At 70.0% G+C, this 365,624-nt stretch carries 315 protein-coding genes, 1 tRNA gene and 2 pseudogenes (1 of these 318 running past the window's edge); 159 read left to right on the top strand and 159 right to left on the bottom strand.

Going from position 1 to position 365,624, the window contains the following annotated elements:
• The 6 genes from ybeY to era all read left to right on the top strand — a co-directional run.
• Positions 1 to 225: the 3' portion of an rRNA maturation RNase YbeY gene (gene ybeY, locus AB0J16_RS07200; RefSeq protein ID WP_358535552.1), read on the top strand. Its footprint begins 252 nt before the window's first position; the window shows 225 of its 477 coding nt (coding positions 253–477); its start codon lies beyond the left edge, outside the window; the stop codon is at positions 223 to 225.
• Positions 222 to 1,523 carry a hemolysin family protein gene (locus tag AB0J16_RS07205; RefSeq protein ID WP_358535554.1) on the top strand — a complete coding sequence of 434 codons (1,302 nt, stop codon included), beginning with the start codon at positions 222 to 224 and terminating at the stop codon, positions 1,521 to 1,523. Before ybeY ends, AB0J16_RS07205 begins: the two co-directional genes overlap by 4 nt.
• A gap of 327 nt (positions 1,524 to 1,850) precedes the next feature.
• Positions 1,851 to 2,522 (top strand): hypothetical protein, encoded by a 672-nt coding sequence (locus AB0J16_RS07210; protein WP_358535556.1) that lies wholly within the window; start codon positions 1,851 to 1,853, stop codon positions 2,520 to 2,522.
• Positions 2,523 to 2,556: 34 nt separating this feature from the next.
• On the top strand, positions 2,557 to 2,877 hold the full coding sequence (locus AB0J16_RS07215) for a cytidine deaminase (protein WP_358535558.1): 321 nt from the start codon (positions 2,557 to 2,559) through the stop codon (positions 2,875 to 2,877).
• A 1-nt stretch (position 2,878) separates the two neighbouring features.
• Positions 2,879 to 3,355: an NUDIX domain-containing protein gene (locus AB0J16_RS07220; protein WP_358535560.1), complete on the top strand. Its 477-nt coding sequence runs from the start codon at positions 2,879 to 2,881 to the stop codon at positions 3,353 to 3,355.
• 9 nt (positions 3,356 to 3,364) lie between these two features.
• On the top strand, positions 3,365 to 4,282 hold the full coding sequence (era, locus tag AB0J16_RS07225) for a GTPase Era (protein ID WP_358535562.1): 918 nt from the start codon (positions 3,365 to 3,367) through the stop codon (positions 4,280 to 4,282).
• A gap of 51 nt (positions 4,283 to 4,333) precedes the next feature.
• Here era and AB0J16_RS07230 read toward each other — a convergent pair whose 3' ends face one another.
• Genes AB0J16_RS07230 through AB0J16_RS07245 form a run of 4 tightly spaced genes read right to left on the bottom strand, consistent with a single transcriptional unit; the run spans position 4,334 to position 7,484 of the window.
• Positions 4,334 to 4,804 carry a hypothetical protein gene (locus AB0J16_RS07230; protein WP_358535564.1) on the bottom strand — a complete coding sequence of 157 codons (471 nt, stop codon included), beginning with the start codon at positions 4,802 to 4,804 and terminating at the stop codon, positions 4,334 to 4,336.
• 9 nt (positions 4,805 to 4,813) lie between these two features.
• Entirely contained in the window at positions 4,814 to 5,857 is a 1,044-nt protein-coding gene (locus AB0J16_RS07235) for an urease accessory protein UreD (protein WP_358535566.1), read from the bottom strand.
• A 13-nt stretch (positions 5,858 to 5,870) separates the two neighbouring features.
• Positions 5,871 to 6,542: an urease accessory protein UreG gene (gene ureG / locus AB0J16_RS07240; RefSeq protein ID WP_358535568.1), complete on the bottom strand. Its 672-nt coding sequence runs from the start codon at positions 6,540 to 6,542 to the stop codon at positions 5,871 to 5,873.
• Positions 6,543 to 6,554: 12 nt separating this feature from the next.
• The gene (locus AB0J16_RS07245; RefSeq protein ID WP_358535570.1) at positions 6,555 to 7,484 is read right to left on the bottom strand and encodes an urease accessory UreF family protein; all 930 of its coding nucleotides are present in this window, start codon (positions 7,482 to 7,484) and stop codon (positions 6,555 to 6,557) included.
• Positions 7,485 to 7,621: 137 nt separating this feature from the next.
• Between AB0J16_RS07245 and AB0J16_RS07250 the strand changes: the two genes are divergently transcribed.
• The gene (locus AB0J16_RS07250) at positions 7,622 to 8,851 is read left to right on the top strand and encodes a transposase (protein ID WP_358535572.1); all 1,230 of its coding nucleotides are present in this window, start codon (positions 7,622 to 7,624) and stop codon (positions 8,849 to 8,851) included.
• On the opposite strand, the gene AB0J16_RS07255 is transcribed toward AB0J16_RS07250, so the two are convergent.
• The 4 genes from AB0J16_RS07255 to AB0J16_RS07270 all read right to left on the bottom strand — a co-directional run bounded on the left by AB0J16_RS07255 (position 8,852) and on the right by AB0J16_RS07270 (position 13,855).
• Complete coding sequence (locus AB0J16_RS07255; protein ID WP_358535574.1) at positions 8,852 to 10,558, bottom strand: urease subunit alpha; 1,707 nt, start codon at positions 10,556 to 10,558, stop codon at positions 8,852 to 8,854.
• Positions 10,551 to 10,862, bottom strand: coding sequence for an urease subunit beta (locus tag AB0J16_RS07260; RefSeq protein WP_358535576.1), 312 nt, complete (start codon positions 10,860 to 10,862; stop codon positions 10,551 to 10,553). Before AB0J16_RS07260 ends, AB0J16_RS07255 begins: the two co-directional genes overlap by 8 nt.
• The gene (locus tag AB0J16_RS07265) at positions 10,859 to 11,161 is read right to left on the bottom strand and encodes an urease subunit gamma (RefSeq protein ID WP_358535578.1); all 303 of its coding nucleotides are present in this window, start codon (positions 11,159 to 11,161) and stop codon (positions 10,859 to 10,861) included. The genes AB0J16_RS07260 and AB0J16_RS07265 overlap by 4 nt, the downstream gene beginning before the upstream one ends.
• Before the next feature lie 93 nt (positions 11,162 to 11,254).
• Positions 11,255 to 13,855 (bottom strand): BTAD domain-containing putative transcriptional regulator, encoded by a 2,601-nt coding sequence (locus AB0J16_RS07270; RefSeq protein ID WP_358535580.1) that lies wholly within the window; start codon positions 13,853 to 13,855, stop codon positions 11,255 to 11,257.
• A 45-nt stretch (positions 13,856 to 13,900) separates the two neighbouring features.
• Between AB0J16_RS07270 and AB0J16_RS07275 the strand changes: the two genes are divergently transcribed.
• On the top strand, positions 13,901 to 17,329 hold the full coding sequence (locus tag AB0J16_RS07275) for a protein kinase (RefSeq protein WP_358536143.1): 3,429 nt from the start codon (positions 13,901 to 13,903) through the stop codon (positions 17,327 to 17,329).
• 582 nt (positions 17,330 to 17,911) lie between these two features.
• Here AB0J16_RS07275 and AB0J16_RS07280 read toward each other — a convergent pair.
• Positions 17,912 to 18,643: a Mut7-C RNAse domain-containing protein gene (locus tag AB0J16_RS07280; protein WP_358535582.1), complete on the bottom strand. Its 732-nt coding sequence runs from the start codon at positions 18,641 to 18,643 to the stop codon at positions 17,912 to 17,914.
• 32 nt (positions 18,644 to 18,675) lie between these two features.
• Here AB0J16_RS07280 and AB0J16_RS07285 point away from each other — a divergent pair, with 32 nt between their 5' ends.
• Complete coding sequence (locus tag AB0J16_RS07285) at positions 18,676 to 19,575, top strand: TAXI family TRAP transporter solute-binding subunit (protein WP_358535584.1); 900 nt, start codon at positions 18,676 to 18,678, stop codon at positions 19,573 to 19,575.
• 36 nt (positions 19,576 to 19,611) lie between these two features.
• On the opposite strand, the gene AB0J16_RS07290 is transcribed toward AB0J16_RS07285, so the two are convergent.
• The 4 genes from AB0J16_RS07290 to AB0J16_RS07305 all read right to left on the bottom strand — a co-directional run bounded on the left by AB0J16_RS07290 (position 19,612) and on the right by AB0J16_RS07305 (position 23,337).
• Complete coding sequence (locus tag AB0J16_RS07290; protein ID WP_358535586.1) at positions 19,612 to 20,949, bottom strand: HAMP domain-containing sensor histidine kinase; 1,338 nt, start codon at positions 20,947 to 20,949, stop codon at positions 19,612 to 19,614.
• Positions 20,946 to 21,611 (bottom strand): response regulator transcription factor, encoded by a 666-nt coding sequence (locus tag AB0J16_RS07295; protein ID WP_357947318.1) that lies wholly within the window; start codon positions 21,609 to 21,611, stop codon positions 20,946 to 20,948. Before AB0J16_RS07295 ends, AB0J16_RS07290 begins: the two co-directional genes overlap by 4 nt.
• A 9-nt stretch (positions 21,612 to 21,620) precedes the next feature.
• On the bottom strand, positions 21,621 to 22,943 hold the full coding sequence (locus AB0J16_RS07300; RefSeq protein WP_358535588.1) for an MFS transporter: 1,323 nt from the start codon (positions 22,941 to 22,943) through the stop codon (positions 21,621 to 21,623).
• A gap of 148 nt (positions 22,944 to 23,091) precedes the next feature.
• Complete coding sequence (locus AB0J16_RS07305; protein ID WP_358535590.1) at positions 23,092 to 23,337, bottom strand: DUF2630 family protein; 246 nt, start codon at positions 23,335 to 23,337, stop codon at positions 23,092 to 23,094.
• Between the two features lie 38 nt (positions 23,338 to 23,375).
• Between AB0J16_RS07305 and ddaH (AB0J16_RS07310) the strand changes: the two genes are divergently transcribed.
• Entirely contained in the window at positions 23,376 to 24,119 is a 744-nt protein-coding gene (gene ddaH / locus AB0J16_RS07310) for a dimethylargininase (RefSeq protein WP_358535592.1), read from the top strand.
• Positions 24,120 to 24,281: 162 nt separating this feature from the next.
• The gene (gene leuA, locus AB0J16_RS07315; protein ID WP_358535594.1) at positions 24,282 to 25,988 is read left to right on the top strand and encodes a 2-isopropylmalate synthase; all 1,707 of its coding nucleotides are present in this window, start codon (positions 24,282 to 24,284) and stop codon (positions 25,986 to 25,988) included.
• A 47-nt stretch (positions 25,989 to 26,035) separates the two neighbouring features.
• Here leuA and AB0J16_RS07320 read toward each other — a convergent pair whose 3' ends face one another.
• From AB0J16_RS07320 to AB0J16_RS07330, 3 genes are read right to left on the bottom strand one after another with little or no spacing between them, the layout of a single operon-like run.
• On the bottom strand, positions 26,036 to 26,470 hold the full coding sequence (locus AB0J16_RS07320) for a YbaB/EbfC family nucleoid-associated protein (RefSeq protein ID WP_358535596.1): 435 nt from the start codon (positions 26,468 to 26,470) through the stop codon (positions 26,036 to 26,038).
• 17 nt (positions 26,471 to 26,487) lie between these two features.
• Positions 26,488 to 26,790 carry a hypothetical protein gene (locus tag AB0J16_RS07325; protein ID WP_358535598.1) on the bottom strand — a complete coding sequence of 101 codons (303 nt, stop codon included), beginning with the start codon at positions 26,788 to 26,790 and terminating at the stop codon, positions 26,488 to 26,490.
• A 16-nt stretch (positions 26,791 to 26,806) separates the two neighbouring features.
• Positions 26,807 to 28,210 carry a hypothetical protein gene (locus AB0J16_RS07330; protein ID WP_358535600.1) on the bottom strand — a complete coding sequence of 468 codons (1,404 nt, stop codon included), beginning with the start codon at positions 28,208 to 28,210 and terminating at the stop codon, positions 26,807 to 26,809.
• 389 nt (positions 28,211 to 28,599) lie between these two features.
• On the opposite strand from AB0J16_RS07330, the gene AB0J16_RS07335 reads away from it, so the two are divergent.
• The 9 genes from AB0J16_RS07335 (at position 28,600) to AB0J16_RS07375 (ending at position 45,570) form a co-directional block, all read left to right on the top strand.
• Positions 28,600 to 29,313, top strand: a complete 714-nt coding sequence (locus AB0J16_RS07335; RefSeq protein WP_358535602.1) for an alpha/beta fold hydrolase — start codon at positions 28,600 to 28,602, stop codon at positions 29,311 to 29,313.
• 2 nt (positions 29,314 to 29,315) lie between these two features.
• Positions 29,316 to 30,140, top strand: a complete 825-nt coding sequence (locus tag AB0J16_RS07340; RefSeq protein WP_358536145.1) for a mycofactocin-coupled SDR family oxidoreductase — start codon at positions 29,316 to 29,318, stop codon at positions 30,138 to 30,140.
• Positions 30,141 to 30,181: 41 nt separating this feature from the next.
• Entirely contained in the window at positions 30,182 to 33,061 is a 2,880-nt protein-coding gene (locus AB0J16_RS07345) for an amino acid adenylation domain-containing protein (RefSeq protein WP_358535604.1), read from the top strand.
• On the top strand, positions 33,054 to 36,200 hold the full coding sequence (locus tag AB0J16_RS07350; RefSeq protein ID WP_358535606.1) for an amino acid adenylation domain-containing protein: 3,147 nt from the start codon (positions 33,054 to 33,056) through the stop codon (positions 36,198 to 36,200). The genes AB0J16_RS07345 and AB0J16_RS07350 overlap by 8 nt, the downstream gene beginning before the upstream one ends.
• A gap of 12 nt (positions 36,201 to 36,212) precedes the next feature.
• Positions 36,213 to 41,546 carry an amino acid adenylation domain-containing protein gene (locus AB0J16_RS07355; protein WP_358535608.1) on the top strand — a complete coding sequence of 1,778 codons (5,334 nt, stop codon included), beginning with the start codon at positions 36,213 to 36,215 and terminating at the stop codon, positions 41,544 to 41,546.
• A 1-nt stretch (position 41,547) separates the two neighbouring features.
• On the top strand, positions 41,548 to 42,297 hold the full coding sequence (locus AB0J16_RS07360; protein ID WP_358535610.1) for an AzlC family ABC transporter permease: 750 nt from the start codon (positions 41,548 to 41,550) through the stop codon (positions 42,295 to 42,297).
• Positions 42,294 to 42,614, top strand: coding sequence for an AzlD domain-containing protein (locus AB0J16_RS07365; protein ID WP_358174246.1), 321 nt, complete (start codon positions 42,294 to 42,296; stop codon positions 42,612 to 42,614). The genes AB0J16_RS07360 and AB0J16_RS07365 overlap by 4 nt, the downstream gene beginning before the upstream one ends.
• Positions 42,615 to 42,905: 291 nt before the next feature.
• Positions 42,906 to 44,399 (top strand): AbgT family transporter, encoded by a 1,494-nt coding sequence (locus AB0J16_RS07370; protein ID WP_225290779.1) that lies wholly within the window; start codon positions 42,906 to 42,908, stop codon positions 44,397 to 44,399.
• A gap of 31 nt (positions 44,400 to 44,430) precedes the next feature.
• Positions 44,431 to 45,570: a M20 family metallopeptidase gene (locus AB0J16_RS07375; RefSeq protein ID WP_358535612.1), complete on the top strand. Its 1,140-nt coding sequence runs from the start codon at positions 44,431 to 44,433 to the stop codon at positions 45,568 to 45,570.
• Between the two features lie 302 nt (positions 45,571 to 45,872).
• On the opposite strand, the gene AB0J16_RS07380 is transcribed toward AB0J16_RS07375, so the two are convergent.
• From AB0J16_RS07380 to AB0J16_RS07405, 6 genes are all read right to left on the bottom strand, one after another.
• Positions 45,873 to 46,271: a hypothetical protein gene (locus AB0J16_RS07380; protein ID WP_358535614.1), complete on the bottom strand. Its 399-nt coding sequence runs from the start codon at positions 46,269 to 46,271 to the stop codon at positions 45,873 to 45,875.
• Positions 46,272 to 46,516: 245 nt separating this feature from the next.
• On the bottom strand, positions 46,517 to 46,933 hold the full coding sequence (locus tag AB0J16_RS07385; RefSeq protein WP_358535616.1) for a hypothetical protein: 417 nt from the start codon (positions 46,931 to 46,933) through the stop codon (positions 46,517 to 46,519).
• 167 nt (positions 46,934 to 47,100) lie between these two features.
• On the bottom strand, positions 47,101 to 49,302 hold the full coding sequence (locus AB0J16_RS07390) for a hypothetical protein (protein ID WP_358535618.1): 2,202 nt from the start codon (positions 49,300 to 49,302) through the stop codon (positions 47,101 to 47,103).
• Positions 49,299 to 49,541 carry a hypothetical protein gene (locus tag AB0J16_RS07395; protein ID WP_358535620.1) on the bottom strand — a complete coding sequence of 81 codons (243 nt, stop codon included), beginning with the start codon at positions 49,539 to 49,541 and terminating at the stop codon, positions 49,299 to 49,301. The genes AB0J16_RS07390 and AB0J16_RS07395 overlap by 4 nt, the downstream gene beginning before the upstream one ends.
• A 751-nt stretch (positions 49,542 to 50,292) precedes the next feature.
• Positions 50,293 to 50,508: a DUF397 domain-containing protein gene (locus tag AB0J16_RS07400; protein WP_358535622.1), complete on the bottom strand. Its 216-nt coding sequence runs from the start codon at positions 50,506 to 50,508 to the stop codon at positions 50,293 to 50,295.
• Positions 50,496 to 51,323, bottom strand: coding sequence for a helix-turn-helix transcriptional regulator (locus AB0J16_RS07405; RefSeq protein WP_358535624.1), 828 nt, complete (start codon positions 51,321 to 51,323; stop codon positions 50,496 to 50,498). Before AB0J16_RS07405 ends, AB0J16_RS07400 begins: the two co-directional genes overlap by 13 nt.
• A 147-nt stretch (positions 51,324 to 51,470) precedes the next feature.
• Between AB0J16_RS07405 and AB0J16_RS07410 the strand changes: the two genes are divergently transcribed.
• On the top strand, positions 51,471 to 51,947 hold the full coding sequence (locus tag AB0J16_RS07410) for an ATP-binding protein (RefSeq protein ID WP_358535626.1): 477 nt from the start codon (positions 51,471 to 51,473) through the stop codon (positions 51,945 to 51,947).
• A 306-nt stretch (positions 51,948 to 52,253) separates the two neighbouring features.
• On the opposite strand, the gene AB0J16_RS07415 is transcribed toward AB0J16_RS07410, so the two are convergent.
• Together AB0J16_RS07415 and AB0J16_RS07420 are read right to left on the bottom strand one after the other, a co-directional pair.
• Positions 52,254 to 53,114 (bottom strand): aminoglycoside phosphotransferase family protein, encoded by an 861-nt coding sequence (locus AB0J16_RS07415; RefSeq protein WP_358535628.1) that lies wholly within the window; start codon positions 53,112 to 53,114, stop codon positions 52,254 to 52,256.
• A 128-nt stretch (positions 53,115 to 53,242) separates the two neighbouring features.
• On the bottom strand, positions 53,243 to 53,674 hold the full coding sequence (locus tag AB0J16_RS07420) for a VOC family protein (RefSeq protein ID WP_358535630.1): 432 nt from the start codon (positions 53,672 to 53,674) through the stop codon (positions 53,243 to 53,245).
• Positions 53,675 to 53,780: 106 nt separating this feature from the next.
• Between AB0J16_RS07420 and AB0J16_RS07425 the strand changes: the two genes are divergently transcribed.
• The 4 genes from AB0J16_RS07425 (at position 53,781) to AB0J16_RS07440 (ending at position 59,334) form a co-directional block, all read left to right on the top strand.
• On the top strand, positions 53,781 to 54,491 hold the full coding sequence (locus tag AB0J16_RS07425; RefSeq protein WP_358535632.1) for a GntR family transcriptional regulator: 711 nt from the start codon (positions 53,781 to 53,783) through the stop codon (positions 54,489 to 54,491).
• A 107-nt stretch (positions 54,492 to 54,598) separates the two neighbouring features.
• Complete coding sequence (locus AB0J16_RS07430; RefSeq protein ID WP_358535634.1) at positions 54,599 to 55,993, top strand: MFS transporter; 1,395 nt, start codon at positions 54,599 to 54,601, stop codon at positions 55,991 to 55,993.
• A 142-nt stretch (positions 55,994 to 56,135) separates the two neighbouring features.
• On the top strand, positions 56,136 to 58,733 hold the full coding sequence (locus AB0J16_RS07435; RefSeq protein WP_358535636.1) for a PEP/pyruvate-binding domain-containing protein: 2,598 nt from the start codon (positions 56,136 to 56,138) through the stop codon (positions 58,731 to 58,733).
• A 1-nt stretch (position 58,734) separates the two neighbouring features.
• Positions 58,735 to 59,334 (top strand): TetR/AcrR family transcriptional regulator, encoded by a 600-nt coding sequence (locus AB0J16_RS07440; RefSeq protein WP_225290790.1) that lies wholly within the window; start codon positions 58,735 to 58,737, stop codon positions 59,332 to 59,334.
• Between the two features lie 82 nt (positions 59,335 to 59,416).
• Here the strand turns inward: AB0J16_RS07440 and AB0J16_RS07445 are convergent, their stop codons facing one another.
• A complete protein-coding gene (locus tag AB0J16_RS07445) occupies positions 59,417 to 60,118 on the bottom strand; it encodes a TetR/AcrR family transcriptional regulator (RefSeq protein WP_358535639.1) in 702 nt (233 codons plus the stop codon).
• A 113-nt stretch (positions 60,119 to 60,231) separates the two neighbouring features.
• On the opposite strand from AB0J16_RS07445, the gene AB0J16_RS07450 reads away from it, so the two are divergent.
• From AB0J16_RS07450 to AB0J16_RS07460, 3 genes are read left to right on the top strand one after another with little or no spacing between them, the layout of a single operon-like run.
• Positions 60,232 to 60,585 (top strand): YrdB family protein, encoded by a 354-nt coding sequence (locus AB0J16_RS07450; protein ID WP_358535641.1) that lies wholly within the window; start codon positions 60,232 to 60,234, stop codon positions 60,583 to 60,585.
• A 2-nt stretch (positions 60,586 to 60,587) separates the two neighbouring features.
• On the top strand, positions 60,588 to 61,499 hold the full coding sequence (locus tag AB0J16_RS07455; protein ID WP_358535643.1) for an NAD-dependent epimerase/dehydratase family protein: 912 nt from the start codon (positions 60,588 to 60,590) through the stop codon (positions 61,497 to 61,499).
• Positions 61,496 to 62,383 (top strand): Gfo/Idh/MocA family oxidoreductase, encoded by an 888-nt coding sequence (locus tag AB0J16_RS07460; RefSeq protein ID WP_358535645.1) that lies wholly within the window; start codon positions 61,496 to 61,498, stop codon positions 62,381 to 62,383. The genes AB0J16_RS07455 and AB0J16_RS07460 overlap by 4 nt, the downstream gene beginning before the upstream one ends.
• Positions 62,384 to 62,430: 47 nt before the next feature.
• On the opposite strand, the gene AB0J16_RS07465 is transcribed toward AB0J16_RS07460, so the two are convergent.
• From AB0J16_RS07465 to AB0J16_RS07490, 6 genes are all read right to left on the bottom strand, one after another.
• Positions 62,431 to 63,255 carry a hypothetical protein gene (locus tag AB0J16_RS07465; protein ID WP_358535647.1) on the bottom strand — a complete coding sequence of 275 codons (825 nt, stop codon included), beginning with the start codon at positions 63,253 to 63,255 and terminating at the stop codon, positions 62,431 to 62,433.
• A 52-nt stretch (positions 63,256 to 63,307) separates the two neighbouring features.
• The gene (locus AB0J16_RS07470) at positions 63,308 to 64,024 is read right to left on the bottom strand and encodes a hypothetical protein (protein WP_358535649.1); all 717 of its coding nucleotides are present in this window, start codon (positions 64,022 to 64,024) and stop codon (positions 63,308 to 63,310) included.
• Positions 64,024 to 64,920: a carbohydrate ABC transporter permease gene (locus tag AB0J16_RS07475; protein ID WP_358535651.1), complete on the bottom strand. Its 897-nt coding sequence runs from the start codon at positions 64,918 to 64,920 to the stop codon at positions 64,024 to 64,026. Before AB0J16_RS07475 ends, AB0J16_RS07470 begins: the two co-directional genes overlap by 1 nt.
• The gene (locus AB0J16_RS07480) at positions 64,917 to 65,837 is read right to left on the bottom strand and encodes a sugar ABC transporter permease (RefSeq protein WP_358535653.1); all 921 of its coding nucleotides are present in this window, start codon (positions 65,835 to 65,837) and stop codon (positions 64,917 to 64,919) included. Before AB0J16_RS07480 ends, AB0J16_RS07475 begins: the two co-directional genes overlap by 4 nt.
• A 65-nt stretch (positions 65,838 to 65,902) precedes the next feature.
• Positions 65,903 to 67,162 (bottom strand): sugar ABC transporter substrate-binding protein, encoded by a 1,260-nt coding sequence (locus AB0J16_RS07485; RefSeq protein ID WP_358535655.1) that lies wholly within the window; start codon positions 67,160 to 67,162, stop codon positions 65,903 to 65,905.
• 85 nt (positions 67,163 to 67,247) lie between these two features.
• Positions 67,248 to 68,255 (bottom strand): hydroxyacid dehydrogenase, encoded by a 1,008-nt coding sequence (locus tag AB0J16_RS07490; RefSeq protein WP_358535657.1) that lies wholly within the window; start codon positions 68,253 to 68,255, stop codon positions 67,248 to 67,250.
• 208 nt (positions 68,256 to 68,463) lie between these two features.
• Here AB0J16_RS07490 and AB0J16_RS07495 point away from each other — a divergent pair, with 208 nt between their 5' ends.
• Entirely contained in the window at positions 68,464 to 70,419 is a 1,956-nt protein-coding gene (locus AB0J16_RS07495; protein ID WP_358535659.1) for a DUF2264 domain-containing protein, read from the top strand.
• A gap of 59 nt (positions 70,420 to 70,478) precedes the next feature.
• On the opposite strand, the gene AB0J16_RS07500 is transcribed toward AB0J16_RS07495, so the two are convergent.
• From AB0J16_RS07500 to AB0J16_RS07510, 3 genes are all read right to left on the bottom strand, one after another.
• Entirely contained in the window at positions 70,479 to 71,639 is a 1,161-nt protein-coding gene (locus AB0J16_RS07500) for a substrate-binding domain-containing protein (protein WP_358535661.1), read from the bottom strand.
• Complete coding sequence (locus AB0J16_RS07505) at positions 71,636 to 73,576, bottom strand: heparinase II/III family protein (protein ID WP_358535663.1); 1,941 nt, start codon at positions 73,574 to 73,576, stop codon at positions 71,636 to 71,638. The genes AB0J16_RS07500 and AB0J16_RS07505 overlap by 4 nt, the downstream gene beginning before the upstream one ends.
• Before the next feature lie 106 nt (positions 73,577 to 73,682).
• Complete coding sequence (locus AB0J16_RS07510) at positions 73,683 to 74,324, bottom strand: TetR/AcrR family transcriptional regulator (RefSeq protein WP_358535665.1); 642 nt, start codon at positions 74,322 to 74,324, stop codon at positions 73,683 to 73,685.
• A gap of 62 nt (positions 74,325 to 74,386) precedes the next feature.
• On the opposite strand from AB0J16_RS07510, the gene AB0J16_RS07515 reads away from it, so the two are divergent.
• Entirely contained in the window at positions 74,387 to 75,382 is a 996-nt protein-coding gene (locus AB0J16_RS07515) for an MBL fold metallo-hydrolase (protein ID WP_358535667.1), read from the top strand.
• A 189-nt stretch (positions 75,383 to 75,571) separates the two neighbouring features.
• Here AB0J16_RS07515 and AB0J16_RS07520 read toward each other — a convergent pair whose 3' ends face one another.
• A complete protein-coding gene (locus AB0J16_RS07520; RefSeq protein ID WP_358535669.1) occupies positions 75,572 to 75,814 on the bottom strand; it encodes a hypothetical protein in 243 nt (80 codons plus the stop codon).
• A gap of 105 nt (positions 75,815 to 75,919) precedes the next feature.
• Positions 75,920 to 77,197: a Glu/Leu/Phe/Val dehydrogenase gene (locus AB0J16_RS07525; RefSeq protein ID WP_358535671.1), complete on the bottom strand. Its 1,278-nt coding sequence runs from the start codon at positions 77,195 to 77,197 to the stop codon at positions 75,920 to 75,922.
• A gap of 244 nt (positions 77,198 to 77,441) precedes the next feature.
• Here AB0J16_RS07525 and AB0J16_RS07530 point away from each other — a divergent pair, with 244 nt between their 5' ends.
• From AB0J16_RS07530 to AB0J16_RS07545, 4 genes are read left to right on the top strand one after another with little or no spacing between them, the layout of a single operon-like run.
• Entirely contained in the window at positions 77,442 to 78,989 is a 1,548-nt protein-coding gene (locus AB0J16_RS07530; RefSeq protein ID WP_358535674.1) for an alkaline phosphatase D family protein, read from the top strand.
• 21 nt (positions 78,990 to 79,010) lie between these two features.
• Positions 79,011 to 79,739 (top strand): class I SAM-dependent methyltransferase, encoded by a 729-nt coding sequence (locus tag AB0J16_RS07535; RefSeq protein WP_358535676.1) that lies wholly within the window; start codon positions 79,011 to 79,013, stop codon positions 79,737 to 79,739.
• Positions 79,740 to 79,792: 53 nt separating this feature from the next.
• Positions 79,793 to 80,404 carry an RNA polymerase sigma factor gene (locus AB0J16_RS07540; RefSeq protein WP_357947452.1) on the top strand — a complete coding sequence of 204 codons (612 nt, stop codon included), beginning with the start codon at positions 79,793 to 79,795 and terminating at the stop codon, positions 80,402 to 80,404.
• The gene (locus AB0J16_RS07545) at positions 80,397 to 81,689 is read left to right on the top strand and encodes a CU044_5270 family protein (RefSeq protein WP_358535678.1); all 1,293 of its coding nucleotides are present in this window, start codon (positions 80,397 to 80,399) and stop codon (positions 81,687 to 81,689) included. The genes AB0J16_RS07540 and AB0J16_RS07545 overlap by 8 nt, the downstream gene beginning before the upstream one ends.
• A 61-nt stretch (positions 81,690 to 81,750) precedes the next feature.
• Here AB0J16_RS07545 and rocD read toward each other — a convergent pair whose 3' ends face one another.
• From rocD to AB0J16_RS07560, 3 genes and pseudogenes are all read right to left on the bottom strand, one after another.
• The gene (gene rocD, locus AB0J16_RS07550) at positions 81,751 to 82,965 is read right to left on the bottom strand and encodes an ornithine--oxo-acid transaminase (protein WP_358535680.1); all 1,215 of its coding nucleotides are present in this window, start codon (positions 82,963 to 82,965) and stop codon (positions 81,751 to 81,753) included.
• 1 nt (position 82,966) lies between these two features.
• The gene (ddaH, locus tag AB0J16_RS07555; RefSeq protein ID WP_357948135.1) at positions 82,967 to 83,839 is read right to left on the bottom strand and encodes a dimethylargininase; all 873 of its coding nucleotides are present in this window, start codon (positions 83,837 to 83,839) and stop codon (positions 82,967 to 82,969) included.
• Between the two features lie 153 nt (positions 83,840 to 83,992).
• Positions 83,993 to 84,427, bottom strand: a pseudogene (locus tag AB0J16_RS07560) (Lrp/AsnC family transcriptional regulator); the annotation flags it as partial.
• 91 nt (positions 84,428 to 84,518) lie between these two features.
• Between AB0J16_RS07560 and AB0J16_RS07565 the strand changes: the two are divergent.
• Entirely contained in the window at positions 84,519 to 86,855 is a 2,337-nt protein-coding gene (locus AB0J16_RS07565) for a GH1 family beta-glucosidase (protein WP_358535682.1), read from the top strand.
• Between the two features lie 58 nt (positions 86,856 to 86,913).
• Here AB0J16_RS07565 and AB0J16_RS07570 read toward each other — a convergent pair whose 3' ends face one another.
• The gene (locus AB0J16_RS07570) at positions 86,914 to 87,858 is read right to left on the bottom strand and encodes a 2-oxoglutarate and iron-dependent oxygenase domain-containing protein (RefSeq protein WP_358535684.1); all 945 of its coding nucleotides are present in this window, start codon (positions 87,856 to 87,858) and stop codon (positions 86,914 to 86,916) included.
• A gap of 62 nt (positions 87,859 to 87,920) precedes the next feature.
• Here AB0J16_RS07570 and AB0J16_RS07575 point away from each other — a divergent pair, with 62 nt between their 5' ends.
• Positions 87,921 to 89,117, top strand: coding sequence for a hypothetical protein (locus tag AB0J16_RS07575; protein ID WP_358535686.1), 1,197 nt, complete (start codon positions 87,921 to 87,923; stop codon positions 89,115 to 89,117).
• Positions 89,118 to 89,158: 41 nt separating this feature from the next.
• Here AB0J16_RS07575 and AB0J16_RS07580 read toward each other — a convergent pair whose 3' ends face one another.
• The 4 genes from AB0J16_RS07580 to AB0J16_RS07595 all read right to left on the bottom strand — a co-directional run bounded on the left by AB0J16_RS07580 (position 89,159) and on the right by AB0J16_RS07595 (position 93,288).
• Positions 89,159 to 89,533: a VOC family protein gene (locus tag AB0J16_RS07580; protein WP_358535688.1), complete on the bottom strand. Its 375-nt coding sequence runs from the start codon at positions 89,531 to 89,533 to the stop codon at positions 89,159 to 89,161.
• Positions 89,534 to 89,593: 60 nt separating this feature from the next.
• Positions 89,594 to 90,979 carry a glycoside hydrolase family 16 protein gene (locus tag AB0J16_RS07585; RefSeq protein WP_358535690.1) on the bottom strand — a complete coding sequence of 462 codons (1,386 nt, stop codon included), beginning with the start codon at positions 90,977 to 90,979 and terminating at the stop codon, positions 89,594 to 89,596.
• Between the two features lie 165 nt (positions 90,980 to 91,144).
• Entirely contained in the window at positions 91,145 to 91,879 is a 735-nt protein-coding gene (locus tag AB0J16_RS07590; RefSeq protein ID WP_358535692.1) for a hypothetical protein, read from the bottom strand.
• Positions 91,880 to 92,073: 194 nt separating this feature from the next.
• On the bottom strand, positions 92,074 to 93,288 hold the full coding sequence (locus AB0J16_RS07595; protein ID WP_358535694.1) for a hypothetical protein: 1,215 nt from the start codon (positions 93,286 to 93,288) through the stop codon (positions 92,074 to 92,076).
• A 516-nt stretch (positions 93,289 to 93,804) separates the two neighbouring features.
• Here AB0J16_RS07595 and AB0J16_RS07600 point away from each other — a divergent pair.
• Entirely contained in the window at positions 93,805 to 94,509 is a 705-nt protein-coding gene (locus tag AB0J16_RS07600) for a DUF4097 family beta strand repeat-containing protein (protein ID WP_358535696.1), read from the top strand.
• 83 nt (positions 94,510 to 94,592) lie between these two features.
• Here AB0J16_RS07600 and AB0J16_RS07605 read toward each other — a convergent pair whose 3' ends face one another.
• The 3 genes from AB0J16_RS07605 to AB0J16_RS07615 are packed head-to-tail and all read right to left on the bottom strand — an operon-like array spanning position 94,593 to position 96,069.
• Positions 94,593 to 95,069: a hypothetical protein gene (locus AB0J16_RS07605; protein ID WP_358535698.1), complete on the bottom strand. Its 477-nt coding sequence runs from the start codon at positions 95,067 to 95,069 to the stop codon at positions 94,593 to 94,595.
• 8 nt (positions 95,070 to 95,077) lie between these two features.
• Positions 95,078 to 95,935, bottom strand: a complete 858-nt coding sequence (locus AB0J16_RS07610) for a hypothetical protein (RefSeq protein ID WP_358535700.1) — start codon at positions 95,933 to 95,935, stop codon at positions 95,078 to 95,080.
• Entirely contained in the window at positions 95,932 to 96,069 is a 138-nt protein-coding gene (locus tag AB0J16_RS07615) for a hypothetical protein (protein WP_358535702.1), read from the bottom strand. Before AB0J16_RS07615 ends, AB0J16_RS07610 begins: the two co-directional genes overlap by 4 nt.
• Before the next feature lie 757 nt (positions 96,070 to 96,826).
• Here AB0J16_RS07615 and AB0J16_RS07620 point away from each other — a divergent pair.
• The 3 genes from AB0J16_RS07620 (at position 96,827) to AB0J16_RS07630 (ending at position 99,745) form a co-directional block, all read left to right on the top strand.
• Positions 96,827 to 97,957, top strand: a complete 1,131-nt coding sequence (locus AB0J16_RS07620) for an acetyl-CoA C-acyltransferase (RefSeq protein WP_358535704.1) — start codon at positions 96,827 to 96,829, stop codon at positions 97,955 to 97,957.
• Positions 97,958 to 98,007: 50 nt separating this feature from the next.
• A complete protein-coding gene (locus AB0J16_RS07625) occupies positions 98,008 to 98,772 on the top strand; it encodes an SDR family NAD(P)-dependent oxidoreductase (protein ID WP_225297582.1) in 765 nt (254 codons plus the stop codon).
• Between the two features lie 85 nt (positions 98,773 to 98,857).
• Positions 98,858 to 99,745, top strand: coding sequence for a LysR family transcriptional regulator (locus AB0J16_RS07630; RefSeq protein WP_358535707.1), 888 nt, complete (start codon positions 98,858 to 98,860; stop codon positions 99,743 to 99,745).
• Here the strand turns inward: AB0J16_RS07630 and AB0J16_RS07635 are convergent.
• Positions 99,724 to 101,307 (bottom strand): long-chain-fatty-acid--CoA ligase, encoded by a 1,584-nt coding sequence (locus AB0J16_RS07635; RefSeq protein ID WP_358535709.1) that lies wholly within the window; start codon positions 101,305 to 101,307, stop codon positions 99,724 to 99,726. The two genes, AB0J16_RS07630 and AB0J16_RS07635, sit on opposite strands and share 22 nt — an antisense overlap.
• Before the next feature lie 110 nt (positions 101,308 to 101,417).
• Positions 101,418 to 102,287: a LysR substrate-binding domain-containing protein gene (locus tag AB0J16_RS07640; RefSeq protein ID WP_358535711.1), complete on the bottom strand. Its 870-nt coding sequence runs from the start codon at positions 102,285 to 102,287 to the stop codon at positions 101,418 to 101,420.
• Positions 102,288 to 102,433: 146 nt separating this feature from the next.
• On the opposite strand from AB0J16_RS07640, the gene AB0J16_RS07645 reads away from it, so the two are divergent.
• The 8 genes from AB0J16_RS07645 (at position 102,434) to AB0J16_RS07680 (ending at position 110,072) form a co-directional block, all read left to right on the top strand.
• Positions 102,434 to 103,207: a crotonase/enoyl-CoA hydratase family protein gene (locus tag AB0J16_RS07645; RefSeq protein WP_358535713.1), complete on the top strand. Its 774-nt coding sequence runs from the start codon at positions 102,434 to 102,436 to the stop codon at positions 103,205 to 103,207.
• Positions 103,208 to 103,215: 8 nt separating this feature from the next.
• Positions 103,216 to 104,358: a CaiB/BaiF CoA-transferase family protein gene (locus tag AB0J16_RS07650; RefSeq protein ID WP_358535715.1), complete on the top strand. Its 1,143-nt coding sequence runs from the start codon at positions 103,216 to 103,218 to the stop codon at positions 104,356 to 104,358.
• 82 nt (positions 104,359 to 104,440) lie between these two features.
• Complete coding sequence (locus AB0J16_RS07655) at positions 104,441 to 105,583, top strand: acyl-CoA dehydrogenase family protein (RefSeq protein WP_358535717.1); 1,143 nt, start codon at positions 104,441 to 104,443, stop codon at positions 105,581 to 105,583.
• On the top strand, positions 105,580 to 106,734 hold the full coding sequence (locus tag AB0J16_RS07660; RefSeq protein WP_358535719.1) for an acyl-CoA dehydrogenase family protein: 1,155 nt from the start codon (positions 105,580 to 105,582) through the stop codon (positions 106,732 to 106,734). Before AB0J16_RS07655 ends, AB0J16_RS07660 begins: the two co-directional genes overlap by 4 nt.
• Before the next feature lie 42 nt (positions 106,735 to 106,776).
• A complete protein-coding gene (fabG, locus tag AB0J16_RS07665; RefSeq protein ID WP_358535721.1) occupies positions 106,777 to 107,517 on the top strand; it encodes a 3-oxoacyl-ACP reductase FabG in 741 nt (246 codons plus the stop codon).
• Positions 107,514 to 108,386: a MaoC family dehydratase N-terminal domain-containing protein gene (locus tag AB0J16_RS07670; protein WP_358535723.1), complete on the top strand. Its 873-nt coding sequence runs from the start codon at positions 107,514 to 107,516 to the stop codon at positions 108,384 to 108,386. Before fabG ends, AB0J16_RS07670 begins: the two co-directional genes overlap by 4 nt.
• Positions 108,379 to 109,590, top strand: a complete 1,212-nt coding sequence (locus AB0J16_RS07675; RefSeq protein ID WP_358535725.1) for an acetyl-CoA C-acetyltransferase — start codon at positions 108,379 to 108,381, stop codon at positions 109,588 to 109,590. The genes AB0J16_RS07670 and AB0J16_RS07675 overlap by 8 nt, the downstream gene beginning before the upstream one ends.
• Positions 109,587 to 110,072 (top strand): MaoC family dehydratase, encoded by a 486-nt coding sequence (locus AB0J16_RS07680; RefSeq protein ID WP_358535727.1) that lies wholly within the window; start codon positions 109,587 to 109,589, stop codon positions 110,070 to 110,072. The genes AB0J16_RS07675 and AB0J16_RS07680 overlap by 4 nt, the downstream gene beginning before the upstream one ends.
• On the opposite strand, the gene AB0J16_RS07685 is transcribed toward AB0J16_RS07680, so the two are convergent.
• The 9 genes from AB0J16_RS07685 to AB0J16_RS07725 form a co-directional block, all read right to left on the bottom strand.
• Entirely contained in the window at positions 110,047 to 111,552 is a 1,506-nt protein-coding gene (locus tag AB0J16_RS07685) for a long-chain-fatty-acid--CoA ligase (protein ID WP_358535728.1), read from the bottom strand. The two genes, AB0J16_RS07680 and AB0J16_RS07685, sit on opposite strands and share 26 nt — an antisense overlap.
• A 20-nt stretch (positions 111,553 to 111,572) precedes the next feature.
• Positions 111,573 to 112,334 carry a crotonase/enoyl-CoA hydratase family protein gene (locus tag AB0J16_RS07690; protein ID WP_358535730.1) on the bottom strand — a complete coding sequence of 254 codons (762 nt, stop codon included), beginning with the start codon at positions 112,332 to 112,334 and terminating at the stop codon, positions 111,573 to 111,575.
• Positions 112,335 to 112,383: 49 nt separating this feature from the next.
• The gene (locus AB0J16_RS07695) at positions 112,384 to 113,532 is read right to left on the bottom strand and encodes an acyl-CoA dehydrogenase family protein (RefSeq protein ID WP_358535732.1); all 1,149 of its coding nucleotides are present in this window, start codon (positions 113,530 to 113,532) and stop codon (positions 112,384 to 112,386) included.
• A gap of 78 nt (positions 113,533 to 113,610) precedes the next feature.
• The gene (locus AB0J16_RS07700; RefSeq protein ID WP_358535734.1) at positions 113,611 to 114,249 is read right to left on the bottom strand and encodes a TetR/AcrR family transcriptional regulator; all 639 of its coding nucleotides are present in this window, start codon (positions 114,247 to 114,249) and stop codon (positions 113,611 to 113,613) included.
• A gap of 75 nt (positions 114,250 to 114,324) precedes the next feature.
• Positions 114,325 to 115,566, bottom strand: coding sequence for an ABC transporter substrate-binding protein (locus AB0J16_RS07705; protein ID WP_358535736.1), 1,242 nt, complete (start codon positions 115,564 to 115,566; stop codon positions 114,325 to 114,327).
• Positions 115,563 to 116,678 carry a branched-chain amino acid ABC transporter permease gene (locus tag AB0J16_RS07710; RefSeq protein ID WP_358535738.1) on the bottom strand — a complete coding sequence of 372 codons (1,116 nt, stop codon included), beginning with the start codon at positions 116,676 to 116,678 and terminating at the stop codon, positions 115,563 to 115,565. Before AB0J16_RS07710 ends, AB0J16_RS07705 begins: the two co-directional genes overlap by 4 nt.
• Positions 116,671 to 117,561 (bottom strand): branched-chain amino acid ABC transporter permease, encoded by an 891-nt coding sequence (locus AB0J16_RS07715; RefSeq protein ID WP_358535740.1) that lies wholly within the window; start codon positions 117,559 to 117,561, stop codon positions 116,671 to 116,673. The genes AB0J16_RS07710 and AB0J16_RS07715 overlap by 8 nt, the downstream gene beginning before the upstream one ends.
• Positions 117,558 to 118,361, bottom strand: coding sequence for an ABC transporter ATP-binding protein (locus tag AB0J16_RS07720; RefSeq protein ID WP_358535742.1), 804 nt, complete (start codon positions 118,359 to 118,361; stop codon positions 117,558 to 117,560). Before AB0J16_RS07720 ends, AB0J16_RS07715 begins: the two co-directional genes overlap by 4 nt.
• Entirely contained in the window at positions 118,358 to 119,140 is a 783-nt protein-coding gene (locus AB0J16_RS07725) for an ABC transporter ATP-binding protein (RefSeq protein WP_358535744.1), read from the bottom strand. Before AB0J16_RS07725 ends, AB0J16_RS07720 begins: the two co-directional genes overlap by 4 nt.
• Positions 119,141 to 119,336: 196 nt before the next feature.
• Here AB0J16_RS07725 and AB0J16_RS07730 point away from each other — a divergent pair, with 196 nt between their 5' ends.
• Positions 119,337 to 120,377 carry an LLM class F420-dependent oxidoreductase gene (locus AB0J16_RS07730; RefSeq protein WP_358535746.1) on the top strand — a complete coding sequence of 347 codons (1,041 nt, stop codon included), beginning with the start codon at positions 119,337 to 119,339 and terminating at the stop codon, positions 120,375 to 120,377.
• 88 nt (positions 120,378 to 120,465) lie between these two features.
• Here the strand turns inward: AB0J16_RS07730 and AB0J16_RS07735 are convergent, their stop codons facing one another.
• Entirely contained in the window at positions 120,466 to 121,185 is a 720-nt protein-coding gene (locus AB0J16_RS07735) for a DUF5941 domain-containing protein (RefSeq protein WP_358535748.1), read from the bottom strand.
• Entirely contained in the window at positions 121,182 to 122,690 is a 1,509-nt protein-coding gene (locus AB0J16_RS07740) for a CDP-alcohol phosphatidyltransferase family protein (RefSeq protein WP_358535750.1), read from the bottom strand. Before AB0J16_RS07740 ends, AB0J16_RS07735 begins: the two co-directional genes overlap by 4 nt.
• Positions 122,691 to 122,914: 224 nt before the next feature.
• Here AB0J16_RS07740 and recO point away from each other — a divergent pair, with 224 nt between their 5' ends.
• On the top strand, positions 122,915 to 123,664 hold the full coding sequence (gene recO, locus AB0J16_RS07745; protein ID WP_358535752.1) for a DNA repair protein RecO: 750 nt from the start codon (positions 122,915 to 122,917) through the stop codon (positions 123,662 to 123,664).
• Positions 123,661 to 124,446: an isoprenyl transferase gene (locus AB0J16_RS07750; RefSeq protein ID WP_358174189.1), complete on the top strand. Its 786-nt coding sequence runs from the start codon at positions 123,661 to 123,663 to the stop codon at positions 124,444 to 124,446. The genes recO and AB0J16_RS07750 overlap by 4 nt, the downstream gene beginning before the upstream one ends.
• 38 nt (positions 124,447 to 124,484) lie before the next feature.
• Here the strand turns inward: AB0J16_RS07750 and AB0J16_RS07755 are convergent, their stop codons facing one another.
• On the bottom strand, positions 124,485 to 125,441 hold the full coding sequence (locus AB0J16_RS07755) for an SDR family NAD(P)-dependent oxidoreductase (protein WP_358535754.1): 957 nt from the start codon (positions 125,439 to 125,441) through the stop codon (positions 124,485 to 124,487).
• A gap of 53 nt (positions 125,442 to 125,494) precedes the next feature.
• On the opposite strand from AB0J16_RS07755, the gene AB0J16_RS07760 reads away from it, so the two are divergent.
• Positions 125,495 to 125,920 (top strand): MerR family transcriptional regulator, encoded by a 426-nt coding sequence (locus tag AB0J16_RS07760; RefSeq protein WP_357947537.1) that lies wholly within the window; start codon positions 125,495 to 125,497, stop codon positions 125,918 to 125,920.
• 194 nt (positions 125,921 to 126,114) lie between these two features.
• Positions 126,115 to 129,615 carry a S8 family serine peptidase gene (locus tag AB0J16_RS07765; protein WP_358535756.1) on the top strand — a complete coding sequence of 1,167 codons (3,501 nt, stop codon included), beginning with the start codon at positions 126,115 to 126,117 and terminating at the stop codon, positions 129,613 to 129,615.
• A gap of 90 nt (positions 129,616 to 129,705) precedes the next feature.
• On the opposite strand, the gene AB0J16_RS07770 is transcribed toward AB0J16_RS07765, so the two are convergent.
• The 6 genes from AB0J16_RS07770 to AB0J16_RS07795 all read right to left on the bottom strand — a co-directional run bounded on the left by AB0J16_RS07770 (position 129,706) and on the right by AB0J16_RS07795 (position 138,434).
• Positions 129,706 to 130,917: a sensor histidine kinase gene (locus tag AB0J16_RS07770; RefSeq protein WP_358535758.1), complete on the bottom strand. Its 1,212-nt coding sequence runs from the start codon at positions 130,915 to 130,917 to the stop codon at positions 129,706 to 129,708.
• Positions 130,917 to 132,635 carry an ABC transporter ATP-binding protein gene (locus AB0J16_RS07775; RefSeq protein WP_358535761.1) on the bottom strand — a complete coding sequence of 573 codons (1,719 nt, stop codon included), beginning with the start codon at positions 132,633 to 132,635 and terminating at the stop codon, positions 130,917 to 130,919. Before AB0J16_RS07775 ends, AB0J16_RS07770 begins: the two co-directional genes overlap by 1 nt.
• Positions 132,636 to 132,866: 231 nt before the next feature.
• Positions 132,867 to 135,527 carry a class IV lanthionine synthetase LanL gene (lanL, locus tag AB0J16_RS07780; RefSeq protein ID WP_358535763.1) on the bottom strand — a complete coding sequence of 887 codons (2,661 nt, stop codon included), beginning with the start codon at positions 135,525 to 135,527 and terminating at the stop codon, positions 132,867 to 132,869.
• A 137-nt stretch (positions 135,528 to 135,664) separates the two neighbouring features.
• The gene (locus tag AB0J16_RS07785; protein WP_358535765.1) at positions 135,665 to 136,504 is read right to left on the bottom strand and encodes an alpha/beta hydrolase; all 840 of its coding nucleotides are present in this window, start codon (positions 136,502 to 136,504) and stop codon (positions 135,665 to 135,667) included.
• A gap of 79 nt (positions 136,505 to 136,583) precedes the next feature.
• Positions 136,584 to 137,459, bottom strand: coding sequence for a halocarboxylic acid dehydrogenase DehI family protein (locus AB0J16_RS07790; RefSeq protein WP_358535767.1), 876 nt, complete (start codon positions 137,457 to 137,459; stop codon positions 136,584 to 136,586).
• Between the two features lie 123 nt (positions 137,460 to 137,582).
• On the bottom strand, positions 137,583 to 138,434 hold the full coding sequence (locus tag AB0J16_RS07795) for a class I SAM-dependent methyltransferase (protein WP_358535769.1): 852 nt from the start codon (positions 138,432 to 138,434) through the stop codon (positions 137,583 to 137,585).
• A gap of 47 nt (positions 138,435 to 138,481) precedes the next feature.
• Here AB0J16_RS07795 and AB0J16_RS07800 point away from each other — a divergent pair, with 47 nt between their 5' ends.
• On the top strand, positions 138,482 to 139,057 hold the full coding sequence (locus AB0J16_RS07800) for an XRE family transcriptional regulator (protein WP_357947562.1): 576 nt from the start codon (positions 138,482 to 138,484) through the stop codon (positions 139,055 to 139,057).
• 8 nt (positions 139,058 to 139,065) lie between these two features.
• On the opposite strand, the gene AB0J16_RS07805 is transcribed toward AB0J16_RS07800, so the two are convergent.
• Positions 139,066 to 139,800 carry a GntR family transcriptional regulator gene (locus AB0J16_RS07805; protein WP_358535771.1) on the bottom strand — a complete coding sequence of 245 codons (735 nt, stop codon included), beginning with the start codon at positions 139,798 to 139,800 and terminating at the stop codon, positions 139,066 to 139,068.
• A 139-nt stretch (positions 139,801 to 139,939) separates the two neighbouring features.
• Here AB0J16_RS07805 and AB0J16_RS07810 point away from each other — a divergent pair, with 139 nt between their 5' ends.
• From AB0J16_RS07810 to AB0J16_RS07840, 7 genes are all read left to right on the top strand, one after another.
• On the top strand, positions 139,940 to 140,734 hold the full coding sequence (locus AB0J16_RS07810) for an AraC family transcriptional regulator (protein WP_358535773.1): 795 nt from the start codon (positions 139,940 to 139,942) through the stop codon (positions 140,732 to 140,734).
• A 107-nt stretch (positions 140,735 to 140,841) separates the two neighbouring features.
• Positions 140,842 to 141,867 (top strand): aldo/keto reductase, encoded by a 1,026-nt coding sequence (locus AB0J16_RS07815; protein WP_358535775.1) that lies wholly within the window; start codon positions 140,842 to 140,844, stop codon positions 141,865 to 141,867.
• 57 nt (positions 141,868 to 141,924) lie between these two features.
• Positions 141,925 to 143,190, top strand: coding sequence for an alpha/beta fold hydrolase (locus AB0J16_RS07820; protein WP_358535777.1), 1,266 nt, complete (start codon positions 141,925 to 141,927; stop codon positions 143,188 to 143,190).
• Between the two features lie 156 nt (positions 143,191 to 143,346).
• Positions 143,347 to 143,727, top strand: a complete 381-nt coding sequence (locus AB0J16_RS07825) for a hypothetical protein (RefSeq protein ID WP_358535779.1) — start codon at positions 143,347 to 143,349, stop codon at positions 143,725 to 143,727.
• Positions 143,724 to 144,743, top strand: a complete 1,020-nt coding sequence (locus AB0J16_RS07830) for a hypothetical protein (RefSeq protein WP_358535781.1) — start codon at positions 143,724 to 143,726, stop codon at positions 144,741 to 144,743. The genes AB0J16_RS07825 and AB0J16_RS07830 overlap by 4 nt, the downstream gene beginning before the upstream one ends.
• Before the next feature lie 103 nt (positions 144,744 to 144,846).
• Positions 144,847 to 145,440, top strand: coding sequence for a matrixin family metalloprotease (locus tag AB0J16_RS07835; protein WP_358535783.1), 594 nt, complete (start codon positions 144,847 to 144,849; stop codon positions 145,438 to 145,440).
• A gap of 10 nt (positions 145,441 to 145,450) precedes the next feature.
• The gene (locus AB0J16_RS07840) at positions 145,451 to 146,233 is read left to right on the top strand and encodes a hypothetical protein (protein ID WP_358535785.1); all 783 of its coding nucleotides are present in this window, start codon (positions 145,451 to 145,453) and stop codon (positions 146,231 to 146,233) included.
• A gap of 61 nt (positions 146,234 to 146,294) precedes the next feature.
• On the opposite strand, the gene AB0J16_RS07845 is transcribed toward AB0J16_RS07840, so the two are convergent.
• The 5 genes from AB0J16_RS07845 to AB0J16_RS07865 all read right to left on the bottom strand — a co-directional run bounded on the left by AB0J16_RS07845 (position 146,295) and on the right by AB0J16_RS07865 (position 153,040).
• Positions 146,295 to 147,467 carry an FAD-dependent monooxygenase gene (locus tag AB0J16_RS07845; protein ID WP_358535787.1) on the bottom strand — a complete coding sequence of 391 codons (1,173 nt, stop codon included), beginning with the start codon at positions 147,465 to 147,467 and terminating at the stop codon, positions 146,295 to 146,297.
• Between the two features lie 132 nt (positions 147,468 to 147,599).
• Positions 147,600 to 150,758 (bottom strand): BTAD domain-containing putative transcriptional regulator, encoded by a 3,159-nt coding sequence (locus AB0J16_RS07850; protein ID WP_358535789.1) that lies wholly within the window; start codon positions 150,756 to 150,758, stop codon positions 147,600 to 147,602.
• A 140-nt stretch (positions 150,759 to 150,898) separates the two neighbouring features.
• Positions 150,899 to 151,816, bottom strand: a complete 918-nt coding sequence (locus AB0J16_RS07855) for an NADP-dependent oxidoreductase (protein ID WP_358535791.1) — start codon at positions 151,814 to 151,816, stop codon at positions 150,899 to 150,901.
• A 215-nt stretch (positions 151,817 to 152,031) separates the two neighbouring features.
• Positions 152,032 to 152,286, bottom strand: coding sequence for an MFS transporter (locus AB0J16_RS07860; RefSeq protein ID WP_358536148.1), 255 nt, complete (start codon positions 152,284 to 152,286; stop codon positions 152,032 to 152,034).
• 325 nt (positions 152,287 to 152,611) lie between these two features.
• The gene (locus AB0J16_RS07865; RefSeq protein WP_358535793.1) at positions 152,612 to 153,040 is read right to left on the bottom strand and encodes a MarR family transcriptional regulator; all 429 of its coding nucleotides are present in this window, start codon (positions 153,038 to 153,040) and stop codon (positions 152,612 to 152,614) included.
• Positions 153,041 to 153,095: 55 nt separating this feature from the next.
• Here AB0J16_RS07865 and AB0J16_RS07870 point away from each other — a divergent pair, with 55 nt between their 5' ends.
• A complete protein-coding gene (locus tag AB0J16_RS07870; protein WP_358535795.1) occupies positions 153,096 to 153,428 on the top strand; it encodes an antibiotic biosynthesis monooxygenase family protein in 333 nt (110 codons plus the stop codon).
• Between the two features lie 129 nt (positions 153,429 to 153,557).
• Here the strand turns inward: AB0J16_RS07870 and AB0J16_RS07875 are convergent, their stop codons facing one another.
• From AB0J16_RS07875 to AB0J16_RS07885, 3 genes are all read right to left on the bottom strand, one after another.
• Positions 153,558 to 154,520: a GNAT family N-acetyltransferase gene (locus tag AB0J16_RS07875; protein WP_358536150.1), complete on the bottom strand. Its 963-nt coding sequence runs from the start codon at positions 154,518 to 154,520 to the stop codon at positions 153,558 to 153,560.
• 102 nt (positions 154,521 to 154,622) lie between these two features.
• Positions 154,623 to 155,204 (bottom strand): dihydrofolate reductase family protein, encoded by a 582-nt coding sequence (locus AB0J16_RS07880; RefSeq protein ID WP_358535797.1) that lies wholly within the window; start codon positions 155,202 to 155,204, stop codon positions 154,623 to 154,625.
• Positions 155,205 to 155,555: 351 nt separating this feature from the next.
• Entirely contained in the window at positions 155,556 to 156,104 is a 549-nt protein-coding gene (locus tag AB0J16_RS07885) for a CGNR zinc finger domain-containing protein (protein WP_358535799.1), read from the bottom strand.
• Between the two features lie 92 nt (positions 156,105 to 156,196).
• Here AB0J16_RS07885 and AB0J16_RS07890 point away from each other — a divergent pair, with 92 nt between their 5' ends.
• Positions 156,197 to 157,093, top strand: a complete 897-nt coding sequence (locus tag AB0J16_RS07890; protein ID WP_358535801.1) for a DMT family transporter — start codon at positions 156,197 to 156,199, stop codon at positions 157,091 to 157,093.
• Here the strand turns inward: AB0J16_RS07890 and AB0J16_RS07895 are convergent.
• The 5 genes from AB0J16_RS07895 to AB0J16_RS07915 form a co-directional block, all read right to left on the bottom strand.
• On the bottom strand, positions 157,033 to 157,422 hold the full coding sequence (locus AB0J16_RS07895) for a transcriptional repressor (protein ID WP_357948142.1): 390 nt from the start codon (positions 157,420 to 157,422) through the stop codon (positions 157,033 to 157,035). The genes AB0J16_RS07890 and AB0J16_RS07895 overlap by 61 nt on opposite strands.
• Positions 157,422 to 158,297 carry a metal ABC transporter permease gene (locus tag AB0J16_RS07900; protein ID WP_358535803.1) on the bottom strand — a complete coding sequence of 292 codons (876 nt, stop codon included), beginning with the start codon at positions 158,295 to 158,297 and terminating at the stop codon, positions 157,422 to 157,424. The genes AB0J16_RS07895 and AB0J16_RS07900 overlap by 1 nt, the downstream gene beginning before the upstream one ends.
• The gene (locus AB0J16_RS07905) at positions 158,294 to 159,049 is read right to left on the bottom strand and encodes a metal ABC transporter ATP-binding protein (RefSeq protein WP_358536152.1); all 756 of its coding nucleotides are present in this window, start codon (positions 159,047 to 159,049) and stop codon (positions 158,294 to 158,296) included. The genes AB0J16_RS07900 and AB0J16_RS07905 overlap by 4 nt, the downstream gene beginning before the upstream one ends.
• Positions 159,050 to 159,165: 116 nt before the next feature.
• Positions 159,166 to 160,056 carry a metal ABC transporter substrate-binding protein gene (locus tag AB0J16_RS07910; RefSeq protein ID WP_358536154.1) on the bottom strand — a complete coding sequence of 297 codons (891 nt, stop codon included), beginning with the start codon at positions 160,054 to 160,056 and terminating at the stop codon, positions 159,166 to 159,168.
• Positions 160,057 to 160,104: 48 nt separating this feature from the next.
• A complete protein-coding gene (locus AB0J16_RS07915) occupies positions 160,105 to 160,467 on the bottom strand; it encodes a DUF6703 family protein (RefSeq protein ID WP_357947632.1) in 363 nt (120 codons plus the stop codon).
• A 190-nt stretch (positions 160,468 to 160,657) separates the two neighbouring features.
• Here AB0J16_RS07915 and AB0J16_RS07920 point away from each other — a divergent pair, with 190 nt between their 5' ends.
• Positions 160,658 to 160,945, top strand: coding sequence for an antibiotic biosynthesis monooxygenase family protein (locus AB0J16_RS07920; RefSeq protein WP_357947635.1), 288 nt, complete (start codon positions 160,658 to 160,660; stop codon positions 160,943 to 160,945).
• Positions 160,946 to 161,039: 94 nt separating this feature from the next.
• Complete coding sequence (locus AB0J16_RS07925; RefSeq protein WP_358535805.1) at positions 161,040 to 162,425, top strand: glycine--tRNA ligase; 1,386 nt, start codon at positions 161,040 to 161,042, stop codon at positions 162,423 to 162,425.
• 232 nt (positions 162,426 to 162,657) lie between these two features.
• On the opposite strand, the gene AB0J16_RS07930 is transcribed toward AB0J16_RS07925, so the two are convergent.
• Positions 162,658 to 163,983 carry a cytochrome b N-terminal domain-containing protein gene (locus AB0J16_RS07930; protein ID WP_358535807.1) on the bottom strand — a complete coding sequence of 442 codons (1,326 nt, stop codon included), beginning with the start codon at positions 163,981 to 163,983 and terminating at the stop codon, positions 162,658 to 162,660.
• Between the two features lie 230 nt (positions 163,984 to 164,213).
• On the opposite strand from AB0J16_RS07930, the gene ppdK reads away from it, so the two are divergent.
• Positions 164,214 to 166,847: a pyruvate, phosphate dikinase gene (ppdK, locus tag AB0J16_RS07935; RefSeq protein WP_358535809.1), complete on the top strand. Its 2,634-nt coding sequence runs from the start codon at positions 164,214 to 164,216 to the stop codon at positions 166,845 to 166,847.
• Positions 166,848 to 167,110: 263 nt separating this feature from the next.
• Here ppdK and AB0J16_RS07940 read toward each other — a convergent pair whose 3' ends face one another.
• Positions 167,111 to 168,610 carry a M48 family metallopeptidase gene (locus AB0J16_RS07940; protein WP_358535811.1) on the bottom strand — a complete coding sequence of 500 codons (1,500 nt, stop codon included), beginning with the start codon at positions 168,608 to 168,610 and terminating at the stop codon, positions 167,111 to 167,113.
• A gap of 82 nt (positions 168,611 to 168,692) precedes the next feature.
• On the opposite strand from AB0J16_RS07940, the gene AB0J16_RS07945 reads away from it, so the two are divergent.
• Together AB0J16_RS07945 and AB0J16_RS07950 are read left to right on the top strand one after the other, a co-directional pair.
• Positions 168,693 to 169,913: a deoxyguanosinetriphosphate triphosphohydrolase gene (locus AB0J16_RS07945; RefSeq protein ID WP_358535813.1), complete on the top strand. Its 1,221-nt coding sequence runs from the start codon at positions 168,693 to 168,695 to the stop codon at positions 169,911 to 169,913.
• Positions 169,914 to 169,938: 25 nt separating this feature from the next.
• Complete coding sequence (locus tag AB0J16_RS07950) at positions 169,939 to 171,102, top strand: FAD-dependent oxidoreductase (protein WP_358535815.1); 1,164 nt, start codon at positions 169,939 to 169,941, stop codon at positions 171,100 to 171,102.
• Here AB0J16_RS07950 and AB0J16_RS07955 read toward each other — a convergent pair.
• A complete protein-coding gene (locus tag AB0J16_RS07955; protein WP_358535817.1) occupies positions 171,083 to 171,919 on the bottom strand; it encodes a peptidoglycan DD-metalloendopeptidase family protein in 837 nt (278 codons plus the stop codon). The genes AB0J16_RS07950 and AB0J16_RS07955 overlap by 20 nt on opposite strands.
• Positions 171,920 to 172,141: 222 nt before the next feature.
• On the opposite strand from AB0J16_RS07955, the gene dnaG reads away from it, so the two are divergent.
• Positions 172,142 to 173,983 (top strand): DNA primase, encoded by a 1,842-nt coding sequence (dnaG, locus tag AB0J16_RS07960; protein WP_357947658.1) that lies wholly within the window; start codon positions 172,142 to 172,144, stop codon positions 173,981 to 173,983.
• 470 nt (positions 173,984 to 174,453) lie between these two features.
• Positions 174,454 to 175,557 (top strand): RNA polymerase sigma factor RpoD, encoded by a 1,104-nt coding sequence (gene rpoD / locus AB0J16_RS07965; RefSeq protein ID WP_214638280.1) that lies wholly within the window; start codon positions 174,454 to 174,456, stop codon positions 175,555 to 175,557.
• A gap of 77 nt (positions 175,558 to 175,634) precedes the next feature.
• Here rpoD and AB0J16_RS07970 read toward each other — a convergent pair whose 3' ends face one another.
• From AB0J16_RS07970 to AB0J16_RS08000, 7 genes are all read right to left on the bottom strand, one after another.
• A complete protein-coding gene (locus tag AB0J16_RS07970; protein ID WP_358535819.1) occupies positions 175,635 to 176,444 on the bottom strand; it encodes a transporter substrate-binding domain-containing protein in 810 nt (269 codons plus the stop codon).
• Positions 176,441 to 177,823, bottom strand: a complete 1,383-nt coding sequence (locus tag AB0J16_RS07975; protein ID WP_358535821.1) for a hypothetical protein — start codon at positions 177,821 to 177,823, stop codon at positions 176,441 to 176,443. The genes AB0J16_RS07970 and AB0J16_RS07975 overlap by 4 nt, the downstream gene beginning before the upstream one ends.
• 82 nt (positions 177,824 to 177,905) lie before the next feature.
• Positions 177,906 to 178,550, bottom strand: a complete 645-nt coding sequence (locus AB0J16_RS07980) for an FHA domain-containing protein (RefSeq protein ID WP_358535823.1) — start codon at positions 178,548 to 178,550, stop codon at positions 177,906 to 177,908.
• Positions 178,550 to 179,842 carry a VWA domain-containing protein gene (locus AB0J16_RS07985; RefSeq protein ID WP_358535826.1) on the bottom strand — a complete coding sequence of 431 codons (1,293 nt, stop codon included), beginning with the start codon at positions 179,840 to 179,842 and terminating at the stop codon, positions 178,550 to 178,552. Before AB0J16_RS07985 ends, AB0J16_RS07980 begins: the two co-directional genes overlap by 1 nt.
• A complete protein-coding gene (locus AB0J16_RS07990) occupies positions 179,835 to 180,896 on the bottom strand; it encodes a protein phosphatase 2C domain-containing protein (RefSeq protein WP_358535828.1) in 1,062 nt (353 codons plus the stop codon). The genes AB0J16_RS07985 and AB0J16_RS07990 overlap by 8 nt, the downstream gene beginning before the upstream one ends.
• Complete coding sequence (locus tag AB0J16_RS07995; protein WP_358535830.1) at positions 180,896 to 183,040, bottom strand: tetratricopeptide repeat protein; 2,145 nt, start codon at positions 183,038 to 183,040, stop codon at positions 180,896 to 180,898. The genes AB0J16_RS07990 and AB0J16_RS07995 overlap by 1 nt, the downstream gene beginning before the upstream one ends.
• A complete protein-coding gene (locus tag AB0J16_RS08000; RefSeq protein WP_358535832.1) occupies positions 183,037 to 184,206 on the bottom strand; it encodes a hypothetical protein in 1,170 nt (389 codons plus the stop codon). The genes AB0J16_RS07995 and AB0J16_RS08000 overlap by 4 nt, the downstream gene beginning before the upstream one ends.
• A gap of 175 nt (positions 184,207 to 184,381) precedes the next feature.
• Between AB0J16_RS08000 and AB0J16_RS08005 the strand changes: the two genes are divergently transcribed.
• Genes AB0J16_RS08005 through AB0J16_RS08015 form a run of 3 tightly spaced genes read left to right on the top strand, consistent with a single transcriptional unit; the run spans position 184,382 to position 186,329 of the window.
• Positions 184,382 to 184,537: a hypothetical protein gene (locus AB0J16_RS08005; protein WP_357947682.1), complete on the top strand. Its 156-nt coding sequence runs from the start codon at positions 184,382 to 184,384 to the stop codon at positions 184,535 to 184,537.
• Between the two features lie 47 nt (positions 184,538 to 184,584).
• The gene (locus tag AB0J16_RS08010) at positions 184,585 to 185,859 is read left to right on the top strand and encodes a hypothetical protein (RefSeq protein WP_358535834.1); all 1,275 of its coding nucleotides are present in this window, start codon (positions 184,585 to 184,587) and stop codon (positions 185,857 to 185,859) included.
• Complete coding sequence (locus AB0J16_RS08015; RefSeq protein ID WP_358535836.1) at positions 185,856 to 186,329, top strand: hypothetical protein; 474 nt, start codon at positions 185,856 to 185,858, stop codon at positions 186,327 to 186,329. The genes AB0J16_RS08010 and AB0J16_RS08015 overlap by 4 nt, the downstream gene beginning before the upstream one ends.
• A 212-nt stretch (positions 186,330 to 186,541) precedes the next feature.
• On the opposite strand, the gene AB0J16_RS08020 is transcribed toward AB0J16_RS08015, so the two are convergent.
• The gene (locus tag AB0J16_RS08020) at positions 186,542 to 186,865 is read right to left on the bottom strand and encodes a YtxH domain-containing protein (protein ID WP_357947691.1); all 324 of its coding nucleotides are present in this window, start codon (positions 186,863 to 186,865) and stop codon (positions 186,542 to 186,544) included.
• Positions 186,866 to 186,991: 126 nt separating this feature from the next.
• Between AB0J16_RS08020 and AB0J16_RS08025 the strand changes: the two genes are divergently transcribed.
• A tRNA-Asn gene (locus AB0J16_RS08025) sits at positions 186,992 to 187,063 on the top strand.
• 53 nt (positions 187,064 to 187,116) lie between these two features.
• Here the strand turns inward: AB0J16_RS08025 and AB0J16_RS08030 are convergent.
• Positions 187,117 to 187,302: a hypothetical protein gene (locus AB0J16_RS08030; RefSeq protein WP_358535838.1), complete on the bottom strand. Its 186-nt coding sequence runs from the start codon at positions 187,300 to 187,302 to the stop codon at positions 187,117 to 187,119.
• Between the two features lie 84 nt (positions 187,303 to 187,386).
• Here AB0J16_RS08030 and AB0J16_RS08035 point away from each other — a divergent pair, with 84 nt between their 5' ends.
• The 4 genes from AB0J16_RS08035 to AB0J16_RS08050 all read left to right on the top strand — a co-directional run bounded on the left by AB0J16_RS08035 (position 187,387) and on the right by AB0J16_RS08050 (position 191,413).
• The gene (locus tag AB0J16_RS08035) at positions 187,387 to 188,646 is read left to right on the top strand and encodes a sensor histidine kinase (protein WP_358535840.1); all 1,260 of its coding nucleotides are present in this window, start codon (positions 187,387 to 187,389) and stop codon (positions 188,644 to 188,646) included.
• Entirely contained in the window at positions 188,631 to 189,257 is a 627-nt protein-coding gene (locus tag AB0J16_RS08040) for a response regulator transcription factor (RefSeq protein ID WP_358535842.1), read from the top strand. The genes AB0J16_RS08035 and AB0J16_RS08040 overlap by 16 nt, the downstream gene beginning before the upstream one ends.
• Before the next feature lie 193 nt (positions 189,258 to 189,450).
• Positions 189,451 to 190,590, top strand: a complete 1,140-nt coding sequence (locus AB0J16_RS08045; protein WP_358535844.1) for a nitric oxide synthase oxygenase — start codon at positions 189,451 to 189,453, stop codon at positions 190,588 to 190,590.
• 49 nt (positions 190,591 to 190,639) lie between these two features.
• Entirely contained in the window at positions 190,640 to 191,413 is a 774-nt protein-coding gene (locus AB0J16_RS08050) for an enoyl-CoA hydratase-related protein (RefSeq protein WP_358535846.1), read from the top strand.
• 301 nt (positions 191,414 to 191,714) lie between these two features.
• Here the strand turns inward: AB0J16_RS08050 and galK are convergent, their stop codons facing one another.
• Positions 191,715 to 192,827: a galactokinase gene (galK, locus tag AB0J16_RS08055; protein WP_358535848.1), complete on the bottom strand. Its 1,113-nt coding sequence runs from the start codon at positions 192,825 to 192,827 to the stop codon at positions 191,715 to 191,717.
• A gap of 43 nt (positions 192,828 to 192,870) precedes the next feature.
• Here galK and AB0J16_RS08060 point away from each other — a divergent pair, with 43 nt between their 5' ends.
• Complete coding sequence (locus AB0J16_RS08060; RefSeq protein WP_358535850.1) at positions 192,871 to 193,788, top strand: 1-aminocyclopropane-1-carboxylate deaminase/D-cysteine desulfhydrase; 918 nt, start codon at positions 192,871 to 192,873, stop codon at positions 193,786 to 193,788.
• Here AB0J16_RS08060 and AB0J16_RS08065 read toward each other — a convergent pair.
• The 3 genes from AB0J16_RS08065 to AB0J16_RS08075 form a co-directional block, all read right to left on the bottom strand.
• Complete coding sequence (locus AB0J16_RS08065; protein ID WP_358535852.1) at positions 193,713 to 194,387, bottom strand: DUF6766 family protein; 675 nt, start codon at positions 194,385 to 194,387, stop codon at positions 193,713 to 193,715. The genes AB0J16_RS08060 and AB0J16_RS08065 overlap by 76 nt on opposite strands.
• A 79-nt stretch (positions 194,388 to 194,466) precedes the next feature.
• Positions 194,467 to 194,844, bottom strand: a complete 378-nt coding sequence (locus AB0J16_RS08070; RefSeq protein WP_358535854.1) for a hypothetical protein — start codon at positions 194,842 to 194,844, stop codon at positions 194,467 to 194,469.
• 37 nt (positions 194,845 to 194,881) lie between these two features.
• Positions 194,882 to 195,427 carry a hypothetical protein gene (locus tag AB0J16_RS08075; RefSeq protein ID WP_358535856.1) on the bottom strand — a complete coding sequence of 182 codons (546 nt, stop codon included), beginning with the start codon at positions 195,425 to 195,427 and terminating at the stop codon, positions 194,882 to 194,884.
• Positions 195,428 to 195,550: 123 nt separating this feature from the next.
• Between AB0J16_RS08075 and AB0J16_RS08080 the strand changes: the two genes are divergently transcribed.
• The 3 genes from AB0J16_RS08080 (at position 195,551) to AB0J16_RS08090 (ending at position 204,112) form a co-directional block, all read left to right on the top strand.
• Positions 195,551 to 200,833, top strand: coding sequence for a tetratricopeptide repeat protein (locus AB0J16_RS08080; RefSeq protein ID WP_358535858.1), 5,283 nt, complete (start codon positions 195,551 to 195,553; stop codon positions 200,831 to 200,833).
• A 61-nt stretch (positions 200,834 to 200,894) separates the two neighbouring features.
• Entirely contained in the window at positions 200,895 to 201,623 is a 729-nt protein-coding gene (locus tag AB0J16_RS08085; protein ID WP_358535860.1) for a helix-turn-helix domain-containing protein, read from the top strand.
• A complete protein-coding gene (locus AB0J16_RS08090) occupies positions 201,620 to 204,112 on the top strand; it encodes a PEP/pyruvate-binding domain-containing protein (protein WP_358535862.1) in 2,493 nt (830 codons plus the stop codon). Before AB0J16_RS08085 ends, AB0J16_RS08090 begins: the two co-directional genes overlap by 4 nt.
• A gap of 16 nt (positions 204,113 to 204,128) precedes the next feature.
• On the opposite strand, the gene AB0J16_RS08095 is transcribed toward AB0J16_RS08090, so the two are convergent.
• The 4 genes from AB0J16_RS08095 to AB0J16_RS08110 are packed head-to-tail and all read right to left on the bottom strand — an operon-like array spanning position 204,129 to position 207,612.
• Positions 204,129 to 205,094, bottom strand: a complete 966-nt coding sequence (locus AB0J16_RS08095; RefSeq protein WP_358535864.1) for a glycine betaine ABC transporter substrate-binding protein — start codon at positions 205,092 to 205,094, stop codon at positions 204,129 to 204,131.
• Between the two features lie 55 nt (positions 205,095 to 205,149).
• On the bottom strand, positions 205,150 to 205,917 hold the full coding sequence (locus tag AB0J16_RS08100; protein ID WP_358535866.1) for an ABC transporter permease: 768 nt from the start codon (positions 205,915 to 205,917) through the stop codon (positions 205,150 to 205,152).
• The gene (locus AB0J16_RS08105) at positions 205,914 to 206,972 is read right to left on the bottom strand and encodes an ABC transporter ATP-binding protein (RefSeq protein WP_358535868.1); all 1,059 of its coding nucleotides are present in this window, start codon (positions 206,970 to 206,972) and stop codon (positions 205,914 to 205,916) included. Before AB0J16_RS08105 ends, AB0J16_RS08100 begins: the two co-directional genes overlap by 4 nt.
• Positions 206,959 to 207,612, bottom strand: coding sequence for an ABC transporter permease (locus AB0J16_RS08110; protein WP_357947744.1), 654 nt, complete (start codon positions 207,610 to 207,612; stop codon positions 206,959 to 206,961). Before AB0J16_RS08110 ends, AB0J16_RS08105 begins: the two co-directional genes overlap by 14 nt.
• A 152-nt stretch (positions 207,613 to 207,764) precedes the next feature.
• Here AB0J16_RS08110 and AB0J16_RS08115 point away from each other — a divergent pair, with 152 nt between their 5' ends.
• Positions 207,765 to 208,997 carry a helix-turn-helix domain-containing protein gene (locus tag AB0J16_RS08115; RefSeq protein WP_358535870.1) on the top strand — a complete coding sequence of 411 codons (1,233 nt, stop codon included), beginning with the start codon at positions 207,765 to 207,767 and terminating at the stop codon, positions 208,995 to 208,997.
• Here AB0J16_RS08115 and AB0J16_RS08120 read toward each other — a convergent pair.
• Complete coding sequence (locus tag AB0J16_RS08120) at positions 208,986 to 209,840, bottom strand: SGNH/GDSL hydrolase family protein (RefSeq protein WP_358535872.1); 855 nt, start codon at positions 209,838 to 209,840, stop codon at positions 208,986 to 208,988. The genes AB0J16_RS08115 and AB0J16_RS08120 overlap by 12 nt on opposite strands.
• Before the next feature lie 126 nt (positions 209,841 to 209,966).
• Positions 209,967 to 211,274, bottom strand: a complete 1,308-nt coding sequence (locus tag AB0J16_RS08125) for an MFS transporter (protein WP_358535874.1) — start codon at positions 211,272 to 211,274, stop codon at positions 209,967 to 209,969.
• Positions 211,275 to 211,357: 83 nt separating this feature from the next.
• Between AB0J16_RS08125 and AB0J16_RS08130 the strand changes: the two genes are divergently transcribed.
• The 14 genes from AB0J16_RS08130 (at position 211,358) to AB0J16_RS08195 (ending at position 227,696) form a co-directional block, all read left to right on the top strand.
• A complete protein-coding gene (locus tag AB0J16_RS08130; protein WP_358535876.1) occupies positions 211,358 to 211,837 on the top strand; it encodes an Rrf2 family transcriptional regulator in 480 nt (159 codons plus the stop codon).
• 316 nt (positions 211,838 to 212,153) lie between these two features.
• Positions 212,154 to 212,351 (top strand): hypothetical protein, encoded by a 198-nt coding sequence (locus AB0J16_RS08135; protein ID WP_358535878.1) that lies wholly within the window; start codon positions 212,154 to 212,156, stop codon positions 212,349 to 212,351.
• Positions 212,348 to 213,067, top strand: coding sequence for a cupin domain-containing protein (locus AB0J16_RS08140; RefSeq protein ID WP_358535880.1), 720 nt, complete (start codon positions 212,348 to 212,350; stop codon positions 213,065 to 213,067). The genes AB0J16_RS08135 and AB0J16_RS08140 overlap by 4 nt, the downstream gene beginning before the upstream one ends.
• Before the next feature lie 57 nt (positions 213,068 to 213,124).
• Positions 213,125 to 215,146, top strand: a complete 2,022-nt coding sequence (locus AB0J16_RS08145; RefSeq protein WP_358535882.1) for a DUF2264 domain-containing protein — start codon at positions 213,125 to 213,127, stop codon at positions 215,144 to 215,146.
• 86 nt (positions 215,147 to 215,232) lie between these two features.
• Positions 215,233 to 216,234 (top strand): hydroxyacid dehydrogenase, encoded by a 1,002-nt coding sequence (locus AB0J16_RS08150; RefSeq protein WP_358535884.1) that lies wholly within the window; start codon positions 215,233 to 215,235, stop codon positions 216,232 to 216,234.
• A 212-nt stretch (positions 216,235 to 216,446) separates the two neighbouring features.
• On the top strand, positions 216,447 to 219,686 hold the full coding sequence (locus AB0J16_RS08155; RefSeq protein ID WP_358535886.1) for a hypothetical protein: 3,240 nt from the start codon (positions 216,447 to 216,449) through the stop codon (positions 219,684 to 219,686).
• Between the two features lie 143 nt (positions 219,687 to 219,829).
• Entirely contained in the window at positions 219,830 to 220,717 is an 888-nt protein-coding gene (locus AB0J16_RS08160) for a hypothetical protein (protein ID WP_358535888.1), read from the top strand.
• 367 nt (positions 220,718 to 221,084) lie between these two features.
• Complete coding sequence (locus tag AB0J16_RS08165) at positions 221,085 to 221,846, top strand: endo alpha-1,4 polygalactosaminidase (protein ID WP_358535890.1); 762 nt, start codon at positions 221,085 to 221,087, stop codon at positions 221,844 to 221,846.
• A 34-nt stretch (positions 221,847 to 221,880) separates the two neighbouring features.
• Entirely contained in the window at positions 221,881 to 223,206 is a 1,326-nt protein-coding gene (locus tag AB0J16_RS08170; RefSeq protein ID WP_358535892.1) for an ABC transporter substrate-binding protein, read from the top strand.
• A gap of 10 nt (positions 223,207 to 223,216) precedes the next feature.
• On the top strand, positions 223,217 to 224,167 hold the full coding sequence (locus tag AB0J16_RS08175; protein ID WP_358535894.1) for a sugar ABC transporter permease: 951 nt from the start codon (positions 223,217 to 223,219) through the stop codon (positions 224,165 to 224,167).
• The gene (locus AB0J16_RS08180) at positions 224,164 to 225,045 is read left to right on the top strand and encodes a carbohydrate ABC transporter permease (RefSeq protein WP_358535896.1); all 882 of its coding nucleotides are present in this window, start codon (positions 224,164 to 224,166) and stop codon (positions 225,043 to 225,045) included. The genes AB0J16_RS08175 and AB0J16_RS08180 overlap by 4 nt, the downstream gene beginning before the upstream one ends.
• A 26-nt stretch (positions 225,046 to 225,071) precedes the next feature.
• Positions 225,072 to 226,022: a carbohydrate kinase family protein gene (locus AB0J16_RS08185; RefSeq protein WP_358535898.1), complete on the top strand. Its 951-nt coding sequence runs from the start codon at positions 225,072 to 225,074 to the stop codon at positions 226,020 to 226,022.
• Entirely contained in the window at positions 226,019 to 227,326 is a 1,308-nt protein-coding gene (locus AB0J16_RS08190) for an alpha-glucosidase/alpha-galactosidase (protein WP_358535900.1), read from the top strand. Before AB0J16_RS08185 ends, AB0J16_RS08190 begins: the two co-directional genes overlap by 4 nt.
• Positions 227,327 to 227,462: 136 nt before the next feature.
• A complete protein-coding gene (locus tag AB0J16_RS08195; RefSeq protein WP_358535902.1) occupies positions 227,463 to 227,696 on the top strand; it encodes a DUF6289 family protein in 234 nt (77 codons plus the stop codon).
• 24 nt (positions 227,697 to 227,720) lie between these two features.
• On the opposite strand, the gene AB0J16_RS08200 is transcribed toward AB0J16_RS08195, so the two are convergent.
• Entirely contained in the window at positions 227,721 to 228,242 is a 522-nt protein-coding gene (locus AB0J16_RS08200; RefSeq protein ID WP_358535904.1) for an XdhC family protein, read from the bottom strand.
• A 166-nt stretch (positions 228,243 to 228,408) separates the two neighbouring features.
• Here AB0J16_RS08200 and AB0J16_RS08205 point away from each other — a divergent pair, with 166 nt between their 5' ends.
• Positions 228,409 to 229,164, top strand: coding sequence for a poly-gamma-glutamate hydrolase family protein (locus AB0J16_RS08205; RefSeq protein WP_358535906.1), 756 nt, complete (start codon positions 228,409 to 228,411; stop codon positions 229,162 to 229,164).
• An 81-nt stretch (positions 229,165 to 229,245) separates the two neighbouring features.
• Here the strand turns inward: AB0J16_RS08205 and AB0J16_RS08210 are convergent, their stop codons facing one another.
• Both AB0J16_RS08210 and AB0J16_RS08215 read right to left on the bottom strand, forming a co-directional pair.
• Positions 229,246 to 229,728, bottom strand: a complete 483-nt coding sequence (locus tag AB0J16_RS08210; RefSeq protein ID WP_358535908.1) for a metallophosphoesterase family protein — start codon at positions 229,726 to 229,728, stop codon at positions 229,246 to 229,248.
• Positions 229,725 to 230,198, bottom strand: coding sequence for a GNAT family N-acetyltransferase (locus AB0J16_RS08215; protein WP_358535910.1), 474 nt, complete (start codon positions 230,196 to 230,198; stop codon positions 229,725 to 229,727). Before AB0J16_RS08215 ends, AB0J16_RS08210 begins: the two co-directional genes overlap by 4 nt.
• 82 nt (positions 230,199 to 230,280) lie before the next feature.
• Between AB0J16_RS08215 and AB0J16_RS08220 the strand changes: the two genes are divergently transcribed.
• Both AB0J16_RS08220 and AB0J16_RS08225 read left to right on the top strand, forming a co-directional pair.
• Entirely contained in the window at positions 230,281 to 232,824 is a 2,544-nt protein-coding gene (locus AB0J16_RS08220; RefSeq protein ID WP_358535912.1) for a caspase family protein, read from the top strand.
• Positions 232,825 to 232,885: 61 nt separating this feature from the next.
• Complete coding sequence (locus tag AB0J16_RS08225) at positions 232,886 to 233,350, top strand: PPOX class F420-dependent oxidoreductase (RefSeq protein ID WP_358535914.1); 465 nt, start codon at positions 232,886 to 232,888, stop codon at positions 233,348 to 233,350.
• Between the two features lie 80 nt (positions 233,351 to 233,430).
• Here the strand turns inward: AB0J16_RS08225 and AB0J16_RS08230 are convergent, their stop codons facing one another.
• Positions 233,431 to 235,485, bottom strand: a complete 2,055-nt coding sequence (locus tag AB0J16_RS08230; protein ID WP_358535916.1) for a beta-galactosidase — start codon at positions 235,483 to 235,485, stop codon at positions 233,431 to 233,433.
• A 240-nt stretch (positions 235,486 to 235,725) separates the two neighbouring features.
• On the opposite strand from AB0J16_RS08230, the gene AB0J16_RS08235 reads away from it, so the two are divergent.
• The 4 genes from AB0J16_RS08235 to AB0J16_RS08250 are packed head-to-tail and all read left to right on the top strand — an operon-like array spanning position 235,726 to position 239,554.
• Positions 235,726 to 237,018: a sugar ABC transporter substrate-binding protein gene (locus tag AB0J16_RS08235; protein WP_358535918.1), complete on the top strand. Its 1,293-nt coding sequence runs from the start codon at positions 235,726 to 235,728 to the stop codon at positions 237,016 to 237,018.
• Positions 237,015 to 237,860, top strand: a complete 846-nt coding sequence (locus AB0J16_RS08240; protein ID WP_358535920.1) for a sugar ABC transporter permease — start codon at positions 237,015 to 237,017, stop codon at positions 237,858 to 237,860. The genes AB0J16_RS08235 and AB0J16_RS08240 overlap by 4 nt, the downstream gene beginning before the upstream one ends.
• 2 nt (positions 237,861 to 237,862) lie before the next feature.
• A complete protein-coding gene (locus tag AB0J16_RS08245) occupies positions 237,863 to 238,651 on the top strand; it encodes a carbohydrate ABC transporter permease (RefSeq protein ID WP_358535922.1) in 789 nt (262 codons plus the stop codon).
• Positions 238,652 to 238,663: 12 nt separating this feature from the next.
• The gene (locus tag AB0J16_RS08250) at positions 238,664 to 239,554 is read left to right on the top strand and encodes a nucleoside hydrolase (RefSeq protein ID WP_358535924.1); all 891 of its coding nucleotides are present in this window, start codon (positions 238,664 to 238,666) and stop codon (positions 239,552 to 239,554) included.
• 14 nt (positions 239,555 to 239,568) lie between these two features.
• On the opposite strand, the gene AB0J16_RS08255 is transcribed toward AB0J16_RS08250, so the two are convergent.
• The 10 genes from AB0J16_RS08255 to AB0J16_RS08300 form a co-directional block, all read right to left on the bottom strand.
• Complete coding sequence (locus AB0J16_RS08255) at positions 239,569 to 240,576, bottom strand: LacI family DNA-binding transcriptional regulator (RefSeq protein WP_358535926.1); 1,008 nt, start codon at positions 240,574 to 240,576, stop codon at positions 239,569 to 239,571.
• A gap of 102 nt (positions 240,577 to 240,678) precedes the next feature.
• Entirely contained in the window at positions 240,679 to 241,533 is an 855-nt protein-coding gene (locus AB0J16_RS08260; protein WP_358535928.1) for a geranyl diphosphate 2-C-methyltransferase, read from the bottom strand.
• Positions 241,534 to 241,583: 50 nt separating this feature from the next.
• Entirely contained in the window at positions 241,584 to 242,858 is a 1,275-nt protein-coding gene (locus AB0J16_RS08265) for a family 2 encapsulin nanocompartment cargo protein terpene cyclase (RefSeq protein WP_358535930.1), read from the bottom strand.
• A 21-nt stretch (positions 242,859 to 242,879) separates the two neighbouring features.
• Complete coding sequence (locus AB0J16_RS08270; RefSeq protein ID WP_358535932.1) at positions 242,880 to 244,274, bottom strand: family 2B encapsulin nanocompartment shell protein; 1,395 nt, start codon at positions 244,272 to 244,274, stop codon at positions 242,880 to 242,882.
• A gap of 368 nt (positions 244,275 to 244,642) precedes the next feature.
• On the bottom strand, positions 244,643 to 245,689 hold the full coding sequence (locus tag AB0J16_RS08275; protein WP_358535934.1) for an aldose 1-epimerase family protein: 1,047 nt from the start codon (positions 245,687 to 245,689) through the stop codon (positions 244,643 to 244,645).
• Positions 245,686 to 246,390, bottom strand: a complete 705-nt coding sequence (locus tag AB0J16_RS08280) for an SDR family oxidoreductase (RefSeq protein ID WP_358535936.1) — start codon at positions 246,388 to 246,390, stop codon at positions 245,686 to 245,688. Before AB0J16_RS08280 ends, AB0J16_RS08275 begins: the two co-directional genes overlap by 4 nt.
• Positions 246,387 to 247,430, bottom strand: coding sequence for a hypothetical protein (locus AB0J16_RS08285; RefSeq protein WP_358535938.1), 1,044 nt, complete (start codon positions 247,428 to 247,430; stop codon positions 246,387 to 246,389). Before AB0J16_RS08285 ends, AB0J16_RS08280 begins: the two co-directional genes overlap by 4 nt.
• Positions 247,418 to 248,596: a CoA transferase gene (locus tag AB0J16_RS08290; RefSeq protein ID WP_358429775.1), complete on the bottom strand. Its 1,179-nt coding sequence runs from the start codon at positions 248,594 to 248,596 to the stop codon at positions 247,418 to 247,420. The genes AB0J16_RS08285 and AB0J16_RS08290 overlap by 13 nt, the downstream gene beginning before the upstream one ends.
• Entirely contained in the window at positions 248,596 to 249,360 is a 765-nt protein-coding gene (locus AB0J16_RS08295; RefSeq protein WP_358535940.1) for an enoyl-CoA hydratase/isomerase family protein, read from the bottom strand. The genes AB0J16_RS08290 and AB0J16_RS08295 overlap by 1 nt, the downstream gene beginning before the upstream one ends.
• Before the next feature lie 8 nt (positions 249,361 to 249,368).
• Positions 249,369 to 250,070, bottom strand: coding sequence for a FadR/GntR family transcriptional regulator (locus AB0J16_RS08300; RefSeq protein ID WP_358173986.1), 702 nt, complete (start codon positions 250,068 to 250,070; stop codon positions 249,369 to 249,371).
• A gap of 106 nt (positions 250,071 to 250,176) precedes the next feature.
• On the opposite strand from AB0J16_RS08300, the gene AB0J16_RS08305 reads away from it, so the two are divergent.
• Positions 250,177 to 251,043 (top strand): fumarylacetoacetate hydrolase family protein, encoded by an 867-nt coding sequence (locus AB0J16_RS08305; protein ID WP_358535942.1) that lies wholly within the window; start codon positions 250,177 to 250,179, stop codon positions 251,041 to 251,043.
• A 95-nt stretch (positions 251,044 to 251,138) separates the two neighbouring features.
• Here the strand turns inward: AB0J16_RS08305 and AB0J16_RS08310 are convergent, their stop codons facing one another.
• Together AB0J16_RS08310 and AB0J16_RS08315 are read right to left on the bottom strand one after the other, a co-directional pair.
• Positions 251,139 to 251,453 (bottom strand): DUF6289 family protein, encoded by a 315-nt coding sequence (locus tag AB0J16_RS08310; protein WP_358429781.1) that lies wholly within the window; start codon positions 251,451 to 251,453, stop codon positions 251,139 to 251,141.
• Between the two features lie 170 nt (positions 251,454 to 251,623).
• Positions 251,624 to 253,204 carry an MDR family MFS transporter gene (locus AB0J16_RS08315; protein ID WP_358535944.1) on the bottom strand — a complete coding sequence of 527 codons (1,581 nt, stop codon included), beginning with the start codon at positions 253,202 to 253,204 and terminating at the stop codon, positions 251,624 to 251,626.
• Between the two features lie 113 nt (positions 253,205 to 253,317).
• On the opposite strand from AB0J16_RS08315, the gene AB0J16_RS08320 reads away from it, so the two are divergent.
• Entirely contained in the window at positions 253,318 to 253,956 is a 639-nt protein-coding gene (locus AB0J16_RS08320) for a helix-turn-helix domain-containing protein (RefSeq protein WP_358535946.1), read from the top strand.
• On the opposite strand, the gene AB0J16_RS08325 is transcribed toward AB0J16_RS08320, so the two are convergent.
• The 3 genes from AB0J16_RS08325 to AB0J16_RS08335 form a co-directional block, all read right to left on the bottom strand.
• Entirely contained in the window at positions 253,928 to 257,239 is a 3,312-nt protein-coding gene (locus AB0J16_RS08325; protein ID WP_358535948.1) for a glucodextranase DOMON-like domain-containing protein, read from the bottom strand. The two genes, AB0J16_RS08320 and AB0J16_RS08325, sit on opposite strands and share 29 nt — an antisense overlap.
• Positions 257,240 to 257,296: 57 nt before the next feature.
• The gene (locus AB0J16_RS08330) at positions 257,297 to 258,454 is read right to left on the bottom strand and encodes a DUF418 domain-containing protein (RefSeq protein ID WP_358535950.1); all 1,158 of its coding nucleotides are present in this window, start codon (positions 258,452 to 258,454) and stop codon (positions 257,297 to 257,299) included.
• A 438-nt stretch (positions 258,455 to 258,892) separates the two neighbouring features.
• A complete protein-coding gene (locus AB0J16_RS08335; RefSeq protein ID WP_358535952.1) occupies positions 258,893 to 259,840 on the bottom strand; it encodes a DUF4832 domain-containing protein in 948 nt (315 codons plus the stop codon).
• 75 nt (positions 259,841 to 259,915) lie between these two features.
• Here AB0J16_RS08335 and AB0J16_RS08340 point away from each other — a divergent pair.
• A pseudogene (locus AB0J16_RS08340) lies at positions 259,916 to 261,239 on the top strand (transposase); the annotation flags it as partial.
• Positions 261,240 to 261,357: 118 nt separating this feature from the next.
• Here AB0J16_RS08340 and AB0J16_RS08345 read toward each other — a convergent pair.
• Positions 261,358 to 261,996 carry a response regulator transcription factor gene (locus tag AB0J16_RS08345; RefSeq protein WP_358535954.1) on the bottom strand — a complete coding sequence of 213 codons (639 nt, stop codon included), beginning with the start codon at positions 261,994 to 261,996 and terminating at the stop codon, positions 261,358 to 261,360.
• Between the two features lie 296 nt (positions 261,997 to 262,292).
• Positions 262,293 to 263,420, bottom strand: a complete 1,128-nt coding sequence (locus AB0J16_RS08350; protein WP_358535956.1) for a sensor histidine kinase — start codon at positions 263,418 to 263,420, stop codon at positions 262,293 to 262,295.
• Between the two features lie 165 nt (positions 263,421 to 263,585).
• On the opposite strand from AB0J16_RS08350, the gene AB0J16_RS08355 reads away from it, so the two are divergent.
• From AB0J16_RS08355 to AB0J16_RS08375, 5 genes are all read left to right on the top strand, one after another.
• Positions 263,586 to 265,052 (top strand): alpha/beta hydrolase, encoded by a 1,467-nt coding sequence (locus AB0J16_RS08355; RefSeq protein WP_358535958.1) that lies wholly within the window; start codon positions 263,586 to 263,588, stop codon positions 265,050 to 265,052.
• Positions 265,049 to 266,008 (top strand): ATP-binding cassette domain-containing protein, encoded by a 960-nt coding sequence (locus AB0J16_RS08360; RefSeq protein WP_358535960.1) that lies wholly within the window; start codon positions 265,049 to 265,051, stop codon positions 266,006 to 266,008. The genes AB0J16_RS08355 and AB0J16_RS08360 overlap by 4 nt, the downstream gene beginning before the upstream one ends.
• Positions 266,005 to 266,757: an ABC transporter permease subunit gene (locus AB0J16_RS08365; protein WP_358535962.1), complete on the top strand. Its 753-nt coding sequence runs from the start codon at positions 266,005 to 266,007 to the stop codon at positions 266,755 to 266,757. The genes AB0J16_RS08360 and AB0J16_RS08365 overlap by 4 nt, the downstream gene beginning before the upstream one ends.
• Before the next feature lie 94 nt (positions 266,758 to 266,851).
• Positions 266,852 to 267,811 (top strand): dienelactone hydrolase family protein, encoded by a 960-nt coding sequence (locus tag AB0J16_RS08370; RefSeq protein WP_358535964.1) that lies wholly within the window; start codon positions 266,852 to 266,854, stop codon positions 267,809 to 267,811.
• A gap of 86 nt (positions 267,812 to 267,897) precedes the next feature.
• Complete coding sequence (locus AB0J16_RS08375) at positions 267,898 to 268,305, top strand: nuclear transport factor 2 family protein (protein ID WP_358535966.1); 408 nt, start codon at positions 267,898 to 267,900, stop codon at positions 268,303 to 268,305.
• A 118-nt stretch (positions 268,306 to 268,423) separates the two neighbouring features.
• Here AB0J16_RS08375 and AB0J16_RS08380 read toward each other — a convergent pair whose 3' ends face one another.
• Complete coding sequence (locus AB0J16_RS08380; RefSeq protein ID WP_358535968.1) at positions 268,424 to 269,326, bottom strand: TauD/TfdA family dioxygenase; 903 nt, start codon at positions 269,324 to 269,326, stop codon at positions 268,424 to 268,426.
• Between the two features lie 245 nt (positions 269,327 to 269,571).
• On the opposite strand from AB0J16_RS08380, the gene AB0J16_RS08385 reads away from it, so the two are divergent.
• Complete coding sequence (locus AB0J16_RS08385) at positions 269,572 to 271,062, top strand: serine/threonine-protein kinase (protein WP_358535970.1); 1,491 nt, start codon at positions 269,572 to 269,574, stop codon at positions 271,060 to 271,062.
• 48 nt (positions 271,063 to 271,110) lie between these two features.
• The gene (locus AB0J16_RS08390) at positions 271,111 to 273,150 is read left to right on the top strand and encodes a hypothetical protein (RefSeq protein ID WP_358535972.1); all 2,040 of its coding nucleotides are present in this window, start codon (positions 271,111 to 271,113) and stop codon (positions 273,148 to 273,150) included.
• A gap of 4 nt (positions 273,151 to 273,154) precedes the next feature.
• Here the strand turns inward: AB0J16_RS08390 and AB0J16_RS08395 are convergent, their stop codons facing one another.
• Together AB0J16_RS08395 and AB0J16_RS08400 are read right to left on the bottom strand one after the other, a co-directional pair.
• A complete protein-coding gene (locus AB0J16_RS08395; RefSeq protein ID WP_358535974.1) occupies positions 273,155 to 273,382 on the bottom strand; it encodes a hypothetical protein in 228 nt (75 codons plus the stop codon).
• Between the two features lie 312 nt (positions 273,383 to 273,694).
• Positions 273,695 to 274,588 carry an ATP-grasp domain-containing protein gene (locus AB0J16_RS08400; RefSeq protein ID WP_358535976.1) on the bottom strand — a complete coding sequence of 298 codons (894 nt, stop codon included), beginning with the start codon at positions 274,586 to 274,588 and terminating at the stop codon, positions 273,695 to 273,697.
• A 206-nt stretch (positions 274,589 to 274,794) separates the two neighbouring features.
• Here AB0J16_RS08400 and AB0J16_RS08405 point away from each other — a divergent pair, with 206 nt between their 5' ends.
• The 8 genes from AB0J16_RS08405 (at position 274,795) to AB0J16_RS08440 (ending at position 284,951) form a co-directional block, all read left to right on the top strand.
• Positions 274,795 to 276,441: an AMP-binding protein gene (locus tag AB0J16_RS08405; RefSeq protein WP_358535978.1), complete on the top strand. Its 1,647-nt coding sequence runs from the start codon at positions 274,795 to 274,797 to the stop codon at positions 276,439 to 276,441.
• Entirely contained in the window at positions 276,438 to 277,871 is a 1,434-nt protein-coding gene (locus tag AB0J16_RS08410) for an MFS transporter (RefSeq protein WP_358535980.1), read from the top strand. The genes AB0J16_RS08405 and AB0J16_RS08410 overlap by 4 nt, the downstream gene beginning before the upstream one ends.
• Positions 277,868 to 278,968, top strand: coding sequence for an FAD-binding oxidoreductase (locus AB0J16_RS08415; RefSeq protein WP_358535982.1), 1,101 nt, complete (start codon positions 277,868 to 277,870; stop codon positions 278,966 to 278,968). The genes AB0J16_RS08410 and AB0J16_RS08415 overlap by 4 nt, the downstream gene beginning before the upstream one ends.
• Before the next feature lie 70 nt (positions 278,969 to 279,038).
• A complete protein-coding gene (locus AB0J16_RS08420; RefSeq protein WP_358535984.1) occupies positions 279,039 to 281,960 on the top strand; it encodes an amino acid adenylation domain-containing protein in 2,922 nt (973 codons plus the stop codon).
• 1 nt (position 281,961) lies between these two features.
• Positions 281,962 to 282,945 carry an aldo/keto reductase gene (locus tag AB0J16_RS08425; RefSeq protein WP_358535986.1) on the top strand — a complete coding sequence of 328 codons (984 nt, stop codon included), beginning with the start codon at positions 281,962 to 281,964 and terminating at the stop codon, positions 282,943 to 282,945.
• Positions 282,942 to 283,664 carry a hypothetical protein gene (locus AB0J16_RS08430; protein ID WP_358535988.1) on the top strand — a complete coding sequence of 241 codons (723 nt, stop codon included), beginning with the start codon at positions 282,942 to 282,944 and terminating at the stop codon, positions 283,662 to 283,664. Before AB0J16_RS08425 ends, AB0J16_RS08430 begins: the two co-directional genes overlap by 4 nt.
• Positions 283,665 to 283,674: 10 nt before the next feature.
• Positions 283,675 to 284,523 carry a family 3 encapsulin nanocompartment shell protein gene (locus AB0J16_RS08435; RefSeq protein ID WP_358535990.1) on the top strand — a complete coding sequence of 283 codons (849 nt, stop codon included), beginning with the start codon at positions 283,675 to 283,677 and terminating at the stop codon, positions 284,521 to 284,523.
• 143 nt (positions 284,524 to 284,666) lie between these two features.
• A complete protein-coding gene (locus AB0J16_RS08440; protein ID WP_358535992.1) occupies positions 284,667 to 284,951 on the top strand; it encodes a hypothetical protein in 285 nt (94 codons plus the stop codon).
• Between the two features lie 4 nt (positions 284,952 to 284,955).
• Here the strand turns inward: AB0J16_RS08440 and AB0J16_RS08445 are convergent, their stop codons facing one another.
• From AB0J16_RS08445 to AB0J16_RS08455, 3 genes are all read right to left on the bottom strand, one after another.
• Complete coding sequence (locus AB0J16_RS08445) at positions 284,956 to 286,293, bottom strand: hypothetical protein (protein ID WP_358535994.1); 1,338 nt, start codon at positions 286,291 to 286,293, stop codon at positions 284,956 to 284,958.
• A gap of 161 nt (positions 286,294 to 286,454) precedes the next feature.
• The gene (locus AB0J16_RS08450) at positions 286,455 to 286,796 is read right to left on the bottom strand and encodes a hypothetical protein (protein WP_358535996.1); all 342 of its coding nucleotides are present in this window, start codon (positions 286,794 to 286,796) and stop codon (positions 286,455 to 286,457) included.
• A 77-nt stretch (positions 286,797 to 286,873) separates the two neighbouring features.
• Entirely contained in the window at positions 286,874 to 287,245 is a 372-nt protein-coding gene (locus AB0J16_RS08455) for a hypothetical protein (RefSeq protein WP_358535998.1), read from the bottom strand.
• 139 nt (positions 287,246 to 287,384) lie between these two features.
• Here AB0J16_RS08455 and AB0J16_RS08460 point away from each other — a divergent pair, with 139 nt between their 5' ends.
• Genes AB0J16_RS08460 through AB0J16_RS08470 form a run of 3 tightly spaced genes read left to right on the top strand, consistent with a single transcriptional unit; the run spans position 287,385 to position 289,520 of the window.
• Complete coding sequence (locus AB0J16_RS08460) at positions 287,385 to 287,912, top strand: SigE family RNA polymerase sigma factor (protein WP_358536000.1); 528 nt, start codon at positions 287,385 to 287,387, stop codon at positions 287,910 to 287,912.
• A complete protein-coding gene (locus AB0J16_RS08465) occupies positions 287,905 to 289,083 on the top strand; it encodes a hypothetical protein (protein ID WP_358536002.1) in 1,179 nt (392 codons plus the stop codon). The genes AB0J16_RS08460 and AB0J16_RS08465 overlap by 8 nt, the downstream gene beginning before the upstream one ends.
• 29 nt (positions 289,084 to 289,112) lie before the next feature.
• Positions 289,113 to 289,520, top strand: coding sequence for a hypothetical protein (locus AB0J16_RS08470; protein ID WP_358536004.1), 408 nt, complete (start codon positions 289,113 to 289,115; stop codon positions 289,518 to 289,520).
• Here the strand turns inward: AB0J16_RS08470 and AB0J16_RS08475 are convergent.
• The 3 genes from AB0J16_RS08475 to kstD form a co-directional block, all read right to left on the bottom strand.
• On the bottom strand, positions 289,501 to 290,790 hold the full coding sequence (locus tag AB0J16_RS08475; protein ID WP_358536006.1) for an MFS transporter: 1,290 nt from the start codon (positions 290,788 to 290,790) through the stop codon (positions 289,501 to 289,503). The genes AB0J16_RS08470 and AB0J16_RS08475 overlap by 20 nt on opposite strands.
• Positions 290,791 to 290,934: 144 nt before the next feature.
• Positions 290,935 to 294,003 carry an NACHT domain-containing protein gene (locus tag AB0J16_RS08480; RefSeq protein WP_358536008.1) on the bottom strand — a complete coding sequence of 1,023 codons (3,069 nt, stop codon included), beginning with the start codon at positions 294,001 to 294,003 and terminating at the stop codon, positions 290,935 to 290,937.
• 102 nt (positions 294,004 to 294,105) lie between these two features.
• Positions 294,106 to 295,881, bottom strand: coding sequence for a 3-oxosteroid 1-dehydrogenase (gene kstD, locus AB0J16_RS08485; protein ID WP_358536010.1), 1,776 nt, complete (start codon positions 295,879 to 295,881; stop codon positions 294,106 to 294,108).
• Between the two features lie 327 nt (positions 295,882 to 296,208).
• Between kstD and AB0J16_RS08490 the strand changes: the two genes are divergently transcribed.
• Positions 296,209 to 297,402 (top strand): Ig-like domain-containing protein, encoded by a 1,194-nt coding sequence (locus AB0J16_RS08490; RefSeq protein ID WP_358536012.1) that lies wholly within the window; start codon positions 296,209 to 296,211, stop codon positions 297,400 to 297,402.
• Positions 297,403 to 297,421: 19 nt separating this feature from the next.
• On the opposite strand, the gene AB0J16_RS08495 is transcribed toward AB0J16_RS08490, so the two are convergent.
• The 3 genes from AB0J16_RS08495 to AB0J16_RS08505 are packed head-to-tail and all read right to left on the bottom strand — an operon-like array spanning position 297,422 to position 299,999.
• Entirely contained in the window at positions 297,422 to 298,567 is a 1,146-nt protein-coding gene (locus tag AB0J16_RS08495; protein WP_358536014.1) for a thiolase family protein, read from the bottom strand.
• A complete protein-coding gene (locus tag AB0J16_RS08500; protein WP_358536016.1) occupies positions 298,564 to 299,193 on the bottom strand; it encodes a CoA transferase subunit B in 630 nt (209 codons plus the stop codon). Before AB0J16_RS08500 ends, AB0J16_RS08495 begins: the two co-directional genes overlap by 4 nt.
• Positions 299,190 to 299,999: a CoA transferase subunit A gene (locus AB0J16_RS08505; RefSeq protein ID WP_358536018.1), complete on the bottom strand. Its 810-nt coding sequence runs from the start codon at positions 299,997 to 299,999 to the stop codon at positions 299,190 to 299,192. Before AB0J16_RS08505 ends, AB0J16_RS08500 begins: the two co-directional genes overlap by 4 nt.
• Positions 300,000 to 300,286: 287 nt before the next feature.
• Between AB0J16_RS08505 and AB0J16_RS08510 the strand changes: the two genes are divergently transcribed.
• On the top strand, positions 300,287 to 301,840 hold the full coding sequence (locus tag AB0J16_RS08510; protein WP_358536020.1) for an IclR family transcriptional regulator C-terminal domain-containing protein: 1,554 nt from the start codon (positions 300,287 to 300,289) through the stop codon (positions 301,838 to 301,840).
• A gap of 66 nt (positions 301,841 to 301,906) precedes the next feature.
• On the opposite strand, the gene AB0J16_RS08515 is transcribed toward AB0J16_RS08510, so the two are convergent.
• Positions 301,907 to 303,319, bottom strand: coding sequence for a glycoside hydrolase family 6 protein (locus AB0J16_RS08515; RefSeq protein WP_358536022.1), 1,413 nt, complete (start codon positions 303,317 to 303,319; stop codon positions 301,907 to 301,909).
• A 501-nt stretch (positions 303,320 to 303,820) separates the two neighbouring features.
• Between AB0J16_RS08515 and AB0J16_RS08520 the strand changes: the two genes are divergently transcribed.
• On the top strand, positions 303,821 to 305,149 hold the full coding sequence (locus tag AB0J16_RS08520) for a GH1 family beta-glucosidase (RefSeq protein WP_358536024.1): 1,329 nt from the start codon (positions 303,821 to 303,823) through the stop codon (positions 305,147 to 305,149).
• Between the two features lie 18 nt (positions 305,150 to 305,167).
• Here the strand turns inward: AB0J16_RS08520 and AB0J16_RS08525 are convergent, their stop codons facing one another.
• The gene (locus tag AB0J16_RS08525; protein ID WP_358536026.1) at positions 305,168 to 305,842 is read right to left on the bottom strand and encodes an MOSC domain-containing protein; all 675 of its coding nucleotides are present in this window, start codon (positions 305,840 to 305,842) and stop codon (positions 305,168 to 305,170) included.
• Positions 305,843 to 306,137: 295 nt separating this feature from the next.
• On the opposite strand from AB0J16_RS08525, the gene AB0J16_RS08530 reads away from it, so the two are divergent.
• Together AB0J16_RS08530 and AB0J16_RS08535 are read left to right on the top strand one after the other, a co-directional pair.
• Positions 306,138 to 307,097: an arabinan endo-1,5-alpha-L-arabinosidase gene (locus AB0J16_RS08530; RefSeq protein ID WP_358536028.1), complete on the top strand. Its 960-nt coding sequence runs from the start codon at positions 306,138 to 306,140 to the stop codon at positions 307,095 to 307,097.
• Between the two features lie 87 nt (positions 307,098 to 307,184).
• Positions 307,185 to 308,960, top strand: a complete 1,776-nt coding sequence (locus tag AB0J16_RS08535) for a rhamnogalacturonan lyase (RefSeq protein WP_358536156.1) — start codon at positions 307,185 to 307,187, stop codon at positions 308,958 to 308,960.
• 12 nt (positions 308,961 to 308,972) lie between these two features.
• Here the strand turns inward: AB0J16_RS08535 and AB0J16_RS08540 are convergent, their stop codons facing one another.
• Positions 308,973 to 309,968 carry an MASE1 domain-containing protein gene (locus AB0J16_RS08540; protein ID WP_358536030.1) on the bottom strand — a complete coding sequence of 332 codons (996 nt, stop codon included), beginning with the start codon at positions 309,966 to 309,968 and terminating at the stop codon, positions 308,973 to 308,975.
• A gap of 216 nt (positions 309,969 to 310,184) precedes the next feature.
• Between AB0J16_RS08540 and AB0J16_RS08545 the strand changes: the two genes are divergently transcribed.
• Genes AB0J16_RS08545 through AB0J16_RS08555 form a run of 3 tightly spaced genes read left to right on the top strand, consistent with a single transcriptional unit; the run spans position 310,185 to position 312,556 of the window.
• Positions 310,185 to 311,390 (top strand): histidine kinase, encoded by a 1,206-nt coding sequence (locus AB0J16_RS08545; protein ID WP_358536032.1) that lies wholly within the window; start codon positions 310,185 to 310,187, stop codon positions 311,388 to 311,390.
• Entirely contained in the window at positions 311,387 to 312,049 is a 663-nt protein-coding gene (locus AB0J16_RS08550; protein ID WP_358536034.1) for a response regulator transcription factor, read from the top strand. The genes AB0J16_RS08545 and AB0J16_RS08550 overlap by 4 nt, the downstream gene beginning before the upstream one ends.
• 51 nt (positions 312,050 to 312,100) lie before the next feature.
• On the top strand, positions 312,101 to 312,556 hold the full coding sequence (locus AB0J16_RS08555) for a GNAT family N-acetyltransferase (protein WP_358536036.1): 456 nt from the start codon (positions 312,101 to 312,103) through the stop codon (positions 312,554 to 312,556).
• 53 nt (positions 312,557 to 312,609) lie between these two features.
• Here AB0J16_RS08555 and AB0J16_RS08560 read toward each other — a convergent pair whose 3' ends face one another.
• The 7 genes from AB0J16_RS08560 to AB0J16_RS08590 all read right to left on the bottom strand — a co-directional run bounded on the left by AB0J16_RS08560 (position 312,610) and on the right by AB0J16_RS08590 (position 322,040).
• A complete protein-coding gene (locus AB0J16_RS08560) occupies positions 312,610 to 314,187 on the bottom strand; it encodes a S1 family peptidase (RefSeq protein WP_358536038.1) in 1,578 nt (525 codons plus the stop codon).
• Between the two features lie 255 nt (positions 314,188 to 314,442).
• Positions 314,443 to 316,209 (bottom strand): right-handed parallel beta-helix repeat-containing protein, encoded by a 1,767-nt coding sequence (locus AB0J16_RS08565; RefSeq protein WP_358536040.1) that lies wholly within the window; start codon positions 316,207 to 316,209, stop codon positions 314,443 to 314,445.
• A 41-nt stretch (positions 316,210 to 316,250) separates the two neighbouring features.
• Positions 316,251 to 317,018, bottom strand: coding sequence for a hypothetical protein (locus AB0J16_RS08570; protein ID WP_357947995.1), 768 nt, complete (start codon positions 317,016 to 317,018; stop codon positions 316,251 to 316,253).
• Positions 317,019 to 317,133: 115 nt separating this feature from the next.
• The gene (locus AB0J16_RS08575) at positions 317,134 to 319,038 is read right to left on the bottom strand and encodes a hypothetical protein (protein WP_358536042.1); all 1,905 of its coding nucleotides are present in this window, start codon (positions 319,036 to 319,038) and stop codon (positions 317,134 to 317,136) included.
• A 1-nt stretch (position 319,039) separates the two neighbouring features.
• Entirely contained in the window at positions 319,040 to 319,846 is an 807-nt protein-coding gene (locus AB0J16_RS08580; protein ID WP_357948001.1) for a carbohydrate ABC transporter permease, read from the bottom strand.
• On the bottom strand, positions 319,843 to 320,772 hold the full coding sequence (locus AB0J16_RS08585; protein WP_358536044.1) for a sugar ABC transporter permease: 930 nt from the start codon (positions 320,770 to 320,772) through the stop codon (positions 319,843 to 319,845). Before AB0J16_RS08585 ends, AB0J16_RS08580 begins: the two co-directional genes overlap by 4 nt.
• Positions 320,769 to 322,040 (bottom strand): extracellular solute-binding protein, encoded by a 1,272-nt coding sequence (locus tag AB0J16_RS08590; protein WP_358536045.1) that lies wholly within the window; start codon positions 322,038 to 322,040, stop codon positions 320,769 to 320,771. Before AB0J16_RS08590 ends, AB0J16_RS08585 begins: the two co-directional genes overlap by 4 nt.
• Before the next feature lie 142 nt (positions 322,041 to 322,182).
• Here AB0J16_RS08590 and AB0J16_RS08595 point away from each other — a divergent pair, with 142 nt between their 5' ends.
• A complete protein-coding gene (locus AB0J16_RS08595; RefSeq protein ID WP_358536047.1) occupies positions 322,183 to 323,292 on the top strand; it encodes an FCD domain-containing protein in 1,110 nt (369 codons plus the stop codon).
• Here the strand turns inward: AB0J16_RS08595 and AB0J16_RS08600 are convergent.
• Entirely contained in the window at positions 323,268 to 325,688 is a 2,421-nt protein-coding gene (locus tag AB0J16_RS08600) for a glycoside hydrolase family 95 protein (protein WP_358536049.1), read from the bottom strand. The genes AB0J16_RS08595 and AB0J16_RS08600 overlap by 25 nt on opposite strands.
• A 221-nt stretch (positions 325,689 to 325,909) precedes the next feature.
• Here AB0J16_RS08600 and AB0J16_RS08605 point away from each other — a divergent pair, with 221 nt between their 5' ends.
• The 4 genes from AB0J16_RS08605 (at position 325,910) to pip (ending at position 331,630) form a co-directional block, all read left to right on the top strand.
• The gene (locus AB0J16_RS08605) at positions 325,910 to 326,602 is read left to right on the top strand and encodes a FadR/GntR family transcriptional regulator (protein WP_358536051.1); all 693 of its coding nucleotides are present in this window, start codon (positions 325,910 to 325,912) and stop codon (positions 326,600 to 326,602) included.
• Complete coding sequence (locus AB0J16_RS08610; RefSeq protein ID WP_358536053.1) at positions 326,599 to 327,489, top strand: amidohydrolase family protein; 891 nt, start codon at positions 326,599 to 326,601, stop codon at positions 327,487 to 327,489. Before AB0J16_RS08605 ends, AB0J16_RS08610 begins: the two co-directional genes overlap by 4 nt.
• 223 nt (positions 327,490 to 327,712) lie before the next feature.
• The gene (locus tag AB0J16_RS08615; RefSeq protein WP_358536055.1) at positions 327,713 to 330,625 is read left to right on the top strand and encodes a M36 family metallopeptidase; all 2,913 of its coding nucleotides are present in this window, start codon (positions 327,713 to 327,715) and stop codon (positions 330,623 to 330,625) included.
• A 57-nt stretch (positions 330,626 to 330,682) separates the two neighbouring features.
• Positions 330,683 to 331,630 (top strand): prolyl aminopeptidase, encoded by a 948-nt coding sequence (gene pip, locus AB0J16_RS08620; RefSeq protein WP_358536057.1) that lies wholly within the window; start codon positions 330,683 to 330,685, stop codon positions 331,628 to 331,630.
• Between the two features lie 126 nt (positions 331,631 to 331,756).
• Here the strand turns inward: pip and AB0J16_RS08625 are convergent, their stop codons facing one another.
• Positions 331,757 to 333,121 (bottom strand): aminotransferase class I/II-fold pyridoxal phosphate-dependent enzyme, encoded by a 1,365-nt coding sequence (locus AB0J16_RS08625; RefSeq protein ID WP_358536059.1) that lies wholly within the window; start codon positions 333,119 to 333,121, stop codon positions 331,757 to 331,759.
• A 142-nt stretch (positions 333,122 to 333,263) separates the two neighbouring features.
• On the opposite strand from AB0J16_RS08625, the gene AB0J16_RS08630 reads away from it, so the two are divergent.
• Genes AB0J16_RS08630 through AB0J16_RS08650 form a run of 5 tightly spaced genes read left to right on the top strand, consistent with a single transcriptional unit; the run spans position 333,264 to position 337,642 of the window.
• Positions 333,264 to 334,157 carry a hypothetical protein gene (locus AB0J16_RS08630; RefSeq protein WP_358536061.1) on the top strand — a complete coding sequence of 298 codons (894 nt, stop codon included), beginning with the start codon at positions 333,264 to 333,266 and terminating at the stop codon, positions 334,155 to 334,157.
• Positions 334,154 to 335,008, top strand: coding sequence for a nitrilase-related carbon-nitrogen hydrolase (locus AB0J16_RS08635; protein WP_358536063.1), 855 nt, complete (start codon positions 334,154 to 334,156; stop codon positions 335,006 to 335,008). The genes AB0J16_RS08630 and AB0J16_RS08635 overlap by 4 nt, the downstream gene beginning before the upstream one ends.
• Complete coding sequence (locus tag AB0J16_RS08640; protein ID WP_358536065.1) at positions 335,008 to 335,937, top strand: ABC transporter substrate-binding protein; 930 nt, start codon at positions 335,008 to 335,010, stop codon at positions 335,935 to 335,937. The genes AB0J16_RS08635 and AB0J16_RS08640 overlap by 1 nt, the downstream gene beginning before the upstream one ends.
• Positions 335,934 to 336,881, top strand: a complete 948-nt coding sequence (locus tag AB0J16_RS08645; protein ID WP_358536067.1) for an amino acid ABC transporter permease — start codon at positions 335,934 to 335,936, stop codon at positions 336,879 to 336,881. The genes AB0J16_RS08640 and AB0J16_RS08645 overlap by 4 nt, the downstream gene beginning before the upstream one ends.
• Positions 336,878 to 337,642 (top strand): amino acid ABC transporter ATP-binding protein, encoded by a 765-nt coding sequence (locus tag AB0J16_RS08650; protein WP_358173851.1) that lies wholly within the window; start codon positions 336,878 to 336,880, stop codon positions 337,640 to 337,642. The genes AB0J16_RS08645 and AB0J16_RS08650 overlap by 4 nt, the downstream gene beginning before the upstream one ends.
• 39 nt (positions 337,643 to 337,681) lie before the next feature.
• Here the strand turns inward: AB0J16_RS08650 and AB0J16_RS08655 are convergent, their stop codons facing one another.
• Positions 337,682 to 338,704, bottom strand: coding sequence for a substrate-binding domain-containing protein (locus AB0J16_RS08655; RefSeq protein ID WP_358536069.1), 1,023 nt, complete (start codon positions 338,702 to 338,704; stop codon positions 337,682 to 337,684).
• 160 nt (positions 338,705 to 338,864) lie between these two features.
• Here AB0J16_RS08655 and AB0J16_RS08660 point away from each other — a divergent pair, with 160 nt between their 5' ends.
• The 6 genes from AB0J16_RS08660 (at position 338,865) to AB0J16_RS08685 (ending at position 344,789) form a co-directional block, all read left to right on the top strand.
• A complete protein-coding gene (locus AB0J16_RS08660) occupies positions 338,865 to 339,875 on the top strand; it encodes an asparaginase (protein ID WP_358536071.1) in 1,011 nt (336 codons plus the stop codon).
• 2 nt (positions 339,876 to 339,877) lie between these two features.
• A complete protein-coding gene (locus AB0J16_RS08665) occupies positions 339,878 to 340,753 on the top strand; it encodes a polysaccharide deacetylase (RefSeq protein ID WP_358173837.1) in 876 nt (291 codons plus the stop codon).
• An 81-nt stretch (positions 340,754 to 340,834) separates the two neighbouring features.
• Complete coding sequence (locus AB0J16_RS08670) at positions 340,835 to 342,160, top strand: MFS transporter (protein WP_358536073.1); 1,326 nt, start codon at positions 340,835 to 340,837, stop codon at positions 342,158 to 342,160.
• The gene (locus AB0J16_RS08675) at positions 342,157 to 342,933 is read left to right on the top strand and encodes an SDR family NAD(P)-dependent oxidoreductase (protein ID WP_358536075.1); all 777 of its coding nucleotides are present in this window, start codon (positions 342,157 to 342,159) and stop codon (positions 342,931 to 342,933) included. Before AB0J16_RS08670 ends, AB0J16_RS08675 begins: the two co-directional genes overlap by 4 nt.
• A gap of 11 nt (positions 342,934 to 342,944) precedes the next feature.
• The gene (locus AB0J16_RS08680) at positions 342,945 to 343,799 is read left to right on the top strand and encodes an SDR family NAD(P)-dependent oxidoreductase (protein WP_358536077.1); all 855 of its coding nucleotides are present in this window, start codon (positions 342,945 to 342,947) and stop codon (positions 343,797 to 343,799) included.
• Between the two features lie 96 nt (positions 343,800 to 343,895).
• On the top strand, positions 343,896 to 344,789 hold the full coding sequence (locus AB0J16_RS08685; RefSeq protein ID WP_358536079.1) for a hypothetical protein: 894 nt from the start codon (positions 343,896 to 343,898) through the stop codon (positions 344,787 to 344,789).
• Here the strand turns inward: AB0J16_RS08685 and AB0J16_RS08690 are convergent.
• Complete coding sequence (locus AB0J16_RS08690) at positions 344,767 to 345,978, bottom strand: ROK family transcriptional regulator (protein ID WP_358536081.1); 1,212 nt, start codon at positions 345,976 to 345,978, stop codon at positions 344,767 to 344,769. The two genes, AB0J16_RS08685 and AB0J16_RS08690, sit on opposite strands and share 23 nt — an antisense overlap.
• A gap of 105 nt (positions 345,979 to 346,083) precedes the next feature.
• On the opposite strand from AB0J16_RS08690, the gene AB0J16_RS08695 reads away from it, so the two are divergent.
• The 3 genes from AB0J16_RS08695 to AB0J16_RS08705 are packed head-to-tail and all read left to right on the top strand — an operon-like array spanning position 346,084 to position 349,201.
• Positions 346,084 to 347,454, top strand: coding sequence for an extracellular solute-binding protein (locus AB0J16_RS08695; protein WP_358536083.1), 1,371 nt, complete (start codon positions 346,084 to 346,086; stop codon positions 347,452 to 347,454).
• Positions 347,451 to 348,380, top strand: a complete 930-nt coding sequence (locus AB0J16_RS08700; RefSeq protein ID WP_358536085.1) for a sugar ABC transporter permease — start codon at positions 347,451 to 347,453, stop codon at positions 348,378 to 348,380. The genes AB0J16_RS08695 and AB0J16_RS08700 overlap by 4 nt, the downstream gene beginning before the upstream one ends.
• Complete coding sequence (locus AB0J16_RS08705) at positions 348,380 to 349,201, top strand: carbohydrate ABC transporter permease (RefSeq protein ID WP_358429945.1); 822 nt, start codon at positions 348,380 to 348,382, stop codon at positions 349,199 to 349,201. Before AB0J16_RS08700 ends, AB0J16_RS08705 begins: the two co-directional genes overlap by 1 nt.
• 30 nt (positions 349,202 to 349,231) lie before the next feature.
• On the opposite strand, the gene AB0J16_RS08710 is transcribed toward AB0J16_RS08705, so the two are convergent.
• From AB0J16_RS08710 to AB0J16_RS08720, 3 genes are all read right to left on the bottom strand, one after another.
• Positions 349,232 to 349,732, bottom strand: a complete 501-nt coding sequence (locus AB0J16_RS08710) for an NUDIX domain-containing protein (RefSeq protein ID WP_358536087.1) — start codon at positions 349,730 to 349,732, stop codon at positions 349,232 to 349,234.
• Between the two features lie 100 nt (positions 349,733 to 349,832).
• Positions 349,833 to 351,413, bottom strand: a complete 1,581-nt coding sequence (locus AB0J16_RS08715; protein WP_358536089.1) for a protein kinase — start codon at positions 351,411 to 351,413, stop codon at positions 349,833 to 349,835.
• A 534-nt stretch (positions 351,414 to 351,947) separates the two neighbouring features.
• On the bottom strand, positions 351,948 to 352,655 hold the full coding sequence (locus AB0J16_RS08720) for a DUF4386 domain-containing protein (protein ID WP_358536091.1): 708 nt from the start codon (positions 352,653 to 352,655) through the stop codon (positions 351,948 to 351,950).
• A 113-nt stretch (positions 352,656 to 352,768) separates the two neighbouring features.
• Between AB0J16_RS08720 and AB0J16_RS08725 the strand changes: the two genes are divergently transcribed.
• Positions 352,769 to 352,912, top strand: a complete 144-nt coding sequence (locus AB0J16_RS08725) for a hypothetical protein (RefSeq protein WP_358536093.1) — start codon at positions 352,769 to 352,771, stop codon at positions 352,910 to 352,912.
• A gap of 84 nt (positions 352,913 to 352,996) precedes the next feature.
• Here the strand turns inward: AB0J16_RS08725 and AB0J16_RS08730 are convergent, their stop codons facing one another.
• The 3 genes from AB0J16_RS08730 to AB0J16_RS08740 form a co-directional block, all read right to left on the bottom strand.
• On the bottom strand, positions 352,997 to 353,869 hold the full coding sequence (locus AB0J16_RS08730; RefSeq protein ID WP_358536095.1) for an aminoglycoside phosphotransferase family protein: 873 nt from the start codon (positions 353,867 to 353,869) through the stop codon (positions 352,997 to 352,999).
• Positions 353,870 to 353,981: 112 nt separating this feature from the next.
• Positions 353,982 to 354,290, bottom strand: coding sequence for a hypothetical protein (locus AB0J16_RS08735; protein ID WP_358536097.1), 309 nt, complete (start codon positions 354,288 to 354,290; stop codon positions 353,982 to 353,984).
• Complete coding sequence (locus AB0J16_RS08740; protein ID WP_358536099.1) at positions 354,287 to 354,760, bottom strand: ATP-binding protein; 474 nt, start codon at positions 354,758 to 354,760, stop codon at positions 354,287 to 354,289. The genes AB0J16_RS08735 and AB0J16_RS08740 overlap by 4 nt, the downstream gene beginning before the upstream one ends.
• A gap of 419 nt (positions 354,761 to 355,179) precedes the next feature.
• Here AB0J16_RS08740 and AB0J16_RS08745 point away from each other — a divergent pair, with 419 nt between their 5' ends.
• Positions 355,180 to 356,130: a helix-turn-helix transcriptional regulator gene (locus tag AB0J16_RS08745; protein WP_358536101.1), complete on the top strand. Its 951-nt coding sequence runs from the start codon at positions 355,180 to 355,182 to the stop codon at positions 356,128 to 356,130.
• Positions 356,114 to 356,323, top strand: a complete 210-nt coding sequence (locus tag AB0J16_RS08750) for a DUF397 domain-containing protein (protein ID WP_358536103.1) — start codon at positions 356,114 to 356,116, stop codon at positions 356,321 to 356,323. The genes AB0J16_RS08745 and AB0J16_RS08750 overlap by 17 nt, the downstream gene beginning before the upstream one ends.
• A 266-nt stretch (positions 356,324 to 356,589) precedes the next feature.
• On the opposite strand, the gene AB0J16_RS08755 is transcribed toward AB0J16_RS08750, so the two are convergent.
• Both AB0J16_RS08755 and AB0J16_RS08760 read right to left on the bottom strand, forming a co-directional pair.
• Complete coding sequence (locus tag AB0J16_RS08755) at positions 356,590 to 356,979, bottom strand: DoxX family protein (RefSeq protein ID WP_358536105.1); 390 nt, start codon at positions 356,977 to 356,979, stop codon at positions 356,590 to 356,592.
• Positions 356,980 to 357,535: 556 nt separating this feature from the next.
• Positions 357,536 to 358,093, bottom strand: coding sequence for a DinB family protein (locus AB0J16_RS08760; protein WP_358536107.1), 558 nt, complete (start codon positions 358,091 to 358,093; stop codon positions 357,536 to 357,538).
• A 112-nt stretch (positions 358,094 to 358,205) separates the two neighbouring features.
• On the opposite strand from AB0J16_RS08760, the gene AB0J16_RS08765 reads away from it, so the two are divergent.
• From AB0J16_RS08765 to AB0J16_RS08780, 4 genes are all read left to right on the top strand, one after another.
• Positions 358,206 to 358,592: a VOC family protein gene (locus tag AB0J16_RS08765; RefSeq protein ID WP_358536109.1), complete on the top strand. Its 387-nt coding sequence runs from the start codon at positions 358,206 to 358,208 to the stop codon at positions 358,590 to 358,592.
• Positions 358,593 to 358,741: 149 nt separating this feature from the next.
• Positions 358,742 to 359,419 (top strand): GNAT family protein, encoded by a 678-nt coding sequence (locus AB0J16_RS08770; protein ID WP_358536111.1) that lies wholly within the window; start codon positions 358,742 to 358,744, stop codon positions 359,417 to 359,419.
• An 860-nt stretch (positions 359,420 to 360,279) separates the two neighbouring features.
• Entirely contained in the window at positions 360,280 to 362,220 is a 1,941-nt protein-coding gene (locus AB0J16_RS08775; protein ID WP_358536113.1) for a DNRLRE domain-containing protein, read from the top strand.
• Positions 362,217 to 365,153, top strand: a complete 2,937-nt coding sequence (locus AB0J16_RS08780) for a LamG domain-containing protein (RefSeq protein WP_358536115.1) — start codon at positions 362,217 to 362,219, stop codon at positions 365,151 to 365,153. The genes AB0J16_RS08775 and AB0J16_RS08780 overlap by 4 nt, the downstream gene beginning before the upstream one ends.
• Here AB0J16_RS08780 and AB0J16_RS08785 read toward each other — a convergent pair.
• Complete coding sequence (locus tag AB0J16_RS08785; RefSeq protein WP_358536158.1) at positions 365,063 to 365,479, bottom strand: SMI1/KNR4 family protein; 417 nt, start codon at positions 365,477 to 365,479, stop codon at positions 365,063 to 365,065. The genes AB0J16_RS08780 and AB0J16_RS08785 overlap by 91 nt on opposite strands.
• Positions 365,480 to 365,624: the final 145 nt, after the last annotated feature.

Here is a 365,624-nt window from a genome sequence, read left to right on the forward strand (position 1 = left end):
GCCGACCCGGCGCTGCTCGGCGACGTGGTGCTCTGCCCGCCGGTGGCCGCCCGGCAGGCGGAGGAGGCCGGTCACAGCGCGCAGGAGGAGCTGGAGTTGCTGTGCACGCATGGCATCCTCCACCTGCTCGGCTACGACCACGCCGAGCCTGAGGAGCACAAGGAGATGTTCGGCCTGCAGGCCCGGCTCCTCGAGTCGTGGCGGGAGGTGCGCAGCCCGCGGTGAACGCCTGGTTGCCTCTGGCCATCGCCCTCGTGGTGATCGGTGGCCTGATCGCCAGTGCGGAAACGGCACTGACGCGCATCTCCAGGGTGCGTGCGGAGGAGTTCGTGCGCGAGGGGCGGCGTGGCGCCGAGCGGCTGCGGGCCATCGTCAACGACCCGCCGCGCTATCTCAACCTGCTGCTCCTGCTCCGGCTGAGCTGCGAGCTGATCGCCACGGTGATCGCGACGCTGCTGTTCATCGACCTGATGCACGACCAGGGCTGGGCGTACGTGTGCGCGGCCGCCGTCATGATCGTGGTCAGCTACGTGATCGTCGGCGTCTCGCCCCGCACCCTCGGCCGCCAGCACGCCGAGCCGATCGCGCTGGCCAGCGCCCCCATCGTCTACGGCCTGACCCGGATCTTCGGCCCGCTGCCCAAGCTGCTCATCCTGCTCGGCAACGCGCTGACCCCCGGCAAGGGGTTCCGCGACGGCCCGTTCACCTCCGAGGCGGAGCTGCGCGACCTGGTCGACCTGGCCGAGGAACGGCGGATGATCGAGCCCGACGAGCGGGAGATGATCCACTCGGTCTTCGAGCTGGGTGACACGCTCGTACGCGAGGTCATGGTGCCGCGCACCGACATGGTCTTCATCGAGCGGGGCAAGACGCTCAGCCAGGCGCTGTCGCTGGCGCTGCGCAGCGGCTTCTCCCGCATCCCCGTCGTGGGTGAGAACGAGGACGACGTCATCGGCATCGCCTACCTCAAGGACGTCACCCGCAGGGTGCACGAGTCGGACTCGGGGGAGGACGGCGGTGAGGAGAAGGTCGAGTCGATCATGCGCCCGGCCACCTACGTCCCCGAGAGCAAGCCGATCGACCAGCTCCTGCGCGAGATGCAGGCCAGGCAGATCCACCTGGCCATCGTCATCGACGAATACGGCGGGACGGCCGGCCTGGTCACGATCGAGGACGTGCTCGAGGAGATCGTGGGCGAGATCGCCGACGAATACGACCGGGAGGCGCCCCGCGTCGAGACCATGCCCGACGGCGGGCTCCGGGTGACGGCCCGGATGCCGGTCGACGAGCTAGCCGAGCTGTTCCACACCGAGATCGAGGTCGACGACGTCGAGACCGTCGGCGGGCTGCTCGCCCACGCGCTGGGCCGGGTGCCGATCGCGGGCTCTCAGGCGGAGATGGCCGGGCTCCAGTTGACGGCCGAGAGCCTCGCCGGGCGCCGTAACCGGATCAGCACCGTGGTCGTCCGCAGGGTGGCTCCGCATGAGGGTGATGTCGTACCCGCCGCCGCCGAGCACGACTGACAGCGCGCTGACCCTTTTGCGATGGATATGGCAAGTGTTCTACAAGTCTGTTGCAAGCGGCGTACGACAGCCTTAATCCCGACACCCCAGTGCGGTGGGTGTCACTGGGGGAGCATCCGAACGCCGGGTGGGGTTCGCGGCGGGAGGATGCCCCTGGGGGGACGACAACGTCTCGGTCTGCTAGCCGATCGTGACGTTGCTCGGCGTAAAGGGGGTTCACGTCCGGTAAGCCGGACGAGAACCCCCTTTTAGCGTTTGGGGCTTTGTTGGTGACTCTGGTGGATTGCCGTATTCGTCGCCCGGGGACGTTGCGAACCGGGGGGAATCATGGAACGCGGGATCACCGAACGAGGGATCACCGAACGAGGGATCACCAAACGCGGGATTATCGTCCTGGCCGTCATGGGCGGGCTGCTCGCCGGATGCGGCGGCGGGCCGGCCGAGAGTTACGTCGACGTCCAGGCCATGGCCCGGCTGCGCGAGGCGCTGAACAAGGATCCGCAGCTGCCTGACGGCTTCTCCGCCCGGTCGGAGGAGCCGTGGCGGGTGCCGTTCGCGGCGGCGGACCACAACTGCCGGGCCGCGCTGGATCCGGCCGCGGGGCGGGCGCCGGCGCTGGCGCTGACGGCGCAGGCGGCGGCCAGCTTCGAGGGGGACGAGCTGGGCGAGGTGGCCGGGGTGGGCCTGGCGCGCTACGCGGGCTCGGAGGCGGAGGGGCGCATCGAGGAGCTGACCGAGGCGCTGGAGGCGTGCCGGGCGGTGCGGGCGGGTGGTGGCACCCGGTTGCGGCTGACGATGCTGCCGGTCGAGGACGTGGGCGACGAGGTGGTGGGCGCGGAGCTGCGCGGGCGGCTGAACGGCTACCCGTACGCGCTGGATGTGATGCTCGCCCGCTCGGGTGACACGCTGGTGTCCGTCGTGCACACGGGCATCGCCAAGGTGGACCCGGAGCGTACCCGGCAGGTGCTCAGCGCCGCTGTGGGGATGGTCAGTGCTTAACCTGTGGGGATGGTCAGCGCCTAACCTAGAGTTCGTGACTCTCGATCCAGAAGACAGCAAGATCATTACGCTCGCGCGGGCGGCCAGGGCGCGCAACGGCTCGGCCGAAGGCGCCGCCGTACGCGATGAGACCGGGCGCACCTACTCCGCCACGAACGTCGCGCTCTCCTCCCTCACGCTCTCCGCGGTGCAGGTGGCGGTCGCCACGGCCATCTCCAGCGGCGCGCAGACGCTGGAGGCGGCGGCGCTGGTCACGGCGGGCGACGGGCCGAGCGCCGAGGACGAGGCGGTGGCCGCCGAGCTGGGCGTCAAGGCGCTGCTGGTGGCCGGGCCCGACGGCACGCTGAGGAGCTGACGTGGCGATTTCGCCGCATTTGGCCGCGGTGCGGGCCAAGGTCGGTTCCGATCTGCTGATGCTTCCGTCGGTCTGCGGCTTCGTGTTCGACTCGGCGGGCCGGGCGCTCATGGCGTGTCACGGCGACGTGGGCCTGTGGGCCGCGCCCGGCGGCGGCGTCGACCCCGACGAACGCCCCGAGGACGCCCTGGTCAGAGAGCTTCAGGAAGAACTCCGCATAGACGTCGCGCCGCGCGGCCTGATCGGTGTGTACGGCGGGCCCGAATTCCGCACCGTCTACCCCAACGGGCACCAGTGCGCGTACGTCATCGCCGTGTACGCCTGCGTCATCGAGTCGGGCACGCCCACCCCCGACGGCGACGAGATCACCGACGCCCGGTGGGCGACCGAGCCGGAGATCGCCGGCCTGACCACGACCACCTGGATGCCGTTGGTGCTGCCCGACGCGTTTGCCTGGTGGCGTCAACAGGGCGTTTGATAGGCCACAATGCACTATGTGACTTCGCCAGACAGCCATCGCGCCGGATTCGCCTGCTTCGTTGGGAGGCCGAACGTCGGCAAGTCCACGCTGATGAACGCCTTGGTCGGCACGAAAGTGGCGATCACCTCATCCAAGCCGCAGACGACCCGGCGCGTCATCCGGGGCATCGTGCACCGGCCCGAGGCCCAGATCGTCATCGTCGACACCCCCGGCCTGCACCGCCCCCGCACCCTGCTCGGCGAGCGGCTCGACAGCCTCGTGCTGTCCACGCTGACCGAGGTCGACGTGATCGGCTTCTGCGTACCCGCCAACGAGCCCATCGGCAAGGGCGACCGCTTCATCGCCGACAAGCTCTCGGCCGTGAAGAAGACGCCGGTCGTCGCCGTACTCACCAAGTGCGACCTGGCCTCCAAGGAGCAGATCGCGCAGCAGCTCCTGGCGCTGTCGCAGGTGGCGGAGTTCGCGGCGATCGTCCCGGTGTCGGCGCAGTCGGGTGAGCAGCTCGACGTGCTGGCCGAGGTACTGATCGAGCACCTGCCGGAGTCGCCGCCGCTCTACCCGGGCGGGCAGCTCACCGACGAGCCCGAGCAGGTGCTGGTGGGGGAGCTGATCAGGGAGGCGGCGCTGGAAGGGGTACGCGACGAGCTGCCGCACTCGATCGCCGTGGTGGTCGACGAGATGATGCCGCGCGAAGGGCGGGATGATCTGCTCGACATCTACGCGCACATGTTCGTCGAACGGCCCTCGCAGAAGGCGATCGTGATCGGCCACAAGGGCGAACGCCTGCGCGACGTCGGGACGCGGGCACGCGCCCAGATCGAGGGGCTGCTGGGCACTCGGGTCTATCTCGACCTGCGGATCAGCGTGGCCAAGGACTGGCAGCGCGACCCCAAGCAGCTGCGCCGCCTGGGCTTCTACGACTGACAGACCCTGTCACGACGGACGCCACGGGCGTTTCACGATCCACGGGCCTTTTCACGCCTGACGGCCGCGGACCAGTGACAGGACGGCGAGGGCGACCGCGGCGAGGGCGCAGGCCAGTGCGGCGAACCAGCCGTAACGGATGCCCGGCTCGATCGACAGGAACCCGAGATCGACGGAGACCCCATTGCCGACACCGGGCGGATCGACCACGAACATCACCAGCACGATCGTCGCCACCGCCCCCGGGATGACGGCCAGCGCGGCCACCCTGGGCCGGCCGAACACGCCCGCGACCCCGAGCGCCAGCGTGGCGATCCCCGCGATGAGCGCGTACACGCCAAGGCTGTCGTCGATGCCCCGGATGTCGTTGGACACGCCGCCGATGGCACCGAGCCTGGCCTCGATCCCCGTCCACGGCAGGAACGCGCAGAACACCAGCAGCGCCCCGGCCACCGCGATGACGAACGCGTAGCCACGCCGCGCCATGGGCTTCGCGGGGCTCGGTGAGAGAGAGTCGGCCACCCGATCACCTTAGGTCGGGCGCGCGGCTCCTGCCAGGCTACTGAGGGCCACACCCTCACCCCACTCCAGACGCCGGCGCAACGCGACGGCGTCGGCGGCCAGCGCGGACACCAGCACACCCGGTCCGGCCAGCGGCAACACGGCCACCCCTTCCGCGACCACGGCCCCTGAGGCGGCTTCCGACGGGGTGATCAGGGGCGGGGTGTCCTGTGGCGGGGTGATCTGGGGCACGGTGCCCACGGGCGGGGTGCCCACGGGCGGGGCGATCAAGGGTGGGGCGATCAGGGTGGTGCCGACGCAGCGGGCGTCGCCGTAGACGGCGGGGGAGGCGTCGGTGGCCGGGTCGCCGACCGTGTACTCCTGCCTGAGCAAGGGACGGCCGTCGTACGTCGCGTCGAAGCGGGCGTGGCAGCGGCCCGGCGCCTCGCCGTACCGGCCGAAGACGATCTCCTCGCGCCAGAACACCCGCGCGCCCGCCGCCAGCGTAAGCCGTACCACGAGGCGGTGGGCGCATCCGGCGGCGAGCACCGTCGGCTGCGGCGCGAAGCGGAGTGTGGCGCCCGCCCCGACGTGCGCGGAGATCACCATGACGGACTCGCCGTCGCCGGGCAGCACCAGCGTGCCGGCCACCGACCCGACCTCGAGGCTGGTGCCGGAAGCGATGTCGAGGTCGAGTTCGAGCCGATCGCCGCCGAGCGGGCCGGCCGCCGTGGAGACCAGGTGCACGGTCCGCGGCCCCGTCTGCCGCAACGTCAGGGGCGGTGCCGAGCTCAGCCCGCTGATGACCGTCCGGCCACCGGCCAGGGATGTCGCGACGGCCGCCCGAGCCCGCATCGCCCGCCGCCCAACGCCCGCCGGAGCCTGCGTCGCCCGCTGCCTGACACCGGTCTGGACCTGCATCGCCCGCCCGGCCTCTGCCTGGGCCCGCTGCCTGACGCCTCCCGGAGCCTGCGTCGCTTGCCGCCCGGTGGCCGCGAGGGTGTTCGCCGACGTGCCCTCCTGGGCGTCTGACGAGGTCTCTGACGCTGTCTCGGGCAAGCCGGTGTCAGTCATAGGGCGACGGCCTTCATGCCGCTGAGACGGGCTCGTGGGGCCAGGAAAGGGCCTGTTCGGAGACCCAGGCCGCCACGGACGACGCCGAGGGGTCCTGCCGGATCGAGGTGAACAGGACGGGTTTGTCGCCGCGTACCGCCGCTGCGTCGCGGGCCATCACGTCCAGGTCGGCGTCCACCAGCGGTGCCAGGTCCGTTTTGTTGATCACCAGCAGGTCGGCGGAGGTCACTCCCGGCCCGCCCTTGCGGGGGACCTTGTCGCCACCCGACACGTCCAGGACGAAGATCTGCCGGTCGGCCAAGCCACGGCTGAACGTCGCCGTCAGGTTGTCCCCGCCACTCTCCACGATCACCAGGTCCAGCGGGCCGAACCGGTCCTCCAGGGTCTCCACGGCGTCGAGGTTCGCGGCGATGTCGTCGCGGATGGCCGTGTGGGGGCAGCAGCCGGTCTCGACGGCGAGGATGCGTTCCTGGTCGAGTACCCCGGCCCGGCGCAGGAAGTCGGCGTCCTCGGTCGTGTAGATGTCGTTGGTCACCACACCCAGCCGCAGGGAGCCGCCGAGCGCGCGGCACAGGGCGGCGACCAGGGCCGTCTTGCCGCTGCCCACCGGCCCGCCCACGCCGAGGCGGAGCGCTCTGCCGTGGTGGGCGGGCGCGTGGTGATGGTCGTCGTGATTGGCGCCCATGGCGTGTCCTTCCTAGGAGACGAACAATCTGACCTTGGCCCCCGCATGCCGCTCGGCCAGCAGGTCCAGCGCGGGGGCGGACCGGGCGGGCAGCTCGGCCCAGAGCCGGCCGTACCCGGTGGCGTCAGAAGCGGTGGTGGTGAGGTCGGACGGGGTGATGTCAGAGGCAGCGGTGGCGAGGTCCGGGGGCAGGTCGGACGGCGTGGCGTCGGAAGCCGTGGCGGCGAGGTCCGGGGCCAGGTCGGCGAGCAGGCCGTGGACCGCGACCGGGTCCAGGCCGAGCAGACGGACCGCCGCCGTGGCCGGGCCGGTGATCGCGTGGTAGGCCGCCGCCAGAGCGGCGTCCTCGGGCGACCCTCCCGCCGCGTGCGCCGCCGCGCCGAGCGCAATGGGGTGATGGGGATTCGGTACGGCCAGCGCCAGGTGGCCGAGCGCGACGGCGTGACGGCGATTCGGTACGCCCGCCGCCAGGTCGTCTAGCGCGACGGAATGACCAGGATTCGGTCCGGCCACCGGGTCGTCGGGCGTGGGCGACGGCCACAGGCGGCGGGCCACCCGCAGGAGCAGCCTGCCCTGGGTCCTGGAGGCGGTCCGCTGGGCTGGGGAGGCGGTTCGGGCGTCGGCCTCCGCGTCCAGGAGGCTCCACAACGCGCCGAACGCCTCTGGCCGGGCCCGCGCGGAACCCTCCGTCCCTGAACTCTCCTGCGACCGTGCCCGCGCGCAAGCCTCCGTACGCGAGCTCTCCTTGCCCAAGGCGCAGGCGGAGGCGGCGAGGGCGGCGGCGACGTGCCCGGAGGTGCGCAGGCGGCCCCTCAGGAAGGCGGCCAGGGACGCCAGGTCGTGGACCGCGCCCGTGGCGATCACCTGTTCGGTGCCGCCCGAGTGGGCGTGGCCCCCGGCCGGGAGCCGGGAGTCGGTGAGGAGCAGGAGCGCGGGGTTCATCTGAATGGTGGCGCGGAGACCCGGTCCTTCAGGACCGGGAGAAAGCGCCACCCCTCCTTTCGAAAACAGTATGGAAAGACTCGGTCACGTTCGGCAATGTGTGCGGTGGGTGAGGACGCTGTGACAGGAGGTGTGCGATGGCGATCCGCCGCTCCGCCACCAAACGCCACGGCCTGCCCACGACCGTGCAGCTCCGGCTCACACCCACCCCGGCCCAGGTCGACGCCCTGGCGGTAGCGGTGCAGGTGTGCAACCAGGCGGCGACCGTCGTCTCCCGCCTGGCCTGGCAGCACCGCGTCTTTACCGTGGTGGAGCTGCATCGGCTGGCCTACTACGAGGTGCGCGGGCAGGTGGCCGGGTTGGGCGCGCAGGCGGCCGTGCGGGCGATCGCCCGGGTCGCGGGCGCGTATGCCAACCGGCGCGCCAGCAAGAAACGCGCGCACATCTTCCGCCCGCAGGGCGCCGTCCCGTACGACGCCCGGCTGATGAGCTTCAATCGTGATGCCCGAACGGTGTCGCTGTGGACTCCCACCGGCCGCGTCACCATCCCCTACACCGGCCGACCAGAAGACCTCAAAGCCATCGACACGCTGCCGAGAGGGGAGGCGGACCTGATCTGCCGACGCGGCGTCTGGCTGCTCCAGGTCGCCCTCACTCTGCCCCAACCGGTGGTGCGTGAGCCGGTCGACGGCTTTGTCGGGGTGGATCAAGGGGTGGCGAACCTTGCGGTCACCTCCGATGGTGCGGTGTTGCCCGGACCCGCGCTGTCGGAGCCGGTCGGCGGTAACGGCCACGTCCGCACCCTGCGGGAGCGGCGGCACCGGCAACGCCGACGCCTGCAGAAGAAGGGCACGCCTGCGGCGCGGCGGGTGCTGCGCCGCCTGTCCGGTCGTGAGCACCGGATGATGACCGACCTCAACCACCAGATCAGCAAGTTTGTGGTGCGTGAAGCCGAACGCACCGGCCTTGGTGTCGCCCTGGAGGATCTGCAGGGCATCCGCGGACGGGTAAGGGCTCATCGGTTCCAGCGGCGTACCCTGCACAGCTGGGCGTTCGCCCAGCAGATCGCCTTCACCCGCTACAAGGCCGCCCGAGCCGGAGTCGCCTTCGTCCTGGTCGACCCCGCCTACACCTCGCAGGCATGCCCGGACTGCGGGGACGTCAGCCGGGCGAATCGGCCGGCACGGGGCCGGTTCGTCTGCAAAAGGTGTGGCCTCGCTGGGCACGCCGACCACATCGCAGCCCGCAACATCGCCACACGCGGCATCGCGGGCTGGGCTGCCATCAACCAGCCACACGCTACCGGCCTCCCTTCACCCAGACGGGACCGCGAGAGCAAACCACCAGCTTCACCCGGTGGTAGTTGATCAGAACAGGAAGTAGCGCTGGGTCATCGGGAGTGTCTCGGCGGGCGCGGGTTCGATCAGGTCGCCGTCCACGCGTACCTCGAACGTGTCCGGGGCCACGTCGATCCGGGGCAGCGCGTCGTTGAGCGGCATGGCGTCCTTGCCCCGCCCTCGTACGTCCGCCACGGCGACCAGGCGGCGACGGACCGCGAGGCGGTCGGCGAGGCCCGCGTCGAGGGCGAGGGGTGAGACGAAGTGCAGCGAGGTGGCGGCGGCCGTGGCCGGGGCGGCGCCGAACATCGGGCGGGGCAGCACCGGCTGCGGCGTGGGGATGGAGGCGTTCGCGTCGCCCATCTGGGCCCAGGCCACCACGCCGCCCTTGAGCACCAGCGTGGGCTTGACGCCGAAGAACGCCGGGTCCCAGAGGACGAGGTCGGCGAGCTTGCCGCGTTCGACGGAGCCGAGTTCCGCGTCGAGGCCGTGGGCGATGGCCGGGCAGATCGTATATTTCGCGATGTAGCGGCGGGCGCGGAGGTTGTCGGCGGGACCGCCCAGAGCGCCGCGGCGGCGCTTCATGACGTGCGCCGTCTGCCAGGTACGGATGATCGTCTCGCCGACGCGGCCCATCGCCTGCGAGTCGGAGCCGATCATCGAGATCGCCCCCAGGTCGTGCAGGACGTCCTCGGCGGCCATCGTGGTGGGCCGGATCCGGGACTCGGCGAAGGCCAGGTCCTCCGGGATCGACGGGTTCAGGTGGTGGCAGACCATCAGCATGTCGAGGTGTTCGTCGAGCGTGTTGATGGTGTGGGGCCTGGTGGGGTTCGTGGAGGAGGGCAGGACGTTGGCGAACGACGCCATCCTGATGATGTCGGGCGCGTGCCCGCCCCCCGCCCCTTCTGTGTGATAGGCGTGAATCGTCCGGTCGCCGATGGCGGCCAGCGTCGACTCGACGAACCCGGCCTCGTTGAGCGTGTCGGTGTGGATCGTCACCTGTACGCCGTGCGCGTCGGCCACCTTCAGGCAGGCGTCGATCGCGGCCGGCGTGGAGCCCCAGTCCTCGTGCAGCTTGAACCCCGAGGCGCCCGCTTCGAGCTGTTCGACCAGGCCCTCGGCGCTCACCGTGTTGCCCTTGCCGAGCAGCGCGAAGTTGAGCGGGTAGGAGTCGAGCGACTCCAGCATCCTGGAGAGGTACCAGGTGCCGGTCACCGTGGTGGCCTTGGTGCCCTCGACCGGCCCGGTGCCGCCGCCGACGATGGTGGTGACGCCCGCGCCGATCGCCTCCTCGAGGATCTGCGGGCAGATGAGGTGCACGTGGGAGTCGACGGCGCCCGCGGTGAGGATCTTGCCGTTGCCGCTGAGGATCTCGGTGGAGGGGCCGATGACGATGTCGACCCCGTCCATGGTGTCCGGATTGCCGGCCTTGCCGATGGCGGAGATCCGGCCGTCGGTGACGCCGACGTCGGCCTTGACCACGCCCCAGTGGTCGAGGATCACCGCGCCCGTGATGACCAGGTCGGGCGCGCCCTCGGCCCGGGTCGTCCTGGCCTGGCCCATCGACTCGCGGATCACCTTGCCGCCGCCGAACACCGCCTCGTCCCCGGCCCCCGCCGGCCCCACGGACAGGTCCTCGGTGACCTCGACGAACAGGTCGGTGTCGGCCAGCCTGATGCGGTCGCCCGTGGTGGGGCCGTACAGGGCGGCGTATCGAGCACGGGAGATGTCAGCCATCGAGGGGGCCCGCCCATTCCGGTCGCAGGCCGGGCACCACGCGGCGCCCGGCGATCGGCACCAGGGTCACGTCGCGCTCGACGCCCGGCTCGAACCTGATCGCGGTGCCCGCGGGCACGTCGAGCCGCATCCCCCAGGCGGCGTCGCGGTCGAAGGCCAGCCCGGGGTTGGCGGCGGCGAAGTGGTAGTGCGACCCGACCTGGACCGGCCGGTCGGCGGTGTTGACGACCCGGACCGTCACCCTCGCCCGCCCCGGATTGAGCGGGATGTCGTCGGCGGGATGCAGATATTCGCCCGGAATCACGGGATCGGCCTGTGCACGGTGACCAGCTTGGTGCCGTCGGGGAAGGTCGCCTCGATCTGGACGGAGTCCAGCATCTCGGGCACCCCCTCCATGACGTCGTCCCGCCCGAGCACCGAGCGCCCGGCGTCCATCAGATCGGCCACGGTCCGCCCATCCCTTGCCCCCTCCATCAGGAACGACGCGATGATCGCGGTAGCCTCTGGGTGGTTGAGGCGCAGGCCCCTGGCCTGACGCTGCCGGGCCACCCCGGCGGCGACGTGGATGAGCAGGCGCTCTTGCTCGTGTGGGGTAAGCCGCATGGCCCGGACCTTAAGAACCGGCCGTTTCCGCGATGTTGCCGGGGGATGTCGAGTCGGTTTCCGCTCGGGCCACCCGTCTCAGCCCACCATGCTTCACCCCACCATGGGCAGCGCTTGGGAGCGGCCCAGATCGTCCTCCAGCGCCTCAAAGACCGCCAGCGCCGACCCCGCCAGCTCCCTGGCCCGCTCCGCCGCGCCCTCCGCCTGGTTCACCCGGGCCAGGGCGAGCAGGGCGTACGCGTCGAGCAGCTGGTCGCCGAGCCGTACGGCGATCCCTCTGGCCGTCTCGGCGGCCGTCCTGGCGTCGGGGACCGCGTGCTGCGCCAGCCGTACCGAGGACAGATCCAGGAGCGTGTCGGCCTGCCGGTAGCGGTCGCCGAGCGCGGCGAGGTGGACGGCGGCGGTCTGGAGGCGGTCAGCGGCCTCGTCGAGGCGGCCCGCGCGGTGCAGGACCACGCCCAGCACGCGCAGCGCTTCGGCGGCGTCGCGATCGTTCTCCGCCGCCTTCAGGCAGCCGAGCAGGGCGCGCTCGGCCTCGGGCAGCCGGTCGCGTTCGAGGTGGACGCGGCCGAGGCGCCGCCTGGTGTGGTTGACGTCGCGGGTGCGTCCCTCGCGCAGGAACATGCCGAGCGCCAGCCTGAGCCGGTCGTGCGCCAGGTCCCACTCCCGTTCGGCCAGGTGCAGGTCGCCCAGGTCGCGCAGGATCAGCGCCTCGCCCATGGTGTCGCCCGCGCGCCGCGCGGACTCCAGCGCCGCCGCCGTGACGTGGCGCCAGTCGTCGAGGAAGCGGTGGCGTTCGAGGTAGGGCCCGAGCAGGTGGGCGAGCCGTCGGCAGCCGTCGTCGAGGCCGGCCTGATGGAGGTCGGAGACCAGGCTGACCAGGAAGGCCCGCTCGGCGGCGAGCCACTCGACCGACTCCCTGATGTCCCTGGTCGCCACGAGGGTGCCCGGATCGCCGGAGACCAGCGAGAAGCGCGAGGACCGGACCCTGGCCAGGACCATGTCCATCAGCCGTACGAGCGCGTCCGGCGCGCCCTGGCCCGCTTGCTCGCGGGCGAACAGGCGGGTCAGGTCGTGCAGCCGGTAACGCACCTGCCCGGCCACGTCGACCACGTGCGTCTCCAGCAGCCCGGCGTCGACCAGCGCCTCGGCCTGCCCGCCGAACAGCTCCGCCACCCAGTCCGCGAAGTCCGGCGCCGACAGCGCGCCGAGCCCGCGCAGTGTGGCCTTGGCGGGGCCGGGCAGGCCGTCGTAGCCGATGGCGAGCACGCTGCGCACGGCCTGGTCGCCGGAGCGCAACCCGTCGAGCCGCTCATGCTCGTCCTGCAGCAGGCCGACCAGGTAGTCGACGGTCCATCCCGGCCGGGCGGCCAGCCGGGATCCGGCGATGCGCAGCGCGATCGGCAGCCCGCCGCAGAACCTGGCCAGCCTGCCCAGCGCCTCGTCGGCCACCCGGCCGGAGGTGCGGACGAGCAGGTCGAGCGAGTCGTCCTCGCCGAGCACGCCTACGGACACGCGGGTCGCGCCGGACAGGCCGCCGAGCGAGGAACGGCTGGTGATGACCGTGGGGCAGGACGTCAGCAGCGGCCGCACCTGGCTCTCGGCCGACGCGTTGTCGAGCAGCACCAGCAGCCGGCGGTTGGCCGCGTACGTACGGAAAAGTCGCTCTCGCCCGTCGAGCGAGGCGGGGACGGCCTGGGCCGGGCAGCCCAGCCAGCGCAGGAAGTCCTCGAGCACCGCCGCGGGCGCCGTCGTCTCGCGCAGGTCGGCGTACAGGATCCCGTCGGGGAAGCGTTCGCGCTCCCGCCAGGCGACGTGCACGGCCAGCGCCGACTTGCCCGCGCCCGCCTGCCCGTGCACCACGACCTGCCCGCCCGCTATCGGCTCGACCGCCACAAGCTCGACCGCCACAAGATCGAGGAGGTCGGCGCGGCCGGTGAACCCGGTCACGTCGTGCGGCAGCAGCACCGGCGGCCCCGCCGAGACGTGCAGCGACACGTCGTCGTGCAGCATGCGGTGATAGAGCAGCTGCAGGTCGGAGTCGGGCTCGATCGCGTGGCCGTCGTCGAGCGCCTCACGTAACGCCGCGTACGCGTCAAGGGCCTCCGCCCGCCGCCCGCTCCGGTAGAGCGCCAGCATGTACTGGCCGCGGAAGCGCTGCCAGAGCGGATGCTGCCCGGCCAGCCGCCGCAGCTCCGACAGCAGTTCGCGGTGACGGCCGGCGTCGAGGTCGAGCTGCACCCGGCGTTCCAGGGCGAACAGCCGCAGCTCCTCCAGCTCCTCGCGCAGCCGCCGCGTCTCCACCCAGCGCTCCCCGTCGGGGTCGAGGTCCTCGAGCGCCGGTCCGCGCCACAGAGCCAGCGCCTCCTGGTACGAGCCCCGCTCCACCAGCGATCGGAAGCGGTCGACGTCGAGCTGTTCCGCACCGATGGCCAGCGTGTACGTGCCGGACACCGTGGTGATCACGTCCTTGCCGATGAGCTGGCGCAACTGCCCGACATAGCCCCGGACCAGGGAGTCGGACCGGTCGCCGCCCTCGCGCGGCCACAGCAGCCCGCGCAGCCGTCCGACGGTGAGCGGGCGGCGCGCGTTGAGCACGAACATCGCCAGCAGGTCGCGGTGCTTGGGCGCGCTCGGTGTGCGGTCGCTGTCGCCGTCGAGCACTTCCAGCGGACCCATGATGCGAAATTCCACGCGGCCTTCCTCAGCAGAACGACATCGACCACAATTACACACTTGATGATCCCGCTGACTCCCTCCGACCCGCACCGGCTGGGCCGCTACTGGCTCGCCGGGCGGCTGGGCGCCGGTGGCCAGGGCGTCGTCTATGAGGCGTACGGCGAGGAGGGGGAGCGCGTCGCCGTCAAGGTGCCCAGGTTCGATGATCCCGACTCGCGGGCCAGGCTGGCCAGGGAGGCGGCGGCGGCCGCGCGGGTGGCCTCGTTCTGCACGGCCAGAATCATCGAGGTGGCCGAGCCGTACATCGTCAGCGAGTTCGTGCCCGGCCCCAACCTGCGGCAGGTGATCGCCGAGCACGGCCCCTACGAGGGTGACACGCTGCGGCGCCTGGCGATCGGCGTGGCGACCGCGCTGACGGCCATCCACCAGGCCGGCGTCGTGCACCGTGACCTCAAGCCCGACAACATCATCCTCGGGCCCGACGGTCCCCGGGTGATCGACTTCGGTGTGGCGCGCGAGGCCGGTCCGACGACCACCGGCCCGGTCATGGGCACGCCCAACTACATGGCGCCGGAGGTCCTGGCCGGGCGGGGCGCGACGGCCGCGGCGGACCTGTGGGCGTGGGGGCTGGTGGTGCTGTTCGCGGCCCGGGGCGAGGACGCGATCGAGGTACGCGAGCCGGTCGCGGTCATCGGCGAGGTCATGGACTTCCGCCCCGACATGGCCGACCTGGCCGACCCGCTCGGACGGCTCGTGGCGAGCGCGCTCACGAAGGACCCGGCCGTGCGGCCCTCGGCGCGCGCGGCCCTGCTGGAGCTGATCGGCGCCGACGGCGGCGACCCGCTTTCTCGTGGCGGGGCGCTGGCCGGCCCGCTCAGGAGCCCGGCCGAGCCCGACCTGGGCGCGATCGCCGAGGAGCTGTACGACGAGCTGTCCGAGGTCGAGCGGGCGGCCGTCCCCGAGGTGCTGCTGCGCATGCTCGACGGAGACGGCTCACTCAGGCCGGTGACCCGCGACGAACTGCCCGAGACCGAGGCCGTGTCCGCCCTGCTCACCTTCTTCGAGGCGGCGGGCCTCGTGAGGAGCACCGGCACCACGTACGAGCTGGCCAAGCCCGCCCTGATCCAGGCATGGCCCCGGCTGCGGACCTGGGTGGCCGACAACCGCGAGGGGCTGCCGGTGCACCGGCGCCTGGTCGAGGCGGCCGGCCTCTGGGACGGCCACGGCCGGAAACCCGGCGACCTGCTGCACGGCTCCAGCCTCGACCGCACGCTCCAGTGGGCCGCCGCCGAACGCAAGGACCTCACACTGGCCAGGAGGGAACGGGAGTTCCTCGACGCCGCGGCCAAGCAGATCAGAAGCCAGTCCAGGAGGCGCGGCCTGCTGGCGACGGCGCTGGCCGTACTGCTGGTCGCCGCGCTGGGCGGGCTGGGGCTGGCCGAGTACCGGCGCGGGGTGACCGAGCGGCAGCGCGACGAAGCCCTCGCCAGGTCGCTGGTGCTGCGCGCGGCCGACCTGCGTGACACCTGGCCGAAGGTGAGCATGGTGATGAGCGCCGCCGCCTGGCGGCTGGCCCCGCTGCCCGAGTCGAGAGGCGCGCTGTACGACTCGCTGTCGCAGACGACGCTGGACTCGTTCACCGACCCCTCGGCGAGCGCCGAGACCAGGTACGCCCTGAGCCCCGATGGCCGCACGCTCCTCGCCGCGGCGGGCGGGCAGGTGCGGTTCTTGGACGTTCCCGGGCATCACAGTACGAAGGAGCTCTCCGGCATCGGTCCGGTGTCGAAGCTCGCGCTCAGCTACGACGGCCGGACGTTGGCCGTCCAGGACGAGCGGCACGTCCGCCTCTGGGACGTGTCCAGCGGCGCCCCACGGGGCAAGCCCTTCGCGGCGGGCGCGTTGGCGACCCACGCCGACTCGCTCCACTTCTCTCCGGATGGACGGCGCCTCTTCGTCCCCCAAGGCATCGAAGGCCGCTACGGTGCGTGGTGGGACCTGGAGACCCGGCGGTCGCTCGGGATGGACGCCGTGAGCCGCGACGGCGCCCTGGGCGTCCGCTACTCCACCGGTGGCAGCCGGGCCGAGCTCTGGGACCTGCGCACGCGGCGACGGCTCCGTGCGCCCTGGCTGCCGGAGAAGAAACTGGTCAAAGAGGCCGAATTCGCTCCCGACGGCCCGGAACTCGCCGTCACGGTTTTTCACCCCGAGGTCCACGGCGTCAGTCTGCTGCTCAGGAGTGTGCCGTCCGGCAAACCGCTGCCGGGCGACGGCGCCGGATCGGTGGCGGACGACATCTCGTTCGACGGCCGGTTCATCGCGATGTGGGCCGACGCCAGGCTGGTCGTGCTGCGGCGCTCCGATGGATGGATGATGGCCGACCGGTCTCTCCACGCGGCGATCTCCCAGCTCCGGTTCGACGGCACCGCCCTGCGCGTCAAAACGGGCGGCGGCACGGTCTACACGACTGAGATCGCCGGGGTGATGGTGGCCGCTGTGGCTCACCGGACCTCCGACGGCTTCGCGCGCCTCGCGCCGGGCGGCGGCGGGCTCGCCGTCTATTCTGGCGGCCGGGTCCGGCTCTGGACCGGCGGCAGGGAGATCGCGCGTCCTGTTGAGGTGGGTGACCCCACGGGCCAGGGAGCGGTACTCGCCTTCTCCTCCGACGGGTCCCTCCTGGCCGTTGGGGGAGCGGAGAGCGAGAAGGCGCGGGTCACCGTGCTCGACACGCACACGGGAGCCGTGCGTACGGCGTTCAACCTCGCGGGCAAGAACGCGCGGGGAGTGGAAGGGATGGCGTTCAGCCCGGACGGCGGCACGCTGGCCGTCGCTCCCGCGCTTATGGGCGCGGAGGGCCGGGCCGAGCTGTGGGACCTGCGCACCGGGTCCGTGACCGAGGCCACCACGCCGGGCTCGGAACAGATGGTCTTCAGGCCCGACGGGAAGGTGCTGATCACCACAACCGACTCCTATCTCACGATGGTCGATCCGGTCGGCGGTCATCCCGCCGGACCGGGCAGGGTGCCCGGCGGGGCCACCGCCTTCAGCCCCGACGGCAGGTACGCGGTCGTCAGCGCGGCCGATCGGATGACGATGTGGGACTCGGCCTTCGCGAAGGTCATCGCCACCTTCCCCGCGATCCAGGGTGCCGGCGGCTCGACCCCCGTCTGGTCACCCGATGGGCGCACGATCGCCACCTATGGTTCGGACGCGCGGATCCGGCTCTGGGACGTCGCCGAACGCCGATACCTGGGAACCGTGTACGACGGGTTGAGCGACCTTGGGGACGCCGGGGACGCGTCGATCGCCTTCAGCCGGGACGGGCGGACGCTCTTCGTCGCCACCGCGGAGGGCGTGGTCAGGCAGGTCGCCCTCGACGGCGACCGAGCGCGGGCCGAGGTGTGCCGCAGGGCGGGCGGGACGCTGAGCGCGGCCGACTGGCAGCGATACCTGCCTGAGATCGAGCCATTCGACCCCTGCGTCACCCCGTAGCCGCTCACTGCCGCGCCGACCGGACGATGCCCCCTGCGGCCGCGGCTCACACGAGAGCGATGGACCGCAGCGTGTCTGATCAGTACCAGCCGGAGCTTTGGTAGTGGCTCCATGCCGCGCAAGGCGTGCTGTAGTGCGTCTTGATATAGCCAAGTCCCCATTTAATCTGGGTTCGGGCGTTCGTCTTCCAGTTTGGGCCGGCGGAGGCCATCAGCCTCCCGGGATTCGCTCGAGGTATTCCGTATGGCCCTGATGGCGTTCCTGCCGTGGTGCTCCAGTGGCTGACGCGATTCCACAGTGAGACCAGACAGTTGAATTGCGATGAAGGGTTCCAGCCATAGCTGGGCATCATGCTCTTTGCTATCCGCTGGCTCTCAGATGCTGGAACGGGAGTGGCTGCGTACGAAGGCGCAGGCGGTACGAGCAGGGCGGCCAACGCTGAGAGCGAAATTCCGATGGCTGTGAGTCGATTTCGCATTACTTCTGCCCTTCTCATGCACATGGAAAGTGGGTGAGAGTGGATTGGACGGGGGAATGCGGCGGTGGACGGTGGCGGGCTCGGGTCGCATGGTGAGCCCTGCCTCACCCCGTAGCCGCCCACTGCCGGGCCGTCGCCACGATCTCCTCCAGGTGGCCGCTGTGGGCGCCGTGCCAGTACACGTGGCCGCACTCCTGGCACCGCCCGTACGCGTCGAAGGCGTGCCGGGTGCCCGCCTCCAGGACCGGCAGCACCTCGCGCTTCTCCACCGGGACCAGCTCGCCGTTGCAGGCCGTGCACCTCGTCCACGGGCGCAGCGGCGGGGTGAAGCGTTCGAGGAGGTCGCGGAGTTGGTCGTGGGGACGGGAGCCGCGCACGTACGCGCCGAGCCACAGCGCGCGGCGGCGCAGCAGGCCGCGGTCCTGGGTGAGCAACACCCGGCGCTCCTCGTTGGCCTGCACGACCAGCGCCGGGTCGTCCATGTCGTTGTGGTAGGCCGTGTCGAGGCCGAGCAGGCGCAGCCGTCGCGCGAGCGTGCCCAGGTGCACGTCCAGCAGGAAGCGGGGCTCGCGGGGCAGCGGCTGGGGTCTGGGTATCGGCCGTACCTCGATGAGGTCGCCGGCCGCGGGCTGGTAGGAGGGGCCGACGCCGCGGCCGTCGACGGTCATCGGCCCGACCTCCGTCAACGGGATGCCGGCCGACTCCACGTGGTGGCCCAGGGTGGAGCTGCCGCCGATGGCGATCCGGTGGCGCTCGCGGCGCCGGCTCACGGGCAGGAACATCATCAGGTCTGCGGAGATTCGAAGGTGCGCGTCCCGTTCGGTCACATTGTCCATTCTGCTTGATTCGATAACGTGAGCCTGTGCCGATGTCCCGCCGTGTCTTTCTCGCGCTCGCCGCGCTGAACGCTGCGGGCTGCTCGGTCACCGCCTCGGAGCAACGCTCGCTGCGGCTGGCGACCGGGTTGGCCGGTGGGCCGTACGGGGTGCTCGGCGACCGGTTCGCGGCCGAGTTGCGGCGCGACGGGTTCACCGTCGAGGTGATCGAGACCGCGGCCAGCGTGCAGAATCTCACCATGCTCACCGACGGCCGGGCGGATCTCGGGTTCTCGCTCGCCGACAGCGCCGACGACGCCGTACGCGTGCGCCACCAGCCCGTCGCTGCGCTGGCCAGGATGTACATGAACTACGTCCATCTGGTGGTACGCGCCAACTCGGACATCTTCGCCCCCAAGGACCTGGCCTGGCGGCAGGTCTCCATCGGGGCCGAGGGATCGGGCACCGCCGTGACCGCCGAACGGGTGCTCGACGCCGCCGGGGTACGTAATCACATCACCGCCAGGCTTGGCCTCGACGGGTCGATCAAGGCGCTCGTCGACGGCGTGATCGACGCGTTCTTCTGGTCGGGCGGCGTGCCCACCCCCGCGCTCGCCTCACTCGGCGGCATCAGGATCGTCCCGTTGGAGCCGTTCGTGCCGATGCTGCGCCGCATCTATGGCCCGGTCTATGAGCACGCCACCATCCCCGCGGGCGTGTACGGCAGCGCGAAACCGGTCCCGACCGTCGGCACGCCCAGCTACCTGGTCTGCCGCCAGGCCCTGTCCGACGACGTCGCCTACACCGTCACCGCGACGCTCTTCAGCGCCCGCGACCGCCTCCAGGCCCCCTCCGCGCCGGGCGGCCGCCTCGACAAGCGCTACGCCATCGGCACCGGCATCGTCCCCCTGCACCCCGGCGCCGCCCGCTACTACAGGTCTGTGTACGGGTAAACAAGCGCTACAGCTCCGTGTACGGCCAAACGAGCGCTACAGCTCCGTGTACGGCTCAGCCAGCCGCAACTCCACGACCAGCCCATGGGGTACGGCGGGCAGCAGGCTCAACGTCGCCCCGCACGACTTGGCCAGCTCCGTGGCGATGGCCAGCCCCAGCCCGCTACCCGGCACGTTCGCGTGCGCGCCCGACCGCCAGAACCGGCCCAGCGCGTCACCCCGCTCCTCCTCGGCCAGCCCCGGCCCGTCGTCGGCGACCCGCAGGACGCCGTCGGAGAGCGTGACCGTCACCGTGCCGCCCGCGGGCACGAACTTCTGGGCGTTGTCGAGCGCGATGTCCGCCACCCTGGCCGCCGCCTCCGGCACCAGCGACATCTCCGGCACGTCCACCCGCAGAGTGAGATCCTTGGCCGGGTAGACCTCCCGCCACACCGCCAGCCGGGGCCGCAGCTCGATCTCCTTGGCCTCGCCGCCCGCGCCCGCCTCGACCCTGGCCAGCGCCAGCAGGTCCTCCACCAGCAGGGCCAGCCGGTCGAGCTCGGCCATGGCCTCCTCGAACTCGGTGGTGCCGTCCGCGCGCAGGTGCGGCTCCAGGTTCTCCAGCCGCAGCCCGAGCACGGTCAGCGGGGTGCGCAGCTCGTGCGAGGCGTCGGCCACGAACGCCCGCTGCCGCTCCATCGCCCCCGACACCGCGTCGGCCATCGCGTTGAACCGCTCCTCCAGCCGCTGCAGCTCCGAGGGCCCGCCGCCGGGATTGGCCCGGGCGTCGAGGTGGCCTTCCGCGATGGCCCGGGTGGTGCGGTCGAGCTCGGTCACCGGGCGCAGGATCCAGCGGGCCAGCTGTCTGGCCGCCAGCACCGAGTAGCCCAGCGCGATCAGCGCGCCCAGCGCCAGCGCGCCCCAGACGAGCGAGACGTCCAGCCGCGACTGGTCGGTGCGGGCCTGGAGCAGCACCACGCCGGACAGCTGCGCGTCCCGGCCGGCCGGCTCGGCCAGCAGGACCTTCGCCGGGCCGAAGGGGCTGATCGTGGGCAGGTCCTCGGTCGTGCGGCCGCTCAGGGCCAGCCGGGTCTCCGCCTGGTCGTCGCCGTCGAAGCGGCCGGCCGTGACCACGATCATGCCGTCCCTGTCGCGGACGCGGATGGCCGCGCCGTACAGGTCGGCGTAACGGACGACCTCGGCCGTCAGCGCCGTACGATCGTCGTCGCGCGCGGCCTGGTCGGCCAGTTCCGCGAAACGGGTGGCGTCGGCCCGCCGGTCGAGCAGCAGGCGGTTCGTACGGTGCGAGGCGTAGGCGAAGCCGAGCGGCACCGCCAGCGCCGCGATGAGGAACACGATCAGCGTGGTGAACGTGACCACCAGGCGGGAGTTCACGCCGTGGAACCCAGGCGGTAGCCGGTGCCGCGCAGCGTCTCGACCAGGTGCGGGCGGCCGGTCTTCGACCGCAGCCCGGCCACGTGCACGTCGAGCGAGCGGGAGGCCGACAGCAGCGGGTCGCCCCAGACCTCGTCCAGGATCTCCTCGCGGCTGCGCACCACGCCAGGCTCACGGGCCAGCAGCGCCAGCACGTCGAACTCGCGCCTGGTCAGCGTCACCTGCTCACCCGACACGGTGACCTGCCTGGCCTCCAGGTCGATGCGCACATCGCCGACGCTGACCACGTGGTCCCGCGTCGGCATCGGGCGGGTGCCCCTGCGCATCACGGCCTCCATACGGGCCATTAACTCGACCGTACGGAACGGCTTGACCAGGTAGTCGTCGGCCCCGGACCGCAGGCCGCGGAGCACCTCGCGCTCCTCCGTGCGGGCGGTCACCACGATGACCGGCACGGCCGACACCCGGCGCAGGCGGCGCAGCACCTCAAGGCCATCCATGTCGGGCAGGCCCAGGTCCAGCAGGACGAAGTCGACGCCCCCCGCCAGGCGGAGGGCGTCGACTGCCAGCCCCGCGCGCGCGACCTGGTGGCCATGGCGCGCGAGGGCCGTGGTGAGCGCGGAGGCGAGTCGATCGTCGTCTTCGACCAGGAGAACTCGCATCAGGCCAGATTAGGCCCGGACGGAGACCGACTCCGCCGCTCCCTCTCGCTCCGAGCGGGAGAGCGCCACGTCGCGCGTCTCGCGCATGGTCAGGTAGACCACCAGCGACACGGCGGCGCAGCCCGAGACGTACCAGTAGAAGCCGGACTCGACGCCCGCCGACTTGAACCACAGCGCGACGTACTCCGCCGTGCCGCCGAACAGGGCGTTCGCGATGGCGTACGGCAGGGCCACGCCGAGCGCCCGGATGTGCGTCGGGAACAGTTCCGCCTTGACCACCGCGTTGATCGAGGTGTAGCCGGTGATGATGATCAGGCCGACGAGCGACAGGATGAACGCGCCGACGAAGCCGGAGACGCTGGACAGCGCGGTCATGAGCGGTACGGTGCCGAGCATCGACCCGATGCCGAACGTGATCAGCAGCGGCCGCCGGCCGATCCGGTCGGACAGCCCGCCGGCGAGCGGCTGGATCAACATGAAGATGAACAGCGCCGAGAAGCTGACCAGCGACGCGGTCTCCTTCGGCAGGTTCGCGGTGTTGACCAGGTACTTGGTGAGGTAGGTCGTGTAGGTGTAGTACGCGACCGTGCCGCCCATGGTCAGGGCGATGACGAGCAGGGCTTCCTTCTTGTGGGCCATCAGCGCCTTGATGGTGCCGCGCTCGCTCTTCTCACCCTCCTTGCCCTGCTCCTCCTCGTCGTACGCCTCGGTCTCCAGGAGGTTGCGCCGCAGGTAGAACACGACCGCCGCGCCGAGGGCGCCGATGATGAACGGGATGCGCCAGCCGTAGGAGTTGAGCGCCTCCTTGGTCATCGTGTTCTGCAGGATGATCTGCAGGCCCAGGCCGACGAGCTGACCGGCGGTCATCGACACGTACTGGAAGCTAGAGGCGAAGCCGCGCTTGCCCGCGGGGGTGGCCTCCGTCAGGTACGTGGCGCTGGCCGCGTACTCACCGCCCACGGAGATACCCTGCAGGAGGCGGGCGATCAGCAGGACCACGGCGCCGAAGTAGCCGACCGACTCGTACGTCGGGGCGATGGCGATCAGCAGCGCGCTCAGCGACATCAGCGTGACCGTCATGGTCAGCGCCGCCTTGCGGCCCTTCGTGTCGGCGTAGCGGCCGAGCAGCCAGCCGCCGATCGGGCGCATGAAGAAGCCCACGGCGAAGATGCCCGCGGTGTTGAGCAATTGTGCGGTGGAGTTGCCATTGGGGAAGAAGGAGGCGGCGAAATAGACGGCGAAACTGCTGTAGACAAACCAGTCGTACCACTCGACCAGATTGCCGACGGAACCGCCGATCACTGCCTTCCACGGCACGCGGGGTTGGCTCACTGGATTACCTCCTGTGCGGGGCCTGGGGGGAGTAGGTGCAGGCCAGAGCCTCTCCGCAGAAGGTTCTTCCGACAAGGGGAGACGGGCCAGATCTAACGTCCGCTTAACATCAAGGAAACGGAGAGGTGAGATCAGGCCCGTTTTCCCGTCATTGCCGGTAGTTCTCCACCTCGCCGGCCGGCCGGGCCTTGGCGCCGTCCGGGTTCTCGCCCGCGTCCCTTCTCGCCCTGCGCTGCCTGAGCAGGTCCCAGCACTGGTCGAGGGCCGTCTCCAGCTCCCTGACCCGCGTGTGCTCCTCGTCCGAGCTGACCTCGCCCGCCGACAGCCTGCTCCGCAGCTCGTGCTCTTCGGTGACCAGATCACTGATCTTGGTGAGAATCTCGTTGTCACGCATGTCCAAGACTGTAGTTACTACGTGATAGAACACGGCCTATGCCTGGTATTGCGCTGGTAAGAAAGCCCGGCCCACGGATCTCCGAGGGCATCGTCACGCATGTGGAGCGCGAACCGGTCGACCACGAACGGGCCCTTGACCAGCACGAACGCTACGTCGCCGCGCTGGAGGGGGCCGGGTGGCAGGTACGCCACGTGGAGGCGGCCGACGACCTGCCCGACGGGCCCTTCGTCGAGGACATGGTGGTGGTCTGCGACCGGCTGGCCGTACTGACCAGACCGGGGGCGATCGAGCGACGGCCCGAGGTGGACACCGTGGCGGCCCTCGTACGGGCGCTCGGGGTCAAATCCGTCAGAATCGCGCGGCCCGGCACGCTCGACGGCGGCGACGTCCTTCAGGTCGGCAGGACCGTGTACGTCGGCAGGTCGGCCAGGACGAACGACGAGGGGATCACCCAGCTCACCGCGTTGCTGCCGGAGCGGCAGGTGGTGCCCGTGGATCTGACCGGCGTCCTGCACCTGAAGTCGGCCGTCACGGCGCTGCCGGACGGCACGCTCATCGGCGACCCCGATCGCGCGGACCTGCCGGGGCTGCTCGTGCCCGCCGAGGAGTCGGGGGCGCACGTGGTGCTGCTGGGCGGCGACCGCGTGCTGATGGCCGCCTCCGCGCCGCGGACCTGCAAGATGCTTCAGGAACGCGGGCTGGAGGTGACGCTGGTGGACATCTCGGAGTTCGAGAAGTTGGAAGGCTGCGTCACCTGCCTGTCGGTTCTCATCATGTGAGATCAAGGACGGTTTACCGCGAGACGTCTGGTAGCGTGCAAGGCATGCTGCGTGGCCTCCTTCTTAGCTGCCGCGGCGGGGGCCACTGAGGCCGGCTCCCTCGCCGCGGAGCGAGCCATGCGCGTCGGCCGCTTTTCTTTCGACCGACGAGGAGCTCCCGACATGACCGCTCAGCAGCCCAGCCCGATGCCTTTCCAGCGTTATCAGCCGTTCGAACCGATCCGGCTGACCGATCGCACCTGGCCCGATCGGGTCATCACCGAAGCGCCGCGATGGTGCGCCGTGGACCTGCGCGACGGTAACCAGGCACTGATCGACCCGATGGACGCTCATCGCAAGCTGCAGATGTTCGAGCTGCTGGTGAAGATGGGCTACAAGGAGATCGAGGTCGGCTTCCCCGCGGCCAGCCAGACCGACTTCGACTTCATCCGGCAGATCATCGAAGAGGACCGGATCCCCGGCGACGTGGTGATCCAGGTGCTGACCCAGGCCAGGCCCGAGCTGATCGAGCGCACCTTCGAGTCGATCGAGGGCGCCAAGCAGGCCATCGTGCACCTGTACAACTCCACCTCCACGCTGCAGCGCCGGGTGGTCTTCGGGCAGGACCGCGACGGCATCACCGCCATCGCCGTCGAGGGCGCCAAGCTGGTCAAGAAGCTCGCCGACGCGACAGACGTGGACGTACGTTTCCAATACTCGCCCGAGTCCTTCACCGGCACCGAGCTGGACTACGCCGTCGAGGTCTGCGACGCGGTCAACGACGTGTGGCAGCCGACGCCCGAGCGCAAGGTCATCGTCAACCTGCCGGCCACGGTCGAGATGGCCACGCCCAACATCTACGCCGACCAGATCGAGTGGATGCACCGCCACCTGAAGTACCGCGACTCGATCGTCCTGTCGCTGCACCCGCACAACGACCGCGGCAGCGCCGTGGCCGCCGCCGAGCTGGGCTACATGGCCGGGGCCGACCGCATCGAGGGCTGCCTGTTCGGCAACGGCGAGCGCACCGGTAACGTCTGCCTGGTCACCCTGGGCATGAACCTGTTCTCCCAGGGCATCGACCCGCAGATCGACTTCGGCGACATCGACGAGATCCGCCGCGTCGTCGAATACTGCAACCAGCTGCCCGTGCACCCGCGCCACCCGTGGGGCGGCGAGCTGGTCTACACCGCCTTCTCCGGCTCCCACCAGGACGCCATCAAGAAGGGCTTCGACCACCTGGAGGCCGACGCGGCCGCGGCCGGGGTGCCGGTCGACCAGTTCACCTGGGCCGTCCCCTACCTGCCGATCGACCCCAAGGACATCGGCCGCACCTATGAGGCGGTCATCCGGGTCAACAGCCAGTCGGGCAAGGGCGGCGTCTCCTACATCATGAAGGCCGACCACCAGCTGGACCTGCCGCGACGGCTGCAGATCGAGTTCTCCAAGGTCGTCCAGGCGCGCACCGACGCCGAGGGCGGCGAGATCGGCTCGGCCGAGATGTACTCCATCTTCCGCGACGAATACCTGCCCAACCCGGCCAACCGCTGGGGCCGCCTCAGCCTGATGGCCCACCGCCACGAGTCGGCCGGGGACGACAAGGACCGCATCGGCGCCGACGTACGGCTCGACGGCGAGATCCGCGAGATCGAAGGCGTGGGCAACGGCCCGATCTCGGCCTTCATCGACGCGATCGCCAAGGTGGGCATCCGGGTGCGGGTGCTCGACTATGTGGAGCACGCGATGAGCGCGGGCAGCGACGCGAAGGCCGCCTCATACCTGGAGTGCGACGTCGACGGCCGGGTGCTGTGGGGAGTGGGGGTCGACGCCAACACCACGACGGCCTCGCTCAAGGCGATCATCTCGGCGGTCAACCGCGCGTCGCGCTGACCGTTCTCAGTCGACCGCGCCCCCTTCGCATGGTGCGGCGCGGTCGACTACTGGTCCATTTCCCGAAGGATCTGGTCGATTCGGCTCTCTCGATTGTTCATGGCGCGGTTGAAGGAGTGCATGACCTCCTCGAACTGTTCCATGGCCGCGTCAGGGGACGGTGGCGTCCGGCCGACGGCGCCGCGTAGCAGTTCCTCGTGGTTCCGCTCGCAGTCGTCCTGTGCGCGCCGCACCGCGAGGGTGATCTCCTCGCCGAGGTCCTGGCTGCTCAGTTTCATGGCGCGTGGGTCGAGGCGCACCTCGGTGATGCGGCCGCCGGAGTCGGTGCGGGCCCTGATCTTGCCGTCGGCGCTCTCACCGGCGCCGTAGACGTCCCTGAAGCCGCCACCGGCTTTCTTCAGGCGGCTGTGTGCCTGTTCGGCTTGTTCTGAGATTCGGTGGAGTTCGTCCTGGTAGATATTTTTGGCGTCGTCGGAACTCATGTTCTCCCTTTGGGGACCTATCCGGTCGGGTTGGTCCGGTCGTAGTTTTTTCCGGTCTGGTTCAGAGTCAGGCCCGCGTTGTTCAGGTTCCACATCAGGGAGTCCACCCAGTCGATGGTGTTGGTGTAGAACTTCAGATAGTCGTCGGCCAGTTCCTGGGATCCCTCGGGGAGCAGGCCGAAGCAGGTGGACGTCGGCCTGGCCGACTCGGCGAAAGCGTTTCGGGGAGTGGACAGCAGGCTCGTCGATTCGTTGGTGGCCTTTCCTCCTTTCTTCAGGTCGTCCGTGGAATATCCGACTTCCTGGCTTTTTCCGGTCATCGCGCGCTCCAGTCGGTTATTTCAGATCCGGGAGTTTCAGTTTCGTACCTGGTTTCAGGGCATTGGGGTCCGAACCGATGACGTCGCGGTTGGCGTTGTAGATTTCGGGCCAGTATTTTTCGCTGCCGTAGACCCGCTTCGCGATGTCGGCCAGCGTGTCCTGCCCTGCGACCTGGTGTGACGATGGCTGGGGGGCGGGGGTGGCGGGGGGCGCTGGCCGGCGGTCCATCAATGGGGGAGCATCAGGCTCCGGGTACTTCTTATGGTCGATGTGCGCCGGCGGCTCCGTCTGTTTGAAGGGCACGCCGATGGGTGGGGGAAGGTTGCGCAGGGCGGTGCCGGGAATGATCGCGCCGGTGGAGTTGAAGAGCTGGACCTGGAAGTCGCCGGTGATGCCGATCTTTTTGAGGGCGGCACCGTTCAGGGCGCCCCAGCCGCCGTTCAGCACCGCCACCTTCCCGATGTCCTTGACCATTTGCCCCAGCGTCTTGCCTTCGAGCCTGTCGTTGATGATCGTGTAGCCCGTTCCGGTCATGGCTCCTGCCGCGAAGAGGGCCTTGGCGCCGTACGCCTTCTTTGCCTTGTCCCAGCCGACGCGGCCCCAGGGGAAGGCCGACGATATCGCCGCGGAATTCACCATCTGCGCGTATTGGAGGCCGAAGGGCGCGAAGAACGACTGGCCCTTGAGCTCCCGGCCCAGGCCCACGAACATGAACTGGCCGGCGCCCAGCTGGAGGCCGAACATCTTGGCGTAGCTCTTGAAGGACGTCAGGGCCGTCTTGCCGAAACTCATGCCCTGCGTGCCGTTCAGCACCCAGTTCTGCGACTTGAAGACCGTCAGGCCCCTCCTGAGCGCCTTGCTCCTCTTCATCAGCTCGGCCAGCTTGCGCAGGGGTACGGCGACCTTTTTGAGAAACCAGATCAGCCGCGCCAGGATGGTGGCCGCGAGGCCGGCGCCCTGGGCGGCGATCTTGGCTCTGGCGACCCACGCGGCCCACCTGCCCATCACGCCCGTGAACATGGACAGGGCCACACTGATCGCCAGCGCCTGGAGGATGGATTTCAGCAGCTCCCGGAACGCCCGTTTGGTCTCGTGGGTCGCCTCCTTGGCCATGAGGAGCACTTCCGACACGTGGCCGAGGCTCTTGACCAGCGCCTTCCGTTCGGCCGGGTCGAAGTAGGTGTCGACCATCTCCTGGTAGTGCGTGGCCGCGTCGCCGGTCCACTGCTTGCGGCCCTTCTGCACGGCCGGGTCGATGTTCTTGTCGCCCACGGTATCCAGACTGGCGGCCAACTCCTTGCACGCCTCGGACATCTGCGCCAGCTGGCGTTCGTCGTTGTCGTTGCCCGCGGCCCTCATGGCGTTCATGATCGTCGTGATGAGCTGCGACAGCGCGTCGCCCTCAGCGGCTAGGTCCATGTACTCCCCTTCATGCGTCGCGCTGTTCTTGATCCGCAGACGCAGGAAGCGCTCGAGGTCCCCCTCCCATGCGGCTCCCGGTAGGGCAGGCGGCATCGGGTCATATGGTCATGATCGCTGCGGTGCCCCGCATTGTGGCATGCGGGCGGATGTTCGGCCAGAGATCCGGAGATCAAGGACGTCCAGCGTCGAGTATGGCCCCGCGCATCACATCCGAACCTTAAGTGTTTGTTAGATCGCAGATGTGGATCTTGACGCTGTCGATCAAGGATGCATACGTTCGGTGACGTTTCGCGACTGTTCGCAGCGCCGTGACCATCGACGCCGTGACGGGCGATGCGATCCACCCCCCACAGCCGAGACACCGTCTACAGACGGGAGAACGGATCATGGAACCCACCTACCTCATCTGCCTGCCCTTCGCCGGGGCCGGCGCCTCCTTCTTCAAGGGATGGCAGCGCTACCTGGCCGAGGGCCTGAGTATCCTGCCGGTGCAACTGCCCGGCCGTGAGGAGCGCTTCGTCGAACCTCCGCACACCGATGCCGCCCGCGCCGCGGACGAGGCGTGCTCGCAGGTGCTGCAGCGAATCGGTCCCGGTTCCCGGGTGGCCGTCTTCGGCCACAGCCTCGGGGCGGTGCTGGCGTACGAGCTGGCGCACCGGCTCAGCGGCGTGACCGGCTTGCGGCTCGCCCGCCTGTACGTCAGCGGTTCCCCCGGGCCGTGGAGCGGGCGGGAGAGCCGCGCCACCGGCCTGGATGACGAGGCGTTCCTGGCCCGGATCCGTTCCTTCGCCGGATACTCGCACCCGGCCCTGGAGGACCCGGAGATGCGGGCGCTGCTGTTGCCCATGCTGCGCGCCGACGTCGAACTGCACGAGAGCTACCGTCCCCAGTCCGACAAGCCGCTGTCCACACCGATCACCGCCGTTCACGGCCTCGACGACGAGCTGGTGGACATGGCGATGATCGCCGAGTGGGAGCGGGCCACCAGCGCCGGGTTCAACACCGTCGAGCTCGACGGAGGGCACATGTACCTGGCCGATGATCCCGCTCCCCTGCTACGGCTGATCGGCGCCGACCTGGCGACGCCGGAAGAGCGGTGACGATGCGCCTGTCCGGGAAGACGGCCGTCATCACCGGCGCGGCCCGCGGGCTGGGCCGGGCCAGCGCCCGGATGTTCGCGCGGGAGGGCGCCGACCTGGTGCTGCTCGACGTCGCGCGTGACCTGCCAGGGGTGCCGTACGCGCTCGGCTCGGCCAGTCAGCTCGAATACACGGCCGAACTCTGCCGGGAGTTCGGCGTCTCCGTCATGACCAGGCAGGCCGACGTACGGGAGACGCACGAAGTCGAGGCCGCGGTGTCCATGGCGATCGGGCGCTTCGGCCGCATCGACGTCCTCGTCAACAACGCGGGCATCGCCGCTCCTTCCGGCAAGATGGCGCACGAGATCGACGAGCACGAGTGGCAGTTGATGATCGACGTCGATCTCTCCGGTGCGTGGCGCGCCATCCGCGCGGTCGGCAAACTGATGGTCGAGCAGCGCTCCGGCAGCATCGTCAACATCGCCTCGACCGCCGGGCTGGTGGGATATCGGCACTTCGCCGGATACGTGGCCGCCAAGCACGGTCTCATCGGCCTGACCAAGGCCGTCGCGCTCGACTACGCCCCGCGCAAGGTCCGGGTCAACGCCCTGTGCCCTGGCTCCGTCCGCGATGACCCCCAGGTCGAGGGCCGGATGCTGGCGGAGATCGCGCGTTCGCTCGACGTGCCGGTGGGCGAGCACGAGGAGGCCTTCGTGCAGGCCCAGCCCATGAACACCCTCATCGAGCCGGACGACGTCGCCTCGGCCGCCTTATGGCTGGCCTCCGACGAATCCCGGCAGGTCACCGGCAGCGTACTCACCGTCGACGGCGGCTTCACCGCACGCTGACGCCCGCACCTTCACCACGACCACGCTCTGGAGATCACCGCGTGCCCCGAACCGATCTCATCCCCCCGGACCGCTCACCCTCCGCACACTGCCATGCCCGGCGCGTCAGACTGCCCGATGGCGTTGGTGCCACCTGGCTGGCCGGGCTCTTCGAACGCGCGGTCCGCACCTGGTGGGGGGACACGCCTGACCGGCTGCCCCGGCTCTGGGACGAGCGGGTTCCGGCCGCCTGCGACTCCGCGGTGGCGGGCCGCCGCGTCGAGGCCGAACTGCACCGTCCTTTGGACGCGGAGGGCGCCTTGCTGCGCGCGGTGCTGCTGCGGTACGCGGACGGGCCCGCCGACCTCGTGCTCGTCGCCCATCGCGCCAATCTCGACGCGCTGTCACTGCGCACGGTGGCCGATGTGCTCACCGGTCGGGCTCGGTATGAGGAGGCCACGTACGAGAAGGCAGGTCACGCCGCCGCGGACGCCGAGACGCTCAAAAGATGGCGGGAAGCGGATTTTTCCGGACGTATTGCGTGGGCCAGTGGCGACGACACGGCGGGTGACCGTACCGGCCTGGTCACCGTGGCGATAAGCGAGGCCGGACCGGACGTGCCGGCCACGATGGCGGCGGCGGTCGGGCTGGTGCTCGGGCGGTACGAGAACCAGGAGAGTCCGGTCGTCGGCGTGCTCGGCCCCGTGCCCGAGCGGCCGGAAGGAGCGCTGGGCGCGTTCGACGCCGGGCTCCTGCTGGCACTGGACCTTTCGGGCGCGCGCACCGCAGGGGAGCTGGTGGCCGAGATCGCCCAAGCCCTGGCCTCGTACGGCGGGCGGTGCGACGGGCGGCAGTACGCCGAACTCCTCGCGGAGACCGGCGGCCGGGTCGTGGCCGGTCTGCTCACCGACGGGCCGGCGGAGAGCGGGTCCGGTACGTACGTTCCCTGCCAGACAGCCCCGTTCCCGCTCACGATCGTGCCCGGTCGCACCCCGGACGGCGGCCTTCAGCTGGTGCTACGCCATCGGCTGGAAGACGTGGACGCCGACTCGGCCAGGCGCTTCGCCCGCCACGTCGTCCGCGCCTACGAGCAGCTGGTCAACGCGCCCGCCGGTCTGGTCCCCGCCGACGTCGAGCTGATGGACGAGGCGGAGACACGGCAGGTGGTCGCCCTCGGCCGTCCGGCACGGCGGCTGGACTGGCGGCCGGAGCGGATCGACGACGTGTTCGCCGCCCGCGTGGCGGAGCGTCCCGACGCGGTGGCGCTCACCTGCGAGGGCCGCTCCCTGACCTACGCGGAACTGGACGCGCGCGCCGCCCGCTTCACCGCCGCCCTCCTCGACCGGGGCGTGCGTCCGGGGGAGCGCGTCGGTGTCTGCCTCGGACGCACACCCGATCTCGTGGTCGCCATGCTGGCCGTGCTCAAGGCGGACGCGGTGTACGTGCCCATGGATCCGGCCTACCCGGCCGACCGGCTGGCGTTCACGGCTCAGGACGCGGCCTTGCGCATCGTCATCGCGGACCAGGACTTTCCCGGCGGCGGGTCGGCGAGCGTGGTCAGGCCCGAGGAGCTGGAGACCCACGACGGCGAGGCGGGCCGTGCCCGTCCAGAGCGGCGGGGGCCGGGCGAGGCCGCGTACGTCATCTACACCTCGGGCTCGACCGGGCGCCCGAAAGGCGTCGTGGTGCCGCATCGCAACGTCGTCGCCCTGCTGTCGGCCACCCGTGACGATTTCGGGCTCGGTCCCGGTGACACCTGGACGCTCTTCCACTCCAGCGCGTTCGACTTCTCCGTCTGGGAGATCTGGGGAGCGCTGCTCACCGGTGCCCGGCTGGTCGTGGTGCCGTACTGGGTCTCTCGCTCGCCCGAGGAGTTCCGCGAGCTGCTGGCGCGCGAGCGTGTCACCGTGCTGAACCAGACGCCGTCGGCGTTCGCCCAGCTCATGGAGGCCGACCGGCGGCAGGACGAGCGGCTGGCGGTCCGGCTGGTGATCTTCGGCGGTGAGCCGCTGGACGCCCGGCCCTTGCGGGCCTGGTTCGACCGGTATCCGGAGGATCGGTGCCGGCTGGTCAACATGTACGGCATCACGGAGACGACGGTGCACGTGACGGCCCAGAACGTGACCCGCCGTGAGGCGATGACCGGGTCGCGGTCCGTGGGGCACGCCCTGCCCGGCTGGCACCTGTACGTCCTCGACGAGCGCGGCCGTCCCGTGCCGTGCGGTGTCCCCGGCGAGATCCACGTCGGGGGAGACGGGGTCGCCTTGGAGTACCTGGGCCGTCCCGAGCTGACCGCGCGGCGCTTCCTGCCCGATCCGTTCACCATGGGCCGCGTCTACCGCAGCGGCGACCGGGGCAGGCTGCTGCCCGATGGCCGGCTGGAGCACCTCGGCCGTCTCGATACCCAGGTCAAGCTGCGCGGATTCCGCGTCGAGCTGGACGAGATCCGCCACGTCCTGCTGGACGACCCCGCCGTTACGGCGGCCGCCGTGGTGCTGAACGGCGAGCGGGACGCCGCGGGAGCGCGCATCGACGCGTACGTGGTGCCGGCCGGCGGCGATCCGGCGGCGATCCGGCAACGGGCCGCCAAGGTGCTGCCGGAGCACATGCTGCCCGCCACCATCACGCCTCTCGACACGCTGCCCCTCACCGCCAACGGCAAGCTCGACGTTCGAGGGCTTCCCGCGCCGGTCGTCGCGCCCGCCGCGCCGATCCGGGCTCTGTCAGGTGAGCTGGCGGGCGCGCTCGCCGCGGTGTGGGAGTCGGTGCTCGGCGTTCCTGTCGGTCCCGACGACAACTTCTTCGAGCTCGGCGGCAACTCCCTGTACGCCATGCGGGTGGCGGCGGCCATGCGCGACCGCGGCCTGCCCGCCTTTCCGATGCGCGAGCTGTACCTGCACCCGACGGTGAACAGCCTCGCGGGGGTGATCTCCCATGAGTGACCGGCTGCTGGACGGCTGCGACGACACGGCCACGGACTATCCCCGAGACAGCCGCGTCGAGCGGCTCTTCGCCGAGCAGGCCGAGGCGGCGCCCGGCCACCCGGCCGTGGTGCACGGAGATACCACGCTCACCTACGCCGAGCTGCACCACCGCAGCACGCTGCTGGCCCAGAAGCTACGCCGCGATGGGCTGCGTCCCGCCGAACCGGTGGCGCTGCTGCTGCCGCGTACTCCCGACCTGATCGTCGCGGCGCTCGCCGTGCTTAAGGCCGGCGGGTTCTACGTGCCGATGGACCCCGCCCATCCTTCGGATCGGATCTCCCAGCTGATCGAGGACAGCGGCGCCGGCTTCCTGCTGACCACGCGAGAGCTGACCACGCTGCTGACCACGCGAGAGCCGGCCCGCGGGCAGGCCATCGCGGTGGACGCCCAGGACTGGTCGGCCGAACCCGAGGTGGACGTCCCCGCGCCGGGCGGCGCGTCGGACGTCGCGTACCTGATGTACACCTCGGGGACCACCGGACGGCCCAAGGGTGTCCTGGTCCCGCATCGCGGCATCGTCCGTCTGGTGCGGGGCGTCGGCTATGTACGGCTCGACGCCACGGCCAGGATCGCGCAGATCGGGGCGACCGGTTTCGACGCTTCCGTCTGGGAGACCTGGGCCGCCCTGCTCTGCGGTGGGACCGTGCACATCCTCGACCGGGAGACGTTCCTCGACGGCGCGGAGCTGAGGCGGGCGCTGGCGGACGGGGGGATCACCACGGCGCTCTTCACCTCCGCGCTGTTCGGCCAGCTCGCGGGCGAGGACCCGACCGTGTTCGGGCCGCTGCGGGACCTGCTGGTCGGAGGTGACGTGCTCTCGGCCAAGCACGCCAGGTCCGTGCTGCGGGCCAATCCGGGACTGCGGCTCGTCAACGCGTACGGGCCGACCGAGAACGCGGTCATCTCCACCTGCCACGAGGTTCGCGAGCCGATCGGCGAACGCGTGCCCATCGGCCGCCCAGTGCCCAATACCAGCGCGTACGTGCTCGACCAGGACAGACAACCGCTTCCAGCGGGCGTCGCCGGCGAGCTGTACGTCGGCGGTGATGGGCTGGCGCTCGGCTACCACGGGCGCCCCGACCTGACCGCGTGCGCCTTCGTCCCCCACCCTTTCCGGCCAGGAGAGCTCCTCTACCGGACCGGCGACCGGGCGCGCAGGCTGCCGGACGGGTCGATCGACTTCCTCGGCAGGACGGATCACCAGGTCAAGGTGCGCGGTCTGCGCGTCGAGCCGGGCGAGATCGAGGCCGCGTTACTGGCCCGCCCCGGAGTGCGCGAGGCGGTGGTGGTGGAGCGGCGCGCTCCGGATTCGTCCGACGGCCACTTGCGCGCGTACGTCTCGGGCGAGCGGTCCCTGGAACCGGAGCGACTGCGGACGGAGATCGAGCGCGTGCTGCCCGCTCACATGGTGCCCGCCCGGATCGTGGTGCTGCCCGCGCTGCCGCTGAACGTCAACGGGAAGGTGGACCGAGCCGCGCTGCCCGAGCCGATCCCCGCGGGCGGCGGGACGGCTGGGGACGAGCTTGAGCGAGAGCTCGTCGAGCTGTGGGAGGACGTCCTCGGCGTGCGCGGGATCGGCGTCGACGAGCCGCTCGACCGGCTGGGCGGCAGCTCCCTCACCGCGACCCGGCTGGCCGCCAGGGTGCGGAAGAGGTTCGGGGTGGCTTGCCCGGTCTCGGCCGTGCTGGCGGTCCGTACGGTGTCAGCGCTGGCCGACCTGGTCCGTGCCGCGGACCGTGCCGACGTGGTGGGGCCGCGTCCGTACCAGGCCACCGAGCGGACCCCGCTGTCACCCCAGCAGAAGGGCGTCTATGTCGAGCAGATCAAGGACCCGTGCGGCACCCAGTACAACCTGCCGATCGTCGTCGACCTCCCTGGCCGGATGGACGCCGGACGGGTGCGCGCCGCTCTGGCGACTCTCGTCGAGCGGCACGAGGTCCTGCGCACCGACGTGGCCGTGGGCGACGACGGGCAGCCGTACCAGCGCGTTCACGAGGTGCTTCGTACGACGCTGGATGAGGTCGGCCTGTTTCGCGGGGCGAATCTCGACGGCTGGACCGAGAGGTGGATCCGCGCCTTCGACGTCCATCAGGCCCCCCTGTGGCGTGCGGCCCTGGCGCGGCACGACCATGGGACCCGGCTGGTGCTGGACATTCACCACCTCCTCACCGACGGCCGCTCGCTCGCCCTCCTGATGGCCGAGTGGGCGGCGCTGCTCAGGGGCGAGCCGCTCCCCGAGGTGGAGCTGCGTTACCGGGACTTCGCGCAGTGGGCGAACGGGCCGGAGCGGCGCGCGCTGTCCGAGACCCAGCGTGGCTTCTGGGCCGAGACGTTCGCGCGGCCGATCAAACCTCTCGACCTGCCCATCGACCTGCCCCGGCCCGCGGTCCGCCGGACGGAGGGGGACCACCTGCCGTTCGCGTTCGGCGCGGAGCGCAGCCACGCGGTCAGGGAGCTGGCCCGCGCCGAGGGGGTGACGGCGTTCCAGGTGCTCCTGGCCGTGTACACCGTCTTCCTCGGGCAGGTGAGCGGGGGCGACGACGTGACGGTCGGGACGCCCTTTTCCGGACGGCACCTGCCGGGGGTGGATCGGGTTCAGGGGATGTTCGTCAACACCCTGTGCCTGCGCGCGTACCCGGCCCCCGAGCTGCCGTTCCGCGCGTATCTGCGAGCCGTGGCCCGGCACGCGTTGGCGGCCGGCGACCACCAGGATCACGCGTTCGACGCCCTGGTGGCGATGCGGGGCGAGCATGACTTCAGCCGCCACCCGCTCTTCGACGCGTTCTTCGCGATGCAGGACACGGGGCTGCACCAGGTGGACTTCCTCGGCGCTCGGCCCCGGTGGCGGCCGGAGGCCACCCGGCGCACGATCTTCGACCTGGACCTGCAGATCGAGGACTCACCCGACGGGTACGAGGCCCGGCTGGCGTACGCCACGAACCTCTTCCTGCGCCCCACCGTGGAGACGTTCCGGGATGAGTTCCTGTCCTTGCTCGACACGGCACTCGCCGAACCGGACACGCCGCTCGGCGAGCTAGGCCGGACGCCTTCGGCCCGGCCCGGCCCGCCCGCGCTCGCGTTCGACTTCGACTTCTGAACTGGAGGGGCCATGCAGTCCATCGAGACCCTGGGCAGGCTCAAGGTCGCGGCCGCGAAGCGTCGCCGCGAGGGGGCGTTCTGGCGCGCCCAGCTCGCGGCGCTGCCCGAGCGCACCAGCTTCCCGTCCGACGTCCAGTCCGACACTCCGCCCGGCTTCCCGTCCGACACGCACGGTGGCTCGGCAGGGGAGGCGGCGCGCGCGGTGACCGCGCTCGACCTCGGCCCCGAACTGACCGCCAGACTCGGCAAGCTGGCCCGAGGCCAGGACATCGCCCTGCGTTCCGTGCTGATCGCCGTGATAGGCGCGTTGCTCCAGCGTTACGGCGGCGGCGAGGAGTCCGTGCTGGCCACCGCTCCCGTCCCCGTGCCCGGCAGTCCAGCGCCGCTGGCCTCCTCGCTGGTGCTGCGGCTGCCGGTCACCCGGGACACCACGCTGCGCGGGCTGCTGGGCGAGGTCGGGGACCGGCTGCGGGCCGCGATCGAACACCAGGACTACCCTCTTGAGCTGCTCGCCGCCGAGTTCGGGACCGCGGCGGCGGAGGGGGACGACCCTTTCGCCGACGTGCTCGTGGACGCGGTACGCGACGAGGCGGATCCCGCCGGGCGGCCCGGCTTCCCGCTCGCCTTCGCCTTCGTACGCGGGCAGGCCGGGCTGTCTCTGGAACTGCGGCACCGGACCGGCACGCACGGCCCCGGCGCCGCCCGGCGGCTTCTCACGCACTGCGTGATGCTGCTCGACCAGGCCACCGCCTCGCCCGACACGGCGATGGCCGCCTTCGACCTGCGGTCCGACGACGATCTGGCGCTGATCGACGAGGCGAACGACACGGACGCCGCCTTCGAGGACACGGTGCGGCTCGACGAGCTGTTCAGCCGCCAGGTCACCGCGACCCCTGACGCCGTGGCCGTGGTGGGCGACGGCTTCCTGCTCACGTACGCCGAGCTGAACGCGCGCGCCAATCGCCTGGCGCACACGCTGCGCGCCCGCGGAGTGGGCCGCGACGACCTCGTGGCCGTGCTGGCGGATCGCTCGCCGGAGATGCTCGTCGCCGTCTACGCCGTGCTGAAGGCGGGGGGCGCGTACCTGCCGATCGACCCGGGCAACCCGCGCGACCGCATCGCGTACATCCTCCATGACAGCGCCGCCCGCCTCGTCCTCACCCAGCCCCGCCACCAGGAGCTGGTCGGCGACGGCGTCGCCGTCCTGGACCTCATGGACGAGGGGGCCTACGCGCAGGAGGTGAGCACGCCGCCGGTCGAGGGCGGCGCCCGCGACCTCGCGTATGTCATCTACACCTCGGGTTCGACCGGTGCTCCCAAGGGCGTGCGGATCGAGCACCGGTCGGTGGTCAACCGCATCGGCTGGATGCAGAAGGCGTACCCGATCGGCTCCACGGACGTCATCATGCAGAAGACGCCCACGTCGTTCGACGTCTCGGTGTGGGAGCTGTTCTGGTGGACGTTCGCGGGGGCGTCGGTGTGCCTGCCCGAGCCCGGCGCGGAGCGGGAACCGGAGGCGCTGACCGCGGCGGTCGAGCGGCACGGCGTCACCACGATGCACTTCGTGCCGTCCATGCTCGGGGCCTTCCTCGACTTCGTCGCGGGAACGGGTGAGCAGTGGCGGCTGGGCACCTTGCGGCAGGTGTTCGCCAGCGGCGAGGCGCTGGCGGCCCACCACGTGCGACGCTTCCACGAAGTGGTCACGGGTTGCCGGCTGATCAACCTGTACGGGCCCACCGAGGCGGCCGTCGACGTCACCCACTACGCCTGCCACGGCCGCGAGAACATGGTGCCGATCGGGCGGCCGGTCGACAACACGCGCGTCCACGTGCTCGACGCGGACCTGCGACCCCAGCCCGTCGGCGTCCCGGGGGAGCTGTGCGTCGCCGGGGTCCAGCTGGCCCGCGGATACCTGTGTCGCCCCGAACTGACGGCCGAACGCTTCGTCGCCGCGCCCCAAGCGGGCGAGGAGCGCGTCTACCGTACGGGGGACCTGGCCCGCAGGCTGGCCGACGGCGGCATCGAGTACCTGGGCCGCATCGACCACCAGGTCAAGCTGCGGGGATACCGCATCGAACCGGGTGAGATCGAGGAGCGGCTGCGGCAGCACGCCGCCGTGAGGGACGCCGTCGTCATCCCCCGGGGACAGGATCATCTGTGCGGTTACGTCGTGGCAGCCGAGCCCCTGCCCGAGGATGAGCTCAAGGAGCACCTGAGGCGCACGCTACCGGAGTACATGGTCCCCGCCCGCCTCGTCACGCTCGCCGCGTTCCCGCTCAGTCCGAGTGGCAAGCTGGACCGCCGCGCGCTTCCCGACCCCGGCGAACCTGCCCGCGCGGTGGACCACGTCGCCCCGCGCACGCCGCAGGAGGCGGACCTGGCCCGCGTCTGGGCCGAGGTGCTCGGCGTCGCATCGGTCGGTGTGCACGACAACTTCTTCGCGCTCGGCGGCAACTCGATCCACTTCGTCACCGTGCTGGCCAGGGCACGCGCGTGCGGCCTCGACTTCACCTTCCAGCAGCTCTTCGAGAATCCGACCATCGCGAGTCTGGTCGCTCTCGCGCGGGACGCGGATCAGGCGACGCGCCCGCTCGGGCCGTTCGAGCTGCTGACGCCCGAGGACCGGGCGAAGATCCCGGCCGGGGTGGTCGACGCCTATCCGATGACGCAGCTCCAGGCGGGACTGGTCTTTCAGAGCGAACTGTCACACAACACAGTCGAATATCACGACATCATCAGCTACACGATCCAGAGCTCGTTCGACGCCGGCTGCTTCGAGCGGGCCGTCCGGCACATCGTCGCCGCGAACCCGATCTTCCGTACCAGCTACCACCTCACCGGCTACAGCGAGTACCTGCAAGTCGTCCACGAGGACGCGCCGGCACCGCTGTACATCGCCGACCTGCGCGGAATGAACGAGGACGAACAGGACGCCTGGTACCACGTATGGGCGGAGCGGGAGAAGGCTCATCGCTTCGTCTGGACCGAGCCCGGTCTCGTCCGGTTGCACGTGCACGTGCTCGGCGACGACCTGTTCCGCTACACGCTCAGCCAGCACAACTCCGCGCTGGACGGCTGGAGCATCACCCTGGTGCACACCACGCTGTTCGACGCCTACTACCGGCTGCTCGACGGACGGCCGCTGCCGGAGGTGGAGCCGGACGGGTACGCGCGCGACTACGTCTCGCTGGAGCGCCGCTCCCTCGCCGACGAGGGCCACCGTTCCTACTGGGCGGGCGTGCTCGAAGGCAGCACCTTCACCGAGGTACCCCGCACGAGGGAATCGGCGTCGCCGGACGTCTTCCCCGTCGTGTTCCACGAGGTGGAGTTCCCGCGCGGCCTGTCCGACCGGATCGTGGCGCTGGCCGGGGCGCTGTCCGTGCCGGTCAAGAACGTCGCGATGGCCGCGCACGTCAAGGTCCTCTCCCTGATCACCGGCGAGCGCGACGTCATGACCGGGTACGAGCACAGCGGCCGGCCCGAGGCGGAGGGCGCCACCCGCTCGATCGGCCTGTTCCTCAACACGGTGCCCTTCCGGGTGCGCACGGGCGAGGGCTCCTGGGAGAGCCTCGTGCGCGACGTCTACCGGGCCGAGGTCGAACTGCTTCCCGCGCGGCGATACCCGATGGCGCGGATGAAGCACGACCTGGGGACACAACAGGCGCTGTTCGAGACGGCCTTCAACTTCACGCACTTCTATCTGCTCAGGGAGTTGGAGGCGCTCGACGGCTTCTCCCTGCTCGACGTGCGGGCCAACTCGGAGACGGAGTTCGTGCTGCGTGCCGAATTCTCCCGGCACTTCATCACCGACGAGGTACGGCTCAGCCTGCACTACCACGCCCACCTCTTCGAGCCCTGGCAGGTGGCGCGGATGGGGGCGTACTACATCGCCGCGTTCGAGCAGATGACAGCCGATCCGGCCGCCCTCCATCACCTCGCCGATCTGCTGCCCGGCGAGGAGAGCGCGGCGCTGATCACGATGGAACAGAGCGAGAGTGTCCTGCCGAAGCTGGCAGACCATTATCGGGCGCGGGTCGTCGACGAACACGGCCTGCGGGTGCCCTTCGCCACGCCGGGGCGGATCGTGCTGATCGCCAACGGGACCACGATCCCCACCACAGGTGTGTACGGACGCCGCATGCCCGGCGGCCTTGAGTTGTTCCAGGCACCCCGAAGCCTGACGTTTCACCGTTTCGAAGAGCGGAGTGCCGCAGGGGAGACGGGCCGTCACCCCAGCCGTCACCCCAGCCGTCACCCCGGCCCTCGCCCCAGCCGTCGTCCCACCGGAGCGGTGGGACCGCGCATCGCGGAGGTGTGGTCCAGGGTGCTCGACGTGCCGCTGGAGCAGATCACCCTCGACGGCAACTTCTTCGAGCTCGGCGGCAGCTCGCTGTCGGCCATGCGGGTGGTCATGGAGCTGGAGGGGCTCGTGTCGCTCACCGACCTGATGCGCAACTCCACCCTGGGACCGCTGTGTGAGGTGGCCGAGGCTCGTCTTCGCTCGCTGTCGGCCGACCCCGACCTCGGTCTGCTTCGCTCGCTGTCGGCCGACCCCGACCGAGCCCGGTCCGTCCTCGTGTGCTTTCCCTACGCGGCCGGCAACGCCGTCAACTTCGAGCCGCTGGCCACCGCCCTCGACAAGGCGGGCGCCGACGTGGCCGTCTATGGCGTGGAGCTGCCGGGCCACGACCCCGGCCATCCGGACGAGCCCTTCCTGCCCATCGAGGAGGCGGCGCGGCGGGTGGTGGAAGAGATCCGCGGTCTCGCCGACCGGCCCGTGGTCCTCTGGGGCCACTGCGTCGGCTCGGCTCTGGCCATCGAGACCGCACGCCTGATGGAAGCGGCCGGAATCGCGCCGCTCCACGTCTTCGTGGCCGGAAAGCTGCTGCACGACGCCCGGACCACTCGCGAGTCCATGGAGCGGGTGGACGCGATGACGGATGAGGACATCGTGCGCTGGCTCGTCGAGGCGACCGGGTACTCCGGGCTCGACGTGCTCTCACCCGAGCAGGCGGCCTTCGTCACCAGGACGTTCCGGCACGACTCCGGCTCGGCCAACGGCTATCTGCTGGCGGCGGCCGAGCGAGGGCCCGTGGCCAGGCTGCGCGCGCCGCTCACGGTCGTCCATGCCTCGGACGATCCGCTGACCCCTGACCACCGGCGGAGGTACGAGGACTGGTCGCTGTTCGCCGATCGGCCGCGGCTCGTGGAGCTCGGGCCCTTCGGCCACTACTTCTGCCGGACGGCCCCGGACGCGGTGGCCACACTGCTGCACGGGTTGGCACCACGTACGAAAGACCAGCCGGTTTCATTTACGGAAGATCAACGGAGCGAAGCGCACTGACATGACCACCACGAACACCCCCCAGGCGGTCACACCGTTGACCCCCGGCCAGCAGTACCTCGCCGGAGCGAGGAGCATGGTGCCGTTCCTCGCCTCGGCCATTCCCATGGGCATCGCCGGAGGCGTACTCGGACTGTCGAGCGGGCTCTCCGGCTGGGCGACCCTGGGCCTGGCGATGGCCGTGAACTCCGGCACCGCCCAGTTCGTCGGCTTCGCCCTCATCGCCGGCGGCACGGGCTGGGCCGCGATCATCCTCACCACGCTCATCCTGGGGCTCCGGATGCTCCTCTACTCCACCATCCTGATCCCGTACATCAAGGAAGTGCCCCAGCGGTGGCGGGTGCTGCTCGGGTTCGGGCTGATCGACGAGGTCTTCTTCGTGGCGATCGAACGGCTGAGGAAGGGCGAGCTCACCCACAACAAGCACATGTTCTTCCTCGGGGCGTCCTCACTGCTGTACGTCACCTGGATGCTGTGCACGGCGATCGGCATGTCCCTCGGCTCGGCCGTCCCGGACGTGCGGGGGCTCGGACTGGACTTCCCGGTGACCGCCATGTTCATCGCCATGCTCGCGATCGGGCTGGCGAACTGGCGCGTGGCCGCGGCCATCTGCGCCGCGGGGGTGACCGTGATGCTGGCGCGGGGCCTGCCGTACAACCTCGGCGTCGTGCTGGCCGCGGTGGTGGGAGCGGTGGTGGGGGCCGCGTGCGAGTACGCGGCGAAGACGAGGACGAAGGAGATCGCCCGATGAGCATGGCGCTGCTGATCCTCGGCATGGGGTTGTGCAGTTTCCTGCCGCGCTACCTGCCGCTGGCCCTCTTCGCCGACAGGGAGATGCCACCGCTGGCGGAGACGCTGCTCAGGTACACGCCGCCGGCCGTGCTGGCCGCACTGGTGTTCCCGGCCGTTCTCGCGCCCTCGGGGAACGGCGTCGAGCTGACCCTGACGAACCCTTATCTGATAGGCGGAGCGGTCACCTTCGCCGTGGGTCTGGTGTCGAAAAGGTTCCTGCTCGTGACAGCAGTCGGAATTGTCGCTTTCTATCTCAGCCGCTGGCTTGTCGGCTGAATGTTATAGGCGTCTTAAGTTTGTCGAAATTCATTTGACACCCGACATCGTTCGGGCGCTTTCGCATGCCTTTTTACCTGCTCTCAACTGGTGAGACATCCTTGACAATCAGCTATTGCGAGATGATCCTGCCGCCGTTAAAGTATGGCCCGCAGGTGCGGACTCGCAATAAAGAGACGGGGCATCTTTCGCGTTCGGTCTGTGCCTCAGGCGAAACGACCAAGAAAGGATGACCGGGTCTCCATGACGACCGTCTCCGCTGAGAAAGAATCACGTGCCTTAAACGTGACCATGCGCGTGCTGAACAGCGTCGAACGCGCCGGTAATAAGCTGCCTCATCCGTTCTGGCTCTTCATCATCCTGAGCGTCGTGCTCATGGCGCTGAGCTGGATCCTGTCGGCGGCCGGAGTGTCGGCGGTCAACCCCGCCGACAAGACGACCGTCGCGGTGAAGAACCTGTTGTCGAGCGAGGGCGTCACGCTGATGCTCGGCGACGCCATCAAGAGCTTCACCACCTTCCCCCCACTGGGCACGATCCTGGTGGTCATGCTCGGCGTCGCGGTGGCCGACAGAGCTGGGTTGCTCTCGGCGGTCCTGCGCCGGGGCGTCTCCCGCGTGCCGGCCCGGTGGGTCACCTTCGCACTCGCCTTCACCGGCATGGTCTCCCACGTGGCCGCCGACTCGGCGTACATCGTGCTGATCCCGCTGGGCGGCCTGGCCTTCTACGCGGTCGGCCGCAGTCCGATCGTCGGCGTCGTGGTCGCGTTCGTCTCGGTCGCGGCCGGCTTCGACGCCAGCCCGGTGGTCACCCCGCTCGACGTCATCCTGGGTGGCATCACCACCGACGCCGCGCACACCATCGACCCGAGCTACACCGTCACCCCGCTGGCCAACTACTTCTTCTCCATCGGCTCGTCGGTCGTGCTGTCCATCGTCATCACCGTGGTGACGGAGACGATCCTCACCAAGCGGGCGGCGAGCATGCCGATCGACGAGGACGCCGAAGTGGGCGACCTCGGCGCGCTGGAACTGTCCGACAAGGAGCGGCGCGGGCTGCGCTGGTCCGGCGTCGCGCTGCTGGTGATCGCCGCGCTGATCGCGCTGTCCATCATCCCGGCCGACTCCCCGCTCCGCGGCGAGGGCGGCAGCCTGGTCACCGGCCCGCTGCTGAACGCGATCTCCGTCATGCTCGGCGTCGCCTTCTGCCTCGTCGGCATCGTGTACGGCCGCGTCGCCGGCACCATCAAGAGCGGCAACGACGTGCCCACGTTCATGGCCGAGGGCATGCGCGAGATGGCGCCGGTCCTCGTGCTGTTCTTCGCCATCTCCCAGTTCCTGGCCTACTTCAAGTGGACCGGCATCGGCACGATCGTCGCCATCAACGGCGCGGACCTGCTGAAATCCGCCGGGATCAACGGCCCGATGATCTTTGTCGGCATCCTGATCATCGTCACCTTCATCAACCTGCTGATCACCAGCGGCTCCGCCCAGTGGGCGCTGGTCGGCCCGGTCTTCGTGCCGATGCTGATGCTGCTGAAGATCTCGCCGGAGGCCACCCAGGCGGTCTACCGCATCGCCGACTCCTGCACCAACGCCCTCAGCCCGATGAGCCCCTACTTCGTGCTGGTCCTCGGCTTCATCCAGCGCTACCGCAAATCAGCCGGCATCGGCACGCTGATCGCCCTCACCATGCCGCTGTGCCTGATCATGCTCGTGGTCTGGACACTGTTCTTCCTGGCCTGGTGGGCACTCGGCATCCCGCTGGGCCCCGGCGTCCCCTCCTAACTCTCCTCACTCTTAGCGAAAGGATCCTTTAGTGACACCGGCTCCCGTGTGGACCCGCCAGGCGCTCCCCTCCATGCTCGACGATCTGCGTATGCTCGTCGAGCTGGAAAGCCCGAGCAGCGACAAACAGCTCCTGGACGGGGCACTCGACGCGATCTTCCGCTGGGCGGTGGACCGCGCCGGGGAGCCGGACGAGTTCACCCGTCACGACGGCGGCCAGTACGGCGACGTGCTGGAACTGACCTACCAGGGCACCGCCCCCGGCTTCGTCCTGCTGGTCGGCCACTACGACACCGTGTGGCCGGTCGGCACCCTCGCCGACTGGCCGTGGCAGATCACCGACGGCGTCATCAGCGCACCCGGCGTCTTCGACATGAAGACGGGCCTCGTCCAGGCGGTCTGGGCGGTACGCGGGCTGCGCGAGCTGGGCCTGCCGCATCCCACGGTCCGCCTGCTGTTCAACGGCGACGAGGAGATCGGCAGCCCGGCCTCCCGCGCCCGCATCGAGGCTGCCAGCGCCGGGGCGCTGGCCAGCCTGGTCTTCGAGGGTGCCATAGACGGCGCGGTCAAAACCTCCCGCAAGGGCGTCGGCATCTTCCAGGTGTCCGTCACCGGGATCGAGGCCCATGCCGGCCTCGATCCCACCGCCGGTGCCAGCGCCATCCACGCCATGGCCGACCTGATCACCCAGATCGCCGCCCTGGGCGCCCCCTCGCTCGGCACGACGGTCAACGTCGGCCTGGTCAGCGGCGGCACCGGCACCAACGTCACCGCAGGTCAGGCGACCTGCGGCATCGACGTACGCGTGTCCGACCCGGCCGAGATGGCCCGGGTGGACGCCGCACTCACCTCGCTGCGCGCCCCCGACCCTCGGGTCTCCGTGGCGCTCTCCGGCGAATGGAACCGGCCGCCCATGACACCCAACCCCGCCTCCCAGGACCTGTACGCCAGGACGTACAAGGTGGCGATCGAGCACGGCTGGGACCTCCGCGAGGCGGGCGTCGGCGGGGCCAGCGACGCCAACTTCATCTCAGCCCTGGGGCGGCCCGTCCTCGACGGACTCGGTCCAGTCGGAGCGGGATCCCACTCGCGGGGGGAGCATGCCATCATCGAATACATCCCCGAACGCACCGCCCTGACCATTGGGCTCATCGCGGGCTTCGCCAGCTAGTCGGCCCGTCACGCGACCTTGGCCGGGTAGCTGGGGCGGCTTGCGCTGTGGGACGTCGGCTTGGACGTCTTCACCCCGACGGCTTCGCTCGTGGCTTCCGCGCTCAACCGCGCTGCGCGCTGACGCGCAGGTCCTGGGGTCGGCGACTCGGCCTCGCCCAGTTGTGGCGCTGGTCCGATCCACGGGTGAATGGCCGAGCCAGTCGTCAACTGTCATGTACAAGTCAGTGATCAGGGTGTTGAGGTCTATCTGATCCTCAACACCCTTTGTCATTTCCCGAACGGCTCAGGGCCTATTCGTCGCTAGGCGCCGTCCTTGTCCAGCAGCCGATCGAGTGTGCGTCCCACGTCGGTCATTCTGCGGTGCAGCGAGTCGAGTCTGCCCACCATCTGCTCCTGAGCGGATGTGAGCTGCTCGAGGGTGTGCCGGCGAAGGCCGGCGATCTCGTCTCCGAGAGCTGCGAAGTCCTGGGACGTCTCCGCCTTGATGCTGGCGATTTCAACTCTTATCCGGGCAACGGCGACCGCCGTTGAGGCGATGGCGGTGTGTATGCCTTCCAGGCATGGGCAGCCGTTCGTCGGGAGGCTCGCATGTTGACGCCGCGCGCGAGGGCCGCGATAGGCCCCATTACGGGAACGCGCTGTCGCTTCGACGGCTGCCGCGCGAAGTTTCGCGCCGCGAGTCTCCGCCTCTTCGTTCATGTACCCCTACCTTTTCGGTAGCTGGAAGGATCCCGGCCTTGGCAGCCGGGATCACTGTGTGTGAGCACATCGTCGCAAGAAGTTGTTGTCGATGACGCACGGTCATCGGAATCCGGGTGTGGTTTTATTCATCACGGTGTGGCAGAGATGCGTCTCAGTCCGATTTTGGGCTCAAGCGAATGTGGCGTGAGTGGGACATTCTGGGACGCTGCGGGCTGGCTGGATTTTGGCGGCGGTGTCGCTTGCTAGGCGCCGGGGGTGCAGTTGTACAGGTGGCCGTAGCGTTTTTGGGCGATGCGCATGAGCTCGGTCATGTCCTTGATTGCGTCCCTGCCCTTGGCGACCTGGGGCAGGAAGATGTCGATCAATCGTGCTTTGCTACCGCAGCGGAATTTCGCGCTCACTTGGTACGGTTGATCGGTGAGTGGTGGGTTGGGCAGGTATGCGGCCATGCCGTCACCGAGGTCGGTAGGGAGCACTACTCCGCTGTTGCTGGTGTAGACCTTGCGCCTGTCATCCATAAGGAAATCAAGATGCTCGCGAGGCATCCCGCGGCCCTCCTGCATCCACCACACCTCTAGAGACCGGGCGGCCGTATCAGGAGCCCGGCAGTCGCCGTTCCTCTCATTGCCGTCGGTTTTCTCGATGAGAGGTCCGGTCATGCCACTGACAAGGCGAAACGCGTGCTCTGGGATGAGCGTGCAGACGTATGGTGCGGAATCTGCGACAGGCTGAGGAACTGGGGCCGGTGTGGAGACGATGGCGTTTTCCGGGGTGCAGGCTGCGGTCAGCGTGAGAACAAGCAGAGCGACGGGCAGATGAGAATGCCTCATTTGCCACCACCGGGCCGAATATCAAGGCCGAGAAGGTCGTCCACTTCAGTGGTTGTGCGGAAGGTGTTTCTGAAACCATTGAGCAGGTCGCTACTTCCTCCGGCTCTGCGGGTCCACTCGAGGAATTTACTGTATTCCTGCGGGCTCATCTTGACGAAGGGCTTGAGCTTCGGGGGAGTTCCGTCGGCGAATGTCTGCTTTTCCAGATCCAGTCTCTCGAGCATGCCTTTGTTCAGCACGGCCGTGGCGAGCATCTGTTCCGCTAGCCTCTCCACCGCCAGTCGGTTATCTGTCACCGTCCGGTATGCCTCGTCCAGCCCCTGCCCGTGTTCGGCCATCTGCTGGGCCACCCGGTTGGCGATCTCGTCATACGCGGCTCCGGCGAGCTTGTCGTAGCTCGTGCTGACCAGCTTGCCGAAGGCTCCGGTGGCCAGTTCGCCCACCTGCTTGGCTCCCGGCACCGGGAGCAGTCCTATCGCGTCGCCCACCATGGCCTTCAACGACTCATCCGCCTTCTTGTCGTCCAGCCCTTGGGCGATCAGCACTTGGCGGCGGACCTCCACGATGTGGGTGAAGGGACGTGCTTCCTCCACAGTCCGGTCCGTCAGGAACTGCACGGCGTCGGTTCTGTCGACCCGCCCATTCTCATTGAGGTCAAACCGTTTGACGTCGGCCTTTGTGAAACCGAGCCGCTCGGCATTGGAAGCGTTGAGACCGACCGGAGGCACACTGTCCAGTGCCGCTCGCATATGTTCGGTCTGTGCTCTCACCAGCGCCTCGAACCCGGAGTCGTGGGAGGTGGCCAGCACTAGCGCATAGTCCATGTCGGAGGCCACGACATTGCCGAAGATCGCATGGTTCAGGGTGAGCTTGGAGAGCTGGTCGACGTTGGCCGAGATGGCGCGGGCCAGGGGGTAGCTCAGGGGAGCGAAACGATCGAACGTCTCTCTGTTCTTTATCTCCAGATTGCCGTTCTCTCCCTTGCCGAAGGCAGGGCGGACCTCATCGGCAACGATCTTCACCATATCGGCGGCCAACCTCTGAGAAGTCGCATCCTGGCCGGTCGTCGCAGTCACCAACATGTCGTTGAACGGCCCGTAGTCCCCCAGATAGCGGGAAGCCCCCCACCGGCTCGTCAGCAGATAGTCCAGCACAGACTCCTGCCACCCGGCCGGCGTGTGGTCCAGCAGGGCATGGGACGCCTCCCGGCTGGATTTCGCCGCCTGGAAAAGATCGTCCACCAACGATGAGCTAGCCTTCGTGCCCGGATTGCCCACATGCGTTCCCGGTCTCAGCATGCTGCCAAGACCCAGTGCACCGGCCAGATCGACTATCGGGACCTGGGCTCCCGCGAACATCCGGCCGAGCAGGTCCTTACTCGCTGCCCATTCGTCTTTACGCTGCTCGAATTCGTAGACGATCACGTCACGCCCGACGACCTCCATGAACTCCTTCGAGTACGGCGGCTTCCCGTCGTGGGCACGCCAGATGAGCGCCTGAGCCTGGTAACCCGTGTACTTCGTGTCGCCGGCCTTCTGCTGGGCCCGGCCCTCCCTCACCAAGTCCTTGAGGAATTCGGCGCCCATGTACGCGGGATTCTTCGGATCGGTTCCCCTGGCCAGAGCCGCGCTCAGCATGCGCAGAGCCTCCTTACCCTGGCTGGAGAGTTGGGCCAGGCGATCGGAGTCCCCGTGAGTCCCGGCGTCGCGCAGTCGCGCGGCGAGCGAGCCCGGCAGCCGCGTCACGCCCTGGGCGCCCAGCGTGCCCAGGAACGCCTTGACGAACTCGGCGTCCCCGGTCCGCGCCGCGTATTTCTTCAGCTCCGCCAGCGCCTTGGCGTCCCCGTCCGCAGCGTTCAGCGCAGCGCGACCGGCCAGGGTGCCGTCCAGTAGGCCCTTGGCGGCCTCCAGGCCGTCGGGCATCTCGAGGAAGCTCCCGGCCGCCGTGCTCATGCCGAAGGTGACCTTCTGCCGCTGCAACTCGTGGACCAGTTTCTGCCGCCGCCGCAGGTCCTCAGCCTGCGTGGTAACACGTCCGGCCAACTGCCGCAGCCGAGCCGCCGGAGAAGTGTCGAGCCCGGCGCCCTGCAATTCGCTGTGCAGGGCCTGCGCCAGCTCTTCCAGTCGCCTGGCGGCCTCGGTGTGCTTGCCCGCCATCGTGTCGAATTCGGCCGGCTTGACCCCGGTGAACTCCGTCATGGCGCGTCCTGAATCGAGGCCAGCTTCTGGTTTGCGCTGTGTACGGCCTGCGTGAGCATGTCCTGCAACTCCCTCCGGTCCGCGTGGACCTGGGAGTCGAACCGGGCGCCCGTGGGACCCACCCACGCGTCGTTCTCCATCAGGCGGCAAGAGGGATCGAGCGCCCACCAGTGCTCGTCCGAAAGCCGCTGGATCCGCTCCGCCACGGCCCGCATCGCCTCGCGGTCGAGGTTGGCCAAGATGATCCCCTTGTACGGCTCGCTGCACCAGAACAGATCAGGAGGCGGCGTCCCTCACGTGGTCACACGGTAATCAACATCGCATCAACAAAACAAGTTTAAGCGCAGTGAAAGGTATGGCGCGTTGGAATTTTGTTATGCAATGAGCTGCTTTGCCCGAACTCGATCTTGTCAGGTGGGAACTGGCTGTGACCTGCGGGTCTTTCCGCCGGCGAGGTGAATCATTGAGGATTCGCTGAAACGGTCGAGATGAGGCCAGCGCGAGATGGTTGACGAGTGCACCGTCACGGACGGGAAGATCATGGCCACCGGGGCAGGCCGGGGCGGGGAACGCAGCTACGCGCCGATTACGCGCTCAAACTCCCGTCGGGGACTGCCTATCGTGGTGGTGGAGTTAAGAGAGACGCCCACCAGCGACGACGAGGGCATTGAGCAGGCCAAGCGATATGCCAGCAAGCTCCAGGCACCTTTCGCCAACGCGACGAACGGGCTCAGGCTCATGAGATCGGCCTCGACGCGGGGCTCAGCACAGAGACCGACGGCCACTCTTTGGCGGACGAATTGTGGGCGATGCCACCAGTCAAAGGGAGCTCGGCGCGTGGCTCACCATCGCGGAATGCTTGCGAGTATCGCTGCTAACCGCTGCGCCCAGCAGGATGCTCTAAAATCCCCGCGGCGGAGTCTGGCCGCTTTACGGATCAAGGGAAGACTCTCCGCATGAGCGGAGAGTCTTCCCTTTCTGCGAACATATTTACAAGTCGAACTCGCCGTCCTTCACGCCGCTGATGAAGGCGCTCCATTCGCCAGGAGTGAAGATGAGGGCCGGACCGCTGGGGTTTTTGCTGTCGCGGACACCTCGGCGTCCTCCGGACAGTTCAGCAACCTCAACGCAGTTGCCGCCGTCGGGCCCCGATCGGGTGGACTTGCGCCAGGTAGCTGTGTCGAGTTCGCGGGTCAGCTTGTCCATCGCTGCAGCGTCTCCTTGATCAGGTCTAGGGATTCGCGTTGGGACAGCGCTTCTGAGCGAATCCCCTCATATCTATATGTTAGGACGCGGACGTCCTCTGGTCGCTCGGTTACTCGACTCATGACGCCAGCGGATTCGACATACGCTGTGTCGAAGACGCCATGTGCCTGCGCGATGGCGAACCCGCCGGCAAGACCGGTCGTGGCGTAGGCCTTGAGGGGAAGAACCTGGATGGTAATCCGGGGAGCTTCGCCATCTTCGAGAAGACGAGTGAGCTGCGCCGACATCACGGCGGGACTGCCGATCGGGCGGTGCAGAACTGCCTCGTCGATCACAATCCACAACAATGGCGGTTTGGGACGCCTAAGGATGCTTTGGCGTTCCATTCGAGCGATCACATGTTCCTCGACCTGTTCGGACGTCACGCCGACATCACCGCTCAGGACCGCCCTGGCGTAGTCCTCGGTCTGCAGCAGGCCGGGCACGACCAGCGGTTCCCAGGTCCGGATCGCCTCCGCCGTGGCCTCCACCTCGAGCCAGGGCCGAAACCAAGGAGGAGCCTGTGCATGACTGACCATCGGCCAAAGCCGCATCAGCGCCCCTTCCGCCTCCAGCGCCTCGTCGCAGTGGCGGGCGAACTCCTCCGTTGGTGACCGTCTGGCTGTCTCGATCATGCTGATTGTGCCGACGGAGTAGGACACCGCTTTCGACAGACGGATCTGGGACCAGCCTCTGGCCTTGCGGTGTCGCCGCAACTCGAAGCCGAATAGTGCGGTCGGTGAGTCAGTAGGGCATAGCTCGCTTTCCTTGGGCATCTGACCTCCAGGGGGATGGCCACCGTTTCAACACGACCTTCAGCGAAACGGTTGATGGCTTATCGAAGTCAATTGACTACTCAATGTAGCCGAGCCTTGGGATGGTTGGAAGGCCGATCGAGGCCGACTTCTCCGGGTGGTGAAGCAATGAAAGCAGCGAGTGCGGAGCCGAGGGTCATCGGCTCGATTCAGCTCGTGGGCATTCGCGAGTCCGTCTCGCACGCCCGCTCCGAAGTGCGCAGATGGCTCGGAGACGATCATCCTGCTGTCGACGACGCGGTGCTGGTGGCGTCCGAGCTCGTGACGAACGCGCTCCGCCACTCCGACGCCAAACCGTACGACTTTATCGGCCTCACCGTCACCGCGACGGACGAGGTGGTCTATGTGGAGGTGCGTGACCCCGGTTCCGCCTTCTCCGGCCCGCGCATCCGGCAGGAGCCGGAGGCGGAGGACGGTCGTGGGCTGCTGATCGTCCGTGAGATTTCCCAGGACTGGGGAACCCGAGAGCACGGTCGTGGGCTTGGTCGTACCGTCTGGTGCGCCATCCGGGCCGTCCCATCTTCCCCAAACCCCTCAGCCCCCGAACCGGTCTCCGGATCGGTCAGTGGGTGTGGCCCTGGCTGAACGCGCAGCCAGCCCAGATCAGGCGGCTCCTCCTTCTCGAGGAGGGGGAGTGGGGGAGCCGCCGCAGAACGTCCGGCAGGGATCTTCCCCCCGTGGCTCCAGGCCGGGCAGGCCCCCGATGAGTGCACCCGCTTCGGCCCTCATCGGGGGTCATCCGCAGACTGCAAGGAGGGCCTGTGGGCGGTCACAGTAAGTGGCAGCCGGTCCGGCGTCGCCGCCTCACCGGCGAGGCGAACGACCTGACCATCAGCTTCCTTTGCACCGGGCTGCGTGATCTGGATCTGACGACATCGAACGCGCCTGCCTCTAGGTGAGAAGCACCTGGCCGAGGACATGCTCGCCGATGGCCGCCATGCTGGGGTTATCGGCTGAGTGGGCGGCCAGGGCAGTGCCCATGGCAAGGGCCCAGCCCCTTGCGCGCTCCCAGGTCATCTCGTCGGCGTCGACGCGTGATCGGAAGACCTCGCGCGCGTTCTCGTCGAACACCAGCCACGCGGCGGCCAGGTCGGTGGCGGGGTCGCCGCTGGTGAGATCGCCGAAGTCCAGGACAGCCGCCAGCCCTTCCCCGTTGAGCAGGAGGTTCGCTGGATGCGGGTCGCCGTGGAGCCAGAGCGCGGGGCCCTGCCACGGCGGCAGGGCGGCCAGCTTCTCCCAGAGGGGAAGAAGCTCGGCTGATCGGGGAATGGACCGCAGGCGCTGCCGTACCGCTTCGTCGCGGGCGGTGAGCGGGACGCCGCGGACGGGGTTGCGCGGCGCGTCAGGTGGTGCGGGCCGGTGGAGGCCGGTCATGAAGTCAGCCAGTGGGACAGCGATGCCAGAGCGGTCGCACGGTGGCACGTCGGCGACCGTGCGGCCGTCGAACCAGGGTGCGATCGTCCACGGCCAGGGGTAGCCCTCGCCAGGCACGCCGGCCCTGACAGGTAGGGGTATCGCGACTTCGACGTGCTCGGCCAAGACGGGCAGCCAGCGTTGCTCGTTGACGATGAGATCGACGGCGACCTGGCGGCGCGGCAGGCGTACGCACAGATCCGTCCCGAGACGGTAGATGACGTTGTCCCAGCCGTTGGCGACGAGGCTCAGCGGGCCCGCCAGATCCGGGTGCTGCGTGCGGATCAGGCGGTCGACGATGTCGTCGTTGATGTCGGCTTCCGCCGCCGGGGTGGTCACGCCGCAACGATAGTGCTGGTGCCAGTCCCAAGAGCGGCCCTCTGCTCGTCTGTGTGGTGAGTCTCGATCGGTACGTGCGATGCCTCAAGGTGGTGAGTGGGAGGCAGGCGGGCGGGCAGTACGTACGGTCAGGCAGCGAAGACCTGGGCGTCGTCAGCGAACGCCTTGAACTCCAGGGCGTTGCCGGCCGGGTCGAGCAAGAACATCGTCCACTGCTCGCCGGCCTGCCCGGCGAATCGCACATAGGGCTCGATCACGAACGGGACGCCTGCCGTACGGAGCCGGTCGGCCAGCGTGTGGAAGTCCTCGATCGTGAGGATCAGGCCGAAGTGCGGCACCGGGACGTCATGGCCGTCGACCGGATTGTGGATCTGCTGAGTCTGGGCCGGCGCCAGGTGGGTGACGAACTGATGGCCGTACATGTTCCAGTCGATCCAGGTTTCGGCACTGCGGCCCTGCCGCAGGCCGAGTACCTCGCCGTAGAAGCGGCGGGCGGCCGTCAGGTCGTCGACCGGCATGGCCAGGTGGAAGCGCGGGATCGGGGAGTTCAACACGCTCATGATGGGTGGGGCCTCTCTGCTGAAGGAGGAAATGTCCTAATGTTGACATTACGCCAGTGTGCGGGAGTTTGTTAACATTGAGACAATCAGCGGAGGGCAAAGGGTCATGGGTGAACAGGGCACAATGGCTCCCGCCCGCCGTCGAGGGCTGGCCGACGAGGTCGCCGATCGCGTTCGGGAGGCCATCTTCGGCGGCGTGTACGCCCTTGGGGCCCAGTTGCGCGAGGTCGAACTGTCCCAGGCGCTGGACGTGAGCCGTGGCCCGGTACGCGAGGCGCTGCTCCTGCTGGAGCGCGAGGGACTGGTCCGCAGCCAGTGGCATCGCGGCGCCACGGTGATCACCCTGTCCCCGCAGGACATCGCCGAACTGGACAGCCTGCGCGGCGCGCTTGAGCACCTGGCCGTGCAGCGGGTGGTCGGCCACGCTTCCGAAGAGGACCTTGCCAAGATCGACAAGGTGGTCGACGGCATGGGGCGCGCAGCGGACGCGCACGCGATGGTCCACTGCGACCTCGCGTTCCACGACGCGGTCTACGACGCCGCCCACCACCGGCGCCTGAGTGAAGCCTGGCAGGCGATCCGCTCACAGATCCACCTGTTCCTGCTGACCCGGATCGGCCGCAGCTCCGACGGCTACCTCGAGCACATCGCGGACGAACACCGTCTGCTCGCGGACGCCCTGCGTGCCGGCGACGCCGACGCCGCTTTGGAGCTGTTCGCCGTCCACCGTCACCATGCGGCCCAAGTGCTCACCGCTCACGACCTCCCGCCGGGGCAGGAGGATCAGAGCGTCGTGGGGTCCACGGCGAAGCGGTAGCGCACATCGCTCTTCAGTACGCGCTGGCGGTTGTTAGTGAACGTTGCGTTTCTATGGGATGAATCGTATGCTCCTTAGAGAACGTTTCGTTCTCTAAGGAGCGTGTCATGGGTCTCGTGCTGCCGGGTCTGCTGCTGGCGATGCTGCTGGGTGCGCTCGACCAGACGATCATGGCGCCCGCCCTGCCCGCCGTGGCGGGGAGTCTCGGCGGGCTGGATCAGATGCCGGCGGTGATCAGCGCCTACCTGGTCGCCGCGACCGTTGTGATGCCCCTGTACGGCAAGCTCGGCGACCGGTACGGGCGTAAGCCGATGATGCAGGCGGCGATCGTCATCTTCGTCACCGGTGCCGTGCTGTGCTCGGTGGCCGCCTCGATGCCGCAGTTCATCGCATTCCGTGCGGTGCAGGGCATCGGTGGTGGCGGGCTGATGATCGGAGCGCAGGCGATCATCGGGGAGGTCGTCAGCCCGCGTGAGCGCGGTCGCTATCTGGGTCTGATCGGTGCCGCGTACGTGGTCGCAGCGGTCGGTGGACCGCTGCTGGGCGGGTTCTTCATCGACCGGCTCAGCTGGCGGTGGATCTTCGCGATCTATCCGCCGCTCGGGCTGCTCGCCCTGGTCGTGCTGACGGCGACCTTGCGGCTCCCCAAGCCCGAGTTCACGGTCGAGAATCGCGCGCCGATCGACTTCGCCGGTGCGGTCACGTTGGCGGTCGCCGTGGTCGGTGTGGTCATGCTGGGACAGACCAGGAACCTGGCCTTCCTCGCCCTGGCCGTCGCGGGCGGGGCGGCGTGGCTGGTGAGCGCCCGGTACGCCGCCGATCCGATCCTGCCGCTGCGTCTGTTCCGCGACCGCGCCTTCGCCGTGCCCGTGGCGATCAGCCTGCTCATCGGATTCACCCTGTTCGGGACCATCGCGTACATGCCCGCCTACCTGCAGATCGCCCTGCGCTCCACCGCCACCCAGGCGGGCCTGCTGGTGACCGCGCTCATGGGAGGCGTGCTGACCACCACCATCGTCTCCGGCAGGCTCATCACCAGGACGGGGCGCTACAAGCCGTACCCGGTGGCGGGCACGGCGCTGACGGCGGCCGGGCTGGCGCTGCTCGGGATCGTGGGCGACCGCGGGGGAGCGGTGGCGATCGCCGCCGTGATGCTGCTGATGGGGCTGGGCGTCGGGCTGGTCATGCAGGTCATGGTGCTGGCCGCGCAGAACGCCGTCGACTACGCCGATCTCGGCACCGCGACCTCGGCGGTGACGTTCATGCGGCAGATCGGCGCCTCGGCCGGGGTCGCGTTGGTGGGGGCGCTGATCACCTGGAGGTCCGGCATCACCGCCACGGAGGCGGCCGACCTGCCCGGCAGCGTGCGGGACGCCTTCGCCACGGCCGTGCCGCCGGTGTTCGCGGCCATGGCGCCGCTGCTCGTCGTGGCGTTCGTCCTCGCGTTCGCGCTGCCGGCTCGACCGCTCCGCACCACCGCCTACGCCGAGGAGAACCAGTGACAGTCGAGGAGAGCCGGTGAACAGCCGAGGCGGACCGAGCGACGGTCGAGGAGAGCCGGTGAACAGCCGAAGAGAACCAAGTGAAAGGCGATCAGGAGCAAGTGAAAGCCGACGAGGACCGAGTGAAAGCCAAGGAGGGCCAGTGAAATTCGTAGCACCCCTGAACGCCTTCGGCCGCGGCGACCTGGCCCTGGCCGGAGGCAAAGGCGCCAACCTGGGCGAGCTCGTCAAGAACGGTTTTCCCGTCCCGGGCGGCTTCGTCGTGACCACCGCCGCCTACGACCTGGTCGCCGACGGGCACGACACCCGTACGTACTTCGAGAACGTGGACATTCCCCCGCACCTGCGCGAGGCGATCACCGGCGCCTATGCCGAGCTCGGCGGCGGGCCCGTGGCGGTTCGGTCCAGTGCCACCGCCGAGGATCTGCCGGGGGCGGCGTTCGCCGGGCAGCAGGACACCTACCTCAACATCGTGGGCGCGGAGGCGGTGGTCGACGCGGTCCGCCGGTGCTGGGGCTCGCTCTGGACCGAGCGGGCCGTCGCCTACCGCGAGAAGCGGGGTGTCGACGCGGCCGAGGTTCGCATCGCGGTGGTCGTGCAGCGCATGGTCCAGTCGGAGGCGGCCGGCGTGCTGTTCACCGCGAACCCGGTCACCGGCGACCGTACGCAGATCGTCGTGGACGCGAGCAGCGGGCTCGGCGAGGCCGTCGTCTCGGGACTCGTCACGCCCGACCACTACGTGCTCGACGCCTCGGGGCGGGTCACCTCCTTCACGCCGGGCCGTCGCGAGGTGGTCATCCGCGGTACGGCCGGCGGCGGCGTCGTACACGAGACCGGAGACCCCGCCACCGGCGAGGCGCTGCCCCGCGCGGCGCTCGCTGAGCTGGCCCGGCTGGCGAGCGAGGTCGCGGCTCGGTTCGGCCGCCCGCAGGACATCGAGTGGGCGTACGCGGGCGGCCGGGTGAGCCTGGTCCAGGCCCGCCCCATGACCGCGCTCCCGCCGCCGCCCGTGGGGTCGCTCAACCCTGCCCAGCGCAAGGTCGGCAGCGTTCTGCTTGAATATCTGCCCGTACGCCCCTATCCGATTGATATGACGACCTGGCTGCCGTACGGTCCGGCGGGCATGATGGCCAAGGTCGCGGCGGCCTTCGGCATCAAGGGGGTGTTCGAGGATTTTCTGCAGGAGGAGGACGGTGTCGTCTACCGGTTGGTGCCCCGCTCTCCGCGTGTGACAGCCGGTCTCCTGGCTATCCCGTTCCGGCTCGTCCGGCGGGCCAGGCGCTACGATCCCGCCCGGTGGACGGAGGATCCGCGCTTCCAGACCTTCCTCGCCGCGAACCGTGAGCTGGCGGCCCGTGATCTGGCCTCGATGCCCTGGCCGGAACTGATTCGGGTGCCCAGACAGGCACTGGACCTGGTCCGGCCGGTGACGGACCTGCGCACCGACTACCTGCCTGGCACCGGGCTCGCCCTGTTGCGGCTGCTGGTGGCGGTCAAGCTGTTGCGGCGCGGCGCGCTGTTCGGCGAGCTGATGACCGGCGCGCGTACCCGCACCTCCGACGCCAATCAGGCGCTGGAGGAGCTGGCCCAGGAGGCTCGGGCGACCGGAGCGCTCGACGCGGATCCGATGCCCTCCGGCTTCGCCGCGAAACTGCGCGACTTCCTCGCCGAATACGGGCACCGGGAGACGGTGACTCCGATTCTGGCCACCCCGCCCACCTGGGGTGAGGCCCCGGAAATCGTCCTCGGAACGATCAGGGTGCTCGCGGCCAAGCCGCCCGCTCTCGCGACCGCCGCGACCGCCGCGTCCGCCGCGGACGGGGCGGCGGCGGAAGCGGGAGCGAGCGGGGCTGCTACAGGAGTGGGAGTGGGCGGAGCGGCTGCGGGGGCGGGCAAGGCGACTCTGGGAGCGGGCGGGGCGTTCGAGCGGCTGCTCCGTCACCCCCTGCTGCGGGCCGGGCGCTGGAGGGTCCGGGTCGTGCGCTGGGTCGAGGCGGCTCGCGCGGGTCACGCCTTCCGCGAGGACAGCCACTTCTACTTCACGCTCCCGCTGCCCATTCTGCGCCGGGCGCTGTTGGAGATCGGAGCGCGGCTGCGGGACGCGGCCGTGCTCCAGCGGCCCGAGGACGTCTTCCACCTGCGGCTGGAGGAGCTGGAGTCGATCAAGGGCCTGGCCGGCTCCGACGAGTGCCCCGATGGCCTGCGGGCGGTCGTGCGGCAGCGGGCGGCCAAGCGGGAGGAGCTCTCGGGCGTGCGGCTCATCGACCCGCGGGCGATCTTCCCCGTCCGTGACGCGGGCGACGCGATCGTGACCGGGACACCCGCGGGCGGCGGCAGCGCCACCGGGCCGGTCAAGGTCATCCGGGATCCGGCCGAGTTCGGCAGCCTGACGAGCGGGGACGTGCTCGTCTGCCCCTACACCAACCCGTCGTGGACCCCGCTGTTCCAGCGTGCGGCGGCCGTCGTCGTCGACACCGGAAGCGCCGCCTCGCACGCCGCGATCGTCGCCAGGGAGTACGGCATCCCGGCCGTCATGGGTACGGCCGGAGGCACGTCCACGCTGGTCGATGGGCAGGTGGTGACCGTCGACGGGGACGCGGGCACCGTCGTCATCGCCCACTCAAGCGGGAATGCGGACCCTGCGGGCTCAGACGGGGATGCGGCCACGGCAGTCTCTGGCGGGGATGCGGCCGTCCCGGGCTCAGGTGACGGCGCGGGCACGGTCACCGCGGCCTCATAGGATGCCTGTCATGGTCACCGACCACCGCAAGCTGCCGCGGCGTCGCGGCGAGGCGCTCAACGTCGCCATCTATCAGGCGACCCTCGCCGAACTCGCCGAGGTCGGCTACGCCCGGCTGACCATGGAGCGCGTCGCCGAGCGGGCCAAGGCCAGTAAGGCCTCGCTCTACCGGCGCTGGCCCACCCGCATCGAGCTGGTCATGGACGCCGTCTATCACGTGCTGCCCGACGCGCTGTCCGTCCCCGACACGGGCAGCCTGCGCGGCGACATACTGGCGGCGTTGCGGCGGACGGCCGAGGCGCTGGCCGGTCCCGCGGGTGAGGCGATGCGCGGGCTGCTCAGTGAGGCGCTGGGCGATGAGTCGCGGGCCGCCACGTTCCGGGAGAACTCGCAGGGCACCGGCAGGCGGCTGATGCGGGAGATCGTCCGCCGGGCGGTCGAGCGCGGTGAGGTCGCCCCCGAGGACGTGACCCCGCGCCGGCTCGACGCCGGTCAGGCGCTGCTCCGGCAGCACTTCCTCTTCCAGGGCCTGCCCATCCCGGACGAGCTCCTCGTGCAGATCGCCGACGAGGTCATGGTCCCGCTCTTCACCCGAGCCTGAGCCCAGCAGGCAGGCGAGCAGGCGGGCAGGCGGGCAGGCAAAGCGTTCACCCGGACCTGGCTCCGGCAGGCAAGCCAATCGTTCACGCGGGCTTGAGGCCCAGCAGCGCGCCCAACGTACGCACCGACTGCTCGAAGCTCCCACGCCTGTCGTCGATCGTGTTCTCGAACTGGCCGAACACCTCGAAGTTGACCCAGCCGTACAGGCCGGTCCACGCGGTGATGCCACGGAAGATCAGGTCGTCGGGGACCCCGGGCATGATCTGGCGCAGGTTCGCCGCGTCCGCAGACAGCGCGGCGGGGGCGGGCCGGGCGAGGTCGGGCGGGGCCAGCGCGCCCGCGTCGTACGCCTGCGCGATGATCCGGCCGAACACCGCCACATCGCGCAGCCTGGCCGTGATCGTCTCCTCCGGCGCCTGGTAGCCGGGCACGGGGGAGCCGTACAACAGCGTGTACTCGTGCGGATGGGCCAGCGCCCAGTCGCGTACGGCATGGCAGACGGCCAGCCAGCGCCCCGCGAAGTCGCCGGGCGGGTTGCTCTCGTCGGCGCGCTCCACCGCCGCGCCGAGCGCGTTGTAGCCGTCGATGATCAGCGCGGTAAGCAGGTCATCGCGGCTGGGGAAATAGCGGTAGATGGCCGACGAGACCATGCCCATCTCGCGGGCCACCGCGCGCAGGGACAGGCCGCCCGCTCCCTCGGTGGCCAGCTGGCGACGGGCGATGTCGGTGATCTCTTTGGTCAGCTCGGCCCTGACACGTTCTCTCGCGGTACGGCTCGCAGTCATGTTCCGACCATAGCAGAGCACTGCGAAAAAACGAGAGCACTGCTCTTGACGGCTGGCGCTCTAATGAGAGAGCATTGCTCTTGTAAGCGAACGGCAGTCACGCGGAGGTTGAGATGCTGAGCATCGCCAAGGGAGCCAACCTGGCTCTGATGTTCTTCCTGGAGCTGGGTGTCCTGGTCTCCGTGGGGTACTGGGGCTTCACGGTGAGCCCCAACTGGGCGATCAAGCTCCTCGCCGGGCTCGGCGGGGTGGCGCTGTTCATCGCCGCCTGGGCCCTGTTCGGTGCGGGCGGCGGTGCCAACGCCACGTTCCCGCTGACCGGCCTGGCCAGGGTCGCCCTGGAGATCCTCTGGTTCGGCGGCGGCGCCCTGGCGCTCTACGCCGCGGGCCGGGTCGCACCGGCCGCCGTCTTCGCGGCGCTCTTCGTCCTCAACGCGGTCCTCCGCATCGTCTGGAAGCAGGTCTGATCATGGGTAAGCACGTCGTCGTGGGTTCCGGTCAGGTCGGCACGCATCTGGCCACCAAGCTCCTGGCCCAGGGGCACGAGGTCACCGTGGTGACCCGCTCGGGCAGCGGCCCCGCCGGGGTCCACAAGGTGGCGGCCGACGTCGCCGACATGGCACGGCTGACGGAGGTCGCCAAGGGCGCCGATGTCCTCTACAACTGCGTCAACCCGCAGTACCACCGCTGGCTGACCGACTGGCCGCCGATGGCCGAGTCGTTCCTCGGCACCGCGGAGGCCACGGGCGCGGTGCTGGTCATCCTGGGCAACCTCTACCCCTACGGCCCGGTCAAGGGCCCGATGACCGAGGACCTGCCGCTCGCCTCGGCCACCCCGAAGGCTCAGGTGCGGGCGAAGATCTGGAACGACGCGCTGGCCGCGCACAAGGCGGGCCGGATCCGGACGACCGAGGTACGCGGCTCCGACTACTTCGGCCCCGGCGCCACCGACCAGTCGCATCTGGGCGGGCGGTTCCTCGTGCCGTTCAGGGCGGGCAGGACCATCCAGCTGGTGTTCCCGGCCGACATTCCGCACAGCTGGACGTACCTGCCCGACGTGGCCGACGCGCTGATCGTCGCGGGCACCGACGAGCGGGCCTGGGGGCGGCCGTGGCACGTGCCCACCAGCGACCCGCTCAGCTTCCGCCAGATCGGTGAGCGGATGGCGGCCATCGAGGGGCGGCCCGCGCCCAAGCTGGCCACGCTGCCGTGGCCGCTGGTCCAGGCGATGGGTCTGTTCTCGCCGATGGTCAGGGAGCTGAAGCACGTCCGCTACCAGTTCACCGCGCCGTACGTGCTCGACTCCTCGGCCTTCCAGCGGACATTCGGTGTCGCGCCCACGCCTATCGACCAGGCGCTCGCGGCTACGCTCAAGGCGTGAAAACAGCCATGATCGGCCTGGGCGACATCGCGGAGAAGGCGTACCTGCCCGTACTCGCCGCCCAGCCGGGCCTCGACCTGCACCTCTGCACACGCAACAGCAAGACCCTGGACCGGCTCGGCGATACCTACCGGATCGCCGCCCGGTCCACTTCGGTGGATGACGTGATCAAGAGCGGGGTCGAGGTCGCGTTCGTGCACGCCGCCACCGGGGCCCACCGCGAGATCGTCGAGCCGCTGCTCGACGCCGGGGCGCACGTCTACGTGGACAAGCCGATCGCCGACAACCTGGCCGACTGCGAGGCTCTCGTACGGCTGGCGAAGGCGAAGAGGCGCTCGCTGATGGTCGGCTTCAACCGCCGGTACGCCCCCGGATACACCGGACTTCTCGCCCTCCCTCGGCACCTCGTGCTCATGGCGAAGAATCGCGAGAATCACCCCGACGCGCCTCGGCGGGCGATATTTGATGACTTCATTCATGTGGTCGACACGCTCCGCTTCCTCGCGCCCGGCGAGGTCACCGGGACCCGGATCAGGACCCGCGTCCAGGACGGGCTGATCGAGCACATCGTGCTGGAGTTGTCCGGCGACGGCTTCACCGCCATCGGCCTCATGAACCGCGTCAGCGGGGCCACGGAGGAGACCTGCGAGGTCATGGGCGACGGCGTCAAGCGCCGGGTGGTCAACCTGGGCGACGTGATCGACTACGCGGGCGGCGAGACGCTCACCAGGCGGCCCGACTGGGTCCCGGTCGCGCGGCAGCGCGGCATCGAGCGCATCTGCCTGGAGTTCCTCACCGCGGTCCGCGACGGCCGCACGATCAGCGCGGACGACGCGCTGATCAGCCACGCCATCTGCGAGGACATCGTCGCGAACGCCTCATGACCGGCCCCCGGGCCGCCGTGACGAGCGCGGCCTGTGCCGGGCCGCCGTTATGAGCTCTGCCTGCGGCGCATCCAGGTGTCGGCGCCGGCCAGCAGCCGGCTGAACGGCCGGCCGCCGAGCCGGGCCAGCACGGTGAACCCGGCCGCGTCACTCATCGGGCTGGAGGACGACACGACACCCGCCACCTCCTGCCCGTACACGGCCGGACCGCCGCTGCCGCCGGACGGGGCGTGGCAGTTCTGGGTCACCAGGACGCCCGGCCCCTGGGTGGTGGCCTCCTTGGCGTCCCCCAAGCAGTGGTACATCCGGGTGCCGGGATACCGCCGCCCCGCCGGGTAGCCGAGCAGGTCGAGCCCGCGCAGCGACGTACCCCTGCGGGTGGCCATCGGGCGAAGTCCGGGCCCGGTCGCGTCCTCCAGCGTGCCGCCGCGCCGCATCACCCCGACCAGCCCGACGTCGTACGGCAGCAACTCGGCGGAGTACGGCCGGCCCCGCCACTGATCGGGCACCCAGGTCCGCACGGCCGGCCAGACACCGAACGGCGGTCGGCCCTGGTCGAACCCGGGCAGGAAGGCCACCTGCCGCAGCGGCCGGCCGTCGTGGTAGAGGCAGTGCGCGGCCGTCAGCACCAGGCTGCGGCTGCGCGACCTGATCACCGTGCCCCCGCACAGCACGGTCGTTCCGCTGATCGGATCACGCCCGAGCAGCACCCCGATGAGCCGCTGTGCGCCGGTGTAGGGACGGGCGACCGGCGCGTACCCCAGGCGGTCACCGTCTGGTGTCAGCACCCTGCGCGGAGGTACCGATCGCTGGGGGACCTCCGCGAGGCCGGTCGGGTCGAGCAGGGTCAAAGACAGCACCATCCTGAGCACCCATACACTCTAAGCCGCCGATGATCACTGCCCTGACCTGCGCCATCAAGGTTTACCGAAGGTTCGCAGAAGGCGCCAGGAGCGGAGCGACGACGAACCTGATCGTGGCCCACGCGACGTACAACAGGGGTGAGCACAGCACCAGGACGCCGATCACCGGCTTGACCAGGATGACGGCCACGGCCAGGACGAGCACGGCGAGGCTGATGGCGGCCAGGTACCAGCGCCGCGCCACCAGGTAGAGGCTGGGACGCACGAGGTCCCGCAGCCGCGGGGGCTCGCGCCGCGGCTCGGCCAGCAGCACGAGCGAGGCCACGACCACGGCCACCACCAGCGCCGCCGCCGTGGCGAAGAACGGCGCGAACGCCGGTCCCCAGGCGGTGCGCGCGACCACGACGGCGTCCAGAGCCAGCACGCTCACGGCAACGGCGCCGGCCGCCCAGACGGCGAGCGCGCGGACGCCGCCGCGGCGGTAACCGTCCCAGAACGTACGGAAGACGGCGATCGAGCCATCGCCCAGTGCGGCGAAGCAGCTGAACGCCCCGGTCAGCGCGGGCGCGCACAGCGACGACAGCGCGACGAAGAACGGCCACGACGCCAGCGGGTCCCGGACGACCGCGAGCGCCGCCAGGAGCGGCGCGCAGGCGACGGCGAGCAGGATGTTCGTCATGAGGCCGACGTAAACGGTGCCGAAGGCCTTCTCATAGGTCGCCTGTCCGGCCGGTCGGAGCAGGCTCCGCACCGCCGCGCCGGGCCCGTGCCCGCTCATCACTTCAGCCCGCTCGTCGCGATGCCGCGGATGAAGTAGCGCTGCCCCAGCAGGAAGATGACCAGGATCGGCAGCACCGACAGCACCGCCCCGGTCATCATCATCGCGTACTCGGCGTCGTACTGCCCGACGAAGGAGCGCAGGCCGAGCTGTACGGTCCACAGTTCGTTGCTCGTCAGGTAGATGAACGGCCCCATGTAGTCGTTCCACGTGTTGACGAAGGTGAGCAGGGCCAGGCTGGCGAGCGCCGGTTTGGACAGCGGCAGGATGATCCGCCAGTAGATGCCGTACTCACTCAGCCCGTCGATCCGGGCCGCTTCGCACAGCTCGTCCGGGATGGACATGTAGTACTGGCGCATGAGGAACACCCCGAACGCGCCGAACGCCTGCAGCAGGATGATCGCCCAATAGGTGTTCGTCAGATCTGCCTTCTGCATCATGATGTACTGCGGCACCATGTACGCCTGCCATGGCACGGCGATGGTGGCGATGTAGGCGACGAACAGCACGTCCCGGCCCGGAAAGCGCACCTTGGCGAACCCGTAGGCCGCGAAGCTCCCGGTGAGCAGCTGCAGCAGCGTGATCGTCACGGACAGGAACGCCGAGTTGCCCAGGTAGGTCAGCAATGGGATGCGTCCCCAGATCTCCACGAAGTTCGACCAGCGTAGTTCCTGGGGGATCCACTGGATGGGCACGGCGAAGACCTCGTTGTCGCGCTTCAGCGCGGACGACACCATCCAGGCGAACGGCACGAGCACCAGCACGGCGAGCACGGCGAGCGTGAGGTAGGCCAGCGCCCTGCGGAGCGGGCTCCCGCCGGCGCGGTCCCCGTCCTCGGCTGCCGCCGGCGGGCGCCGCTGGGTGGCGGCCGGGGGAGCATCGTGCAGTGCGGTCATCGGGCGCTCCTCCGCTCGTTGATACGGAACTGGACGACGGTGACGGTCAGTACGATGACGAACAGCACCAGGGCGATCGCCGACGAGTAGCCGAACTTGCCCTCGGTGATGCCCTCCCGGTAGATGAGCTGGGCCAGCACCAGCGTGCTGCGGCCCGGGCCGCCGTCGGTCATGACCACGATGAGGTCGAGGACCTTGAAGCTCTGGATCGTCAGCATGACGAGGACGAAGAACGTCGTGGGCCGCAGGCACGGCAGGGTGATGCCCCAGAACCGCTGCCAGGCGTTGGCGCCGTCCACCCGCGCGGCCTCGTAGTACTCCACAGGGATCGTCTGCAGGCCGGCCAGGTAGAGCACCATGTAGTAGCCCATGTCTCGCCACACGCTGGTGACGATCACGGCCGGCATCGCCCAGTCCGTGCTGGCCACCCACCTGGGCGGGTGCGCGACGCCGAGCGCTTCGAGGAGCTGGTTGATCGGTCCCGCCGTCGGGTTGAAGAGCATGTTCCACACAATGGCCACGGCGACCAGCGAGGTGATGTAGGGGAAGAACGCCACGGTGCGGAAGAACGCCACCCCGCGCAGCTTCCGGTTGAGCGCGATCGCCAGGCCGAGCGCGGCGGCCAGCGTCAGCGGAATATGGCCGAGCGCGTAATAGAGAGTGTTACGCAGGGCGACGTGGAAGTTCTCGTCGGACAACAGCCGCCGGAAGTTGTCCAGCCCCACCCATTCCGGGGTGCTGTAGGAGTCCCAGTCCAGGAACGCCAGGGCGAACGCCGCGACCATAGGGACGAGCGTGAACAGGGCGAAGCCGACGAAGTTCGGGAGGATGAAGCTCCACCCGATGAGGATGCCGCGCCAGGCCCGTCGCCGGTGAGGCGGGGCGGTGGGCGCCGGTTGTGTTGCAACGTGAGCCATGGCCGTCCTTCTCGACTCCTCCGGATTGTGCGGGCCCGGACACCTCCGGGCCCGCGGTCCGGTCCCTAGTTGAGCACTTCGCTCTTGACCCGCTCGTTCATCGAGCGGATGCCGTCGGCGGCCGATTTGTCGCCGACCATGATGAGCTCGTGCTCCTCCCTGAGGATCGTGTCGATGTCGGAGGAGTGCTCGTTGACCGGCATCTCCAGCACCACCTTGTCCGGCGAGAACGCCTTCTTGGACACCTCGTCGGTGGGCATGCCCTTGATCGAGAAGTAGGTGTCGGTGATCTCCGAACTCTGCAGCGCCGGCACCACGCCCACCTTGGTGATGGCTTCTGCGCCAGCCTTGCCGGCGGCGAACTGCACGAACTTCTTGGCCGCGTCGGCATGCTCGGCCTTCTTGTTGACGGCGAAAGCCGTCGGCGAGCCGAAGGTCGTCACGCCTGAGCCGCCGGGGCGCTGCGGCATCGGGGCCAGCGCCCAGTCGACGTCGGTCTTGCCGCTGGCCTTGGCCTCCAGGATGCCGGAGATGTACCACGTGCCCATGGGCATCATGGCCGTCGCCCCGGTCTCGAACATGGTCCGGTAGTCCGACTTCTGCGCGGTGGCGGTGCCGAAGTCGAGGGCCGCGCCGGTCTTCTGCAGACCGAGCGCTACCGCGTACTGGTCGGCGAAGAAGGAGTAGTCGCCACTGAGCTGGTCGCCGCCCGTCTGGGCCGCCGAGACGGCCTGCACCACGGACCGCCAGGTGTGCTGGTAGGTGCCGTAGACCTTCTTGCCGCCCTCGGTCTTCGTGAGCCGCTGCGCGAGCTTGGCGTATTCGTCCCAGGTGAGGGCGGCCGGAGCCTTGACGCCTGCCTTGTCGAAGTACGTCTTGTTGTAGTACAGCAGCCAGAAGTCCTGCCGGTACGGCAGCGCGAAGTACTTGTCGCTGACCTTGAAGGCGTCCAGGCCCGCCAGCTTCGCGGTGTCGGCCGACTTGGCCAGGTCGGTGACGTCGAGGAGCTGCCCGCGGCTGGAGTAGCGCGAGTAGTCCGTGACGTTCTTCATCGTGATCACGTCGGTGTCGTCGCCACCGGCGAGCATCGTGGTGACCTTGTCGGCGTAGTCGTCGGCGAGGATGTCCACCGGCTGGATCTTGATGGTGGGATTCGCCTGCTCGAAGGCGTCGAAGAGCGCCTTGAACTCGGGGGTCTTGGCGAGGTTCCACACCGTGACGGTCAGCGTGACCTTCCCGCCGCTGCCGCCGCTCGCGGGCTGGGCGGAGCCGCCGCAAGCGGTGACGGCGAGCGCGAGCGCTGCCGCGACTCCCAAGGTCTTCATAAGGTGGCGTCGCACTCCGGCCCTTCCTGGCGTGTTCGAAGCGATCATTGGTCCGGTCTCCTTTCTTGCGAGCCGGTCTCAGGGCTCAGGCGCTCACCATGAACTCGTCGGAGGTCACGGCCGCACGGGGCGGCTGACCGGACAGGTAGCGTTCGAGCTCGTCGAGCGCGCTCTCACTCATCCGCCGGGTCTCCGATCCCAGAGATCCGGCGATGTGGGGGGTGATCATGACGTTGGGCAGGTCGTACAGCGGTGAAGTGCTCGGCAACGGTTCCGGGTCGGTGACGTCGAGGATCGCGTCGAGCCGGCCCTGGGCGCACTCCCGCTCCAGGGCGGTGGTGTCCAGGACGGAGCCGCGCGCGGTGTTGATGAGGGTCGTCCCGTCACGCAGGAGGGCGAGTTCGGCCGCTCCGATGAGGTGATGGGTGGACGGCAGTTCCGGGACGTGCAGGGTGAGCACGTCACAGCGCGGTAGCAGCTCGGGCAACGGGAGCAGCCGGGCGCCCGCCGCGCTGACCTCGGCCGGGTCGGCATAGGGATCGGCGACGAGGACGTCCACCTCCAGGCTGCGGAGCCGTTCGACCACCCGGCGGCCCACGCGCGAGAAGCCGATGACGCCGATCGTGCGTCCGCGGTTGGTCAGCTCGCCACGGCCGGTGGCGAAGGACCAGTCAGCGCGGTGCCTGCGCGCGTCCTGGGCGAGGAAGGGGACCTTCTTCCCGGCGAAGATGACCGCGGCCAGAGTGAACTCGGCCACCGGGATCGCGTTCTCGTCCGCGGCGTTGGTGACGAGGATCCCGCGTCGCCAGACCTCGTCGGTGACGAACGTACGCACCGTTCCCGCGCAGTGGAATATGGCCCGCAGCCGCGGCGCGTCGGCCAGCCTCTCGGTCGTCAGCGGTGGGCAGCCCCAGGAGGTCACCAGCACCTCGACGTCGCGCAGCCGGCGGCGCACGGAGGGCGCGTCGAGGTCGGCGGTCACGATCGGCTCTCCCAGCTCGACCAGATCGTGCAACCGGCGAAGCTGCGCCTCCTGAAACTGCACGCTGAACTTCGCTGGGTCCATGACCAGCAGAGCAGGGGGTCTTCTCACCAGGATCCTTTCGGCGGCAAGCGCTTACCAGTGCCGCCGAGCATGTCCGATCATTTCAATCACGTCAATACCTTGTTAATCGGATCGATCACGTTATGTGACCGATATTGATCGTTATCGGATGAAGTCGAGTGATGCGCCTTGACGCGGGACGAACCCTTGGCGTTAACTCCGGGACACACTCACGCGATCACGACCAGGGGGATCCATGCTCATGCTGCGGGAGTTCGACGACCTGCGGCTCTCGCCCCACACCGGATGGACCCGGAACCACTGGGCGGCACTCGCCGACCATCTCCTCCTGTCCGCCAGGCGGTACGCGTCGGCCTCGCACGCGCGCGTCTCCTTCCCCGGCCCGCCGGGCGGTTACGGGCCCGACGTCGACGCGCTGGAGGGGTTCGCGCGCACGTTCCTGGCCGCCGGATTCCGGGTGGCAGGGGAGGGCGGGCGCGATCCGCTGGGCCTGATGGAGTGGTACGCGCAGGGCCTCGCCACCGGGACGGATCCCCGCTCACCCGAGCGCTGGGTGCGCCTCGACGAGCATGACCAGGCGAAGGTCGAGGCCGCGTCCATCGCGCTGGTGCTCCACCTGACGAAACCGTGGCTGTGGGACCGGCTCGACCCGATCGTGCGTGAGCAGGTCGTCGACTACCTCGCGCCCGCGGTCGGCGCGGACTACCCGCCGATCAACTGGATCTGGTTCCAGATCGTGGTCGAGCAGTTCCTCGCCTCCGTCGGCGGCCCCTTCGAGCGCAAGGACATCGAGGAGGGGCTCGCCTTCACCGACGGCTTCGCCAGGGAGAACGGCTGGTACGCCGACGGTGCCGAACGCGCCTACGACCACTACGCCGGATGGGCGCTGCAGTTCTACCCGCTGATGTGGAGCGAGATGGCAGCCGGGGATCCGGCGGCGGACTCGCGGCGACCGCTCTACCTGGAGTGGCTCGAACGTTACCTGGGCGACGCCGTCCACCTCGTCGGCGCCGACGGATCCCCTCTCGTCCAGGGACGCAGCCTGATCTACCGGTTCGCCGCCGCCACCCAATTCTGGGTCGGCGCCCGCGCCGGGACGGCGACACCCGCCCCAGGATTGCTGCGCCGTGCCGCCTCCGGCATCGCCCGCCACTTCACCGAACGCGGAGCGCCGGACGAGAACGGAGTCCTCACCCCGGGCTGGCACAGAGCCTGGCCGCCGCTCGCCCAGTCCTACTCCGGGCCAGGCTCGCCGTACTGGGCGGCCAAGGGCTTCTTCGGCCTGTCCCTGCCCGCTGACCACCCGGTGTGGACGGCCGTCGAGGAGCCGCTGCCGGTCGAGTCCGGCGACTACCAGCGCGTCGTCCGCGCTCCCGGCTGGCTGGTCAGCGGCACCCGTGCCGACGGCGTCGTGCGGGTGGTCAACCACGGCACCGACCACTCCCATCCCGGGACGCACCTGACCGACTCGCCCCTGTACGCGCGGCTGGGCTACTCGACCGCCACCTCGCCCGTGCTCGCCGGTGAGCACGCCGCCGACCCCCTCGACCAGTCGGTCGTGCTCCTCGACGAGGGCGGGCGGCCCAGCCATCGCACGGGATTCGACACGCTCCTGCTCGACCGCCTCCCCTCCGGTACGGTGATCGGGGCCTCGCGCTGGCAGGCCCACTGGGTCACCCCTGAGAGCGGGCGCCCGGACCACGGCTACGGGCAGGCCGGGACGGTACGCCTCGGGCCGTGGATCGACCTGATCTCCGCGGTGCGCGGTCCTTGGGAGATGCGCCTGGTCCGGCTGCCGGCCACGGCCGTGGAGCGTGGCCGGCTGCGCGTCGGTGGATGGCCGCTGCCGGCTTCCGAATCCGTCCAGGACGATGGGGCCGCCGTGTCGAACGGCACCATGCACTCCCGCGTCATCGCGGGTCCGGGGCTGGACCTGCGCGGCGCGGTCGCCGCCGAGAACTCCTCGCCGCTGGCCCCTTGGACGCTGGTCCCCTGGTGCGCCACCGCCACCCCGGCGCTGCCGGACACGTGGTACGACGTGGCGGTGTTCCTCGGCGGGCAGGAGCCGGACCGGGCGCCGGTCCTGTCCTGGGACGGCCCGGCGCTCGCCCGCGTGGCCTGGCCGGACGGGACGGAGGACCTCCTGGACACTGCCGGCGCGCTCAGCGGGCCGGGCACGCCGCTCCTATGACGCCGTTCGGCGGACGCGGGCCGCTATGACGCCGTTCGGCGGTGTGTGACATCGGTGGGTCACTGTGACATCGAGGAGGAGCGCACGATCAGGGTGGGCTCGACGACGACGCGGTGGGTGGGCCGCTCCGGATCCGGGTCGGCCAGCCGCGCCGCGAGCAGCCCGAAGGCCGCCCGCCCGATGGCCATCTTGGGCGGCCGGACAGCGGTCAGCGGCGGGTCGCACAGCTCGGCCACCTCGTCGTCGTAGGCCACGATGGCGAGATCGCCGGGCACCCGGATGCCGCGCTCCTGGCAGCGCTCGACCAGGTTGATCGCCTCCGGGTCGGAGTGGACGAGCAGCGCCGTCGTCCCGGATTCGACGCACTGGTCGATCACGCTCTCGAGCGCCTTGGGCCACTCGGGATCCAACTGATCGACCGTGCTGACGTCCGGCAGACCCTCCAGCGGCAGGCCGAACTCCTCGCACGCCTGCCGCCAGCCGTGCCGCACGTGCGGGCTCGTCGGGCTCTGTGCGGTGGTGATCAGTCCGATCCGCCGGTGACCGAGCTCGACCAGGTGCCGTACGGCCATGCCGGCCCCCAGCGCGTGATCGCTGACCACCGACTCCATCGCCTCGTGGTAGGGGCCGGAGGCGGCGGTGCGCTCGATGAGCACCACGGGCATGTCGGCCTCCTGCAGCCATCGCACCAGCGCCTGCCCGTCGTCGCCGGTCGTGGTGGGCGCGACCAGCAGGCCGTCCATGCCCGCCGATTCGATCAGCCGGGACAGGTGGCGGCGCTCGTCGGTGGCCCGGTAGGTGGCGCCACGCAGGACGACGCGCGCGCCGGATGCCGCGGCGGCCTCGCGGACGCCGCGGATCACGTCGGGCCAGTAGTAGTTCAGCGACGGCACCACCATGCCGATCGTGACCTGCGCCCGCTCGGCGTCGGCCGCGTCGGGTCCCGGCCGTGATCCCGGCTGCGGGCCCGGCGAATCCTCCGTTTCCCCGCTGGCGAGCGTGTCGGCCACCGGCCCGCCGTGAAGCACGGCTCCGCCGCGAACCCGGCGGATCAGCCCCTGGGACGAGAGCAGCGCGATGTCGCGCCGGATGGTGATGACCGAGACGTCCAGCTCGGCCGCCAGGTCGCCGACGCGCACGACGCCGCGCCGGCGCAGCAGCTCCACCACCTGGGCGCGACGCTCGTCCGGCAGCGGACCCGGCGAATCGGACACGCTCATTCCCACACTCCCATGCGAACCTCGAAAGCACCCCGCGCCGTACCGGGCAGACGCAGCTCCAGCCTGGTCAGGCGGTCGCCCCACACCGTGGAGAGCATGGGGTCCGCCACCGTGCGGACGGTGAACGCGGCCGTCGCGACCCCGGGGTCCCACGCGAGGAGCACGGCCCGCGCGCCGCCCGGCGGCCGGATGACGGCCTGCCCGGCGGACGGCTGCTCCACCTGCCCGTTCAGCAGGAAGTGCAGCACATTCGGGTCGCCGTCACCGGTGAAGCTCCAGGAGTCCCCGATCGTCACGCGTGAATCGCGCCGGTCGAGCGCCGCCGTCCGCCACCACCGCTCCAGCTCGGGTACGGGATAGGCGGCGGCCAGGTCCAGCCGCGCCTCGAAGCGGCCGGGCTCGTCCACCACCTCGACGTCACGGGCGCGGAACCGGCGCCCCTGCCCCTGTGGCGCACCCCGTATCTCGGGGACGTTGTGCCAGTCGCTCCGCATCGTCCAGATCGCATAGCGGTCCGGCCCGAACGTCTGCGCCGTGTACGTCGGCCGTCCCGCGTCGACCAGTACGGGAACCCCGTCCACGGCGACGACGACGGACCCGACGTCGTTGTGGTTGTGGTGCTCCCCGTTGTGCCCGCCCTTGATCGCGAGCGTGAGACCGCGCGCCGTCCCGCCGGCCGCCCGTGCGAGGCCGATCTGCGTCCCCGGCAACCAGACCCCGGCGACCAGCGGCGGCTCGCCGGGCCCGGCGCTCTGCCACTCCACGTCGACCAGCTCGCGGAGCGCCCGCCCGAGTTCGGCGGCGGCGGAAATCCCGGCCGCACGCTGCGACTCCGCGTGCCGGCGGGCGTCGTGCACGCCGAGCCGGCGAGCCCAGCGGTGCGGCACTTGCCACGGCTGGTCAGCAGGCGGCCGAGCCCGCGCGTCGGCGAGGTTGAGATACCACGGCCCGCCCAGATGCATGCGGTGGGGGAACCGGACCGTTTCCCGCACGACCTGGATCTCCGATGCGTCGAGCCGTCCCGCCGTGGCGTGCTCCAGGACGTCGAGCGCCTCGAGCGCGCGGCATGCCCCGTTCCACCAGTATTCGTAGCCCTCGTCGACGGAGCCGTCATCTGGCAGCGCCGCCAGGTAACGATCGATGCCCGCCACGGCCAGGGCGACCTGGCACGCCCGCTCCTGCCCCGCCTCGGTCAGGCGCAGCGCGGCGACGAGCACGTTGCCGCAGATCCACGGGCACCAGTTGCTCGGATCGCCGTCCAGCCCCAGCCAGTGCCAGTCGCGCCGCTGGACGAACGGGGCGAGCACCCGCGCGCGCACCTCCGCCCGCACCCGCTCCCGCAACCCCGGGAAGCGCTCGGCCAGCCGGTCCCCGAGCACCTGGTCGGCCCAGGCCAGCTGGGCGGCGACATCGGCGGCGCCGAGGTCGAGGCAGGGCGTGGCCACATCGGGCAGGACCGTCCCCCGGGGCCGGCACGTGTCCTCGTGCGCCGGCCAGCACCACGAACTCTGCTCGCACAGCTGGACGATCCCGTCGGCGGCCTCCTCCAGCCACTCGTCCGCGCCGCTCGCCAGCGCCATGAGCACCGTCCGGGTCAGGCGGTCCTGGCGCTCGAACACCTGGCTCTCGTAGCGGGTGCGGTTGCCGTCCCGGAAGTACCGCGCGTACTGCGATGCCAGCGGCTGCGGCCAGGGCGTGCCCAGCTCCGCCTCCGCCCGCTCACGGACGGCGAGCAGGGCGCCGGACTCCGCGCTCCGATCCCAGACGCCATCCCCTGCGGCCGGGATCGGCAGCGCCTTTTCGGGCGGTAGCAGGCTGCCGGCCAGGGCGTCCGGCAGCATGGCGGCCCCCCAAGCGGCGAGCAGGGGACCGGTCGTCCGGCCCGCCGGGCCGCTCTCCGTCCGCCCGACCGCGGGTCCGGTCGCAGTGTTCGTCATGATCCTCCTCGCCGACACCCCTCATAGTAGCGATCGAAAGTGATCGAAGTTGAATCAAATGGGCATTCGTCGAGAAACTGATCGAAACGCGCGGCCCCGACCTGCACTAGCGCGTGATCGCGCGGGCGAACAGGGCGGCGTGCGCCGTCATCCGCCGCCGGGCCAGCGCGCGCTGCTCCGGCGTGGCCCCGTCATGCAGCCACAGCACGCGGGCGTGCGCTATCGGGCCCAGCAGCGAGTACGCGAGATCGTCCGGCGACCCCAGATCGTCGCGCACCCGCCCCTCGGCCAGCCAGCGCGCGAACACCTCCGCCAAGCCCGCCAGCGCCCGCTCGATGCCCAGGCCGAGCATCTCGTCGTGGATCAGCCCGTCGCGGGAGACCAGGCTGATGCTCTGCCTGGCCTGCGGCGTGTCCCAAGCGGCCAGCACGCGGTCGGCGAACGCGCGGACGAACTCCGCCGGGTCGTCGCCGGGGCCCTCGCCGCCCAGGGCGACCAGTGCCACCTGCGGCCCGGCCAGGGACATCGCCGCTTCGTAGATCGCCTGCTTGCCGGGGAAGTGCGCGTACAGGACGCTCTCGCTCAGCCCCACCTCGCGGGCGATCGCCCTGATCGAGGTGCCCGCGTAGCCGTGCCGCGCGAACAGCCGCAACGCGGCGTCGAGCAGGGCCGCCTTGGTGTCTCCCGCCTCGGCCTTGGGCGGGCGGCCCGGGCCGCGCCGGCCTGTCGTCATCTCCACAAGGGCCATCCAATCACTTGCAAAATAATCGAGTGTTCTATTATTTTAGCAGCAGCCGAGAGGAGCAGAAGATGTCCAAGTCCAGAATTCCGGAACGCGAGATCGCCGAGCGGCCCGAGGGATACGGCGGGCCCAACCTGTCGCCGGTCGGCCTGGAGCTGGCTCCGCACGCCTTCGCCGACGGTGTGTACGCGCTGATGGCCGGCATCCCGCCCAAGGACAACAACGGCCTCATCGCCGGCCGCGACGCCGCGCTGGTGGTCGACGCGGGCATCACGCCCGCGATCTCCCACCAGATCCAGCGCCTCGCCGCCGAGCTGACGGCCAAGCCGGTGCGCTACCTGGTCAACACGACGTATCACGGCGACCACACGTTCGGGAACGCCGCGTTCCCCGCGGAGGTGGTCGTCGTCTCGTCGCGGCGGAACAAGAACGAGATGTCCGACCTCGCGTACGAGAAGGAGATCAGGTCCGCCAACATGTACGGCGACGGCGGGCTGCTCGACGAGGTGAGCCGGTGGCGTAGCCCGGACGTGGTGTTCGACTCCTACGCCGAGATCGACCTGGGCGGGCGGCTGGTCCAGCTGCACCACTTCGGGCCGGGCAACGGCCCCGGCGACACCGTCGTGTACGTCCCCGACACCCGCACCGCGTGGACCGGCAACTTCCTCTGCCACGCGGGCACCGCGCACATGCTGTTGCAGGGCGGACCCGAGCCCTACCTGGCCTCACTGCGCCGGATGCGTGAGGCGCTGCCCGAGCTGGACACGATCGTGCCGGGTCATGGGCCGATGGGTGACGGGCACGCGGCCATCGACGCGCTCGTCGGCTACCTGGAGGTGCTCCACGACGAGGTCGCCGCGAGCGTGGCGGCCGGGCGAAGCCTGGAGGAGACGTTCGCCGCCTGCTCGGACCCGTGGGCGGAGCGGCTGGACCCGGCGCTGTCGGCGGCGCTCACGGCCTACGCGGTGCCACGGGAACTGGCGCAGGCCGGCATGCTTCAGCTCTGTCGTGACCTGCACCGGCTGAACATCCTGGCCACCTACCGTCTCTATGAGGGTCTGTGACCGCCATGGTCTCGATCTCTGTGACGGTCTGTGGTGGCTGATGTCCTTCTGGGAGGTACCCCCTTCGGGGGTGAGATGGAACGCGTCCGATGCGGTGGGTGTTCTTAGGGGAGGTACCCCCTTCGGGGGGTGGGACAGAACGCGTCCGATGTCGCTGGTGTTCCTACGGGGATGCCCCTTCGGGGGCCGCTATGGCTGGGGTTTCGTCGGGGGCGAGGGAGAAGGGCCGTCGTCGCTGGTGTCCCTCTGGGGGGTTTTGTCCTGGTCGCTCCAGATGAGCAGGGCGACGCCGGCTGCCGCGACCGCGAGGTACACGGGGGTCGGGATGTCGAACAACCTGTGCAGCAGACCCCATTCGGTGTCGAAGAAGACTCGCGCCACGAATCCGCCCAACCCCTGAATGACCGCGATCACGCCCAGAAATCCCCTCATGCCTCCACCATGGCGGGCCGGTGGAGGCACGGGCATCGAACCTAGGGCTATCTCAGGGCCTACTAAAGTTCAGGCCGTCACGGGCAGGCCGTCACGGGCAGGCCGTCACGGGTAGAGGCCGCGCATCTGGTGCGCCTCCGCCACCCGGCCGACGCCGATGACGTGCGCCGCCTGCCGCAGGGTGAGGTCGCGGGCCGTGGCCAGCGAACGCACCTCGGCGTAGGCGCCCTCCATCAGCTCGCGCAGCTTCAGCTCCACCTCGCTGCCGCTCCAGGAGTAGGCCTGCATGTTCTGCACCCACTCCAGGTACGACACGATCACCCCGCCCGCGTTGGCCAGGATGTCGGGCACCACGATCGTGCCGCCCGCGGCCAGGATCTCGTCCGCCTCCGGCGTGGTGGGCCCGTTGGCGCCCTCCACGATCAGGCGGGCGCGGATGCGCGGCGCGTTCTCGGCGGTGATCGCCCCCTCCAGGGCCGCGGGCACCAGCACGTCCACGTCCAGCTCGAACAGCTCGGCGTGGTCCAGGGCGTCCGCGTGGCGGTAGCCGGACACGCCGCCCGACTCGGCGGCCCAGGCGCGCAGGTCGGCGATGTCGAGCCCGCCGGGGGCGTACACCGCGCCCGTCGCGTCGGACACGGCGACCACCGTGCAGCCGGCGTCGGAAAAGTACTGCGCGGCCGGGGCGCCCACCTTGCCGAACCCCTGTACGGCCACCGTCACGCCCTCGGGCGAGCGGCCGAGCGCGCACATGGCGGCGATCTGGACGCCGCGCGCGGTCGAGCCGGTCCGGCCGAGCGAGCCGCCCAGCGTCAGCGGCTTGCCGGTGACCACACCGGGCACCGAGTAGCCGGTGTTGACGCTGTAGGTGTCCATGATCCAGGCCATGGTCTGCTCGTCGGTGCCGACGTCAGGGGCCGGGATGTCCTTCTCCGGGCCGATCATCGGCAGGATCTCGTTGACGTAGCGGCGGGTCACGCGCTCCAGCTCGCGCTGGGTGAGCTCGGTCGGGTCCACGGCCACGCCGCCCTTGGCGCCGCCGTACGGGATGCCGACCAGCGCGCACTTCCACGTCATCCACATCGCCAGCGCGGTGACCTCATGGATGTCGGTGCTGGGGTGGAAGCGGAGGCCGCCCTTGGCGGGCCCGCGTGAGACGTTGTGCTGGACCCGGAAGCCTTGTACGACGTCCATGCGCCCGTCCTCGCGGCGCACGGGGACCGAGACGGTCAGCGAGCGGCGCGGCGTGGCGAGCATCGTGCGGAGCCCGGCGTCGAGCCGGAGATGTTCGGCGGCTTGGTCCAGCTGGTGGAGAGCCGAGTCGAGAGCCTGGCGGCCAGGTGTGATCAGGGCCGGCGTCCTTGACGGCACCATGACGGTCATGGAAGGGAGTCCTCCTGTTGTCTACGCCCGGTACGTAGGACAGGCGCCATTGCCTGCCTTGTTTGGGCGTTCGTGTCACGATCATCCTAGAGCGCGGCGTTTATCGCCGCCTACGGTTTTCGGATTGCCGTATCCAAGGCGATCTGCTGTCATCAATTACATGCGCTGAGCGGGATGCTGCAAACGCGCCACTCTGGCAGGCTTGCCCCGGCAAGTGTGCCGAACTGTCGAATCTGGGGGACTGATGCCCGCACTGGTCGTCGGGCCCATGCTGCGTTACGTCGATTCAGCCAGCGCCTCGATCTGGGTGGAGGTCGGCGAACCCGGCGTGGTCACCGTGGAAGCCGCGGGCCGGGCCTTCACCTCGTCCACGTTCACCGTCCACGGACACCACTACGCGATCGTCGATCTGCTCGGCCTGACCGAGGACGTCGACTCCTACGTGGTCAAGATAGGGGAAGAGCGGGTCTGGCCGCTGGAAGGCTGGCCACCCAGTCGGATCAGGTTGTTCCCGGCGGAGGGGCCGAGCCGGCTGGCGTTCGGCTCCTGCCGTACGAGCGTGCCCCACGAAGGCACGTACGTCCTGACCCACGGCGAGGACGTGCTGCGCACCTACGGCTCGCACCTCAAGGACGCCGGCCCCGAGGAGTGGCCGGACCTGCTGCTGCTCCTCGGCGACCAGGTCTACGCCGACAACCCGTCGCCCGAGATGCTGGAGTTCATCGCCGCGCGCCGGAACAGCGAGCCGCAGAAGGAGATCGCCGACTTCGAGGAGTACGCCGAGCTCTACCGCCAGGCGTGGACCGAGCCGGAGATCCGGTGGGCGCTGTCCACCGTGCCCACCGCGATGATCTTCGATGACCACGACCTGCGCGACGACTGGAACACCTCACAGACGTGGCGCGAGCAGATGGCCGCGACCTCCTGGTGGAAGCGCCGGGTGATCGCCGGGCTCGGCGCCTACTGGGTCTACCAGCACCTCGGCAACCTGTCGCCGGCCGAGCGGGCGGACGACGCGCTGCTGGCCGGCCTGCTGAAGGGCGAGGGCGGCGACGCGCTCGACGCCTTCGCCGAGCGGGCCGACGCCGACCCGAGCAGCAACCGGTGGAGCTACTCCCGCGAACTCGGCGACACCCGCCTGATCATGGTCGACACCCGCTGCGCCAGGCAGCTCACCCCGGGCGACCGGCGGATGCTCGACCCGGTCGAATGGGCCTGGCTGCGGGAAGAGGTCGCCAAGCCGGCCGAGCGGCTGGTCATCGGCTCGTCGATCCCGTTCCTGCTGCCGGAAGGCGTGCACTTCGTACAGAACTGGAACGAGGCGCTGTGCGACGGCAAGTGGGGCCGGTTAGTCGCGCGGCTCTCGGAGCGGTTCCGGCAGGCGATCGACCTGGAGCACTGGGCGGCCTTCCGCCGCTCGTTCGAGGATCTGGCCCGGCTGCTGGTCGAGGTCGGCAAGCCGGTGCTGGTCCTGTCCGGCGACGTGCACTACTCCTACCTGGCCAAGGTCAACGGCCGGCCGATCTACCAGGTCGTCTGCTCGCCGATCCGCAACCCGCTCAGCCCGGTGCTGCGCTGGGCCAACGTGTTCAGCCAGTTCGGCCTGGCCACGCTGGTCGGCGGGCTGCTGGCGCGGCTGGCCCGCATTCCGCGCCCGCCGTTCCGCTGGGAGGTCATCGCCGGGCCGTGGTTCCAGAACGCCGTGGCCACGCTGACCCTCCCTGGCGAACTGGACTGGTACGAATCATCCGGTGACACGGTCAAGCACATCGATTCTGTACGGATTCCGTGAAAACGGTTATCGTTGGCTTTTGTGTACCATGACCAGTACTCCGTCGCCGTGCCCTTCTACGACCTGTGGCACGAGGACGGGCACGTCCCGGAAGTACGCCGGCTCCTTCCGCCGCTGCTCAGCGGCATCGGTCGGAGCATCATGGAGATCGGGGCCGGCACCGGCCTGATCACCGAGCTGATCGCGTGGGAGACGCCGGCGGAGATCTATGCCGTCGAACCGTCGCTCGGCATGCGCTCGGTCCTGGTCTCCCGCCTGGCCGAGCGCGCCGACCTGCTGTCCCGCGTGACCGTCCTGCCGTGCGGCGCGCTCGACGTGGAGGTCGACGAGCCGGTCGAGGCCATCGTGATGATCTCGGTCCTGCACGGCTTCGACGCCGCCGAGCGGGAGCGGCTCTGGGAGGTCCTGGCCAGGCAGCTCGAACCCGGCGGGCTGCTGGTGTTCAACCACCGCGAACCGCCTCCCGCCGTCCCGGGCGAGCTCGAGCGCATGGGGTCGTACCAGGTCGGCAGGCACACGTACGAGATCTGGGGACAGGTGCTGGAGGCGGCCGGCGAGACCGTCAGGTGGCGCTTCCTCTACCAGATCAGGCAGCGCGGGGTGCTGATCAGCGAGGACGAGGTGGTGAGCGTCAGCCACCGGCCCGGCAGGGCGCGGCTCGACGCCGAGCTGGACGCGGCCGGCTTCACGGCCCAGCGGGCCGCGGAGGGCCTCCTGGCGTGGCGACTCAACGGTAGTTCATGGAAATAGCGTGAAATAGGTGGAACCGAGGTCCCGCGTGCGGTCAACAACAGGGTGACCGCATGAGAGAGGACCGGCACGTGGTGGGTGTTCAGGAGAAACCTGAAACGCTGGACGACTCGGCGCTGATCGCGCAGTCGGTGATTGATCCGGAACGTTTCGCGGTGCTGTTCGACCGGCACGCCGACGAGATCCACCGGTACGCGGCCAGGCGCCTCGGTCCCGAAGCGGCCGAGGACGTGACGGGCGAGGTGTTCCTGGTCGCCTTCCGCGTCCGGGCCCGCTATGACCGTACGTGGCCGGACGCCAGGCCCTGGCTGTACGGCATCGCCACCAAGGTCGTCGCCCAGCATCGCAGGGCGGAGCGACGGCGCATTCACGCGATGTCGAAGGTGAGCGCGGAGCGGCCGGGCTCGTTCGACGACCGCAGCGCGGACCGGGTCACCGCCGAGCAGCTTCAGCCCAGGCTGGCGCGGGCGCTGACCAGGCTCAGCGCGGCGGAGCGCGACCTGCTGCTGCTGGTGGCGTGGGCGGACCTGACGTACGAGGACGCGGCGCTCGCGCTCGGCGTGCCGGTGGGCACGGTCCGGTCCAGGCTGCACCGGCTCCGCGTCAAGGTACGCAGAGCTCTCGGCGGCATCGACCCCTTCGCAGAGGAGCCCCAGCATGGATGACGAGATCCGGATGTTCGCGGACGGGAGGCCGGCCGCTCCGCCGTACCCGCAGGAGGCCCGCGCGAAGGCGCGTGAACGGTTGCTACGAGAGGCCCGCGAGGGGCGCGGGTTTCGCTTGCCGAAGCTGGGCTGGCAGGCCGCGGCCGCGTTCGGGGTGACGGTCGCTCTTGTCGGGGGCGTGGCCGTGGCTCTGTCGGCGCAGCAGCCGAAGATCGGGGTGGCGACGTCGGCCGCCACCCAGTCGGCGGCCGTGTCGGACGGTGAGCTGCAGCCCAAGCCGGGGCAGTTCATCATGGTCGCGTCCAACACGATGTACAGCTCGTTCACGCAGGCCAACGGCAAGATGACCCGCTATCTCTACCGGACGCACCGCGAGATCTGGCAGTCGGCTGATGCCAGCGCGGACGGCCTGCTGCTCATCGCGGGGCTCTCGCCCAAGCCGTGGCCGGGCGAGCCGCTGCCCGCGGAGGCACAGAAGTGGAAGGGGGAGAGCTGGATGCAACTCGCCTCCTGCCCGGACCGGCTCGCGGCCTTCCGGACCGACTACGCCTACCTCAGCACGCTGCCGAACGACCCGACGGCGATGCGGGACTTCCTCTACAAGCGGCAGTCCGCGCGGTCCGGCGGCAAGGAGGTCGCCGGCAAGGGGGAGGCCGACCGGGAGGCGTTCGTCGCGGCGGGGGACCTGGTCAGGGAGACCTACATGCCCAAGGCGCAGCGTGACGCGCTGTTCGAGGCGGCCAAGGAGATCCCGGGGGTGCAGGTGGCAGAGGGGGTCGAGGACTCCGCTGGACGCCAGGGGGTGGCCCTGGGCAGGGAGTCGGAGGGGACCCTGGATCAGCTGATCTTCGATCGGGACACGCACATGCTGCTGGGGGAGCGGCACACGGTCGTGGACGCCAAGGCCGCCGGCGCGCCGGTGGGCAGCGTGCTCGCCCTGACGGCCCAGCTGAAGGTGGCCGTCGCGGACCGGCTGCCGGAGCAGGCGAGTAAGGGGGAGAAGGACTCCTCCTGCATGCCTCAACCCGGCGCGACTGCGGATTCCACCGGACAGCCGACCGCTCCGCCCACTGTCGAGGTGACCGTCACGGCCACCGCTCCGGCTCCTGTTGAGACGACCGTCCCGCCCACCGCTGAGCCGAGCAACTCGGTCGGCGCTGAGCCGAGCAACTCGGTCGGCGCTGAGCCGACCTACTCGGCCGGCGCTGAGCCGACCTACTCGGCCAACGCTGAGCCGACGGTCACCATTGAGCCGTCGGCCCCAGTCCCTACGAAGACCGGCTGAACCAGTACGGCCCGCGCCCCGGAGTAGATGCGCGGGCCGTACCTGTTTCCAGGTGTGGTCTCTAGTTCTGACCGAAGGAGGCCAGCGCGTCGGCGAGCTGGTCGACCGCCCAGACCAGGTCCTCCTCCGAGATCACGATCGGCGGCGCCAGCCGGATCGTGGAGCCGTGCGTGTCCTTGGCCAGCACGCCGCGCGCCATCAGCGCCTTGGACAGCTCGCGCCCGCTGGCCAGCGACGGGTCGATGTCGACGCCCGCCCACAGCCCGCGCCCGCGTACCGTCACCACGCCGTGGCCGATCAGCTCGCGCAGCCGCGCGTGCAGCACCTCGCCGAGCTCGGTCGCCCTGGCCTGGAACTCGCCGGTGTTGAGGATCTCGATCACCGCGTTGCCGACCGCGCAGGCCAGCGGGTTGCCGCCGAAGGTGGAGCCGTGCTGGCCCGGCTTGATCACGCCGAGGATGTCCGCGTTCGCGGCGATCGCCGAGACCGGTACGACGCCGCCGCCGAGGGCCTTGCCCAGGACGTACATGTCGGGCACGACGCCCTCGTGGTCACAGGCGAACGTCTTGCCGGTGCGGCCGAGACCCGACTGGATCTCGTCGGCGATCATCAGGATCCCCTGGGCGGTGCACAGCTCCCGCACCTGCGGGAGGTAGCCGTCCGGCGGCACCAGCACCCCGGCCTCGCCCTGGATGGGCTCCAGCAGCACCGCCACCGTGTCGGCGTCGATGGCCTCCCTGATCGCCTCGACCGAGCCGTACTTAACGATCCGGAATCCCGGGGTGTAGGGCCCGAAATTGTCGCGGGCGTCGGGGTCGGTGGAGAAGCTGACGATCGTGGTCGTCCGGCCGTGGAAGTTGTCCTCCATCACGATGATGTTGGCCTGCTCGGGCCGGACGCCCTTGACCTCGTAGCCCCACTTGCGGGCGACCTTGACGGCGGTCTCGACGGCCTCGGCGCCGGTGTTCATCGGCAGGATCATGTCCTTGCCGGTGAGGTCGCCGAGCCCGGCACAGAACGTGGCGAACTGGTCGTGATAGAACGCCCGGCTGGTCAGCGTCAGGTTCTTCAGCTGCTCCTGAGCCGCCTGGATGATCTTCGGGTTGCCGTGCCCGAAGTTGAGCGAGGAGTAGCCGGACAGGCAGTCCAGGTAACGCTTGCCCTCGACGTCGGTCACCCACGCGCCGTGCGCCTCGTGGATGACCACGGGCAGCGGGTGGTAGTTGTGCGCGCTACGGCGCTCGCTTACGTCGATCAGCTCTTGGGTGGTGCTCATCTCAGTTCTCCCCCCGGATCTCCAGCGTGCAGCACTTGGGGCCGCCGCCTGCCTTGCGCAGCTCTGACAGGTCGACGGGGATCGGCTCGTAGCCGCGCCGCTTGAGCTCCAGCTGGAGGTCGCCCGCCTCGGCGTTGATCACCACGTGGGTGCCGTCGCTGACCGCGTTCAGCCCGAGGACCTCGGCGTCGGTGTCGGTCGCGAGCACCGCGTCCGGGAACAGCCGGGCCAGCACCGCGCGGCTGCCCTCGGAGAAGGCGGCGGGGTAGTAGGCGACGTTGCGGCCGTCGATCGGGAACAGCGCCGTGTCGAGGTGGTAGAAACGCGGGTCCACCAGCGTCAGCGAGATCACCGGCCGGCCGGTGAACTCCTGCGCCTCCTGGTGCGCCGCCAGGTTCGTACGGAAGCCGGTGCCGGCCAGGATGACGTCGTCGAGCGTGAGGAAGTCACCCTCGCCCTCGTTGACGTGCACCGGCTCCTTGACCGGGAAGCCGTTCTCGGCGAACCAGCGCAGGTAGGCCGGACCCTCGGCGGCCCGCTCCGGGAAGGCGAACCTGGCGCCGTAGACGCGCCCGCCGACGACCAGGGCGCCGTTCGCGGCGAAGACCATGTCGGGCAGACCCTCGACGGGATCGATGAGGCTGACCTGGTGCCCGAGGCTCTCGTAAGCCGATTTGAGGCCCTCCCACTGCCGGATCGCGAGATCGCGGTCGGTGTCGGCCTCGGGATGCATCCACGGATTGATCGCGTACTCGACCGTGAAGTATTCGGGGCGGCACATGAGGAAGTGCTTGGGCATGCAGGTCTCCGTCGGGGTCGTCGGGAAATGCCCCCTGCGGGGACGAAGACAGCCTAGAAATTTATGTTTGCGCAGGCCAAGGGGTTGACATTGCGTGTGCGCGCGGGTCTGTTGCGAGTCTCAGCCACCGACCTGCGTTCTGTTGCGCTCACCCGGTACGGCACCCCCGAACGGGTCCGATTCCGGCAGGGCACCGCTGGTGGGCGGCACCTCGGGGATGGCTCCCGGCGGCAGGTCGACGAGCCGCGACAGCACGATCGAGCTCTTGGTCCGCACCACGAACGCCTCGGCGGCCAGCCGCTCGATCACCCGCTCGACGTGCCGTACGTCCGTGGCCCGGATGTGCACCAGCGCGTCGGCCTCCCCGGTGATCGTGGCCGCCGCGACGACCTCCGGGCACTTGGCCACGGCCAGCGCGATGTCGGACGGCTTGGTCTTGCCCTGGCAGAACAGCTCGACGTACGCCTCGGTGGTCCAGCCGAGCGCCTGCGGCGCAACCCTGGCGCTGAACCCGGTGATCGCCCCGGCGTCGCGCAGCCGGTCGACCCGGCGCTTCACGGCCGACGCGCTCAGGGCGACCCGCTGCCCGATCTCCGCATAGGTCTGGCGGGCGTCGTCGACGAGCGCCGCGATGATGTCACGATCCAGCCGGTCCAGTTCCACGCGCCCTGTATACAGCCAATCCCGGCTGGCGCGCGACGAGCGCGCCGGGGGAGACTGGGCGCTCGATCTTTCACCGGAGGATACTGGGCAAGTGAGCAGCGCAGCCTTTCCCGAGAATTTCGTCTGGGGCGTCTCGACGTCCGCCTATCAAATTGAGGGCGCCAATGTGGCCGACGGCCGGGGACCGTCCATCTGGGACACCTTTTCCGATTCGCAGGCCGCCTGCGACCATTACCACAGATACGTCGAGGACATCGGCCTGCTGAAAGACCTGGGCGTGACCGCCTACCGTTTCTCGGTGAGCTGGCCGCGGGTCGTTCCCGACGGCTCGGGGCGGGTCAACACCGCCGGGCTGGATTTCTACGAGAAGCTGGTCGACGAATTACTCGGCGCGGGCATAAAGCCGTACGCGACCCTCTACCACTGGGATCTGCCGCAGGCGTTGGAGGACGAGGGCGGCTGGGCCCTCCGCGACACGGCCGCTCATTTCGCCGACTACGCGCGGGTCGTGCACGATCGGCTGGGCGACCGCGTCGACACCTGGTTCACGGTCAATGAGCCGTGGGTGGCGGCCTTTCTGGGTTATGGCTCCGGCATTCACGCGCCGGGCCGCACCTCGGCGGCCGACGCCTTCAGGAGCGCGCACCACCTGCTGCTGGCGCACGGGCTCGCGACCCGGGCGCTGCGCCCGTCCAAGGTGGGGCTGGTGCTCAACTTCGGCCCCGTCATGACGCCGGGCCAGGTCGGCGACCTGTCGATGGAGTTGCCGGAGGAGGACGCGGAGGCGGTGGCCAGGATCGACACGCTGCTGCACCGGCAGTTCCTGGAGCCCGTGCTGCGCGGCGCCTATCCCGCCGAACTGCTCCCGGTCATCGAGCGGACCGCGGGTCTCGACCACATCCAGGACGGCGACCTGGCCACCATTTCCCAGCCGATCAACCTGCTCGGCGTCAATTACTACGCGCCGACCGTCGTACAGGCCCAGCCGAGCCAGCCCGCCGACCCGGCCTATCCGGGAAGCGCGGGAATTCTCTTCTGCACCGTGCCGACCGCGGTGACCGCGATGGGCTGGCCGATCGTCCCTGACGCACTCCCGCTGCTGCTCCGCCGCCTTTCCCGGGAATATCCAGAAACCCAGTTGATGCTCACCGAGAACGGCGCAGATTTCGTCGACGTGATATCGGGCGACGGCATTCACGACGTCGACAGGATCAATTTCATCGAGGAGCACCTGCGCGCGCTCCGGGTGTCTGTCGAGGAGGGCGCGCGGGTCAGCGGATATCTGCTCTGGTCATTGCTGGACTGCCTGGAATGGGCCGATGGGTACCAGCGCAAGTTCGGCGTCTACCACGTCGACTTCGCCACCCAGCGGCGGCGGCCGAAGGACAGCGCCCACTGGTACCGCGATGTCATCAAGCGCAACGGCCTGGGCGAGAGCCGCCCGAAACGGCCCACGCTGGAGACCGTCGCCGCCCGCGCGTCGGTCTCCAGGGCCACGGCGTCCCGCGTCATGAACGGTGAGGCGTCGGTCAGCTCCGAGGCCCGCGCCAGCGTGCTGCGCGCCGTACAGGAGTTGGGCTACGTCCCCAACGCGGCGGCCCGCAGCCTGGTCACGCGCCGCACGGAGTCGATCGCGCTGGTCCTGTCCGCGCCCAGGCCCGGCGGCGAGGCGCTGACCGCGGCCGTCGTCCAGTACGTCACGAGCGTCCTGGAAGGGGCGGGCAAGCGGATCACGCTCATGCTCGCCGACACGGCGGAGAGCCACCGGCGCATCGTCCAGCACGTCGAGGCCCGGCTGGTGGACGGTGTCATCCTCGCCATGCCGGACCGGACCGGCCCGCTGACCGAGAGCCTGGGCCGCACGGGCCTGCCGCTGGTCCTGCTCGGCAAGCCGCCGGTCGCCTCCCTGATCCCTTACGTGGACGTGGACAACATCGGTGGCGCGGCGGCGGCGACGAACCACCTCCTGGCCGCCGGCCGTCGCGACCTCGGCATCATCTGCGGCCCCCTGGACGTGGTCACGGTCCAGGACCGCCTGACAGGCCACCGGAACGCGCTCGAACGGGTGGGCGCGCACCCCTTGATCGCCACCGCCGAGCCCACCCTGGAGTCGGGCGCGGCGGCGGCGCGGCGCCTGCTCGCGGACAACCCCCGGCTGGACGCCGTCTTCGCCACCTCCGACCACCTGGCGATCGGCGCGCTGCGCGCGGCCCGGCAGGCGGGCAGGCGGGTGCCCGAGGACCTGGCGATCGCGGGCTTCGACGACATAGACGCGGCCGCCTGCACCACCCCGTCCCTCACCACGGTCCAGGCCCCGGTCGCGGAGCAGGCCATGGCGCTGGCCAGGCTGCTGCTGTCGAGGCTGGAAGGCAGGCACACCACGTCGGTCATCGTCCCGACCCGCCTCGTGGTGCGGGAATCCACCTAGACGGCCTCACCGCTTTGACGGCCTCCCCGCGTCCGGCTCACTCGGCCGGGCGCGGGGGCTATAGCGCGTCGGCGAGATGGGGGAAGACCTTGGACACCTTCGCGAGGAGATAGTTTCCGTATGTGCCGCTGAACGCCCGCAGATCCTGCCCGTCCCAGCGCGCGCGGCCCCCCGGTGTGTACGGAAGCGGCGGCACCTCACAATCCCAACCGGGATCGAAGAAGAACGGATAACTCAGACGCTCGTTGCCGCTCAGGTTGCGCACCCGGTGCGGGGTGGACCGATAGAGACCCCCAGTCAGCTTGTCCAGCATGTCGCCGATGTTGCAGACGAACGTGCCCGGCAGCGGTGGCGCGTCGACCCAGCCGCTAGAGGTGTGGACCTGGAGCCCTTCGTTGCCGTCCTGAAGCAGGAGAGTGAGCAGCCCATAGTCGGTGTGCTCGCCGACGCCCCACTCGTCCTTGTTCGGCACCGCAGGCGGATAGTGAAATATCCGGAAAAGGATGGTCGGATCGGCCGTGTAGCCGGTACGGAAATAGTCCTCGGGCAATTCCAGGCTGAGCGCGATCCCCGACATGACGGCCTGGGCGACACCGGTCATCGTGCCGAGGTAGTCAAGCACGGCCGCGCGCAGCTCGGGCACCTGGTCCGGGAACAGGTTCGGGCCGTGCAGCGGCACCTCGCTCGCGGGCTCCTCGGCGCCGAAGTAGACGCCTTCCTTCTGGTCCGGCCGCCCGGAGGTCAGCTCGTCGCCGACCGGGAAGAACCCGCGCCAGGCCCGGCCGCCGCGCTCCATCGAGATCTCGTTCTTCACCTCGACCGGCAGCTCGAAGAACCTCCTGGCCGCCGCGTCGAGGCGGGCGACGAGCTCGGGGGAGACCCCGTGACCCGAGACGTAGAAGAAACCGCTGTCCCGGCAGGCGGCGCCGATCCATTCCGCAACAGCACCCCTGTCCTTGGAGGAGAGGAGCGGTGAGATATCGATCACCGGCAATTCGCTCACGACGCCATTGTTCCGCATTCCCGGCGATTAGCATCGAATGACAGGACCGCGTTGGAGGCCGCATGCGCTTCACTCGCCGGAACGAGCACGAGCACGGGGACGAATCCGACGAGCCACGCCAGGTCGCCCGTATCGCCCCCGCCGTCGCGTACGACGGAGACCTCTACCACCTGCCCGACTGGGCGCAGCGCCGCCGCGAAGAACGCGAGCTGGGCCGCGCCCACGCCACCGACGGCCAGATCGACACGCTCACCCTCGAAACCGGCAGCGTGCCGCGCTTCCACGAGCTGGAGGACGAGCGCCTGGCCGAACTGGCCCAGATCGAGAACCTCACCGAGCGCGAGATCCAGCAGGCCCACGCCGAGTTCGAGGCGCAGAAGATCAAGCTGACCGAGTCGCAGCGCACGTTCGGGGAGGCCCGGCAGGCCCTCGACGACACCCAGCGCCGGGTGCGGGAGCTGGAGCAGCCGAGCAGGCGCCCCGGCGACGGTCGCCCGAGCTCCATCGCGCTGTCCGGCAGCCGCTGGCCGGTCGTCCGCCGCTGGCTGCCCGCCGCGCTGCTCCTGCTGCTCCTGCTGATCGTCGAGGTGCCCATCCTCTACCAGGTGATCCTGAACTGGGGCGACAGCGTGGCGATGACCGCCCTGCTCGCGGCGGGCGCCGCATTGATCATGCTGGTCGCGCCGCACATGTACGGCAGGTCGTTCCGGGCCTGGCAGGAGAACGGCAGCCCCGCCAAGGGACGCTGGCTGCTGATCGGTGTCGCGCTCGTCTGGCTCGGCCTGATCGTCGCCGTGGCCGTGCTCCGCCGCGAGGCCCTGGTCAAGCCACTGGTCGTGGACGGTCAGGAGATCGGGCCCACCTCCTCAGGCGTCGGCCTCGTGCCCACCATGATCCTGCTGCTCGCCCTGCTCGTCGCCACCGCGCTGATCGCCGCCGACCTGGGGCGCAGGATGCACAACCCCAACGACCGCCGATTGCGCGAGCTGCGCGCCAAACGCGACGCCGAGGCGTCGGCCTGCGCCGCCGCCCAGGCCGACTACCAGCGAGACGCCGGGTACGCGGAGAGTGTCGCGCAGTACCTCCAGGCCGTCGAACGGCGTCAGGCCAGCAGGATGAGACAGCTCGACAGCGGGTTCGACAGCCTTGGCACGGCGTACCTGGGCGGCGTGGTGGAGGGCCTGCACGACCCGGAGGCGGCGAGCTGGGCCGAACGCATCGTGGTCAGACGCCGCAGCACCAACCCTCAGGGAACCTGAGGTACGGCGGCTCCCTGCGGCGGGCGAGGTGTCTGATCAGCTCAGTTGGCGCGCTCGGCCTCGCCGCGCTCAACGCAGAACTCGTTGCCCTCAGGGTCGCGCAGTGTCACCCAACCGCGCCCGTCAGCCTTGCGGTGGTCCTCGTGCAACTTCGCCCCAAGGGAGATGATGCGCTCCACCTCCTCGTCGCGGGTCCGGTCGGTCGGCATCCAGTCGAAGTGGATCCGGTTCTTCGCCGTCTTGCCCTCCGAAACCCGGATGAACAGCAGGCCCGGCACGGGCGAGGGCGCCACGACGAGCACCTCGGGGTCACCCGGCTCGTCCTCGTCGGACAACGGCCACCCGGTCACCTGGCTCCAGAAGGTCCCCAGCTCGTACGGTTCGGCACAGTCGATCGTCACATGGCGCAGAATCATGACGCCAACCCTAGCCAGGTGATCAGTGCGGTCCCGCCATCTCCCCCGAGAGGCGGTCCCTCAGGTGGTGGAGAACGTGAACCAGTTGACGTTGACGAAGTCGGCCGGCTGCCCGCTGCTGAACGTCAGGTAGACCGTGTGCGTACCGGTCACTCCCGAGATGTTCGCCGGCACCGTCCGCCAGCTCTGCCAGCCGCCCGTGTTGGCCAGCGCAAAGTCGCCGATCGGTGTGGCGGTGGGGCTGTCGAGCCGTACCTGCACGAGCCCGCTCACCCCGGCCCCCGCCCCGGACGCCACCCTGGCCTTGAACTGCCCGGCGGCCGTGGAGCCGAAGTTCACCCCGTCGAAGCGGAGCCAGTCGCCGTTGGCGATGGCGCCGACGTTCTGGCCGCCGCCCGTGTCCGTGGTGGTCTCGACGATGGTGCCCGACTGAGCCTGGTAGCTCTCGGCCTGGATGGTCGAGCGGGCGTCCACCCCGCCTGGCGGGTTGGTCGGTCCGGAGCTGCCGCTCTGCCATACCGCCACGTAGTCGACGACCATCGGCCGCCCCGGCACGGTGGCCGCGACCGGCGTCCCGCTGCCGGCCAGCGCGTTCGGGAAAGCGCCGCCCATGGCCACGTTGAGCAGCAGGAAGTACCCGGCGTGCCCGGTCATGTTGGCCCAGCTCGTGGCGTCCATCTGGGACTGGCTCACGCTGTGGAACTGCTGGCCGTCCACGTACCAGCGCAACTGGTTGGGACTGACGCCGCGGTCCCACTCGAAGCGGTAGGTGTGGAAGGCCTCCTGGCACGTCGAGCCGGGGCAGGCGCGGTTGGCGCCCAGGCCGGTGGTCTCGTTGCACGGCCCGCCGGGGCTCACGCCGCAGTGCAGGACGCCCCAGACGGAGTTGATGCCGTTGACGTTCTCCATGATGTCGAACTCGCCGATGCCCGGCCAGTTCCAGTAGTTGCCCCGGTACGGCGAGCCGAGTGCCCAGAACGCCGGCCAGTAGCCGAGGGCGGCCTGACCGGTCACGTTCGGCATCTGGATGCGGCCCTCGATGCGCAGCACCCGCCCGTCGGCCGGCTTGAAGTCGGACCGCGTCGTCTCGATGCGTGCCGACGTCCATTCGCCGGAGCTGCTGCGCTGGGGCGTGATGCGCAGGTTTCCGGCGCCGTCGAGGCCGAGGTTGGAGGAGGAGCCGGTGTAGTTCTGGATCTCGCCGGTGCCCCAGTTGCCCGGTCCGCCGGGGTACGCGTGCCCGGTGTCCACGATCCAGTTGGCCGACGAGGGCGGCGCGCCCGCGTTGCCGTTGAAGTCGTCCGACCAGACGAGTGACCAGCCGGAAGGGGTTGGGGGCACGGCCGCGGACGCACTCACGGCCACGTGCACGAGGAGGGCGGCGAGCACCGCCAGCGCCACGGCCACCGCCGCCAAGCGCCTGCGGGCCGGTGATTGTGCTGCCATTCCTTGCTCCTGGGGGGATGCGGAGGCTTGAGCAGGGGTTGTTCGTGCTAGAGAGCGCTCTCTCACCGAGACGTAAACACAGGCGTAACGCCGTGTCAACACGGCCTTGACGGCTCAGGGTCAGACCACTCGCCGCCTTTAGAGAGCGCTCTCGAAGTCGCTCCGCTACAGCAGATCGACCGGACTCGCTCCCGCCGCCTCGAACGTCTCCTTCCAGAAGTCCTCCAGCAGTGGAAAACGGTCAGGACTCGCCGTCTTCTCCCGCAAAAACCCATGCACGACCACCCCGTAACCAGCCAGATCAGGCATCAACTGCGACTCCCGCAACTGCTTGGCCTTCTGCTTCCTGGCGGCCTCGCTCAGGTCGAGCTTGTTGATGTTCAGCTCACCCCGGTTGTTGATGAGGTCGCTGAACACGATGATCTGATGCGCCTTGTCGGGTTGCCGCTGGGCGCTCATCTGCTTGACCAGGTACCGAAGCGCCCCCAGCACGTCCGACCCCTCGCCTTCGGTCGGGCAGTCGAACAACTTCACCGCCCGGGGGAGCACCTCGGTGATCCGATGGGCCCGGATGCGGTCTTCGACGACCGGGTTCGCGTTGGGGTTCTCGGCTTTGGTCGCCGCGATGGACACCGGGTCCTGGCGGCACGTACTGCTCTCGGAGCTTCCGGTCACGGCGGCGTACGCGATCCAGTCACAGCCCTGCGCGAAGGCGGGCAACTTGGAGGTGACGTCACTGCGGGAAGTCGCCGGATCGGCATAGCTCGTGGAGTCCACGACCACCCCGCACACAGCCTTCGCCTCAGTCCCACACCCAGCAACCCCGCCCACCACCAGCACCACCACGGCCACCGAAGCCATCGCCCGCCGCGTGACGCCTGCCCAGGCTGTCGACGCCATTGCCCGCCGCGTGACGCCTGCCCAGGCCGCCGAGGCCGTAGCCCGTCGCCCGACGCCTGCCCAGGCCATTGAAGCCCTCGCCTGCAACGCGGTGCCCGCGCAAGCCACTGACCGCCCCCCAACGCCCGCCCGCCGCCTGGCCACCTGCGTCAGGGGCTCCCCCCGCCCCCCGGTGTCGCCGCCACCCGCGTCCGTCATCGCCTTCCTCCAGCCCCCGGCTCGTCACCCTCCGACCTGACCCCCCGATCGGGCGCCGTTTCTTCAATGGGCCCCAGATCGGAGGCCGAGTCCGAGGCGGGGCGGTGGCCTACGCCGGGGCCGGGGCCGGGGCCGGGGCCGGGGCTGGCGTTGGGACCCATGTCGGTGTTCGAGCCGGGACTGGCGTCCGAATCGGAGGCGGCATCCGAATCGGAGGCGGCATCCGAATCGGAGGTGGTGTCCGAACCGACATCCCCTTCGGAACCCTCCGAATCCAGGTCGGCATCGGGGGTTGCCTCTCTGGGCAGGGAGCGCCGCACCTCGCTGGGCAGCGTCCGGGGTATGACCTCGGCGTGCCATACCTCGATCCGCGCCTCGACCTCCTCCATGATCCGCCCGATCTCCTCCCGCCCGGAGACCGCCGCCGCACTGTCCCCCGAGGAGTCCATCGCGATGACCTCGCCCTTCCACAGCGACGGAATCTCCTCTTTACGCGGATGAGCCCGCATCACCCCACCCCGATAGGCGGCGATGAGCTGCTCGGCCCTGGCATGCACGGTCTCCACGGCGTGGTTGCGCTCGATCAGCGCGCTCTCCCACTCCTGCGTGAGCCGCTCGATCTGCGCCCTGGCCCGATGAACCGTGTCACTGGCCTCCTGTAACACCACCCTGCGCCGCGCCTCACCCCGCCGCCGCCTGGCCTCCGCGATGGAAATGAACGCATCCTCCCCACCAGCGGAGACCCGCGTTGAAGCGTTGGCAGAAGCAGCAGCGGAATCACCCGCCGACCCAGCACCCTCGACCCCAGACCCAGACCCAGACCCGGCAATGAACCCGGACCCCGACTCCGACCCTGACCCTGACGCCGACGCCGACCCGGAGCCCGACCCCGACCTTGGCCCGGACCCGTTGCCGTAGCCGCCGTCCGGCCGCAGATCGGCCCGCCCGAGCTCGCGCAGTATCGTCTCCCGAGCCCCCACAGCCCGCTCAAGCAGCGCCGTTCTGGTGGCCGCCAGCCGCCGATCAACCTCGGTGATCCGTTCCCGCGCCAGAGCACGCACCTCGGTCACGTACGAAGGCTGGAACTCCGGGTCCGTGAATTCCCCAAGCGGATGCTGCCGGGCATCCCGCATCCCCTGCCGACGCGCTTCCTCCCGCTCGGCCAGCGGATCGCCCGCCCCCCACTTGAACAGCCGCGACCAGAACGCCATCCGCGTCTCCCGGCAGAGAACCGCTACCCGGCTAGAGTGCCCTGACTCACCACCCTAATCGCTCAATCCCCACCCAAAGCAGCCCTCTCCTCAACGCAAACCAGCCAGCACACCGCACTGGAAGCGCCGGGCCCTGCAGCGGAGACAGGACCCGTACTTCCGGCTCGGCGGGCTCGCCCCGATCGCCGGCCCGTTCAACCTGAGCTCGTTCGAGGCCGCGGCGGCCGACGACTAGGTGCGGATGTCCTCGTTCTCCCTGGCCTACTTCGTGATCTCCAGGAACCGCTACACCGACATTTACCGCACGCCGGCCGAGGTGTTCCGCGCTGCCAGAGCCACCTGCACTCCCGCGGCGCGACGCAGACCCTCACCGACGCGGGCGACGTGGACCCCAACCAGACCGTTCGCAAGGCGCTGCCCTTGGTGATCACTGGTTTCACTCAGTGATGTCATCAGGGGGATTTCAGGGATCCCCTTGAGGCCGGGTACGGGGCGGATCGCCCAGAATTGAGCACCATGAAGATCGAGAGAACAGCGGTGATCGCGGGCCTGCTCGGGCTCGCGGCGGTGTTGACCGGATGCGGCGCCGGTATTACGCCCGAGGCGGACACAAAGTCGTACGACCTCACCGACAAGGTGGCGGCGCTGCACATCGAAGCCGACGCCGGCACCGTGGACGTGGTCGAGTCGGATCGGCAGGGCATCCATGTGACCGAGCGCCTCAACTGGCGCAAGAACAAGCCGACGACCCGCCACGAGGTACGGGGTGACACGCTGGAGTTGGCGTTCGACTGCCCGACCAGTTGGGGGCTGGGCGCCTGGGGCGTGACCTGCGACGTGAGCTACCAGGTCGAGGTACCCAAGGGCCTGCGCGTCAAGGTCCGCTCCGATTCGGGGGACCTGACGCTGAAGGGGCTGTCGGGCGCGCTGGAGGCCACGAGCGACTCCGGGACCGTCAAGGCCATCGGCCTGACGGCCAAGGAGGTCGCCGCGAAGACCGATTCGGGGGACATGACCCTGACCTTCACCGGGCCGCCCGACAAGGTCACGACCGTCACCGATTCGGGCAAGACCGTGATCCACGTGCCGCAGACGCCGTACCGGATCGACGCCAAAACCGACTCCGGGAACAAGGTCATCAGGACCGCCAGCGACACCTCGGCCCAGCGTTCGATCGCGCTGTCCAGCGACTCCGGGGACATGGAGGTCGCGACTCCCTGAAGCCCCCCAGCCCGCCGGTGCTCTCGGCGACCGGCGACCGGCACGACGCCGAGGACCTGGTGTTATCTAGTGCCTAGAGGCTCCTAATCTCGCCGGGCTCCTTCGGGCCAGATCACCCGGACAGGCACCTCTCGCCGCCGAGCCTCGGCCACCACGTCGGCAGTGCCGCCATACCCTCGGGCGGGCTGCCCGTCCCAGACGGCGAACAACACATCGGCGTCGTCCAGCATGCGCGAACTGGCCGTCATGTGGGACTCCGAGGTGGACTCCACGAAGTCCAGCCTGTGGGCCCGGACAGCCCGGCCCAGCAACTCGTCGTAAGCCGCATGGCACTCGCTCGGCAGCCCGTCTCGGTACTCCTTGGCCGGAATCACCGCCTCCAGCGCTCCACCAAGGTCCAGCACCCCGCGAGCGAAGATCTGATCGGCCCCATCCGCCAAACAGGACAACCCACTGATGTCGGGAAGGTACGCCGCGAGCGCCTCACGTATCGCCCGATCGACCAGCACGGCAGTCTCTTCCGGCAAGCCCCGGTGACCGGAGACGGCGATGCGGACCATGATCCCCCTCAGAGCAGAGTGGCGTGCAGACGTTCGTCGAAGGACCGAAGGGCGTTGGATGGCGGGCCGCCATAGGCACGACGGAAGGTCCTGACCCGATGCAGGACACGCTCCGACCCATACGCCGTCCCCACCGTGAGCGCGTTGGAGGCCAGATACAGCGCCTCGTCATAGCGTCCCAACATGGCCTCGACGGTCGCTACCTCGGTCATGAGCACGCCCCGTTGCTTCGCACCGGGCTGGGCCGAGGAGAGCGACTCGTTGAAGGCAGCGACGGCCTCGGCCGGCCGCTTGAGCCGTACCATCACCAGCGCGCGATAACCCGCCGGCTTCGCATGATCAAAGGGGAACACCCACGGCCAGGGCGGCGCGACGGCCCGTACCGCCGACTCCGCCGCTCTCAACGCCTGAAGCGCGGCCGCCTCGTCTCGTGCGGCTGCGTGGCCGAGCGCTTCGATGCTCAACAGCCACGCGCGAGCGGTAGCCGGGGGCCGCTCGCCGATCTCCCGCCGCGCCCTCGCCAGAAGGTTCAGTCCGGTGAGCGGATCGTCGGCGTCGATCTCGAAGGCGGCCAGACTGCCGATCATGTACGCCGCCAGCAGCGCGTTGTCAGCCTGCCGTGCGCTGTCGATCGCACGACGGTAGTAGAAGCGCGCCGAACCGGTGTCCTGCATGTCAGCGTGCACCCAGGCCGCGAAGCCCGCCGCCTCGCTCAGAGCAGACCGGACCTCATCAGCGTACGGTGACCGCGACGCGCAGCCGAGGACGCGGTTCGCGAGATCGACCTGGGCCACGGCCAGCCGGGCGAGTTCACGCGCAGGCGTGCCGGCCTCCAAGCGGCGGTGGGCGCCGGTGATACTGGTCACGTGGCGGCTGTGGTCTCGTCCACGTCCGGGCGCTTGGGCAGGGCCACGCCCGCCAGCGCGGTCAACGCCACCGCCTTGCCGAAATCTCTGCGCTTCGTCGGATCGTCATCCTCTCGGGCTCCGAATCGGAGCAAGTGAAGCGGGACCCCGATACGAATGGATATCTCCCGAACCTGGTCTACGGTGAGCGGCTGACGGCCACGAAGCACCTACGACACCCGCCCATCGAATCGCCCTCCGCTACGCGACGCTCCGCATGTCGTACCCGCTCTCGCCCCTGATCGCCGGAGCGCGGCCGTGTCCCTGACCTTGCAGCAAGTGCTCAGCAGATTCCCTGACTGGCAGATCACCGACATGTCCGGAGGCTGGGTCGCCATCCGCGCCCACTTCGTGCCCAAGAACAGCCTTCTCTCCAACGTGCGTTGCGGAGAGACTTTGGACGAACTGGCCAGAAATTTATACGCCGAGATCAGACTCCAGAAGTCGGGGACGCCTTTGGTAGGCAGGTAATTCGATGGCAACCCAATCCGGAGCGCGGGGCCTCCAAGCCCGAGGCGCCGGAAGTGGCGCGGCACTCGCTTTAGCCTCCAATCTCCCCTGATGGAGGAGGCCGTTCGGGCCTGAAAATCGGGACGATTGCTCGCGGCACTCGCCCCGCTCCCACGCCTCAGGTTGGCGGCGGCGGGGACAGTGAGAGGTGTCGCCTGCCTGGACGCCGGGTCGCGGCTCACATAGGTATCGGCGATATGCCCGATCGCAATCAGGGCTTTGTGCGTGGTCGGTGGCGTGTGGTTGATTCGGATGGCTCCCGCAGGCCTGTTCCGAGCGGCGAATCCAACCCATGACACCCAGCGTTCCCAGCGGTGTCCGTACCTATGTGAGGAGAAGCCTGTGAGGGACGCGGTCATCGTCGACGCGGTGCGTACGCCCATCGGAAAGCGCAACGGGGCCCTGGCCGGTGTTCACCCGGCGAACCTGTCCGCGCACGTCCTGACGGCGCTCGTCGAGCGTACGGGCATGGAACCGGGGGAGATCGACGATGTCATCTGGGGATGTGTCAGTCAGGCCGGGGACCAGTCCGGCAACATCGCCCGCGTCGCGGTGCTGGCGGCGGGATGGCCGGAATCGGTGCCCGGCACGACAGTCGACCGGCGGTGCGGTTCCAGCCAGCAGGCGGCGCACTTCGCGGCGGCGGGAGTGGTCGCGGGACACTACGACTTCGCGATCGCCGGTGGGGTGGAGTCGATGAGCCGGGTGCCCATGGGATCGGCCGCGCGCGACGGCCGCCCGTACCCGGAGGAGGTCCTCGAACGCTACGGCGTGGACGGCTTCAACCAGGGCATCGGGGCGGAGATGATGGCCAAGCGGTGGGGCTTGTCACGGCGACGGCTCGACGAGTACGCGGCGCGGTCCCACGCCCGGGCGGCCGCGGCGGTGGACTCGGGCGCGCTCGACGGACAGCTCGCTCCCGTACAAGGGCTCCGTACAGATGAGGGCATTCGCCGCGGATCATCGGTGGAGACGCTGGGTGGGCTCAGGACCGCCTTCAGCGAGGACGGCGTGATCACCGCGGGCAACGCGTCGCAGATCTCCGACGGCGCGGGCGCGCTGCTGATCACGTCGGGCGAGATCGCCCGGGCGCGGGGGCTGCGGCCGATCGCCCGCGTGCACAGTGTCGCGCTGGCCGGGGACGATCCGGTCATCATGCTGACCGCGCCGATCGAGGCGACGGCGAAGGTGCTGAAGAAGTCCGGTCTGCGCATCGAGGACATCGGCGCGTACGAGGTGAACGAGGCGTTCGCGCCCGTGCCGCTGGCCTGGCAGGCGGAGACGGGCGGCTCCGGTGACCGGCTCAACCCTCTGGGCGGGGCGATCGCGGTGGGGCACCCGCTGGGCGGTTCGGGAGCCGTTCTTATGACCCGTCTGGTGCACCACATGAAGGACCAGGGCCTGCGTTACGGCCTGCAGACCATGTGTGAGGCGGGCGGCATGGCCAACGCGACCATCCTCGAGCTGCTCTGAAGACAGATGATCCCGGCCTGAGAGATTCCCGACTGAGAGGAGCCGCGCGCATGCGGTTGGAAGGACTGTCCATCGCCGTCACCGGAGGCGCGTCCGGACTGGGGCTGGCCACGGCCCGCCGGGTGGTCGAGGCGGGCGGCCGGGTCACCCTCATCGACCTGCCCACCTCCGCGGGCACCGACGTCGCCAAGGAGCTCGGCGGCGCGGCGCGGTTCGTCGCCGCGGACGTCACGGATGCCGGCCAGTTCGGGGCGGCGCTCGACGCGGCCGACGCGGACGGCGGGCTGCGGGGGCTCGTGCACTGCGCGGGTGCCGGCCGCAGGCTCAGGTTGCTGGACAAGGACGGCAACCCCGGCTCACTCGAGGACTTCGAATGGGTGATCAGGCTCAACCTGATCGGCTCGTTCAACGCCCTGCGCCTCGCCGCGGCCCGCATGGCGCGCCATGACGAGGTGGGCGGCGAGCGCGGCGCCATCGTGCTGACCGCGTCGGTCGCGGCCTACGAGGGCCAGATCGGGCAGATCCCGTACACCGCCGCGAAGGCCGGCATCGTCGGGATGACCCTGACGGCGGCCCGCGACCTGGCCAGCAGGTCGATCCGGGTGTGCACGATCGCGCCCGGGATCATGGACACACCCCTGCTGGCCCGCCTGCGCGACGACGTACGGGCCTCGCTGGAGGCCAGCGTGCCCAACCCGGCGCGTCTCGGGCGTCCGGAGGAGTTCGGGCAACTGGCGTGTCAGATCCTGGAGAACGGCTACCTCAACGGCGAGACCATCCGCCTCGACGGCGCCATCCGCATGGCTCCCCGCTGACCCGCTGCCCGCTCTGATCGGCTGTCCGCTATGCACCATGCGGGCCGTCCGCACAGGGCGAGTCGCCCACGGATACAGTCGGCCCGTGGACCTGCACCAGATCAAGTACTTCCTGGCGGTCGTCGACCACAACGGCATCAACGCGGCCGCGACCGTCCTGGACGTCGCCCAGCCCACCATCTCGCAGGCCATCCAAGGGCTCGAGCGTGAGCTGGGCGTCCCGCTGTTCCACCGCATCGGCCGCGGCATGGTGCTCACCTCGGCCGGGCACAGCCTGGTCGGACCCGCGCGCCGCGTCCTGCGCGACGTCGTCGCCGCTGAGGGATCCCTGGTGGACGCGGCCGGACGGCCGCGGGGCCGGCTGGACATCTTCGCCATGCCCGCGTTGTCGGCCGATGCGGTGGCGCGCCTGGTGGGCGCCTTCCGCAGGGAGTTCCCGAAGGTGTCGATCAGGATCGGGGACCTGCGCGACGAAGCGATGGCGACGTCCCTGATCAGGGAGGGCCACTGCGAGATCGTGGTCTGCCATCTGCCCGCGATCGGCCACGCGGGGCTGGAGGTCCGCGAGCTCGGGCTGCAGGAGTACTGGCTGGTGCTGCCGCCTGGATCGGCGCCGCGTCCCGACGGTCCGTTGCCGCTGTCGCAGCTGCCGGACCTCCCGCAGGTGACCGTGCCGCGGGGCAGCTCCCTGGCGGTCGGCGTGATCGAGCAGGCGGTCGCGGCGGCGGGCCGTGCCATCAGCCCGTCCATCGTGGTGGAGCACCGCGAGGCCCGGCTGCCCCTCGTGCTGGCCGGTGTGGGCGCCACGTTCCTGGAACGGTCGATGGCCGAGGCCGCCGCGGCGAGAGGGGCCGTGGTGCGCTCGCTCGAGCCGCGGATCAGCCGGGCCTATGGGCTGGTGTACGACCCGGCAGCGCTGTCGCCCGCAGGCCGCGCGTTCGTCGACCTGGCTCAGGCGAGCGTCACGGACTGAGTCCGCCAGCGTTCGCGCAGCTCGTTCTTGCGCACCTTGCCGCTGGCGTTGCGCGGCAGCTCCGTGACCACCACCACAAGCCGCGGCACCTTGTACGCCGCCAGCCGCGCCCGGCACCACTGCCCGATCTCCTCCGCGGTCGGGGAGCCGGTGGCGCCGGCGGAGACGACGACGGCCAGCGGCGTCTCGCCCCACCGCTCGTCCGGAACGCCCACCACGGCGACCTCGGCCACCTTCGGGTGGGCGGCGATGGCCTCCTCCACCTCGGCGCAGTAGATGTTCTCGCCACCGGAGATGATCATGTCTTTGAGGCGGTCGACGACGTAGATGTAGCCGTCCTCGTCCTGGCGGACGAGATCACCGGAGTGGAACCAGCCGCCCGCGAACGCCTCGGCGGTTTCGGTGGGCTTGTTCCAGTAGCCGGTCATGATCGACGGGCCGCGGTAGACGATCTCGCCGACCTGCCCCCGAGGCACGTCGTTCATCTGCTCGTCCACGATGCGGACCTCGACGTTGAGCAGCGGCGTCCCCACCGAGCCGATCTTGCGCAGTGCGTCCTCGCCACGGAGCATCGTGCTCACCGCGCCGCACTCGGTCTGCCCGAACACGCTCGACAGTTTCGCGTCCGGGAACGTGTCGATCATCCTGTTCAGCAGGGTCTTCGTCGCGGGCGCGGCGCCCCACGAGATGATCCGCAGGGCTGACAGATCCCTGTCCTTGATATCCGGGATATCGACGATGGCCTGCCATTGGGCGGGGACGAGGAAGCAGTATCCGATGCGCTCGCGTTCGAGCGTGTCCATGATCTCGGCCGGGTCGAACCGGCCCGACCTGGCGATCACGGTCTTCGCGCCGAGCAGGACGCTCGACAGCAGCGCCGCCAGGCCGCCGATGTGGAAGAGCGGGGTGCTGATCAGCCAGGTCCGGCAGTCGCTGGGCAGCCCGGTGTGCGCGATCCTGCTCATGGTCTGGATGAGCAGGTTGTAGTGCGTCAGCACCGCGCCCTTGGGGCGTCCCGTGGTGCCGGAGGTGTACATGATGAAGGCCGGGGCGTGGAGATCGACCGCCACGTCGATCCCGGACGCGGACGCGTCGCGCAGCGCGTCCTCGTACGCCTCCATGCCGCCATGGGGGTCGCCCGGCCCGACCATGAGGCTGTGACGCAGCGCCGGCGCGTCCTTGCACGCCTGCGCGAACGTAGCGGCCAGCGCCGACTCGACGACCGCGACGACGGCCCCGCTGTCGGCCAGCTGGTAGGACACCTCCTCGGCGTGCAGCCGGAAGTTGACCGGAACGCAGACCGCGCCCAGCCGGGCGCAGGCGAAGAACGTCTCCACCATCTCCAGCCGGTTGAACGTCATCACCATGACCCGGTCGCCTGGCTCGACCCCGCGCGTCCGAAGCACATGGGCGAGCCGGTTGACCCGCTCGTCCAGCTTCCGGTATGTGCGATCGACCCCGTCCATGCGCAGCGCCACGGCGTCGGCGACCGAGCGGGCATGCCGGGCGAGCTGGTCGCCGATCGTCATGCCCCCGGAGGTGGGGGGCAGCGCCGTGTTCACGTGGCATCTCCTTCGCATCCGGCCCGAGGCCCGCTGCCGAGAGTCGACCACCCATCGGAGCGGGGCGCAAAGACCGAACGCCGCATCCTCCGATAGGCCGAACCTATGCGTCAAGCGCTCATGGCCGCCGCGACCTCCAGGAACGCCGCGGCGGCGGGGGAGAGCGGGCCGGAGCGGTGCACGAGCCGTACCGTGCGCCGGACCTGGGGCGAGGTGGAGCGCACCACGACGTTGCGCAGCTCGGCCTCGGCGATCGGCCGGGGCAGGAACGTGGCGCCCGCGCCGTGCATGACCAGCTCCCAGATCGCCTGCCGGTGCGCGCACTCGACGGCGACGAGGTCGATGGCCTGCCCGAGGGCGTCGTCGATGGCGGCCCGGCCGCCCGCGTCGGAGTACTCCAGCACCAGGGGGATCTCGGCGATCGCCGCCAGCGGGACCGGGTCGGGGAGCGTGGCGGCCAGGTCGGGCGGCAGGACCAGGGTGATCTCCTGGTCCCACAGCTCGCGGGTGCGCAGCATGTCGCTTTTCACCGGGAAGTCCGTCAGCCCCAGCTCGGCGTGCCCCTGGCGGACCTGGCTCTCCACGCCGGACGAGCTGCCTGGATCGCGTACGGTGACCAGGATGCCGGGATGCAGCCGCCGCAGCTCGCTGATCAACCTCGGTAGTGGGTCGGCGGACAGCGTCGACAGCACCGCCATCTCCAGACGTCCGGTGAGCAGGTCGCGGACGGCGTGCACCCGGCGCTTGGCGCTCTCGACGTCGGCCAGGATCTGCCGCGCCGGACCGGCGAACGCCTGCCCGTCGGCGGTCAGCGTGAGCCCGCGTCCGGACCGGTCGAAGAGCTGGGCGCCGAGTTGGCGTTCCAGGCTGCGGATGGCCTGGGACAAGGACGGCTGCGCGATGTACAGCTCCTTGGCGGCCTTGGTGATGCCGCCGTGGTCGATGACCGCGACGAAGTACGCGACGAGCCGGAGGTCCATACCTCGGACACTATCTCTGACCTGAGCTCATAGGCCCCGCTGATAGATCCATACGCACTCTGGTCTTGGCGCTAACCGGCCCGGTGATGATGCAGTCAGGAGTAGCCGACCCGTATCCCACCGGCCCACTCAGGAGTTCCGAACAGATGACAACCGAGAGCGACGAGGTGCTGGTGCGCCACGAGGCGCGCGTCGCGGTGATCACCATCAACCGGCCGCACGCGAAGAACGCCGTCACCCGGGCGGTGTCCGAGGGCATCGCCGCCGCGCTCGACGAGCTGGACCGCCGCGACGACCTGTCCGTCGGCGTCCTCACCGGGGCCGGGGGCAGCTTCTGCGCGGGAATGGACCTGAAGGGGTTCCTGCGCGGCGAGCGGCCGAACATCGAGGGCAGGGGATTCGCGGGCGTGACCGAGGCGCCGCCGAACAAGCCGCTGATCGCGGCGGTCGAGGGCTACGCGCTGGCGGGAGGCTGCGAGATCGTCCTCGCGTGTGACCTGGTGGTCGCGGCGCGTACGGCCAGGTTCGGCATCCCGGAGGTCAAGCGCGGTCTGGTCGCGGCCGCCGGTGGGCTGCTGCGCCTGCCGCACCGCATCCCCGAGCAGATCGCGATGGAGCTCGCGCTGACCGGCGACCTGATCGCCGCCGAGCGTGCGTACGCGATCGGCCTGGTCAACCGGCTCACCGAGGAGGGAAAGGCCCTCGACGAGGCGCTCGCGCTCGCGGCCAGGATCGCGGAGAACGGCCCGCTCGCCACCCTCGCCAGCAAACGGGTGATCAAGGAACACGGGCAGTGGCCGGAGTCGGAGAGGTTCGCCCGGCAGCGCGCGATCATCGAGCCCGTCTTCGCGTCGGAGGACGCTCAGGAGGGCGCCCGCGCGTTCGCCGAGAAGCGCCGAGCGAACTGGCAGGGCCGATGAGCGGGCCGATGGTTGGGCACGGCCCCCTCGCGGGGGTGCGAGTCGTCGAGCTCGGGGGCATCGGCCCGGTCCCGTTCGCCGCGATGATGCTGGCCGACCTGGGCGCGGAGGTGATCCGCGTGCACCGCCCCGCCGACCGGGACGCGCGGCCCAATTCGGTGCTCGACCGGGGCCGCCGGTCTTTGGTCGTGGACCTGAAGAACCCGCGCGGCGCGGCGGTCGTACGCGCGCTGATCGACACGGCGGACGCGGTGCTGGAGGGCTTCCGCCCCGGAGTGGCCGAGCGTCTGGGCTTCGACCCGGTGACGCTCGCCGAGCGCAACCCGCGGCTGGTGTTCGGCCGCATGACCGGCTTCGGCCAGGACGGGCCGCTGGCGATGCGGGCCGGGCACGACATCAACTACATCGCCCTGTCCGGCGCGCTCGGCGCGATCGGCCGTGCGGGCCAGCCGCCCACGCCACCGCTCAACCTGGTCGGCGACTTCGGGGGCGGCGGCATGCTCCTCGCGCTCGGGGTGCTGGCCGCCGTGCTGAACGCGCGCGCCTCGGGGCGTGGCCAGGTCGTGGACGCCGCGATGGTCGAGGGCTCCGGCCTGCTGATGTCCATGATCTACGGTCGGTACGCCCAAGGCGCCTGGACCGTCAACCGCGGCGAGAACGTGCTCGACGGCGGCGCCCCCTTCTACGACACCTACGAGTGCGCAGACGGCAAGCACATGGCCGTGGGCGCGATCGAGCCCCGGTTCTTCGCCGACCTCGTGGCCGTCCTCGGTGTCGCCGGCCGGATCGACCTGGCCGCCCAGCGGGACCCGGCCACCTGGCCCGCGATGCGGGAGAGCTTCGCGAAGGCGTTCATGGAGGCCACGCGCGAGGAGTGGGTCGAGCGGTTCTCCGGCACCGACGCCTGCGTCACGCCGGTGCTGACCATGGACGAGGTCCTTTCACACCCCCACAACGCGAGCAGGAAGAGCTTCTTCACCGACTCCGAGGGGGCGATCCACCCCGCGCCCGCGCCCCGGTTCGACGCCACCCCCAGCGGCAGGCCGCGGCCCGCGCCGGTCCCCGGCCGGGACACCCGCGCGATCTTGTCCGAGCTGGGCCACACCCCCGAGGACATCGAGAGCCTGCTGGGGGAAGGGGTGGTGCGGTGAGCGCGACCGAGTCGCGGGCTCGGCTCAGGCGAGGCACCCGCACGTGAAGCAGACCAGGAACATTTCAGGACGGAGACAGGCAGTGGAGACGGAAGCGTTCCAGGAGGTGCTCGCGGCCGTGCGCACCTTCGTGCGCAAGGAGGTCGTGCCCGCGGAAGACATCATCGAGCAGACCGATGAGATCCCCGAGTCGCTGCGCGCGAAGGCGGCCGACATGGGGCTGTTCGGCTTCGCGCTGCCCGAGGAATACGGCGGTCTCGGCTTTTCGATGATCGAGGACGTGCAACTCGCGATGGAGCTCGGCCACACCACGCCGGCCTTCCGCTCGATGCTCGGCACCAACAACGGCATCGCGGGACAGGTGCTGGTCAACTTCGGTACCGACGAGCAGAAGCGGCGGTACCTGCCGGACCTGGCGTCCGGAACCAAGATCGCCTCGTTCGCGCTGACCGAGTCGGAGGCGGGTTCGGACCCGAGCGGGCTGCGCACCCGCGCGTCCCGGGTCGAGGGCGGCTATCGAATCACCGGCCAGAAGCGGTTCATCACCAACGCCGACCGCGCCGACGTGTTCATGGTCTTCGCCAAGACGGGCGCCGAGCAGATCTCGGTCTTCACGGTCGAGGCCGGCTCCCCGGGGGTCACGGTCGGCCCCAAGGACGGCAAAATGGGGCAGCGCGGCGCACACACGGCCGAGGTGTTCTTCGACGACGTCTTCGTACCCGGCTCCGCGCTGGTCGGCGGCGTCGAGGGCGACGGCTTCGCGGCCGCCATGCGCTCGCTGGCCCGAGGCCGGCTGCACATCGCGGCGGTCTGCGTGGGGCTCGCCCAGCGGCTGGTCGAGGAGAGCGTCAACCACGCCGCGGCGACCCGGCAGGGCGGCCATCCGATCGCGGAGTTCCAGCAGGTCCAGGCGATGCTCGCGGAGTCGCAGACCGAGCTGTTCGCGGGCCGCGCGATGGTGCTGGAAGCGGCGAGGGCCTACGACGACGGCAGCGACCGCCGCATGGCCCCGTCGTGCGCGAAGCTGTTCTGCTCGGAGATGGTGGGCCGGGTGGCCGACCGCGCGGTTCAGATCCACGGCGGCATGGGGTACATGCGGACGGTCCCGGTCGAGCGGTTCTACCGTGACGCCCGCCTGTTCCGGCTGTACGAGGGCACCAGCGAGGTGCAGAAGGTCATTATCGCCAAGCAGCTCCTCAGGGGAGTGAGGGGAGAGCGGCCATGAGCGCACTGACCGAGGACGAGCGGGAGATCGTCGCACTGGCCGGCGAGTTCGTCGACGAGCGGGTGCGGCCCCGGGTGCGGGACTACGAGTCGGTGGATGAATACCCGGCCGAGTTCATCGACGAGATGAAGAAGCTGGGCTTCTTCGGCCTGCTCGGGCCGGCCGAGCACGGCGGCGTGGACGTGAGCGCGGCGTGCTTCGCCCGCGTGACCGAGGAGCTGGCTCGTGGCTGGATGAGCCTGGCCGGAGCCATCGGCGGGCACTCGGTGATCACTTATATGATCAGCACGTTCGGCACCCCTGAGCAGCGCGAACGCTACCTGCCCGCGATGGCCGACGGCTCGGTCAGGGCAACGATGGCGCTCACCGAGCCGGGTGGCGGCAGCGACCTGCAGGCCATGCGCACGCACGCGGTCGCCGACGACGGCGACCTGGTGATCAGCGGGTCGAAGACCTGGATCTCCAACGCCCGGCACTCCGGACTGATCGGCCTGCTGTGCCTGACCGACCCGGAAGCCGAACCGGCGCACAAGGGCATGAGCGTGCTCCTCGTCGAGCCCGGCGACGGCATGACGATCTCCAAGAACCTGCCCAAGCTCGGCTATCGCGGCGTCGAGGCGTGCGAGATCGTCTTCGACGAGATGCGGGTCCCAGCCGCCGCCGTGCTCGGCGGCGAGCCGGGGCAGGGCTGGTCGCAGATGATGCGCGGCCTCGAGGTCGGCAGGATCCAGGTGGCCGCCCGCGCGGTCGGCGTCGCGCAGGCCGCCCTCGACGCGGCGGTCCGCTACGCCCAGGAACGCGAGTCGTTCGGCAAGCCGATCTGGAAGCACCAGTCGGTGGGCAACCTGCTGGCCGACATGGCCACCAAGGTACGGGCGGCACGGTTGCTGACCGAGGACGCCGCCCGCCGTCTCGACGAGGGCGGACGGGCCGACATGGAGGCGGGCATGGCCAAGCTGTTCGCCTCCGAGGCCGCGATGCAGGTGGCGCTGGACGCGATGCGCGTACACGGCGGGTACGGCTTCTCCAAGGAGTTCGACGTCGAGCGGTATTTCCGCGACGCCCCGCTGATGATCCTGGGCGAGGGCACCAACGAGATCCAGCGCAACGTCATCGCGGCGCAGCTCATCGCGCGCAACCCCATCAAGTGAGATCGCGCGGCCCATCGAACGAGAGAGAGAAGCTGATCACGGATGACGCTGCTCGACGGTAAGACCGCGGTCATCACCGGTGGCGCCCGGGGCATCGGGCTGGCCATCGCCGAGCTGTTCGTCAAGGAGGGCGCGCGGGTCGTCCTCGGAGACCTGAACCTGGAGGCCGCGCAGGCCGCGGCCAAGGAGCTCGGCGGCCCCGGCGTGGCCAGGGCGGTCCGGTGCGAGGTCACCAGCTCCTCCGACATGGACGCCCTGATCCAGACGGCGCTCGACGCCTTCGGCTCGCTGGACGTCATGGTGAACAACGCCGGGATCACCCGTGACGCCACCATGCGCACGATGACCGAGGAGCAGTTCGACCAGGTCATCGACGTGCACCTCAAGGGCACCTGGAACGGCACCCGGAAAGCGGCCGCTGTCATGCGCGAGCGCAAGAGCGGCGCGATCGTGAACATCTCCTCCCTGTCCGGCAAGGTCGGCATGGTCGGCCAGACCAACTACTCCGCCGCCAAGGCCGGAATCGTCGGCCTGTCCAAGGCCGCGGCGAAGGAGCTGGCGCACCACGGCGTGCGGGTCAACGTCATCCAGCCGGGCCTGATCCGCTCGGCCATGACCGAGGCGATGCCGCAGAAGGCGTGGGACCAGAAGCTGGCCGAGATCCCGATGCAGCGCGCCGGGGAGCTGGGTGAGGTCGCCACCGTGGCGCTGTTCCTGGCCTCGGGGCTGTCGTCGTACATGACCGGCACGGTGCTGGAAGTGACCGGCGGACGGTTCATGTGAGCTGGGAACCGCACACGCTGACCACGACCGAGCTGGTCGATCCGCATCCCGTGGCGGCGCTGTCGGCGATCTTCGACGACGGCACGCCCCCGGTCGGGCCGGGGGACGAGCTGCCGCCGCTGTGGCACTGGCCGGCCCTGGCCCGCTGGCCTGTCTCCTCGGCGCTCGGCGCGGACGGCCATCCGGCGCGCGGGTCGTTCCTGCCTCCTGTGCGGCTGCCCCGGCGGATGTTCGCGGGCGGCGAGGTGAGCTTCCACGCGCCGCTCACCGTGGGGAGCATGGTGCGCCGCGAGACGCGCGTGGAGTCGGTCACCGAGAAGTCCGGCCGCACCGGCCGGTTGGTCGTCGTGGTGGTCACCACCAGCCTGTACGACGACAGCGACCGGCTCGCGGTCGAGGAGCGGCAGGACCTCATCTACCGGGAGGCCGGAATCCACGGGGAGGCCGGAGCGGTCTCGTCCGCGGAGCGGGTGCCCGTCCTGGACTCCGCCGGCGCCCCCTTCACCCGGGCGGGGGAGTGGGCCTGGGACCTTTCCACGGACCCGTCCCTTCTGATGCGGTTCAGCGCGGCGACGTCGAACCCGCACCGGATCCACTACGACTGGCCGTACGCCACCGGCGTCGAGGGCTATCCCGCTCTGGTGGTGCACGGCCCGCTGATGACGCTCGCCCTGGCGGAGGTGCTCCGCCTCGAGAAGCACGACGAGCCGATCACCCGCGTACGGCACCGCAACCGCAGGCCCCTGTTCTGCGGACAGCCCGCGCGACTGCGGAGGACCGAGGACGACACGCTCACCCTGGGCGTGTTCGGCCAGGACTCACCCGACCCCCACACCACCTTGACGATCGAAGGGACCGGCCATGCGTGAAGCGGTCATCTGCGAGCCCGTCCGCACCCCCATAGGCCGCTACGGCGGCATGTTCAAGACCCTGACGGCGGTCGATCTCGGGGTCAGCGCGCTCAAGGGGCTGATCGAGCGTATGGGCATCGCGCCGGAGGCGATCGAGGACGTCATCCTCGGCCACTGCAACGCCAGCAGCGAGGCGCCCGCTATCGGCCGGGTCGTCGCGCTCGAGGCCGGTCTGCCCGTCACCGTCCCCGGCCTGCACCTCGACCGGCGCTGCGGCTCCGGCCTGCAGGCGGTCATCTACGCCGCCATGCAGGTGCGGACCGGGGCCCACGAGGTCGTCGTGGCGGGCGGCACCGAGAGCATGAGCAACGCCACGTTCTACTCGCTCGACATGCGCTGGGGAGCCAGAAACGGCGTAGCGGTGCACGACAGCCTCACGCGTGCCCGGCAGACCGCGGGAGGCAGGAACCATCCCGTCCCGGGCGGCATGCTGGAGACGGCCGAGAACCTGCGCCGCGCGTACGCGATCTCGCGCCGGGAACAGGATGAGCTGGCCCTGATGTCCCACCAGCGGGCGGTCAAAGCCCAAGCCGGCGGCATCCTGGCCGAGGAGATCATCCCCGTCACCGTCGCCGTCAAAGGCGGGCAGGTGGTCATCGACACCGACGAGCATCCGCGCGCCGACACCTCGCTGGAGTCTCTGGCCAGGCTCAAGCCGCTCATGCTCGGCTCCGACCCCGAGGCGACCGTCACGGCCGGCAACGCCAGCGGCCAGAACGACGCCGCCGCCCTGTGCCTGGTCACCACTCCGGAGCGGGCCGCCGAGCTGGGCCTGCGGCCACTGGTCCGCCTGGTGTCCTGGGCCGTGGCCGGGGTCGAGCCGAAGACCATGGGCCTCGGCCCCGTCCCCGCCAGTGCCGCCGCCCTGAACCGCGCGGGCCTCGCCCTGAACGACATGGATCTCATCGAGCTGAACGAGGCGTTCGCGGCCCAGGCGCTGGCCGTCATGCGGGAATGGAGGTTCGGCGAGAAGGACCTGGAGCGGACGAACGTCCACGGTTCCGGCATCTCCCTCGGCCACCCGGTCGGCGCGACAGGCGCGCGGATGCTCGCCACGCTCTCCCGCGAGCTGCACCGGCGCGAGGCCCGTTATGGCCTGGAGACCATGTGCATCGGCGGCGGCCAGGGCCTGGCGGCGGTCTTCGAGCGGGTGACCGCGTGAGCGCGCGCGTCTTCGCGTCCCTGGAGGAGCTCAAGGCCGCGCTCGGTCAGCCGCTCGGGCCCACCGCCTGGCTGGCGATCGGGCAGGAGCGCATCGACGCCTTCGCCGAGGCCACCGGGGATCACCAGTGGATCCACGTGGACCGCGAACGGGCCGCGGCAGGGCCGCTCGGCGGCACGATCGCGCACGGCTACCTGACCCTGTCCCTGATACCCCACTTCGGACAGCAGCTCTTCCGGCTCGACCTGGGCCAGGCACGCGTCAACTACGGCGTCAACAAGGCGCGTTTCCCCGCTCCCGTGCTCGCCGGCTCGCGCCTGCGGGCGCGGGCGGCCTTCGCCGACCTGCGGGAGAGCGCCACGGGCGTCGCCTTGACCACGCGCTACACCATCGAGATCGACGGGGGAGCCAAGCCCGCCTGCGTCGCGGAGACCGTCACCCTCCTCGTGTCGAACCTCACCCCGCGCCTGTCGAAGCCCTGACGCTGCGCCGCAGCTCGGTCTTGCGAACCTTGCCGCTCGCGTTGCGCGGCAGCGCGTCCACGACCGACAGCAGGCGCGGGCATTTGTAGGCCGCCAGCCGTTCCCGGCACCACCCGGTGATCTCCTCCAGCGTGGGCGGAGCGGCGGGGTCGGCGGGCACCACGATGGCCAGCGGCGTCTCGCCCCACTTCTCGTGCGGCGCGCCCACCACGGCCACCTCAGCCACCTGCGGATGGGCGGCCAGCACGTCCTCGACCTCGACGCAGTAGATGTTCTCGCCACCCGAGATGATCATGTCCTTGAGCCGGTCGACGACGTAGAGGTAGCCCTCCTCGTCCTGCCGCACCAGATCGCCGGAGTGGAACCAGCCGCCCGCGAACGCCGCCGCGGTCTCGGCGGGCTTGTTCCAGTACTCGCGCATCACCGACGGACCCCGGTAGACGATCTCGCCGACCTGGCCGCGCGGCACGTCGTGGCCGTCGGCGTCGACGATCCGCACCTCGACGTTGAGCATCGGCACGCCGACGGAGCCGATCTTCCGCAGCGCGTCCCGGCCCTGCAGGATCGTGGTGACCGCCGTGGTCTCGGTCTGCCCGAACGACGTGGTGATGTTGGCGTGGCCGAACAGCTCGTTCATCCGGCGTAGCAGCGTCGTCGAGGCCGGCGAGGCGCCCCAGGTGACCACGCGCAGCGCCGAGAGGTCGCGCTCGGCGATGCCGGGCAGGTCGCAGATCGCCTGCCACTGCGACGGAACGAAGAAGCACGAGGTGACCTGCTCACCTTCGAGCAGATCCACGGCCTGGGCCGGGTCGAAGGCGGCGGAGCGGCCGAGCACAGCCCGGCCGCCGACGAAGACGACGGCGTACAGGCCCGCCAGCCCGGCGATGTGGAACAGCGGCGTGCCGATCAGCCAGGTCCGGGCGTCCGCCGGATGCCCGATGTGGATGAGCTTGCTGACGGTCTGGACCAGCAGGTTGTCGTGCGTGAGCACCGCGCCCTTGGGGCTGCCCGTGGTGCCGGAGGTGTACATGATGACCGCGGGCCAGCCCGGGTCCACCGCCGGTGGCTCGCGCTCGGGCGAGACCGACCGCAGCGCCTCCTCGTAGGCCTCCCCGATGACCAGGCAGTCGACCCCCGTCCGGGCGAGGAGCGGTGCGAACCGGGTGTCCGCGATAACCAGCGCCGCACCGCTGTCGGCAAGCTGGTAGGCGACCTCGTCGGCGACCAGCCGGAAGTTGAGCGGCACGCAGATCGCGCCGATCCGGGCGGAGGCGAAATACGCCTCCACCATCTCCGGGCTGTTGTGCGCCATCACCGCGACCCGGTCGCCCGCGCCGACCCCGTGCTCGGCGAACACACCGGCCAGCCGGGAGACCCGCTCGTCCAGGAGCCGGTAGGTGAGGGGGACGCCGTCGAACGTCAACGCCACCGCGTCAGGCGTCATGCGCGCGTGCCGGGCGAGCTGGTCGCTGATCGTCATTCCCATGTGCCAGGCGCCCGTCACTGGTCCCGCCAGAGCGGCGCCCGCTTCTCGGCGAAGGCGCGCGCGCCCTCCTGCGCGTCAGCGGAGGCCGTCACCGCGGCCCACACCTCCCGCTGCTCGGCGAACACCTCCTCGTCGGTGTAGCGCACCGACGAGGCGACGATCCGCTTGGACGCGCGTACCGCGAACGGCGCGTTGGCGGCGATCCTCGTGGCCAGAGCCCGCGCCTCCTCCAGCGCACCGCCGGGCTCGCTGAGCACGTTGACCAGCCCGTACGAGTGCGCCGTCGTGGCCGGGAGCGGGTCGCCGGTGAGCACGAGTTGCATGGCCAGGTGGTACGGCAGCGCCTTCGCCACCCGCACCAGCCCGCCGCCCACGGCGATCAGGCCCCGCTTCACCTCGGGCAGCCCGAACGTGGCGTCCCTGGCGGCGACCACCAGATCGGCGGCCAGCGCCAGCTCGCAGCCCCCGGCGATCGCCCAGCCCTCGACCGCGGCGATCAGTGGCTTCGTCGGCAGGCGCTCGGTGATCCCGGCGAAGCCGCGCCCCGGCAGGGCGGGCTTCTCACCGCGGGTGAACGCCTTCAGGTCCATGCCGGAGCAGAACGTGCCGCCCGCGCCGGTCAGGATCGCGACCAGCAGATCCGGCCGGGCCTCGAACGCGTCGATCGCGGCGGCGATCGCCTTCGTCGTCTCCAGGTCCACGGCGTTGCGCGCCTCGGGGCGGTTGATCGTGATGACCGCGACGCCGTCGGCGAAATCCGTCAGCACTGTGCTCATCAGCCCTCCACTGTTCTCATCGGTAATCCCCTGTGCTGATCGGTAATCTCTACAGGCCGACGGACTTGGCGATGATGGTCTTCATGACCTCGCTCGTGCCGCCGAAGATGCGGGTGACTCTGGCGTCGGCGTACATGCGGGCGATCGGGTACTCCAGCACGTAGCCGTATCCGCCGTGAAGTTGCAGGCACTTGTCGACGACGCGGGACTGCAGCTCGGTGCAGAACAACTTGACCTTGGCCGCGTCGGCCGCGCTCAGCCCGCCCCCGTCGTGCTCCTCCAGCGCGCGGTCCACCAGTGCCTGACCCGCCTCCACGTCCGTCGCGCACTCGGCCAGCACGAACTTGGTGTTCTGGAAGCCGGACAGCGGCCGCCCGAAGACGCTGCGATCACGCACGTACGCCACGGTCAGCTCCACCGCCGCCACCGCGGCCGCCTGCGCGTTCACCGCGATGGACAGCCGCTCCTGTGCCAGGTTGTGGCCGAGGTAGTCGAACGCGCGGCCCTCCTCGCCCAGCAGGTTCGCCACCGGCACGGGCACGTCCTCGAAGGCCAACTCGGCGGTGTCCTGCGCCTTGAGCCCGATCTTGGCCAGGTTGCGGCCTACGGTGAAGCCGGGCGATGCCGCCTCGACGACGAGGATGCTCAGGCCGGTACGGCGGTTGTCCGAAGGTGGGGAGGTGCGGGCGACGACGAGCACGAGGTCGGCGTTGACGGCGCCGGTGATGAAGGTCTTGGCTCCGTTGAGCACGTAGTGGTCGCCGTCGAGGACCGCGGTCGAGGCGATGCCCGCCAGGTCGGACCCGGTGCCCGGTTCGGTCATCGCGATCGCGGTCATCAACTCGCCGCTCGCCACGCCCGGCAGCCAGCGGCGCTTCTGCTCCTCGTCGGCGTAGCGCAGCAGGTACGGGGTCACGATATCGGCGTGCACCCGTACCGTGCCGAGGCCCAGCTTGGCGCGTGCCAGCTCCTCGTTCACCACGGCGTTGAACTTGAAGCTGCGCTGGCCGCCGCCCCCGTACTCCTCGGGGACCAGCATGCCGAGGATGCCCAGCTTGCCCACCTGCCGGTAGAAGTCGCGGGGTGCCGCCCCGGCCTTCTCCCACTCCGGGAAGACCGGGACGACCTCGCGGGCGAGGAAGTCGCGGACGATGGCCCGGAACGCCTCATGGTCTTCGTCGAAGACGGTGCGTCGCATCTGCTCCCTGCCTATATTATCGAACGATCGTTAAGTTGGCTGCATGCTCGCGCGGCTGTCGTCCGGACTCCGGCCGCCTCAGCCCTTGGCGTCGCGGCACTCCACGAGGGAGAGCGACAAGTGCACGTATCGCTCCATCAGGTCGCCGACGCCGATGTCACCGGACGGCTGATACCACTGGGCGACCGCGTTGCACATCGCCAGGATCCCCCGCTGCGCCTCGTCGGGGTACGGGGTGGCGAACACGCCGCACGCCACGCCGTCGTCGATGATCTCCCGCAGCAGCCCGGACAGCGCGTCGCGCCGCTCGACGAAGCGCTCCATCCGGTCAGGCTCCAGATTGCGGATCTCCCGCAGTGCGAGCAGGCTGTCGACCTGCCGCCGCACCCGATATTCCACCGTCGCCCGCACGAAGGCGCCCAGCCGCGCCGCCGGGTCGTCCCCGGCGGTGGACAGCGCCGTCTGGCAGCCGCGGAAGCAGTCTTCGAGCGCGTCCTCCAGCAGCGCGTGGAGCAGCTCCTGCTTGCCGGCGTGGTAGTGGTAGAGGGCCGACAGGCTCAGGCCCGCCCCCTTGGCGATATCCCGGATCGAGGCGGCGTGGTAGCCGCGCTCGGCGAAGATGTCGCGGGCCGACCGCATGATCGCGGCGAGCCCGTTGCCCCGAGGCACCGCCCGGGGCTGCCGATCCGCCGCATCGGCCGTGCCGCGTGTCGCCATCGTCACATCCTATTCCAGTGCTTCCAACATCGGATCATCCCCGCCATCCAGGGCGGCCCGCCGAGGAGGGGCCGGCTAGCTCGCCTTGATCTGGTACTGCTTGGCGAGGTCGGAGACCTTGAAGTCCTCGACCATCTCCATCCCGGCATAGGCGGACTTGTCAGGACGGTGGATCTGGCTCTGCCGCGAGCTCGGCTGTGCTGGGTCGGACAGGTCCAGCGCCGGGCCGAGCCCGTCCATGCTGAAGCCGGTCACCTTGGCGCGGGCCGCGAGCACCCCCTTGCGCGTCAGGTCGTCGCACGTCCCGCCGATGATCTTCGCCCACAGGTGGGTGGAGAAGTAGGAGAGCACGACCGCGCCACCCGACTCGGGCTGTTGCGCGCCGAACTTGGCCTTCCACTTCTCGGCGAGCTTCTGCACCGCGGGCGTCCGCGCGCTGAGCAGCCCGATGCCCGAGACCCGGTAGTACTGCTTGAGCAGGGCGGGCGCCGCCGATGTGGACAGCAGGCTCGCGGCGAACGACGCGACGTTGCCCACGACCGGCACGTCCAGTCCGGCGGCCTGAGCCGCGCTGACCACCGCCGCCGTCTGCTTGGCCGTGGAGTCCAGCAGGATCGCCTTGGCACCGGCCGCCTTCACCGCGTTCACCTGGCTGGTGAGGTCGGCGTCGGTCGGCTTGATCTGCTGGCTCGCCAGCTTGAGCCCGAGCTGCTGGGTGGCGTACGTGCTGCCCTTGAGGCTGTTCTCGCCGATCTCGCCCTGCAGGTAGATGTGCCCGAGGGTGTCGCCCTTCTTCAGCTTGCCCTCGCGCACCAGCCAGTCGACGGCGTTGATCGCCTGGATGTCGTATGTGGAGCCGACCACGAGGAGGTGCGGGTCGCCGAGCAGCGTGGGCGCGAACGCCGTCAGGCCGACCAGCATGTCGTTGGCGGAGATCTTGTCCCGCAGTGCCCCGGTGACCGCCGAGCCGTAGACGTTGAGGAAGCCGAGCACCTGCGGCGCGACCTCGTCGTAGGCCGTGACCGCCTTCTGCACGTCATAGGCGTGATCACGGACGACCAGCTCGATCTTCCTGCCGCACACGCCGCCCGCCGCGTTGATCTCGTCCACGGCGAACTGGCTGGCGGTGTTACTGGTCTTGCCGGAGGTGGCGAACGCGCCGGACAGGTCCATCAGCATGCCCAGCTTGATGGTGGTGTCGGTGACGCCGGGGGTGGTGCCCTTCGAGGACGAGGTGACCTTGCTCGAACAGCCGGTGACGGCCAGGGCGAGCGCGAGGGCGGCGGCTGAGACGACGCGTGGACGGGACCGCTTCACGGGGTTCTCCTTGAATAGGGGGGACGGCGGCGCTCGCGCAGGCCGTGCACCATCGCGCGCAGCCCGCCGGGCTGGGTGAGCATGACGACCACCACGAGCGCGCCGTAGACGAACTGCGCGGCGATCGACGCGTCGAGCCCGTCCTGGCCGGGGCCGACGACCAGGGGCAGCGCGTCCGCGTACCGGGACAGCACGATCGGCAGCGCGACCACGAACGTCGCGCCGACGATCGCGCCGGACGTCGAGCCGAGCCCGCCCAGGATGATCATCGCGAGGAAGTCGATGGACAGGCCGAGGTCGAAGTAGTCGGGAACGGCGCGCTGGAAGGCCAGCGCGGTGAGCACGCCGGCGACCCCGGCGTACATCGAGGACAGGACGAACGCGGAGGCCTTGGCGCGCTGAACCCGCACACCCATCGCGGCGGCCCCCACCTCGTTGTCGCGCATCAGGCGGAACGCCCTGCCGGGACGGCCGCGCAGCACGTTGCGCGCCACGAGCGTCGCCACGGCGGTGACCGCCAGGAACAGGTACCACAGGCTTTCCACGGCCCCGAACGGCACGCCGAGCACGGCGAGGCCGGAGGAGTCGGAGAAGACGAACCCGCCCAGCGAGAACGGCGTGACCGAGCGCCCGTCGTAACCCCCGGTGACCGGGCGCAGGTTCAGCAGCAGGTGATGGCCGAGGAAGACCAGCCCTAGCGAGGCGATCCCGAGATAGATACCGCGCAGCCTGCTGGCGACCGGGCTGAACAGCAGGCCGCACACCCCGGCCAGCAGGATGGCGAGGACGGCCGCGACGAGCGGGGACAGCCCCAGGCCCTTGACGTGGCCTGTGTCGCCGCCGGACAGGAACGCGTACCCGTACGTGCCGACCGCGACGAAGAACGCGTGGCCGAGCGAGAGTTGCCCCGCCGCCCCGAACAGAATCGTCAGGCCGAGCGCCCCGACCGCCGTGGCCATCGAGAACAGGCCGATACGCAGCCAGAACGCCTCCAGGTACAGCGGTAGCGCCAGCAGTACAACGACGGCGGCGGCCAGGAGGAGGGCGCCCAGCAGCCGGCGCGGCACCGCGCGGGGGGCGATGGCGGCAGCGGTGGCGGTGGCGTCAGACACGGCTGAACTCCTTCGACCCGAACAGTCCGGACGGCCGCCACAGCAGCACGACGATCATTACGAGATAGGCCACGACGTCGCCGACGCCGAGCCCGAGAAAGGACAGCGAGTCCTGGTTCCCGGCGACGAGCACCTGGACGACCCCGACGATGAGCCCGCCCGCGATGGCCCCGCCGAGCGAGTCGAACCCGCCGATGATGGCCGCGGGGAAGGCGGCGATCGCGACGGACTCGATGCTCAGGCTGACGCCCGGGCTGGGGAAGGAGGCCAGCCCGATGCCGGCCGCGGTGGCCAGCAGCCCGGCCAGCACCCAGGCGGCGGCGGAGACCCGGCGCAGGCGGATGCCCACCAGTGCCGCGCCTTCGGCGTCGGCGATGGACGCCCGCATGGCCAAGCCCCAGCCGGTCAGCGTGAGCAGCGCGGTGAGGCCGCCGATCAGCACCGGCACGGCCACCACGGTGATGACCACCGTGAGCGGAAGCGTCAGCGGGCCGAGCTTGACCACGTGGCCGTCCCACGGCGCGCCGAGCGGCAGCACGGCCTCCCCGAGGCGCCGGGTCAGCTCGGCGGTCAGCACGACGTTCAGGCCGATCGTCAGGATCGCCATCGCGTGGTGGTTGCGCCGGTCGACGCGTGACAGCAGCAGCCGCTCGGTCGCCAGGCCCAGCAGGCCCGCGACGGCCAGGCCGAGCAGCACCGCCGCGGCGAACCCGATGCTCGGCTGGGCGGAGGCGATCACGTACACGCCGAGCAGCAGGAACGACGCGTGCGCGAAGTTGACCACCCGGGTGGCCTTGAAGACGATGACGAACCCGAGCGTGATGAGCGCGTACAGCAGGCCCAGGGACACGCCGTTGATGAGCAGTTCCAGGAGGCGGGTCATTGTTGCGTCCTCTCCGCCTGGGGGGTGGCATCGGGCTGGTCGGGTGCGCCGAGGTAGGCACTGACCACGATCGGGTCGCGGCGCACTTCGGCGGGCAGTCCCTCGGCGACGACCCGGCCGAAGTCGAGCACCGTGATCCGGTCGGCGATCGACATGACCACGCCCATGTCGTGCTCGACGAAGACGACGGTGAGGTCGAGGGCCTTGCGCGCCGTGAGGACGAGCTGTCCCAGCTCCCAGCTCTCCGTGGCGTTCAGTCCCGCGACCGGTTCGTCGAGGATGAGCAGACGCGGCTCCAGGCACAGCGCCCTGGCGAACTCCAGGCGCTTGAGATCGCCGTAGGCCAGCAGCCCGGCGGTGCTGTCCAGCCGCGCCGAGAGACCGACGAAGTGGGCGATCTCCCGTACCCGCTCCTCGTGGCGGCGCTGTTCGCGGCGGCCCAGCCACAACGCGGTCGCCACCAGCCCCGCGCTGGTCAGCCGATGCCGTCCGACCATCAGGTTGTCCAGCACCGACTCCTGCGGTGAGACCACGATGTTCTGGAAGGTCCTGCCGACCCCCAGCGCCGCGATCCGGTCGGTCCGCAACCGGGTCACCTCGTGCTCGTCGAGCAGGATGCGCCCGCCGGTCACGGGATAGATGCCGCACAGCGTGTTGAGCAGCGACGACTTACCCGCGCCGTTGGGGCCGATGACCGCGTGCACCGTACCCGGCTCGACGGTGAAGCAGACCTCGTCCAGCGCTAGCAGGCCGCTGAAGGCCAGGCTCACCTCCTCCACCGCCAGGCGGGGCGGGCTCATGCCGTCCACCTGCCCAACTCGGGCACGGGCCTGGCCTCGCCCGGACGCGGGCCGCTCTCTTCGCCGAGGTACAGGCGGCGCACCTCGTCGCTGCGCGACAGCTCGTCGGCAGGTCCGCTCAGCACCACCCGGCCCAGTTCCAGCACGTACGCTCGATGCGCGACGGACAGCGCCATGGCCGCGTTCTGTTCCACCAGTAGCACGGGCACGCCCTCGCGGCTGATGTCGCGCACAGTCTCGCCGATCCGCTTGACCAGCAGTGGCGCCAGGCCGAGCGACGGCTCATCGAGCAGCAGCAGCTTCGGCTGGGCCATCAGCGCGCGGGCGATGGCCAGCATCTGCTGCTCTCCGCCGGACAGCGTCCCGGCGCGCTGTTTGCGCCGCTCGGCCAGCCGGGGGAACATCTCGAACAGCTGACGCCGGGTACGTGCCCGAGCCTCGCGCGAGCGGACGGTGATGCCGCCCGCGTCGAGGTTCTCCTCCACGGTGAGAGCGCCGAACACGTGCCGTCCCTCGGGGACCTGCACCAGCCCCTGGGCCACGACGGAGGCCGGGTCGGCCCCGGCGATCTCCTGCCCGAGAAACCGGATCGACCCCGCGGCGACGGATCCTCCGTGCAACGGCAGCGTGCCCGAGACGGCGCGCATGAGGGAGGTCTTGCCCGCTCCGTTGGCTCCGAGCAGCGCGATCACGCCTGCCTCGGCCACTTCGAGACTCACTCCGTGATGGACCGGCTCGCGTGCGCCGTAGCGGACGACGAGTCCTTCGATGTCGAGCATCCGGCCTCCTCGATGTGCCGAGCAATGCATCGATCGTTCGTTAAGTAGGGGCTATCGATCGTTCGTTAAGTACGAGTAATGTAGGTGACCACTGAGACAAGCGTCAACAGTTGCCGGAGCCGGTTCTCACCGGAGCTCCGGCCCGATGGTGCGGGTTCGCGAAGGTCCGGCACCCCCTCAGACCAGGAGGTTTGCCATGCGTATCGGCACGACCCTCGCCTACAGCGGCGGCTTCAAGCAGGCCGCCGTCGGCCTGCGCGATCTGGAGGCCGCCGGAGTCGAGATCGCCTTCGTGGCGGAGGCGTACTCCTTCGACGCCGTGAGCCAGCTCGGGTACCTGGCCTCGGTCACCGACCGGATGCACTTGGCCTCGGCGATCCTGCCGATCTACACCCGTACGCCGTCGCTCCTGGCGATGACCGCGGCCGGGCTGGACTACGTGTCGGACGGCCGGTTCACCCTCGGCATCGGTGCGTCCGGGCCGCAGGTGGTCGAGGGCTTCCACGGGGTGCCGTACGACGCGCCGATCGCCCGTACCCGCGAGATCGTGGAGATCTGCCGCAAGGTATGGAGCCGCGAGGAAGTCGTCCACGACGGCGCCCACTACGAGCTCCCGCTGTCGGCCGAGCGCGGAACCGGCCTGGGCAAGCCGCTGAAGATCATCAACCACCCGGTACGCGAGCGCGTCCCGGTCATGCTGGCCGCCATCGGGCCCAAGAACGTCCAGCTCGCCGCCGAGATCGCCGAGGGTTGGCTACCGATCTTCGTACACCCGGCCAAGCTGCGCGAGGTGTGGGGAGCCTCGCTCGACGCCGGGCAGGCGCTCCGTGACCCGGGTCTGGGCCCGCTGGACATCGTCGTCACCATGAACCTGGCCATCGGCGCCGATGTCGACCACCTGCTCGACCGGGGCCGCAAGGCTCTCGCGCTCTACATCGGCGGGATGGGCGCCCGTGGCAAGAACTTCTACAACACCCTGGCCCGCCGGTACGGCTACGAGCGCGAGGCCGAGCTGATCCAGGACCTCTACCTGTCGGGTCGCAAGCAGGAGGCCGAGGCCGCGGTGCCCGAGGACCTGCTGCGTGCCACATCCCTCGTCGGGTCGCCGGAGTACGTGGCCGAACGGGTCGCCGAGCTGGCCGAATGCGGCATCACCACGGTCAGCGTCAAGCCCCTCGCGGACACGGCCGCCGAGCGGGTCGCCGCGATCGAACAGCTCCGCGATCTCATGCCCTGACCTGCTCGGATGGCGGTTGTTCCAGTCGGCAGAAAGAAAAAACACCACCCCCGCATGACGCACGGGGGTGGTGCATGAGGGAGGGAAGTCAGCCCTTCTCGGCCTCGCCTGTGGCCTGTTCCATGGCGTCCTCCGGGGACGCCTCCAGGTCCTGTTCGGCGTCGGCGCCTGCCTGCGCGGACGCCTTGTCGAGGCGGACCCAACTGGTCACGCTCTCCACCGCGAACAGTACGAACAGGTACGCCGTCAGTACCGCCAGCACCGGCGTCAGTACGCCCAGCGCCGCGCCGATTCCGATGATCAGCAGGCGCAGCTCCCAGCCGAGCCCCGCGTGGAAGACCCAGGCGGGCGGCCAGATGCTCTGCCGTGTCCGGTAGACGGTGTCGTAGGTGTGATAACCCACCACGTACACGAGCACGAACAGCAGCCACTTCGGTACGTCGGCCGCCAGCCCCACCGCGATGATCGTGAGGAACTCGGCGCCGCGCAGCAGCGGCGGGGTGAGCCAGTCGAGGCGGCCCAGGTGGTCGCGGGGCGCGGTCGGGAGCACCAGCAGGAGCACGATCAGCGGGGGCACGAGCAGGATAGGGCCGGGCTTCAGCACGCCGGCGACCGTGACGGCCACGACCGCCAGCAGGGCGATGAGCGTGGCCGGGACCGGCGGGATGCCCTTGCCGATGCGGCCCGCCAGCGCGTGTACGAGGGGGCCGTCGTCGCGGTAGGCGAGTAGGCGGGCGGTCTGGATGCGGCGGCGTTCCTCGTCGGGATCCGGCGTGGGAGTAGCTGCGGCCAGTGGTGCGGTGATCATGCGAGCGACCTCATGAGGCGTCCGGTGAGGGTGTAGGCGGCGGCGACGGAGCCCCAGATCACCAGGGTGAGGAAGGTGATGCGGGCGTCGAAGAGGGCGGCGGTGATCGCGATGGCCGCGAACCGCTCGCCGATGGGGAAGACGATCATCTTACGCGCCCAGTGCACCGCTCGGAACCGCCCGGCGCGGGTCCACATCTTGAGCACGCCGCGGATGCCCTGGCTGCGCTCCACCTTACGACGCTCCAGCGCCTTGCGCAGGGCGCGGTCGTCGGGGGCGTCCAGGGGCAGCGTGGGCAGCTGGGCGGGCGGTTTGCGGCGGTTGGAGACACCGAAGGAGAAGTCGAGCAGGTGGCGGGTGGACTGCAGGCCCAGCGCCGCCAGCGCGAGAATCCAGATGTCATCGCCGTTGCCCGATACGACCCAGCCGATGGCCAGGCCGGCGAAGACGACGTATTCCTTGAAGCGGTCGAAGGTGGCGTCGAGCCATGCGCCGAGTACGCCGAACTTGCGGGCGTAGCGGGCGACCTGGCCGTCGACGCAGTCGAAGACGAAGGCGAAGTAGATCAGCACGCCGCCCGCCACCATCCACGGCCGGGCGCCGGTGGCGAAGCAGGCCGCGGCGAGCACGCCGAGCGTGATCGAGATGAGCGTGACCTGGTTGGGCGTCAGGCCGCGGCGGGCGGCCCAGCGGGCGATGAAGCGGGAGTAGGTGGAGACGAAATAGGTGGTGAAGAAGCCGTCCGCACCCTTGACCGCGTTGTCGAGTCTGGCCCGGTCCTCGTCGATGCCGGACATCTCGGTGCCGGCCTCGTTGACCTCCTCCTGGGTGGTGACCCGGCGGTAGAAGAGGTCGCGGCGGCCGCGGATGCCGACGGACACGCCCTTGCGGACCAGGCCGAAGACGATCAGCTGAATCAGGTCGTCGTCGGCGCCGAACGAGCCGGCCATGTCGGCGAGCTCGCGGCAGGTCTCGGCCAGCATGGGAGCGTTGCGCGCGCTCACGTGCAGGGGGCCGAGCAGCACCGTGTTGGGCCTGGTCACGGCGTGGTTGGCGGTGCCGACGGAGATGACGCGGGACTTGCCGGCGCGGGCGCGGACGGGCAGCCCTTCGAGCTTGTTGAGCCCGATCTCGGGCTCCGCCTCGTCGATCGGGACGATGTCCTCTTGCGCCTGGTCGACCACGTCCGGGCGCGGCTCCTTGGCGACGAGGGCCAGCGCGCCGCGCTTGGCCTTGGTGATCTGGTAGATCAGCTCGTCGTGGACGATCGAGTTGTCCGGGATCAGGAACAGGTTCTCCGTTGCGGACTCGGCTACGTCGGCCAGCGCGCGCAGAGCGGAGGCCACGTCGCCGGGCTCGATCGTGGCCGGCTGCGGATCCAGGGAGAGGATCTGGCTGCGCAGCCGTTCGGCCACGGTGGGATTGCCAGGCAGCGCGGCCAGCCTCAGGCCGGTCGGAGCGGTGTCGGGGCCGGGCGAAGAGCCCAGCAGGACCACGCGGGTCATGACTCCCTTTCGAGGCGGTTGCGGGGGGTTGAACAACGGGTAGAGCGGGGACGGACGTCAAAGTCTAGTGAGGGTTGCGCAAAGTCGCTCCATCCGAGCTCTGCGGAGCCGATCCAGCCGGGCTTCGCGCCACCGTTCCACCCGGGCTTCGCGCCACCGTTCGACCCGGGCTTCGCGAAGCCACTCCACCCGAGCATGACCTTGGCGCGCCATAGGATGGGCGAGTGAGTCTCTATCGTGACGAAGGCGTGGTTCTGCGCACGCAGAAGCTCGGTGAGGCCGATCGCATCGTCACCATCCTGGCCAAGCGCACCGGCAAGGTCCGCGCCGTGGCCAAGGGCGTGCGCCGCACCACCTCGCGCTTCGGGGCCAGGCTGGAGCCGTTCACCCACGTCGACCTGCAGCTGCACACCGGCCGCACCCTCGACGTCGTCACGCAGGCGGAGACCATCAGGCCCTACGGCGAGGCGCTGGCGATCGACTATCCCCGCTACACCGCGGGCACCGCGATGCTGGAGACCGCCGACCGGCTCACACAGGGCGAGAAGGAGCCGGCGCTGCGGCAGTTCCTGCTGCTGGTGGGCGGGTTGCGTACGCTGGCCGATGGCGAGCACGAGGCCAGGCTGGTGCTCGACGCCTACTTCCTGCGCTCCCTGGCGGTCGCCGGCTACGCCCCCGCGCTGGACGCGTGCGCCCGGTGCCAGGCCCCGGCGATCAGGGCGTTCGCCATCGTGGCCGGTGGCGTGGTGTGCGGGGCGTGCAAACCGTCCGGATCGGTGGTGCCCGCGGGGGAGACGATCGGGCTCATGACCGCGCTGCTGCGCGGCGACTGGGCCACGGCCGACGCGTCGCAGTCACGGCATCGCGGCGAATGCAGCGGCCTCGTCGCCGCATATCTCCAATGGCACCTCGAACACGGAATACGCTCTCTCCGGCACGTCGAAAGGGAGCAAATAGCGAGGGAGACTGTGTGAACGTCCGACCCCCGACGCCGCATCCGTCCGGCGCGGTTGCGCCGCCGATCCCGCGTGACCTGGTGCCCAAGCATGTGGCGATCATCATGGACGGCAACGGCCGCTGGGCCAAGGCTCGCGGGCTGCCGCGCACCGAAGGGCACAAGGCCGGCGAGGCGTCGCTGTTCGACGTTATTGAGGGTGCGCTGGAGCTGGGCATTCCCTACCTCTCCGCGTACGCCTTCTCCACGGAGAACTGGAAGCGGTCGCCCGACGAGGTCCGCTTCCTCATGGGCTTCAACCGCGACGTCATCCGGCGTCGCCGTGACGAGTTGCACGCGATGGGCGTACGGGTGCGCTGGGCGGGCAAGCCGGGCCGTCTGTGGAAGAGCGTGATCTCCGAGCTGCAGACCGCCGAGGAGCTGACCAAGGACAACCGCAAGCTGACGTTGCAGTTCTGCGTCAACTACGGCGGCCAGGCGGAGATCGTCGAGGCGGCGCTACGGCTGGCCGACGACATCGCGGCGGGCCGGGTCAAGCCGTCGAAGGTCAACGAGAAGGTGTTCGCCCGTTATCTGGACGAGCCGGAGATCCCGGAGGTCGACCTGTTCGTACGGTCGTCGGGGGAGCAGCGGTTCTCCAACTTCCTGCTGTGGCAGTCTGCCTACGCCGAGATGGTGTTCCTCGACCGGCTCTGGCCGGACTTCGACCGCCGTGATCTCTGGGAGGCGTGCGAGACCTTCGCCAAGCGCGACAGGCGCTACGGCGGGGCGATCCCCAACCAGATCCCCAATCAGGTCTAGACGATCCAGCCAGGGCGCGTGGTGACCTCACCCCCGAGTCAGGAGAATGCATCCAGCCCGGTGAGTTCGCTGGAGAGGGCCCAGAGCCGGGATGCGGAGTCGGGATCGACCGCCCACGGCTTGACGCCGCCGATGAGCATGTCGTCGGTGATCGCGGGCTCTGCGACGTCGCAGTCCTGGCAGTAGGCGCCGCCGTGCTCGTCGAGCAGGGGCGAGGTGGCCGCCCATACGGCCGTCGCCGCGCCCTGGGCCGGAGTCTTGAAACCGTCGGCGTGCCCGCCGTCCCGGGTGATCCAGCCCTGGGCGATCTGCTCTTCTTGGGGGATGCGCCGTTGCAGTTCAGTGAGGATGCTGCCGGGGTGCACCGCGAAGGCATGCACGCCACTGGCCGCGCCGAGGGTGTCGAGGTGGACGGCGAACAAGGCGTTGGCCGTCTTGGACTGCCCGTAGGCCGACCAATGGTCGTAGCCGTGGCGGAAGTGCGGGTCGTCCCAGCGGATGTCGGACAGGAAGTGCCCGGACGAGGCCACGGACACCACTCGTGCGCCGGTGGGGGGCAGTGCCGGGCGCAGCCGGTTGACCAGAGCGAAGTGCCCGAGGTGGTTGATGGCGAAGTGCGCTTCCCAACCGGAACCGATGAGCCTGTGCGGGTAGGCCATGACGCCCGCGTTGTTGATGAGGATGTCGAGGGTGCGGCCGGTTTCCAGGAACCGGTGGCTGAACGTCCGGATGCTGTCGGCGTCCGACAGATCGAGCTCTTGCACCTCCGTTCGCGGAACGCCGTACAGCGCCTGTCTCGCCACCGCAGGACGGCGGGCGGGCACGATGACGTGTGCCCCGGCGCGGACCAGCGCGCTTGTGGCCTCCAGGCCGAGTCCCGAGTAACCGCCGGTGACCAGGACGTTCTTGCCGGATAGCTGGATACCGGCCAGAACGTCGTTCGCTGTGCTGTGCGCGTCGAGTCCCGAACCGATCTTGTGTTGCGTGATTGCCATGCCTCGAACGTTAGAATCTAGACTGCAATCTAGGTCAAGCTAGGCGGAACGGCATGAGTAAGAACGCAACTGGAGACGGGCTTTCCATCGGCGACGTCGCGAAGGCGACCGGGCTGGGTGTGCACGCGCTGCGGTTCTTCGAACGGGAGGAGCTCTTCCTCCGCCCGATCCCGCGCACGGCCGGGGGGCAGCGGGTCTATGACCCGGAGGATGTGGAGTGGCTCCTGCTGTGCAACCGGCTGCGGGACTCTGGCATGCCCATCGCCGGCGTGAAGAGGTTCGCCCGGCTTGTTCGATCAGGTCCGGGCAACGAGCCGGAGCGGCTCGCGCTCTTGGAGGAGCATGAGAGAACCGTCCGGGACAAGATCGCCGACTTGACGGCGAGCCTGGAGATCATCCATGGCAAGGTCCTCACCTATCGCAAGCATGTCGAGGACGGAACCGCGGCCGGGCTCTGGTCGCCAACGCCGTCTCCATAGGCGTGGTCAAGATGCACCCCGCTGTGTGCGCGTCGGTTGCACGCGCGAGGTCAGGCAGCCGGCCGTCCGCTGCAGTTACCAGATCACATTTCATGACAAGTCATGTCGGGCCCTTGCAAAGCTGACACGTTCTCTTCACTCTTCTCCCCATAGGCGTAAAGATCAGCTCTACTCCATGGCGTGAAGGAGAGCGTGTGCCGTCCACCCCCCATTGGCGTGCGATCTTGATCGCGGTCGCCGCCGCTGTCACCCTCATCCTCCCCCAGGGCGTGGCCCAAGCCGCGCCCGACCCGGGAAAGATCAATCAATCCGTCCAGGCCGACCTGGCAGCGGACGGAAAGGCCACCTTCTGGGTACGCCTGAAGGGCACCGCCGACCTCAGCGGCGCCCGCCGGGCCACGACCAAGGACGACAAGGCCGAGCAGGTCTTCGAGGCCAAGACCGCCAAGGCCGGCAGCTCGCAGGCGGCCCTGCGCAAGCTGCTGGACTCCCACGAGGCCGACTACACCCCGTACTGGATCGTCAACGCCGTCAGAGTGACCGCCGACCCCAAACTGGCGGCCGAGATCGCCAATCTGCCGGAAGTGGACCGGATCGACCCCGTACGGACCGTGTCGCTGCCGAAGCCGGAGCCCGGCAAGGCCGTGGCGAAGGTCAACGCCGTCGAGTGGAACATCGACCGCGTCAACGCCCCACGCGTCTGGAACGAGCTCGGCGACCGCGGCGAAGGCATCGTGGTCGGCACCATCGACTCCGGCGCCCAGTTCGATCACCCCGAGCTGGCCGCCGCCTACCGCGGCAGGAGCCCTGACGGCTCCGTGAACCACAACTACAACTGGTTCGACCCGGCGCACATCTGCCCGAGCGCGGCGCCCTGCGACAACCTCGGGCACGGCACGCACGTCATGGGCACCATGGTCGGCGTCAACGGCATCGGGGTGGCGCCCGGCGCCAAGTGGATCGCCGCCAAGGGCTGTGAGGTCAACACCTGCACGGACGCCTCGCTGCTCGCCGCCGGCCAGTGGATGCTCGCCCCCACCGACCTGAACGGCGCCAACCCGCGCCCCGACCTGGCTCCCGACATCGTCAACAACTCCTGGGGCGGTGTGGGCTTCGACCCCTGGTACAAGGAGATCGTCGACGCGTGGATCGCCGCCGGCATCTTCCCGGCCTTCGCCAACGGCAACGAGGGGCCCGCCTGCCGTACCAGCGGCTCGCCCGGCCAGTATGTGAGCAGCTACAGCGCGGGCGGCTTCGACGTCAACAACGTCCTGTACGCCCGCTCCAGCAAGGGCGAGGGCGAGAACGGCGAGATCAAGCCGAACCTGGCCGCCCCCGGCGTGGACGTCCGCTCCTCGGTGCCCGGCAACGGTTACGACAGCTACACGGGCACGTCGATGGCCTCGCCGCACCTGGCGGCGACGGTGGCGCTGATCTGGTCGGCCTCGCCGGGGCTCCAGGGTGACGTGGCCGCCACCCGGCCGCTGCTCGACAGCACCGCGATCGACGTCAACGACACCAGTTGCGGCGGCACCGCCGCCGACAACAACGTCTGGGGCGAGGGCCGCCTGGACGCCTTCGCCGCGGTGTCGGCCGCGCCGCGCGGGGGTCTCGGCGACCTCAAGGGTACGGTCACCGCCGCGGGCGGCCCGGTGTCCGGTGCCACGGTCACCCTGTCCGGGCCGCTGAGCCGTACGGTGGTCACCGGGACGGACGGGACGTATGTCATCCCGCGTCTGCTGCCGGGTGACTACCAGATCGCCACGGAGAAGTTCGGCTACGACAAGGGCAGCGCGACGGCGACGATCGCGGCCGACCAGAGCACCACCGCCGACGTGGTGATGACCCAGAAGGCCACGGGCGTGGTGACCGGCGCGGTCACCACGGCGGGCACGCCGGAGCCGGGCGCCAAGGTCGAGGCGGCCGGCACGCCCGTCAGCGCGGTCACCGACGCCGCCGGCCGCTACCGGATGTCGCTGCCGAACGGCACCTACGACCTCACGATCACTCCGGCCTCCCGCTGCGCCAGCGCCGCCACGGCGTCCGTCACGGTGGCCGGGGACGTGACCAAGGACGTCGAGCTGCCGTTGCGCGGCGACGACTTCGGCTACACCTGCCGCAGCGCCGCCGCTCCGTACGTCGCGGGCACCGACAAGCTCGCGCTCTCGGGCGACGACGAGGCGCAGCAGGTGACGCTGCCGTTCCCGGTCCCGTTCTACGGGGTGGGGCAGAGCAAGGCGTGGATCAGCACCAACGGGTTCGCCACCTTCGCCACCGACAGGGTCGTCACCGGCAGCAACGGCAAGCTGCCCAGCGCTGGTACGCCCAACAACGCCGTCTACCCGTACTGGGACGACCTGGTGGTGGACGCCGACAGCGGCGTCTACACCGGCGTCACGGGGACGGCGCCGCACCGCCAGTTCGTGGTCGAGTGGCGCAACGCGAAGTTCTACTCGGCCACCGATCAGCGTGTCTCGTTCGCGGCCCTGCTGGGCGAGGACGGCACGATGAGCTACCGCTACAAGGACATCGAGAGCGAGCGCGACAAGGGCACCAGCGCCACGATCGGCATCGAGAACGCGACGGGCACCGACGCGCTCCAGTACGCCAACGAGGAGGCCGCGCTGTCCAACGGGCAGGGCCTGACGTTCATCGCGAGCAGGCACGGCCTGGTGACCGGCACCGTCACCGACGCCAACGACGGCAAGCCGTTGGCGGGCGCGACGGTGAAGGTGGGCGACGTGGCCACCTACACCACCGGCGAGGACGGCGCCTTCTACGGGCAGGTCCTGGCCGGCGACTATGAGGTGGTGGTGTCGAAGGAGAACTACGGCACCTTCACCAAGACGGTGACGATCGCGCCGACGACGGTCACCAGGATCGACACCGCGCTGGTCACCGGCCGGGTCAGCGCCTCGGTCAGCGAGCTGACCGTGGTGATGCCCACGAACGCGGCCAGGGCCCGCACGATGGAGCTGACCAACCTCGGCTCGCCCACGGCGTACACCGTCACCACCGACCCGGCGCAGAGCTGGATCGGCGTCACACCGACGGCGGGCGACCTGGCCAAGGGGCAGGCGGTCACGCTGAAGGTCAGCGTGTCCAGCACCGGCGTCCAGCCGGGCACCTACCGCTCGGGCAAGCTGATCGTGAAGTCGGCCAGCGGGCGGCAGCCGATCATCGAGGTCACGGTGACGGTCGTGGTGCCCAAGCTCCAGGTGGCCGTGGAGGCCGGCGGCACCAAGGCCGTGACCGACACCGCCGGCGACGCGTGGACGGCCGACAAGAAGTACAGCACTGGTGGCTACGGGTATATCGCCACCTCGACCCGTACGGCCACCTCGTCCAAGGCCATCAAGGGCACCGACGACCAGGCGCTGTTCAAGTCGGCTCGCGAAGGGATGCTGGAATACCGCTTCGACAACGTGCCGGCCGGGACGTACACCGTCGAGCTGGACTTCGCCGACGTCAAGTCGACGCAGATCGGCCGCCGGGTCTTCGACGTGCTTGTCGAGGGGCAGCTCGCGATCCCGGCGCTGGACCTGGCGCTGGAGGCGGGCACGTACACGGCCGTCAGCAGGCAGTACACGGTGAAGGTCACCGACGGCCAGCTCAACGTCCGCTTCGCCACGCGGCAGGGCATGACGATCGTCAACGCCATCCGCATCTCGGAGCGGCCTGACAAGGCCTCGTGAAAGAGCCAGAATGACCCGGGCCCGCCTCTAAGGCGGGCCCGGGAGGCTTTTAGCGGGCGCTGGTAAGTCTGCAGTATCGCAGGTTCGTCATCATTGTGAGGGGCGATCGTCCATAGCCGGGGAGGCCAGGGGCAGGGTGACCGAGACCTCGAATCCGCCTGACGGCTTCGGCCCGGCCGTGACCGTGCCCCCGTAGAGCTTGACGCGTTCGCGCATGCCGATCAGGCCGTGACCGTCCCCGTCCGGGGTGAGCGTCGGTCCACTGCCGTCGTCGGTGACGCGCAGCTTCAGCTCGGCGCCGTAATGGAGCGAGACCGCCACCGTCGCCGGGCCCGCGTGCTTCAGCACGTTGGTGAGGGCTTCCTGGACGCTCCGGTAGGCGCACAGGTCGATTCCCGGAGGTAGCGGGCGTACGGCGCCGGTGATCGACATCTTCACCGGCAGGCCGGCCGAGTTCACCCGTTCCACCAGCTGTTCGAGCCGTTGCAGGCCGGGTGCCGGGTCGTAGCCATCGGTGTCGTCGTTCGCTTCTATGCGCAGGACGGACAGCAGTCGTCTCATCTCGCCCATGGCCTCGCTGCCGGTGTCGGCGATGGTGGTGAGCGCGCCGCGCGCGGTGGCGGGGTCGGTGCCGAAGACGTACCGGGCGAGTCCCGCCTGGAGCACGATGACCGACATGTGGTGGGCGACCACGTCGTGCAGCTCGCGGGCGATGCGCACCCGTTCCTCCATGACGGCGCGCCGCGCCTTGTCCTCCTGCTCCTGGCGCAGCCGCCCGGTGAGGTGGGCCAGTTGCTTGTTGCGCTCGACCAGCATCCGGGTGCTGTTGCCGAACGTCCAGGCGACGGCGACCATGATGCTCACCTGCAGGACGTTCGGCCAGGCGAAGTCGGGCGGGGCGAGGAACGCGGCGTGCCACCAGATGGCCGTCATGGGAAGCACGCAGGGGAGCGACACGGCCGGCCGCCACCGGCTGGCCACGGTGTACAGCGCCAGCAGCGGCGCCACTTCGTTGAACCTGGAGTCGTAACCGGCCAGGTGGAAGACGAACGCCGCGGCGCAGGAGATCGCCAGCACGGTGAGGGATGCGCGCCGCCGCCAGGCCAGTACGAGGTTGGCAACCAGCGTCAATCCCACGCCGGCGGCGTCCAGGGGACGCTCCGCGTAACCCGCCTCGGTCCCGCCCACGGAGAACAGGAACGTCAAGGTGATGGCGGCGACCGCCGCGCCGAAAGCCAGGTCGACGATGAAAGGGTTCATCGCGGCCAGCCGTCTGAGGGACGACAGCAGCTTTACCCGCATCAGCGCATGTTAGCGGCGATCTCCGCGCGCCGCTGGACGGCTTGGGCGCGGACCATGCGTGCGTACAGGCCGTGCCGGTGGCCGAGCAGTTCCGGAGGCGTGCCCGACTCGGCCACGCGTCCGCCGTCCAGTACGACGACCGTGTCGAACGCGTCCAGGCCCCCGAACCGATGGGTGATCATCACCGTCGTCAGCCCCCTGCGACGCCGCAGAACCGCGTGGACGACCTCGCGTTCGGCCAGCGGGTCGAGCGCGGACGTCGCCTCGTCCAGGACCAGGACGGGCGCGTCGCTCAGGAGCGCGCGGGCGAGGGCGAGGCGCTGGCGCTCACCGCCGGAGAACAGTGCCCCACGCTCGCCGACCACGGAGTCGTAGCCGTCGGGCAGGGCCATGATCCGCTCGTGCATCCTGGTGGTCGTGCAGGCCGCGACCAGGTCGTCCAGGCCGGCGTCGGGGGCGGCGTAGCGGAGGTTGTCGGCGATGGAGCCCTGGAAGAGCAGCGCCTCCTGTGGGGCCAGGCAGACGCGCCCGCCGGTCCGTACGGAGCCCTCCGCCGGTTCGTACAGTCCGGCGAGCAGGTGGCCGAGCGTCGTCTTGCCCGATCCGTTCGGGCCGACGATCAGGGTGGCGGAGGCGGCGGGCAGGTCGAGGGTCACCTCGCGGAGCGCCCACCGGGTCTCGCCCTCCGGTCCCGCGTAGGCGTACGAGGCGCCCGCGACGCTCACCTCACCCGCCCCTGCTCCACCCACGGGCGGGGGCGGTCCCGGTGGCAGGTCCAGGTACTCGAAGACCCGCTCGAAGGCCGCCTGGGCGCTGCGGAACTCCGTCGAGATGTGCAGGATCTGCCAGAGCGGCTGGTAGAGCCTCGACTGCAGGACCACGAACGCCATGAGCGTGCCGGGCGTGATCCCGTCCATGAGCCCGGCCGCGACGAACACGATGTACGGAGTCAGGACGAAGAAGATGTGCCCCGCGCTCAGCACCGACTGAGCGGCCAGGCTCGCGCGGACGCCCAGCCCGGCCAGCCGTTCGCTCTCCGCGGCGAACACCGCGGCCTCGTGGCCGTCGCGCCCGTGCACCCGGGCGAGCGTGATGCCGCCCAGGGAGAGGCGTTCGGCGGCGATGGAGGCGATCTCCGCGCGGGCGCGCTGGCCGGCGGCGGAGAGGATCTTGAGCGCGCGTCCCGAACGGGCGGTGACCCACAGGATGGCCGGTGCCAGGCAGAGGGTGACCGCCGCGAGCCGCCACGACAGCGAGAACATCGCCCCCAGCGCGAACAGGAACCCCAGCAGGCTGCCGAGCAGGCTGGGCAGCGTGTCCTTGATCGCGTCCTCGATCTGGTCGGTGTCGTTGGCCAGCCTCGACTGGATCTCGCCGCTCCGGGCGGCGGCGAAGAAGCCCAGCGGCATCCGCTGCAGATGGCCGAACAGCCGCGTACGCAAGGAGTGGATGATCCGCTGGGCCATGCGGGCCGAGATCCACGCCTGGGCCAGGTCGACGCCCGCCGCCCCGGCCGCGACGACCGCCGCGACAGCGGCGATCAGGGCCAGCAGGCCCGGCCGCGGGCCGCCCGCGCCGAACAGGGCGCGGTCGAAGACGACCTGGGTGAGCAGCGGGACGGCCGCGTTCAGCGCGGAGAAGATCGCGACCAGCAGCACGACGAGCAGGACGGCACGACGGTACGGCGTGAACAGCCGGATGATCCTGCGGGTCGTCACGACGCCTGCCCTCTCGGAGATCTGGAAACGGCGCGCGGCCGATGCCAAGCCGCACGCCGTTATCTTCATCAGTTGGTGTCGGTGCAACCCGGGTGCTTGATGCAGTTGCTCAGCAGCGCCGACTCCGAGGTGCTCGGCTCACGCTCCTGCAGGTTCTGCAGGTCCTGAACGTCAAAAGACATGTTCTCCCCCCTCTCTGTTTCCGTTGATCTGGTTCCGTTCCTTCAGGTATCACCGCGCTCGAAGCGCGGTGAGCTCATGGGCTGGGCGACCGATGACGTCGTCGAGCATCCACAGGCGCGGATGTCCGTGACGCAGGCGCAGCAGGAAGGCGAGGACGCCCGCGGTCCCGCCCAGGTAGGTCGGCAGGATCCGGCCCAGGCGGTCGGGCACGTGCAGCTTGCCCGCGCGCCTGACGGCCCGCACCGTCAGGCAGGTGGCCAGATCCTCCGCCCATCGGTGGTACCGCGCGTCTCCGGTGAATTCGGCCATGTCGAGCAGGAAATCGCCTTCGCCCGGCAGGCCGTGGCACAGCACCGAGCCCGACTGCCACCTCGTCCGGTGTACGGCGACCGCCGCCTGCTCGGCGAGTTCCAGCGCGATCGGGTCGCCCGTGGCGTGCCAGTAGCGGATGAGGAACGAGCCGACGCCCGACGATCCGCTGCACCAGTGGGGGCGGCGCGGTCGTACGGACTCGGGCTCGTCACGCCGGTACGGCCACCAGGCCGCACCCCGTTCGACATCGGCGTGCGCGTAGAACGTGTGTGCCACCTCGCGCACGGTCTCCAGCCATTCCGCCTGGCCGAAGGCGACGCCCCCGTAGAGCAGGGCGGTGCCGATTCCCGCCAGGCCGTGGGCGAAGCCGAAGTGGTTGGTGCCGGCGAGGCTGGAGTCATGGGAGGCCGGTGTCAGCCATTGCGGGCGCCCCTCAAGGGAGGACCGCGCGTCGTGCAGGTTCTGGAGCATCCGCGCGGCCCGCTCGCGCAGCGCGGCGTCGTCCGCGCGGGTGGCCAGGCGCAGGGTGGCCATCGCGCACCCGGCCAGGCCGTGGGTCATGTCGGGGCTGGGATGGTCGGTCGGCAGCCGGTACGCGGCCCGCACCGCGAAGTCCCTCGACTCCGTGTCCCGCGCCGCCTCGTACAACGCCCAGAGAGAGCCGGATCGCCCGGCGTAGAGCCCGGACGGCCAGACGTCCTCCTCGTCGAGGCGGCGGCGGAGCCAGCGCGAGACGGTGTCGGCCTGTTCGGGCGGGAGGACCGGGAGGATGCCGGCCGCGCCGGCGCTCACCGCGCAGGGGTCGGCTTCGAGTCCATAGGTGATGTTGGGCCAGGGGGACGGGCTGCCGGGGCGGTCGTCCATGGTCTCGGCCAGCCAGGCGAGCCCGTCGGCGACCAGGTCGTCCGCGCTCACGCGAGACGGAAGAACGCGTCGCGCGAGGGGCTCTTGGCGCTTGGCCAGGAAGCGCGCGCAGGCGTCGAGCGTCCAGCGGTCCTCGGGCTCGGCGAGCAGGCCCGCCACCATGGGCCGGAGCACCGCCAGAGCGGGGTTGCCCTCGGCGACCCTGGCCAGGAGGTCGCCGGCGCGGGCGCCCCAAGCCGGGCCGGCCTCCTCGTCCTCCGCCAGGCCGAGCTCGGCGCCGACCGCGAGGAAGTACACCAGCGCGCCGAGGCTGTAGAGATCCGCCGCCCCTGTGGGTGCCTGGCGGAAGGCTCCGGAGTACGGCGCCAGCTCCGGCGCGAGATAGCCGGGGGTGCCGCCGATCATGACGGTGCTGTCCTGCTTGGCCGCGTACTCCAGGTCGACGAGCCGGATCTGGCCGTCGGGCAGGATCATGACGTTGCCGGGGGAGAGGTCCCGGAAGACGTAGCCCTGGTCGTGCACCTGCCGCAGCAGGGCGACCAGGCGTGTGACGACCGGTACGACCTGCTCGGCCGGGCAGCCGAAGCCGTCCCGGCCGAGTGGCGTCGCGTGCGCCTCCGTCCATCGGTGCGCGGTCTGGCCCGGCACCAGCTCCTCCGCGAGGAAGGCGTGGCCGCCCTGCTCGAAGGCGTCTACGACGGCCGGCACGCCGCCGGTGGTGGCGAGGTCGTCGAGAGCCGAACGTTCGAGAGCCAGCCGGTCCTTGGCGTCCCGGCCGCTGAGGTCGGAGGAGGCATGCGGGCGACCCTCCTTGATGACGACCTCGCGGCCGGTCTTCGTGTCTTCGGCGATGTACACGCCGCCCCTGTTGGCGTGTCTGATCGCCTCCCGCACCACGAACCGGTCGTTGAGCATGACCGCAGACGTCCCTTTTGTGGCCCTTTTCGCTGGTTCGGGGAACGGGCAGGCCGCGAAGCTCGGCGGGGTGAAGGAGGCCGCCCGTTCGTCGCGGACCAGCTGCCCTCCCGGAGCGCACAGCCGTACCTCGTAGAACCCGTCGTTGCCCAGCGTCCGGTGCCCGGAGTAGGCGCCATAGCGGTAGTGGACGAGGCCGCCCGCGCGGTAGGGCCGGTCGGAGAGGATCGCCGGGCCCGGCAGCCCTCTGGTGGCCTCGTCGAGGAGGGCGGCCAGGCGTACCGATTCGGCGTCACTGGTCGGGTAGGCGGTCACGAACTTGCCCGCCTGCGCCCGCGCGCAGTGCGGGGCGAGCAGCTCCCAGTAGTCGCCGAGCCGGTCGGGGAACTTGAAGGCGCAACCCGCCTCGATGAGCACCCGGGCGACCTGGGCCAGCACGAAGGGGGCCGACAGCATCGTGGCGGAGACGTGCAGCTTCCATCCCTGATCGGGCATCGGATAGCCGTCGGGAGTGACCCGGCACCAGAAATCGGCCGCCTCGATCGCCCAGCCGCCCTCGCCGGACCGGGCCAGCTCGTCGGTCACGAGGTCGCGCAGAATGGTCGCGTCCGCCCCCATGGCACTACCTCCCGAAGTCCGGCGCCGCTCCATAGGAGGGTGGCCGACGGGCCTTGCTTTTCGCTGACAGGGGCTGTCGGCGCCTGACCGATCATCAGAGGGGGGCGGGCGACGCCGCGGTTTTCAGCCCAGGATCGTCAGCTCAGGAACGTCGCGGTCGTCGTCACGAACCGGTCGGCGTCGTCGACCCACGGGAAGTGGCCCGCTCGCGGCTGAACGACGAACTCGGCGTCGGGGAACAGCCCGGCGTACTCGGCCACGACGCTCGGAGGCGTGTTCAGATCGACCTCGCCGGCCAGCAGCAGCACGGGCGCGTCGAACGCGGCCAGCGCCGCGCGGGTGGCGGCCGGGTCGTAGACGCCCTCGGCACCGAAGACCGCGGCGGCCTCGTCGTTTCGATGACCCTCCTGGGCGGCGTGGTGGGCCTGCGCGGCAGCGTCCCACCGGCCGTAGAAGAACGGGTCGATGGCCGTCCAGCTGTCGCCGGTGGCCTTGCCGCCCATGATCGCCTCAAGAGCCGCGAAGGCGGTCGCGAACCAGGGCTCGTTCTCGCGCAGCCGCGCGACCTCCAGCCGGGCCTCACCGGTGGCCGCGAGACCGACGGCGAAAGGGCTCGGCGTGATCAGCGCGAGCTTGCCCACGCGTCGCGGATGCCGGGCCGTGTACAGGGCCGCGAGGTTCGCGCCGGCGCAGTGCGCGAGCAGGTCGATCCGGTCAAGACCGAGGTGCTGGCGCAGTGCCTCGACGTCGTCGACCAGCCGGTCACAGCGGTAGGAGGTGGCGTCCTCCGGGGTCGCGGACCGGCCGGTGCCCCGAGGGTCCACCATGATCAGCTGTCGATGCGCCGACAGGCCGCCGAGCTCGCCGAGATAGTCGGCGTCCTGCATCGGGCCGCCCGGCAGGCAGATCAGCGGGGTGCCCGCTCCGAACACGTGGTAGGCCAGGGTGGTTCCGTCAGGTGCGGAGAAGGCAGGCATGGCGTGGATCCTGTCAGCGGCGTTTCGGTCAGGGCGAACGATTATCCCGAGCCCCGGCCAGTGCCCCACGGCTTGAGGGTCAGGTGGTGACGATCGCCGTGTTCTCCCCCACAAGCGCGAGAACGACCGCCGTGTCGAGCAGCAGCGAGGGGATCAGCCGGACCCGGAACACCGCGAGAACGGCCGCCACCTCGTGCGCGTGAGCCGTGTCGATCACCGGGACGGGCAGGCGGGCGGCCGCGGCGGCGGCGTCGGCCAGTACCCGCTCGCGCGCCGCGGCGTACTCCGCGCCGCGGGCGATCGGCTCCAGTCGCCGCCACACCTGTGGCATGAAGCCGCCGATCGCGCGGTAGTAGCTCAGCACCCGGGGATGACCGTGCACGGCGCGGATCTCCTCGTACACCCGCGCCAGTTCCTCGCCGGGCGGAGTCCCGTCCGGCACGATGTTGACCGCTTCAGGGGCGACACCACGCGGGCCCGGATCGGGGGTGGTGCCGTCGAGCGCGAGGGCCGCGGAGGCGCCTGCGGTCAGCCCCCGGTACCAGCACGAGGCCAGCAGGAGGATCTCGGGCAGCAGCCGGTGGAACGTGATCGTGTAACGGCGGATGTCATCGGCCGCCGACGACTCCTCCGGCGCGGGCAGCAGCCCGGCCGGCACGCCCAGCCCCGCCGCGGCCTGCTTGAACTCGGGTGACCCGATGACGGGCTTGAACCGGTTCCAGGCCGGGACGAGGTAGTCGGGGTAGTTCGCGAGCGCCTGGAAGATCGGGCTGACGAACGGTACGCCCAGGTAGCCCGGTACCTCCTCGATCACCTGGGCGGTTTCGGGGGTCAATTCGGGCCTGCCGGGCAGCGACGGCAGGAGCACCGCGCCACGGGCGGCATCGCCGGGCTCCGTCGTGATGATCGCCTCAGTCCGCGGGCCGACCGATGAGGAGCGCTTCGAAGATTGCATGCAACGTAGGGTACAAACTTGGATCCAATTGCTCAAGGTGGTGTTTCAGCTCTGTTTCCGGCCGTTACCGGATGGGCCACGAACACGCTCCCGACCTGTCCGGGAGCGTGTCGGGTCAATCGGCTATGGGCGTCGTGCCGCCCAGGCGGTCCTCGTGGTGCGGACGTGGAGGTCGCCCCGCCGCAGGATGCCGTCGGGCCTTTCGTCGTCGAGAAGGACGTCGAGTGCGGCCTGGTCGTCGGCGCTCAGCCGCTCGCCCAGCCCGGTTCGCAGGCGTCGCAGGGCCAACTGGGCGTAGCGGCCGGTGGAGGCCGGCAGAGGTGGCGTCAGGTCGACGGTGAAGACCCGTTCGGTCTCGACGGTGAACCCGGCCCGGGTCAGGAGTGGGCCCCAGTCGGCGCCCATATGCGGGAGCCGGGCGCTGCGCTCCTCGGCCATCACGGCGCGGCAGCGCGCTTCGAGTCCGGGGCGGCCGATGCCGAGGTCGTCGGGCAGAAAGTGCGGGAAGGAGTCGAGCTCGACCGCCACCAGCAGTCCGCCGGGGCGAAGGGCCGCGCGGACGTCGGTGAGCGTGCGGACCGGGTCCGCCATGTGGTGCAAGGACGAGGCCGCCCACACCAGGTCGACGGGGTCGAGATCGGGCCAGGCCGCGTCCAGATCCGCCTGAACGGTGCGGACACGGTGGGCCACGCCCCGTTCCTCGGCCTTGTTCCGGAGGTGGCGCAGATAGGGCGCGGACATGTCCAGCGCCGTCACCTCGGCCTTCTCGAAGCGCTCCAGCAGGGCGAACGTGCCGGTGCCGGTTCCGCTGCCGAGGTCGAGGAGATGGCTGGGGGCCGGGTCGCCGGCGAGCTGGTGGACCCAGGCGGTCACCTCGGACAGGTACGCGTGCAGCACCTCCGCGTCGAGGTCCAGGAGTTCGGTCATCACGGCGTCGTCGGATCCGGCCGTGGAGTGGTCGTGGTGGGTTGCCATGTTCGGAGACTATGTCCGTCTTGCCCTTCTGGCATAAGGTCTTGCGTATGAAGCAAGACGGAGACCTCGACGGCTTGGTCCGCAAGCGGATCAGGGGACTGCGTACGGCCCGCGGCTGGTCACTCGACGACCTGGCGGCCCGCTGCTACCTCAGCCCGTCCACCCTGAGCCGGATCGAGACGGGCCACCGGCGCATCAGCCTCGACCAGCTGACCGCGATCGCTCGCGCCCTGGAGACCACTCTCGACCACCTCGTGGAGTCGGTCACCGACGACGATGTGGTGATCAGGCCCCAGCGCAACGAGGCGCGGGGGATGACCATCTGGACGCTGAGCCGGGAGCCGGGGCCGAACGGCATGACCGTGGCCAAGATGCGCCTCACCAAGCCGCCCCCACGGGACCCCGCCGAGCTGAAGGTCCACCCTGGCAGGGACTGGTTCACCGTTCTGTCGGGAGCCGTCGTACTGCTGCTGGGGGAGCGGACCATCGTGGTCGAGGCCGGTCAGGCGGCGGAGTTCTCGACCATGATCCCCCACGCCTTCGGCGCCCACGACGGCCCGGCCGAGATCCTGACCATCCTGGAGCACGACGGAGAGCGCACCCATCTCCGCTCATCGCCGTGACCGGGCCTTCAGGACAGGTAAAGTCCAGTGGACGTTTGCAGGGCGTCGAGCCGGCGGCTGGCCGCGGCCTGGACGTCCTCGACATGGATCCGCGCCTGCCGCTCCGCGCCCTCACGGTCGCGGTTCGTCAGCGCCTCGACGATGCGCTGATGGCCCGCCACGCAGGTGACCACCTCGTCCGGAGTGAAGAGGACGGCCATGTTGTAGGTGATGCCGAAGTCGCGGTTGCGCAGCCATTCGTCCAGCAGCCGGCCGTTGCCCGAGGCCCGCACGATGGCCTCGTGGAAGTCGCGGTTCATCCGCCCCAGCTCGGCGCGCGGGCGCTGGATGAAGTCCGCCATCGGCCCGTCGTAGAACGCGGCGATCGTGTCCAGTTGCTCCTCGGACGCGCGTACGGCGGCCAGCCCGGTGGCCATCGACTCAAGGGCGCACCGCACCTCGTAGATCTCGCGGATCTCGTCCGGAGTGTGCTCGCGCACCACCCAGCCCTGCCGCTCCCGGACGACCAGCCCCTGATCGACCAGCCGCATCAGCGCGACGCGTACGGGAGTGCGGCTGCTGTTGAGCCGCGCCGCCACCTCGTCTTCCGGAAGCCGCTGGTTGGGCCGGTATCTACCCTGGAGGATCGCGGCGCGAATGTGCTCGTACGCCTGGTCGCCGAGCGACTCCCCGCTACCCGCACGGGGCCTCCTGCGCTTGACCGCAGGCTCCTCCGCACGTGCCCCGCCGGGTCGTTCGGCCATCGGTCCTCCGGTCCCGTCGCCTGTCATGGAGATTCTCCCAGTATGCGATGAGATCCAGAAACCTGCGGATCCTGCGATCAAAGTGCCGTTGGCTAAGGTTGTGGCCGTGTCAGGTGTGGCTCAGTTAGAGGATCCACGGGTGTCCGAGGACGTGCCGGACGTCGTGGTCGTGGATGGGCAGGCGCAGTCCTACAGCGGCAATGTGCATGAAGAGCTCAAAGTGGTTCTCGTGCTCGACTCCGGTTTCACCGTACGCAGACGTGGCACGACATTCCATGCCGCTCCCGGCCAATTGCTCGCTCTCCATCCGGACGACGCCCATTCCGGGCAGCCGGACGATCCCGGGTCGGCGCACTGGCAGATCATGTGCGTGTCGCCGTCCTTGATCGCCGAGGTCGCCGCGCCTGATGCCGTGCGTTACGGGGACCCGGTGATCCGGGACGGCGGGCTGGCCGACCGCTTCCGGTCCGTACACAGCTCTCTCTACCTGCCGCCGGGGCAAGCCGGTTCGGCGCTGCGGCAGGAGACGGGGGTGCTGGAGTTCGTCGCCGCGCTGGCTCGGCACGCCTACGATGCCGAGGGCGGAAGGGACACCAGGCAGCGGGCCCCCGAGCTCGTACGCGAGTATCTGCGGGCGAACCTCTCCCGCAACGTGACGCTGGACGAGCTCAGCGCGATCGCGGACCTCAGCAAGTATCGGCTCGTCCGCGCGTGCACGGCGCGGTTCGGCCTCCCGCCGCACAAGCTGCACCTGCGGCTGCGGCTGGATCGGGCCAGGGAGCTGCTCCGGCGCGGCGCGGGGATCGACGAGGTCGCGTACGAGACGGGATTCCACGACCAACCCCACCTGACCCGGGTGTTCGCGCGAGCCTATGGGATGACCCCGGCCATATATCATTCGACCTATCGAGGCACGACCTGGACCTCGCGCTGACCCCGGGCAGGGCAAGTGGCGGGGCAAGAACGTGCAATACGGATGCCGACCACGGTCGATAGGTTCCTTCGCGTCGCCAACTGGCGCGAATGTGAAGGAGATCTGTGATGCGATACCGACTGCTTGGTCGCACCGGTTTGAGGGTGTCTGAGGCGTTCCTTGGCACGATGACCTTCGGGCAGGACTGGGGATGGGGCGCCTCCATCGAGGAGTGCCGCAAGATGTTCGCCGCCTATGCCGAAGCCGGCGGGAACGTGATCGACACCGCCAACCGCTACACCGAGGGCAGCAGCGAGCAGATCGTCGGCGAACTGCTCGGCACCGACCGCGACCGCTTCGTCCTGTCCACGAAGTACACCTTGACCATGGACGGCACCGACCCCAACGCCGGCGGCAACCACCGCAAGAACCTGGTCCGTTCGGTCGAGGCCAGCCTGCGCCGGCTGGGCACCGACTACATCGACCTGCTGTGGGTGCACATCTGGGACCCCAGCACGCCCATCGAGGAGACCATGCGGGCTCTGGACGATCTCGTACGGGCCGGGAAGGTGCTGTATGTCGGGATCTCCGACGCGCCCGCCTGGCTGATCTCCCGCGCGAACACCATCGCCGAGTTCCGCGGCTGGACGCCGTTCGCCGGCCTCCAGCTGCCCTACAGCCTGGTCAAACGCGACATCGAGCGCGAGTTGCTGCCCATGGCCGCCGCGCTGGAGCTGTCGGTGGCCGCGTGGTCGCCCCTGGCCGGCGGCGTCCTGTCCGGCAAGTTCACCCGGTCCGGTGCCGACGGTCCGTCCCGGGTCGACCGCGCCACCATCTCCGAACGTGACCTGGGCATCGCGCGCACGGTGGACGCCGTGGCCGACGAGCTCGGTGTCTCCTCCTCGCAGGTCGCCATCGCGTGGACGCGGGCGCACCGGCCCTGGATCCACCCGATCCTCGGCGCCCGCACCCTGGACCAGCTGACCGACAACCTCGCCGCCATCGACCTGGAACTGCCCGAAGAGGCGGTGCGGCGGCTGGAGCAGGCCGCCTCTATCGACCTGGGCTTCCCGATGGAGTTCATCATGGACACCACCACCGACTTCGTCTATGGACCCAGCGGAAAGCTGGTCGACGGCCGCCCCGTCGGCTAAGCGCGACGCCGGGCCGGATCGGCGGCTGAGCCACCCCTTTTGAAACAGGAGCCTCCCATGAGGTCTATTCGTCATGCCTTCCTGGCCGGAGCTCGCCGGCTCTCGGCGGTCATCGCGGTCGGCGCCGTCCTGGCCACCGCGCCCGCCACGGGCCCGCGAGCGAACGCCGACACCTGCGACCAGGCCTGCCAGATCGACTGGGCCTGGACCGCCCAGCGGCAGAACGCCCTGCCTCGCACCCCCTTCTACGACGCTCCCGACCCACTGCCGTGGGCGCCGAGCGGAACCCTGATCCGCGCGGCGGCCACCTCCGACTACGTGGTGGAGAACAAGCCGGTCAAGGCCGTCCGCGTGCTGTACCACTCCCGTACCTCCCGGGGCCGGGACGTGGCGGTCTCCGGCGTCGTCCTGGTGCCGCAGGACCGCCCGCGCCCGGCGGGCGGCTGGAAGGTGGTCGTGGACGCGCACGGCGCCAGCGGCATCGCCGTGGACTGCGCGCCGTCGCTGATGCGCGACCTGTACCACGGAAACCAGATGGTCCGCTTCCTGGAGCAGGGGTACGCGGTCGTCGCCCCGGACTACGCGGGCCTGGGCACGACCGGCCGTCCGGAACTGGTGAACAAGACCGCCGAGGCGGAGGACATCGCCGGGGCGGTGCGGTCCGCGCGCCAGGCGGTTCCGGACCTGTCGGGCGACTGGGTGCTGTGGGGCCACTCCCAGGGCGGCGGCGCCGCACTCGGCTTCGCCGAACGCCAGGTGACGCGCCCCGAGCCGGGCTACCGGGGCGTGGTCGTCACCTCGCCCGCCGCCGACCTGCCCGCGCTGGCCGCCCACGTCGCCACGACCGTCCCGTACGGCGGGTTCGCCCCGCTGCTCGCGCAGGGCGCCGCCTACAGCGATCCGAAGATCGACGTCGGACGTCTGCTGACCCCCGCCGCCCTGTCCCGCCTGGACGCCGCCCGGAACGGTTGCCTGGGCGTGGCCACCGCGGTATACGGAGATCTGACCGGCTCGGCACTGGTCCAACCGGGCTACTCCAGCGACCCGCGCTTCACCCGATACCTGCGCGACAACAGCCTCGGCTGGAAGCGCGTCGCCGGCCTGGTGCTGTTCCTGCAAGGCGGTGCCGACACCGTCACCCCTGAGCCGATCAACGCCCAGGTCGCCGCCCGCCTCCGCGCCACAGGCTCGCACGTCACCTACCGCGTGTACGACGGGCTCGAACATGACACCTACGGCACCGCGATGGGCATCGACGACGGCGCCATGCCCGACATCCTCGCCTGGGTCGGGGCCCGGTTCGCCGCCGTTGAGACCCCTTGATGCGAGTCCTGACACGGCGTTCCCGGGCGAACACCCGGTGAACGCCGGATGTCGGAAAAGCGTAGATGGGATCGTAACGACAGAGAGACATTTCGGATATATCGGACCGTGAGCATGATCGCATGACGACCCCGTCCTCGCGATTAACGGTGACCGATGGCAGAAGCCTCTCCTGACGGGCCGTCACGGCCGCCCCTCGACATCGATCACGATCAGCTCAGGAAGCACGCGGCGCCCGCCTTCGACGACGCGTCCGCGGCGGTGCGGCGGGCCGTCGGGAAGGCCGCCGACGCGCTGGGCGCGCTGGGCGGCTGGCCGGTGAACGAGCCGGCCGACAAGGCGTTCGTCGAGTGGTACAAGCCGAAGCGCGACGAGATGCTCGGCATGATCGAGGACTTCGCGGCCGTGTACGGGGACATCGCCGAAGGCATCCTGACCATGCGCCGCAACGTGGCCACCGTCGACTGGGGCATAGCCGACGACATCAAGATCGCGGACGTGCCGGTCTACAGCTGGCCGGTGGAGGACACCCCGTGATCCCCATCAGGCCGATACTGTCGCCGACGGCCCTGAGCGGGGCCAGGGTCCTGTCACCCGCCACCCTGATGACGACCCTGCTGCTGGCCTCCGCCGGGACGATGGTCGCCCTGCGCAGCTACGCCGGCGTCACCGCGCCGGAGATCGACCCGGCGGAGCTGCGCAAGGCGGCCGCCGCCTTCCGCGAGCTGGCCGACGACCTGACCGGCCCGGAGCAGGCTCCCCCGCACGGCCACACCGGCGGCGTCGCCGGGATGGCCGACAGCGCCGCCGCCTCGGTGTGGAACAACAACGGCGGCCAGGGGGTGGACGCCTTCGCCCAGCTCTACATCCTGCGGATCATGGGCTTCCCCGCCGCGTTCGCCAAGGACTGCCGGGTGCTCGCCGCCGGCTGCGACGCGTACGCCGACCTGGTGGAGGGGGTGCGCAAGCAGCTCGCCGAGCTGGACAAGGCGATCGTGCAGCTCCTGTGGCTGGTCTGCTTCCAGCCGTTCACGACCATGCTGTACGGCGTGGCGCAGGCGATGGCCGCCGCCCAGATGGCCCGGCTGGTGAAGCTGGCCCAGACGGTCAAGGCCGTCTTCGGCGTCAACGTCGGCCGGATCCTGCAGATCTGCCTGCCGAAGTACGTGCTGACCACGCTCAACTACGCCGCCATCGACGGCCCCGCCTACGCCGCCGGGGCGCTCACGCTGGACGCGGTGAGCGACGCCGCCCACGGTCAGCCGACGAGGTCGGCGGGCCAGAACGCCGGGGAGTTCGGCGGGATCGTCGCCGGGAACACTGGCTACATCCTCGGCTACGACGTGGCCAAGCTGGGCCTGCCCGGTCCCGCCACGCGGGGCGGCGAGCTGGCGGCGCGGCTGTTCGGCTCGGGGTTCGGCTACACGCCGGTCAAGAGCGCCCTGGACGGCGACGGCGAGATCATGACGACGCCGGAGGAGTGGGCGAGCAAGCTGGAGGGACACGGCCTGCGGGCGCTCATCTTCCCGCCGGGCTGGAAGTTCGGCCGCTGAGTCCCACCCGGTGCTGTGCGGCGAAGGGGATGACCCGAGTTGATCCCCGCTTAAGCACCCGGCAGGATATCCGGACGTCCTTTACCCTCAATTTACGGATGACATGTCATACCGAAAGCTCCTGCCAGCGATCATCCTCGCGGCCGCGATCACCACCACCGCCGCGCCTCCGGCCAGCGCCAACGGCTTCGGCAGCGCCAACGGCTGCTGCCCCTTCGCCGACAACGGCAAGCACTGGTACAACTACGCCTCCCTGGAGACCCGTACCAGGACCGCGGTGAAAGCCGCTCTGCTCAACCTGGATTCCCAGACCGACATGACCGTGGCCCACGACACCACCGCGGACCCGAGCACCGACGTCGAGTCCTTCGACCAGTACTACGTCGACCACTGGGACCTCGACTGGGACGGCTCCAGCACGGGCTACAACCTGTTCGCGTACTCGAAGTGCGTCAAGACCATCGCCCCGGCCGACAGCAGCCAGCCGTGGCGTTGCGACCAGTACGAGGTCCGCTACGATCTGGCCGACATCGACTGGATGACCGCGACCCAGCGGCAGGCCCTGGCGTGTCACGAGGTCGGGCACACGGTCGGGCTCGATCACTCCACCGAGTCGACGTCGTGCCTGAAGACCGGAGCGCACAAGATCATCAAATACAGCGCGCATGATGTCGCCCACATCAACGGCCGCTACTAGGAGACCGGCGATGCGAAACCTCAAACTCCTCACGTCCGTCGCCGCCTGCGCCACCGCCGTGCTCACCGGATGCGCACCGGAGGCCGCCCCGCAGGCCGGTCAGCAGCCGCAGCGCTCGTTCTGGTCCCAGCTCCACACGGACGCGGGTGGGACGGGCCAGTACCTCTTCGACTCCCTGGAGGACATCACCCCCGGCGCCCGGCCGTCCGGCGCCTTCCGCCCGGCCGCCGCGCTGGTCGAGGGCACGGTCGTCGGCGTGGAGCCGGGCATCGCGTACGCCTCGGACAACGACTCGCCGACGCCGCGGGTCGTGCCCTACGAAAGCGCGGAGGCCGCGATCCGCTGGGCCAGCGTCGTGGTCAAGGTGGACAAGGTCCTCGCCGGCAAGCTCGGCCGCGGCTACACCGGGGGACAGATCCGGCTCCGGGTCGAGCAGCCCGCCGGCACGACGCTCGACGGCCTGCGCCAGTCGATCGGCACGGCGGGCCGCGGCCTGTTCTACGTGGACAACGCCCTGGACCGGGTCAAGCGGCGGGCGGCGTCGCCGCAGGCGCAGGCGTACCAGGCGTCCGTGCACCTCCCGATCGGCCAGGGGGTGTTCGTCGAGGAGAAGCCGGGGGCGGCGCTCGTCGCCCCCCTCACGGACGAGGACCGCGCCGCCCAGCTCCTGGGGACCGACGGCCGGCAGGCGCAGCTCAGGTCCGCCGGGGACTCCCCGCTGGCGCAGCTCCGCGGCCGGGCCCAGAAGTCGGCCTGCGAGAAGGGCACGGCGACGGACCAGTCCGGCTGCTGACGCCCGCCACGGCTGAGGCCCCCGACGGGGCCCTCAGCCGTGCTCTCACCGCGGTGCCCGCTCACCTGGCCAGGTCGCGGACCAGCGACGGGTAGTCCTTCAGGGTGATGTTCTCGGCGAAGTCGTCCGTCATCTTCATCATGAGCTTGAGCAGGAAGCCCACCTTGAACATCCAGTTGCGCATCCTGATCCGCCCCTTCGACGGAGGCGCCAGCCACGGACCGGCGTTCCCCTTCTCCGAGACCTTGGCGTACTCGCGGAAGCCCTCCTCATACCGCCGGAAGGCCACCCGGTGGTCGCCGTTGGCCGCCGCCAGCTCACCCGCCAGCACGTACGCCCCCACCAGCGCCAGCCCTGACCCGAACCCGCCCAGCGTGTTGGCGTAGGCCGCGTCGCCCAGCAGCGCCACCCGCCCCTGGGAGTACCGATCGATCTTCACCCGGCTGATCGAGTCGAGGTAGAAGTCGCCGGTGCGGCGCACCGCGTCCAGGATCTCGGGCGTCCGCCACCCCATCCCGGCGTAGGCGTCGAGGACGACCCGCTTCATCGCCTCGGTGTCATAGCGGTCGTAGTCGAGGCGCGGGGAGGCGAAGACGAAGAAGGCCGACGCCTTGGGACCGCCGGCGGCGACCATCCTGCCCGGTTCGTTGTACATCTGCGCGTCCGCGCCGAACCGCTCGGGCACCTCGGCCAGGGCGTAGTAGTGGCCGAGGAACTCGACGTAGTCCGACTCGGGGCCGAAGACCAGGCGCCGGACGTTCGAGTGGATGCCGTCGGCCCCGATCACCAGGTCGAACGTGCGGGGCGCGGAGCGCTCGAAGGTGGCGTGCACCCCGCCGGGAGTCTCGGTGAGCGAGGTGATCGAGTCGCCGAAGACGTACTCGCAGCCGGCTTTGACACTCCTGTCGTAGAGCAGGCGAGCCAGGTCGCCGCGGTGGATCTCCAGCTCGCCGCCGCTGAACTCGCCGGGCATCACCGCGAGCGTCCGGCCGCGCTTGTCGACGAAGGCCTGGTCGGTGCCGCCGGTCTGCAGCCGGCGCACGTCGTCCAGGATGCCCATGCGGCGCAGGACCGTCATGTGGATGTCGCCCTTGAAGTCGACGGCCTGGCCGCCGGGGCGCAGGTCAGGGGCCCTCTCGACGATCGTGACGCGGAAGCCGTAGCGGGCGAGCCAGTAGCCGAGGGCGGGGCCGCCGACGCTGGCACCGGAGATGAGGACGTTGGTGTTCTGCATGTCCCCGACTCTCGCGGGGCGCGCTGACAGCCTGAGGACAACCGGCTGACAGTGCGGCCTCTCGACCGACGCCGGCTGACAGCGCCTTGTCGCCGCTCAGCCGTTTCCTCAGCCGTTTCCTCAGCTGATTTCTCAGCCGCCGACGAGGGCGGAGAGCGCCTCGTCGGCGCTCAGCGCGGCTCCCGTGGCGAAGTGGGCGGCGAACACGTCCGCGCCCAGCCGCTCGGTCGCCGCCGCGGCGACCATGGCGACGTCCCGATCACCCGCGACGGTCGTACCGCGCAGCGCCACCCCCACGCCCAGCAGGTACGCCGCCCGCTCAGCCGCCCCGTCGAGCAGCGCCAGCCCCGCGTGGCCCTCGGCGATCTCGGCCGCGTCCGTCGGCACCACCGTGCGCGCCAGCTCCAGCGCCTCCCCGTGCCTGCGCCTGGCCTCGGTGAGATCTCCCTCGGCCGCGGCCAGCCGGCCTAGCGCGGTACAGGCGAATGGCCTCATGCCCTCGGTCGCGTAGGAGCCGGTAACGGCGGCGTCCAGTACGGCGGTGTAGCGGGCCCGCGCCTCGTCGTACCGACCCGAGAATCGCGCCAGGTCGCCCCACGCCATGTTCAGCAACGGCAGCCCGCGCGACATGCCCGTCCGGCGGGCCAGCTCGGTGGCGCGTTCGAGATCGGCGCGGGCCGCGTCCAGGTCGCCTTCCCGCATCAGCCCCGCCGCCCTGCGGCACAGCACGTCCACCAGCTCGTCCGCCGCGCCGAGTTGGCCGTTCAGGTCCACGGCCTGGTTCCAGAGCCGCCTGGCGGCCGCCCAGTCGCCGCGCCGGCTCGCGATCATCGCCAGCCATTCGAAGCTCTGCGCCATCCCCCAGCGCTCGCCGACGGCGCGAAAGCGGGTCAGCGTCTCCTCCAGCCGCCGCTCACCCTCGGCCACCTGGCCGCCGTGCAGGTGGATCAGCCCTTCTCCCAGCATGGACACGGCCCGGCTCCACGGGTCGGAGCCGAGCAGCCGCCCGCGGTGCCGGGTGGTCACCGTGTCGGCCGGGCCCGCCGTCATGCCCCACAGCACGGCCAGGAACGGGTGCCGCAGCTCGCCGTCCAGCGTCGTCATCATGGTGTCAACGGCCCGCGCCCACCACTCGGGGGACACTTCCGGTACGGCCTGCAGCACGCACATGACGTACTCCTCTTCCAGCCCCGCGACCGGCTCGCCGCCCATCAGATGCAGCAGCCGCATCGCGGACGAGGCGATCTGTTCGCGCCGCCCGCTCAGCCACGAGTACACCGACAGGGCCGCGACCAGCCGCGACGCCGTCTCCGGATCGTCCTCGACGGTGTGCCGGAGCGCGGCCCGCAGGTTGTCGTACTCGGCGGAGAGGCGGGCCAGCCAGTCGAGCTGTTCGGCCCGCCGCAGCCACGGGTCGGCCCGCCGGGCCAGATCGAGGAACCAGGCGGCGTGCGCGTCGCGGGTCCGCCGCTGCTCTCCCGCTTCGGCCAGCCGCTCGGCGCAGAACAGGCGGATCGTGTCCAGCATCCTGTAGCGCCCGCCGTCGGCCTCGATGAGCGATTTGTCGACCAGGTCGGCCAGCACGTCGCCGTCACCGCAGACGGACTCGGCCGCCTCCACCGAGGCTCCCCCCGCGAACACCGAGAACCGCCTCGCCACCTCCTGCTCCTGCGGGGTGAGCAGGCTCCAGCTCCACTCGACCACCGCGTGGAGGGTGCGGTGCCTGGCCGCCGCCGTACGGTCGCCGCGGGAGAGCAGCTTGAAGCGGCCATGCTCGTTCAGGCGGTCGGCGATCTCCGCCGGGGTGAACGTACGCAGCCGCGCCGCCGCCAGCTCGATGGCCAGCGGCAGGCCGTCCAGCGTGGCGCAGATCCCGGCGCAGACCGCCATGACCTCGGGACCGGTCGTGAACCCGGGCCGGACGGCGGCGGCCCGCTCGGCGAACAGCCGTACGGCCGGGTAGGAGAGGGCCTCGGCGGGATCGGTGTCCGGCGGCGGCACGGCGAGCGGCGCGAGGGGGACCAGCATCTCGCCGGTGAGCCCGAGCGGCTCCCGGCTGGTCGCCATGATCGCGACGCCGGGGCAGGCGTCCAGCAGCCGCCGGACCAGCTCGGCGGCGGCGGCCACCACGTGCTCGCAGTTGTCGAGCACGAGCAGCGACGGCTGGTCGGCGAGGGCGGCGACGAGCCGGTCCACCGGGTCGGGACGGTCCAGCGCGGGCACCTGCAACCCGGCCTCGCGCAGCCCGAGCGCGCCCAGCACGGCCGGGGCCACCTGAAGCCCGTCGTCGACCGACGACAGATCGACGAACCCGACCTCCCGGCCCGGACCCGCCCGGTGGATGACCTCCTGACCCGGACCTGTCCTGTGGGCGACCTCCCGGCCCGGACCCGCCCGGTGGACGGCCTCGACGGCGAGCCGCGTCTTACCCATGCCCCCGGGGCCGACGATGGTGATCAGCCGGGCGTCGCCGAGCGCGGCGATCCTGGCCAGCTCCTCCTCCCGGCCGACCAGCCGGTTGAGCGGTACGGGCACCCGCCGCCGGGGAGCCTGCTCCCGCCGCTCCTCGCCACGCAGGATCGCCAGATGCAGCGCCGCCAGCTCCGGAGCAGGATCGGCCCCCAGCTCGTCGGCCAGCAGCCGCCGTACCTCGTCGTAGACCGCCAACGCGGCGGCCTGCTGCCCGGAGGCGTGCAACGCCCGCATGAGCTGACCGCGCGGCCGCTCGCGCAGCGGATGGGCCGCCACCAGCTCGCGCAACTCGGCGACCGAGGTCCCGCCGGGCAGGGCCAGCTCGGCCTCCGCCAGATCCTCCCTGGCCGCGAGCCGCGCCTCCTCCAACCGCGCCACCTGTGGCGGGGCGAACGGCGCGTCGGCCACATCGGCCAGGGCGGGCCCACGCCACAGCGCCAGCGCCTCCTTCAGCACCCGCGCGGCAGGCTCGTGCTGTCCCGCGGCCAGCAGCCTCCGCCCATCGCGAGCCAGCCGCTCGAACCGATGCGCGTCGATGTCCTCCGTCTCCACCGCCAGCCGATAACCGGCGCCATGAAACTCCACCAACCCGGCCGGCAGATTCCGGCGCAGCCGGGAGACGTGCGCCTGGATGGCGTTGGCCGCCCCGGCGGGCGGGTCGTCGCCGTACTGACCGTCGATGAGCCGCTCCATGCTGACCAGCCGCCCGGCGTCGAGCAGCAGCAACGCCAGCAGCGCCCGAGGGCGCGGCCCACCCACGGCGACCGCTTCACCGGCGGCCGTCCGCACCTCAAGCGACCCAAGGATCCCGAACTGCACGGCACCGATTCTGTCCCATTCGCCGGGTATGCTCTCTCGCAGATCCACATCGCGGCCCGCACCGGGCATGTTCGCGCGGCATCCAGTCAGTACTCCAGCGGCGGGGTGGGCACCCGGTGCCCGGCGGCTGGACGAGCTGGTCAGGGTTTGAGCACGTAGCGACCGCGCACGCCGCCCTTGGCCATGGCCCGGTGAGCCTCGGCGACCTGATCCAGCGGCATGACCGCGTGCACGCGGGCCGGCAGCTCACCGGACGCGGTGCGGGCGAGCAGGTCGCCCAGTCGAGCGCCGTCGGGATGCGCGATCACGACCTGTACGGTGATCCCGCGCTCCGCGGCCGGCTTGACGCTCGGCTGGACGCCGACGAAGACCCCGCCATCGCGAACCAGGGCCAGGCCCCGCTCCTGCAGCGCCGCACCGTCGGCGACCGCGTCCCAGCCCGGCTCCGCGTTCGTGGTGAACCCGGCACCCAGGCCACGGATGAACTCCTCGTCCTCGGCTCTGGCCAGACCGGTCACCTGCCAGCCGCGCTCCCGCGCGAGCGAGACGACGTACCCCCCGACCGCGCCGGCCGCCCCGGTCACCAGCAACTGGTCGCCGTCGCTGGGTGCGTCACCGAGGAGATCGACGATCTGGGCGGCGGCCAGCCCGTTGAGCGGTACCGTCGACGCCGCGATCAAGTCCAGCCCGTCGGGAACGACGGCGATGTCGGCGGTCCGCACGACGAGCTGTTCGGCGTAGGTGCCGAAGTCGCGGTCGAAGCCGTCCACCAGGCCGGCGACCGGAGTGCCGGCCCGCAGGTCCACGCCGGGGCCGGCCGCGACGACGGTCCCGGAGAAGTCCCAGCCCAGGCCGGTACGCTCGGGCTGGTTGACCAGCCCCATGGCATGGAAGAGGCCGCGAGCGACCGCGAGGTCCACGGGATTGACCGACGCGGCGGCGATCCTCACCCGGACCTCACCGGGGCCGGGCTCGACGACGGGAACGTTGATGATCTCAATCGAGTCGGGTCCGGTCGGGGTGCGGACGGCGGCCGTACGGAAAGTAGAGATGCTCATGGTTCCGCTCCTCATAGCTGGGGTTCGACGGTTGACCTGCTTCACTATCGGCGGGTAGCTCTCCAACGGGAAGTACGCACTTCGAAGTGCGTATGTCACCTCCCAGTAGGAAGGAGCGGTCGATACCAACGAGGACGGCGGCCCAGAATCGGGCACCGGCAAAGGGGCGCTTTCGGAGCAGGTGCGGTCCACCGGTGTCCGCAGTTCGAAAGAGCTCAACGTGAGGAGATCTGGCGCGGCGTGCGTTCGGTGCCGTGGAAGATGTCGGCGAGGGCACGCAGCGCGGCCGGTGACAGCATCGCGGCCCCGATGCCCTGGCAGAGGTGGCCACTGATCAGCAGGTTCTCGTCTTGCGCCAAACCACTGGCCAGCGAGGCGAGGATGAAGACCACCAGACCGGTCAGCATCATGGAACGCGCGCCGAAGACGTCGGCGAGCCGGCCGCCGAGCAGCAGCCCGCCGAGGAACATCGGCACCGCGACGAAGATCCGGTTCGTGCGGGCGCGCTCGGCCTGCTCGGCAGTTGGCTCGCATCGACGTTATCGACCAGGGATCGAACACCGCGCCCTAGGTGCGTGAGCCGCGGGATATGGCCTCCTCCGGCAGGGGCTCAAAATCGTCGAAATGACGGCTCTCCGCTGGGGGGTGCGCGACGACGGTCTTGGCGGTAAAGCGGTGTGGGCGGAGGTGCTCACCACTGACGCGGATCGTTAAAAGGGCCTGCATGAATACGCAGGCCGATGTGCGCCGGTGCCGGTGCCGGTGCCGGTGCCGGCGCCGGCGCTGGCGGCGGTGTCAGGCCAGGTTTCGTGCGCAGACGGTGAGCAGGGAGGTCAGCTGTTCCACCTCGCCTGGCGGAAGGTCGGTGATCATGCGTTCCTCCACGTCGAGCACCACGCTGTGGGCCTGGTCGAGCAGGGATTGGCCCGCATCGGTGATGGTGACCGGCAGGGCCCGGCCTGAGGTCGGCTGTGTGGCGACGGAGACCAGCCCGGCCCGGGTGAGCCCGGCGAGCACATCCCTCAGGGACTGCCGGGTGACAAAGGTGCGCCGAGCCAGTTCGGCCGCCGGGGCGCCGGGCGCGTCGGCCAGTGCCCGCAGCACCGCGTACTGGGACATGGACAGGCCCATCTCGCGCAGGCGCTCCTCACACGCGCCGCGGAAGGCCTGGCTCACCTGCTTGACCAGATAGCCGACGCGCTGGCGGACATCCATTTGACTCATGACAGGAACCTTACACATAATCCTCCTTGTAAGGAACCTGACATGAGGAGAAGCCGTGCCCGCGACCACCACCATCACCGTCGGCGCCCCAGTGGCGACCCTGATCAATGTCTTCACCGTCCAGGCCGACCGTCAGCGCGAGCTCGTCGACCTGCTGGTCACCGCCACCGAGGAGGTCATGCGGCACCTGCCCGGATTCGTCGCCGCCAACATCCACGCCAGCGACGACGGCACCAGGGTGGTCAACTACGCCCAGTGGGAGACCGCGGAGGCATTCCAGGCCATGCTCGGCACCCCGGCCGCGCAGGTGCACATGCGCCAGGCCGCCGCCCTGGCGGACGGATTCGACCCGCACCTGTACGCCGTCGCATCAGTGCACCACCGCTGAGCACGTCACCTCCAAGAGGGCAGCGATCATAGGTAACTCAAGACGCGGCCGGCTCACGTCATCAGACGGCGCAAGCCGGCGCGCCCGCCACAACGGCGACGAAAGGATGCTCGTCCGCTACGACCCCCGCTACAGGGCGAGTTGGAGCGTCACCCTCTGATGGGTCGGCAGGTAGCCGAGCGCGTCATTGATGGCGCGCATCGGACGGTTGCTGTCGGCCGTATCGGTCAGCAGGCCATCGAGGTGCGGGTAGCGCTCGCGGGCCTGCCGGATGGCCTCGGCCTTCATCCAGCGGGCCAGGCCGTGCCCGCGATGTTCCGGCAGCACGCCGGTGCCGTAGTGCTGGGCATCACCCGTGCCGTCCCCTGGGACGACCAGTTCGGTGAAGCCGACGATGGAACCGTCCGACTCGGCGACGACAGCCACGGTGTGGAGCAGATCGCCTCGGTTCTCGACCGTCCGCACCGCCTCCCGTACGCGATCGACGTCCCAATGCACGCTGCCGTAGTCGGTGTCGTCCATCGGCATGTCGTCCATGGCGCGGCGGGCCGCGGCGAACGTCTCGGCCAATTCGTCGGGCACCATCCCGTCCCACGCGACCAACTGGTACTCGTGATGCGGACTGCTGATGATCTCCCGAAGGCCGGCGAGGCCGACCTGCGCCAGTGGCAGTCGCGTGTAGGTCAGGGTCAGCACTTTGCGGAAGTCGTGTGCCGACAGGAAGGCCTCTCCCGGCGAGCCGGGCTCTGCTTCCGCGATGACGGAGCGTCGGCCTTCATCGCGAGCCGCCGCCAGCGCGGCTGTCAACAGGAGAGAACCAACACCGGCGCGCTGTTCGGCCGGGTGGACGTGGAGATCGAGCTCGGCCAGATGCTCCTGGCCCGCCGTGGTGAACAGGCGCAGAAAAGCCGACCCGACGGGAACGCCGGTGGATCGGGTGGCCAGCCAGGCGAGGCGGCGGCTGGATGAGGTGAGCTTGGGGTCAATAAGAGGGGTGATGCGAATCGACACGGTGTCTCCGGCTTGAGGGGAGGTGGGGGATAGCAGAGCTGCGGCCTTGCCGCTGAACGGTCCTGCGCATCTGCTGCACACCTCCTGCAAGTACGGCCTCGACATCCGACGCGATCGGCAAACTATAGCGGGCCGCCCGTCCTCGTCACGGCGGGTGGCCCGGCGGTCCGGCGGCCCGGCGGCTCAGCTGGTCGTGGCGTAGCGCAGCAGGACGTTGTCGGAACCGTCGAGGCTGCGGACCTCAGCGATGGTGAGCCCTTCGACCGGCTGAGTGAAGATCGGCATCCCCTCGCCGAGCGCCTTCGCCCCGACGATCAGGTGCAACTCGTCGACGAGCCCGGCGCGGAGCAGGGCGTTCCAGGTGACCCGGCTGCCGAAGGTGACGATGTCGCCGCTGGTGCGCTGCTTGAGCTCCTTGACCCATCCCTCGGCGTCGGCGCGCTTGACCACGGTCGTCCGGTCCGCCCACGACGCGATGTCCTCGTCCGTGAGCGAGTCGGAGACGACACTGACCTCGATCCGCCCGTAGATCGCGCCGAACTGCTGGTTCACCGTGGACGCCTCACGGTTGTCCGCTTGCGCGGGCCAGAACCTCATGAACATCTCGTACGAATTGGCGCCGAGCAGCAGTGACCCGGCGGCCTGGATCCGCTCCAGGTTGTAGGCGTCGAACGCGGCGTCCATCGGCAGCACGAGCGGGTTGCCGTCCGCCGCCGCGTAGAAGCCGTCGAGAGACATGATGTTGCAGACGATGAGCTTGGCCATGTCAGGCACTCCGTTTTCTCCGTAGATCTGCTTGTGGCGCCCACCATGTCTCGCAGATGCGTCGGCCGACAGATGCAAACATCACCAGACTCCCGCTGACTTTCGGACACCCTACGCAGGCCAAGAGCCGCCACCAGCATTTGGCCGGAGACCTTGATGACAAGTCGGCTCACGTCCGGGGGCGCGGGGGCCGGCAGGCCACCGCCCGGGGTTCGGGGCGGAGCCCCGATGGGCACAGCCCGAGCCTCAGCGAGGACCACGCCTTTGGGGGTCGAAGGGGGCGGAGCCCCCTGGGAAGCACGCCTGAGCGCCATTCGCGCGTAGCGCGCCCCGATCGCGATGACCGAGCTTTCAGGCCCGCCGCCGAGCCCGATAGGCGGCCACGTGCATCCGGTTTCCGCACGTGCGGCTGTCGCAGTAGACGCGGGATCGGTTGCGGGACTCGTCCACGAACACCCGGTCGCAATCAGGTGCCGAACACGTTCGCAGCCGCTCCCACTCCTCGTCCACCACCAGGTGCGCCAGCGCCACCCCGCAGTCCGCCGCCAGGTGCTCGGAGAGCGTCGCGTCCGGGGCGAAGTAGTGCATGTGCAGCGGATGTCCGTCGTGCTCCGTCAGCCGGGGCGTGATGCGGGTCCCCGACAGGAGCGTGTTGAGCATTCGTACGGCCGTCGGCTGGTCCGGGGCGGTGAAGACGCGGTGGAAGGCCTCCCGCACCAGCCGCACCTGCCCCAGGTCGCGGGCCGTGAGCGCGCCGATGCCGCTGACCTGGCGCGACTCGACGAACGCGTGCAGGTCGGCCAGCTCGGCCAGGCCGTCGTCTCCGCCGGTCGACGGGGACGTGTTGACCAGCTCTACCACCGTGGCCAGCGAATGCACCATGTCATGGCCAAACGGCATGTTGACTCCTGTCGACGACCGGCTCTAGCGTGGTCGCAGCGTATCTCGCTCCAAGGACCTCGGGGGTTTCTGTGGGTGCACATCGTCGTATCGTGCTGATTGCGATCGCGGGTGCGCTGATCATCTCCACCTCCGCGCCGCTGGTCCGGTTGTCGGGGGTCTCGCCTGCGACCTCGGCGTTCTTCCGGTGCGCGTACGCGCTGCCGCCGATGCTGGTGCTGGCCTGGCTCGAACGGCGGAGGCTGGGGCCCCTCCCGGCCCGCAGCCGCAATCTGGCGTGGCTGGCGGGCGTGCTGTTCGCGTTCGACCTGCTGTTCTGGCACCACGCTATCAAGTACGTGGGCGCGGGGCTGGCGACCGTACTGGGCAATCTGCAGGTCTTCATCGTGGCCTTCGCGGCGTGGGCGCTGTTTCGTGAGCGGCCGTCGAACCGGCTGATGATGGCCACCCCGGTGGTGTTCGCCGGGGTGGTGCTGATCTCGGGGGTGTTCGACAGCGCGGCCTATGGGGCGAACCCGCTGCTCGGGGTCGTGACGGGTGTGGCCACCTCGATCTCGTACGCGGGGTTCCTGCTGGTGTTGAAGGGCGGCTCGGGGCGTACGGTCGGGCCGTTGACGCACGCCACCGCCGTGGCGACGGTCGGGATGGCCGCGTTGAGCCCGGTGTTCGGGGGCGCCGACTTCGTCCCGAGCTGGCCGGCGCACGGCTGGCTGCTGCTGCTCGCGCTCGGGCCGCAGGTGGTGGGCTGGTCGCTGATCGCGTACTCGCTGCCCAGGCAGCCCGCCGCGCTCACCGCGCTGCTCCTGCTCGTCCAGCCGATGACGACGGTCGGGCTGTCGGCGGTGCTGCTCGGTGAGCACCCGTCACCGCTCCAGCTCACCGGGTGCGGGGTGATCGTCTTGGGCGTCCTGTACGGCTCGCGGCGCGCTCAGCCCGCCCGCACCGAGGCCGAGCAGCCGGAGCAGGTGCCGAACACCTCGACCGTGTGAGTGATCTCGGTGAAGCCGTGCTCGGAGCCGACCGTCTCCGCCCAGCGTTCGACGGCGGGACCGGCCACCTCGACGGTCCGGCCGCAGCGGCGGCACACCAGGTGGTGATGGTGGTCGCCGCTGGCGCACGCGCGGTAGACGGACTCGCCGTCGTCGGTGCGCAGCACGTCGACGTGACCGCCGTCGGCCAGCGCCTGCAGCGCCCGGTAGACCGTGGTCAGGCCGATCTTGGCGCCGTGGGCGCGCATCTCGGCGTAGACGTCCTGGGCGCTGCGGAAGCTCTTGCTCTGGCGGAGGGTGTCGTGCACGGCGTCGCGTCTCGTGGACATCATCGTGCGACCTCCTCGACGCGCATGCTGGATCGCTCGCTCACTGTGGACTCCTGGGGTCTGCCTCGCCGTACGAACTTACCGACACCGAGGGCCAGGACGAAGCCGCAGAGGGCAAGAAGCACGATCGCGGCGCCCGGCGGCACCCTGGCGGACAGCGTCGAGGCGAGCAGCCCGCCCACCGCCGCGACGACGCCGAACAGCATGGCCAGCGTCATCGTCGAGCGGAAACCCCTGGTGAGCTGCTGACCGGTCGCCACCGGGATCACCATCAGCGCGCTGACCAGCAGCAATCCGACCACGCGCATGGCGATGACGACGGTCAGCGCGGCCGTGACGGCGATCAGCAGGCTGAGGAAGCGCACCGGCAGGCCGCTGGCCCTGGCCATCTCCTCGTCCTGGCAGAGCACGAACAGCTCCCTGCCGAAGATCACCACCACCGCGATCACCGCGACGGCAAGCGCGCCGATGATCCAGATGTCCTCGGTGGTGACGCTGGCGATGGCGCCGAACAGGTAGGAGTTCAGCTTGGCGTTGCTGCCACCCGGCGCGATGCCCATGAGCATGACGCCACCCGCGATGCCGCCGTAGAACAGCAGCGCCAGCGCCACGTCGCCGCTGGTACGCCCGCGCGCCCTGACCAGCTCGATGGCCACGGCGCCGATGACGGCCACGGCTACGGCGGTGAGCACGGGCGCGGTGCCCGTCAGGAAGCCCAGCGCGACGCCGGTCAGCGCCACATGCCCGATGCCGTCACCGAGCAGCGCGAGCCTGCGCTGGACGATGAACGTGCCGACGGCGGGCGCGCAGAGCCCCACCAGCAGCGCCGCGATCAGCGCCAGCTGGAAGAACTGCTTGCCCAACAACTCGATCATGGCTCTCCCCGCCATCCGGAAAGCGGTCCCGCGCTCGCCTCGGCGGCGTGCGGGTGCACGTGCTCGTGTCCCGGCCGGGCGCAGTCGCCCTCGGGCCGTGGTGGTCTGCCGTCGTGCGCGATCAGGCCCTCGCGGACCACCACGCCGCGGGTGATGAGCGGCTCGAGCGGGCCGAGCTCGTGGGCGACGAGCACGATGGTCTTGCCGTTCAGCACCAGCGTGGCCAGCGTATCGGCGAGCAACTGCTGAGTGTCGGCATCGACACCCGCGGTGGGCTCGTCCATGACGTACGTGTCGGGTTCGCCGGCCAGCGCGCGGGCGATGAGCACCCGCTGCTGCTGGCCGCCGGACAGCGACTGCACCGGGTCACCCGCCCGGTCCGCCAGCCCGACGGCCTCGAGGGCGCTCGCCGCCGCCGCCTTGTCCGCGGCGCTGGTACGGCGCAGCCGGCTCTGCCTGGCCACGCGGCCGGAGGTCACGACCTCGCGGACCGTGGCGGGCACCCCGCCGCCGACGGCCAGGCGCTGCGGCACATAGCCGATGCGCCACCACTCGCGGAATTTCGCGGGCGGTGAGCCGTACAGGAGGGTCTGGCCGCCCGAGAGCGGAATGAGGCCCAGCAGGGCGCGCACCAGCGTGGACTTGCCGGAGCCGTTGGCGCCCATGAGGGCCACGACCTCGCCGGGGCAGACCGTGAGATCGATGCCGCGCAGGATGTCGCGCCGGTCCAGGCTCACCCGGCCGCCGGTCATGGCGAAGGCGGTCTCGCCTGTGCCGCTCACGTCGCACACCCCACCGCGGTCTCGCGCGTGCCGGTCATGCCGTACACCCCAATGCGCCGCTCATCTCATACACCCCAATGCGCCGGTCATGCCGTACACCCCAATGCGGTCTGCAAGGTCTTCAGGTTGTCGCGCATTCCCGACAGGTAGTCGCCCGACGGCTTGCTCTCCAGCGGGTCGAGCACCGCCGTCCGCGCGCCGACCTCCTTGGCCAGCACCTCGGAGACCTTGGGGCTGACCAGGGCCTCGGTGAAGATCGTGGTCACCTTCTCGTCCTTGGCCAGCTTGGCGACCTCGGCGATGCGGGCGGGGGAGGGCTCGGTCTCCGGGTCCAGGGTGATGCCGATCTGCTTGAGGTGATAGCGGTCGGCCAGGTAGCCGAACGCCTCATGGGCGGTGACCAGCGTCTTGGTCCCGCAGGTGGTCAGGGCCTTGGCGTACTCCTGGTCGAGGGTCCCCAGGGCGCCGGCCGTCTTGACCGCGCGGTCCCGGTAGCCCTGGGCGTGCGTGGGGTCGGCGGCGGCCAGTCGCTCGCCGAGCTTGGCGGCGACGGTGGCCAGGCGGGACGGGTCCAGCCAGAGATGCGGGTCGTAGCCGATGTCGTGACCCTCCGCGTGCTCGCCGGCGGGCAGCGTCTTGACGGCGGTCGCGGCGTCGAAGCTCTTGTCCTGGTCGACCGCGTCGTCCACGGCGGGCTGGACGCCCTTGATGTAGACGGTCAGGGTCGCGTCTTGGAGCTGGGCCACCTGGTGCGCGCCCAGCTCCAGGTCGTGCGGTTCGACACCGGGGGCGGTCAGGACCGACACGCTCACGTCGGGGCCGCCGACCTGCTCGGTGAGCCACTGGAGCGGATAGAAGGCGGCGATCACGGCGGGCTTGCCGAGCGCCGTAGTCTCCGCATCGCCGGTGTTGGAGCACGCGGCGGTCGTCAGAGCGGTCGCGAGGATGGCAGCACCAATTAGGGGCGTTCGGGACATCACGCCCCCAAGTATGGGGAAAATGAAAATGATTGTCAAAATCTCCGGCTAAAACACTCCGAAGCGGTCGGCCGCGAGGACCAGCAGGAAGGCCAGCATCACGACCCGCAGCAGCCGCCCGCCGAGCCCCAGCGACGGCCAGGACAGGTACGCCAGCCAGCCCACGAACCCCAGCACCGGCAGCACCGCCACGCCGCCCAGCCAGCTGTCCACGGCGAACCCGGTCAGCAGCAGCACCACCAGCACGGCGGGCGCCGCCCACTTGGGCACCTGCGTGAACAGGAACGTCATCGGGGTAGCGCTGCGCTCCTCGACCGCCTTGCGCAGGCCGGTCGCGCCGGGTGTGAAGAACTGCTCGCCGGCGGGAAGCGGCCGCCGGGCGTTCCCGCGGCGGTTGTCATTGGTGGCCACGGCCCGAGCCTAGCCCCGTCCCCATCGGACAGCAGGTGGGACGGTAACGGCGCGGGGGCCAAGCGGTCGCGGCACGGGGGGCCGGTCGGCGGGCGGGGGCGGGCGGAGCGCCCGAATCGGTCAGTGGGTGCGGGCAGGTCAGGGGCTGGAATCGCCCAGCGGTACGTAATCGTCTGACATCCTGGTGTGCGTGCTCGCCGTCATCCGTTACACCGTCCCAGAGTCCCAGTCCCAAGACTTCGTCAAGCAAGCCCATGTCATCCTTCAGACACTGGCCGACCAGCCCGGATTCCTGCGCGGCCGGTTGGCCCGCTCGGTCGATGAGCCCAATCTGTGGGCGCTGGTCAGTGAGTGGGAGGGCGCCGGGTTCTACCGCAGGGCCCTGTCCGCAGCGCGGATGGCGATGTATCCCCTGATGATCCTCATGGTCAATGAACCAAGCGCGTTCGAGGACGTCTATCTTCAAGACGGCGAGTAGAAATACTCGCGCGCGAGGGCTCGTGAGCGTCCCCTAAGCTGGGAGCTCACCCATTCCCTTCGCCGACCTCCAGCCGGAAAGAGACGCAACCAAAATGGCACGACGCACAGACGTCATGGACACGATCGTCAGCCTCGCCAAACGCCGCGGGCTCGTTTACCCGTCGAGCGAGATCTACGGCGGACTGCGCGCGTCGTGGGACTACGGTCCCCTGGGCGTCGAGCTGAAGAACAACGTCAAGCGGCAGTGGTGGCTGTCGATGGTCCAGTCACGCGACGACGTGGTGGGCCTCGACTCCTGCGTCATCCTGGCCCGCGAGGTCTGGCAGGCCAGCGGTCACGTGGAGACCTTCACCGACCCGCTGACCGAGTGCCAGTCGTGCCACAAGCGCTACCGCGCCGATCACCTCCTCGAGGCGTACGAGGAGAAGAACGGCAAGACGCCCGAGAACGGCTTGGCCGACATCACCTGCCCCAACTGCGGCAACAAGGGCGCCTTCACCGACCCCAAGCAGTTCAGCGGCCTGCTCAAGACCTACCTCGGCCCGATCGAGGACGAGTCGGGTCTGGCCTACCTGCGCCCGGAAACGGCGCAGGGCATCTTCATCAACTACCTCAACGTGCAGCAGTCGGCGCGTAAGAAGATCCCGTTCGGCATCGGTCAGGTCGGCAAGTCCTTCCGCAACGAGATCACGCCGGGCAACTTCATCTTCCGCACCCGCGAGTTCGAGCAGATGGAGATGGAGTTCTTCGTCAAGCCGGGCAGCGACGAGGAGTGGCACCAATACTGGATCGACGAGCGCTTCCGCTGGTACTCCGATCTGGGCATCAACAAGGACAACCTCCGGCTCTACGAGCACCCCAAGGAGAAGCTGTCCCACTACAGCAAGCGCACGGTCGACGTCGAATACCGCTTCAACTTCGCGGGCGGTGAGTGGGGTGAGCTCGAGGGCATCGCCAACCGCACCGACTTCGACCTGACCGCCCACTCCAAGGCGTCGGGCGTCGACCTGAGCTTCTTCGAGCAGGACACGGGCGAGCGCTACGTGCCCTACGTCATCGAGCCGGCGGCGGGCGTCGACCGGGCCACGCTGACGTTCCTGCTCGACGCCTACAGCGAGGACGAGGCGCCCAACGCCAAGGGGGTCATGGAGAAGCGCACGGTGATGCGGCTCGACCACCGGCTCGCCCCGGTCAAGGCCGCGGTGCTGCCGCTGTCGCGCAACGCCGACCTGTCGCCGAAGGCTCGCGACCTGGCCGCGCAGCTGCGCCGGCGGTGGAACGTCGAGTTCGACGACGCGGGCGCGATCGGCCGCCGCTATCGGCGCCAGGACGAGATCGGCACGCCGTTCTGCATCACGGTCGACTTCGACACGCTCGAGGACCAGGCGGTCACGATCCGCGAGCGCGACACGATGGCTCAGCAGCGCATCTCCCTCGACGCCGTCGACTCCTACCTCCGCCAGCACCTGAACGACTAGTTTTAACGACTAATTCTCCTTTTACGGCCGGCAGTGGCCAGCCCCACCCGCCATACGGGGCTGGGCCCTGTCCAGGGGCACGCTCCTGCGGTTTACGGGGCTGGCCGCCGTGACGTGCGCATTGTTGACCCCGTTCGCGGTCTTTCCTGGACCGTGGGCGGGGTCAATGTCGTCAGGGCAGGTGGGCAAAGGAATCAACAGCAGGCAAGAGAGCCAGCAGCGTGCAGGGGCATCAGCGGCGGGCGCGGCTTCGGCACACGGTCAGGGTGATGGCGTACGCGATCGGGGGGAGGACGAAGACCGCGATCCGCAGCCCGTGCACGATCCAGAGGTAGCTCTCGTGCGGTGCCGCGAGCAGCGGCGTCGGCGCCTTCGGGTCCGGCGGGGTCTCCGAGACCCACGTCCCGGCCCACAGCACCGTGAAGAACGTGATCACCGCCACCCCGAGCGCCGTGCGGATGGGCGCGTGCGAGGGGCGGTCCAGCAGGTTGTGCACGCGGCGGTCCCCGGTGAAACGGCGCTCCAGGAACGGATAGAACAGCAGGACCGTGAAGAAGGCGGCCAGGACCAGCATCGGGATCCAGAGGCCGACCTGCAGGACGAAGCCGCCGACGGTGATCTCCCAGGGCGGCGTCAGGCGTAACGCGCCTTCCAGAACGCCGGAATACCAGAACGGCTGGGCCGAGGGCGGCCAGCCGCCCGGCTGGTACGCCCCGTGCTCCCACACCGGGTTGACCCGGACGAAGGTGGCCAGCAGCGTGATGACGGCCATCGTGAACAGCGTGGTGGCGCCGTTCTTGACGGCGAAGTACGGGAAGAACGGGCCGCCCGTGACCCGCGTCTCGTCCGACGCCGGGGTGCGGTGCTCGGTGTGCTTCTGCCGCCAGGTCAGGACGATCCCGTGCAGCGGCACGAGCGCCAGCAGGATGCCCGGCACCAGCAGCACGTGCGTCACGAACAGGCGCGGGATGACCTGGCCGGGGAAGCCGCCGTCGAAGACGAACGCCGACAGGTAGCCGCCGACGAGCGGGATCGACAGCAGCAGGCCCTGAGCCTCTCGCAGGCCGGTCATGGCGAGCTGGTCGGCGGGCAGTGAGACGCCCAGGAACGACTCGAACAGCACCAGCCCGAACAGCAGCACCCCGGTCATCCAGCTCAGCTCCCGCGGCTTGCGGAAGGCGGCGGTGAAGAAGACGCGGAACAGGTGGGCCACGATCGACAGCACGAAGATCGTCGCCGCCCAGTGGTGCATCTGGCGCACCAGCAGGCCGCCCCTGATGTCCAGGCTGAGCTCGCGTACCGAGGCGAAGGCCACGTCGGGGTTGGGCTTGTAGAAGAGGGTCAGGAACGTGCCCGTCAGCACGAGCAGGACGAACGAGTACAGGGCGAACTCGCCGAGCAGGAACGACCAGTGGCTCGGGAAGAGCTTGCGCAGGTTCGGGCCGAGCCAGCCGGCCAGGCCGAGGCGCTCGTCCAGGTAGCGCGCGGAGCCCTGTGCGGCCTTGGCCGATCCGGCGACCAGGCGGGCCGAACGCTGGGGCTTGGTAGGAGTGGCCATCGGGCGCCTCCTGCTAGGGGGTGCTCCTGATTGTGAACCCTACCTCTGGATCTTTCAAGAATTGGTTTATACCAATTGGTATAAACCAATTCTTGGTCAAACAGAACATAAATTGGATTAGACCGGTGATAGGCCCTTCACCAGCTGAAACGTTGACTTAACCGATGAGTGCAGTTTCATCATGATTATCGCCGGTAGAGTCCGAACCAGAGGCGTTGATTGGAGCTGTGGTGGCCAAGTACGTTTACGACTTCACCGAGGGCAACAAGGATCTCAAGGATCTTCTCGGCGGCAAGGGAGCAAACCTTGCCGAAATGACCAATCTCGGACTGCCCGTCCCTCCCGGGTTCACGATCACCTCCGAGGCATGCCGCCACTACCTGGCCGAGGGCGCGGTCCCCGACGGCCTGGAGCGGGAGGTGGCCGAGCACCTCGGCGCGATGGAAAAGCGGATGGGCAAGACGCTCGGCCAGGCCGACGACCCGCTGCTCGTCAGCGTCCGCTCCGGCGCGAAGTTCTCGATGCCCGGCATGATGGAGACCGTCCTCAACATCGGGCTGAACGACGATTCCGTGCACGGCCTGGCCAAGCAGGCCGGCGGGAACGACCGCTTCGCCTGGGACTCCTACCGCAGGCTCATTCAGATGTTCGGCAAGACCGTGCTCGGCATCGACGGCGAGCTGTTCGAGCACGCGCTGGAATCGCTGAAGGGCGACCGGCAGGACACCGACCTCGGGGCGGCCGAGCTGCAGGGCCTGGTCGAGACGTTCAAGGGCATCGTGCGCGACCAGACGGGCAAGGACTTCCCCGCCGACCCGCGCGAGCAGATGCGCCTGGCCGTCATGGCCGTCTTCGACTCCTGGAACGCCCCGCGCGCCATCCTCTACCGCCGCCAGGAACGCATCCCCGCCGACCTCGGCACCGCGGTCAACATCGTGGCCATGGTCTTCGGCAACGTCGGCAACGACTCGGGCACCGGCGTCGCCTTCACCCGCGACCCCGGCTCCGGCCAGCAGGGCATCTACGGCGACTACCTGCAGAACGCCCAGGGCGAGGACGTCGTCGCCGGGATTCGCAACACGATCCCGCTCCAGGAGCTGGAACGCCTCGACAAGAGCTCGTACGACGAGCTCCTGCGGATCATGGAGACGCTGGAGAACCACTACCGCGACCTGTGCGACATCGAGTTCACGATCGAGCGCGGCAAGCTCTGGATGCTGCAGACCAGGGTCGGCAAGCGCACCGCGGCCGCCGCGTTCTGCATCGCCACCCAGCTCGTCGACCAGGGCCTCATCACGCTCGACGAGGCCGTCACGCGGGTGACGGGTGACCAGCTGGCCCAGCTGATGTTCCCGCGCTTCGACTCGGACACCGAGAAGAAGAAGATCGCCAAGGGCATGAACGCCTCGCCGGGCGCCGCCGTAGGCAAGGCCGTGTTCTCCTCCGCGCGCGCCGTAGAGCTGGCCGGCCAGGGCGAGGACGTCATCCTGGTGCGCCGCGAGACCAACCCCGACGACCTGTCCGGGATGATCGCCGCGCGCGGCATCCTGACCAGCCGCGGCGGCAAGACCTCACACGCCGCCGTCGTCGCCCGCGGCATGGGCAAGACCTGTGTCTGTGGCGCCGAGGAGCTGGAGGTGTCGATCGGCGAGCGCAGGTTCACCGCGCCGGGCGACATCGTGGTGAACGAGGGCGACCTCATCTCCATCGACGGCACGACCGGCGAGATCTTCCTGGGCGAGGTGCCCGTGGTGGACTCGGCCGTGGTCGAGTACTTCGAGGGCAAGGGGCCCGACGACGACCTGGTCCGGGCCGTGGACCGGATCATGCGGCGGGCCGACGAGGTGCGCCGGCTGGGCGTGCGGGCCAACGCCGACACGCCCGACGACGCGGCCAGGGCGCGCCGCTTCGGCGGTGAGGGGATCGGGCTGTGCCGTACGGAGCACATGTTCCTGGGCGAGCGCCGGCAGCTCGTCGAGGACCTGGTGCTGGCCTCGGGCGACGAGGAGCGCCAGGCGGCGCTGGACGCGCTGGAGCCCCTCCAGAAAGCCGACTTCGTCGGGATATTTCAGGCTATGGAGGGTCAGCCGGTCACGGTCCGGCTCATCGACCCGCCGTTGCACGAGTTCCTGCCGGACCTCACCGACCTGTCGGTCAAGGTGGCCACCGGGGACGCCACGGACAAGGACCGCAAGCTGCTGGGCGCCGTCAAGCGGCTGCACGAGCAGAACCCCATGCTCGGGCTGCGCGGCGTGCGGCTCGGCCTGGTCATCCCCGGCCTGTTCGCCATGCAGGTACGCGCCATCGCCCAGGCGGCCAAGGAGGTGCCGGGAGCCAAACCGGAGATCATGATCCCGCTCGTGGCCGCCGTACAGGAGCTGGAGGCCGTCCGCGAGGAGGCCGCCGGGATCCTCGCGGACCTCGGCGTCGAGGCCCTGATCGGCACCATGATCGAGACGCCCAGGGCGGCGCTCACCGCGGGCCAGGTCGCCGAGGCGGCCCAGTTCTTCTCCTTCGGCACCAACGACCTGACCCAGATGACCTGGGGCTTCTCGCGGGACGACGTCGAAGCCGCGTTCTTCTCTCGCTACCTGGAGCTCGGCATGTTCGGGGTCTCGCCGTTCGAGACCCTCGACCGCGACGGCGTCGGCCGCCTGGTAACGATCGCCGTCGAGGAGGGCCGCGCGGCCCGCCCCGACCTCAAGCTCGGCATCTGCGGCGAGCACGGGGGCGATCCCGACTCGGTGCACTTCTGCCACCAGGCCGGGCTCGACTACGTCTCGTGCTCGCCGTTCCGTATCCCCGTCGCCCGCCTGGAGGCCGGGCGCGCGGCGTTCGCCGAATGCGACTCCGACACTCGGTAAGACAGCCGAAGGTGGTACCCACAGAGGGACACCAGCCACGACGGACCGTCAGATCTTCCTCCCCCCGAAGGGAGATCACACGACCGCCTCGATCCCTGTGACGGTCCGTTGTGGCTGGTGTCCCTTGGGTGGGATACCCCTCCGGGGGAGGGGATGGAGACGCTCCGTTGTGGCTGGTGTCCCTGTGGGGTGGGGATCGTGACGGTCCGTTGTGGCTGGTGTCCCTGCGGAGGCCACTTCGGGGACCATCGCGGTCGACCGGGCTAGACGGTCGCTTCCGCCTGCTCCAGCGTGGCGGGCACGTAGTCGTGACGCATGCCCAGGTCGCCCAGCCACTTCCGGAGCCCGGGAACGGCGGACGGGTTGGCCGCGACCTGGGCCGCGTACTCCGACAGCGCCACCTCCTCGCCGTCGTCGAACAGCAGCCGCGCCGGCCCCGCCCACGACAGCGTCCACCTGGCCTGGCCGTGCTGGATCAGCACCGCCTCCAGCGCCTGGCCGAGCACCCCGGCCAGCAGCGTCTCCGACGGGTTCCAGCCCAGCTCGCGCAGCTTCTCCTCCAGCTCCGGCCGCCGCCCCCTGGCGATCACCTCGAAGGCCGCGTCGAGGTAGGGCCGGGTGGCGCCCAGCACCCGCTGCCCGGCCAGCGCCAGGTCGTTGAGCGCCTCGGCGTTGCGGGCCGCGTACATGCCCTGGGACACCAGCTCCTCCCACGACACCGCCCGCAGCGATGTGAGCGCCTCCGGCGTCCACATGGACTGCTCGACCGCCTGCACCGCCACGTTCGCGTCGCGCAGCAGCGTGAGGGCCGAGCGCGGGTCGGGTACATGCTCCGGCTCCGGAAGCAGCTCGATGGCGGCCAGCCGGTCGGCAAGGCTCGGGTGGGAGTCGAAGAGGGAGGTCTCCCGCGGCTCCTCGCCGAGCTTGGCCACCTCGGCCTGCCTGGCCGGGTCGCTCATCAGCGCGTGGAACCCGCCAAACACCGCCGCGGGCCGGTTGCCGCCCGCCCCGGTCATCGACAGGTAGCCCTCGGCGTAGATCTGCCAGGCGGTCGCCGTACTGTGGATCTTGCGCAGCGCCTCCGACATCGCCTGGCGACCGCCGATGGCCACCGCGAACCGGTCGGCCTCCAGCTCCTGCCCGCGCGACACGCTCTGGGAGACGAGCATGTAGAGCTTGGCGTAGTACGTGAACAGCCGCTGGACGTACGGGTTGCCGGCCAGCCCCTCGACGGTCGCGATCAGCCCCTCCCGGCCCCGGTAGACCGGCGCGCCCAGGCGGGTGTGGGCGCCGCTGTAGTGGCCCAGCTCGTGGCCGAGCACCGCGCGCATCTCGTCGACCGTGAGGGTCTGCAGCAGCGGCAGCCCGATGTACATGCGCCGCCTGGTGGCCTTCATGCCGAGGAAGCGGGTGTCCTCCGCGACGGCCGCGTTGACCTCGGGCACCAGGCGGATCTCGTCGGGCGGTGCCGTACGGACGCGCTGGGACAGGTCGTCGACCACCTGCCAGAGCGCGGGCTCGTGCTCGCGGGCGACCAGCACGCCCGGCTGCTCGCCGTCCTTGCGGCGGCTGACCATGATCAGGGCGCGCACGAGCGCGGCTCCCGCCAGGGTCAGGATGACCGCGTACTTGAGGCCGTTGACGTGGAAGTCGACCAGCAGCAGCACGTCGAAGAAGACGGCCGCGACCAGCACGAGGCCGACCAGCACGTAGAAGCCGGCAAGCAGGGCGAAGGCCAGCACGGCCCGGAACGCTGTGGTCATGGAGGAGGGGCTCCCGGGGAATGGGGTTCTCGCGAGGGTCGACACTAGCGGAGACCGGAAACTGGATAAAATCACAGCTCTTATGGCCCGTTACGACGAACACGACCAGGCACGGTGGGTGCCGGAACCTCCCGGCAACCCGGAGCGCAGCGCGTTCGAACGCGACCGCGCCAGGGTCCTGCACAGCTCCGCGCTGCGCAGGCTGGCCGCGAAGACGCAGGTCGTGGGGCCCGGCGAGACCCTTGGCGGCGGCCAGCACATCCCGCGCACCCGGCTCACCCACTCGCTCGAATGCGCCCAGGTCGGCCGGGAGATGGGCGCGACGCTCGGCGTCGACCCCGACCTGGTGGAGACCGCCTGCCTGGCGCACGATCTGGGCCATCCGCCGTTCGGTCACAACGGCGAGGTGGCGCTCAACCAGCTGTCCACCTCGTGCGGCGGCTTCGAGGGCAACGCGCAGAGCCTGCGCCTGCTCACCCGGCTGGAGGCCAAGGTCCTCACCGAGGACGGCCGCAGCGCCGGGCTCAACCTCACCAGGGCCGCGCTCGACGCCTCCATCAAATATCCGTGGACCTGCGATAAATCGCCGAAGTTCGGGGTCTACGACGACGACCTGCCGGTCTTCGAGTGGATCAGGGACGGCGCCCCCGACGGCCGGGTGAGCTTCGAGGCGCAGATCATGGACTGGGCCGACGACGTCGCCTACTCCGTCCACGACCTGGAGGACGCGCTGCACTCCGGCCACGTGACGCCCGAGGCGCTCCTGTCGGCCACCGAGCGCCGCGCGGTCTGTGAGATCGCCCGCACCTGGTACGCGCCCAGCGCCGACCTCGGCGAGCTCGAGGCCGTCTTCGCCGCGCTGATCGCCACCCCGCTCTGGCCGCGCCGCTTCGAGGCCACCTTCGCCGACCTGGCCGGGCTCAAAGCGCTGACGAGCGGCCTCATCGGCCGTTTCTGCCGCTCCGCCCAGACCGCCACCAAGGACGCGTACGCCTCGCGGCACCGCGCGGAGCTCGTCGTCCCGCCTGCAACCCGGCTGGAGTGCGCGATCCTCAAGGGCATCACCGCCCACTACGTGATGACCACCGACGACCACCACGCCAACCAGGCCAGGCAGCGCGATCTCATCACCGAGCTGGCCTCCCTGATCACGCTCGGCGCGCCCGCCACCCTGGAGCCCGCCTTCCGGCCCACCTACCTCGGCGCGCCCGACAACGCCGCCCGTGTCCGGGTGGTCATCGACCAGATCGCCTCTCTCACCGACACGTCCGCCATCGCCTGGCACAAGCGTCTTTCCCGATGACCCCCGGCGGGCGGATACTGCGGCCATGGCTACATATGTGATCGTCGGCGCGGGACTGGCGGGGGCCAAGGCGGCGCAGACGTTGCGGGAAGAGGGCTCCGACGACGAGATCGTGCTGATCGGCGCGGAGTCCGAACGCCCCTACGAGAGACCGCCCTTGTCGAAGGAATACCTGCTGGGCAAGAGCGAGCGGGAGAAGATCTTCGTCCACGGCGCCGGCTGGTACGCCGACAACGGCGTGGACCTCAGGACCGGCCTGCGGGTCACGCGGCTGGAGCTCGGCCAGCACGCGGTCCGGCTCTCCGACGGCTCGCGCCAGCCGTACCACAAACTGCTGATCGCGACGGGGGCGAGGCCGCGGCGCCTGCCCGGACCGGGCCTCTGCCTGCGCACGGTCGAGGACAGCGAAGCGCTCAAGGCGCGCCTCGCCGACGCCGAGCGGGTGATCGTGGTCGGCGCGGGCTGGATCGGGCTGGAGACCGCCGCGGCCGCCCGCAAGGCCGGCTGTGAGGTCACGATCGTCGAACCCGACCCCACGCCGCTGTATCGGCCGCTCGGGGCCGAACTCGGCGAGGTCTTCGCCGGGCTGCACCGGCGCAACGGCGTCGACCTGCGCACCGGCACCGGCGCCGCGGAGATCACCGAGACCGGCGTGCGGCTCAGCTCCGGCGAGCGCCTGACCGCCGACCTCGTCATCGTCGGCATCGGCGCGGAGCCCGAGGTAGGGCTGGCCCGGGACGCCGGACTGGAGGTCGGCAGCGGCATCCTCACGGACGCCGCCCTGCGCACCTCGCATCCCGACGTGTTCGCCGCGGGCGACGTCGCCGAGTCCTTCCATCCCCTGTACGGCCGGCGCATCCGGGTCGAGCACTGGGCCAACGCGCTGAACGGCGGCCCCGCCGCGGCCAGGTCCATGCTGGGCCAGGAGGTCTCCTACGACCGCGTGCCGTACTTCTATACCGACCAGTACGACCTGGGCATGGAGTTCTCCGGCGACATCCAGGGCTACGACGAGGTCGTCTACCGGGGTTCGGTCCCCGACCTGGAGTTCGTCGCCTACTGGCTGCGGGAGGGCAAGGTCGTCGCCGGCATGAACGTCAACGTCTGGGACGTCGTCAGCGAGATCCAGCAGCTCATCCGCTCCGGAGTGACCGTCGACCCGAAGGAGCTCACGTCGGATCGACGATGATCACCGTAGGAGTCGGCGTGGCGTGGGTCTTCTTTTTCTTCTTCTTGGGCTCCACCACCTTCTTCGACGCGCACTGAACGGCGCACGGCGGCGTCTCGCCCAGCCGGCCGCGCATCTTCAGCGTCTCCTTCTTCGGCGACAGCGTCTTGTTGCCGGACTGCCAGGCGTCGAGGTAGTCCCAGGGGTTCACCATGCCCCGGCGCACCCACCAGTAGGCGGGGCCGGTCTTCCAGGAGATCGCGAAGTAGAGGTTGGTGGCGGTGTTGAGGGCGTTGCCCGAGTTGCCGACCCGGCCGAGCATCTGTCCGACCTTCACCCGTACGCCCGGCTTGAGGCCGTCGGCCACGGCGTCGAGATGGCCGCCGAGGTAGCGGACGCCGTCGTCGCCGATGATCGTGACGAAGCGGCCCTCGCGGGCGGCGCCCACGTCGGTGGTAGGCGACCACTTGTTCACGGTGTTGACCTCGTCGACCACGCCGTCCACCGGCGCCACGAACGCGCAGCCCTTGCCCGCCCAGATCACCGTCTTCGGCAGCACGAGCAGCTGGCGCTGGTAGGTCGTCCGGCAGCCCTGGACGGGGAAGGCGTAGGTGTACTTGGACAGCTTCGGCGGCGGGATCTTGACCGGGTCCTCAGCCTTGGGCGGCGTCTCGGCGGACTGGGGATCGGCGGTCGGTGTCTGCGAAGGGATGGTGGCGGTGACCGCCGGACTGGCGCTCGCCGTGGGCGTGGCCGGTGACTGCGCGCTGACGCCCGCCACTCCGGTGGCTTGTGGCGAGCAGGCGCTCGCCAGCAGTGCGGCGCCCGCTAAAGCCACCCAACGTCCGAGATGCCCCGCTCGCATGATCTCCACCCGTGTCGACGTGTCCACCGCAAACATTTACCTTTGTAGCCGACCAGGGAAGTGCTCCCGACAGATTTCCGCCTTTCGCGACGCGACGGTGACATCCTCTTACCGCCAGGTCACCGTCACCTCACGGAGGGCAGTCATGAGCCCGGGTGGGGACGGTTGTCGTAGCTCAGGAATAGACTCACCGGCGTGGCTGGCAGGATCCGTGACGTCGATATCGCGCTCGTTCGTGAGCGATCGCCCATTGCCGATGTGATCGGCGAACACATCCAGTTGCGCAACGCGGGCGGCGGCAACCTCAAGGGGTTGTGCCCGTTCCATGACGAGAAGAGCCCGTCCTTCAACGTCACGCCCGAGCGCGGCATGTATTTCTGCTTCGGCTGCACCGAGGGCGGCGACGTCATCACGTTCGTCGAGAAGATCGAGCACCTGACGTTCGGCGAGGCGGTCGAGCGGCTGGCCCAGCGTGCCGGGATCCAGCTCCAATACGACCAGGGCGGCTACGTGCCGCGGCGCGACCACGGCGAGCGGGCCCGGCTGATCGAGGCGCACAAGGCCGCCGCCGAGTTCTACGCCGACAAGCTGCTCGGCCCGGAGGCCGCGCCCGGCCGGCGGTTCCTGTCGGAGCGGGGGTTCGAGCGGGCCGACGCCGAGATGTTCGGCGTGGGTTACGCGCCCAACGAATGGGAGGGGCTGACGCGGCATCTCCTGGGGCGCGGCTTCACCGCCGACGAGATCGTCAAGGGCGGGCTGGCCAAGGAGGGTCGGCGCGGGCCGATGGACCGCTTCCGCGGGCGGCTGATCTGGCCGATCCGCGACGCGACAGGCGACGTGATCGGGTTCGGGGCCCGCAAGCTGCTCGACTCCGACGACGGCCCGAAATACCTCAACACCCCCGACTCCCCGCTCTACAAGAAGAGCCAGGTGCTCTACGGCATCGACCTGGCCAAGCGGGAGATCTCCAAGCGGTCCCAGGCGGTCATCGTCGAGGGCTACACCGACGTCATGTCCTGCCACCTGGCCGGGGTGCCGACGGCGGTCGCCACCTGCGGCACGTCGTTCGGCGAGGAGCACATCAAGATCCTGCGTCGCTTCCTGCTCGACCAGGCGGAGTTCCGCGGCGAGGTGATCTTCACCTTCGACGGCGACGCGGCCGGGCAGAAGGCGGCGCTCCGGGCGTTCGCCGACGAGCAGAAGTTCGTCACCCAGACCTACGTGGCCGTGCAGCCCGACGGGCTCGACCCCTGCGACCTGCGCGTCAAGCAGGGTGACGCGGCCGTGCGCGACCTGATCGCCAGCCGCGAGCCGCTGTTCCAGTTCGCCATCCGCAGCACGATCTCCCGCTACGACCTGCGCAGCAACGAGGGCAAGATCGCCGCGCTCGACGCGGCGGCGCCGATCGTGGCCGGGATCAAGGACGTCGGCCTGCGCAAGCGCTACGCGATCGACCTCGACCGGTGGCTCGGCTTCATGGACGAGCGGTTCGTCATGCAGCGCATCGCCGAGGTCGGCGGCGCCCAGCAGGGCCGCCCGCGGCGGGCGCCGCAGGCCGCGCCCGTCGATCCCAACGTGCGGGTCGAGGGCGAGCTGCTCAAGCTGGCCATCCAGCGGCCCGCGCTGCTCGGTCCCCGCTTCGACGCGCTCGACCCGCGGGCGTTCACCGCGCCCGACCACGTGCTGGTGCATCAGGTGATCACCGCGGCGGGCGGCGCCGCGTCGGCGGGCCACGGCGGCCGCGAGTGGGTCGACCGGCTGCTGGAGCAGTGCCACGACGACGTGACGCGGGCGCTGGTGACCCGGTTCGCGGTCGAGGCGATCCGGGCCGACTCCCACACCGAGGAGCGCTACGGGGCGGCCATGCTGGCGGCGATCGAGGCCATCGCGGTCGACCGGGCGATCGCTCAGGTCAAGTCGCGCATCCAGCGGCTCAACCCGGTGGATGAGCAGCAGGACTACAACCGGCTGTTCGGCGAGCTGGTGGCGCTGGAGCAGCAGCGCAGAGTGCTCCGGGACCGAGCCGCGGGCAGCTGAGGGGTTGGGGGACGCTTCACGGGCAACCGCGGCAGCCGGCTCAGAGTTTCGGCGGGCCCGTGCGCACCCGCTTTGACGGAGCCCACCGGCGGATGGCGAGCCGCGAATGGCCCGTGTAACGGCTCGTTCGAGAGTTGCCGAGCACAAGATGTCGGGAACTTGTTGAATCCAGATGGCCGTGGCGAAATCCTTCACCAGCCGTGCGAGACAGCGGTGTCAGAAGGCATCCGGGCAGGCTGCGCCTGGTGTCCGGCGACAACCCCGCCCCGGACACTCCTTACTCGACCGCGTAATTGACTTTACTTTCCTGATCAAACTGCCGCTAAACCTTTAAGCGATCTCATTTTGGTAAGGGCCACGGCCTTACCTTCGGTTACAAAAATGGGTCTGCCATTTTACGGAACCAATACTGCAGACTGTGTCCCGTGGGTGCATCGGTACTGCCAAGTGGACCGCCATCCGTAGATCAAGTGGCGGACCTCGTCGCGAAGGGAAGGGAGCGCGGAAGCGTAACCGTCGATGACGTCGCAGCCGCGCTTGACCGCTCAGAGTTGCCGTCCGACGCGTTGGAACGCGTCGTGCGGATGCTCGCGGAGAACGGCGTGGAGGTTCTCGAACCCCAGGGAGAGGAAGAGACCACCCGCGCCGACGAGGAAGACGTAGGCAAGCGGGCGCCGACCAGCGATCTAGTCCGTATCTACCTGCGGGAGATCGGCCGGGTACCGCTGCTGACAGCCGAAGAGGAGGTGGAGCTCGCCAAGTCGATCGAAGCCGGTCTGTTCGCCGAGGACAAGCTGGCCAGCGGAGTATCACGTCTGGCCTTTCCCGAGTTCAGGGAGCTCGTCTGGCAGGGCACGCGGGCGAAACAGCGACTCATCGAGGCGAATCTCAGGCTCGTCGTCTCGATCGCCAAACGTTATGTGGGCCGTGGAATGCTCTTCCTCGATCTCATCCAGGAAGGCAACCTCGGGCTCATCCGCGCGGTGGAGAAGTTCGACTACACCAAGGGATACAAGTTCTCCACTTACGCCACCTGGTGGATCCGGCAGGCGATCACCCGTGCGATAGCCGACCAAGCGCGCACCATTCGCATTCCGGTACACATGGTGGAGACGATCAACAAGCTCGTCAGAGTGCAGCGGCAGCTCCACCAGGACCTCGGCCGTGAGCCCGCGCCCGAGGAGATCGCCAAGGAGATGGATCTCCCGGTCGATCGCGTGGTGGAGATCCAGCGCATCGCCCAGGAGCCGGTGTCACTGCAGTCGCCGATCGGTGAGGAAGACTCCGACCTCGGCGACTTCATCGAGGACGCCGACGCGGTCGTGCCCATGGAGGCGGCGGCCTTCATCATGCTGCAGGACCAGCTCGACGACATCCTGGCGACGCTGTCGGACCGTGAGCAGCGCATCATCCAGCTCCGCTTCGGCCTGGCCGACGGGCATCCGCGCACGCTGGAGGAGGTGGGCAGGGAATTCGGCGTCACCCGGGAGCGCATCCGGCAGATCGAGTCGAAGACGCTGGCCAAGCTCCGCCACCCGACCAGGGCGCAGATGCTGCGCGACTATCTGGATTGACTCGCGGCTGGATTGACTCGCGGCGAAGAACGGCGGGCCCGGGGTTCTCCCCGGGCCCGCCGTCGTTCTCCAGACTTTCAGGAACAGCCCTCGAACTGCGGGACCGCGATGGTGCTGAGGTTCAGGCCGGCCTTGCCGAACCACTTGTGCAGCAACTTCGAGGCCGTCCCGTCCTGGTACATGGTGGTGATGGCTCGGTTGACCGCCTCGCACCCCGCGACGTCGCCCTTGTGCATGCCGACCCCGGTCCGCTGCTCGTTGAACTGGGCGTTGACCAGCCGCAGCCCGCTGCCGTCCTGGACGGCCAGGCCGGCCAGGATGACGTCGTTGGTGGTGATCGCGTCCAGCCGGCGGTCCTTGAGCGCCGCCAGGCAGGCCGCGTAGTCGTCCACCGGCACCACCTCCGCGGCCACCTTGCGCTCCTCCAGGACCCGCTGGGTCGCGTTCGAGCCCTTCACCTGGCAGATCCTGCGGCCCTTGAGGTCACGGACGTTCTTGATCGACGGCTCGTCCGGCCGTACCAGGATGTCCTGGTAGGAGATGTGGTACGGCCCGGCGAACAGGACCTTCGCCTTGCGGTCCTGGCTGATCGTGTACGTCGCCAGCACGAGGTCGGCCTTGCCGTTGAGCAGGACCTTCTCCCGGTCGGATGCCAGCACCGGGATGAAGGTGAAGTCCTTGCCGAGCTTCTGGGCGATGTAGCGGGCCACGTCCACGTCGAAGCCCTCGAAGCTGCCGTCGGACTTGCGCACGCCGACCGACGGCAGGTCGGGACGGACCCCGATGACGATCGTGTCCTTGTCCATGATCGACTCCTGGCCGCCCATGCCGCACGCCCCGGCCAGCAGCGCGGTCAGGACCAGCACCGCCGGTAGCAGCCGCTTCATCGGTACTCCTTGAGCCGTGGCCACACCCCGGCGATGACCAGCAGGCCGAGGCCGCCGATCGCGAACGGGAGCAGCCGCCACAGATTGTCCAGCGCGCTCTCGCCGGCGTCCGTGGCCCGCTTGAACACCGCCTCATGCTGCTCGGCGAGCTTCAGCAGCGCCTGGTCGTAGGCATCGAAGGACTCGCGCACCGTCCCCAGCCTCGCCGACACGGCCTGGCTGGCCTGGCCGCTGGCCGCCAGCGCGCGGAACTTGGCGTCGGCGTCCTGGAAGCGCGTGTACGCCTCGAGCGCCCGCTCGCCGTCGTCCCCGCCGAGCTCGGTGCCCAGCAGGCCGAGGAAGTTCTTGGCGCCCTGCGCCACCTTGGCCTGGTAGGTGTCGAGGTTCCCGGCCTCCAGGTAGATCACCGACTGGGACTTGTCGAGGAAGGTGTGCTCGTAGGTGTCGGCCCGCCCCTTGTCGAGCAGGAACCGGCTCTGGTCGCCGTGCAGGCTGTTGCTGATCGCGCGGGCTCTGGCCAGGGTGAGCACCGAGTCGAAGCCGTCGGCCTTGGCGGTGCGCAGCTCTTGCGCGTCCCGGCCAAGCACGTTCACCCCGGCGAGCAGCGCGACGACGGTCACGACGGTCGCCGCAAGCAGCGCCGGCCCGAACACTCGGCGAAAGCGCCGTGCCAGGAAGACCTGCAGCCAGACCAGGCAGGCCAGGGCCAGCAGCCCGGCCACGATCACCGCGAACCGTACGATCGGCACCATGACGCTCTTCTCGTCATAGGTGCTCCGCACGATCGTGCCGCTCTCCAGCGTCAGGTTGTAGGCCTGGGGGAGCAGGACCAGCCGCATCAGGTCGGTGGCCTGCCGATACACCTCGACCACCTTCTGCGGCGGCGGCCCCGCCGCGTGACCGGACTGGGTGTCGAGCAGCAGCGCCTGCCCGGCCAGCCGCTCGTAGCGGCCGAGGCCGTCGAGCACGGACTGGACGGTCTGCCGCTCGGCGGGATTGTCGCCGGACAGCTCGAACGCCTTCAGCAGCGCCTGGTTGGCCTCGGAGCGCCGCCGCTCGTACTGGGCGATGGCGGCCTGGCGCTGCCGGGCGTACTCCTTGCCCATCAGCAGCGCGTCGGCGACCTGCGCGTCCATGTCGCTCAGCCCGAGATACAGGCCGGCGGTGGCGACGACCTGCGGGCCCGCGTCGCGGCCGATCACCGTCAGCCCGTCGCGCGCGCTCACACTCCCGGCCGCCAGCGCGGCGAAGAGCAGCGCCAGGGAGGCCACGGTGATGCCGGAGATGACCCGGATCCTCCCCGGCACACTCCGGCGCGCCGGAGCCCCTGGCGGAGCCAGGCCGACCTGGCCGGGCGGCCTGGCCTGGACGATGGTCATGGTCCCCCCTCGCGGATCGTGACAGCGGTCGTGACAGCGTTCATGACGATCCTCTCGCCGGTCATGGCGGCCCTCTCGCCGGTCACGGGGTGCCTTCGCGGATCGTGATGACGGTCCAGGCGCCGACGTGGATGCGGTCGCCCGCGCCCACCCGAACCGGCACGTTGACCGCGACCGGCCTGCCGTTGACCTGGGTGCCGTTGGAGGAGCCCGGGTCGACGAGCGTCCAGGAGCCGTCGTGCCCGGCGAGCAGCACGGCGTGCAGATGGGACACGCCAGGGTCCTCGGGCGGCCCGGTCAAGTCGATCTCCGGCCGCAGGTCGCGGCCCCGGCTGCGGCGGCCGATGCGTACCTGCTCGCCGGACAGCGCGAAGGACCGTTCGGGGCAGTACGGCGGGAAGGCGACGGCGTCGGCATCGGGGCCGCCCTCGGCGATCACCTTCTCGTAGTAGGCGCGGTCGGCGGCGGTGACCGCCTCCCAGCGCGCTCCGGCCATCGGCGGCGCCATGGTGGGCGCGGCGCCCGAGTAGTCGTGGCCGCACACCTCGCAGAACTGCCCGGCACGCGGCGTCTGGCAGACGGGACAGTCTTCCACCGCGGCGCCGGAGCCGACGCCGGCCGGCGCGGCGGACGAGGTGACCGGTGGCGGTGAGGCGGCCAGCTGGAGGCCGCAGACGTCGCAGTATTCGTCGTCGCCCGACGTGTGGCCCTGGGGGCAGGTCGCCATCAGCTGCCCTCCCCGTTCTTGCGCAGCTTGCTGGTACGCACCGAGCCGGTGTCGAGCTCGATCGCGTCGGCCTTGTCGACGTTCTTGCGCAGCCGGGCGGTGCCGGAGGCCGGATCCACCTCGACGACCTTGTCGAGCAGGCGGGCCGTGTCCTCGCGTCCCGAGTCGGCGGCGAGCTGTTTGGCCTTGGCCAGGCGGGCCGTCGCCTTCTCGACGTCGCCGGCCGCGCGGGCGCTCAGCCCGTCCTGGATCAGCTCGTGCAGCTCGGCCTGGCCGGTGTAGTGGGCGACCTTGCCGTTGATCCGGGTGGACTGGGCCAGGTCGTCGGTCCACTGGGCGAGCACGTTGCCGCTGGCGAAGACCTCCTGGGTGTCGGGACGGAGCAGTTTCACCCAGCCCGCGCGGATCTCGCTGCCGATCTGGCCGGGCGGCACCTCGACGCACAGGTGGTACTCGCGGTCCTCGGTGCCCCACGAGCCGGTCGGGTAGTCGCCGGTCAGCGGGTTGACGTCGGTGCGCTTGCCGGTCAGGTCGAGCAGCGTCGGGGAGACCTGCTTGACCCACTTGAGCGTCGCCGTCTGCGGCACCCACACCCGCATCACCAGCTCGGCCACGGTCTTGCTCATCGAGGTCTGGGTGAGGTTGCGGAAGAAGTCGGCCAGGTCGCCCTGGTTGCGGACGAAGTCAAACGTACCCAGCAGCGCCTCGGCGACCTTGCGCAGCTCGGCGGGCACCCAGTCGTCGCCGACGCCGAGGCTGTCGCAGACGAACGCGCCCTCGCAGCGGGCCAGCGCGTCGGCGAACACGTTGTCGCGCTCGTTGTTCTGGCCGTCGGTCATCAGGATGGCGTGCTTGATCGCGTTCGGGTGGGCCGACAGCAGCTGGGCCGCCAGTTGCAGCCACTGGCCGATCGAGGTGCCGCCGCCGGCGGAGAGCTTGCCGATGGCCCGCTGCGCCTCGGCCCGGGTGGCCGCACTGGCCCTGACCAGCTGGGGGCCGTTCGGGTAGACGACACGGGCCCGGTCGGTCCCGGCGATGACCGCGAAGTGCACGCCGTCGCGCAGGGTCTGCACGGCCGTCGCGGCGGCCGCCCGGGCCTCCCTGATCTTGCCGCCGCTCATCGACCCGGACGTGTCGATGATGATCACTTCCGCGGCCTCGGCCGGGGTGGCGGACTGGGTGGTCACCGTGCCGGTGGAGTTGATCGTGAGGATGGCGTGCACCTCGCGCCCGTCGATCGGGAGGTACTTGTTCTGGTCGATGTGCAGGGTGAAAGTGGGCTGGTCACCCATGTGCGTCTCCTAGAGGGATCAGGACGATGGTCACGTTGTCTTGCCCGCCGGAGTCGAGCGCGTGTCGCAGCATCGCGCGGGCCATGTCCAGAGGGCTGCCGGTGGAAGGGAAGGTGTAGCCGTCGAGGTAGCGCCACAGGCCGTCGCTGCACACGAGCAGCAGGCCCGGGGTCTCCGGCTCCAGTACGCGGACGTGCGGGCGCACGTCGCCGTAGTCGGCGCCGAGCCAGGCGGTGATCTCACCCGTCGGCGCGGCGTCGTCCTCGGTCAACTGGGTGCCGACGATCTGACCGGTCACGGCGGACCGGATTTCGGCCGCCGGAAGAACCCCGACCGGCCGGGTGTCGACGCTCGCCTCGGCCTCGACCGGCCAGGCATCGGTGGGAAGGCCGGTATCGACCTGCCCGGTATCGGCCCGCTGGGTGTCGGCGGGAGGGTCGGTCGCGACCGGTTGGGTGTCGGCGGACGGGTTGGTTCTGGTCGGCCGGGGGCCGGTGGACAGCCAGTACGCGCGGGAGTCCCCCGCCCAGGCGAGCGTGATCCGGCCACCCTCGACCACGGCCGAGACATAGGTGCAGGCAGGGGCGTCGTCCACCGAGGTGGCCAGCTTGCCCACGGCCCGGCTGGCCAGGCCGAACGCCTCCTCGGTGGAGACACCCCTGGCCAGGGCGGCGCAGGCCGTCTCCACCGCGGCCGCCGACGCCTCGTCGGCGCGCGGCGAGCTGCCCACGCCGTCGCAGACGACGACCACCGTCTGCGTGCCCGTGGACAGCAGCGCCATGGCGTCCTCGTTGCGGCTGCGGCGCAGGCCCTTGTCGGTCACGCCCGCCGTACCGCCGTCGAGTTCGAGCTCCGCGTGGTCGCGGCTGGTGGGCTGGCGCACGCCGCAGCGCTCGCAGTAGCCCTCCGCGTCGACGGCGGGGGCGCCGCAGGACGTACAGGCAGGTGCACCGAGTGGATGCCCGCACGCCTCGCAGAAGGAGTCGCCGGCGAACACAGGGGTCTCGCAGACCGGGCACCGGACGTCCGCCTTCGGAGCGGCGGTGTCGTCCATCACACCCACGTCCGGGGCCGGACCGCGTTGGCCTGGTCGACGAGGGCCTGGCGCTCCTGGCGGGAGCTCGCGGCCACGGCCAGGCGGCGGAAGATGCCCTCCAGCCGCTTGCGTACGCCGGGTTCGGTGAACTCGGCGCCCGCCAGCTTCAGGCCGCCCGGTGGTTTGCCGGCGTCGAGCCAGGTCAGCGCGCTCTCCAGGAGCTCGGCGGTGAGCAGTTCGCGGCGGCGCGGGTCGAGGTCGGTGAGGTCGTCGAGGCGGTCGGCCGCGGCCGACAGCTCGTTCGGCTTGCCCGGGTCGGCCGCCCCCGTCGCTCTGGCCACCGCGGCCACGACCGCGAGCTGCGCGGCCACCCGGTGGCTGGACGTGGTCGGCACCTCGTCGAGCACCGCGATCCGGCCCGCCCTGGCCAGCCCGAACGCGGCGCTCACGTAGGAGCGGTCGGTACGCCACACGCTCTCGTACCAGCGGACCGGGTCGCCGTTCATGCACTCCAGCGCGAACGCCAGCCCCAGCTTGGGCGCGCACTCGCCGGGCAGCAGCGAGAAGCACTCGTCGAAGATCGGCGCCGCCCGGTCGGCGTGACCCGAGGCCAGCAGGTGGACCGCCCGGTACCAGGTCACCCGCCAGTCGCCGGGCAGCGTCCGCCCCGCCTCGTCCAGCGCGGAGAGCGCCTGGTCCGAGCCCTGCTCGGCGAGCAGCCGGGCCTTGGTCAGCAGCGTCTCGGGTGTCCGCGCCATCCCCTCGACCTGGCTGACCAGCACGTCGGGATCGCGGCCGACCAGGCCCGCCAGCGCGCCCGCCGCCGGGTCGGCGGGGTCGGCCAGCGGCACCGGCAGCGCGGCCGCCGCCTCCAGCGGGTCGAGCCCGGCGAACACCCGCCCGCGGTCGGCGGCCAGCGCCGCCCCCGCCGCGAGCCGCTCGGGCCCGAACAGCGCGGACTGCGCCGGGTACGGCACCCCCTCCGCCAGCGCGCTGATCTCGCGCAGCACGCCGACGAGCTGTTCCTCCATCTCCTCGGCGCTCTGGAACCTGGCGGCGGGATCGGGGGCGGTCGCCCGGCGCAGCAACCGCGCGAACGACTCGTTGCCGCAGTCCGCCGGCAGCGGGTTCTCCACCCCGCCCTTGGCCGGGCTGAACGACGGGATGGTCAGCACCGCCAGCGTCCTGGCCACCGTGTACAGGTCGGAGGCGACGGACGAGGGCTGGGTCTCCAGCTCGGGCGCGTGGTAGCCGACCGTGGCCCAGGAGGTGCCCGGCGGCGAGCCGACGCGCTGGACCGCGCCCAGGTCGATGAGCTTGAGCCGATTGCCGACCCTGATCACGTTGGCCGGCTTGAGGTCGCAGTAGACCAGGTCGTGCTGGTGCAGGTAGCCGAACGCGCGCAGGATCTCCCGTCCGTACATGAGCGTCTCGCGCAGCGGCAGCGGTCCCTGGCGGCGCAGCTCGTGCAGCGACTGGCCGCCGACGTACTCCATGACGATGTAGCCGAGGCCGCCGGAGCGCTGGAAGTTGATGATCTTGACGATGTTCGGGTGGTCGACCGTGGTGAGGAACTTCCGCTCGGCCTCCGCCGCCGCCAGCGCCTCGGCGTCGGCGGTGTTCAGCAGGCCCTTGAGCACCACCCAGCGGCCGTCGAGGTTCTCGTCGGCGGCCAGGTAGATCCAGCCGAGGCCGCCGTGCGCCAGGCAGCCCAGCACCCGGTACTGCATGGCCACCAAGTCGTCCTTGGCCAGCTTGGGGGTGAAGGAGAACGAGGTACGGCAGTGCGGGCAGAAGCCGTCGGGCAGCCCGGCGCGCCCCTGCCTGGAGCGGCCGACCGGCTCGCCGCACGCCGGGTTGGCGCAGAACCGCTTCTCCTCGGGCACCATGGGATTGGCCATGATCGCGGTGGCCGGATCCCGATAGGGCACCGACGGCAGGTCGGCGAGCTCGCCCAGCACGCCCGGCCGCGACCGGCCACTGCTCAGCGGGCCGGTCATCTGCCTGCTCACCGGCCGGGTGTCAGGGGAGTCCGAGGGGCTCGACGCCGTCGCCGGGGTCGAGGCCGCGGCGGGCGCGGCGGACGCCGCCGCGTGGCCGCACAGGTCGCAGTAGCCATCTTCGATCGTGCCCGTACAGCCTGGCTGGGCGCATCGGGTCATCGGCCACCTCCGTGGATCGCACGCTGATACAGGTCGACGGCTTGTGCCGCCTTCGTCAGATCGCAGGGAGCGCTCCACAGCAGCAGCCGCGCCCGCTCGTACAGCTCAGTCGCGTCCGGGTCCTCCGCCAGGCCCTTGCGCACCGCCATCGCCTGGCACGCGCCGAGCCGCCCGCGTAGCTCGTCACGCCTGCCGAGCAGCCCCATCAGCGCCGTCGCCGTGGCCTGTGCCTGCTGGGCGGCCTGCTGGGCGCCCTGCTCCAGGGCCGTCAGCCGCCCGGCCCGGTCGAGCCAGGTGCCGGGCGCGGCGTCGAGCGCGTCCAGCTCGCCGGCCAGCGCGTCCACCTTGCTCCGCGGCTGTGCCTGCGGCGGCAGGGCTATCTTCACCACGACCCTGCCGTGGGCCACCCTGGCCTCGCTCTCGGCCGCGCGTACCCGGTCCAGCGCGGCCACCAGCTCCTCGCGCCGTCTGCCGTACTCCTGGCTGACCTGGAGCGCGCGTTCCAGGTCCGCGCGGGTGCTCGCCAGGAGACGCGTGACGCGCTCCAGCTCGTGCTCCGGCGGCGCCGAGCCGAGCGGGTCTTCGAGTACGGCGGTCCGCATCCGCCGCAGATCGGTCTCCGTCTGGGTCAGGTCAAGGGTCTCGCCGAGCTGCCGCCGCAGGTCGCCGACCGCGCGCAGCTCGGCGTCGGCGGCGTCGAGGCGGGGCAACGCCGCGGACCAGACCGTGTCGATCTCCGTCAGTACGTCCGTGGCCTGCTGGAAGGCCGCGTCCATTCGGGCGACGGTTTCGTCCAGGGTGAGCCGCTCGTCCGCCTGGGGGAGCAGGGACCGTTCTTCGACGGGCTTGGCGGCGGCCTTCAGCACCACCGAGCGGCCCGACAGCAGCTCGGTCACGGTGGCGAGCTGCTCCGCGCCGAGGCGGCCGCGGGCGCCCTTGACCTGCTCGGCCGCGCGTAACACCCCCCGATAGGTGTCGTAAAGCGCCCACAGTGCGGCGATGGCGCCCTGCGCGGTGGCCCAGCGGGTCTGGGTCGGGCCGCGCAAGGAGGCGCCCTTGAGTAACTGGTAGGTGGTGTGGGCTTCAAGATCGAGCAGGTCGCCGGAGATGCGGTCGCGCTCGTCGGCTCGGGCGCGCAGTGCGTACTCCGCACCCTCCCTGCTCATGGGTGGTCCCAGACTCATCACGCTCCCCGTGATACGGGCCCCCGAGCCCCGTTGTCTACCGGCTAAACGGCGAAACCGACCGGTTGGTTCCGAGAGTAGGGGAGACCCTGACTTGTCCCTGATTCAACCCTGCCTCACCTGCAATCCGCTTGAACGATCTCGTAACGTCAGAGACATGGGACGCATACTTCTCGCAATCCTGGCGATCATCGCCGTGTTCATCCTCATCGGCCCCCTCGTGGGCTTCGTCTTCACGCTGATCAAGTGGGGACTCATCATCGGAGCCGTGGCCTTCGGCATCATGCTCGTCTCCAAGTGGGCCCGGACGTAGCTTCCTTCGCGATAGCTTCCTTCGGCATAGCGGCGCATAGTGGGTTGATGGAGGCGCGGCCCGCGGTCGACGACGCCGCGCTCGGGCGCGAGGCACTGTCCGTGCTCGAGGCGAACTGGACGGGAACCTCCACCGTTCCCGCTCCAGGTCTCTACCCGCACCAGTGGAGCTGGGACTCGGCGTTCGTGGTGATCGGCCTGGCCAGGCACCGGCCTGACCGGGCTCGTGCCGAGCTGCTCAGTTTGCTGGCCGGGCAGTGGGCGACCGGCATGGTGCCGCACATCGTCTTCCACACCCCCGAGGCGTACTTCCCGGGCCCTTCGGTCTGGCGCTCACAGGACCACGACGCCGCGCCGCGCGTGCTCACCTCGGGTCTCACCTCGCCGCCGCTGCACGCGCTGGCCCTGTGGTGGCTCTACCGGCACACCGGGGACGCCGACTTCGTCAGACGGGCGTTTCCGGCGCTGGCCGCCCAGCACGCCTACCTGGCCGCCGCGCGCGACCTGGGCGGCTCGGGGCTCGCCGCCATCGTGCACCCCTGGGAGTCGGGCATGGACGACAGCCCGGCCTGGGATCAGCCGCTCGCCGCGCTGCCCGAGATCAGGTACGGCTACCGCACCGTCGAACTCGACGAGCGCCACCCCGACAGCGACCACGACCGCTACGTCTGGCTGGCGCTGCGCTACCGCAACGCCGGCTACCGCGCCGAATACCTGCGCGACGAGCACCCGTTCGCCATCGAGGACCCCATGTTCAACGGGATCTGGCTCGCCTCCTGCCAGGCCATGGCCGAGCTGGCGCCGCTGGCCCGCGCCGACCCGGTGCCCCACGCCGAGCAGGCCCAGCGCATCAGGACGGCACTTCTCGACCGCCTGTGGGACGGTTGCTTCTACGCCCGCGACCTAAGGACCGACCGGTTGATCCGGGTCTGCACGGTTGGCGGCTTCGGCCCGCTGCTCGACCCCGAGCTGCCCAGCGATCGCGTCCACGCGGCCGTCGAGATACTCGAATCGGCCAGGTTCATGGGCGCCACGGGCTATCCGGTGCCCAGCTGCGAGATCCGCGCCGCCCAGTTCGACCGCACCCGCTACTGGCGCGGCCCGTCCTGGGTGAACACCAACTGGCTGCTGCGCCGGGCGGCCGACGTCCACGCGCTCGGCTCGCTCGGCCGGCAACTCGCCAACGGCACGCTCCGCCTGGTCAGGCAGGCGGGGTTCCGCGAGTGCTTCGACCCGTTCGACGGCAGCGGCCGGGGGTGCCGGGACTTCTCCTGGAGTGCCGCGCTCACCCTCGACCTGCTCGCCGATAGCGTGAAGGAATGAGTTTCCTTCGCCGCCTGCCCGCCGACGTCCGCAAGGCCCTGGTCACCGAGCCGGGGGAGCGGGTGCTGACCTTCGCCGCCACCGGCGACGGGCACGTGGTGGCCACCAATCTGGCGCTGCACCTGCCCGGCGGGCTCCGCGTGCCGTACGAGACGATCGACCGGGCCGCCTGGGACGAGGAGGGGCTGAACATCCTCACCATGTCCGGCGAGCGGCACCGCGTGGAGCTGCCGGAGCCGCGGCTGTTGCCCGAGACGGTCCGGGAGCGGGTCAACGCCACCATCGTGGTGAACAAGCACGTGGACCTGCCCGGCCGTGGCGGGGTACGACTGGTGGCCAGGCGCCCGCCCGGCGGTGAGGTGCTGGGGTGGACCCTCGTCTTCGACGACGGCCTCGATCCGAACGACCCGGGCGTACGCGCACAGGCCGAACAGGCTCTTGAGGGCGTACGGCGCAGCATGGGGGTCTGAGGAGCCGGATCGCGCGGGCGGCATGAGTTCGGCCGCCCGGCAGACGGCGGGGCATGCGTGCGCGCCGGGCTTGCGAGTGGGGTGGGACCCCGGGCTTGTGAATGCGGTGGCACGCGAGCGCCCCGGGCATGAGCGGTGGTTCGTCCTGCGCTCATGCCCGGGGCCCAGCGTTGCCCGCGTCTAGTTCCGCTAGTTCCGCGGCAAGTTCCGCGTCAGTGCGGAATGCCGGTTTGGTCGGTCTTCTTCTGGCCGGCCTGCTCGACCTCTTCGCCGGGCCAGCCGGTGCCGGTGTCGTGGTGGTCGTGGCCGTTGAGGAACGGGATCCGATGTTGGAGCGTGTCCCCCACCTTCGACTTGGCCACTCCGGCCGCCTTCGACAGCTGGGCGCCCATCACGCCCGCGGTCTCCTGGAACCTGGGGCTGTCGGCAACGCGTTGGGCGGCCCGTTTGATCTGCTCATACCGTTCGCGGCCGGCCCGGCTGCCCAGGACATAGCCGACGGCGAGACCAATGGCGAATGTCATCCGATAACGCATATTGCACCTCCGCTGTCTCCGGGCCTACCCGAATGACGATGCGACACGCACTCCTCGAGTGCGCTAATCTATTCCTGCGCCCAGGGGAGCGGCCCGCAAGGCCCGCCGATCAGCGCGAACGTTCGATCCCGCGTAGCTCAACGGCAGAGCAGCCGGCTGTTAACCGGCAGGTTATAGGTTCGAGTCCTATCGCGGGAGCAAGGCTGAACCCCCCTTCCCGGGTCTTCGGGGAGGGGGGTTTCTTGTTGCGGCTAGACCGTGGTGTCCCGCTTGCCGGTCAGCACTCCGTAGAGCGCCCAGCCGAGGCCGAGGAGGACGCCGCCGATCCCGGCGACCAGGCCGATGGCGCCGCTGCCGAGGAGGGCCAGAATGGCGATCAGCGCGGCGAAGACGAGCGACAGGGCGAGCATGACCGTGCGGTAGATGTGCTTGTTCATGACCATGACGATCACGGTTCCGGCGTCGCCGGGGTATCCACCGATCGGTGGACATATGGCCATAAGAGGGTAAAACTGCAGATCATGGGGAGTCCCGTGGCGGCGCGGGCCGAGAACGCCTGGCTGCGCTCCTATCCGTTCTGGGACGCGTACTTCGCGGTGGTGCTCATCACCACCGTCATCGCGATGGTGGCGGACGGCGGCCCGCCCATCGCCGTCGGACTGGTGCTCCTGCTGGCCCTTTCCTACGTTCTGGTCGGCCGCAAAGCCGTCCGCGCGGACGCCATCCCCGTGCGGGAGAGCTGGTGGTACGCGGCGAGCATGCTCGTCCTGGTCACCGGAGCCGGGCTGCTGGAGTCGGCGTCGGCGATCGCGCTGTCCGCGCTGGTGCCGATGGCGTTCATGTCGCTGCGGGTGGCGTACGCCGTGGTGCTGACGGCGGCGTTCTTCGCCGCGCCGGTGCTCAACGGACTGACGGCGGTCGGGGAGGACCCGCTGCTGATCCTCCTCGCCCTGGCCGTCGGACTGCCGGCGAGCGCGCTGCTCGGCACGTTCATCAGCCGGCTGTACCAGCAGAACCGCGAACGGGCCGAGCTGATCGAAGAGCTTGACCGCACCCGGGAGGAGCTGGCGGAGGTCAGCAGGGAGGCCGGGGTCCTGGCGGAGCGCGAAAGGCTGGCGGGCGACATCCACGACACCCTGGCTCAGGGGTTCACCAGCATCATCATGCTCCTCCAGGCCGCTGAGGCCGGTCAGGGGGCCGAGCGGCACGTGGCGCTGGCCGTACAGACGGCGAAGGAGAACCTGGCCGAGACGAGGGCGCTCATCGCGGCGCTCGCCCCGCCCGCGCTCGACGGCACGTCACTGGGGCAGGCGCTGCGCCGGCTGGGGGAGGGGTTCGAGGTGCCGGTGGAGGTGACCGTCAGGGGCGAGCCCGTCGCGCTGCCCGCCACCGCCGAGGCGGTGCTGGTGCGGGTCGCTCAGGAAGGGCTCGCGAATGTGCGCAAGCACGCCCGCGCCCGGTCCGCGCGGCTGACGCTGGACTACGGGGGCGCGGCGGCGCGGCCGTCGGTGACCGACTACGGGGGCGCGGCAGAGCGGCTGTCGGTGAGCGATGACGGGGTGGCGGCAGTGCGGCCGTCTGTGAGTGACGACGGGGATAGAGCGGTGCGGTTGTGGGTGAGTGACGACGGTGACGGCTTTGAGCCGTCCACCACCTGCGATGGGTACGGCCTGCGGACCATGCGGGTCCGGGTGGCGCGGCTCGGTGGGACCGTCACCGTGGCGGCCTCCCCTGGGACGGGCACGACGGTCACAGTGGAGTTGCCATGCTCGCCGTGCTGATCGTCGACGACCACCCGATGGTCCGCGAGGGCCTGCGCGGGATGCTCGTCGCCGAACCGGACATTGAGGTGGTCGGCGAGGCCGGATCCGGTGAAGAGGCTCTCGCGGTCGCGCCACGACTGCGGCCCGACGTGATCCTCATGGACCTGCGCATGCCGGGCTGCGACGGCGTGACCGCGATCCGGCGGCTGGGCACGGGTTATCGGGTAATCGTGCTTACCACGTACGAGAACGACGCGGACATCGAGCGCGCCATGTCGGCCGGCGCCGCCGGATACCTGCTGAAGGACGTGTCACGAGCCGACCTGGCGGCCGCGGTACGGGCGGTGGCGGGTGGCGAGACCGTCCTGTCGCCGTCGGTGTCCGCCCGCCTGGCGACCTGGCACAAGGCCGGACCCGAAGGGTGGCGCCTGTCGGCGCGGGAGCGGCAGGTGCTGGAGCTGGTCGCGGAGGGATTGACCAATGGGGAGATCGGCCGGCGGCTGTTCATCGGGGAGGCCACGGTCAAGACGCATCTGCTGCGGGCGTACGGCAAGCTGGGCGTCTCCGACCGGACCTCGGCGGTGGTGGTGGCGATGCGGCTCGACCTGGTGCGGCGGCCCGGCGGATAGCGCCTTTCACGCTTTGTAGTCGTAAGGTCACGGGATTTTCGATTTGCCGGGACAAACAGCTGTGGACGGTGAAGGATGGCAGGAGCTGCGGGCACGTCGTGAAGGCGGTGTGGAGAGGGCGCCGCCTGCCAGGAGGTGCCGCCGACCCGGAATCGGCGGGGCGCTCCGTTGATGGAAAAGTGCTGGTTACTGCGTGCGTACCTGGATCAGGTCCCTACGTCCCTTCGATGCCATCGCCGTACAGACGCTCATCGAGCGAACGATCGACATCCGCGAGGCGGAGCGCTTCATCAGGCTCTTCCACGCCGAGAATCCCGGCGCGGGTGACGTGCACGCGCGTCTGCGTGAGGTCGCCAAGGAGATCGCCCGTCATGGGACTTATGCCCATACCTTCGAGGAGCTGCAGTTCGGTGCCAGGGTGGCCTGGCGCAACAGCGGCCGCTGCATCGGGCGGCTCTACTGGCGCTCGTTACGGGTGCGCGACCGCAGGCAGGTGACCAGCGCCGAGGGCGTGGCCCTCGAGTGCGTGGCCCATCTGCGCGACGCGACAGGTGAGGGCAAGATCCGGCCGACGATCACCGTGTTCCCGCCGGACACGCCTGAGCGGCGCGGACCCCGGGTGCTGAACGAGCAGCTCATCCGGTACGCCGGGTATCGCATGCGCGACGGGTCGATCGTGGGGGATCCCCGCTACGTCGACTTCACCGAGAAGGTCAGGCGGCTCGGCTGGCGGGGCGGGAAGGGCGGCAGGTTCGATGTGCTGCCCCTGGTCATCCAGCCGGGGCGCGGGCAGAGGCTGCTGTGCAATCTGCCGGGCGACGCGGTGCTGGAGGTGCCCCTCACGCATCCGGACCATCCGTGGTTCGCCGACCTGGGGCTGCGCTGGCATGCCGTGCCGGCCATTTCCGGCATGTGCCTGGAGATCGGCGGGCTCTGTTATCCGTGCGCGCCCTTCAACGGCTGGTACATGGGGGCGGAGATCGGTGCCCGCAACCTCGCCGACACCGACCGCTACGACCAGCTGCCCGTGGTCGCCGGGCGGCTCGGGCTGAACACCGCCTCCGACCGGTCGCTGTGGCGGGACCACGCGCTGGTCCAGCTGAACGTGGCCGTGTTGCACTCGTTCGAGCAGGCGGGGGTGACGATGACCGACCACCACACGGAGTCGAACCGGTTCCTCACGCACCTGGGACGGGAGGAGAAGGCGGGGCGGGTGTGCCCGGCCGACTGGTCGTGGATCGTGCCGCCCATCTCCGGCGGCACCACACGCGTCTTCCACCGCTACTACGACAATCCCACGATGACCCCAGCTTTCGTCCACCACACCGGCTGAACAGAGGGTCGTCTTGCCTTTCATCACTAGAATATGATTCTGTTGCCCTATGGCGGAACTCGTTCTCTCCTCGGCCGATCAAGGCGTGCTCACCCTGACCTTCAACCGTCCCGACCGGCTCAACGCCTGGACGGACGCGATGGGCCGGTGTTACTTCGACCTTCTCCAGGAGGCCGAGAAGGACCCGAACGTGCGGGCCATCGTGGTGACCGGCGCGGGCAAGGGATTCTGCTCGGGCGCCGACTTCCAGACGCTCAGCGCCATCCAGACCGGAGACTACGACGAGACGCCGGACCCGCGCCCCAACACCTTCCCCACGACCATCGCCAAGCCGATCATCGCCGCCGTCAACGGCGCCTGTGCCGGGCTGGGGGTGGTCCACGCGCTGGCCTGCGACCTGATCTTCACGGCCGAGGACGCCAAATGGACCACGGCCTTCCCGCGCCGCGGCCTGATCGCCGAATACGGCCTGTCGTGGATCCTGCCCCGCCTCATGGGCCAGCAGAGAGCCATGGACATCCTCCTGTCGGGGCGGGTCTTCACCGGCGCGGAGGCCTACGAGCTCGGCCTGGCCAACCGCTCGATCCCGGGCGACGCGCTGCTCGCCTCAGCCCAGGAGTACGCCCTGGAGCTCGCCACCCACAGCTCCCCGGCCTCCATGGCCGTCATCAAGCGTCAGGTCTGGAACGACTGGAACATCACCCTGGACGAAGCGGCCAAGACGGCGACCCAGGAGATGCTCGCCTCCTTCAACCGCCCGGACTTCGCCGAGGGCGTCGCGAGCTTCCTGGAGCGCCGCCCGCCGAACTTCCCGCCCCTGTAGTCAGAGGGGTTCCCGAAGACCACGCAGAAGGTGTCCGTGCGCACGTTGCGGTGGCGAGCCGGTGAACCGGAGGAGCGTGCCTCTGGACGGGCCCGGCTCTGTGCGGTGGGTCGGACTGGCCACGGCCGGGGCCAAGAAGACGCACGTCACGGCGCCCAGCCGCCTCCACCGGAGGAGCGTGCCCCTGGACGGGCCCCGGCCCCGGTTGGCGGGTGGGGCCCACCGGGCCTGCCGTAACAAAGAATGTCGCTCTTAAGAGAAGTGCGGGCCTGCACGAAGAAACGCGCCCACAGCCACCCAGTCAGGACACCCGCCGCGCACCCGGGGACGGGGTGGCGGGGAGGAAGCGGGGAGGCTGCCAGCCGCGCTCGGCGTAAGCCGCGCGCACCGACTCCTTCACGGCCTCCAGGCGTTCGTCGGACACCAGCGCGATCGCCGAGCCGCCGAAGCCGCCCCCCGTCATGCGGGCGCCCCGGGCGCCGCCGCGCAGCGACGCCTCCACGGCCAGGTCCAGCTCCGGCGACGACACCTCGTACTGGTCGCGCAGCGACAGGTGGGAGGCGTTCAGCAGCGCCCCGATCTCCGTAATCGCCCCGGCCCTGAGCAGGCCGATGAGCGCCTCGACGCGGTGGTTCTCCGTGACGACGTGCATCGTGCGCTTGCGCTCGGCGCCCTGCAGCTGGTCGAGCGCCCCGGCCAGGTCCGTGACGTCGCGCAGCGCCGCGACCCCCAGCTTGCGGGCCGCCGACTCGCACTCCGCGCGGCGCTTGGCGTACTCGCCGCCCGCGTGCTCGTGGTGCACCTGCGTGTCGATGATGAGGATGGTCAGCCCATGCGCGGCCAGGTCGAGCGGGATGTTGCGGGAGCCGAGCGAGCGGCAGTCGAGGAACAGCGCGTGCCCCTCGGTGCTCAGCGCGGACGCCGCCTGGTCCATGATGCCGCACGGCATGCCGACGAAGTCGTTCTCCGCCCGCTGGCTGAGCTGGGCGAGCTCCATGGGCGTCATGCCCAGGTCGTACAGGTCGTTGAGGGCCGAGGCGATGGCCACCTCCAGTGCGGCGCTCGAACTGAGCCCGGCGCCCTGGGGCACGTCGCCGTCGATGGCGATGTCGGCGCCGTGCACCCGGTCGCCCAGCATCGCCAGGATGCCGACCACGTAGCGGCTCCAGCCCTGTGACTCCTCGTGACTGGAGATCACCAGCGGGTCGCCGGACGACTGCAGGGACAGCAGCCGGATCGTGGCGTCCTCGCGCGGGCTGACGGCCGCCGTGACGCCCCATGGCACCGCGAAGGGCAGGACGAAGCCGTCGTTGTAGTCGGTGTGCTCGCCGATCAGGTTGACGCGGCCGGGCGCGTGCCAGACCGTCCGGGGGTCGGCGCCGAAGGCGGCCCGAAAAGCATCGACAACGCGCATAATCCAACACTCCTCAACAAAGGTCCGACCGTAGACTAGCGCCATGGAGGAGTTGGTGGATCCGGGGCTCGGCTCTGTCCGGGTCTTCCTGGTCCGCGACGACAACAAAGCGCGCAAGCTCAAGTACAACCTGGGCCATCCCCGCGTGCTCACGTTCGGCGGCGCCTACTCCGGTCACATCAGGGCTGTCGCGGCGGCCGGGCGCCGAGATGGGTTCGCGACGATCGGGGTGATCCGCGGTGAGGAGACGTTGCCGCTCAACCCGTCGCTGGCGTACGCCGTGTCCTGCGGCATGCGGCTCACCTATCTCGACCGGGGGACATACCGCCGCAAGCACACGCCCGAGGTGCAGGCCGCGCTGCGGGAGCAGTGGGGTGACGTGGCGATCCTGCCGGAGGGGGGCAGCAACGCGGCGGCCGTACGCGGGTGCGCCGAACTGCCCGGCGAGATCGGCGGTGACTACGACGTGATCTGCTGCGCGGTCGGCACCGGCGGCACCCTGGCCGGGATCGCGGCCGGGTTGCCGGAGGGCCGGCGGGCGATCGGGTTCGCGGTGCTCAAGGGGGCCGGGTTCCTCGGGGATGAGGTGGCGCGCCTGCAGCGCGAGGCTTACGGGCGCGTGTGGCCGAACTGGTCGGTGAACCTGGACTACCACTTCGGGGGCTACGCCCGCTCGACGCCGGTTCTCGACGACTTCATCGCGAAATATCGGGTCGAGGGGGTGTATGTCGGGAAGATGCTCTACGGCGTCTTCGACCTGGTACGGCGGGGCGCCTTCCCGCCGGGCACCCGCATCGTCGCGGTCGTCACCGGTGAGCCGTGGAGCCCGGCGGCCGATCAGCCGAGGGGCCCGGCGGCTGATCAGACCTCGACCCCGGCAATCAATCAGCCCTCGACGCCGGTCCAGGAGTGCGGCGCGCCCACCGGTTTGGACTCCGGCGACCCGCGCTGCCGCAAGTAGATCGACAGCGCCACCATCGACAGCACGGCGAGCAGCTCCGACTGCCAGTTCTGCAGGCTCCGGTTCCAGAACTCCGGTGAGGTGAAATAGGCGCCCCACGAGACCGGATCCCGCAGGTCGAGCAGCCGCTGCGAGTTGTACGCCGCCACCCCGGCCACCGACTGCGCCAGCCACGACAGCACGAAGACGATCCCCATCACCAGCCCGAGCGAGTTGCTGTACAGCTGGAGCCGAAGCCCGCCGACCTTGGCCCAGGCCGGGGAATCGGGTCGCGCGTAGCGGCCGACGAGCTGCTTCTCGTCCGACCCGATGCCCGCCTCCTTGGGCTCCTTGGACTCGGGCGAACCCTTCTGCACCAGCCAGATCGTCATCGTGATGAACAGGAAGAACTGCAGGTATTCGGACTGCCAGTTCTCGGCCACGTCCACGGCGAAGTCCGAGGACGTCACGTACGTGAAGACCGACACCGGCTCCCCGCCGTTGACCAGCTGCTCGTCGTTGAACTGGCCCGTCCCCGCGATGGCCTGCCCGGCCAGCGTCAGCAGGAACATCACCAGGAACGCCAGCGACAGCCCGTTCTCCTTGATCTTCTGCTTCATAGGCGGACCAGTCCCGTCGTGAAGAACCAGATCAGCCCGGTCGCGATGACGATGAGCGTGATCGTGAACATCACCCGCATCAGCTCTCCACCTCGCAGTCATAGGGTCGGTCTCCCTGCGGACGGCAGCTCGCGGCCGTGACCCGCCACCCGTCCTGGTAGCGGTGGAGGAAGAGCGTGTCGCCCGCCAGCCGTACCTGGGCGTCGTCGCCCCAGACCTGCGCCGAGGTGATCGGCCCGGCGCCGCCCAGCTTGAGCTCGCGCAGCGCGTCGGCGCACGTCTGGCCGCGGTCGGGCAGCTTCTCCGCGGTCTGCTGGGAGAGCAGCGCGCAGGCGGCGTCCTCCTGGTGCGCGGCGAGGGCGGCGTGGAAGCGCTCGGCCGTGCGGGCCGGGGCGGTCGCGTCCACGGCGCATCCGGCGAGCAGTGCCATCGACAGCACGGCGAGCAGCATCCTCATGCGCCCCCCGCTACCCAGTTATGTGGCGGGCATGCTGTCAGCCGAGCTGGTCGAGGATGGGGGTGACCAGCTGGTTCAGTTCGCGGACCAGCACCGCCAGGGCCCGCGCCGCGCTCTGCTCGACCTCGTCATGCGGCCCTTCGGGCTCCGGCGGCAGGTCGTCGAGCGGCACCGGCACCTCGACCAGCAGCGTCGCCCGCAGGAACGGGATCCTGGCCAGGTCCTGCTGCGTCGGCTCGACATACTGGCCGAACGTCTCCTGCCAGCCCAGCCAGCCGCGGTCGCGCCACCAGGTCCGTGAGCGGGTGAGCTCCTCGGGCAGCGGGGAGACCAGCCTGATCCGCGCGTTGAGCGTGCCGTCCCACGTGTTGCGGTGGCAGGTCGCCTCAAGGATGCGGCGGTCCCAGCGCACGTAGCCGGGGTTCAGTGACGGCGGCGTGGCCAGCCGCCAGGCCGCGCAGGCGAACCTGACCGGCGCGATGTCGCCCCACTCGAACTCTTCGAGGTTCTTGCGCACGTGTACGGCATAGCGCCCGTCACGATCCCTGTCGAACTCCTGGTCGATCCAGAACGCTTTAGCCATGGCCCCTACGCTACGGCGCGCCGAACCGGGATGGTCGGAAGGTCCCGAGATCGGGGAACGTGCTGTGACCAGAGCGACACATGTGTAGCTTTTTCACAGTATTAAATGACTGGGGAGTGCAATATGGAGTCAGAGCAGCTGGCCGCGGCGATGAAGTGCTGGGAAGCGGGGGATCCCGACGCGGCGGCCGTGCTGTTCAGGGAGATCGCCGCCACCGGCGATCCCGAGGCGTCGCACCTGCTGGCCTGTCTGCTGGAGGAGCAGGGCGATCTCGACGGCGCGGAGGCCGCGCACCGGTCGGTGATCCTTTCCGGCGACCCGGTCTTCGGGCAGCGCTCCGCCATCGCCATGGGCATGATGCTGGTCGCCGCCCGCGAATGGCCCGCCGCGCACCGGGTGCTGATGATCGCCTGCGACGGCGCCGACTTCGAGGTGGCCGCGCTCGCCGAGACGGCGCTGGTGCTCGTCCTGACCGAGCTGGGCGATGTCGAGGGCGCGAAGGAGGCGCTGGAGCGGGCGCGCCGGTGCGACAGTCCCGCCGTGGCCGCGATGGCCGCCCAGCTGGAGCTGCCCGACTTCGCCCCCCAAGATCCGGGTACGGCCCGTGACCTGTTCGAGCTGGCGGACAGCGAGGACGACTACCGTGAGCTGCTGACCTGCGGCGATCCCGATGTGGTGTCGCTGTCGGCGTTCCGGCTCTACCGGATCCACGCCGACGAGGGGGATCTCGCGGCCGCCCGCGAGGTGTGCGAGCACGCGATCGCCGTGGGACACCCCGACCACCTGGCCACCGCCCACCGGCTGCTCGGCGCGGTCCTGGTCGATCTCGGCGAGTACGCCGAGGCGGCGGCCTCCTATGCCGAGGCCGCCGAGGACCCCAGGCCCGACGAGCGGCTGCCCGCGCTCATCGAGCAGGCCAAGGTGACCGCGCAGCTCGGCGACGTGGCGGCGACGAAGGCGATCTTCCACCGGGTGGTGGCCAGCGGCCAGCGGGAGTACGCCGTCGAGGCCCAGGCGTGCCTGGCGCAGATGCACACCGAGGCCGGGGAGGTGGCCGAGGCGCTCGCGGCGCTGCGGGCCGTACTGGAGGCGGGGGAGTCGGACTGGTCCTCGATCTCCATCACGCTGCTCGGCCTGCTGCTCGACCGGCACCCGGACGAGCGGGAGAGCGTCATGGCGCTCGTGGCCGAGGCGGCCGAGCACGACGACCCCGACGCGGCGTTCAAGGCCGCGCTGCTGCTCGACCACGCGGCGCGGCAGCAGCCGCTCGCCGACCCGGTGGAGGAACAGGCGCTCCTGGACGTTGACGAGGCGCTGCGCCACCTGCAGGCGGGCGACCTGGCCGGGGCGCGGCGGCTGCTGCGCGACGCCATCGACTCCGGCGCGGCCACGCAGTCGGTCCGGGCCATGATGACGCTGGCCGAGCTGGAACTGGGCGCGGGCGACCGGGAGCAGGCCGACGAACTGCTGTCGTACGTCGCCGAGGGCGACGACCTGCTGCAGGGCTTCAGCGCCGAGTTCTTCCTGCACCTGCTGCGCGAATCGGGCGACGAACCGCACCCGGTGCTGCGGGCGGTCATCGACCACCAGCGCCTGGGCAGGGAGGAGGGGCTGGTCCGCTACCGCGAGGCCATGGAGCACCCCGCGACGGCCGCCATCGGCACCGCGGTGTTCGCGCAGGTGCTGGCCTCCATCGGGTACGACCTGTCGGACGCGGCCCGGCTGTTCCACGCGGCGGCCGACTCGGGTGACCCGCTCGCGCTCTCCTATACGGCCACCATCTTCAAGGACGTCCTGGTGAACCAGGGCCAGATCGAGGAGGCGGTCGCGCTGCTGCGCCGGGCGCGGGCCGACGGGCATCCGGTGCTGGCGGCGTGGGTGGCGTACGGGCTGGGTGAGCTGCTCGGTGAGCGCGTGAACGATGGCCCTGGCGAGGGCGCTGCTGAGGGTTTCGGTCCGGACGGCGGCGAAGGCTCAGGCGGGGGCGTGGACACGGGTACGCGCGAGCATGACCTGGCGGAGGCGCGGGCCGCGCTGACCGCCGCGATGGAGACCGGCCACCGGGGGCTCCGGCTCGAGGCGGTGGGCGCGCTGCTCGGGCTGTTCGAGCGTCAGGGTGACCTGCTGGCCGCGTGCCGCCTGCACGAGCGGCTCGTCGCGGAGGGCGATCCGGTCCAGGCACCGCGCCACGCGTGGCTGCTCGGGCTCACCCGGGTGCGGATCGACGACCTCGACGGTGCGCGGGCCGCGTTCGGCCGTGTTCCGGAGGCTCACCCGGAAGAGGGGGAGACGGGAAGCTACGCCCGGTCCCTGCTCGACCGTGACTTCCGTGCGGCGGCCGCGGCGTTCGAGGCGATCTCTGACGACGGCAGGTCGTGGATGGCGTCCATGCTCGCCCTGCAGGCCGCGCACGCGTGGCGGCGGCAGGGCGAGACGGCAGCGGCCGACGGGTCGCTGTCCCTGCTGCTCGGCGTCGGTCACCCGGACTTCCGGCAGGAGGCGGCCTGCTACCTCGCCGCCCTGCGCCACGACGCCGGTGACCCGCACGGTGCGATCGCCGCCTGGCAGGAGGCGGTGACCGGTCCTGACGAGCGCCTCGCCGGCGTCGCACGGCGCGACCTCGGCCGGGCCTGGCACACGCTCGGCGACCTCGACGCGGCGGCGCGAACGTACCGAGAGATACTCGCCGAGTACGGCGCGGCGCAGGCGCAGGAGAGGTCCCCGGAGGCGTACCAAGGGATGGCCGCCGGAGACGGCGAGGTGGTGGCGCGCCAGGGGGCGGTGGCCTGGGGCGACGGGGCGCATGTGGCCGAGGCCGCGCTGTGGCTGGGGGAGATCCTGGTCGTGACCGGCCTGCCCGGCGAGGCCCGTGAGGTGCTGCGGGAGGTGTTCGGCGAGGTGGCGGCGGCCCCGTATCTGGCCCGGCTCCTGCGTGACGGCGGTGACCTTGACGGAGCGCTCGTGGAGGCGGCCACCGCGGTGCGGACCGCGCCGGACGAGGCGGCGGCGGAGGCGGAGTGCCTGCTGGGCGGGCTCCTCGCGCGGACCGGCGATCTCGAGGGCGCGCGGGCGGCGTTCGAGCGGGCCGTGGCGGCCGATCCTGATGGGGCGGGGGCCACGCTGCTGGAGGTCGGGCGCCACTTGGAGGAGGCGGGTGACCCGGAGGGCGCCCGCTCGGTCTACGAACGCGCGGCGGCCCAGGACACCGACCCGCGGGCCGCGGCCACGGCCCGGGTCCGGCTCGGTACGGCCTCGCCGGAGGAACGGCCGTGGGTACTGGCCGCCGAGGGCGACCGGCAGGGCGCCCTGGCGGCGCTGACCGAGCTGACGGGGTCGGCGCCGATGGCGGGGCTCCTGCTCGCGCTGGACGCCGGCGACATAGCCGGGGTACGCCGTCTGCTGACGGAATCCCACGCGACCGGGACACCGACCGCGACAGCCGGGCTCCCGGCAGAAGGAGCACTCGCCGGGACGACCGGATCCCCCGCGAGCCGAGCCGAGGCGAGCGAGTTCCCCACCGACGACGCGTTCGCCGAGACGCTGGAGATGGCCAGGGCGAGCCGGGACGAGGACTTCGCCAGGGCGCTCTACCAACTGGTCGCCGAGGTGGGCGACCCTCAGTGGGCCGCGCGCGCCGCTCTCGGGCTCGGCGCCGAGCTGGCCGGGGACGGTCAGCACAGCCAGGCCGAGCTGTGCTTCCTGCCCGCGACCGAGAGCGGCGACGACGAGATCGCCCTCATGGCGTGGCGCAACGTCTCCGTCGTCCGGCGCCGACGCGGCGACCTGGAGGGAGCCGCCGAGGCGCTGCGGGCCGCGCTGCCGGCCACCGCCGTCGAGCTGGCCGCGCTGCTGGAGGAGCGCGGCGACCTGACGGGCGCCGGTGACGTGCTCGAACGTGGCGCCGCGGCCGGCGATCTCGCCTGCCGGTGTCACCTGCTCGTCAACCTGCTCCAGCGGCAGGAGTACGCGGCCATTGCCGCCGAGGCCGAGCTGGCCGTCGGCACCGGCGATCCCGAGACGGTGGCCATGGGCTACTGGGTGTGGGGCGACGCGCGCAAGGCGACGGGTGACCTGGCGGGCGCGGTCGACATGTACCGCAAGGGGATCGACACCGGTCAGCAGATCCCCGGCATGCGCGCCGATCTCGCGGAGGCCCTGCACGCGCTGGGTGACAAGGCGGCGGCCGTCGGGCAGGCGCGGCTGGCCGTCGAGTCGGGTGAGGCCGACGCCGCGGCCAGGGGCGGCATCCAGCTCGGCTGCTGGCTGCACGAGGACGGTGACCCGCTCGGGGCGGCCGAGGCGTTCGGCGCCGCCGCTGGGACCGGGTCCGCGCTGGCCCAGACCGCCCTGGACAACGTGAACACCTTGGCCTACCAGGCGTACGAGCGGGGCGAGCACGCGCTGGCCGTACAGGTGCTGGCGCATCTGGGGCCGCACGCCGGGGCCAAGGCCAGGGAGCTGGCGGAGCTCTGCGACGACCCCGAGGCCGTCCACCTCTACTACGAGCTGGTCGGCTCCGACGCCTTCACCGAGCTGGGGGTGGCCGAGCGGCTCGCCGAGCTCGGTGAGACGGAGCGGGCGCGGGCCGTCTACGAGCGGCTGAACGAGCACGCGGATCCCGATGTGCGGTTCGTCGCGGGCGGCAGGCTGCTGGCGCTCCTCGACGCCGAGGACGACTCCGCCGCCTTCTACAGCCTGGCCGAACGGCAGGCGGGGGACGCCGACAGCCCGGTGCGGTCGGTATTCGGCAGCCTGCTCGGCATGCTCCAGGGCCGCCAGGGCGACACCGAGGCGTCGCTGCGCACGCTGCGGGAGGCGGCCGAGGGCGGTGAGCCCACCGCCCTGAGCGTGCTCGCTCAGGCCCTGGTCGGGACCGGAGAGGTGGCCGAGGGCAGGCAGGTGTACGAGCGGGTGCTGGGCGCGGGCGACGAGGAGCTGGCGGCCAGGGCGATGGTCGCGCTCGGCCACAGCTACCACGACGAGGATGAGGACGAGGCCCGCAAGTGGTACATCCAGGCGGTGAACTCGGGCACGGGGCACGTCAGCGCGCTCGGGGCAATGTACCTGGGGGCGCTGGCCAAGCGGGAGCGGGACTTCCCGGAGGCGCTCGGCTGGTACCAGCGGGTCATCGACTCGGGAGACACCGAATCGGGCATGGCGGCCGCGCATCTGGGAGAGCTCTGCTACTGGCTGAACGACCGCGACGGGGCCGTGCGCTACTACGAGCTCACCCTGGGGCTGACCGAGCAGCCCGAGCTGGTCGCCGAGGCCGCCTTCCGCCTGGGGGAGATCCGGTACGCCCACGGCGACCTCACCGTGGCCAGGCGGATGCTCCGGCTCGCCGCCGGCACCGACGACTCGACCTTCGCGGCCGACGCCGAACAGCTCCTTGCGAAGCTGGGCTGAACTTGCGGTTAATTAAATGACTGCATAGTCTCATCTAGTCAAACATTTGAGGTGGGACGAGATGGCCAGGGTGGGACGGCCCCCGCAGGATCCGGGGCGTCAGCTGGAGCGGGCGCACCGGATCCTCGACGCCGCCGCCGAGCTGTGCCTGCGCTGGGGCTACGACAAGACGACCATCGACGACGTGGCCCGGCAGGCAGAGGTCGCCAAGGGCACGATCTACCTGCACTGGAAGACCCGCGAGATGCTCTTCGCGGCGCTGATCCGCCGTGAGCGGGTCCTTCTGGTGCGTGAGGTCCGCGAGCGCGCGCCCACGGACCTGCGCGAGCTGCTCCGGGAGCTGGTCGGCGGGCTCTTGCGCCGGCCGCTCATGCGGGCGCTGATCCTGGACGACACGGAGGTGTTCGGCAAGCTCAGCAGGCAGAAGAAGAGCAGCCAGACCACGCTCGACCTGGGCGCCGCGTTCGGGACGTACCTCCAGGACCTGGCCGGGCGGGATGTGCTCCGCTCGGACCTGACTCCCGCCGAGCACCTCGCGACCCTCGCCTCGGTCATCTACGGGTTCCTGCTCACGCAGAACATGATGCCCGAGCAGATGCGGATGCCGGAGGAGCGGCTCGTCGAGCTGGTCGCCGACACCGGCGTCCGCGCGATGGGCACCGGCGCCACGCTGTCGGACGACGACGCGCGGGCCGTCAGGCTGGCCACTCTCGGCTACCTCGACACCATGGAGGAGATCGCGGAGCGGAAGCTCGCGCTCTCCCTGGGCGCTAAGGAGCGTGTCACGTGAGGGTGCTACTCCCTCTCGACGATGCCGCCGCGGACCTCGCGACAGTGGGCGGAAAGGGCGCTTCCCTGGCCAGGCTGACCAGGGCAGGACTGCCCGTTCCCGGCGGTTTCCACATCACCACAGAGGCCTACCGGGCCTTCGCCGCGGACTTCCGCGACCGGATTCTCGACGCGGCCGCCGCCGGCGACGCCGCCGGGATCGCCGCCCTGTTCGCCGGGCACGACATGCCCGCCGCCGTCGCCGCGGAGATCCGCACGGCATATGAGGCGATGGGCGATGACGTGCCGGTGGCCGTCCGCTCGTCCGCCACGGCCGAGGACCTGCCCGGCATGTCGTTCGCCGGGCAGCAGGACACCTACCTCAACATCAGGGGCGAGGCGCTGCTCGACGCCGTCAAGCGCTGCTGGGCTTCGCTCTGGAACGCCCGCGCCATCGCCTACCGCGAGCAGAACGGCGTGCCGCACGACGACGTGGCGCTGGCCGTCGTCGTGCAGGAGCTCGTGGACGCCGACGCGGCCGGCGTCATGTTCACCGCGAACCCGGTCAACGGCTCCCGCGACGAGATCGTCATCAACGCCTCCTGGGGCCTGGGCGAGGCGGTCGTCGGCGGCCAGGTCACCCCCGACACCGTCGTGGTCCGCCACGGCGCCGTCGCCGAGTCGCGGATCGGCGACAAGACCGTCATGACCGTACGCACGCCGTCCGGCACGCACGAGGAGCCCGTGCCCGAGGAGCTGCGGCGGCGGGCCGTCCTCGACCCGGCGCAGGCCGCCGAGCTGGCCGGGGTCGGCTCGCGCATCGAGGAGCTGTACGGCACGCCGATGGACGTCGAATGGGCCAGGCGCGACGGCTCGTTCCTCATCGTCCAGGCCCGCCCGATCACCGGCCTCAAGCAGCCGGTCGAGGAGTGGAACGACAGTCTCAAGGGCGAGAACCTGTGGACCGCCGGCAACCTCGGTGAGGCCATCCCCGACGTGATGACGCCCGCGACCTGGTCGTTCGTCCGCATGTTCATCCATGAGGCGATGGCCGCCTCGGCGCTGCCCGGATTCGACCTGGTCGGCAACATCGGCGGCCGTTTCTACATGAACCTGAGCGTCATGTACACGATGGCCGTCTCGCTCGGCATGCGGTCACGGCTGAGCGCCGTCGAGCAGATCTTCGGCAAGCTGCCGCCCGGCCTCGACGTGCCGCTGCTGAAGGTCTCCCGCTGGGAGATCGTCAAGAAGGTCGTGCCGCTGGGGATCAACATCCAGAAGCGCGTCCGTACGAACCTCAAAGGCATGCCCGCCTTCCTCGCCACCGCGCGGCGGCAGGCGGAGGAACTGCGCGCCCGCGTCGCCACCATGGAGACCGGCCCCGAGCTGGCCGACCTGTGGGAGCGCGAGATCGAGCCGTACGTCGTCACCAGCTGCCGCATGCTGGAGGCCGCCGGCCGGCAGGGCGGGGCCACGCTCGTCTACACCCGCGACAAGCTGCGCAAGATGATGGGCGACGTCGACGCCGAAGCCATGCTCACCGGCGTCAACACCGACGGCGAGCTGGCCAGTCTCGGCCCGGTCATCGGGCTGGGCAGGCTGGCCAGGGGAGAGATCGACCGGGACACCTTCGCCCAGCTGTACGGGCATCGGGGGCCCCACGAGTTCGAGGTCTCCATTCCGCGCCCCGGCGAGGATCCGGCGTGGATCGACGCCCAGCTGGCCGGGCTCCGGGACGTGAGCGCCGACACCGAAGCGCTGCTCGCCCGCCAGAAGAAGGCGCGCGAGGAGGCATGGGCGCGGTTCGCCCAGCGTTACCCCCGCCAGGAAGCCAGGATGCGCGACCGGGTCACCCGGTGGAACAAGGTCGTCCGCGACCGCGAGACCGCCCGGTCGGAGAACATGCGGGCGTTCTGGGTGCTGCGCGCCTTCGTACTGCGGGCCGGGGAGCTCACGGGGCACGGCGACGACCTGTTCTTCCTCTACCTGGAGGAGATCCTCGGCCTCCTGCGCGGCGACACGTCCGCGCTGGAGCGGGTCCCGGCCCGGCGGGCGACCTACGAGATGTACGCGGCGCTGCCGGCGTACCCGACGCTGATCGTCGGGCACTTCGACCCGGTGCGCTGGGCCGCCGACCCCGACCGGCGCGGCGACATCTACGACGCGCGTGGCGGGAGCGCGCCCGTCAGCGACACGGTCACCGGCTTCCCCGGTGCGCCGGGCATCGTCGAGGGCGTCGCCCGGGTGATCTCCTCACCTGAGGACGGCGACCGGCTCAAGCCGGGCGAGATCCTGGTGACGACGCTGACCAACATCGGCTGGACCCCGATGTTCCCGCGCGCCGCCGCCGTGGTGACGGACATGGGGGCGCCGCTGTCGCACGCCTCGATCGTGGCCCGCGAGCTGGGCATACCGGCGGTGGTCGGCACGGGGAACGCGACGATGCGGCTGCGCGACGGCGACCGCGTCCGGGTGGACGGCGAGGCGGGCACGGTGGAATTACTGGGCTGAGGGGTGTTCGGGGCGGCTACGCGGCTGACTTGCCGAGGAAGCCGGAGGTCTTGAGCCAGTCGGCGGTGACCTTTTTCGGCTCCTCGCCGTCGACGTCGACCTGGGCGTTGAGCTTGCGCATGGTCGTGTCGTCCAGCTTGGCGATCACCGGCTTGAGCACCTTCTCCAGCGCCGGGTACTTCTGGTAGGTCTCGTCCCGTACGTTGACGGCGGCGTTGTAGATCGGGAAGAAGTGCTTGTCGTCCTGCAGCACGGTCAGGCCGAGCGCGGAGATGCGCCCGTCGGTGGTGTACACCTCGCCGAAGTTGCAGGTCTGGCCCTTGTCGGTCTCGGTGTAGACGACGCCGGTGTCCAGCTGGCTGATCTTGTTCTTCGGGATGTTCAGGTCGTACGCCTTGGACAGTCCCGGCAGCCCGTCGTCACGGGTGGAGAACTCCGACTCGACGCACAACGACGCCTCGTTCGGGTTGGTCTTGGCGAGTTTCGCCACGTCGGAGACCGTCTTGACGCCCAGCTGCTGGGCCTTCTCGGAGCGGATCGCCAGGGCGTAGGTGTTGTTCAGCGGGGTCGGCCCGATCCAGCGGATCTTGTTCTTCGCCAGGTCCTCCTCCGCGGTGGCCTTGAACTGCTTGGCCGAGTCCGGGATTGGGGTGGCGTTCTTCAGGTGCTCGATCCAGCCGGTGCCCGAGTAGTCCCAGTACATGTCGATCGCCTTGGACGTCAGCGCCTTGCGGTTCGGTACGGTGCCGCCGAGGTTGGTCTTGTCCTCGACCTCGGCCCCGTGCGCCTGGAGCAGCTGTACGGCGATCTGGCCGAGCACGATGTTCTCGGTGAAGTCCTTGGACCCGACGACGAACTTGGCGCCGGACAGCTCATTGCCCGCGCTGGCGGCCTCGACCTCCCCGCCCGAGCCACAGGCGCTCGTGGCGGTCAGGGTCAGGGCGGCGGCGGTGAGCAGGGTGAACGTCTTGGGGGCACGCATACGAAAAACACCTCTTGAAGCTGGGCTTACGGTACTTGCGGTATGAGAGGGGGAGTCAGATGCCGCGCGGCTTGAGCAGGTTCTCGGCGAGCCCGCCGAGCCAGTCGATGAAGAAGGCGATGCTCGCCGTCAGCACGGCGCCCGCGATGGTCACGGGCATGCGGTTCAGCTTGAGCCCGTTGATGATCAGCTCGCCGAAGCCGCCCGCGGCGACGAACGCGCCGAGCGTGGCGACGCCGACGGTCAGCACGAGCGCGGTCCGCAGCCCGGCGAGGATGGCCGGCACGGCCAGCTTGAGCTCCACGCGGCGCAGTACCTGCCCCTTGGTCATTCCCATGCCGCGCGCGGCCTCGATGAGCGCGGGGTCGACCTGCTGCACGCCGACCATCGTGTTGCGCAGTACGGGCAGCACCGCGTAGGCGACCAGGCCGACCAGGGCGGTCTGGAAGCCGACCCCCAGCAGGAACGTGCACAGCACGAGCAGCCCGATGGCCGGGATCGCCTGGCCCAGGTTGGCCAGGGTGAGGATGATGGGGGTGATCAGCCGGTTGCGGGCCCGCGAGGCGACGATGCCCAGGGGGATCGCGATGACCACCACGAGCGCGGTCGCCACGAGCGTCATCTGGATGTGCTCCACGGCCTTGGCCAGGAGGACCTCACGGGTGAGGCTGCGGCTCTCGATGGAGTCCAGGTTCTGCGCGCCGAGCCAGGCGTACAGGCCGATCAGTACGCCGCAGAGGGCGATGGGGGTGATGACATACCGCAGACCTGTCACGCGCCCGAGTGGGCGGGTCCGGTCCGCGCCGAGTGTCGCGGTGGTCACCTGCCGACCGCCTCCTCTCGGGCGGTGTCCGGCACGGGTGCGGCGCTCACCGGCTTCGGTCCGGATCCCACCGACTTCAGCCGAGGGGCGGGGGCGGGTTCGGTTCCCACGGCCTCGCACAGCGCGCCGTAGGTGAGGACGCCGGACGGCGAGCCGCAGCGGTCGGTGCCGTGCGCGAGCATGACGTCCAGGGCCTCGCGCAGGCTGGCGTCCGCGGTGATCTGCGGCAGGTTCGCGCTGCCCGGCTGCTGCCGGCACTCCACGTCCGCCACGCGCAGCAGCGCGAGGCGCTTGAGCGTGGCGTCCTGGCCGATGAAGCCGGCGACGTAGTCGTCCGCCGGATTGGCCAGGATGTTCGCGGGCGTATCGTACTGGGCGATGTGCGACCGCTCCTTGAGTACGGCGATGCGGTCGCCGAGCTTGATGGCCTCCTCGAAGTCATGCGTGACGAAGATGATCGTCTTACGCAGCTGCTTCTGGAGCTTGACGAACTCGTTCTGCAGGTGCTCGCGGGTGATGGGGTCGGTCGCGCCGAAGGGCTCGTCCATCAGCATCACGGGGGGATCGGCGGCCAGCGCCCTGGCGACGCCCACGCGCTGCTGCTGCCCGCCGGACAGCTCGCGGGGGTAGCGGTCGTGGTAGGCCGACGGCTCCAGGTTGACCAGGGAGAGCAGTTCCTCCACCCGGTCGGCGGTCTTGGCGGGGGTCCAGCCGAGCAGCTTCGGCACCAGGCCGATGTTCTCGCCGATGGTCAGATGCGGGAACAGTCCCACCTGCTGGATGGCATAGCCGATGTGCCGGCGGAGCTCGTCGGGCTGCAGGCTCAGCACGTCCTCGCCGCCGATGCGGATCTCGCCCGACGTGGGCTCGACCAGGCGGTTGATCATCTTCATCGTGGTGGTCTTGCCGCACCCGGACGGGCCGACGAAGACGACGAGCTCGCCGGCGGGGATGTCGAGGTCGACGTGGTCCACCGCGGGCGCGGGCTGTCCGGGGTAGTGCTTGGTCAACGCGCGCAGCTCGATGCTTGCGCCTCCGGTGTCACGATCGAACACGAAGCCCCCTGGGAATGGTCAGTTGACGTACGGCGAAGAAGAACAGGTCGAACAGGACGGCGATGACCACGATGCCGAGCGTGCCGGCGAGCGTCGCGTTCAGCGCGTTCACCGAGCCCAGCCGGGACAGGCCTTCGAAGATCTGCGTGCCGAGGCCGGGGCCGTCGACGTAGGCGGCGATGGCCGCGATGCCGATGAGCATCTGCGTGGCCACGCGCACCCCGGTGAGGATCAGCGGCCAGGCCAGTGGCAGCCGCACTTTCAGCAGGACGCGGGTCCGGCTCATGCCCATCCCGCGTCCGGCCTCCACCATGGCGGAGTCGACGCCGCGCAGCCCGGCCACGGTGTTCCTGATGATCGGCAGGAACGCGTACGCGGTCAGCGCGACCAGCGTGGATCCCCAGCCGAGTCCGGTGATCGGGATGAGCAGGGTGAGCAGGGCGAGGGAGGGGACCGTCAGGATCGCGGCGGAGATCGCCAGCGAGAATCCCCGGGTTTTCGGAAGGTCGTGGGCGAGTAGCCCGATGCCGACGCCGACTGCCGTGGAGACGCCGATGGCGACGCCGACGACGAGGGCGTGTTCCCCGGCGGCCAGCGAGAGGGTGTCCCAGCGTGAGACGACGTACTCGCTGAAATTCATAGAGTGACCGCCTTTACTTACGCTTGCATGAGCCTGTAAACGTATGTGACTAATGGCCGTCAGCGCAAAGTCAGTCAAGGTCAGGGGCTTGCAATAGCGCTCGTGAAGCCCTGTCCATTGCGGAAATGCGTCCGTTTTGGCATGGTTTGACGGTGGCGCGCCCCCTCACCCTGGCCGGCCGCCCCGTACATGAGACGCTTGATCGCCAGACCACCAAACTGGCCAGGCGGCTGGTGCGGAGCTTCGCCGAGGAGATCCCTATCTACCGGCGCTTGCCCAGGGAAGAGCTCGACGGCGACATCACCCGGATCACCGAGGACAACCTGCGGCTGATCTCCCGGATGTTCCGCGACGGCCGCCCGCCGACCAGGGCGGAGCTGGCGCCGCTGCGCTCCTCGTCCGCGCGCCGGGCCCGCGAGGGCGTGCCGCTGGACGACCTGCTCAAGGCCTACGCCCGCGGGGCGCGGATGGTGTGGGAGCACCTGTTCGCCGCCGCGACGCCGGCCGACTTCGAGGACGTTCTGGCGGCCAACCGGCTCATCCTCGTCTACACGCAGGCGGTGACGGGCGCCGTGTGCACGGCGTACCTGGAAGAGCGCGAGAGCATGCTCAGTCACGAGCAGCACACCATGCACGCGACGGTGTCCGCGCTGCTCGCGGGCGACAGCGCGGCTCTGGCGGGGGTACGGCTCGCGCGGCGCTACCTCGTGCTGGCCGTCGCGGCGGGACGGCACGCCGACGAGGACTCCGACGAACCGGGCGGGTCCATCGCCGGGCGCCGCAAACTGCACCGGATCACCACCGCGCTGCGCCGGCACGCCGCGGAGCCGGTGCTGTCGGTGCTCGACACCACGGGCGGGCTCGTGCTGGTGCCCTGCGGCCCGCTTGACGGGTGCCTTGCTCATGTCGGTGAGATGGCCGCCGCTACTCGCGCCGACATGAGCAAGGCCGCTGGGGTGCCGGTGTGGGTCGCCGCCGAGCTCGCGCCGCCCGCCGGGGTGCCGGCCGCGGCCAAGCTCGCGGAAGAGGTGCTGGAGGTGGTGCGGCTCTTCCAGCGGCCGCCCGGCGCGTACCGGCTGGCCGACGTGCTGCTCGAATACCAGCTCACCCGCTCCAGCGAGGCGACGGCGGCGCTGGCCGGGCTGCTCGATCCGCTGCTGGACAATCCCGATCTGCTCAGGACGCTCAAGGTGTACCTGGACACGGGGCTCGATCGGCGGCGGTCGGCCTCACTCCTGCACGTACACCCGAACACGGTCGACTACCGCCTGCGCAGGGCCGTCAGCCTGACCGGGCTGGATCCCGTCGACCCCGCGCATCTCCAGCGGATCGGCGCGGCGCTGGCCGCCCGTCGCCGGCTCGGGTTGGACTGGTTAGACACCTGAGACGGCGGCCGTGACCACGGTGGCGAAGTTGCTCATGCCGAGCGCGTTCGGGTGGAAGGGGGCGGCGGGCGCGGCCGGGACGTACGGCTCGATCCACCGCGCACCCGGCGACGCGCACGGATCGTGGCCGACGCTCGGGGTCTGCAGGTCGATGAAGCCGACGCCGGCGGCGGACGCCTGCTCGGCCAGCATCTGGTTGAAGTACTGGAGGGTGGCGCGGATGTAGTTGGCGTCGGCCTTGATGATCGGGACGCGCGGGTAGCAGCCGTTCGGCGGGGCGTAGGTGGCGTAGCCGACCATGAAGATCCGGGCCTGCGGGGCGCGGGCCCGGATGTCGCCCATGAGCGTGGTCAGGCGCGAGCGCAGCGCGTCCGTCTTCACCCGCCAGCTGTCCTGGCCGTCCACGACGTAGTCGTCGTTGCAGGCGTCTCCGACGGGCGGCGGCAGCAGGTTCAGGCAGTCCTCGATGAAGCCCGTCAGGCCGACGTCGTTCGCCCCGATCTGCACGGTGACGAGGGTGGTGTCCTGGCTGAGCGCGTCCAGCTGCGGCGCGACCGAGCCGAGGTCCGTGCTCTGCCGCTGGTACATGTCGCCGGTGTCGGCGCCGGAGCACGTGACGTCGCGGAACGCACGGGCGCCGATGGCCTGCGCCGTCAGGTGGGCGTAGTTGTGGTCGGAGCGCCAGCAGCCGAGGTCGGGAATGACCTGGTTGGGCACGAGCGGTCCCGAGGCGGCCGAGTCGCCGAGGGCCACGTACACGTCGCTCTGCGCGGCTTGGGCGGCGGGAGCGAGACCTAACGCCAGGGCGGCCGCTGCGAGCACGGTCAACATCCGTCGGACCATGGAGACTCCTTCGGCGAGGGGTTGGTGGGGGGTGAGGAGTTCGAGGTGCAGACAAACGATGAGCCGCGAAGGTCATTCTGTGAATTGGACCGGGCGGTAAATTCGCGCTGTCAAATCTGTGACGCCTCACAAATCCCGGATGCTCGCTGTTGGGCCGGTCACTTCCGTGCGCCCGCCCTCACGTAGCCGGGCGATGGGGAGCAGCATCGCGACGGTCAGCCCGCTGAGCAGGCCGAACGCCAGGTGAAAGTCTCCTGTGGCGTCACGTAGCGCTCCTACCAGCACGGGCGCCAGCGCGGCGCAGGCGTAGCCGACGAAGAACGCCATCGCGCTGATCCGCCCGGCCTCGGCGGCATCGCGGCTCACTACCACGGGCAGCGTCAGGACGAGCGTGAACAGCCCGCCGTGACCCACGCCCAGGGCGGCGATCCACACCCAGGTGGCTGTCGCCGGAGCCGCTGCCAGCCCCGCGAACCCGACCGCTGTCAACGCCGTCGTCAGGACCAGCCCGGCGCGCCTGTCCCGCCCTTCACCCAGCAGCGCCGGTACGGCCAGCATGGCGACGACCTGGATGGAGATCATCGCGGTCAGCAGCACGCCCGCGCCGGTGGCGTCACGGTGCCCGTCCTCGTGGAGCAGGGGGACGACCCAGGCGAGTTCGCAGTAGTACAGGGCGGAGTTGACCGCGGACAGCACAGTGATGCGCCAGGCCAAACCGCTCCGCCAGGGCAGCCCTTTGGTGACAGGCCCCGCTGGAGTCGCCGTTCGGCTCGGGGTGGTCTGGCCTGCTCCGGTGTGGTTCGTCCCCACTGGAGTTGCCGTCTGGTCCGCGCCGGTCCGGTTCGTACGAGCGAGGGCTGGGGTGCTGTCGAGGGCTAGGGAGGTACGGGAGGCCGACCAGATCGCCATGCCCGCCGCCGCGAGCACCGACCAGGAGGCCAGCGCGCCCGGCCAGGAGCCGATGGCGTCGGCGAGGGGCGCGGTCACCCCGGCCGCGACCGCGCCGCCCAGGCCGAGACCGGCGGTGTAGATGCCGGTGACCAGGCCCGCGCGGTCGGCGAAGCGCGTCTTGACCACCGCCGGAAGCAGCGTCTGCGCGATCGCGATCCCGGCACCGACGGCCGCCGCGCAGGTCAGCTGCAGCCAGGCGGAGCCCCCGAAGACGCGGGCCGACGTCGCCACGGCGATGACGGCCAGCCCGAACAGCACGCCGAGCCGCAGCCCGAACCTACGCCCGACCACGGCGGCCAGGGGCGCGCAGACCCCCATGGCCAGCGTCGGGATGGTCGTCAGCAGCGCCACTCCCGTGGCGGACAGGTCGAGGTCGGTTCGGATGCGGTCCACCAGAGGGGACACGGCGGCGATCGCCGGCCGCAGGTTCGCCGCGGCGACGAACAGTGCGACGGCGGCCGCGCCGAGGGCGGTACGCGTCATGGGGGCTCCCAGTTGATCTCGGATATTTTCCATCCGAGTTCTATCACGGACATTCCTTGTCCGGAATGGGTAAGCTGCCTGACATGAAGATGTCCAACGGAGTGGAGTGGGCACTGCACAGCTGCGTCACGCTCAGCCAGAGCCAGGACCCGGTGCCGGCGGCGCGGCTCGCGGAACTGCACGGCACCCCGCCGGCGTACCTGGCCAAGCACCTCCAGGCGCTCTCCCGAGCGGGCATCGTACGATCTACGGCCGGGCAGGTCGGCGGCTACCTCCTCACCCGGCCGGCCGCGGCGATCACCGTGCTGGAGGTGGTCCAGGCCATCGACGGCGACTCGCCCGCCTACCGGTGCACGGAGATCCGGCAGCAGGGGCCGCTGGCCGTACCGGCCGAACGGTGTGACCGGCCGTGCGCGATCGCCCGCGCGATGGCCTCGGCACAGGAGGCCTGGTCCGGCGCGCTGGCGGGCATCACGATCGCGGACCTCGCGACGGGCATCGACGCCGACAGCGACGGTACGGCCATGGCCGACGTACGCCGCTGGCTGGCCGCCCCCACGTGACCTTGACGAACCCCTAGGGACGTGACCTGTGGCTGAGGAGCCCTCAGGAAGCCGAGCCCGCCAGGGTGACGGTCACCACCACCCCGCCGCTCCGGTCCTGAGGCGCAGCACGACCGGATCTACGGTGGGGCGGCAATAGCGCATGGCAGGCCGGACGGCGGCCAGCCGGGTGTGACCGTATCCAGTATGGTCGGGCCGATCGGCCGGTTACCTGGCGCGAGAGGAACATCGAATGCCCCATGCGGCCAGACCCACCGTCACCTCGCACGATGCAAACCGCGAACCCACGTCAAACCGCCCAGGAGGCCAGGCGCCCATGCCCCCACCTAGCTACTGGACCACCATCGTCGGAACCAGAGGGATCGCCGCCGCCCACGCGCCCGCCGTGCGAGCCGCGGACAGCCAGACGGTCGGCTTCCGGAACGCGGTCGTGGTGGCCGCCGGAGACTATGGCGAGGAAGGCACCCGGCACCTGGCCGTCCAGGGCCGTGCAGCGCTGGGGGTGCGAGCATGACGTTCCCCGGCGGGACCTCCGTCACCCGGCTGTCGGTCTACTCGGGCGCGTGTTCCGATGGTCTGGAGGGCGGTACGCCGCATATGCACACCGCCTCCACCGAGGCGTACGTCGTCATCGGCGGCAGTGGCGCGTTGCAGACCCTCGATATGCGCGGCTTCCGGGAGACGGAGCTGAGCGGCGGTTCGACGGTGTGGTTCACGCCGGGCACGATCCATCGGGCGATCAACCGGGGCGGTCTGGAGGTGGTCGTGGTCATGCAGAACGCCGGGTTGCCCGAGGCGGGTGACGCGGTGATGACGTTCCCGCCGGAGATCGTGGCGGACGCGGCCCGATACCGGGAGGCGGCCACACTGCCTTCGGGCGCGGGAGCGGAGGAGGCCGTGCGGCGTCGCCGTGATCTGGCGGTGGCGGGATTCCTGCGGCTGTCCGAGAGCCTGGCCGACGGGGATCCGGGACCGTTGCGGGAGTTCTATGACAGCGCGGTGGCGCTGGTACGTCCCAGGGTCGCGGGCTGGCGGCGTACCTGGGAGGACACCGTCGCCCGGCAGACCCGCCACACCGCCGAGGTGCTCGACGCGCTGGAACGCGGCGACGGGACGCACCTGCAGGAAGCCACGCTGCTCGAATCCCCACCCGAAGCCCGCTGGGGCATGTGCGGCAATCTGCACACCCACGACGTCGCCCACCCGCACGTCCACTCGGCCCCCAGCTGACACCGCTCCTCGCCTCCCCCTCCGGGGCTTGTTGATCGCGAGCCGTATTATCCGCTTATGTCATCGCTGCGTCTCCCACCTGCCGATACCGCATTGTCCGCCTACACCGGCTGGACCCGGGCGCACTGGGAGGCCGTGGCGGATCACCTGCTGGAATCCGTGGTGCCGTACGCCACCGACGACTTCGCGCAGTACCGCATGCCGGGCAGGGAGAGCCGGTCGGGGACGGTGAGTGACGGCCTGGAGGGGTACGCCCGCACGTTCCTGCTGGCCGCGTTCCGGATCGCCGGGGCGGGCGGCGCGGTGCCGCCCGCGCTCCTGGAGCGGTATGCCCGAGGACTGGTGGCGGGGACCGACCCGGCGCACCCCTATGCCTGGCCGCCGCTGACCGACATGTCCCAGCCGCTGGTCGAGGCGGCCTCGATCGCGCTGGCCCTGCACGAGACCCGGCCCTGGCTGTACGACCGGTTGTCCCCGGCCGAGCAGGAGCGGGTGGTGGCCTGGCTGGCGGGCTTCGTCGGCAGGCGGACACCGGACAACAACTGGGTGCTGTTCCGGGTGGTCGTCGAGCAGTTCCTGGCCGAGGTGGGCGGGCCGTACAAGCCCGACGAGATCACCGGCGGCCTGGAGCGGATCGAGGACTGGTACGTCGGGGACGGCTGGTACTCCGACGGCGCGGGCAAGAACTTCGACTACTACGCGGGCTGGGCCCTGCACCTCTACCCGCTGCTGTGGGCCAGGATGGCCGGGGACGCGGCCCGCCTGGAGCGTTACGGCGAGCGGCTGCGGGCCTTGCTGGGCCAGTACCAGCACCTGTTCGCCGCCGACGGCGGGCCCGTGCACCAGGGGCGGTCGCTGACCTACCGGTTCGCCACGGTCGCGCCGCTCTGGCTGGGCGCGCTGACCGGCTCCTCGCCGCTCCCGCCCGGCCGGACCCGGCGGATCGCCGGTGGGGTGCTGCGCCACTTCGTCGAGCGGGGTGCGCCGGATGAGCGGGGGCTGCTGACGCTCGGCTGGTACGACACGTTCCTGCCGGTCACGCAGAGCTACTCGGGGCCGGGCTCGCCCTATTGGGCCAGCAAGGCGTTCCTCGGCCTGCTGCTGCCCCCCGAACACCCGGTATGGACGGACGCCGAGGTCCCGGCGCCGATCGACCTGGCGGACCAGGCGGTGACGATGCGCCCGCCGGGGTGGCTGCTGCATGCCACCCGCGAGGACGGCGTGGTCCGGCTGGTCAACCACGGCAGCGACCGGGACCGGATCCAGGACCCGTCGGGGGTGCCGGACCCGCACTACCTCAAGCTCGCCTATACCAGCCACACCGGCCCCAACCTGGCCGAGGCAGCCGGCAAAGAAGGAGAGGTGGCCGGCAACGAAGGAGAGGTGGCCGCCAGGGAAGGGGCGGGAGCCGGTATCGAAGGGAAGGTAGCCGGAGCCGAAGGGCAGGCGGTCGGTTTCGACAGGGCAGTGGTCGGTGTCGACGGGGAGGTGGTCGTCGTCGCGCCGGACGGGGCCGTCTCCCGCAGGCGGCGCATCGAGCCGCTCACGACGGGGGACCGGTTCGCCGCCTCCGCCTACCGTGACGACCTGCCGGCCGGGTCGGTCCACGTGGTGACGGCCTCGGTGGTGGACGGGGCGGCCGAGGTACGGATCCACCGGGTCACCGCGCCCGCCGGACACCAGGTCAGGGACGGTGGCCACGCCATCGCGGGGGAGGCGCCGCCCACGGCGCGCGGCGGCGAGCTCTGGGCGTCGGCGCGGCGGGCGGACGGGCTGGTCAGCGTGGTGCGCGGGCTGCACGGCTACACGACCGCCGGGGTGGCGAACGCAGAGGGCGCGAACGCCTTCGGACGGCACTCGGCCACCCCGTACGTGCTCGCGGCCGCCCACCCGGGCGGAACCGCCGTGTACGTCAGCCTCGTCCTGCTCACCGGCACGGCCGAGGCGCGGCCCCCGGAGGTGCGGGTCGACGGCGACCAGGTCACCCTCGACCTGCCGGGCGGCGACACGGCGACAGTCCGCCTCACCGAGACCCCCACCTGCGTCCGCGTCACCGGCGGCGGGAAGAACCCGACGTGAAGTGACGGCGACGGTCCGCCTTACCGGCATCCCGCGTGAGGTGGCAACCCCCGCGTAACCGTTCACCCACTTGAGGAGCCTGCCTGATGTCACGGCCACCCGTCGCGGTCTTCGCCATCGCGCCCTGGGCCTTCCACGACGTCTTCCCCGCCGACCTCATCGACCGGTTGCGGCAGTCGGCGGAGGTCGACGCGACGGTGACGTTCACCTCGTTCGAGGGAGAGGCGGCGGCGCGGGCCCTGGCCGGGGCGGAGTTCCTGCTGACCGGATGGGGCTGCCCGCGGATCGACGCCGAGGTGCTGAAGGCGGCGCCCGGCCTGCGGGCCATCGTGCACGCCGCCGGCTCCGTCAAGGCGATCGTCGATCCCGTCGTGTACGAGCGGGGCATCCTCGTGTCGTCCGCGGCGGAGGCGAACGCCGTGCCCGTCGCCGAGTACACCATCGCCATGCTGGTGCTCGGCGCGAAACGGGTCTTCGAGCGGGCCGGTCACTACGAGGCCGGCCAAGACGCCTGGCAGCAGGGCGCGGGCACCGGGCTGTACGACTGCACCGTGGGCGTGATCGGGGCCTCCCGGGTGGGCCGGCACGTGCTGCGGCGGCTGCGTGACTTCGAGGTCGACATCCTGCTGTCCGACCCCTACGTCTCGCCGGCGGAGGCGGCCGAAATGAGGGCCGAGCTGGTGGACGTGGACGAGCTGTGCCGGCGTAGTGACCTGGTCACCGTGCACGCCCCGGCGCTCGCCGAGACCCGCCACCTGCTGGACGAGCGCCGCCTCGGCCTCCTGCCGGACCAGGCCGTCGTGATCAATACCGCCCGTGGCTCGCTGATCGACACCGAGGCGCTCACCAGGGCGTGCGCGTCCGGCCGCGTCTCGGCCGTGCTCGACGTGACCGAACCCGAGCCGCTGCCTACGGGCCATTTGCTCTTCGGCCTGCCCAACGTACTCGTCACCCCGCACGTGGCGGGCGCGCAGGGGCGTGAGTTGCGGCGGCTCGGCGAGTACGCGATCACCGACCTTGAACACTTCATGCGGGGACGCCCGATGCGCGGCCGGGTGACGGCCGAGCAGCTCGCTCGCCTGGCCTGACGACCTGCCGAAAGCCGAAAGCAGCCGAAAACCTTTTCGCAACGTTCGCCAAGGCAGGCTGCCACTCCGATTGACAGGGAACTTATCTCGGTTTACGTTGCCGAAAACCTTTTATTTCGCCGATTCGACAGAAAGGATTGTTAGCGCTACCACAACCAAGCGCTAGGTTCGATCACTCCCCCCAAGCGTTCGATCGGATCGGATCACTCTGCATGAGAAGAATCATCACGGCCCTCCTGCTCATCGCGGGATCACTCGTTTTAGGCGCTCCCGCGCAGGCTGCCCAGACCATCGGATACCCCACCTTCAACGGCCCGTCGATCCCGGCCGCGCCCGGTTCGTACACGACCGGCAACATGATGCAGGCCATCTACGACTTTGAGAGCTCGGGCACGGACTTCTGGATGGACCGGCTGCTGGCCCGCCCCGGCAACGACCCGGCCGGAACCTGGCTCATGTCCCGGGGACGCGCCCTGTTCATGAAGACCCACACACCGGGCACACTCGGCTTCGCCGGCCAGGTGGCGTACTGGGAGAGCATCAGCAACAACAACGCCTACACCGTCGCCATCACCCCGGGCACCTTCGCCGAGCAGGTCAACTCCCGCTGGCAGGCGCCGAGCTACTGGAAGAGCGTGCACACCAGCGGCTCCATCACGGTGAACCAGACGAAGTTCATCACCAACAACAACGTCGCCGTGACGAACCTGTCGATCACGAACGGCGGCTCCAGCTCGACCACCCTGCAGCTGCGGGCGACCTCCCCGTACGCCACCTCAGGGAGCGGGAGCGAGCTGACCGGGCAGGTCAACGCCTACAACAACCTCACCACGATCTATCCCCGGCTGACCGGTGACGGCTTCACCGTCTCCAGCGGCGGCCTGAACAGGTCCGTGACGATCCCGGCCGGAGGGACCGTGACCGCCAAGGTGGTCATGGGCTTCGTCACCAACGAGATCCCCGAGTCGCGCACCGAGTATGACGCCTACGCGGGATACACCAACGCCACCGCCTTCGCCACCCACGTGCGGGCCTACAACCTGTGGTGGGCGCAGAACGTGCCCTACATCGACGTGCCCGAGCCGGCCATCAAGAAGAACATCTACTACCGCTGGTGGCTGATGCGCTTCAACAACCTCGACGCCGACATTCCCGGGCAGACGTTCCAGTTCCCCACCTCGACCGAAGGCGTGCTGGGCTACAACAACGCCATCGCGCTCACCCAGCCCATGCACATCGACGACCTGAAATACCTGCGCAACCCGATCTACTCCTACGGCGACTGGCTGAGCGTCGGGCAGATCTCCAAGAACGGCCGCTTCCTCGACAATCCGGGCGATCCCGAGAACTGGTCCAACAGCTACACCCAGTACATCGCCGAGGCGGCGTGGAAGAGCTACCAGATCCACGGCGGCCAGCCGGCGATCGCCGCCAACCTGGCGCGCTACGCCGAGGGGGACGTCAAGGGCCAGCTGTCGTACTACGACCACGACAACAACAAGCTCATCGAGTACGACTGGGGCGCCCTGACCGGCAACGACGCCGACGCCGTCTCCTTCCACTGGAAGCCCGGCAACATGGACCGCGCCGAGTCGGCCTACCAGTACAGCGGCGCGCTGGCCGCCGCGCAGGCGTACGAGGCGGTCGGCAACACCGCCAAGGCCACCGAGATGCGCACGCTCGCCACGCAGATCCAGAACGCCATCGTCAACGTGCTGTGGAACCCCAACCGGCAGCTGTTCGAGCACCGGCTGAAGTCCACCAACGAGTGGGTGCCGTGGAAGGAGATCAACAACTACTACCCGTTCGCCGTCGGCGCCGTCCCCAACACCGCGACGTACAAGCAGGCACTGCGCCTGTTCGACGATCCGGCGCAGTATCCGATCTTCCCCTTCTACACCGCCAACCAGGCCGACAAGGCGGCCTCGGGCACCGGCAGCAACAACTTCTCCACGATCAACTCCACCGTGCAGTTCCGCCTGCTCTCCTCGGTGTTGCGGAACTACTCCAACTCGTGGATCGACGCGACCTGGTACAAGAAGCTGCTGTACTGGAACGCCTGGGGCCAGTACATCAACGGCAACACCCAGTACCCCGACGCCAACGAGTTCTGGGCCGACTGGAACGGCTCCTCGATCACCTACCGCTCCTGGATCCACCACAACATCCTGGGCAGCAGCAACTGGACCGTGATCGAGGACGTGGCGGGGCTGCGCCCGCGCAACGACGCGAAGGTGGAGCTCTCGCCGATCAACATCGGCTGGCCCAACTTCACCGTCAACAACCTGCGCTACCGCAACGCCGACCTGACCATCGTCTGGGACGACCCGGCGGACGGCGTGGTCCGTTACCCGGGCGTGCCCGAGGGCTACTCCATCTTCATCAACGGCAGCAGGGTCGCCACGGTCAACTCGCTGGTGCCGTTCACCTGGGACCCGGCCACCGGTGACGTCACCACGAGCGGCACGGTCACCTATCACGTGTCCTCGCCCGGGCTGCAGGCGCCCGCGCAGGTGACGCAGAGCAGCGCGCGGATGGTGGACCTGCTGGCCAAGGCCGGGGTCGACCTGACCGCCAACCTGACCAACCTGGCCTCCGGGGCCAGTGTTTCGACCTCCTCCACCGCCTCGGGCAGCACCGCCGCGGGCGCGGTCGACGGCTTCCCGATCAACGAGCCGTTCTGGGGCGGCACGGGCGCCGGCCAGGACTGGTACGAGGTGAACTTCGGGGCGGCCCGCACGCTCAACGAGGTCCGGCTCTACTTCAAGGACAGCCGCCCGGCCAGCGCCACCTACCGGGCACCCGCCTCGTACGACATCCAGTACTACAACGGCAGCGCCTGGGTCAGCGTGCCCAGCCAGGCCAAGAGCCCGTCGGCGCCACGGGCGAACTACAACGTGGTGCAGTTCCCGGCGATCAGCGCCCAGCGGGTACGGGTGCTGGCCACCAACGCCTCGGGGGCCAAGACCGGGCTCACCGAGATCAAGATGTTCAACCGTGGCGGCACCCAGCAGCCACCGAGCGGCAACATGGCCGCCTCGGCGACCCCGTCGGCGTCGAACACCTCCTCCTGGGAGAGCGTCGCCGCCGTCAACGACGGGATCGACCCGCCCTCCTCCAACGACACGGTGAACCCGCGCTGGGGCTGCTGGCCGGAGACCGGGCAGCAGTGGGTGGACCTGACCTGGTCCTCGGCCCAGAACCTGAACAAGGCGGAGGTGTACTTCTTCGACGATGACGAGGGCATCGACATGCCCGCGTCCTGGAAGCTCCAGTACTGGAACGGCAGCGCCTACGTCGACGTGCCCGGCGCGAGCGCGTACGGGCTGGCCAAGAACCAGTACAACACCGTCACCTTCACCGCGACGAACACCACCCGCCTGCGGGTGCTGATGACCGGCAACGGCACCAGCTCCGTCGGCCTCCTGGAGGTCAAGGCGTACGGACCGTGACCGGCGGGGGCGTGCCTTCCGGGGCACGCCCCCTTCCGACCTCCGGCAGGGCATCCCGCTGAGCTGCGTGGCCCTCGGTCTGGCAGTCGCCGCATGGCCGTTTCCTACAAGACCGGGGCGCGGGGCCGGGCCATCATGAACGTATGGACATCGATCTTTCCGTGGCCGCCGACTTCATGGCCACTCACGCACGGGTCCTGGACCGCCGCCGCTTCCAGCTCCTGACGGGCGAGCGCGATCCGGCCGCCGCGCTGGCCGCGCTCGACGGCTACCGCAATCCGGACGGCGGCTACGGCTGGGGTCTGGAGCCTGACCTGCGCTCGCCCGAGAGCCAGCCGGGGGCCGCGCTGCACGCCTTCGAGGTGTTCGAGGACGTCGCGCCGGCCGCCTGCCCGCGGGCGAGCGAGCTGTGCGACTGGCTGGAGTCGGTCACGCTGCCCGACGGCGGGCTGCCGTTCGCCCTGCCCCGCGCCTCGAACGCCGGCAACGCCCCCTGGTGGGCGGGTGCCGACAGCACGGTGTCCTCGCTGCAGATCACCTCCGTCACCGCGGCCGTCGCGCACCGCGTCGCCGCCCACCTGCCCGACGTGGCCGCGCATCCGTGGCTGGAGCGGGCCACCCGTTACTGCCTGGACACGATCGCCGCCCTCGACCGGCGGCCGCCCGCGTACATACTCGCCTTCGCGCTGCGCTTCCTGGACGCCGTGCACGACACCCACCCGGAGGCCGCCGGGCTGCTCGACCGGCTGGGGGCCTACCTGCCGGCCAGCGGCCAGGTGCGCGTCGAAGGCGGCACCGAGCACGAGATGCTGCGCCCGCTGGACTTCGCGCCGCTCCCGGACCGTCCGGTGCGGGCCCTGTTCACCCCGGAGGTGATCGAGGCCGACCTCGACCGCCTGGCCGGGATGCAGAAGGACGACGGCGGCTGGACCGTCGACTACGCCCAGATCTCACCGGCGGGCGTCCTGGACTGGCGCGGTTACGCGACCGTCGGCGCGCTCGGCATTCTGCTCCGCAACGGGCGGGTCTGACGGTGGGTGCGGGCGAGCAGGTGGGTGGGTTTGACGGCATGTACGGGCGGGCTGATCGCCCCGCCCCGGCTTCCGCGCACCGGTAGGCTGCTCCGCACTGCGGTGACGTATCCCCTGTGCAATGCTGCGCTGAATGTGCCAGAAGTGAGCAGCTCCGGACTCTTGACAGGAGCGTTGGTGCTCGATTTACTCCGAGGAACGCCGGAATCGAGCACCGGCCCAAGAGGTACGCCTAGCCGGTAAGTGGCCACCGCCACAAGCCCGGACTAAGTCGCCAGGATCGCTGTCAGCGTCCGAGGCGGGGACGTACCCCCTATCGTCTGGAGATGCGACGATGAGCCCCACCCGTAGATGCTTAGGTGCTGCCGTGGCCCTTTCGGCCGCGTTGGTCGCCGTCCCCTCAGCCGCCTCGGCGGCCGCGGTCACCCTGCCCCCGGTCCATGCCGGGTTCGACTACCAGATCGGCGGCGCGTACACGCCGCCGGCCGGGGTCACCGTGGTCAGCAGGGACCGGGGCGCCGCGCCCGCCGCGGGGCTGTACAACATCTGCTACGTCAACGCCTTCCAGGTCCAGCCGGGCGAGGAGGCCGATTGGGACTCCGACCTGCTGCTGCGTGACGCCAACGGCAAGGTGGTCATCGACGAGGACTGGGGCGAGGCGCTGCTCGACCTGCGGACCGACGCCAAGCGCAAGCGGGTCGCCGCGAAGGTGAACGGCTGGATCGACGGCTGCAAGGCCAAGGGCTACCAGGCCATCGAGCCCGACAACTACGACAGCTACACCCGCTCGAAGAAGCTGCTGACGGCCTCGAACGCCCAGGCCTACATCCGGCTGCTCAGCACCCACGCCCACGCCCAGGGCGTGGCCATCGCCCAGAAGAACACCTCGGAACTGGCCGGATCGCGCGTCGCGAACGGGCTCGACTTCGCGGTCGCCGAAGAGTGCGGCACCTGGGACGAGTGCGGGGACTACACGGCGGCGTTCGGCAACAACGTGATCGTGATCGAGTACACCGCGTCGGGCCTGAAGAAGGCGTGCTCCGGCTGGGGCACCAAGCTGAGCATCGTCCAGCGCGACGTGGACGTCTCGCCCAAGGGCGCCAGCGGATACGTCCGCAAGACCTGCTGAACGGTCTTCTTCTGACCCACGGTATTTGGAGGTAATGATGGAGCGCGTTGCCCCACCGCCCTCCCGCCGGGACGTGCTGCGCGGCGGGTATGCCCTGGCGCTCACGGCGGTGGCGGGAACGGCGCTGGCCGGGTGCGCGAGCGGCGCCGGCGACGGTGTCGGCGCCGACGGGCGGGTCACGATCGAGCTCTGGCACGGCCAGACCGACACCGCCAAAGAGGCCATGGCGCGACTGGTGGCCGACTTCGAGCGCGCCCACCCCGACATCCGGGTGGACATGGGCGGGGGAGTGCTGGCCGACGCAATGCTGCAGAAGATCACCGCGGCTCTCGCGTCCGGCTCCTACCCCGACATCGCCTATATCTTCGGCTCGGACCTGGCGAACGTCGCACGTAGCCCGCAGGTGGTGGACCTGACCAGCATGGTCGAGTCCGGTCCCACGCCGTGGAACGACTTCTGGGCGCCGGCGCGGGCCGCCGTCATGATCAACGGCCAGGTACGCGCGGCTCCCGCGCTGCTCGACTCGCTGGCCGTGGTCTGCAACAAGAAGGTGTTCCGCGACGCCGGGGTGCCGCTGCCCCAGCCGGGCTGGAAATGGCCGGAGTTCATCGAGACGGCCAAGCGGCTGACCGACGCGAGCCGCGGCCGGTTCGGCACGGGCTGGCCGGGCGCGGCCGACGAGGACACGGTCTGGCGGCTGTGGCCGCTGATCTGGGACCTGGGCGGCGACGTGATCGGCAAGGACGGGCGCGGCATCGGGTTCGCCGACGCGGGCGTGCGGGCTTTGCAGGTGGTGGAGTCGCTCGCCAAGGACAAGAGCGTCTACATCGACCCCAAGCCCGGCAGCGAGCAGATGTACCAGGTGTTCCTGTCCGGCCTGATGGGGATGTCGGTCACCGGCCCATGGCAACTGCCCGACATCCAGACCGCCAAGATCGACTATCAGGTGGTGCCCCTGCCCACCTTCAGCGGGCGGCCGATCACGATCTCGGGCCCCGACACCTGGACCATGTTCGACAACGGCGCGGCGCGCGTGAAGGCCAGCCGTACCTTCCTGACCTGGCTGATGCAACCCGCGCAGGACGTGCGCTGGGACGTGGAGGCGGGCAGCCTGCCGCTGAGCCGCCCCACCCAGCAACTGCCCGCCTGGCGCAAGCAGGAGGCGGAGACCGAGGGCCTGCCGGTGTTCGTCAAGACGCTGGAGACGGCCCGGGTACGCCCCACGCACCCCGCCTACCCGCAGATCTCCCAGGCGCTCGGGCAGGCCGTCATCGCCGTGCTGCTCGGCAAGAGCACCCCCGCCGAAGCGCTGCGCACCTGTGCCGAAGAGGCCAACGCCGCCCTGCTCATCCCGCGTTGAGGAGCCTCGCATGTCGTCTCTGCCCACCCCCATCACCATCTCCGGCCACGAACTGCGGCAACGGGCCCGGCGCCAGGCCCGCCGCCAGGAATCGGCGACCGCCTGGACGTTCATCACCCCGGCCGTCCTGATCATCCTCGGGCTCAGCATCGTGCCCACGGTCTGGTCGTTCCTGCTGTCCTTCCAGGCCGACGACCTGGTCACGCCCAGCCGCTGGGTGGGGCTGGACAACTACTACGCGCTGACCAAGGACCCGCACTTCGGCCAGGCCGTCCGTAACACGCTGCTCTACACGGCCCTGTACGTACCGCTCAGCATCGTGCTGGGACTGGCGCTCGCCCTCGCCCTGAACCGGCGGATCAGGTTCGTCGGCCTCTACCGCACCCTCTTCGTCGTGCCGTTCGTCATCTCGGCCACGGCACAGGGGACGCTGTTCTCGTTCATCCTGGACCCGCAGTTCGGGGCGGCCAACTCGGTGCTGCACTGGCTCGGTGTCTCTCCCCAGGGGTTCTTCACCGACCCCGCCCAGGCCCTGCCCGTCCTGGTGGCCGTCAGCTTGTGGAGCGGCCTCGGGTTCTGCGTGGTGGTGTACCTCGCGGCCCTCCAGGACGTACCGCAGCCGCTGATCGAGGCGGCGCGGCTGGACGGCGCCGGGCGGTGGCACCTGCTGCGCCACGTCACCCTGCCCACGCTCACGCCGGTCAGCGTGTTCCTGGTGCTCTGGCAGACCATCAACGCCCTGCAGGTCTTCGACCTGGTGTACGTGACGACCAAGGGCGGCCCGCTCGGCGCTACCACGGTGATCGTCTACTTCATCTGGGAGCAGGCGTTCAAGAACTTCACGGCCGGTTACGGAGCCGCCGCCGCATACGTCCTCGCCGTGGCCCTGTTCGTGATCGCCGCCGGGTTGCGCGTGATCCGCGGCCGCGAGCGCCAGCGCCTCGAAGGAGCCACCCGATGACGGCGACCGCCACCACCCAACGCCGGGCCGCGCACGCGGGCGTGAGCCGTCCGGGCCGCGCGTGGCGGCTGCCCTTCAGCCCCTGGCACCTGCTGCTGGCGCCGCTCGCGCTGATCTTCGCGATCCCGCTGATCTGGCTGCTGATCAGCTCCGTGATGACCAACGCGGAGATCAACCGCTTCCCGCCCGCGCTGTGGCCGTCAGGGATCAACCTGGGCGGTTACAAGTACGTGCTCAACAACGCGCTGTTCCCGCGCTGGTTCCTCAACTCGCTGATCGTCTCCGGTGTCGCGGTCGCCTCCAACCTGGTGTTCGGCGCGCTCGGCGGCTACGCCTTCGCCCGCATGCGGTTCTTCGGCTCCCGCGTCCTGCTGGTGCTGATGCTGGCCACGATGGCCATTCCGTTCCAGCTGACGATGATCCCGACGTTCCTGGTCATGAAGAGCTTCGGGCTCATCGACACGCTGGGCGCGCTGATCGTGCCGTCGCTGGTCACGCCGTTCGCGGTGTTCCTGCTGCGGCAGTTCTTCCTCTCCCTACCCAGGGAGCTGGAGGAGGCCGCCTGGATGGACGGCTGCTCGCGGCTGCGGGTGCTGTTCCGCATCGTGCTGCCGCTGTCGCGGCCCGCGCTGAGCACCGTGGCGATCCTGACGTTCCTGTCCACCTGGAACGATCTGACCTGGCCGCTGATCGCCATCAACCACGACACCCAGTACACCCTGCAACTGGGCCTGGCCACCTTCCAGGGCAAGCACCACACGCAGTGGGCGGCGGTCATGGCCGGGAACGTCATCACGGTCCTGCCGGTGCTGCTCGCCTTCGTCGGCGCCCAGAAGTCCTTCATCCGGTCCATCACCTCCAGCGGCCTCAAGGGCTGAAACCCATCTCCAGCTACAGGAAGTCCATGTTCGACCTGCTTGTCATCGGTGACGCCAACCCCGACGTCATCCTCGGCCCCCTGGACGCCCCGCTCGCCTTCGAGCAGCGCGAGCAACTGGTCGGCGCCGGCGCGCTCACCCTCGGCGGCTCCGCGGCGATCATGGCCTGCGGCGCCGCGCGCCTGGGCCTGCGCGTCGCGTTCGCCGGGCGCGTCGGCGACGACGACGCCGGCCGCTACGTCCGCGACGCCCTGAACGCTCGCGGGGTCGACACCGAGGCGCTGCGCGTGGATCCGGCGCGGTCCACCCCGCTCACCGTCGTGCTCACCCGCGACGGCGGCGACCGCGCGATCCTGACCGCGCCCGGCACCCTGGCCGCCACCGGCGGCGACGACGTGCCCGAGTCGCTGCTGGCCGCCACCCGGCACGTGCACGCCGCCTCCTACTTCCTCATGCCGGGCCTGGCGAAGGCGCTGCCCGGCCTGTTGCGCACCGCGCGGGCCCACGGCGCCACGACCTCGCTCGACACCAACGACGACCCGGCCGGGCTGTGGGATCCGCCGGGGCTGGCCGCCGTACTCGCCGAGACCGACATCCTGCTCCCCAACGCGCACGAGGCCCGCAACCTCGCGCGCTCCCAGGACGCGTCGTTGGAGGCGACCGCCGCCGCGCTGGCCGCGCGAGGGCCGCTGGTGGTGGTCAAGAACGGCGCGGACGGCGCCCTCTGCCACGACCGACGCACGCTCATCACCACCCGCGGCATCACCGTCACCCCCGTGGACGCGGTCGGCGCGGGCGACAGCTTCGACGCCGGCTTCATCGCCGCGACCCTGGCCGGACTGCCCCCCGCCCGCGCCCTGGACCTCGCCGCCGTCTGCGGCGCCCTGTCCACCCGTGCCCAAGGCGGCACCCCGGCCCAGCCCACCTGGGATGAGGCCGTCGCACACGTCCCCAGCAAGGATCAGCAGCCGACATGAACACCCCGAAGATCGCATTCATCGGCGCCGGGAGCGTCGTCTTCACCCAGGGCCTCCTGGCGGACCTGTTCGCGTTCGCCGAGCTGAAGGAGGCCCGCATCGCCCTGCACGACATCGATGCCGAGCGCCTGAGCACCGCCACGGCCGCCGCCCGGCACATCGCCGCCGAGCGCGGGGCGAGCCCGCGGATCACCGCGCACGCCGACCGGCGCGAAGCGCTCACCGGCGCCGACTTCGTCATCAACATCGTCCAGGTCGGCATGGGCGAGGCCACCCGCACCGACTTCGAGATCCCCGCCCGGTACGGCGTGCGCCAGACCATCGGCGACACCCTCGGCGTCGGCGGCATCTTCCGCGCGTTGCGCACGTTCCCCCTGCTGAAGGCGCTGGGCGAGGACATCGCCGCCGTCTGCCCCGAGGCGTGGCTGCTCAACTACACCAACCCGATGGCGATGAACGTCCAATACCTGGCCGAGGCCACCGGGCTCACCCGCGTGGTGGGGCTGTGCCACTCGGTCTACTGGACGATGCGCGACCTGTCCGACCTGGTGGGCGTGCCGTTCGAGGAGGTCACCTACCGGGCCGCGGGCGTCAACCACCAGGCGTGGGTGCTGCGGTTCGAGCACGACGGCGTCGACCTGTACCCCCGGCTCGACGCCCTGATCGCCGCGGACGAGCAGCTGCGCCGCCGCGTCCGCGTCGACATGTACCGGCGGCTGGGCTACTACCCGACCGAGACCAGCGAGCACTCCTCCGAGTACGTGCCCTGGTACCTGGGCCACGACAGCGAGATCGAGCGACTGCGCCTGCCCATCGGCGCCTACCTGGACATCGTCGACGAGAACGTGGCCATCTACGAGCGGACCCGCGACGCCCTGGCCGCCGGAGAGCCGCTGCCGGTCGACGGGACCATGGAGTACGCCCCGCAGATCATCCACAGCATCACCACGGGCACGCCCAGGACCATCTACGGGAACGTGCCCAACCACGGCCTGATCAGCAACCTCCCCGCCCGGGGGACCGTCGAGGTGCCCTGCCTGGTCGACGCGATGGGCGTGCAGCCCACCCGCGTCGGCGAGCTGCCCCCGCAGCTGGCCGCGCTCAACCGCACCTACCTCAGCATGAACGACCTGGTCGTACGGGCCGCGCTGGAGGACGATCCACGCCACATCCGCCACGCCGCCATGACGGACCCGGCGACCGCCGCGGCCCTGCCCGTGGAGCGGATCTGGGAGCTGTGCGACGACATGGTGCGGGCCCACGCCGACCGCCTGCAGCCCGCCCTGCGCGCCACCCTCGGCTGAACCTGCCGCCTTTTCATGACCGTCGGCCCCCCGAGCTCAGGACAGTAGAAGTCAAGATCCTCACGCGTCTTGAGCTCGGGCCCCCGGTGATCGATCATCAACGGCAGTGCTGCTCCCTCGATCGGGAAGGATCTTCATGATTCGCCGCGTACTGCTGGCCGTACTCCTCGCCCTCGCCACCCTCACGACCTTCACCAGCGCTCCCGCGTACGCCCGAGCCTGCGCGCTCGGCTACCACTGCGTCACCACGTACTACTCGGACTCCAGCTGGACCACGGTGGTGGGCGCCATGTACGAGGACTGTGAAGGCGCCGAGTCCAGATGGGGCTCCCGCTCGATCTACAAGGACTTCGTCGAGACCCCCTGCTGAACCAGGCACCCTGGCCGGGTGGCTTCAGAAGGTGAAGCCGCCCGGCCGTCCGTTGCGGTCGGCGAGCAGGCCGGCCAGTGTCGCGACGGCGATCTCCGGTGGCGTGCGCGAGCCGATGTTGAGCCCGATCGGCCGGTGCACGCGGGCGATGTCCTCCTCCGGCGCGCCCAGCTCGGCCAGCGCCTGGAGATAGGGCGCCGGATGGCGCGGGCTGCCCATCACCCCTATCCACCGGCACTTGTGCGCGAGCAGCTCGTGCAGCACAGCGGCGAGTTCGGGACGGTGGTGGTCGGTGAGCACGATGTCCGCGGTGCCGTCCAGGTCCGCCGGGGGCGTGGTGACGACCTCGAACCCCTCCGGAGCGGCGGCCCGGCCGGGGTCGGGCTCGAAGAGGATCCCGCGGAATCCCAGGTCGGCGCCGTAGCGCAGCAGGTAGTCGGCGACCGGTGAGGCGAACACGGCGACGAGGGTGCGGCCTTCGGCACCGGCCGTCGCCTCGCCATGGGCGACGTCACAGAGCGCGTCCGCGTCATGCGAATGGGCCATGCCAGCAGTCTCGCACGCGATCGGATCGGCGTCGCCCGAGGCCGGTCCGCTACGCGCAGGCGGATAAATCGGAGCCGTCCAAGATCGATCCGCTACGTATAATCGGGTGAAGCCGAGTCCACTACCGCGGACTCATCAACCGTTTTCCAAAGCTGGGGGCATGACCATGGCAAGCATTCTCCCGACGGTACGAGGTCTCGCCGGGGTCGCCCTCGTCGCGAGCGGTGTCGCGCTCGTCCCGGCGCCCGCCTCCGCCGCCGCCCAGCACCGCGCTCCCGCCGCCGCCCAGCACCGCCTCGCCGACACGTACCCGAACTACGCCGAGCTCGCCGCGAACGAGACCGAGGGCACCGACTACCGGCGCGTCAAGCGCTTCCCTCAGGGCGCGAAGGTGGCGCACATCGCCATCCACGGGGGGAGCATCGAGGCCGGCACGTCCCAGCTCGCGGATTACAGCGCCCAAGCGAGCCAGGCCGCCTTCTACGCGTTCGAGGGCATCAAGTCCACGGGCAACGGCACCCTGCACATCACCGCCAGCCGGTTCGACGAGCCGCGGGCGCTCACGCTGCTGTCCCAGGTCGACCGTACCGTCTCCTGGCACGGCTACTCCGACAGCACCGAGGCGAGCACGTACGTCGGCGGCCGGGACACGGCGCTGGTCGAGCGGGTCACCGCCGGGCTGCGCGCCGCCGGGTTCACGGTGGCGCGGGAAATCCCGGACGGTCTCGACGGGTCGAGCCCGGACAACATCGCCAACAAGAACCGCCGCGGCAAGGGTCTTCAGCTGGAGATCAGCAGCGCCCAGCGGAAGCGGTTCTTCGCCGACGGCGATCTCACCCGAAGCTCGATCGAGAATCCGGCCAACCGCACCAAGGCGTTCTACGCCTACACCGCGGTGATCAACAAGGCCCTGAACGGCTGATCGGAACGGCGGATTCGGCCGTCCGCCGGGATCGGGGCGGGCCGGTCCGTCGGCACTCGTCACGCCGGGGGAGCGGCGCCATCAGGTGACGGGGACGATCTCCGTCGACACCAGGCGCCCCTCCTCGATCACGAGCAGCCCGATCGTCCCGTGCGGCTGGCGGCGACGGTCGGTCGGGGAGCCCGGGTTGAAGATCCGCAGCCCGTCCTCGTGATGGTCGAGCGGGATGTGCGAGTGCCCGAACACCACCAGCTCGGCGTCCGGGAAACGCCGCCGCATGCGCTCCCACCGCCCCTTGGCCGAACCGCTGTCGTGGATCATCGCCACCCGGAGCCCGGCGAGCTCGAGCTCCAGCGTCTCGGGCGCGTCCACATCAGGTCCGTCGTTGTTGCCCTTCACCGCGTGAACCGGCGCGTACGCCGCCAGCTCGGCCAGCACCGCACCCGTGCAGACATCGCCCGCGTGCAGGATGACGTCGGCCCCCCGCAGTTGCGCGGCCACCCGGTCCGGGCACGACTTCCAATGCCGAGGGGCATGGGTGTCGGACAGGACCGCCACTCTCATACCCGCGCCTCCCAGCGCACCTCGCCGTCCTGCCACCGGTCGGTGGGGCGCAGTCCGACGGAGGCGGCGACGGCGGCCGAGGCGGCGTGGTCGGGGTGGATGTGCGCGACGATCGTGTCGATCTCCTGGCCCGCGATCCAGCCGACCAGCGCCTTGGTGGCCTCGCCGGCCAGGCCCCGGCCCTGCCAGGGGGTGCCGACCACCCAGGCGAGCTCGGCCGTGCGGCGGTCGATCGTGGCCTGCACGTAGCCCACCAGAGCGTCGTCCTCGCGCAGCTGGATCACCCAGTTGCGCCAGCCGGCCGGCCCGGCGACCAGCCGCTCGTAGCGGCTGCGCAACTCCTGCGCGGTCGCGGGCGCGCCGCCGATGAAGGCGTGCAGGGCGGGATCGGCGAGCACGACGGCCATCTCGTCCGCGTGCTCGGCCCGCAGGGGCAGTAGGACCAGCCGTGGGGCTTCGATCATGTCCATACGCTCACGATATCCGGGCTGTTCGAGGGCCGATCCCCAGGCTTATGATGCGCTCGACACGCTCCGGGGCGGGGGGTAGTGGATGGCCGATGAGGTGACGCGGCTGACCGTGCATGTGGTCGACGGCGGCGCGGACGCGCAGGAGCTGGAGCGGTTGACGGCCGGGCTGCGCGGCGAATTACTCGAACTCGACATACTGGACGTCGCGCCCGAGACCGGAGAGCCGCCGCCGGGCGCCAGGGCGATCCTGTCATTTGCCGTGGGCGGCCTGGTCATCTCACTGGCGGGCATGGACCTGCTCGCGGCGGTCGTGAACGCGGTGACGGCCTGGCTGCAGCGCGATCAGAACCGCTCGGTCAAGCTCGGCGTCGACGGCGACCTGCTCGAACTGACCGGGGTGCCGTCCCGCGAGCAGCGGCGGCTCACCGACGAGTGGCTGCGCCGGCGCACCGGCCGCGGCGGTGAGCGCCCGCTGAGCGGCACGCGGATGGCGCTGATCGTGGCGAGCGACGAGTACGCCGATCCCGGGCTGCGGCGGCTGCGCGCCCCGTCGCTGGACGCCCAGGCATTGGCCCGCGTGCTGGGAGACCGGCGGATCGGCGGGTTCGATGTCCGTACGATGCTCAACGCGACCACGCAGGACATCAACGAGGCGGTGGAGGAGTTCTTCGCCGACCGCGATCCCGACGATCTGCTCCTGCTGCACTTCTCGGGTCACGGCGTCAAGGACGAATCCGGCGAACTGTACTTCGCCACGCCCACCACCAAGCTCAACCGGCTCGCGGCGACCGCGGTGCCGGCCGAGTTCGTCAACCGGCGGATGAGTCGCAGCCGGTCGCGCCGCATCGTCCTGCTGCTCGACTGCTGCTACGCGGGCGCCTTCGCGCGCGGGGCGCTGCCGCGCGCCGGACTGGGCGTCGACGTCGAGGAGCAGTTCGGCGGGCGCGGTCGCGTGGTGATCACCGCGTCCAACGCCATGGAGTACGCCTTCGACGGCACCGAACTGGCGGACACCCAGGAGCTGTCGCCCTCCGTCTTCACCAGTGCCCTGGTGGAAGGGCTGGAGAGCGGCGAGGCCGACCGGGACTCGGATGGCTATGTCGCCATCGACGAGCTGTACGACCACGTCTACGACAGCGTTCGGCGCGCCACACCCAGCCAGACACCGGGCAAGTGGACGTTCGACGTGCAGGGCGACATGTACATCGCCAGGAGAGCGCGGCCCGTCAGCCGGCCGGTGTCACTGCCGGAAGAACTCCAGCACGCGATCGACCACCCGATCGCCAAGATCAGGGCCGGTGCGGTCGGGGAGCTGGAACGGCTGCGCCACAGCAGGCACGAAGGGTTGGCCCTGGCGGCACGGCTGGCTCTGGAGGCGCTGGCCGACGACGACAGTCGACTCGTGTCTGGGGCCGCCACCAAGGCCCTGGGCGCGGCGGCCACGACTCCCGGGGTCGCGAAACGGGCCAATGGGCCGGCCGAACCTGTCGGGGCAGCCCACAAGACACCGAAGCCCGCGACACCCACACCACTCACGCCCGCGCCTGCGCCACCGACTCCTGCGCCACTCACGCCCGCGTCACCGCCACTGACACCGACGCCCACGCCACCGACGCCTGCGCCACCGACGCCTGCGACACTCACGCCTGCGACCAGCACAGTCGTCCCCGCCGCGCCCGCGTCACCGGCGGCCAGGTCGTCGCGGTGGCCCGTTCTCGTGCGGGTGTTGGCGCTGTTGGCGGCCCTGTTGCTGGTCAGCACGCCGATGAGCGCGCTCGCCACGCCGATCGCCTCGATCTGGCTGGCGCTTCTGGTGACCGCCGCCGTCCTGGTCGGCCTGCTGCCGCCCGGCCGCCTTGAGCGCGATGTGGCCGCCGGCGCCACGTTCGGGCTCGCCGCCGTCTACCTCGGCGAGCTGTCCGTCTTCTCCTGGGCACGGGGACCACAGCTCGTGACCGGATGGCTGGCCTCCGCCGCGGGCGTCCTGGTGCTCGCGGCCGTGCTGTTCGAGACGACATCCGCCGCCCCCCGCCGGTGGAGATTCCTCGACCGGGTCGCGGCGGTCCTGGCTCTGGCCGCGATCACCGCTCATCTCGCCGACCCCGAAGACATCACGCGTGGTCCCGGGGAGACCGCGATATGGATCGCCACGGTCGCCCTCGCCGGCGGCTTCGTCGTGCTGGCCGTCCTCCACCTCGTCCGTCACGCGCGCCAGGGCCTGCCGTGGGTCCCGCTGGCGCTCGGGCTGGCCGCGACCTTGCTGGTGACGTATGACCTGGTCGAGGTGTATCACCAGACCACCGGCAGGAATCAGATGGCCGCCGCCTACCAGCCCGCTCTGCTCGTGATGCTGCTGATCGCCGCGTTGTCGACGCGTCCACGACCGTACCTCCTGGCCGCCGCGCGGCTCTCGGTGATCGTCGGGCTGCTGTACGGGGTCGGTTATTACTACAACTCCTTCCCCAATTTCTCCCGGTGGGGGCCGGAAACTCTGGGGATGGCTCCGACTCAGCCGGCGCGACTGCTGGTCCTGTCTCTCGCGGCGGTCTGCGTCGCGGTCGGTGCCTATATGAGCCGTCCGAGCGCCACAACGGAACGCGAACCGGCGTCTGACCCGAGGAGATGAAAGGATCGGAGCTTGGCGCCGGCCGCCGCCGATGGCCGGGCGCGGAAAGGTATGGGAAGAAATGGCTCCGAGGGTCGCGACCGCCAACCGTGTCGAACTGCCCGAACTCCTTGATTTCCTCCGTCCCAGGCATCACGGCCTGCTGTCGACCACCCGTGCCGACGGTCGGCCCCAGCTCTCGCCGGTGTCCTGCGGGGTGGACGAAGGCGGCCGGATCGTGGTGTCCACCTATCCTGATCGGGCCAAGACGCGCAACGCCCGCCGTGACGAGCGGGCGTCGATCTGCGTGCTGTCCGACGACTGGGACGGCCCGTACGTCCAGGTCGACGGGCGGGCCGAGGTGCTGGACATGCCCGAGGCGCTCGACGCGCTGGTGGACTACTACAGGTGCATCTCCGGCGAGCACCCCGATTGGGATGACTATCGGGCCGCCATGGAGCGGCAGGGCAAGTCCCTCATTCGCCTCCATATCGAGCGCTGGAGCCCGATCGCGACCGGCGGATTCCCGGCCCGTCTGGCGCTCTGACCGGATCAGCGCTGACCGGATCAGCTCGGGCGGGATCAGCTCGGGCGGGATCAGCTCTGACGGGATCAGCTCTGACGGGATCAGTTGAGAGGCCGCAGCGCGACGACCGCGCGCGGCGCCAGTGTCACCGTGCCGTCGGCCGTGGACCCGGTCAGCAGGTCCTCGGCCGGATAGGGGATCGGCACGCGCCGCGTCTCGTCGCCGTGGTTGAGCACGAACAGCACAGGTCCCCGGCGTACCGCCTCGACGCCGGGCGGCAGCTCGGGCAGGGCCCCGGTCACGTCCGCGTCGGCCAGCACCCGCGCGGTCAGCTCGGCCAGCCCGTCGGCCTCGGGCACGGTCGCCACGTACCAGGCGACGCCCGCGCCGCTCTCGTGCCGTAGCATCGCCGGGCGGCCGGCCAGGTCGCCGTCGGCGAACGTGGCCACCGGCTCGGCGCCCTCGGCGGCCATCAGCTCGGTCCAGATCCGCGCGGTGAAGCCGGTGCCATCAGCCCAGTGGCAGCGCACCGGCCGGTCCTCCGGCGCGGGCAGCCACTCCTCGCCGGACGCGCCCAGCACCTCGCGCAGCGGCGCGGGGAAGCGGCCGGTACGGACGTGCCCCCGCGGGTCCGCCACCCCCGAGAAGGGGCCGACCAGCAGCACACCGCCGCGGTGCACGTACTCGGTCAGGGACGCGGCGTCCCCGTCGCTGATCAGGTAGAGGTTCGGCACCACGGTTAGCGCGTACCCGGTGAGGTCCGCGGACGGCGGCACCAGGTCAACGGTCACGCCGCGCTCCCACAGCGGCCGGTAGAAGCGCAGGAGTTGGTCGGGCAGGGTGAGCCGGTCACTGGGCCGGCCGCGTTCCTCCAGCGCCCACCAGCTGGCCCAGTCGTGCACCATCGCCACCTTGGCGGGCACCGGTGCGCCCGCCACCGAGGCCAGCCCGCGCAGCTCGTTGCCGTGGGCGCGGACCTCGGCGTGCAGCCGGGTCTCCGGCCCCGCGTGCGGCACCATCGCGGCGTGGAAGCGCTCGGCCCCGAACCGGGAGGCCCGCCACTGGAAGTAGCACAGCCCGTCGGCGCCGCGGGCGAGCGCCTGCAACGACTCCAGTCGTAGCTGTCCTGCCGGTTTGGGGAGGTTGTGCGGGCGCCAGTTCACTCCGTTCGTGGCCTGCTCCATCAGCAGCCACGGACGCCCGCCGCCGAGTGAGCGGGTCAGGTCGTGGGTGAGCGCCGAGCGGGCGGGGGAGAGCGGGTCGGCGGGGTCGGGGTACCAGTCGTTGGAGACGATGTCCTCTTCTGGCGCCCACGCCCAGTAGTCGACGGGCTTGAACAGACCCATGAAGTTCGTGGTGATGGGCACGTCCGGGGTGCGCTCGCGCAGGATGTCGCGCTCGGCGCGGTAGTGCGCGAGCAGCGCGTCCGAGCAGAACCGCCAGAAGTCCAGCTGCTGTGTGGGGTTGATCATGTACGGGGCGCGGCGCGGGGTGATGATCTCGGCCCACTCGCCATAATGCTGGCTCCAGAAGCTGGTGCCCCACGCTTCGTTCAGGGCGTCCAGGTCGCCGTAGCGCTCCCGCAGCCAGGCACGGAACGCCGCCGCCGTGTCACCGCAGTGGCAGACCTGGCCGTACTCGTTGCCCACGTGCCACAGCGCCAGCGCCGGGTGCCCGGCGTAGCGGTCGGCGAGGTCGGTGACGATGGCCAGCGCCTTCTCCCGGTACGCCGGGGACGACGGGCAGAACTGGTTGCGCGAGCCGTACCAGAGCCGGTGGCCCGACTCGTCCACGGGCAGGGTGCGCGGCCAGCGGTGGCCCAGCCACGGCGGTGGCGAGGCGGTCGGGGTGGCCAGGTCGACCGCGATCCCGGCCGAGCCGAGCAGGTCGAGCACCCGGTCCAGCCAGCCGAAGTCGCGCGCGCCCGGCTGCGGCTCGATCCGCGCCCAGCTGAACACGCCGACGGTGACCAGGTTGACCCCGGCCGCCCTCATCAGCTCGACGTCCTCGATCCAGACCTCTTCCGGCCACTGCTCGGGGTTGTAGTCGCCGCCGAAGAGCAGTCCGCGTCCGGCGGTGAGGGTGTGCGTGCCCAGTCGCGGCGAGGCCGTCAGATGCCTGCTCCGTCGCGCCGGGCCCGAGCCTAACGAAGTCATTCCACTCCGGCCTGGGCGGCTCGGCGCAGCGGCGGGCCGAGACGAGTTGGTGAAAACGTTTCGCAAAAAATCTATGGCCCGGTTTGCGGATATGTCAACGTCTTTAGGTGATGCGTCCTAAATGTCCAGTCAGGCGGCGTGCGAGCCGCCTGACCTGGCCCTTGTCCTTCCGCGCGCTTGATGGCATCCTGGCCGCCTGAAGGTGACACGTGTAGACCTCGGTCTAGAAGGAGCTAGGGGATGAAGTTCTTCAGGGTGGTTATCGCCACGACAGCCCTGGCCGGCGCCCTGGCCGCCTGCGGCTCAGGTGGGTCGGGCGGGTCGGGCGGCGCGAGCCAGGCCGCCGACGCCTCGGGCCCGATCCAGTTCGTCGGCCCCGAGGACCCCAAGACCTTCGCCCCGGTCATCGCCGGGTTCGAGGCCAAGAACCCGGGGACCAAGGTCAACTACACCCAGGTCCCCTTCGACCAGCTCAACAGCGTGCTCCAGCAGCGCCTCGCGGCCAAGGACGACTCGATCGACGTCTACACGGTCGACCAGCCGCGCGTCGCCGCGCTCGCCACCCGCGGCTTCCTCGCCGATCTGACGGACCTGACGGACAAGGCCAAGAGCGCCGCCCTCCCCGGGCAGTACGAGGTCAACGTCTTCAGGGACAAGCTGTGGGCGCTGCCCATCTGGACCTCCGACCAGTTCCTCTTCTACAACACCGAGCTGCTGGAGAAGGCGGGCGTCCAACCGCCGCCGAGCGACCCGGCCAAGCGGTGGACGTGGGAGCAGACGGTCGAGGCCGGCAAGAAGGCGCAGGAGAAGGCCGGCGCCCAGTGGGCGGTCATCCCCGAGCAGATCGAGCAGTTCTACCAGCTGCAGAGCCTCGCCGAGTCGCTGGGCGGCGGATCCGGGATCACCGGCCCCGAGATGCTGACGCCCGCCATCACGACCGACGGCTGGCTCAAGGCGATGACCTGGTACCACGGCCTGTTCGCGAACAAGCTGGCCCCGCGCGGCGTCGGCTCCTTCCAGACCTCGCCGCTGTTCAGCGAGGGCAAGGTGGCCTTCTTCGCCGGCGGCCCGTGGGACGTGGGCACGTTCGCCGCGGCCAAGGGGCTGAAGTGGGGCGTGGCGCCGTACCCCTACTTCCAGGGCGGCAAGCCGGTGACCCCGACCGGCTCGTGGTCGTGGGGCGTCAACCCGGCCTCCAAGAGGCAGGCGGCGGCGAAGAAGTTCATCGAGTACGCAGCGCTCGACCCCGAAGGCAACCTCCAGACCACGCAGAACACCACGATCATCCCGTCCAACAAGGCGGCGTTCGACAAGTACGTACCCCTGCTCGACGCCAAGGCGAAGGGCGTCGGCGAGATCATGAAGTACGACGCCCAGAACACGGCGGTGGCGCGGCCCAGGTCGGTCGGCTACATCCAGTTCGAGGACATCATGACCAAGGCGTTCGCCGACATCCGCAACGGCGCCGACCCCAAGGCCCGGCTCGACCAGGCGACCCAGGAGATCACCACCGCCTGGAAGCAGCTTCGATGAAGGTCGCGCTGGCCTTTCTGGCGCCCGCGCTGGTGGCGCTGCTGGCGCTCCGGCTGATCCCCGCGGGCATCGCCATCGGCAGCAGTATGCGGCACACCAGCCTGGTTACCGGTGAGACGTCGTTCGTCGGCCTCGGCAACTACGCGACGCTGTTCGACGACCCGACGTTCCTGCAGAGCGTCAAGGTCACGCTGGTGTTCAGCCTGATCGTGAATCCGCTGCAGATCGCGGTCGCCCTGGCGCTGGCGGTCCTCTACACGCGGAAGTTCGCCGGGGTGCGCTTCCTGCGCTCCCTGGTGATCCTGCCGATCGCGGTGCCGCCGGCGGTGTCGGCGGCCATCTGGAGCGTGGCCTACCGGCCCGACGGGATGCTCAACGCCGTGCTGCACGTGCTGGGGATCCCGCAGCAGCCGTTCCTGACCTCGCCGCAGCAGGCGCTGTGGTGCCTGATCGTGCTGCTGTCGTGGATCGGGGTCGGCTACTGGATGATGTTCCTCATCGCCGGCATGCAGGACATCCCGCGCGCGCTCTACGAGGCGGCGGCCATCGACGGCGCCTCGTCCTGGGCAAGGTTCTGGCACGTGACGCTGCCGCTGCTGCGCAGGCCGCTGGCGTTCGTCCTGGTGGCCGACACGGTCTCCAACTTCCTGGTCTTCGCCCCGGTCCAGATGCTGACCAACGGCGGCCCGCAGGGCTCCACGAACGTCACCATGTTCGACATCTTCACCCGCGCCTACAGCGTCGGCGACCTCAACCTGGCCCAGGCCGAGGTCATGCTGCTGGTGCTGGTCGTGCTCGCGGTCGTCATCGTCCAGTTCCGCCTGCTGCGCGCCAAGGACTGAGCATGCTCAGAAAGACACTCGCCGGCGTCGTCGTCGGCCTCGCTTTCGCGCTGCCCCTGCTGTGGGCGCTCAGCAGTTCGCTGCGCGGCACGGGCAACCTCGGCAACTCGCTGATCCCCGCAGACCCGACGCTCGCCAACTATCTGGCGCTGCTGACGGGCGGCTTCGGCCGGGCCATCGCCAACTCGCTGCTCGTCGCGCTGGCCACGGTCCTGATCGGCCTGGCCATCTCCGCGGCGGCGGCGTTCGGCCTGTCGGCCATCAGGTTCCGGGGCCAGGGCGTGCTCTTCGGCGTCGTCGTGCTGAGTTTCCTCATCCCGTTCGACGCGATCGCGATCCCGCTGGCCACGCTGTTTCGCGACTGGAACCTGCAGAACACCTACGCGGGCCTCATCCTGCCCGGACTCGGTCACGGCCTGGCGATCTTCCTGCTGCGTCAGTTCTTCCTGGCCGTCCCGGCCGAGCTGGTGGAGGCGGCGCGGATCGACGGGCTGGGGTGGTTCGGGGTGTTCGCTCGGCTGTATCTGCCGTTGTCGCGTCCCGCCCTGGTCAGTGCGGGTCTGACGCTGTTCATCTTCCAGTGGCAGGCGTACGTCTGGCCGCTGCTCATCGGCACCGACGCCGAGCACCAGCTGGGGCCGATCGCGCTGGCCAACATGCGCGGGCAGTTCACCATCGACTATGGGCAGCTGTTCGCCGGCTCGGTCGTGCTGACCGTGATCCCGCTGGTCATCATCCTGCGCTTCCAGCGCCAGTTCACCCAGTCCATCGCGACGACCGGGCTCAAGTAGAGAAAGGCCATCATGGCTGACCGTCAGATCGTTCTCGACACCGACCTCGGCTCCGACGTGGACGACGCGCTCGCGCTGGCCGTCCTGCTCGGGTCGCCGGAGGTGGACCTGCTCGGCTGTGTCACCGTCTACGGTGACACGGCGCTGCGGGCGCGCCTGGCGCAGCGGCTGCTACGGCTGGCCGGCCGTACCCTCACCGTGGTGCCCGGCGCGGAGAAGACGCTCACCGACCGCGAGGTCTGGTGGGCGGGCCACGAGGGCAAGCTCTTCCCCGACCTCGACACCGAGCGGATCTCCCATGAGCCGGACGCCACCGCCTACCTCACCGAGCTGGTACGCCAGGCGCCGGGCCAGATCGACGTCGTCGCGATCGGCCCGCTGACCAACGTCGCGAACGCCATCCAGGCCGACCCGGAGTTCGCGGCGAACGTCGGGCACCTGTGGATCATGGGCGGGCGCTTCGACTCCCCGGAGCCGGAGCACAACTTCAAGTGCGACCCCGAGGCCGCGAAGATCGTGTTCGACTCCGGCGCCCCGATCACCGTGACCGGGCTGGAGATCACCACGACCGTGCGGCTGGACGCCGGCGACGTGGCCAGGATCGCTGAGGCGGGCGAGTTCGGGCAGGCGCTGAAGGCGGAGATCGAGCAGTGGTGGCGGTTCTGGAACGAGGAGTGGAACAGCCCGCACGACCCGATCACGGTGCTGACCCTGCTGGCGCCCGATCTGTTCGGGTTCACGCCGGAGGGCCACGTGGCGATCGGTCCCGATGGGGGGAGCGTGTTCACGGAAGGCGCGGGCCGTACGAGGATCACGGTGGCGGCGCACGCGGACGAGGTCGCCGCGCAGATCGTCGCCAGGACCGTGGCGGCGCCCCGCCCGCGCCTGTTTCGCACGAGCTAGGCCCGGCCTTCCACCTAAGGCGTCCGCCGGTCCTGGCAGCCGCACGAGCCGCGGACCACGAGCTCGGCGGGGTAGATCTTCGTCACCGGCTGGTGGGCGCCCTGCTCGACCCCGGCGATCAGCGTCTCCGTGGCGAAGCGGGCCATCTCGTCGATCGGCTGTCTGATCGTCGTCAGGCCCGGCACGGTGAACGCCGACTCGCGCGCCCCGTCGAACCCGACGATCGCCAGGTCACCGGGCACCCGCAGGCCCAGGTCGGCGGCGGCGCGCATGGCGCCGATCGCCTGATGGTCAGTGGTGGCGAACACCGCGGTCGGCCGCTCGGCCAGCAGCTCGACGGCGGCCGAATAGCCGCCCTCCATGCTGAGCGGGCCCAGCGCGACCAGTGAGCTGTCGAGCCCGGCCTCGGCCAGCCCCCTGCGCCACCCCGCCAGCCGCAGCTCGACGGCCGCGATGTCCAGCGGCCCCCCGATGAACGCGAGCCGGGTGTGGCCGTGCCCCGCCAGGTGCGCGGCCGCGAGCCGGCCGCCCTCCTCATCGTCCACGGCCAGCCTGGAGAAGTAGGGGGGCGCCTCGTGGTCGATCGTCACGACCGGGATGCCGCCCTCCATCTCCTTGACCTGCTGTGGCGACGGGCGCACCCGCATCAGCACCAGGCCGTCGACCTGCCGCTCCAGGAACGAGCGCACGTAGCCCTCGGCGCGTGCGGGATCCTCGGCCGAGTTGCCGAGCAGGACGGAGTAGCCGCGCTCCCAGGCCACGTCCTCGCACGATCGGGTGAACTCGCCGAAGAACGGGCTCTTGCCGCCCGCGCTGTCGGAGGCGATGACGCCGATCGTCCAGGTCCGCCGCGCGCGCAGGGACCTGGCCACGGCGTTGGGACGGTAGCCCAGCTCCTCGACGGCCGCCAGCACCCGGCTCCGGGTCGCCGCGGACACCGGCTTGGGGCCGTTGTTCATCACATAGCTGACCACGGCGGGCGAGGTCCCGGCCAGGCGCGCCACGTCGTTACGGGTTACCACGATCACACCACTTTACCGCCCGGTACCCGCCTCTGAGCGCCGCCCCGGGGAGGGGTGCCGCCGGCGACGCTCGCGTCGCCGGCGGCCGGGACGGCGCGTCCGTCAGGCGCGATCGGCGGCGATGAGCAGGTACTGGAAGCTGCCGTTCTTGTAGGCGTCGAGGAAGTGCTGTTCGATGCCGGTGGCCAGGGCGGTCTGGGCGCGGAGTTCCCAGTAGGGGATCGTCGCGGGCGTGAGGTCCACGACGCTGATGGGGACGAGGCGGTTGGCCGCCATTTCCTTGAAGTAGGTGCTGCGCGGATGGATGTCGCAGATATAGTGCGCGTTGATCTGGCTGATGGCCCGGGACGGCAGGCCGTAGGCGTCGTTGTAACAGCCGGTGATGCACACGTATCGGCCGCCGCGGCTCAGCAGCCGGGCGTGTTCGGCGAACAGCAGCGAGAGTTCGACGTACATGGTGCTCTCGTTGTTCCAGATCGCCTGGAACGTTCCAGACTCGAAGCCAGTGTCGAGCATGTTGCGAAAGTGGAAGCGCACCTTGTCGGCCACGCCGCGCTTCCTGGCCTGCTCGTTGGCGAAGGCGACCTGCGACTCGGAAATGGAGACGCCGTCCACGTGGCAGCCGAACCGCAGGTTGGCGACGATGCTGGAGCCGCCTCTGCCCGAGCCCGCGTCCATGGCCCGGTGGTGGGGTTCGAGTGGGCCGAGCCGGCTCATGAGGAAGTCGGCCTGCGCCGATTCGAGCCGGTGGAGCTCCTTGATCACGCGTTCGTCCCGGGTCTCCGCGGGGCCGTCCAGTACCGTCCAGTCGACCTCGCCGATGCCGTAGTGATGGTGGTAGATGCCGTCCACTTCGCCCAGCCGGAGGTTGACCGGGTTCTGCTCGGTGTTCCAGTAGTCGGCGACGGATCGCTGGTAGAGGCTGCTGAGAACGGAGGATTCCTGCGTAGCGGTCACCTGAGGGATTCCCTTCTTATGAACTGCTCTTATGAACTGCCGGGGTGCGGTCAAGACTGGTAGCGGCTGGAGGAGCCATGCCATTCGAGGCAGCCGGCCATCCACGCCTGCGCTCCGCGCAGGAAACGCTGGAGCTCCACACATGGGACGGCGGCGAGTGCGCGATGGCTGGATTCGAAGCCCTTGACGAGATCGTTGTGGAGGGTGATCGCGCGTTCGGTCGCCTCGCGGGTGGAACACTTCTCCTCGGCCGCGATGAGCAGGATCACGTTGGAGTCGGGGAGTTCGTCCGCGGCCTCCTTCTCGACGGAATACAGGTCGTTGACCAGGACGCTGGCGGTGCCCGCCTGCATGAGCGCGGTGTGGAAGCGCCGCATGAAGAACAGGTCGGCGCCCAGGTGGTAGCCGCCCACGATGTCGATCAGCGTCATGGAGGTGTAGAAGCTGTCGTGCTGACGGGCCGCGAGGTAGCGCCAGACCGGTGGCGGCGTCTCCAGGTAGCGCCAAGCCGCGTAGGCCGCCCAGCTCACGTACATCTGCGAGGTGATGTTGCAGACGCGGCCGATCTGTGACGCGGTGGCGTGGCGGGAGATGTGGCTGATGCTCGACCGCAGCGAGACCAGGACGGGGTCGGCCTGGATCGTCTCCTCGAGCTGGCGGGTGTAGTCGCCCACGGGCGGCGGCGGGTCCATGGAGGAGGTCACCAGGGCCAGCCGCGGTGGCAGCTCGGTCGGCGTCGCGCCCAAATCGGTCTCGTCGGCGTAGTAGTCGTCGGCCGCCCACCAGGCGGCGTTCGTCTGCGCCGCGATCAGCAGCATGTCGGGGTCGTCGGTGTCGGGGTGCGTGAGCATGGCCAGCCGGCCGTAGCCCGTATCGCTGAACTCCTTCATCCGGCCCTCGTGGAGCCCGATCCGCTCCGCCCACGCCACCAGGCGCCGGTTGACCTCCTCGCCCAGGTCCTCGTCGATGCGTACGGTCTCGGGGCAGTACAGCGGGGAATAGGACCCGTCTCCCCATTCCCGCTCCCGGTAGGCGAGCGGCGTGAGGTCGTGCGCGCGCATGGCGCTCGAAAGGGTCAGCCGCGGCTGCGCGGATTCGTGCCCGTCGTGCTCGCGGACCCTGGGCGGGGGCCACTGGTCCGGGGACGGGACGCGGAGCGCCGAGGTGCCCAGGCCGGTGGGACCCGCCGTCATCCGGGCCAGCGCGTCCGCTTCGGCGGGCTGCTCGGGTATGGCCTGGACCTGGGTTTCGGCGGCTCGGCGGACGGAGGGGCCGGCCGGCAGCGTGATGGCGGCCGGCGGCTCTGCGGTGTCGTCTGCGGGCATGCGGCCCTCTTCCTAGGATCGTCAGGAGCGGGGGGCGGCGATGTTGGCGTTCTCCAGGATCCCGATCGCGTCGGGCACCAGGATCGCCGTCGAGTAATAGGCGCTGACCAGGTAGGACATCACCGCCTGGCTGTTGATCCCCATGAAGCGGACGTTCAGGCCGGGCTCGTACTCCTCGGGGAGGCCGACCTGGTGCAGGCCGACCACTCCCTGGTCCTCCTCGCCGGTGCGCATGGCGACGATCGAGCTGGTGTGCCCGTCGGTGATCGGGATCTTGCCGCACGGGAAGATCGGGATTCCGCGCCAGGCCGGGATCTCGTGGCCGTTGACGTTGGCGCTGCCCACGGTCAGGCCGCGCTTGTTGCATTCGCGGAAGAAGGCCGCGATCGCCTTGGGATGCGCGAGCAGCAGGCGGGTCTTGCGGCGCATGCTGATCAGGTCGTCCAGATCGTCCGGGGTCGGGGGTCCGGACCAGGTGTTGATCCGCTGGCTGTAGTCGGCGTTGTGCAGCAGCCCGAACTCGCGGTTGTTGAGCAGCTCCCATTCCTGGCGTTCGCGGATCTCGTGGATCGTCAGGCGGAGCTGCTCCTCGAACTGGTTCATCGGCTCGTTGTAGAGGTCGGCCACGCGGGTGTGGACCCGCAGGACGGTCTGCGAGACGCTCAGGGGGTATTCGCGAGGGTGGAGCTCGTAGTCCACGAAGGTGCCGCCGATGTCCGGCTCGCCGACGTGCCCGGCGGCCACGTGGACCGCCGCCTCGCCGCGTTTGTTGACCGGTTTGCGGGTGCCCTCCAGGTAACGCTGGATGTGCTCCCGCAGGGCGGGCGACTGGTCGAGCAGCCGCTGGAACTCCCGCCGCGGCGACACCATGACCGTCCCGGCGGTGGTGGCCTGGATCGAGCAGGGCCACCGGGCATCGTCCTGGGCGAAGACCTCGTCGCCGAACTGGTCACCGTCCGCGATGACCCCGAGCACCACCGTGCCGCCGTACTGGCCGGTGGACAGCCGGTTGAGCCGGCCGTGGGCGATGACGAAGGTCTCGGTGACCGGCGTCCCGGCCTCGACGATGACCTCCCCGGCCTGGAACCGCCGCGCCGTGAACGTCGAGGCGAGCGCGCTCAGCACGTCGAGGTCGCCGAACCCGCGCAGGGCGGGCAGTTCGGTGAGCGTCTCCGAGATGATCCACACGTCGTCGGCGCCGTTCTGCACCACGCTGACCCGGCCACGTCCCACCGCATGGGTCAGGCGGCGGTTGACCCGATAGGTGCCCCCGGCCACGTCCACCCACGGAAGCATGCGCAGCAGCCAGCGGGAGGTGATGGCCTGCATCTGCGGACGGGTCTTGGTGGTGGTGGCCAGGTTGCGCGCGGCCCGGGTGCCCAGGCTCAGCCGCTGTTCCGCTTGCTCGGGGGGCATGTTTCCTCGCACTCTCTTATCGTGGAATGTAACCCGTCGGCTCAGCTGGCCGATTTCGGCGGCTTTGAGAGTACGGGTGGGAAATCTCTTCCGGAGAGCATCAGATCGACGCGGGTAATTCCTCGGTCGTGGCGGCGCGGAATGTGAGCGGCTCTGTCATCGAATTCTCGGTCGCCTTCACGCTGGTGGTCCGGTCGAGGCGTCTTCGATGCTAAAGGCCATTCCGCGGCCAATCAATGGCCCTCTCTGGCTGTTCGACCATCCAAGTGCGTCTGATTTAACCGATAATTCGTGAATTAACGATGGAAAAAGCAGAGGACCCGGTCCGCACCGAAAAGGCAGGTGCGGGCCGGGTCTTCCGAATGAACTCAGGCCGTTTCGACCCTGAACGTGGTCTGGTAAGTGCGCGACTCCTGAGCCCCCAGCCAGATCATGCTGCCGTCCTCCCGGGCCGCCGCGTCGCCGCCCACGTGGTGGGTGGACGGCTCCAGGCCGATCGCGTAGTTGCCGGAGCGCAGGTTCAGCCACTCGAAGAAGCACGGGAACTGCGCCGCCCGAAACTCCACACTGACCGCCATGCCCAGCCGGTCGTTGACCACCGCGACCCGGTGCAGGCCCTCGGCGCCGGGGTTCAGCGCGTGCTCGTACACCTGCTCCACGAAGCCCGGCACCGGCCCCGGCAGCGTCAGGTGGTCGGCCCCTTGCTCGGCGACGCTGTCGCTCCGCCAGAGGGTCTCGCGGATGTCCGCCTCGAACCGGGCGCCCTCGTCGAGCAGCGGCCAGCCGAGGTTGATGTGGTACAGGAACATGTGCGGCGTCGGCTCGAACCCGGCGTTGGTCACGGTGTCGCTCAGCCGGATCTCGTCCCCGCCCAGGTCGGCCTCGATGCGGCGGGTCAGGGTCAGGTTCTCGCCGAAGACCGTCGCCTGCCGTACCTCTCCCTCGGCCCACAGGACGCAGCGGTCGCCGTCCCAGCGCTCGCCGTAGCCGGTCAGCCGGGCGGGCAGGTTGCCCGCGCGACCGTGCAGGCCGTGCCGTACGGACTGGCGGGGCGGGTAGCGGTAGGTGTTGGCGGGGACCTCCCCGCCGAACAGCGTGTGGTCGAGGCCGCCGGTGACCATGAGCCCGGAGAACGAGCGCAGCCAGGACAGGCCGTCCTCGTCGTTGTTCTCGTGCAGCCCCGGATGGCGGAAGCCGGTGGGGGAGCGCCAGCCGAAGGACCGCCCGGCGTGCTCGGCCGCGCCGATGTCCATGCACCGGTCGACCAGCACGTCGAAGGCCAGCCCCGAGCCGGTGCGGAACTCCAGCGTGCGGATGCCGCGTTCGGCGCCGTCGCCGAGTGTCACCAGGCGCACCCCGCCCATCGCGGCCGGGTCGCCGGTGAGCTCCGCCAGTTGCCTGCGGGTCGGCGTCATGCCATCACCCACCCTCCGTTGACTTCGATGGTCTGGCCGGTGACGAAGGACGCGTCGGGGCCGGCCAGGAAGGACACCACGGCGGCCAGCTCCTCCGGGCGGCCGCGCCGCTGGAGCGCCTGCCGTTCGAGGACGAACCGGTTGTACGCCTCGGGATCCGGATGGATCTCCTCGGCGGCCGTGGGGAACGCGCCGGGCGAGACGCAGTTGACGCGGATCTCGCGCGGCCCGAGTTCGCGGGCCAGAGCCCTGGTCAGGGCGGTGGCGGCGCCCTTGGTGGCGACGTAGGCGGCCAGGTCGGGCCAGCCGCCGTGCATGGTGATCGAGGCGATGTTGATGATCGCGCCGGCGCCGAGCGAGCTCATCTGCCTGGCCGCGTGCTGGGCCGCCAGCCAGTAGGCGCGCTGGTTGACCGCGTGCACGTCGTCGTACTCGGCCAGCGGCACCTCCAGGAAGGGCCTGCTGGGATAGATGGCCGCGTTGTTGACCAGGACGCCGACCGGCCCGAGCGCGGCGGCCGTCTGGGTGAAGGCGTCCTCGATGGCGGCCGGGTCGCGCAGGTCGGCCGCCAGGTTGAGCGCGCCGTCGAGCGAGCCGGCGTCGAGGTCGAGCGCCGCCACCTGGTGGCCGTCGGCCGTCAGGCGGCGCACGATCGCCTGGCCGAGCGCGCCGGCCGCGCCGGTTACCAGCGCCGTGGTCATGTCCACTCCCTGTGCAGGTCGTCGAGCAGGTCTCTGGCCGGTCTGCGGGCGGTCAGCCCGTCGCGGAGCAGGGCGGAGGTCCGCTCCTGCTTGCCGATGTAGCCGGGGAAGCGCGGCCGGATCCAGGCCGCCTCCACGGTGTCGCGGGTGTCGCGGTAGAAGCCCGAGGCGTCCCAGGCGGAGCGGGCGGCGGGCTGGCCGCCAGTGGCGGGAAACAGCCCGGTCTGCACCGGCTCCGACAGCAACCGGCGCAGGTGGGCGCGTACGGCGTCCCTGGTCCCGGCGTCGCGCACCCGGCTCTTGGAGACCGCCAGCCCGGTGCCGCCGAGCACGCTCCCCGGCGCCCTTCCGGGCCAGGCGGGGGCGTCGGCGAAGGCCAGCGGGTAGGTGGCGTACCCGTACACCAGCGGGCAGAGGTCGGGCCCGCCCGCCGCCATGGCATCCAGGACGCCGATCGGATTACGGAGCGAGACCTCGGGGTCGGCCAGCGCGAGCAGCTCGGCCATGAGCTCCAGCGCCCGCAGCCCCGCCTCGCGGTCGAGGAAATCGCCCGAGCACAGCGCGCAGAACATCAGGAAGGCGTGCGGTCCGCCCAGGCACAGCGTCAGCCGCCCGCCCTTCTGCGCGAACTCCACCGTCTCGGGCCAGGTCTCCGGGATGTGCGTGCCCGGCCAGGCGGCGGCCACCTGGGCGGCCGCGTCGAGCGGCAGCGCCCACTGGCGCCCGTCCAGGTGGTAGCTCTCATAGGAGCGGCCGACGGTGCGGGCGCGGAAATCGGCCAGCTCGGGCGCGGCGAACAGCTCGTCCATCGGCACCAGCGAGTCCAGCGCCGCGCCCAGTCCGGGGTGGTCGATCACCAGCACGTCGTACGACGCGCTCAGGGTGGCGATCGGCTCGGACTCGAAGCCTTCGAGCGGCTGCCGGTCCCACTCGATCGGCTCGGGCACGTCGCCGTACGGGTTCGGCCCGGCCAGGTCGAGACGGGTGAGCTCGTCGAGCGGGGCGTGGCCGCGGGGGTGGTCCCAGGTCAGTCCGCGCACGCGAGCACGCCCTTCTCCACCAGCTCGGCGGCGCGTTCCGCCGGGTAGCCCAGCTCGCCGAGTATCTCCGCGGTGTGCTCGCCCACCAGCGGCGCGCCCCTGCGTACCTGGGGCGGGGCGGCGCTGAGGCCGTACGGGAAGCCGGGCGTGGTGACCGTGCCCTCGGTGCGGTGGTCGTAGGTGACGAACGAGCCGTTGTGCCGGACCTGCGGGTCGGCCACCAGCTCCGCGTAGCCGTACACCGGGCCCGCCCACAGGTCGTGGCGGGCGCAGATGTCCAGCCACTCGGCGGTCGTGCGCTCGGGCAGCCGCCGGGCGACGGTCGAGGTGATCTCGTCGCGCTGCGTGTGGCCGTCCATGTCGGCCAGCTCGGGCAGGTCGAGCGCGACGGCCAGCCCGTCGAGCCTGGGCATGCCGAGCGCGAGGTAGCCGTCCTTGGTGGCGAACACCCCGTACGGCGCGCGGATGTAGGTGTGGCCGTGCGGCTCGCGCCCGCGCCGCTGCGGGACCCCGCCGACGGTGAAGACCGACAGCTCCTGCATCTGTACGGCGATGGCCGCGTCGAGCATGTTGACGCTCACCCGCTGGCCCTCGCCGGTGCGCTCGCGGTGCAGCAGCGCGGCCAGGGCGCCCTCGAAGGCGCTGTAGGCGGTGATCGCGTCGATCGCGTAGGTGCCGGCGGGCGCCGGGGGGTCGCCGTCGCGGCCGGTGCTGAGCATGGCGCCGCTCATGGCCTGGAGCAGCAGGTCCTGTCCCGGTCGCGTCACGTACGGGCCGCTCTCGCCGTACCCGGACATGGAGACGTAGACGACGCGCGGGTTGAGCCCGCTGATGGTGTCGTGGTCCATGCCGAGGCGCTCGGCGACGCCGGGCCGGTAGTTCTGCAGGAACACGTCCGCCGTCGCGGCGAGCCGGTGAACGATGTCGCGGCCCTCGTCCGACTTGAGGTTCACCGCCAGGCTGCGCTTGTTGCGGTTGAGGGACAGGAACGAGGCGTTGACCTGGTTGCCCGTGGCGCCGCCCGCGGGAGCGTGGCGCTGCCACTCACCGGTCACCGGCTCCACCTTGATCACGTCCGCGCCCAGGTCGCCCAGACGCATGGCGGCCAGCGGGCCCGCCATCGCGATGGACAGGTCGACCACGCGGTAACCGTCGAGTACGCCCATCAGCGCCCCTCGAAGACCGGCTCGCGGCGGGCGGCGAACGCGGCCCGGCCTTCGGCCGCGTCGGCGGTGGCCATGCAGACGGTCTGCAGGTCGCGCTCGTACTGGATGGCCTGGTCGAGCGGCATGGTGTGCGCCGCCTTGAGGTTGGCCTTGGCCGTCTGGGCGGCGATCGGCGGCCGGGCGGCGATCTTCCCGGCCAGCTCTCGTACGGCCGGCAGCAGCTCGTCAGGAGGCAGCACTTCGGTGACCAGCCCCCAGTCCTTGGCCCGCGCGGCGTCGATCGGGTCGCCGGTGAGCAGCATGGTGGCCGCGTTGCCGGGGCCGACGGAGTGGGCGAGCAGGGCGGACTGGCCGCTGCCGCCGATCCAGCCGAGCTTGATCTCGGGCGCGGCGAACGTGGCGGTGGTGGCCGCCAGCCGGATGTCGCAGGCCATGGCCAGCTCCAGGCCGCCGCCGTACGCGTAGCCGTTGACGGCGGCGACGATCGGCTTGCGCAGGGCGCGGACCGCGTCGCCGTAGTCGCCGCGGTTGCGGAACTCCCACGGCGTGGCGTACGCGTCGAGCTCGCGGATGTCGCTGCCCACGCAGAAGGAGCGCTCCCCGGCGCCGGTGAGCACGGCCGCCCGGATGGCGGGGTCGGCGTCCACGCGGTCGAGGCAGGCGCGCAGCGCGCCGGCCATCTCGGGGGTGATGGCGTTGAGTTTGGCGGGTCTGTTCAGGGTGATGACGGCCACCGGGCCGGCCACGTCGAGCAGGACGTCCATGGATTCCCTCAGCAGTGGAGCGCGTCGGCGCGGGCGACCTCGACCACCTCGCGCATGGCCTCCTCGGCCTTGCGGTGATGGCGGCGCCGGATCGCCACGGCGACGCGCTCGTGGTTGGGCAGCGTTTCCTTGTTGTGCGCGACCGATCGGGTGTGCACCTGCCGTACCGAGCGCAGGGCGATGCTGATCATGTCGTAGATGTAGAGCAGCAGGTCATTGTCGGCGGCGCCGAACACGGCCCGGTGGAAGGCCAGGTCGGCGTCGATGAAGGGGTCGGGGTCGTCGGCCGTGGCGTGCAGCGCGGCCAGGGCCTCGTCGATGCGCTGGATGGCCGCCGCGTCCGCCCGCTCGGCCGCCACCCGGGCCGCCCCGGGCTCCAGCGCGACGCGCAGGTCGGCCAGCACCCGGATGTCGCCGGCCTGGGCGTCGGCGCCGAACCGCCAGCTCAGCACGTCGGCGTCGAGCAGGCTCCAGGACTCGCGCGGCCGGACCCGGGTCCCGGCGCTCCTCCTGGTCTCCAGCAGGCCCTTGCCGGCCAGCACCTTCACGCCTTCCCGTACGGCCGAGCGGCCCACGCCGAGCTCGTTGACCAGCTGCTCCTCGATCGGGATGGGCGTGCCGGGCACCAGCGAACCGTCGACGATCCGGGCACCCAGGGCGTGCACGACGTGAGCGTGCCGAGCCGTGTCCGGGTAAGGATCAGTTGCCACGGTTTCCTCCGTATTCGGATGTTTGGCACAGTATCGGGACGGTCGGTTTTTTCATAGACTTTCATCTGATGAAGTTCGGACTTCATCAGATGAAGCTGGGAGTGTCATGCACATCGTACGGTTTGTCAGCCCGCTGACCAGCACGGACGCGGTCGGCGTCGACGACGGCGACCAGGTGACGCAGCTGGACGGAGTCACCACCGTCGGAGAGCTGCTCCGCCTGCCCGTCGCGGAGCTACGCGAGCGGTGCGCCGCCGCGGCCGGCCCGCGCCACCCGTCGGCGTCCGTCCGGCGGCTCGCGCCCGTGGACGGGCTGATGGAGGTGTGGGCCGCGGGCGTCACCTACCGGCGCTCGCGCGAGGCGCGGGTGACCGAGAGCGAGCGGGCGGCCGACGTGTACGAGCTCGTCTACGACGCCGAACGCCCCGAGCTGTTCTTCAAGTCGGTGGCCTGGAAGGTGTCGGGGGACGGCGGCCGGATCGCCGTGCGCGCCGACTCGGAGATCGACGTGCCGGAGCCGGAGCTGGGCCTGGTGCTGAACTCCGCGGGCGAGATCGCGGGCTACACGGTGGTCGACGACGTGAGCTCGCGCACGATCGAGGGGGTCAACCCGCTGTACCTGCCGCAGGCCAAGATCTACCTGGGCGCGTGCGCGGTCGGCCCGGCGATCAGGCCCGTCTGGGAGGTGGCCGACCCGTACGCGCTGGACATCACGCTGACCATCGCCAGGGCGGGGGAGACGGTCTGGGACGGCACGGCGTCCACCTCGGAGCTGCACCGGCGCCTGGACGACCTGGCCGGCTACCTGTTCCGCGCCGACGCCTTCCCCGACGGGGCCGTGCTCTCCACCGGCACGAGCCTGGTGCCCGACCTGCCGTTCACGTTGCGCGACGGTGACACCGTGACCATCGGCATCGCCGAGATCGGCACGCTGACCAGCACCGTGGTGCACGGTCTGGCCGCCATGGGCTGAGACGGGCTTGTTCACCGCCAAGCGCTGAGACCGGCACGACCAGGGCCGGGCACCGTCTCCGGTGCCCGGCCCGTCGTTATTACGGCCCGTCGTTATTACGGCCCGCAGGGCGGCGTGAAGATGCGCAGTATCCCCTGGCGTACGCCCCAGCCTCCGGAAGGCTGGCCACAGCCCCTCCAGAACTGGCCGACGAGCTTGTCGTTCCCGTCGAAGTAGTCCATGACAAGCAGGACGTCGCCTCCGCCCGGGGGAGTCGAGATGAAGGTCGTCGGCTCGGGCACGGGCGCCGAGGCCGAGGCGGTGCTCGCCGGTAGCAGCGTGAGCGCGGCGGCGACGGCGGCCGCCACGAGGACGGCCAGCATCCAGGCCAGGACGAAGCCGACGCCGCGCGGGCGGCTGGATCTGATCATAGAGACGTCCCTTCCTATGAGTTCTCCAAAAGGAGGGCGTTCCGACATCGGCACCGGCATGCCGGAGTGCCTCCGGCGGCCCTACAAAACCGTAAAGGGTGCGGTTCCGGTCATCAGGTGACCGGAACCGCACCCTTACGTGGCCGGGGTGACCCCCGCCCGGTACGGACTCAGCCGCTCATGGCGACCGCGTCGGCCTCGGTCTTGGCCTTGGCCGCCTGCGGCGTGGCGGCCCCGCGCAGCGGGACCTGGCGGATGAACAGGGCGGCCACGATGCCGATGGCGGCCACGACCGCGCCCCAGGTGAACAGGGCGGTGATGCCGTTGGTGACCGCCTGCTGGAACAGGTCCTGGACCGCCTCGGGCAGGCGGCGCAGCAGCTGCGGGGTCATCGAGGAGGCCTGGGCGGCGACCGCGGGAGTGCCGATGAGGGTGTCGGTCAGGTGGTTGGCGTAGACGGCACCGAGCAGCGAGACTCCGAGCGAGCTGCCCATGTTGCGGAGGAAGGTCGACACGCCGGTGCCCGCGCCCATGTCACGCAGCGCGAGGCTGTTCTGCGCGATCAGGGTGCTGGTCTGCATCAGCGCGCCCATGCCGGCGCCGAGCACCACCATGTAGAGGGCGGTCACCGTGGTGGAGGTGGCGACGTCCATGGTGGCGAACAGCGCCAGGCCGATGGTGACCAGGACGGCGCCGACGATCGGCACCGACTTGTAGTGCCCGGTCTTGCTGATCAGCTGGCCGGCGGCCAGGCTGACGGCCATCGAGGCGATCATCATCGGCATCAGCAGCAGGCCGCTGTTGGTGGCCGAGGAGCCCTGGACGAACTGCTGGAACTGCGGCAGGAAGCCCATCGCGCCGAACATCGCGAAGCCCGAGATGAAGGCGACCGCGCCGGACAGCGAGAAGTTGAGGCTCTTGAAGACCCGCAGCGGCATGATCGGCTCGGCCACGCGCCGCTCGACGAAGATGAAGGCGACGAACGTGACCACGGCCAGGGCGATCAGCCCGAGGATCTGGCCGGAGCCCCACTCGTACTGGGTGCCGCCCCAGCTGGTGACGAGCACCAGGGCGGTGATCCAGACCGTCAGCAGGCCGGTGCCCCACCAGTCGATCACGGCCTTGCCGGTGCCCTTGGGCAGCTTGGCCAGGGTGATCCAGCACAGGACCAGGGTGACCGCGCCGAGCGGCAGGTTGACGTAGAAGGCCCAGCGCCAGCTCAGGTTGTCGGTGATGAAACCGCCGATGAGCGGGCCGCCGATCATCGCGACCGGCATGACGGCCATCATGACGCCCTGGTACTTGCTGCGGTCGCGCGGCGGGATCATCTCGCCGATGATCGACAGAACGCCGACCATCAGTCCGCCCGCGCCCAGCCCTTGGATGGCGCGGAAGGCGACCAGCTGTGCCATATCCTGGGACGCGCCGCACAGCACCGAGCCGAGCAGGAAGATCGCCACTGCGGTGGTGAAGATGATGCGGCGGCCGTAGAGGTCGCCGAGCTTGCCCCAGATCGGCGTGGCCACGGTGGAGGCCAGGACGTAGCCGGTGGTCACCCATGCCAGGTGCTCGAGGCCGCCCAGCTCGCCCACGATCGTGGGAATCGCAGGGGCGACGATCATGTTGTCCAGCATCGCCAGCAGCATGGCGACGACCAGGCCGCTCATGGTCACCATGATCTGGCGGTGGCTGAACCCTAATCCGACCTGCTCTTCCGCTCCCGAGGCGGTGTCCGCGCTGTCCTTGGCCATTACGTGCACTCCTGTCGATCCATAGAACTTACCTGTCGGTCGGCAAGCGTACTTGCTAACCGGCCGGTAGGCAAATAGGCTGTGTAACAGTTTTGGAGCAAGAGGGAAGAGCCATGACCAAGACGGAGCCGGCGCCGGGCGCGCGGCGCAAGGGCAGCCAGACGCGAGCCGAGATCCAGGAGGCCGCGCTGACCCTGTTCACCGAGCACGGCTACGACGCCACCTCTATGCGCGAGATCGCCGAGCAACTGGGCATCACCAAGGCGGCGCTCTACTACCACTTCGACAGCAAAGAGGCGGTCATCGTCAGCCTCTTCACCGACCACATGCGGGCGATGGACGAGCTGCTCGACTGGGCGGCCGGGCAGCCGCACTCCCCGGAGCTGGCCGCCGAGCTGCTGAGCCGGTGGCTCACGATGAGCAGTCAGCAAGGGGTGCGGAACATGCGATTCGCCGTCGCCAACCACACCGCGCTGAAGACGGCCATGCCGACGGGTCAGAGCAGCCCGCTGGAGCGGACCGACCGGGCCACCCGGCTCATCCTGGGCCCCGGAGCCTCAGTGCAGGATCAGCTCAGCGTCCGGCTGGCCCTGCTCAGCGTGCACAGCGCCGTGCTGGCCGCCCAGGGCACCGAGGCGACGAACGACGACATCGTCACCGCCGCGATGCGCACGGCGACACTCCTGGTCAGCCACCTGTTCCCCGACCTGCCTCTCCTCAGCCTCAGGGGACCGGAACCGCCCGCAGAGTGACCGGGCCGAGGAGCGGGTTCAGTTCGTCGGCCTGCGACTGTCCGGCCGGGGTGAGCACGTCCACGGCCTTGGGCACGCCGCCCGGGTCGACGGAGCACAGGGGAGCGGTCCCGCCCGGGGCGCACACGCCGAACTGGTACGGCTGTGGAGTGGCGGTGAAACCCCTGGCCTGGTCGGCGCTGAACCCGTCCTGACCGGCGAGCACGACCGCGAACCGCCAGCCGGGCCCCGGCGTGCCGAAGTCCGCCTTGGGCAGGGCGATCGTGATCGTGCGGGTGGTGCCGGAGCCGCGGACGGCGGCCCCGGACCGGGCGACGCCGGCGGCCGTCACCCAGACCGGGGCGGCGAAGCCCTGCGCCTCCACCCGCTGTGACCAGGCGTCCTGCTCGGCGATGCGGTAGTTGCGCTGCGGGAACGCCGGATCGGTCGAGCGCGCGGTCACGGCCGGGTCCTGGACGTAGACGTCGAGCAGCTGGGCGCCGATCTGGCTGCCGAAGGTGGGAGTGAGGTCGGCGATCTCGGCGCGCAGGTAGACGGTGCTCGCGTCCGTGATGACCTGGAACCTGCGCAGGTCGAAGGCGCCCGCGTGGAAGTCGGCGGCCGTCGGGTAGGCGTAGGTCCCCGGCCCGTCGTCGTCGCCATCGGGATCGGTGACGTCGAGCACGGTCGTGGCGCCGGTGATGTCACCGATGACCGACCGCCGGGCGTACCCGGTGCGGCCGTCGGCGGTTGTGGCGGTCACGGTGAGTACGACCTCGCCGAACGAGACCGGCGCCTGGGCGGTGAAGCGGCCGTCGGCTCCGGCCCGTACCGAGACGACCCTGGTGGCGGCGCCGATGTCGATGGGCGTGGCCGCGACGTCCGCGCGCGCGCCGGGCGCGGTGGTTCCCTCGACCGTGACCGACGTGCCGGTGGCCGTGCTGCCTTCGGCGGGTGCGGTGAGGGTGAGCGGCGCAGCCTCGGGCATGCCGTGGGCGGCGTAGCGGCGGCGTACGATCTCGGGCTGTTCAGCTGGGCGGCCCGACCCGAGCGAGAGGATCAGCCGCACCTCCTGGGCCTGCGCCCAGGTCAGCGGGGAGGCCGAGCCGGCGGGCTCGCCGTCGCGGAAGCCGATCGAGGCGGTCGCCGGGTCGGTGCCGTATGGCGCGGCGGCCAGGTCCGGGTTCTCCCACGCCTGCTCGGGGACCAGGCCGGTGCCGGAGGACATGGCCCGCATCGCCGCCAGGAGGGACGCCGCCGTACGCGGGTCGCCGGTCTGCAACGCCTGCTCGGCCCGTTCGCCGGACAGGACCGGCCACAGGTGGCCCGAGCCGGTGTTCGCGGTGGGCCAGGGCCGCCCGGACGGGGCGCAGGAGGTGGGGTCGGGCTCATGGCAGTCGCCGTAGCCGTCCTCGGTGCCCGCGGTGTCGGAGCCGTAGCGGTACCAGCCCCGGCCGTTCGGCGTCGTACGCCCGATCACCCGGTCCACGACCGGCAGACTGGCCAGCACGTCGGGGTCGGTGGCGGGCAGGATGCCCAGCCGGGTCAGCTCCAGGAAGCCCGCGTCCACCACCCGGCGCTGGTCCTCGGTCGGGCCGCCGTTGCCGAGGTTGTACGGGGCGGCGGCGTCCGGGTCGCCGGTGCGCGACAGGCGCAGGAAGTAGCGGGGGGCGTACGGGCCGGTCGTGGTGACCGTCCAGCCCTTGACCGAGCGGGCGAAGTGGTCGGCGGTGGCGCGGTAGAGCCTGGCCCGGCCCTGGTCGTCGCGGCCGGCGGCGATCTCCCCGGCGGCGACGAGCCCGGCGATCTCGGCCGCGATCGTGGACGGCGAATAGCCCTGCTGCTCCTCCCAGCGCTCGACGCCGAACGCGGGCCCGTGCGCCACCAGGAAGTCCGCGGCCTGGCGGAGGTGTTCCCACAGCTCCGCGCCTATCCCGGCCTGGTGGGCCATGAGGATCGGGTACGCGCTCTCGTCGAGCTGGTCGCCGCCGGAGTCGGGGGCGAGCCGGCCGTTCAGCAGGGAGTTGCGCGGCAGGCGGCCGTCGGGCAGTTGCTGACGTTCCAGCAGGAAGCGGGCCGTGGCGCGGGCGGTCGCCAGGTCGCCGTCGGTGAGGAAACCGGTGAACGCCTCGTACAGGTCGCGGGCGAACACCTCGCGATACGACCCGAAATAGACCGCCTTGCCGCCCACCTTCTCGCCCGCGCCGACCGCCTGGCCCCACGGGCTGGCCAGCGAGGCGACGACGGCTCCGGGGAAGGTCTTGTCCTCGCTCGCCTTCAGCACGTTGGCGGACAACCAGTAGGCGTCGGCGAGCGAGGCGGGCGGCTTGCGCAGCCCGGCGTCGTAGGTGGCCCAGCCCCCCTCGTACCGGGCTCGGGTGGTCTCGAACGGCCGGGCGGCGGCCGCGCCCGCGGTCCGCAACGCGGCGGCCGCCGTACGGCCGAAGCCGAGCGCGAAGGTCACCGCACCCGAGCCGTCCAGAGGCAGCCGGGCGGTGGCGACCACGTTGCCGTCCGGCGCGGTGGTGGTGGGGGTCAGCGTGTGGGCGGAGTCCAGTTGCGCGGCGCCGTCGCTGGGCGTTCCCGCGTAGCCGACGCCCGCCTGCGGCAGCCGCCGCTCCGCGCGCAGCGCCAGGTGGGTGGGTACGGCGTAGTCGCGGGCGGGCGCGGAGGTCTCGGTGTTCGGGTCGGAGATCACCGGGGCGCCGGTCGGGCCGTCGATCACGCCGCTGTCGGCCCCGCCGTTCGGCGCGCCGCCGCCTCCGTTGCCGTTGACGCTCGCGTCCAGGCGTACGTACAGGCGCAGTCCGGCCGGTTGGAGCCGGGTCCTGACCACGACGGCGTCGCTGTCCGGATCGGTGAGATAGGTGGTGGTCAGGCGGTAGCGGCCGGCCTTGCTGGAGGAGGTGATCGTGCAGGTCATGCCGGAACGGTCGGTGCTCACCTTGTAGGTGGTGTCGCGGGACTGCAACTCGGTGAACGTCGTGCCGTCGGTGACGGCGAACTGCATCGTCTCGACGTTGGTGTTGTCGATGGTTGGCTCGTAGACGTCGGACAGCACGCCGCCCGCGACCGTGTACCAGACCTTGGACGCCCGGCCCGCGGCCGTACCGACGCAGTCCTTGCGCGCCAACCCGAAGTGGGACGCCATACCCGGCCCGGCCGGGGCGGGGCCCCGCGCCATGTGGGACGCCATGCTCGGCCCGGCCGGAACGGGACCCCGGGCCATGGCGGGCGCGGCGGGTAGCCCGACCAGTGCGGCGGATACGACGAGGGCAAGTGTGAATCGTCGAACCTTGGCCATGCCGTGCCCCCTCGGGTCCGCCCTTTCGTTGCAGAGAAGACCAGGCCCTGATCCGTGTCAACCCCGACCCGCGGTGAGGCGGCGAAGGCCGTACTCGATCGGGCCGTAACGATGGCTCCGCAGCCACCACCAGCTCAGCCCGAGCAGGAGCGCGTAGATCACCGCGGCCACGCCCATCACGGCGAGCGGCGACAGCTTGCCCGCCAGGGCCAGCCCGTAGCCGGTGAAGATCAGGCAGCAGAGCAGCGACTGCCCGATGTAGTTGGAGGCCGCCACCCGCCCGGCCGGCGACAGCACGCCGATGACGGCGGGAAAGCGCTTGAACACCTGGAGCAGAGTGACCACGTAGGCGGCCGTCAGCAGCACCGAGCCCACGTTGTTCACCGCCAGCGCGACCAGATCCAGCGCGTCCCCGGATGAGGACGACACCCAGGCGAAGAAGACCGCGGCGGGCAGGCCGACGCCGAAGCCCACCCACTGGACGCGCGGCACGAGATGGGCCCAGCGCGCCGGCTCCTCGAACAGCCGTGACCGGCCCGCCGCCAGCCCGAACAGGAACATCGCCATCGCCATCGGCCCCTGCCCGATCCACACCATCGCGGCCAGCGCCGGGTACGTCTCCACCTGGAACGACAGGAAGCTCAACGGCCCGCCCGTGACCAGCGCCTCCGCCCGCGCCCCGGCCGCCGCGTCGGTCACCGCCGCCGTGCCGGCCGCCGTGCCCGTCGCCGGGTCGAGCAGGGTCAGCCCGGCCAGCAGCAGCCAGATCACCGACATGACCCCGATGATGGCGCAACCGGTGACGACCGCCTTCCTGGGCGAGATGCCGCGCATCGCCAGCAGGATCACCCCGAGCGTGGCGTACAGCGTGAGGATGTCGCCGATCCACAGCAGGAACCCGTGCAGCACCCCGATCACGAAGAGCCCGAGGCAGCGTCGCAGCATCCTGGCCTTGACGTCGACCCCGTCGCGCGTCTGGAGCGTGAAGGAGTAGCCGAACAGGAAGGAGAACAGGATGTAGAACTTCGTCAGCACCAGCGTGCTGATGAGGTACGCGACCGGCCCCTCGGTGATGGGCATGATGCCCGTCCCCACGGCGTAGCCGGGATCGGCGAAGAACCCGATGTTCGCCACCAGGATGCCCGCCAGCGCGAACCCCCGGACCGCGTCGATCTCGTGCACGCGCCGTGAGCCCGGCGCCTCGGTCAGAGTCATGATCCTGACGCTAGAGACGCCGAGCTCCCCGGCACATCGATCCTTGGCAGCCTCCGACACCGACCAAAGTCGCTGGATCCCAGAAACTTCAGCTCCGACGGACCGTCTTCCACTGCTCCTCGGGAGGGGGCGTCCTTCTTAGGACCTCAGCTCCGACGGACCCTGCTCCCCCGGAGGGGGTGTCCCTCCTAAGGACCTCGGCCCGGACGGACCGTCTTCTTCTGCTCCCCCGGAGGGGGTATCTCTCCTTAGGACCTCATCCCCGGACGGACCGTCTCTTTCTGCTCCCCCGGAGGGGGTATCTCTCCTTAGGACCTCATCCCCGGACGGACCCTCTCTTTCTGCTCCCCCGGAGGAGGTATCTCCACAGAAGGACCCCAGCCACCACGGACCGTCACATACTCCGAGACGGTCGCGTGACGAACCGCCTGGGACCATCTAGTTGACAGTCACACTCCGCAGCAGGTTGTTGTACCCGGTGGCCGCCTCCCAGACGTTGTCGTTCGCCAGCCGGATCGAGTACTCCGGACGCGACGACAGCTGCGGGTCGGGCAGGTCGAGCAGCAGCGCGTACGTGCCCGCCGGCATCCCGGCCGGCAGCGTCACGCTCTGGTCGATGGTCGCCGTGGCGCCCGCGAGCCAGAGGCGGGGGTTGGCGTTGAGCGGGAAGCGGTACACGGCCGACGTGGCGGTGTTCCGCAGGACCAGCGCGACGTCGCGGGGGTTGAAGGGCGCGGCCCAGCCGTCGTTCCTGATCGTGAGGCGCACCGGCAGCGCGCCGCCGTGGGTCGACGTGCTCGGGTACGTGCCGGTCTGCAGGGCGAAGCGGTAGCCGAGGCGGCGGGTGATCCCGGGCAGGCAGCCGCCGGTGTTCCAGCCGTTGATGACGTCGGGGTGGTAGTCGGTGTTCAGGTACGACCAGTGGAACAGCGACATCTCGCTCATGGCGGTGGGGCAGCTCGAACGCGGCGGGTTGGCGCCGCAGGTCTCCCCGCCCATCGGCAGGTAGGCGGTCTCGGCCTGGAGGTAGGGTATTCGACGGCGGTGTTCTCGTAGGTGCCGTAGTCGTCGGGGCTGGCCAGGAAGCAGTCGTTGTGGTGCCCGACCCGGGCCTGGGCGGAGCCGTCGTACGCCTGGGCGGGTGTCAGCGCGGTGGTGCCGTACATCGTGCGCGGTGTTGACCACCAGCGGCCAGAACAGGTCGTTCCACGACCACAGCAGCACCAGGACGCCGAGGGCGACCAGCCCCGGCCTGGCCAGCGGCAGCATGATCGACCAGTAGATCCGCAGCGGCCCCGCGCCGTCCAGCCGGGCCGCCTCCTCCAGCTCGCGGGGCAGGCCGAGGAAGAACTGGCGCAGCAGGAAGACCCCGAACGCGCTGAACACGCCCGCTTGTCGGTGGAGAAGCTCGGCGCGCTGGGCGAGAGCCCTTCGCTGAAGTGGCTGCGCGCGGTCTGCCAGGCGATGCTGCCGCGCATTGACCTGCCGGAACTGCTGCCGGAGGTGCACTCCTGGACCGGGTTCCTGGACGCCTATGTGCACCTGGCCGACATCTCCACCCGCATGCACGACCTGCCCCGATCCCTGGTCGCGCTGCTGATCAGCGAGGCCTGCAACGTCGGCCTCACCCCGGTGATCAAGGACGGGGACGAGGCGCTGACCCGTAGCCGGCTCTCGCACGTCGACCAGAACTACGTGCGGGCCGAGACGCACGCCGCCGCGAACGCGATCCTGATCGAGGCCCAGCGCGGCGTGCCGATCGTGCAGCTGTGGGGTGGCGGGCTGCTCGCCTCGGTCGATGGGCTGCGGTTCGTCGTCCCGGTACAGACGATCAACGCCGCCCCGTCGCCGAAGTACTTCGGCTACAAACGCGGCCTCACGCTTCTCAATGCAGTAAATGATCAGGTGATGGGGATCGGGCAGATGGTCGTGCCCGGCACACCGCGCGACTCCCTCTACACCCTGGACACCCTGATCAACATCGACGCCGGCCCGCAGCCCGAGGTCGTCACGACCGACCAGGCGTCCGATTCGGACACGGTGTTCGGCATCTTCTCCATGCTCGGCTACCGGTTCGCGCCACGCTTCGCGGACCTGGGCGACCAGCGGTTCTGGCGCGCCGACCTGCCGGACGGGACGGCGCCGGCGTACAGGCCGCTGGAGGCGATCGCCCGGAACAGGATCAACCGGCAGAAGATCCACTCTCAGTGGTCGGACATGACCCGGGTCGCCGGATCGCTGGTGACCAACCAGGTGCGCGCCTACGACCTGCTGCGCATGTTCGCCCGCAACGGGCGGCCCACCCCCTTGGGCAGGCGTTCGCTGAGTACGGGCGGATCGACAAGACTCTCCATCTGCTCAGCATCTTGGACCCGATCGACGACACCTACCGCCGCAAGCTGAACAGGCAGCTCACCGTGCAAGAGTCGCGGCACCGGCTCGCCCGCAAGATCTGCCACGGTGGCAATGGCCAGATCCGCAAGGCATACCGTGAAGGACAAGAAGATCAACTAGCGGCGCTTGGTCTCGTCGTCAACGCGGTCGCGCTGTGGAACTCGAAGTACGTGTCGGCCGCGGTCGACCGGCTGCGCGCCGCAGGCGTCTCGGTCAAGGATGAGGACGCCGCCCGGCTGTCCCCGCTCGGCTGTCCCCGCTCGGCCACGCCCATCTCAACGTCCTGGGCCGCTACTCCATCTCCTCCTCCGCCTCGGCCGAGGGACTGCGGCAGCTCGGCGAGATCCCTGACCTCCCCGACGGTGGCGGCGTGAACGAGGAGGGGGTGTAGACCCCCGGGCTCGCGGGCCACGACAAGCGTCCTGGTCCCGATGCTTACCTCGCAAGCCCGGTGTGCGGGCCGGCGTGGTGGAGCGCTGACGCCGCCTGCGGTCACGGCGCGCGGTCGGCTAACGCGGCGTGACCAGGCGGGCCTCGTAGGCGGCGATGACGAGCTGAGCGCGGTCGCGGGCGTTGAGCTTGGCCAGCAAACGGCCGATATGCGTCTTCACGGTCCCGGGACTCACCTGGAGCTGCACGCTGAGCTCGGCGTTGGACAGTCCGTGGGCGACCAGGGTGAGCACCTCGCGCTCCCGGTCCGTCAACGTGTCGAGCCCGTGAAAGGGCTGCTGGACTGGCTGGCGTACGAACTCCGCGATCAGTCGGGTGGTGACGGTCGGCGCGAGCAGCGTCTCACCCGACGCCACCACTCGGATCGCCTTCAGGAGGTCGTCCGGAGGCGCGTCCTTGAGCAGGAATCCGCTGGCACCCGCCCGCAGCGCCGAATAAACGTACTCATCGAGGTCGAACGTGGTCAGGATGAGCACCCGGGTGTCCCCGGCGATCTGCCCCGTCGCGGTGATGCCGTCCATCTCGGGCATTCTGACGTCCATGAGCACCACGTCGGGTGACTCTGTACGTGAGAGCGCCACCGCCTCCCGCCCGTTGCCCGCCTCTCCGACCACGGTGAGATCGTCCTCCGAGTCGATCAGCAAGCGGAAACTGCCGCGCAGGAGCGCCTGATCGTCGGCGATGAGCACCCGGATCACGAGCCTCCTCCTGCCGCACCCACCCCGACCGAGCCCGGCCCAGTCCGCGGACGCCCTGTCCGGACCCGCCGACTCCGCTTCCTCCGGCTCACGCTCGTGATCCTCGTCATCACGTCCATCATGACCGATCCGCGCCTACCGCTCGCATCACGTCGACGCTTTCTCGGAACGCCGGCCGTGCGTACCTCCATGCGCCACTGCGGGGTTGTGCCGAATGGCCCGCCGTTCGCGCACGCCCGCGCACCGCCGGAACGCCCGGCGCTGCCCCCTGTCCCTCCGTCGAAGTCCCAGGCGGGTCAAGGGATCTCCCATGACGCGTGCACGCCGAACCCCGTTCCCGGGAGCGGGCCGGCCTCGAAGGTGCCGCCGTACAGCAGGGTCCGTTCGCGCATCCCCGCCAGCCCGTGCCCACCTGGCGGCCCCGGCAGCACCCGCTGCCCAGACCCGTCGTCGACCACGGAGATCCGCAACCTCCCATCGGCGACCGACACGCTGGCCTGGCAGTGGGCGGGAGCGGCATGCTTGACGACGTTGGTGATCGCCTCCTGGACGATGCGGTAAACGGCCGGTGCCATGCTGTCGGGCACGGTTCCGTCCACCGACAGGTCGATCTGCACGCCGGCCTCCGCCGCCTGGCGCGCCAGGGACGGCAGGTCGGCGAGCCGGGGGAGCGGCGCGTTGTCGGGCGCGCTGCCGGGTGCGCGCAGCGTGCCGAGAAAATGGCGCATCTCCGCGAGCGAGCCGCGCCCGATCTCCTCGATGGCCCGCAACGCCTTGCGCCCTTCCTCCGGATGCTTGTCCAGGACCTTGGCCGCCACCCCCGCCTTGACGGTGATCACGCTCATCGAGTGGGCGACGACGTCGTGCAACTCGCGCGCGATCCGCAGGCGCTCGTCGGCCGCCGCCTGCTCGGCCTGCCTCCTGGCCTCGCGGGCGGCGAACTCGCGGCGGGTGCGCGCCGCCGTGCCGAGACTCCAGCTCGCTGCGAGGACCAGCCAGGCCGTACCGAGGATGAAGACGGGGTCGGGCCAGCCGTTCGAATATTGTGCTGGACCCGGCATCGAGACCAGCAGCGAGCCTCCGTTGATGAGCAGGCCCGACACCAGGGCGATCGCCGATCGCCGCACCGGCCGGCCGGTCGCCACCGGGTAGATGGCCAGGGCCACCACTGCCGTCGGCATCAGCCGGTTGGCCTGCAGCGCGAGCACGGCGATGCCGATCAGGAGCGCACTGTAGTAGGCGGGCTCCGGCCATAACCGCCGCACCGCCACGGGCACCGCGAGCAGCCAGCAGAGCGCCATGGTCACGGCGTTCGTGGTCAGCTCCGGCGGACTCGCCGTGGACGCCAGCGCGAGCAGCACCGCGACCACGGTGTCGGCCAGGATGAGCAGCCAGGGTGGAGGCCGTCGGGCGAGCAGATTCACATCCCGACGTTATCGAGGAACGGCCGGGGGCGAATCGGAGCACGGGCCGTCGGACCAGGGTCGTACTCCGCGCACGTACGCCCGTACCGTATGACCCTGGTCCGATCCCAAAGATCGGATCAGGCTCCGATGTGCCGCCCGCCGCCGTACAGCATCGTTGCCGCCATGAACCGACGCAGACTCATCGCCCTGTGCCTGGCGGCCTGTCTCGCCGTGCCGCTTGGCGGTATCGCGCTGGCCTCGGCGCAGGCCCACGGCCTCGTGTGGAAGGACTGTGGTGACGGCCTGCGATGCGCCGAGCTGGTCGTTCCTGTGGATTGGGCCGACCCGGGCGGGCCCAGAACCTCGGTGCACGTGGCCAAACTGCCCGCGACGGGCAAGAGCGTCGGGTCGCTGATCGTCAATTTCGGAGGGCCCGGCACCAGCACATCGGTACTCAGGCGGAAAAACCAGCCCGACGCTCCGGCGGAGTCGCCGATCCTGCTCGATGAGTTGCAGAGGAGCTTCGACGTCATCGCCATCGATCCGCGCGGCATGTCGGAGCCCGCGAGCGGCAATAGGGTGAGCTGCGCGGAGCCCGACGCCTCCGTCTACGGACTGCTCCTGGCCAGGACGAAGCAGGACTGGGACGCCCACGCCGCCAAGAACGCGGCCCATCAGGCGAGCTGCCGCATCATGGCCAAATCGGCCTGGCGCGGGATGACGGCATGGAACGTGGCCCACGACATCGACGCGCTGCGCGCCGCGCTTGGCCAGGACAAACTTATCTACGCGGGCAACTCCTACGGCACCGTCTACGCCCAGGCCTACCTGGAGCTGTTCCCGCAGCGGGTCGGCCGCATGTACTTCGACGGCACCGCCGATCACACCCAGCAGGAGTTCGAGCCCTGGATACGCAACTACGCGCTCACGCAAGAGCGCCATCTCACCCGCTTCCGCGACTGGTGCGCCCGCCGCACCGACTGCGCCCTGCACGGCAGGGATGCGGGCAAGGCGTGGGATGAGCTCGTTGCCAGGGTGCGCCGCGTGCCACTGCCGGCGTCGGCCGGCCGGACAGTGCATGAGGGGCAGCTGTACGCCGGCGCGATCAAAGGCATGAATCCGGCACTCTGGCCCCAGCTTGCCACCGCCATCCGTAAGGCCCTCGACGGCGACGCCGGCGACTTCCTGCAAGAACTGCTCCCGGATGAGGGCGGCGCGTCCGTGAGCCAAGACTCCTTGTGCAACGACTTCATGCCGAAGCTGCCGACGTACGAGGAGTTCCAGGGCATCGAGGCCAGACTCCGTGAGATCGCGCCGAGGTTCGGTTGGCTTGAGGGACGCTTCGAGCTCGGGCGGTGCTGGGGGCGCAGCGGCGGCGCGTCCTGGGCGCCGCACCCGTTGCGCGTGAAGGACGCCCCGCCGATCCTCGTCGCGATCGGGGAGCTCGACAACAACACCAATTATCGCGGGCAGGCGCACGTGGCCGAGCAGATCCCGTCCGCGCGTGTCCTGTGGCACGGCGACGGCCACGCGTCGTGGGCGCGGAACATCTGCCTGCGGCGGCACGTCCGCGCCTACCTGACCACGGGGGAGTTGCCCGCGCCGGGCACGCGCTGCCCGGCCGAGATCATCCAGAAGGTGGGGAAATGATCGAGGTCACAGAACTGACGAAGCTGTACGGCTCCACCCGCGCGGTGTCCGAGCTCACGTTCGACGTCAAACCCGGACAGGTCACCGGCTTCCTCGGGCACAACGGCGCTGGCAAGTCAACCACCATGCGCATGATCCTCGGCCTCCACACGCCCACCTCGGGCAGGGCGTTGATCAACGGCGTCCGCAAACACGACCTGCGCGACCCCATGCGCGAGGTCGGCGCCATGCTCGACGCGGCCGAGGTGCAGGGCGGGCGCAGCGCGTTCGCTCACCTGCAGGCGCTGGCGTACGCGGGCGGGATCGGGCACCGCAGGGTCGTGGAGGTGCTGGAGGAGGTCGGCCTGGCCAACGCGGCACGCAAGCGGATCGCCGGATTCTCCCAGGGGATGCGCCAGCGCCTCGGCATCGCGGCGGCCCTGCTCGGTGACCCGGGCGTGCTCATCCTCGACGAGCCGGTCAACGGCCTCGACCCCGACGGCATCCGCTGGCTCAGGACACTGCTCAGATCCCTGGCCGCCGAGGGGCGCACCGTCCTGCTGTCGAGCCACCTGATGACTGAGATGTCCCTCACCGCCGACCGGCTCATCATCATCGGCCAGGGCCGGCTGATCGAGGACACCACGACGACGGACCTGCTGGCCCGCTTCCAGAGCGGCGTACTGGTCCGATCACCCCACGCGGCCCGCCTGTCCAGGGCACTCGAAGCGGCCGGCGCAACCATACGCCCCGCTCAGGACGCCAACGCCGGTGAGGAGCCGGTGCCCGGTGGGCCTGCGGCGGCTGGAGCCGATACGCGCCCCGTGCGGGATGCCATCGCCGGAGCGGAATTGCTGGTGACCGGCCTGACCGCAGCCGCCATCGGCGACATCGCCCTGGCGAACGGCTGTGCCGTTCACGAGCTGGTGTCGCGCCGGACATCACTGGAGGAGGCCTTCATGGAGATCACGCAATGATCAACCTCGTCGCATCGGAATGGCTCAAGCTACGCTCGCTCCGAGCCACCTACTACGTCCTGGCCTCCACGCTCTCGGCCCTTGCGCTCACCGGCTTCGCCGCCTACTCGATCTCGCACTACTTCGACACCAACGGCCCCGGTGGCGATCCCGTCGGCACGGGTCTCAGCCTCAGTGCCGACATTCCGCCTGTGCTGTTCGGCATGCTGGGCGTGTTCGCCATCTCCGGCGAGTACGCCACCGGCATGATCAGACTCACGCTGACCACGATCCGGAGCCGGTGGACGCTCCTTCTGGCCAAGGCCGTCGCGGTGGCCGCCATGGCCGCTGTCGCGGGCCAACTGCTGGCGTTCGCCACCTACTTCACCGCACAGGCCGTGGTGGCCGGGCGTCCGATCGGCGCCTCGTTCGCCGAACATGCGGCCCTGGCCGAGGTGCTGTCCACCGGCGCCGGCTCCGCCGTCGCCGCGGTGCTGGGACTGGGCCTGGCCACGGTCCTGCGGTCGACACCGGGAGCGCTCATCGCGCTGGTCGTCCTCCCGCTGTCCCCGACCGTGCTCGAGCGCTTCCTCCCAGCTCCGTGGAACGACTGGATCAGCTCCCTGACGATTCCGTCGCTGGCCAGGCAACTGGCCGCCGTACCCGACGCAGGAGCCTTCGGCCCCTCAACGGCCGCCGTCATCCTGGTGGGTTACGTCGTGGTGTCCCTCCTGCTGGCAACCCTGGCGATCAATCACCGCGACGCCTGACCGAACCCTTATGGGCGGCCATGTACGTGGAAAGGACAGCCATCACGTGCATGGCCGCTCGCCGCTTCGCTATGGCCGGGGCTGCGCCCGAGGTATGTGGCGTGAGTGTCATGCCGAGGAGGCGGCCGTCGGGCTGACCTCGGTGGTTCCCTTCCTGCTCGCCTCCCGCCTGCGCGAACTGGGCGCCGAGCACGTGCCAGGCCCCGACTTCCAGCCGCAGGTGATCCGCGACGGCCGCCTGGTGACCGGCCAGAACCCCGCCTCCGCCATGGGTGTGGCCGAAGCCGTCGTGTCCGCCCTGGCCGACGTCCCCTCAGACACCGGCACGGCACCCGTGAACCCCACGGACATCACCGTGCGGACCAGCGACGGTCCCATGGGTGGATACCTCGCTCGCCCCGCCGGGGACGGCGTTCATCCGGCCGTCATCGTGGCCCACCAACTGTTCGGGCTGACCGAGGACGTGCGCGCGGTCGCGGACCGGATCGCGGGCATGGGGTACGTGGTGCTGGCCCCCGACTACTACCACCGCGCCGACCCGGGTGTGGAACTGCCGGCCACCGACGAGGGCCGCGCACGCGGGTTCGAACTGATAGCGACGCTGAGCCGTACAGGAGTGCTGTACGACACCCGCGCGGCCGCCGACTACCTCGCGGCACGCGACGACACGAGCGGCGCGGTCGGCATGGTGGGCCTGAGCCTGGGCGGCCACCTGGCCTACCTGGCCGCCACCCAACTCGGCTTCCCGATCACCGTGGTCCTGTACGCGGGCTGGCTGACAGGCACCGACATCCCGGTGAGCGGCCCGGAGCCCACGCTCGACCTGACCCCGGGCATCAAGGGCAAGCTGGTGTACATCGTCGGCGACCGCGACCACGCGATCATCGAAGAACAACATGCGGCCATCGCCGAGCGTCTTCAGGCCGACGGGATCAGGCACGAGATGGTCGTCCTGGCGGGCGCCCCACACGCCTTCCTGGCGCAGGAGGACTCGCCGTACCACGCCGAGACCTGGCAGCGCATCGAACAGGCCCTCGCCGACGAACTGGCCTGAGCCGTCCCGAGCAGCGGGAGAACCCTCGAGTAGCATCTGTCGTGCGGGCCGAGCGACATTTCTACTGGTCACGAGGGGTGTAACGGGTGAACGGCGTAAGGGATCCCGAGGCCGAGATCCGGGCTCGGCTCCAGGAGCATTGGGCGGCCTCCGAACGCGGCGATGTCGACGCCGAGCATTCGATCTACGCCGCGGACGCGATCCTGGACTACCCGCAGTCAGGCGAGCGCTTCAGAGGCCGGGCGAGGATCCAGGCGCAACGAGGCGGGCACCCGGCCGAACGCCACTTCACCATCCGCCGGATCCTGGGCGGCGGCGACGTTTGGGTGAGCGAGTGTGTGATCACCTATGACGGCGTGCCCACACACTCGCTCAGCGTCATGGAGATGACCGATGGTCTCGTGACGCACGAGACCCAATACTTCGCCGACCCCTTCCCCGCGCCTCCCAGCCGGGCCGCGCTGGCTGAGCCGATCCCGGTCCGCGACCACTAAGAAACGCACGCCCGGCCTCTTTGGCCTGGCCGGGCGGGACCACCCCCCTCGATCGATCGGCGGTCTCGCTCGGCCAGGTCGCGTAGCCGTCTCCCCGGACGATGGGCCGTTCGCGGGGTCAGGCCGCGACAGGTGAGTACGCGGCCGCGTCCCCCTTCAGCACCGTGCTGGTCCGTCCGTCCACGTCCACCGGGACGTCGCCCGCGATCGTGACCCGGTGCAGGCGGCGCGGTTGGTCGCCGAAGTCGTGCACGACGCGGTGCTGGGTGGCGCGGTTGTCCCAGATGGCCACGTCGCCGGGCGCCCATCGCCAGCGGACGGTGTTCTCCACCTGGGTGACCTGCTCCTGGATCAGCTTGATGACCGAGGCGGAGGGCTGCGCCGACAGCCCGGTCAGCCGCTTGGCGAAATCGCCCAGCAGGATGGCCCGCTCGCCCGTCTCCGGGTGGACGCGCACCACCGGGTGCTCGGTCTCGTAGACGGTGGCGGCGAACACCTCGGCGTACTCGCGGGTCCGCGCGGGATCCTCCGACGTCGCGATGCGCGCGTAGTCGTACTGGTTGGTATGTACGGCCCGCAGCCGGTCGAGCAGGTCGCGCAGCTCGGCCGGCAGGTACTCGTAGGCGGCCACGGTGTTGGCCCACAGCGTGTCGCCACCCGCCGGGGGAATGGTGATGGCGCGCAGGACCGAGGCGAGCGGCGGCCGGTCGACGAACGTGACGTCGGTGTGCCAGCGGTCGACCTTGTGCCCCTTGCGATAGTCGAGGTCGAGGATGTGCGCGTTGTCGTCGAGAGCGGGCACGGTGGGGTGCGCGGTGGTCAGGTCGCCGAGCAGCCGGGCGAAGGCGACCTGCCGCTCCTCGTCCAGGTGGTCCTGGCCGCGGAAGAAGAGCACCTTGTGGGCGAGCAGCGCGAGGCGGATCTCGGCGACGACGTCGGCGGGCAGGTCGCCGCCGAGCCGTACACCGCCGACCTGGGCGCCGATCCGGCCCGCTACGGGGTCGATGTGCAGGGTTGACATGGATGTGGTCCTTCCGGGAGATGGGATGTCGGCCGATCAACGGAAGGACGGACAGAGCGCGCTGGCCACGCGGCAGAAGTCCACGTGACCTCGGATGGTGAGAACCATGGGCGTCACGGTTCTCACCGTAGATCGAGGACATTCCTATAGTCAACACAACAGGTAGGAAATAAGTGTTTTAGCATTTCGTGCAATCCGCATGTGGTGCTGACGCGAATAAGGGGTGACTTCTTCGGGAGGAAGCGATGCGCGCTATCGAGCCCCTGCGTACGGGTGACCCACGCCGGCTGGGCGTCTATCGGGTGATCGGCCGGATCGGCAGAGGCGGCCAGGGTGAGGTGTACCTCGCGGAAGCGGACGGGCCGGACGGGCCGACCGGGCCGACCGGGCAGCGTGTCGCCGCGAAACTGCTGAACGCCGGGTCGTGGGACGACGAGCGCGCGCAGCGCATGTTCATGCGCGAGGTGGCGCTGGCCAAACAGGTGGCCCGATTCTGTACGGCCCAGGTGGTGGACGCCGGGATGCTCGGCGGTCAGCCGTACTTGATCAGTGAGTTCATCGACGGGCCCTCCTTGGCCGAACGGGTGGCGAAGGACGGACCGGTCATCGGGGGCGCGCTGGAGCGCCTCGCGATCGGGACCGCCACCGCCCTGACCGCCATCCACCAGGCCGGCATCGTGCACCGCGACTTCAAGCCGGGAAACGTGCTGATCGGTCCCGACGGTCCACGCGTCATCGATTTCGGCATCGCTCGTGAGGCGGACACCACGGCCACGGCGACCAGCCAGATCATGGGCACGCCCGCGTACATCTCGCCGGAGCAGCTCGCGGGCTCGCCAGCGGGCGCCCCCTCCGACGTCTTCGCCTGGGGTGTGACGATCGCGTTCGCGGCCATGGGGAAGGCGCCGTTCGGGCAGGACTCGATTCCTGCGGTGATCAACCGCGTGCTGAACGATACGCCCGATCTGTCCCCGATCCAGCTGCCGTTACGCGAACTGGTGGAGCGATGCCTCGGCAAGGACCCGGCGACCCGGCCCACCGCGCAGGAGCTCCTGCTGACGCTGCTCGGGGGTAGGTCGGGCGACCTCAAGGCCGCCGCCGACCTCGCCCCACCCGCCTCCTTGTCCGTCACCCCGTCCGCCGTCCCGGCCGCTGCACTGTCCCCAGCCCTGCTTGCCGTCCCGCCTGCCGCCCTGTCCGCCGAGCCGCTGACTGAGCCGCCCCCCGGGCCGTCCGCGGGGTTGCCCACTGAGGCGCCCGCCGGGCTGCCTGCCGAGCCGTCCGGGGGGCCGTCCGGGAGCGCCCGGCCGGGGCGTCGCGTGGCGCTTACTGTGGTCGCCGCCTTGCTGGTCGGTGCCGGTCCTGGCCGGGTTGCGGCAGAAGGACGCGACGTCCAGACTCCGGCAGGCCGGGCTGATCCCCGGAAAGCTCACCCCGGACTGCTCCACCGGTGGCCCACCCGGCAAAGTCCTGCGCGCCGCCCTACGGCCGGGCACGAGCACGGTCGACCTGGTGATGAGCGCGACCCGCGCCCGCGTGCCCGACGCGCGCGGCTGGCCCCTCGACGCGGGAAAGGCGGCCGTGGAGAAGGCCGGCTTCACGGTGAAGGTCGGCTACCGGAAGGGACCCGACTGGATCGGCAAGGTGGCGGCCCTGAGCCCGTCCGCCGGAGCGTCCGCGTGCACCGGCACCGAAGTGGAGATGTCGATCGGCGTCAAATGACCGGCATCAAATGATCGGCGTCAAGTGACCAGCGACCACCGGCGTTGCGGCAGAATTCAGCCATGCGCGTCGAGGAGCTGTCCGCGGCCGAGCGCCGGGTGTGGGAGGCGTTCCCCCGGGGCGAGCTGGTCGACTTCCGCACCGGGAAACCGGACGAGGACGACCCGGCGACCGGCGCGAGCTGGGGCCCGGAGCGGACGGTCCGCGCCGGAGTGATCACCGAGCTCCTCCTGCGGGAGGAATCGGCGCGGTTACCGGCCCTGCGCCTCAAGGGCGCCCGCGTCACCGAACTCCTGGACCTGGCCCACGCCACCATCGGCCACCCGGCGCGGTTCCTCTCCTGCGACTTCGAGCAGGTGCCGCGCCTGTACTGGGCCCGCTGCCAGCAGCTGAGCTTCACCCGGTCCCGGCTGCCCGGCCTGTCGGCGTCGAACGCCCAGATCGGTGGTCACCTGAGGCTGGAGAGCTGCCTGTTCACCGGGCGGGTGGAGCTGCGCGGCGCCCACATCGCGGGCAGCCTCACGCTCGACCACGCCCGGGTGCGGGCGCCGGGGCTCGCGATCGACTGCGACCGGCTCCAGGCCGACCGTGGGATCGCCGCCATCGAGTTGCGGGCCGAGGGCCACGTGCGGCTGTCCAACGTCAAGGTCGGCGGTGCGTTGATCATGGACGACGCCCGGCTGACCGCGACCGACCGGCACGCCCTGACGCTGGACGGCCTGGTCGCCGACGGCAACGTGTTCTGCCGGTGCATGACGGTCACCGGGATGATCAGCCTGCGCAACACCCGCGTCACCGGGCCCTTCGCCCTGACCGGCACCACCATCGACCACCCGGGCGAGATGGCCTTCCGCGGCTCGCGGATCACCGCCGAGGGCGGCCTCTACCTGGGCGGAACCTTCTCCGCCAACGGCACGGTACGGCTGGCGGACTCCCGCGTCGACCGTGAGCTCAACCTGACCGGCGCCCGCCTGGACAACCCCGGCGGCGACGCGCTCCAGGCAGAGGAGATCCAGGTCGAGGGCACGATCGAGGCGCGCGGGCTGACGGCGCGCGGTCGGGTCGACCTGTCCCAGGCCCGCGTCACCGGATCTCTGCGCCTGGCCGGCGCCGACCTCTCCGCCCCGGGCGAGGTGGCGCTGGACGCCGACGGCGCCTCCATCGGCGGCGCGCTGGCCTGCGTCGACGGGTTCCGGTCCGAAGGCGTGGTACGGCTGGTCGACGCCTCCATCGGCACGATCGCCGACTTCAGCGGCGCCCGCCTGAGCAACGATCCCGGCGGCAAAACGCTGGACGCGGCCGCGGCGACCATCGGCAGCGGGCTGTTCTGCGGGCGTGGCTTCACCTCCGACGGCGAGATCACGCTGATCGGCACCCAGGTCCGCCGGCACGTGTACTTCAACGACGCCACCCTCGCCAACCCCGGTGGCCGGGCGCTGGCGGCCTGGCAACTACAGGCCAGTGAGCTGTACCTACGCCCGAAGTCGGCCCCCGAAGGCGCTGTCGACCTGCGGCACGCCCGCATCGGAGTGCTGCGCGACGACCCCGACACCTGGTCACCGCGCCGACAGGACGGCCTGACGTACGAGGCACTGGATCCCACGCTGCCCGCCGCCCGCCGGCTGGCCTGGCTCGAAGAGGGCGCGGAGGAGTACGTGCCGCAGCCGTACGAGCAGCTGGCCAGCACCTATCGGCGGCTCGGGCACGATGAGGAGGCCCGCACGGTGCTGCTGGCCAAGCAGCGGCGGCGGCGCGCCACGCTCCGCAGGCCCGCCCGCGCTTGGGGCGTGCTGCAGGACGTCACGGTCGGCTACGGCTACCGGCCGCTGCGCGCCGCCGCCTGGTTCGTCGCGCTGCTGGTCGTGGGGGCCACGGTGTTCGCGCTCGATCGGCCGCCGCCCGCCGAGGCGGGCAAGGGGCCGGTGTTCAACGCTGTGGTGTACGCACTGGACCTGCTGTTCCCGTTGATCGACTTCGGCCAGGAGAAGGCGTTCCAGCCGGCCGGCGGCGCTCAGTGGGTCGCCTATGGCCTGGTGCTGGCGGGCTGGATCCTGGTCACGACCATCGTCACCGGCATCACCCGGGCCCTGTCCCGCCAGTGAGCCGTCACGGGACCATGAGCGCCTGCCACGACGGCGGCATGTGCGACCACCTCGATCCCAGAGAACGCTCCTCGCCGCGCAGGATCTGGTTCATGACGACGCCCTTGCCGCCAGCAGTGATCGCGATGGTTTCGGCGAGCACCACCTCCAGCGGGAACTCGCCACCGGTCAGGCCGAAGAGCTTGTCTCGTAGGGTCGCCAGCACCTCGCCCGGCGGGTCGGCGCTGGGCACGACGTGCACCTGTACCAGGACCGCCGGTCCTGAATCCCAGAAAAGACGCCGACGTCGGGGGGCTACCCGACCCCATTTTCACGCCTGCGCGGCGTCACCACAGGGCTAGGGGGACTGATCCGAAAATCGGCCAGTAACCGGGCACCCGGCGGCAAGCCCTGGTGGATGACTAAGCGGCTAAAGCGAGTGCCGCAAGTTCGCATCCTGCCGGGGGTACCCTTCGGATCAAACATGTGGGCCGCATCGCGGTGAAGGCCAGCACCGATCGGTCACCTGCTGACGGGCCGGCGGCCGGGGCACCCCTGGCAGTCGCTAGGGCTGGGAGACCTGCTTCTCCACCCAGTCGAAGACGCCGTGCAGAGTTTGCTGGTGCCGCTCTGGGCCGAAGATGTTGAGGAAGCCCGGAATCGGGTTGACCTCGAGGATGATGTAGCCGTCCTCGGTCGGCAGGATGTCGAGCCCGGCCAGCGTGATCCCCATCACTCTGGCCGCGCGCACTGCCAGTTCCTGGAGTTCGGGGGGTGCCTCGAAGTATTCGAAGCTCGCGCCTTCCAGGGTCTTGCACCGCCACGACCCGGCGGCCGGCAGCTTCAGCATGTTGATGGGCGTGACCTCGCCGGCGACGGTGATGCGGTACTCGCCGTACTGGGTCGGATAGTACGGCTGGCACACCAGCGTGCCGTATCTGGCGAGCAGTTCCTCGACCACGGCCGTCTGCGTGGGGAAGTCGGTGACGCGCTCGACGTCGACGCCGCGGTACCCGAAGGAGGGCTTGACGATGGTCGCGCCCCACTCCTTCCACGCGGTCTCGACCTCGGCCAGGGTGACGGCCGAGCGGACGGGGGGCGTCGGCAGGCCGGCCTCGGCCAGCTTCTGCGCGGTGAGGAACTTGCTGTAACCGCGCACCCACACCTCGGCGGGGTCGAACAGACGCAGGCCAGGGACCTTGCTGAGCAGGGTCAGCCGCTCCACGCGGTCCTGCCAGTCATCGCCGTACAGCTTGGCCCTGGAGATGATGGCGTCGAAGGACTCGGCGTCGTGCCCGCCCACCTCGATGTTAAGGCCGCCCTTGGCCCCTGGGGTGTAGGCGAGCTCCTCCAGCGTGAACAGGGCCATCTCGTGCCCCCGTTCCCTACCCGCCTCCACCAGACAGGGGGCGTCGGGATCCATCTCGCCGTAGTCCCAGCCGAGCACGCCGATCTTCACGGTGTCCCTTCCCCCAGCGCTCCGTGACAGGTGTGTGATCGATCATGGAGCCTGTACCCGCGGCCGTGGGCATGTCAAGCGCTGCCATGAGATCAGCCACTTAATCGGTCCTACCGGAAATATCAAAACATCTCCTTCTTCGGTGGGATAAGGGCTAGGTTTCATCTTCAGCATGATCTTCATTTGACGGGGGAAGGCGCGCGAAGATGTCTATCTGGGAGACTTTGGCGACCCCAGCCCCGCCGACCGCAGCCCGCTACCGCGCGGCTGGCTGGTGGCGGGATTCCACTTTTCTCGATGATCTCGCTGACGCCGCCAAGCGGCGTCCGGACCATCAGGCGATCATCAGTTACGAGGGCGGTCAGCCGGCCAGGACCCTGACCTACGCCGAGCTGGCGGACACCGTCTCGCGCTTCGCGGGCGCGCTGCGCGAACTGGGTGTCGGCCCCGGTGACGTGGTGGTGCTCTACCTGCCCAACCTGTGGATGCTCACCCCGCTCTACCTGGCCTGCAACCGGATCGGCGCGGTGAGCTCACCGGTCATCCCGGTGCTCGGGGGGCGCGAGCTGGCCCACGTCCTGCGGGCGAGCTCGGCCAAGGTCGCCGTGACCGTCGACTCCTTCGACGGCGTCGACTACGCGGCCCGTCTGGTGGAGGCCGCACCCGAGACTCTCCAGCACCGGGTCGTGGTGGGCGACGCCGCGGCCACGGGGGCCGTCGACTTCGAGGAGTTCTTCGTCCACACCGAGCACGACCCCGGCGACGCGGTGCCGCTCGGCCCCGACGACCCGGCGCTTCTGCTGTACACCTCGGGCACCACGGGCACGATGAAGGCCGTCGTGCACAGCCAGAACACCGTCTACGCGGCCGTCAGGGCGGTGTCGGAGCCGTACGGGCTGACCGCGGACGACGTGATCTCGATTCCCAACTACCTGACCCACATGGCGGGGATGAGCTACGCGGTCTACATGCCGCTCCACCTGGGCGGCACCTGTGTGATGCAGGACACCAACACCGACATGGAGCTGCTGCTCGACCTGATCGCCGCCCATCGGATCAGCTGGGCGTACTGCGCGCCGGGCTACCTGGTGAAGCTCCTGGCCGCGCAGCGCGAGAACCCGCGAGACGCGGCCAGCCTCAACCGGATCGTGTCCGGCTCGGCACCGATCCAGCCGCAGCTGATCACCGACGTCCGTGAAGTGTTCGACATCCCGCTGCACGCCCTGTGGGGCATGACCGAGAACGGCGGCGTCACCGTCACCAGGCCGGACGACCCCGAGGGCTGGGCCGCGCACAGCGACGGACGCTCGATGCCGTGGATGGAGATCAAGGTCGTCCCCGATCCGGAGGCCGAGGAAGGAGCGGGCAGACTTCTGGTCCGCGGCGCCTCGCAGTGCCTGGGCTACCTGGGCCAGCGCGAGCTGTACGAGGACTGCCTGGACACCGAGGGCTGGTTCGACACGGGCGACCTGGCCAGGGAGGACGGCCGCGACGGCATCCGGATCACCGGGCGCAGGGTGGACCTCATCACCAGGGCCAGCGGCCAGAAGGTCTCCACGCTGGAGGTCGAGGCGGTCCTGCTGCGCCACCCCGCGATCTCCGAGGTGGTCCTGGTCGGTTACCCGGACCCCGCGGTGCCGGGCGCCGACCTGGTCTGCGCCGTGGTGGTGCCCGACGGGCCGCCGCCCAGCCTGGAGGCGCTGCGCGACCACCTGGCGGCCGAGAAGATGGCCAAGGTGCTGTGGCCCGACAGGGTCCAGTTCGTCTGGCAGCTGCCCAAGAACTCGCTCGGCAAGGTCCTGCGCCAGCCCCTGCGCGAGCGGCTGGAGATCGCCGCGTCCCCTAGACGATGACCCGGAATCTGGAAGCGGGACGGCGCTCACGCGCCGTCGCCCTCTGGATCATCTCGGTCGCGCAGCTCATGTTCCTGCTGGACGCGACGATCGTGAACGTGGCCCTGCCCGGCATCCAGGCATCGCTCGGCTTCTCGGGCTCGGGCCTGGAGTGGGTCGTCACCGGCTACTCCCTCACCTACGGCGGGCTGCTGCTGCTGGGCGGGCGTGCCGGTGACATCCTGGGCCGCAGGCGGCTGTTCATCGCCGGTCTCGTCCTGTTCACCGTCGCGTCCCTGCTCGGCGGGCTGGCGACCGAATCGTGGTGGCTGCTGGCGTGCCGTGCCCTCCAGGGGGTGGGAGCCGCCGCGGCGTCGCCCGCGGCGCTGTCGCTGATCGCGACGACGTTCCCCGAGGGGCCGGAGCGGGACCGGGCGGTGGGCGTCTACTCGGCGGTGGCCACGGCGGGCGGCGGGGTGGGGCTGCTCGCGGGCGGCGTGATCACCACCTACCTGTCGTGGCGCTGGGTGATGTTCGTGAACGTCCCCTTCGGTGTGTTCATCGTCATCGCCGCGTTACGGGTGCTGACCGAGACCGAGCGGGTGCGCGACCGGTTCGACCTGGGGGGCGCCCTGACCGGCACCGCCGGGGTCACCCTCCTTGTGTACGGCCTGATCAACGCGGCCACCGACCAGGCGGGAACCGCCCACTGGGCCGACCCGGACGTGCTGGTCACGGTCGGGGTGGCCGTGCTGTTGATCGCCTCCTTCGTGGCGATCGAGCGGCGCAACCCGCACGCGCTGGTCCCGCTGCGGCTCTTCACCGACCGGGTCAGGGCCGGCATCTACATCGTGCAGATCCTCACCAGCACCGCCATGTTCGGCATCTTCTTCTTCCTCACGCTCTTCCTCCAGAAGGTCTGGGACTACACCCCGCTGCAGACCGCGGTGGTCTACGTGCCGCTGACCGCCCTGCTGATCTTCGGCGCTCGGTTCAGCTCGCGGCTGGTCGCCAGGACGGGGGCGCGGAACCTGGTGATCGGCGGCCTGGCGACCGCGGCGGCAGGCATGGCCTGGCTGTCGCAGATCGGGGACTCCACCGGTTACCTCACCGGCATGCTCGTTCCCACGATCCTCGCGTACGCGGGGCTCGGGCTCACCGCCGTCCCGCTCACGCTGTCGGCCCTGTCGCGGGTGCCGGCCGAGGACTCGGGGGTCGCCTCGGGAGTCTTCAGCGCGGCCAGGCAGGTCGGCGGAGCGATCGGCCTGGCGGTCCTGGGCACCGTGGCCTGGGCGGCCGCGGCCGCGGTCACGGGCCCCACGCCGAACGACCGCTCGCTCGCCGACCACGCGCTGGCCGTGGGCGCGGGGCGCGGTTTCGCCGTCGCGGCGGGCATCGTGGTGCTCGCCCTGCTCATCGCGGCCCTCACCATGCCGCGTGGGAGATCATGAACGAGTTCGTCGTCATCGGGGGCGGTATCGCGGGGGCGGCCGCCGGTTACTTCTTGGCCCCGCACGGCCGGGTCACCCTGCTCGAAGCCGAGCGAACCCCCGGCATCCACTCGACGGGGCGCTCGGCCGCCTGGTTCTCCGAGTACTACGGAGGCGCCGAGGTGCGCGCGCTGACCGCGGCCAGTCGCACGTTCTACGAGGCCCCGCCGCCCGGGTTCGGGAACGCCCCCCTGCTGAACCCGCGCGGCGCGCTCGTCCTGGTGCCGCCGGACGCGGGCGAGGAGTTCGACCGCGCGATGGCCGACGGCGCTGTCGAGGTGAGCCCGGACGAGGCGCGAGAGATGTGCCCGGTGCTGCGGCCGCACGAGCGGGCGCTGTTCCGGCCGAGGGCCTGCGACCTCGACGTAGCGGCCGCTCACCAGGGGTTCCTGGCCGGGGTCCGGCGGCGCGGCGGCCAGGTGGTGACCAGCGCGAGAGTGTTGGCGATCGAGCCGGTTCCCGGCGGCCGGCGGGTCGAGACGACCGCCGGCGGCTTCACGGCAGTCCACGTGGTCAACGCCGCCGGGGCGTGGGCCGACGAGGTCGCGGACTTGGCCGGGGTCGCCCCGATCGGGCTGCGGTCGTTGCGCCGTACCGCCGCGCTGGTTCCCGGGCCGTCCGGGCACGACGCGGCGGCGGTGGCGTCCTGGCCGATGGTCACCGACCTGGCCGGGACCTTCTACGCCAAGCCGGAGTCCGGCGGGCTGCTGCTCTCGCCTGCCGATTCCACGCCGATGCCGCCGGGCGACCCCCGTCCCGACGACCTGGACGTCGCGCTGGCGGTCGCCAGATTCGAGGAGGCCACCACCGTCAAGGTCACGCACGTCACCCACCGCTGGGCGGGCCTGCGCAGCTCGGTCTCCGGTGACGTACCGGTGATCGGCGAGGCGCCCGGCGACCCCGGATTCTTCTGGCTCGCCGCTCTGAGCGGATACGGCATCCAGGTCGCCCCAGCGGCGGGGTTGCTGCTGTCCGCGCTGGTCACCGGCACGCCACCGCCAGAACTGGCGGCCTGCGCCCCGGCGCTGGCCCCCGCATCCACCGCCAGGACTTCCTGATCCAGCCGGCACCGGCACAACCGGTGCCGCCCTGGCCCGCCACACCCCGTGGGAAAGAGATCGGACAAGCATGTCGGACACCATGTGGACCCTTCCGAATCTGGACACCATCACCCGTCGCCGGGTACTCAACGGCCTGGCCGGCACCCAGGTCGAGCACGGCCCCTACCGTCCCGTGACCAGGCTCTTCGAGGAGCAGGCCGACCGCACCCCCGACCATCCGGCGCTGTCGTACCGGACGACGACCCTGAGCTACCGTGCGCTGGACGAGCTGGCCAACGGCCTGGCCGCGGAGCTGGCCGAGGCCGGCGTGCGGCGCGGCGACGTCATCCCGCTGGTACTGGTCAACAGCCTTGAGCTGCCGCTGTCCATGCTCGCGCTGCTGAAGCTCGGGGCCGCGTTCGTGCCGTGCGACCCGGCGTGGCCGGCCGAGCGGATGCGCTCGGCGCTGGCCGTGATCGCGCCCCGGCTGGTGCTGGGCGAAGGTCACCACCCCGTCGCGGCCGACTGGGTGACGCCCTCGCCGCACCGGAGAACCGTCGAGCCGGGGCCGGAGGAGGTGGCCTACGGCGTCTTCACCTCCGGTACGACCGGGACGCCCAAGTGCGCGCTCAACGTCCACCGCGGCCTGACCAACCGGTTCAGGTTCATGTCGCGCTACTTCCAGGCCACCGGTGAGGAGGTGGTGCTGCAGAACAGCAGGCACACCTTCGACTCGGCCATCTGGCAGCTGCTGTGGCCGCTGACCACCGGCGGGTGCGCCGTCGTCCCCGAGCAGGGCGAGTTCCTCGACCTGGAGCGCACGGTCGCCACCATCGCCGAGCACCAGGTGACCATCACCGACTTCGTGCCCGCCACCCTCGCCATGATGGTCGCCCTGCTGGACACCGACCCCGGGGCCGTGGCGAAGGTCGCCTCGCTGCGGCACCTGGTCGTGGGCGGTGAGGAGGTCGGCCCGCACGCCGTGCACCGGCTGCGGACCCTCCTTCCCGGCCTCCGGGTCTCCAACGGGTACGGCCCGTCGGAGACCTCCATCGGCATGGTCTTCCACCCCATCGACTTCGCCGACGGCGACCACATCCCGCTCGGGCGACCCATCGACAACTGCTACGCCGTCGTGCTGGACAAGGAGCTGGGTCTGCTGCCGCCCGGCGAGATCGGTGAGATCGTCGTCGGCGGCGCCTGCCTGGGCATCGGCTACCTGGGCGACCGCGAGCGCACCGACAAGGTGTTCGTCCCCAACCCTTTCGCCGAGATCCCCGGTGACAAGTTGTACCTGACGGGCGACCTGGGCTGGTATGACGAGGCGGGCCTGCTGCGCTTCTCGGGACGGGCGGACCGGCAGGTCAAGGTCGACGGGGTGCGGATCGAGCTGGGCGAGGTCGAGGCGGCCGCCGCCGGCTATCCGGGGGTCAGGCAGGCCAAGGCCGTGGCCGTACGGCAGGGCACGCGCACCCGGCTCGTCCTGGCGGCCGCCGCCAACGCCGAAGTGACCTCGGCCGCGCTCCGCGAGCACCTGGCCGCGCAGCTGCCGCGCACCAGCATGCCGCACCACTGCCTCATCCTGCCGGACCTGCCGCTCAGCGACAGCGGCAAGGCCGACCTCGGGGCGATCCGGGCCCTGATGGAGGAGCGGCTGGACAGCGGCGCGCGGCAGTCGGTCGACGGACCTCTGGACGAGCGGATCGCCGAAGTCCTGAGGGGCGTGCTCGGCCTGGCCGAGTTCGCCGTCCACGACGACTTCGTGACCTGCGGCGGCGACTCGCTGACCGCGCTCGCCGCGGTGCTCGGTTTGCGCGCGGCCGTGGGCGTGCGGGTCGGCGTGCAGGACCTGTACGAGTGCGGAACCGCGGCCGCGCTCGCCGAGCTGCTCCGAGACAGGGTGGAGCCGGCGGAGCCGGAAGAGGACGAGTCCGCGCTGATGGAGCGCGACGCCCGGCTTCCCGGTGACCTGGTGATCACCACCGCCACTCCCCGGCCGCCGCGCACCGTCCTGGTCACCGGCGCGACCGGGTTCGTCGGCGCCAGGGTCGTCCATCGGCTGCTGTCGGCCACCGACCTGCGGGTGATCTGCCTGACCAGGGCCGCCGACCACGACCACGCCCGGCGCCGCGTGACAGAAGCGCTGCGGGCCCAGCGCTTATGGGACGCGGCGGTCGCCGGGCGCCTGGAGGCGATGGCTGGTGACCTGGGCAGGTCGCGGTTCGGCCTGGACGCCGCGGAGTGGGAGTCGCTGGCGACCGAGTGCGACGCGGTGATGCACGTCGGCGCCCTGGTGAACTTCCTGTTCGACTACCGCGCGCACCGCCCCGCCAACGTGCTGGGGACGCTGGAGGTGCTCCGCTTCGCCGTCCACGGCCGGCCCAAGCCGCTGCACCACATCTCCACGCTGGGCGTGCTCGACCGGCACGCCGCGGCCTCCGGCGAACCGCTGCCCGAGGACTTCCATCCTGGCCAGGCCATCCCGCCGCGCAGCGGCTACAGCCGCTCCAAGTGGGTGGCCGAGCGGCTGCTGTGGGAGGCGCGGGACCGGGGCGCCACCGTCACCTTCTACCGGCTCGGGGAGGTGATGCCGGCCGCCGACAACGGCGTGCCCAACCCGCGCGCACTCACCCACCTGCTGCTCACGGCCTTCCAGCGGCTGGGCGTGCGCCCCGACGTGCCGATGCTCACCGACTACTCTCCGGTGGACGAGGTGGCGGCCCGACTGGTCGCGGGCCTGACAGGACCGGCAGGCGCCTTCCACGTGTTCCGCCCCGAAAGCGTCGACCTCGCCCGCCTGCTGCCGGTGCGGGAGGTGCCGGCCGCCGAGTTCATGGCGATGCTGGAACGCGACCCGGAGCTGGACACGCTGCGCGCGATGCTGACGGGCACCGACCTGGCCGAGCTGCTGGTCGACAACCCGGCCCTGTTCGTCAGGGGTTCCGCTCTTGACGCAGGATCGCTGGACGCCGCGATCGGCGCCTACCTTACTTCACTGAAGGGACACTGAGATGCGTTACCGGACGATGGGCCGCCTTGGCTGGCAGGTCAGCGAGATCGGCTACGGAATGTGGGGCATCGGTGGCGGCCCCGGCGGGTTCACCGGTTGGGACTACGATGTCGCGCCCCGCTGCCTCGACCTGGCCGTCGAGCTGGGCTGCACCTTCTTCGACACGGCGTGGGTGTACGGCAGGGGCGTCAGCGAGCAGCTGCTCGGCCGGCTCCTGCGGGACTATCCAGACCACGGGCTCAAGATCGCCACCAAGGTTCCGCCCAAGAACAGGGAGTGGCCGCCGCGCCCGTCCGACACCCTCGACGACGTCTTCCCCGCCGACCACGTCAGGGAGTACGTCCACCTCAGCCTGGATAACCTCGGGGTCGACCGCATCGACTTGCTGCAGTTCCACGTCTGGGAGGACCGGTGGACCCCGGACGAGCGCTGGCAGCGGGTGGTCGCCGAGCTGAAGGCCGAGGGCCTGATCGAGGCGTTCGGCCTCAGCGTCAACCGCTGGGAGCCCGCCAACTGCCTGCGCGCCATCGACACCGGGCTCGTGGACGTCGTCCAGGTCATCTACAACATCTTCGACCAGGCTCCGGAGGATGAGCTGTTCGAGCGGGCCCTGCGCGACGGCGTCGGCATCATCGCCAGGGTTCCCTTCGACGAGGGCGGCCTCACAGGGAGGCTCACGGCCGACACCGTCTTCCCCGAGGGTGACTGGCGGGCCACCTACTTCGGCCCGGAGAACCTCGGCCCGACCGTGGAGCGGGCCGAGCGGCTGGCGAAGACGGTCCCCGACGGCATGACCATGCCGGAGCTGGCGCTGCGGTTCATCCTGCACCACCCGGCCGTCAGCACCGTGATCCCCGGTATGCGCAGACCCGAGCACGTGCGGGCCAACCTGGCGGTCTCCGACGGGACGCCGCTCGACTCCCGGCTGCTCCAGGAACTGCGGGCGCACCGCTGGGACCGCGAGCCGGCGTGGTGGTCGATGTGAGCGTGATCGCGATGTGGGCGCATCCGCGGGCGGTCTCCACCGCGTTCCTGCGGATGATGATCGAGCGCGGTGACGTCTGCATAGTCCATGAACCGCTGGTCACGCTGACGGACTGGAACGAGGTCCAGGCCCCGGGTCTCGACGGCGGCACCGTCACGCTCCGCAGCCCGGGTGAGGTGCTCGGGCACCTGGCCGAGCTCGGCGTGGACCGCACGGTGTTCTTCAAGGACACGCTGGAGTACCGCCACCAGTACCTGTTCGACCACCCCGAGGAGATCGCCGGGTTCCGGCACACCTTCATCGTCCGCGACCCCGCCAAGGCCATCGCCTCGCATTGCCTGATCAAGCCCGAGGTCGCCTGCCACGAGATCGGTTACGAGCACCAGTACGACCTGTTCGAGCTGGCCTGGCGAGTGAGCGGGGAGCGTCCCGTCGTCATCCGCGCCGAGAGCCTGCTGGCCGAGCCCGCCGAGACGGTCGCCGCGTACTGCCAGGCGGTCGACCTGCCGTACCTGCCGCACGCGCTCCAGTGGGTGCCCGAGGACCGCGTCGAGTGGCACCGGAGCCGCCGCTGGCACCTGGACGCGATCGCCAGCTCGGGGTTCAGCGCGCCCGCAAAGGAGTACGCGGCCACAGTCGACAACGACGAGCGGCTGCGCTCCTACTACGACCACCACCGCCCCTACTACGACCGTCTGGTCGAGCACGCTCTCATCTGAAGGGACTTCCATGACCGCCGCAGCACAGCACACCGAGGTCGAGCTCTCGCCGGGAGAGCAGTTCGCCCGCGCCTACCTCAAGGAGCGGGACAGCGCCGAGGTGCGCTTCGACTTCACCATCACCGACGCCTTCAAGCCCACCCAGGACCGGCCGAGGGTGACGGTGCGCAACCTGTTCAAGAAGCGCCTGATCGATACCGACACCGTCAGGGTCTGGTGCGAGTCGCGGTCCACCGCGGCCGAGGCCGCCGGGGTCCACGAGTCCGGGCTGCGCCGTGAGGCCGCCTTCAAGTTCGGCATGGCTGAGTTCGGCGTCGCGCCGATCAGGGGCTGGGTCCAGATCCCCGACGAGCTCGCGGACGACCCCGAAGGGCTGGCCCGCTTCCTCGACTACCGGCTGCTGGTACGACTGGCCACCGCGGAGAACCAGGCGCTGACCATCGGTGAGAAGGGTGTGCTGAGCCATCCCGAGGTGGCCAAGCTGCCCTACCGTGGCACCTACGTGGACGGCGTGCTCGCCGCGTGCGACGAGATCGAGCAGACCGGCGCCACAGCGCACGCGATGGTGGTCAACCCTCGCGACTACTACACGCACATGCTCGGCGCCGGCAGCCTGCTGGGCGACCTGGCCCGCAACGGCACCGTGATCAGCCGCACCCGCATGGTCGAACCCGGGTGCGCGCTGGTCGGAGACTTCGCCGTCGCCGCCCAGCTCCTCGACGCCGGACGCTCGGTCATCAAGGTCGCCGAGCCGCCAGAGGGCACCTTCGCCGCCCCGGGCGTGGCGGTCTGCGCGGAGATCTACGAGGGCGTCGCGGTCCACCTGCCAACCCACTTCTTCCACGTGATCCCCGCATAGCCCGCCGAGCCCGAAGGTGAGCTCCCGAGGAGCGCCGAAGTCGGTCGGCCACCACGGAGCGGGCGGGGGCGGCTCGGAGCCAAGGCACCGAGCCGCCCCGCGTCCCACGCCTGCCTCACGCGCCGGCGGAGGTGGCCGCCGCGGTGACCAGCGTCCGACGCAACCGCACCACGCTGGTCATCGCACACCGGCTGTCGACCATCCTCACCGCCGACCACATCATGGTGCTGGCAGACGGTCACGTGGCCGACGTGGGCACCAACCGTGGTCTATCCGCTGGAGCGGCCCTTCGCGTGGCGGCCAATGGGCGTGATCAGGTGAAATGCGCGCTTCGCACGAACGCGACCGCACCGAGCGCGGCGATCCACCAGCGGCCGAATAACACCGCCGCCAGCCTGGCCGTGCCGTCGCCCGTCAGCCTGGAGTAGCGCCTCAGTCGCCTGCCACCGGCTTCCAGAGCACGGCGTGCTGCTGGCCATCAAGATACATGGCGTTCCCGGCGATCTCCCCGTGGACGTTGATGGCGTTGGCGGCCGTCGCCGTGCCGCCCGCGGGGTCGGGAAGCAGAGCCGGTGCCTGCGAGGGGTCGGTCCACACCGCCGCGCGGGTGGTGCCGGAAGCTGTGCCGCAGGTGTGCGTCCCGACGATCACGTCCCCGTCGTTGATGGCCTTCGGGCGGGCCACGCCGCCGCGGTCCTCAAGGCGCCGCATGCCCGTCTCGGGATTCCACACGAAGCCGGCCTGGAGCACGCCGTCCGCGTCGAGCGCTGACTGGCCGACAACCTGTCCCTGGTTGTTGAGGCCGCTCGCCTCGCTCCAGATGCCGCCCAGAGTGCCCAGCTCGGTGACGGTGCCGTTCTCCCACAGGAAGGCGCGCTGGGTCTGCTGGTTGGCCGGCAGGCCCGCTCTTTCGGTGCGGCGATGAGTGCCGGCGATCTGGCCGGTCGTGTTGATGCCCGTGGCCTCGCTGCCGGCGACGAGGTCGAGATCGGTCTTGACTCCGTTCCGGATCACGAAGGCCTGCCTGACTCTGATGTGGCCGGGCAGCAGGGTGCTGTATTCGCCGACGATGGCGCCCTGGTTGACGTCCCTGGGGAACGCGGCGAACCCCCCGAAGGTGCCCAAGTCCTGCATCGTCCCTTTGTGCCAGAGGAAGGCGTGACCTTTCTCCGACTCCGTGTAGCTGCCGCCGACGACATGGCCTTCCTCGTCGATCCCGGAGGCGTCGCCCCTGGGGCCGCCAAGGGTGCCCACGTCGATGATCTCGCCGCTGTCCCAGACGATCGCCCGGGTCGCGCCGGTCGCGTTCCGGCTGAAACCAGCGATCTGTCCCAGGTCGTTGATGTCGAGCGCACCGCCGGTCACGCCGAGGTCGACGGCCTCCCACCGGTCGGTCGCCGTCGGGCACTCGTCCGCCGCGGCTGGGCTCGCGCCCAGCGCCTGCCCGGCCGACGTCATGAGGAGAGCGCTCGCCAGGATTGTGAAGCTCTTGCTCGTGAATCGCATGATCATCACCGCGTATCGGGTAGCCGATAATTCAAAACGATCATAAAGATAAACGCGTCGTTGATTTTCGGCAAGAGTTGACAGCCGGGAAATCGGCGAGAAAAGCATCCCGCGAATAAACGCTACCTGCACAGGCCGGCGCCGCCGCGGCCCGGTGATCACGAACGGAAAGGGGAACGTCACAATCCGCTTCTCGACGCGAAAGCAGAGATGCGAATCGAGAAACCCGGCACCACCGGTGATGGCCACGGTGGGACGGCTCATAAGCACATCTCGGGAACCTGCCCACCCAGGGGGCCCGGACAGGGCAAGTTGAATTCCTTCGGCCTTACTTGCGCGACGGAACGCCGGCTACCTTACTCTCGGTTATGAGCGGGCTTGCGCTGCGTAAGATTTTAATCCTCCGCTTTGATTTCGGGCCGATGCTATGTCCGGTTGATTGCCGGCGCCAAGACATCCTTCATGAACAACGTCAGGTCGGGCAGGCATTTTGGGCCTGCCTCCACGCGGTGACCGCTCGCCTGCGTTGCGAATAATCGGGCGCACCGATTGCCCGCGGCCATGAGGTCGCGGTGGGTGGCCTGCCCGGGGTTCCGGCCGCCGGCGAGCACGAAGATCGAGAATGAGCAGGTCGCGGTGCTGCGGGCCGACGTCGGGGCCACGTTGGTCCCGGCTCCGGCGACCACCACGTGGCGGCGGCGAGCCCATGAGGCGTCCGCCACCGCCACGAGAGCACCGATGGGTGGCACACCGTTGATCAACTTCATCGCGCTTCCAGGGGCCGGAGATCTTTCGGTGGAAACGATCTACGTTGGGGCGCGACGTCCTCAACCGTGGCGGCGGGTCAGCGGCTGATGCTGGGCGTCTGCCACGTCGCCCCCGTGTTCATGTCGATCAGCTTCAGGAAGCAGCTGCCCTGGGACCCCACGGCGAAGGTGTAGGTGCGGGTCTCGCCGGCCGAGATGTAGAACGAGCCCTCGTCGCCGAACCAGCGCCCGTTGGCGCAGACGAGGTTGAAGTCCACGTGCGCCGTGCTGCCCGCGTTTTTCTGGTAAGAGGCGTCGTATCCGCGCGGGTCGATATTTACACACAAATATCCCACGCCCGTCGACGTGCACTGCGACCGGGCCTCGGCGGGCGCCCCGAAGGCCAGCAGGCCGCCCGCCACGGCCAGCGATGAAAGGGCGGTGGTAATGGTGCGACGGATGAACTTCATTGCTCTCCCCTATTTCCTGGTCGGGATCGATGGCATGGAATTTAGCAGCTCCCGGGTACGCGTACTTTCCGTTTAATGGGCGGCCCGCGAATTGTGGTGGAAAAAGAAAATAGAGGGGGGACGCAACCTTCCTCCGCCCTTGCGTGTCCTTGTAGGGGTGGAGGATCCGCAGGACGGCGAGAGGTCGTTCGAATCATTCGTGGCCGCTCGGCTGGCGGCGCTGTACCGCTACGCCATGGTCCTGACCCGCGACCGGCACGACGCCGAGGACCTGGTGCAGGAGGCACTGACCAGGACGGGGGTGCACTGGCGCAGGATCGTCCGCAAGGACGACCCGGAGGGCTACGTCCGCACGGCGATGTTGCGCATCATGACCAACCGCTGGCGGCGCCCCCGGCGGGAGGTCGCCGTGGCCGAGCCGCCCGAGCCCGCCGTGGCGGACCTCGGCCTGGAGGGCCTGCTCGACGACGCGAGCCTCAGGGCGCGGCTCGCCGAGCTGCCTCCGCGCATGCGCGCCGTCCTCGTCCTGCGCTACGTCGAGGAGCGCAGCGAGAAGGAGATCGCCCGCCTGCTGGGCTGCAGCACCGGCACCGTCAAGAGTCAGGCGTCACGGGCGCTGGCGAAGCTGCGTACCGCTCTCGATACTCAGGAGGTCGATCATGGATGACGTGGAGTCGCGGCTCGGCGACGTGCTGGGCGACCCCGGCCGGGCGGTCCCGCCCGAGGGCCTCGCCGACCGCGTCCACCGGGGCGTCGCGGTCAGGCGGACGCGGCGCCGGGCTCTGATGTTCGCGGCGGCGGCGTGCGCGGTCGTGCTGGCGGCGGGCGTACCGGTGGCGTGGCGGCAGATCGGGGGAGGGGAGCAGACGGTCGCCAACTCCATCGACGGGCTTGAGGACCTGGTCGACATGCCTGGTTCGGTCGCTTTGCCGAAGGAGACCAAGGACGCCGGCGACTTCTTTCCCGAGGCGCTGGGCGAGGACGGGTCCGTGCTGGGTAGGTCGGACAAGGCGAAGAAGTTGTGGGAGACGGGACCGGAAGGTGGTCCGCTGCGCTCGCTGAACGAGGACGCGGGCGCGACACCGGCCACCGGATCGGGTTTCCGCGTATGGCCGGGGACCAATATCGTCGCCCCGCTCTACTGCCAGGACCAGAACGGCACAACACCGGTCATGCCGTTGAACCTGGTCGGGTCGCCGTTCTGGGTCAGCGGAGGGACGATCGTCGGCAGTGATCCGCAGATGCGGCCGTGGACGGCGAAGGGCTGCACCCAGGGAGCCCCGGTGTCCGGCGTCTCCGGCGAGGCGGTCGCGTTCTCCTATCCCGATCTGTTCGTGGCCGACCCCTTCGACCCCAAGGGCCTGCGCGAGGTGAGCGTCGAGTCGGGGGAGGTGGCCGCTCAGCACCCGCTGCCCGAGGGGGTGAACGTCCGGACGGCCGGTGAGGACCGGTGGCAGCTCTGGCTGGCCGCCGCCAACCGTGACACGTTCGCCTGGGTCTCCGACGGCATGCTCAGAACGGCGGACCGCGCCGACTGGCGGGTCAGCGAGGGCCCGCGTGTCGGCCGGGCGGTGGAGCTCAACTGGGGCGGGACCGGGATCCCGGCGGACGGAAGATCTCAAGCCGCGTATGCCCAGCTGGGCGCGCACCTCACTGCGGGCAACCGGCTCATCGTGTACACCGGGCACGCCGAGTTCGACGAGAGGCCCGGCTGGCAGTCCGTGGTCTACGACCCGCGCAGCGGCCAGTCGTTCGAGTTCCAGGGCGTGGCGTACGCGGCCGGCGACTGGCTCCTGTGGAACGACGGCACCTCCTACCGCCTGGCGCGGGTCCGTTGATCAGACGCCCCTGGGTGATGATCGTGCTCGTGGCGCTCCCCACGGCCGTCAACCTGGCTGACGACGGGCTCACCTGGATCTGGACCCGATCCCTGCCGGGGCCCCTGCTCCACGCGATCGCGTGGGCCGGGCTGCTGGACGCGTGGCTGCTGCTCGACCTCCTCGCCGCCGTGGGTGTGCTGGGTGGCGCCGCCGTCGTGGCGGTGGCCGCCCGGCGACCGGCGGTCGCCGCCGCACTGCTCGGCCTGGTCGCGGTGGTCAGCCTCGCCGCCGTCCCGACCGGGCCCGAGGGGTGTCCGTCGCTCTGGTACGGCCTGGCGTACGCGGCGGCACTGGCGACGCTGCCGCGCTCTCGGCCACGCTCTCGGCCGGGCCGAGACGCGGCCGAGAGTCGCGCCGATCCTCATCCGGCCTCGGTCAGCACTGGTCGAGGTTGATGCCCTTCGTCTCGCGGGCGGTCAGGAAGACCACCAGGCTGATCAGGCACAGCCCCGCGAGGTACCAGGGGAACCAACTGGCGTGGCCGCTGTCCGTCAGCCGCTCGACGAGGTGCGGTGACGTGCCGCCGAACACCGCCACGGTCAGCGAATAGGGCATCCCCAGGCCGACCGAGCGCACCTGCGTGGGGAACAGCTCCGCCATGGCGGTCGGCGCTACGGAGGCGTAGCAGCCGAACAGCAGCAGCCCGACGGTCATCACGATCACCAGCGACTCGGGTGTCGAGTTCAGCAGCGTGAACAGCGGCACGATGAGCACCACATAGCCCCCGGCGAAGGCGCACAGCAACGGCTTGCGCCCGATTCGGTCGGACAGAGCGCCGTACAGGGGCAGGACCATGATCATGGCGGTCTGCGCGATCACCGACGCCCACAGCGCCGACTCCGCCGGCATGCCGAAGTTGTCCTGTGCGTAGCTGGGCAGGTAGACGAGGAAGGTGTAGTAGACGACCGTCGCGCCGACGGTGAATCCGACGACGCGGAGTCCGCTGACCGGATGCCTGCGGAGCACCTCCCAGGTCGGACGGCGCACTCTGAGGTCCCGTCCGGCCAGGAAGGGGCTGGTTTCGTGCAAGGTGCGTCGCAGCTGGAGGCCGTAGACCCCGAACACGGCGCCGAGCGCGAACGGCACGCGCCACCCCCATTCGGCCAGGCCGGATTCGCCCAGGACGCTGAAGAGCAGTTCCGCCAGCAAGGTGGCGGTCAGGGGGCCGAGTGTGCCGGTGACGTACGCGAAGCTGGAGTAGAACCCCCGGCGGCCGGGTGGGGCGATCTCGGCGAGATAGGTGGCGGCGGCGGCCATCTCCCCACCCGTGGACAGTCCCTGCACGATCCTCGCCACCAGTAACAACGCCGGTGCCAGCAGCCCGATCTCCGCGTAGGTGGGGCACACCGCCAGGATCAGGCTGCCGCCCGACACCAGGAGCACGGCCAGCGTCATGCCGCCGCGCCGGCCGAACCGGTCGGTGTAGCTGCCGAGCAGGATGCCGCCGAGGGGGCGGAAGAGAAAACCGATCGCGAAGATCATCATGGTTTTGACCTGGGCGAGCGCGGGATCGTCCGCGGGGAAGAACTGGCCGGCGAAGAATACGGAGAAGATCGCGTACGCGTTCCAGTCGAACCATTCCAACGCGTGGCCGATCGTGGCCGCGACGAGGCCGCGGCGCGACACCGGGCGAAAATGGCCGGCGGTGACGGGGGAATGGCGCATTGTGTCAGTATCACGCGCGACGTGGTCTTTCTGGGTGGGATTCGCGACCCGTGCTGGGATCGTCGGCGTGATAGGGCAACCGGGAAAAGCGACATTCCACGATTTATGATGACAATATTGGTTATTATGTGTGACACACATTTATCACACGGTCGCGAGAATAATGGTTTCCGTGGGTGGCGGGTCCCCGTTGGAGCGACGTTCGAGAAGGGTGATCCCGGCCGCGAGCTCGCGGAAGGCGACGGCGAGCTCGTTGGCGCCGCGGGTGTCGGCCTCGGCGGCCAGGCAGAGGGTCGCCAGCCGCAGCGTCGTCGCGGCACCTGAGGTGAGCCGCTCGCGGCGGGTGAACAGCGGCACGGCCGCCTCACGCAGTCCGTCGGCGATCCGGTGCGCCCACGGAGCCGGCGTGCCCGCGTCGAGCGGCCCGAGGACGCTCCTGAGTGCCTCGTCCGCCGTGTGCAGCCTGCTCGTCAGCGTGTCCGGCGGCACGACGTACGGGCCGGCCGGGAGGCTGGTCTGCTTGAGGAACGCCCGGGCGAACTGGGCCGGCCAGTCGGAGGGGGCCGTGTCCAGGCGCAGGACCCGCGCCAGAGCGTGCGACAGCGCGCGTCCCATGACCCGGTCGAGGGCCCGGTCGAAGGCGTGATCGAGGTCGAGCGCGTGATCGAGCACGAGGTCGGGGTCGAGCACGACGTCAAGGGCGTCGGCAGCCGTCCATCCGCCACCGGGGTTCGCGGTCCGGGCGCGGGTGAAGGACGCGGCCAGGGTGTCCGCCATGACGCGGGCGCGGGCGCGGTCACGTTCGCGGTCGAGGCATTGGCTGAGCGCGCGAAGGTCGGCCTCCATCTGGCCGAGGTCGGCCGGGTGGTCGAGGCCGAAGGCGTCGCCGATCCCGCGTACGTGACTGATGGTCCGGCTCAGGTCGAAGGCGTGGTCGAGAACGTGGTCGAGCGCGGGGTCGAAGACGGGAACGAGGTCGAGATCGCGGCGCAGCACGCGGACGCCCACGATGGCGCGCAGCAGGAGCAGGCGGACGAAGGTGGGCATGGAGCGACGGATGTCATCGTTGACGTGCCTGATCAGCGTCGCGGCGTCCACCGCGTAGGGCTGCCCGGCTTCGGGAGGCGTCCACAGCCGGGGAGCGCGGTGATCGCCGGGTTCGCTCCAGACGCTCAGCGCCGACGCCCCGGGGTTGAGCGAGCGCTGAACCACCGGATTCTCGATCTCGTCATGGGTCGGCAGCCGATAGACGGGCTCGTTGCCGGTGACTCCGTTGACCCAGTCGACGAAGGCCGCCGCGTCCCCCGCGCGTACCCCTGTGATCGGGTGGTCGCCGCACGGCCCGTACGCGATGGGCTCGATCCTGGCCGGGCCGTCCGGCTCCGGAGCCCGCGTGTCCAGCACGTACAGCCAGTAGATGCCCGCGGTGATCGGCCGGGCGCAGACGCGTCCGCCGGTGCCGGTCCTGGTCAGGTGGCGCAGATGGCGGGCGACCAGGACGCCGGCCATGAGCCGGCGGCGCTCGGGGTCGGCGTCCGGGGTGAAGGCGGAGCCCAGGAGCCGGTCGAGCCGTTCACGGAGAACGGGGTCGAGCTCGCTGCCCTCCTCGGCGCAGTCGAAGGCCAGGGACAGCGCGGTGACGGTGCCCGATGACAGGCAGGCCGCCACGATCGGGTCGGCGTCGGAGCGAGCGGCGTACAGGAGGGTCGTCTCCCGCCACCACACGTCGTCGACGGCGGCGACCAGGACGTCGGGCCGGCCCTTGTCACGGATGTGCGCGGCGGCGAGGTACTCCTGGAAGGTGTGGTGGGCGAAGGAGTAGAGGTCGCTCTCGCGCTCGATGAGCAGGCCGTTCGAGCGGACGTCGCACAGGAGCTCCTCGGCGGTGAGCCGCGTCGCCATGCGGCGCAGGGCCGGCCGGATCTCGGCCAGTACGGCGGTGCTCGGCAGGTCGCGGACGCCGCGTTGCATCATCGCGTGCGCGACCCGGCGCAGCAGCACCTCTTTCTTGTCGCCGCTCAGCTCGAGCGGGAGCTTCTTGGCCTTCTGCCGCCGCCAGAGCATCACCTGGCAGATCTCGCTGTAGAGGCGCTCGCGGCTCTCCGGCAGGGCGCCCGGGTGACGATGGACGTTGGCGATCATCGTCAGCAGCAGCGGGTTGATCGTCAGTTCGTACAGCTCGGGGGTGTGGTTGAGCCGGTCGAGCAGGTCGTCGGCCGCGGCCTCGGCGAGCCGCCGCGCGTCCTCGCCCGCCTCGCCGTGCTTTTCGACGGCGGTGTACCAGCCCCGGACGAACCGGTTGACCTGCTCGTCGGTGAAACCGCACACCTGGAGGACCGTCGCGCCGTCGACCCGGGCCGACAGGTAGCCCCGGGGCCGTGAGGTGATCGCGTAGTCGTTCTTGGGATAGCGCCTGATCTGGGTCTCCACCCAGTCGGCGACGCTCCTGCGGTCGTCCTGGCCGGCGATCTCGTCCAGGCCGTCGAGCATGACGACGCAGTCGCCGTCGCGCAGCTTCTCCTCGAACCAGCCGGCCGGCTCCTTGACGCCCGGCTCCACCGTGGTCCGTACGAGCTGCGGCAGTGAGACCGTCGGCGCCGTGACGATCTCGGCGGCGTGGTCGCGCAGGTAGAGCAGGATCGGCACGCTACGCCGCCGTCCCCGCCCGGCCCGGCAGATCTGCTGGGCGGTGTGGCGCAGCAGGGTGCTCTTCCCGCTGCCCGGAACGCCGACGATCGCCAGCACCACCGGGCGCCGCCGGTCGAGGAAGTCGCCGATCGAATGGCGGTCGGTCACCTCGGCGGGCAGCTGGGCGAGCACGTCCTGGCGTACGTCACGCGGCGCCCGATAGGCCAGGCTCACGTCGACGAAGACCTCGTCCAGCTCGGGGGTGTAGTAGCCGATGGTCGGCAGGCCCTTGAGATCGATGTAGCGGAGGCTGCCCAGCAGGGACTCCCGGTAGCGCTTGTCGAACCGGGACACGCGCCGCCCCACGGCCCGGTCGAGGCTGTCGACGATCCGCTGCCGCCAGCGCTCCACGACCTGCCCGGCGATCTGCCCGGCGAAGAGCGCGAGCGCGAGCAGGCCCTCGTAGAGCGCGAGCAGGACGCCGGTGACCACCGGGTCGTCCCAGATCCGCGGTCCCCACGCGGCCACCGCCACCGACGGGGGAACGATGGCCGCCAGGAGCCACCTGACGAGCTTGCCGACCATCCGCCCATCGTTCACCGGCGACGGCGGCCACGTCCGGATCTCTACGGAAGGTGATCAGAATCTATCCCCGTGTGACTGGGGCGTCGCTTCCGCGGCTACGCCTCAGATGTCGTTCGCCGCCACGTAGCCGAAGGTCATGGCCGGTCCGATGGTCGAGCCGGCGCCGGCGTAGCTGTGTCCCATGACGGCGCCGCTGGCGTTGCCGGCCGCGTACAGCCCGGGAATGACCGAGCCGTCCGCCCGGAGCACCCGCGCCCGCGCGTCCGTACGCATCCCGCCCTTGGTGCCCAGGTCACCTGGGACGATCTTGAACGCGTAGAAGGGCGCCAGCCACAGGGGCGCCAGGCAGGGGTTGGGCTTGACGACGGGGTCGGCGTAGTAGCGGTCGTAGACGCTGTCGCCACGATGGAAGTCGGTGTCCTTGCCGGTCGCCGCGAAACCGTTGAACCGGGTGACCGTGGCGCGCAGCGTCGCCGCCGGGACGCCGATCTTCTGCGCCAGCTGCTCTATCGTCCACGCCTGGAAGGCGGCGCCGCTGTCGTACCAGGACTGGGGGAAGGGCAGCAGCGGCGCGATGTCCTTGAACAGGTAGCGGTTGCGATAGTTCTGGTCGACGATCAGCCAGGCGGGGATGTGCGGCGAGGCCGCCGTGTTGCGGTCGTACATGACGTGCACCACGTCGCTGTACGGCGCCGCCTCGTTGACGAAGCGCTCGCCCTTGCCGTTGACCAGGATGCAGCCGGGCAGGGTGCGTTCGGCCAGGCAGAAGTACGGCTCGTCGGGCAGCGGGATCGCCGGTCCCCACCATGCGTCGTCCATCAGGTCCAGCGCGGCCCCGGCGCGTTCGCCCGCCTCGATGCCGTCGCCGGTGTTCTCCTTGGCGCCGACCGTCCAGCCGGTCCCGATGGGCTGCCGCTGGAACTCCGCGCGCATCGCCGCGCTGTGCTCGAACCCGCCCGAGCCGACGATGACCCCGCGGCGGGCCTTGATCAGCGTCTGTACGCCGTTCCGCGTCACGACCACGCCGGTGACGCGGCCGCCTTCGACGCGCAGGTCGAGCAGCGGGGTGTTCAGCCATACCGGTACGTTCGCGGCGAGCAGTCCGGCGCGCAGGCTCGCCGCCAGGGACTGGCCCATGGTGAGCGGCTTCTCGCCGCGCAGCGCGGCCGCCGTCCCTCTGGCCAGGCACGCGGCGCTCACCTCAAGGCCCTTCGGGTTGACCAGGGTGAGGTTCAGCCACTTGTAGTCGGCGCTGAAGACGACCAGGCCGGCCGGGGTGGGGATGTACGGCGGGTTCAGGTGGGCGAGCTCGGCGCCGAGGATGTGCCCGTCGATCTGGTCGGGCTCGATGGAGCGGCCGTTCGGCATGCCGCCGGGGTACTCCGGATAGTAGTCGGCGTAGCCCTCCATCCACCGGAACCGCAGCGGGCTGTTCCGCATCACGAAGGAGATCATGGCCGGGCCGTTCGTCAGGAAGGCCTGCTGCCGCGCTTGGGGAACGGTGTCGCCCACGACGCGGGAGAGATACTGGGCGGCCTTGGCCGGGGTGTCCGGGACTCCGGCGGCCAGGATCACCTCGTTGTTCGGGATCCAGATCCCGGCGCCGGACCGGGCCGCCGACCCGCCGAACGTCGGCGCCTTCTCGACCACCACGCACTGCAGGCCGCGCTTGGCCGCGGTGAGCGCGGCGGTCATTCCGGCCGCGCCCGATCCGACGACCACGACGTCGTACTCGATGTCGGCGGCGTACGCGGGTGCGCGGCCCAGGGCCGCTTCGGTCATGAGTACGCCGCCGGCGATGGCGGCGCCGCGCAGCAGGGTGCGGCGGCTGGGTCCTTCTGTGGGCATGGCGGGCGTTGCGGGCGTCGAATCGGCCATGGTGGATCGGATCCCTTCAACGTGCGTGCGCTGCGGGCAGCACAGGTGGTCGGAGGAACAGCCGTGGTGGCACCTCGCGCCGGTGCGACGCTACGGAAGAGCTGGGGGGTGTGGCCCCCGTCACAGCATGAAGCATGCGCTTGGTTGGGAACGCCTGTCAACAGATTGTGCGGGAGTGGCGATCTTCCGTTTTCCGGCCGGCGCGGCTCGCGGTCGATCGCCACGGCGGCGCATGATCGCCCGGTGTCCGGGCAAAGGCCGTACGGCCCATTGGCAAACATGATTGAGTGAAATTTGACTATCCGTCAGGTACGGGAGGCATCAAGGATGCGGAACGGCCGGACCGGCACGACGATGTTCGCGAGCGCGCTCGCCTTGGCGGTGGCCCTGACCGCCGGATGCACCTCCAGCGGTGGCGCGCGGAACCCGGCGGCCGCCCCCCGATCACCGGGCCCGGTGGCGAAGGTGGCGATCACCCCGGCGGACGGGACCAAGAAGGTCGCGCCGGACACCGGGGTCAGCGTCAAGGTCACCGACGGCAAGGTCACCCGGCTGGCCGTCGCCGATTCCAAGGGCCGTGAGGTGAGCGGCGCCGTGGGCACCGACGGGACCTGGCGCCCCAAGTGGCCGTTGCGCCCCTCGACGGCGTACACGGTCAGCGCCCAGGTGACCGGCACGGACGGCAAGGAGGTCACGACGCAGGCGAAGTTCACCACACTGAAGCCGAAGCGCGCGCTGGAGAGCGGCATGTCGCCGCTGGACGGCGAGAAGGTCGGCGTCGGCATGCCCGTCCAGCTCCTGCTGTCGCGGTCGGTGACCGGCAAGGAGGAGCGGGCCGCGATCGAGCGGGCCCTGGTGGTCGAGATGTCCGAGCCGGTCGAGGGCGCGTGGAGCTGGGTGAGCGACCGGGAGGTCCAGTTCCGGCCGCGTGAGTACTGGCCGACCGGGGAGAAGGTCAAGGTCGTCGCGCACCTGGCCGGCGTACAGGCGGGCGACGGGGTGTGGGGTACCAAGGACCGCAGCCTGAGCTTCACCGTCGGCGCCAAGCACATCACCAAGGTGAACGCCCGCACCCACGAGGCGGAGGTGAGCGACGGGGACAAGGTCGTCAAGACCATCCCGGTCAGTCTGGGCAGACCGGGCGACGACAGCTATTCGGGCACCATGATCGCCCAGGAGAAGGCCGCGGACATCATCATGGACTCCGCGACCACCGGCCACCCGGGCGAATACCGCATCCCTACCAAGTGGAACGTCCGGATGACCTACAGCGGCACCTTCTTCCACGCCGCCCCCTGGTCGACCGGCGCGCAGGGCAACTCCAACGTCAGCCACGGCTGCGTCAACGCGAGTCCGGCCAACGCCCGCTGGTTCTTCGAGTTCACTCAGCGGGGTGACATCATCCAGGTCAGCGGTACGTCACGGAAGCTGCGGTTCGGCAACGGCCCGACACCGTGGGCCAAGTCCTGGGACGACTGGCTGGCCGGCAGCGCGCTGGGCAAGCCCGTCAACGGGGGCTAGCCGCCTCAGGCTGAGCCGCCTACCTTTCGAGGACGACGGCCAGCCCCTGGCCGACCCCGATGCAAAGGGCGGCCAGACCGGTGCCGGACCCGGTCACGGCCAGCTGATGGGCGACCGCCCCGGTGATGCGGGCCCCGGAGGCGCCCAGGGGATGGCCTAGGGCGATCGCCCCGCCGCAGGGGTTGACGATCCCGGGATCGAGCTCCGGCAGCTCGGCCAGACAGCCGAGCGCCTGCGCGGCGAACGCCTCGTTCAGCTCGACGGTCGTCAGGTCGCCGAACCCCTTGCCCGCCTTGGCCAGGGCCTTCTTGATGGCCTCGACCGGGCCGAGGCCGAAGTAGCGAGGTTCGAGCGCGCTCACGGCGCTCGTGGTGATCCTGGCCAGCGGCTCGCGACCACGCAGCCCGGCCTCGTCGGTGAGCAGCAGCGCCGCCGCGCCGTCGTTGAGCGGGGAGGAGTTGCCCGCGGTGACGGTGCCGTCGGCGCGGAACGCGGGCTTCAGCCGGGCCAGCGCCTCCAACGAGGTGTCCTCGCGGATGCCCTCGTCGCGGGTGAGGCCGCCGACGGGGACGATCTCGCGGTCGAAGGCCGCCTTCGCCGCCTTCTGGTGGCTGGCCAGCGCGAACGCGTCCTGCTCGGCCCGGGTGACGCCGTGCTTGTCGGCGATCAGCTCGGCGCCTTCACCGAGGGCGACCGTGTGCTCGACGGGCATCTTGGGGTTGACCAGCCGCCAGCCGAGCGTGGTGGAGACGAGTTCCTGACCCTTGGCGGGGAAGGCCCGGTCCGGCTTGGGCAGCACCCACGGCGCGCGAGTCATCGATTCCACGCCGCCCGCGATCACGGTGGCCGCGTCGCCGAGGGCGATCGCCCGGTACGCCTGGATGACGGCCTCCATGCCGGAGCCGCACAGCCGGTTGACGGTCGCGCCCGGCGTGCTCACCGGCAGCCCGGCCAGCAGCGCGGCCATCCGGGCCACGTTGCGGTTCTCCTCGCCGGCACCGTTGGCGTTGCCGAGGATCACCTCGTCGGCGATGGTCTCGCCGTTGCGTTCCACCAGCGCCTTGATGGCGTGCGCGGCCAGGTCGTCGGGACGGATGCCGGACAGCGCCCCGCCGTAGCGGCCGAAGGGAGTGCGTACGGCGTCGAGAACGTAAACGGCCTTCACGCGAGGACCTCCGCATCCGTACGCTCACGCACGTGCGTGACGCTCACGCCGGGCGCGGTCTCGACCAGCGTGAGGCCCTTGTCGGTGATGTCGAGGACGCCGAGGTCGGTGATGATCCGGTGCACGCACGCCCTGCCGGTGAGCGGCAGCGAGCACTCCTTGACGATCTTGGGGGATCCGTCCTTGGCGGTGTGATCCATGATCACGAGCACCTTGCGGGCGCCGTGGACCAGATCCATGGCCCCGCCCATTCCCTTGACCAGCTTCCCGGGAACCATCCAGTTGGCCAGATCGCCGCGAGCCGAGACCTGCATGGCGCCCAGCACCGCGACGTCGATGTGGCCGCCGCGGATCATGCCGAACGACAACGACGAGTCGAAGAACGACGCCCCCCGCCGTACGGTCACCGTCTCCTTGCCCGCGTTGATCAGGTCCGGGTCGATCTCTTCCGGCGTCGGGTAGGGGCCGACACCGAGAATGCCGTTCTCCGAGTGCAGGATCACGTCCACGTCAGAGGGAAGGAAGGACGGGATGCGCGTGGGCAGCCCGATGCCGAGGTTGACGTAGTCGCCGTCGCGCAGCTCGGCGGCCGCGCGCGCGACCATCTCGTCCCGGGTCCAGCTCATGACGCGGTCCCTTCGGAGGGGGTGGGGACGGTCCTGGCGGTGGCCTGTATGGGGGGAGTGGAGGTGGTACGCCGTTCGACGGTCTTGGCGGCGGCTTGTTCGGGGGTGAGCGCCACGACGCGGTCGACGAACACGCCGGGCAGGTGGACCTCGTCGGGATCGAGCTCGGTCAGCTCCTCGACCTCGGCGATCGCGATTCGCGCGGCCATCGCGGCCAGCGGGTTGAAGTTCCTGGCGGCCTTGTTGAAGACCAGGTTGCCGTGCCGGTCGCCCTTCGCCGCCCGGATCAGCGCGAAGTCGGTGGTGATGGCGTGCTCCAGAACATACTGCCGGCCCCCGAACTCGCGGACCTCCTTGGGAGGCGAGGCGAGCGCCACCGACCCGTCGGGCGCGTGGCGCAGCGGCAGGCCGCCTTCGGCGACCGGCGTGCCGACCCCGGCCGGGGTGTAGAAGGCGGGGATGCCGCTGCCGCCCGCGCGCAGCCGCTCGGCCAGACTGCCCTGCGGGGTCAGCTCCACCTCCAGCTCGCCGCCCAGGTATTGCCGGGCGAACTCCTTGTTGTCGCCGATGTAGGAGGCGGTCACGCGGGCGATCCGCCGATCGGCCAGCAGGGTGCCCAGGCCGCCGCCGTCCACTCCGCAGTTGTTCGACACGACGCTGATGCCGCGTACGCCGGAGTCGTACAGCGCCTGGATCAGCACGTCCGGGATGCCGCAGAGACCGAAGCCGCCGACCGCGAACGACGCGCCGTCCCGCACATCGGCCAGCGCCTCATGGGCGGTGGCCACCACTTTGTCTCTCCGCACGACACTCCGCTTCGTAGTGTTCGCTAGATGAACTTCAGTTCATTATCCTGGTTGAGTATGCGGAGTCGCATCGCTTCCTGTCAAAGTCCTTGGGGGGCTTGAGAGTGGGCGGGGGTGAGGTGGGCCTGTTGGGGTGGGGTGAGGCGCGCGGGTTGAGCGCGGATGGGGTGAGGTGGGCGCGTTGGGGTGGGTTGAGGGCGGGCGGCCTGAGGCGGTTAAGGTGCGCGGGTTGAGGCGGATGGGCTGAGGTTGGAGGTGGCAGGTTGGTTGAGGTCGGAGGAGGGCGGATGGAACCGGCGGGCACTCTGGAGCGCGGGCTGGCCGTGCTGCGCGTGCTGGCCGCCGGTCCCAGGCGGCCGATGCGCGCGACGGACCTGGTGCGGGCCACGGGCCTGGCGAGGTCGACGGTCGACCGGATCGTGGCCACGCTCGTCCGGCTCGGCTACGCGCGGGCCGAAGAGCGCGATGTGCTGCTCGCGCCGCGCCTGATGGAGCTGGGGGAGGCGTACCTGACCTGCGGCGGTCTGGGGGCGCTCGATCCGTACGCCGAGCGGCTCGCCGACGAGCTGGACGAGTCGGTGTCGCTGGCCGTACGGGACGGGGACGGGGTCCGCTTCGTCGGGCGCTTCGTCCGGCGGCGCACCATGTCGGTGGCCTTCCGCGTCGGCGACCTGCTGCCCGCCGACCGCTGCGCGGCCGGACTGGTCCTGCTCGACCCCGCCGCGCGGTGGGCCGAGGACGACCAGCTCACCGAGCCCGGCCTGGTCGCGGTCGCGGTGCCGGTACGGGACGCGGACGGGACGACGGTCTGTGCGCTGACCGTCGCCAGCCACACCAGCAGGCACACGGCCGCCGGCCTGCGCGACCACGCCCTGCCCAGCCTGTTGAAAACGGCGGCGGACATGGCCGCGGCCCTGACCGAACCGCCGCTCCCGCCGCAGTCCACGCCCCTCCAGCCTGCCGCGCCCGCCCCGCTACCCGCCCCGCACGCAGTGCCTGTCCCGAGTGCTGAGCCCGTCTTGGGCGCTCCGCCCGTGCCGAGTGCTGCGGGTGTGGACACCTCTCGTGCCAGGAAGGAGGAGCTGGGCGCGGAGTATCTCCAGTCGCTGGCCCGGGGTCTGGCCGTGCTGGTGTCGCTCGGTTCGGTGCGCGGCGGGCTCACTCTGGCCGCCGCGGCCAAAGCCACCGGCCTGCCGCGGGCCACCGTACGGAGGGCGGTCCAGACCCTCGACCACCTGGGGTACGTCGCCGCCGACGGCGCGCGTTTCGTCCTGCTGCCCAAGGTGCTGGAGCTGGGGTACGCCCACCTGTCGGGCCGGACCTTCGGCGAGATCGTCCAGCCGCACCTGGCGGACCTGGTGGCGCGGGTCCACGAGTCGGCCTCGGTCGCGATGCTGTCGGGAGACGATGTCGTCTATGTGGCGCGTGTGCCGACCGTCGCCATCATGAGCGTCGACATCACCGTGGGCACCCGCTTCCCCGCGTACGCCACCTCGATGGGCCGGGTTCTCCTGGCCGACCTGCCCGGGGAACGGCTGGCCGGGATGCCCTCGCCCCCGCTGACCCGCCACACGCTCACCGCGCCCGCCGACCTGGCGGCAGCCGTACGACAGGCGGCCGTGGACGGGTACGCCCTCGTCGACCAGGAGCTCGAGGAAGGCGTGCGGTCCATCGCGGTGCCGATTCGCGACCGGAGCGGCCGGGCCGTCGCGGCCGTCAACGTGGCCACGCACGCCAGCCGTGCCACCCCCGCCGAGCTGATCCGTGACGTCCTGCCCGCCCTCACCGAGGCCGCCGCACGCATGGAAGCGGACCTGGCCCACACACGCGGCGCCACGTGAACCCCGGCCCGCCGTGGCCGGCCGGGGCACGTCACCCTCCAGAGCTCCCCCAGAAACACTTAGGGGCTAGGAGGTGCCGTTGATCAGGGCCATGGCCAGCTCGGGGCTGAAAGTGCCGGCCGGGATGCCCTCGCCCAGGTTGCAGCTGCCGTCTGAGTCACCCGGGACCTTGACCCAGAAGACGTACTCGGCGCCGCTCGTCTGCTTGGCGGGCGCGGCGCCCAGCTTGCGGCCGGGCGGGTTGCACCAGCTGTCCTCGCCGGTCCAAGGGCCGTTGCCGTTGCGGCTGGTGTCGATGACGTACTTCTTGGCGCCGACGGTCCCGGACAGGTAGCCGTTGACCGCGACGGAGTAGCTCTCAGAGGCGGCCGTGGTGATGTAGTTGGACACGTTCACGGAGAAGCCGCGCGTGTTGGCGATGCCCGACTTGACCAGCCGTGTGGCCATGTCGTCGGCCGCGACCCAGGTGGCGTTGCCCGCGTCGAGGTAGACCCAGGTGTTCGGGGCCTGAGCCTTCAGCACCTGGGTGGCATCCAGCAGCATCTTGTACTGGTCTTCCGGATCCTTGCCGATCTGGGTCACGCAGCTGGCGGCGGCGACGCCGTCTGGCTCCAGCACGACGATCGCGTGCCTGGTGCCGATCGCCTTGGCGAACTCGGTGATCCAGGCGTGATAACCGGCCGCGTCACCCGCGCCGCCGCCTGACTGGTTCGCGCAGGCGTCGCGGTTCGGGATGTTGTACGCCACCAGCATCGGCAGCTTGTCCGCGGCCTGGGCGGCGCCGACGTAGGTGTCCACGGCCAGCGTGAGGTCGGTGAACCAGCCGCCGAACCACTCGAAGATCGGCTTGTTGCCGATGTTCGAGCCGATGGCCTGCCCGTCGTTCGTGCCCTGGTGGGCGGCGGCGTACTGGGCGGGGTGCGACTGGTCCCAGACGTACAGGGCCGTCGGCCGGGTCGTCTGCGTCTCCATCAGCGAGACGTTGTCGAAGCGGACCGTCGGGGTGCCGCCGGACCCGCCGAGCTGGAAGGTCACCTCGGCGGCGGTGTTGGTGGCGGACGCGGCCACGAACGGGATGCTGTAGCGCCTGCTGCCCGTCGTGAGCTGGACGGGCGCGGCCAGTGACTGGTTGGAGCTGGGCGTCGCCGCGTACTGCACGGTCGTGGTGGCCTTGAAGGCCGTCGTGGAGTACGCGTCGAACGAGAGCGTGTAGCTCTTGCCCGCGTTCAGGGCGGTCGTGGTGGGACTGGACACCATGGCGTCCCACGGGTTGGCGACGACGGACGTCACGTTCACCCGCATACGGCCGGACTCGGCCGTGACCGTCGTCTGGCCGATCGCCTGCCAAGGGGCCGTCGAGCTGGTGAAGGCTCCGTTGCCGATCAGCTGGGCGGCGGCTGAGGCGGGCGGTGGTACGGCCAGGACAGCGGCCACGACCGCGGTTAAGGCTGCGGCGGCTTTTGCTGCGATAAATCGCACTAAATCACCTTTCAGTGGGGTGGTGCGCCGAAGAGCTCGGTGGGGTTTGGCGCACCAGGAGAGCGTCGTCGACGGAGGCGCTGGAGGGGGAGGGTCACCACGGCCGGCGCACACGCCGGCCGCACTCGAACAGGCATGCCGGACCTCTCTCGGTGCGGTACCGCGGCGTCGGCGTGATCATTACTGACCACCCTAGATACGGTCAAGGGATTAGGTAGTGGTAAATATCCATCCCATAGGCCCTCTTCTCCCCGGCCAGGTGATGGTCTACCGTTTATGGGAGCGCTCCCAGGCAGTTGAGGCACCGGTCGGCACAGGTCAGGTGTGTTCCCAAGAGAGCCGCGACCGCGTACCGGACGCCGAGGTCGCCTGCGGCGGCGGCTCAGCGGATCGTCGGCTCGACGGCCGTTGCGGGCGCGACGATCGAGCCGGTGGTCACGACCTTTAGCGGATTGCGCCGCCGGATCACCTCGGCGGCATCATGGAGAGGGCCGTCAGGGCATGAGTTTTCTCTGGGGCGCGGCGACGTCCAGCTATCAGATCGAGGGCGCGTTCGCGGAGGACGGCCGGGGGGCGTCCATCTGGGACACCTTCTGTCGCGTCCCCGGCAAGGTGCGGGGCGCCGAGAACGGTGACGTGGCCTGCGACCACTACCACCGTTACGCCGATGACGTGCGGCTGATGGCGGAGCTGGGGTTGCGGGCGTACCGGTTCTCCGTCGCGTGGCCGCGCATCGTGCCCGAGCGCGGGGTGGTCAACCAGAAGGGCCTCGACTTCTACCGCCGCCTGGTCGACACGCTGCTGGAGCACGGCATCACCCCGTGGCCGACGCTCTACCACTGGGACCTGCCGCAGTACTTGGAGGACGCGGGCGGGTGGCCCAACCGGGACACGGCCTATCGGTTCGCGGAATATGCCGACATTGTGCATACGGCGTTGCGTGATCGGGTGGCGAACTGGACGACGTTGAACGAGCCGTGGTGCTCCGGGCTGCTCGGATACGCCAACGGGGAGCACGCGCCGGGGCGTCAGGAGCCGTCCGAGGCCGTCAAGGCGATACACCACCTGCTGCTGGGCCACGGCCTAGCCATCCCCATCTTGTCCGGAAATATCGGCATCACGTTGAATATGTCGCACGTGACCCCCGCCACCGAGTCGGCGGCGGACGTGGACGCCGCCCGCCGGATAGACGGCATCCAGAACCGGCTCTTCATCGACCCCGTGCTGCGCGGCTCCTATCCCGAGGACGTCGTCCGCGACCTGGCGCCCCACAGCGACTTCTCCCACGTCCTCGACGGGGACCTGGCGCTCATCTCCCGGAAGATCGACATGCTCGGGGTCAACTACTACTCGCCCGCCCTGGTGGCGGCCGGCGAGCCCGTGCCCTCCGGCAGTACGCCGTGGATCGGCGCGGAGAACGTCCGCTGGGTGGACGGTGGCCGCAAGCGCACCACGATGAACTGGGAGATCGACGAGAACGGCCTGCTGCGCCTCCTCCAGCGATTGCACAAGGACTACCCGGCCATCGACCTCTACATCACCGAGAACGGCGCGGCCTTCGCCGACGAGGTGAGCGAGGACGGCGCGGTGCACGATCCGGACCGCGTCGACTACCTGAAACGCCACATCAACGCCTGCGCCGGGGCGGTGAACAGCGGCGTCCCGCTCAAGGGCTACTTCGCCTGGTCCCTGCTGGACAACTTCGAATGGGCCCACGGGTACGGGCAGCGGTTCGGCCTCGTACACGTGGACTTCGACACCCAGCGGCGCACCCCGAAGGACTCCGCCCTCTGGTACGCGGCCCGCATCCGAGAGGGCGGCCTGGGGTGAACTGACCACGAGATGGGTTCAGTCGCGTGGGCCGTACTTCTCCGTATATGTACGGGCAACCCGCAGGAGCTCGGACTCCATCCACTCGGTAGCGGCCAGCGTGCGCGGGAGCAGGTGGCGCTCCGTGGTGGCGGCACGGAGCAGCAGAGCCGCCGTGATGTCATGGTCAGGACGGCGGACGACGGTGATCGGATCGCCCGCGCGGATCTCTCCCGGCGCGATCACCCGTAGCAGCGCGCCGGTGCGGCCGACCTCGATGAAGCGTTTCATCCAGCCCTGCTCTCCGACCCACCCCGCGAACGTGCGGCAGGGAATCCGGCCGGCGGTCACCTCGACCACCAGGTCGGAGCCCACCTGCCAGCGTTCCCCGATCAGCGCCTCGGCCACGTCCAGCCCGGACGTGGTGAGGTTCTCGCCGAAGGCGCCGTTGGCGAGCGTACGGCCGAGTGCCTGCTCCCAGGCGTCCAGGTCCTCGCGCGCGAACGCGTACACCGCCCGGTCACCGCCGCCGTGGAAGCGGCGGTCGCAGACGGCGTCTCCCGCTACGCCGCCGCCCGCCGTGCCCTTGGGGCCGACGGGTGACACCTGGACCGGCCCCGTCACCGGGCGCTTGTCGATGCCTGTCATCCCGCCCGGGGCATCGGTGTAGTCCACGGGCATGGGGCGGCCGACGTTCACCGACAGAAGTCTCATGGCCCCCAAGCTATTCCGGGCCGGGCAGGCGGAGCGAACACTTTTGGGGCGATCGGTGAAGGAGGGGGGACCGAGGCGCGTGGCCGCCCGCTTGGTACGCCGTGGCGTACGGGGGAGCGCTGGTCCTGTTACGCGTTTCGCGGCGATGGATCACGGGGTGAACGTTTCACCGGCCGCACCCGAGCTGACCCGGCAAGACCCGAAGGCCCCGAGCCCGCGCCTTGACGCACCTCGTACGGCCGAGAAGACTCACCGGCGATCCCCTCAAGTGTTAGCGATAACAGCGAGGTGGCACATGGCGCGATTTCTCGTCTCTCTGGTGACCATGCTGGTCACGGCGATGATCGCCGTGCTCCCGGCCGGTGCGGCGGCCTACCCCAACCCCGGGTACGTGACCGGCAGCATCGGCGTGCACGATCCAGCGGTGGTGAAGACGTCGAGCGGCTACCTCCTGGCCAATACCGGCGACAACATCGCCCTCAAGACGTCCACCGACCGCACGGCCTGGCGGGACGCGGGTGTGGCCTTCCCCGGCGGCGCGTCGTGGACGCTCCCGTACACCGGAGGCAGCGCCAGCCTGTGGGCGCCGGACATCTCCCGCCACAACGGCAAGTACTACATGTACTACGCCGCCTCCACGTTCGGCTCCCGCAACTCGGCGATCTTCCTGGCCACCAGTGCCACCGGCGCCTCGGGTACGTGGGCCAACCAGGGCCTGGTCATCTCCACCACCTCCGCCAGCAGCTACAACGCGATCGACCCCAACCTGGTCACGGACGCCGCCGGCAACTGGTGGCTGTCCTTCGGCTCGTTCTGGACCGGCATCAAGCTGATCCCGCTCAACTCCTCGACCGGGCTGCGCAGCGGGAGCGCGCTCTACTCGATCGCGCAGCGCACCGGCGCCGGCACGGCCGTGGAGGCGCCGTTCATCTTCCGGCACGGGTCGTACTACTACCTGTGGGTCTCGTTCGACCTGTGCTGCCGGGGCGCGTCCAGCACGTACCGGATCATGGTCGGCCGGTCGACCAGCGTCACCGGCCCGTACGTGGACCGCAACGGCACCGCCATGACCTCCGGCGGCGGCACCCAGGTCCTCGCCGGGCACGGCAGCGTTCACGGGCCGGGACATCAGGCGGTGATCACGGACAGCGACGCCGACGTCCTCTTCTACCACTGTTACGCCGACAACGGCGCCTCGCTGCTGGGCATCAACCTCATCGCCTACGACAGCGCGGGCTGGCCCTACGTCTACTGATCAGGTTCGAAAGGAGCAGGCATGCTTCCCGCGCGAAGGCGCTCCATCTCTCTCGTGACTGCCGTGATCCTCGCCCTGACCGGGACCATGAACGTCAGCACCGCCTCGGCCGCCGCGGCCAGACAGGTGGAGAACCTGGATCGCGGCCTGATCAGCGTCCATTCCGGCAGCGGCAACCTGGTGTCCTGGCGGCTGCTCGGCAGCGAGAGCATGAGCACGGGATTCAACCTCTACCGCGGCTCGACCCTGCTGACCTCGTCGCCCATCACGAGTTCGACGAACTACCTGGACTCCGGCGCCGCGGCGACTTCCACCTACACCGTGCGCGCCGTGGTCGGCGGGGTGGAACAGGCGCCCTCCGCGGCGGCGACGCAGTTCGCCAACGGGTACCTGGACGTCCCGATCCAGCGGCCCGCCGGCGGCACCACGCCGGACGGAGTCGCCTACACCTACAGCGCGAACGACGCGAGCGTGGGGGACCTGGACGGTGACGGCCGCTACGAGTTCGTGCTCAAGTGGGATCCGTCCAACGCCAAGGACAACTCCCAGTCCGGCTACACCGGCAACGTGTACGTGGACGCCTACCGGCTGAACGGCACCCGGCTGTGGCGCATCGACCTGGGCCGCAACATCCGCGCCGGGGCGCACTACACTCAGTTCCAGGTGTACGACTACGACGGCGACGGCAGGGCCGAGGTCGCGATGAAGACCGCCGACGGGAGTGTGGACGGCACCGGCAGGGTCATCGGCTCCGCGTCCGCGGACTACCGGAACTCCTCCGGATACGTCCTGTCCGGGCCGGAATTCCTGACCATGTTCAACGGTCAGACCGGGGCGGCCATGTCCACCGTCAACTACAACCCGCCGCGCGGGACCGTGTCCAGCTGGGGCGACTCCTACGGCAACCGGGTCGACCGCTTCCTGGCCGGTACGGCGTACCTGGACGGGCAGCGGCCCAGCCTGATCATGGCGCGGGGCTACTACACGCGTACGGTGATCGCCGCGTGGGACTTCCGCAGCGGCGCGTTGACCCAGAGGTGGACGTTCGACTCCAACGTGTCCGGCTCCCAGTACGAGGGCCAGGGCAACCACCAGCTGTCGATCGCGGACGCCGACAACGACGGCCGGGACGAGATCATCTACGGCTCGGAGGCGATCGACGACAACGGCGGCCCGCTGTGGAACACCCGGCTGTTCCACGGTGACGCGCTGCACGTCGGCGATCTGATCCCGGCCCGCTCCGGCCTCGAGGTGTTCAAGCCGCACGAGAACACCAACCAGCCGGCCACCTCCATGGTCGACGCCCGGACCGGCGCCGTCATCTGGACGAACCCCTCCTGCGGGTGCGACAACGGGCGCGGCGTGTCCGACGACGTGTACGCGGGCAGCGCGGGCGCCGAATCGTGGTCGTCGGCCGTCTCCGGTCTGCTCAACACCTCCGGCGCGAACATCGGCCGCAAGCCCGGCTCGACCAACTTCCTCATCTGGTGGGACGCCGACCCGGTCCGCGAGCTGCTCGACGGCACGCACATCGACAAGTACGGCACCAGCGCCGACACTCGCCTGCTCACCGGTTCGGGCGTGCACGCCAATAACGGCACCAAGTCGACCCCGTCCCTGTCGGCCGACCTGTTCGGCGACTGGCGCGAGGAGGTCGTCTGGCCGACGACGTCGGAGACGGCGCTGCGGATCTACAGCACCTCCACCGTGACGATCCGGCGGCTGTGGACCCTCATGCACGACCCGATGTACCGGGTGGCGATCGCCTGGCAGAACACCGCCTACAACCAGCCGCCGCACCCGAGCTACTTCATCGGCAACGGCATGTCCACCCCGGCCCAGCCGAACGTCTACGTGCGCTAGATCGTTATGACATCAGCCGCCTTTGTGCCGCACTTCGGGTTCGGGCGGCAACCGCTGGGCCGCCCTCCGTTCCCGGTCGACCCGGTCCGCGACCTCAGTGAGGCGCGCACAGATGTGCTCGAGCCTGTCATGGGCTTGATTTCGCTCCGCGATGATCGCCGCCAGCAGCAGGGCGGTCAGCGACGCGGCCCCGTTGAACGCTTGCAGGGTGACCATGTTGAGGAAGAGGCCGTGCTCGGCGAACGGGCCCGAACCTTGCGCGGCCGCGACGATCGCGACTGTCGACACGATCAGCGCGCATCCCGCGGCGCCCGCCAGCTGGAAACGCAGGGCGGCCCAGATCAGGAACGGGAAGACGAGGAAGAGCAGGTTGATGGAGCTCACCGTCGCCATCACCGTGATGAGGAGCGTGCCCACGGCCAAGGCCACAGCCTCGCCCCAACGGGACAGACGAGCGTCCCACGGAGCCCGGGATGTGCGCAGCACCAGCAGAATGGGCGTTACCACGAGCACGCCCATCGCGTCGCCCGTCCACCACACCGACCACGTCGGCCAGAAGTCACCGCTTCGCAGCGCGCCGGCGAGCAGGAGCACGCCACTGCCCACCGTCGAGCTGATCAGCATCGCGGTCAAGGCGCCGAGGAATACCAGCGCCAGCGCGTCCCGCAACCGATCCAGCTCGATGCAGAAACGCGCGCGACGGAGCAGGAGGTAAGCGCACACCGGAGCTAAGGTGTTCCCCGCGGAGATCGCCGCGACCGCGAGCAGCGACGGTCCGAGCGTCAGGTTGACCAGGAACGCGCCGAGAGTGATCCCGGGCCAGACTCGGAGGCCCATGAGAAGCAGACAGGCCAGCGCGATGCCCGTCGGCGGCCAGAGCGGCGTGACCTGCCCGCCGACCAGCTCCTGCGCCAATCCCACCTTCGCAGCTGCGAAATAGGCGCCTGCGACGGCGAGCATCCGCAAGCCGTTCTTGGCATATGAGCGGGGCCGAATGTTGTCCAGCACGCCGCCTCACTCCCTCTCACCTGCGAAAACTTCCCCCATGACATTCTGCTACGGGATGGGCCGGGGGTCACAGACCGCTGGACGGGCTTCTCGCGCACGCGATGTGCGGCGCGGGCCCGCCGGGGTTTCCGGCGCGAGCTGGGCTGCAACTTCCGCGGCAGCCGAGGTAAACCCCAGGTAGATGCGTAACGGCCGGTCCTGGAGTTAGCGTGGCGGATGCCCATCAGCGCCGCATCGCTCGTCCGGCGAGTGTCCGCGGTCAACCCCCTGCTCCTCGACGGCGCCCTGGCCCTGGCGCTGGTCGTCGGGACCTGGCTGTGGGAGATGTACGACCCGGGCAAGGGGCGGCCTCCGGACACGTTGTCCCTGTCCCTGACCGTGCTGGTGAACGCGCCGGTGGCACTGCGCAGGCGGGCGCCCGTCGCCGTCCTGGTGGGCTCCACCGGGGCGGCGCTGGTCTACCACATGCTGGGCTACCACCTCGGGCTCAACAGCATGGGGCCGCTGGTGACGCTCTACACCGTCGCCGCCCACCGGTCCTGGGCGTTCACTTTGGCCGGGGCGGCGCTGATCGTGACGGAGTGGACGCAGGCGTCGGTCCGCCAGCCCGACGTCGCGCTGTGGTCGGCGTTAGGGCAGTCTCTCCTGGTGGCGGCCTACACCGTGGGCGCGGGCACGAGCACGCGGTTGCTGGCCGAACGTACCGGGCAGCTCGCCGTGCTGGCCGACCAGCTACACCGGGAGCAGGACGCCGCCGCCCGCCGCGCCGTCACCCACGAACGGGTGCGGATCGCCCGCGAGCTGCACGACGTCGTCGCCCATCACATGTCGGTCATCTCCGTACAGGCGGGGCTCGGCCGCTACGTCGCCCTGTCCGACCCGGCCACCGCGCACGCCACGTTGGAGGTCATCGCCGACACCAGCCACGAGGCGCTGGCCGAGATGCGGCGGCTGCTGTCGATCCTGCGGATCGAGGCCGACGACGAGGACGAAGGGCTCTACTCCACGGCCCCCGGCCTGCAGAGCCTCGAACCCCTTGCGGAGCGGATCCGCGCGGCCGGTCTGCCGCTTACGGTGATCGTCGAGGGTGAGGTCAGGCCGCTGCCGCCCGGCCTGGACATGTGCGCCTACCGCATCGTCCAGGAGTCCCTGACCAACGTGCTGAAACACGCCGGTCGCGCCCGGGTGGAGATCCGGGTGACGTACGGCCCGGCCACGCTGGCCCTTCGCGTGACCAACGACGGCGTTGCGGCCACCGGGAGCTCCCGTTCTCGTGGGCACGGATTGATCGGCATGACCGAACGTGTCAGGCTTTATCAGGGAACGATCAACGCAGGGCCGCTGCCGCTGGGCGGATTCGAGGTGCTGGCGATCTTCCCGCTGTCCCCGCCCGACGATCAGCCTCAAGAAGCGAGCTCATGATCAGAGTGCTCGTGGTCGACGATCAGGTGCTCATCCGTGCCGGTCTGGCCGCGCTGCTGCGCGCGGCGGGCCTGGAGGTGGTGGGCGAGGCCGCCGACGGTGAGGAGGCGGTGCGCCTGGCCGCCGCGGTCAAGCCCGAGGTGATCCTGATGGACATCCGGATGCCGGGCATCAACGGCATCACGGCCACCGAGCGGATCCTGGCCGCCGCCGAGGGGGCGCCGCCCAAGGTGCTCATCCTCACCACGTTCGACCTGGACGAATATGTCTTCAACGCGCTGCGGCTGGGCGCCAGCGGCTTCCTGCTCAAGGACACGCCGCCCGAACGCCTGATCGCCGCCATCCACACGGTCGTCTCCGGTGACATCCTGCTGGCCCCGGTCGCCACCAAGCGGCTGATCGAGGCGTTCGTCGACCCACCGCCGGCCGTCGAGACCCCGCCACCGGCCCTCGACCGCCTGACCAGCCGCGAGACCGAGGTGCTCGGCCTGGTCGGGCACGCCCTGTCCAACAAGGAGATCGCCGAGCGGCTGTCGGTGAGCGAGGGCACCGTCAAGACCCACCTCAACCGCCTGATGGCCAAGCTGGGGCTGACCAGCCGCGCCCAGGTGATCGTCCTGTCCTACGACTGCGGCCTGGTCAGACCAGCCTCCCGGTAGCCCTGGTAATCTCCGAACCGCCCATTCGGGGACAAGAAGGGGGCCGAGTCCATGAAGATCGCCGTTGACGACCTCTCCGGTCCGGAGATCGCCGCGTTCCTCGACGAGCATCTCCAGCAGATGCGGTCGATCACGCCGCTGGAGAGCAAGCACGCCCTCGACCTCGACGCGCTCCGCGCGCCCGAGGTGACGTTCTGGACGGTCGTCGACGGAGACGCCCTGGTCGGCTGTGGCGCGATCAAGCGGCTGAACGCCGACCACGCCGAGGTGAAGTCGATGCGCACCCGGCCGGTGCGCCAGCGCAGCGGGGTGGCGTCCCTGCTGCTGGGGCACATCATCGCCGAGGCCACGCGCATGGGCTTCGCCCGGCTCAGCCTTGAGACCGGCTCCGACGAGTTCTTCCTGCCGGCGAGGAAGCTGTACGAGAAGTTCGGGTTCGCGTACTGCGAGCCGTTCGCGGACTACCGGCCTGACCCGAACAGCGCGTTCATGACCAGGACGCTGTAGGCATCCCCCGGGGCCGCCGACCGGTTTTCGGTGGCGGGCCGGGATCGTCTCGGTCAAGCGGGGCTGGTGGTGCCCAGGAAGTAGTACTCGCCGATCGGGGTGGTGGGGACGACGATGGAGTCGCTGACGCTGACCACCCACCGGTAGGTGCCCGCGGGCTGGCTGGTGGTCAAGGACTTGAGGGTGGTGCCGGTTCCGGTGGTCGCCACCTCCACCCAGATCGGGGTGCCGAAGGGTCCGCAGCAGGTGTACTTCTGCAGGCTGAGCCGCATGCGCGCGGTGCCGGATCCGTCCATGCAGGCGGTGTGCGTGCCGGCACCGGCGGAGGCGAAGCCGTTCGGCGGGTAGATCCCGGCGTCGGGGATGAGGTTGCCGAAGCTGCCCTGGTGGGCCGTCAGCTCGTTGAAGTGGTGGTTCGGGTGGCCCGCGCACTGGGTGCTCACAGTCGACAGCGTGAGCCCGTACGCGTTGAGGATCTCGTTGACCGGCTGGAAGAAGGTGGTGCCGCCGGCGCTACAGTTGCCCGAGCCGCCGGAGGTGACGCCCTGTGCCTGGTAGCCGGAGATGAACGGGCCACCGGAGTCGCCGGGCTCGGCGCACACGTTCGTCCGTACGACCTGGAAGATCGTCCCCTGGGAGTAGGTCACGCTGGTGTTCCGCTCCTGGATGGTGCCGCAGTGCCAGTGCGTGGTGGAGCCCGACCTGCATACGGCCGATCCGACCGGCGCCTCGGCGGAGCCGAAGACCGGCACCATTTCGGTGCCGTAGGGGTTGACCGCCGGGCGCGCGATCCACTGCGAGTTGACCGCGACCCAGGAGTAGTCGTCGCCGGGGAACGAGGACCCCTGGAACGTGCCCTGGCTCTGCCCCCCGGAGCCGGAGGTGGTCAGTCCGGGAGTGCCGCAGTGACCGGCCGTGACGAAGCCTTGGGTGCCGCCCTGGGTCACCGGGAAGCCGATCGAGCAGCGTGTGCCGCCGGAGATGTAGTAGGCGTCGCCGCCGCGCAGGTTCTGGAAGGTGACCGGCCGCTCGGTGATGGTCTCGATCCGTACGGCGGCGCGGTCCACGCCGCTCGCGGCCACGAACGCCTCACCGGCGGCGGTGTCCAATGCCTGTACCACGACGGTGTTGGCCCGCTCGTCCACGAACCAGACCGGGACCTTTCGCCCGGCGCCCTTGCTGGCGACGGCGTCCAGCGCGCCTTGGCCGGCGGTGGTGTCCAGGGCGCCCTTGATCGAGGTGAGCGTGGCCAGCGACCGGGCGACGACCTTCGCCTGGGCGCCCGCGGCGGTGACGGCGGTGGCCGCGGCGGCGTCGGTGGTGGCCACCGCCAGCGAGCCCTCCTGGTTCACCCAGGATCCGGCGTAGCGGTCCTTGAGCTTGGCGCGCAGCTTGGGCTGGAGGCGGCGGGCCTGCTCCTCGTTGCCCAGGCGGGTGATGACCTGCTCGCGGGTGAGGCCCAGGTCGCGTCGCATCGCGTCGAGCACCTCCGGCGGCGGCTCCACCGTGGCCGCCTGAACGACCTCTCTGGGGACTGCCTGCGCGGGGGCGGCCGTGGCGGGGGCCGCGGTGAGTGCGAGAGCGATGATCGCGAGCACCGCACCCGCCGCCGACGGGCGGTAAGGGATCATGGAAGCTCCTCGGATCGGGGGGTGCCGCCAAGGTATGACGGGGCCGATCAGCGAGGGGCATACCATCCGCGCATATCGCGGCGTTATGGGAACGGGCCCCGCGGCAATCGCCGCAGGGCCCGGCTCCACCGGTCGCCGTCCGGTTCACGATCGGTTGAGGAAACTCGCTCAGCTCGCGATCGGCTGAGGGAACGCGCTCAGTTCGCGATCGGCTGAGGGAACGCGCTCAGTTCGCGACCGGTTGAGGGAACGCGCTCAGCTGGGGATCGGATACGGGAACACGCTCGTCACGCCGATCTTGTCGTACTCCATCTTCGAGGTGTCGAAGCCGTCCGCCCAGTTGGCGTTGGTGACCTCGTTGCACTTGTACGCCTGGTACTTGTCATCGCTGACCTTGCCCACCTCGACGTTGGAGATGGCGAAGCCGCATCCTCCCGCGTCCATGTGGACGCCGCGGGTGCCGGAGTCCGGCATCTGCCCGGCGGGGTCGTTGATGACGTCGCCGATCACCATCTGCGTGACGTAGTTGTCGATCGGGTGCGGCTCGACGTTGTGCACGCCATAGGTGTAGAAGGCGCCCATGTCGCCGCTGTCGAGGCCGGTCTCCTCCAGGCGGATGTAGGAGAATTTGTTGTTGCGGGCGTAGTTGTCCTCGTTCTTGATCTCGGGGCGGACCTCAAGGCTGATGCCGTAGCGGGCGCTGTGCTTGACGACGATGTTGCTGACGGTGTTGTTGCCCGTGCTCATCAGCTCGATGCCGGCCGCGTCGCCGGGGACCAGCTCGCCGACGTGGTAGATGTAGTTATTCGTGATCGTGTGATGTCCGGAGATATCACCTTCCCCGGGGTAGCCGCCCTCCACCTTGATGCCGTCGCCGCCGAGGTTGTCCAGCAGGCTGTCCGACACCTTGACCCGCTCGTTGGCGAAGAGCAGGAAGACGCCCGTGAAGCCGCTGTCGGACAGGTGCAGCCTGGTCAGGTCGATGTCGCGGGAGTTCGTCACGGTGATCATGCCGAACCTGTTGCGCGGCATCTCGATCTGCCGGTCGTAGATCGGGTACTTGTGCTCGTAGCCCGAGTCGCCCGGGGCGTTCCAGGCATAGCGATACCAGTCGACGAAGTCGGAGTACTGCAGCTGCAGCCCGTCGAAGGCGAGGTTCTGGACGCGCCGGTCGGGAGAGGACCCGGCCAGCGAGATGATCGTCTTGACGGTGGGGGCCATGACCTTGTCGATCGAGCCCTTGGGCCAGTAGTAGACCTCGCTGTTGGCGAAGTCGAAGTAATACTCGCCCGGCTGGTCCAGGAAGCGCAGCGTGTTCTGCAGGAAGTAGCGCGAGCCGCTGCGGCTGTTGACGAGGGTGAAGCGGGCGTCGTGGTTGAGCGTGAAGAAGTTCTTGCGGAAGTCGGCCCCGCCGAGCGGCACGGTGTCGGAGAACCAGCTCCACGAACCGCCGGACCAGACGACCATCTGGGCGTTCTTGTCGAAGTCGGCGTCCCACTCCTTCGGGATGTCCTTGGCGTCGAAGAAGAGCCAGTTGTGCACGGCCTGGTATTCCGCCTCGGGCGTCACCGAGAACAGATACGGCGACCACAGGTCGTCGCTGGTCCTGTTCGGGTAGCGGGCGGTCGTGGCGCGCTTGCCGTCCTCGAAGAGGGTGTAGAAGCTGCGGTCGACCTTGGTCTTGTAGATGGTGTCGTTGTACTTCTGCCAGCCGGTCAGCGGCTTGGCGCCGAGCAGCCTGGCCTTGCCGGGGCCGTCGGCGCTGCGGTAGGTGATCTTGTGGCCGTTCTCGCCGGAGTCGGCCTCGGTGAAGGTGATCGTCTTGTCGACGACGTAGTCACCGGTCTTGACGTTGACCACGATGTCGCACTTTTGGTGCTTCTTCTTGGCGCGCAGCTGGTCACGGGCCTGCTCGATGGACTTCCACGGACGCTGGGCACTGCCGTCGGCCCGGTCGCCGCCCGTGGGGGACACGTAGTAGTCGCACGTGGCCTTCTCCGCCGCAGTCGCTGGTGCGGTCAAGCTGCCTAGCAATAAGACGACCGCACCCAAGGACCTGAGGATCACTGGCTCTCCTTTGCTTCCCGCCACTGCTCGTACTCGGCGCGGGTTTGGGGGGTTAGGGGGTAGTAGTCCGACAGGGCGCCGCCGTCCTCGATGCGGGCGCGGCTGTAGCGCTCCCACTGCTCGTGCTCGGCGGCGGCTTCGATCACCGACTCGGCCCGGCGGCGCGGTACCACCACGGCGCCGTCGTCGTCGGCGACGAGCAGGTCACCGGGGAGCGCGAGCGCCCCGCCGACGGCGACCGGCACGTCATAGGCCCACGGGAACAGCTCCGCCTGCGAGGCGTAGTGCGGGGTCGCGCCCGTGGACCAGATCGGCACGTCCAGCTCGGCGACCCGGGGCAGGTCCCTGATCCGGCCGTCCACGACGATGCCCGCGCCGCCCTTGCGCTTGAAGTAGCGGACCAGCATGTCGCCGAAGCAGCCGGTGTAGGCGCTGCCGTATGCCTGGACGACGAGCACGTCGCCGGGCCGCACCTCCTCCAGGACCGCCCACAGCGCGGTGTGCCTCTCGACGTACTCCTGGCCGAGGCCCGAAGCGATGTCCTCGCGCTGCGGCATGAACTGCAGCGTCCGGACCCGGCCGGCGATCTTCTGCCCCCGCGCCAGCGGAAGCGGTCCCTCGACGAAGGTCCGCCGGATGCCCTGGGCGTGCAGTTTCGCGCAGGCGGTGGCCGAGCTGATCCGGGACAGCCCGGCCACGAGGGCGGGATCGGGTTCGGCGGGCAGCGGCCCGCGAACGGGAAGGTCCCAGATGGGGTCGTCCATGAAACTCCTCGGTAGGACTCGGTAGAAGGGCTCGGTGCGGCTCGGGGTAGGCCCGTGACTCGATAAGGCCCGTGACTCGACAGAGCTCGTGACTCGATAAGGCCCGGGGAAGGGCTCAGTAGTGCTGGTGCGACGGGGTACGGACGCGCGCCGTCGTGTGCAGGTCGAGCCGGATGCGGCGCCCGGGCGGCAGCTCCACGACCAGTCGCGGACCACCAACGATCACCTCCCGCTCGGCCTCACTGATCGGAGGAGCGGTGTAGGAACGGGGATCGCCCGGATAATCAGGCTCGGCCCCGGTCACCACCGCCCGGTCGATGTCGTGCTCGCCGAACGCGCCCGCCTGCACCACGACCCGGCGGGTCCGGCTCAGCCCGAGGTTGACCAGTTCGACGCGGACGCCGTCGGGCCGTACCGAGTCGACCAGCGCGGCCACGTCGGCGGGCAGGCCGGGGCGGTGGCGGTCGGCGTCGAAGTAGGCCAGCCGCGTCGGCAGCAGCCCGCCGTTGTAGAGGACCTGCGGCGTGCCCGTGACCAGTTGCAGCAGCGCCTCGGTGAGCACCGGGTTGAGCCGCTGCCAGTGGTGCACGTGGACGGTCGCCAGGTCCGCGTCGTCGGCGTCGATGAGCGCCATCCGCCGCTGTACCTGGCCGAGCGCGGTGGCCAGCATGGCCTCGGGGAAACCGGGGTTGGCGCCGCGCAGGTACTCCAGCCAGGGCGCCTCGTGCCCGGCCTCCTCCTTGTTGCGGAACGGGCGCACCGTGGTCCAGTCGTAGCCCGACGCCGCGCGCAGCCGGTCCAGCCGGTCGGCGTCCTCGGCGGACCGGCTCGCCTGCCACAGCCAGACGGGCAGGCCGAGCTGCGGCGGCTGGAAGTCGAACCAGCCGCCGTCGTCATGCCGGTTGGGCACCAGCATGGTGGGCTGCCCAGCCTCCTCGCCCAGTTCGGCCAGCCACCGGTCGCTGGTGCTCATCTCCGTGCCGGTCACGCTCGCCTGCCTGGCGTGGGCGTACACCCTCTCCAGGGGGTCGCGGCCGATGGCGAGCGTGGCGTCGTCGCCGGTCAGCAGGTGGGCGTTGACCGCGGCGACGGCCGCGGCGGCGCCGACGCTGTAGAGGCCGTGCGGCCACTGCCAGCCGTAGTTGCCGCCGTACCACCGGCCGCCGTGCAGCTCGCCGACCTTGCCCGACGGGCCGACGTTGTCGGGGAGCACGCCGTCGTTGGCGGCGGCCCGCTCCTGCCAGGCGCCGATGTAGCGCAGCGCCCAGTCGCGGTAGCGGTCGTCGCCGTCGTACAGCCAGGCGTTGACGGCCAGGCTGGTGGCGGCCAGGTTGACCGCCACGTCGCCGCGGCCGATCCGCTCGCTCATCGCGGCGCCCATGCGGGTGGCGTTGCCGGGGTCGGCCAGGTCCGCCCAGGTCGTGATCCCCGGCAGGTCGCGCAGCGGCAGCCCGTACGGTCGCATGCTGGTCAGGCCCGCGTGGTAGGAGGCCCACTCCCGCTGCATGCCGTAGCGGGGGCCGCCCGCGCCGTTGTGCGGGGCGCGGATGAGGTCGAGCTCGGCGTCGTAGTTGGCCGAGCCGGGCAGGTAGAGCTCGGCGAAGCGGCGGGCCCGCTCGCGGTAGCGCTCGTCGCGCGGGTCCGCGGCGCAGATGCCGTAGAACAGCAGCAGTGACTCGCCTTGGTGGAACCAGTCGTAGCCACGCTCGAACTCGTCCACCAGGTAGCCGAGCTCGGTGAGCTGCGCGGTCACGCCCTCCCAGTGGTGCTTGGCCGCGTCTAGCAGGTCGTCGGCGCCGCCGAGCTGGTAGAGCGCCGGCCAGTTGAAGAACGCCTCGTAGAAGTCGTCGGCGCCGTCCCGGTCCTCGGTGGTGCCGTGGTAGATGAGCCGTCCGTCGGGCCCGCAGTAGCGGGCGGCGAAGGCGCGCCACGCCTCGTCGAGGGCGTCGAACAGCCGGCGTTCGAGCACCGCCCAGGCGGGCGGCGCGCCAAGAGGGACAGTCGCGGTGATCTCCCGCATGTCAACCTTTCGTGGCCCCGGCGGTGAGGCCGCTGATGATGTGCCGTTGCATGAAGACGAAGAAGACCAGGAGCGGGGCGATGGCCAGCAGCAGCGTCGGGAAGACCACCGTGTAGTCGGTGGAGTACTGGCTGACCGCCGCGTAGACGCCGGTGGTCACCGTGTACAGGCCGCTGCCGGGGCCCAGGATGATCTGCGGGTTCACGAAGTCGTTCCACACCGAGAAGGTGTTGAGGATGACCATCGTGGCGACCGCGGGCCGCATCAGCGGGAAGACGATCTGCCAGAACGTCCGCAGCCGCCCGGCCCCGTCCACCGCCGCCGCCTGGTCGAGCACGGCCGGGACGGTGGCGATGTAACCGGCGTACAGGAAGATCGAGAACGGCAGCGTCAGCACGGTCTCGAACAGCACGAACCCGCGGATCGTCCCCATCAGCCCGAGCGTCTTGAGCACGTAGACCACCGGGATGACCAGCACCTGCCCCGGGATGAACGTGCCGGCCAGGAAGAACAGCATCAGCACCCGGAAGCGGCGCTTCGGGCTGCGCGCGATCACGTAGGCGGCGGGCGCGGCCAGCACCACCGAGAGCAGGTTGACCGCCACCACGAACAGCAGCGTGACCGCGTAGCCCTTGACCACGTTGAACTGCGGGTTCGTCAGCGCCCGGCCCAGGGGCTCCAGCGTGAGGCCCCCCAGGCCGAACGGGTTGCCCAGGATGTCCTGCTGGCCCTTGAAGGCGTTGACGGTCAGCACGTACAGGGGGATGAGCATGAAGGCGACGGTCGCCCAGAGGAAGGGTTTTCTCACTGGTGCACCGCCAGCTCGCCACGCTTGCGCAGCCGGGTCACCACGAACGCCAGCGCCGCCGTCACCAGCATGAGCAGCACCGACTGGGCCGAGCCGAAGCCGAGGCGGGCGTCGTGGAAGGAGTTCCACAGGATGAGATAGGCGACGGTCTGCGTCTGACCGGCCGGCCCGCCCGCCGTCAGCGACACCACCAGGTCGTACGTCTTGAGAAGCGTCACCAGCGACAGCACGATGTTGACCGTCACGGACGGGCCCAGGGCGGGCAGCGTCACGTTCCTGAACACCTGCCAGCGGGTCGCGCCGTCGATGCGCGCCGCCTCGATCAGCGAGTGCGGCACGGCCTGCAGCCCGGCCAGGTACAGCACCACGTTGACGCCGAACCCCGCCCACACCAGCACCGCGATCATGGTGATCGTGGCCCACGTCGGATCGGACAGGAACGGCAGCACCTCGCCGCCCCAGGTGGTCACCAGGTTGTTGACCGCGCCGGTGGTGCCGAGGATCGCCGACCAGAGGAAGCCGACCACGAGGGCGCTGAGCACGTGCGGGTAGAACAGCACGATCCGGAAGAACGTGTTCGCCCTGGAGACGCCGTTCACCAGGAGGGCGAAGCCGAGGCCCAGGAGGTTGAGCCCGGCCGTGCCCGCCGCCGCGACCAGCAGGGTGACCAGGGCGGCGCGGCGCAGCTCGGGGTCGTCCAGGAGGTTGACGTAGTTGGCGGCGCCGACGAAGGCGGGGTTGGCGCTGAAGCCGTCCCAGTCGGTCAGGCTCAGGTAGAGGGCCAGGCCGACCGGGATGATCAGCATCACGATGTAGAGGACGGTGGCGGGGGCGACCATGATCGCGGTGGCCCATCCGTCGCGGCTCCTGGGCTTGCGCCGCACGACCGTGGTGGTGACGACGGGTGCTTCTTGGGTGAGCGTCATGAACGGCCGGCCAGCCAGCGGTCCACGCCCTCGGCCACTTCCTTGGGCGACTTGCCCACGTACAGGCCCTGGACCTCGGTGTTCCAGGCGGCGTTGAAGCCCTTGGGCAGGGTCGCGTCCCCGTACCCCTCACCCTGCGGGACCCCGGAGGGGGCGCCGTCGAGGATCTCCTGCACCTGCTTCTCCAGCGGGGTGAACTCGCGCTCTACGCCGTTGCGGAAGTTGCCGTCCTGCTTGAGCTGGCTCTTGACCGCCGCCGGGTCGGTGACGAGCCACTTCACCAGCTTGAGCGCCGCGTCCTTCTGCGGGGTGGACTTGAGGATCATGTACGGGGCCGCCATCGTGGCGCCCTGCGGGCCCGGGTAGCTCAGGCCCTTGTCGACCGGGGCGGGGAAGACGCCGACTTCGAAGTCCTTCTTGGACTTGGCCTCGGCGGCGGTGAACCAGCTGCCCATGACGTACATCGCCGACTTGCCGGACAGGAAGGCGGTCTCGGCGTCGGCGTACTTCATGCCCAGGGCGTTCTTGTCGACGTAGCCCTTGTCGATCCAGGTGCGGTAGCGCTCCAGGAACGGCAGCAGCGACTCGCCCGCCTTGAGCTTGCCCGCCTTGATGTCCTGCTGCCAGGTGGGGTGGGCCTGGGCGCGCGACGGGCTGGACAGCTGCAGCAGCTGGAGCCCGGTCAGGAACTCGCCGCCGGTCTGCAGCGGCAGCGTCCCGGCCGCCTTGAGCTTGCCCATGACCGTGTCGAACTCGTCGAGCGTGGTCGGCGGCTTGTCGATCCCGGCCTTGTCGAACGTGGCCTTGTTGTAGAAGACCAGCGACTGCGCCTGTACGCCGACGCCGACCGTGTAGACCTTGCCGCCCAGGCTCGCCTCCTTGACCAGCGGCGTGTCCTTCGCCCACGGCTGGTCGGTCAGGTCGAGCATCTGCTTGGAGAGCGTCTCGTCGGCCGTCAGCGTCTCGACCACGTCGGGGGCGTTGCCCGCGGCGAGTTGCTGGGGCAGCGTGTCGGCCACGCCCTTGCCGGTCGGCGCCTCGATCTTGACGTCGATGCCGGGATTGGCCTGCTCGAACGGCTTGACCAGCCCGTCCCAGTAGGCCTGGGTGAGGTTCGGGGTGATGTTGACCAGCATCCGTACGGTGACCTGGCCCCCCTCGCTCTGCTGCGCCTGCGAGCCGCCGGCGAAGCCGCCCCCGCCGCAGCCAGCGAGCAGGAGCAGGCCGCCGAGCGCGGTCAGGGCGTGGGTCGGACGTGGGGAGCGCATCGCACCTCCAGGGGAGACGCCTTTTAATGGGTCGTCACTCGATTAACGATTATTTAATACGTAGGTCACATATGCTCGTCAAGAGCCACGTAAATAGGTTGCGAGCAGATTGCCTGAGTCATAAATACGTTAGGATGGGCGGATGGCTGGACGCGAGGACGGCAAGCGGCTGGTGCTGGGTGCGGAGGAGCTGGCCGCCCTGCGGGCGTGGGCGGAGGGGGCCGGCGAAAGCCTGAGCCTACGCAGCCGCATCGTGCTCGCCTGCGCCGAGGGCCTGCCCCGCAACGAGATCGCGGCGCGGTTGGCGGTGAGCCCCGCGACCGTGGCCAAGTGGCGCGACCGGTTCGTCGAACGCGGCCTCGACGGCCTGGCCGACGCCCCGCGCCCCGGCCGCCCGCGCACCGCGGAGCGGCGGGAGGCCGAACGGGTGATCGCCGCCGCGGCCACCGGGCCGGCCGTCCCCTCGACGCGCACGATGGCCAGGCAGCTCGGCCTCTCGCAGTCCACGGTGGCGCGCATCTGGCAGGAGCAGCAGGTCGCGCCGCCCGCGGCCCGGCTGGTGCCCAGGGAGCTGCTGTCCGACCGGGTCTACGAGCTGCTGCGCGGCTGGATCGTCGCCGGCGAGCTGGTGGCGGGGCAGCGGCTGGTGGAGTCGGAGATCGCCCGCCGGGTCGGCACCAGCCAGGCCCCGGCCAGGGAGGCGATCAAACGGCTGGCGCACGAGGGCCTGGTCATCTCCTATCCCAACCGGGGCAGCTACGTCGCGGAGATCTCCGACGAGCAGGCCCGCGAGGTCCGCGACATCCGGGTGCTGCTGGAGGAGTACGCCGCCCGCGAGGCCGCCACCCGCGTCCGGCCCGAGACGCTGCGGCAGCTGAGCGCCGACGTGCAGGCGATGCGGCGGGCGGCGGGCGACGGCGACATCGGCGCCTTCCGGGACGCCGACCTGGCCTTCCACCGGCGCGTATGCGCCGCCTGCGGCAACTCCTTCCTGCTGCGGCTGTGGCGGACCATCGAGTCCAACCTGTGGAGCCTGCACGTGGTCGGCAACCCGCTCTACGGCGGTGACTGGGGGGCGATGGCGGGCCACCACGACGACCTGGTGGCGGCGCTGGCCTCCGGCGACCCGGACGAGGCGGCCCGCCTGTTCGCCGCCCACGCCAGGGGCGAGGCGTCCCGCACCCCGCCCCGCACCCGGCCTGGTCAGGCGGATCCCCGGGCGGGGGCTCAGGCGGACGCGGCCACCTCGTAGACCCCACCGCGCCGGGTGTCGAAGACGATCACCCCCGGCTCCGGCCGTTCGGCCTTGACCGGCCTGCCGTGCTCGGTCACCGTGACCTCCTTCGCGGTGCGCAGCGTGAGCTTCCGTCCCAGATCCGAGCGGATCTTCCCGCGCAGTACGGCCCCGCCGCCCCACTCCAGGTCGATCTCGAACCCTCCTCTGGCCCGCAGCCCGTGGAACGACCCGGCCGGCCAGGCCGAGGGCAGCGCCGGCAGCAGGTGCACCTGGTCGCCGTGGCTCTGCAGCAGCATCTCGGTGATCCCCGAAGTCCCGCCGAAGTTGCCGTCGATCTGGAACGGCGGATGCAGGTCGAACATGTTGGGCGCGGTCCGGGCGGGCAGCAGCAGGTTGCTCAGCCGCTTGTACGCCTCGGGCGCGTCCAGCAGCCGAGCCCAGAAGTTGATCTTCCAGGCCAGCGACCAGCCCGCCCCCGCCTCCCCTCGCAGCTCCAGCGTCCGGCGGGCGGCCGTGGCCAGCTCGGGCGACAGGCGCGGGTCGATCTGGTGGCTCGGGAACAGGCCCCACAGGTGGGAGATGTGCCGGCTGCGCGACAACGCGGCGTCGCCCCGGTAGTCCTCCTGCCACTCCTGGATCTGGCCGAGGTGACCCACCTGGGTGGGCACCAGCCGGGAGCGGGCCTGCTTCACCTGCTCCCGCATCCCCTCCTCCAGCCGCAGGATCGTCGAGGCCTCCTCGAAGGCGCCGAACAGGTCCCGCAGGATCTGCATGTCCATGGTGGGACCGGCGCAGATGCTGACGTTCTCGCCGCCGTCCTCGTGGTGGCCGACCTCGGGGGAGTGCGAGGGGTTGGTCACCAGGTAGCCGGTCCTGGGGTCGGTCTGCAGCGTGTCCAGGAAGAACTGGACCGAGCCCTTGATCAGCGGGAAGTGCTCGCGCAGCCGCCGCTCGTCGCCCGTGTACAGGTAGTGCTCCCACATCGTCAGGCAGAGCCACGCGCCGCCGCTCGGCCACACGCCGTAGAAGGCGAAGTCGACGGGCGCGGTGCCGCGCCAGCCGTCGGTGTTGTGGTGGGCCACCCAGCCGCCCGCGCCGTACTGCGTCTTGGCGGTCCTGGCCCCCGACTCGGCCAGGTCCTTGATCAGGTCGAACAGCGGCTCCATGCACTCGGTGAGGTTGGCGGGCGCGGCCGGCCAGTAATTCATCTCGCAGTTGATGTTGATGGTGTACTTCGACTCCCACGCGGGGGTGAGCGAGTCGTTCCAGATGCCCTGCAGATTGGCCGCGTAGCCGGGGGAGCGGGAGCTGGAGATCAGCAGGTAGCGGCCGTACTGGAAGTACAGCGCCGCCAGCTGCGGGTCGGTGTCGAGCTGCTTGCGGGCGATACGCTCGTCGGTCGGCAGCGCGACGGCCCCCGAAGTGCCCAGGTCGATCGTCACACGCCCGAACAACCGCTGATAGTCGCGTACGTGCCGGTGCGCCAGCACCTCGTACGGCCGCCCGCTCGCCCGCTTCAGATGCCGCTCCGCCACCTGGGCCGGGTCGCCGCCGACGTCCTTGAAGTTCCGGTAGCTCGAACCCATGGAGATCAGCAGCGTGACCTCGTCGGCGCCCTCCACCACCAGCGTGCCGCCGTCGGTGCGGACCGTGCCGCCCTTCGCCTCGGCCTTGGCCAGGGCCTGGAAGCGCACCTCGCCCTTCATGCCCTGGGTGTCGCCGCTGACCCCGTCGAGCGCGATCGTGGCCCGCCCGGCCGCGGCCGTGGTGGAGCTCTGCGCGCTGGAGAAGGCCGCCTGGAACGTCACCGCGCCCGGCTTGTCGGCCGTGTGGCGGACGACGATGAGCTGGTCGGGGTTGCTGGCGAAGACCTCGCGCGTGTGGCGGACGCCGTCGCGGACGTAGGTGACCGTGGTGACGGCGCGGGTCAGGTCGAGCTCGCGGCGGTATTCGGTGAATTCCGCCGACCCCGGGAACGTCAGCGTGAGGTCGCCGAGCACCTGGTACGGGGCCTGCTCGCTGGGCCGGCCGAGGAACTTCTGGTCGGCCAGGTTCTGCGCCGCCTGCCACTTGTCCTCCCAGACCAGCTGCCTGATCTGCGGGAGGGCGGCCAGCGCCTCGGGGCTGTCGTAATTGTGCGGGCCACCGGCCCAGACGCTGTCCTCGTTGAGCTGGAGACGTTCGGTCGCCACGCCGCCGAAGACCATGGCGCCGAGCCGCCCGCAGCCGACCGGCAACGCCTCCAGCCAGGCGGCGGCGGGCTTGCCGTACCACAGAGTGAGGGGGTTGTCCCGCGCGGACGGCTCGGCCCGCGCGGGTTCTGCGGCGATGCCGCTCGTGAGCAGGGATCCGGCGGCGGCTCCCAGCCCGGTCGTGAGCACGCCCCTGCGTGTGTAGCCGTGGGTCACCATTACTCCTCTTGGTTCGCTTTCGCGGAGGTCGTTTCGCGGGGTTGGTTCGCGGCGGATTTCGCGGAGATCTTGCGGAGGTTGGCGCGGATGGGCCAAGGCGGACGTGGGATGTATTAGTACGCTCGATCATCGTCCGCTGTCTAGTTCCCCACGTCCGGCGCAGTGGACTGGCCAGAACATGGGACGTTTGTTAGATTCCAGCTGGCGAACGAGAGGATCAGATGTCCCTGACAGACGAGGCCATCGCCCGGATCCGGCAGCTCATCCAGTCCGGAGACCTGCCACCCGGCTCGCGGCTGCCGCCAGAACCGCAGCTCGCCGCCCAGCTCGGCGTCTCGCGCAACCCGCTGCGCGAGGCCGTCAAGGCGCTGGTCGTCGCGCGCGTCCTCGACGTGCGCAGGGGCGACGGCACGTACGTCACCAGCCTGGAGCCGGCGCTCCTGCTCGAAGGACTCGGGATCGCCATCGAGCTGCTGCGCGACGACACGCTCATGGAGGTCATCGAGACCCGGCGGCTGTTCGAACCGGTGGCCACGGCGCTGGCCGCCACCCGGGTGTCCGACGCCCAGCTGGCGGTCATCGAAGAGCAGCTGGCGGCCATGCGGGAGGTCAGCGACGACGTGGAGAAGCTCAACCACTTCGACGCCGCCTTCCACCGCGCGGTCGTGGCCGCGACCGGCAACGAGACGCTGTGCACGCTGCTCGACGGCATCTCCGGCCGGACGACGCGGATGCGGGTGTGGCGCGGGAGCGTGGTGGCGGGCAGCGCGGACCGCACGCTGGCCGAGCACCAGGCGATCTACGACGCGCTGGCCGCACGGGACGCCCCGCTGGCCCAGGCGGCGGCGCTGATGCACGTCAGCACGACCGAGAGCTGGTTCCGCCTCGTACTCGCCACTGAGCCGCCGCGATGACCGGCACGGAGGCGCCTCGGATAGACGCGCACCACCACGTCTGGGACCTCGGGGTCCGGGCCCACGGCTGGCTGGATGCCGAGAAGCTGGCGCCGATCCGCCGCACGTTCACCCTCGACCGGCTCGCCGAGCACGCCGCCGCGGCGGGAGTGGGCGGGACCGTGCTGGTGCAGGTGCTGCCCGACCTGGCGGAGACCGTGGAGTTCCTGGCCTTGGCAACGGAGTCCGAGCTGGTGGCGGGGGTCGTGGGCTGGGTCGATCTCACCGCGCCCGCCGTCGCCGAGACGCTGACCGGCCTGCTCGGCGGGCAGTCAGGCCGGGCAGGCCAGGCAGGTCGGCCCGGCGGGCTGGTGGCGATTCGCCACGGCGTGCAGGCCGAGCCCGACCCCGGCTGGCTCACTCGCCCCGACGTCCGCCGCGGGCTGGCCGCTGTGGCGTCGGCGGGTCTGGCCTACGACCTGCTCACGCTGCCGCACCAGCTGCCCGCGGCCATCGAGACGGTGGCCGCGCTGCCCGAGCTGACGTTCGTGCTCGACCACCTGTCCAAGCCGCCCATCGCCTCGGGGCAGCTCGAACCGTGGGCGAGCCGGATCCGGGAGCTGGCCGCACACCCGAACGTGTACTGCAAGCTGTCCGGGATGGTCACCGAGGCCGACTGGACGTCCTGGCGGGTGGCCGACCTGCGGCCCTACGCCGAGACCGTGCTGGCGGCGTTCGGGCCGGAGCGGGTGATGTTCGGGTCGGACTGGCCGGTCTGCCTGCTCGCGGCCGATTACCAGCGGGTCGTCTCGGTGGCCGAGGAGCTGTGCGCGGGGCTGTCGGCGGGGGAGCGCGCGGACGTCTTCGGCGGTACGGCCCGCCGGGCGTACCGGCTCGGGGACGTCTGACGCGGGCTCCCGCCCAGACCGGCCGGGCGTACCGGCTCGCGGACCTCCGTCCAAACCGCCGAGCGTACCGACCCGCAGGCCCCCGCCCAGGCCCCCATACGCCGATATTTCGGCCTTTACAAGATCTTGTCAGCGCATAAAACCAGTGTTAACTCTTGCGGAGGCGCGGGACACGAGTTCCCGCGCCTCTGGACGTTCAGGAGAAGACGTTCAGGAGAAAGACGTGCAGGAGGAAAAGGTGTCGAGCAGACCCTGGTTACGCAGCACTGTCGTCGTCCTCGCCATCACGGCGTCCGCTCTACCTCTCACCGGAGCCGCCCGAAGCGAACCGGGCGCGACGGCTCCCCAAGTCCAAGGCGTTCAGGAGGGCGAGCCCGGCAAGCCCGACCTGGACAACCGGCAAGGCAGAGTCCCGCCGCCGGTCGGGATCAACGCACGCGGCGCGGGACCGTCGGCCGAGATCCGCTGGAACGATCTAGGCACCCCCGCCGCCATCACCAGCGCCGAGCCGCTGGCCGAAGGGCTGGGCGCCGACCCGGAGCAGGCCGCGCGCGCCTACCTCAAGAACAACGAGCGGATCTTCGGCCTGTCCGGCGCGTCGGTCGACGCCCTGGAGAAGGTCGCGGTCAACCCGATCGGCGCGGGCCACGCCGTACTGCTGCGCCAGCGCTTCGGCGGCCTACCGGCCGGCGTGGACGGCCTGGTCGCGATCGGCGTGGCCGGCGGCAAGATCAGGCACGTGACCTCCTCGCTGTCGCGCGACACGGCGGCGCCCCCAGCCGCCACGATCACCGCGCAGCGAGCCATGGAGATCGCGGCCAGGGACGACGGCATCGACCTGGCCACGGCCGTCACCAAGCAGGTCAGCGCGGTTGCCGTACCGGCGCCCGATGGGGTGCACAGCGCGTACCAGGTCGTCCTGATCGGTGGCAAGGGCGAGGCGGCGGGGTACACCACGCACGTCGACGCGGTCAGCGGCGCGATCCTGGTCCGGGAGAACCTGGTCGAGCACTTCGACCCGGACAACCCGACATGGTCGGCGTTCCCCTCGAACCCGCCGGACGACTACTCCTCCACCGACACCCGCCAGACCTGGTGCTTCGCGGCGGCCCCCGGCTGCGACTACGTGACCGGCGGCGACCCGCCGACCGGCAAGGCGTGGGACGTCGACCACGCCACGAACACCTCCACCACCACCAGCGCCGGCAACGCGGCGAAGACCGTTGAGAACCGGGCGAACCCCGACCCGTTCTCGGTCGGCACCCGCGGCAACGTGCTCACGCCGAGCCGCAACTACACCTACCCATGGCGGAACCAGTGGCATGAGGCGAAGTGCGACCCCGCGGTCTTCGACCAGAGCGGTGAGAACGACCTCGAAGCCGCCATCGCCAACCTGAACGCCATGCACAACCGCATGCACGACTGGTCCTACCGGCTCGGCTTCACCGAGACGGCGTGGAACATGCAGGTGAACAATGGCGACCGCGGCGGGCTCGGCAACGACCCAGAGCAGGGTAACGCCCAGGCGGGCGCCCGCGACCTGACCGTGCGCGACAACGCCAACCAGATCACCGGGCCCGACGGGGTGGCGCCGATCACGAACATGTACCTGTGGCAGCCGGTCGCGGGCTCGTTCTACTCCCCGTGCGTGGACGGTGACTACGACATGTCGGTCATCGGCCACGAGAACACCCACGCCATCTCCGGCCGCATGATCGGCGGCCCGAACGCCGGCTGGAGCGGCGCGCAGGCCGGCGCGATGAACGAGAGCACCTCCGACCTGATGGCGATGGAGTACCTGTTCGAGTACGGCTTCCGTCCCTCCGGCCAGACCCCGTACGTCACGGGCGGCTACGTCACCGGCGACCGCGAGCGGGGCATCCGGAACTACGACATGTCCAAGTCGCCGCTCAACTACAGCGACATCGCCTACGACCTCGTCGGCCAGCAGGTCCACGCGGACGGTGAGATCTGGTCGGCCACGCAGTTCGACGTGCGCGACGCCTTCGTCAAGCGGTACGGCAAGGGCACCGCCAAGCAGCAGCGGGCTTGCGCGGACGGCAAGACGCCGCTGGCCAAGTGCCCGGGCAACCGGCGCTGGGCGCAGCTCTCCCTCGATGCCCTGCTGCTCATGGCCTCGGGCGCGGTCAGCTACGTCGATCACCGGGACGCGCTGCTCGCGGCCGACGCGATGCGCTTCGATGGCGCCGACCAGGACATCATGTGGCGCGCGTTCGCCGAGCACGGCCTGGGCGCGACGGCGGCCAGCGTCGGCCCGAACGACCCCGACCCCACGCCGAGCTTCGTCAACCCGGCCGGCAAGAACGGCTCGCTGCAGCTCAAGCCGCTGGGCGAGGCGAAGGGCGCGGCGCTGCGCCTGTACGTGGGCGACTACGAGGGACGGGTGGTCCCGGTCGCCGACACCGACCCCGCGACGCCGCTCGGCGACACCGTGGAGATGACGCCCGGCCTCTACGACTTCGTGGTGGCGGGCAATGGGTTCGGTCACACGCGGCTGAAGTTCCCGGTAGTGGGCGGGGCGAAGCTGCCGCTTCCCCTGCCGCTGTCGCGCAACCTCGCCTCGGCCTCGGCCGGCGCGGTGGCCTCGGGCGACGGCGTCAACCAGGCCAAGCTGATCGACGAGACCGAGGCCACGAACTGGGCCTCACTCACCGGGGCGCCGGCCGGCAAGTCGGTCACGGTGGACCTGGCGGGCGACAGCCCGGTCAAGATCCGCAGAGTCCAGGTCAGCGCGATGCTCAGACCCAACATCAACGACTCGGCCGACCCCGGCGCGCAGAACCGCTTCACCGCCCTGCGCTCCTTCGAGGTGCTCGCCTGCGCCAAGGACTGCGCGAACCCGGCCAGTTTCAAGAAGATCTACACCAGCCCCGCGGACGCGTTCAAGACCACGCTGCCCCGTCCCCGTGGCGCGAACCTGCTCATCAAGTCGTTCACCGTCCCCGCCACCACCGCCACCCACCTGATGCTCCGTACGCTCACCACCCAGTGCACCGGCAACCCGCTCTACGCCGGTGAGCAGGACAACGATCCCAACTCCTCGACGGACTGCGCCACGGCCAGCCCGGCACGCGACCAGGCCCGAGCCGCCGAGTTCCAGGCGTTCTCGTACTGATCCGCGGAGACGGTACGGCTTGCGCTCACCACCGGGCGCAGGCCGTACCGTTGATCTATGTATCCTCCGATCGAGCCCTACGACCATGGGCATCTCGACACCGGCGACGGCCATCTCGTCTACTGGGAGGTCTGCGGAAATCCCGAGGGCAAGCCCGCACTCGTCGTCCACGGTGGCCCTGGTTCGGGCTGCTCGGAGAACCAGCGGCGCGGGTTCGATCCCGAGCGTTACCGCATCATCCTGTTCGACCAGCGCAACTGCGGCCGGAGCCTGCCCCACGCCAGTGACCCGGCCACCGATCTGTCCACCAACACCACCCCGCACCTGATCGCCGACATGGAACGGCTGCGGGAGCACCTCGGCGTCGACCGGTGGCTGCTCTACGGCGGCTCGTGGGGGTCCACGCTCATGCTCGCCTACGCCGAGGCGCATCCCACGCGGGTGTCGGAGCTGGTGATCTGCGGCGTCACCATGACCCGCCGCTCCGAGATCGACTGGCTCTACAACGGCGTCGGCCGCTACTTCCCCGAGCAGCGGCAGCGCTTCCGCGAGGGCGTCCCGGAGTCCGACCGCGACGGCGACGTGCTGGCCGCCTACGCGCGGCTGATGTCCGACCCCGACCCCGTCGTCCGCGCCAAGGCCGCCCACGACTGGGTGACCTGGGAGGACACGGTGATCTCCATGGAGGTCAACGGCAAGCCGAACGCCTACAGCGACCGGCCGCCCCTGGCTCTTCTGGCCTTCGTACGGATCTGCGCCCACTATTTCTCCAACGGCGCCTGGCTGGAGGAGGGCATCCTGCTGCGCGAGGCGCACAAGCTGGCCGGCATCCCCGGCGTCCTCCTCCACGGCCGCTTCGACCTGGGCTCACCGCTGGAGACCGCCTGGGACCTGGCCCAACGCTGGCCCGACGCCCGGTTGGTCGTGGTGGACGACTCGGGCCACACCGGCAGCGGCACCATGCGCAAGCAGGTCCTGGCCGCCCTGGACGCCTTCGCGACCTGACCCTCTTCGTTTCCCCCGAAAGGGGACCCCTCCCCAGGGGTCCTCAGCCCAGCGGACCGTTTTCTTCCGCTCCCCCGGAGGGGGTATTCCTCCAAGGGACCCCAGCCACAACGGACCGTCACAGCTCTAGTGACGGTCGGCCCCCGGTCGCTTGGCGGCCAGGGCGATCACATCGGCGAGTTCGCCCAGCTCAGCGGGCTCCTCGGTAAGCGCGGCAATAGCCAGCCGCAGATGCGGCTGCCCCGGCCGGATCCGATACCGGCTGCCGGGCGCCGCCGAGATGCCATGGGCGGCCAGCGTGACCAGAGCCTCCGACTCGTCATGGACCGGCACCCACAGCACAAGACTGTCCCGTCCCCCGGTGCGCACGCCTCGAGCCGACAGCAGAGTGGCCAGGCTCGCGCGCCGCCGAGCATAGGCGGTCCGAGCCTGCTCCACGATCGACTGCGTGCCCGGGTCGGTGAGCAGATGGGCCAGCGCGTCCTGAAGGATCCTGCTGGTCCAGCCGGTGCCGTAGCTACGCAGCACCCGCACCCGCTCCACAGCCTCCGCCGCCCCGCCGATGATCGCGAGACGCAGGTCGGGCCCATGTGACTTGGAGTACGAGCGCACTAGCACCGTCCGGTCGGGCAGTTGCGTGCCGATGCTGCTCAGCGGCACAGTAGACAGGTCGCCGATCCCGTCGTCCTCGACGACGAGGGTGTTCGTGGGCGCGAGGAGCCGGGCCAGCTCGGCGGAGCGGCTCTCGGGCACGGCGTAGCCGCACGGCGAGTGGCCGCGCGGCTGGTAGACGAACGCCACCGGGCTGGAGCGCAGGCTTTCGGCGAGCGCGGCCGGGATGGGCCCGTCCTCGTCGCAGGCGACGGGGACCACCTCGACGCCGATCATCTCCAGGATGTCGAGCAGCCTGGCCGCGGTGGGCTCTTCGATGGCGATGCGGTCGCCGGGCAGGGCGGTCGTCTGGCAGAGCAGCTGGACCCCCTCGTACCCGCCGCCGAGCGCCAGCCAGCTCTGCGCCGCGAACGGCCAGGTGGGCTCGACCGCGGCCCGCAGGCGCGGGGTGATCGTCTCGCGGACGTAGCCGTTGAACCCTTCGGCGGAGGTGGCCGTGGCGAGCGCGGCGTCGAGGGGCGGGAGCAGCGCCCGGTCCGGCGCCGCGATGGCGAGGTCGATCGCCAGCCTGCTGCCGAAGTGGCCGATTCGCTCGTAGCGCGCCGGGTGCGGCACGCCGGGAGGTCCGAGTACCACGGTTCCCCGGCGGCCCTCCGTACCGATCATCCGGTGTTTGCGCAGCTCAGACCAGGCTTCGGCGATCGTGCTCGGGCTGACGCCCAGCGCGCGGGCCAGGTTCCGCACGGTGGGCAGCCGCGCGCCGGGCCGCAGCGTGCCCTGCCGGATCAGGTCGATCAGAGAGGTGGCGATGCCACGCGCGCTCGGTTCGCGAACCTGCTGCCCCAGCCAGGCGGGATCGACCTCCACGAGAACTCCCATCTGACAAAGCTTTGTTCAGGAACAAAGAGCAGCTTGTGTAGCGGATTTCGCTGAACATAAGGTACAGCCCAATACATCGCTAAAGGGAGTTTTTGTGACGAAACCTGGCATTCGGCTTGGTCTACGGGACTGGGATCACCTCGTGCCCGTGGCGACCGGGACGCTGACGTCCGAGGCGTTCGACCTGGATCTCGATTCCCGGTCGATCACGCCGGACGTGCTGAGCGAGCCCGAGCTGGACGGCGGGGAGACCTCCTTCAGCAGGTACGTTCTGGGCCGGGCCAAGGGTGACGACCGGCTGGTGGGACTGCCCGTCTTCGTGATGCGCGGCTTCCGCCAGCGGTGCGTGCTGGTGCGGCGTGACAGCGAGCTGCGCGAGTTCGCCGAGCTGAAGGGGGCCCGGATCGGCCTGACCGGCTGGCCGGACTCGGGCAACACCTGGACGCGGGCGCTCCTGCGGGCGGCCGGAGTCGACCTCACCGGGATCCAGTGGACGGTCGGCGCCGTGGACGCGCCTGAGCCGGGCAAGGACCGCGTCGGCACGGCGAAGCTGCCGGACAACGTCAGCGTGACCGACGGCTCGCTCGCCGAGCAGCTCGACGCCGGACGGCTCGACGCGATCATGACCCCGTTCATGCCCGAGGGCTTCTTCACCCCGGAGAGCCGGTTCCGTCACCTCCTGGCCGACCACCCGGCGGCCGAGCTCGACTACTACCGCCAGAACGGCTTCGTCCCCGGCATCCACCTGGTGACGCTCAAGCGCGAGGTCGTCGAGCGCCACCCCTTCCTGCCGCAGGCCGTACAGGAGCTGTTCGAACGCTCCAAGCGGCACTGGCTGGCGCGGCGGCGGCTCCTGACCGACACCACCCCGTGGCTGCTCGCCGATCTGAGCCGGACCCAGGAGGTCTTCGGCGCGGACTGGATGCCGTACGGCACCGCCGCCAACGCCGCCATGACCGCGGCCTTCTGCACCGAACTCCACGCCCAGGGGATCGCCCCCGCCCCCATCGATCCCCAGGAGGTCTTCACCCGATGAGCAACCTGAACAACCTGCGTGTGGCGGTCGGCCAGTTCGCCTCCGCCGAGGACTGGGCGGCCAACCTCAAGACCTGCGGCGACCTCTTCGACGAGGCCGTCGCCGGGAACGCGGACCTGCTGGTGCTCCCGGAAGGGGCGATGGCCCTGTTCGTCGACGATCCGGTACGGATCCGGCAGGCGGCCCAGCCGCTCGACGGGCCGTTCGTCACCGGGCTGGCCGAGCGCACCCGTGGTACGTCCACCACAGTGATCGTCGGCATGCACCAGCCCGCCGAGGACGGCCGGGTGATCAACACGCTGGTCGCGCTGCGCGACGGCGAGATCATCACCATCTACCGCAAGCTGCACCTGTACGACGCCTTCGGCCGGCGCGAGTCGAACAACGTGGTGGCCAGCTCGGACAACCCCGTCGTCTTCGACTGCGCGGGCTGGAAGATCGGGCTGATGACCTGCTACGACGTCCGGTTCCCCGAGCTGGCCCGGCTCCTGGCCGACCAGGGCGCGCAGGTGGTCGCGCTGCCCGCGGCCTGGGTGCGCGGCCCCGCCAAGGAGTGGCACTGGGAGGTCATGGTCACCGCCCGCGCCCTGGAGAACACCTACTACGTGGCCGCGTCCGGCGAGTGCGGCCGGCGCAACATCGGCAACAGCATGTTCGTCGACCCGCTCGGCATCACCCGAGCCCGGCTCAACGGCGACACACCCGGTCTGCTCTGGTCCGAAGCCTCGGCCGAGGAGCTCGACCGGGCCCGCGAGAGCCTGCCCGTCCTCGCCAACCGGCGTTTCACCGTCAATCCCCTCCCCACCACCCCCTCGACAGGTCCCTCGACCTCGATCGCCCAAGGAGCGTAATGCGTAAGACCCAAGCCGCCGGTGCCGTCATGGCCGGCGCCCTGCTGCTGGCCGGATGCGGCGCCAACCCGACCGAGAGCCAGGGCGCCGTCGGGGACACCCCCTCCGCGCCCGCCGCCGCCAGCCACACCAAGGACCAGGCCCTGTTCGACCGCCTGCCCGACAAGGTGAAGAGCGCGGGCAAGCTGGTCTCGGTGAACAACGGCTCGTTCCCGCCGTACGAGATCGCCGGCACCGACGGCAAGTCGCTGACCGGTGTCGCGGCCGACCTGTCCGAGGAGCTGGGCGGTCTGCTCGGCGTCAAGATCGAGCACGTGACCGTGGACGGGCTGCCCAGCCAGCTCACCGGCATCGCGGCCGGCCGCTACGACCTGGCCCTCGGGCCGGTGGGCGACTTCCCCGACCGCCAGGCCTCCAACGACTTCGTCGACTGGGTGCAGGAGTTCGTCGTCTTCGCCGTGGCGAAGGGCAACCCGAACAAGATCCAGTCGATCGCCGACACCTGCGGGCTGCGGATCTCCGTGATGGCCGGCGGCTCGGCCGAGAAGGTGATCAAGGCGCAGTCCGACACCTGCGTCAAGGACGGCAAGAAGAAGGTCGAGGTCCAGTCCTACAAGGACCAGCCCACCTCGATCCTCGCGGTCCGCTCCAACCGGGCCGACGCCTTCTTCTCCTCGCAGGCGCCGCTGACTTACTTCGTAAAGCAGTCGGGCGGTGAGCTGGAGCTGGCGGCTACGGGCAAGCCCAACGGGTTCGACACTCTTTACCAGGGCGCCGTCGTGGCCAAGGACTCGCCACTGCGGGATGTGATCAAGGACGGCATCCAGAAGCTGATCGACGACGGGACGTACGAGAAGGTCATGACCAAGTGGGGGACCAGCGGCAACATGCTCAAGCAGGCCGGCGTGAACCTGGCGGCGAAGCAGTGACGACCGCCACCGAGCGGCACTCGCCCCCTGAAGTGGACGTCGCGGGGGCGGCGCGGACGCGGCACCCGCTGCGCTGGGTGGCCTCGATCATCCTGCTGGTCCTCGCCGCCCAGCTGGTGAACCTGCTGATCACCAACCACAACTTCAAGTGGGACGTGGTCGCGCGCTACTTCAACGCGCAGGTCATCGGCGCGGGCATCATCACGACGCTCTACCTCACGGTGATCGCCATGGCCGTCGGCGTGATCCTGGGGGTGATCGTCGCGATGGGGCGGCTCTCCCAGAACCCGATCGCGCGGATCGTCTCCGGGCTCTACGTCTGGTTCTTCCGTGGTACGCCGGTGCTGGTGCAGCTCGTGCTCTGGTACAACCTGTCCGCGCTCATGCCGCAGATCTCGTTCGGCATCCCGTTCGGCCCGGAGTTCCTCACGGCCGACACCAACAAGCTGATCACGCCGCTGCTGGCCGCCATCCTCGGGCTCGGGCTCAACGAGGCGGCGTACATGGCGGAGATCATCCGCGGCGGCCTGATGTCGGTCGACCCCGGCCAGACCGAGGCCGCGTCGGCGCTCGGCATGAGCCGGGGCAGGACGTTCCGCCGGATCGTCCTGCCGCAGGCGATGCGGTTCATCGTGCCGCCGACCGGCAGCCAGGTCATCAGCATGCTGAAGGCCACCTCGCTGGTCAGCGTCATCGCCCTCGCCGACCTGTTGTACACCGTGCAGGCGATCTACAACCGCACCTTCCAGACCATCCCGCTGTTGATCGTGGCCTGCGTCTGGTACCTGGTGATCACGTCGATTCTGTACGTCGGCCAGTCCTTCATCGAGCGCCACTACGCGCGCGGCGCCACGCGGAACGCTCCCCAGAGCTTCTGGAGCTTCCTGATGTTCCGGCGACGGCAGCCGGCGCCGGCCCCGACCCGCGAGGAGACGCCATCATGAGCACGCCCATGGTGCACGCCCGGGCCGTACGCAAGAGCTTCGGCCACCTGGAGGTGCTCAAAGGCATCGACCTGACCGTTGAGCGGGGTGAGGTCGTCGTCATCCTGGGACCTTCCGGGTCGGGCAAGTCGACGTTCCTGCGGTGCGTCAACCACCTGGAGACCATCGACGGCGGCGCCATCCACGTCGACGGCGAGCTGATCGGCTTCCGCGCCAACGGCGGGCGGGTGCACCACCTGGGCGATCGGGACATCACCCGCCAGCGCCGGGAGATCGGCATGGTCTTCCAGCAGTTCAACCTGTTCCCGCACTTCACCGTGGTGCAGAACATCATGGAGGCGCCCGTCGGGGTGCGCGGCGAATCCCGCGCGAAGGCCCGTACGCGGGCTCTTGCCCTGCTGGAGCGGGTCGGCCTGGCGGACAAGGTGAACAGCTATCCCCGCCAGCTGTCCGGCGGCCAGCAACAGCGGGTCGCCATCGCCCGCGCGCTGGCCATGCAGCCCAAGCTGATGCTCTTCGACGAGCCGACCAGCGCGCTGGACCCCGAGCTGGTGGGCGAGGTGCTGGCCACCATGAAGGGGCTGGCCACCGACGGCCTCACCATGATCGTCGTCACTCATGAGGTGGGCTTCGCCCGCGAGGTGGCCGATCGGGTGGTGTTCATGGACGGCGGGGTCATCGTGGAGGCCGGGCCGCCCGCCGAGGTGCTCGACAACCCGCAGAACCCGCGCACCCGCGCCTTCCTCAGCAAGGTCCTCTGAGGCCAGGCACCGGCCTGATCTGAGAACACCGGCCTTAGGTCAGGCGCCGGCCGTCTTCCGGGTGAGGGCGGCGTAGAGCTCCGGGTCGCTCGACGCCCGGACGATGAGCTCCGGCCGGAGCAGCTCGGTCTCACCCTGCTCGCCCTCAAGGACCCGGACGAGCTGGTGCAGCCCGCGGCGGCCCATCTCGTGCATGGGGGAGCGGACCGAGGTGAGCGGGACCGGCAGCTCGGCGGCGAGCGGGGTGTCGTTGAAGCCCACGACCGCGATGTCCGCCCCGACCCGCAGCCCGTGGTCGCGCAGCGCGCCGATCGTGCCGATGGCGCCGAAGTCGTTGACCACGAAGATCGCTGACGGGAGCGGGCCCGTCGCGAGCAGGCGTTCGGCCCCCTCGTGGCCGCCGCGCGCGTCGAAGCGCGAGTGCACGATCCGGTGCTCGGGGATCGTGAGCCCGGCCTCGCGGAATCTCTCGACGAAGCCGCTGGTGCGGTCGATGCCGGTGCTCGCGTACGGCTCGCCGGCGACGATCGCCACCTCCTCGTGCCCGAGGGCCAGCAGGTGTTCCGCGGCCATCCGGCCGCCGAGCCGGTCGTCGCAGACGACCGCCGGGTGCCGCCCGGCCCGCCGGTTGACCAGCGTGAACGGGACGCCGCGGGCGGCGACCTCGTCGAGGAAGCCCGTGTCCGCGTGCGCGTCGCCGAAGATCATGCCGTCGACGCGGCGGCCGAGGACCATCTCCGTACGGGTTCGCTGAACGTCGGGCAGGTCGCGCGTGTTGGTGACGAACGTCGACAGTCCGTGCTCGGCGGCGGCCTCCTCGATGCCCTCGTAAATGGTCGCGAGCACCACGTCGGACAGCCGGGGGACCAGCACGCCGATCAGATTGCTGCGCTGGGTGCGCAGGCTCATCGCGTGCGGATTGCGCTGGTAACCGAGCTCGTCGGCGAGCTTGCGGACGCGCTCCACAGTTGGGCTCGACGCCGCCCGCAGACCTTCGCCGGGCTTGGCGTGCAGCACTCGCGACACCGTGGAGACGTGCAGGCCGAGTTGGTCGGCGATCATCTGCAGCGTAACCGGCCGCGCCCTCTTCGCACCCAATGTCCCTCGGCTTCCGGCTGGGGTTTTCTTGATTTTAACGTGAAGTTCTTGACATCTCGTAGGCGCAGGTCAGATGCTACCAAACGTTTGGCGCAAACGTTTGGGTAACTGAGGAGGCCGTCGAGTGTCCAAGGTCATCGTCCTGTCCACAGGAGGGACCATCGCGACCCGCAGGGACGGGCAGGGGGTGGGTCTCGCCCAGGATCGGGCGGGCGAGCTGCTCGGCCGTCTCCCGGTCGACCCCGGGGTGGAACTCGTCGGGCGGGACGTGCTCTGCGCGGGCAGCTACCTGTTCACGCTCGCGGACATGCGCGAGGTCGCGCTGCGGACCCGCGAGGCGTTCACCGACCCCGACGTGCTCGGCGTCGTCGTCACCCACGGGACCGACGGCATGGAGGAGACGGCCTACCTGGTCGATCTGTTCCATGACGACCCGCGGCCGGTCGTGTTCACGGGGGCGCAGCTGCCGGCCGACGCGGTGGACGGCGACGGCCCGCGCAACCTCGCCGACGCCATCGCGGTGGCGGCCGGCGGCCGGGCCTGCGGGCTGGGGGTGCTGATCGGCTTCGACGGCCAGATCTTCGCCGCCTCCGGCACCCGCAAGACGCACACGCTCGCCTCGTCGGCGTTCTCCGCGCCGGACAGCGGGCCGCTGGGGCGCGTACGCGACGGCCAGGTGAACATCGTGATGACGCCCGCGCGGGCCAAGCCACTGGACCTCGACACCTTCGACCTCGACGGAGTCCGTACCGACATCGTGGCCCTCTACCCGGGCTGCGACACCGCCGCGCTGCGCGCGGTGGTCGACGCGGGCGCCACCGGGGTCGTCCTCCAGGCGCTGGGCGCCGGCAACGGCAACCCCCGGATCAGGGACGAGGTGGCCCGGATCACCGAGGCCGGCGTCGTTGTCGCCCTGTCCACCCGGGTCGACGCCGGGCCCGTCGCCGCGCTGTACGGCAACGGCGGTGGCGCGGATCTCGTCGAGGCCGGCGCCATCCCCACCGGAACCCTGCGCTCGCCGCAGGCGCGCGTCCTGCTGAGCGCGCTGCTCGGCGGCCATCGCGACCCGGCCCGGGTACGCGAGGAGCTGCGCGCGCGGACCTGGAATACCTCTGCGATCGAAAGGACGAAGTGACCATGCCCAAGGAGATTCTCGTCGCGTACGGCGTGGACGTCGATGCCGTCGCCGGCTGGCTCGGCTCGTACGGCGGGGAGGACTCGCCGTGCGACATCTCGCGCGGACTGTTCGCCGGTGAGGTCGGCGTCCCGCGGCTGCTGCGCCTGTTCGAGAAGTACGACCTGCGGACCACCTGGTTCATCCCCGGCCACTCCATCGAGACCTTCCCCGACCAGACCCGCCAGGTCGTGGCCGGCGGTCACGAGATCGGTGTGCACGGCTACTCGCACGAGAACCCGATCGCGATGAGCAGGGAGCAGGAGAGCGCGATCCTCGACCACTGCATCGACCTGGTGGAGAGGTACTCCGGCAGCAGGCCGACCGGATATGTCGCCCCGTGGTGGGAGTTCTCGCCCGTCACCAACGAGCTCCTGCTGGAGCGGGGCATCAAGTACGACCACTCGCTCATGCACAACGACTTCAGCCCGTACTACGTCCGCGTCGGCGACTCCTGGACGAAGATCGACTACTCCCGCCCGGCGGCCGAGTGGATGAAGCCGCTGGAGCGCGGTCAGGAGACCGACCTGGTGGAGATCCCGGCCAACTGGTACCTCGACGACCTCCCGCCGATGATGTTCGTCAAGGCCAGCCCGAACAGCCACGGCTTCGTCAGCCCGCGCCACCTCGAAGAGATGTGGCGGGACCAGTTCGACTGGGTCTATCGCGAATCGGACTACGCGGTCTTTACCATGACCATTCACCCCGACGTCTCGGGCCGGCCGCAGAGCCTGCTCATGCACGAGCGCCTCATCGAGTACATCAGCGGCCACGAGGGCGTGCGCTGGGTGACCTTCGACGAGATCGCCGACGACTTCAAGGCCCGCTCACCCCGGTAGCGGCCCCGCGCCTGTCCATGCCGGTCCGGTGATGACGCATGCGCGAAACCCCCCACTCTCTTTCTCCGAAAGGGCATCTCCATGACAACCACCTCATCGGGCATCCCGGAATCGGGCACCCGGCCCTTCCCACGTGTCGGGGTGCGGCAGACGCGCAAGGCCACGGTGATCGCGCTGTTCGCGTGGATCTTCGCGGTCTACGACTACATCATGTTCGGAACGCTGCTGCCGGAGATCTCCGGCCAGTTCCAGTGGTCCCCGGCGCAGGCGTCACTGATCTCCACGCTGATCTCGGTGGGGACGGCGATCGTCGTCCTCGGCGTGGGGCCGCTGGTCGACCGGCTGGGCCGCCGTAAGGGCATGATCATCACCGTGTCGGGCACGGCGCTGGCCTCGGCGGTCTCGGCCGCCACGATGAACGCCGCCTACCTGGTCGGTGTGCGCTCCATCGGCGGGCTCGGGCTCGCCGAGCAGTCGGTCAACGCGACGTACCTCAACGAGATCTACGCCGTCACCGAGGACGAGAAGATCAAGAAGCGCCGCGGCCTGATCTACAGCCTGGTCCAGGGCGGCTGGCCGCTCGGCACCCTGCTGGCCGCCGCGTTCATCGCGCTGTTCCTGCCGCTGGTCGGCTGGCGGGGCTGCTTCCTGCTGGCGACGTTCCCGGCCATCGTGATCGCGCTCCTGCGGCGCGGCCTGCGCGAGACGCCGCAGTTCGAGCTGCAGCAGAAGATGGACCGGATGCGCAAGGAGGGCCGTACGGAAGAGGCGGCCGTCCTCGCCCGCGAGTACGGCGTGTCCGAGGGCAAGTCGGCGCCGTTCCTGGAGATCTTCCGCGGGTCGGCGCTGCGCAACACGCTCGTCCTCGGATTCGCCTGGTTCGTCAACTGGTTCGGCATCCAGGTGTTCAGCGTGCTCGGCACGACGGTCCTCACCCAGGGCAAGAACGTCAGCTTCACCAACTCCCTGCTCATGTTCATCGTGATCAACGCGGTCGCCTACGTCGGCTACGTCTTCCACGGCTGGGCCGGGGACCGGTTCGGGCGGCGCAACGTGATCGCGTTCGGCTGGATGGCGTCCGGCGTCATCTTCGCGCTCATGCTGCTGGTCGCCAGCGGCACCTTCGCCGTGGTCGTGCTGTACTCGCTAGGCATGTTCTTCCTGGTGGGGCCGTACTCGGCGATGCTGTTCTTCATGGGCGAGTGCTACGACACCCGCTGCCGCGCCACGGGGACCTCGTTCATCAACGCGATCAGCCAGCCGGGCGCCATCGCGGCCGGCGCGATCATCACCGCGATGCTGGTCGCGGGCTCGGACTGGAACCAGGGCGCGCTGCTGGTCGGCGCGCTGGGCACGTTCTTGTCGGGATTCGTGATGTTCGGCGCGCGGAAGGTGCCCGCGCTGTGACCGCTCGCGACATGGACGGACGGGTTGCCGTTATTACCGGTGCCGCCAGCGGGATCGGCCGCGCGCTGGCCGTCTCGTACGCCGCCCATGGCGTCCGTACGGTCATCGGCACCTTCCCCGGCGACCCGCACGACCCCGCCGAGACCCTCCGCCAGGTGGAGAAGGCCGGTGGCGCGGGCGTGGTGCACGAGGTCGACGTACGGGACGCCGCGCAGGTCGAGGCGTTCGCCCAGCGCGCGCTTGACGAGTGGGGCCGCCTCGACATCGCGGTGGCCAACGCCGGAGTGCTGCGCCGGGCCCCGCTCGCGGAGCTCACCGACACGGCCTGGGACGACATGCTGCAGGTCGACCTGACCGGCGTCCTGCGCACCCTGCGCTCGGCGGCCGCCCGGATCTCCGGTCCCGGCGCGATGGTCGCCGTGTCCTCCATCGCGGGCGGCGTGTACGGCTGGGGCGAGCACGCCCACTACGCCGCCGCGAAGGCCGGGGTGCTCGGCCTGTGCCGCAGCCTCGCGGTGGAACTCGCCCCCCGGCAGATCCGCGTCAACTCGGTCATCCCCGGCCTCATCGAAACCCCGCAGTCGTCCGACCCGGTGAACTCGCTCGGCCCCGACGGCCTGGCCCGAGCCGGACAGGACATCCCGTGGGGCCGGGTGGGCCGGCCGTCGGAGGTAGCCTCCGTCATCCGGTTCCTCACCTCGGCCGACGCCGGCTACATCACCGGCCAGAACATTGTCGTCGACGGCGGGCTCACGGTCCGCATGCCCGCCTGAGGAGGAACCGCATGCCCGCCCAGGAGTCCGCGCCCGCCCCGGAACTCGGGTCCACTTCGGAACCCTTTTCCGCCTCGGCAGCCACGCCCGCCCCGGAAGATCGGCCCGCCCGGGAACACCGCCCCATCCCGGTATATCGGCCCGCCCTGGAACACCGGACCGCGCTGATCACCGGTGGCGCGAGCGGCATCGGCCGCGCGATCGCCGAGGCGTACCTCCGTGAGGGAGCCCAGGTCGTCCTGGCGGACCTGGACGCCGAGCGCGCGGCCACCGACATCGGGGCGACCGGGCACGTCGCAGTCGATGTCAGCGATCCCGGGGCCGTCGCCGGGGCCGTCGCCGGCGTGCTGGACCGGTTCGGCCGGATCGACGTCCTGGTCAACTCCGCCGGCATCCTCACCGAGGCGCCGCTGGTCGAGATGGACCCGAAGGTGTGGGCGGAGACGATCGCGGTCGACCTCACCGGGGTCTTCCTGTGCTGCCGTTACGTCGTGCCGCACATGGTCGAGCGGCGCTGGGGACGGGTGATCAACATCGCCTCCCAGCTCGGCATCAAGGGCGGCCGCTCGCTCAGCCACTACGCGGCGGCCAAGGCCGGGGTCATCGGGCTCACCAAGTCGCTCGCGCTCGAGGTCGCCGAGCACAACGTGCTGGTGAACGCGATCGCACCCGGTCCCATCGAGACCCCGCTGGTGGCCGGGATCACCGAGGAGTGGAAGGCGGCCAAGCGGGCGGAGCTGCCCCTGGGCCGGTTCGGCCGCCCGGAGGAGATCGCGCCGACGGCGGTCCTGCTCGCCAGCGACCCCGGCGGCAACCTCTACGTCGGCCAGACCCTGGGCCCCAACTCCGGCGACGTCATGCCGTGATCCATGTGGCGAGCCTTTGGGAAGAGCGAACGGCTGATGTGCGGCGCGTGCGGGCCGGGAGAGCCTACTGATGTGTGGGCGGGGTGGTGATGGCTGATGTGCGGTGCTTGCGGTGAACGCGGGGACACGGACTGGGCGCGGCCCTGGGTGGCGGGGCCGGGCGCCCGTGCGGCGGTGGCTCGCGCGGTGACCCGGGTGCGGCCGTCGCCCGGGGTGCGGGTCTCGCCTTCCGGTGGTGGCTGGCTCGCCGCCCGTCCCACCGGTGGCGCCGTGGTCTGCGCGACGCTCGGCGAGCTGGTCGCGGCGGTAGGCTCCACCTCCGGCACCGCCTCCGGGCCGGATTCGGGCGGCTCCTTGGGCGGCGAGGTGACCGGTATGCCAGGTTCCGCGTCGTCCGGCTGCGCCACCGGGCCGGACCTGGGCCAGCCCTCGGGCGGCGAGATGGCCGGTGCGATAAATTCCGTGTCGTTCGGCTCGATCACCTGGCTCGACCCGGCGCACGCCTCGGGGCGGTTGTCGGTCCCGGCGGCGGACGGCCGTATGGGGATCGTCCTGCGCGTAGACCCCCTCGCGCCGCCAAGCCCCGCCCTTGGTGCTGCGGTGGCCGACGTAGCCGCGCCGGACGAGGCGGCCGTCGTGGTGGTGCCGGACGACGCGGCGGCGCTGGCCGTACTGGCCGAACTGGCCACGCCGACATGGCTGCGACGGCTCTACCTGGAGCGCGTCGAGGGAGTGAGCGCGCCGTGGGGCCGGCCGTTGGACGGCCCGTCCGTGCCGCCGCCCCGATCCGCGGCGCTTGCCGCCGATGCGGTCGTCAGGCTCGAATGGGCGCGGCAGGCGGGCCGGTTCGACGACACGGCCTTCGCCCTGAGCTGCCCTCTCGACGACGACGCGGTGCTGCTGGACGTGGAGATCCGCGCCGGTCACGTGGTCCGCGCCCGTACGCGACCGTACGGACGCCTGGAGGTCAGCGGTTCAGGAGCGTACTGAGCCGGGGGGCGTACGTGGCGTGGAAGACCAGCGACGCGGCGCCGATCGCGGCGGCGTCGGCGGCGATGGGGGAGGTCTCGACCTGGACCGTGTGGAGGCGGCGGGCCAGGGGCCGGGTGGCCACGGCCGCCGCGACCGCCCGACGGTAGACGTCCGCGACCTCGTGCATCGCCGGACCACCCAGCACCAGCAGGTCGATGTCGAGCATGTTGACGATGCTCACGGCGGCGTCGGCGAGCCGGGCCGCGACCTGGCCGATGACCGTACCGGCGAGCGGATCGCCGGCCGCGGCCGCCGCGCAGATCGCCGCGTGGTCGAGCCCCTTGGCGGTCAGTGTGCTCTCGGCGCCCTCGGCCAGCCGCGCCCGTACGGTCGCCTCGATCGCGCTCGGGCAGCAGACCGCCTCGACGCAGCCGCGGTTGCCGCAGTAGCAGTCGGGGCCGTCCGGCGCCACCGTGATGTGGCCGAACTCGCCGGCGTTGAGGGATCGGCCGCGGTAGATCTGGTTGTCGAGGAACAGCCCGCCGCCGATACCGGTCCCCAGATACAGGTAGGCGAAGCTCGGCGCGGCCCGTGCCACCCCGGCCCAGCGCTCGCCGATCGCCGCCGCCGTGGCGTCGTTGTCGGAGGTCACCGGGAAGCCGGCGTGCTGCTCCAGCAGGCGTTTGATGGGCACGTGGTCCCATCCGGTCAGGCGCGGCGGGACGTTCATGATGCCCTCCGCGTCGAGCGGTCCGGGACAGGCCAGGCCGATGCCCAGCACCTTGCGGTCGGGTACGTCCGCTTCGCGCAGCACCCTGCGGGCGGTGCGGGCCATCTGGCGGATGACCGCGTCGGGCGCGAGACCGGGCCGTACGGCGGTGTGCAGCTTGGCGACCGGCTGCCCGGCCAGGTCGGCCAGCACGTACGAGATCTCGCCGGGATCGAAGTGGATGCCGACGGCGTAGCCGGCGGTCGGGTCCACCCGCAGGATCGTGCGCGGTTTGCCGCCCCGGGACGGGAGCGAGCCGTCCTCGATGACGAGACCTTCCTCCAGGAGCCGCCGCACGATGACGGACACGGTCTGGGCGGTGAGCCCGGCGCGCCCGGCGATCTGGACGCGGCTGATGCCGTCCGAGACCTGGATCGCCTCCAGGACGACGGCCCGATTGAAATGGCCTACTTTCGGGAGATTTGTCCCTTTCTGCATGTATGACTGCTCCCCGTGTTTTTGGGCTTCCGTCGTTGACTTAATAAATCAAAAAGATTTACCGTCTCGTCAAGTCAGTTCTGTGGGCCGGTGAGAAGGAGTCCCATGAGACGAGCGATGGTGGCCTCGATCCTGACAGTCGCGTTAGCCGCCACGGCCGGCGCATGTGGTGCGGACACGCCGCAGAAGAGCGCCAACGGGGCCAAGGAAATCGAAGTCCTCTACAAGGTGGAACCCTCCTGGCCGCACCTGGAGAAAATGCTCAAACAGGCCAAGACGCAGTACGAAGCCGCGCACAAGGGCGTGACGATCAAGCTGACCGCGGTCCAGGGCGGCAACGAGGTCTACTACACCAAGCTCGCCCTGCTGAACCGCTCGGCCGAGTCGGCTCCGGACGTGTACCTCCACGACACCTTCCAGGTCAACGCCGACGTCGCCGCCGGCAAGCTGGCCCCGCTCGACGACTACCTGAAGACGTGGCCCGATTGGGCCACCCAGTATCCCGACTCGGTCAAGCAGGCCGCCAAGGGCCCCGACGACAAGATCTACGGTGTGCCGATCAGCACCGACACCCGAGGGCTCTGGTACAGCAAGGACATTTTGACCAAGGCCGGCATCCAGCTGCCGTGGCAGCCCAAGACCTGGGCGGACGTGTTGACCGCGGCCCGCGCGATCAAGCAGAAGGTGCCGGGCGTCGTCCCCTTCAGCATGTACTCCACCAAGCCGCACGGCGAGGCCGCCACCATGCAGGGCTTCGAGATGCTGCTCTACGGCACCCCCGGCGGCACGCTCTACGACGACACCCAGAAGAAGTGGGTCTCCTCCGGCAAGGCGTTCACCGACTCGCTCGCCTTCATCAACACGATCTACCGCGAGGACCTCGGCCCGAAGAAGGCCGACGCGTTCAACCCCAAGCTGGGGGAGAAGATCGGGCTCGACTGGTTCCCCAACGGCAAGATCGGCATCGACCTCGACGGAGCCTGGATGTCGGGCAGCTGGCGGCCCACCAGCACCAAACCGTGGCCGCAGTGGGCCGAGAAGATGGGCTGGACCGCCATGCCGACCCAGAACGGTCAGGCGCCCGGCGCCGTCAGCATGTCGGGCGGCTGGGTCATGGCGATGAGTTCCTACGCCAAGGACAAGAAGGACGCGTGGGACTTCATCGCCACGGCGACCAACAAGGACAACACGCTGCTGTACTCCGTCGGCACGGGTGACCTCGCCCCACGCAAGGACGTGGCCGCAGACCCGAAGTACACCGCTGACAACCCGAGCGTGAAGTTCTGGTCCGATCTGGCGTCGGTCACGCACTACCGCCCGGCGTACGAGGTCTATCCGAAGGTCTCGGCCGAGGTGCAGAAGGTCATGGAAGCGATGACGACCGGCTCCAAGACCCCGGAGGCGGCGGCCAAGGAGTACGCCGACGCGCTGCCCGGTGTCGTCGGCGGCCCGGACAAGGTGATCCCCGGCTCATGACCGTCACGTCCGTGACGCCGCCACGGCTGGCCGGCTCCCCTGACAAGGGGGAGCCGCGCCGGCGGGCCCGGCGCACCCTGCGCTGGCTGCTGCCGCTCGGGCCCGCCCTGATCATGTTCGTGATCTTCATGGTCGGGCCCATCCTGTGGAGCGTCTACATCGCCTTCACCAACGAGACGCTGACCGGCGCCGCGTCGGTGAACTCGCAGTTCATCGGCGTGGACAACTTCGTCAAGATGTTCAGCGACGAGGACTTCCGCAACTCCCTCCTGCTGACCTTCGTCTTCGTGATCGGCTCGGCCGTCATCGGGCAGAACACCCTCGGCCTGATCATCGCGCTGCTCCAGCGGGGCCGGGGACGAGCGGTCAGGAGTGTGGTCAACGGCATCGTCATCGCGGCCTGGGTGGTGCCCGAGGTGGTCGCGGCGGCGTGCTGGTACTCCTTCCTGGCCGAGGAGGGCACGCTCAACGAGGCCCTCGCCGCCCTCGGTTTCTCCCAGGACTGGCTCTACAGCGCGCCCATGATCGCGATCATCCTGGCCAACGTGTGGCGCGGCACCGCATTCTCCATGCTGGTCTACTCCGCCGCGCTGTCGGACGTACCGGGGGAGCTGCTGGAGGCGGCGGCGGTGGACGGGGCGAGCACCTGGCGGCGGCTGATGCACATCACCCTGCCGCTGATCCGCCGCTCGATCCTGTCGAACCTCATGCTGATCACGCTGCAGACCCTGGCCAGCTTCGGCCTGATCTACGCCCTCACCGGCGGCGGTCCTGGCACGGACAGCCAGACCACCCCGCTCTACATGTACGAGCAGGCGTTCCGCTACTTCGAGATCGGCTACGGCAGCGCGATGGCCCTGGTGATGCTGGTCATCGGCGCCGCGTTCTCCCTCGTGTACCTGCGATTGATCAAGGTGGATACCTGATGACGCGCCTGGCCGCCCGTGGCGCGGCACTCATCTCACTCGCGGTGATCGCGCTGGCCTTCCTCGGGCCGTTCCTGTGGGTGCTCCTGGCCTCGCTGCAACCCGACGCCAACCTGGCCGCGCAGCCGACCTTCCAGTTCTCGCTCAAGAACTTCAGCGCGGTGCTGACCTGGGAGACCATCTACCACCCGATCATCAACTCGATCCTCATCTCCGGCAGCACGGCGATCCTCACCGTGATCGTCGCCGGGCTCGCCGCCTACCCCCTGTCCCGCTACACCCTGCGCTTCAAGCGGCATTTCATGCTGACGCTGCTGTTCACGACCGGCCTGCCGGTCACGGCGATCATGGTGCCGGTCTACTCGATGTTCTTCCGGTTCAACCTGTACGGGTCGATCCCGGCCATGGTGCTGTTCCTGGCCGCCAGCTCGCTGCCGTTCTCCATCTGGATGATGAAGAACTTCATGGACGGCGTCCCGGTGAGCCTGGAGGAGTCGGCCTGGGTCGACGGGGCCGGCTGGGTGCAGTCGCTGCTCAGGATCGTCGGGCCGCTGATGGCGCCCGGAGTGGCGGTCGTGGCCATCTTCGTCTTCGTCGGCCAGTGGGGGAACTTCTTCGCCCCGTTCGTCCTCCTCGACACGCCGGAGAAGCAGCCGGCGGCGGTGACCATCTACACCTTCTTCTCCCAGTACGGGCAGGTCGCCTACGGTGAGCTGGCCGCCTTCTCGATCATCTACACGACCCCGGCCGTGGTCCTCTACGTCGCCGTGAACAAGTACCTGGCCGGTTCCTTCAGCTTCGCCGGATCAGTGAAGGGCTGAGCGCCTTGGTGAAGAGCTGAGCACCACCGCTCAGTGAAGGGCTGAGCGGCGTTCCCAGTACGCGGAGACGACCCTGGTGTGCAGCGGGAAGGCCAGCTCCCGCGGCTCGCCCATCACCGACCACTCCATGGTCTCGGCCGTCGGCACCATCGGCGGCAAGGCGGCCGAGACGGTCGGCGGTGCCAGGCCGAAGACCAGCAGGGTGCCGTCAGGAGCGCTGTGCGCGTCGAACAGCCGCACGCGGTCCGCGTCGACGACTACGGCCGTCTCCTCGTACAGCTCCCTGGCGGCGGCCTGCTGCCAGCTCTCGCCGACGTCGATGAACCCGCCGGGCAGGGCGAGCTCGCCCCGGTGCGGCTCGATGCCGCGCCGGACCACCAGCAGGCCGTCGTCCACGGGCAGCAGCAGCACCGCGACGGGCAGCGGGTTGAGGTAGGCGGTGTTGCCACAGCTTGCGCAGGCCCGCGGCCACGCCTGGTCGGGTGCGAACGCCTGGCCGCAGAAGGAACAGTGCGAGTTCTTGATCGGCATGGGGTGAGACTACGACGGTCCGTCGTGGCTGGGGTCCTTAGGGGCCGGGGGAGAAGACGGTCCGTCGTGGCCGGGGTCCTTGGGGGGTATCCCTTCGGGACTAGCGATGCCGGTCGAGGGCCTTGACTACCAGCTTGGCCGTACGGTCGGCGGTGGTGAACCCCGGCTGCCGGCCCGTGTGGTAGACGATCACCCAGACGTTCGAGAGGCGGAACGAGATCTGAGTCCGGTAGATCGTGTCCACGACGGATTCGCCCCTGGTGAAGCTGTACGCCTCGTCGCCCACGTCCGGGCCGTTGCGGACCTTGGTCCCCGGGTAGCGTTTCGGCTCCTCCTTCATGGTCTTGACCTCCTGCTTCTGGGTCAGGCGCGCGACCGAGGCGTCTCGCAGGCGGTTCGCCGTGACGCTCACGAACGCGCCGTTGTCGGACCGGGTCCACATGCAGGCAGTGCCTGTCTGGTACTGGCGTTTCACCGCGCCGCCGAGTAGTGAGCGCGCCTGGGCGTTGGTCAGCAGGCCACACGCTTCGAAGTCGCGCCCGAACAGCGCCTGGGCGGCCCCCGTCGAGCGGGACGTCGGGGCCGGGGTGGAGGTGTCGCCGATCGTTTCGCTGAAGGTGGCGGTGAAGTTCGGCAGGACCCGCACCAAGACCACCACCCCTGCGGCCAGGGCCAGCACGACCGCCAGCCCGGCGCCCAGGAGGATGAGGGGCACGCGGCTGCGCCTGGGCACAGCGCCGGCCTGGGTCCGCTCGCGGTGCAGGGCCGGGTCGGTTCCGGCCGTCCCGGACGAGGGTCCCGTCCTGGGCGAGGGTCCCGTCCTGAACGAGGGTCCAACGGGCGCCGGGCCCACCTCCGACGGAGCTGGCACGGTGCCCTGGGCGATGGCGTTCAGCCAGTCGGCCGCCTGGCCGGCGGCGCAGCGCCGTACCGGATCCTTCTCCAGGATCGCGGCGAGTACGGGGGCGAGCGGGCCGGCCAGCCGGGCGGGGGCGGGCGGCTGCATGAGCACGGCCGCCATCACGGCGGCCTGGTTGGCGCGGGCGAACGGCGGCCCGCCCTCCACCGCCGTGAACAGCGTGGCGCCGAGCGACCACAGGTCGGCGAGCGGGCCGTCGGTCTCGCCGCGCAGGCGCTCGGGGGCGATGTAGCCGGGGGAGCCGGTGAGCAGGCCGGTCTGGGTGAGCGCGGCGTCCCCGGCGACGGTCGCGATCCCGAAGTCGGTCAGCAGCACCCGTCCGTCGTCGGTGAGCATGACGTTGGCCGGCTTGACGTCCCGGTGCAGTACGCCCGACGCGTGCGCGGCGCCGAGCGCGCCGAGCATCTGGAGGCCGATCCAGGCCACCTGGCGCGGGGGCAGCGGGCCGTTGGTGCGTACGGCCTGGTCGAGGGAGCGTCCGCGGACCAGCTCCATGACGATCCACGGCCGGCCGCCGTCGAGGACGACGTCGTGTACGGTGACGATCGACGGGTGGGAACGCAGCCGCGCCGCGGCCCGCGCCTCGCGTAACGTGCGTTCGGCCAGCTCAGTACGTGCCGCCTCGTCGAGGTCCGGAGGCAGCCGGACCTCCTTGACGGCCACTTCCTGCCGCAGCAGTTCGTCCATCGCCCGCCAGACGGTGCCCATGCCACCCTGGCCGAGCTGCGACAGCAGCCGATAGCGGCCCGCGAGCAGCGTCACCGGACCGCCGCGCTTCGCGCACGTCCAGACGTGTTCTCGGTCCCGGGGCCGCCCACTGCTTCCTCCGCTATCGGGCCTATGCGGACAGAAGTGATATTAGGGGTCCGTGCTGCCGCGTGGGCACTTACTGCGGAGTCGCGCCGGTTCGACTGCCGCCTTCAAAAGGGCCTCCGCTTCGCTCCGGGCGTCCTCCCAGGCGGGCTGACGCCCGCCCCCTGAAGGGCCTCGCTACGCTCGGACCGCCTTCCAAGCACGCTTCGCCTGGTCGGCTGGTTGGAGCGGACTGAGCACGGCGGCAACTCATCGAAACCGGCACCAACTCAGCCTGTATCCCCGAGACCGACCCGTGGGGGATGCCTCCTTGTTGGGCCGTCAACGTCGCCAGCCATACACGCTGCCAGCTTGGAGTGACAGTCAATCCGAAGCTGGATTGATGAGGAGAGCCTGCTGTCAACGGCCGATTGCGTGTGGGTCTGACCCCCAGGCGGCGATGAGGTGGGGGTCGCGTTGGTGATCGTAGCGGCCTGGGACCCGTCAACCCGCTGCGGGTGCCGCCGTGGGCGCACCTGACGGGGCTTGGTCGAGCGCGTGACGGCGGACGCCGCGGATCAGCAGGTAGCCGACCATCCAGAGCTCCCCTACGGTCGCGGGGACGGTGAGAGCGTCTGCGATGCCCTGTGCGCCGGGGGCGAGGTATCCGACGAACGCGCTGAGCAGGTAGCCGATGCCGCCGCCGATGAGAATCCAGCCGAGCGGGCGGGGCATCCAGCCCGAGCGGAGCACGCACGAGCCCATGGGGATGAGCCACAGGCCGAAGAACACTGCTCCCACGCCCCACAGGTTGCCGCTGACCAGGTACAGGACCTGGACGACGGCCGCTGCGTCGCCGATCGGGGCGAGCGCGACCTGGACCGCTGTGGCGAGCAGCGCCGCGCTGGAGAGAATCGCGACCGCGTTGATGAGGCCGAGGGCGGCGATACCGCCGGCGGCAAGCGGGTGTGCGGTGCGGAACAGGCGGTAGAACCATGTCGCTGTGAGGGCTTGGGTGACGACGATGAGCAGCTCTAAGGCGACCCCGGCGCGGGCGAGCGATTCGTGGTCGACCAGGTGGGCGAGCGTCGCACCGGGGTCGCCGGCCGTGAAGAGCTGCGGCCGGATGAGCAGGAAGCCCAGTGCGCCGGTGACGGCGAGGCCGAGGTAGAGCAGCCCGGTCGTGCGGGCGGTGCGGATCAGCGCGTGCATGGTGGCTCTCCTTGCGGGCCGTGTCGGCGCGGCGGCCAGCGACAGATCGACTGTGTGCCTTACCTCGTAAGGTAACTTACGATGTAAGACGCCGACAAGGGGGTGGAAGGCCGATGGCAGCGAAGGCATTCCGCGAGCCGCTCAGCCGCGAGCGCGTGCTGGCGGATGCGGTCGTCCTGGCGGATGCGGAGGGGACCAAGTCGCTGACGATGCGCCGCCTCGCCGCCGACCTCGATGTCGAGGCCATGTCGCTCTAGCCTTCCAAGAAACGCTTCGCCTGGTCGGCTGGTTGGAGCGGACCACGGCGGGGCAGCCCCGATCAATGTGGAGACGTACGCGACTTAGCGGAAAAGTCGCAGAACCCTCTCGGCCTGGCGGTCCAGGGTGCCCATCGGGTTATGAGGTGTCGCCGGCCCATCGGGGCCGAGCTGGAGAAACCAGCCCAGCGCGATCAGGCGGCGGAAGCCCCGCACCCGCTCGGCTTCCCCCGGGGCCAGGTCGATGTGAGCCAGCAGTTGCTCGGCGTCCAGGGCGCCGTCGATGCGGGAGATGTGCTCGGTTACCTCGCCAAGTTCGAAGGCGCGATCGCTGCGGCCGGAGTCTTCCCAGTCAATAAGCCGCAAGCGTCGCTCGTGTCCGTCCCACAGCAGGTTCGCGTGGTTGCCATCCGCTAGCCCGAGGACAGGCGGATGGGGGTTCGTCACGAGCTGGTCAGGATCGCTGGATGCCAGCCAGGCGGATCCCGCTTGGAGGGCGTGCCGCACAAGGGGGTTCGCGCCGAGGTCGGGTCGCTTGTCGGCCCAGACGCGGGCTTTGTTCAGAGCTGCGGCGGGCCCCCAGGAGGCGGGGGCGACTCCTTCCACCACCCGAGTAGGGATTGCCTGATGCAATCGGTTCACGGCGGTGGCCATCGCGCTGACCTGCTCGTCCGTGGCATGCTCGCCGCGCAGGACACGGCCGGGCAGCCTGGTCATCACGATCGTGGGTGGGTGAGCGTCGAGTGCGGCGTCCAAAGGCGTGGGTGCGAGGTCAGGCGCGTGTTCGGCGAGCAGTGTGAGTGCAGCCCACTCCCGGTGGGGCTCTCCTCGCCCCCATGATGTGTAGCGCTTGATCACGACGTCGTCGCTGAATTCGAGGCTGTGAGTGCATCGGCCAGCCGTCATGTGCTCGCGTCGCCCTTTCTGTTCCTCAGACCCGAGGACAAGAACGGTCACGTCCAGCAAAGGGAAGGAAAGGGCTTGAGACTACCGCAGGTCGCGGCCCTGTTCTCAGCTCTGCTAACCAAGCCCAAGTTCATGGTCCACGCGGCTTCGGGATTCTCATACTTCATCTGACATGCCCGGAAATCAGTGCGCTCCACATGGCATTTGCCACATGGAAGGACCAGCGTTCACTCTCATGAATGACGGCCTTCCCGGCCCGGAGAGCTGTCCTGCGAATGAACCGCAACCCGCCGAGCGCGATCAGTTCGTAAAAGACCTCATCGCAGTCGCAGGTCCACTGCATTACTCGGCCGTCCGGCTCACCCCCGCGTGGAGCGTTCCATGCCAGCTCCTCGTAGCGCGACTGGACAGCGGACACGTGCGGCGCTGTGCAATGAGGGGGAAACTGCCAGGGGCCGAGTACCCAGTTCACCTCTTCACCTCAGGCCCTCTGCGCGCGACCCCGGCCATCACGCCTTCCCCGGCGAAGACAGGCACGGCCTGACCCGTGAACGTCTCCGCCCAGACCGCGCGCTGCCCCGCGCCCAACAGGCGCACGCCCCACTTGAGCGCGATCTGCTCGACCAGCCACAGACCGCGCCCGTGACAGTCGTCATCGCCGGACGCGCGCGATCGAGGAACGGTGTTCGCCCCGTCGTCGGTCACCTCGATGCGAACGATCTCGGCATCAACGGCGACGACCTCCACCGTCATCACCCCACCATGCAGCCCCGAAGCGGTATGAATCAGCGCGTTGCTGGCCAACTCACTCACGATCAACTGCACATCCTCCACAACCCGATGCCCTGCCGCTGCCAGCATCTCCCCGACGCAATGACGAGCCACCGCCACCGACTGCGCCACCCCCGGCAACACGACTTCACCAAGAAACCGCTCGTTCACCGCGCCACCTCCCAGAACCTGCGTAGCCGCGTTCATGTCGTACGCATCCACTCATCGACCCCGACCGTGACCCCACGTGAAGATTCACTGCTGACCTCTCAAAGCCGCTCTCACGTACAGAAGACCCCGCGCTGTGCGTATGGCGATGAACGGTTCAACCGTCGATGGACACTCCACCGCGTGAGACAGCCCGAATTGCGACAGATCCCATTAAAGTCGCACTAAGTTTATAAATAGCTACTCTTCGTAGTCGAATTTACGCATAAAAGACCCCTCCTCCGGTTGGTCATTGAGCAGACGTGCGGCGAGTTGATGTGCGACGTCGATTCAGCGGCAACACTCATGCGCACGTGTGAGCACGTGCATAGTGTGCAGTCGTTTCCAGAGTTTTGGCAACTGCCATTCAAGCGGAATCTGCCATGGGTAAGTCAGTTGCTACCTTTATCTCACTGATTCACCCTTGGCGTGGGAGACTGCTGCTGCCGCACCGAGAGGATGATCGTGTGACAAGCCAGAGCCCTACCGTCCGGCGTCGGCGATTGGCCGCAGAGCTTCGCCGTCTCCGTGAACAGCGCGGACTGAGCATTGACCAGGTCTCTGCCGCCGGGAACTGGCATGCAACGAAGCTGAGCCGCATGGAAACCGGGCGCCGTGGAGCGTCAACGGCGGATGTGCGTACGCTCTTGAAGCTCTACAAGGTTCCGGAAACGGAAGCCGAGGCATTGCTTACCCTGGCCCGCGAAGCTCGGGAGAGGGGATGGTGGGAGGCATATCGGGACGTGTTGCCACCCCGGCATTCAACCTACATCGGCCTCGAAGCAGATGCGGCGTCGGTGCGCAACTACGAGAGCCTGCTTGTCCCGGGTCTTCTCCAGACGGCGCGTTATGCGCGAGCGGTAATCGGCGCGGGCTTGAGAGGGGCTTCTGAAGACGAGGTAGAGAGTCGCGTCGCGGTCCGCCTGGCTCGCCAATCACTTCTCCGAGAAGGTCGACTTCACCTGTCCGCGATCGTCGATGAGGCAGCCATCCGACGACTGGTTGGCGACCGCTCTGTCATGGAGGAGCAGATCGATCACATCGCGGAGATGTCCAAACTCGCCAACGTGTCATTCCAGGTCATTCCCTACTCGGCAGGGGCACACCCAGGTATGACCGGCTCGTTCTCAATCTTGGAATTTCCCCCCGAGACCGACGCGGACGTGGTCTACATCGACTCGGCGGCGGGAGATCTCTTCGTGGAACGGGAATCCGAAGTGTCTCGATATACACTAGATTTTGGCAACCTTCAAGAGATTGCGGCGAGTCCAACCGATTCCGTTCGGTTCATCTCAGACTCCCAAGGGGTAGGTAGCGATGCACGACGAGCTTGATCTGACGCAAGCACGCTGGCGAAAGAGTTCGCTGAGCAGTGCCAATGGACAGTGTGTGGAGATCGCCCGAGTTGGCGATCATGTCGCCGTCAGGGATAGCAAGAACCCTAGCGGCCCGAGTCTTGTCTTCAACTCCGGTGAATGGAAGGCGTTCATCGGAGGAGCCAAGAATGGGGAGTTCGACCTCCCGTGATGTGATAAATCCGCCAAGGGAAGACGCACATAATGCCGCGCCCCTGGCGCGGGCCGAGGCAGGGGAATGGTCAGGCGGAGCAGCGTGTGACGGGCGTCGCAGGGGTGCTGATAACCCTGACCTATAGTTCCTGGTCAGTCGCTCACCCGAGAGAGCTGACAGGTCTGTGGCGGTAGATCACGACTGAATGTAGAGCCTGGTTCTGGGGTTCAAGGGGGTTGCGGGCTGAGGCGTCGGGGACGAACTGAGCTGGTTTGGGCCGGGACTCAGTAGTAGGCCAGGTTCACGGCCAGGGCGGCCGCCGCCAGCGTGAAGAACACGGACCAGGCGCCGAAGTGGTGGTCACGAGCCCGCAGATGTACGCAGAACGCGCCGAGGAAGTACAACACGAGGCCGGCGGCGGCGAGTAGGCCCAGCATCGGAACGGCGAACCCGGCCAGCAGTCCCAGCGAGCCCGCCGCCAGCATCATGCCCAGCGGGAGCATCCAGGAACGGGGCACGCGAAGCTGGTCCGCCTGCTTCTTGGGGTATTCATGGCCGATGAGGTTGGCGATGGCGGCCAGGCCGACGACGGCCGAGGCGAGGAGAGTGATCACGAGGTAGGCGGCGAACACGATGGTCCCCTTGTCCGTGCGAGTGATAGGCCGGTTGCGCACTACACGGACGAGATGAGCTGCCGGGAACGTGACATGCCCGGCGTGCGATATGGGTCATGGCTCCGTCGGTCGACGCCAGGGATGGCGTCACATCGGTTGAGCGCCAGGTGCATGAGGTGGTGAAGGTCGCCCACCTGTGGTGCCAACGGGCTGGTCAGACCGCGTTGGCGGGGGTCCACGACCATGTCCACATCGCTCGCCGGCGCCTGTCGGGCTCGCATGTCGGCGTACCCCCGATCGTGCAGAGGACGGCTTATCAGGCAATTCCGGCCGGATGGTCCCAAGACTCCGACTGGCTTCAACGGTCGGCGTTGGTCACATAAAGATCGCAGACGAAGTCGAGGGATTCTTTCGGGCGGCCTCGAGGACCTGCTGGCCAGATTGAGCGACATGAACAGAGAAGCTGCGCCATCTTGAAGTAGCTGATCAGGGTGGTGGCGTGAGGGCCGTTCGGGTGCTCGGGCTGGTGGTGGGCGGCAGCCTGAGGTGTAGATCGTCTGGCAGGGTTGGTTTTGCGGGTTCCGAAGCTCGATCGCCGGTTACCGGAAAGTCATATTCAGCGCGGTACAGCTCCGTCCTGCCAGCGGTAGAGGTCGCGCAGCAGGGAAATCTCGGCGCCGTGATGGATCAGCTCCCTGTTGACGTGCAGGACGATGCCCTCCATGGGAAACTGCTCGGGACCCACCGGGGGCGGATTCTCCAGGTCAGCGTCCGAGAGCTCGCGGACCCCCGCGTTCCATCTCCCATACATGTCATCGAGCTGCTTTAGCGCCTCGTCAGCGGTCCCCGCGTAGGCGAATGTCTGGGAGTCGACGTCCTGGCCGCCGAAGTGCCATCCGACCCGATAGCCGAGGCAGGAGACGATGATGTGCGCCAGCCGCCATGCAATCGTGGTCACCGGCGCCGGCACCGGGGCGGGGGACGCGGAGTCCATCATCCATTCCCCTGAACCTGCCGACATCGGTGTGGCCGACGTGTCACGTGGGCGGATGCTCCAGCAGTCGCGCACCGGCTCCCAGAAGTACTCCTCATCTGCAAGACCGTCCAGCCGCGGCCGCAGGTTCTTGTGCCAGTGCCGGTCCAGCTGGTCCGCGAGTCGCTCGCTTCTTGTCATTTCGGCACACTACAGACAACGGAGACCTGGCTGCGACCACCAGCCTGCCGTACCGAACCCCGCCGCATCACCCTCGAAGGATTGACGAAGTCGATCACTTAGCATGATCACCATGCATCGCAGTCGTGTGTACGCCCTCCTGATCGACACCCCCACGCCGGAGGCTGAGGCGGCGGCCGCGTTCTGGGCTGCGGCGCTGGGGGCCACGGCTCGTCCGCTGCCTTCCGAGGAGCAGTTCATCTCGCTGCACGGTGCCTTGCCCGAGCCCGGCCCGCTCGTGGCCGTGCAGTCGGTCGACGACGCGCCCCGCTTCCACGTGGACATCGAGACCGACGACGTCGAGGCGGAGACCCGGCGCCTGCTCTCCCTGGGCGCGAGTGAGGTGGCGCGGTGGCAGGAGTGCCGTACCCTGCGCGTCCCCGGCGGGCATCTCATGTGCGTGCTGCCTGTGGAGAGCGACCGCGCGGTGTTCGAGTCCGAGGCCAAGACCTGGCCCTGAGTCTGCCGCTGGTAGACCAGGCGGGTGGGGGCCGGAGTGGGCGTCTCGACTGTCGATGGCCTGTGACAGTGCACGAGGCGAAGGCGTGCTCAGGGGCTGGGCCGAATATGTGATGCGCGCCGTGCCGGTCGGCCCGTACGGTTGCGCCCATGCCGACGACTGGCTCGCCTCTGTCCGCGTATCCCCCGCTGAACGTGCAGGTGCACACACCTCGGCTGTCCTTGCTCGGGGCGACAGATGAGCTCCTAGAACGCCTGGTCCCGACGGTGCGCAAGGGTGTGGCCGTCAAGCCCCCGTGGCCCTTCGACGATCCGATGTCCCTCTATGCGGACAGCCCGGAGCGCGAGTGGGGTTGGCTGCGGGCGGTGTGGCGTGGCCGGGGCCAGGTCAGTGAGAGCCTGTGGCGCCTGTACTTCGTCGTAGTCGTCGACGGCGAACCGGTGGGCATGCAGGATCTGATCGGCCGCGACTTCGCCGCGTTCGGCACGGTCACCACATTCTCCTGGCTCAGCCCGGACGTTCGGGGCGGCGGCCTGGGCAAGGAGATGCGGCAGGCAGTGCTGCAGCTGGCTTTCGACGGGCTCGGGGCCCGTGAGGCGGGCAGCGATGCCTTCGTCGACAACCACGCCTCGAACCGCGTTTCGCAGGCACTGGGTTACGTGCCGAACGGCGTCGACTGGGACACCCGGCGCGGCGAGCCGGCAGAGATCAGGCGGTGGCGGCTGACCCGGGAGCAGTGGATCAAGCGACGGCGCGACGACATCGAACTCGTCGCCGTCGGCGACTGCCTGCCAGTCCTCGGGATTGGCCCACCACCAGCCGACTGACCAACAAACCTTCCAGGGAGGGTGTGACTCCTCCCGTCGGAAGCGCTGATTTGCAAGTTCGCTGATGGGGGCTGTGGCCGGGGTGACGTCCTTCTACCGCGGCTCGTGCTCGGGTGGAGGAGTTGGAGTCCCGGATCGCGGAGTTGACCGCTCGTCTGGAGGTCGAGCGGGAGGCGTGGTCGCGGCTGCGGGTGACGCGGGAGACGGTGACTGAGGTGATTTCGGAGCTCGCGGGGTGGCCGACTTCTTGCACCGCGTGGGCCCTAAGTCTGTTCTTTAACCTTCGAGGTCGCGTTTGTCGGTCAGGGCCGTGGGCCGCTTGTTGACTTTCCCCAGTTCATAGCGGGGAGCGCGGCGCTGGGTGCGGGAGCCAAGCGGTCGTCCAAGGCCGGTTGGCGAAGCGAGACGCTAACATCGCCGAATGCCGAATCCAGCGGAAGTTGAACATGTCGATGTCACGGCAGCGTTGATCGCTGAGGGGTCCGGTGATACGGCAGGGTCACCGACCCGGATAAGGGGAGGCTGGTGCGTTACCGGGATCGATGACTCTGCGTCGCTGCTGATGAAGACTTGCAGGTCGTCGCACGTTTTGCGCCGCCCGACGGAGTCGACCTGACCGGCGCATCCGAGGATGAGGAGATATTCCGTGGGCATGCGTCTGCGGTAAGCGAAGATGGCCAGTGGGCCGCATTCGCGGGTTTCGGGCAAATCGCAGCGGTCGGTGTCGAGGGTGAGATCGTTTGGCAGACACGCCATCCCCACATGAGAGGCCGCCACGCCTGGCAACGGTGGTTACCACCTCACGGGAGCCGCTCACCTCGATCCCAGAATACGAGGAAGCTCTTACCAAATCCGTCTACGTGCCAGAACTCGACGAGCTGATCGAACCGCTGAGCGATGAGCTGATCGCTGCAAATGAAGGGCAGCGGGACAGCGGAGGCACTTTGATCGGAGTCGACAAGCTCTCCCCCGCAGTGCCGGATCCCGGCGATAGCGACGACACCACCAATCCAGACGGTGAGGACACGACACCGCCGCGGGTAGTGGCGACAGAGCCGAGCAGCGGCGCCACCGATGTCTCCCTGGGCTCCCAGCTCGGGGTAACGTTCTCGGAGGAGATCTTCGATCCAGAGTTCGTGGTGAAGAGCACGCAGGGTGCCCAGATCCAGGGCACTACCCTGCTGGACGCCACCAAGAAGATCGCGACTTTCACTCCCATGCAGCCGCTTCACCCCGGCGCAATGTACACCGTCGAGGTCTCAGGAGCGATCGACGCGTGGGAGAATGAGATGGTTCCCTACACCTGGTCCTTCCGCACCATCGATCAGGCGGCCGCCAACTGGACGTTCGACGAGGGCGCTGGAAAGACTGCCGCCGACTCGTCCGGCAACGGTCACAACGCATCGCTCAGCAACACCGCGGCCTGGATCGGCGGCAAGAGCAGGAACGCGATCTCCAACGTGCCGTCGCAGGCGCGGATCGCCGCCTCTCAGTCGGCGGCCACGCAGGGCAAGCCCGTCGAGGTCGTCGACGAGACGACCGCCACCAGCATTACTTACGCCCAGCCTGACGGGAAGACGTTCAAGACCGAGGTCACGACCGGTCCGGTGCGGACCAGGCAGGGCACCGGCTGGGCGTCGATCGACACCACGCTGGCCGAGCAGGGCGGCAAGCTGCGGCCCAAGGCTATCGCCGAGGACACGGCCGTGGAGATCTCCGCCGGCGGCACGGACCCGTTCGTGAAGATGTCCGTCGACGGCAAGTCGTACGCGCTGCGCTGGCCGACGCCGCTGCCGAAGCCGACGGTCAAGGGCAGTGTCGTCACCTACATCGACGCCGCGGGCGTGGGCGCCGACTTGGTGGTGACGGTGTTGCCGACCGGGTTCCGGCATGAGGTGGTGCTGCGTCAGCGGCCGTCCAAGCCGCTGGAGCTGCGCATCGGCGTCGAAGACGAGGGCCTGACCCTGTCCGAGGGCAAGGCCGGCCGGCTGCTGCTGAAGGGCAAGGACAAGAAGCTGGTCGCCTCGGCACCACAGCCGTCCATGTGGGACGGCAGCGCCAAGGGCCGTCACACACTGGCCGAGAGCTCCAAGGTCAACACCGAGGTGGCCACCAAGGATGGCCGCACCGAGCTGGTGCTCAAACCCGATCACCGGTTCCTGGCCGATTCCGCCACCACCTACCCGGTCCGGATACAGCCTCTGGCGGCGTCGACGAGCAGTGAGGACGTCACGCTCGCCAGCACCGACACGGTGGACTGGCCGGCGTCCCCCGGCAACCCGATCATGATCGCCGGCGTGCAGCAGGACCAGAAAATGCGCTCGTACCTGCGCTTCCCCACCGGAAGTCTGCAGGGCCAGACAGTGACCGACGCGAAGGCGTCGCTGTACAACTTCGAAAGCTCGGCCTGTGGAGCGTCGGTCGGTGACGGCCTTCAGGTTCGCCGAGTAACCGGCGCCTGGAACATCGACAACCTCTACTGGGCGAACAAGCCGGCCGCGACCACCGAGGACGCGCAGATCAACAAGGCCGGCTACGACCTCGCCTGCTCCGGCGGAGCTCAGCGCCTGGAGTGGAACGTCACCGGCATCGCCCAGGACTGGGCCGCCGGAGCCGCCGACCACGGCCTGGTGGTGCAGTCACCGACCGAGGGCACCGCGAACAACTGGCGCTACCTCACTGCCTCCGAAGACACCGACTTCAACCAGCCGCCCACGCTGACCATCACCACCAGCGGGCCGGTATCGAACCCGGTCGTCTCGAACCTCGCCATCACGCCATCACGCCGGCACAGAGCGTGAACGGCATCACCGTGACCAGTTCGCTCACCCCGCAACTGGCCGCCACCGTCGCCGACACCGCGAGCGGCCGTCTCAACGGCGAGTTCGAGGTCGAGCACGACCCCGCCGCGACCGGACAGGGCACCGGCCAGATCTGGGCCGGCGCCTCTGCGGTGACCGCCTCCGGCGGGCAGGCCACGGTAAGCGTCCCCGCGGGCAAGCTGGCCGATGGCTGGAAGATCCGCTGGCGGGCCCGCGCGGCCAATGTCACCGCGGCCACCGCCTCGGCGTGGTCGTCCTGGCAGACGGCCACCGTGGATGTGCCCAACCCGACGGTCGGCGCCTTCGCAGTCACCCCCTCTCAGGTGGTGAACGGCGTCACCACGGCCACCAGCCTGACCCCAGCCCTGCGCACCACGGTCACCGACCCGGCCGCACAGCCAGTACGAGCCGAATTTGAGGTTGAGCACGACCCGGCCGCGACCGGACAGGGCACCGGCCAGATCTGGGCCGGCGCTGTCGACAACGTTGCCTCCGGCACCCAAGCCGCGGCGACCGTCCCCGACGGAAAGCTGACCGACAGGTGGAAGGTGCGCTGGCGGGCCCGCGCGATCAACACCGCCACCACAGTCGGATCGCCGTGGTCGGACTGGCAGGCCCTGACTGTCGATGTGCCGGACCCGGTCTCCGAACCGGCCGTGGGCGCGCTCCAGGTCACCCCGTCCCAGCAGGTAGACGGCACCACCGTCACCCCCACCGTCACCCCGGCCCTGCTGGCCCAGGTGAGCGACCCCGCCGGGAAGCCCCTGCGGGCCGAGGCCGAGATCGAGCACGACCCGGCCGCACCCGAAGGCCAAGGGAACAGCCAGATCTGGACCGGTAGCGCCGACAACGTCCCGGCTGGCACCCAGGCGAACATCACGGTCCCGGCGGACAAGCTGGCCGACGGGTGGAAGGTGCGCTGGCGGGCTCGCGCGGTCTCGGCCACCGCCGCCTCTGCCTGGTCGGATTGGCAGTCCTTCACTGTCAGGTTGCCCAAGCCCACCGCCACTGGCTTGACCGTCACCCCGTCGAAGGTGGTGGAGGGCGTGACGGTGACCACCGCGCTCACCCCCACGCTGCAGGCCACGCTCACCCACCCGACTGGCCAGGCGCTGCGGGCCGAAGCCGAGATGGAGCACGACCCGGCCGCGACCGGGCAGGGCACCGGCCAGATCTGGACTGGCGCCGTGGATAGCGTGGCCTCCGGCACCCAGGTGAGCATCGCGGTCCCGGCGGGCAAGCTGGCTGACGGATGGAAGGTGCGTTGGCGCCTGCGCGCGGTCTCTGACCAGGCCGCCTCGGCCTGGTCAGACTGGCAACAGGTCACCATCGACGTCACCCAACCCGGCGAAGAGCCCCTGGCCCAGACCTCCGGCCCGGCGATCCGCAGCGACCAGAGCTTCACCACGGCCGCCTGGCTGCGCTGGAGCAATAAGGATGGCGACTACATCGTCCTCGAGCAGAAGGGCACCCACCAGGCGCCCTTCCGCCTCGGCAATACCGCCGATCATGGTCTGGTATTCACCTTCACCAGCACTGACGCCACCAGTGCGACGGTCGAAGGCGTGTTGTCCGGGGTCGAGTCGCCCGTCGATGAGTGGTTCCACCTAGCGGGCGTGTACGATGCGGACACCCGCACAGCCACCTTGTACCTGAACGGGGCACAGTCCGGGACCGCGCAGTTGTCCTTCCCCGCCTGGAACGCCCAGGCCTCGCTACGGATCGGCGCGGCGATGGCAGGGAGCATCGACGAGGTCCAAATCTACCAACGCCCGTTCAGCGCTGATGAGGTCGCCAGTGTGATGGCCCCGGCTCTGACGCCTGTGGCTGTGCGCGCACAGCAGGAGACCGCGTCTACCCAGGCCGTGGCTGCGACCGGCGACTTTGATTACGAGCGCATCAATCTGCAAACATGCCAGGTCAGCGGAAGCGAAACCGGGCATGGCGAGTACGATGCGCGAATCCGCGAACTGCCGTACAACTCCTGCTGGTCCTCCTACCTCCAAGTAAACGACTACGTAGAGGACGAGTCGAGCGGCAGATTGGTGAAAGCCGGCTGTAAAAGCCTGTTCAAGAATCCGGTCCTCAATTGGGCCTGCAAGCAGCTGGATGAGCCGTTCGATGAAGACCTCGCCCTCCGCTTCCGGGCCACGGTAGTCATCCACAGCTATCTCGGAAACGCGACCGGAACCGGTGTGGTGGATGGGGCCGGAACCGGCATCAAGCCGACGGACATGAAGATGTTCATCCAGCTCGATGATTTCGCGCTCATCGGTGAAGACGGGCATGTGGTCAAGCCCGGGAACCAGTTGAGCGACCTGCCCATCACAACGAGACTGGATATTCCGGATCCTCCTCTCACAAATGAGGGCTGCACTACTGGCGACGGAGAAAAGAAGAAGGATATCTCTACATGGCAATCCAGCCCGTACGATACCTTCAACATTCGAACGGCCATCGATAATCCGGGCGTAATCACCTGCGCGTTCCATCCCGAGGTCGTGCTCTACACCGACCTTGGGCGGGAGTGGTTGCGCCTGCCCCTCTTCAGCCAGAAGGTCATTGACGTCAAGGGCGAGTGGGTCGGCGTCGCACGCGAGGGTAAGGACGTGCCCGCGGGCTGGAAGCGATGGATGCCCCACTTCCGCTGCGACAGCCTCGCGTTCGGCGCGGGTGACCCGCAGGTCGAGGATCGCGTCGGCGGCTGCATCAACACCAGATCGAAACGCGTATTCGTTATGTCCACCAGAAGCGGCACGGAATTCCCAGAGACAGCCCAGCACATCAAGGACGCTCTCAACCCCGCAACGAACAAGAGTACCTACCCGCCTAAACGTGAAGGAGAGTACGAGGTCCCGAATCCGCCGAGCAGGGCTGTCCTCGGCACTGAGCAGCCCAAGCGCATCCCGTAGAGCTCGTCCGGCACGCTCCATGAGTTCTCCCGCTTGGGTGCTGACCAGCTCTCGGCGATCGGGGGATCGACATCGCGGAGCCAGCCGACTTCTTTGACACGCAGCAGACAGCAGTCATCGTCGCTGCCCCACCCGTTGGCGAACAGGAGAAACTGCCGGTAACCTGGCGGCAGCTCCATGCCCAGCCGCTCTTCAAGCTGGCGGACCTCTGCTTCGGTAGCCGGGGGATGCAGATCGCCGAGTGGACTGACTGTCGGGTAATCAGAACTTTTGGTAACCGGAGGCCTTACAGGGAAGCGTTCAGACCATGCGTACTGGGCACTCATGTAAAAAAAATACCCCGTTTCGAGTGGCTGCTGCACGTGCAGCACAAAGCTAGCCTCGATGTTTCGTGAGGGTGGTTGGGTCGCGTACTGACTTGGGCCACCTGCGTGTTTTCAGCGGTGGGTCAGCCAGGCGGCCCGGCTATCG

This window comes from Nonomuraea sp. NPDC049750, from assembly GCF_040659625.1.
Taxonomy (GTDB): domain Bacteria; phylum Actinomycetota; class Actinomycetes; order Streptosporangiales; family Streptosporangiaceae; genus Nonomuraea.

Excerpts from the sequence above, each read along its gene's own strand:
- AB0J16_RS08575 (WP_358536042.1), bottom strand. The coding sequence starts at position 319,038 with ATGCGGGAGATCACCGCGACTGTCCCTCTTGGCGCGCCGCCCGCCTGG.
- AB0J16_RS07250 (WP_358535572.1), top strand. The coding sequence starts at position 7,622 with ATGGCGATCCGCCGCTCCGCCACCAAACGCCACGGCCTGCCCACGACC.
- AB0J16_RS08150 (WP_358535884.1), top strand. The coding sequence starts at position 215,233 with ATGTCACGGCCACCCGTCGCGGTCTTCGCCATCGCGCCCTGGGCCTTC.
- AB0J16_RS07370 (WP_225290779.1), top strand. The coding sequence starts at position 42,906 with ATGCGCGTGCTGAACAGCGTCGAACGCGCCGGTAATAAGCTGCCTCAT.
- AB0J16_RS07455 (WP_358535643.1), top strand. The coding sequence starts at position 60,588 with ATGGGTAAGCACGTCGTCGTGGGTTCCGGTCAGGTCGGCACGCATCTG.
- AB0J16_RS08135 (WP_358535878.1), top strand. The coding sequence starts at position 212,154 with ATGCCCCCACCTAGCTACTGGACCACCATCGTCGGAACCAGAGGGATC.
- AB0J16_RS08000 (WP_358535832.1), bottom strand. The coding sequence starts at position 184,206 with ATGAGCAGGGAGGGTGCGGAGTACGCACTGCGCGCCCGAGCCGACGAG.
- AB0J16_RS08585 (WP_358536044.1), bottom strand. The coding sequence starts at position 320,772 with ATGACGCTCACCCAAGAAGCACCCGTCGTCACCACCACGGTCGTGCGG.
- AB0J16_RS07925 (WP_358535805.1), top strand. The coding sequence starts at position 161,040 with ATGGCACGACGCACAGACGTCATGGACACGATCGTCAGCCTCGCCAAA.
- AB0J16_RS08670 (WP_358536073.1), top strand. The coding sequence starts at position 340,835 with ATGACAACCACCTCATCGGGCATCCCGGAATCGGGCACCCGGCCCTTC.
- AB0J16_RS08710 (WP_358536087.1), bottom strand. The coding sequence starts at position 349,732 with ATGCCGATCAAGAACTCGCACTGTTCCTTCTGCGGCCAGGCGTTCGCA.
- AB0J16_RS08040 (WP_358535842.1), top strand. The coding sequence starts at position 188,631 with ATGCTCGCCGTGCTGATCGTCGACGACCACCCGATGGTCCGCGAGGGC.
- AB0J16_RS08085 (WP_358535860.1), top strand. The coding sequence starts at position 200,895 with ATGGCCAGGGTGGGACGGCCCCCGCAGGATCCGGGGCGTCAGCTGGAG.
- AB0J16_RS07325 (WP_358535598.1), bottom strand. The coding sequence starts at position 26,790 with ATGACCGGAAAAAGCCAGGAAGTCGGATATTCCACGGACGACCTGAAG.
- AB0J16_RS08380 (WP_358535968.1), bottom strand. The coding sequence starts at position 269,326 with ATGTCAACCCTGCACATCGACCCCGTAGCGGGCCGGATCGGCGCCCAG.
- AB0J16_RS07725 (WP_358535744.1), bottom strand. The coding sequence starts at position 119,140 with ATGCTCGACATCGAAGGACTCGTCGTCCGCTACGGCGCACGCGAGCCG.
- AB0J16_RS07980 (WP_358535823.1), bottom strand. The coding sequence starts at position 178,550 with ATGGCGACCTGCCCCCAGGGCCACACGTCGGGCGACGACGAATACTGC.
- AB0J16_RS07975 (WP_358535821.1), bottom strand. The coding sequence starts at position 177,823 with ATGACCATCGTCCAGGCCAGGCCGCCCGGCCAGGTCGGCCTGGCTCCG.
- AB0J16_RS07685 (WP_358535728.1), bottom strand. The coding sequence starts at position 111,552 with ATGACGATCAGCGACCAGCTCGCCCGGCACGCGCGCATGACGCCTGAC.
- AB0J16_RS08750 (WP_358536103.1), top strand. The coding sequence starts at position 356,114 with ATGCACGACGAGCTTGATCTGACGCAAGCACGCTGGCGAAAGAGTTCG.
- AB0J16_RS07985 (WP_358535826.1), bottom strand. The coding sequence starts at position 179,842 with ATGGGTGACCAGCCCACTTTCACCCTGCACATCGACCAGAACAAGTAC.
- AB0J16_RS07520 (WP_358535669.1), bottom strand. The coding sequence starts at position 75,814 with ATGAGGGGATTTCTGGGCGTGATCGCGGTCATTCAGGGGTTGGGCGGA.
- AB0J16_RS08510 (WP_358536020.1), top strand. The coding sequence starts at position 300,287 with ATGGAACCGGCGGGCACTCTGGAGCGCGGGCTGGCCGTGCTGCGCGTG.
- AB0J16_RS08250 (WP_358535924.1), top strand. The coding sequence starts at position 238,664 with ATGGCTGACCGTCAGATCGTTCTCGACACCGACCTCGGCTCCGACGTG.
- AB0J16_RS08220 (WP_358535912.1), top strand. The coding sequence starts at position 230,281 with ATGGCCGATGAGGTGACGCGGCTGACCGTGCATGTGGTCGACGGCGGC.
- AB0J16_RS07350 (WP_358535606.1), top strand. The coding sequence starts at position 33,054 with ATGAGTGACCGGCTGCTGGACGGCTGCGACGACACGGCCACGGACTAT.
- AB0J16_RS08785 (WP_358536158.1), bottom strand. The coding sequence starts at position 365,479 with ATGAGTGCCCAGTACGCATGGTCTGAACGCTTCCCTGTAAGGCCTCCG.
- AB0J16_RS07545 (WP_358535678.1), top strand. The coding sequence starts at position 80,397 with ATGGATGACGAGATCCGGATGTTCGCGGACGGGAGGCCGGCCGCTCCG.
- AB0J16_RS07405 (WP_358535624.1), bottom strand. The coding sequence starts at position 51,323 with ATGCCCAAGGAAAGCGAGCTATGCCCTACTGACTCACCGACCGCACTA.
- AB0J16_RS07930 (WP_358535807.1), bottom strand. The coding sequence starts at position 163,983 with ATGGCCACTCCTACCAAGCCCCAGCGTTCGGCCCGCCTGGTCGCCGGA.
- AB0J16_RS07540 (WP_357947452.1), top strand. The coding sequence starts at position 79,793 with ATGAGAGAGGACCGGCACGTGGTGGGTGTTCAGGAGAAACCTGAAACG.
- era (WP_358535562.1), top strand. The coding sequence starts at position 3,365 with ATGCACTATGTGACTTCGCCAGACAGCCATCGCGCCGGATTCGCCTGC.
- AB0J16_RS08435 (WP_358535990.1), top strand. The coding sequence starts at position 283,675 with ATGACCGCCGCAGCACAGCACACCGAGGTCGAGCTCTCGCCGGGAGAG.
- AB0J16_RS07500 (WP_358535661.1), bottom strand. The coding sequence starts at position 71,639 with ATGAGCGTGTCCGATTCGCCGGGTCCGCTGCCGGACGAGCGTCGCGCC.
- AB0J16_RS07905 (WP_358536152.1), bottom strand. The coding sequence starts at position 159,049 with ATGACCGGCGGCCGGGTGAGCCTGGACCGGCGCGACATCCTGCGCGGC.
- AB0J16_RS07400 (WP_358535622.1), bottom strand. The coding sequence starts at position 50,508 with ATGGACAAGCTGACCCGCGAACTCGACACAGCTACCTGGCGCAAGTCC.
- AB0J16_RS07265 (WP_358535578.1), bottom strand. The coding sequence starts at position 11,161 with ATGCGGCTTACCCCACACGAGCAAGAGCGCCTGCTCATCCACGTCGCC.
- AB0J16_RS07445 (WP_358535639.1), bottom strand. The coding sequence starts at position 60,118 with ATGACTGCGAGCCGTACCGCGAGAGAACGTGTCAGGGCCGAGCTGACC.
- AB0J16_RS08225 (WP_358535914.1), top strand. The coding sequence starts at position 232,886 with ATGGCTCCGAGGGTCGCGACCGCCAACCGTGTCGAACTGCCCGAACTC.
- AB0J16_RS08720 (WP_358536091.1), bottom strand. The coding sequence starts at position 352,655 with ATGCACGCGCTGATCCGCACCGCCCGCACGACCGGGCTGCTCTACCTC.
- AB0J16_RS07805 (WP_358535771.1), bottom strand. The coding sequence starts at position 139,800 with ATGGCCGAACGACCCGGCGGGGCACGTGCGGAGGAGCCTGCGGTCAAG.
- AB0J16_RS07950 (WP_358535815.1), top strand. The coding sequence starts at position 169,939 with ATGGCTACATATGTGATCGTCGGCGCGGGACTGGCGGGGGCCAAGGCG.
- AB0J16_RS08415 (WP_358535982.1), top strand. The coding sequence starts at position 277,868 with ATGAACGAGTTCGTCGTCATCGGGGGCGGTATCGCGGGGGCGGCCGCC.
- AB0J16_RS07785 (WP_358535765.1), bottom strand. The coding sequence starts at position 136,504 with ATGCCTGCCTTCTCCGCACCTGACGGAACCACCCTGGCCTACCACGTG.
- AB0J16_RS08230 (WP_358535916.1), bottom strand. The coding sequence starts at position 235,485 with ATGACTTCGTTAGGCTCGGGCCCGGCGCGACGGAGCAGGCATCTGACG.
- AB0J16_RS08550 (WP_358536034.1), top strand. The coding sequence starts at position 311,387 with ATGATCAGAGTGCTCGTGGTCGACGATCAGGTGCTCATCCGTGCCGGT.
- AB0J16_RS08305 (WP_358535942.1), top strand. The coding sequence starts at position 250,177 with ATGCACATCGTACGGTTTGTCAGCCCGCTGACCAGCACGGACGCGGTC.
- AB0J16_RS08555 (WP_358536036.1), top strand. The coding sequence starts at position 312,101 with ATGAAGATCGCCGTTGACGACCTCTCCGGTCCGGAGATCGCCGCGTTC.
- AB0J16_RS07245 (WP_358535570.1), bottom strand. The coding sequence starts at position 7,484 with ATGAACCCCGCGCTCCTGCTCCTCACCGACTCCCGGCTCCCGGCCGGG.
- AB0J16_RS08610 (WP_358536053.1), top strand. The coding sequence starts at position 326,599 with ATGACCGGCACGGAGGCGCCTCGGATAGACGCGCACCACCACGTCTGG.
- AB0J16_RS08030 (WP_358535838.1), bottom strand. The coding sequence starts at position 187,302 with ATGAACAAGCACATCTACCGCACGGTCATGCTCGCCCTGTCGCTCGTC.
- AB0J16_RS08120 (WP_358535872.1), bottom strand. The coding sequence starts at position 209,840 with ATGGTCCGACGGATGTTGACCGTGCTCGCAGCGGCCGCCCTGGCGTTA.
- AB0J16_RS07595 (WP_358535694.1), bottom strand. The coding sequence starts at position 93,288 with ATGGCGTTCTGGTCGCGGCTGTTCAAGTGGGGGGCGGGCGATCCGCTG.
- leuA (WP_358535594.1), top strand. The coding sequence starts at position 24,282 with ATGACCGCTCAGCAGCCCAGCCCGATGCCTTTCCAGCGTTATCAGCCG.
- AB0J16_RS08685 (WP_358536079.1), top strand. The coding sequence starts at position 343,896 with ATGTGCGGTGCTTGCGGTGAACGCGGGGACACGGACTGGGCGCGGCCC.
- AB0J16_RS08465 (WP_358536002.1), top strand. The coding sequence starts at position 287,905 with ATGGATGACGTGGAGTCGCGGCTCGGCGACGTGCTGGGCGACCCCGGC.
- AB0J16_RS07825 (WP_358535779.1), top strand. The coding sequence starts at position 143,347 with ATGGCAGAAGCCTCTCCTGACGGGCCGTCACGGCCGCCCCTCGACATC.
- AB0J16_RS08450 (WP_358535996.1), bottom strand. The coding sequence starts at position 286,796 with ATGAAGTTGATCAACGGTGTGCCACCCATCGGTGCTCTCGTGGCGGTG.
- AB0J16_RS07575 (WP_358535686.1), top strand. The coding sequence starts at position 87,921 with ATGCGCTTCACTCGCCGGAACGAGCACGAGCACGGGGACGAATCCGAC.
- AB0J16_RS07885 (WP_358535799.1), bottom strand. The coding sequence starts at position 156,104 with ATGCCGTTTGGCCATGACATGGTGCATTCGCTGGCCACGGTGGTAGAG.
- AB0J16_RS07305 (WP_358535590.1), bottom strand. The coding sequence starts at position 23,337 with ATGCGTGACAACGAGATTCTCACCAAGATCAGTGATCTGGTCACCGAA.
- AB0J16_RS07335 (WP_358535602.1), top strand. The coding sequence starts at position 28,600 with ATGGAACCCACCTACCTCATCTGCCTGCCCTTCGCCGGGGCCGGCGCC.
- AB0J16_RS08625 (WP_358536059.1), bottom strand. The coding sequence starts at position 333,121 with ATGGGAGTTCTCGTGGAGGTCGATCCCGCCTGGCTGGGGCAGCAGGTT.
- AB0J16_RS08635 (WP_358536063.1), top strand. The coding sequence starts at position 334,154 with ATGAGCAACCTGAACAACCTGCGTGTGGCGGTCGGCCAGTTCGCCTCC.
- AB0J16_RS08140 (WP_358535880.1), top strand. The coding sequence starts at position 212,348 with ATGACGTTCCCCGGCGGGACCTCCGTCACCCGGCTGTCGGTCTACTCG.
- AB0J16_RS07235 (WP_358535566.1), bottom strand. The coding sequence starts at position 5,857 with ATGACTGACACCGGCTTGCCCGAGACAGCGTCAGAGACCTCGTCAGAC.
- AB0J16_RS08655 (WP_358536069.1), bottom strand. The coding sequence starts at position 338,704 with ATGATCGCCGACCAACTCGGCCTGCACGTCTCCACGGTGTCGCGAGTG.
- AB0J16_RS07360 (WP_358535610.1), top strand. The coding sequence starts at position 41,548 with ATGACCACCACGAACACCCCCCAGGCGGTCACACCGTTGACCCCCGGC.
- AB0J16_RS07815 (WP_358535775.1), top strand. The coding sequence starts at position 140,842 with ATGCGATACCGACTGCTTGGTCGCACCGGTTTGAGGGTGTCTGAGGCG.
- AB0J16_RS07255 (WP_358535574.1), bottom strand. The coding sequence starts at position 10,558 with ATGGCTGACATCTCCCGTGCTCGATACGCCGCCCTGTACGGCCCCACC.
- AB0J16_RS07700 (WP_358535734.1), bottom strand. The coding sequence starts at position 114,249 with ATGGCGACACGCGGCACGGCCGATGCGGCGGATCGGCAGCCCCGGGCG.
- AB0J16_RS08590 (WP_358536045.1), bottom strand. The coding sequence starts at position 322,040 with ATGCGCTCCCCACGTCCGACCCACGCCCTGACCGCGCTCGGCGGCCTG.
- AB0J16_RS08490 (WP_358536012.1), top strand. The coding sequence starts at position 296,209 with ATGCGGAACGGCCGGACCGGCACGACGATGTTCGCGAGCGCGCTCGCC.
- AB0J16_RS07695 (WP_358535732.1), bottom strand. The coding sequence starts at position 113,532 with ATGCGACGCACCGTCTTCGACGAAGACCATGAGGCGTTCCGGGCCATC.
- AB0J16_RS08075 (WP_358535856.1), bottom strand. The coding sequence starts at position 195,427 with ATGGCTAAAGCGTTCTGGATCGACCAGGAGTTCGACAGGGATCGTGAC.
- AB0J16_RS08595 (WP_358536047.1), top strand. The coding sequence starts at position 322,183 with ATGGCTGGACGCGAGGACGGCAAGCGGCTGGTGCTGGGTGCGGAGGAG.
- AB0J16_RS07410 (WP_358535626.1), top strand. The coding sequence starts at position 51,471 with ATGAAAGCAGCGAGTGCGGAGCCGAGGGTCATCGGCTCGATTCAGCTC.
- AB0J16_RS08445 (WP_358535994.1), bottom strand. The coding sequence starts at position 286,293 with ATGAGCCGTCCCACCGTGGCCATCACCGGTGGTGCCGGGTTTCTCGAT.
- AB0J16_RS07505 (WP_358535663.1), bottom strand. The coding sequence starts at position 73,576 with ATGACGAACACTGCGACCGGACCCGCGGTCGGGCGGACGGAGAGCGGC.
- AB0J16_RS07580 (WP_358535688.1), bottom strand. The coding sequence starts at position 89,533 with ATGATTCTGCGCCATGTGACGATCGACTGTGCCGAACCGTACGAGCTG.
- AB0J16_RS07645 (WP_358535713.1), top strand. The coding sequence starts at position 102,434 with ATGACAACCGAGAGCGACGAGGTGCTGGTGCGCCACGAGGCGCGCGTC.
- AB0J16_RS08690 (WP_358536081.1), bottom strand. The coding sequence starts at position 345,978 with ATGCAGAAAGGGACAAATCTCCCGAAAGTAGGCCATTTCAATCGGGCC.
- AB0J16_RS07735 (WP_358535748.1), bottom strand. The coding sequence starts at position 121,185 with ATGATCACCGCACCACTGGCCGCAGCTACTCCCACGCCGGATCCCGAC.
- AB0J16_RS08275 (WP_358535934.1), bottom strand. The coding sequence starts at position 245,689 with ATGACGCCGACCCGCAGGCAACTGGCGGAGCTCACCGGCGACCCGGCC.
- AB0J16_RS07755 (WP_358535754.1), bottom strand. The coding sequence starts at position 125,441 with ATGGCAATCACGCAACACAAGATCGGTTCGGGACTCGACGCGCACAGC.
- AB0J16_RS07730 (WP_358535746.1), top strand. The coding sequence starts at position 119,337 with ATGCGTATCGGCACGACCCTCGCCTACAGCGGCGGCTTCAAGCAGGCC.
- AB0J16_RS07380 (WP_358535614.1), bottom strand. The coding sequence starts at position 46,271 with ATGAACGAAGAGGCGGAGACTCGCGGCGCGAAACTTCGCGCGGCAGCC.
- rocD (WP_358535680.1), bottom strand. The coding sequence starts at position 82,965 with ATGAGCACCACCCAAGAGCTGATCGACGTAAGCGAGCGCCGTAGCGCG.
- AB0J16_RS07485 (WP_358535655.1), bottom strand. The coding sequence starts at position 67,162 with ATGAAGACCTTGGGAGTCGCGGCAGCGCTCGCGCTCGCCGTCACCGCT.
- AB0J16_RS08095 (WP_358535864.1), bottom strand. The coding sequence starts at position 205,094 with ATGCGTGCCCCCAAGACGTTCACCCTGCTCACCGCCGCCGCCCTGACC.
- AB0J16_RS07470 (WP_358535649.1), bottom strand. The coding sequence starts at position 64,024 with ATGAGCGGGCACGGGCCCGGCGCGGCGGTGCGGAGCCTGCTCCGACCG.
- AB0J16_RS07660 (WP_358535719.1), top strand. The coding sequence starts at position 105,580 with ATGAGCGCACTGACCGAGGACGAGCGGGAGATCGTCGCACTGGCCGGC.
- AB0J16_RS07895 (WP_357948142.1), bottom strand. The coding sequence starts at position 157,422 with ATGTCCACGAGACGCGACGCCGTGCACGACACCCTCCGCCAGAGCAAG.
- AB0J16_RS07650 (WP_358535715.1), top strand. The coding sequence starts at position 103,216 with ATGGTTGGGCACGGCCCCCTCGCGGGGGTGCGAGTCGTCGAGCTCGGG.
- AB0J16_RS08455 (WP_358535998.1), bottom strand. The coding sequence starts at position 287,245 with ATGAAGTTCATCCGTCGCACCATTACCACCGCCCTTTCATCGCTGGCC.
- AB0J16_RS07715 (WP_358535740.1), bottom strand. The coding sequence starts at position 117,561 with ATGACCCGCCTCCTGGAACTGCTCATCAACGGCGTGTCCCTGGGCCTG.
- AB0J16_RS08015 (WP_358535836.1), top strand. The coding sequence starts at position 185,856 with ATGAGTTTCCTTCGCCGCCTGCCCGCCGACGTCCGCAAGGCCCTGGTC.
- AB0J16_RS08310 (WP_358429781.1), bottom strand. The coding sequence starts at position 251,453 with ATGATCAGATCCAGCCGCCCGCGCGGCGTCGGCTTCGTCCTGGCCTGG.
- AB0J16_RS08425 (WP_358535986.1), top strand. The coding sequence starts at position 281,962 with ATGCGTTACCGGACGATGGGCCGCCTTGGCTGGCAGGTCAGCGAGATC.
- AB0J16_RS07940 (WP_358535811.1), bottom strand. The coding sequence starts at position 168,610 with ATGACCACAGCGTTCCGGGCCGTGCTGGCCTTCGCCCTGCTTGCCGGC.
- AB0J16_RS07845 (WP_358535787.1), bottom strand. The coding sequence starts at position 147,467 with ATGCAGAACACCAACGTCCTCATCTCCGGTGCCAGCGTCGGCGGCCCC.
- AB0J16_RS07275 (WP_358536143.1), top strand. The coding sequence starts at position 13,901 with ATGATCCCGCTGACTCCCTCCGACCCGCACCGGCTGGGCCGCTACTGG.
- AB0J16_RS08525 (WP_358536026.1), bottom strand. The coding sequence starts at position 305,842 with ATGAGACTTCTGTCGGTGAACGTCGGCCGCCCCATGCCCGTGGACTAC.
- AB0J16_RS07530 (WP_358535674.1), top strand. The coding sequence starts at position 77,442 with ATGCCCGCACTGGTCGTCGGGCCCATGCTGCGTTACGTCGATTCAGCC.
- AB0J16_RS08530 (WP_358536028.1), top strand. The coding sequence starts at position 306,138 with ATGGCGCGATTTCTCGTCTCTCTGGTGACCATGCTGGTCACGGCGATG.
- AB0J16_RS08125 (WP_358535874.1), bottom strand. The coding sequence starts at position 211,274 with ATGACGCGTACCGCCCTCGGCGCGGCCGCCGTCGCACTGTTCGTCGCC.
- AB0J16_RS08325 (WP_358535948.1), bottom strand. The coding sequence starts at position 257,239 with ATGGCCAAGGTTCGACGATTCACACTTGCCCTCGTCGTATCCGCCGCA.
- AB0J16_RS08570 (WP_357947995.1), bottom strand. The coding sequence starts at position 317,018 with ATGGACGACCCCATCTGGGACCTTCCCGTTCGCGGGCCGCTGCCCGCC.
- AB0J16_RS08210 (WP_358535908.1), bottom strand. The coding sequence starts at position 229,728 with ATGAGAGTGGCGGTCCTGTCCGACACCCATGCCCCTCGGCATTGGAAG.
- AB0J16_RS07515 (WP_358535667.1), top strand. The coding sequence starts at position 74,387 with ATGTCCAAGTCCAGAATTCCGGAACGCGAGATCGCCGAGCGGCCCGAG.
- AB0J16_RS08170 (WP_358535892.1), top strand. The coding sequence starts at position 221,881 with ATGATGGAGCGCGTTGCCCCACCGCCCTCCCGCCGGGACGTGCTGCGC.
- AB0J16_RS08155 (WP_358535886.1), top strand. The coding sequence starts at position 216,447 with ATGAGAAGAATCATCACGGCCCTCCTGCTCATCGCGGGATCACTCGTT.
- AB0J16_RS07285 (WP_358535584.1), top strand. The coding sequence starts at position 18,676 with ATGTCCCGCCGTGTCTTTCTCGCGCTCGCCGCGCTGAACGCTGCGGGC.
- AB0J16_RS07440 (WP_225290790.1), top strand. The coding sequence starts at position 58,735 with ATGCCTGTCATGGTCACCGACCACCGCAAGCTGCCGCGGCGTCGCGGC.
- AB0J16_RS07995 (WP_358535830.1), bottom strand. The coding sequence starts at position 183,040 with ATGACCCGATGCGCCCAGCCAGGCTGTACGGGCACGATCGAAGATGGC.
- AB0J16_RS08390 (WP_358535972.1), top strand. The coding sequence starts at position 271,111 with ATGCGCGTCGAGGAGCTGTCCGCGGCCGAGCGCCGGGTGTGGGAGGCG.
- AB0J16_RS08410 (WP_358535980.1), top strand. The coding sequence starts at position 276,438 with ATGACCCGGAATCTGGAAGCGGGACGGCGCTCACGCGCCGTCGCCCTC.
- AB0J16_RS08050 (WP_358535846.1), top strand. The coding sequence starts at position 190,640 with ATGGCGGAACTCGTTCTCTCCTCGGCCGATCAAGGCGTGCTCACCCTG.
- AB0J16_RS08640 (WP_358536065.1), top strand. The coding sequence starts at position 335,008 with ATGCGTAAGACCCAAGCCGCCGGTGCCGTCATGGCCGGCGCCCTGCTG.
- AB0J16_RS07690 (WP_358535730.1), bottom strand. The coding sequence starts at position 112,334 with ATGAGCACAGTGCTGACGGATTTCGCCGACGGCGTCGCGGTCATCACG.
- lanL (WP_358535763.1), bottom strand. The coding sequence starts at position 135,527 with ATGGGGGCGGACGCGACCATTCTGCGCGACCTCGTGACCGACGAGCTG.
- fabG (WP_358535721.1), top strand. The coding sequence starts at position 106,777 with ATGACGCTGCTCGACGGTAAGACCGCGGTCATCACCGGTGGCGCCCGG.
- AB0J16_RS07865 (WP_358535793.1), bottom strand. The coding sequence starts at position 153,040 with ATGAGTCAAATGGATGTCCGCCAGCGCGTCGGCTATCTGGTCAAGCAG.
- AB0J16_RS08765 (WP_358536109.1), top strand. The coding sequence starts at position 358,206 with ATGCATCGCAGTCGTGTGTACGCCCTCCTGATCGACACCCCCACGCCG.
- AB0J16_RS08475 (WP_358536006.1), bottom strand. The coding sequence starts at position 290,790 with ATGCGCCATTCCCCCGTCACCGCCGGCCATTTTCGCCCGGTGTCGCGC.
- AB0J16_RS07425 (WP_358535632.1), top strand. The coding sequence starts at position 53,781 with ATGGGTGAACAGGGCACAATGGCTCCCGCCCGCCGTCGAGGGCTGGCC.
- AB0J16_RS07320 (WP_358535596.1), bottom strand. The coding sequence starts at position 26,470 with ATGAGTTCCGACGACGCCAAAAATATCTACCAGGACGAACTCCACCGA.
- AB0J16_RS08065 (WP_358535852.1), bottom strand. The coding sequence starts at position 194,387 with ATGAAGCAGAAGATCAAGGAGAACGGGCTGTCGCTGGCGTTCCTGGTG.
- AB0J16_RS08705 (WP_358429945.1), top strand. The coding sequence starts at position 348,380 with ATGACGCGCCTGGCCGCCCGTGGCGCGGCACTCATCTCACTCGCGGTG.
- AB0J16_RS08330 (WP_358535950.1), bottom strand. The coding sequence starts at position 258,454 with ATGACTCTGACCGAGGCGCCGGGCTCACGGCGCGTGCACGAGATCGAC.
- AB0J16_RS08560 (WP_358536038.1), bottom strand. The coding sequence starts at position 314,187 with ATGATCCCTTACCGCCCGTCGGCGGCGGGTGCGGTGCTCGCGATCATC.
- AB0J16_RS08290 (WP_358429775.1), bottom strand. The coding sequence starts at position 248,596 with ATGGGCGTACTCGACGGTTACCGCGTGGTCGACCTGTCCATCGCGATG.
- AB0J16_RS07800 (WP_357947562.1), top strand. The coding sequence starts at position 138,482 with ATGAAGCAAGACGGAGACCTCGACGGCTTGGTCCGCAAGCGGATCAGG.
- AB0J16_RS07910 (WP_358536154.1), bottom strand. The coding sequence starts at position 160,056 with ATGTCCCGAACGCCCCTAATTGGTGCTGCCATCCTCGCGACCGCTCTG.
- AB0J16_RS08205 (WP_358535906.1), top strand. The coding sequence starts at position 228,409 with ATGGCAAGCATTCTCCCGACGGTACGAGGTCTCGCCGGGGTCGCCCTC.
- AB0J16_RS08240 (WP_358535920.1), top strand. The coding sequence starts at position 237,015 with ATGAAGGTCGCGCTGGCCTTTCTGGCGCCCGCGCTGGTGGCGCTGCTG.
- AB0J16_RS07480 (WP_358535653.1), bottom strand. The coding sequence starts at position 65,837 with ATGGCTCACGTTGCAACACAACCGGCGCCCACCGCCCCGCCTCACCGG.
- AB0J16_RS08215 (WP_358535910.1), bottom strand. The coding sequence starts at position 230,198 with ATGGACATGATCGAAGCCCCACGGCTGGTCCTACTGCCCCTGCGGGCC.
- AB0J16_RS08545 (WP_358536032.1), top strand. The coding sequence starts at position 310,185 with ATGCCCATCAGCGCCGCATCGCTCGTCCGGCGAGTGTCCGCGGTCAAC.
- AB0J16_RS07600 (WP_358535696.1), top strand. The coding sequence starts at position 93,805 with ATGAAGATCGAGAGAACAGCGGTGATCGCGGGCCTGCTCGGGCTCGCG.
- AB0J16_RS08265 (WP_358535930.1), bottom strand. The coding sequence starts at position 242,858 with ATGCCCGCAGACGACACCGCAGAGCCGCCGGCCGCCATCACGCTGCCG.
- galK (WP_358535848.1), bottom strand. The coding sequence starts at position 192,827 with ATGCGCGTTGTCGATGCTTTTCGGGCCGCCTTCGGCGCCGACCCCCGG.
- AB0J16_RS08110 (WP_357947744.1), bottom strand. The coding sequence starts at position 207,612 with ATGAATTTCAGCGAGTACGTCGTCTCACGCTGGGACACCCTCTCGCTG.
- AB0J16_RS07880 (WP_358535797.1), bottom strand. The coding sequence starts at position 155,204 with ATGGCCAAGCTCATCGTCTGCAACATCATGTCTCTCGACGGCTTCTAC.
- AB0J16_RS08160 (WP_358535888.1), top strand. The coding sequence starts at position 219,830 with ATGGACATCGATCTTTCCGTGGCCGCCGACTTCATGGCCACTCACGCA.
- AB0J16_RS08605 (WP_358536051.1), top strand. The coding sequence starts at position 325,910 with ATGTCCCTGACAGACGAGGCCATCGCCCGGATCCGGCAGCTCATCCAG.
- AB0J16_RS08295 (WP_358535940.1), bottom strand. The coding sequence starts at position 249,360 with ATGGACGTCCTGCTCGACGTGGCCGGCCCGGTGGCCGTCATCACCCTG.
- AB0J16_RS07740 (WP_358535750.1), bottom strand. The coding sequence starts at position 122,690 with ATGACCCGCGTGGTCCTGCTGGGCTCTTCGCCCGGCCCCGACACCGCT.
- AB0J16_RS08060 (WP_358535850.1), top strand. The coding sequence starts at position 192,871 with ATGGAGGAGTTGGTGGATCCGGGGCTCGGCTCTGTCCGGGTCTTCCTG.
- AB0J16_RS07855 (WP_358535791.1), bottom strand. The coding sequence starts at position 151,816 with ATGAGCATCTCTACTTTCCGTACGGCCGCCGTCCGCACCCCGACCGGA.
- AB0J16_RS08200 (WP_358535904.1), bottom strand. The coding sequence starts at position 228,242 with ATGGCCCATTCGCATGACGCGGACGCGCTCTGTGACGTCGCCCATGGC.
- AB0J16_RS08760 (WP_358536107.1), bottom strand. The coding sequence starts at position 358,093 with ATGACAAGAAGCGAGCGACTCGCGGACCAGCTGGACCGGCACTGGCAC.
- AB0J16_RS08535 (WP_358536156.1), top strand. The coding sequence starts at position 307,185 with ATGAACGTCAGCACCGCCTCGGCCGCCGCGGCCAGACAGGTGGAGAAC.
- AB0J16_RS08405 (WP_358535978.1), top strand. The coding sequence starts at position 274,795 with ATGTCTATCTGGGAGACTTTGGCGACCCCAGCCCCGCCGACCGCAGCC.
- AB0J16_RS08195 (WP_358535902.1), top strand. The coding sequence starts at position 227,463 with ATGATTCGCCGCGTACTGCTGGCCGTACTCCTCGCCCTCGCCACCCTC.
- AB0J16_RS08020 (WP_357947691.1), bottom strand. The coding sequence starts at position 186,865 with ATGCGTTATCGGATGACATTCGCCATTGGTCTCGCCGTCGGCTATGTC.
- ureG (WP_358535568.1), bottom strand. The coding sequence starts at position 6,542 with ATGGGCGCCAATCACGACGACCATCACCACGCGCCCGCCCACCACGGC.
- pip (WP_358536057.1), top strand. The coding sequence starts at position 330,683 with ATGTATCCTCCGATCGAGCCCTACGACCATGGGCATCTCGACACCGGC.
- AB0J16_RS08725 (WP_358536093.1), top strand. The coding sequence starts at position 352,769 with ATGGCAGCGAAGGCATTCCGCGAGCCGCTCAGCCGCGAGCGCGTGCTG.
- AB0J16_RS08360 (WP_358535960.1), top strand. The coding sequence starts at position 265,049 with ATGATCGAGGTCACAGAACTGACGAAGCTGTACGGCTCCACCCGCGCG.
- AB0J16_RS08185 (WP_358535898.1), top strand. The coding sequence starts at position 225,072 with ATGTTCGACCTGCTTGTCATCGGTGACGCCAACCCCGACGTCATCCTC.
- AB0J16_RS08500 (WP_358536016.1), bottom strand. The coding sequence starts at position 299,193 with ATGAGCTGGACCCGGGACGAGATGGTCGCGCGCGCGGCCGCCGAGCTG.
- AB0J16_RS07430 (WP_358535634.1), top strand. The coding sequence starts at position 54,599 with ATGGGTCTCGTGCTGCCGGGTCTGCTGCTGGCGATGCTGCTGGGTGCG.
- AB0J16_RS08080 (WP_358535858.1), top strand. The coding sequence starts at position 195,551 with ATGGAGTCAGAGCAGCTGGCCGCGGCGATGAAGTGCTGGGAAGCGGGG.
- AB0J16_RS07835 (WP_358535783.1), top strand. The coding sequence starts at position 144,847 with ATGTCATACCGAAAGCTCCTGCCAGCGATCATCCTCGCGGCCGCGATC.
- AB0J16_RS07790 (WP_358535767.1), bottom strand. The coding sequence starts at position 137,459 with ATGCAATCTTCGAAGCGCTCCTCATCGGTCGGCCCGCGGACTGAGGCG.
- AB0J16_RS07390 (WP_358535618.1), bottom strand. The coding sequence starts at position 49,302 with ATGACGGAGTTCACCGGGGTCAAGCCGGCCGAATTCGACACGATGGCG.
- AB0J16_RS08145 (WP_358535882.1), top strand. The coding sequence starts at position 213,125 with ATGTCATCGCTGCGTCTCCCACCTGCCGATACCGCATTGTCCGCCTAC.
- AB0J16_RS07760 (WP_357947537.1), top strand. The coding sequence starts at position 125,495 with ATGAGTAAGAACGCAACTGGAGACGGGCTTTCCATCGGCGACGTCGCG.
- AB0J16_RS08420 (WP_358535984.1), top strand. The coding sequence starts at position 279,039 with ATGTCGGACACCATGTGGACCCTTCCGAATCTGGACACCATCACCCGT.
- AB0J16_RS07605 (WP_358535698.1), bottom strand. The coding sequence starts at position 95,069 with ATGGTCCGCATCGCCGTCTCCGGTCACCGGGGCTTGCCGGAAGAGACT.
- AB0J16_RS08005 (WP_357947682.1), top strand. The coding sequence starts at position 184,382 with ATGGGACGCATACTTCTCGCAATCCTGGCGATCATCGCCGTGTTCATC.
- AB0J16_RS08650 (WP_358173851.1), top strand. The coding sequence starts at position 336,878 with ATGAGCACGCCCATGGTGCACGCCCGGGCCGTACGCAAGAGCTTCGGC.
- kstD (WP_358536010.1), bottom strand. The coding sequence starts at position 295,881 with ATGGCCGATTCGACGCCCGCAACGCCCGCCATGCCCACAGAAGGACCC.
- AB0J16_RS08385 (WP_358535970.1), top strand. The coding sequence starts at position 269,572 with ATGCGCGCTATCGAGCCCCTGCGTACGGGTGACCCACGCCGGCTGGGC.
- AB0J16_RS08695 (WP_358536083.1), top strand. The coding sequence starts at position 346,084 with ATGAGACGAGCGATGGTGGCCTCGATCCTGACAGTCGCGTTAGCCGCC.
- AB0J16_RS08520 (WP_358536024.1), top strand. The coding sequence starts at position 303,821 with ATGAGTTTTCTCTGGGGCGCGGCGACGTCCAGCTATCAGATCGAGGGC.
- AB0J16_RS07420 (WP_358535630.1), bottom strand. The coding sequence starts at position 53,674 with ATGAGCGTGTTGAACTCCCCGATCCCGCGCTTCCACCTGGCCATGCCG.
- AB0J16_RS08320 (WP_358535946.1), top strand. The coding sequence starts at position 253,318 with ATGACCAAGACGGAGCCGGCGCCGGGCGCGCGGCGCAAGGGCAGCCAG.
- AB0J16_RS08190 (WP_358535900.1), top strand. The coding sequence starts at position 226,019 with ATGAACACCCCGAAGATCGCATTCATCGGCGCCGGGAGCGTCGTCTTC.
- AB0J16_RS08600 (WP_358536049.1), bottom strand. The coding sequence starts at position 325,688 with ATGGTGACCCACGGCTACACACGCAGGGGCGTGCTCACGACCGGGCTG.
- AB0J16_RS07280 (WP_358535582.1), bottom strand. The coding sequence starts at position 18,643 with ATGGACAATGTGACCGAACGGGACGCGCACCTTCGAATCTCCGCAGAC.
- AB0J16_RS07820 (WP_358535777.1), top strand. The coding sequence starts at position 141,925 with ATGAGGTCTATTCGTCATGCCTTCCTGGCCGGAGCTCGCCGGCTCTCG.
- AB0J16_RS07525 (WP_358535671.1), bottom strand. The coding sequence starts at position 77,197 with ATGACCGTCATGGTGCCGTCAAGGACGCCGGCCCTGATCACACCTGGC.
- AB0J16_RS07365 (WP_358174246.1), top strand. The coding sequence starts at position 42,294 with ATGAGCATGGCGCTGCTGATCCTCGGCATGGGGTTGTGCAGTTTCCTG.
- AB0J16_RS07640 (WP_358535711.1), bottom strand. The coding sequence starts at position 102,287 with ATGGACCTCCGGCTCGTCGCGTACTTCGTCGCGGTCATCGACCACGGC.
- AB0J16_RS07625 (WP_225297582.1), top strand. The coding sequence starts at position 98,008 with ATGCGGTTGGAAGGACTGTCCATCGCCGTCACCGGAGGCGCGTCCGGA.
- AB0J16_RS08355 (WP_358535958.1), top strand. The coding sequence starts at position 263,586 with ATGAACCGACGCAGACTCATCGCCCTGTGCCTGGCGGCCTGTCTCGCC.
- AB0J16_RS08175 (WP_358535894.1), top strand. The coding sequence starts at position 223,217 with ATGTCGTCTCTGCCCACCCCCATCACCATCTCCGGCCACGAACTGCGG.
- AB0J16_RS08700 (WP_358536085.1), top strand. The coding sequence starts at position 347,451 with ATGACCGTCACGTCCGTGACGCCGCCACGGCTGGCCGGCTCCCCTGAC.
- AB0J16_RS07945 (WP_358535813.1), top strand. The coding sequence starts at position 168,693 with ATGGCCCGTTACGACGAACACGACCAGGCACGGTGGGTGCCGGAACCT.
- AB0J16_RS07495 (WP_358535659.1), top strand. The coding sequence starts at position 68,464 with ATGCTCATGCTGCGGGAGTTCGACGACCTGCGGCTCTCGCCCCACACC.
- AB0J16_RS08235 (WP_358535918.1), top strand. The coding sequence starts at position 235,726 with ATGAAGTTCTTCAGGGTGGTTATCGCCACGACAGCCCTGGCCGGCGCC.
- AB0J16_RS07860 (WP_358536148.1), bottom strand. The coding sequence starts at position 152,286 with ATGTTCCTCGGCGGGCTGCTGCTCGGCGGCCGGCTCGCCGACGTCTTC.
- AB0J16_RS07720 (WP_358535742.1), bottom strand. The coding sequence starts at position 118,361 with ATGAGCCCGCCCCGCCTGGCGGTGGAGGAGGTGAGCCTGGCCTTCAGC.
- AB0J16_RS08370 (WP_358535964.1), top strand. The coding sequence starts at position 266,852 with ATGTGGCGTGAGTGTCATGCCGAGGAGGCGGCCGTCGGGCTGACCTCG.
- AB0J16_RS07475 (WP_358535651.1), bottom strand. The coding sequence starts at position 64,920 with ATGACCGCACTGCACGATGCTCCCCCGGCCGCCACCCAGCGGCGCCCG.
- AB0J16_RS07355 (WP_358535608.1), top strand. The coding sequence starts at position 36,213 with ATGCAGTCCATCGAGACCCTGGGCAGGCTCAAGGTCGCGGCCGCGAAG.
- AB0J16_RS08770 (WP_358536111.1), top strand. The coding sequence starts at position 358,742 with ATGCCGACGACTGGCTCGCCTCTGTCCGCGTATCCCCCGCTGAACGTG.
- AB0J16_RS08130 (WP_358535876.1), top strand. The coding sequence starts at position 211,358 with ATGAAGATGTCCAACGGAGTGGAGTGGGCACTGCACAGCTGCGTCACG.
- AB0J16_RS08070 (WP_358535854.1), bottom strand. The coding sequence starts at position 194,844 with ATGAGGATGCTGCTCGCCGTGCTGTCGATGGCACTGCTCGCCGGATGC.
- AB0J16_RS07510 (WP_358535665.1), bottom strand. The coding sequence starts at position 74,324 with ATGGCCCTTGTGGAGATGACGACAGGCCGGCGCGGCCCGGGCCGCCCG.
- AB0J16_RS08010 (WP_358535834.1), top strand. The coding sequence starts at position 184,585 with ATGGAGGCGCGGCCCGCGGTCGACGACGCCGCGCTCGGGCGCGAGGCA.
- AB0J16_RS07970 (WP_358535819.1), bottom strand. The coding sequence starts at position 176,444 with ATGAAGCGGCTGCTACCGGCGGTGCTGGTCCTGACCGCGCTGCTGGCC.
- ddaH (WP_358535592.1), top strand. The coding sequence starts at position 23,376 with ATGCCTGGTATTGCGCTGGTAAGAAAGCCCGGCCCACGGATCTCCGAG.
- AB0J16_RS08035 (WP_358535840.1), top strand. The coding sequence starts at position 187,387 with ATGGGGAGTCCCGTGGCGGCGCGGGCCGAGAACGCCTGGCTGCGCTCC.
- AB0J16_RS08365 (WP_358535962.1), top strand. The coding sequence starts at position 266,005 with ATGATCAACCTCGTCGCATCGGAATGGCTCAAGCTACGCTCGCTCCGA.
- AB0J16_RS07840 (WP_358535785.1), top strand. The coding sequence starts at position 145,451 with ATGCGAAACCTCAAACTCCTCACGTCCGTCGCCGCCTGCGCCACCGCC.
- AB0J16_RS08315 (WP_358535944.1), bottom strand. The coding sequence starts at position 253,204 with ATGGCCAAGGACAGCGCGGACACCGCCTCGGGAGCGGAAGAGCAGGTC.
- AB0J16_RS08180 (WP_358535896.1), top strand. The coding sequence starts at position 224,164 with ATGACGGCGACCGCCACCACCCAACGCCGGGCCGCGCACGCGGGCGTG.
- AB0J16_RS07770 (WP_358535758.1), bottom strand. The coding sequence starts at position 130,917 with ATGCGGGTAAAGCTGCTGTCGTCCCTCAGACGGCTGGCCGCGATGAAC.
- AB0J16_RS08480 (WP_358536008.1), bottom strand. The coding sequence starts at position 294,003 with ATGGTCGGCAAGCTCGTCAGGTGGCTCCTGGCGGCCATCGTTCCCCCG.
- AB0J16_RS07585 (WP_358535690.1), bottom strand. The coding sequence starts at position 90,979 with ATGGCAGCACAATCACCGGCCCGCAGGCGCTTGGCGGCGGTGGCCGTG.
- AB0J16_RS07295 (WP_357947318.1), bottom strand. The coding sequence starts at position 21,611 with ATGCGAGTTCTCCTGGTCGAAGACGACGATCGACTCGCCTCCGCGCTC.
- AB0J16_RS08745 (WP_358536101.1), top strand. The coding sequence starts at position 355,180 with ATGGGTAAGTCAGTTGCTACCTTTATCTCACTGATTCACCCTTGGCGT.
- AB0J16_RS07340 (WP_358536145.1), top strand. The coding sequence starts at position 29,316 with ATGCGCCTGTCCGGGAAGACGGCCGTCATCACCGGCGCGGCCCGCGGG.
- AB0J16_RS08270 (WP_358535932.1), bottom strand. The coding sequence starts at position 244,274 with ATGCCCCCCGAGCAAGCGGAACAGCGGCTGAGCCTGGGCACCCGGGCC.
- AB0J16_RS07900 (WP_358535803.1), bottom strand. The coding sequence starts at position 158,297 with ATGATCGAGTTGTTGGGCAAGCAGTTCTTCCAGCTGGCGCTGATCGCG.
- AB0J16_RS08680 (WP_358536077.1), top strand. The coding sequence starts at position 342,945 with ATGCCCGCCCAGGAGTCCGCGCCCGCCCCGGAACTCGGGTCCACTTCG.
- AB0J16_RS08665 (WP_358173837.1), top strand. The coding sequence starts at position 339,878 with ATGCCCAAGGAGATTCTCGTCGCGTACGGCGTGGACGTCGATGCCGTC.
- AB0J16_RS07795 (WP_358535769.1), bottom strand. The coding sequence starts at position 138,434 with ATGGCAACCCACCACGACCACTCCACGGCCGGATCCGACGACGCCGTG.
- AB0J16_RS08245 (WP_358535922.1), top strand. The coding sequence starts at position 237,863 with ATGCTCAGAAAGACACTCGCCGGCGTCGTCGTCGGCCTCGCTTTCGCG.
- AB0J16_RS07675 (WP_358535725.1), top strand. The coding sequence starts at position 108,379 with ATGCGTGAAGCGGTCATCTGCGAGCCCGTCCGCACCCCCATAGGCCGC.
- AB0J16_RS07990 (WP_358535828.1), bottom strand. The coding sequence starts at position 180,896 with ATGGACGACACCGCCGCTCCGAAGGCGGACGTCCGGTGCCCGGTCTGC.
- AB0J16_RS08280 (WP_358535936.1), bottom strand. The coding sequence starts at position 246,390 with ATGACCACGGCGCTGGTAACCGGCGCGGCCGGCGCGCTCGGCCAGGCG.
- AB0J16_RS07590 (WP_358535692.1), bottom strand. The coding sequence starts at position 91,879 with ATGGCGTCGACAGCCTGGGCAGGCGTCACGCGGCGGGCGATGGCTTCG.
- AB0J16_RS07330 (WP_358535600.1), bottom strand. The coding sequence starts at position 28,210 with ATGGACCTAGCCGCTGAGGGCGACGCGCTGTCGCAGCTCATCACGACG.
- AB0J16_RS07210 (WP_358535556.1), top strand. The coding sequence starts at position 1,851 with ATGGAACGCGGGATCACCGAACGAGGGATCACCGAACGAGGGATCACC.
- AB0J16_RS07450 (WP_358535641.1), top strand. The coding sequence starts at position 60,232 with ATGCTGAGCATCGCCAAGGGAGCCAACCTGGCTCTGATGTTCTTCCTG.
- AB0J16_RS07385 (WP_358535616.1), bottom strand. The coding sequence starts at position 46,933 with ATGACCGGACCTCTCATCGAGAAAACCGACGGCAATGAGAGGAACGGC.